362 protein-coding genes, 8 tRNA genes, 1 other RNA gene, 14 pseudogenes and 1 riboswitch (1 of these 386 cut by a window edge) are annotated in these 461,373 nt (G+C 72.1%); of the genes and pseudogenes, 191 read left to right on the top strand and 194 right to left on the bottom strand.

Annotated elements, in window-relative coordinates; genetic code table 11:
* Window positions 1–184 precede the first annotated feature (184 nt).
* Together ACRAS8_RS25285 and ACRAS8_RS25280 are read right to left on the bottom strand one after the other, a co-directional pair.
* Window positions 185–2,233: a PIG-L family deacetylase gene (locus tag ACRAS8_RS25285; RefSeq protein ID WP_438488286.1), complete on the bottom strand. Its 2,049-nt coding sequence runs from the start codon at window positions 2,231–2,233 to the stop codon at window positions 185–187.
* Window positions 2,234–2,250: 17 nt separating this feature from the next.
* On the bottom strand, window positions 2,251–4,086 hold the full coding sequence (locus tag ACRAS8_RS25280; RefSeq protein WP_438488285.1) for a stealth family protein: 1,836 nt from the start codon (window positions 4,084–4,086) through the stop codon (window positions 2,251–2,253).
* Between the two features lie 273 nt (window positions 4,087–4,359).
* On the opposite strand from ACRAS8_RS25280, the gene ACRAS8_RS25275 reads away from it, so the two are divergent.
* Window positions 4,360–5,355: a hypothetical protein gene (locus ACRAS8_RS25275; RefSeq protein ID WP_438488284.1), complete on the top strand. Its 996-nt coding sequence runs from the start codon at window positions 4,360–4,362 to the stop codon at window positions 5,353–5,355.
* Window positions 5,355–8,186: a stealth conserved region 3 domain-containing protein gene (locus tag ACRAS8_RS25270; protein ID WP_438488283.1), complete on the top strand. Its 2,832-nt coding sequence runs from the start codon at window positions 5,355–5,357 to the stop codon at window positions 8,184–8,186. Before ACRAS8_RS25275 ends, ACRAS8_RS25270 begins: the two co-directional genes overlap by 1 nt.
* A 149-nt stretch (window positions 8,187–8,335) precedes the next feature.
* Here the strand turns inward: ACRAS8_RS25270 and ACRAS8_RS25265 are convergent, their stop codons facing one another.
* Both ACRAS8_RS25265 and ACRAS8_RS25260 read right to left on the bottom strand, forming a co-directional pair.
* Entirely contained in the window at window positions 8,336–9,517 is a 1,182-nt protein-coding gene (locus ACRAS8_RS25265; protein WP_438488282.1) for an acyltransferase family protein, read from the bottom strand.
* A gap of 645 nt (window positions 9,518–10,162) precedes the next feature.
* A complete protein-coding gene (locus ACRAS8_RS25260) occupies window positions 10,163–11,446 on the bottom strand; it encodes a hypothetical protein (protein WP_438488281.1) in 1,284 nt (427 codons plus the stop codon).
* Between the two features lie 429 nt (window positions 11,447–11,875).
* Between ACRAS8_RS25260 and ACRAS8_RS25255 the strand changes: the two genes are divergently transcribed.
* The 4 genes from ACRAS8_RS25255 to ACRAS8_RS25240 all read left to right on the top strand — a co-directional run bounded on the left by ACRAS8_RS25255 (window position 11,876) and on the right by ACRAS8_RS25240 (window position 19,261).
* Window positions 11,876–13,891, top strand: a complete 2,016-nt coding sequence (locus tag ACRAS8_RS25255; RefSeq protein WP_438488280.1) for a PIG-L family deacetylase — start codon at window positions 11,876–11,878, stop codon at window positions 13,889–13,891.
* A gap of 389 nt (window positions 13,892–14,280) precedes the next feature.
* Window positions 14,281–15,285 (top strand): hypothetical protein, encoded by a 1,005-nt coding sequence (locus tag ACRAS8_RS25250; protein ID WP_438488279.1) that lies wholly within the window; start codon window positions 14,281–14,283, stop codon window positions 15,283–15,285.
* Window positions 15,282–18,143, top strand: a complete 2,862-nt coding sequence (locus ACRAS8_RS25245; protein ID WP_438488278.1) for a stealth conserved region 3 domain-containing protein — start codon at window positions 15,282–15,284, stop codon at window positions 18,141–18,143. Before ACRAS8_RS25250 ends, ACRAS8_RS25245 begins: the two co-directional genes overlap by 4 nt.
* Before the next feature lie 68 nt (window positions 18,144–18,211).
* A complete protein-coding gene (locus ACRAS8_RS25240) occupies window positions 18,212–19,261 on the top strand; it encodes an LCP family protein (RefSeq protein ID WP_438488277.1) in 1,050 nt (349 codons plus the stop codon).
* Between the two features lie 19 nt (window positions 19,262–19,280).
* Here ACRAS8_RS25240 and ACRAS8_RS25235 read toward each other — a convergent pair whose 3' ends face one another.
* Both ACRAS8_RS25235 and ACRAS8_RS25230 read right to left on the bottom strand, forming a co-directional pair.
* Entirely contained in the window at window positions 19,281–19,715 is a 435-nt protein-coding gene (locus ACRAS8_RS25235; RefSeq protein ID WP_438488276.1) for a hypothetical protein, read from the bottom strand.
* Window positions 19,716–19,906: 191 nt separating this feature from the next.
* The gene (locus ACRAS8_RS25230) at window positions 19,907–21,025 is read right to left on the bottom strand and encodes a hypothetical protein (RefSeq protein ID WP_438488275.1); all 1,119 of its coding nucleotides are present in this window, start codon (window positions 21,023–21,025) and stop codon (window positions 19,907–19,909) included.
* Between the two features lie 554 nt (window positions 21,026–21,579).
* Between ACRAS8_RS25230 and ACRAS8_RS25225 the strand changes: the two genes are divergently transcribed.
* The 9 genes and pseudogenes from ACRAS8_RS25225 (at window position 21,580) to ACRAS8_RS25185 (ending at window position 36,831) form a co-directional block, all read left to right on the top strand.
* Window positions 21,580–22,575, top strand: a complete 996-nt coding sequence (locus ACRAS8_RS25225; RefSeq protein ID WP_438488274.1) for an FG-GAP repeat domain-containing protein — start codon at window positions 21,580–21,582, stop codon at window positions 22,573–22,575.
* 839 nt (window positions 22,576–23,414) lie between these two features.
* Window positions 23,415–25,004 (top strand): AbfB domain-containing protein, encoded by a 1,590-nt coding sequence (locus ACRAS8_RS25220; RefSeq protein ID WP_438488273.1) that lies wholly within the window; start codon window positions 23,415–23,417, stop codon window positions 25,002–25,004.
* Window positions 25,005–25,087: 83 nt separating this feature from the next.
* Complete coding sequence (locus ACRAS8_RS25215) at window positions 25,088–25,642, top strand: RICIN domain-containing protein (RefSeq protein WP_438488272.1); 555 nt, start codon at window positions 25,088–25,090, stop codon at window positions 25,640–25,642.
* Between the two features lie 116 nt (window positions 25,643–25,758).
* Window positions 25,759–26,439 carry an RICIN domain-containing protein gene (locus ACRAS8_RS25210; RefSeq protein WP_438488271.1) on the top strand — a complete coding sequence of 227 codons (681 nt, stop codon included), beginning with the start codon at window positions 25,759–25,761 and terminating at the stop codon, window positions 26,437–26,439.
* Between the two features lie 46 nt (window positions 26,440–26,485).
* Window positions 26,486–27,589, top strand: coding sequence for a hypothetical protein (locus ACRAS8_RS25205; protein ID WP_438488270.1), 1,104 nt, complete (start codon window positions 26,486–26,488; stop codon window positions 27,587–27,589).
* A 196-nt stretch (window positions 27,590–27,785) separates the two neighbouring features.
* Complete coding sequence (locus ACRAS8_RS25200; RefSeq protein ID WP_438488269.1) at window positions 27,786–32,108, top strand: polymorphic toxin-type HINT domain-containing protein; 4,323 nt, start codon at window positions 27,786–27,788, stop codon at window positions 32,106–32,108.
* 153 nt (window positions 32,109–32,261) lie between these two features.
* Window positions 32,262–32,537 carry a hypothetical protein gene (locus tag ACRAS8_RS25195; RefSeq protein WP_438488268.1) on the top strand — a complete coding sequence of 92 codons (276 nt, stop codon included), beginning with the start codon at window positions 32,262–32,264 and terminating at the stop codon, window positions 32,535–32,537.
* A 163-nt stretch (window positions 32,538–32,700) separates the two neighbouring features.
* Window positions 32,701–33,416, top strand: a pseudogene (locus ACRAS8_RS25190) (transposase domain-containing protein); the annotation flags it as partial.
* Between the two features lie 1,681 nt (window positions 33,417–35,097).
* Window positions 35,098–36,831 carry a PKD domain-containing protein gene (locus ACRAS8_RS25185; protein WP_438488267.1) on the top strand — a complete coding sequence of 578 codons (1,734 nt, stop codon included), beginning with the start codon at window positions 35,098–35,100 and terminating at the stop codon, window positions 36,829–36,831.
* 182 nt (window positions 36,832–37,013) lie between these two features.
* Here the strand turns inward: ACRAS8_RS25185 and ACRAS8_RS25180 are convergent.
* Window positions 37,014–37,517: pseudogene (locus ACRAS8_RS25180) on the bottom strand (class I SAM-dependent methyltransferase); the annotation flags it as partial.
* Between the two features lie 158 nt (window positions 37,518–37,675).
* Window positions 37,676–38,701, bottom strand: coding sequence for a winged helix DNA-binding domain-containing protein (locus ACRAS8_RS25175; RefSeq protein WP_438488266.1), 1,026 nt, complete (start codon window positions 38,699–38,701; stop codon window positions 37,676–37,678).
* Window positions 38,702–38,765: 64 nt separating this feature from the next.
* On the opposite strand from ACRAS8_RS25175, the gene ACRAS8_RS25170 reads away from it, so the two are divergent.
* From ACRAS8_RS25170 to ACRAS8_RS25160, 3 genes are all read left to right on the top strand, one after another.
* The gene (locus ACRAS8_RS25170; RefSeq protein ID WP_438488265.1) at window positions 38,766–40,007 is read left to right on the top strand and encodes an MFS transporter; all 1,242 of its coding nucleotides are present in this window, start codon (window positions 38,766–38,768) and stop codon (window positions 40,005–40,007) included.
* 225 nt (window positions 40,008–40,232) lie between these two features.
* Window positions 40,233–41,345 carry an oxygenase MpaB family protein gene (locus ACRAS8_RS25165; protein WP_438488264.1) on the top strand — a complete coding sequence of 371 codons (1,113 nt, stop codon included), beginning with the start codon at window positions 40,233–40,235 and terminating at the stop codon, window positions 41,343–41,345.
* A gap of 408 nt (window positions 41,346–41,753) precedes the next feature.
* The gene (locus ACRAS8_RS25160) at window positions 41,754–42,989 is read left to right on the top strand and encodes an epoxide hydrolase family protein (protein WP_438488263.1); all 1,236 of its coding nucleotides are present in this window, start codon (window positions 41,754–41,756) and stop codon (window positions 42,987–42,989) included.
* A 121-nt stretch (window positions 42,990–43,110) separates the two neighbouring features.
* On the opposite strand, the gene ACRAS8_RS25155 is transcribed toward ACRAS8_RS25160, so the two are convergent.
* The gene (locus tag ACRAS8_RS25155; RefSeq protein ID WP_438488262.1) at window positions 43,111–43,539 is read right to left on the bottom strand and encodes a hypothetical protein; all 429 of its coding nucleotides are present in this window, start codon (window positions 43,537–43,539) and stop codon (window positions 43,111–43,113) included.
* A 292-nt stretch (window positions 43,540–43,831) separates the two neighbouring features.
* Here ACRAS8_RS25155 and ACRAS8_RS25150 point away from each other — a divergent pair, with 292 nt between their 5' ends.
* From ACRAS8_RS25150 to ACRAS8_RS25135, 4 genes are all read left to right on the top strand, one after another.
* Entirely contained in the window at window positions 43,832–44,362 is a 531-nt protein-coding gene (locus ACRAS8_RS25150) for a DinB family protein (protein ID WP_438488261.1), read from the top strand.
* A gap of 432 nt (window positions 44,363–44,794) precedes the next feature.
* Complete coding sequence (locus ACRAS8_RS25145) at window positions 44,795–45,364, top strand: hypothetical protein (RefSeq protein ID WP_438488260.1); 570 nt, start codon at window positions 44,795–44,797, stop codon at window positions 45,362–45,364.
* 541 nt (window positions 45,365–45,905) lie between these two features.
* A complete protein-coding gene (locus ACRAS8_RS25140) occupies window positions 45,906–46,535 on the top strand; it encodes a class I SAM-dependent methyltransferase (protein ID WP_438488259.1) in 630 nt (209 codons plus the stop codon).
* 324 nt (window positions 46,536–46,859) lie between these two features.
* The gene (locus tag ACRAS8_RS25135) at window positions 46,860–47,627 is read left to right on the top strand and encodes a MerR family transcriptional regulator (protein WP_438488258.1); all 768 of its coding nucleotides are present in this window, start codon (window positions 46,860–46,862) and stop codon (window positions 47,625–47,627) included.
* 133 nt (window positions 47,628–47,760) lie between these two features.
* On the opposite strand, the gene ACRAS8_RS25130 is transcribed toward ACRAS8_RS25135, so the two are convergent.
* Entirely contained in the window at window positions 47,761–48,387 is a 627-nt protein-coding gene (locus ACRAS8_RS25130) for a DUF2867 domain-containing protein (protein ID WP_438488257.1), read from the bottom strand.
* Window positions 48,388–48,514: 127 nt separating this feature from the next.
* Between ACRAS8_RS25130 and ACRAS8_RS25125 the strand changes: the two genes are divergently transcribed.
* A complete protein-coding gene (locus ACRAS8_RS25125; protein ID WP_438488256.1) occupies window positions 48,515–49,075 on the top strand; it encodes a TetR/AcrR family transcriptional regulator in 561 nt (186 codons plus the stop codon).
* A gap of 77 nt (window positions 49,076–49,152) precedes the next feature.
* On the opposite strand, the gene ACRAS8_RS25120 is transcribed toward ACRAS8_RS25125, so the two are convergent.
* Both ACRAS8_RS25120 and ACRAS8_RS25115 read right to left on the bottom strand, forming a co-directional pair.
* Entirely contained in the window at window positions 49,153–50,250 is a 1,098-nt protein-coding gene (locus ACRAS8_RS25120; protein WP_438488255.1) for a hypothetical protein, read from the bottom strand.
* Window positions 50,251–50,718: 468 nt separating this feature from the next.
* Entirely contained in the window at window positions 50,719–51,294 is a 576-nt protein-coding gene (locus ACRAS8_RS25115) for a CGNR zinc finger domain-containing protein (RefSeq protein ID WP_438488254.1), read from the bottom strand.
* Between the two features lie 103 nt (window positions 51,295–51,397).
* On the opposite strand from ACRAS8_RS25115, the pseudogene ACRAS8_RS25110 reads away from it, so the two are divergent.
* The 7 genes and pseudogenes from ACRAS8_RS25110 to ACRAS8_RS25080 form a co-directional block, all read left to right on the top strand.
* Window positions 51,398–52,571 (top strand): annotated as a pseudogene (locus tag ACRAS8_RS25110) (epoxide hydrolase family protein).
* A 225-nt stretch (window positions 52,572–52,796) separates the two neighbouring features.
* Window positions 52,797–53,759: a DMT family transporter gene (locus ACRAS8_RS25105; protein ID WP_438488253.1), complete on the top strand. Its 963-nt coding sequence runs from the start codon at window positions 52,797–52,799 to the stop codon at window positions 53,757–53,759.
* Window positions 53,760–53,895: 136 nt separating this feature from the next.
* A complete protein-coding gene (locus ACRAS8_RS25100) occupies window positions 53,896–54,582 on the top strand; it encodes a hypothetical protein (RefSeq protein WP_438488252.1) in 687 nt (228 codons plus the stop codon).
* Window positions 54,539–55,231, top strand: a complete 693-nt coding sequence (locus ACRAS8_RS25095; RefSeq protein ID WP_438488251.1) for a FadR/GntR family transcriptional regulator — start codon at window positions 54,539–54,541, stop codon at window positions 55,229–55,231. Before ACRAS8_RS25100 ends, ACRAS8_RS25095 begins: the two co-directional genes overlap by 44 nt.
* 104 nt (window positions 55,232–55,335) lie before the next feature.
* Window positions 55,336–56,550 carry an MFS transporter gene (locus tag ACRAS8_RS25090; RefSeq protein ID WP_438488250.1) on the top strand — a complete coding sequence of 405 codons (1,215 nt, stop codon included), beginning with the start codon at window positions 55,336–55,338 and terminating at the stop codon, window positions 56,548–56,550.
* Window positions 56,547–57,680, top strand: a complete 1,134-nt coding sequence (locus tag ACRAS8_RS25085; protein WP_438488249.1) for an SGNH/GDSL hydrolase family protein — start codon at window positions 56,547–56,549, stop codon at window positions 57,678–57,680. Before ACRAS8_RS25090 ends, ACRAS8_RS25085 begins: the two co-directional genes overlap by 4 nt.
* A 466-nt stretch (window positions 57,681–58,146) precedes the next feature.
* Window positions 58,147–58,386: pseudogene (locus ACRAS8_RS25080) on the top strand (transposase domain-containing protein); the annotation flags it as partial.
* A 282-nt stretch (window positions 58,387–58,668) separates the two neighbouring features.
* On the opposite strand, the gene ACRAS8_RS25075 reads toward ACRAS8_RS25080, so the two are convergent.
* Window positions 58,669–60,606 carry an FUSC family protein gene (locus ACRAS8_RS25075; RefSeq protein WP_438488248.1) on the bottom strand — a complete coding sequence of 646 codons (1,938 nt, stop codon included), beginning with the start codon at window positions 60,604–60,606 and terminating at the stop codon, window positions 58,669–58,671.
* 358 nt (window positions 60,607–60,964) lie between these two features.
* Here ACRAS8_RS25075 and ACRAS8_RS25070 point away from each other — a divergent pair, with 358 nt between their 5' ends.
* The 4 genes and pseudogenes from ACRAS8_RS25070 to ACRAS8_RS25055 form a co-directional block, all read left to right on the top strand.
* A complete protein-coding gene (locus tag ACRAS8_RS25070; protein WP_438488247.1) occupies window positions 60,965–61,054 on the top strand; it encodes an NAD(P)-binding domain-containing protein in 90 nt (29 codons plus the stop codon).
* On the top strand, window positions 61,054–61,509 hold the full coding sequence (locus ACRAS8_RS25065) for an NAD(P)-binding domain-containing protein (RefSeq protein WP_438488246.1): 456 nt from the start codon (window positions 61,054–61,056) through the stop codon (window positions 61,507–61,509). Before ACRAS8_RS25070 ends, ACRAS8_RS25065 begins: the two co-directional genes overlap by 1 nt.
* Window positions 61,510–61,538: 29 nt before the next feature.
* Window positions 61,539–61,949: pseudogene (locus ACRAS8_RS25060) on the top strand (hypothetical protein); the annotation flags it as partial.
* A 56-nt stretch (window positions 61,950–62,005) separates the two neighbouring features.
* Window positions 62,006–62,305, top strand: a pseudogene (locus tag ACRAS8_RS25055) (glucose-6-phosphate dehydrogenase); the annotation flags it as partial.
* Between the two features lie 71 nt (window positions 62,306–62,376).
* Here ACRAS8_RS25055 and ACRAS8_RS25050 read toward each other — a convergent pair.
* From ACRAS8_RS25050 to rnpB, 5 genes and pseudogenes are all read right to left on the bottom strand, one after another.
* A pseudogene (locus tag ACRAS8_RS25050) lies at window positions 62,377–63,050 on the bottom strand (TRM11 family SAM-dependent methyltransferase); the annotation flags it as partial.
* 589 nt (window positions 63,051–63,639) lie between these two features.
* On the bottom strand, window positions 63,640–63,948 hold the full coding sequence (locus ACRAS8_RS25045) for a hypothetical protein (RefSeq protein ID WP_438488245.1): 309 nt from the start codon (window positions 63,946–63,948) through the stop codon (window positions 63,640–63,642).
* Window positions 63,945–67,826: a DUF6531 domain-containing protein gene (locus ACRAS8_RS25040; protein WP_438488244.1), complete on the bottom strand. Its 3,882-nt coding sequence runs from the start codon at window positions 67,824–67,826 to the stop codon at window positions 63,945–63,947. The genes ACRAS8_RS25045 and ACRAS8_RS25040 overlap by 4 nt, the downstream gene beginning before the upstream one ends.
* Complete coding sequence (locus tag ACRAS8_RS25035) at window positions 67,823–68,557, bottom strand: WXG100 family type VII secretion target (RefSeq protein WP_438488243.1); 735 nt, start codon at window positions 68,555–68,557, stop codon at window positions 67,823–67,825. Before ACRAS8_RS25035 ends, ACRAS8_RS25040 begins: the two co-directional genes overlap by 4 nt.
* Window positions 68,558–69,558: 1,001 nt before the next feature.
* Window positions 69,559–69,957: RNase P RNA component class A (rnpB, locus tag ACRAS8_RS25030), an RNA gene on the bottom strand.
* 86 nt (window positions 69,958–70,043) lie between these two features.
* On the opposite strand from rnpB, the gene ACRAS8_RS25025 reads away from it, so the two are divergent.
* Entirely contained in the window at window positions 70,044–70,850 is an 807-nt protein-coding gene (locus ACRAS8_RS25025; RefSeq protein WP_438488242.1) for a MerR family transcriptional regulator, read from the top strand.
* Window positions 70,847–71,512, top strand: a complete 666-nt coding sequence (locus ACRAS8_RS25020; RefSeq protein ID WP_438488241.1) for a hypothetical protein — start codon at window positions 70,847–70,849, stop codon at window positions 71,510–71,512. Before ACRAS8_RS25025 ends, ACRAS8_RS25020 begins: the two co-directional genes overlap by 4 nt.
* A 37-nt stretch (window positions 71,513–71,549) precedes the next feature.
* Here the strand turns inward: ACRAS8_RS25020 and ACRAS8_RS25015 are convergent, their stop codons facing one another.
* On the bottom strand, window positions 71,550–73,034 hold the full coding sequence (locus tag ACRAS8_RS25015) for an RNB domain-containing ribonuclease (protein ID WP_438488240.1): 1,485 nt from the start codon (window positions 73,032–73,034) through the stop codon (window positions 71,550–71,552).
* A gap of 136 nt (window positions 73,035–73,170) precedes the next feature.
* Between ACRAS8_RS25015 and yaaA the strand changes: the two genes are divergently transcribed.
* Entirely contained in the window at window positions 73,171–73,989 is an 819-nt protein-coding gene (gene yaaA, locus ACRAS8_RS25010) for a peroxide stress protein YaaA (protein ID WP_438488239.1), read from the top strand.
* Between the two features lie 119 nt (window positions 73,990–74,108).
* Window positions 74,109–74,786 carry a bifunctional 4-hydroxy-2-oxoglutarate aldolase/2-dehydro-3-deoxy-phosphogluconate aldolase gene (gene eda, locus ACRAS8_RS25005; protein ID WP_438488238.1) on the top strand — a complete coding sequence of 226 codons (678 nt, stop codon included), beginning with the start codon at window positions 74,109–74,111 and terminating at the stop codon, window positions 74,784–74,786.
* Between the two features lie 102 nt (window positions 74,787–74,888).
* Here eda and ACRAS8_RS25000 read toward each other — a convergent pair whose 3' ends face one another.
* The 4 genes from ACRAS8_RS25000 to ACRAS8_RS24985 all read right to left on the bottom strand — a co-directional run bounded on the left by ACRAS8_RS25000 (window position 74,889) and on the right by ACRAS8_RS24985 (window position 78,935).
* A complete protein-coding gene (locus ACRAS8_RS25000) occupies window positions 74,889–76,097 on the bottom strand; it encodes a bifunctional RNase H/acid phosphatase (protein WP_438488237.1) in 1,209 nt (402 codons plus the stop codon).
* Window positions 76,098–76,100: 3 nt separating this feature from the next.
* Complete coding sequence (locus ACRAS8_RS24995) at window positions 76,101–76,844, bottom strand: zinc ribbon domain-containing protein (RefSeq protein WP_438490587.1); 744 nt, start codon at window positions 76,842–76,844, stop codon at window positions 76,101–76,103.
* On the bottom strand, window positions 76,841–77,728 hold the full coding sequence (locus tag ACRAS8_RS24990; protein ID WP_438488236.1) for a Nif3-like dinuclear metal center hexameric protein: 888 nt from the start codon (window positions 77,726–77,728) through the stop codon (window positions 76,841–76,843). Before ACRAS8_RS24990 ends, ACRAS8_RS24995 begins: the two co-directional genes overlap by 4 nt.
* Window positions 77,729–77,894: 166 nt before the next feature.
* Complete coding sequence (locus ACRAS8_RS24985; protein WP_438488235.1) at window positions 77,895–78,935, bottom strand: ABC transporter substrate-binding protein; 1,041 nt, start codon at window positions 78,933–78,935, stop codon at window positions 77,895–77,897.
* A 233-nt stretch (window positions 78,936–79,168) separates the two neighbouring features.
* Here ACRAS8_RS24985 and ACRAS8_RS24980 point away from each other — a divergent pair, with 233 nt between their 5' ends.
* Window positions 79,169–80,461 carry a hypothetical protein gene (locus ACRAS8_RS24980; RefSeq protein ID WP_438488234.1) on the top strand — a complete coding sequence of 431 codons (1,293 nt, stop codon included), beginning with the start codon at window positions 79,169–79,171 and terminating at the stop codon, window positions 80,459–80,461.
* Between the two features lie 152 nt (window positions 80,462–80,613).
* Window positions 80,614–80,781: a hypothetical protein gene (locus ACRAS8_RS24975; protein WP_438488233.1), complete on the top strand. Its 168-nt coding sequence runs from the start codon at window positions 80,614–80,616 to the stop codon at window positions 80,779–80,781.
* 131 nt (window positions 80,782–80,912) lie between these two features.
* Here the strand turns inward: ACRAS8_RS24975 and ACRAS8_RS24970 are convergent, their stop codons facing one another.
* The 3 genes from ACRAS8_RS24970 to ACRAS8_RS24960 all read right to left on the bottom strand — a co-directional run bounded on the left by ACRAS8_RS24970 (window position 80,913) and on the right by ACRAS8_RS24960 (window position 83,954).
* Complete coding sequence (locus ACRAS8_RS24970) at window positions 80,913–81,854, bottom strand: 3-oxoacyl-ACP reductase (protein WP_438488232.1); 942 nt, start codon at window positions 81,852–81,854, stop codon at window positions 80,913–80,915.
* Window positions 81,855–81,876: 22 nt separating this feature from the next.
* Window positions 81,877–82,953: a Zn-dependent alcohol dehydrogenase gene (locus ACRAS8_RS24965; protein WP_438488231.1), complete on the bottom strand. Its 1,077-nt coding sequence runs from the start codon at window positions 82,951–82,953 to the stop codon at window positions 81,877–81,879.
* 86 nt (window positions 82,954–83,039) lie between these two features.
* Window positions 83,040–83,954 carry a MaoC/PaaZ C-terminal domain-containing protein gene (locus ACRAS8_RS24960; RefSeq protein ID WP_438488230.1) on the bottom strand — a complete coding sequence of 305 codons (915 nt, stop codon included), beginning with the start codon at window positions 83,952–83,954 and terminating at the stop codon, window positions 83,040–83,042.
* 509 nt (window positions 83,955–84,463) lie between these two features.
* Between ACRAS8_RS24960 and ACRAS8_RS24955 the strand changes: the two genes are divergently transcribed.
* Both ACRAS8_RS24955 and ACRAS8_RS24950 read left to right on the top strand, forming a co-directional pair.
* Window positions 84,464–85,729, top strand: coding sequence for a sensor histidine kinase (locus tag ACRAS8_RS24955; RefSeq protein ID WP_438488229.1), 1,266 nt, complete (start codon window positions 84,464–84,466; stop codon window positions 85,727–85,729).
* A complete protein-coding gene (locus ACRAS8_RS24950) occupies window positions 85,726–86,331 on the top strand; it encodes a response regulator (protein ID WP_438488228.1) in 606 nt (201 codons plus the stop codon). The genes ACRAS8_RS24955 and ACRAS8_RS24950 overlap by 4 nt, the downstream gene beginning before the upstream one ends.
* Window positions 86,332–86,400: 69 nt before the next feature.
* Here the strand turns inward: ACRAS8_RS24950 and ACRAS8_RS24945 are convergent, their stop codons facing one another.
* The 3 genes from ACRAS8_RS24945 to ACRAS8_RS24935 all read right to left on the bottom strand — a co-directional run bounded on the left by ACRAS8_RS24945 (window position 86,401) and on the right by ACRAS8_RS24935 (window position 89,242).
* The gene (locus tag ACRAS8_RS24945; RefSeq protein WP_438488227.1) at window positions 86,401–87,837 is read right to left on the bottom strand and encodes an MFS transporter; all 1,437 of its coding nucleotides are present in this window, start codon (window positions 87,835–87,837) and stop codon (window positions 86,401–86,403) included.
* A 456-nt stretch (window positions 87,838–88,293) separates the two neighbouring features.
* Window positions 88,294–88,671: a VOC family protein gene (locus ACRAS8_RS24940; RefSeq protein ID WP_438488226.1), complete on the bottom strand. Its 378-nt coding sequence runs from the start codon at window positions 88,669–88,671 to the stop codon at window positions 88,294–88,296.
* A gap of 64 nt (window positions 88,672–88,735) precedes the next feature.
* Window positions 88,736–89,242, bottom strand: a complete 507-nt coding sequence (locus tag ACRAS8_RS24935; RefSeq protein WP_438488225.1) for an EF-hand domain-containing protein — start codon at window positions 89,240–89,242, stop codon at window positions 88,736–88,738.
* A gap of 228 nt (window positions 89,243–89,470) precedes the next feature.
* Here ACRAS8_RS24935 and ACRAS8_RS24930 point away from each other — a divergent pair, with 228 nt between their 5' ends.
* Entirely contained in the window at window positions 89,471–90,034 is a 564-nt protein-coding gene (locus tag ACRAS8_RS24930; RefSeq protein WP_438488224.1) for a hypothetical protein, read from the top strand.
* A 749-nt stretch (window positions 90,035–90,783) separates the two neighbouring features.
* Window positions 90,784–91,320: a hypothetical protein gene (locus ACRAS8_RS24925; protein WP_438488223.1), complete on the top strand. Its 537-nt coding sequence runs from the start codon at window positions 90,784–90,786 to the stop codon at window positions 91,318–91,320.
* 222 nt (window positions 91,321–91,542) lie between these two features.
* On the opposite strand, the gene ACRAS8_RS24920 is transcribed toward ACRAS8_RS24925, so the two are convergent.
* Window positions 91,543–92,736, bottom strand: coding sequence for a thiolase C-terminal domain-containing protein (locus tag ACRAS8_RS24920; protein ID WP_438488222.1), 1,194 nt, complete (start codon window positions 92,734–92,736; stop codon window positions 91,543–91,545).
* A 64-nt stretch (window positions 92,737–92,800) separates the two neighbouring features.
* Window positions 92,801–95,107 carry an acyl-CoA dehydrogenase gene (locus ACRAS8_RS24915; protein ID WP_438488221.1) on the bottom strand — a complete coding sequence of 769 codons (2,307 nt, stop codon included), beginning with the start codon at window positions 95,105–95,107 and terminating at the stop codon, window positions 92,801–92,803.
* A 473-nt stretch (window positions 95,108–95,580) separates the two neighbouring features.
* Here ACRAS8_RS24915 and ACRAS8_RS24910 point away from each other — a divergent pair, with 473 nt between their 5' ends.
* The 4 genes from ACRAS8_RS24910 (at window position 95,581) to ACRAS8_RS24895 (ending at window position 99,355) form a co-directional block, all read left to right on the top strand.
* Complete coding sequence (locus tag ACRAS8_RS24910; protein ID WP_438488220.1) at window positions 95,581–96,240, top strand: class I SAM-dependent methyltransferase; 660 nt, start codon at window positions 95,581–95,583, stop codon at window positions 96,238–96,240.
* A gap of 19 nt (window positions 96,241–96,259) precedes the next feature.
* Window positions 96,260–97,183 (top strand): N-acetylmuramoyl-L-alanine amidase, encoded by a 924-nt coding sequence (locus tag ACRAS8_RS24905; RefSeq protein ID WP_438488219.1) that lies wholly within the window; start codon window positions 96,260–96,262, stop codon window positions 97,181–97,183.
* 184 nt (window positions 97,184–97,367) lie between these two features.
* Window positions 97,368–98,171 carry a hypothetical protein gene (locus ACRAS8_RS24900; protein ID WP_438488218.1) on the top strand — a complete coding sequence of 268 codons (804 nt, stop codon included), beginning with the start codon at window positions 97,368–97,370 and terminating at the stop codon, window positions 98,169–98,171.
* A 173-nt stretch (window positions 98,172–98,344) separates the two neighbouring features.
* The gene (locus ACRAS8_RS24895) at window positions 98,345–99,355 is read left to right on the top strand and encodes an LLM class F420-dependent oxidoreductase (RefSeq protein WP_438488217.1); all 1,011 of its coding nucleotides are present in this window, start codon (window positions 98,345–98,347) and stop codon (window positions 99,353–99,355) included.
* 244 nt (window positions 99,356–99,599) lie between these two features.
* Here the strand turns inward: ACRAS8_RS24895 and ACRAS8_RS24890 are convergent, their stop codons facing one another.
* From ACRAS8_RS24890 to ACRAS8_RS24875, 4 genes are all read right to left on the bottom strand, one after another.
* Entirely contained in the window at window positions 99,600–100,403 is an 804-nt protein-coding gene (locus ACRAS8_RS24890; RefSeq protein WP_438488216.1) for a maleylpyruvate isomerase N-terminal domain-containing protein, read from the bottom strand.
* A 240-nt stretch (window positions 100,404–100,643) separates the two neighbouring features.
* Window positions 100,644–101,717 (bottom strand): prenyltransferase, encoded by a 1,074-nt coding sequence (locus ACRAS8_RS24885; RefSeq protein WP_438488215.1) that lies wholly within the window; start codon window positions 101,715–101,717, stop codon window positions 100,644–100,646.
* Window positions 101,714–102,565 carry a class I SAM-dependent methyltransferase gene (locus ACRAS8_RS24880; RefSeq protein ID WP_438488214.1) on the bottom strand — a complete coding sequence of 284 codons (852 nt, stop codon included), beginning with the start codon at window positions 102,563–102,565 and terminating at the stop codon, window positions 101,714–101,716. Before ACRAS8_RS24880 ends, ACRAS8_RS24885 begins: the two co-directional genes overlap by 4 nt.
* 117 nt (window positions 102,566–102,682) lie before the next feature.
* Window positions 102,683–104,059 carry a glycosyltransferase family 4 protein gene (locus tag ACRAS8_RS24875; protein ID WP_438488213.1) on the bottom strand — a complete coding sequence of 459 codons (1,377 nt, stop codon included), beginning with the start codon at window positions 104,057–104,059 and terminating at the stop codon, window positions 102,683–102,685.
* Between the two features lie 269 nt (window positions 104,060–104,328).
* Between ACRAS8_RS24875 and ACRAS8_RS24870 the strand changes: the two genes are divergently transcribed.
* Both ACRAS8_RS24870 and ACRAS8_RS24865 read left to right on the top strand, forming a co-directional pair.
* A complete protein-coding gene (locus tag ACRAS8_RS24870) occupies window positions 104,329–105,009 on the top strand; it encodes a TetR family transcriptional regulator (RefSeq protein WP_438488212.1) in 681 nt (226 codons plus the stop codon).
* 169 nt (window positions 105,010–105,178) lie between these two features.
* Window positions 105,179–105,931: an MBL fold metallo-hydrolase gene (locus ACRAS8_RS24865; RefSeq protein WP_438488211.1), complete on the top strand. Its 753-nt coding sequence runs from the start codon at window positions 105,179–105,181 to the stop codon at window positions 105,929–105,931.
* Between the two features lie 437 nt (window positions 105,932–106,368).
* Here the strand turns inward: ACRAS8_RS24865 and ACRAS8_RS24860 are convergent, their stop codons facing one another.
* A complete protein-coding gene (locus tag ACRAS8_RS24860; protein ID WP_438488210.1) occupies window positions 106,369–106,743 on the bottom strand; it encodes a hypothetical protein in 375 nt (124 codons plus the stop codon).
* Window positions 106,744–106,958: 215 nt separating this feature from the next.
* Between ACRAS8_RS24860 and ACRAS8_RS24855 the strand changes: the two genes are divergently transcribed.
* Complete coding sequence (locus ACRAS8_RS24855) at window positions 106,959–108,230, top strand: XRE family transcriptional regulator (RefSeq protein WP_438488209.1); 1,272 nt, start codon at window positions 106,959–106,961, stop codon at window positions 108,228–108,230.
* Window positions 108,231–108,233: 3 nt separating this feature from the next.
* Here ACRAS8_RS24855 and cutA (ACRAS8_RS24850) read toward each other — a convergent pair whose 3' ends face one another.
* From cutA (ACRAS8_RS24850) to ACRAS8_RS24840, 3 genes are all read right to left on the bottom strand, one after another.
* Complete coding sequence (cutA, locus tag ACRAS8_RS24850; RefSeq protein WP_438488208.1) at window positions 108,234–108,569, bottom strand: divalent-cation tolerance protein CutA; 336 nt, start codon at window positions 108,567–108,569, stop codon at window positions 108,234–108,236.
* Window positions 108,570–108,638: 69 nt separating this feature from the next.
* Window positions 108,639–108,884, bottom strand: coding sequence for a ferredoxin (locus tag ACRAS8_RS24845; protein WP_438488207.1), 246 nt, complete (start codon window positions 108,882–108,884; stop codon window positions 108,639–108,641).
* A complete protein-coding gene (locus ACRAS8_RS24840) occupies window positions 108,884–110,341 on the bottom strand; it encodes an aldehyde dehydrogenase (protein ID WP_438488206.1) in 1,458 nt (485 codons plus the stop codon). Before ACRAS8_RS24840 ends, ACRAS8_RS24845 begins: the two co-directional genes overlap by 1 nt.
* Window positions 110,342–110,642: 301 nt before the next feature.
* Here ACRAS8_RS24840 and ACRAS8_RS24835 point away from each other — a divergent pair, with 301 nt between their 5' ends.
* From ACRAS8_RS24835 to ACRAS8_RS24810, 6 genes are all read left to right on the top strand, one after another.
* Window positions 110,643–111,755 carry an MBL fold metallo-hydrolase gene (locus ACRAS8_RS24835; protein ID WP_438488205.1) on the top strand — a complete coding sequence of 371 codons (1,113 nt, stop codon included), beginning with the start codon at window positions 110,643–110,645 and terminating at the stop codon, window positions 111,753–111,755.
* Between the two features lie 486 nt (window positions 111,756–112,241).
* The gene (locus ACRAS8_RS24830) at window positions 112,242–113,579 is read left to right on the top strand and encodes a prenyltransferase/squalene oxidase repeat-containing protein (protein ID WP_438488204.1); all 1,338 of its coding nucleotides are present in this window, start codon (window positions 112,242–112,244) and stop codon (window positions 113,577–113,579) included.
* Window positions 113,580–113,581: 2 nt separating this feature from the next.
* Window positions 113,582–114,292, top strand: a complete 711-nt coding sequence (locus ACRAS8_RS24825; protein WP_438488203.1) for an SCO2322 family protein — start codon at window positions 113,582–113,584, stop codon at window positions 114,290–114,292.
* A complete protein-coding gene (locus tag ACRAS8_RS24820; RefSeq protein ID WP_438488202.1) occupies window positions 114,289–115,557 on the top strand; it encodes a CbiQ family ECF transporter T component in 1,269 nt (422 codons plus the stop codon). The genes ACRAS8_RS24825 and ACRAS8_RS24820 overlap by 4 nt, the downstream gene beginning before the upstream one ends.
* The gene (locus ACRAS8_RS24815) at window positions 115,554–117,230 is read left to right on the top strand and encodes an ABC transporter ATP-binding protein (protein WP_438488201.1); all 1,677 of its coding nucleotides are present in this window, start codon (window positions 115,554–115,556) and stop codon (window positions 117,228–117,230) included. The genes ACRAS8_RS24820 and ACRAS8_RS24815 overlap by 4 nt, the downstream gene beginning before the upstream one ends.
* On the top strand, window positions 117,227–118,105 hold the full coding sequence (locus ACRAS8_RS24810) for an ECF transporter S component (RefSeq protein WP_438488200.1): 879 nt from the start codon (window positions 117,227–117,229) through the stop codon (window positions 118,103–118,105). The genes ACRAS8_RS24815 and ACRAS8_RS24810 overlap by 4 nt, the downstream gene beginning before the upstream one ends.
* A 283-nt stretch (window positions 118,106–118,388) precedes the next feature.
* Here ACRAS8_RS24810 and ACRAS8_RS24805 read toward each other — a convergent pair whose 3' ends face one another.
* Window positions 118,389–119,558: a steroid 3-ketoacyl-CoA thiolase gene (locus ACRAS8_RS24805; protein ID WP_438488199.1), complete on the bottom strand. Its 1,170-nt coding sequence runs from the start codon at window positions 119,556–119,558 to the stop codon at window positions 118,389–118,391.
* A gap of 296 nt (window positions 119,559–119,854) precedes the next feature.
* Here ACRAS8_RS24805 and ACRAS8_RS24800 point away from each other — a divergent pair, with 296 nt between their 5' ends.
* Window positions 119,855–121,087, top strand: a complete 1,233-nt coding sequence (locus tag ACRAS8_RS24800; protein ID WP_438488198.1) for a cytochrome P450 — start codon at window positions 119,855–119,857, stop codon at window positions 121,085–121,087.
* On the opposite strand, the gene ACRAS8_RS24795 is transcribed toward ACRAS8_RS24800, so the two are convergent.
* The gene (locus tag ACRAS8_RS24795) at window positions 121,059–121,448 is read right to left on the bottom strand and encodes a hypothetical protein (RefSeq protein WP_438488197.1); all 390 of its coding nucleotides are present in this window, start codon (window positions 121,446–121,448) and stop codon (window positions 121,059–121,061) included. The two genes, ACRAS8_RS24800 and ACRAS8_RS24795, sit on opposite strands and share 29 nt — an antisense overlap.
* 37 nt (window positions 121,449–121,485) lie before the next feature.
* Window positions 121,486–123,144, bottom strand: a pseudogene (gene ctaD / locus ACRAS8_RS24790) (aa3-type cytochrome oxidase subunit I); the annotation flags it as partial.
* Window positions 123,145–123,271: 127 nt separating this feature from the next.
* On the opposite strand from ctaD, the gene ACRAS8_RS24785 reads away from it, so the two are divergent.
* From ACRAS8_RS24785 to ACRAS8_RS24765, 5 genes are all read left to right on the top strand, one after another.
* Window positions 123,272–123,811, top strand: a complete 540-nt coding sequence (locus ACRAS8_RS24785) for an RNA polymerase sigma factor (protein ID WP_438488196.1) — start codon at window positions 123,272–123,274, stop codon at window positions 123,809–123,811.
* On the top strand, window positions 123,804–124,826 hold the full coding sequence (locus ACRAS8_RS24780) for a CU044_5270 family protein (protein WP_438488195.1): 1,023 nt from the start codon (window positions 123,804–123,806) through the stop codon (window positions 124,824–124,826). Before ACRAS8_RS24785 ends, ACRAS8_RS24780 begins: the two co-directional genes overlap by 8 nt.
* 460 nt (window positions 124,827–125,286) lie before the next feature.
* Window positions 125,287–126,762, top strand: coding sequence for a glycine betaine/L-proline transporter ProP (gene proP / locus ACRAS8_RS24775; protein ID WP_438488194.1), 1,476 nt, complete (start codon window positions 125,287–125,289; stop codon window positions 126,760–126,762).
* Window positions 126,763–126,969: 207 nt separating this feature from the next.
* Window positions 126,970–127,299, top strand: coding sequence for an antibiotic biosynthesis monooxygenase family protein (locus ACRAS8_RS24770; RefSeq protein ID WP_221909273.1), 330 nt, complete (start codon window positions 126,970–126,972; stop codon window positions 127,297–127,299).
* A gap of 95 nt (window positions 127,300–127,394) precedes the next feature.
* Entirely contained in the window at window positions 127,395–127,958 is a 564-nt protein-coding gene (locus tag ACRAS8_RS24765; protein ID WP_438488193.1) for a GNAT family N-acetyltransferase, read from the top strand.
* Here the strand turns inward: ACRAS8_RS24765 and ACRAS8_RS24760 are convergent.
* Window positions 127,948–130,038, bottom strand: coding sequence for an MDR family MFS transporter (locus ACRAS8_RS24760; protein ID WP_438488192.1), 2,091 nt, complete (start codon window positions 130,036–130,038; stop codon window positions 127,948–127,950). The two genes, ACRAS8_RS24765 and ACRAS8_RS24760, sit on opposite strands and share 11 nt — an antisense overlap.
* A 501-nt stretch (window positions 130,039–130,539) precedes the next feature.
* On the opposite strand from ACRAS8_RS24760, the gene ACRAS8_RS24755 reads away from it, so the two are divergent.
* The 3 genes from ACRAS8_RS24755 (at window position 130,540) to ACRAS8_RS24745 (ending at window position 132,794) form a co-directional block, all read left to right on the top strand.
* Window positions 130,540–131,202 carry an HAD-IA family hydrolase gene (locus ACRAS8_RS24755; protein ID WP_438488191.1) on the top strand — a complete coding sequence of 221 codons (663 nt, stop codon included), beginning with the start codon at window positions 130,540–130,542 and terminating at the stop codon, window positions 131,200–131,202.
* A 333-nt stretch (window positions 131,203–131,535) separates the two neighbouring features.
* Complete coding sequence (locus ACRAS8_RS24750) at window positions 131,536–132,003, top strand: DoxX family protein (RefSeq protein WP_438488190.1); 468 nt, start codon at window positions 131,536–131,538, stop codon at window positions 132,001–132,003.
* A 149-nt stretch (window positions 132,004–132,152) separates the two neighbouring features.
* A complete protein-coding gene (locus tag ACRAS8_RS24745; protein WP_438488189.1) occupies window positions 132,153–132,794 on the top strand; it encodes a DedA family protein in 642 nt (213 codons plus the stop codon).
* Between the two features lie 119 nt (window positions 132,795–132,913).
* Here ACRAS8_RS24745 and ACRAS8_RS24740 read toward each other — a convergent pair whose 3' ends face one another.
* Window positions 132,914–133,867 (bottom strand): universal stress protein, encoded by a 954-nt coding sequence (locus ACRAS8_RS24740; RefSeq protein ID WP_438488188.1) that lies wholly within the window; start codon window positions 133,865–133,867, stop codon window positions 132,914–132,916.
* A 260-nt stretch (window positions 133,868–134,127) separates the two neighbouring features.
* On the opposite strand from ACRAS8_RS24740, the gene ACRAS8_RS24735 reads away from it, so the two are divergent.
* Window positions 134,128–135,291 (top strand): methyltransferase, encoded by a 1,164-nt coding sequence (locus ACRAS8_RS24735; RefSeq protein WP_438488187.1) that lies wholly within the window; start codon window positions 134,128–134,130, stop codon window positions 135,289–135,291.
* 25 nt (window positions 135,292–135,316) lie between these two features.
* Here the strand turns inward: ACRAS8_RS24735 and ACRAS8_RS24730 are convergent, their stop codons facing one another.
* Window positions 135,317–135,892 (bottom strand): TetR/AcrR family transcriptional regulator, encoded by a 576-nt coding sequence (locus ACRAS8_RS24730; protein WP_438488186.1) that lies wholly within the window; start codon window positions 135,890–135,892, stop codon window positions 135,317–135,319.
* Between the two features lie 106 nt (window positions 135,893–135,998).
* Here ACRAS8_RS24730 and ACRAS8_RS24725 point away from each other — a divergent pair, with 106 nt between their 5' ends.
* From ACRAS8_RS24725 to ACRAS8_RS24710, 4 genes are all read left to right on the top strand, one after another.
* Window positions 135,999–136,655, top strand: coding sequence for a nucleoside/nucleotide kinase family protein (locus ACRAS8_RS24725; RefSeq protein WP_438488185.1), 657 nt, complete (start codon window positions 135,999–136,001; stop codon window positions 136,653–136,655).
* Window positions 136,656–136,821: 166 nt separating this feature from the next.
* Window positions 136,822–137,448, top strand: coding sequence for a MarR family winged helix-turn-helix transcriptional regulator (locus ACRAS8_RS24720; protein WP_438488184.1), 627 nt, complete (start codon window positions 136,822–136,824; stop codon window positions 137,446–137,448).
* Complete coding sequence (locus ACRAS8_RS24715; RefSeq protein WP_438488183.1) at window positions 137,445–138,293, top strand: alpha/beta fold hydrolase; 849 nt, start codon at window positions 137,445–137,447, stop codon at window positions 138,291–138,293. The genes ACRAS8_RS24720 and ACRAS8_RS24715 overlap by 4 nt, the downstream gene beginning before the upstream one ends.
* 68 nt (window positions 138,294–138,361) lie before the next feature.
* Window positions 138,362–138,586, top strand: a riboswitch (cobalamin riboswitch).
* Window positions 138,587–138,617: 31 nt separating this feature from the next.
* Window positions 138,618–139,841, top strand: coding sequence for a HoxN/HupN/NixA family nickel/cobalt transporter (locus ACRAS8_RS24710; RefSeq protein WP_438488182.1), 1,224 nt, complete (start codon window positions 138,618–138,620; stop codon window positions 139,839–139,841).
* A 149-nt stretch (window positions 139,842–139,990) separates the two neighbouring features.
* Here the strand turns inward: ACRAS8_RS24710 and ACRAS8_RS24705 are convergent, their stop codons facing one another.
* Complete coding sequence (locus ACRAS8_RS24705; protein ID WP_438488181.1) at window positions 139,991–140,491, bottom strand: VOC family protein; 501 nt, start codon at window positions 140,489–140,491, stop codon at window positions 139,991–139,993.
* A gap of 149 nt (window positions 140,492–140,640) precedes the next feature.
* Here ACRAS8_RS24705 and ACRAS8_RS24700 point away from each other — a divergent pair, with 149 nt between their 5' ends.
* Window positions 140,641–141,558: a DUF6907 domain-containing protein gene (locus ACRAS8_RS24700; RefSeq protein ID WP_438488180.1), complete on the top strand. Its 918-nt coding sequence runs from the start codon at window positions 140,641–140,643 to the stop codon at window positions 141,556–141,558.
* A gap of 113 nt (window positions 141,559–141,671) precedes the next feature.
* Here the strand turns inward: ACRAS8_RS24700 and ACRAS8_RS24695 are convergent.
* A tRNA-Val gene (locus ACRAS8_RS24695) sits at window positions 141,672–141,743 on the bottom strand.
* Between the two features lie 195 nt (window positions 141,744–141,938).
* Between ACRAS8_RS24695 and ACRAS8_RS24690 the strand changes: the two genes are divergently transcribed.
* From ACRAS8_RS24690 to ACRAS8_RS24670, 5 genes are all read left to right on the top strand, one after another.
* Window positions 141,939–143,327 carry a hypothetical protein gene (locus ACRAS8_RS24690; protein ID WP_438488179.1) on the top strand — a complete coding sequence of 463 codons (1,389 nt, stop codon included), beginning with the start codon at window positions 141,939–141,941 and terminating at the stop codon, window positions 143,325–143,327.
* A gap of 264 nt (window positions 143,328–143,591) precedes the next feature.
* Window positions 143,592–144,392, top strand: coding sequence for a DUF4383 domain-containing protein (locus tag ACRAS8_RS24685; RefSeq protein WP_438488178.1), 801 nt, complete (start codon window positions 143,592–143,594; stop codon window positions 144,390–144,392).
* A gap of 222 nt (window positions 144,393–144,614) precedes the next feature.
* Entirely contained in the window at window positions 144,615–145,328 is a 714-nt protein-coding gene (locus tag ACRAS8_RS24680) for a FadR/GntR family transcriptional regulator (protein WP_438488177.1), read from the top strand.
* A 161-nt stretch (window positions 145,329–145,489) separates the two neighbouring features.
* Window positions 145,490–146,638, top strand: a complete 1,149-nt coding sequence (gene dgoD / locus ACRAS8_RS24675) for a galactonate dehydratase (RefSeq protein ID WP_438490586.1) — start codon at window positions 145,490–145,492, stop codon at window positions 146,636–146,638.
* Between the two features lie 73 nt (window positions 146,639–146,711).
* Window positions 146,712–146,924 (top strand): FmdB family zinc ribbon protein, encoded by a 213-nt coding sequence (locus ACRAS8_RS24670; RefSeq protein ID WP_018539697.1) that lies wholly within the window; start codon window positions 146,712–146,714, stop codon window positions 146,922–146,924.
* Window positions 146,925–146,943: 19 nt separating this feature from the next.
* Here the strand turns inward: ACRAS8_RS24670 and ACRAS8_RS24665 are convergent, their stop codons facing one another.
* The 4 genes from ACRAS8_RS24665 to ACRAS8_RS24650 form a co-directional block, all read right to left on the bottom strand.
* Window positions 146,944–147,603: an O-methyltransferase gene (locus ACRAS8_RS24665; protein WP_438488176.1), complete on the bottom strand. Its 660-nt coding sequence runs from the start codon at window positions 147,601–147,603 to the stop codon at window positions 146,944–146,946.
* Between the two features lie 61 nt (window positions 147,604–147,664).
* Window positions 147,665–148,492: an HAD family hydrolase gene (locus tag ACRAS8_RS24660; RefSeq protein ID WP_438488175.1), complete on the bottom strand. Its 828-nt coding sequence runs from the start codon at window positions 148,490–148,492 to the stop codon at window positions 147,665–147,667.
* Window positions 148,489–150,987 (bottom strand): phosphoribosyltransferase, encoded by a 2,499-nt coding sequence (locus tag ACRAS8_RS24655; protein WP_438490585.1) that lies wholly within the window; start codon window positions 150,985–150,987, stop codon window positions 148,489–148,491. Before ACRAS8_RS24655 ends, ACRAS8_RS24660 begins: the two co-directional genes overlap by 4 nt.
* A gap of 93 nt (window positions 150,988–151,080) precedes the next feature.
* Window positions 151,081–152,253: an HpcH/HpaI aldolase/citrate lyase family protein gene (locus ACRAS8_RS24650; RefSeq protein ID WP_438488174.1), complete on the bottom strand. Its 1,173-nt coding sequence runs from the start codon at window positions 152,251–152,253 to the stop codon at window positions 151,081–151,083.
* A gap of 206 nt (window positions 152,254–152,459) precedes the next feature.
* Here ACRAS8_RS24650 and ACRAS8_RS24645 point away from each other — a divergent pair, with 206 nt between their 5' ends.
* Window positions 152,460–153,608, top strand: coding sequence for a TerD family protein (locus tag ACRAS8_RS24645; RefSeq protein ID WP_438488173.1), 1,149 nt, complete (start codon window positions 152,460–152,462; stop codon window positions 153,606–153,608).
* Between the two features lie 102 nt (window positions 153,609–153,710).
* Here ACRAS8_RS24645 and ACRAS8_RS24640 read toward each other — a convergent pair whose 3' ends face one another.
* The 6 genes from ACRAS8_RS24640 to ACRAS8_RS24615 all read right to left on the bottom strand — a co-directional run bounded on the left by ACRAS8_RS24640 (window position 153,711) and on the right by ACRAS8_RS24615 (window position 158,301).
* Complete coding sequence (locus ACRAS8_RS24640) at window positions 153,711–154,364, bottom strand: Tellurium resistance (RefSeq protein ID WP_438488172.1); 654 nt, start codon at window positions 154,362–154,364, stop codon at window positions 153,711–153,713.
* Between the two features lie 93 nt (window positions 154,365–154,457).
* Complete coding sequence (locus tag ACRAS8_RS24635) at window positions 154,458–155,591, bottom strand: DUF475 domain-containing protein (protein WP_438488171.1); 1,134 nt, start codon at window positions 155,589–155,591, stop codon at window positions 154,458–154,460.
* A 255-nt stretch (window positions 155,592–155,846) separates the two neighbouring features.
* Complete coding sequence (locus ACRAS8_RS24630; RefSeq protein ID WP_438488170.1) at window positions 155,847–156,422, bottom strand: TerD family protein; 576 nt, start codon at window positions 156,420–156,422, stop codon at window positions 155,847–155,849.
* Window positions 156,423–156,537: 115 nt separating this feature from the next.
* Window positions 156,538–157,113 (bottom strand): TerD family protein, encoded by a 576-nt coding sequence (locus ACRAS8_RS24625; protein WP_438488169.1) that lies wholly within the window; start codon window positions 157,111–157,113, stop codon window positions 156,538–156,540.
* A gap of 175 nt (window positions 157,114–157,288) precedes the next feature.
* A complete protein-coding gene (locus tag ACRAS8_RS24620) occupies window positions 157,289–157,747 on the bottom strand; it encodes a peroxiredoxin (protein WP_438488168.1) in 459 nt (152 codons plus the stop codon).
* Between the two features lie 131 nt (window positions 157,748–157,878).
* Window positions 157,879–158,301 carry a DUF3052 domain-containing protein gene (locus ACRAS8_RS24615; RefSeq protein WP_438488167.1) on the bottom strand — a complete coding sequence of 141 codons (423 nt, stop codon included), beginning with the start codon at window positions 158,299–158,301 and terminating at the stop codon, window positions 157,879–157,881.
* Window positions 158,302–158,818: 517 nt separating this feature from the next.
* On the opposite strand from ACRAS8_RS24615, the gene aceE reads away from it, so the two are divergent.
* Window positions 158,819–161,566, top strand: coding sequence for a pyruvate dehydrogenase (acetyl-transferring), homodimeric type (aceE, locus tag ACRAS8_RS24610; RefSeq protein ID WP_438488166.1), 2,748 nt, complete (start codon window positions 158,819–158,821; stop codon window positions 161,564–161,566).
* A gap of 98 nt (window positions 161,567–161,664) precedes the next feature.
* Here aceE and ACRAS8_RS24605 read toward each other — a convergent pair whose 3' ends face one another.
* Together ACRAS8_RS24605 and ACRAS8_RS24600 are read right to left on the bottom strand one after the other, a co-directional pair.
* Window positions 161,665–162,123: a peptidase inhibitor family I36 protein gene (locus tag ACRAS8_RS24605; protein ID WP_438488165.1), complete on the bottom strand. Its 459-nt coding sequence runs from the start codon at window positions 162,121–162,123 to the stop codon at window positions 161,665–161,667.
* Window positions 162,124–162,713: 590 nt separating this feature from the next.
* Window positions 162,714–164,315, bottom strand: coding sequence for an MFS transporter (locus tag ACRAS8_RS24600; RefSeq protein WP_438488164.1), 1,602 nt, complete (start codon window positions 164,313–164,315; stop codon window positions 162,714–162,716).
* A 115-nt stretch (window positions 164,316–164,430) separates the two neighbouring features.
* Here ACRAS8_RS24600 and ACRAS8_RS24595 point away from each other — a divergent pair, with 115 nt between their 5' ends.
* The 7 genes from ACRAS8_RS24595 (at window position 164,431) to ACRAS8_RS24565 (ending at window position 172,809) form a co-directional block, all read left to right on the top strand.
* On the top strand, window positions 164,431–165,135 hold the full coding sequence (locus ACRAS8_RS24595; protein WP_438488163.1) for a TetR family transcriptional regulator: 705 nt from the start codon (window positions 164,431–164,433) through the stop codon (window positions 165,133–165,135).
* A gap of 168 nt (window positions 165,136–165,303) precedes the next feature.
* Window positions 165,304–166,518 carry an alpha/beta hydrolase gene (locus ACRAS8_RS24590; protein ID WP_438488162.1) on the top strand — a complete coding sequence of 405 codons (1,215 nt, stop codon included), beginning with the start codon at window positions 165,304–165,306 and terminating at the stop codon, window positions 166,516–166,518.
* Window positions 166,519–166,722: 204 nt separating this feature from the next.
* Window positions 166,723–167,601: a DUF4429 domain-containing protein gene (locus tag ACRAS8_RS24585; RefSeq protein ID WP_438488161.1), complete on the top strand. Its 879-nt coding sequence runs from the start codon at window positions 166,723–166,725 to the stop codon at window positions 167,599–167,601.
* Window positions 167,602–167,764: 163 nt separating this feature from the next.
* A complete protein-coding gene (locus ACRAS8_RS24580) occupies window positions 167,765–169,180 on the top strand; it encodes a sensor histidine kinase (protein ID WP_438488160.1) in 1,416 nt (471 codons plus the stop codon).
* Window positions 169,177–169,857, top strand: a complete 681-nt coding sequence (locus ACRAS8_RS24575) for a response regulator (protein WP_438488159.1) — start codon at window positions 169,177–169,179, stop codon at window positions 169,855–169,857. The genes ACRAS8_RS24580 and ACRAS8_RS24575 overlap by 4 nt, the downstream gene beginning before the upstream one ends.
* Window positions 169,858–170,159: 302 nt before the next feature.
* Window positions 170,160–171,326 carry an alpha/beta hydrolase gene (locus tag ACRAS8_RS24570; protein WP_438488158.1) on the top strand — a complete coding sequence of 389 codons (1,167 nt, stop codon included), beginning with the start codon at window positions 170,160–170,162 and terminating at the stop codon, window positions 171,324–171,326.
* A 145-nt stretch (window positions 171,327–171,471) separates the two neighbouring features.
* Window positions 171,472–172,809, top strand: coding sequence for an acyltransferase family protein (locus tag ACRAS8_RS24565; protein WP_438488157.1), 1,338 nt, complete (start codon window positions 171,472–171,474; stop codon window positions 172,807–172,809).
* A gap of 47 nt (window positions 172,810–172,856) precedes the next feature.
* On the opposite strand, the gene ACRAS8_RS24560 is transcribed toward ACRAS8_RS24565, so the two are convergent.
* Window positions 172,857–173,879 carry an aldo/keto reductase gene (locus ACRAS8_RS24560; RefSeq protein ID WP_438488156.1) on the bottom strand — a complete coding sequence of 341 codons (1,023 nt, stop codon included), beginning with the start codon at window positions 173,877–173,879 and terminating at the stop codon, window positions 172,857–172,859.
* A 6-nt stretch (window positions 173,880–173,885) separates the two neighbouring features.
* A complete protein-coding gene (locus ACRAS8_RS24555; protein WP_438488155.1) occupies window positions 173,886–174,413 on the bottom strand; it encodes a MerR family transcriptional regulator in 528 nt (175 codons plus the stop codon).
* Between the two features lie 191 nt (window positions 174,414–174,604).
* On the opposite strand from ACRAS8_RS24555, the gene ACRAS8_RS24550 reads away from it, so the two are divergent.
* A complete protein-coding gene (locus ACRAS8_RS24550) occupies window positions 174,605–175,426 on the top strand; it encodes a serine hydrolase domain-containing protein (protein WP_438488154.1) in 822 nt (273 codons plus the stop codon).
* Between the two features lie 42 nt (window positions 175,427–175,468).
* Here ACRAS8_RS24550 and ACRAS8_RS24545 read toward each other — a convergent pair whose 3' ends face one another.
* Entirely contained in the window at window positions 175,469–176,140 is a 672-nt protein-coding gene (locus ACRAS8_RS24545) for a pirin family protein (protein ID WP_438488153.1), read from the bottom strand.
* Between the two features lie 58 nt (window positions 176,141–176,198).
* On the opposite strand from ACRAS8_RS24545, the gene ACRAS8_RS24540 reads away from it, so the two are divergent.
* From ACRAS8_RS24540 to ACRAS8_RS24520, 5 genes are all read left to right on the top strand, one after another.
* On the top strand, window positions 176,199–177,383 hold the full coding sequence (locus ACRAS8_RS24540) for a PucR family transcriptional regulator (protein ID WP_438488152.1): 1,185 nt from the start codon (window positions 176,199–176,201) through the stop codon (window positions 177,381–177,383).
* 89 nt (window positions 177,384–177,472) lie between these two features.
* Window positions 177,473–178,429 carry an ACP S-malonyltransferase gene (locus ACRAS8_RS24535; RefSeq protein ID WP_438488151.1) on the top strand — a complete coding sequence of 319 codons (957 nt, stop codon included), beginning with the start codon at window positions 177,473–177,475 and terminating at the stop codon, window positions 178,427–178,429.
* A gap of 12 nt (window positions 178,430–178,441) precedes the next feature.
* Window positions 178,442–179,488, top strand: coding sequence for a ketoacyl-ACP synthase III (locus ACRAS8_RS24530; protein WP_438488150.1), 1,047 nt, complete (start codon window positions 178,442–178,444; stop codon window positions 179,486–179,488).
* Window positions 179,489–179,598: 110 nt separating this feature from the next.
* Window positions 179,599–179,847 carry an acyl carrier protein gene (locus ACRAS8_RS24525; protein ID WP_100601360.1) on the top strand — a complete coding sequence of 83 codons (249 nt, stop codon included), beginning with the start codon at window positions 179,599–179,601 and terminating at the stop codon, window positions 179,845–179,847.
* A 76-nt stretch (window positions 179,848–179,923) separates the two neighbouring features.
* Entirely contained in the window at window positions 179,924–181,210 is a 1,287-nt protein-coding gene (locus ACRAS8_RS24520; protein ID WP_438488149.1) for a beta-ketoacyl-[acyl-carrier-protein] synthase family protein, read from the top strand.
* 97 nt (window positions 181,211–181,307) lie between these two features.
* Here ACRAS8_RS24520 and ACRAS8_RS24515 read toward each other — a convergent pair whose 3' ends face one another.
* Window positions 181,308–182,198 carry an NAD(P)-dependent oxidoreductase gene (locus ACRAS8_RS24515; protein ID WP_438488148.1) on the bottom strand — a complete coding sequence of 297 codons (891 nt, stop codon included), beginning with the start codon at window positions 182,196–182,198 and terminating at the stop codon, window positions 181,308–181,310.
* A 145-nt stretch (window positions 182,199–182,343) separates the two neighbouring features.
* Complete coding sequence (locus tag ACRAS8_RS24510; RefSeq protein WP_438488147.1) at window positions 182,344–182,838, bottom strand: DUF3145 domain-containing protein; 495 nt, start codon at window positions 182,836–182,838, stop codon at window positions 182,344–182,346.
* A 325-nt stretch (window positions 182,839–183,163) separates the two neighbouring features.
* Here ACRAS8_RS24510 and ACRAS8_RS24505 point away from each other — a divergent pair, with 325 nt between their 5' ends.
* The gene (locus ACRAS8_RS24505; RefSeq protein ID WP_438488146.1) at window positions 183,164–184,099 is read left to right on the top strand and encodes an SGNH/GDSL hydrolase family protein; all 936 of its coding nucleotides are present in this window, start codon (window positions 183,164–183,166) and stop codon (window positions 184,097–184,099) included.
* Between the two features lie 195 nt (window positions 184,100–184,294).
* Complete coding sequence (locus ACRAS8_RS24500; protein WP_438488145.1) at window positions 184,295–184,993, top strand: DUF4097 family beta strand repeat-containing protein; 699 nt, start codon at window positions 184,295–184,297, stop codon at window positions 184,991–184,993.
* Here the strand turns inward: ACRAS8_RS24500 and ACRAS8_RS24495 are convergent.
* Window positions 184,980–187,541 carry a beta-glucosidase gene (locus ACRAS8_RS24495; RefSeq protein WP_438488144.1) on the bottom strand — a complete coding sequence of 854 codons (2,562 nt, stop codon included), beginning with the start codon at window positions 187,539–187,541 and terminating at the stop codon, window positions 184,980–184,982. The two genes, ACRAS8_RS24500 and ACRAS8_RS24495, sit on opposite strands and share 14 nt — an antisense overlap.
* Before the next feature lie 142 nt (window positions 187,542–187,683).
* Here ACRAS8_RS24495 and ACRAS8_RS24490 point away from each other — a divergent pair, with 142 nt between their 5' ends.
* Together ACRAS8_RS24490 and ACRAS8_RS24485 are read left to right on the top strand one after the other, a co-directional pair.
* Complete coding sequence (locus tag ACRAS8_RS24490; RefSeq protein ID WP_438488143.1) at window positions 187,684–188,334, top strand: TetR family transcriptional regulator; 651 nt, start codon at window positions 187,684–187,686, stop codon at window positions 188,332–188,334.
* 198 nt (window positions 188,335–188,532) lie between these two features.
* On the top strand, window positions 188,533–190,053 hold the full coding sequence (locus ACRAS8_RS24485; RefSeq protein ID WP_438488142.1) for a nitrilase-related carbon-nitrogen hydrolase: 1,521 nt from the start codon (window positions 188,533–188,535) through the stop codon (window positions 190,051–190,053).
* A gap of 323 nt (window positions 190,054–190,376) precedes the next feature.
* On the opposite strand, the gene rbsK is transcribed toward ACRAS8_RS24485, so the two are convergent.
* The 7 genes and pseudogenes from rbsK to ACRAS8_RS24450 form a co-directional block, all read right to left on the bottom strand.
* Window positions 190,377–191,288, bottom strand: coding sequence for a ribokinase (rbsK, locus tag ACRAS8_RS24480; RefSeq protein ID WP_438488141.1), 912 nt, complete (start codon window positions 191,286–191,288; stop codon window positions 190,377–190,379).
* A 131-nt stretch (window positions 191,289–191,419) separates the two neighbouring features.
* A pseudogene (locus ACRAS8_RS24475) lies at window positions 191,420–193,356 on the bottom strand (ABC transporter permease/substrate-binding protein).
* Window positions 193,346–194,983 carry a sugar ABC transporter ATP-binding protein gene (locus tag ACRAS8_RS24470; RefSeq protein WP_438488140.1) on the bottom strand — a complete coding sequence of 546 codons (1,638 nt, stop codon included), beginning with the start codon at window positions 194,981–194,983 and terminating at the stop codon, window positions 193,346–193,348. Before ACRAS8_RS24470 ends, ACRAS8_RS24475 begins: the two are co-directional and overlap by 11 nt.
* A 206-nt stretch (window positions 194,984–195,189) precedes the next feature.
* Window positions 195,190–196,191: a LacI family DNA-binding transcriptional regulator gene (locus ACRAS8_RS24465; RefSeq protein ID WP_438488139.1), complete on the bottom strand. Its 1,002-nt coding sequence runs from the start codon at window positions 196,189–196,191 to the stop codon at window positions 195,190–195,192.
* 403 nt (window positions 196,192–196,594) lie between these two features.
* A complete protein-coding gene (locus ACRAS8_RS24460) occupies window positions 196,595–197,023 on the bottom strand; it encodes an organic hydroperoxide resistance protein (RefSeq protein ID WP_438488138.1) in 429 nt (142 codons plus the stop codon).
* Between the two features lie 98 nt (window positions 197,024–197,121).
* A complete protein-coding gene (locus tag ACRAS8_RS24455; protein WP_438488137.1) occupies window positions 197,122–197,571 on the bottom strand; it encodes an ankyrin repeat domain-containing protein in 450 nt (149 codons plus the stop codon).
* 257 nt (window positions 197,572–197,828) lie between these two features.
* Complete coding sequence (locus ACRAS8_RS24450; protein ID WP_438488136.1) at window positions 197,829–198,851, bottom strand: NADP-dependent oxidoreductase; 1,023 nt, start codon at window positions 198,849–198,851, stop codon at window positions 197,829–197,831.
* Between the two features lie 85 nt (window positions 198,852–198,936).
* Between ACRAS8_RS24450 and ACRAS8_RS24445 the strand changes: the two genes are divergently transcribed.
* Together ACRAS8_RS24445 and ACRAS8_RS24440 are read left to right on the top strand one after the other, a co-directional pair.
* Entirely contained in the window at window positions 198,937–199,440 is a 504-nt protein-coding gene (locus ACRAS8_RS24445) for a MarR family winged helix-turn-helix transcriptional regulator (RefSeq protein WP_438488135.1), read from the top strand.
* Between the two features lie 188 nt (window positions 199,441–199,628).
* Window positions 199,629–200,253, top strand: a pseudogene (locus ACRAS8_RS24440) (mycothiol-dependent nitroreductase Rv2466c family protein).
* A gap of 2 nt (window positions 200,254–200,255) precedes the next feature.
* Here the strand turns inward: ACRAS8_RS24440 and ACRAS8_RS24435 are convergent.
* Window positions 200,256–201,914 (bottom strand): MFS transporter, encoded by a 1,659-nt coding sequence (locus ACRAS8_RS24435; RefSeq protein WP_438488134.1) that lies wholly within the window; start codon window positions 201,912–201,914, stop codon window positions 200,256–200,258.
* A gap of 181 nt (window positions 201,915–202,095) precedes the next feature.
* Here ACRAS8_RS24435 and ACRAS8_RS24430 point away from each other — a divergent pair, with 181 nt between their 5' ends.
* A complete protein-coding gene (locus tag ACRAS8_RS24430) occupies window positions 202,096–203,082 on the top strand; it encodes a GntR family transcriptional regulator (RefSeq protein WP_438488133.1) in 987 nt (328 codons plus the stop codon).
* Between the two features lie 528 nt (window positions 203,083–203,610).
* A complete protein-coding gene (helR, locus tag ACRAS8_RS24425; protein ID WP_438488132.1) occupies window positions 203,611–205,770 on the top strand; it encodes an RNA polymerase recycling motor ATPase HelR in 2,160 nt (719 codons plus the stop codon).
* A gap of 46 nt (window positions 205,771–205,816) precedes the next feature.
* Here the strand turns inward: helR and ACRAS8_RS24420 are convergent, their stop codons facing one another.
* Complete coding sequence (locus ACRAS8_RS24420) at window positions 205,817–207,238, bottom strand: helix-turn-helix domain-containing protein (protein ID WP_438488131.1); 1,422 nt, start codon at window positions 207,236–207,238, stop codon at window positions 205,817–205,819.
* Between the two features lie 9 nt (window positions 207,239–207,247).
* Window positions 207,248–207,394 (bottom strand): hypothetical protein, encoded by a 147-nt coding sequence (locus tag ACRAS8_RS24415; protein ID WP_438488130.1) that lies wholly within the window; start codon window positions 207,392–207,394, stop codon window positions 207,248–207,250.
* A gap of 339 nt (window positions 207,395–207,733) precedes the next feature.
* Between ACRAS8_RS24415 and ACRAS8_RS24410 the strand changes: the two genes are divergently transcribed.
* The 12 genes from ACRAS8_RS24410 to ACRAS8_RS24355 all read left to right on the top strand — a co-directional run bounded on the left by ACRAS8_RS24410 (window position 207,734) and on the right by ACRAS8_RS24355 (window position 222,080).
* Window positions 207,734–208,753, top strand: coding sequence for a DUF3068 domain-containing protein (locus ACRAS8_RS24410; protein WP_438488129.1), 1,020 nt, complete (start codon window positions 207,734–207,736; stop codon window positions 208,751–208,753).
* Window positions 208,754–209,015: 262 nt separating this feature from the next.
* Entirely contained in the window at window positions 209,016–210,182 is a 1,167-nt protein-coding gene (locus ACRAS8_RS24405; RefSeq protein WP_438488128.1) for a glycosyltransferase family 4 protein, read from the top strand.
* A gap of 6 nt (window positions 210,183–210,188) precedes the next feature.
* Window positions 210,189–210,914, top strand: a complete 726-nt coding sequence (locus ACRAS8_RS24400; RefSeq protein WP_438488127.1) for a class I SAM-dependent methyltransferase — start codon at window positions 210,189–210,191, stop codon at window positions 210,912–210,914.
* Complete coding sequence (locus ACRAS8_RS24395) at window positions 210,911–215,218, top strand: alpha-(1->3)-arabinofuranosyltransferase domain-containing protein (RefSeq protein ID WP_438488126.1); 4,308 nt, start codon at window positions 210,911–210,913, stop codon at window positions 215,216–215,218. Before ACRAS8_RS24400 ends, ACRAS8_RS24395 begins: the two co-directional genes overlap by 4 nt.
* On the top strand, window positions 215,215–216,732 hold the full coding sequence (locus ACRAS8_RS24390; RefSeq protein ID WP_438488125.1) for a condensation protein: 1,518 nt from the start codon (window positions 215,215–215,217) through the stop codon (window positions 216,730–216,732). Before ACRAS8_RS24395 ends, ACRAS8_RS24390 begins: the two co-directional genes overlap by 4 nt.
* Window positions 216,729–217,472, top strand: coding sequence for a class I SAM-dependent methyltransferase (locus ACRAS8_RS24385; protein ID WP_438488124.1), 744 nt, complete (start codon window positions 216,729–216,731; stop codon window positions 217,470–217,472). Before ACRAS8_RS24390 ends, ACRAS8_RS24385 begins: the two co-directional genes overlap by 4 nt.
* 142 nt (window positions 217,473–217,614) lie before the next feature.
* Window positions 217,615–218,640, top strand: coding sequence for a DMT family transporter (locus ACRAS8_RS24380; RefSeq protein WP_438488123.1), 1,026 nt, complete (start codon window positions 217,615–217,617; stop codon window positions 218,638–218,640).
* Window positions 218,641–218,692: 52 nt separating this feature from the next.
* Window positions 218,693–218,833 (top strand): hypothetical protein, encoded by a 141-nt coding sequence (locus ACRAS8_RS24375; protein ID WP_438488122.1) that lies wholly within the window; start codon window positions 218,693–218,695, stop codon window positions 218,831–218,833.
* A 51-nt stretch (window positions 218,834–218,884) separates the two neighbouring features.
* The gene (locus tag ACRAS8_RS24370; protein ID WP_438488121.1) at window positions 218,885–219,163 is read left to right on the top strand and encodes a Trm112 family protein; all 279 of its coding nucleotides are present in this window, start codon (window positions 218,885–218,887) and stop codon (window positions 219,161–219,163) included.
* The gene (locus ACRAS8_RS24365) at window positions 219,160–219,999 is read left to right on the top strand and encodes an FkbM family methyltransferase (RefSeq protein ID WP_438488120.1); all 840 of its coding nucleotides are present in this window, start codon (window positions 219,160–219,162) and stop codon (window positions 219,997–219,999) included. Before ACRAS8_RS24370 ends, ACRAS8_RS24365 begins: the two co-directional genes overlap by 4 nt.
* Window positions 219,983–220,618, top strand: a complete 636-nt coding sequence (locus ACRAS8_RS24360; RefSeq protein ID WP_438488119.1) for a hypothetical protein — start codon at window positions 219,983–219,985, stop codon at window positions 220,616–220,618. Before ACRAS8_RS24365 ends, ACRAS8_RS24360 begins: the two co-directional genes overlap by 17 nt.
* Window positions 220,619–221,048: 430 nt before the next feature.
* Window positions 221,049–222,080 (top strand): rod shape-determining protein, encoded by a 1,032-nt coding sequence (locus ACRAS8_RS24355; RefSeq protein ID WP_018542527.1) that lies wholly within the window; start codon window positions 221,049–221,051, stop codon window positions 222,078–222,080.
* 77 nt (window positions 222,081–222,157) lie between these two features.
* Here ACRAS8_RS24355 and ACRAS8_RS24350 read toward each other — a convergent pair whose 3' ends face one another.
* Together ACRAS8_RS24350 and trxA are read right to left on the bottom strand one after the other, a co-directional pair.
* Entirely contained in the window at window positions 222,158–222,754 is a 597-nt protein-coding gene (locus ACRAS8_RS24350) for a histidine phosphatase family protein (protein WP_438488118.1), read from the bottom strand.
* Entirely contained in the window at window positions 222,751–223,155 is a 405-nt protein-coding gene (trxA, locus tag ACRAS8_RS24345) for a thioredoxin (protein ID WP_438488117.1), read from the bottom strand. The genes ACRAS8_RS24350 and trxA overlap by 4 nt, the downstream gene beginning before the upstream one ends.
* A 436-nt stretch (window positions 223,156–223,591) precedes the next feature.
* On the opposite strand from trxA, the gene ACRAS8_RS24340 reads away from it, so the two are divergent.
* From ACRAS8_RS24340 to ACRAS8_RS24315, 6 genes are all read left to right on the top strand, one after another.
* Entirely contained in the window at window positions 223,592–224,383 is a 792-nt protein-coding gene (locus ACRAS8_RS24340; RefSeq protein WP_438488116.1) for an MBL fold metallo-hydrolase, read from the top strand.
* 227 nt (window positions 224,384–224,610) lie between these two features.
* Window positions 224,611–225,486, top strand: a complete 876-nt coding sequence (locus ACRAS8_RS24335; protein WP_438488115.1) for a glycosyltransferase family 2 protein — start codon at window positions 224,611–224,613, stop codon at window positions 225,484–225,486.
* A gap of 252 nt (window positions 225,487–225,738) precedes the next feature.
* Complete coding sequence (locus tag ACRAS8_RS24330) at window positions 225,739–227,430, top strand: nucleic acid/nucleotide deaminase domain-containing protein (RefSeq protein ID WP_438488114.1); 1,692 nt, start codon at window positions 225,739–225,741, stop codon at window positions 227,428–227,430.
* An 81-nt stretch (window positions 227,431–227,511) separates the two neighbouring features.
* A complete protein-coding gene (locus ACRAS8_RS24325; protein WP_438488113.1) occupies window positions 227,512–228,141 on the top strand; it encodes an SUKH-4 family immunity protein in 630 nt (209 codons plus the stop codon).
* Window positions 228,142–228,153: 12 nt separating this feature from the next.
* Window positions 228,154–228,984, top strand: coding sequence for a nucleic acid/nucleotide deaminase domain-containing protein (locus ACRAS8_RS24320; protein WP_438488112.1), 831 nt, complete (start codon window positions 228,154–228,156; stop codon window positions 228,982–228,984).
* A 23-nt stretch (window positions 228,985–229,007) separates the two neighbouring features.
* Window positions 229,008–230,795: a WD40 repeat domain-containing protein gene (locus ACRAS8_RS24315; RefSeq protein WP_438488111.1), complete on the top strand. Its 1,788-nt coding sequence runs from the start codon at window positions 229,008–229,010 to the stop codon at window positions 230,793–230,795.
* 343 nt (window positions 230,796–231,138) lie between these two features.
* Here ACRAS8_RS24315 and ACRAS8_RS24310 read toward each other — a convergent pair.
* The 3 genes from ACRAS8_RS24310 to ACRAS8_RS24300 form a co-directional block, all read right to left on the bottom strand.
* Window positions 231,139–231,215: transfer RNA gene (locus ACRAS8_RS24310), tRNA-Ile, on the bottom strand.
* Window positions 231,216–231,394: 179 nt separating this feature from the next.
* A tRNA-Asn gene (locus ACRAS8_RS24305) sits at window positions 231,395–231,467 on the bottom strand.
* Window positions 231,468–231,472: 5 nt separating this feature from the next.
* Window positions 231,473–231,545: transfer RNA gene (locus ACRAS8_RS24300), tRNA-Asn, on the bottom strand.
* Window positions 231,546–231,760: 215 nt separating this feature from the next.
* On the opposite strand from ACRAS8_RS24300, the gene ACRAS8_RS24295 reads away from it, so the two are divergent.
* Complete coding sequence (locus tag ACRAS8_RS24295; protein ID WP_438488110.1) at window positions 231,761–232,060, top strand: YtxH domain-containing protein; 300 nt, start codon at window positions 231,761–231,763, stop codon at window positions 232,058–232,060.
* A 76-nt stretch (window positions 232,061–232,136) separates the two neighbouring features.
* Complete coding sequence (locus tag ACRAS8_RS24290) at window positions 232,137–233,597, top strand: FGGY family carbohydrate kinase (protein ID WP_438488109.1); 1,461 nt, start codon at window positions 232,137–232,139, stop codon at window positions 233,595–233,597.
* Window positions 233,598–233,632: 35 nt separating this feature from the next.
* Here the strand turns inward: ACRAS8_RS24290 and ACRAS8_RS24285 are convergent, their stop codons facing one another.
* From ACRAS8_RS24285 to ACRAS8_RS24260, 6 genes and pseudogenes are all read right to left on the bottom strand, one after another.
* Entirely contained in the window at window positions 233,633–234,880 is a 1,248-nt protein-coding gene (locus tag ACRAS8_RS24285) for an RNA polymerase sigma factor (RefSeq protein WP_438488108.1), read from the bottom strand.
* 242 nt (window positions 234,881–235,122) lie between these two features.
* Window positions 235,123–236,834, bottom strand: a pseudogene (gene dnaG / locus ACRAS8_RS24280) (DNA primase).
* Between the two features lie 90 nt (window positions 236,835–236,924).
* Window positions 236,925–237,947: a pyridoxal-phosphate dependent enzyme gene (locus ACRAS8_RS24275; RefSeq protein WP_438488107.1), complete on the bottom strand. Its 1,023-nt coding sequence runs from the start codon at window positions 237,945–237,947 to the stop codon at window positions 236,925–236,927.
* A 9-nt stretch (window positions 237,948–237,956) separates the two neighbouring features.
* Window positions 237,957–239,219 (bottom strand): NAD(P)/FAD-dependent oxidoreductase, encoded by a 1,263-nt coding sequence (locus ACRAS8_RS24270; RefSeq protein ID WP_438488106.1) that lies wholly within the window; start codon window positions 239,217–239,219, stop codon window positions 237,957–237,959.
* 237 nt (window positions 239,220–239,456) lie between these two features.
* A complete protein-coding gene (locus ACRAS8_RS24265; protein WP_438488105.1) occupies window positions 239,457–240,791 on the bottom strand; it encodes a deoxyguanosinetriphosphate triphosphohydrolase in 1,335 nt (444 codons plus the stop codon).
* Entirely contained in the window at window positions 240,788–241,786 is a 999-nt protein-coding gene (locus tag ACRAS8_RS24260; protein ID WP_438488104.1) for a sirohydrochlorin chelatase, read from the bottom strand. The genes ACRAS8_RS24265 and ACRAS8_RS24260 overlap by 4 nt, the downstream gene beginning before the upstream one ends.
* A 160-nt stretch (window positions 241,787–241,946) precedes the next feature.
* Here ACRAS8_RS24260 and ACRAS8_RS24255 point away from each other — a divergent pair, with 160 nt between their 5' ends.
* Window positions 241,947–244,145: a molybdopterin oxidoreductase family protein gene (locus ACRAS8_RS24255; RefSeq protein ID WP_438488103.1), complete on the top strand. Its 2,199-nt coding sequence runs from the start codon at window positions 241,947–241,949 to the stop codon at window positions 244,143–244,145.
* Between the two features lie 45 nt (window positions 244,146–244,190).
* Here ACRAS8_RS24255 and ACRAS8_RS24250 read toward each other — a convergent pair.
* Window positions 244,191–245,165 (bottom strand): annotated as a pseudogene (locus tag ACRAS8_RS24250) (adenosine deaminase); the annotation flags it as partial.
* A gap of 143 nt (window positions 245,166–245,308) precedes the next feature.
* On the bottom strand, window positions 245,309–245,764 hold the full coding sequence (locus ACRAS8_RS24245; RefSeq protein ID WP_438490584.1) for a gamma-glutamylcyclotransferase family protein: 456 nt from the start codon (window positions 245,762–245,764) through the stop codon (window positions 245,309–245,311).
* A gap of 199 nt (window positions 245,765–245,963) precedes the next feature.
* On the opposite strand from ACRAS8_RS24245, the gene ACRAS8_RS24240 reads away from it, so the two are divergent.
* Window positions 245,964–246,653: a SanA/YdcF family protein gene (locus ACRAS8_RS24240; RefSeq protein ID WP_438488102.1), complete on the top strand. Its 690-nt coding sequence runs from the start codon at window positions 245,964–245,966 to the stop codon at window positions 246,651–246,653.
* 68 nt (window positions 246,654–246,721) lie between these two features.
* On the opposite strand, the gene ACRAS8_RS24235 is transcribed toward ACRAS8_RS24240, so the two are convergent.
* Window positions 246,722–247,999, bottom strand: coding sequence for a trypsin-like serine peptidase (locus ACRAS8_RS24235; RefSeq protein ID WP_438488101.1), 1,278 nt, complete (start codon window positions 247,997–247,999; stop codon window positions 246,722–246,724).
* Between the two features lie 91 nt (window positions 248,000–248,090).
* Window positions 248,091–248,465 carry a divalent-cation tolerance protein CutA gene (gene cutA, locus ACRAS8_RS24230; protein WP_438488100.1) on the bottom strand — a complete coding sequence of 125 codons (375 nt, stop codon included), beginning with the start codon at window positions 248,463–248,465 and terminating at the stop codon, window positions 248,091–248,093.
* Between the two features lie 303 nt (window positions 248,466–248,768).
* Between cutA (ACRAS8_RS24230) and ACRAS8_RS24225 the strand changes: the two genes are divergently transcribed.
* Together ACRAS8_RS24225 and ACRAS8_RS24220 are read left to right on the top strand one after the other, a co-directional pair.
* Window positions 248,769–249,146: a cupin gene (locus ACRAS8_RS24225; protein ID WP_438488099.1), complete on the top strand. Its 378-nt coding sequence runs from the start codon at window positions 248,769–248,771 to the stop codon at window positions 249,144–249,146.
* 283 nt (window positions 249,147–249,429) lie between these two features.
* A complete protein-coding gene (locus ACRAS8_RS24220) occupies window positions 249,430–250,227 on the top strand; it encodes a class I SAM-dependent methyltransferase (RefSeq protein WP_438488098.1) in 798 nt (265 codons plus the stop codon).
* Window positions 250,228–250,286: 59 nt separating this feature from the next.
* Here ACRAS8_RS24220 and ACRAS8_RS24215 read toward each other — a convergent pair whose 3' ends face one another.
* The gene (locus ACRAS8_RS24215) at window positions 250,287–251,075 is read right to left on the bottom strand and encodes a sulfite exporter TauE/SafE family protein (RefSeq protein ID WP_438488097.1); all 789 of its coding nucleotides are present in this window, start codon (window positions 251,073–251,075) and stop codon (window positions 250,287–250,289) included.
* Between the two features lie 174 nt (window positions 251,076–251,249).
* Between ACRAS8_RS24215 and ACRAS8_RS24210 the strand changes: the two genes are divergently transcribed.
* From ACRAS8_RS24210 to ACRAS8_RS24200, 3 genes are all read left to right on the top strand, one after another.
* On the top strand, window positions 251,250–252,389 hold the full coding sequence (locus ACRAS8_RS24210) for an aldo/keto reductase (protein ID WP_438488096.1): 1,140 nt from the start codon (window positions 251,250–251,252) through the stop codon (window positions 252,387–252,389).
* Window positions 252,390–252,573: 184 nt separating this feature from the next.
* Window positions 252,574–252,897: a toxin-antitoxin system YwqK family antitoxin gene (locus ACRAS8_RS24205; protein ID WP_438488095.1), complete on the top strand. Its 324-nt coding sequence runs from the start codon at window positions 252,574–252,576 to the stop codon at window positions 252,895–252,897.
* 197 nt (window positions 252,898–253,094) lie between these two features.
* Window positions 253,095–253,400, top strand: coding sequence for a hypothetical protein (locus tag ACRAS8_RS24200; RefSeq protein WP_438488094.1), 306 nt, complete (start codon window positions 253,095–253,097; stop codon window positions 253,398–253,400).
* Window positions 253,401–253,416: 16 nt separating this feature from the next.
* On the opposite strand, the gene ACRAS8_RS24195 is transcribed toward ACRAS8_RS24200, so the two are convergent.
* Window positions 253,417–253,725: a hypothetical protein gene (locus ACRAS8_RS24195; protein WP_438488093.1), complete on the bottom strand. Its 309-nt coding sequence runs from the start codon at window positions 253,723–253,725 to the stop codon at window positions 253,417–253,419.
* Between the two features lie 214 nt (window positions 253,726–253,939).
* On the opposite strand from ACRAS8_RS24195, the gene ACRAS8_RS24190 reads away from it, so the two are divergent.
* From ACRAS8_RS24190 to ACRAS8_RS24150, 9 genes are all read left to right on the top strand, one after another.
* Window positions 253,940–254,770, top strand: coding sequence for a helix-turn-helix domain-containing protein (locus tag ACRAS8_RS24190; protein ID WP_438488092.1), 831 nt, complete (start codon window positions 253,940–253,942; stop codon window positions 254,768–254,770).
* The gene (locus tag ACRAS8_RS24185; RefSeq protein ID WP_438488091.1) at window positions 254,767–254,988 is read left to right on the top strand and encodes a DUF397 domain-containing protein; all 222 of its coding nucleotides are present in this window, start codon (window positions 254,767–254,769) and stop codon (window positions 254,986–254,988) included. Before ACRAS8_RS24190 ends, ACRAS8_RS24185 begins: the two co-directional genes overlap by 4 nt.
* Window positions 254,989–255,022: 34 nt before the next feature.
* The gene (locus ACRAS8_RS24180; protein ID WP_438488090.1) at window positions 255,023–256,234 is read left to right on the top strand and encodes a M20 metallopeptidase family protein; all 1,212 of its coding nucleotides are present in this window, start codon (window positions 255,023–255,025) and stop codon (window positions 256,232–256,234) included.
* A gap of 45 nt (window positions 256,235–256,279) precedes the next feature.
* Window positions 256,280–258,274 carry a glycoside hydrolase gene (locus tag ACRAS8_RS24175; protein WP_438488089.1) on the top strand — a complete coding sequence of 665 codons (1,995 nt, stop codon included), beginning with the start codon at window positions 256,280–256,282 and terminating at the stop codon, window positions 258,272–258,274.
* 150 nt (window positions 258,275–258,424) lie between these two features.
* Window positions 258,425–259,798 carry an NAD(P)/FAD-dependent oxidoreductase gene (locus ACRAS8_RS24170; RefSeq protein ID WP_438488088.1) on the top strand — a complete coding sequence of 458 codons (1,374 nt, stop codon included), beginning with the start codon at window positions 258,425–258,427 and terminating at the stop codon, window positions 259,796–259,798.
* On the top strand, window positions 259,798–262,428 hold the full coding sequence (gene nirB / locus ACRAS8_RS24165) for a nitrite reductase large subunit NirB (RefSeq protein ID WP_438488087.1): 2,631 nt from the start codon (window positions 259,798–259,800) through the stop codon (window positions 262,426–262,428). Before ACRAS8_RS24170 ends, nirB begins: the two co-directional genes overlap by 1 nt.
* Window positions 262,425–262,853 carry a nitrite reductase small subunit NirD gene (nirD, locus tag ACRAS8_RS24160; protein ID WP_438488086.1) on the top strand — a complete coding sequence of 143 codons (429 nt, stop codon included), beginning with the start codon at window positions 262,425–262,427 and terminating at the stop codon, window positions 262,851–262,853. The genes nirB and nirD overlap by 4 nt, the downstream gene beginning before the upstream one ends.
* A 42-nt stretch (window positions 262,854–262,895) precedes the next feature.
* Window positions 262,896–263,834: an oxidoreductase gene (locus tag ACRAS8_RS24155; protein WP_438488085.1), complete on the top strand. Its 939-nt coding sequence runs from the start codon at window positions 262,896–262,898 to the stop codon at window positions 263,832–263,834.
* A 225-nt stretch (window positions 263,835–264,059) separates the two neighbouring features.
* The gene (locus tag ACRAS8_RS24150; RefSeq protein ID WP_438488084.1) at window positions 264,060–265,940 is read left to right on the top strand and encodes an APC family permease; all 1,881 of its coding nucleotides are present in this window, start codon (window positions 264,060–264,062) and stop codon (window positions 265,938–265,940) included.
* A gap of 268 nt (window positions 265,941–266,208) precedes the next feature.
* Here ACRAS8_RS24150 and ACRAS8_RS24145 read toward each other — a convergent pair whose 3' ends face one another.
* Entirely contained in the window at window positions 266,209–266,802 is a 594-nt protein-coding gene (locus ACRAS8_RS24145) for a hypothetical protein (protein ID WP_438488083.1), read from the bottom strand.
* Window positions 266,803–267,193: 391 nt separating this feature from the next.
* On the opposite strand from ACRAS8_RS24145, the pseudogene ACRAS8_RS24140 reads away from it, so the two are divergent.
* Window positions 267,194–267,573, top strand: a pseudogene (locus tag ACRAS8_RS24140) (TauD/TfdA dioxygenase family protein); the annotation flags it as partial.
* 66 nt (window positions 267,574–267,639) lie between these two features.
* Here ACRAS8_RS24140 and ACRAS8_RS24135 read toward each other — a convergent pair.
* The 5 genes from ACRAS8_RS24135 to ACRAS8_RS24115 form a co-directional block, all read right to left on the bottom strand.
* Window positions 267,640–268,479 (bottom strand): ArsR/SmtB family transcription factor, encoded by an 840-nt coding sequence (locus ACRAS8_RS24135; RefSeq protein ID WP_438488082.1) that lies wholly within the window; start codon window positions 268,477–268,479, stop codon window positions 267,640–267,642.
* A 967-nt stretch (window positions 268,480–269,446) separates the two neighbouring features.
* On the bottom strand, window positions 269,447–269,569 hold the full coding sequence (locus ACRAS8_RS24130; protein ID WP_438488081.1) for an integrase: 123 nt from the start codon (window positions 269,567–269,569) through the stop codon (window positions 269,447–269,449).
* A gap of 17 nt (window positions 269,570–269,586) precedes the next feature.
* The gene (locus ACRAS8_RS24125; protein WP_438488080.1) at window positions 269,587–270,438 is read right to left on the bottom strand and encodes a tyrosine-type recombinase/integrase; all 852 of its coding nucleotides are present in this window, start codon (window positions 270,436–270,438) and stop codon (window positions 269,587–269,589) included.
* Entirely contained in the window at window positions 270,438–270,677 is a 240-nt protein-coding gene (locus ACRAS8_RS24120) for a hypothetical protein (protein ID WP_438488079.1), read from the bottom strand. Before ACRAS8_RS24120 ends, ACRAS8_RS24125 begins: the two co-directional genes overlap by 1 nt.
* A complete protein-coding gene (locus tag ACRAS8_RS24115) occupies window positions 270,670–271,533 on the bottom strand; it encodes a helix-turn-helix domain-containing protein (protein ID WP_438488078.1) in 864 nt (287 codons plus the stop codon). Before ACRAS8_RS24115 ends, ACRAS8_RS24120 begins: the two co-directional genes overlap by 8 nt.
* Before the next feature lie 93 nt (window positions 271,534–271,626).
* Here ACRAS8_RS24115 and ACRAS8_RS24110 point away from each other — a divergent pair, with 93 nt between their 5' ends.
* From ACRAS8_RS24110 to ACRAS8_RS24090, 5 genes and pseudogenes are all read left to right on the top strand, one after another.
* Entirely contained in the window at window positions 271,627–271,845 is a 219-nt protein-coding gene (locus ACRAS8_RS24110) for a helix-turn-helix transcriptional regulator (RefSeq protein WP_438488077.1), read from the top strand.
* A gap of 206 nt (window positions 271,846–272,051) precedes the next feature.
* A complete protein-coding gene (locus tag ACRAS8_RS24105; protein ID WP_438488076.1) occupies window positions 272,052–272,348 on the top strand; it encodes a hypothetical protein in 297 nt (98 codons plus the stop codon).
* Between the two features lie 6 nt (window positions 272,349–272,354).
* Window positions 272,355–273,152, top strand: a complete 798-nt coding sequence (locus ACRAS8_RS24100) for a bifunctional DNA primase/polymerase (protein ID WP_438488075.1) — start codon at window positions 272,355–272,357, stop codon at window positions 273,150–273,152.
* Complete coding sequence (locus tag ACRAS8_RS24095) at window positions 273,044–273,442, top strand: hypothetical protein (protein ID WP_438488074.1); 399 nt, start codon at window positions 273,044–273,046, stop codon at window positions 273,440–273,442. The genes ACRAS8_RS24100 and ACRAS8_RS24095 overlap by 109 nt, the downstream gene beginning before the upstream one ends.
* Window positions 273,443–274,458: 1,016 nt before the next feature.
* Window positions 274,459–275,478 (top strand): annotated as a pseudogene (locus ACRAS8_RS24090) (pentapeptide repeat-containing protein); the annotation flags it as partial.
* 1,742 nt (window positions 275,479–277,220) lie between these two features.
* On the opposite strand, the gene ACRAS8_RS24085 reads toward ACRAS8_RS24090, so the two are convergent.
* The 5 genes from ACRAS8_RS24085 to ACRAS8_RS24065 all read right to left on the bottom strand — a co-directional run bounded on the left by ACRAS8_RS24085 (window position 277,221) and on the right by ACRAS8_RS24065 (window position 281,403).
* A complete protein-coding gene (locus tag ACRAS8_RS24085) occupies window positions 277,221–277,745 on the bottom strand; it encodes a GNAT family N-acetyltransferase (RefSeq protein WP_438488073.1) in 525 nt (174 codons plus the stop codon).
* On the bottom strand, window positions 277,742–278,446 hold the full coding sequence (locus ACRAS8_RS24080; protein WP_438488072.1) for a protein kinase domain-containing protein: 705 nt from the start codon (window positions 278,444–278,446) through the stop codon (window positions 277,742–277,744). The genes ACRAS8_RS24085 and ACRAS8_RS24080 overlap by 4 nt, the downstream gene beginning before the upstream one ends.
* A gap of 471 nt (window positions 278,447–278,917) precedes the next feature.
* On the bottom strand, window positions 278,918–280,027 hold the full coding sequence (locus tag ACRAS8_RS24075) for a radical SAM protein (protein ID WP_438488071.1): 1,110 nt from the start codon (window positions 280,025–280,027) through the stop codon (window positions 278,918–278,920).
* Between the two features lie 55 nt (window positions 280,028–280,082).
* On the bottom strand, window positions 280,083–280,619 hold the full coding sequence (locus ACRAS8_RS24070) for a class IV adenylate cyclase (RefSeq protein WP_438488070.1): 537 nt from the start codon (window positions 280,617–280,619) through the stop codon (window positions 280,083–280,085).
* A 460-nt stretch (window positions 280,620–281,079) separates the two neighbouring features.
* A complete protein-coding gene (locus ACRAS8_RS24065; RefSeq protein WP_438488069.1) occupies window positions 281,080–281,403 on the bottom strand; it encodes a hypothetical protein in 324 nt (107 codons plus the stop codon).
* 167 nt (window positions 281,404–281,570) lie between these two features.
* Here ACRAS8_RS24065 and ACRAS8_RS24060 point away from each other — a divergent pair, with 167 nt between their 5' ends.
* Window positions 281,571–282,833: a hypothetical protein gene (locus ACRAS8_RS24060; RefSeq protein ID WP_438488068.1), complete on the top strand. Its 1,263-nt coding sequence runs from the start codon at window positions 281,571–281,573 to the stop codon at window positions 282,831–282,833.
* A gap of 10 nt (window positions 282,834–282,843) precedes the next feature.
* Complete coding sequence (locus ACRAS8_RS24055; protein ID WP_438488067.1) at window positions 282,844–283,410, top strand: GNAT family N-acetyltransferase; 567 nt, start codon at window positions 282,844–282,846, stop codon at window positions 283,408–283,410.
* Between the two features lie 336 nt (window positions 283,411–283,746).
* On the opposite strand, the gene ppdK is transcribed toward ACRAS8_RS24055, so the two are convergent.
* A complete protein-coding gene (gene ppdK, locus ACRAS8_RS24050; protein ID WP_438488066.1) occupies window positions 283,747–286,440 on the bottom strand; it encodes a pyruvate, phosphate dikinase in 2,694 nt (897 codons plus the stop codon).
* Between the two features lie 615 nt (window positions 286,441–287,055).
* Window positions 287,056–288,417 carry an MFS transporter gene (locus ACRAS8_RS24045; RefSeq protein ID WP_438488065.1) on the bottom strand — a complete coding sequence of 454 codons (1,362 nt, stop codon included), beginning with the start codon at window positions 288,415–288,417 and terminating at the stop codon, window positions 287,056–287,058.
* Window positions 288,418–288,675: 258 nt separating this feature from the next.
* On the opposite strand from ACRAS8_RS24045, the gene ACRAS8_RS24040 reads away from it, so the two are divergent.
* Window positions 288,676–289,614: a helix-turn-helix transcriptional regulator gene (locus ACRAS8_RS24040; protein ID WP_438488064.1), complete on the top strand. Its 939-nt coding sequence runs from the start codon at window positions 288,676–288,678 to the stop codon at window positions 289,612–289,614.
* Between the two features lie 31 nt (window positions 289,615–289,645).
* On the opposite strand, the gene dusB is transcribed toward ACRAS8_RS24040, so the two are convergent.
* Window positions 289,646–290,824 carry a tRNA dihydrouridine synthase DusB gene (gene dusB, locus ACRAS8_RS24035; RefSeq protein WP_438488063.1) on the bottom strand — a complete coding sequence of 393 codons (1,179 nt, stop codon included), beginning with the start codon at window positions 290,822–290,824 and terminating at the stop codon, window positions 289,646–289,648.
* A gap of 93 nt (window positions 290,825–290,917) precedes the next feature.
* Here dusB and ACRAS8_RS24030 point away from each other — a divergent pair, with 93 nt between their 5' ends.
* The gene (locus tag ACRAS8_RS24030) at window positions 290,918–292,375 is read left to right on the top strand and encodes an MFS transporter (protein ID WP_438488062.1); all 1,458 of its coding nucleotides are present in this window, start codon (window positions 290,918–290,920) and stop codon (window positions 292,373–292,375) included.
* A gap of 34 nt (window positions 292,376–292,409) precedes the next feature.
* On the opposite strand, the gene ACRAS8_RS24025 is transcribed toward ACRAS8_RS24030, so the two are convergent.
* Window positions 292,410–293,336, bottom strand: coding sequence for a helix-turn-helix transcriptional regulator (locus ACRAS8_RS24025; RefSeq protein WP_438488061.1), 927 nt, complete (start codon window positions 293,334–293,336; stop codon window positions 292,410–292,412).
* Between the two features lie 101 nt (window positions 293,337–293,437).
* On the opposite strand from ACRAS8_RS24025, the gene ACRAS8_RS24020 reads away from it, so the two are divergent.
* From ACRAS8_RS24020 to ACRAS8_RS24010, 3 genes are all read left to right on the top strand, one after another.
* On the top strand, window positions 293,438–294,910 hold the full coding sequence (locus ACRAS8_RS24020) for an MFS transporter (protein ID WP_438488060.1): 1,473 nt from the start codon (window positions 293,438–293,440) through the stop codon (window positions 294,908–294,910).
* A 162-nt stretch (window positions 294,911–295,072) separates the two neighbouring features.
* Window positions 295,073–296,077, top strand: coding sequence for an aldo/keto reductase (locus tag ACRAS8_RS24015; protein ID WP_438488059.1), 1,005 nt, complete (start codon window positions 295,073–295,075; stop codon window positions 296,075–296,077).
* A gap of 662 nt (window positions 296,078–296,739) precedes the next feature.
* The gene (locus ACRAS8_RS24010) at window positions 296,740–297,321 is read left to right on the top strand and encodes a TetR family transcriptional regulator (RefSeq protein WP_438488058.1); all 582 of its coding nucleotides are present in this window, start codon (window positions 296,740–296,742) and stop codon (window positions 297,319–297,321) included.
* A 172-nt stretch (window positions 297,322–297,493) separates the two neighbouring features.
* On the opposite strand, the gene ACRAS8_RS24005 is transcribed toward ACRAS8_RS24010, so the two are convergent.
* Window positions 297,494–298,876 (bottom strand): glycine--tRNA ligase, encoded by a 1,383-nt coding sequence (locus tag ACRAS8_RS24005; RefSeq protein WP_438488057.1) that lies wholly within the window; start codon window positions 298,874–298,876, stop codon window positions 297,494–297,496.
* 221 nt (window positions 298,877–299,097) lie between these two features.
* On the opposite strand from ACRAS8_RS24005, the gene ACRAS8_RS24000 reads away from it, so the two are divergent.
* From ACRAS8_RS24000 to ACRAS8_RS23985, 4 genes are all read left to right on the top strand, one after another.
* The gene (locus ACRAS8_RS24000; protein WP_438488056.1) at window positions 299,098–300,060 is read left to right on the top strand and encodes a metal ABC transporter substrate-binding protein; all 963 of its coding nucleotides are present in this window, start codon (window positions 299,098–299,100) and stop codon (window positions 300,058–300,060) included.
* A 130-nt stretch (window positions 300,061–300,190) separates the two neighbouring features.
* Window positions 300,191–301,030, top strand: a complete 840-nt coding sequence (locus ACRAS8_RS23995; protein ID WP_438488055.1) for a metal ABC transporter ATP-binding protein — start codon at window positions 300,191–300,193, stop codon at window positions 301,028–301,030.
* Between the two features lie 12 nt (window positions 301,031–301,042).
* Window positions 301,043–301,939 (top strand): metal ABC transporter permease, encoded by an 897-nt coding sequence (locus ACRAS8_RS23990; RefSeq protein ID WP_438488054.1) that lies wholly within the window; start codon window positions 301,043–301,045, stop codon window positions 301,937–301,939.
* Between the two features lie 150 nt (window positions 301,940–302,089).
* Window positions 302,090–302,533 carry a Fur family transcriptional regulator gene (locus ACRAS8_RS23985; RefSeq protein WP_438488053.1) on the top strand — a complete coding sequence of 148 codons (444 nt, stop codon included), beginning with the start codon at window positions 302,090–302,092 and terminating at the stop codon, window positions 302,531–302,533.
* 88 nt (window positions 302,534–302,621) lie between these two features.
* Here the strand turns inward: ACRAS8_RS23985 and ACRAS8_RS23980 are convergent, their stop codons facing one another.
* From ACRAS8_RS23980 to ACRAS8_RS23965, 4 genes are all read right to left on the bottom strand, one after another.
* Window positions 302,622–303,440 carry an isoprenyl transferase gene (locus ACRAS8_RS23980; RefSeq protein WP_438488052.1) on the bottom strand — a complete coding sequence of 273 codons (819 nt, stop codon included), beginning with the start codon at window positions 303,438–303,440 and terminating at the stop codon, window positions 302,622–302,624.
* Window positions 303,441–303,529: 89 nt separating this feature from the next.
* Window positions 303,530–304,276 (bottom strand): DNA repair protein RecO, encoded by a 747-nt coding sequence (recO, locus tag ACRAS8_RS23975; RefSeq protein WP_438488051.1) that lies wholly within the window; start codon window positions 304,274–304,276, stop codon window positions 303,530–303,532.
* A 37-nt stretch (window positions 304,277–304,313) separates the two neighbouring features.
* A complete protein-coding gene (locus ACRAS8_RS23970) occupies window positions 304,314–304,544 on the bottom strand; it encodes a hypothetical protein (RefSeq protein ID WP_438488050.1) in 231 nt (76 codons plus the stop codon).
* Window positions 304,541–304,735, bottom strand: coding sequence for a hypothetical protein (locus ACRAS8_RS23965; protein WP_438488049.1), 195 nt, complete (start codon window positions 304,733–304,735; stop codon window positions 304,541–304,543). The genes ACRAS8_RS23970 and ACRAS8_RS23965 overlap by 4 nt, the downstream gene beginning before the upstream one ends.
* Window positions 304,736–304,840: 105 nt before the next feature.
* Between ACRAS8_RS23965 and ACRAS8_RS23960 the strand changes: the two genes are divergently transcribed.
* From ACRAS8_RS23960 to ACRAS8_RS23925, 8 genes are all read left to right on the top strand, one after another.
* Window positions 304,841–305,674, top strand: a complete 834-nt coding sequence (locus ACRAS8_RS23960) for a helix-turn-helix domain-containing protein (protein ID WP_438488048.1) — start codon at window positions 304,841–304,843, stop codon at window positions 305,672–305,674.
* A complete protein-coding gene (locus tag ACRAS8_RS23955; RefSeq protein WP_438488047.1) occupies window positions 305,656–305,868 on the top strand; it encodes a DUF397 domain-containing protein in 213 nt (70 codons plus the stop codon). Before ACRAS8_RS23960 ends, ACRAS8_RS23955 begins: the two co-directional genes overlap by 19 nt.
* A 232-nt stretch (window positions 305,869–306,100) precedes the next feature.
* Window positions 306,101–307,600, top strand: coding sequence for an ATP-binding protein (locus ACRAS8_RS23950; RefSeq protein WP_438488046.1), 1,500 nt, complete (start codon window positions 306,101–306,103; stop codon window positions 307,598–307,600).
* On the top strand, window positions 307,597–308,025 hold the full coding sequence (locus ACRAS8_RS23945; RefSeq protein ID WP_438488045.1) for a roadblock/LC7 domain-containing protein: 429 nt from the start codon (window positions 307,597–307,599) through the stop codon (window positions 308,023–308,025). The genes ACRAS8_RS23950 and ACRAS8_RS23945 overlap by 4 nt, the downstream gene beginning before the upstream one ends.
* Complete coding sequence (locus ACRAS8_RS23940) at window positions 308,022–308,384, top strand: DUF742 domain-containing protein (RefSeq protein WP_438488044.1); 363 nt, start codon at window positions 308,022–308,024, stop codon at window positions 308,382–308,384. Before ACRAS8_RS23945 ends, ACRAS8_RS23940 begins: the two co-directional genes overlap by 4 nt.
* Before the next feature lie 22 nt (window positions 308,385–308,406).
* Window positions 308,407–308,991 (top strand): GTP-binding protein, encoded by a 585-nt coding sequence (locus tag ACRAS8_RS23935; RefSeq protein ID WP_438490583.1) that lies wholly within the window; start codon window positions 308,407–308,409, stop codon window positions 308,989–308,991.
* Complete coding sequence (locus tag ACRAS8_RS23930; RefSeq protein WP_438488043.1) at window positions 308,988–310,430, top strand: cytochrome P450; 1,443 nt, start codon at window positions 308,988–308,990, stop codon at window positions 310,428–310,430. Before ACRAS8_RS23935 ends, ACRAS8_RS23930 begins: the two co-directional genes overlap by 4 nt.
* Window positions 310,346–311,578 (top strand): cytochrome P450 family protein, encoded by a 1,233-nt coding sequence (locus ACRAS8_RS23925; RefSeq protein ID WP_438488042.1) that lies wholly within the window; start codon window positions 310,346–310,348, stop codon window positions 311,576–311,578. Before ACRAS8_RS23930 ends, ACRAS8_RS23925 begins: the two co-directional genes overlap by 85 nt.
* Window positions 311,579–311,628: 50 nt before the next feature.
* On the opposite strand, the gene ACRAS8_RS23920 is transcribed toward ACRAS8_RS23925, so the two are convergent.
* Together ACRAS8_RS23920 and leuA are read right to left on the bottom strand one after the other, a co-directional pair.
* Window positions 311,629–312,348, bottom strand: a complete 720-nt coding sequence (locus tag ACRAS8_RS23920) for a TerB family tellurite resistance protein (RefSeq protein WP_438490582.1) — start codon at window positions 312,346–312,348, stop codon at window positions 311,629–311,631.
* 255 nt (window positions 312,349–312,603) lie between these two features.
* The gene (gene leuA, locus ACRAS8_RS23915) at window positions 312,604–314,361 is read right to left on the bottom strand and encodes a 2-isopropylmalate synthase (RefSeq protein ID WP_438488041.1); all 1,758 of its coding nucleotides are present in this window, start codon (window positions 314,359–314,361) and stop codon (window positions 312,604–312,606) included.
* A gap of 292 nt (window positions 314,362–314,653) precedes the next feature.
* On the opposite strand from leuA, the gene ACRAS8_RS23910 reads away from it, so the two are divergent.
* Window positions 314,654–315,745, top strand: a complete 1,092-nt coding sequence (locus ACRAS8_RS23910; protein ID WP_438488040.1) for a M4 family metallopeptidase — start codon at window positions 314,654–314,656, stop codon at window positions 315,743–315,745.
* A 64-nt stretch (window positions 315,746–315,809) separates the two neighbouring features.
* A complete protein-coding gene (locus tag ACRAS8_RS23905) occupies window positions 315,810–316,076 on the top strand; it encodes a protealysin inhibitor emfourin (RefSeq protein WP_438488039.1) in 267 nt (88 codons plus the stop codon).
* A 523-nt stretch (window positions 316,077–316,599) separates the two neighbouring features.
* On the opposite strand, the gene era is transcribed toward ACRAS8_RS23905, so the two are convergent.
* The 6 genes from era to ACRAS8_RS23875 all read right to left on the bottom strand — a co-directional run bounded on the left by era (window position 316,600) and on the right by ACRAS8_RS23875 (window position 322,937).
* Window positions 316,600–317,538 (bottom strand): GTPase Era, encoded by a 939-nt coding sequence (gene era / locus ACRAS8_RS23900; RefSeq protein WP_026247238.1) that lies wholly within the window; start codon window positions 317,536–317,538, stop codon window positions 316,600–316,602.
* A 100-nt stretch (window positions 317,539–317,638) separates the two neighbouring features.
* Window positions 317,639–318,001 (bottom strand): cytidine deaminase, encoded by a 363-nt coding sequence (locus tag ACRAS8_RS23895; protein ID WP_438488038.1) that lies wholly within the window; start codon window positions 317,999–318,001, stop codon window positions 317,639–317,641.
* A 677-nt stretch (window positions 318,002–318,678) separates the two neighbouring features.
* A complete protein-coding gene (locus ACRAS8_RS23890) occupies window positions 318,679–319,998 on the bottom strand; it encodes a hemolysin family protein (RefSeq protein ID WP_438488037.1) in 1,320 nt (439 codons plus the stop codon).
* Window positions 319,999–320,009: 11 nt separating this feature from the next.
* A complete protein-coding gene (gene ybeY, locus ACRAS8_RS23885) occupies window positions 320,010–320,507 on the bottom strand; it encodes an rRNA maturation RNase YbeY (RefSeq protein WP_438488036.1) in 498 nt (165 codons plus the stop codon).
* A gap of 40 nt (window positions 320,508–320,547) precedes the next feature.
* Window positions 320,548–321,552, bottom strand: a complete 1,005-nt coding sequence (locus ACRAS8_RS23880) for a PhoH family protein (RefSeq protein WP_438488035.1) — start codon at window positions 321,550–321,552, stop codon at window positions 320,548–320,550.
* Between the two features lie 191 nt (window positions 321,553–321,743).
* Entirely contained in the window at window positions 321,744–322,937 is a 1,194-nt protein-coding gene (locus tag ACRAS8_RS23875; RefSeq protein WP_438488034.1) for a carbohydrate kinase family protein, read from the bottom strand.
* 67 nt (window positions 322,938–323,004) lie between these two features.
* Between ACRAS8_RS23875 and ACRAS8_RS23870 the strand changes: the two genes are divergently transcribed.
* Complete coding sequence (locus ACRAS8_RS23870; RefSeq protein ID WP_438488033.1) at window positions 323,005–324,348, top strand: 6-phospho-beta-glucosidase; 1,344 nt, start codon at window positions 323,005–323,007, stop codon at window positions 324,346–324,348.
* 176 nt (window positions 324,349–324,524) lie between these two features.
* On the opposite strand, the gene ACRAS8_RS23865 is transcribed toward ACRAS8_RS23870, so the two are convergent.
* Window positions 324,525–325,154: an MBL fold metallo-hydrolase gene (locus ACRAS8_RS23865; RefSeq protein WP_438488032.1), complete on the bottom strand. Its 630-nt coding sequence runs from the start codon at window positions 325,152–325,154 to the stop codon at window positions 324,525–324,527.
* On the bottom strand, window positions 325,154–326,239 hold the full coding sequence (locus ACRAS8_RS23860; RefSeq protein ID WP_438488031.1) for an S-(hydroxymethyl)mycothiol dehydrogenase: 1,086 nt from the start codon (window positions 326,237–326,239) through the stop codon (window positions 325,154–325,156). The genes ACRAS8_RS23865 and ACRAS8_RS23860 overlap by 1 nt, the downstream gene beginning before the upstream one ends.
* 293 nt (window positions 326,240–326,532) lie before the next feature.
* Here ACRAS8_RS23860 and ACRAS8_RS23855 point away from each other — a divergent pair, with 293 nt between their 5' ends.
* A complete protein-coding gene (locus tag ACRAS8_RS23855; RefSeq protein ID WP_438488030.1) occupies window positions 326,533–327,327 on the top strand; it encodes an HAD family acid phosphatase in 795 nt (264 codons plus the stop codon).
* A gap of 48 nt (window positions 327,328–327,375) precedes the next feature.
* On the opposite strand, the gene ACRAS8_RS23850 is transcribed toward ACRAS8_RS23855, so the two are convergent.
* Together ACRAS8_RS23850 and ACRAS8_RS23845 are read right to left on the bottom strand one after the other, a co-directional pair.
* Window positions 327,376–328,281, bottom strand: coding sequence for a ribonuclease Z (locus ACRAS8_RS23850; RefSeq protein WP_438488029.1), 906 nt, complete (start codon window positions 328,279–328,281; stop codon window positions 327,376–327,378).
* A 6-nt stretch (window positions 328,282–328,287) separates the two neighbouring features.
* Window positions 328,288–328,647, bottom strand: coding sequence for a histidine triad nucleotide-binding protein (locus ACRAS8_RS23845; RefSeq protein ID WP_438488028.1), 360 nt, complete (start codon window positions 328,645–328,647; stop codon window positions 328,288–328,290).
* Between the two features lie 196 nt (window positions 328,648–328,843).
* On the opposite strand from ACRAS8_RS23845, the gene ACRAS8_RS23840 reads away from it, so the two are divergent.
* Window positions 328,844–329,275, top strand: a complete 432-nt coding sequence (locus ACRAS8_RS23840; protein WP_438488027.1) for an OsmC family protein — start codon at window positions 328,844–328,846, stop codon at window positions 329,273–329,275.
* A 267-nt stretch (window positions 329,276–329,542) separates the two neighbouring features.
* Here the strand turns inward: ACRAS8_RS23840 and ACRAS8_RS23835 are convergent, their stop codons facing one another.
* The 4 genes from ACRAS8_RS23835 to hrcA form a co-directional block, all read right to left on the bottom strand.
* The gene (locus ACRAS8_RS23835) at window positions 329,543–330,286 is read right to left on the bottom strand and encodes a 16S rRNA (uracil(1498)-N(3))-methyltransferase (protein ID WP_438488026.1); all 744 of its coding nucleotides are present in this window, start codon (window positions 330,284–330,286) and stop codon (window positions 329,543–329,545) included.
* Window positions 330,283–331,395, bottom strand: a complete 1,113-nt coding sequence (locus ACRAS8_RS23830; RefSeq protein ID WP_438488025.1) for a nitronate monooxygenase — start codon at window positions 331,393–331,395, stop codon at window positions 330,283–330,285. The genes ACRAS8_RS23835 and ACRAS8_RS23830 overlap by 4 nt, the downstream gene beginning before the upstream one ends.
* A gap of 210 nt (window positions 331,396–331,605) precedes the next feature.
* Window positions 331,606–332,742, bottom strand: a complete 1,137-nt coding sequence (dnaJ, locus tag ACRAS8_RS23825; protein ID WP_221904648.1) for a molecular chaperone DnaJ — start codon at window positions 332,740–332,742, stop codon at window positions 331,606–331,608.
* Window positions 332,743–333,759, bottom strand: a complete 1,017-nt coding sequence (gene hrcA, locus ACRAS8_RS23820; protein ID WP_018538005.1) for a heat-inducible transcriptional repressor HrcA — start codon at window positions 333,757–333,759, stop codon at window positions 332,743–332,745.
* Between the two features lie 320 nt (window positions 333,760–334,079).
* Here hrcA and ACRAS8_RS23815 point away from each other — a divergent pair, with 320 nt between their 5' ends.
* The 3 genes from ACRAS8_RS23815 (at window position 334,080) to ACRAS8_RS23805 (ending at window position 336,219) form a co-directional block, all read left to right on the top strand.
* A complete protein-coding gene (locus ACRAS8_RS23815; RefSeq protein WP_438488024.1) occupies window positions 334,080–334,814 on the top strand; it encodes an MBL fold metallo-hydrolase in 735 nt (244 codons plus the stop codon).
* 162 nt (window positions 334,815–334,976) lie between these two features.
* Window positions 334,977–335,822, top strand: coding sequence for a DUF3097 domain-containing protein (locus ACRAS8_RS23810; RefSeq protein ID WP_438488023.1), 846 nt, complete (start codon window positions 334,977–334,979; stop codon window positions 335,820–335,822).
* A gap of 121 nt (window positions 335,823–335,943) precedes the next feature.
* Window positions 335,944–336,219, top strand: a complete 276-nt coding sequence (locus ACRAS8_RS23805; protein WP_438488022.1) for a DUF1876 domain-containing protein — start codon at window positions 335,944–335,946, stop codon at window positions 336,217–336,219.
* An 87-nt stretch (window positions 336,220–336,306) separates the two neighbouring features.
* On the opposite strand, the gene hemW is transcribed toward ACRAS8_RS23805, so the two are convergent.
* The 4 genes from hemW to lepA all read right to left on the bottom strand — a co-directional run bounded on the left by hemW (window position 336,307) and on the right by lepA (window position 344,032).
* Window positions 336,307–337,539, bottom strand: a complete 1,233-nt coding sequence (gene hemW / locus ACRAS8_RS23800; protein ID WP_438488021.1) for a radical SAM family heme chaperone HemW — start codon at window positions 337,537–337,539, stop codon at window positions 336,307–336,309.
* A 136-nt stretch (window positions 337,540–337,675) separates the two neighbouring features.
* A complete protein-coding gene (locus ACRAS8_RS23795) occupies window positions 337,676–339,739 on the bottom strand; it encodes a SpoIIE family protein phosphatase (protein WP_438490581.1) in 2,064 nt (687 codons plus the stop codon).
* A 252-nt stretch (window positions 339,740–339,991) separates the two neighbouring features.
* A complete protein-coding gene (locus tag ACRAS8_RS23790) occupies window positions 339,992–341,881 on the bottom strand; it encodes an AMP-dependent synthetase/ligase (RefSeq protein ID WP_438488020.1) in 1,890 nt (629 codons plus the stop codon).
* Between the two features lie 276 nt (window positions 341,882–342,157).
* Complete coding sequence (gene lepA / locus ACRAS8_RS23785) at window positions 342,158–344,032, bottom strand: translation elongation factor 4 (protein ID WP_438488019.1); 1,875 nt, start codon at window positions 344,030–344,032, stop codon at window positions 342,158–342,160.
* Between the two features lie 377 nt (window positions 344,033–344,409).
* On the opposite strand from lepA, the gene rpsT reads away from it, so the two are divergent.
* Entirely contained in the window at window positions 344,410–344,676 is a 267-nt protein-coding gene (rpsT, locus tag ACRAS8_RS23780) for a 30S ribosomal protein S20 (RefSeq protein ID WP_073442215.1), read from the top strand.
* A gap of 694 nt (window positions 344,677–345,370) precedes the next feature.
* Complete coding sequence (locus tag ACRAS8_RS23775; protein WP_438488018.1) at window positions 345,371–346,129, top strand: hypothetical protein; 759 nt, start codon at window positions 345,371–345,373, stop codon at window positions 346,127–346,129.
* An 84-nt stretch (window positions 346,130–346,213) separates the two neighbouring features.
* Here ACRAS8_RS23775 and holA read toward each other — a convergent pair whose 3' ends face one another.
* On the bottom strand, window positions 346,214–347,197 hold the full coding sequence (gene holA / locus ACRAS8_RS23770; protein ID WP_438488017.1) for a DNA polymerase III subunit delta: 984 nt from the start codon (window positions 347,195–347,197) through the stop codon (window positions 346,214–346,216).
* A gap of 116 nt (window positions 347,198–347,313) precedes the next feature.
* On the opposite strand from holA, the gene ACRAS8_RS23765 reads away from it, so the two are divergent.
* Window positions 347,314–347,568, top strand: a complete 255-nt coding sequence (locus tag ACRAS8_RS23765) for a hypothetical protein (RefSeq protein WP_438490580.1) — start codon at window positions 347,314–347,316, stop codon at window positions 347,566–347,568.
* 67 nt (window positions 347,569–347,635) lie between these two features.
* Here ACRAS8_RS23765 and ACRAS8_RS23760 read toward each other — a convergent pair whose 3' ends face one another.
* The 8 genes from ACRAS8_RS23760 to ACRAS8_RS23725 form a co-directional block, all read right to left on the bottom strand.
* A complete protein-coding gene (locus ACRAS8_RS23760; protein ID WP_438488016.1) occupies window positions 347,636–348,409 on the bottom strand; it encodes an arylamine N-acetyltransferase family protein in 774 nt (257 codons plus the stop codon).
* A gap of 35 nt (window positions 348,410–348,444) precedes the next feature.
* Window positions 348,445–351,210: a ComEC/Rec2 family competence protein gene (locus tag ACRAS8_RS23755; RefSeq protein WP_438490579.1), complete on the bottom strand. Its 2,766-nt coding sequence runs from the start codon at window positions 351,208–351,210 to the stop codon at window positions 348,445–348,447.
* A gap of 101 nt (window positions 351,211–351,311) precedes the next feature.
* Window positions 351,312–351,776 carry a helix-hairpin-helix domain-containing protein gene (locus ACRAS8_RS23750; protein WP_438490578.1) on the bottom strand — a complete coding sequence of 155 codons (465 nt, stop codon included), beginning with the start codon at window positions 351,774–351,776 and terminating at the stop codon, window positions 351,312–351,314.
* Window positions 351,777–352,732: 956 nt separating this feature from the next.
* A complete protein-coding gene (locus tag ACRAS8_RS23745) occupies window positions 352,733–353,578 on the bottom strand; it encodes a DegV family protein (RefSeq protein WP_438488015.1) in 846 nt (281 codons plus the stop codon).
* Between the two features lie 203 nt (window positions 353,579–353,781).
* Entirely contained in the window at window positions 353,782–354,594 is an 813-nt protein-coding gene (locus tag ACRAS8_RS23740; protein ID WP_438488014.1) for a hypothetical protein, read from the bottom strand.
* 242 nt (window positions 354,595–354,836) lie between these two features.
* Complete coding sequence (locus tag ACRAS8_RS23735) at window positions 354,837–357,734, bottom strand: leucine--tRNA ligase (RefSeq protein WP_438488013.1); 2,898 nt, start codon at window positions 357,732–357,734, stop codon at window positions 354,837–354,839.
* Window positions 357,735–358,057: 323 nt separating this feature from the next.
* Window positions 358,058–360,016: a S53 family peptidase gene (locus ACRAS8_RS23730; protein ID WP_438488012.1), complete on the bottom strand. Its 1,959-nt coding sequence runs from the start codon at window positions 360,014–360,016 to the stop codon at window positions 358,058–358,060.
* A gap of 342 nt (window positions 360,017–360,358) precedes the next feature.
* Window positions 360,359–360,431 (bottom strand) — tRNA-Ala (locus tag ACRAS8_RS23725).
* A gap of 214 nt (window positions 360,432–360,645) precedes the next feature.
* Between ACRAS8_RS23725 and ACRAS8_RS23720 the strand changes: the two genes are divergently transcribed.
* Window positions 360,646–362,025: a glycosyltransferase 87 family protein gene (locus tag ACRAS8_RS23720; RefSeq protein WP_438488011.1), complete on the top strand. Its 1,380-nt coding sequence runs from the start codon at window positions 360,646–360,648 to the stop codon at window positions 362,023–362,025.
* Between the two features lie 356 nt (window positions 362,026–362,381).
* On the opposite strand, the gene ACRAS8_RS23715 is transcribed toward ACRAS8_RS23720, so the two are convergent.
* From ACRAS8_RS23715 to ACRAS8_RS23675, 9 genes are all read right to left on the bottom strand, one after another.
* On the bottom strand, window positions 362,382–362,615 hold the full coding sequence (locus ACRAS8_RS23715) for a hypothetical protein (protein WP_438488010.1): 234 nt from the start codon (window positions 362,613–362,615) through the stop codon (window positions 362,382–362,384).
* A 3-nt stretch (window positions 362,616–362,618) separates the two neighbouring features.
* Complete coding sequence (locus tag ACRAS8_RS23710) at window positions 362,619–362,795, bottom strand: hypothetical protein (RefSeq protein WP_438488009.1); 177 nt, start codon at window positions 362,793–362,795, stop codon at window positions 362,619–362,621.
* 640 nt (window positions 362,796–363,435) lie between these two features.
* Window positions 363,436–363,508, bottom strand: a tRNA-Ala gene (locus ACRAS8_RS23705).
* Between the two features lie 115 nt (window positions 363,509–363,623).
* A complete protein-coding gene (locus ACRAS8_RS23700) occupies window positions 363,624–364,277 on the bottom strand; it encodes a histidine phosphatase family protein (RefSeq protein ID WP_438490577.1) in 654 nt (217 codons plus the stop codon).
* Entirely contained in the window at window positions 364,274–364,708 is a 435-nt protein-coding gene (gene rsfS / locus ACRAS8_RS23695; RefSeq protein WP_438488008.1) for a ribosome silencing factor, read from the bottom strand. The genes ACRAS8_RS23700 and rsfS overlap by 4 nt, the downstream gene beginning before the upstream one ends.
* A gap of 184 nt (window positions 364,709–364,892) precedes the next feature.
* The gene (locus ACRAS8_RS23690; RefSeq protein ID WP_438488007.1) at window positions 364,893–366,728 is read right to left on the bottom strand and encodes a LytR C-terminal domain-containing protein; all 1,836 of its coding nucleotides are present in this window, start codon (window positions 366,726–366,728) and stop codon (window positions 364,893–364,895) included.
* Window positions 366,729–366,772: 44 nt separating this feature from the next.
* Window positions 366,773–367,384: a nicotinate-nucleotide adenylyltransferase gene (gene nadD / locus ACRAS8_RS23685; RefSeq protein WP_438488006.1), complete on the bottom strand. Its 612-nt coding sequence runs from the start codon at window positions 367,382–367,384 to the stop codon at window positions 366,773–366,775.
* Between the two features lie 53 nt (window positions 367,385–367,437).
* Window positions 367,438–367,599 carry a hypothetical protein gene (locus tag ACRAS8_RS23680; protein ID WP_018538031.1) on the bottom strand — a complete coding sequence of 54 codons (162 nt, stop codon included), beginning with the start codon at window positions 367,597–367,599 and terminating at the stop codon, window positions 367,438–367,440.
* Window positions 367,600–367,732: 133 nt separating this feature from the next.
* Complete coding sequence (locus ACRAS8_RS23675; RefSeq protein ID WP_221904675.1) at window positions 367,733–367,882, bottom strand: hypothetical protein; 150 nt, start codon at window positions 367,880–367,882, stop codon at window positions 367,733–367,735.
* Window positions 367,883–368,012: 130 nt separating this feature from the next.
* Between ACRAS8_RS23675 and ACRAS8_RS23670 the strand changes: the two genes are divergently transcribed.
* Window positions 368,013–369,116, top strand: a complete 1,104-nt coding sequence (locus tag ACRAS8_RS23670) for a M48 family metallopeptidase (protein ID WP_438488005.1) — start codon at window positions 368,013–368,015, stop codon at window positions 369,114–369,116.
* Here the strand turns inward: ACRAS8_RS23670 and ACRAS8_RS23665 are convergent.
* The 5 genes from ACRAS8_RS23665 to proB form a co-directional block, all read right to left on the bottom strand.
* Window positions 369,079–370,203: a hypothetical protein gene (locus ACRAS8_RS23665; protein WP_438488004.1), complete on the bottom strand. Its 1,125-nt coding sequence runs from the start codon at window positions 370,201–370,203 to the stop codon at window positions 369,079–369,081. The two genes, ACRAS8_RS23670 and ACRAS8_RS23665, sit on opposite strands and share 38 nt — an antisense overlap.
* A gap of 59 nt (window positions 370,204–370,262) precedes the next feature.
* Entirely contained in the window at window positions 370,263–370,880 is a 618-nt protein-coding gene (locus tag ACRAS8_RS23660) for a hypothetical protein (protein WP_438488003.1), read from the bottom strand.
* A gap of 85 nt (window positions 370,881–370,965) precedes the next feature.
* Window positions 370,966–372,234: a glutamate-5-semialdehyde dehydrogenase gene (locus ACRAS8_RS23655; protein ID WP_438488002.1), complete on the bottom strand. Its 1,269-nt coding sequence runs from the start codon at window positions 372,232–372,234 to the stop codon at window positions 370,966–370,968.
* Between the two features lie 103 nt (window positions 372,235–372,337).
* Entirely contained in the window at window positions 372,338–372,835 is a 498-nt protein-coding gene (locus ACRAS8_RS23650; RefSeq protein WP_438488001.1) for a hypothetical protein, read from the bottom strand.
* 216 nt (window positions 372,836–373,051) lie between these two features.
* Window positions 373,052–374,176: a glutamate 5-kinase gene (gene proB, locus ACRAS8_RS23645; RefSeq protein WP_438488000.1), complete on the bottom strand. Its 1,125-nt coding sequence runs from the start codon at window positions 374,174–374,176 to the stop codon at window positions 373,052–373,054.
* Window positions 374,177–374,533: 357 nt separating this feature from the next.
* Between proB and ACRAS8_RS23640 the strand changes: the two genes are divergently transcribed.
* A complete protein-coding gene (locus ACRAS8_RS23640; RefSeq protein WP_438487999.1) occupies window positions 374,534–376,621 on the top strand; it encodes a hypothetical protein in 2,088 nt (695 codons plus the stop codon).
* Between the two features lie 30 nt (window positions 376,622–376,651).
* On the opposite strand, the gene obgE is transcribed toward ACRAS8_RS23640, so the two are convergent.
* From obgE to ACRAS8_RS23610, 6 genes are all read right to left on the bottom strand, one after another.
* Window positions 376,652–378,088, bottom strand: a complete 1,437-nt coding sequence (gene obgE / locus ACRAS8_RS23635) for a GTPase ObgE (RefSeq protein ID WP_438487998.1) — start codon at window positions 378,086–378,088, stop codon at window positions 376,652–376,654.
* Window positions 378,089–378,286: 198 nt separating this feature from the next.
* Window positions 378,287–378,544 (bottom strand): 50S ribosomal protein L27, encoded by a 258-nt coding sequence (rpmA, locus tag ACRAS8_RS23630; RefSeq protein WP_221904684.1) that lies wholly within the window; start codon window positions 378,542–378,544, stop codon window positions 378,287–378,289.
* Window positions 378,545–378,558: 14 nt separating this feature from the next.
* Window positions 378,559–378,879, bottom strand: coding sequence for a 50S ribosomal protein L21 (gene rplU / locus ACRAS8_RS23625; protein WP_018538042.1), 321 nt, complete (start codon window positions 378,877–378,879; stop codon window positions 378,559–378,561).
* A 246-nt stretch (window positions 378,880–379,125) separates the two neighbouring features.
* Window positions 379,126–382,875: an Rne/Rng family ribonuclease gene (locus tag ACRAS8_RS23620; protein WP_438487997.1), complete on the bottom strand. Its 3,750-nt coding sequence runs from the start codon at window positions 382,873–382,875 to the stop codon at window positions 379,126–379,128.
* A 215-nt stretch (window positions 382,876–383,090) separates the two neighbouring features.
* A complete protein-coding gene (locus ACRAS8_RS23615) occupies window positions 383,091–383,918 on the bottom strand; it encodes a TIGR03936 family radical SAM-associated protein (RefSeq protein ID WP_438487996.1) in 828 nt (275 codons plus the stop codon).
* 353 nt (window positions 383,919–384,271) lie between these two features.
* Window positions 384,272–384,802, bottom strand: coding sequence for a GNAT family N-acetyltransferase (locus tag ACRAS8_RS23610; protein ID WP_438487995.1), 531 nt, complete (start codon window positions 384,800–384,802; stop codon window positions 384,272–384,274).
* A 445-nt stretch (window positions 384,803–385,247) separates the two neighbouring features.
* On the opposite strand from ACRAS8_RS23610, the gene ACRAS8_RS23605 reads away from it, so the two are divergent.
* Both ACRAS8_RS23605 and ACRAS8_RS23600 read left to right on the top strand, forming a co-directional pair.
* Window positions 385,248–385,421 carry a hypothetical protein gene (locus ACRAS8_RS23605; RefSeq protein ID WP_438487994.1) on the top strand — a complete coding sequence of 58 codons (174 nt, stop codon included), beginning with the start codon at window positions 385,248–385,250 and terminating at the stop codon, window positions 385,419–385,421.
* A 412-nt stretch (window positions 385,422–385,833) separates the two neighbouring features.
* Entirely contained in the window at window positions 385,834–386,148 is a 315-nt protein-coding gene (locus tag ACRAS8_RS23600) for a DUF1330 domain-containing protein (RefSeq protein WP_438487993.1), read from the top strand.
* A 90-nt stretch (window positions 386,149–386,238) separates the two neighbouring features.
* On the opposite strand, the gene ACRAS8_RS23595 is transcribed toward ACRAS8_RS23600, so the two are convergent.
* Complete coding sequence (locus ACRAS8_RS23595) at window positions 386,239–388,185, bottom strand: TIGR03960 family B12-binding radical SAM protein (RefSeq protein WP_438487992.1); 1,947 nt, start codon at window positions 388,183–388,185, stop codon at window positions 386,239–386,241.
* A gap of 147 nt (window positions 388,186–388,332) precedes the next feature.
* On the bottom strand, window positions 388,333–389,922 hold the full coding sequence (locus ACRAS8_RS23590; protein WP_438487991.1) for a CYTH and CHAD domain-containing protein: 1,590 nt from the start codon (window positions 389,920–389,922) through the stop codon (window positions 388,333–388,335).
* Between the two features lie 154 nt (window positions 389,923–390,076).
* On the opposite strand from ACRAS8_RS23590, the gene ACRAS8_RS23585 reads away from it, so the two are divergent.
* Window positions 390,077–390,565 carry an ATP-binding protein gene (locus ACRAS8_RS23585; protein ID WP_438487990.1) on the top strand — a complete coding sequence of 163 codons (489 nt, stop codon included), beginning with the start codon at window positions 390,077–390,079 and terminating at the stop codon, window positions 390,563–390,565.
* A gap of 23 nt (window positions 390,566–390,588) precedes the next feature.
* Here ACRAS8_RS23585 and ACRAS8_RS23580 read toward each other — a convergent pair whose 3' ends face one another.
* From ACRAS8_RS23580 to ACRAS8_RS23540, 9 genes are all read right to left on the bottom strand, one after another.
* Window positions 390,589–391,803 (bottom strand): FtsW/RodA/SpoVE family cell cycle protein, encoded by a 1,215-nt coding sequence (locus ACRAS8_RS23580; RefSeq protein WP_438487989.1) that lies wholly within the window; start codon window positions 391,801–391,803, stop codon window positions 390,589–390,591.
* A complete protein-coding gene (gene mrdA, locus ACRAS8_RS23575; protein ID WP_438487988.1) occupies window positions 391,800–393,941 on the bottom strand; it encodes a penicillin-binding protein 2 in 2,142 nt (713 codons plus the stop codon). The genes ACRAS8_RS23580 and mrdA overlap by 4 nt, the downstream gene beginning before the upstream one ends.
* A gap of 51 nt (window positions 393,942–393,992) precedes the next feature.
* The gene (gene mreD, locus ACRAS8_RS23570; protein ID WP_438487987.1) at window positions 393,993–394,730 is read right to left on the bottom strand and encodes a rod shape-determining protein MreD; all 738 of its coding nucleotides are present in this window, start codon (window positions 394,728–394,730) and stop codon (window positions 393,993–393,995) included.
* A gap of 3 nt (window positions 394,731–394,733) precedes the next feature.
* On the bottom strand, window positions 394,734–395,663 hold the full coding sequence (gene mreC, locus ACRAS8_RS23565; RefSeq protein WP_438487986.1) for a rod shape-determining protein MreC: 930 nt from the start codon (window positions 395,661–395,663) through the stop codon (window positions 394,734–394,736).
* A 233-nt stretch (window positions 395,664–395,896) separates the two neighbouring features.
* Window positions 395,897–396,916 (bottom strand): rod shape-determining protein, encoded by a 1,020-nt coding sequence (locus ACRAS8_RS23560; protein ID WP_003985182.1) that lies wholly within the window; start codon window positions 396,914–396,916, stop codon window positions 395,897–395,899.
* A gap of 298 nt (window positions 396,917–397,214) precedes the next feature.
* A complete protein-coding gene (gene ndk, locus ACRAS8_RS23555) occupies window positions 397,215–397,628 on the bottom strand; it encodes a nucleoside-diphosphate kinase (RefSeq protein ID WP_438487985.1) in 414 nt (137 codons plus the stop codon).
* A 314-nt stretch (window positions 397,629–397,942) separates the two neighbouring features.
* A complete protein-coding gene (locus tag ACRAS8_RS23550) occupies window positions 397,943–398,287 on the bottom strand; it encodes a DUF4233 domain-containing protein (RefSeq protein ID WP_438487984.1) in 345 nt (114 codons plus the stop codon).
* 2 nt (window positions 398,288–398,289) lie between these two features.
* Window positions 398,290–399,816, bottom strand: a complete 1,527-nt coding sequence (gene folC, locus ACRAS8_RS23545; RefSeq protein ID WP_438487983.1) for a bifunctional tetrahydrofolate synthase/dihydrofolate synthase — start codon at window positions 399,814–399,816, stop codon at window positions 398,290–398,292.
* Between the two features lie 106 nt (window positions 399,817–399,922).
* A complete protein-coding gene (locus ACRAS8_RS23540; RefSeq protein WP_438487982.1) occupies window positions 399,923–401,371 on the bottom strand; it encodes a peptidoglycan D,D-transpeptidase FtsI family protein in 1,449 nt (482 codons plus the stop codon).
* Between the two features lie 281 nt (window positions 401,372–401,652).
* Here ACRAS8_RS23540 and ACRAS8_RS23535 point away from each other — a divergent pair, with 281 nt between their 5' ends.
* Window positions 401,653–402,870, top strand: a complete 1,218-nt coding sequence (locus ACRAS8_RS23535) for a hypothetical protein (RefSeq protein ID WP_438490576.1) — start codon at window positions 401,653–401,655, stop codon at window positions 402,868–402,870.
* Here the strand turns inward: ACRAS8_RS23535 and ACRAS8_RS23530 are convergent.
* Window positions 402,836–405,454, bottom strand: coding sequence for a valine--tRNA ligase (locus tag ACRAS8_RS23530; RefSeq protein WP_438487981.1), 2,619 nt, complete (start codon window positions 405,452–405,454; stop codon window positions 402,836–402,838). The two genes, ACRAS8_RS23535 and ACRAS8_RS23530, sit on opposite strands and share 35 nt — an antisense overlap.
* 169 nt (window positions 405,455–405,623) lie before the next feature.
* On the opposite strand from ACRAS8_RS23530, the gene ACRAS8_RS23525 reads away from it, so the two are divergent.
* Window positions 405,624–406,586, top strand: a complete 963-nt coding sequence (locus ACRAS8_RS23525; protein WP_438487980.1) for a hypothetical protein — start codon at window positions 405,624–405,626, stop codon at window positions 406,584–406,586.
* 77 nt (window positions 406,587–406,663) lie between these two features.
* Here the strand turns inward: ACRAS8_RS23525 and clpX are convergent, their stop codons facing one another.
* The 5 genes from clpX to ACRAS8_RS23500 form a co-directional block, all read right to left on the bottom strand.
* Window positions 406,664–407,947 (bottom strand): ATP-dependent Clp protease ATP-binding subunit ClpX, encoded by a 1,284-nt coding sequence (gene clpX / locus ACRAS8_RS23520; protein WP_438487979.1) that lies wholly within the window; start codon window positions 407,945–407,947, stop codon window positions 406,664–406,666.
* Window positions 407,948–408,141: 194 nt separating this feature from the next.
* Window positions 408,142–408,816, bottom strand: coding sequence for an ATP-dependent Clp protease proteolytic subunit (locus ACRAS8_RS23515; protein WP_438487978.1), 675 nt, complete (start codon window positions 408,814–408,816; stop codon window positions 408,142–408,144).
* A 64-nt stretch (window positions 408,817–408,880) separates the two neighbouring features.
* Window positions 408,881–409,483 (bottom strand): ATP-dependent Clp protease proteolytic subunit, encoded by a 603-nt coding sequence (locus ACRAS8_RS23510; protein WP_438490575.1) that lies wholly within the window; start codon window positions 409,481–409,483, stop codon window positions 408,881–408,883.
* Window positions 409,484–409,784: 301 nt separating this feature from the next.
* Window positions 409,785–411,182: a trigger factor gene (tig, locus tag ACRAS8_RS23505; RefSeq protein WP_438487977.1), complete on the bottom strand. Its 1,398-nt coding sequence runs from the start codon at window positions 411,180–411,182 to the stop codon at window positions 409,785–409,787.
* Window positions 411,183–411,393: 211 nt separating this feature from the next.
* Window positions 411,394–411,470 (bottom strand) — tRNA-Pro (locus tag ACRAS8_RS23500).
* Between the two features lie 146 nt (window positions 411,471–411,616).
* Here ACRAS8_RS23500 and ACRAS8_RS23495 point away from each other — a divergent pair.
* Together ACRAS8_RS23495 and ACRAS8_RS23490 are read left to right on the top strand one after the other, a co-directional pair.
* Window positions 411,617–411,687, top strand: a tRNA-Gly gene (locus ACRAS8_RS23495).
* Between the two features lie 188 nt (window positions 411,688–411,875).
* Window positions 411,876–412,676, top strand: a complete 801-nt coding sequence (locus ACRAS8_RS23490) for an FkbM family methyltransferase (RefSeq protein ID WP_438487976.1) — start codon at window positions 411,876–411,878, stop codon at window positions 412,674–412,676.
* A gap of 75 nt (window positions 412,677–412,751) precedes the next feature.
* On the opposite strand, the gene ACRAS8_RS23485 is transcribed toward ACRAS8_RS23490, so the two are convergent.
* The 10 genes from ACRAS8_RS23485 to ACRAS8_RS23440 all read right to left on the bottom strand — a co-directional run bounded on the left by ACRAS8_RS23485 (window position 412,752) and on the right by ACRAS8_RS23440 (window position 443,965).
* Window positions 412,752–413,924 (bottom strand): cytochrome P450, encoded by a 1,173-nt coding sequence (locus ACRAS8_RS23485; protein WP_438487975.1) that lies wholly within the window; start codon window positions 413,922–413,924, stop codon window positions 412,752–412,754.
* 53 nt (window positions 413,925–413,977) lie between these two features.
* A complete protein-coding gene (locus tag ACRAS8_RS23480; RefSeq protein ID WP_438487974.1) occupies window positions 413,978–417,388 on the bottom strand; it encodes a non-ribosomal peptide synthetase in 3,411 nt (1,136 codons plus the stop codon).
* On the bottom strand, window positions 417,381–418,226 hold the full coding sequence (locus ACRAS8_RS23475) for a thioesterase II family protein (protein ID WP_438487973.1): 846 nt from the start codon (window positions 418,224–418,226) through the stop codon (window positions 417,381–417,383). The genes ACRAS8_RS23480 and ACRAS8_RS23475 overlap by 8 nt, the downstream gene beginning before the upstream one ends.
* Window positions 418,223–418,456, bottom strand: coding sequence for an MbtH family protein (locus tag ACRAS8_RS23470; RefSeq protein WP_438487972.1), 234 nt, complete (start codon window positions 418,454–418,456; stop codon window positions 418,223–418,225). Before ACRAS8_RS23470 ends, ACRAS8_RS23475 begins: the two co-directional genes overlap by 4 nt.
* A gap of 99 nt (window positions 418,457–418,555) precedes the next feature.
* The gene (locus ACRAS8_RS23465; protein ID WP_438487971.1) at window positions 418,556–421,858 is read right to left on the bottom strand and encodes an amino acid adenylation domain-containing protein; all 3,303 of its coding nucleotides are present in this window, start codon (window positions 421,856–421,858) and stop codon (window positions 418,556–418,558) included.
* Window positions 421,859–421,923: 65 nt separating this feature from the next.
* Complete coding sequence (locus ACRAS8_RS23460; RefSeq protein WP_438487970.1) at window positions 421,924–427,635, bottom strand: SDR family NAD(P)-dependent oxidoreductase; 5,712 nt, start codon at window positions 427,633–427,635, stop codon at window positions 421,924–421,926.
* On the bottom strand, window positions 427,632–434,327 hold the full coding sequence (locus ACRAS8_RS23455) for an SDR family NAD(P)-dependent oxidoreductase (RefSeq protein ID WP_438487969.1): 6,696 nt from the start codon (window positions 434,325–434,327) through the stop codon (window positions 427,632–427,634). Before ACRAS8_RS23455 ends, ACRAS8_RS23460 begins: the two co-directional genes overlap by 4 nt.
* Window positions 434,328–434,481: 154 nt before the next feature.
* Window positions 434,482–437,361 (bottom strand): type I polyketide synthase, encoded by a 2,880-nt coding sequence (locus ACRAS8_RS23450; RefSeq protein ID WP_438487968.1) that lies wholly within the window; start codon window positions 437,359–437,361, stop codon window positions 434,482–434,484.
* On the bottom strand, window positions 437,358–440,867 hold the full coding sequence (locus ACRAS8_RS23445) for an amino acid adenylation domain-containing protein (protein WP_438487967.1): 3,510 nt from the start codon (window positions 440,865–440,867) through the stop codon (window positions 437,358–437,360). The genes ACRAS8_RS23450 and ACRAS8_RS23445 overlap by 4 nt, the downstream gene beginning before the upstream one ends.
* Complete coding sequence (locus tag ACRAS8_RS23440; protein ID WP_438487966.1) at window positions 440,864–443,965, bottom strand: type I polyketide synthase; 3,102 nt, start codon at window positions 443,963–443,965, stop codon at window positions 440,864–440,866. The genes ACRAS8_RS23445 and ACRAS8_RS23440 overlap by 4 nt, the downstream gene beginning before the upstream one ends.
* Window positions 443,966–444,809: 844 nt before the next feature.
* Here ACRAS8_RS23440 and ACRAS8_RS23435 point away from each other — a divergent pair.
* Window positions 444,810–445,190, top strand: a complete 381-nt coding sequence (locus ACRAS8_RS23435) for an arsenate reductase family protein (protein ID WP_438487965.1) — start codon at window positions 444,810–444,812, stop codon at window positions 445,188–445,190.
* On the opposite strand, the gene ACRAS8_RS23430 is transcribed toward ACRAS8_RS23435, so the two are convergent.
* Both ACRAS8_RS23430 and ACRAS8_RS23425 read right to left on the bottom strand, forming a co-directional pair.
* Entirely contained in the window at window positions 445,187–445,381 is a 195-nt protein-coding gene (locus tag ACRAS8_RS23430) for a hypothetical protein (protein ID WP_026247383.1), read from the bottom strand. The two genes, ACRAS8_RS23435 and ACRAS8_RS23430, sit on opposite strands and share 4 nt — an antisense overlap.
* A gap of 243 nt (window positions 445,382–445,624) precedes the next feature.
* Window positions 445,625–446,770 (bottom strand): PP2C family protein-serine/threonine phosphatase, encoded by a 1,146-nt coding sequence (locus ACRAS8_RS23425; protein ID WP_438487964.1) that lies wholly within the window; start codon window positions 446,768–446,770, stop codon window positions 445,625–445,627.
* A 127-nt stretch (window positions 446,771–446,897) separates the two neighbouring features.
* Between ACRAS8_RS23425 and ACRAS8_RS23420 the strand changes: the two genes are divergently transcribed.
* Window positions 446,898–448,127, top strand: coding sequence for a GNAT family N-acetyltransferase (locus ACRAS8_RS23420; protein WP_438487963.1), 1,230 nt, complete (start codon window positions 446,898–446,900; stop codon window positions 448,125–448,127).
* 28 nt (window positions 448,128–448,155) lie between these two features.
* On the opposite strand, the gene ACRAS8_RS23415 is transcribed toward ACRAS8_RS23420, so the two are convergent.
* Both ACRAS8_RS23415 and ACRAS8_RS23410 read right to left on the bottom strand, forming a co-directional pair.
* Window positions 448,156–448,989 carry an Fpg/Nei family DNA glycosylase gene (locus ACRAS8_RS23415; RefSeq protein WP_438487962.1) on the bottom strand — a complete coding sequence of 278 codons (834 nt, stop codon included), beginning with the start codon at window positions 448,987–448,989 and terminating at the stop codon, window positions 448,156–448,158.
* Between the two features lie 203 nt (window positions 448,990–449,192).
* Entirely contained in the window at window positions 449,193–449,681 is a 489-nt protein-coding gene (locus ACRAS8_RS23410; RefSeq protein WP_438487961.1) for a ribose-5-phosphate isomerase, read from the bottom strand.
* A 187-nt stretch (window positions 449,682–449,868) separates the two neighbouring features.
* On the opposite strand from ACRAS8_RS23410, the gene ACRAS8_RS23405 reads away from it, so the two are divergent.
* On the top strand, window positions 449,869–451,335 hold the full coding sequence (locus tag ACRAS8_RS23405) for an amino acid permease (RefSeq protein WP_438487960.1): 1,467 nt from the start codon (window positions 449,869–449,871) through the stop codon (window positions 451,333–451,335).
* 76 nt (window positions 451,336–451,411) lie between these two features.
* Here ACRAS8_RS23405 and ACRAS8_RS23400 read toward each other — a convergent pair whose 3' ends face one another.
* Entirely contained in the window at window positions 451,412–452,011 is a 600-nt protein-coding gene (locus tag ACRAS8_RS23400; RefSeq protein ID WP_438487959.1) for a biotin transporter BioY, read from the bottom strand.
* Window positions 452,012–452,356: 345 nt separating this feature from the next.
* Here ACRAS8_RS23400 and ACRAS8_RS23395 point away from each other — a divergent pair, with 345 nt between their 5' ends.
* The 3 genes from ACRAS8_RS23395 (at window position 452,357) to ACRAS8_RS23385 (ending at window position 456,281) form a co-directional block, all read left to right on the top strand.
* Window positions 452,357–453,751: an amino acid permease gene (locus ACRAS8_RS23395; RefSeq protein ID WP_438487958.1), complete on the top strand. Its 1,395-nt coding sequence runs from the start codon at window positions 452,357–452,359 to the stop codon at window positions 453,749–453,751.
* Window positions 453,752–454,015: 264 nt separating this feature from the next.
* The gene (locus tag ACRAS8_RS23390; RefSeq protein ID WP_438487957.1) at window positions 454,016–455,437 is read left to right on the top strand and encodes an amino acid permease; all 1,422 of its coding nucleotides are present in this window, start codon (window positions 454,016–454,018) and stop codon (window positions 455,435–455,437) included.
* 202 nt (window positions 455,438–455,639) lie between these two features.
* The gene (locus ACRAS8_RS23385; RefSeq protein WP_438487956.1) at window positions 455,640–456,281 is read left to right on the top strand and encodes a superoxide dismutase; all 642 of its coding nucleotides are present in this window, start codon (window positions 455,640–455,642) and stop codon (window positions 456,279–456,281) included.
* Window positions 456,282–456,501: 220 nt separating this feature from the next.
* Here the strand turns inward: ACRAS8_RS23385 and ACRAS8_RS23380 are convergent, their stop codons facing one another.
* The gene (locus ACRAS8_RS23380; RefSeq protein ID WP_438487955.1) at window positions 456,502–457,146 is read right to left on the bottom strand and encodes a mycothiol-dependent nitroreductase Rv2466c family protein; all 645 of its coding nucleotides are present in this window, start codon (window positions 457,144–457,146) and stop codon (window positions 456,502–456,504) included.
* Window positions 457,147–457,260: 114 nt separating this feature from the next.
* Between ACRAS8_RS23380 and pepN the strand changes: the two genes are divergently transcribed.
* The 3 genes from pepN to ACRAS8_RS23365 all read left to right on the top strand — a co-directional run.
* Complete coding sequence (pepN, locus tag ACRAS8_RS23375) at window positions 457,261–459,849, top strand: aminopeptidase N (RefSeq protein WP_438487954.1); 2,589 nt, start codon at window positions 457,261–457,263, stop codon at window positions 459,847–459,849.
* A gap of 124 nt (window positions 459,850–459,973) precedes the next feature.
* On the top strand, window positions 459,974–460,999 hold the full coding sequence (locus tag ACRAS8_RS23370) for a hypothetical protein (protein WP_438487953.1): 1,026 nt from the start codon (window positions 459,974–459,976) through the stop codon (window positions 460,997–460,999).
* A 230-nt stretch (window positions 461,000–461,229) separates the two neighbouring features.
* Window positions 461,230–461,373, top strand: partial view of an aspartate-semialdehyde dehydrogenase gene (locus ACRAS8_RS23365; RefSeq protein WP_438487952.1) — the 5' portion only. It continues 888 nt past the right edge of the window; the window shows 144 of its 1,032 coding nt (coding positions 1–144); the start codon lies at window positions 461,230–461,232; its stop codon lies off the right edge, out of view.

Raw genomic sequence — 461,373 nt, 5'->3', positions numbered from 1 at the left:
CTCCTCAAGGAATGGAGATCTGCTTGTGTGATGAGAACGATGAGCTACGCACCCGGACACGCCCCACCGCCACCGGCCCGGCGCACAGAGCAGCCGGGGGGCGGACGGGACGTCCGGGCACGCCGGGGGAATTCGGGCGCACCCGAATCTGCTGCGTCCAGCCTTCCTCTCGCAGGCTTCCTGGTCAGCGACGGTTGCGGGGCACCCGCGCAGTCGTCAGCGTCGCGTTCGGCGCCAGACGGGCGAGGACGGGATGACCGGCGGAATCGGAGGCCAGGGTGGCGGCGCCGACCACCGCGCCGCCGATGGTCTGCCACCGTGGGGCGGGCCCGGCGCCAAGAGTGGCCAGGCTGGTGGTGCCGTCGTTGTTGCGGGCGGCCAGGAGCACGCCGTCGTCAGTGGGGTGCAGGGCGAGTGCCCCGTATCCGCGGGCGACCAGACCGACGCGTTCGCCGCGCCAGGCCCCGCCGCCGGCCGGAAGACGGTGGACGAGCGGGCGGGCGGACTTGGCCTCGCGGAACGCGAGGAGGAGCGAGCCGTCGGGCCGGGCCAGCGCGGTGGGCGGATCCGCCGGGCTCGGCAGGCCGGTGCGGCGGAGGAAGAACTTCCCCCCGGGGTACTCCTGTTGCCAGTGGTGGACGGTGTTGTGGCCGGACCCGAAGACGTGGACACATCCCTTGCCGTCGGTGACGGCCGTAAGTCCCTCCTGAACCTCCGCGGCGGCCAGGTCCGTCCAGTCGTCCCAGGTACCGTCGCCGCGCAGTTGACGGGCGGAGACGGACTTGGCCCAGTTGCGGGCGAAGAGCCACGTCGTCCCGTCGGCGCCCCGGGTCACGACGGGACCGCCGACCCGGCGTCCGTGATCGGGCGTGCGGTCGGGGGTGCCGAGCGAGGTCCAGGCGCGGAACGGGCCGCCCTGAACGGACTGTTCGGTCATGATGATCTCGCGGCGGTTGTCCGGTGCCTTGGGGCCCAGGGCCGCGATGCGCTCGGCGAACAGCTGCCAGCGACCGTCTTCGGTGAGGGTGGCGGACAGCCCCGGCAACAGTCCGTCGCCGCCCAGGAGTTCCGGCGAGGTCCAGGTGCCGCTGCCCCGGCCGGTCTCCTGCCATCTGACGGCCTGCCCGGCGAGCACGGCGAACGCGGTCAGTCGCCCGTCGGCGGCCTGCCGTACCTGCGGGGCGGCGGTGGGATAGCGCAGGCTGGTGCGCTGCAGCCAGCCGGTGCGGTAGGAGCGGTTCCGGCCGACGTCGTAGTCTCCGCAGCCGCCGGGGAAGGTACAGGAATCCGGGGCGCCACCATAGGCGTTGAGCGCCTCGGCCTTGTCGCGGATGAGCTGTGCGGGAAGGTTGTCGGGCCAGCGCTCGTTGTAGTAGCCGCGGTATGCCGTGACGGCGTGGAGGCGGCCGTCGCCGGGGCCCTTGTAGCGTGCGAGGGCCGCGTAGGTGAAGAGCGCGGCGGCCGTGTGGTCGGGGTGGTCGGAGTAGCCGGCCTGGTCGTGGTGGCGCCGGTGCCGTGCGTCGTGCACCTGCATGTCCGGGTCCGGATCGAGGGTCCGCACCAGCGTGGGCCGGTACCGGTCGAGGAGCTGAACGAGAACGTCGATCAGTTTGGACCGGGTGACTTTCTGGGAGAGGCGCACGGGAGAGCCCGTGCTGACCAGCGTGCTGGTGACCATGGTGGGGTCCGCCCACAGGTCGGGCAGGCCGCGCTTGCGGCCGCGCCCGGAGCCGGAGTGCTGGTGCACGCCCAAGAAGACCAGCTGGATGCCGGGGTGGCCGGCCAGGGTGTTCACTTCGACGAGCGTGCCGTCGGGCAGTGCCAGTGCCTGCATCCCCCAGCCCGCGTGCGGGTCGCCGGTCGCCATGAGCGCGTATGCCTGGCGCAGGCCCTGGCGGCGGGCGCCCGCGTACATGGCGAGATTGGGCTTGGGCCGCGGCTGGCCCGGCACCTTGTTGACGCCACCGGTCTCGCCGCAGTTCAGATAGACGCTGACGAGCTGGTCGTTGGCCCCGATGGTCTGCTGGACCTCGGGGTTCATGAAGTACAGGTCGTCGTCCGGGTGGGCGAGTATCTGCATGACCCGGCTGCCGTTCCGGCCGTCCTCCGCCGCAGCCACCGCGCCGCGTCTGGCGGACGGCGGGGAGACCGTCCGCGTGGCGCCGCTGCACCCCGCCGCGGTGAGGGCGGCGAGGCCGGCAACGAGGGTGCGGCGGGTGGGCTGTGGTCGCACAGGAGCTCTCTCGCGGGTCAGCGGGGTAGTTCGTAGCGGCTGGGCACCGGGAAGTACGACTCCAGGAACGGGCGCAGCAACGCGGCGCTCCGCTCGAAGTCGTCCTCGGTGGAGAGGGTGTCGTTGAGGCAGAACACCCCCTTGTCGCGCTTGAGGAGGAGCCGGTCGAGCCGGTTGGCGGTGTTGGGGTGGGAGACGTCGAGGTAGACGTACTCCACGTCGCCGGGCAGCGCCCGCCGGGTGTGGAAGGCGTAGTAGTGGTGGAGGGACGAGGGAATGGAGAGGTCCGTACCGCTGCGGAACCGCTGTGCGGCCGTCATGCGGTGCTGCTCGCCGAACTCCTGCTCGATCTCTGCCAGGACGCTCCGTCTCAGCGCGTGCGGGACGTGACGCATCTTGCGCACGGGGGTCGTACCGAAGCGTTCCTGTATCAGCGCGCGGTTGTTCTTTCCCGCGATGGAGACCGGTACGTCGTCCGGCGAGGGCGGTCCGAGCGGGACGAGGGCGGGCGAGGGGAAGAACTTGGTCAGCCCGTTGGCGAGGAAGAAGTCCCTGGGGGTCAGCTCGGCGCCGAGGAAGACGTCGTCGTTGAAGTAGAGGAAGTGTTCCGACAGGCCGTCGATGCGGTGGAGTTGGCTTTCGATGGCGTGCGAGTTGAAGGTGGGCAGGTGCGCGGGGTCGTCGAAGATCTCGCGGTGGCTGACGACCTTGATGCCGGGCTGGGAGGTGTCCAGCCAGGACGGGGTCTGGTCGTCGGTGACGAGGTAGACGTTGCGGACCCACGGTGCGTACATCGCCAACGACCGCAGCGAGTACCGCAGTTCTTCGTGGTCGGCGTAGCGCGCGGCGTTGGCCGCCTCCTCGTGGTACGCCGTGCCGGCGAACTCGGCCCGGCGGCGCTGCCACAGGGGGTCGGCGCCGTCGACCCAGGTGTAGACGACGTCGATGGGGAAGGTGACGTCCTGGGGCACGGCCATGGTGAACTCCTCACGGGTGCGCACCCGCACCGGTGAGGCGTCCCGCGTCCCGTGGGGAGCGGTGAAGTCGGCCATGGGGACCCGGAGGTAGGGAGCCTGGGCGGGGACGGACTCCGTGATGGAATTGCGTCGCGGAGCGATCAGCCGGTCACCTTCGCGCTTCCAGAACTCGATGTCGCAGCCGTGCTCCGGACCCAGGACGAGACGGTGGGTCGGATCGGTGCGGTACGAGAACAGGCGCAGCGACGTCGCCTTGACGTAACGCCGCCAACCGGCGATCCGGTAGGCGGGGATGACACGCCCGCCGTCCTCACCCTGCGGACCGAAGTACGCCGGACGCGTCCGGCAGAACTCCGCGAGGGCACGCAGCGCGCGTCCCCGGTCCTCGGCGGAGACGGCCACCGTGGTCCCGCCGGTCTCGGCGCGCACACAGAAGTGGTCGATGTCGGCGGCCTCCAGGGCCGCGGTGACCGCGCCGAGGTTGGCACGTCGGGCCGTCTCCGGCGAGAGCCGCTCCTCGACGCAGGCGATTCGCGGCCGGCCGTCCACGGCCAGTACGACGCCTTGCGCGGCCTCGACCAGGACGCGCTGCTGCGCGGCAAGGCCGGCGCAGCCCGCCCGCTGGACGCTGCGGCCGACCGCCGCGGCGCTGACCAACCGCTTGACGTTGCGCCGCATTTCGGGGGAATACCGGCCGGCCACCGCTCGACGCACCCGCTTGGGGACGACCTTGCGGTAGACGGCGACGACGGGCGACGCCTCGGTGTTGACCCCGCCGTCGCCTCCGGGGACCGCCCCGGCCGCGCGCGGCGTGTGCTGGCGCCTGGCTCCTGCTGCGCTCCGCTCCGCGGGCCGCGCACTCTCGATCTGCTTCATTCCCTCTCGAGTCCCCCGGTCACAAATACCGTTTTGCGCCAGAAAAAGTAACTTTACCAGTGCACTACCTTTAGCACGAAACGTAAATAAACATTAAGGTGATCTTGCCCTACTGGCGCGGAAGAGGGCAAATCGGGCGAGGGGGATGCATGGGGTCGCGAGTGATTCAAATCACTTGATCGCGGTGAATCAGGGCATTTTTTTGCCACCGCCATGCACATGTTTGACACTGAGCGCTGGCCACCGGGCCAAGAGGAGAGATGACGAAGCGCCATGAGTGAAGCCCTGCTGTCCCACGCAGTGGCGGCGGCCAAGCGTGCCCGCCGTACCGCGGGCCGCATCCGCCGCCGTGTGGAGCAGATCAACACCGTTCCGGCGCTCGGCGCCCGCACCCGCCCCCGGCCCACCGTCCGCCCGGTCCACCTCTCGGTCCTTGCCGGCCGCACCCTCAACCTCGCGGTGCCCTGGCCCGGGAGTGCCGCGGACGTGACGGAGGCCCGCCTCGTACTGGAGCGCCGGGGCCGCCGGCACAGCGTCGTCCTGGAACGGGAGCCGCAGCCCGACGGCCGGCTCCTGCTCACCGCTACCGCGCCGTTGCGGCACGCACGGCACGACGACCCCGCCGCCCCCGGCCCCCGACTCGACGACGGCATCTGGCGGTTGACCATCGCGGCACTCGGCGCCGACGGACAGAAGTTCCGCCACGCGATCGCAGCACCGGGCGTACCGGCCGCGGACGGCCCCACGCTCCCCAGCCCGCCCAGCGCGACCAGTGGCGCCACCTTCCGGCCCGTGCGGTCCGTCGACGGCCACGCCATGCTCAAGGTGACCGGGCCGCGTGAGCACGCCGAACTGATCCGCTTCGACCTGCGCTGGGACCGGATCACCGTGCACGGCCGCCTGCTCGCCGCCGGCCTGCCGCCCGGCGACTACTCGGTGGAGGCGGTGCGCCGCGGCTCGGGAACGGTCGTCGCCGTCACCCCCACCTGGGACGGCGACCGCTTCGCCTTCGACGTCCCGCTCGCCGCCATGACCCGCGACGTCCGGACCCAGCGCATGTGGGACTTCCAGCTGCGCCGCGGACGGACCCGCATCAAGATCGCGCGTCGGCTGACCGATGTGCGCCGCCCCAAGAAGGTCTTCCGCACCCCGTTCCGGACGATCGCCACGGAGGACGGTGCGTTGCTGCGCGTGCACGCCCACCTCTCCGCGGCCGGCACCTTCGCGGTCAGCTGTGCTCCCTTCACCACCAACGAGGAAACCGCCTGATGAAGATCACGTTCCTGCTCACCTGGGGCGACGAGATGGGTGGCACCGAGATGGCCACCTACACCCAGGCGGCACATCTGGCCCCGCGTCACGAAGTGGAGGTCCTGAGCGTCCTCAAGACCCGGGAGGAACCCTTCTTCACCGCCGGGCGCGCGATTCCCCGCCGGTACCTCGTCGACCGCACCGGCCCGTACGGCCGCCCGGTGCGCGACAGCGGCCTGGACGAGCAGGCATGCCGCACGCTCACCTCCCTGCCCAGCGAGCTGATCAAGCCCGCCTGGGAGGCCACCTTCGACCGGCTCACCGACATCGAGATGACCGCCGCGCTGGGCTCGCTGGACACCGACGTGCTGGTCACCACCACGCCCGCGCTGATGGCCGCCGCGGCCGAACTGGTGCCCTCCCGTGTCGTCACCGTCCACCAGGAGCACCGCGCCTCCCAACTGCGCGGCGTCAGCGGTGAGCCGCTGCTGGTGTACGCGCCTCGGATCGATGCGCTGGTGTCCCTGACCGAGCGCACCAACGACTGGTTCGCCGACTCGCTCGGCGACACGGCCCCCGAGTTGGCGGTCGTCCCCAACGCCGTCCCCAGCGGCTTCCGACCGCGCTCCGACCTGGACGGCAAGACCATCGTGCTGGCCGCCCGCATGACGCCGGAGAAGCAACTCGACCATGCCATCGAGGCGTTCGCCACCCTGGCCGACCAATACCCCGACTGGTCGATGCGGATCTTCGGCGACGGACCACAGGAAGTGCGTCTGCGGCGCATCATCGACGGCCTGGCCCTGCACGACCGCGTCCAGCTCCTGGGCCGTTCGCCCGATATGGAACAGGAGTGGGCCAAGGCCGGTCTGGCGCTGCTGCCCTCCCGCAACGAAGCGTTTCCGCTCGTGCTGCTGGAGGTATTCGCCGCCGGTGTGCCGGTCATCGCCTACGACATCGTCACCGGCCCGGCCGAGATCGTCCGGCACGGCGTCGACGGCCTGCTCGTCCCGGCCGGCGACAAGGACTCCCTCGCCGTCGCCATGGACAAGCTGATGGGCGACGACGAGACCCGGCGGGCGTACGGCAGGGCCGCCCGCGAGGGCGTCCACGAGCGCTTCGCGGCCGAGAAGATCACCGCGCGCTGGGAGAAGCTCTTCACACGCCTGGTGGCCCGTCGCGATGATCCTCAGCGGCTGGCCGACCGCGCCGACCGCACCGCCCGCCGCATCGCGGCCGGCGGCAGTCGCAGCTTCAACGTGGCCGCGCCCATCAGCGTGCTCTCCGGATCCGCCGACGAGCAGAAGGCGCGCGAGGTGCTGCTCCAGGCCCAGGACCGCAGCGGCACCCTCGTGCGCTCCGCCGGCCGGCTGGCGGAGGTGCGCGACGACGTCCTCGCACCGCGCATGGCCGAGTGGAACCTGGAGATCGCCACCGCCGCACTGGCCGCCCACGGCATCCCCTACGTCCTGCTGCGCGACGGCGGGACCTCCTACCGCGTCGCCGTCGAGGTCGAGCGTCGCGAGCAGGTCCTCGAGGCCCTTGCCGCCGAGCTGCACGGCAAGCCCGTCTACGCGGAACTGATCACCCCGCGCGGGGCCGCGCCCGGCGCCGTACTCGCCGAACGGCTGCGCGAGGCCGGCGATGTGGCGGGCCTGCGCGTCTTCAAACCGCTGACCACCGAGAGCCGCACCCTGCGCTACGGGCCCGCGTTCGGCTGCACCGTGGAGTTCTGGACCGAGAACGCCGAGGACGAGGAGCTGCCCGGCTGGCGCAGCACGCCCCGCGGCTCCACCCTCCTCGGCCCGCGGCTCCCGTCGCTGGAAGCGGGTGCGACCCTCCGCGTCGGTGAGCGCGACCACCCGACCGTCGCCGCCTTCACCGACGATCTCATGTGGGACGTCACCTTCCCCATCGACGTCGTCTACACCTGGGTCGACGACACCGATCCGGCGTGGCGCGAGCGCCGCGACGCCGCCAAGCGCGCCGCGGGACTCGCCGACGGCGGTGCGGACAGCGGCGACGTGCGCTTCCGCAACCGCGACGAACTGCGGTATTCGCTGCGGTCGTTGGCGATGTACGCACCGTGGGTCCGCAACGTCTACCTCGTCACCGACGACCAGACCCCGTCCTGGCTGGACACCTCCCAGCCCGGCATCAAGGTCGTCAGCCACCGCGAGATCTTCGACGACCCCGCGCACCTGCCCACCTTCAACTCACACGCCATCGAAAGCCAACTCCACCGCATCGACGGCCTGTCGGAACACTTCCTCTACTTCAACGACGACGTCTTCCTCGGACGTCCGCTCACCCCGCGCTCGTTCTTCCAGAGCAACGGCACGGCCCACTTCTTCCGCTCGCCGACCGCCGTCCCGCCCAGCCGGCTCTCCGAGGACGACGAGGGGTACTTCGCCGCGGCGAAGAACAACCGCAGCCTGCTCCAGCGGGAGTACGGCCGCACCGCCACCCACGGGTTCCTGCACGCCCCGCATCCGCTGCGGCGCAGTGTCATGGCGGAGATCGCCGAGAAGTTCCCGGAGGAGATCGCAACCACCGCGGCCAGTCGGTTCCGCGCAACCACGGATCTGTCGGTGGCGTCATCCCTGCACCACCACTACGGCTACCTGACGGGTCGCTCCACCCCGGCGTCCCTCTCGTGCTCCTTCGTCAACGCGGGCGACTACACCCATCACACCCGGCTCAGCCGCATGCTGGCCACCCGTAGCCACAGCGTGTTCTGCATAGGCGAGTCGGCGGACGCCGAGGTGCCCGCCGACGAGCAGGACCGCGTGCTGCGCGCCTTCCTCGGCGCGTACTTCCCGGTGCGCTCGCCGTTCGAACGCGGCTGATCGGAGACCGTCCGCCCCGGGTCCCTGAACGGAGGGGCCGGCCTGGTCAGGGCCCGGGACGGACCGGTCGGCGGACGGACCAGTCGGCAGCTACGCCGGCTTCTCGGCGGCAGGCGTTGCCGCCGAACGATGCGCCGGGCCGCCCGACGTCAGGCCGAATCCCCCGCCCGCGCAGGCGACAGCGTCCGTTCGTCCTGCGCCGCGTGGGGCGCGGTGGGCGCGGGCGGTGCGGTGAGGGGTCGGGCATGCCGGCGGCGCGGCGTGACGTTTCGGCGGACGTCGTCGATGCCGCGCCGCATCGTGGTGCGGAGCCACTTTCCCAGGGGCCGTTCGACGAGACGGTGGATGAGCCAGGCAGCCACCAACATCAGAGCGGTCACCGCGGCCACCAGGACCGGCGCCGGAATCCTGTTGCGGTAGTGATGGATGAGCGTCATGCCGATGTTCATGTGGATGACGTAGAGCGGGTACGTGAGCGCCCCCGCCGTGGTGAGCCACTTCCACTGGACGCGGTCGAAGACGCCCAGCGCGATGGCGCCGACGGCAGCGAAGGCCGCAATGATCAGCAAACGGGCCGGCCAGGTGGGCAGAACGTCCGCTGCGGCCTTGCCGAGGTTCGTTGCCAGACGGTAGTCGATATAGCGCTGGGCGAGCAGGAGCTGCAGGATCACGATCGCCCACAGGACCGCGTTGGGCCGATAGCGGCGCATCAGGTAGAAGGCGATGCCCGCTATGAAGAAAGGCGCGTACTGCGGCATCGCGAAAGCCGTGAGCAGCGGCGTCCCCAAGACCGGGGCGAGTGCGGCCGCGGCGGTCCATACCCCGCACAGGACCAGGCAGTTGCGGTAGGTGACGCCGAACAGCATCACCACGACCATGATCAGGTAGAACTTCAGCTCCACGAAGAGCGTCCAGTACACCGGATCCACGTGGGGCGTGTTGTTTCCGCTCTGGAGCATGGTCAGATTGGTGATCACCGTGTCCCAGCCGCGCAGGGAGGCGATCTCCGGCCACAGCTTCACCACCACGACGGTGAGCAGGATGCCGGTCCAGTAAGCCGGAAACAACCGGGTCAGGCGGGATACGGCGAATTCACCCACCGTGCGGCCCCACACACTCATGCAAATGACAAAGCCACTGATCAGGAAGAAGACCTCCACGCCCAGCCAGCCGTACTGCGCCAACTTATGGGCGGTCGGAAAGATCGTGTCCGTCTCGTGACCCCATGGCCGCGCCAGGGCGACGTAGTGGTAGAAAACCACCATCAATGCGGCGAGCAACCGCAGCCCGTCCAGAACGGCAAGCCTGTTCCCTGTGCGGCGTTCGGCCATTGTGTATCCCCCGTAGCGCCCTGGTCAGTGGCGCCCCATGGTCGAAGAAGCTCACCGCTTGCGGCGAACCGGCGAGCAGGCTGTCCGCTTGTCATGCTTCCACAGACCCGCGGGCAGCCGACCCTTGTGCCGTGTGGCGATAACCACAACATGAATCTGGAACGGACGTCAGCGTTCCGGATTCCGGCCCGCACTTTCCTGGGGGCTCACCCGCACTTTCCTGGGGGCTCAGACGAATCCGCATCCACTCGCACAGCGAGGTCGACCGCCCAACTACAGGCGGGCGGCCAGCCGTTCACACCACCGGAGCACACGCGCCACGAGCGAAAACACCCGACCCATGGGATTTAGAAATCCTCACCCACGGCCATTCCCCTGAATTCGTCGACGGCAAGAATACGTCGCCTCATGCCGAGCGTGCCGGATATCTCCTGATCCACCCCAAATACCCGCATCCTCTTCGACAGGAACAGTTCTCCGCCACCGGAAGTGCGTCCCACGATCCCCATCGGCATTCACCGAGAACTGAAGGGGAATCGCGATCACGTCGAAACCTCTTCATTCGGCCGCCATTTGGGCAACATGCCGAAAAATCCTTCCGCAGCCGTGACCGGCTCATGCTCCCCGGCCGCCCCCGCTTGCCCCTCAGTCGGTGCCCCTGACGCCGCGAGCGCGGCGTACGGCGAAGACCGCTCCGGTGCCCAGCAGCAGGGCGGCGCCGCCCGCGAGGGCGAGCTGCGGTACGGCGGACGGCGTCCCGGTCGCGGCGAGGCCGCCCTTGGCGGTGTCGGTGACGGCTACCGGCTTGGACGAGGCGTTGCCCTGCGCCGAAGGGTTCGACGCGGCCTTCGGCTTCGGACGGTCCTTGTCCTCGACCTTGCCGGGCTTGGCGTCGTCGGTCTTGCCGGGCTTGCTGCCGACGGGCAGCACCTCGAAGTCGTAGCGCTTCATCGGGCCGAGCAGACACGGGTTGTACCGGTCGGAGGCATCGCCCGCGAGGAGGGCGAAGGCCTTGTCGGCCGGCGCCTTGTCCTCGATCGTCATCCGCATCTTCACGTCGGTGCGGGCGCCGGGCCCGAGGGCCTTGACGGCGGCTATGTGGGCGGGCCCGTTGACGCTGTCCAGTTCCTGCCAGCCCGAGCCGTTGGACCACTGCACCTTCATGAAGTGCTGGTCCTCCTGCTTGGTGCGCAGGGTGAAGAAGACCAGCGGGTCCACGTCCAGCGTGCGTTCGGTGCCGTTGGCCACGGTGAACGAGAAGTCGACCGTGGTGCCGGCGACCACCTTCGAGGGCAAGCCGTTCGCCAGAACGGTCAGGCCCGGCACCCGCACGCACTCCTTGGCGGCGGCGAGCCTCTCGCCGGCGACATCCTTCGCCGCACCGGCCTTGTTCAGGGCAACGGAGAAGGTGTTGTACTCCTGTGACGCCGCAACGCGGGCGTCACTCCAGGCGTCCCGGGCGTCTTCCAGCCTGGCGTCCGCATCCGCCTGGGCGGCCTCGGCGTTCTTGGCCCGGGCCTCGGCCACGGCGAGCGCCTTGCCGGCTTCGGCCTTCCCGGCCTCGTCCGTGGCCGCGTCCAGCTCGGCCTTGGCGTCCGTGACGGCCCGGTCCGCGGCCGCCTTCTCGATGCCGGCCGCCTTGGCCGCCTTCTCCGCGGCGAGCCGCGCCGCCTTGAGCGGGTGGCTGTCCTCGTTCAGGGCGGCCATGGTGGCCTTCAGCTTCTCCAGCCCGGCCTTCATGGCCGCGACCGCTTCGTCATACGCCTTCTTCGTGTCCGCGGCGTTCTTCTGCAGCTCCGCATAGGTCGGCCTGTGCTGCGTCTGCGCCGAGGACTTGCTGTCGGCGAAGGCGGAGCCCGTGGTGAGCAGGACGGTGGGCACGGTCACTGCGGCGACGACGGCGGACGCGAGGGCGCGGCGAAGAATCACTGGAGCCTTTTCCTGGTCAGAGAGAAGGAAGCCCGCAGCGCGACGTGATGCCGTGCGTGCGGGGGGCCTTGATCGTATGACCGAAATAAGGAGGGAAGGCAATGAATCCTTGCCCTGCACATGCGGCCCTCCGCCCCCTTGGCTACTCAAACCGGGGCAATCGCGAGCAGTTGCACCCGTTGTTGCAGATTTCTCTGTGATCTATCCGACTCACCCTGCGAACGACGACCCTCGCGCCCTCGAGGGCGCCCCCCACGAACGTCCCGCGACGCCCCCAGCCGGAGGCCCATATATCCGAATTCACCTCCGAGGGGCGTTCTGTATGATTTGCGCTTCGACAGCAACCGCTCGACTGCCGGGTGCGGCCTGCACCCCGTGTGCTCCTCGCGCCGCAGACCGTCGGGCTCGTACGTCCAGGACCCCCACTTCATGTCTTCGCACCCGCACGCGCCCACCGACCACCGGCCCACGCTGCGGGCGGCGCATCTGAGCATCCTCGCGCACCCCGACGACGACCTTTACTTCATGAATCCGGAGGTCCTGCAGGCGATCCGTTCCGGGGCGCCCACGACCAGCGTCTACCTCACCAACGGCGAGTCCGACGGCCGCAATCCGCGCCCATGGGAACCGCGCGACCAGGTGCCGGCCGACCGGGAGGCGTACGCCAAGGCGCGGCAGAACGGCCTGATGGGTGCGTATGCCGCGATGGCGCTGGCCGACCGCGGCGCGCGCTGGACGCGTACCGCGATGCGCGGGCCGCACGGCACGGTGCTGGAGGTGTGCCGAATGGAGCGCGCCCCGCACATCACGCTGGTCTTCCTGAACCTCCGCCAGTACGCGCCCGAGGACCCTCAGGTGCGGCTGCGCACACTGTGGACAGGTCAAGCCGCCTCCCTGCGCACCATCGTGCCGGCGGGCGGCACGGTCGAGGCGGAGTGCACCTACGGCCGCGACGCCCTCGTCGACGTACTGGCCGGGCTGCTGGAGCACTTCCGGCCCACGGCCGTGCGCATCATGGACCCCGACCCGGACCATCAGGAGCACAACGCGCAGTTCCCGCAGCGGCACGACTACGGGGACCACTCCGACCACCAGGACCACACCTACACCGCGCTGTTCTCGCTGGCGGCAATCGAGCGCCACCGCTCGTCGGGGGCGGCCCGGCCCTTCACCGTCACCTCCTACCGCGGCTACTACAACGAACGCTGGCCGCACAACCTCGGTGTGTACGCGAGCTCGCGCAAGGAGCACTACCTCAACATCTACGGCGCCGCCGACGGCTACGACTGCGGAGACCCGGCGGGCAGCGGCGACTACTCGGTCGGGTTCGGCGCCCGGGGCACGGGATGGGTGCAGAGCACCGCGCACCGCTACGCCGGGGGCACCGACTGGCTCCGGCGCGACGGCAGCGGGCGGCTGACGGCCTTCGGCGTACTGGGCGGCGAGGCCGTGGTGTGGCAGGAGACCGGACCGGGCACCGGGCAGTGGGGAGGTCCGTGGCAGCTGGGCGGCGGGCAGCTGGCGCCGCAGCTGTCCGTGTGCACCACCCCGGACGGGCGACTGCACGTCTTCGGCCTGCGGTACGCGGCCCTGGGCGCGCGGGCCGACGCACATCGCCGCCGGCTCGTGTATCTGGCCCAGGCAGAGCCCGGCGGCCCCTTCGGCCAGTGGCAGGACCTGGGCAACCCGGCCGACTCCGCCGACCGCGTACGGCAGTTGGGGGCGCCGGTGGCGGCGGTGGACGGGCAGGGCCGACTGCACGTGTTCGTGCGCAACTGGGGCAAGGGCGTCAGCTCACGGGTGCTGGATCCGGCGGGCGATTGGGGCGACTGGATCGACCTTCGCGGCTCGCAGCTCCAGGAGGGGTTGAGCGCGGCGGTGAACCACGACGGACGGATCGAGCTCTTCGCACCCGCCCGCGACCGGGTGGCCCACTGGGTCCAGGACGAGGACGGGCCGCTGCTGCGACTGACGCCCCGCTTCCGGCTGTCCACGCCCGCCGGGCCGACGACGAGCGCGGTACTGGCCAACGGTCGGGTGATCGCGATCTACCGCAAGCCCGAGCACGCCGGGACGCTCGTCGGGCGGCAGGGCGACCCGGGCGGCGGCTGGCCGCACGGTCCGCAGAGCCGGGGCGGGCGCGGCGGTTACGGCCCGGTCGCGGCCACCGCCCTGGCGGCCGGCGGGCTGGAGGACTGCGCGCTGCTGGCCACCCGCAACGACTTCGGCGGGGTCAGCTGCGCGGTACTCACCCCCGACGGGGCGAACTGGGCCGACCTCGACCTGGACGGCATCGCGGGCGGCCTGATCGGGGCACCGTCGGTCAGCGTGGACTCCCTCGGGCGGGGCGTGGTCGGCGCGGTCGGTGCCGACGCCCAGCTCTACGTCGCCCGACAGACCGCCCTGGCGGCACCGGTGTTCTCGCCATGGCTGAGGGTCGGCTGAGCACCGGCTGAGGCGGCGTTCGGGGCCATCGAGGCCGGGAGGGGCCGACGCGCCCCTTTTCGCCTTTATGATCATTTTCGCTGTTCTCGTGGCCAATGACATGGTCGCTCCGACTTGATGCACCTGATCCTTATTCGTTACCTCCGATGTGTCCGATTTGGGCGAATTGAGAAGTTGAGGACGCTAAGGACCTTGTTAAGGTTCACGAGTTTGCACGGAGCAGACGATTTCTTGACCTATGGATGACCTACTGATCGACAGCTGAGCGTTCCTCCGCGGCCCACTCCGCTCCCCCACGGCCCCGTCCTGCACCCGTCCCACCGCAGTGCGCCGCGGCGTCGCGGATGCCGCCCCACTGTCCCCCGCCCCCACACCACGAATACGGCCCATTGAGTTCCAAGTCCCGTGCCACGGCTGCCGTCAAGCACCTCAGGAAGCCGTCGGCGCTGCCGCGCGCGGCCCGGCGAAGGCTGATCGCCGCGCTCGCTCCGGCGCGCGCCCGGCTGATCGCGAAGGTGTGCTACCCGGTGCGCTCCCGCTGGTCCGCCGCGGTGCGGTACGCAGCCGTACTCGACGGCCACACGCTCAGCCTGCACGCCGTCCTGCCGGCCGGTGTGCGCGAGGGCGTCGAGGGCCGCGCAGCCCAACTGGCGGTGTCCCGGCGGGGAAAACGCCATCGCGTACCGGTGCGGGTCTACCGCGACGGCGACAGCCGCCTGGCCATGGACGCGACGGTGCTGCTGGGCTCCGAACTCGGTGGCCTGCCGGTGCGGCCGGGGCGCTGGCGGCTCACGCTCGTGCTGCGCGGGCCGGGCGGGCGCAAGCGCATCCCCCTCGCGCTCGCCGTGCCACCGACTCCGTACGGCGGACCCACCCGCCCCATGACGACCTGCCCGAGGACGGGCATGCGGCACCGCGCGGGCCGCACCTTCACCGGGCGCCTGCGGCTGGTGTGCGCGTCCCCCGCCGCACAGGCGGAGGTCGCCCGCACCGAACTGCGCTACACCGGCGCGGACGTGGAGTTCCGGGTGTTGGGCACCCGGCGGTCCCGCTGGGAAGTGGAGTTCACCTCGGGTGGCCGGAGCCTGACGCGGCGCGCCGCCCACCTCGGGGACGGGCTGCTGCACGTCAGTCTGCCCGTCGAGGAGATGTTCCCGCAGCGGCGCAAGGAGAACTGGACGCTCTACGCCCGTCCCGTCAAGGGCGGGCCGCGCATCGCGCTCGGCCGCCGCCTGCACGACGTCCGCAACCCGCTGCGGGTCTTCGCCATCCGGCACATCGTGATGGCGGTCGGCGAGGGCCGGATCATGCGCGTACAGCCGCGCTACACGACGGCGGGCACGCTGCGCTTCACCTGCGAGCAGATGCCCGAGATGCACGAGGTACGACGGTGAAGATCACCTTTCTTCTGACATCGGCAGACACCATCGGCGGCACCGAACGGGCCATCCTCAACCAGGCGGGCGCGCTGGCCGGCCGGCACGACGTGCGTGTGCTGAGCGTCTTCAAGACCTCCGCCGAGCGGTTCTTCGACGCCGACCCGCGGGTGCGCATCGAGCACCTCATCGACACCAGTGGTGCCGTGCCGCGGCTGCTGCGGACCTCTCAGCTGTCCGCGGACGCCTGTGCCGCGCTGGCCGCCCAACCGAGCCAGCTCGTCGACCACAGCTGGGACGCGTCCTTCAACCGGCTCACCGACTTCGAACTCCGGCACGCGCTGCGCCACACCGACACCGAGATCCTGGTCTCCACGACTCCGGCGCTGATGGCACTGGCCGTCGAGCTCGCACCGCCCCACGTGGTCACCGTCCACCAGGAGCACCGCGTCTCCGAACTGCGCGGCAGTTCCGGCGAGCCGCTGCTGCGGTTCTCCTCCCAGTTGGACGCGCTGGTGCTGCTCACCCACCGCACCAAGGACTGGTTCGCCGAGGCGCTGGGCCAGTGGGCACCGCGGCTGGACGTCATCCCCAACGCGCTGCCCTCCGGTTACCGCCCCCAGTCCAGCCGCGAGTCCCGCACGGTCGTGCTCGCCGGCCGGCTCGTCGCCGAGAAGCAGATCGACCACGCGCTCCACGCCTGGGCCGTCGTCGCGCGGCAGCAGCCGCTCTGGACGCTGCGGATCTTCGGTGACGGCCCCTGCAGCGGGCTGCTGCGCCGCCAGATCGACCAGCTGGGGCTGCACGACTGCGTGCAGCTCAACGGCAACTCCCCCCACCTGGCCGAAGAGTGGGCCAAGGCCGGTATCGCCCTGCTGACCTCCCGCAACGAGGCGTACCCGCTGGTGCTCGGCGAGGCACAGGCCGCCGCCGTGCCCGTGGTGTCCTACGACTGCCCCAACGGCCCGCGGGAGATCATCGCCGACGGCGAAACCGGCTTGCTGGTGCCGCCGGGCGACATCGAGGGCCTGGCCGCCGCGCTGCTGCGGCTGATCGAGGACGCCCCGCTGCGGCACGCGATGGGCCGGGCCGCCGCCGTCGCCGTGCGCCGGATCTCCGAGCCGGTCGTCACCGAGCGCTGGGAGGCGCTCTTCCGCGAGCTGCTGGCCGCGCGCCGTGGGCCGGGTGCCGCGGCCAAGGCCGACCGGCAGGCGCTCCAGGCGGCCACGGCCGGGGCGGGCGGAATGCCGCAGAGCGCGCCGGTCACCCCCACCGGCGTCGCACCGCGCGAACAGCGCGCCCACCAGGACCGGGTGGCGCGACGCCACCCCGAACTCGTGTACAGCGGTGGCCAGTTGGCTCAACTGACCGATGCCGCCACGCCCTTCGACGTCATGCAGGGCAACCTCGACCTGGTCGTGGGCGCCCTGGAGGCCGCGGAGATCCCACATCTGCTCGTACGGGACAACGCGCTGCGCTACACGGTGGCCGTGCACTCCTCCCAGCGCGAGGCGGTGCTCGCCGCTCTTGCCACGCACCACCGCGAAGCCGCGGTCTACGTGGCCGCGCTCAACGCCCGGCAGGCCGTGCAGAGCACCGCACTGGCGGGCCTGGCCGAGCGGGCCGTCGGCCCTCAGCACCCGCTGGTACGCGTCTACCGGCCCGTCACCACGCCCTCGCAGACACTGCGCTACGGAGCGGTATACGGCTGCGACATCGCCTTCTGGGAGGACGACCCGGAGGACCCCGAGGTCTTCCGTTCCCCGACCCGTACCCGGATCGGGGACACCGTGCCGCGCGACGCGCTGATACGGGCCCGGACCACGGTGACGGGGCGCAGCTACCAGACCATCGAGCCCTACACCCGCACCCTCACGGATGACATCGGCTTCCCCGTCGACGCGGTCTACACGTGGGTGGACGGCAACGACCCCGCCTGGCTGGCGCGCAAGAACACGGTTCTGACCGCGCGCGGGATGGCCCCGGCAGTGGCCGCCGCGGACTCCGCACGTTTCCGCAACCGCGACGAGCTGCGCTATTCGCTGCGCTCCATCGACATGTTCGCGCCGTGGATCCGCACCATCCACATCGTGACGGACCGCCAGGTACCACCGTGGCTCGACCTCACCCACCCGCGGGTGCGCGTCGTGGACCACAGCGAGATCTTCGGCGAGGACGGCGCACTGCCGACGTTCAACTCGCATGCGATCGAAAGCCAGCTGCACCGCATCCCGGGCCTGTCGGAGCACTTCCTGTACTTCAACGACGACGTGTTCCTGGGCCGGGCGCTCCAGCCCCACCTGTTCTTCCACGGCAACGGGATCGCCAAGCACTTCCTGTCGCCCACGCCCGTACCGATGACCCCGATCTCGGCCGAGGACGATTTCAACATCAGCGCGGCCAAGAACAACCGCGCCCTGCTGGAGCAGGTCTTCGGGCGCACCCTCACCCACGCCTTCCTGCACACGCCGCACCCCCTGCGGCGCAGCGTCCTGGCGGACGTGGCGGCGTACTACCCCGAGGCGTGGGCACGGACCGCGGCGAACCAGCTGCGCAGCCACACCGACATCTCCGTCGCCTCCTCGCTGCACCACTACCTCGGCTACCACACCGGGCGCAGCGTGCCCGGCAGCATCAACTGCGGCTTCGTCAACGTCGGCCTGCGCGAGCACCACACCCGGCTCAACCGGCTGCTCATCAGCCGCCCGCACGACGTGTTCTGCCTGAACGACTTCCACGACGGGGACGTCCCGGCCGAGGAGCAGAGCGCCATCCTGGCGGCGTTCCTGCCCAGCTACTTCCCCATCGCGAGCCAGTTCGAGCGGGGCAGCGCGCGCAACGCCCGCCTCGGCAGCGCCTACGGGCGCGCCGCGTGACGGGCCGCCGCTCCTCGTGAGCACGGGACACCGGCCACCTCGTCGCACCACCTAAGGACACCGACCGCATGACCAAGCACACCCGCCGCAAGCCCCGCACCCGCGGCGCGCGCATACGCCGGGCACTGGGCTGGACCGTTCTGACCCTGGTGGTCGCCGCCGGCGGTCTGGGCTACTGGGCGTACACCCACCTGGACAACAACCTCAGCACCGTCGACATCAATCAGGCCCTGGGCAAGGACCGCCCCAAGGACGTGGACGACGGCGCGCGCAACATCCTGATCCTCGGATCGGACTCCCGCTCGGGCGCCAACAAGGACCTGGCAGGCGGCGACACGGGCGGCACGGCCCGCTCGGACACCGCGATGGTGGTCCATATCCCGCAGGGCCGGAAGCAGGCGACCGCGGTGAGCATCCCGCGCGACACCCTCGTCAGCCGTCCCGGCTGTACCACGGCGAGCGGCTCCTCCCTGCCCGCCGCGGACCGCGTGATGTTCAACTCGGTCTACACCAGCGGCGGTCCGGCCTGCGTGGTCAAGACCGTCGAGTCGATGTCCGGCGTGCGCATGGACCACTACGTCGAGCTGGACTTCGCGGGCTTCAAGGGACTGGTGGACGCCCTGGGCGGGGTACCGGTCACCCTCGACCGGCCGATCCACGACAAGGAGAGCGGCCTGGACCTGTCGGCCGGGACGCACCGGCTGGACGGCACCCGCGCACTGGCCTTCGTCCGTACCCGGCACGGCATCGGGGACGGCAGCGACCTGGGGCGCATCGGCCTGCAGCAGAAGTTCATCCTCGCGCTGCTGTCCGAGACGAAGCGCCAGAACGTCCTCGGCAACCCCGCCAAGCTCTACAACATCGCCAACGCCGCGACCAAGGCACTCACCACCGACTCCGAGCTGGGCTCCCTCACCAAGCTCGCCTCCTTCGCCGGCTCCCTCAAGGGGCTGGACACCTCGAAGATGGAGACCGTGATGCTGCCGGTCGACTACGACACCACCGACCCCAACCGCGTCGTCGCCGCCCAGCCCCAGGCACGCGAGCTGTGGACCGCCCTGCGCGAGGACCGCCCCGTCCCCGCCGGCTCCAAAAAGTCGCCGGCGCACGGGGGTTAGGAGATCCGTCAGAAGCGCCCTAGACGCAGGTGTGGGTGCGAGGGCGGGGGCCGGTCACCGACACGCTGCAGAGTATGGGCTCTGGCACGTCCTCGGTGTTGAAGACGAAAGTGGCACCCGAGTCGGCGACACGGATCGCACACTGGTCGTCGTCGGTCAGCGGCTCGTAGTGCTCCCAAGGGCACCCGGCCGCGTCCAGCGCCCGCAGGACTTCACCGTACGCGGGACAGCCGGGGAACGTCTCGGCCCGGCCCGGCTCCTGCGTCGGCCATTCCATCGTGGGCCAGTCCGTCTGGACGACGATCGACTCGATCGTCTGGCAGTGGGCCTGGCAGGTGCCGAGCTCCAGGCATCCGTACGCGTACAGATACGGCAGCCCGTCGGCCCCGATGAAGGAGCCGCTCGCCCACGGAGGGCCCAACACCTCGGTGATGTCCTTGAGTTGGGCTCCCACCCGCGCCGCACCAATGCGGCCAGTCAGAGCAAAAGGCGTAAGAATGTCCAGAACGCGCATATGGTGCAGGCTTTCATGGCGGCGTCCCTACCGTCCAATGCCGTGACGACGCAACGCCACCTCATCGGACGGGCCCCGGCCACGGCTGTCGCGCGTCATCACGGCACAAGCGGCACGCACCGGCACACGGCCTACACCCGCTGCCACGCCTCCAACGCCAGGCCCCGTTCCGGACGTTGCCGGGTCACTCGGAGTGTGCCGTCGGTGCCGAGGGCCGCGAGCACCAGGCGGCCGAACGCGTCCACCGCCAGGGCGGGGTGGCCCGCGCACCCCTCGCCCGTCGCCGTCCACCACACACCGCCCGCCTCGGCGCCGGTCACGCAGGCACCCAGCGCCGGGCGGCCGTCCGCGCCGCGGTAGGCCAGGACCGTGCAGTCGTGGCCGTCGACCTCGGAGCGGGTCGCGGAGAGCGGCCCGCCGCCGGGCGTGCCGCCGAGCGCGAGCGTCCCCTCCCCCGGGCGATGGGCGACGATCCCCCCGCCCTCGGTGTCGCTCCAGTAGTACGTGAGCCGGTCCGGGCCGGTCTCCAGGGCGACCGCGGAGCCCTCGCGCGGCACGGCCGGAACGTCCTCGGCCCGCTCGAACGCGCCGCGCGGCGCGGGCTGGTACCAGCGCAGCACCGAGGTCTCGGCCGGCGCCAGCAGCTCGACCCGTCCGGCGCCCGTGGCGACCGCGGCCATCGCGCCCAGCACCCGCCAGCCGCGGATGTCCTCCCACTGCGCCCACTCACCCGTCGCGGTCTGCCGCCGTGCGAACACCCCTCCCCCGGCGTTGCGGACGAACACGTGCAGCGCCCCGTCGGCGCCCACGGCGGCCGTGGGGACGCCGAGTTGCGCGGCAAGCTCCGGCTCCTCGTGCGGGTTGCCCACACGACGCCAGGCGACGAGGGGGCGCCCCGACTGGAACTGGGTGGCGTGTGCAAGGTCCACCTCCGCGTCGCCCTCGGGACCCGGCCGGCTGCATCGCGCCACCAAGTGCGCGTAGCCGTCGGCCCCTTGGGCGACGGCGAGATGGTCCGCGCCAGGAAGGGGGAAGACGTCCGGGCCACTCCATTCAGGGCCGCCGGGACGGGCCTCGGTCCAGCGGAGCACGGCGCCGGGGGCCAGGGCGTAGGCGGTGAGCCGGTCGTCCTTGCCCCGCAGCAGCCAGCGCCCGGCGGCAGGCAGAGCCGCGGCGAGGGCTGGGCCGGCGGGGAGTTGGCCGGGGGCCGGCCGAGCGGCGACGCGCCGTGGAGTGCCGGACGAGGTCACCCGCCTCCGGCCGGACCTGCGTACGGACCGCAACCCCATCGCTCGCCGCCAACCTTCCGTACTTCCGTGCCCTGCAACGCCCAGGGTCGGTGCGGCAACTGCACAGTGGCCAGGGGTATCGATCCGCCGGAAAAGCACGTTCGCCCGGTACATCGGATACGACTCAGGCGCGCCGCCACTCCTTGTATGCCACTGATAGTACCATTTCAGCTGGTAAAGGGCGTTGGGCGAGGGTTTCTCCGCGAGCGGAAGCTCCTGCCGAGCCTGCCTGCACACCGCCAGCGACCGTGACCGGCAAGGCGAAGGATCCGGGGTCCACCAGTTGGCAACGCCCGGGAAATAACGGCAGGTTGGCGGGACCTCGCGAGCGAACGAAGGTGAGCCTCGCCGCAGGATCCCAAGGCATCACTTCAAGGCAACGTCGGCGGCGCGAGCCTTGACGGGCCGACAGTTCGGTTGACATGTCATTTTCTTCTGTAAAGACTGAGTTAATAATAGGTCATCCCGCCTTATAGGGCGTGATGCAACGAATGTCCAACTAACTGGAGAAGTACGTGGGTTTCCGTCCCGGCCGTAAGCGCGGTCGCGCACTCACCAAGATCGCCGTCGCGGGGCTCGCAGCCGGCCTGCTCGGTGCGGCGACCGAGGGAACTGCAGTCGCCGACAGCCCCGACCCCGTTCCGGCGCCTTTGCAGAACGTCCGGCCCGAGGCGCTGAAGCTGACCGTTCCCTGGTCCGCCGAGGGCAAGGCCCCGAACGCCCCCGAGAGCCGCATGGCCGCATCCGCGCTCGCCGCCCCGGGAGCGGTGAGCGTCCCGTCCTTCCACCTCTCGGGCATATCGAAGGGCGGCAACCTCTACCAGCAGCTGCCGAACGGCAACGGCTTCGAGCCGCGCACCCTCGTGGGGCCCGGCTGGGACGTCTTCAAGGCCGCACAGAACGTCGACCGCGACAAGGACGGTTTCGCCGACGGGCTCTACACCTGGGACACCGACGGCAAGCTGCGCTTCACGGCCCCGAAGAACGAGTTCGAGACCGGGACCGTTCTGGTCGGCGGGGGCTGGAACATCTATGACAAGGCCCTCTCCCCCGGCGACCTCGGCGGTGGGACGGAGCCCGACATCATGGCCGTCGACAAGGCGGGCGTGATGTACGTCTACCTCGCCTACTCCGACGGCAAGCTGACCGACCGGGTCAAGATCGGTGGCGGCTGGGACCAGTACACCCAGATAGCCGGCCAGGGCGACCTCACCGGCGACGGCAAGGCCGACATCGTCGCCCGCGACAAGGCGGGGATCCTGTGGCTCTACAAGGGCACCGGAAACTGGCGGGCCCCCTTCGAGCCGCGCGAGAAGATCGGCGGCGGCTGGAACATGTACGACCGCCTGCTCTCCACCGGCGACGTGGACGGCGACGGCAACGCCGACCTGCTGGCCCGTACCCCCAGCGGCGACCTGATGCTGTACAAGGGCAACGGCAGTGCCGCGGGCGCGTACGACAAGCCCGTCAAGATCGGCTGGAACTACGACACGTACCGGCTGATGTTCTGACGCCACAACACCCCTCGCCGTGGACGCCGGGGGTCGGGCTGCGCCAGCGGCCCGGCGCCCCCGCCGCCATGCAGTTACACGGGCGACATGTCACCCCATTCTGATCAAGATTTGATAAAGAGTGGAACTTTTTTTGACTGGGCGTCAGTTCACCCCGACCCCTGCGGCGACAGGCCAGAAGGGCGCTTTCGGAGAGATGGGCAGCCCTTTCACGTCAACGCGCGGCATTGAATCTCTTGGTCCAGACCTGGTACTTACTTAACCAGACATTTACGGACACTGCCCGCCGTCAACGGGCGACGCTCAGCGGGGGATTCGACCAGTCATGATCACGGAGGCTGCGCCAGCGCCCCCTGCTCCGGGCTCAGACCAGGAACGATCGGGCCGGTTCCGCACCATGTCCCGCTTCCGTGGGGGCGAGGAGTAACGGGCAAGAGAAACACCACGCAAGGCGCCGGCAAAGAGCCACACCGCTCCGGCGGATGCGCCGGAAGCCACCGGTCACCGACACGTTGGTTTCCCCGTTTCACGAGCGAGCCGACGCGCCGGCAAAAGCACCACAGGGGCTGAATCGCATGCCCTGGAAGGCAAACCGTCCCCGAGGGGACGGTCCTGGGCGCCGCGATCAGACCCGGGGGCCCGGGCCGGCTTCGGTATTCCCGGCCTCGCCGCACACCCGGGCCCACAAAGGACCTTGTGCGGGACGAGCGGGAAAAGACCGCCGCTCCCTCCCCTCTATCCGTCGACCGACGGCAATCGAAATCTCCGAGTTGCGTTTCCGCCTGCCCGCACACTCCGGGCCGCGCCCACGAGACGCTGGAAGGGTTACTGAACACAGAATGGAAAAGAGCCGTACCAACAACGCGGGAATGCGGCGGGCCGTCAAGCGGGGGATCGTGACCGCCACCGCGCTCGCGGCGGTCACCGGCGTGGCCGCACCGGTTTCCTTCGCCGCGCCGACGGACTCGGTGGCCAGGGCAGCGGGGATCGGGACCAACGACAAGCAGCGGGTGGATGCCGCGGCCGTGGTCCACCTCGACCCGAGCCCCGACGTGATGCTGTTGAGCGATGGCGACTTCATCCACGCGCTGTGGCAGAAGGCCAGGGACGCCGGCGAGTCCCTGCAAGCGGTGCGTACGGCCGCCGAAGAGGTCATGATGGTCGGCACCTCGGCCGAGGACCAGGTGCGGTTCATCACCACCGGCATCCACGAGGCGTACGAGGTCGACAAGCAGCGGGAGAAGGACCACGCCGCTGCGGACCGGGCGGCGCGGACCGCCAAGCAGCAGGTCCTGATCAAGATCGGTATATCGGTCACCCCGGAACTGCTGGGGCTCAGTGACGACAACTTCATCCGCGCCGTCATGAAGGACGCGGCCTCCGGACCGGAGGTCCGGGACGCGGCTGCCCGCGCGTTGGCCGGTGACGCCGCCTCCTGGCAGGAGTTCATCGCCACCGGTGCGCGTGAGGCGCGCGACCGGGACGTGGCCAACGAGCTCAAGGAGAAGGCGGAGAAGGAGGCACAGGAGCTCAAGCGCAGCGAGGAACTCAAGGACCGCAAGGGCACCGCGACGCTGTTCGAGACGCGCTTCGACCTCTCGTTCTCCGATTCCGTCTACGAGCTCAGCGACGACAACTTCATCCGCGAACTGCTGCGTCGCACCCCCGCCGACGGCCGGCACACCGAGCTCTACGCCGCGGCCCAGCGGGCCGTGCTCAGCTCCAACCCGGCGGACTGGAAGGCGTTCCTGCACGCCGGCGCCATGCAGGCCAACAACCTCGACGCCGAGAACCTCCGCAAGAAGCGGGCCGACGCGGACCGCAGGCTGGCGCTGCAGATCCAGACCCGCGCCGAGAAGACCGGGGTCCACCCCCATCTGGTCGCCACGGCGAAGAAAGCGCTGGCCGGCAGCGACCAGGACGTCGCGCGGTTCCTCATGGAGGGCCAGTACCGCGCACTGCGGCAGTCCTTCCAGGCGAGCGGTGCCCAACTCGCCGGCTGGTACGTCCGCCAGTCCGACGCGGACAAGGGAGAGACCTTCCTCGCCCCTGTCAACGGCAAGGACAAGCAGACCGCCCGCGAGGACGCCACCTGGATCATCGTGCCCGCCCTCACCGGCCAGTCCGGTTGCTACTCCTTCGAGTCGGCCCGCAAGCCCGGCTACTACCTGGCGCAGAAGGACCGCCGGGTCCGGCTGGGCGCCGACGACAAGAGCGGGGCGTTCCGCAAGGACGCCACCTGGTGCGCCCGCAAGGGCCTGGCCGGCTCCGGCACGTCCTTCGAGTCGGCGAACCAGCAGGGGCGCTGGCTGCGGCAGTTCCAGGGCGATCTCTACGCGGCCGACAAGGGCGGCAAGCAGCGCTACGAGGCCGAGAAGGACTTCGCCCAGGACGCCACCTGGAAGATCTCCACGCCGCTCGCGCGCTGACGCCCCCTCTCCCGGCGCATCCACGCCCCTCCCGACCGAGCAAGTCCTCACGAAGCACGAAGCAAGAAGGACGGAACACCCCCATGTCCCGGATCACCCGAGTCGCGCTGGCCATCGGCGCCGGCGTCGCAGCGCTGGCCGGCAGCGTCACCACGGCACACGCGGACGGGGCCGAGCCCCGCGCCGCCGCCGTCTCGCCGACCGTCGTCCAGCTCCAGGCGGCCCACAGCGGCCAGTGTCTGACCATCGCCGACGGCAGCTTCCGCAACGGCGCCAACGCGGTGCAGTCGAAGTGCGCCGACGGGGCGGACGGTCAGCTCTTCGAGCTGGTCTCCACCGGTTCGGCGACCTTCGAGGTGCGGGCCAAGCACAGCGGCAAGTGCCTTGAGGTGGAGAACAGCGGCACCCAGGCCGGCGCCAACGTCCAGCAGTGGTGGTGCACCGGCAACAACCAGATGCGCTGGCGCCTGGTGATGGTCGACATCGCCAAGGAGCTCTACGAGCTGCGGCCCATGCACACGGACCTGCGCTGCCTGGACATCAAGAGCGCCAGTCTCCAGGAAGGCGCCAACGCGCAGAGCTGGTACTGCAACGGCTCCGACGCGCAGCGCTGGCACCTCAAGCCCGCCAAGGTCTGACCCCGCCCGCGGCCGCCGAGCCGGTCGCCACCCCTGACCGGCTCGGCGCCGCCGGGTCCCACCCCGCGCCCCACCCCGTCGGGTTCCCCACCCATCGAGAAGAAACGGACTTCCAGATGTCTCGGACCATCCGAGCCGCCCTGGCCATCGCCTGCAGCGTCGCCGCACTGACCGCCGGCGCAACCACCGCCCACGCGAGCGGGGACGACTCCGCCAAGGCTGCTGCCAAGGCCGCCCGCGAGGCGGCGTCCAAGGCCGCCGCCAAGGACTCCGCCGCGGACGCCGCCAACAAGGCAGCCGAGGCCGCCCGCGAGGCCGCCAACAGGGCCCGGACCGCCAAGGACGCCGCCTCGGACAAGGGCGACACCGTCCGACTCCAGGTCGCGAGCAGCGGCAAGTGCCTCGGCATCGACTCCGCAAGCAAGGACGACGGCGCGGCCGCCCTGCAGTGGACGTGCAACGAAGGCCAGGCACAGCAGTGGCGCGCCATCCCCACCGTCGACTCCTCCTACGTGCTGCGGAACGAGTACAGCGGCAAGTGCCTGGAGGTGGAGAACAGCGGCACCAAGGCCGGTGCCCGTGTCCAGCAGTGGAGCTGCAGCGGCGGTGGCGCCCAGCTGCGCTGGCGGATGGTACTCGTCGACCCCGTCAACAAGCTCTACCAGCTGCGCCCCATGCACACCCCGGATCGCTGCCTGGACATCGACCACGGCAAGAAGGACGACGGCGTCAAGGCCCAGCAGTGGTACTGCAACCAGACCGAGGCGCAGCTGTGGCGGGTTCTGCCGGTCAAGTGACCTCTCGATCAGCGCCATGGAATCCTCCGAGCTCGAAAGGCCAACAGTGAGCCGTAAGTTGTGGGTCGCCCAGGCAGTGGTGGCGGGCCTGCTGGCCGGTGGGGCCGCCGTCACGGCGGTGACACCCGCCTGGGCCGACGCCCCGGTGTCCGCCGTCGCCCAGGCCGACCAGTCGGCGGACCGGGCCGGGTCCGCCAAGGCCGCGGCGGCCGAAGAAGCGCGCAACTACGTCCACCGGCTGGCGATGTCGGGTATGCCCGCCGAGATCCGTACCTCGGCGTGGAACGCGCTGCGCAACTCCCGCGGGGACGAGGCGATCGCGGAGTGGCTGGCGCCCGGCGGCGGCTACGACTACGCCAAGCAGCGGCTGCGGGACACCCGGCTCCGGAACAAGGCGTTCTGCGAACGGGTCGTCCAGACCCACACCGCCGAGTTCTCCCCGGCGGCACGCGCCGCGGCCGCCCGTGCGCTGAAGGGCACGGACGCGGACCGGGCGGCGTTCGTGCGGACCGGGTACGCCGAGGCGCTGCGGCGTGACCGGGCCGCCCGCGAGGCGGACGACCAGCGAAGGCTGGAAGTCGGCCTCAGGGACCGTGAGTTCGTCCGCTCGGTCGCCGAGACCGACCCGGGCGAGCAGGTACGGGTGGCAGCCCAATGGGCGCTGCGGCCCGGCGCGACCGACGCGGACATCGCGGAGTTCTTCGGCTACGGCTGGGGGAACGGCGCGACCCTGGACCTGGAGAGCTACCGACTGCGGACCGCGGACGCGGAGCGGGTGCGGCACAACACCCTGTCCCGTCTGATCAAGCAGGCGGAGGAGGCCGAGGCCGCGGTGAACGGCGCGGTCGACGCGGCAAAGGCCAGGGCCGAGGCCGAACGTGCCTGGCAGGCGGTTGCCGAGCATGCGGGCGCCGCGCAGAAGGCATGGCTGGCCGAGCAGGCAGCGGCCAAGACCCAGGCGGAGAACTGGAAGCACGTCGCCGAGCTCGCCAGGCAAGCCGCGGACGGGATCTGGAAGAGCATCGCCGATCCGGCCGAGTCCACCGGTGACACCTGGGCCAAGGAACAGGAGCAAGCGGTCGGGACCGCCCGGTTCTGGCGGGACATGTACGACCGCGCCCAGGCCGCCGAGAGCCGCGTCAAGGGCTGACCTTCCCAGTCGTTCAGCCGGCGCGCGGCCATGCGCGTCGGCTGAAGCCCCCTGCCCTGCTCGCACATACAGGGCAGGGGATTTTTCTGTATATCCAACTCATCCCTATTGGGGGTTTCTTTCCGTGATGGATAGATTCCGGCCGAGAGCCGGAAGACCACGCGGCGGCGGTCTCGCCGGAATAGCGCGCAAGACGGTGACCACGACGGTGGTTGTGGCGCTGCTCGGCGGTATGACGAGCCAGGCAACGGCCGCGACCGCAGAGCACCTGCAGCGCGCCGAGAGCAAGGCCGACTTCACCCAGGCGATGGCGACCCTGGACCGGCTGGCCGCCTCGCTCCCGAAGACGTCCGCCACACCGGCCGCCGCGCCGCGCTCGGAGCTGGACCGGCTCAGCGCGGAGCGCGACCGTCAACTCGTCGAGGACTTCGCGGAGTTCGACGAGGAGGACGAGGTCCGCGAGGCCGCCAAGAAGGCCCTGGAGAGCGACGACCCGAACGCGATCCGGGAGTTCCTGGAGCACGGCGAGGCCGACGCCCGCCGGCGCGCCAAGGACAAGAAGAGCGGTGCCGACGCCGAGAACCGCAAGAAGATCGAGGCGATGCGCGGCACCGGCGGGCCGACGTTCAACGCCGAGGTCGAACGCGTGCTGGGGCCGAAGGCGACGGCCAAGGACCGTGAGGACTTCCTGGCCTTCGGGGCGGAGATCGCCCGCCAGAAGGACCAGAAGGACGAGAAGAACGCCAAGGAGCGCGCGGCCGAGCTCCGCAAGCGCGTGGAGCTGCTGGCCAACGCCGGTGGCCCCGAGGTGAAGAGGGCCGCCCAGGCCGCACTGGACGCGGGCACCGACAACGCGATCGAGGAGTTCCTGGAAAAGGGCTACCAGATCGCGGCGAAGAAGGACGCCGAGGACCGGGCGGCCCAGGAGAAGGCCCAGAAGGAGGCCCAGGAGGCCGCCGAGAAGCTGCGTGAGCTGGCCGAGAAGGCCAAGCGCGCGGCGGAGGCCCGTACCAAGCTGATCGGCTTCCACGGCGATGCCGTCAAGGCGCTCAAGGACGCGTCGAACGCGATGACGTCCGCGGCCCAGGCATCGCGTGAGGCCGACCGGATGCTCTCCGCGGACCGGGCCGGCAAGCGGCTGTCCTCCTACGACGACGTCAAGGGCGAGGTCGAACGCCAGGTCGGGTACGCCGCCGAGGCGGCCAGGCGGGCCAAGGTCGCCGCGGGCCAGGCCAAGGTGGAGGCCGACGTCCTGGTGGAGACCGGGCTGACCCACGGCACGCAGTGGTCCGAGGTCGCCTCGGGCATCGCGGCCGCGGCGGACGCGGCGGCCAAGGCGGCCCGGACCGCACAGCACGCCGTCGACGCCACCGCCGCCGACGCCGCGGCGCTGGACGGCAAGAACGCCGCCGAAGCGCACGAGCAGCAGGCCAGGAAGTGGCGGGCCAACGCGGAGGAGCACGCCAAGGCAGCGGCCGAGCTGGCAGCGTCCGCCGACAAGCAGGCCAAGGTCGCGGCCGACGCGGCGGCCCGCGCCAAGCAGGCCCGCCTCGACGCCGAGAAGGCCGAGCGGGAAGCCTGGGAACACGCCAAGAAGACCCGCGAAGCCCGCGTCGAGGCCCAGCGCCAGGCCAAGATAGCGGCCGAGCAGCGCGCGATTGCCGAACGCGAGCGCAACCTGGCCGCCCAGGCCCGCGCCCGCGCCGAACGCGAACGCGACGCCGCCGCCGCGGCACGGGCACGTGCGGAGGCCGAGGCCCGTACAGCGGCCGCGGCCCGCGCGGAGGCCCAGTCGGCGGCGGCCAGGGCTGCCTCGGCACGGGCCGGCGCCGCCGAGAAGGAAGGCATCGCCGCCAGGGCGGACGAGAAGGCCCGCGGCGAGGAGACCAACGCCCGCAACGCCCGCAACGAGGCGTTCAAGGCCGAGCAGAACCACCAGGCCAAGGAGGCACGCGCCAAGGCCACGGAGGCGATGGCCGCTTCGGGCCGCGGCACCGCTGCCGCGGGCGAGGCCAATGCCGCGGCACAGGCAGCACGCGCGGACGCCAACGCCGCCGGTGTGGCGGCCGGTCAGGCCCGCAGCGCCGCCGACACGGCCAGCGGTGCCGCGGTACGTGCCCGTTCGGCGGCCACCGAGGCCGCGGGCGCGGCTGCCCGTGCCCGGGCCGCGGCGGCCGAGGCCGGCGCACACGCCGCACGAGCCAACGCCGCCGCCAACAAGGCCGAAGCCGCCGCCTCGCGTGCCAACGCCGCCGCGAACAAGGCCGAAGCCGAGTACCAGGCAACCCACGCCGCAGCGCTGAAGGCCAACACCAAGGCGGCCGAGGCCACCGCCCAGGAAGCCCGCGCCGGCATCGCCGCGCACGAGGCATCCCGCCTCGCCGGGCAGGCCGCCGTCGAGGCCAACCAGGCCCTCCAGGCAGCCAACCGCACCAAGGAAGAAGCCGAGGGCGCTACCCGCGAAGCGGCCATGGCCAGGCTCCAGTCCACCATTGCCGTCCAGGCGTCCGGCGCCGCCCGCAACACCGCCGCCGGGATCGCCGATCCGGCCAACACCGCCATCGAGCTGACCGCCCCCTTCGCCGGCAAGGACGTCGACGCCGACTTCGCCGCCGAGGTCGCCAAGGCCGCCCAGGAGACCGGCGCGGAGCAGGTCACCGCAGCCGAGGCCAAGGCCGCCGAAGCGGTCAAGGCCGCCGAAGCCGCCGAAGCCGCCGCCAAGCGGGCAGGCGCCCAGGTCGCCCCGGCCTTCAAGGCCGCCGCCGACGCCGCACGCTCCTCGGCCAACGCCGCACGTTCCGCGGCCGCGGCCATGAAGTCCGCAGCCGAAGCCGCCGTCGACGGCGCCAAGGCACGGACCGCCGCGGCATCCGCCAACAAGGCCGACGCACAGGCCAAGGGCGACGCCAGCCTCGCCCGCCAGGCCGCCAACCAGGCCGCCGCGGACGCAGCAGCCGCACGCAAGGCAGCCAACGAGGCCGAAGCCGAAGCCGCACGCGCCCGCAAGGCCGCCTCCGAGGCGGAGAGCCACGCCGCCGCGGCCAACAGCGCCGCCAACCAGGCCGAACACGAAGCCAGCGTCGCCCAGGGCGCGGCAGCCCAGGCAGAGAAGGACGCCGCCGACGCCGGCAAGCTGGCCGACTCCGCCGAATCCCACGCCAAGTCCGCAGAGGCCGCCGCCAAGAACGCCAACAAGTACGCCAAGGAAGCGGACGAGGCAGCAAAGAAGGCCGAGGAATACGAGCGCGAACAGGAGCGGAAGCGACGGGCGGAGGCTGCCGCGCAGGATGGCAAGGGCGGCGGCTCCAAGCTGAACGCCCTCCAGGAGGAGGCGCTCAGAACTTCCGGCATGACGCCTGAGGAGTACGAGGAGGCCCGAAAGGCCGATAAGTCAATCAGTGACTTCATCAAGGAAAACGGTGGCAAGATCCTTGAAGAACTCCTCGGCCTCGACGACATCAAGAAGTGCTTCACCGAAGGCAACGTCGAAAGCTGCATCTGGACACTCGTCGGTGCCCTCCCTTGGGGAAAGGCACTGCAGGCCGTCAAGAAGTTCCCCGAGATTTCCAAATCCGTCTATCGTGTCGTCACTGGCCTCGGAAAGTTCATTCGCGAATCTTCTGCGGCAAAGAAGCTGATCAGCAAGGGCCAAGCGGCCATTGACAAGTTCCGCAGGACCCCTGCATCCTGCGTGCGGAACAGTTTCACACCGGAAACACCGGTACTGATGGCCGATGGCTTGGGCAAGAAAATCAAGGACGTCCGCATCGGGCAGCAGGTTCTGGCTACTGATCCCAGTACCGGAAAGACCGACACGCGAGCCGTCACCAACGTGATCGTCGGTGACGGACAGAAGCACCTGATCGAGATCACCATCGACGCCGACGGTGAAGCCGGGAATACTACCGGAACGATCCGAGCCACCGATGGACATCCATTCTGGGTGGACAACCAGCAGCGTTGGCTGGACGCCAAGAATCTCAAAGTTGGCGACCGCCTTCGCACCCCAGATGGCGCGCTGCGGCAGGTCCTCAGCACTCGAGCGTGGACCGGAAACCACAAGGTCTACAACCTCAGCGTCGAAGGTATTCACACCTACTACGTGCGAGCGGGGTCGACATCGGTACTGGTCCACAATTCCACTTGTGAACCATACTCGCACGTCTCACCGAGCGGTAATGGGATCATGGCGACTCTTAACGACGAGGGGCTCGTCGAATTTGTGATCACGTCCGGCCCGGACACTCCGCGTGGCGGCGAGATGTTCAAGTCCGCCCTTGCCCACTTCGGCGACAAGGCCAAGGGAGTGAAGGCCTACTGGCAGAACGGTGGCAAGCTGAGCGACAATCTCAACTCCTTCAACGAGGCCATCCGTTCCGGAAAGTCACTGGAGGAGGCCGCACGATCCACTTTCACAGGGAAAATGTCCACACGGTCGGGCTTCTCGAAGGAAGTTGAAGTCGTCGAGTTGCGCGGCATGCCCGGAGAGTACACAAACGTTGGGGTTGTCTTCCGCTGACCAATGAACCTCCGCCCACCTGAGTGATCCACAGCAGGCTGTCCCAGCAGGGGCGGCCTGCTGCCACATTGGGGCAAATTTTGATATTGGCCGCGGTGCAGGCATGATTGACTTGAAACGAGATTAGCTCGCATCAGATCATCGAGGTGCCGGATGAACGGGATGAGGAACATGGACTCTGTTGTCGCCGAGTTGCAGTCAGCGCGGGAGCGCGGCGCCGGAGCCATTGAGGCCGCGCAACTCGCTCGAGACCTTCTGCAGAACGGGTTTGGCGTCATCTCCTTTGTTGCGGCTTTCGGAAAAGCCTTCGGGATTCCGTTGAGCGTTCTCCAGAGGGCTCAAGCATGGCAGGGGTTCGGGTGGGGCGGTATCGCCATCTCTGATGAGGAGTTTGAGAAGATCCTCAGCCCATGGTTCGCGTCGAAGTGAGGTTCCCCCGAGATACGGGGAGAGGTGACAGCAGGTCAGATGGGGCTCACTGAAGAGCTCTGACGGTGCCTGCCCCGAGGAAGTACCCCAAGGTCACATAGTTAGGGTGACATCGCGGTTGCCAAGAGGGAGGGGTGAATCGGGGCATGTACCGCATATGGGGATGGGGCTCCTGGTAGAGCGAGGAAGCCGACCACGGTCTTCCGATTCGAAGGAGTCCCGTTGCCCAACCAGTGTGCTCACGTGCGCTGTCGCCGTCACCGAGGGCGTGTACGCCCGGACATCTGGGGAACTGGCCCAGCAGTTCCCCTTCGAGCTCGTCGACGACGTTCTGTTCCAGACACGCACCGTGCAGACGAGAGCCCGAAATCTGCCGTCGCGGGTGAGCATGTACTTGTCCTGGCTTTGGCGCTCTTCCCTGGCCTGGGATACGCGCGGTTATGAGACAAACTCACCGCTGGCCTTCGACAGTTGTCCATACGGCGTCCGTCGGAGAAGTCCCTGCGTGACCTGCGCCGCCGACTCGGGGCGGCGCCGTTGCAGCAGTTGTTCACAGCCCTGGCCGGACCCGTTGCCGGGCCCCGGACCCCGGGTGTGTGCTACCGGCGCTCGAGGACCGTTGCCTTCGACGGATGCAGCTCCGCCGAGGCGCCCGCCCGGCCGCGGGTATGTGCCTGGCTTGGCAAGCACAAGCACCGCTACGGGCAGGGGGGCTACCCGAAGCTGAAGCTCCTGGCGCTGCACGAGACCGGAACCCGAGCCCTGCTCGGCGCGGCCTTCGGACCGATGCCGCCGAAGGAGACCGCGTACGCCGAGCAGCTCCTGCCGCTGCTGGACGACAGCATGATGCTGTTGAACGACCGGGGCTTCGTCGCCGACTGGGGCTGGGCGACGCCTGGTGCTGCGTGGCTTGACGCCTCGTACTGGGTGATCTGCCTGATCACCGAGGGACACGCGCCGAGCCAGGCCGAGGCGGTCGCCCCCTTGCCGGCATGGCGGACGGCCCCCTGAGACGGCGTGACAGTCTTCGTCACGCCAGCGTCCACCTATGGCGCGAGATCAACGCTTCGGGGGCGACGCCTGGACGAAGGCAATGCGCGACGCTTCAGAACGCTGGCTCGCCTACCGCCTCTCGTGACTCCGTTCGTACGCCCCGTCAGGGGCTCCCCCACCGCCACACAATCGCCCCACAGGACCAAGAATCAGCCCGAAACAGGCTCGAAGAGCCAGCAAGTGACTGCACTGCCCCCGGGACAACGAAAGGCCCTCTGGCCTGCGACTTCGCTGGTCAGAGGGCCCTAGTCAGCCGACCAACGGACAAGCCGACCTGAACGCCGGGGATAATGAGCGCTTTCGCCGAAACCCGGCATGACCTGCGCGAATACCCCCCCAGGCCACCACAGTGCACATCCCATGCACGACATATGTGATGACTCGACACATATCGGTCAGCGGTTCCTGCGGCATCACCGCCGGGGCGCCAACCCGAACCGTGGGCACCGTTCGCCATGCGGCAGCGGCCAACGTAACTGATCTGTGTGGCGCGGCGGACACTGGCAACATGATTCGGTGCCCTTCCTCCTGCTCCGCGCAGAGCGGCCCAGCAGCGCACCGATGTGAGTGCGGGTGCGAGACGATCCTCATATCACGCCACCCGCAGCCCGACAGCACCGCCGCCCGCGGCGTTCGGCTAGCTGCACTCCGTACTGCACTGCCCTTGGACAAGATAGGTAAAGGAACGTAGTCGACGGTGGTCCATTGATCTGCAGCGGCTAACTTCGTTGCCCGGGGGGCATTTGAATGGAGTTATCCGATGGCGGTGAATGGGATCACGCCGCACGTCGACCGTGACAGCGTCCCTGCGAGGGATGACGATTTCTCCCCGCACCACATGATCGGCGCGGCCTGTGCCATGCGCAGGGACGCCACCGTCGGCGAGACGCTCGATGTCGCCAACGCCCACGGCCCCGACCGCTACACCCTGGCCTCCGTGCGGGGGGGGAGGGGCGACCTGGGTGCTGCACGGGAGCCCGACGGAGAGTGCCGCGCTTGCTGTCATCACGGGCCCGATCATGGGGATCACGGAGGAGGTGAGGGCGGTGGTGGATCCGGGCCTCGCGCTGTCCTCTCTGGCGGGCACGGAGGGGACGTGGAGTTCTCTTTCCGCTGCCTCCAGGAAGCCGACCTGCAACAGACTTGGCAACCCCTACGCGACGCATGAGAAGCGGGTCTCCACCCTGTGGGCCATGCTCCGAGGCGGCAGGCTCTATACGGCCGGCTCTACGAGGACGATATCTACGCCCTGACGAAGCGACCCGTAACTGCAGGTAAGTGATCAGTTTCACTTGGTATGGGGCTCTGCTCGCGGCCCATGCCGGTCTCCCGGCTGCCATCATCCCTACCGGCGCGGAATCAACGGACTCCGTGCGGACCAAATGACCACGAAAACTGGGGTGTTGGCGTGAAATTAACGTGGCCGCGGCGGATTTCGCCAAGGCGGGCAGGCGCTGGTGCGGATTCCCGTCGGAGGATGCCGGGATCGGTCCGGCGCTCGTCTGCGATGAGGCGTGTGGCAGGGGTCGGCGCGGCCGCCGCGCTTCTCGGTCAGCTCCTCGGCGGAACGCCCGCCGTGGCGCACGCCGGCATCCTGCCGGGATCCGCGTTCCCCCTCGTCCTCGACGTGGACCTGACGCCGAATCCCGTGTGCGACGGAGCCGTGCACGGCCGGGTGGAGATCTACGACCCCGCCGCGGCGAAGGCCAACGCCACCGTGGAATGGCGGGTGCGCGCGGGCGAGAAGCAGTTGGCCGGCGGGCGCCTGGCCATGGCCGCCACTGTCGGTACGGCGACGTTCGACATCCCCTTCGACCGGGTCCCCGAAACCGAGACCGCCCTGCAGGTCGACGCCCGCATCGCCGGCTCGTCCGACGGCCAGGCGCCCGGCCACTACGGCAAGGTCTGGCGGGACACGATACGCCGGGGATGCCACCCGGTGCGGGTGGCATCCGTCGGTGACTCCGTGGTGTGGGGGCAGGGCCTGGACCACGACCAGAAGTTCCCCTACCTGACGGCCCAGTCACTCGGCCGTCAGACCGGCCGGGGCTTCCAGCACTTCGACTACTCGATCTCCGGTGCGGTGCTCGACGCACCCGAGCTGCCCGCGGGCAACCGTGACGCGGACTGTCTGCGCACGACGGAGCGGCAGGATCCGGACGGCGACGGGGAGATGGAGTTCGGCGAGGTCACCCAGCAAACCCCCGACGTGTTCTGCCAGTTGGAGAAGGCGGGCGCACAGGCCAGGGCGGGCGGCTACGGCCTGGACCTGGTCGTGATCAACGGATGCATCAACGACCTCGACCCCTTCTTCGGTATCGGCGTCGGCATCACCCCCGGCTCGGAAGACCTGCCCAAGGCAGTCAAGCGCGAGTGCTCCGGCATCGGCGCCGCAGCGAAGAACCCCGCCAAGGACGTGCCCTACTTCAGCGGCGCGAAGGTCGGATACGGCGGACGCGGCATGCAGGCGGCGATCGAGAAGGCTCATTCCCTGCCGGGGCGCCCGAAGGTGCTCGTGGCCGACTTCTACTACGCGCTGAGCCGCAGCAGTTCTCCCCTTCCGGTCAGGAACTGCTCCACGCCGGGAGTCACCGGGTTCTGGCTGACCTCCTGCAAGGGCGCCCTCGGTGGCGTGGCCAAGCGCTATGAGCAGTACACGCAACTGGCCAATGCCGCCTACCACCAGGCGGCGGACGCCGCCAACCAGGCATCCACGGACGGACCCTACGCGGTTGCGGCCGACGGACTGTTCACCGTGGACAACGCCGTCCTCGCCAGCGACACCAAGGTCTGGAACACCCCGGTGACCGACCCGGCGTTCCCGCTGCGCACGCGGGCCTGCCCCGAGCTGAGCGCGACTCCTCTCCAGTGCCTGAGTGCGGCCGTCGGTCACCCCGACATCCAGGGCGCCCGGCAGTACGCGGACAACTTTCTCCTCAACCCGCGTCTGCGCACGTGGTTCCACCTCCCCCGGCAAGGCCCCCGGGCCCGCCTGAACGCTCCGCACAGCGCACACGTCGGCAGTGCCGTGCCCCTGTCGGTGACGGTGGACGGCACACCGCCCGCCGCCGGGTACCGCTACCACTGGTACTTCGGCGACGGCATGCAGCAGGAGACCGACGAGGCGACCGTCACCCATGCCTTCGACCGCAACGGCCCCTGGCTGCCGCGAGTCGTGATGACCGGTCCCGACGGAGGAAAGGTCCTGGCCGAGGCCGTTCAGCCCCTCACCGCGGACTGACGGCACCATCCCAGGGGACGGCACCATCCCAGGGGGCGGCTCGCCACACGGGCCGCCCCCTGGCGCACCCGCGCCGCCACCACGCAGACCCTTCCTTGCGCTCCTCACGGGCGTTTGCCCTGCGGAACACGGCGATCACGTCCGTCACGGCCCCCGGCGCGGGGCCTCGACGGCGGCCGTCTTCACCAAGCCGACCACTGGAGATCAGTGCCCCTTCGCGACACCCGCAGCTCCGTGAGGTACCGCTTGGTGACCCGACCTCCGTACCGCCTGTCGATCAGTGCGGCGATGCACTCCAGCAGTCCCTCCCTGGCCCGCGGCGGCAGTCCCCGGTGGCCGGAGTAGGTCCGCAGCACCTCCAGGTATTCAGCCGTGGTGTACGTCAGGTCCCACTCATAACGCCGGAAGACGACAGGGCCGTACCGGCCGCTGCGTGCGACCCCATCCGTGTGATCCGAGGTTTCGATGTCTGCTGCGACAGAAAGCCGCAACCCCGGAGGGGTGGCCGGATCGAAACGCTCGTAGCAGTCCTGGACCTCGACGAAGAACTCCTCGCTGCCGCCCGCCACGCGGCAACCGCGTTCGGCGAGCGGCAAGGTCGCCTTGCCGGTGCCCGCCCCCACCTCAAGGACACGACAGCCGGGGCCGATGCCGGCCAACTCGGCAAATCTCGGCGGTCTTCCCGGTCCTCGACCTCGCCGCGGCCCTGGCCGTACCGCACCCGCCGAAGGAGACGGCCGACATCCAGGAGACGGTGCCGGCAAGCGAAGGCCGCGACGTCGTCTCCATGGAGAACGACGCGGAATCCGGGCTGACGAGGGCGACAGACGTGCATGGCCCATGCCTACGAGCCGGCAGCCCGTCCGTCGTCTTCACCGCTGGCTTGGCCGGTGTCTTGGCCGGTGTCTTGGCCGGAACGGATGATCACATCCACCTCGTGCGTCGCCGGCGCCACGAACCGCAGCAGGCCGATGCCTTCCTCCGCCAGCTCCGCTCTCTCAGCGGTGGACAGTGTCCTGAACGGCGTGATGACGAGCGCCGAGCGCTTGCGTTCCCGTTCGAGGTGCCATCGACCCCGTACGAACCCGTCCACGAGAACCGTCCCAGGCACAAGGGCGTTCTTCGTGGTGATCCGCTTCTGGTCAGCGCTACTGATGATCCGGGAGCGATCGGCATGGGACAGCACGGCGTTGTCGAACTCGGCAAGCAACCGTACAGGGCTGTCGACGTCCGGGCCGGGACGGGGCGCGTCAGGCAGGTCGAAGAGTTCGTTTCCCGCCTCATCGGTGAACCTGGCCAACTCCCGGCTCTCAGCCTCGACGACCTCGCGGAGATGGGTGAGCCCGCACCATGCCTGGATGTCGGCAACCGTGGCCGGCCCGAAAGCCGCAAGATAGCGGCGCACCAGGGTCGCAAGCGACGGCCGGGGAGCCAGCGGACCACCTACCCATGCTTCGACCGTGGCGTAGGTCGGCCGGCCGGACTGCCCCCAGAGCCCCCGCGGCGGGATTTGCACCATGGGGATCACGGCACGCAAGGCGCGGTTCAGCAGCTCGCGATCCGCGTCAGGCCACCGCTCGCCGAGAATTAGACCCAGCTGCTGGGCGGTGCGCGGCTCCTCCTCAAGCAGCGCACGGCCAACGGCGGCCAGTTCGCCAGGCTCGACGCCCTCCAGACGACGCCAGCCTTGGGGCCCCACGGCACGGTCGAGACAAGGCTGCACGGTCGGCCGCAGAGAGAGACAGTCGGCAGCGCTGACCAGGTGGACCGTACTGCGCGCTGAAATTCCGTCGGCTGCCGTTCGGCCGGCGATCCTCTGCAGTGCCGTGTGATTGGGCGATACGCCACGCCGCGGCCTGACTTGATCCATCTCCCTCGGGTTCTCGGAGCAGACGTGGCACTGCCAGTATCTGCGGATGCTTCGACGGCGGAACGTGGCGCTGCTGGTGGTGGCTGGCGCGTATGGCCTGTCATCGATGGGTGACCAGGTGGCGGTCGTGTCCCTGACCCTCCGACTTCACGATCAGGGACAGCCCGGATGGGTGATCTCGACACTCGTCATGGCCAGCGTGGTGCCTGTTGTGGTGGTGGGACCGTTTGCCGCCCCGCTGGTGGACCGTGTGGAGAGCCGCCGCCTGATCGTCATCGTCACCGCACTGCAGACCATGGTTGCCGTAGGGCTGGCCATGGCCGACGACGTAGCGGCGACGGTCGGGCTCCTGATTCTGCTGGGGGTTGGCCTCGCACTCGTCTCACCGGCACTGCAACTGCTCGTCCCACAGCTTGACGGCCATGACCAGGCTGCTCGCGGCTACGCCCGGCTGGAGACGTTCCGCACAGGCGGCAATATCGCCGGACCCGCTCTTGCCGGCGTACTGGTAGCGCAGTTCGACGGCCGCATCGCGCTGCTCGTCAACGCCGCCACTTTCGCCGTGATGACAGTGGCCTTCCTGCTCTTGCCGGTACGACGTGACCCGGTATCCGAATCCGACGGCCGTAGCGGCAACGGATGGCTGACGCAGGTACACCAGGGAATCGGCGTACTCACGGGCGACCGCCTGCTGCGGAGCGCGATCGGAACGCTGGCCTGCGCCATCGTCTTCACGGCCATGCTGAACGTGGCCCGGGTCTTCTTCATCCGCGACAACCTGCACGCCTCGGACGCCGGCTACGGATGGCTCGTGACGGCACACACCCTCGGCATGCTCCTCGCCTCTCTCCTGCTCGCCGGCCGCATCCCGCTGCGTTGGCAACCACGCATCCTCGTCGGCGCCGGATGCCTCATGGGGACCGCACTGTTCGTCAGCGCCGGCGTGCCCGTGTTCACCGTCGCCCTGGCCGCGTTCGTCCTGACCGGCATGGCCAACTCCCTTCAGGGACTGGCCATCCGCAACCTCATCCACGATCGTGTCCCACGCGAGGTACGTGGCCGCGCCTTCGCCTCCTCCGGCGCGGCTCTCAACGGCGCCAACCTGACCGGAACCGCGCTGGGCGGCCCGGCAGCCGGCCTGCTGGGCGGAGCCGGTGCCCTCCAACTGGCCGGAGCCGGAACCCTTGTGGCGAGTCTGATCGCCGTCCCCGTTCTGATCCGCGTTCCCCAAGCGGCGATTGCGCCGACGACTCCAGCTGATGCGTCGGAGAGGGACGGCGCGAGCGACCAAGTGTCCGATTCATGACATCACGCTCTGAGCTTGGCGTTTCCCCTGAGATCTCCTGGAGACATCAGCGTGAGAACGGCGACGTCGGACTGGCCCTCCGGTCCAGGCGCCGCCTCTGGACCTGAACGAGAGGCATGTCGCGTCCCGCCACCGCCCGCTCCTCATGCGGGTGATGTTCCCGCTGAAGAACCCTGTGGGCTGGTAGAGGTGGGCGTCGCTCGTGACCTACTTCGAGGAGGCAGAATGCCCGCCAGTGCGTGGACGGACGAGGTGCTGGACCTGATGCGGGGCACCGGTGATGCGACGGGCGACGCCGCGATCACCGAGACCTATGAGCTGGGCCGGCAGGAAGAGGTACGGCAGGCGCTGCGCGGGTTCGGCAAGAACAGCGAGGAGGTGCCCTCCGGCCTGCCGCCCAGGCTCCAACGCTACTTCGAGCTGAGCTCGGTACTGCCCGAGTGGGCCGATCCGGAGCTGATCGAGCGCGGCCGCAGCCTGCTGGGCCGGTACGAGGCGCTGGTCGTCTCGACGCTGCTGTGCGGCTCCCTCCCCCTGTGCTACGGCTGCGGTAACGGGGCCGAGGTACTTGCACGTTCGCAGCGGCTGACCTCGGGGGTGTACCGGCGGCTGATGGAGACCTCGCAGTTCGTGGTCGACGTCCTCGACGACGGTGGGCTGGGGCCCCGGGGACGCGGGCTGCGCTCGGCGCAGAAGATCCGTCTGCTGCACGCCACCATGCGGTATCACGTCGGCCGTCAGGGCGACTGGAACGGGTCCTGGGGGCTGCCGGTCAACCAGGAGGACCTGGCCGGGACACTGATGAGCTTCTCGGTCGTCATCCCCCGGGGTCTGGCGCGGCTGGGCGTCGAGCTGCCGCGCGCGGACCGCGACGCCTTCTTCCACGTCTGGCGGGTCGTCGGGCACGTCCTGGGCGTCGACAACCGGCTCAACCCGTCCACGTTCGACGACGGCGCGGAACTCTTCGACACCATCCTCCGGCGCCAGCAGAGATCCTCGGAGGCCGGCATCACCCTGACCAAGGCGATCCTCGACTTCATCCGTGAGGTGCTGCCCGGACCGGCCTTCGCCGGTGCCGGCCCGACCCTGATCCGGCACCTGATCGGAGACCCGGCCGCCGACCTGGTCAAGGTACCGGCGGCGGACTTCACCAAGACCGCGCTCCAGGCCGGGTCCGTAATGAACTTCGGCTACGGGAAGACCGGCGACACCGTCCCCCTCGTCGCGAAGGCAGCGAGCGAACTGGGGCTGGCTGTGTTCAAGAACGGCCTGCGGCTGACCAACAAGGGCCGCCGCTACGAGTGGCAAGTCCCCACCGGACTGGCCGAGACGACCTGACCGAGACGACCTGATCGAGACGATCTGACCCGAAGCCGGCTCGCTGAGCGCTTCAGCCGGCAAGTCCCGCCAGACGGAGCGCTCAGTCGCACCCACCGACGCCAGCTCGTTCTCCGGAGCCGGAGCGGCCTGGTCCTCGTTCCCTTTCAGTTTCCCACTCCAGGCGGACCAACAGCAGCCCGGCGGCCGTGAAGGCGTCGATCAGGTGGGGGCGGCTGTTCCCAACAGGGTGTAGGGGAACCACAGCAGCGGCGAAAATCGGGACCACTGCCTGGACAACGAGAATGAGAACCGCCCGGCCGCCTGGCCCCCTGCCCGCCTGCCCGCCCGGCCTGATGTCCTGTGACATAAGGCCGCCATCCCTGTAAACAAAGACCGCTTCCCCTACCCAGTAAGGACCCCCGCACCATGACCACCCCGCACGACTTCCCCCTGAAGCCCACCCCGATCCATGTGCCCGACGAGGTCCTCGACGACCTGCGCGCCCGCCTCACATCGACCCGTCCGCCACTGGACGAAGGCAATGAGGACTGGTCCTACGGCGTCCCCGACAGCTATCTGCGTCAGCTGGTCGCCTACTGGCGGGACGGCTATGACTGGCGCAAGGCCGAGGCCGCCCTCAACGTCTACGAGCACTACCAGGCAAGCGTCGCCGGTGTCCCGGTGCACTTCCTGCGCAAGCCCGGCCGCGGCCCCCGCCCGATCCCGTTGATCCTCACCCACGGCTGGCCGTGGACGTTCTGGCACTGGTCGAAGGTGATCGACCCGCTCGCCGACCCCGCCGCGTTCGGCGGTGACCCCGCCGACGCCTTCGACGTCATCGTCCCCTCCCTGCCCGGCTTCGGCTTCCCCGGCCCGCTCACCGGCTTTCCGGACGTCAACTTCTGGAAAGTCGCCGACCTCTGGCACACCCTGATGACCAAGACCCTGGGCTACGCGAAGTACGCCGCCGGCGGCTGCGACATCGGCGGAATCGTCTCCAGTCAGCTCGGCCACAAATACGCCGACGAGCTGTACGGCATCCACATCGGCTCCGGGCTGCCGCTCGACTTCTTCACCGGACCCCGTGCCTGGGACTTCGCCCGCAATCGGCCCCTCACCGACGACCAGCCCGCCGACATCCGTGCCCGCATCATCGAGCAGGACCACCGCTTCGCGTCCCACCTCGCCGTGCACATGCTCGACGGCGCCACCCTGGCCCACGCACTGAGCGACTCCCCCGCCGGACTCCTCGCCTGGCTGCTGGAACGCTGGAACGCCTGGAGCGACAACGGCGGCGACCTCGAATCCGTCTTCACCAAGGACGACCTGCTCACCCATGCCACGATCTACTGGGTCAACAACTCCATCGCCACGTCGATGCGTTACTACGCCAACGCCAACCGCCACCCCTGGGCCCCCGCCCACCACCGCACCCCGGTCGTCCAGGCCCCGGTCGGCCTCACCTTCGTCACGTACGAGAACCCGCCCGGTATCCACACCGCCGACGAGCGCGTCCAGGCATTCAAGACCGGCCCGCAGGGCGACTGGTTCAACCACGTCAACGTCAACGCCCACGACCACGGCGGCCACTTCATCCCCTGGGAGAACCCCGACGCCTGGGTGAACGACCTGCGCCGCACCTTCCACGGCCGCAGGCCCTGACACCCCTGAAGGCTCGTCCGACGTCCGGCGCGAAGGAACGTCCTGCGCTACGACTTCGCCGGGGCGTCGACCAGCACGCCGGAGAGTCGCAACAGCTTGCCCTGCCGGTTGGTGACGTAGATCAAGCCCTTGACGCGGTCGAGTCCGAGGCCGCAGACCGTGCCGAGACCCTCGGCCGCCACGCGCTGAAGGCCCCTGGCCTCGCCGTCGGCCACGGTGACCTCATGCAGCTTGCCCCGGCCGAGTCGGCGACGTATGCGTTGACCGTGCCGTCCAGCGCTACACGGACGCTGTTCCCGAGGTTGGTGGCCACTGCCTTCGGGGTGCCCTTCGGGGTGCCGGCATCTGCCGTCAGGTCGACCTCGTACAGGCCGCCGAGGTCGTACTGGCCGACGTACGCCTTGCCCCCCGTCAGCGCTACTCCGGCGGCCCTCGGCACGTTCCAGGTGCGCTTTTCCGCCGCCGGGGCGCTGTTCAGGTCGAGCTCGATCAGCTTTCCCTTCTCGACGTCGGTGACATAAGCCTTGTTGCCGGGCAGGTCCAGCGCCACATCGCGAGCGGTCTCCCGCACCGCATAGGCGCCCTGCCGCTCGCCGAGGCTGGGATCCGTTGCCGAGCCGACAAGGGCTGCGCCGACGGCACCGCCGCGTGCCCTCCCCCACCCGAGACTGCTGGGAGAAGCTCTCCGTAGATCACCAGGCCGTCAACGCCTCACCGTGAGGCGGCAATGCCCCAAGCCAGCGGCTCGGCTCGCGTCGTTGATTGGGTAAATCGACGGTCTGGGCTGGGTGCTCTGCTGTGAGCGGGTGGCGTGCCTGTGGGGCTCTGTCTAACATCACCCCATGACTGCTGAAGTCGAGCCCCCGGCGGAGCCCGAGGTCACGCTCACCAGCCCGGCCGAGTTGTTGGCGGGCTATCTCGATTTCTACCGTGATGCCGTGCTGCGCAAGCTGGACGGCCTGACGGACGCGGAGCTGCGGGGCAGCCGGCTGCCATCCGGTTGGGCGCCGCTGGAGCTGTTGAAGCATCTGGCCTATGTGGAGCTGCGCTGGCTGGAGTGGGGCTTCGCCGGCCAGCAGGTCGAACAGCCGTGGGGCGACATGGAAGCCCGTGGCGGCAGGTGGCGTGTCGAGGCCGGTGAGACCGTCGAGGAGGTAACGGAGTTCTTCCGTGCCCAGTGCGAGCGATCCCGGGCGATCGTCGCCGGCGCGCGGCTGGAGGACCGGATGGCCACTCTCGGGGGCCGCATCCCGCCCGAGGAGGAGCGACCAACGCTGATCTGGGTTCTGTTCCATCTGCTCCAGGAGTACGCGCGGCATGTCGGGCACCTCGACATCGCCCGGGAGCTTGCCGACGGCGTCACCGGCGAGTAGCCGGAGTCCGCGTCCCGCCGGCTCTCGATCACCCGGTCAACGACGCGAGCCGAGCCACTGGGTTCGCGGTACGGCGCCGCTCCAAACGGCGTCGGGATAGTGCATGGCACCCACCCTCGGCATGGTCGCGACCGCCCGGCGGGGAAAAGACTGGCGCCCGTGGAGCTCCCGAGTTGACCACGAGGACCAACACAACACCGGCAACTTCGTCGGACAGCAGTAGCCGGCCAAGGCCCGCGACCAGCAACCCTGCCCCAACCCCACGTCGAAACGAACATCAACTCACGAGCCACCCCTCTAACAGTGGTCGATGAAGGACTGTTACACAGCCTGCAGACCACCGCTAGCCGTCGCTTCTAGATTCGGTTGCCGACCGATCCATACGAAGTGGGATTCAGAAGTAGGATCCCCGCGAAAACGGGAGCGAACGCCATGCAGCGCAGTACCACTCACACCACTCACCGCACGCACACCACTCACACCACCCGGCGTCGTACGAAGCGCACGAAGACCGTCATCGCGACCGCCCTGACCGGAGTCGCCGCCCTCGGCATGTTCGCCACCGCCCAGGCAGCCCACGCCTCCGTCGGCTCCGCGGCCGGGGCCGGGGCCGAGGCCGGGCACGCCGCGCACGCGGCGGACTTTGCCCGTACCAGCGCCACGCCCTACGTGATCAACCACTACGGCGAGGAGAACGCCGACAAGGGCCGCGCCGAGCGCAGCCCCAAGCACCTGGTGCTCTCCGAGTTCACCTCGATACACGGTCTGCGCTGGAAGGAGTGGGGCGCGAAGAAGGCGGTCGCCACCGGGAAGGTCACCGGCACCTGGTGCCTCGACACCTGCCTGGACAAGCCGCTCAAGGCGACCGTCACACTCTCGGACCCCAAGACCGTGAACGGCAGGAAGGTCTTCTCCACCTTTACCCTGAAGCTGGCTAAGGGCACCGGAGCTTACGATTCCGAGGATCTGCGAGGCAGCAGCCGTCCGCTCGCCACCAGCTGACGTGCGACGTGAAGAACCGACCTTGAACATGCCCACGGCCGAGGCCACCGTAGCCGTCGTGGCCCTGGCGGCCGTGGGCACCATCGGATGCAGCAAGCCCGCCAAGCCCCACATCGAGGGCGCCGCCCCGAGCCCACCCAGGTCTCCGGCTTCAGGACATCCGCAAGCCTCGGCATCCCCACCCCAACTGGGGCCGCTGACAGCCAACATGCCGGGGCCTCTGAACAACGTCAGGGCCAATCATTCCCTTTGGTGGGTTGGAGACCCCTACCCAACTCGTCCACGAAGGCGAGACGATCGCAGTTCGAGACGATCACCGTTAAGGTCGCCGAAGTCAACCTTCAGCGTCACCGCGTGCGACTGTGCTCTGCTGACGGGGCAGGCAACCCAGGCTGACGACGACTGCCCGAAGCCCGCGCCAGTCGCTACAGCCAGGGCCGGTCCCGTGATCACGTGACGGGACCGGCAGATTCCAGGGGGCGAGCGTCGGCACGGGGCCCGGAGTAACTGCGGACGTGCGCGGGTGTTAGCTTCCCGTCCCGTGATGGAGCACCAGGACGAGACCAGGGCGGCCTATGACGGGGTCGTCGAGCGGTATGCATCGATGTTCGCCAATCGGTTGGAGACGCAACCGTCCTCGCGGAACATGATCGGCATCTTCGCCGAGCTGGTGCGCGGGACGGAGAACCCGCGGGCGGCCGACGTCGGCTGCGGGCCGGGACATCTGACGGCCATGCTGCACGACCTGGGACTGGACGCCTTCGGTCTCGACCTCTCCCCCGGCATGGTCGACCACGCCCGACGGGCCCATCCGGAGCTGCGGTTCGACGAGGCGCGGATGGAGGCCCTGCCGGTCGAAGACAGCACGCTCGGCGGCGTGCTGGCCCACTACTCGATGATCCACACCCCTCCTGCGGAACTACCCGCGCTGCTCGCCGAGCAGGTGCGCGTCCTGGCACCAGGGGGCCTGCTCCTGGTCTCGTTCTTCGCGACCGACGGACCCGAGCCGATCCGCTTCGACCACAAGGTGACCCCCGCCTACAGCTGGCCGGTGGACCGGTTCGCAGAGTTGCTGGCCGAGGCCGGGCTCGACCCGTTCGCCCGACTGCTCCACGACCCGGCCTCCGAACGGGGCTTCCTCGACGCCCACTTGCTGGCCCGCCTCCACTAGGACCTGTCCTATGGGTTGAGTCGGATGACGAGGCCGACGGTAGGTCGTCGTGGACAGCCCCGGCTCAGGCTCGCCGAAACCGAGGGACTCCTTGCGGGACTCCTTGAGGGACTCCTTGCGGGACTCCTTGAGGGCGCTCAACCCGGCTTGTCCCCAAGGGGATCGCCGAGGGCTTTGAAGAGGTGGCCGTCAGCGTTCTGAACGGTGTGACGCCTAGCGCCGAGAGTGCCTGCCGCCGGTTTCCGGCTTGCGGTTTCCGCTGCGTCAACTTCTACGGTCTTCTGTGAGGCCGGAGAGACCGGCCCGGCGATGGGAGGCAGGGCAATGGCCTGGTCGATCGCGGAAGTGGCCCGGATGTCCGGGGTGACGTCCCGGGCACTGCGGCACTACGACGAGATCGGCTTGCTGCCGCCGGCGTGGATCGGGAGCAACGGGCACCGCTACTACGAGGAGGCCGATCTGCTGCGGTTGCAGCAGATCCTGCTGATGCGTGAGCTGGACCTGGGGCTGCGCGAGATCCGGGCGGTCCTGGACAGCCGGGTCGATCAGGTGGCTGTGCTCCGCGAGCACCACCGACGGCTGCTCGCAGAACGGGACCGGTTGGAGACGCTCGCCCGCACGGTCGGCCGCACCCTCTCCGAACTCGAGGAAGGCAAGGACAACAACGACATGGTGAAGATCAACAGGCCGGAGAACCTGTTCGAGGGCTTCGAGCCCTCCAGTCCCGAGATCGATGCCGAGGTCCGGGAGCGGTGGCCTCAGGCGTGGGAGCAGTCCCGGCAGGCCGTCGGGAAGGTGACCGCCGAGGAGACGGAGCAGTGGCAGCGCGAGGTGACGGCGCAGATGATCCACATGGCGGAGTTCATGGCGGCCGGCACACCGGTTGCCGATCCTGCGGTGCAGGCCGCGGTGGAGGCCCACTACCAGTTCGTGTGCCGGTTCTGGACCCCGAACGCGGCCGCTTACAAGGGGATGGGCCAGCACTTCGTCGATGACCCGCAGTTCCGCGCGAACTTCGACAAGATCGCCGACGGGCTGGCCGACTACCAGCGCGATGCGATGGTCTTCTACGCCGATGCCCGACTGAGCTGACCGGAGGATCCGCCTACCGGGGGCTGCAGACCCCGGCGGCAAGCCCCGCCCCCGCCCCCGCCCATACTCTGCCGCGCTCAGCCCAATTCGGCCCACCGGACAGGCTCCAGAGGTGTCTTGGATCGGGCTGTGATCAGTGTCGGGTTCCGGGATCTCCCGCCGACGCGTTCCGTCCGGCGGCGTTCGCCTGCCACTGGCGGCCGATGGAGCGCATCAGCGCCGGGTACACCCCGATGTACCGGAAGGGCTTGATGGCAGCCATATAGAGGGTGCCGAACAGGCCGTTCGGCTTCACCAGGACGGCCATCTGGCCGCGGTAGCCGCCGGAGCCGTCCGGCACCCAGCCGATGTGCATCACCGCGTGCACGGTCTTGTTGCCCATCTCGGCGGCCCATTCGTCGTCCCTCTGATAGAGGGAGGTGAACGGGGACGAGCCGAGATCGGGGCCCTGGGGGCCCTCGCGAAGGTCCGCCGGCAACCGGTCGCGCAGGGAAGGCAGTCGGGTGCCGATGCCGGTACCGGACCTGTCCCAGCCGAGCAGTGCTCCCAGCTTCCAGCGGACAGCGAAGAGCACACGGGAGACGGGACCTTCTCCGTTCACCCCACTCCTGAGCCCTTCGGCAGTCTGGCGCACCAGCCACACAAGGTCATCAGGCCCGCCGGGGGTGGGAAGTGCCCACACGTCCTCGACCGTGAAGTCGTCGGCGATCTCGTGGATCCGCCAGGGGCGGCCGGTGTGGGCAGTTCGGGGAAGTCGCATGAGCAGGCCCCTATCTATACGGCATACGGCATACGGCATACGGCATCTATACGGTGGCGTATAGAGAGAACATAGACCCATCTATACGCACCCGTATACTCGGCAGGGACGTGAGGAGGCACACACCATGGGCGCGACCCGCACGCCACGCGACAAGTGGATCGAGGAAGGTTTGCGGGCACTGGCCGCAGGCGGACCCGAAGCCGTCCGGGTCGAGGCACTGGCGCAGGCACTCGGCGTCAGCAAGGGCGGCTTCTACGGGTATTTCCGAAACCGGGGCGCACTGCTCGCCGAAATGCTCGACACCTGGGAGTACGAGGTCACCGAGAGCGTGATCGAGCAGGTGGAAAGCGGCGGAGGAGATGCCAGGGCCAGACTGGAGCGGCTGTTCGCCATCGTCGCCGCCAGTACCGACGGGCCGGTGCGGGGCACCACCGCCGATATCGCGATCCGTGACTGGGCCCGCCGAGACGCAGCCGTCGCCGAACGGCTGCGCCGCGTCGACAACCGCCGTATGGACTACCTGCGTTCCCTGTTCTCCGCCTTCTGCCACGACGAGGACGAGGTCGAGGTCCGCTGTCTGCTCACCGTCTCGGTGCGCATCGGCAACCACTTCCATGCGGCCGACAACGGCAAGCGCAGCCGCGCGGAAGTGATGGAGCTGATCAGGCAACGACTGCTGGAATAGCCGCCCCCGCAGCTGTCGTAGGAGTTCGTCAGCCGTACGAGTTCGTCAACCGTAGGAGTTCGTCACGGGCACCACCGCTACAGGCACCACCGCTCGCCGTTCAGTGCCGTCGAAGCGATGCTGAACGCAGGGCCGGATCCGGCCGTTGCGCAGACGAGGGCGAAGTAGAGACGGTCGGTGGAATTCGCCGTCCAGGACGTGGACAGCTCCTGCATCACGGAATCCATGTCCTCTGGCTTGACGGTCGAGTACGCCGCCAAGGCCGACCGTACGAACGAGGAATCCGCGGTGAGGGGTTCGTGATCGGTGGGAATGACCGTGACAGCCCAGCCGTGCTCCTCGGCCAGTTTACGCAGCCAGTCGGCTTCAAGGCCGTGTTCGTTGCCGAGAATCATGGCATTCGCCACCAGCCTGCCGTGCGCGGCCAGTGGGACCCGCTGCATCACCGCGTTCAGCAGCACGGTTCCGTCCGGTCCGCCGTGTCCCGTCCACGGCAGATCGAGAATGCCGAATGTGGGCATCATCGGTGCGTTGATAGCGATGGTGTCGAAAGTTGCGTCAAATTCCGCTTCACGCGCATCACACCAGAGGGCATCCACCTTCGCCCGGCACCTGTTGATGCACATGTTCAGCTCGAACAGGGGCGCCACTTTCTCATCGATTTCGACTGCTGTCACGGAGGTTGCCGAGGCGGCCATGACAGTTGTCTGGCAGCCGGTGGACGAGCAGACGTCGAGACACCTGCCCCGCGCACCTATGAGCTGCCGCCCGATGCCTATCGAGTCGCGGCCGTACCAGCCGAATCCACTGTCGTTGACGGCACCGACGAAGACAAGCTGACCGAAGTGCTCGACCAGCCGGATGTGGGAGAGCTCGACATCTCCACCGGATACCGTTGCGGCGCCGATACCGAGGAGATGGTCGAGTATCGGATCGGTCAGCATCGATGCCGCTTTGCGGGCGGGAACCGGCCGGGACAGACAGAGCAGATCGACGGCCTCACCCATCTCCGGCGCAAGGCGCGGCCGGTCCCGGGCGATCGCGTCCTTCCGCAGTCCACTCGTTCCATAGGCGCGAAGCAGACTGGCCAGCCCGATCCTTTCCACCTTGCCCACGAATTCGGTTGCCGCAGTCTCCAGGATGCGCGGGTAAGTGTTCTGGTGAACTGTGGACACCTTGTATCAGTACCTTCCTGGGGACGCGAATACCTGCAACTGCTGTCGGCATCGGAAACGTCTGCTCAGCCCCGGCCTGTCTCCTGCCCCGGTCCTGACCCCGGTCGGGGCTCAAACGAGCCTGCCAATCGCCGGTGGCCCCGGGCAACCCCCTACGACCCCCCTCACCGGCCGGTCCCGAACGGAAAGGAGAACGACTTGCGGGCGGGCTGCGCTCAACCACAGCAGTTGTAGACAGCTCTGCCTGTACTCATCCTGTGCTCATCGCGGCTGGTTCACCGGCGTGACAGGGGTGGATGGCTGTGGGTGGACGACGACGCCGACCACGACAGGGCGTTCGGGACGGTTGCCACGGGCGGAGGCGACGGACAGCGGCGAATGGCTCTTATTAGTGGTGCCGTTGGGGTGCGCCCAACGTGACAGTTGTGTCGCAGGGTTGGGGCCCACTTGGATGTGCTGAGGTAGCGATCACTCCGCCGAGCTGGGATTTTTGCGCTGTTTGGCGTTGAGGCGCGCCTTCTTCTGGCGATTCCCGCACGTGTTCATGTCGCACCATTTGCGGGTGCGGCTTCGGCTGGTGTCGAAGAAGGCGGCTTGGCAGGTTGGTGATGCACACAAGGCCAGTTTTCCGTCTCGTTCGCCTGCGATGATGCTGATCGCGTCGCCGGCGATCACGCCGAGGGCATCTTCCACGCAGGAAGCCGAGCCGAGCCGCCATTGCCGCTTGCCCTCGGCCGTCAGGATCGCCGCGGCCCGACCCTGAACGCTGAAGTCATTGATGACTTGGACAGCCGTTGCAGGGAGAGCGTCCTGGAGCGCGGCCGCTGTCGCGGCGGCGTGAATCGACTCCCTCAGTTCCAGAGCGAGGTCGAGCTGGGCAGTGGTGCAGGAGCCCACGGCGAGGCCGCTCACGGCCAGCCAGTCGACGAGTCGCTGCGGCGTGGGAATGCGCTCCACAGCGTTGCCATGACGCTCCGACAGAGTCCCCGTGAAGCTGGTCGCCAGCACGCCACCGAGGCGGAAGTCAGGGAACGCAGGACGCATGGAACCACCTTAGCCGGTTGCAGCGTGGCTCGGAGGACTGCTAGAACGGCCTTAGCCGGTTCGCGATCGTTCGTAGCCGGTTCCGCGATGGCCAGGAGGTCTCATGCCCCGTCCGACCAGCGACGTGCAAGCATTTGAAGCCCACGCAGCTGACGCCGACCTCGACGATCTGCGCGCGCGACTGGCCGCGGCGCGGCTACCGGAGGCCGAGACGGTCCACCGCGCCGCGCCCGACCCTCGCCGATGGGAACAGGGCGTTCCGCTCGCCGACCTCGTCGATGTCGTGAACTACTGGCGCACCGGGTACAACTGGCGGTCGTTCGAAGAGCGCCTTGACCGGATCGGCCAGTTCCGCACGACCATTGATGATCTGGGAATCCACTTTCTGCACCGCCGTTCCGCACGCGCAGATGCCACTCCTCTGATCCTGACGCACGGCTGGCCGGGCAGCATTGCCGAGTTCATCGATGTGGTGGACGAGCTGGCAGATCCGAAAGATGCGGACGCGCCGGCGTTCCACGTCGTGGTCCCGTCGCTGCCGGGCTTTGGTTACAGCGACAAGCCGGCCACCACCGGATGGGGAACCGAAAAGATCGCGGCCGCATGGGTGGAGCTGATGGGAAGGCTCGGCTACAGCAAGTTCGCAGCCCACGGCGGCGACTGGGGAGGCAATATCACCACGGTCCTCGGCGGCAGGTTTCCGGCGCACGTTCTCGGTATCCACACGACGTTCGCGGAGACACCGCCCGGGTTGACAACGGACGGGCTGACAGCGGTCGAACGCAAGTGGACCGAGGAAACCCGCGACTTCTGGCGCCACCGCGCGGCGTACGCGAAGCAGCAGGCGACCCGACCGCAGACCATCGGCTACTCGCTCGTCGACTCACCGGTCGGGCTTCTTGCCTGGATCCTCGACAAGTTCGCCGAGTGGTCAGATACCGAAGACAGCCCGTTCGAGACGATTTCCAGGGACAGAGTTCTTGACGACGTCACCTTGTACTGGCTGACGCGGTCCGGCGCATCGTCGGCCCGCATTTACTACGAAAGCCACAACTCGCTGGACCCCGAACTTCGGGTCGATGTCCCGTCAGCAATCACTATGTATCCCCGCGACATCGAGAAGTGTCCGCGCCCCTGGGCACAGGAGCGGTACCGACAGATCGTCCGATGGAGGTCGCCCGAAACCGGGGGGGCATTTCCCGTCGCTGGAGGTTCCCGAGTATTTCGTCAAAGATCTGCAAGAGGGCCTCGCGGCAGTGCTGGCCGCTCATCGGTGAACGCGGCTCGGCGCCCCGGCGGCTCGGCGACCCGGCACTCGATCACCGCCTGTCGGATCCGCCGGCCGTGGCAGCCGGAAGCACCACTCAAAGCAATCCTTTTAGATAGATGCCAGTTTGCTTATTTGGCTTATGCGGCGGGTTTGGGTAGCTTTCCGGTGGTCATTCCGATAGGCAACCGCGCGCGTATCGGTTTCACTTTCAACCGATTTGGTGGAGTTTCCTGTGACGACCGAGCCGCGGCCGGCGATCCCCTGGGCCCCGATGGCCGCGACGGCGGTGTTGTGGGGATCGGCGTTTCCCGCCATCCGTATCGCGCTGCCGGACTACACGCCGACGTCGATCGCCGTACTGCGGATCGCTGTGGCGCTGGTGCTGCTGGTGCCGTGCCTCGTGCTCGGCCGCGTAGGCCGGCTGCGGCGGGGAGACGTGGCACGGATGGCAGCGTTCGGGCTGACCGGCATGACGGCCTACCAACTGCTGCTGTACACAGGCGAGCAGAGCGTGGAAGGCGGCACCGCGGCTCTGCTGATCACTGCCTCCCCGGTCTTCGCCACCCTCCTGGGCATCGCCTTCCTGAAGGAACGTCCCGGGGTCCGGGGGGTTGCCGGGCTGGCCATCGCCCTGTGCGGTGCCGTACTGGTCGCCGTCACCACGGGCGGGGGCAGCGGCTCCCTCACCGGGGCGGCTATGATCATCCTCGCGGCGGCCGCGCAGGCCACGTCCTTCATCCTGCAAAAGCCGCTGCTGAACCGCTATTCGGGCGTGGAGTGCACCTTCTACGGCAGCCTCTTCGGCCTTGTCCCGATGCTCCCCCTGGCTCCGTCGGCCCTCGCGCAGGCAACGACCGCCCAGGGGCATCGCACCGCAGCCGTCATCTGGCTCGGCCTCGCCTGCACCGCGCTGGCTTTCTGGACCTGGTCCCGTACCCTGCGCACGGCGAGCGCGGCCACGAGCTCGCTCGTCCTGTACGGCGTCCCGGTTGCGGCGCTCGCCCTGGACGCCGCCCTTCTCCACAGCTTGCCCGCCCCCACCGCGCTCCTGGGAGGTCTCCTCGTCCTCGCCGGCATCACCGTCGCCGCCACCCGCCGCACCACCCCCCGCATCGTGGCCCAGAGCCAGAAGTCGTCCGCTCCGCCGGCCGCACGGCCCAGCGACCGCATCACGGAGCCCACCTCCCGTACCTGAGGCCGCCTGAGAACGCTGTGTGCCGCCTCCGGCGTCGGCGCCGTGCGAGGGGTGGCGGGCGCAGGGCCTGCTGAAGGGCCCGCCGGGAGCGCGCCCACGCTACGGGCGCCAGGTGGGACCTGCCACCGGGGCCACTGTGAGCGTTGTCCGGGGACCCACCGGAACGGCATACGAGTTGTGCGCCGTCGAGATCAACGACCGTTCGCTACTTGCCAGTTCGAGCGAAGAAGACGCGTACATACGACTGTGGGATGCCGCGACCGGGGAAGGCGTCGCGGCACTCGAAGGCCACACGGGAGACGCCGTCCTCGCTCTGTGCGTGCTCGACGCCGCCGGACAGCAGCTGCTCGCCAGCGGCGCCGACGACCACACCATCCGGGGCGAGGAGAAGACCATCCGGCTGTGGGATCCCCTTACCGGGGAGGCCGCCGGAATACTGACCGGCCACACGGACCGCGTCCGCGCGCTGTGTTCCTTCAGCGTCGACGGCCGCACACTGCTCGCCATCGCAGGCTCCGACGGTGAGGTGAGGCTGTGGGATGTCCGAGCCGGAGCCACCGTCAGCACTCTCAAAGGCCACTCCGGTCCCGTCAACGCGGTGAGCGCCGTCGACTTCAACGGACGCGGGCTCCTGGCCACCACAAGCACCGATCGAACCGTGCGTCCATGGGATCCGGTGAGCCTCTCGCCGGTCACGGAAATCCCGATACGGCACCAGAAGGTGGAAGTTAGGCTAGCCTTATATTGGGGTGTTGATAAGTTCTTTTCGGAGGTGAGCCATGCGAGCTGTGCCACGGTCGGCGCTGGTCGAAGGCGCCATTGAACGGCTGAAGTCCCAGATCGTCAGCGGAAAGTGGCCGATCGGCAGCAAGATCCCCATCGAGGACGAGCTCGTCGAGAAACTTCAGGTCAGCCGCAGCACGCTGCGGCAGGCCGTTCAGGCCCTGGTCCACGTGGGCCTGCTCGAAACCGCCCAGGGCCGGGGGACGTTCGTCCGCGGCACGCACGAGGTCGACGCCGTACTGACCCGCTACCTGGCCGACGCCGAGCTGCTGTCCGTACTGGAGACCCGCCGCGGTCTGGAGGTGGAGGCGGCCGGACTCGCCGCCGAACGCCGCACCGACGCCGACCTGGCCCGACTGTCGGCCGTCCACGAGCGCCAGACGGCCGCCCACCGGGACGGCAGGAGCCGCACCTTCAACCAGGCGGCAGTGGAGTTCCACCTGGCCGTCGTCGAGGCCGCCGGCAACCCCGTCCTGGCCCGGCTCTACGGAAGCATGCTCGGCTCCGTCCGCGAGTCCGTCCGGCTCGGTGGCGTGCGCCGCCCCGACGAGCACTACGAGGACGACGGGCACGCCCGCATCCTGGAGGCGATCGGCGACGGCGACCCGCAGGCCGCCCGGAACGCGGCCGCGGAGCACGTCACCACCTTCCTCACCGCGCTCACCCGGGGCGACAAGGAGGCGCGGTGACGGACCGGCACTTATCGCCCTCCTCCCCCGACGGAGCGGAGCCGTCCCTCGACGGAGCGGAGCCGCTCTTCACCCGAAGTGCCGTAGCGGCGTCGTGTCTTGGCATGGTGGTCATCGGCGCGCTGCTGGCCCTCTACGGGCCGGTGGTCCCCGCGTTGCGCGACCGCTTCGGCCTGTCGGAGCCGACGGCCGGGCTGGCCCTCGCCGCCCAGTCGCTCGGCGCCGTGGTGGGCGTCGTCGGCTTCCACTCCCTCCATCACCGGATCGGCAACCGGGCGCTGCTCGCCTCGTCCTACCTGACGATGCTCGCCGGCACCCTGGTCTTCGGCCTCATCGGGGTATGGCCGCTGATGCTGGCGGCGGCGGCCGTCACGGGACTCGGCCTCGGCGGCGTCGACTTCGCCATCAGCCGCCTGTTCCTGATCGGCCTCGGGTCACGTGGACCGGCCCTGGTGAACGTGGCCCACGGCTGCTTCGGCCTCGGCACCGTCCTGGCGCCCGCCGTGATCGCCGCGGCCGGCCCCGCCCACTACGGCCCGGTGTTCGTCGCCCTCGGCCTGCTGAGCCTGATCCCCCTGGCCTGCGTTCGCGGCATCCGCGCCCGGCCGACCCCCGCCGAGCTGTCCCCGGCCGCCCCCGCAGGCGACCGCCGCACCGGCGAACGCCGGCTGCCCGTGGTACTCGCCGGATTCGTGGCCCTCTACCTGCTGCACTTCGCGGTGCAGAGCGGTATCGGCAGCTGGGAGCCCACACATCTGCACGCCCTCGGCCACAGCATGACCAGCGCGACCGCGGCGACGTCGGCCTACTGGCTGGCCATGACCGCCGGCCGCTTCCTGGTCGCACCGCTCGCCCGCCGCTGGTCGCCCGCGACGATCGTCACCGTCTCCTGCGCCCTGATGACCGTCAGCGTCCTGCTCGTCATGCTGCCGGGCCCGACCCCATGGGCGTACGCCGCCGCCGGGCTGTGCATCGGACCCATCTTCCCCAACGGCCTGAACTGGCTGAACCGTTCCGCACCGGCATCGGGCAGCGCCATGGCCTACGTCATCGCCGCGGCCATGCTCGGCTCCGTCGCCTTCCCACCCGCACTGGGCGCGGCCATCGAGGAATACGGCGTCGGGGCTCTGCCCGTGCTGCTCTCCGGCCTCTGCCTGGCCACCGTGGCCATCAGCATGACCTTGGCCCTCGCCGGACGGCTCCGAGGCCCCCGGCAGCAAACGGCCGTGCGCCGCCCGGCCACGCAGCCCCCACAGGCAACTCCCACGACAACGACCGCAGGCAGCACAACAGCAACACAAGAGAAAGGCGCCTCATGACCCAGCAGTGGGTGGCGGGCTTCCGCACCGCGGTCATCAGCCCGTACGAGAAGATCCAGCTCAACGAACCGTACGGCTTCACCAGTCAGACGGTCCGTCAGATCCTGCGGATGGCGGGCGGCGGCGAGCAACTCCGGGTCCGCCTCTCCAACCGCTACGGCCGCTCTCCCCTGACCGTTGCCGAGGCCCGGGTCGCCGAGGGCAGGACCGCCGACGAGATCGTCACCGAAACCGACACCGCGCTGCGCTTCCACGGCCTGGCGCACGTGACGATTCCGGCAGGCGGCGAAGTGGTCAGCGACGCCGTCCACCTGCCCGTCCAGGCAGGCACCGACCTCGTCCTCAGCCTCTACCTGCCCGAGGAGACCGGCCCGGCCACCTTCTCCCACATGCCCGTCGAAACCTCCTACATCGCCGACGGGAACCGGACCGGAGCGGCGAGCCTCCCCGGCGCCGAGCAGGTCCAGTCCAGGTTCTACGTCACCGGGATCGACGTACTCGCCCCCGAAGGCACCACAGTCGCCGTCGCGTTCGGAGACTCCTGGTTCGAGGGCGTCGGCACCACACCAGGCACCAATCGCCGCTCCGTCGACGCCCTCAACCGTCGACTGGAGCGCGGCTGGACCGTCAACCAGGGCATCGCCGGAAACCGGCTGCTGACCGACGGGATCGGCGAGCACGCCCTGGCGCGCTTCGAACGAGACGTGCTGTCCGTGCCCGGCGCCGCCCACGTGCTCGTCAACTTCGGCATCAACGACCTGGGACTGCCAGGCATGGTCGGCCTGCCTCCCGCCACGGCCGACGACCTGATCTCCGGCTTCACCGAGCTGGCCCGCCGCGCGCACACCGCCGGACTGACGATCCACACCGCGACCATCGGCCCGTTCGCCGGTGCGATCTACCCCGGCCACAACACTCCCGAAGGACTTGCCGCACGACGCCGGGTGAACGACTGGATCCGCACCAGCGACGCCTTCGACTCGGTCTTCGATGTCGCCGACGCCGTGGCGGACCCCGCCAGGCCGGACCACCTCCACCCCGAGTTCGACTGCGGCGACGGCATGCACCTCAACGACGCCGGAGCCCACACCATGGCCGCCACCGTCGACCTGGACGCCCTCCGGCTCTGAACTTGCCGGGTGCCCCTCTGCGAGGGTACGAAAAGGCCCGCCGAAGGCGTGTCCCCTGGCCAGAGGAGAGAAAGCGGACGAGTCGGCGACGAGTCGGCCTGTACGCCGGGGACAACTGGTGCTTTTGCCGGATGCCGGTGTGACCTGCGCGAATACCGCCCGCGGACCAGCGCAGTGCACATCCCGTGCACGACATTCGTGACGTCTCGACAGATCCGGCGATCGGTGGTTTTCCTGCGCACTTCGTCCGTGACCGATGTTCGCAGCAACACCGTTGCGTTAGGGCTGTGACCTGCGGTGCAGAGGGGCTGTACGAGACAACGGGACTCCCGTAGATCAACGATCGGCGAAGAAGGTCGATCAAGGTCAGGGGTCCCGTTGCAGGAGAAGTCTGTCATCACGTCCGTGATCGAGACAGCCCCGGGGGTGTTCGCTCCCGGGCATCTGGGTGAGTTGACCCCAGATCGTGGAGTTCGCCTTGGTGGACGCGGTGCCGGAGGAGGCCAGTGGACGCGAGCGACGAATCCGGCTGCTGCCCTCGCGAGTTGTGGTCTACTTCGTTCTCGCCCTGGCCCTGTTCGAGCACTGCTCCTACCGCACGGTGTGGTCCAAACTCACCGCCGCGCTCACCCCGCTCGGCCTGCCCATACCGGCCGTCTCCTCGCTCGCGCGGGCCCGCCGCCGGGTGGGATCCGCGCCCCTGCGGCGCCTGTTCGAGACGCTGGCCGGCCCGGTGGCACGGCCCGGCCGGTCCGGTTCGTTCTACCAGAACCTGCGTCTGGTCGCGGTGGCCGGCACCCTGCTGAACGTGCTGGTGGCGCTGGTCGAATGCGGTATCCGCGCCCTGATAGCCGCCGCCTTCGGCCCCGAGAGTCAAAGTGAACTCACCTACACCACAAGGCTGCTGGCCTCACTGTGCGTCCCACCGGATACCCGGCCTTCCGCCCCCGCAGGGGGACTGGCGCACGGTGTCCTGGAGCAGTCCCGATCAGGGGGTTCGGTCGCTACTGGTGGGGTCGAGGTCGGTGATGAGCCGGTAGGTGGTTTCGGTTTCCTGGGTGACGGCGTGGAGCAGTCCGTAGCGCGGCAGGTCGGGCGGGGCAGGGGCGTGGTGGTGGTCGAGGGCTGCTGCCAATTCGTCAAGGGCGCGGGACAGCTGGTGGAGGGCGTGGCGGTCGGCGGCGCAGCCTCCGGCGCAGTGTGTGGTGGTGACGGTGATGGCGTCGGCGGTGCGTTCCAGTTGGACGACGACCGGCCACCAAGCGGCGGCTGTGGTGGAGATCGGGGGTGGTTCGGAGAGGGTGCGTTGGAGGGATGTGCGCAGGTCGGCCAGGGTGTTATAGGTGTGGCGGCGGGCGGCGGGGCCGCGCGCGGGGTCGTCTCCCAGCGCGTCGTCGAGGTAGCGGCGCAGGGCCCGGGTGGCTTCGGCCATGCGGGCGCCCAGGCGGGGGCGCCAGGTGCCGGGCCACAGGAGGTAGCCGAGGACGAGGGCGATCGCGCATCCGGCCAGGGTGTCGAGAAGGCGGGTGGCGAAGAGGCTTTCCCCCGTTCGGGTGCCGGTGTCGATGGAGGTCACGACGAGGGGGGTGAGGAAGGTGGCGAACATTCCGTAGTTGCGGGCCATGGCGATGGGCAGCATGGCCGCGTACACCGCGATGAAGGGCAGCAGCAGCGGGCCGGTGGGGACCAGGTCCAGGACCGCGGCGCCGATGCCGGTGCCCACGAGGGTGCCGAGGCAGCGTTGCACGCCGCGGGCGAAGACCGAGCCGGCGTCGGGTTTGAGCACGATCGCGGTGGTGAGCAGGACCCAGTACGAGCGGTGGAGATGCGCGGCGGAGCTCACGATCTGGGCCGTGGCCATGCACAGGGCCATCCGGGCCACGTGTTCCCAGGTCTGGTGTCCGCCCAGTACCTGCCCGGTGCGGGTGGTGAACCGTTGCCACAGCGGCTCTACGGGGAGAAGCTCGGCGGGACCGGGAGAACCGGGCGTCCGGCCCGGTAGATCTGCGACAGTGGTGCAGGCGCGGCGCAGTTCGCGTACGGCGGTGTCCTGGGCCGCTCCGGATTCCGGTGCGGGCGGGGCCGGCGGTGGCAGCCCACGCATGACGGCGTCGGCCACGGTGTCGGCCCACGCCTGGTAGCCGGCCGGTGCCGAGCGGCGCGTCCGGGCGATGCGCACGGCCGCGTCGGTCACCGGAGTGGCGGCGTTGAGCAGGTTGGCCAGGCGGCGGAACTCGGCGTCGCGGCCGCCGCTGCGGGCGCGTGCTCCCGTCAGGGTCTCCCACGCGGCACGGCTCGCATCGGCCAGCTCGGACCGGGCCTGCGGCACCTGGTCGGTACCGGTGGCACCGAGCAGGCGGCCGACGGCCCGGTACGCCTCGGCCACCCCCTGCCGTTCCGGCACGCGCCGGCCGCCGGCCAGGCACGTCAGCACCGAGACGGCGGTGGCCCAGGCACCGCCGCAGACGAAGAGCAGCGGCGCAGGGACGGGGACGGGCGGCATGCTCGGCCCCACGCCTAGGCAGGCGAAGATCAGCAGCAGGAAGCCGCTGGCCGACAACAGTGCATTGACCACGCCGATCAACGCGCCCGCCCCGCCGAGTGCCGCGAAGGCGACGGCCGGAAGCCAGCCGGTGGTGCCGGCCACGTGCAGCCCCACGACCCATCCGGCCAGGCCGAAGCAGCAGCCGAGGACGTTGTGCGCCACGCGCTTGCGCAGCGGCCCGCCGCGGTCGGCGATATAGCCGGACAAGGCACCCAGGAACACCACCGCCCCTTCGGCCACACGGCCCGTGAGCAAGCCCGCAACGGACGGGGCCACGATGACCGCCACGGCATGTGCCACATCCGCCCAGCGGATCGGCGCCGGCCGCGGCCGTACCACCCGTACCAGCCACTCCGGCGCGTACGGCCTCGTACCGGCCACGCCCCGGACCGGATGCGGCAGCCGACGACGCGAGCCCAACTCACCCTCCACAAGTGCAACGGCCTGAGCCCCTTGCCCGCATATGCGGTGGCCGAGCCATCCTGACAGCCCAACACCCGGCCCTGCAGCAGCCGTGACGGGCACGAGGTCACCGGCACCCGAACGGTGCCGCTGGCTGCGGTGACACCGGTGGGGACAGATGACGACCGGCCCCATCCACCGTGAGAGGGCGGATGAGCTGCCGCCGCGGTACGTGCAGTGAGCTGGGCTCCGCCGAGCGGCCCCGAGATGCGGGGTGCCGGGGCCGTCGTGTACTGACGTGATGGGGGGCGGTCGGCGAGGACGGGGGAGAGCTGCCATGACCACGGACAGGCCCATGCGGATCGGCATGATCGGGCTCGGCCGGATGGGCGCGAACCTGGTGCGCCGGCTGATGCGCGCCGGCTGATGCGCGACGGCCACCACTGCGTCGTCAACGACCTGACCCCCAAGGTCGTCCGCGCGCTGGAGAAAGAGGGGGCCACCCCCGCCTTCTCGCTGCAGGAATGCGTGGAGAAGCTGGAACGGCCAAGGAATCTGTGGCTGATGGTGCCCGCAGGCGCGGTACGGTCCACGCCCGACGAGCTGACCGGCCTGCTCGACCCGGACGACACCGCCGTCGACGGCGGCAACTCCTACCACCGCTCCTACTGCCGCGACGGCGTCGCCCGCCCCCGGCAGCTCGCCGCGCATGGTGTGCACTACGTGGACCGCGGCACCTCGGGCGGCGTCCGGGGCCTGGAACGCGGCTGTTGCCTGATGATCGGCGGCGAGGACGAGCCGCCCCCAGCCGCACCCGGACCGGCGACGCTGCGCCCCAGGGTTGTCTGCACTGCGGACAGAGCGGCGCCGGTCGCTTCGTGAAGACGGTCCACAACGGGGTCCAGTACGGGATGACGGCGGCCGTCGCCGAGGGACTGAGCATCATCCGGCACGCGGACGCGGGCTTGCGGCGGCGCACTGTCGACGCGGAGACCGCCCCACTGCGTGATCCCGACGCCTACCGGTACGAGATCGATGTCGCCGAGGCGGCCGAGGCGTGGCGCCGCTGTTCGGTCGTCAGCTCCTGGCTGGTCGGCCTCAGCGAATTCGCGGGCCGCGCCGAGAAGAAGGAGCGACCCATGGCGAGCGACAGCCGCTCCGGCTCCGCCGCGCAGCGCGGCCCGGTCCCCGGGAACCATGTCGTCGTGATCTTCGGTGCCACCGACGACCTGGCCCGGCGCAAGCTGCTGCCGGGGCTGTTCCATCTCGCCAACGCCGGTCTGCTGCCCGCCCGTTACCGCATCATCGGCTCCGCACCGGCTGCGGACGCTCTGGACGGCGGAGGGTTCCGCAAGCACGCACGGGAGGCGGTCGCCGAATTCGGCAGAGCGAAACCCGAGGGGCTGCGTGGCGGGCGTTCGAACAGGCCCTGTCCTTCGGCGCTGCGGACCCCGGCGCCACCGGCCCACTGGAGGCAGCCGCACGCGACGCCGAGCAGGCGATCGGCGGGCACCCACAGCGGCTGTTCCACCTGGCCGTGCCGCCGAATGCCTTCCCCTCCGTCGTGGACGAGCTCGGCTCCACCGGCCTGACCAAGGGCCGCCGGCTGATCGTGGAGAAGCCCTTCGGCACCGACTTGTCCTCGGCACGCGCGCTCGACGAGACCATCCACGCCGTCTTCGACGAGTCCCGGGTCTTCCACATCGACCACTTCCTGGGCAAGGAGTCCGTCGACAACATCCTCGCCCTGCGTTTCGCCAACGGGCTGTTCGAGCCCATCTGGAACCTGGCGACGCAGCGTTCGGTGGGGTGGAGTCCGGCAGCTTGGCCTGCGGCGAGGACGGCGGAGGGGAGGTCGATGAGTTCGCCGTGTTCGCGCCAGGGGCGGGTGGTGATGACGGCTGTGCCGCCGGGCCGGAGCATCTGGCGGCACTGGGCAAGGATTTCGGTGAAGGCGTGCAGGAGCCGGTCGGTGGAGACGTGGGCGAGGTTGGCGCGGTCATGGCTGTAGCGGAAGTCCTTCTTGACAACGCCGCGCTCACCAGTTTCGCGGGTGGAGCGGACCTGTCCGTGGACGCTCGGGCCGTAGGGCGGTGAGGTGACCACGAGAGCCACCTCGCCGCGAGCATCGGCGGGGACGAGGTCGATGAGGCGGCGGGCGTCGCCGCAGCGGACGTTCCGCTACCGGTGCGGCTTGCCTGTGCGGCGGAGCGGGTGTTGAGAGAGGCAAGGGTTGCCCACTGGGGTTCGTACTCAACGCCGAGGGCGTTGCGGCCGAGGTGGAGGGCTTCGACGAGGGTGGTGCCGATGCCGCACATGGGGTCGAGGACGAGGTCGCCGGGGTGGGTGTAGGTGGCGATGGCGTGGGCGGCGATCCCGGGGTGCATCTTGGCCGTCTGGATCGCCAGCTGCCCCCCAGCCAGCGGTTCTCCCCGTTCCCATGTCCCTGGGTCCCCCGCCCAGCGCCCGAGACTGCGCGGATCAGCATCGCTACTGGTCGATGCCCTCGCAGATACCGGGGTGCACAGCATCCGCGCAGGTTCATACCCCGGGGACGCACACGACTCCACGGAGAATCCTTCACGCCGGAGCCCAGCGTCTCGGCAAATTGGAGGAGCCGTCACCACGCAGTGCCTCCAATGGGAAGCTCGGCCGCCGTGAAGGGTTCCTGCTTGGCGAGGCGTGCCGGATCCGGTCGCTGCCCTCATAGCCATAATGGCGTCAACTCCGCCACCCCTGCGGCCAATCATCTGGAGTTTTTGGGGGTGGGGGGAATTAAGGTGTCATCTACACACTCCCCCGATCCGCTGGGCTCAGGCGGCGGGGGACCTGAAGGGACAGGCGTGGGGTGTGCAGTGCCGTAAGGGCCCTGCGCGATCTACGAGGCCCCCTGGGGCGTATAGGCCCATCGAGAGGGTAATGGGAGCAGCAGCGGATCCGTCGGAGGTTGTCGCTCACCTCAAGCAGGTGATTTGCGCGCAGCGCTGAGGTTCACCGCGGCATGGTGGGTGGTCAGTCCTGGCGGCGGTGGTGGCTGTCGTGACCCGTATCGTCGGAGTACACGAATCCTTCCTCTGCCATTTCCTCCACCGCTTCAGCGCCGATGGCCGATTCGAGCAGGTCACCGAAAAGCCCTCGCAAATGGGCAAGTCTGGCTGGGACCCTGCGCTCGGCGAGGTAGTCGACCAAGATCACGGGGTCCGCGCCTGCCCCGATCCGGGACAGGATGCGGTCGAGGGACACCACGAATTCTTCGAGATCTTGGAAGGCCAACGCTGCGTCGTCGACCGGCAGTGGCAGGTTTCCGCTTGGCGTGTTCATCGGGCCACCCGAATGTTCGTGACTTCCAGGTCACCGTCGGCGACCCATTCCGTGAAGCCAAATTTTGAATTATACCTGGACGAGACGCGATCCGCGGGCGCATCGAACTCAACGACGTTGTTCCCTCGGCCGCGGCCGATTCCGAGTTTCGCTTCAGCGTCGCGCGGACTCATCAGTTTTCCCTTGGCGGGAACCATGAAGACCTTGTTCTGGTCGCTTGCTTTGATAACGCCACTGTCAAGGATTCCTTGCTTTCCACGGGAGTTCGTGTAGTGCCTCATCCTAACCGTTGGGGCGGGTTTGTCCTCCGCCTTCTTGTTCGGATAGGGAGAGAGCCCCTGTGGGTCGATCCACATGAGCGGGTTGGAAACGTACGCGACAGGATTGTCTGCTGGCTCCAGTCCCAGCGGATCGGCCGACAGGTATCGCCCGGTCTCCGGGTCGTAGTGCCGGAAGTAGTTGTAATGGAGGGCCGTCTCGTCGTCGAAATATTGCCCTGGGAATCGCAGCGGTGTGTACGCGGTTGCAGTGCGGTTCCAGGTGAGGGCGCCCCAGAGGGTGGTGCGGGTGTGCCAGGCGATCTCGCCGGTTTCGGAGACGAGTTCAGTGGGAGTGCCTGCGAGGTCGGTGGCGATGAGGAAAAAACGCTCGTCGATCACGGACTGGGGCGCTTGGGACAGGTCGGATGGCCAGCAGCCGGGCACGGTACCGGACGCTGCGTCATGGACAGGACTGGCACCGCCGCCGGTCTCCGTTCCGGCCTCCGGGCGCCCTGCTGCTACCAGCTTGCGCTCGGTCTGTGCGACCGGTGTCCATCCGAAGTGGTCCCAGGTGAGCGCGATGGCCTCAGTGGCTGCCGGAGCGTAGCTGACCTGTTCAGCAAGGACGGTACCGTCCCAGGTGAAGTCCGTTCGCTCAATCACTGTCCGGCTGTCCGGGCCTAGCCTCTCCTTTGCAATCCGGCGCCCGAGCGGGTCATAGCGGTACCGCCACTGCGTCCCGTCGGGGGTGGTGACGCCGGTGAGGCGGTCCTCGGTATCCCAGGTGTAGTGCCAGCTGTCGGCTGGGCGGGAGAGTCGGACCTTTTGGCGGAGGGTGGTGCGGCCGAGCGCATCGTGTTCGTAGCGGATTCTTCCGGCACGGGTGACGCGGGTGCCGGTGTAGGTGCGTTCTCCGCAGGCAGCCGAGCCAGGGTGTCCGGCAGGCCATTCGGCGTGGGTTTGGTTGCCGGCCTCGTCATAGGCATAGGACTCGGTCCAGTTGCCCGCCTGAACCGCGGTGACGCGGCCCAGGGGATCGAGAGTGAACGCGCGAGTGATCCCGCTGAGTTGGTCGTGGAGAGCGGTGAGGTTGCCGTCGTCCCGGTAGGTGTAGTCGCGTTGCTGGAGCGGACGCGAAGGGCTTGTGGCGCTGGTCAGGGTCTGGGCGCTGAGGCGGCCGGTGGGATCCCAGACGTTGGCCAGCGTAAAAGTGTCGCCGAAGGAGCGGGTGGTTTCGCGGCCTGCGGCGTCGTGGATGCTGGTCAGGACGCGGCCGGCGGAGTTGAGGACGGTACGGTTGCCGGCCGCGTCATAGCTGTAGGTGGTCGTATGGCCGGCCGGAGTGGTTCGGCTGGTCTGTCGGCCGAGGGCATCGTAGGTTGTGCTTAGTGTGCGGCCGTTGACGGTTTCCGCGGTAACCCGGCCCAAGGCGTCACGCACGAGCGTGACGGTCGCGTCCGGGCCGACGGCCTGCAGGAGGTTGCCGGCTGCGTCGTGGTGATAGCTGGTGAGGTACCCGGCCGCGTTCTTCTCGGTGATACGACCGGCGGTATCACGTGTGAAGGCGATCGTCTCGCCAAGTGCGTTCGTACGGGTGGCGAGCCGGCCGGCGGCATCGTAGGTGTAGGTGAGGACGCGTTTGTCGAAGTCTGTCTCGGAGACCAGGCGGCCGGCTGTGTCGTATGTGTAGCACCAGGTGAGGCCCTGCGGGTTGGTGACCTTCTGCAGCCGGAGTTCGGTGTCGTGGAGGAACTCGTGCCGTGTTCCGTCGGGGTCGGTGCGCGCCGTCAGCTGATCGAAGTGACCGTACTCGAACGTGGTGACCTGACCCAGGGGGTCGGTGTGGCTACTGCAATTACCTTCGCCGTCATGTGTCCAGGCTTCCTCGGTGCCGTCCGGGTTCCGCCGGGCGGCGAGATGGCCTTCGGGGGTCCAGCGGTAGTGGGTGGTGTTGCCGAGAGGGTCGGCGACGGAAAGAGGGCGGCCGAACGCGTCCCGGCGGAAGTGTGTGACAGCGCCGAGCGGGTCGGTGATGGTACGCGGGAGCCCCGCCTCATCGCACTCGATTCGGGTGGTGTTTCCCAGGGGGTCGGTTACCGAGGAGAGGTGGCCACAGCCGTCGTAGGTGAATCGGGTGGTCCAGCCAGCGGCGTCGGTCACCGCGATCCGGTTACCTCTGGAGTCGTACTCCTGGCGGACCGTCTGGCCATCCGGGCCGGTGACTTCAGCAGGCAGGCCCAGGTCAGTGTATGTGGCGGTGCTGCTGGTGCCGTCCGGGTGGACCACCGAGACGAGGTGGCCGCATTCGTCGTATGCCAACTGCGTGGTGGCGCCCAGCGGGTCGGTGATCGTCAGGGGGCGGTCGTCTGTGTCGTAGGTGGTGCGTGTGGTGTTGCCGAGAGGGTCGATGACGCCGACGATCTGAAGACGGTCGTTGATGAGGTACCGGGTGACGGCGCCCTGCCCGTTGGTGTGGGTGGTCGTGCGGTTGCCGGTCTCCGGATCGGCCTCGCCGTAGGAGAACCTGTTGGACAGATGCCCCTCGGTGCCGGACTGGGCGGTGCAGCGGTGGCGGTGGTCGTAGGTGTACTCGTAGCGGGAGTCGTTGGAGTCGACCCAGGCGGTCATCCGGTGCTCGGTGTCGTACTCGAACCGGGTCACCGCGCCGGTGGAGTTGGTGACGGTGGTGAGGTCGCCGGCCTCGTCGTGTCCGTAGGACCTGATCAGCTGGTCCGAGCCGTCCTCAGCCGCGCCGGCCAGGTGCAGGGCGGTCAGGCGGCCGTCCTCGTCGCAAGCGAGCTTGAGTTCGTAGCCGGCGCTGTGACGGATCGCGTACGGGATGCCGGTCTCGTCCGCGTAGTCGAAGGTGATCCGGTGCCCGTTGCGATCCGAGATCTCATCGGGCAGGGCGATGCCGGGTGCGTGCAAGGCGTCGCTGAAGTAGCGGGTCTGCCCCGTCTCCGGGTCGCTGACGGCCCAGTCGCCCTGGACCGTGCGCATCAGCGGCCAGCGCGGGCCGTCCTTCGGCAGCACCCGCTCACCGGTCTCCGGGACCGGGTAGCGCAGCAGCATGCCGGTTTCGGTGACGAAGACGACGCCCTCGTCGTCGATCTCCAGGTGCTGATCGATGGTGGAGGACCAGGACGGGCCGATGTGGCGGCCGATACGGGTCGAGGACTCGTATTTGCGGGTGAAGGTCAGGGGCAGGGCGCCGGGCAGGGTGATGTCGGTCTGGGACAGGAACACCTTGCCCGAGGCCAGGTCGACGGGGTCGGTGCCGTCGGTGCACTTGCTGTCGTCGCGGCGGGTCTTGTCGTTGGGGTGGCCCGACTCGGCTTCGCCACGGGCGCTGCGGGAGGTACCACCTCCGCCGCGGGGACGGCCGCCGCCGGTCGTGGTGCGCGGTGCGCGCGGCATGTCGTGCTTGTTGCCCTTGAGGAGCTTGTCGAGTTCCGCGGCATGTTTGGCGTCGTTCTCGGCGTGGTTGGTGGCGACCTTCTTCAGCCGGCCCCCGGCATCGTGGTACAGGTCCTGGACGGCCTTGCTCGCGTCCTTGGCCAGGGTCTTGCCCAGCTTCTCCGCGCCGTGCTCCAGCGCCTTGACGATCCGGTTGCTCACTCGAAGCTCACCCCCGCAGCCTTCGACTCGAATTCGGCGGCGTGCGACGCCACCGTCCGCGCATGCCCACGCAACACCTCGGCGCGCTTGTGCAGCTCCTCCGGATGGATGGAGAAACTCGCCCCCGCGCCACCCCCTCCCCCGCCGCCGGAGACCCCGAGTGCGGACTCGGCGGCCTGGAAGACCATCCCGCTCACCGCCTTGCCGACCACCTCCACCAAGGGGTTGATCGCGGCCTCGACGACCTGGCCGATGATGTACTGCTCCAACTGCTGCTCAAGGAAGTTGACCAGCTTCTTGCCCGCGGCTATCACCAGCGCCTCGGCCGCCTCCGCGATCCCCAGCGTGGCCACCGCGGCAGCCTGATCGGCAACGAACGTGATCGCCAGCACGATCAGCTCACCGATCGCCTCGACCTTCATCGCCACAATCGTCTCCGCCGCGACGTCCAGCGCGGTGGCCACCGTGTGGCAGGCGTTGACCAGCTCCGTCATGTGCCCGTCGGACAGCTGCCCCCACTTGGCCAGCAACGCCTCGTACGACGCCCCCTGATACACCTCGGCCATCTGGTGGATCGTCGAGGTCGAGTCCTTGTGGGTCTCGTCCAGCTTCTGCGCGAAGTCCCTCACATGGGACGCGAACTCGCGGACCTTGTCCTCATTGACGCTCGGCCAGTTCACCCCGATGAACTGAAGGAACGTCACCACCTCATCCGGCAGCTCAATCGCCATACTGACCCCCCTCAGCACTACCGACGCAACAGCCCATCAGACGATGGCCAAGAGATGGCAATGGAAAGGCAATGATGCCCCCTGGATGTCGCCATAAGTGCATCTGGCAGCACGGATACCTTTTGCATCTGCCGTCAAGTTCACTTGCCGCGGGCAAGTAGCTGCCGGTCTGGTGTCACCGGACGCCCGGATGGGGCTCGTGGGGAAGCTCGGGAAGCAGCCCCGGTGGCGATCCAGATCCTCTTCTGGCAGGACCGGCTGCCGAGGCCGCCGACCTGGCGGAGTCGGTGATCGCCCGGTATGGCCCTCTGGGAGGTGAGCTGCTGCGAGCAGGGCGTGCCATTTCGCAGCACCCTCCTTGCTGGCGAGCTCCACGCGAGGGTATCGGCGACAGCTCGCCTCCAGCGTTGCGCGGAGCACATCCCGGCCGGTCGAAAACCGGGAGAGGATTTTCGCTGGATCGCGAAGCAGCTGCCGGCACGCCCCGCCGAAGAGCTTCAACGGAACCACGCGGACTGGAGCAGTGCCACGATTCGTCTGAGCACCGGCTGAGAAGCCCCCTCTGCTACGTCGTCCCCGAACGCACCGTTGAGGCAGATTGTGGCCCACCGAGGAATCCTCAGTGGCCACGTCCGCCCTGCCAGGGGCAACGCCTACCGGGGACACGTCGAGCGCTGTCATCCCCGGCAGTGAACTGTGGATGGTGAGCGAAAGCAGTCCCGGTTGTCGTCGGCGGCGAGGTCCATTGGTGCACCCGCGATCAATGGCTGCGAGAGGCCCTACGTGCCCTCGACAGTGACCACGGATCCGGAAAACTGCACGTCACGCCCATTCCCAGGTGGACGCCCCCCTGACGGGCCTGGCGCGCGTGCACGCCCCAGTGCACAACCAGTGCACATTCGCGCGGGAACTCGCGGGAAACCGCAGGTCAGGGAGGGGAGCCCAGCAGCCCCCGCAAAGGCCCCGAGCGGGGCGTTTTCGCTGGTCAGGGCGGGAAAAAGCGGACGAGTCGGCCTGTACGCCGGGTTTTGTCTCCGGGCGACCTTGCGGTCGGCCGGGAGGCGGCCATCCATCTAGGGCTGTCGTTGCCGGCAGCCTCGTGCGGTCTACCCGCGGACTCGGGCGGGCAGCCCTCGATCGTCCGCGCAGGGCCATCAGGCGATGGCCCCTCTTGACCTTGCTCCGGGTGGGGTTTACCTAGCTGCCCAGGTCACCCTGGGCACTGGTGGTCTCTTACACCACCGTTTCACCCTTACCCGGCCTTGCGGCCGGGCGGTTTGCTTTCTGTGGCACTGTCCCGCGGGTCACCCCGGGTGGGTGTTACCCACCACCCTGCCCTGTGGAGCCCGGACGTTCCTCGGGGGGATCGATGATCCCCACGCGACCGCCCGGCCGGCTCGTCCGCCGTGCCGACCATGCTACCTGGCGGATTCCACGGATTCTGACGGGTTGACCTTGCCGTTGCGTCAACGTTTCTACTGGCGGCATGCGAATCGGGGAACTGGCCGGGTTGGCCGGCGTCAGCGCGCGGGCCATCCGGCACTACCACCACCTGGGGCTGCTTCCGGAGCCGGAGCGGAGGGCGAACGGCTACCGGGAGTACGGGCTGCGCGACGCGGTGGCGCTGGCGCGGGTACGGCGGCTGACGGAGCTGGGCCTCGGGCTGGAGGAGGTGAGGGATGTGCTCGCCGATGACGCGGGGCGGGAGCTGCGGGAGGTGCTGGCGGAGCTGGACGCGGATCTGGCGCGGCAGGAGGACGCGCTGCGGGCCCGGCGGGCGCGGCTGGCGGAACTGCTGCGGCGTACCGAGGAGCCGGACGGGCTGCCGGAGGAGGGGCCGGTGTCGGAGCAACTGGCGGAGCTGTTCGGGGAGATGGCTCGGATGTCGGCGGAGCTGCCGGGGCCGGAGCCGGCGATGGCGGTGCGGGAACGGGAGATCCTGGCGCTGCTGGAGGCGGCGGGCGACGACCGGGCGCGGGGAGCGATGGCGGCGGCGCTGCGGGACATGTTCACGGAGCCGGGCTCGATGGAGCGGGCGTATGCCACGTACGGGCTGCTGGACGCGCTGGCGGGGGCGGAGGTGGGCGATCCGCGGGTGGCCGAGGCCGCGCGGGCGATGGTGGAGTGCGTGCCCGAGGAGGTGGTGGCGGCGATCGCGGCCGGGGCCGGGGCGGTGGAGGGTTCGGGGCACGGGGCCGAGGTCTGGGCGGAGCTGCTGGTGATGGAGCTGGCGCCGGCACAGGCGGAGGCGATGCGGATGGCCATGCGGATGATCGCGGAGGGGGAGCGATGAGCGGAGGGGGAGGAAGAGGGGAAGTGGGGGTTGGGGGGCGGGGGTGGCGGCTGGTTCGGCATGAAGGGTTGTGGCTGGCGAGTCTGGTGTGGTGGGTGGCGCGGCGGCGGGTCGGGGTGCCGGCGGGGGCGCGGGCGCTGCCGTACGCGGGGGCGCAGGCGGCGATGCTGTACGGGCTGGCGTTCGTGTTCGTGGTGGAGACGGTCGGGGTGAGCGTGCTGCTGCGGGACGAGCCGGGGCTGCACGCGGTGATGCTGGTGGTCGACGTCTACACCGTGCTGATGGTGCTGGGGAGCCAGGCCGCGGCGGTGACCCGGCCGCATGTGGTGGGGGCGGACGGGGTGGTGTTGCGCGACGGTGCCCGGATGGCGGTGCGGATTCCGTTGGAGCGGATCACGTCGGTGCGGTACGACCTGCGGTTCGGGCGGAGTGCGCGGGAGGCCGGGGCGGCGGACGACGGGGTGCTGGAGTTGGCGGTCGGCGGGCAGACGTCGGTGACCTTGGAGCTGGCCGAACCGATCGTCGCGGTACGGCTGTTGGGGCGGCGGGAGACGGTGCGGACGGTGCGGTTCCATGCCGATGACGCGCGGGGCGCGGTGCGGGCCGTACGGGAGGCGGTGCGGGAGGGGATGCGGGAGGGGATGGCTGACGCTGCGGCTTAGGTCGCCCTCCAGGAGCCGGTCGAGCCGGTCGAAGCGGTCACACGGGGGTGAAGAGGACTGGTTCGTGGCCTGGGTCGGCGGTGGTGAGGCGGACTCTGAGGTAGCCGCCGAGGGGTAGTGGGGGGCCGGCGGGGGCGGCTTGGACCGGGGCGATCACGGCCGGTTCGCGGAGGTGGACGGTGCCCCGGGTGGGGTCGTCGTGGTGACGGTCGACGACCACGGCCTCGAAGGTCTCGCCGACGCGGTCGCGCAGCAGGGCCGCCTCGACGAGGTCGACGCAGGCCCGCTCGATCCGGTTGGCGCGCTGGGTGCCGGTCTCCATCTCGTGCGGGAGGGCGGGGAGGGCGGCGCGGACCCAGGCGGGCGGGGTGCGGCCGGCCGCGGCGGCCAGGCACAGCTCGGAGGTGTAGCGGTCGACGAGCCGGCGCAGCGGAGCGGTGGCATGGGCGTAGGGGGCGGCGACCGCGGCGTGCACGACGGTGCCGGCCGGTGGGGCGGTGCCGTCGAAGACGGTGTAGCCGGCGCCGCGGAACAGGGCCGTGCACTCCTGGAGGAACGCGGCGTGGGCGGCGCGGTGCGGGTCGAGGGTGCGGATCAGCGCCGCGTACGAGGTGTGGTGGGGCCAGTCGACGCCGAGGGCCTGGGCGGTGAGGCGGAGCCGGGCGACCGAGCCGTCGGGGGCGGTGGGCAGGGTGCGCAGGATGCCGGTGCCGGCGGCGAGCATCAGCTCGGCCGCGGCCATGCCGGTGAGCAGGGAGATCTGGGCGTTCCAGGCGGCGGCCGGGAGGGGGGCGCGGTAGGCGAGGGTGTAGCGGCCGTCGCGTTCGACGATTTCCTGCTCGGGGACGGTGAGGGAGATCGCGCCGCGGGCCGTCTCCTGTTTCTCGCGGAGCCGCCCGATCTCGCGGAGCAGGGCGAGCGGCTCCTCGGCGGTGCCGTCGTCGAGGACGTGCTGGACGCCCGGGTAGTCCAGGCGGGCGCGGGAGCGGACCAGGGCGCGGCGGACGGTGGTGCCGGTCAGCGCGCCGTCGGCGTCGAGTTCGAACTGCCACAGGACGGCCGGGCGGTCCTGGTCCGGCAGCAGGCTGGCGGCGCCTTCACTGAGGACGGTGGGGTGCAGCGGGATCCGCTCGTCGGGGAAGTAGAGGGTGGCCACCCGGTGGTGCGCCTCGGCGTCCAGGGCGCCGCCGGGGGTGACGAAGGAGGCGATGTCGGCGATGGCGTAGTGGACGCGGTAGCCGCCCTCCCGGCGGCGGGCGAGGAACATCGCCTGGTCCAGATCGCGGGCGCCGGGCGGGTCGAGGGTGAAGAGGGGCAGGTCGGTCGCGTCGTACAGGGTGTGCTCGGTGGCCACCTCGCCGTCGCCGGCCGGAATGCGCGGGGCGCGGGCGGCGCTGTCCGCCTCTGCCTGGGCGGTGGGCGGGAAGTGGTCGGGGACGTCCAGCCGCACGCGCAGCTCGTGCAGGGCGGCCCGGAGAGGGGCCTCCGCTGCGTCGGTCACATGCATATGGCGACGGGGCATGGAACCGAGCGTATGGCCGCCGGGCGCTCCCGGCGCGGTGTGCGGGCGCCGGGCGGACGACGCGCCGGGCGGCCGGGCTTCTAAGCTTTTCGGCGGGGCCGCACCCCTGCTCGTACCGCCGTGAAGGAGAAACACCGTGCTCGTGCTGTTGCCGCCGTCCGAAGGGAAGGCCGATCCGATCGAGGCGGCGCGAGGGGGCGCCCCCCGGGGTGCGCTGGACCTGGGGGCGCTGTCGTTGCCGGGGCTGACCGCGGCGCGGGCGGAGGTGCTGGCGGAGCTGGTCGATCTGTGCTCGGCCGACGCGGTCAAGGCCCGGGAGGTGCTGGGGCTGAGCGAGGGCCTGAAGGGCGAGGTGGCCAAGAACGCGGGGCTGCGCACCGCGGGCACCCGGCCGGCCGGGGAGATCTACACCGGGGTCCTCTACGACGCCCTCGGGCTGGCGTCCCTCGACGCGGCGGCGCGGAAGCGGGCCGAGCGGTCGCTGCTGGTGTTCTCGGGGCTGTGGGGCGCCGTGCGGATCGACGACCGGATTCCGTCGTACCGCTGCTCGATGGGGGTGAAGCTGCCGGGGCTGGGCGCGCTCGGGGCGTACTGGCGGGGGCCGATGGCGGAGGTGCTGCCGGAGACCGCCGGGGCCGGGCTCCTGCTGGATCTGCGGTCGGCGGCGTATGCGGCGGCGTGGAAGCCCAAGGGGGAGCCGGCGGAGCGGACCGCGACGGTGCGGGTGCTCCAGTCGAAGATCGTGAACGGGGTCGAGAAGCGGTCGGTGGTCAGCCACTTCAACAAGGCGACCAAGGGCCGGCTGGTGCGGGACCTGCTGGTGGCCGGGGCCGAACCGGCGGACCCGGCGGAGCTGGTGGAGACGCTGCGCGGACTGGGTTATGCGGTCGAGGCCGAGGCCCCGGCGAAGGCCGGCAAGCCATGGGCCCTGGATGTGATCGTGACGGAGCTGTGAGCGTGACGGAGCTGTAAAGGGCTCCGTCCGCCCCCGCATCCGCGGCCCGTCCGCCCCGTGTCCGCCCCTGTTGCAGCATCTGCAACGAGCGTTGCGGGCGGTATTTCGACCGGTCCAGTATGGGCGGCGTGACTGACGCCGCCTCCTCTTCCGCCGCGCCCTTCCCCGCCTTCCTCGGGCTCGCCCCGGTCGCCCCGGTCCTCCCGGTCGTGGTCCTGCGGGACGCGGCGGACGCCGTGCCGCTCGCGCGGGCGCTGGTCGCCGGCGGGCTGCCGGCGATCGAGGTGACCCTGCGCACGCCCGCCGCGCTGGACGCGATCCGGTCCGTCGCCGAGGAGGTCCCGGACGCGGTGGTCGGCGCCGGGACCGTGCTGGACCCGGAGCAGGCCGTGGCGGCCGCAGCGGCCGGAGCGCGGTTCCTGGTGAGCCCGGGCTGGTCGCCGCGGCTGCTGGGCGCGCTGCGGGACTCCGGTCTGCCGTTCCTGCCGGGCGTCTCGACGGCTTCGGAGGTGGTGACCCTGCTGGATGAGGGGATCAGCGCGATGAAGTTCTTCCCGGCGGAGGCGGCGGGCGGCACCGCCTACCTCAGGTCGCTGGCCGGCCCGCTGCCGCAGGCCCGCTTCTGCCCGACCGGCGGCATCGGCCCGGCCACGGCCCCCTCGTACCTGGCACTGCCCAACGTCGGCTGCGTCGGGGGCACCTGGATGCTGCCCGCGGACGCGCTGGCGGCCAAGGACTGGCCGCGGATCGAGCGACTGGCGCGGGAGGCGGCACAACTCGGCCCGTCCGGCATGTGAGGACGCTCGGTCCGGCATGTGAGGACGCTCGTCGCGGGCGCAACGGCGCCGCCCCCGGCTACCGGTGGCGAACCGCACCACCGGTAGCCGGGTCGGCCGAGATCACCGCAGGTGGGACGTGTCGTTCAGCAGGCGCAGCGACGCGTTCCCGTCCGCGTAGTACGCCACCGCGGAGAGCGACGCCGCGGACAGCTCCATACGGAACAGGGACTCCGGCGGGGCGCCCAGGGCCAGCCGGACCAGCGTCTTGATCGGGGTGACGTGGGTGACCAGGAGGACGGTCCGGCCCGCGTACCGGGCGATCAGCTTGTCGCGGGTGACCGCGACCCGGCGCGCCACCGCCGCGAAGGACTCGCCGCCCCCGGTGGGCGCCGCCTTGGCGGAGCGGAGCCAGGCGTCGAGATCGTCGGGGTGGCGTTCGCGGACCTCGGCGAAGGTCAGCCCCTCCCAGGCGCCGAAGTCGGCCTCGCGGAGCCCGTCCTCGACGCGGACGTCCAGGCCGAGCCGGGCGGCGATCGTCCCGGCGGTCTCCTGGCAGCGGCGCAGCGGCGAGCTGACCACGGCCTGGACGGTGCCGCGGGCGGCGAGCGCGGCGGCGGTCGCCTCGGCCTGCCGGCGGCCGGCGTCGGAGAGTCCGGGGTCGGTCCCGCCGCTGCCGGAGAAGCGCTTCTGCGGCGTCAGCGCGGTCTCGCCGTGCCGGAGCAGGACGAACGTCGCGGGGACGCCGAGGTCGGGCGCGCCCCAGCCGACGGGCGGCGCGGCCGCGCTCGGGCGGCCCTCCGCGGCCTCGGCCTCTTCGGCGGCCGCGTCCGCGGCACGGGCCGCGGCGCTGCGGGCGGGTGCCGCGTCGGCCGGGCCGGCGAGCGCCGCCCGGGACTCGCGCGGCTCCCACTGCCTGCCGTCCCGGCCCGCGTCCATCGCCTCGTTGGCGAGTCGGTCGGCGTGCTTGTTCCGGGAGCGGGGGATCCACTCGTAGGTGACCCGGCCGGGCGGGAAGACCGCGGCGGCCGCGGCGGCCAGCGGCTTCATGTCCGGGTGCTTGATCTTCCAGCGGCCGGACATCTGCTCGACGACGAGCTTGGAGTCCATCCGGACGTGCACGGCGGCCTCCGGGTCCAGGGCGTGCGCGGCGCGCAGCCCGGCCAGCAGGCCCTTGTACTCGGCGACGTTGTTGGTCGCCGTCCCGATGAACTCGGCGGCCTCGGCCAGCGCCTCGCCGCTCGCCGGGTCGAGGACCACCGCGCCGTAACCGGCCGGCCCCGGATTGCCCCGGGAGCCGCCGTCCGCCTCGACGATCAGCTCGCGCGCCACGGCCTACAGCCCCGAGTCGGGCGTGCGGACCAGGATGCGGCTGCAGTTCTCGCACCGGACGACGGCGTCGGCGGCGGCCCGGCGCACGTCGTTGAGCTCGGTGATGTCCAGCTCCAGCCGGCAGCCCTCGCAGCGGCGCTGGTAGAGGCGGGCGGCGCCGATGCCGCCCTGCTTGGCGCGGATGCGGTCGTAGAGCGTGACCAGTGCCTCGGGGATGTCGGCGACGGTGAGTTCGCGCTCCTTGTTGACCGTGGCGACCTCGGCGTCGATCTCGGCGTGGGCGGCGTCCCGGCGAGCGGTGGCGTCGTCGACCTTGGCCTGGATGGCCTCGACCCGCTCGGTCAGCTCGCGGACCCGCTCCTGGGCGGCCTCGCGGCGCTCCATGACCTCCAGGACGACGTCCTCCAGGTCGCCCTGGCGCTTGGCCAGCGACGCCAGTTCGCGCTGGAGGCTCTCCAGGTCCTTGGGGGAGGTCACGGCGCCGGAGTCGAGGCGCTTCTGGTCGCGGGCGGCGCGCTGGCGGACCTGGTCGACGTCCTGCTCCGCCTTGGTCTGCTCGCGGCTGGTGTCGCTCTCCTCGGTCTGCGCGGCGACGAGCAGATCGCGCTGCTGGGTGAGGTCGGCCTCCAGGGTCTGCAGCTCGGCCAGCTCGGGGAGGTTCTTGCGCCGGTGCGCGAGCTGGGTGAGCCGGACGTCGAGGTTCTGGACGTCCAGGAGGCGGATCTGGTCGGCGGGCGCGGCGTTCAGCGGGGGGCTCCTGTGGTGTGCGAGGTGTCAGCGGGGCGGGTGAGCGGGGCGGACGCCGCGTGGGCGGTCCAGGGGTCGGTGACCGTGTGGGAGACGTGCGTGCGCAGTCCCCAGCCGTGCCGGTCGGAGACCGCGTCGAGCTGGGCCGCGGCCTGCTCGCACCACGGCCATTCGGTGGCCCAGTGGGCCGCGTCCAGCAGCGCCGGCGGGGTGTTCCGTCCGGTGGTCTGGGTGGCCTCGGAGGCCGGGTGGTGGCGCAGGTCGGCGGTGAGGAACGCGTCCACGCCGGCCGCCCGTACGTCGTCGAAGAGGCTGTCGCCGGAGCCGCCGGAGACCGCCAGGGTGCGGATCTCGCGGTCCGGGTCGCCGGCCGCCCGGATGCCCTGCGCGGTGGCGGGCAGGCGGGCGGCGGCGTACGCGGTCAGCTCGGCCAGCGTCATCGGGTGCGGGAGCTCGCAGATCCGGCCCAGGCCGCGGCGGCCGGCCGGATCGCTCGGGTCCGGCACCAGGGGGCGCAGGATCCGCAGGTCCAGCGCGCCGGCCAGGGCGTCGGAGACGCCGGGGTCGGCGGTGTCGGCGTTGGTGTGCGCGACGTGCAGGGCGATGTCGTGCTTGATGAGCGTGTGCACGACCTTTCCCTTGAAGGTGCCGGCGGCGACCGTCGTCGTCCCCCGCAGATAGAGCGGGTGATGGGTGACGAGCAGGTCGGCGCCGAGCCGCACGGCCTCGTCGGCGATCTCCTGGACCGGGTCGACGGCGAACAGCACCCGGCCGACCTCGGCGTCGGGGTCGCCGCAGACGGTGCCGACGGCGTCCCATCCTTCGGCCCGCTCGGGGGGCCAGAGGACGTCGAGCGCGGCGAGGACTTCAGACAGTGCGGGCACGGGGGAAGGTTACCTCTCCCCCGCGCCCGCGCGCCGGGCCGCGGTGCGCGCGGGGACCGCGGGCCGGCGCGCGCCGGGGGTTTCCGGCCACCGGGCGCTAGCCGTGGCGCGCGCCATCCGGCCGCCGCCGCAGGCGACTTGAGGATCCGGCGGCTCGATGGGACGGCTACTTCACGAGGAAGGCCCGCAGATCGGCCAGGACGCTGTCGGCCGCGGTGACGCCGAGGCCGAGGTACCAGGTCTCGTCCTTCACGTTCCGGGCGTGGCCGTCCTTGACCGCCTTGAGGTTCTTCCACAGCGGGTTCTGCTCGGCGGTGTCGCGCTTGGTGGACCGGGGGTCGCCGTAGACGCCGGTGAAGATCCAGTCGGCGTCGGCCTGGTCGATGTTCTCCGGGCTGACCTCGGTGGCGAGGTCGTCGGCCTGCTGGTTCTTCGGCCGGGGCAGGCCGACGTCCTTGAGGACGGTGCCGATGAAGGAGCGCTGGGCGTAGAGGCGGGTGAACTGGGGCATGTAGCGCAGCATCGTCACGGTCGGCTTCTCGGGGCCGATGTCCTCGCCGAGCTTCTTCGCCCTGGCCTCGTAGGCGGCGAGTTCGCGCTTCGCCTCCGCGGTCTTGTCGAGGGCGGCGGCGTTGAGGAGGTAGTTCTGCTTCCAGGTGAAGCCGGGGCGGATCGAGAAGACGGTCGGGGCGATCTTGCTGAGCTGTCGGTACTGCTTCTCGGCGCGCAGCTTGCTGCCCAGGATGAGGTCGGGCTTGAGGGCGTTGATGGCCTCCAGGTTGAGGCCGTTGACGGTGCCGACGCTCTTGGGGTGGCCGGCGCTCTTCGCGAGGTAGTCCGGGAGGGCGGCGTCGCCCTCGGTGGGCGCGTAGCCGACCGGCTTGATGCCGAGCGAGACGGCGTTGTCGAGCTCGCCGACGTCGAGGACGACCACGCGCTGGGGCGCGGAGGGGATGGTGGTGGCGCCCATGGCGTGCCGGACGGTGCGCGGGAACCGGCCCGGCGCGGCGTCGGTGCCCATCTTCGCCGTCTCGTCGGCGGCCCTGCCGAAGTCCTTGCCGCCCTGGGCCACGGACTTCGAGCCCGCCCCGCGGTCGCCGCCACCGTCCGCGCCGGACGCCCCGCACCCGGCGAGCACGAGGGCACCGGCGGCGGCGAGGGCTGCCCCTCGGACTATGGCGGCGGCGCCGCGGCGGCGTAGGGGCATCACGTCACTCCAGCTCGACATGCGGGTGCCGCCGGGCGGCCGGGAGCCACCCGGCCACCCGACGGCAACTTAGGTCCACCTAACTTTAGACATCCTTGAAACTCCGAGCACACCCACCCCTCCCCATACCGGCGAATCGGACAATGGCCACCCTTATGCGTGAAGACCGGCAACTGCCGTTGATCGGCCGGAAGTGCGAAAACTAACGTCCCTCCACTGGAGGTGGCACCCCCATGACGATCTGTGCCAGTGAGGACACCGCGGCGCTCGACAGCCCGCACCGTGCGGCGCTGACCCTCTCCGCCGACGGCTCGTACGGCGCCCGGCTCGCCCGTCACGACGACGCCGCCGGGAGCCGGTACCCGGAGCGCTGGACGATCGGCGGCCCGGAGCCGTACGCGGTCCCGCTGCCGGGCAGTCAGCCGGAGGAGCCGGACAGCGCGCTGCTGCCGCTCGCCGACGGCCGGGTGCTGATCGTCCGCCGGGTCGCCGACCGCTTCACCGTCTCCCTGCTCTCCCCCACCGGGCCCGGCACCCAGGAGGTGCTGGTCGGCGCGGTGGCGGCGCGGGAGCTGACGCTGCTGCCGCCCGCTCCCGGCGGACGGCTGGGCTACGCGCTGGCGCCCGGCGCCGGGACCACCGCGCTGTGGCGGGTGCACGGCGGAACGGCGGGGCCCGAGCGGATCGCCGTGGTGCCGGGCCACTGCACCGGCGGGGTCTGGCTGGATCACGACGGGCGGCTGCTGGCGGTGGACCGGGAGCTGGACGGCCGCAGCAAGTCCGTGGTGGTGGACCTGGCACGCGGCGGGGAGATCAGCCCGCTGCTGCAGATCACCGAGGAGAGCAACGACCGGCTGCTGCTGGCCGATCCCGACAGCGGGCTGCTGCTGGTCCGGTCGGACGCCCCCGGCCACGACCGGCTGGGCTGGGGCGTGCTGGACAGCAGCCTGCCGGTGCGCTTCCCGGAGTGTCTGCGGGCGCCCGACATGGCGGTGACGCCGTTCGCGATCCAGCCGGGGCGGGCGCTGCTGCCGGAGAGCTGCGCGGTGGCGTTCCGGCTCGACGGCCCGGACGGCACCCGGCTCGGCGCGTGGCGGCCCTCGGAACGGCGGTTGCGGCGGTTCCCGGCCCCGGACGGCTGGCTGGCGGGCAGCGGCCGGTGGACGCCGGACGGCGCGCTGCTGCTGCCGTACGCGACGGGGGCGGTGCCGTGCGGGGTGGCGCGGATGGCCGTTCCGCTGGGGCCGGTTGTGGGGGCGATTGCGGGGGCGGCCGGGGGAACGGGAGTTCCGGTGGCGGAGCTTCCGGGACTTCCGGGACTTCCGGAAGTGGCAGTTCCGTCCGGACGGGGATCCGTGGACAGCGAGGAGATTGTCCTGGAAGCGGGCGATAGCGACCTCGGCTCCACAGCATCTCCACAACCGGACGCCGATGACGAGGAACCGCTCATGTGTTCCCCGCATCCCCGGATGTGCAGGCCAGTTCCACTGCAACAGGCGCCTCTCGCGTCCCGGGAGTCCCCGTGAAGTGCCGTTTCCCGCCCCGTTAGTATTCCGGCGGGGGCTGTGCAGCCGGTTGACCCGGCCACCGACGGCACCGCACGGGGTGTGTTCCGGTGGGAGCCGGGGGAGGTCCCGACGCGTACAGCTGCAAGCGATCTGACGGAGTGACTCTTTCCATGTCCGAAGCCCAAACCGACACGACCCAGGCGCGCCCGCAGGAGGCAGCCGCCCAGGCCGCCGAGGCCGTAGGCTCCGGCAGGCACCGCGGCCCGGCCGCCTCGGAGGAGGCGCAGAGCGCCGCCCAGGGGCGGCACCGCCGCGACCACCCGGTCCGGGTCTCCTGAACCGACCGGCACGCCGCAGGCCGTGGCCGCCGCACCGCGAACGCGGGCGGCGGCCACGGCCGTTGTGGCGGCGGCCACGGCCGTCGCGCGAACCGAACCCGAACCGAACCCGAACCGCCGCGCCCCGGGCGTCAGTCGTGCTTGAGGCCCAGCACCTCGGCAGCCGCGAAGGTCTCGTGTGCCGGGCGCCCGGCGTAGTACGGGGTGAGCAGGCCGTCCAGCTCCTCGTAGCTGAAGACCTCCTTCGCGGTGTCGAACTTCGCGGCGATCCGTGGGCGTTCGGCGATCGCGACCATGCCGCCGTGGACGACCAGCAGCTGGCCGTTGATCCCGGAGGCGGCCGGCGAGGCGAGATAGCCGACCAGCGGCGCGACGTGCTCGGGCGCGAGCGGGTCGAGCCGGCCGTCCTCGGGGGCCGCGAGGCCGGCGAAGACGTCCTCGGTCATCCGGGTGCGGGCGCGCGGGCAGATGGCGTTGGCGGTCACGCCGTACTTGGCCAGTGCCAGCGCCGTGGACGTGGTCAGACCGACGATGCCGCCCTTGGCCGCGGCGTAGTTGGGCTGGCCCGCCGAGCCGGCCAGGAACGCCTCGGAGGAGGTGTTGACGATCCGCCCGAAGACCGGGCCGCCGGCCTCCTTGGATCGGGCGCGCCAGTGGGCCGCGGCGAAGTGCGTGGTGTTGAAGTGGCCCTTGAGGTGGACGCGGATCACCGAGTCCCACTCGTCCTCGGTCATCGAGAAGACCATCCGGTCCCGCAGGATGCCCGCGTTGTTGACCAGGATGTCCAGCCGGCCGTAGGTGTCGATCGCCAACTGCACGAGTTCACCGGCCTGTTGGTGGTCGGCGACGTCGCCGGTGTGGGCGACGGCCCGGCCGCCGGCGGCGCGGATCTCCTCGGCGGCCTCCTCGGCGGGGCCGGGCGACGCGGCGCCGGAGCCGTCCCGGCCCGGCTGGCCGAAGTCGTTGACGACCACCCGGGCGCCGAGGCGGGCCAGTTCCAGGGCCTCGGCCCGGCCCAGTCCGCGCCCGGCACCGGTGACGAGCGCGGTCAGGCCCTCCAGTGGCTGTGCCATGAGCGTCCCCTCAGCTCTCTCGTCAGATCTCGATGCAGGTGCGCAGCGCGGTGCCCGAACGCATCTGGTCCAGGGCGTCGTTGATGCCGTCCAGCCGGACCCGGTGGGTGATCAGCCCTTCGAGGTCGATCCGGCCGGCCCGCCACAGGGCGATGGCCCGCTCGTAGGAGCGCAGCACGTCCCCTCCCCCGTACAGCGACGGCAGGATCCGCTTCTCGTCGAAGAACAGCTCGAACATGTTGACCTGGAAGGTGTCGTCCATGGCGCCCGCGCCGACTACACAGAGGGTGCCGCCGCGCCGGGTCGTCTCGTAGGCGGTGCGGGCGGTGGCGGACTTGCCGACGACCTCGAAGACGTAGTCGAAGCCCTCGCCGCCGGTGATCCGGGCCTTGGCGTCGGCGAGTTCCTCGGGGGCGACGGCCTCGGTGGCGCCGAACCGGAGGGCGGCCTCGCGGCGGGCCGCCACCGGGTCGACGGCGATGATCTGGGCGGCGCCGCAGGCCCGGGCGCCCTGGATGACGGAGATGCCCACACCGCCGCAGCCGATCACCGCCACCGACGAAGCGGCCGCCACCTTGGCGGTGTTGAGGGCCGCGCCGAGCCCGGTGGTGACCCCGCAGCCGATCAGGGCGGCGATCTCGTAGGGGACGTCGTCCGGGATCGGGACGGCGCAGTCGGCGGGGACCACCACCTCCTCGGCGAAGGTGCCGGTGCCGGCGAAGCCGAAGACGTCACCGCCGGGGCGCCTGAAGTTGGGGGTGCCGGCGTTCATGAACCCGGCCAGGCAGAGGTGGGTCTGGCCGCGTTTGCAGGACGGGCAGTCGCCGCAGGCGGGCAGCCAGCACATCAGGACCCGGTCGCCGGGCCGCAGTCCGGTGACGCCGTCGCCGACGTCGAGGACCTCCCCGGCCCCCTCGTGCCCGGGGACGAACGGCGCGGGCTGCGGCAGCACCCCGTTCATCGCGGAGAGGTCGGAGTGGCACAGTCCGGTGGCCCGGATCCGGATCCTGACCCGGCCCGGCCCGAAGCCCACCGCCTCGACGTCGTCGAGCACCTCCAGCTTGTCCCGTCCCGTCTCCTGCTGAATGGCTGCGCGCATGCGACACCCGCTCCTCTCGTACGTACGACATGCTGGTCCCGCCCCGGCCGGCCGTCGGGGTATCGCGGCCTGGCGGCCGCTCGTCCTCAAGCGCCGGACAGGCTTGGTACGCCGTGCTCGACCACCGTGTCCGCCAGCACCGGTGCGTCGTCCCGCTCGGCGGCAGTGACCGCGACCCGGACGCGGCCGCCCTCGTCTTCCCCGGTCCGCTCCCGCCACATCCGGATCCGCAGCGTCTCCCCCGGGAACACCACGCCCGCGAACCGCGCGGTGTACGACCGCACCCGGGAGACGTCCCCGTCCAGCGCGGCGTCCACCACCGCCTTGAGGGTCACCCCGTACGAGCACAGACCGTGCAGGATCGGCCGGTCGAAGCCGGCGAGCTTGGCGAACTCCGGGTCGGCGTGCAGCGGGTTCCAGTCGCCGGAGAGGCGGTAGAGCAGCGCCTGGTCGGCGCGGACGAGGCGTTCGGTGGTCAGGTCGGGTGCCCGGCCGGGCAGTTCGCCGCCGACCGAGGGGCCCCGCTCCCCGCCGAAGCCGCCCTCGCCGCGGACGAAGATCTGGGTGTCGCAGGTCCACAACGGCCCGTTGTCGTCGGCGACTTCGGAGCGCAGCACGATGACGGCGGCCTTGCCCTTGTCGTAGACGGCCGGGACGGTGGAGGTCTGGGTGGCGCGGCCGCGGACGGGCAGCGGGCGGTGCACGGTGACGGTCTGCCCGCCGTGCAGCACGGCCGCCAGGTCGACGTCGATGCCCGGCGCGGAGAGCCCGCCGGCCAGCGCCATGCCTCCGCCGGCGACGGTGGCGAAGCTGGGGAGTACGTGCAGTGCGCTCTCCAGGGTGTAGCGGAGTTCGTCGGGGTCGGTGGCGGCGTGCGGCCTCTCCGGGGTGGCCGCGCCGGCGCCGATGCCGAGGTGGTAGAGCTGGACGTCCTTGTGGTCCCAGGCGAGTTCGGTGGTCCGCGGCGGGGCCGCGGTGGCCTTGGCGGCGTCGATGGGCATGGAGGTGCTGCTCCTTCACCACGGTGTGAGACCCCGGCCCGGCCGTCCGCACCGTCGGCCGCGCCGGGGTCGTATCGGGTCGGCGGGCCCGCGCTCCTCGGCACTTCTAGAACGCGTTCTAGCCGATAGCAGTCATGTATAGCCGATCGGGGCGGGAGCGGGAAGACCCCTGACGGTATGTCAGATGTGCAGGGTGCGCGTTCCGGACGGCCTGGCCCGTCCTTCTTCGGCCCGCCGGCCGATGACATTCGTCCCGCCGGCCCATGACATTTGTCAGGGCCGTTCCCCCACATTCGCCTCTGCCGCGCGGCGGCCACGCTCCGTAGCGTCTTTGGCAGCGGGTGCGACGACGTCACCGCACCGGAGCGTCGCCCACGGCCAGGTGCCGGGGCCGGCCACGGTGGCGGTACCGGCCGCCTGGCTGGCACTCTTCGGCGGTTACGCGGTGTACGCGGACGCGCAGAGTAGACCGTACAGAACGGAGCGAACGGCATGAGGCGAGGAACGGCATGGCACGGATGAGAGGGCGGCGGGAGCGGGGCGGAGCGCCCGGCGGCGGAGCGGAGCAGGGCCGCGCGGCGGGGGCGCGGCCGTGCGAGCGGGAGCCCAGGGGCCCCGGCCGGTACGCCTTCCTGCCCTGGCTGCTGATGGGGCTGGGTGCGTTCTCCAACATCATCCACGGCAGGTCCGGCAACCCCTGGCTGGCCGGCGTCGGCCTCCTCGCCTTCAACTCCCTCTATGTGACCGTCGTCTTCTCCGCCTTCAACCCCCGGCGGCGCGACACCCGCTACCCGCTCTACGCCCTGGCCGCGCTGGCCGCCGTCACCTACGCCGTCGCGCTCGGCTTCGGCGGCGAGTGGTTCATGTTCTTCCCGCTGCTGTCGCTGGCCTCCGGCACGGTCCGCACGCTGCGCGGCAGGCCGCTCGCCCTCTGGCTGATCGTCCTCAGCGGGTCCGCCGGGTTCCTGTCCGGCTGGTACGACCAGAGCCCCTGGGGCTCGTTCGGCATCGGCTACGGCACGTTCCTGTCCGGGATGGTGACGGCCTCGGTGCTGAGCCTCTTCGACACCATCCAGGAGCTGCGGGCCACCCGCCAGGAGCTGGCCCGCAACGCCGTGGAGAAGGAACGGCTGCGGTTCTCCCGGGACCTGCACGACCTGCTGGGCCACACCCTGTCGGTGGTGGTGGTGAAGGCGGAGGCGGTGCGCCGGCTGGCGCCCCGCAACCTCGACGCGGCGCTGGCCCAGGCCGCCGACATCGAGGCGGTGGGCCGGCAGGCGCTGACCGAGATCCGCGAGGCGGTCAGCGGCTACCGCGAGGGCAGCCTGGCGACCGAGCTGGACCGGGCCCGTTCGGCGCTGGGCGGCGCCGGCATCGAGCCGGTGGTGCGGCAGTCCGGGCCGCCGCTGCCGCCGCAGGCCGCCGCGCTCCTGGGCTGGGTGGTCCGCGAGGGCGTCACCAACGCCGTGCGGCACAGCGGCGCCACCCACTGCGAGATCGAGGTGCACACGGACGACGACCGGGTGCGGCTGACGATCACGGACGACGGCCGCGGTCCCGTAAGCTCCCAAGCGTCCGACGCACCGTCCGACGCACCATCCGGCGCCGCCTCCGGGCCGGTGGGCGGTACGGGCCTTGCGGGGCTGGCCGAGCGGCTGGCCGCGGCGGGCGGCACGCTGCGCAGCGGTCCCGACGGCCGGCGCGGCTTCCGGGTCACGGCCGAACTTCCGGTGGACGCGGGCGATCTGGCGGATGCGGAGGAGTTGTCCAAGTGATCAGGCTCCTGCTGGCCGAGGACCAGCGGATGATGATGGGCGCGCTGGCGCTGCTGCTCGACCTCGAGGACGACATGGAGGTGGTGGCGCAGGTGCCGGCGGGCGATCAGATCGTCGCGGCCGCGCTGGAGACCCGTCCGGACGTCGCACTCCTGGACATCGAACTGCCCGGTCGCAGCGGCCTGGACGCCGCCGCCGACCTGCGCGACGCGTTGCCCTCGTGCAAGGTGCTGATCGTGACGACGTTCGGGCGGCCCGGCTATCTGCGCCGCGCGATGGAGGCCGGGGCGGCCGGCTTCCTGGTGAAGGACGGCCCGGTGGAGGACCTGGCGGCGGCGATCCGCCGGGTGCTGGCCGGTGAGCGGGTGATCGACCCCGGTCTGGCCGCCGCGGCCCTGAGCGCCGGGCCCAACCCGCTGACCCAGCGCGAGCGCGATGTCCTCACCGCTGCCGTGGACGGCGCGACGGCCGCCGACATCGCCGCCAGACTGAGCCTGTCGCCGGCCACGGTCCGCAACTACCTCTCGGCCGCCATCGGCAAGACCGGCACCCGCAACCGCATGGAGGCAGTACGGGCGGCCCGGCGCAACGGCTGGCTGTAGGGCGGGGCCGGGAGAGCGGGGCGGCCGGCCGCCGGGGCCGCCGGCGGCTGGGGCGGTCGGGGCGCCCGCTCAGCCCTGGGCCGCGTCCGTCCGACGGCGCGGCAGCGCCAGCAGCATCAGCGTGACGCTGCCCGCCAGCACCATCGCGCCCACCAGGAACGCCAGGCCGTAGCCGTCGGCCAGGCCCACCCGGCCGGGCTCCGCCGTGATCCGGGAGGCGGCGACGGTGGAGAGCACCGACAGGCCCAGCGCGCCGCCCATCTGCCGCGAGGTGTTGATCAGGCCGGAGACCAGCCCCTGGTCGGCCGGGTCGGCGCCGGAGGTGGCGATGGCGGCGACCGGCGTCGCGGTCAGCCCGGCGCCCAGCGCCATCAGGACGCCCGGGCCGAGGATCGTCCCGAGGTACGTCCCGTCGACCGTCATCGTGCTCTGCCAGGCCATCCCGGCCAGCGAGATCACCGCACCGCCGACCGCCAGCGTCTTGGCGCCGAGGCGGCGCATCAGCAGGGGCGCGACCTTCGAACCCAGCACGATGGACAGCGAGTGCGGGATGAAGGAGAGACCGGCCCGCAGCGGCGTGTAGGAGAGGACGTTCTGCACGTAGAGCGACAGGAAGTACCACATGGAGAACATCGCGGCGCCGGACAGCACCATCGCCGCGTTGGCCGAGGAGACCGAGCGCAGCCGGAACAGCCCCAGCGGCATCAGCGGGGCCTTGGCACGCGCCTCGACCGCGACGAAGACCGCGACCACCACCAGGCCGGCGGCCAGCGGCAGCAGCGCCGGCGCCGAACCCCAACCGTGCGTCTCGGTCTGCACGATGCCGTACGCCACCAGCCCGAGCCCGGCGGTCACCAGCAGCGCACCGGGCACGTCCAGGCGCCGCGCGGTGCCCTGCCGGCTCTCGGTCAGCCACAGCGCGGCGCCGGCCAGCACCAGCGCGCCCACCGGCACGTTGATCAGCAGCACCCAGCGCCACGACAGGTACTCGGTGAGCACCCCGCCGACCAGGCCGCCCACCGCGCCGCCGCCCGCGCCGACCGCCGTCCACGTCGCGATGGCCCGCGTACGGGCCGGACCGGCCGGGAACGACGTGGTCAGGATGGTCAGCGTGGCCGGGGAGAGCACCGCGGCGCCCACGCCCTGGATGGTGCGGGCGGCGATCAGCTGCCAGGGCTGCTGGGCGAGGCCGCCGGCGACGCTCGCGAGAGTGAACAGCGCCAGCCCGACGAGGAAGACCCGCTTGCGGCCGAAGAGGTCGGCGGCCCGGCCACCGAGCAGCATGAAGCCCGCGAAGGTGATCACATAGGCGTTGACGATCCATTGCAGGCCCAGCTCGGACAGGCCGAGCCCGGAACGCATGGCGGGCAGTGCCACGTTCACGACGGAGACGTCCAGCACGACGAGGAACTGTCCGGCGCAGACCAGCACCATCACCAGCCAGGCCGGTGCGGCCGTCCGCCGTGTGGACGTGGACAGCGTGGGAGAAGTGGCTATCGGGGGCATGCCGACCATGCTCGCACCAGCCCCTCACCACCCGCATCGGGATATCGGTGCATTCACCATGCGCTCGGGTCCTAGGGCGGGGGATGTAGGGCAACGGGGCGGCGGGGCGGGGGCCTTAGGGGGTGGGGGCGACGGTCCCCTGGGGTGTGTCGGTGGCTTGTGACAAGTCGCAACAAGTCGTGACAAGAGCCTCGGATTCCGCCAGGGGGCATGAACGGCGGTGTCACGCACACCTGTTGGTCACCGGGAAGATGTCAGTCCTGCTCGACTTCCGGTGTGCCGTCAAGGGTCTCTGTGAGGCAGGCGCGGGCTGGCTTCAGCGATGTCACGCTACTCGCGGGCTGTGCTGCGGCCGCTGTTGCCGGTGAGTAACAACCGATGCGGTCGGTGGCGGGACCACGGTCTGTGGCTCCGGTCGTGATCCCGGGTGGGCGCGACCGCATGCGGGAGCGGTCCTCAGTGGCGGACCAGGCAGAACGGATGACCTGCCGGATCGGCATAGATACGCCAGCCCCGCCCGTCCGAACCGTCGTCCAATACCGTCGCTCCCCGGGCCAGCACCTGCTCCTGGGCACGGTCCAGGTCCACGACGCCGAAGTCCAGATGGAACTGCTGGGGCCGGGAAGGGCAGGGCCACAGCGGCGGCTGATAGTCCACCGCCCGCTGGAAGGCGAGGACGAGCCCGGACGGCGTGTGCAGTGTCGCCCAGTCGTCGTCAAGTGCCCACCTCTTGTCCTGCTGATTGACGGTCCCGCCCAGCAGTGACCGGTAGAACGTCGCGAGTTCCGCCGGATCAGAGCAGTCCAGCACCACGCACTGCAGGTCAGCGATCACGGGCCGATCCTAGACAGCCTCCCAGCGGACCCGGCCCCGATACCCAAGATCGCAGGGACAGGCCCTAGTACAGGGCCTCGCCCATCGGGGAGCTGTCGCCGACGATGTAGGCGCGGATCGATGCCAGGTACGCGTCACGGCCGACCCGGCCGTCGCCATCGGCATCCAGCGCGTCGAATGCAGCGGCGGCGTTCCCCGGCGGGTTGTTCAGCGCGGTGCGCAGCGTGGTGAACTCGGCTTTGTCCAGGGCGCCGTCCCCGTCCGCGTCGGCGAGGTCGAAGAGCGCGCCGAGCGCGAACCGGCAGATGTTGTCGAACTTGTCGGCGCCCACCCACGCGTTGTACTCATCGAAGGTCAGCTTGCCGTCGTTGTTCGCGTCCATCGCCCCCCAGGCTTTGATGCCTTCCGTGCGGGCGGTGACGACGAGTGGGTCGTCCTCGGTGCGCTCGGTGGCCAGGACTGTCCGGTCGATGCGGGAGAGATAGTCGTGCCGCGTGATGACCTGGTCCCCGTCGGCGTCCATCATGGCGAACACGCGCGCTCTCGCGGCGGTGGCGGCTGCGGCGGTCATACGGCTCACTCGGGACTCCCCTGCTCGGTTCATGTTCCGATGCGACGAAGGCTCGTCCGGCCCTTCCTACCCGGCACCTTCCGGATGCCACGCGTCCCGCCGGGCGGACAGGCGTGCACGACGGCGCCATGGGGGGGGCATGCGCCGGTGGCGCACTTCGAGACGCCGATCAGCCGATGCGACACCTGGGTAGTCAAGTCCATATATGTGGCAGACGAGTCCACATATATGGCAGACGACTTGCTGGAGGAGCATGTGATGAGCAGGCGCGGTATGACGGTGACGCTGGGGTCCCTGGCGCTGGTGTTCTCGTCGCTGGTGTGGGCGCCGGCCGGCCAAGCCCGGACGGGCGGGCACGAGGCCGTCAGCTGCACGGGCAACGCCCACGGCAGCTACGATCCGCCGCTCACCCTCCTGCCCCGCAGGACACACATCCACGCGGACGTGCACTACACGTGCACCACCGCCCCTGGCCGCACCGCCCCGGCGACAGGCTCCTTCGACGCCCTCGCGCCGTCGGCATCCTGCCTCTCGCTGTCCGGCGCGAGCGGCAGGGAAGTCGTCCGCTACGCCGACGGCAGCCGGTCGGTGATCGTCATCGACGGTGCCGTCACCGCTCGCGTCACGGGCGTCCTGGTCGTCCTGCAGTCAGGCCGGGTCGTGGCGGGACGCGACGAAGGCCACCTCGTCCGCCGCACCGTGACCGCACTGCCCGATCAACTGCCCACGGACTGCCTCACCTCCGGCCTCCAGGGCCCCCAAAGCACGGTTCGGCTGGAAATCCTGCCGTAGCACCAGCCCGCCACTGCACCGGCCACGTACCGAGTTGTGGGACCGTCACCGCCGCAGTACTCCTCATCTGTCTCTCCGATCATGATCGGAGAGACAGAACCCGGGCGGCGGTAACGCCTACGGCCTCGGCGAGTTGGGCTGCCTCGTCGCGGAATGCACGTGGTGCCTTCCGCCAGAGATCGGCTACGACTCCCCGTGCTGACGGGGTGTATGCCACGGTTTCCCGACTGATCTTGCAGGCGACTCCCCTGACATGGAGGGCGGCTGTGCGGTCGCCACGTTGAAGGTGGCCGCGGGCTACTTCGACCCAGAGCCGAGTGGTCGAATGAGTCCGGCCGCTTCGGTAACCACCCGTAGCGCTTCGTCCGGGTACGCGGTTTCGCGCAAGATGTTGCCCATGTTCCACGCCGCCGCAGCAACCGCGGCAGGGTCGTCTGCGTTCTGCGCCGCTGCCAACGCGCGGTCGGCTGCCACCCACGCGAGTTCGGCCGGCGCTACGTAGGCAGTCGCCTGTCCGACGAGCCGGTAGACATCCGGCAGCCTGGGCACTCAGAACGGCACGCCTTGGGGCGCCCGGGGCGTAGTGATCGGCCCTTCACCACCCGGTAGGCCCGTAGGGGGAGCGGCTCGGTGTCCTGGTCACCTCGGAGGATGAGTGATCTTCAGCCCCGGGCTCGATGCCCTCCAACGCGGGCCCGTGGAACGGTGTCTCGGACCAATATCTTCCCTCTCGTCAGGAGACCCGGGCCATGTCCGAATTCGCTGCCTCTCGTCCAGGGAACGCAGTTGCTGAGGTTTCGCCCCCGCCCCGGTGGGCCGTCCGAGCCGCTTATGCCTCGGCGCTCTCCGCGACCGTCGGGTTCATCCCACTCCACGCGGTCTGGGCACTGGGCATTCCCCTCTGGGCGGACAAGGGCAAGTTCCGCGAGTGGTACGCGGTCGGTGGCGGTCCCTACCTGTTCGTACTCAGCGGCCTGGCCCTGCTGGCGGGCATCCTGGCGTTGAGCCTGGTCCGGCCGTGGGGTCTGGTATTCCCGAGCTGGACCCCGCTCCTCGCCGGATACAGAGTCCCGCACCGCACGCTGGCCGCCACGGCCTCCGCCGTCTCGGCCTTCCTCCTCCTGTACACCATCTGGGCCGCTGCGCAGACGATCAACGACTTCAACGACGACGGCGTCTTCAGCCCCTGGATCGTCGTCTACGGCATCCCCCAGTTCCTGGTGTGGGGCATCGGCTTGGCCATCGCCGCACACTCCTATCGCCGCCGCACATCATCCGGTCGCTAAGTACTGTACGGCGGGTCACGAACGAAGCCAGAGGCGCATGGTTGCGACGGTCACGGTGCCGTAGTAGGCCGGAACGATCTCCACGCGGCAGGGCGGCCGGGGCGGGGCCTTAGGGGGTGGGGGCGGCGGTCCCCTAGGGGTCACGAGGGCCCCCAGGAGGCCAACTACCCGCATGATGACGGGAGTTAACGTGCCGGACTTGCCGGACTGCCCCCGGCGGCGTCACCTGCGGAGCAGGGTGACCACTGCGGCGCCGCCAAGGCCGATGTTGTGGGCGAGGCCGATGCGGGCGCCGGGGACCTGGCGGGCGGCGGCCGTGCCGCGGAGCTGCCGGACCAGCTCGGCCGCCTGGGCCAGGCCGGTGGCGCCCAGCGGATGCCCCTTGGAGATCAGCCCGCCGGACGGGTTGACCACCCAGCGGCCGCCGTAGGTCGTGGCGCCGTCGGCGACCAGCTTCCCCGACTCGCCCTCCGGGCACATCCCCAGCGCCTCGTACGTCAGCAGCTCGTTGATGGAGAAGCAGTCGTGCAGCTCGATCACGTCGACGTCCTCGATGCCCAGGCCGCTGTCCTCGTAGGCACGGCGGGCCGCGGCCCGGCTCATCGGCGCGCCGACGACGTCGATGCAGGAGCCGGAGGCGAAGCTCTCCTCGGTGTCCGTGACCATGGCCTGCCCGGCGATCTCCACCGCGCGCTCCGCCAGGCCGTGTTCCCGGACGAAGCGCCCCGAGGCGACCACCGCCGCCGCGGCGCCGTCGGACGTCGGCGAGCACTGGAGCTTGGTGAGCGGGCGGTGGACGGTGCGCGCGGCGAGGATCTCCTCGACGGTGTACACGTCCTGGAACTGCGCGTAGGGGTTGTGCGCGGAGTGCCGGTGGTTCTTGGCGCCGACCATGGCCAGCTGCTCGGCCGTCGTGCCGTGGCGCGCCATGTGCTCGCGGGCCGCGTTGCCGAAGATCTGGGCGGTGGGCGGGGTCATCTCGAAGCCGTGGGCCGCGGCCATCACGCCGTAGTGACGGGCGACCGGCGACGTCGCGAAGTCGCCGCCGTCCGCGCCGGCGCCCAGCGCGCCGCGCTTCATCTTCTCGAAGCCGAGCGCCAGCACGCAGTCGTTGAGGCCCGAGGCGACGAACTGGCGGGCCATCATCAACGCGGTGGAGCCGGTGGCGCAGTTGTTGTTGACGTTGTAGACGGGGACGCCGGTGAGCCCCAGTTCGTACACGGCGCGCTGGCCGGCCGTCGACGCCTGGTAGCAGTAGCCGACGGGCACCTGCTCGACCGCGTCGTAGTCGATGCCGGCGTCGGCGAGCGCCGCACCGCCCGCCTCCTTCGCCATGTCCCAGTACTGCCAGTCGCGGGTCTCCGGCTTCTCGAACCGGGTCGTCCCGACGCCGATGATGTACGCCGTGCCGGTCATGCGATCCTCCAGGGGCCAGGGCCAGGTGGCGGGGCGGTGTGCATACGGCTGCCTGTGGGCGCGGTCAGATCAGAGGGCGCGGTTCCGGGTCGCGGGGCAGGCCGAGGAGGCGTTCGGCGACGACATTGAGCTGGACCTGGGTGGTGCCGCCGGCGATGGTCAGACAGCGCGACATCAGGAAGTCGTGCAGCGCGCGGGCGCCGGGCCCCTCACGGACCGCGCCGGCCGGGCCGAGGAGTTCCAGGGCCAGGTCGGCGACCTTCTGCTGGTGCGCGGTCTGCACCAGCTTGCGGATGCCGGCGCCGGCGCCCGGCTCCCGGTCCGACACCCGCTGGAGGGTGGTGCGCAGCCCGATGCAGGCGAGCGCGTGCGCCTCGGCGGCCAGCGCCCCGACCCGGGCCCGGACCGCGCCGTCCGCCTCGGCGGTGTGCGCGACGAGCGCCTCCAGGCCGGTGTCGAAGGTCATCTGGTCGGCCATGTGGACGCGTTCGTTGCCGAGGGTGGTGCGAGCCACTCGCCAGCCGTCGTCGACCGCGCCGACCACCGCGTCCGCGGGCAGCAGCACATCGTCGAAGTACACCTCGCCGAACAGGGCGTCGCCGGTGATCTCCTTCACCGGGCGGACGTCGATCCCCGGCGTCGACATGTCGACGACGAAGAAGGTCAGGCCGTGGTGCTTGGGCGCGTCCGGGTCGGTGCGGGCGAGCAGGATGCCGTGGTCGGCGGTCTGCGCGGCCGAGGTCCACACCTTCTGGCCGTTGATCCGCCAGCCGCCGTCCGCGGTGTGCTGCGCGCGAGTACGCAGCGACGCCAGGTCCGAACCGGCCTCCGGCTCGGAGAACAGCTGGCACCACAGCAGATCACCGCTGAGCGTCGGCGGCAGGTACCGCTCCTGCTGCGCGGCCGTGCCGTGTGCGAGGAGCGCGGGCACCACCCAGGTGGCGATGCCCAGTTCGCCGACCCGGATCCCGGCGGCGGCCATCTCCTGCTGGATGGCGAGCTGTTCGACGGGGCCCGCACCCAGTCCGTACGGGGCGGGCAGATGCGGCGCGGCGTATCCGGTGGGGGCCAGTGCACGGCGGACGGCGGCGTCACCGGCGGCGTCACTGATGTCGTCCGTGGCGGCGTCGCCTGTGTGGGGAGCCGGGCCGCGTACCCGGTCGAGGGCGGCCCGCGCCCGCTTCCTGAACTCCTCGGCCTCGGCGGGGAGTTCGACCAGGAGGGTGCGACGGGCACCGGCCGCGGCATGGCCGGCGGCGCGCAGCCGGTGGGCGTCGGCGCCGCCGAGCAGCTGGCGGGCGGTGACCGCGCGGCGCAGGTGGAGGTGGGCGTCGTGCTCCCAGGTGAAGCCGATACCGCCGAGGATCTGGATGCAGTCCTTGGCGCAGCCGACGGCGGCGTCCAGGGCGGTCGCGGTGGCCAGCGCGGCGACCAGGCCGCGCACCTCGGGCGGTTCGCCGGCGGCCCGGGCCGCGTCCCAGACCAGGGCGCGGGCCTGCTCACAGCGGACGAGCATGTCGGCGCAGAGGTGCTTGACGCCCTGGAACCGGCCGATCGGCCGGCCGAACTGCTCGCGGACCGCGGCGTGTTCGGCGGCGGTGCGCAGCGCCCAGCCGGCGGTGCCGCACCCCTCGGCGGCGAGCAGCAGCCCGGCGAGATCCCGGACCAGGGCGCCGTCGACCGCCAGCCGCCGGTCACCCGGCACCGCCGTCCCGTCCGCGCGGATTTCGGCGGTCGGCCGGGTCGGGTCGGCGCTGTCCTGGACGCGGACGGCGAGGGCGGCGGCGTCCACCGCCAGCCATACGGTGCCCCCGGCGGCCTCCGCGGCCAGCACGACCAGATCGGCGTCGCCGCCGGCCAGGACGGGCGGCGCGATGCCGTCGAGGAGGTAGCCGTCGGCGCCTTCCACGGCGGTCAGGGAACCGCTGCCGAGGGCGACGGCGGCGATCCGCTCGCCGGCGGCCAGCGCCCGGACGAGATGCCGGGGCGCGCCGCCGCGGTGCAGCAGTTCGGCGGCGAGGACGGTGGGCAGGTACGGGCCGGGGAGCGCGGCGCGGCCGAACTCCTCCAGGACGACGGCGAGATCGAGCAGGTCGCCGCCGCCTCCGCCGTCGGCCTCCGGGAGGTGGAGACCGAGCAGGCCCTGGGTGGCGAGCCCGTCCCAGTGGGCGGGGCGGCCGGTCCGCGCGGGCGGCGCGTCGAGGAGCTTGCGGACGTCTTCGGGCGGGACGGCCCGCGTGACCCAGCCGCGCACCGCCCCCGCGAGGTCGCGGTGGTCCTGCGTGATGCCGATGCCCGTGTCGATGCCCCTGTCGATTCCCGTAGCGGTGTCCGCGCCGTTGCCCGCCCCGTTGGCCGTTGCGATACCCATGGCGGGCACAGTAGAACACGTTCCAATCTGATGGAAGGTCAGGTGCGGAGAGGGGCGGGTGACGCGACCCCGGCGGTGGCCCGGAAACGGCCCGGTGAATTCCGTGCGGCCGGCCGTCCGTCCGCAATTCCGGGCGCGCGCCGCTCACGGCGGTTTATCGACGGGGCAAGCCGGTGCGTTCCCGCTCTCCCCCTCCCCTTCCCCCTCCCTCTCCCTCTCCCGAGCCGGAATGCGGGAATTCACGGCCGCCGGGAACCACCGTCCGGCATCGAGAACGAACGGCGGAGCGGCGAAACGGCGGGACCGATGGAACGGCGGGATCGGCCGGCGCGGGTCCGCGCACCCGTCGCGGAAACGGAAAAGCGAACCCCCGTTCATATATCGCCCGGGCCATACGGCACGATCCCCTACGGACCACCATCCCGACGAACCACCGCCCCCACAGACCACGGACAGCCACCAGGAGGACGCCCATGACCGCCCCCACCGCCCCGACCGCTCCCCGGCCGGAGATCCTCGCCGCGTTCGAGGCGGCGAAGGGCTTCATGCCGGTGGACGAGGGGCTCGCCCTGTACGCGGCGGCCGGTGAGGCGGCCGCGCTGGGGCTGCCGCTGGTGGAGATCGGCAGCTACTGCGGCCGTTCCACACTCCTGCTGGCCGAGGCGGCGCGGGCCGCCGGTGTGCCGGTCGTCACCGTGGACCACCACCGGGGCAGCGAGGAGCAGCAGCCCGGCTGGGAGTACCACGATCCGGAGGTCGTCGATCCGGTCGTCGGCCGGATGGACACCCTGCCCGCCTTCCGCCGCACCCTGCACGCGGCCGGCCTGGAGGAGCACGTGATCGCCGTGGTGGGCCGTTCGCCGCTGGCCGCGGCGCTGTGGCGGGCGCCGGCCGGTCTGGTCTTCATCGACGGCGGGCACACCGACGAGCACGCCACCGCCGACTACGAGGGCTGGGCCCCGCGCGTCGCGGACGGCGGGCTGCTGGTGATCCACGATGTCTTCCCGGATCCGGCGGACGGCGGCCAGGCCCCGTACCGCATCTACCGGCGGGCCCTGGAGTCCGGCGCGTTCACCGAGGTTTCGGTCCACCGTTCGCTGCGCGTGCTGCGGCGCACCGGGGCCGGAATCTGAGGCGGCTACCATCGCGCAGGTGTCGAACGGCAGTACTTTCCCCCCGCCCCGCCGCTCGCGCGGCACCGTGCTGATCGTGCTGGCGGTGGTGGTGGCGGTCGGGGTGGGCGGCTGGCTGGTCTGGTGGCCGCCGGGCGGCGGCCGCTCCCCCGCCGGTGCCGCCGCCTCCGGTTCGCCGGCGCCGGGCACCCCCGGCCCGGACGGCGGCGGGGAGGGCCGCGACGGGGACACGGGCGGCGCGGACGGCCCGGCCCAGGCCCACGGCCCGGACAGCCTCCGGGGGAAGACCGTGCTGCTCGACCCCGGACACAACCCGCACAACCGCGACCACACCCGGGAGATCGCCCGGCTCGTGGACATCGGCAACGACCGCAAGGAGTGCGACACCACCGGCACCGCCACCGACGACGGCTACGCCGAGGCGTCGTTCACGCTGGACGTCGCCCGGCGGGCCCGGGCACTGCTCCAGGCGGAGGGTGCCCGGGTCGTCCTCACCCAGGACGGGGACCGGCCGTACGGACCATGTGTGGACGGGCGGGCCACGGCGGGCAACGAGGTGCACGCCGACGCGGCGGTCTCCGTCCACGCCGACGGGTCGGTGCCCGGCAACCGGGGCTTCCACGTCATCCTCCCGGCGCGGGTCACCGCGGGCGCGGCCGACACCTCCCGGATCGTCGGGCCGTCGCGGGAGCTGGGCGAGCGGCTGGCCGACCGGTTCGCGGCGGTTACCGGAAGCGCTCGTTCCAATTACCTCGGCCACGGAACCGGGCTGGACACCCGCTCCGATCTCGGCGGACTCAACCTCTCGGCGGTACCGAAGGTGTTCATCGAGTGCGGCAATATGCGCGATCCGAAGGATGCCGCGCAATTGACCGATGCACAGTGGCGAGAAAAGGCGGCCCGGGGGATAACGGAGGGCATTACGGACTTCTTGACGCGCTGAACGCACTTTCGATCCACTGAACGGACTTGCGGCCGGGGCCGGACCGATACCCGGGCGGCCCACAGGATTCGACGATAGGTTCCCTTTACGATGGGGGGCCATCGCCGTGCCTCGCACCGCGCCAGCGACAGCGTCGACGCTCACGAAGTCGACCAGGAACACGAAACCGACAAAGGACCTTTACGTGAACATCCGCTCCCTCAGTCGAGGCGACGGCGTGGTGATCGGAGCAGCGGTGCTGCTGTTGATCGCCTCGTTCCTCAGCCTCTCCGCGTACGGCGACGTAAACGCCTGGCAATCGCTGCAGCTGCTGATGAGCGTCTACCTGGCCGGCGTCATCGCGGCCGCGCTGATCGTCACGGCGCGGGCCCTGCCGCATCCGCGCAAGGTCGCCGGGCTGGAGCTCGGCCAGTTCGGGGTGGCGCTCTCCGTGTTCGCCGCCTGGACCGCGTTCTGGGCGATCATCGACAGCCGGGGCGCGGGCGCGGGCCTGATCCTCGGCCTGATCGGGGCGCTGGCCCAGGCGGGCGCCGCGGTGGCCACCCCGCTCGTCCCGGCGCTGAAGGTCGCCCTGGTCGGCGCGGAACGCCCGCGGGTCAGCAGCCCGTACGGCGGCGGCGCCGGCACCCAGGGCTACGGCTACCCGGGCGCCCAGCAGCAGGGCGGCTACGGCTACCCCGGCGGGCAGCAGCCCGGCCAGGGCTACGGCGGCCAGCCGGCCGCGGCAGGGGACCCCGGCGCCACGGCCGGCGGCGCGACGGGCGCCACCCCGGCGGCCGGTGGACCGGCGGACTTCGCCCCGTTCTGGTTCGCGGTGCCGGTGCCCCGACCGCTGTACGGCGAGGACGGCTCGCCGTCGCCGATCGCCGAACTGGCGCCCGGCACCTGGTACCTCGCGGTGGAGCAGCGCGGTGCCGCGCTGATCGCGCAGACCCAGGACGGCCGGCGCGGCATCCTCCAGGACACCACCGGCATCCAGCGCGGCTGACGCCGCCGCACCCCGCGGTCCTGTCGCGGCCCCCACGGGCCGGCCCGGCCCCTCGCACTCACGGGCGGGGGGCCGTTGCCATGTCCACGGCGGCGCCGTACAGTGCGCGGACCCGCCGCTGACCCCCCGTCAGCCAGCGGGCCGGCAACCGGTCGTCGACGGAGGGCGGGCCCATGCGACTCGGTCTGGCACTCGGCTACTGGGGCCGCGGCCCCGACCCCCGGCACCTCGAACTCGCCCGCGAGGCCGAGCGGCTGGGCTACGACTCGGTGTGGACCGCGGAGGCATGGGGCTCCGACGCGTTCACCGCGCTCACCTGGATCGCCGCCCACACCTCGCGCATCAAACTGGGCACCGGCATCGCCCAGATGGCCGCCCGTACACCCACCGCCACCGCGATGCACGCGCTCACCCTGGACCATCTCTCCGGCGGGCGGGTGCTGCTGGGACTGGGGCTGTCCGGGCCGCAGGTCGTCGAGGGCTGGTACGGACGGCCGTTCCCCGAGAGCCCGCTGACCGCCACCCGGGAATACGTGGACGTGATCCGCCAAGTACTGGCCCGCAAGGGCCCGGTGACGGCCGACGGCCGCTTCCACCCCCACCCCTACCAGGGCCCGGACGGCACCGGCCTCGGCAAACCACTGAAGCCCATCACCCACCCCTTGCGGGCCGACCTGCCGATCCTGCTGGGCGCCGAGGGGCCCCGGAACATCGCCCAGACCACACGGATCGCGGACGGCTGGCTGCCGCTGTACTGGTCGCCGTACCGCACCGAGGTCTACCGGGAGTCGCTGGCGGACGCCCCGGAGGGCTTTCTGATCGCGCCCATGGCACGGGCCGTGGTCTGCGACGACGTCGCCGAGGGGCTGCTGCCGGTCAAGGCGATGCTCGGCTTCTACATCGGCGGGATGGGGCACGCGGCCCGGAACTTCCACGCCGACCTGATGGCACGGATGGGCTTCGAGGAGGAGGCCCGGCGGGTGCAGCGGCTCTTCCTCGAAGGCCGGAAGGAGGAGGCGGTACTGGCCGTCCCGGATGCCTTCGCCGACGAGATCTCGCTGGTGGGGCCGCGGGAACGGATCGCTGCGCGGCTGGCGGCGTGGCGCGAGGGGCCCGTCACGGATCTGTTGGTGACAGCCCCTGATCTCCGGACCCTGCGGATACTCGCGGAGCTGAGTTTCTGACCTCCCACGTAGCCGGCGTTTCCGCCGGGGTTCGCCGCTTGCCTGTTGCGCCTGCGGCGCATTGCCGATCCGCTGCGCGGGGCTGTTCGGCCGCGGTGCCGGGCCTCCGGGGCAGGGGTGTGCCGGACTGCTTCGCTTTACGTCCGGAACACCCCTGCCCCTCCGACCCGTCCCCTCCCGTAGGTGGGTGGTTTCCAGGTTGGTGGGGGTACGCGTCGGTGGGTTGTGTGGAGGAGGTGGTGGGTTACGAGAAGGAGGAGTAGGTCAGCCAGCGGTCCAGTAGGGGGCGGTCGCCCAGTACCTCGATTCCCTCGGCGTCGAGGGGGCGGCGGCGATAGAAGGCCAGGAGGAGGTCGGTGAGGGGGGCGCGGAGGGCGACGGCGGCCTTCTCGTGGGTGCGGCGGTAGGTGACGTGTTCGCCGGTCAGGTCCAGGAACCACTCGGCGTGCAAGGCGGGCGGGGTGTCGGTGGCGTGCAGATGGAGGGTGCGGCCGGGGCCCAAGAGGGCCTCGGCGCGGTCGGCCCAGTGCTCCTCCACGACCGGCGACGCGCACAGTTCGAGCCACTCGTCCAGGCAGTCGATGGCGACCTCCGGCGGGACCTCGTAAGCGGCGCCGGTGGTGAGCGCGGCGTCGGCGCGGTGGATCACCGTCTCGTGGACCATTCGGCGGGCCCAGAAACCGGCCCGGTCGTCGCGCGCCCAGGACCACACGGGGGTGTCGGGGCCGACCTCGCGGAGTGCCGCCACGGTGCGTTCGGCGCCCTCGGCCAGCCAGGCGTCGAACGCCTCGGGGGTGGCCTCGGCGGGTCCGCCGGCGCCCGTGACGGTGGTCGGGTCGATCATGGCGGTGGCGCGGGTGGCGACCAGTTCGCCGGCCCAGCGGTGTGCGCCGCCGACGTGCCGGGCGAGGTCGGCCAGGGTCCAGTCGGGGCAGGTCGGCACCGTGGCCGTGAGATCCCCGTGACGGACGATTTCCCTGAACTTCTCGGATTCCACAAGCAGTTGGGCGCAGTATTCCTCGTAAGCGAGGGAACCTTGGAACGTCATGCATCGAACACTAGTGCGCAGCCATCACTCGTTTCCACCAACCCGCACCAGCCCACCGACATCCGCCCCAACCGGCCTGGAATCCTCCCACCCACGGGAGGGGACGGGTCGGAGGGGCAGGGGGCGTCCGGACGTAGAGCGAAGCAGTCCGGACACCCCCTGCCCCGGAGGCCCGGCACCGCACCCGACAGCCCCGCGCAGCGGATATCAAGCCCGCGAAGCGGGCCGGAAAACGCGCCGTCAGGCGCAAGGGCAGTCCGGCGCCAGGCCCGTAGGCAAGCGCTCGCCGCCGAAGACCGACGTCGTGGCCTCGTCGCCGCCCAGCGCGGCCACCGCGAGCAGCAGCGAACCGGCCGTCCAGGACGTCTGCTCCTGAGGCCAGATCGCCTTGTCCTCGAAGACGTAGCCGGTCCAGTACATGCCGTTCTCGGCGCGCAGGTGCCGGATCCACTTCAGGATCTCGACGGCCCGGTCGGACTCCCCCATCGCCCAGAGCGTCAGCGCCAGTTCCGCGCTCTCGCCGCCGGTGACCCAGGGGTTGGGCACCACGCAGCGCACGCCCAGGCCGGGGACGACGAAGCGGTCCCAGTCCGCGTCGATCCGCTCCCGGGCCGCCGCGCCGCGCACCGCGCCGCCCAGCACCGGGTAGTACCAGTCCATGGAGTAGCGGGACTTGTCGAGGAACCGCTCGGGGTGGTGGCGTATCGCGTGGCCGAGGCGGCCGAGGGCCAGTTCCCAGTCGGGCTGCGGCTCCTCACGCTGCTCGGCCAGAGCCAGGGCGCAGCGCAGCGCCTGGTAGACGGAGGACGAGCCGGTCAGCAGCGCGTCGCGGACGGGGGTGCCGTCGTCCTCGCGCTTCCAGCCGATCTCGCCGCCGGGCTGCTGGAGTTCGAGGACGTACTCGATCGACGCGTGGACCGCGGGCCACATCCGGTCGAGGAAGGTCTCGTCGCCGGTGGACAGGTAGTGGTGCCAGGCGCCGACGGCCAGGTAGGCGCAGAAGTTGCTCTCCCGGCCGCGGTCGGTGGGGGCGTCCGCGTCGCCGTCGGCGTAGGCCGCGTACCAGGAGCCGTCCGGGTTCTGGTGCCGGACCAGCCAGTCGTAGGCGGCCTCGGCGCGCTCGTGCTCGCCGGCGGCGTCCAGCGCCATGGCGGCCTCGGTGTGGTCCCACGGGTCGAGGTGGTGGCCGCGGAACCACGGGATGGCGCCGTCCGTGCGCTGGGTCGCCAGGATGCCCGCGACGGTGCGGGCGGCCTGTTCGGCGGTGAGCACGCCGGGGAGGACGAGCCGTTCGGTACGCCCGGGACTCGTCACTTGGCGGCCCCGCGGGCGGCGGTGCGCTGGGCGGCGGGCTTGGTGGCGGTGCGCTTGGCGGCGGCAGCCTTCTTCGGCTTCGGGGCGGGCTCCGGCACGGGCACGGGCTCGGGGTCCTCGCCGCGGAGCGAGGGGGCGTGCGGCTTGGTGGCGTAGGCGACGAAGCTCTTGCCGATGAGCGGGTTGAGGGCCTGCTCGGCGAGGCGGGTGGCCAGCGGCTTCTTCATGATGTCCCAGACCAGCAGCTTGTGGTACGCCTTCACCGGCAGCGCCTGGTCGTTGTCCACACCGAAGGCGCACTTCAGCCACCAGTACGGGCTGTGCAGCCCGTGGGCGTGGTGGGTGCCGTACGGCTCCAGGCCGGCCTCCCGCATCTTGCCGAGCAGTTCGTCGCCGCGGTAGATGCGGATATGGCCGCCCTCGACCTCGTGGTAGGCGTCGGAGAGTGCCCAGCAGACCTTCTCCGGGCCGTAGCGCGGCACGGTGACCGCGATCCGGCCGCCGGGGCGCAGCACCCGGACCATCTCGGCGAGCACGCCCTTGTCGTCGGGGATGTGCTCCATCACCTCGGAGATGATCACGACGTCGAAGCTCTCGTCGGGGAACGGCAGTGCCAGCGCGTCGCCCTCCATGGCGGTGGCGGAGGCGCCCGCCGGGGCCTCGCCGGCCTCCTTCATCGCGGCGAACCACCTGGCGACCTCGCGGATCTCCTCGCCGTTCCGGTCCAGGGCGACGACCTGCGCGCCGCGCCGGTAGCACTCGAAGGCGTGCCGGCCCGCGCCGCAGCCCAGGTCGAGCACGCGGTCGCCGGGGGCGAGCGGGAAACGGGAAAAGTCGACGGTCAGCACGGCGTTACTGCTTTCGTCCGGCGGTCAGGGGCGGAGGGAAGTGCGGTGTGGGCAGGGAAGTCCGGTGTGGCTGCGGGTGGACGGCATGGTGCGGCGACGGCATGGTGCGGCGGCAGGTCACCGGCCGCCGACGGCCGTCGGGGCGGCGACCGTCGCGGCGGTGGCGCGGCCGGCCTGGCGGGCGATGGCCTCGCGGTAGCGGTCGGCGGTGCCGAGGGCGGCCTGCCGCCAGGTGAAGCGGGCCAGTACCCGCTCCCGGCCGGCCGCGCCCAGCCGGCGTCGGAGCGGTGCGTCGCCCAGCAGCCGGAGCAGCCCGGCGGCGAGCGCCCCGGCGTCGCCCGGCGGCACCGCGAGGCAGGTCTCGCCGTCCGGCCCGGCCACCTCGGGAATGGCGCCGCCGGTGGTGGCCAGCAGCGGGGTGCCGGTGGCCATCGCCTCGGCCGCGGGCAGCGAGAACCCTTCGTAGAGGGACGGCACACAGGCGATCTGCGCACCGCGCACCAGGTCCACCAGCTCGGCGTCGCTGATTCCCTTGACGAACTCGATGGCGCCGGACAGGCCGAGCCGTTCGATGGCGGCGGCCACCGGCCCGTCGTCGGCCCGCTTGCCGACCACGACGAGATGGGCGTCGGGCTGCTCGGTGCGCACCTTGGCCAGCGCCTCGACGAGGTGGACCAGTCCCTTGAGGGGGACGTCCGCGCTGGAGGTGGTGACGATCCGGCCGGGCACCTCGGGGACGGACGGGTCCGGGGAGAAGAGGTCGGTGTCGGCGCCGATGGGGACGACGTGGATGCGGCCGGGGTGGACGCCGAGGTCGTCGACGATCTCCTGGCGGGAGGAGCCGGAGACGGTCAGGACCGACGGCAGCCGCCGGGCCACCCGCTTCTGCATCCGGGTGAAGCCGTACCAGCGGCGGACCGAGAGGCGGCGCTTCCAGTCGTGCGCGGCGGCCAGGTCGAGCCGCCGGTCGACGGTGATGGGGTGGTGGATCGTGGTGACCAGCGGGGCGCCGAGCGCGCCGGGGCCGCCGAGCAGGCCGTAGCCGAGGGTCTGGTTGTCGTGGACGACGTCGAAGTGGCCGCGGTGGGCGGCGAGATGGCGCCGGGCGCGGAGGGAGAAGGTCAGCGGTTCGGGGAAGCCGCCGGTCCACATCGTGGCGACTTCGAGGCCGTCGATCCAGTCGCGGAACTCGTCGCGGCGGGGGGTGCGGAACGGGTCGGGCTGGCGGTAGAGGTCGAGGCTGGGCAGCTCGGTCAGCGTCACGCCCTCGTCCAGGACGGGGTAGGGCTGGGCCCCGATGACCTCGACGGTGTGGCCGAGGCGGGCCAGCTCGCGGGAGAGATGGCGGACGTAGACGCCCTGTCCGCCGCAGAACGGGTTCCCCTTGTACGTGAGCATGGCGATTCTCAGGGGACGCCCGCGGTCCGTCGGGGCGGAGGCCGAGGGGGTCTCCGCCGGGCGGGGCGCGGCTGCCTGGACGGCCTCTGCGGTCACGCACGGCCCCCTTCTCACTGGACTTTCGCCGGAGCGTAACCGCTGGCGGTAATCTAGAACAAGTTTCAGAACTGTTCAGAACCGAAAAGCTACTGACCAGTTCACCGAGTTTCGAATCTACCGGCCGGGAACGGAGCGAAAAGAGCCGCACCAGGTGATTCGCGCCACGGCACGGCCCCTGCCATGCTGTGCCGATCACGCACCGCCGGCACTCACCGCATCGCGGAGGGAAAGTCACGGAGCGGAGGGAAAGCCACGGAATGGGACACATGACTACGGAACCCAAGGCGGCCGGGCCGGCGCTTCCGGCGCTTCCGGCGAGTCCTCCCCTGACGGAGCGACAGGAGGCCCGGCGCCGCCGCATCCTGCACACCAGCGCCAGGCTTGCCGGCCGCGGCGGCTTCGACGCGGTCCAGATGCGCGAGGTCGCCGAGTCCTCCGGCGTCGCGCTCGGCACCCTCTACCGCTACTTCCCGTCCAAGGTGCACCTGCTCGTCGCCACCATGCAGGACCAGCTCCAGCACATGCACGAGACGCTGCGCAAGCGCCCCCCGTCGGAGGAGGACCCCGGCGCCCGGGTCGCCCAGACGCTGATGCGGGCCTTCCGCGCGCTGCAGCGCGAACCGCACCTGGCGGACGCCATGGTGCGCGCGCTGACCTTCGCCGACCGCTCCGTCAGCCCCGAGGTCGACACCGTCTCCCGGCTGACCACCGCGATCATCCTCGACGCGATGGGACTGGACGGCCCGCCGACCCCGGAACAGCTCTCCGCGGTCCGCGTCATCGAACACACCTGGCACTCGGCACTGATCACCTGGCTGTCCGGACGCGCCTCGATCGCCCAGGTGAAGATCGACATCGAGACCGTCTGCCGCCTGATCGATCTGACGGCGCCGGGGGCGGGGCCGAGGTCGAGGTCGGCGCCGGAGTCGGGGCCGGTCACCCGTTAACCTTCCCGCCTTCGTTAATCCCTCAGCCTTCGTTAACCCTCCCGCCTTTCCGGGTAGTTGGCTCACAAGGGGCCCTCGCACCCCCTAGGGGACCACCCTCCTCACCCCCTACGGGCCCGCCCCCGGCCCCAGCGGAATACCCGGGTCGCGTCCCGAGTTGATGCTCCGCATGACGATCATCCGCTACCTCGGCGGCCCCACCGCCCTCCTCGACTTCGGCACGGCCCGCCTCCTCACCGACCCCACCTTCGACGCCCCCGGCACCTACCCCATCGGCACCCGCACCCTGGCGAAGACCGCCGGCCCCGCCCTCGCCGCAGCCGAGCTCGGCGCCGTGGACGCCGCGCTGCTCTCCCATGACCAGCACCCCGACAACCTGGACGCGGCAGGGCGGGCCTACGCCCTCGGCACCCCGCTCGTCCTGTCCACAGGGTCCGCCCAGGAGCGGCTCGGCGGTCCCGTCCGGGCGTTGGCCAACTGGGACTCGTACGACCTCGAAGGCGGCGTGCGCATCACCGGAGTGCCCGCACAGCACGGGCCCGACGGCAGCGAGCACCTCGTCGGCGAGGTCACCGGCTTCGTGATCGAGGGAGCGGGCCAACCGACCGTTTACGTCAGCGGGGACAACGCCTCACTCGATGTCGTACGCCGGATCGCGGACCGCTTCGGGCCGGTCGACATCGCCCTCCTGTTCGCGGGCGGGGCCCGGACGCCGCTGGTCGGCGACGCCTACCTCACCCTGCCCAGCGACGGCGCGGCCGAGGCCGCCCGGATCCTGGGCGCACGTCATGTCGTCCCGCTGCACTTCGAGCACTGGGCGCACTTCACCCAGGGCCCTGACACCCTCGAACCGGCCTTCGCCCAGGCCGGACTCGCGGACCGGCTGCACCTCCTCAAGCCCGGCGAGCAGATCGAGCTCTGAGCTCCAGAGATACGACGGTGAGGGCCGACCACAGCCGCTCCGCCGGGCGCTCACCGCGGCGGAGTGCGCCGGATCACTTCTCGTCACTCTCCGGCGTGGCCTGTCGCCCCTTTCCCCTGCAGAGAGCACACGGACCCGGGCACGGCGGCACCGCATCACCAGGGGGCACGTGGATGACGCCCTCCCCCGTCGCCACCAACGGCGGCCGCAGCTCCGGCGGCCTCAACTTGGCCCGCTCGCTCACGACTTCGCCTTCCTCGCATGGGGGTGACGGCGCATCTCGACATTGCGGTCGATCACCGCCGCCTTGTCTCCGACGGAACGCGCCACCGCACGCTGCTCGGCGAGGGCGGCGCACACATCGCACCCGGCGACCGGCTCGGGCTCCGGCGCCGGAAACGGGTCCGGCAGGTGAACGTGCCGACAGCTCCGGGGCATCAACTCACCACCTGCACACCGTGATTCCAGTGCGCCCCGGCGTCGACGCCGTGCACCGCGAGCCACAGCGCCCGGCGCCGCCCACGCTGCAACCGTCGTTCCTGCCGTTCCTGCCGTTCCCGCCGCTGCCGGAGCTCTTCGGACGCAAGGACGTACGGGCGGATCAGGGGTACGTCCTCACCACACAGCAGCCCCGAGTGCTTGGGGGACACGCGGAGAGGAACGGGCGTCGCCGCGTCCTCGCGCCCCGCTTCAGGTGATGCGTCAGCGGACCGGTGACACCCTTGTGCAGGCAGAAACACCCGCAACAGCAGTTCGAAGAACCACGCGCTATGTTTGCGCACGTCGTCAACCTCCAAGCGGTTGATGGCCATGCCCCCGGACCGGTCGCACGGTCGCAGGGGTTTGTTCCGTCCAACTGTCCACGCTGGTAGGGCCAGTGGCTTCCCGGCCACAGGTATCCCCATCATGGGTAGGCTGAGGCTCTGACCAATGCGGCACTCTGTCACCATCAGTCGCGACGGGGCACTTCATGACCGGTTACGTACCGCCTACCGCGCTCCCGTGCGGACTCCTGGATCATGCGGAGATGAGAGCCGCGTTTGCGGCCCATGACTTCGGGACGGTGTTCCGTCTCGCTCGCAGTGAGGCAGGGATCAGTTACTCGAAGATCGCGGCGGAGTGCGACATCAAGCCGGAACGCGTCGGGTTACTGGCACGCGGCATCGGCAGTGTGACGACCTTCGAGAAGGTTGCGCGGATTGCCGAAGCGCTGCGCATTCCGGGGGGTCTGCTCGGTCTTGCGCCCCGCGAGTGGGAGGCACCCGCCTGCCGCGCGCTCCCCACGCCTGCACGTGCCACCGCTACGGACGGAGACGGAGACGAAGTGCGGCGCAGAGAATTCTTCAAGGCAACGGCCGTGACCGGCCTCGCCGCCGGATTGTCCGACCTGGCGCGTCCTCAGACCGGCCGGCGAATCGTGAGCAGTGTCCCCGATCAACTTCGAGAGCGTACGGCCAGACTGCGGCGCCTTGACGACGTGCTCGGCGGAGGTGACACATATCGGGTCTACCTCGGCGAGTACCAAGCCACGAAGGCACTGATGCGTGATGCCACATACACCGAGGAGACGGGCCGAGCCCTCCTCTCCATGCTCGCTGAGCAGGCGCAGCAGGCCGGTTGGGCGGCATTCGACGGCGGCAAACACGCCGTTGCGAGCAGTCTGTACGAGGCCAGTCACGAGGCCGCGATGGAAGCAGGGGACAAGGCTCTGGCAGGCAACGCGCTCGCCTTCCTCGCTTACCAGAAGGTCAATGGTGACCGACGAGCCGGCATCGAGACGGCCGCCCGCTCGTGTACAACGGCTGGTCCCGACGCGGCCCCGGGCGTCCGAGCCCTCCTGTACGAGCGGCTCGCATGGGCATACGCGGTCGCCGGGCTTGCCACCGAGACGGAACGCGCGCTCGACTCCGCCGTATCTGCCCTCGCCGCCGTCGACGACACTCCGCAGCCGGATTGGGTGGCGTGGGTCGACCACAATGAGTTGGAGATCATGAGCGGCCGATGCTGGACGGAGTTGCGGCGTCCGTTGCGTGCCGTTCCCATTCTGGAATCAGCACTCGCCGCATACGACGACACCCACGCTCGGGATAAGAGCCTGTACCTGTCGTGGCTGGCCAACTCCTACCTGACAGCCAGGGAGGTTGAGCAAGCCGCGACTGTCACCGACCGAGCGCTGGACCTCTGCGCTGGGGTGGCTTCGGTACGCCCACGGGAACGGCTCGCTCCCGTCCTGCGCAGGCTCGGCGAACACCGGACCGTGCCCGGCGTCGCCGATGTCTTGGAAAAGGCCCGTGCATGACGGTTACTGCTCGCCGACCGGCCCGACGGTAGTGGCGATCCAGCGGAGGTAGGCATCCGACCCGGCCACGAGCAGAACAGCCGAGACTTCAGGGTTCTTCCACGGGTGATGCTTGAGGAGGTGCGCCTCCAGCGCGGGGTATGCGTCGGCCCGGCTCTTGAGCAGGAGTTGCCACTCCTCGCCCGTCCCGAACTCACCCTCATGCCAGAAGACGGAGACCACCGGACCGACGATCTGGGCACCAGCCGCGAGACGACGTTCCACTACGGAACGGGCCAGCTCTACCGCTTGCTCGCGTGTCTCCGTCGCTGTGGAGACCTGCAGGAAGTCAGCCGTCATGCGGCGAGCATAGTCGTCGGCCATCGGCGTTCACCGAAGCTACGAGCCCTCGCCCCGCCGCTCGCCCCCTCACTCCTCCGGCGGGAACACCGTCTCTCCGCTTTCCGCCGTGGTGATCACGATCGCCTCCACCGGGCAGCTCTCGGCCGCTGCCAGGACGGCGTCCGTGGGCTCGGTCTCCGGGGCGACGGGGTGTGACTGCCGCGCCGTGTCCAGGCGGAACCGTTCCGGCGCGGTCCCGGCGCACAGGCCCGAGCCGATGCAGACGCCCCGGTCCACCGTCACCCGCCAGCGCTCCGGCCCCGTCTCCCCCATCAGGCACCCGCCGGCAGGTGGATCATCTTGTGTTCCAGGTATTCGGCGAACCCCTCGGGGCCGAACTCCCGCCCGATGCCGGAGTTCTTGTAGCCGCCGAACGGCCCGAGCATGTCGATGCTGAAGGTGTTCACCGAGTACGTACCGGTGCGCACCCGCCGGGCGATCTCGATGCCGTGCTCGACGTCGGCCGTCCACACCGACCCCGACAGCCCGTACTCGGAGTCGTCGGCGATCCGCACCGCCTCCTCCTCGTCCCCGTACGGCAGCAGGCAGATCACCGGGCCGAAGATCTCCTCCCGGGCGATCCGCATGCCGTTGTCGACGTCGCCGAAGAGCGTCGGCTCGACGTACCAGCCGGTCGGCTGCCCCGCCGGACGGCCGCCGCCCGCCAGCACCTTGGCGCCCTCCTGCTGTCCCAGCGCGATGTAGTCCAGCGAACGCTCCTGCTGGCGGCGGGCGACCAACGGCCCGAGTTCGGTGGCCGGATCCAGCGGGTCGCCGATGGTCAGCGCGCCCGCCGCCGCGGCGAACCGCTCGGCGATCTCGTCGTAACGGCTGCGCGGCGCGAGGATCCGGGTCTGCGCCACGCACGCCTGCCCGTTGATCATCCAGGCGAACGGCGCGATCCCGGCCACCGCCGCGTCCAGGTCCGCGTCCGGCAGGATCACCGCCGCGGACTTGCCGCCCAGTTCCAGCGTGACCCGGCTGAGGTTGCGGGCCGCGACCTCCATGACCCGCCGGCCGGCCGCCACCGACCCGGTGAACGAGACCTTGTCCACGCCCGGGTGGCCGACCAGGTACTCGCTCACCTCCCGGTCGGCCGGCAGGATCGACAGCACCCCCTCCGGCAGCCCGGCCTCGGTCACGATCTCCGCCAGCAGATACGCGTCCAGCGGCGTCTCCGGCGAGACCTTCAGCACCACCGAGCACCCGGCCAGCAGCGCCGGCGCGAGCTTGGCGGCGGCGGTGAACTGCGGGACGTTCCACGGCACCACGGCCGCGACCACGCCCACCGGCTCCCGGCGCACCAGCAGCGGCCCCAGCGCCCCGGCCCGGCGCTCCTCGAACGGGAACTCCCGGGCCACCGTGAGCGCCGCGTCCCACACCATCATCGCGGCCAGCGACTGCACCATGACGCCCGAGGTGACCGGCGTCCCGTTCTGTGCGCCGATGACCCGGGCGAACTCCTCGCTGCGCACCGCGAAGGCGTCCTTGATCCGGCTCACCACCGCGATCCGCTCCGCCAGCGGGGCATCGGCCCACACGCCGGACGCGAAGGAGGCGCGGGCCGCGGCCACCGCCCGGTCGACGTCGGCCCGCGCGGCGTGCGGAACCCGGCCGATGACCCGTTCGGTGTGCGGCGAGACGACCTCGATCGTGTCCGGTCCGGCCGGGTCGACCAACTCACCGCCTATGTAGAGCTTTCCGTGTTCGACGAGGTCGCTGTCGCTCATGCTGCCGCCTCCCGACGGTCTCGACGGATGACGCTCTCGACGGATGGCGTCTCTGACCCTTCGGTCCCGGCTTCGTCCCGACTTCGGTCCCGGCTTCGGTCCCGACCTTCGGTCTCCGACTGCGATTCTGACGGGGCGTCAGGAGACGTCTCCCCAGAACTGATACCAGTTCTACTCCGCGGAGTCCACGCCGCCCGGTGACTGAATGCCAACTCTCGTGTCGCCAAGGTGCGTTCATCTGGTCCTGAAACTCGTTCTAGTTATAGTTGAGGGCACAACGGCACCGGAGGGGGCGCGATCCATGGCACCGCAGGTGATCGACCACAGGGGCGGGGTGTGGAGCATCGCCGTCCCCATCCCCGACAACCCGCTCGGCCACACCCTCGTCCACCTCCTGGAGACCGACCGCGGCCCGGTCCTCGTCGACACCGGCTGGGACGACCCGGACTCCTGGGACACCCTCACCGCCGGCATCACCGCCTGCGGCTTCGACCCCGCCGAACTCCACGGCGTGGTGATCACCCACCACCATCCCGACCACCACGGCCTGTCCGCCAAGGTGCGGGAGACCTCCGGCGCCTGGGTCGCCATGCATGCCGCGGACGCCGCGGTGGTCCGGCGCACCCGTGCGGCGGAGCCCGGCCGGTGGCTGGACCACCTGCTCGCCACGCTCACCGCGGCCGGGGCACCGGACGACCACCTGGAGCCGCTGCGGGCCGCCCGCGCCGCCGGACGCGGTGGACGGGTGCCCGGCCGGCGGGCCGCACTGCCCGACCGCGGCATCGAACCCGGCGAGCTCCTCGACCTCCCCGGCCGCCGCCTCCGCGCGATCTGGACGCCCGGCCATACCCCCGGCCATGTCTGCCTCCACCTGGAGGAGGCACACCCCGCACATGAGGAGATCCACACCGCACACGCAGCGGGCCCCCGACCGGACGCCGCCCGCCCCGCCCGCCCCGGCGGCTTCGGCCGGCTCTTCTCCGGCGACCACCTCCTCCCCGGCATCACCCCGCACATCGGCCTGTACGAGGACCCCGACGACGTCCCCGACCGGCTCGACCGGGGCGATCCGCTCGGCGACTACCTCGACTCGCTCGAACGGATCGCCCGGCTCGCGCCGGCGGAGGTGCTGCCGGCCCACCAGCACGCGTTCCCGGACGCCCCGGGCCGCGTCCGGGAGCTGCTCGCCCACCACGAGGAGCGCCTGGCCGGCCTGCGCGCGCTGCTCGGCGAGCCGCTCACGTCCTGGCAGCTCGCCGCGTCGATGCGGTGGAACCGCCCCTGGGACGACATCCCGCCGGCCTCCCGCACCATCGCGGTCTCCGAGGCCGAGGCGCACCTCCGCCACCTGGTCAAGCGCGGGCATGTGGAGATGGTGGCCGGTTCGGATCCGGTCCGGTACGTAGCGGTTTAGGGGGTTTGCCGGGTGGTTCCGGGTGATTCGTCGGACGGTTCGTCGGTCGGTCCGTCGGTTGGTTCGTCGGTCGGCTTCTCGTGGCGGCGGCCTTCCGTGGCCTTCCGTCGACGGGCCGCCGCGGCCCCGTCCGCGGGCGCGACCGCGAGGCGGCGCGTTCCCCCTCCGGAGTTAAAGTGTGCGGGACAACTTCATCCCGTACCCGATCGGGGAAAGCCGGTGGAAATCCGGCGCTGACCCGCAACCGTGAGTCCGCGCGACCGGACGAGCCGGAGCACCCGGTGGGGCACGACCAAGGCTCCCGCCACCGGAACCGCCGCTCCCGCGGACGGCCGGTGCGCGGCACCGTCGAGGTTTACGGAGCTGAGCCCGGTGCCACCGTGCCGCACGCCGCGCGTGCCGCACGGGCGGTCGACCGAGCGCGGCTCTGCTTCGTAGGCCGCCGCGACCCCGACCGACCCGAGAGGCACCCACCCGATGGCCCGTATGGCCCCCACGGCCCCCCAGGCCCCCGCGCCGCAGCCGCACTCCGCCGCCCCCCGGGCGCGCCGCGCCGCCACGGCGCTGGCCGCCGCGGCGACCGCCGCCGTGCTGGCCGGCGCCGTGGCCCCCGTCGCGTACGCCGACGGCCCGGCGGCCCCGCAGCCCACGCAGCAGAAGCTGCCCAAGGGCCTGTACGGCACCAAGGACCCGCAGTACGACGGCGTGTGGCGGCAGTCGCTGGCGCTGCTGGCGCAGCACACGGTGGGGGTCCGCCCGGCGGCGTCCGCGGTGGACTGGCTGGCGGGGCAGCAGTGCGCCGACGGCGCGTTCGCCGCGTACCGGCCGGATCCGGGCAAGGCGTGCGACGCGGCCACGATGCGGGACACCAACCAGACCGCCGCCGCGGTCCAGGCGCTGACCGCGCTCGGCGGGCACGGTGACACCGTGCAGAAGGCCGTGCAGTGGCTGAAGTCCGTCCAGCGCGAGGACGGCGGCTGGGGCTCGATGCCCGGTGGGCAGGGCGGCGAGGCGAGCGACGCCAACTCCACCGCGGTGGTGATCGGCGCGCTCGCGGCGGCCGGTGAGAAGCCGGAGTCGGTGACGGCGAAGGGCGGCAAGTCGCCGTACGACGCGCTGCTGACGTTCCGGCTCGGGTGCGACGCGAAGGAGGCCGAGCGCGGGGCGTTCACCTTCCAGCTGAAGAACGCCGCGCCGAACGCCGACGCCACCGCGGCCGCCGTCACCGGGGCCCTGGGCAAGGGCTTCGTCGTGGCGCCGGCGGGCAAGGACGCGAACCGGCCGGTCAAGGCGCCGGACTGTGCGAAGGACACGGTGCGGGGCAGCGGCGCGGACGCCCGGACGGCGGCCGCGGACGGCGGCGCGAGCTGGCTCGTCGGACAGCTGGACGCCGCCGGGCAGCATCTGCGGTCCGCGATGCCGGGCGCCGAGCAGCAGCCCGATGTCGGCAACACCGCGGACGCGGTGGTCGCGCTGGCGGCCGGTGGGCACGGCGCGGCCGCCCAGAAGCCGCTGGCGTGGCTGGAGAAGAACGCCGGGGCCTGGGCGAAGCAGAACGGCCCGGCCGCGTACGCCCAGCTGATCCTCGCCGCGCACGCCACCGGCACCGACCCACGGGCGTTCGGCGGCACCGACCTGGTGAGCGCGCTGAACGCGACCGGGCCCGCGCCGGCCGCGACCGCCGCGCCGTCGCCGGCCGCGGACAAGGACACCTCGGACGGGGGCGGCTTCGGCGTGTGGTGGGTGATCGGTGTCGGGCTGGCCATCGGCGCCGGCATCGGCTTCCTGATCAGCGGCCGCAACAAGAACAAGAACGCGCTGTGAGCATGCTGCGGCACGGTTGGACCCGGCGGGCGGTCGGCGGGCTGCTGCTGGCGGGGGCGGTGACCGGTCTGGGAGCCGGCCCCGCCCAGGCGCAGCAGTACCGCTACTGGTCCTTCTGGGACGGCGGTGCTCCTGCCGCCGGTGGCAAGAACACCGCGTGGGCGTACGCCACGGAGGGGCCCGGCACTTCGCGGCCGGCCGACGGGGCCGTGGTGGGCTTCCGTTTCTCGGTGAGCGCGGACTCCGCCAAGGCGACCGGCCCGCGCACCGCCCCGGACTTCGCCGCGCTCTGCGGTACGGCCCCGGCCCGGTCCGGGGACAAGCGGGTCGGTGTGGTGATCGACTTCGGTACCGCGGCGGACGCCCCGCCCGATGAGCATCCGCCGGCCGGGCGCACCGGCTGTGCCAGGGTGCCCGCGGACGCCTCGGCGGGCGAGGCGCTGGCGGCGGTCGCCAAGCCGCAGCCGCTGCGCTACGACGCCAATGCGCTGCTGTGCGGGATCGCGGGCTATCCGCGGTCCGGGTGCGCGGAGCAGGTGGACGGGAGCAGCGGGGCGCAGCCGACGGTGACGGCGACGGCCGGGCGCGATGCCGACGGTGCCGCGGGCGGGGACGACGGCGGGGGGCCGTCGGCCGGTGTGGTCGGCGGGATCGGGGCCGTGGTCGTACTGGGCGCGGCCGGCGTGTGGCAGGCGCGCCGGCGGCGCGGATGAGGGCCCCGCGCGCCACCCGCAGTACCGCGCTGCACGCGGGCGCCTGGTGGGTGTGGGCGCTCGGCCTGGCGACCGCGGCGTCCCGGACCACCAATCCGCTGCTGCTGGGGCTGCTGGCGGGGGTGGCCGGCTATGTCGTGGCGGCGCGCCGGACCGACGCGCCGTGGGCCCGGTCGTACGGCGCGTTCGTCAAGCTCGGGCTGGTGGTGCTGGGCATCCGGCTGGTCTTCGCGTTCGTGCTGGGTTCGCCGATCCCCGGTACCCACACCCTGGTGACGCTGCCCGAACTCCCGCTTCCCGACTGGGCGAAGGGGGTCCGGGTGGGCGGCCGGGTGACCGCGGAGGGGATGGTCTTCGCGCTGTACGACGGGTTGAAGCTGGCCACGCTGCTGATCTGTGTGGGCGCCGCCAACGCGCTGGCCAATCCGGCCCGGTTGCTGAAGTCGCTGCCCGGTGCGCTGTACGAGGCGGGGGTGGCGGTGGTGGTCGCGATGACCTTCGCGCCGAACCTGGTGGCGGACGTACAGCGGCTGCGGGCGGCCCGGCGGCTGCGCGGCCGCCCGGACCGCGGTGTCGCGGCCCTGCTGCAGGTGGGGCTGCCGGTGCTGGAGGGCGCGTTGGAGCGGTCGGTGGCGCTGGCCGCGGCCATGGACGCCCGCGGCTACGGGCGGACCGCACAGGTGCCGCCCGCCGTGCGGCGGTTGACGTCGGTGCTGACCCTGGGCGGACTGCTCGGGGTGTGCGCGGGGACGTACGGTCTGCTGGGCGATTCCGGGGGCGGCTACGGGCTGCCGCTGCTGGCGGTAGGTCTGGTGGCGGCACTGGCCGGGCTGTGGCTGGGCGGCCGCCGGTCGGTTCGGACGCGCTACCGGCCCGAGGCGTGGGGCGTCCGGGCGTGGCTGGTGTCCGGTTCGGGGGTCGCGGTCGCGGCGCTGATGATCGCGGCGAACGGCTGTGCGCCGGGGGCCCTGCATCCGCCGGCGGTGCCGCTGACGGCGCCGGTGCTGCCGCTGTGGCCGGCGCTGTCGCTGCTGGTGGGGTTGGTGCCGGCGGTGGTTGCACCGGCACCGGGACCCACTCGGGGCGGGGCCCGCGCTCCGGTCCCGGCGGCCCGCTCGGCCTCGTCGGCCTCCTCCACCTCAACTGTCTCTCCCCCTCGTGTCCCTCGTGTCCCTCGTGTCCCTCATACCTCCCGTACATCTCATCCCTCCCCTCCCTCCGATCCCTCCGATTCCGACCCGTGCACGAAGGAGTCCGCCCAGTGATCCGCTTCGAGGAGGTCTCGGTCACCTATGGGGACGCCACTGCACCGGCTCTTCAGGGGGTCGACCTGACCGTGCCCGAGGGGGAGCTGTGCCTCCTCGTCGGCCCGTCCGGGGTCGGCAAGTCGACGCTGCTGAACGCCGTGTGCGGGCTGGTGCCGCACTTCACCGGCGGCACCCTGCGCGGCCGGGTCACCGTCGACGGGCGGGACACTCGAACCCATCCGCCGCGTGAACTGGCCGATGTGGTCGGGACGGTGGGCCAGGACCCGCTGGCGCACTTCGTCACCGACACTGTCGAGGACGAACTGGCCTACGGCATGGAGTCGCTGGGGCTCGCCCCGGACGTGATGCGCCGCCGGGTCGAGGAGACCCTGGACCTGCTGGGCCTGGCTGAGCTGCGGGACCGGGCCATCCGCACGCTGTCCGGCGGGCAGATGCAGCGGGTGGCGATCGGTTCGGTGCTGACGACGCACCCCAAGGTCCTGGTGCTGGACGAGCCGACGTCGGCACTGGACCCGGCGGCCGCCGAAGAGGTCCTGGCGGTGCTGCAGCGGCTGGTGCACGACCTGGGGACGACGGTGCTGATGGCCGAGCACCGGCTGGAGCGGGTGGTGCAGTACGCGGACCAGGTGATCCTGCTGCCGGGGCCCGGCGCGGCCCCGATCATGGGCGATCCGGCCGACATGATGGCCGCTTCGCCGGTGCGGCCGCCGGTGGTCGAGCTGGGCCGGCTGGCCGGCTGGGCGCCGCTGCCACTGTCGGTGCGGGACGCCCGCCGGAAGGCGGCCGCGCTGCGGGAGCGGCTGTCGGCGGTGGCCGTACCGTCTCCCGGCCCGGCTCCCGCACGGGCGGCCGGTCCGGGAGACGGGCCGGCCGGCGGACCAGGAGCCGAACCGGGGACGGACGCGGAGCCGGTCGCCGCGGTCGCGGGTCTCGGCGTCCACCGGGACCGCACTCCGGTGCTGCACGGCGTGGGGCTGACCGTCCGGCCCGGTGAGACCGTCGCCCTGATGGGACGGAACGGTGCCGGCAAGTCCACGCTGCTGCGCACGCTGGTCGGGATGCATCCGCCGTCGGCGGGGTCGGTGCGGATCGGGGGTACCGCCCCGCACAAGGCGCGGCCGCGGGAGCTGCTGCGCCGGGTCGGACTGGTGCCGCAGGAGCCTCGGGACCTGCTGTCGGCCGACACCGTGGCGGCGGAGTGCGGCGCGGCGGACCGGGACGCGGACGCACCCGCCGGGAGCTGCCGGGAGCTGGTCGCGCGGCTGCTCCCCGGGGTGCCGGATACGGCCCATCCCCGGGATCTGTCCGAGGGACAGCGACTGGCGCTGGCGCTGGCGGTGGTGCTGACCGCCCGCCCGCCGCTGCTGTTGCTCGACGAGCCCACCCGGGGCCTGGACTACGCGGCCAAGGCCCGGCTGGTCGAGGTGGTGCGGGGGCTGGCCGCCGAGGGTCAGGCGTGCGTGCTGGCCACCCACGATGTGGAGCTCGCCGCCGAACTCGCCCACCGGGTGGTGATCCTGGCGGACGGGGAGGTCGTCGCGGACGGTCCGACCGAGGACGTGGTGGTCTCCTCCCCGGCGTTCGCCCCGCAGGTCGCCAAGGTGCTGGCGCCGCTGCCGTGGCTGACCGTCGCGCAGGTGGCCCGTTCCCTGGAAGGGGCCTCGGCGTGACGGCGCCGGCCCGGCGGGTGCGTGCGGTGCGGCTCGGTCCGCGGTCGGTCGCCGCGCTGTGTCTGGTGTCGGCGATCGGCGTGGTGGCCTTCGGCTGGCCGTTGCTGGCCGGTTCCGCGTCCGGGCTGGCGCATTCGCAGGACGCTCCGTGGCTGTTCGCCGCGCTGTTGCCGCTGCTGTTGGCGGTGGTGGTGGCCACCATCGCCGACAGCGGCCTGGATGCCAAGGCGATCGCGATGCTCGGGGTACTGGCCGCGGCTGGGGCGGCGTTGCGGCCGCTGGGCGCGGGGACCGCGGGGATCGAGCCGATGTTCTTCCTGATGGTGCTGTCGGGGCGGGTGCTGGGGCCAGGTTTCGGATTCGTGCTGGGGTCGGTGGCGATGTTCGCCTCGGCGCTGCTGACGGGCGGTGTCGGACCATGGATGCCGTTCCAGATGCTGTCGATGGGCTGGGTGTCGATGGGGGCGGGGCTACTGCCGGGGCCCGCGGTGGTCGCCCCTGCTCAAGCGGAGCCGGGAGTTCGGGGGAGATGGCGGGGCCGCCGCGAGCTGTTCCTGCTGGCGGGGTACGGGGCGGTGGCGTCGGTCGGCTATGGCCTGGTGATGAACCTCCAGGGCTGGCCGTACATCGGCGGGCTGGCGTCCGGGGTGTCGTTCGTGCCGGGCGATCCGCTCTCCGCCAACCTGACGCGCTATCTGGCGTACTGCCTGGCCACGTCCCTGGGGTGGGACCTGCCGCGGGCGGTGGTCACCGTCGTGCTCACGCTGACGCTCGGCGGCACGGTGCTGAAGGCGCTGCGGCGGGCGACGCGCCGGGCGGCGTTCGAGGCGCCGGTGGAGTTCGTGGACCCTGCCGGGCCGGCGGGCCGGTCCTGACGGACCCGCGCGGGCGCCGGGCGGCGCGGCCGCCTGCATCGCCTGCACCCCCGGCAGGGCGGCAGTGCGGAGGGCGGCGGGGCGGGTGACGGCGGGGCGGGCTGCGTGGTGCGGATCGGTCTGCTTCATGGCTTTGACGCTACGGCGGCCCGGCCCTCCGCGGCATGCGGGTCAACCCCCAACTCCCTCAGGGTTCCCCCGAGTTCCCCTCTCAGGGGCCGGCCAGACAACCGGGCGCGTGCACCCGACCGACCGACCCCGCGTCCGACCGGCCCCGACCGCGCTAAAGCCGCTGAATGATCGTCGCCGTCGCCAGCGCTCCGCCCGCGCACATGGTGATCAGGGCGAACTCCTTGTCGCGACGCTCCAGTTCGTGCAGGGCGGTGGTGAGGAGGCGGGCGCCGGTGGCACCGACCGGGTGGCCGAGGGCGATGGCGCCGCCGTTGACGTTGACCTTCTCCAGGTCCTGGTCGAAGACCTGCACCCAGGAGAGCACCACGGAGGCGAACGCCTCGTTGATCTCGACCAGGTCGATGTCCCTGAGCGACATCCCGGCCTTGCCGAGGACGGCCCGGGTGGCGTCGATCGGCCCGTCGAGGTGGAAGTGCGGGTCGGAGCCGACGAGTGCCTGGGCGACGATGCGGGCCCGGGGCCGCAGCCGGAGGGCGCGTGCCATCTTCTTGGAGGCCCACAGCAGGGCGGCGGCGCCGTCGGAGATCTGCGAGGAGTTGCCGGCGGTGTGGACGGCGGTGGGCATCACCGGCTTGAGGCCGGCGAGGGCCTCCATACTGGTGTCGCGCAGGCCCTCGTCGCGGTCGACCAGCCGCCACATGCCCTGCCCGGCGGCCTGTTCGTCCTCGGTGGTGGGGACCTGGACGGCGAAGGTCTCCCGTTTGAAACGCTCCTCGGCCCAGGCGGTGGCGGCCCGCTCCTGGGAGAGCAGGCCGAGCGTGTCGACGTTCTCGCGGGTCAGGCCGCGGTGGCGGGCGATCCGCTCGGCGGCCTCGAACTGGTTGGGCAGGTCGACGTTCCACTCGTCGGGCCAGGGTTTGCCGGGGCCGTGCTTGGAGCCGCTGCCGAGCGGGACCCGGGACATCGCCTCGACGCCGCAGCCGATGCCGATGTCGATCACACCGCCCGCGATCATGTTGGCGACCATGTGGTTGGCCTGCTGGGAGGAGCCGCACTGGCAGTCCACGGTGGTGGCGGCGGTCTCGTAGGGCAGGCCCATGGTGAGCCAGGCGTTGCGGGCGGGGTTCATGGACTGCTCGCCGGCATGGGTGACGGTGCCGCCGACGATCTGTTCCACGCAGTCGGGCTGGATGCCGGTGCGGGCGAGGAGTTCGCGGTACGTCTCACCCAGGAGATAGGCGGGGTGGAGGTTGGCGAGCGCGCCCTGGCGCCTGCCGATGGGGGTGCGTACTGCTTCGACGATGACGGGTTCCGCGGCCATGACTCAACTCGTCCTCTCCTCGCGTCCGCGGGCGTCCCGGCACCCACGGAGGGCAGAACTAGTACGCGTTCTAGTTCCGCGAACAGTCTCGTGAGCCGTTCAGTGCGGCGCAAGAGGGCCGCACCGCCCTTGTACACAAGTGGCGTTGCCGTGACCCTTGCCACTTGTAGAACTCGTTACTACCTTCACCGCGACCTGCATCTGATGGCCCGTCAGCCAAGCTGTCGTCAGTCAAGCTGTCGGCCGGACGACGGTGCCATCAGGGCGTCCCACGTCAGCTGGACCAGGAGTCGCCGATGCACTGCCCCGCGCTGCCCGAAGGGTTCGACTTCACCGACCCCGACGTCTACCAGTCCCGGGTCCCGCTCCCGGAGTTCGCACGGCTGCGCCGGACCGCGCCGGTGTGGTGGAACGCCCAGCCGCACGGCATCGCCGGCTTCGACGACGACGGCTACTGGGCCGTCACCCGGCACCAGGACGTCAAGGAGGTCTCCACCAAACCGGAGGTGTTCTCGGCCAACCTCAACACCTCGATCATCCGGTTCAATTCGGCCATCTCCCGGGACCAGATCGAGGTCCAGAAGCTGATCATGCTGAACATGGACCCGCCGGAGCACACCCGGGTCCGCCAGATCGTCCAGCGCGGCTTCACCCCGCGGGCCATCCGCGCCCTGGAGGAGGCCCTGCGCCGGCGGGCCGGGCACATCGTCGAGGAGGCTCGACGCAAGGGCTCCGGCGACTTCGTCACCGACGTCGCCTGCGAACTCCCCCTCCAGGCGATCGCCGAGCTCATCGGCATCCCGCAGGAGGACCGGGCCCGGATCTTCGAGTGGTCGAACAAGATGATCGCCTACGACGACCCGGAACTGGCCATCACCGAGGAGGTCGGCACCAACGCGGCCACGGAGCTGATCTCGTACGCGATGAACCTCGCCGCGGCCCGCAAGGAGTGCCCGGCCAAGGACATCGTCAGCCGGCTGGTGGCGGCCGAGGACGAGGGGAACCTCGGCTCCGACGAGTTCGGGTTCTTCGTGCTGCTGCTGGCGGTGGCCGGCAACGAGACCACCCGCAACGCCATCACCCACGGCATGCACGCCTTCCTCACCCACCCCGACCAGTGGGAGCTCTACAAGGGCGAGCGCCCGGCGACCGCCGCCGAGGAGATCGTGCGGTGGGCGACCCCGGTGGTCTCCTTCCAGCGCACTGCCACCCAGGACACCGAGCTGGGCGGCGCGCACATCAGGAAGGGCCAGCGGGTCGGGATCTTCTACTCCTCCGCCAACCACGACCCCGAGGTCTTCGACCGGCCCGACGTCTTCGACATCACCCGCGATCCCAACCCCCACCTGGGCTTCGGCGGCGGCGGTCCGCACTTCTGCCTGGGCAAGTCCCTGGCCGTGCTGGAGATCGACCTGATCTTCAACGCCCTCGCGGACGCCGTACCCGGGATCTCGCTGGCCGGCGACCCCCGGAGGCTGCGCTCCGCCTGGCTCAACGGGGTCAAGGAACTCCGGGTGCGCTACCGCTGAGGGAGAGCACCGCCAGGGTGAGCACCTCGACGACGCCGACGCCGAGCAGCGCGGCCACGACGCGGCGCCGCAGCCTGCGGTAGACGCCCTCGTACTCGGTCCGCAGGGCGGCGCTGCGGGCCGCGACGCGCTCGCAATAGGAGCGGGACTGCGCGCGCTGCTCCCGGCAGTACTGCCGGACGACGTCCTCGCGCTGGGACGCGGTGAGCCAGGGCAGCCGGGCACAGAATTCCTCCGCCCGGCTGCGGGCCCGTTCTTCTTCCGCCGCCCACAGCAGATACCCCTCGATCTCGTTGATCGCCGCCGCCATCCGGCGATGCTCTCCCTCGCCGGTCCCGCCGGTCCCGTCGGCCCTCGGCATTTCCTGCCCCCTCACGCTTTCCTCACCGTTCGATCGCGGCCGCGACATCGGGATGATGCAGATCGAACGCCGGGGATTCGGAGCGAATGCGCGGCAGGGTGAGGAAGTTGTGCCGCGGCGGCGGGCAGGAGGTCGCCCACTCCAGCGAGCGGCCATATCCCCACGGATCGTCCACCACGACCTTCTCGCCGTACTTGGCGGTCTTCCAGACGTTGTAGAGGAACGGCAGGATCGACAGGCCGAGCAGGAAGGAAAAGATGGATGAGACGGTGTTGAGGGTGGTGAAGCCGTCGGCGGCGAGATAGTCGGGAATGCGGCGCAGCATTCCTTCCGCGCCGAGCCAGTGCTGGACGAGGAACGTGCCGTGGAAGCCGATGAAAAGCGTCCAGAACGTGATCTTGCCCAGTCGCTCGTCGAGCATCTTGCCGGTGAACTTCGGCCACCAGAAGTGGAAACCGGCGAACATCGCGAAGACGACCGTACCGAACACCACATAGTGGAAGTGAGCCACCACGAAGTACGAGTCCGAGATGTGGAAGTCCATCGGCGGCGACGCCAGGATCACACCGGTCAGACCACCGAAGGTGAACGTGATCAGAAAGCCGATCGCCCACAGCATCGGCGTCTCGAAGGACAGCGAGCCCTTCCACATCGTGCCGATCCAGTTGAAGAACTTCACCCCGGTCGGCACCGCGATCAGGAACGTCATGAACGAGAAGAACGGCAACAGCACGCCACCCGTGACGTACATGTGGTGCGCCCACACCGTCACCGAAAGACCGGCAATCGACACCGTCGCCGCGATCAGACCGATGTAACCGAACATCGGCTTCCGGGAGAAGACCGGAATGACCTCGGAAATGATGCCGAAGAACGGCAACGCGATGATGTACACCTCGGGATGCCCGAAGAACCAGAAAAGGTGCTGCCACAGCAGTGCGCCGCCATTGGCCGCGTCGAAGACATGGGCACCGAATTTACGGTCCGCCTCCAGGGCGAACAGCGCGGCCGCCAGCACCGGGAAGGCCAGCAGGACCAGCACACCGGTCAGCAGCACGTTCCAGGTGAAGATCGGCATCCGGAACATCGTCATGCCCGGAGCGCGCATGCAGATGATGGTGGTGATGAAGTTGACCGAACCCAGGATCGTGCCGAAGCCCGAGAAGGCCAGACCCATGATCCACATGTCGGCGCCGACGCCGGGCGACCGCACCGCGTCCGAGAGCGGCGAGTAGGCGAACCAGCCGAAGTCCGCGGCACCCTGCGGGGTGAGGAAGCCGGCGACCGCGATCAGCGAGCCGAAGAGGTAGAGCCAGTAGGCGAACATGTTCAGCCGCGGGAACGCCACGTCGGGCGCGCCGATCTGCAGCGGCATGATCCAGTTGGCGAAACCGGCGAACAGCGGCGTCGCGAACATCAGCAGCATGATCGTGCCGTGCATCGTGAACGCCTGGTTGAACTGCTCGTTCGACAGCAGCTGGTGGCCGGGGCGGGCCAGCTCGGCACGCATCAGCAGCGCCAGCAGCCCGCCGAGGCAGAAGAACGCGAAGGCGGTCACCAGATAGAGCGTGCCGATGGTCTTGTGGTCGGTGGTCGTCAGCCACGTCACCGGGTTCCGGCGCGTCGCGGGACGTGCCGTGGCGGCCCGCGGCACGGCGGATCCGGCCGTCGGGGAGGAGGTTGCGGGGAACTTCATGCCCCGTAGGTGTCCGCCTCCCCGCGCATCGTCACCGGTCACCGGCGCGAAACGGGCTACCGGGAGGGTGGGATGCGTCACGAGTGCGGGGTGTGACGATCGGGGCGATGCCGGACACAGGGGTTTCATGAGCACGGACGACGCCTTCGCCGCGGCCTACCGCGCGCACTACTGGGCGGTCAGCCGCTTTGTGGCGCGACGGCTGGACGCCCCGGCACACGAGGTCGAGGAGGTGGTGGCCGACGTCTTCTCCATAGCGTGGCGGCGGCGCGCCGAACTCCCCGACGCGCCGCTGCCCTGGCTGTACGGGGTGGCCCGGAACTGCCTGGCCAACACGGTGCGCGGGATCGGCCGTTACCGGCGGCTGCTGCACCGGCTGGGCAATCACGAGGCGGCGCACGGCCGGCAGACCGTGGAGAGCCCGGACGCCGAGCGGCCCGGCGCCTGGGTGCACGAGGCCCTGGGCCGGCTGTCCGCCGCCGACCAGGAGGTCCTGCGGCTGACCGCCTGGGAGGAACTGACCGTCGAGGAGCTGGCGGTGGCCCTCGACTGCGGCCGGAGCGCGGCGGCCATGCGGCTGCACCGGGCCCGGCGCCGCCTGCGCGCGGAGATCGACCGCACCCGGACCACCGTGTCCGTACGAGGAGGAGGCGACGGCCATGAGTGACGAACTGGAGCTGCTGCGGGCGGCCGACCCGGTGCCGGCCGGTGAAGGGCGCTGGCGGGACCGCCCGTTGGACGCCACCGCCGAACGCGCCCTGAACCGCCTGCTGCACAGCGCCCGCACCCGGCGGGCCCGCCGCCGTCTGGTGCTGCGCGCCGAGGCGGCCGTGCTGGCGCTGGTCGCGGTGCTGGCCTTCACCCTGACCGACGCCGGCAGCAGCCCGGCGGTCGCGGCACCGTCCGCGCTCGTGCCGCGCGTGGTCGGCGCCGAGCCGTCCCTGGACGGGCTGGCCCGCCTCGCGGAGGCCCGGGCCCGGACGGCCGGCCCGCAGGACGGGCCGCGGCGCGGCAGCCATCTGCAGAGCTGGAGCCTGTCCGTGGGGACCGGCCCGGACGCAGCGTCCCCGGTGACCGTCCCCGAGGAGCGCGTCACCCGGTGGAACGCCGACGGCAGCGGCTCCGAACTGGTGGTGGCCACCGACCCGCGCCATCCGGGACGCCCGGTCGTCCACGACGACGGTGGCCGCTGGCGGACCGTCAGCGACGGCAGGGTGCTGCACCGCGCGACCTATCCGGCGGGTTCGGGCGGAGCGCGCGGCGGGCTCGCCGCCCGTACGGAGCCGCCCACCGACCCGAGGGCGTTGCGCGCGCTGCTCGTCTCCCGTTACGGCGCGTCGGGCGGCAACGACCCCGCGGCCGTGCCGCAACTGCTGACGGCGCTCTCCTCGTTCCGCCAGGAGTGGACACCGGGGCCGCGGGAGACGGCGGCGATCGTGCGGATGCTGGCGGACACCAGGGGCCTGCGGCCGGCCGGCGCGGTCACCGACCGACTGGGCCGCCGCGGGCAGGCGTTCGTGCACGACGGGCCCGACGGTGCCCTTGACGCCACCCGCCAGATGGTGATCCTCGATCCGCGCACCGGCCAACTCCTCGGCACGGAGATCACCTTCACCAAGCCCCTGCCCGACTTCCGGATCAGCGCGGGCGAGGTGCTGTCCTACGAGGCGTGGATGCCGTGAAGCACCGGCCGCGGCAGAGGCACCGGCACGCCGCCCGAGTGGCGGGGTCCGGGCCGATGACCGATCCTGGAGGGACGCGACGATCCTTCGGCGCGGCGGTGCGCGACGCACCGCCGCGCCGTTTCCGTATCCGCCCCTCTGGGTCCGTATGCCCGCCGCCTCTCATGCCGTTGCCGTATGCGAACGAACACGCTCCGGGCGCCCGCGCGTCACGTGACGCGGACCACAATCCGCCCTCGGTTGCGGCCGATCCCCGCGAGATGGATCACAAACACACCTCACGGAAAAAAGTTCACGGATGCACGTTTACCCAGCGAGGAGGGGGTAGGCGGGCGACTGTGCAGTCATCTGCACACTGTCCGTGATGACCCGGTCTGCCCGTATGGTCGTCCTTTGCCCCTCCACGCCATGGCGGGGCAGGTCCTTGTAGTCGTCCCAGAGAGCGCAGGCGAGCGAACACGTGCCGACGCAGTCCCCCCTCGCAGCCGGGTCCCGTTCGGGCGTCGCCAGAAGCGCCGGAGCCGCCACCGAGCCGCGGAAGGCGGCCCCGCAGACACCGGGCGAGGTCACGGTCGTCGACCCCGCGATGGTCAAGCGCGCGGTCTCGGCGGCCGCCCTCGGCAACGCGATGGAGTGGTTCGACTTCGGCGTCTACAGCTACATCGCGGTCACCCTCGGCCATGTCTTCTTCCCGTCCGGGAACCCGACCGCGCAGCTGCTCTCGACCTTCGGCGCGTTCGCCGCGGCCTTCCTGGTGCGCCCGCTCGGCGGCATGTTCTTCGGCCCGCTCGGCGACCGCATCGGCCGCCAGAAGGTCCTCGCCATCACCATGATCATGATGGCCGCGGGCACCTTCGCCATCGGCCTGATCCCGTCGTACGCCGCGATCGGCGTGGGCGCGCCCATCCTGCTGCTGGCCGCCCGCCTGGTGCAGGGCTTCTCCACCGGTGGCGAATACGGTGGCGCCTCGACCTTCATCGCCGAGTACGCGCCCGACAAGAAGCGCGGATTCCTGGGCAGCTGGCTGGAGTTCGGCACCCTCGCCGGCTACGTCGGCGGCGCCGGCCTGGTCACCCTGATGACCGCGCTGCTGTCCACCGAGGACCTCCACTCGTGGGGCTGGCGGATCCCGTTCCTGATCGCCGGTCCGATGGGCATCATCGGCCTCTACCTGCGGCTCCGCCTCGAAGAGACGCCGGCCTTCGCCCAGCTGGAGAGGGAGGCGCACGCGCGCGAGAAGGAGCGGCGCGCGGTCGAGAAGCGGATCGGCATCCGCGAGATGATCTTCGGCCAGTGGCGGGCGATGCTGCTCTGCATCGGCCTGGTCCTGGTCTTCAACGTCACCGACTACATGCTGCTGTCGTACATGCCGAGTTACCTCACCTCGGAGCTGAAGTACGACGAGACGCACGGGCTGCTGGTCGTGCTCGGCGTGATGGTCGCGATGATGGGCGTGCAGCCCTTCGTGGGCAAGCTGGCCGACCGGTTCGGCCGCCGTCCGGTCATCGGCGCCGGCTGCTTGGGCTTCCTGGTGCTGTCGGTGCCGGCGCTGCTGCTGATCCGGCAGGGTTCGCTGGCCGCCATCGCCGTGGGCATGGGCGCGCTCGGCCTGCTGCTGGTGTGCTTCACCGCCGCGATGCCCTCGACGCTGCCCGCGCTCTTCCCGACCAAGGTGCGCTACGGCTCGCTGTCGATCGGCTTCAACGTCTCGGTGTCGCTCTTCGGCGGGACCACGCCGCTGGTGGTCACCGCCCTGATCGGCGCGACCGGCAACAAGATGGTGCCCGCCTACTACATGATGGCGGCGGCCGTGATCGGCGGCATCGCCGTCCTGCTGATGTCGGAGAGCGCCCGCAAGCCGCTGCCCGGCTCCCCGCCGGCGGTGGAGACCGAGGCCGAGGCCCGTCAGCTGGCCACGGCCGGCGCGACCGGCTGAGCCGCCCGCGACCCGCGCCACCACTGACGCGCGGCCGGCCGCCTGCCCCAAGGGGCTCGGCGGCCGGCCGCGTTGGCGTTGGCGACCGACGCCACCGGGGCCGTCCTCACGGCGCTTTGACGGGGTGGTGTAGGAAACTGAGGCATCCGGATGAGGTGGTGACACCGGTTCGGCGTCCGTTCGAGGAGATTCGAGGAGAGGTGCCCTGTGGCCAGCGTCGTGAAGATCAATGTGCTGACCGTTCCCGCGGAGCAGCGTGAGGTGCTGGAGAAGCGGTTCGCTTCGCGTGCCGGGACGGTCGATTCCGCGGACGGCTTCGAGTGGTTCGAGCTGCTGCGCCCCGTGGAGGGCACCGACCAGTACCTCGTCTACACGCGGTGGCGCGACGAGGAGTCGTTCCAGGCGTGGATGGAGGGGCCGATGAAGGCCGCGCACCAGCACGGTGGTGAGGGCGGCGAGCGGCCGAAGCCGGCCGCGAGCGGTTCGACGCTGTGGTCCTTCGAGGTGGTGCAGCAGGCCGCGCCCAAGCAGGGCTGATCGCGCGGATACGCGTCCGTGCGGTTCGCATGTCGGGCACAAGTCGCGCTCAATCGAGTCGCGTTCGCGGGCGGTGGCGTCGGGAGAATGCCGCCATGAGTGAAGCCGCCGTCCCGTCCTGGTCGATCGCCGCCGAGCCGGTCGACGCGCCGGTGGCGCGGGCCCTGTTCCGCGCGTACTACACCGAGGTCGCCGACCGCTATTACACGCTGCACGAGGGGCGCCGCGCGACGCCGGAGGAGATCGACCGGGGCGTGGCCGGGCACACGGGCGACGGGCTGCGGCCGCCGCGCGGGGTGCTGCTGGTGGCCCGGCACGGCGACGAGCCGGCCGGCTGCGCCGGGACCCGGCTGCTGGACGCCCGTACCGCCGAGCTGAAGCAGGTGTTCGTCCGGCCCGGCAAGCGCGGTCTGGGCATCGCCGGCGGGCTGCTGCGGGCCGCGGAGGCGGCCGCGGCGCGGCTGGGCGCCGAGCGGATCCGGCTGGACACCCGGCTGGATCTGACCGAGGCCATCGCGCTGTACCGCCGGCGTGGTTACGTCGAGATCGCCCCGTACCACTTCGGTGATCCGTATGCGGAGATCTTCTTCGAGAAGCGGCTGACCGCACCGCGACAGGGGGCGGGGGCCGACGGGGCGGAGACGGCGGTCACTTGGTGAGGTCGGGCGGCCGGGGCGAGCGGGGTGTGGTGCGGGCCGCGGTGCGCGGCACCGGCCGGCGGGCGTCGCCGTCGTGCGGCTCCTCCCCGTCCGAGCCGCACAGCTCCGCCGTCAACTCCTGGACGAGTTCGGTGAGATCGGTGGGCCGGTCCACGGTCCACCAGTCGCCGAGCAGCTGCGCCAGCGACTGCTGCCGCGCCGCCGCGAGCCGCTCCGCGGCCTCCCGCCCGCGGTCGGTGAGCAGCAGCATCAGCCCCTCGCGCCGCGCCAGCCCGCGTTCCTCGATCTGCCGGACGCCCTCGGTGACGACACCGAGCGGCACCCGGCTGCGTTCCGCCAGCAGCCCCGGCTCCAGCGAACCGCAGCGCTGGATGCGCAACACCAGCCAGCTGGCGGCCGGTTTGAGGTCCAGGCCGGCGCGGGCGGTGATCTTCTCGTAGATGTCCTTGCGGCCCTCCATGCTGCCCAGTTTGGAGAGCGCACGGGCGACCTCCTCACGGGACGACCGCTCGACCGGGTTGGAACAGAGGACCTCGCTGGTGTCGGGGGCGGTGACGCTGCCGCGCAGCGGCTCCTCCCTGAGGAACCAGGCCAGGGCGAAGGCGACGAGGACGACCGGGACAGCGTAGAGGAAGACGTCGGTGATGGAGGTGGAGTAGGCACCGAGGACGCCGGCGGCCTGCGCGGGCGGCAGCTTGCCGATCGTCCGCGGGTCCTCGGCGATCGCCGACGGCGAGACGCCGGGCGGCAGCGTCGCGCCGGAGAGGGCGTCGGCGACCCGCGGGCCGAGCCGGCCCGCGAAGATCGTGCCGAAGATGGAGACGCCGAACGAGGCGCCGATGGAGCGGAAGAAGGTGGCGCCCGAAGTGGCCACCCCGAGGTCCTCGTAGGGCACGGCGTTCTGCACGATGAGGACGAGGACCTGCATGACCAGGCCGAGCCCGAAGCCGAAGACGAAGAAGTAGGTGCTCATCAGGGCGACGCCGCTGGACGGGTCGAGCCGGTGCAGGAGCAGCAGGCCGAGGGTGACCACGGCGGTGCCGGCGATGGGGAAGACCTTGTAGTGGCCGGTGCGGGAGACGATCTGCCCGGAGGCCGTCGAGGAGAGCAGCATGCCGAACACCATCGGCAGCATGTGCACACCGGACATGGTCGGCGAGACCCGCTGGACGACCTGGAGGAATGTCGGCAGGTACGTCATCGAGCCGAACATCGCGAAGCCGATGACGAAGCCGATGACCGCGCAGAGCGTGAAGGTGCGCAGGGTGAACAGGCGCAGCGGGATGACGGGTTCGGCGGCCCTTCGCTCGACGCGGACGAACGCCGCGAGCAGCACCGCGCCGAGTCCGGCGAGCAGGGCGGTCTGCCAGGAGGCCCACGGGTAGCTGACGCCGCCGAGCGAGGTCATCAGGACCAGGCAGGCGGCGACCGCGGCGATCAGCGCGGTGCCCAGGTAGTCGATGCGGTGCGGGGTGCGGCGGGCCGGTATGTGCAGCGCGGCCGCGATGACGACGAGTGCGACGGCGCCGATGGGGACGTTGATGTAGAAGACCCAGCGCCAGCTGAGGTGGTCCACGAACAGCCCGCCGAGCAGCGGCCCGAGGACGCTGGTGCCGCCGAACACAGCGCCGAACAGCCCCTGGTACTTGCCGCGTTCGCGGGGCGGCACGATGTCGCCGACGATCGCCATCGACAGCACGATCAGACCGCCGCCGCCCAGTCCCTGGAGTGCCCGGAAACCGATCAACTGGACCATGTTCTGCGCGAGGCCGCAGAGCACCGAACCGATCAGGAAGATCACGATGGCCGTCTGGAACAGCTTCTTGCGGCCGTACTGGTCGCCGAGCTTGCCCCACAGGGGCGTCGCGGCCGTGGACGCCAGCAGATAGGCGGTGACCACCCAGGAGAGGTGCTCGAGGCCGCCCAGGTCGCTGACGATGGTGGGCAGCGCGGTGGCGACGATGGTCTGGTCGAGTGCCGCGATGAGCAAGCCGAGCAGCAGCGCGCCGATCGAGACGAGGACCGTCCGCCGGGACCGGTCCTCGCCGGCGACGGCGGGAGCGCTGGTGTCCTGCGCCATGAGCGTCGTCTCCCTCGTGTCCGGCGTGGTGCGTGGTCTTTCCTCGGGGCGCGGGCGTCGCTCAGGGCGCGGGCGTCGGCACTCGGGGTGGGCGTGGGCGCGTACGACCGCGTCCGGTCGGCTTCCCGGCCGTCCGGGCTTCTCTCCATCGTGTCTCCATCGTGGGCGGTTCCACCCGATATGGCCCGCCGAGGGGGCGGGCGAGGGGGTGGGGGGCAGCCCACTCCGGCTCAGCCCGGCCCGCTCCGGCCCAGACCGGCCCACCGCCTACCGCGGGCCCACCGCAGACCCGACAAGGTGCGACATGTCCGCCTGACCGTGACGAATGCCATGCCGATCGAGGGGGCCGGACGGTTGTCGCGCCGACACCCGTTTTGTATCGTGAAAAAACAAAGTGGTTCCGCCCGCACTCCCTGACCGGCGGGCGGGACCGCTTGTGTTTTTCCTGCCCTGCACGTCCTGACAGTTCGCTGCCAGCCCCTCGCGCCCAGGAGCCCGCCGATGACGGCCACCACCACGCTCATAGCCCGCGCCCTGCTGCTGGACATGGACTCCACGATCGTCAACTCCGAGGCCGTCGTGGAGCGTTGCTGGCGCCGCTGGGCGGCCGAGCAGTCACTGCCCGCGGAGGACGTCCTCAAGGTCGTCCACGGGCGGCAGGGCTGGGCCACGATGGCGGCGCTGCTGCCGGACCGCCCCATGGAGCAGAACGTCGCGGACAACCGCCGGATGCTGGAGCAGGAGACCGCCGACATGGAGGGCGTGGTGCCGGTGGTCGGCGCGCCCGCCTTCATGACCGCCCTCGCCCAGCTCCCGCACGCCCTGGTGACCAGCGCCGACGCCGCACTGGCAGAGGCCCGCATGGGCGCGGCGGGACTTCCCATGCCGGATGTCAGGATCACCGCGGAGAGCGTGAGCGCCAGCAAGCCGGACCCGGAGGGCTTCCTCAAGGGCGCCGCCGAACTGGGTTTCGCACCCGAGGACTGCCTGGTCTTCGAGGACTCCGAGGTGGGCATCGAGGCCGGGCGGGCCGCCGGGATGCGGGTCATCGGGGTCGGCGACCGCGCCGCCGCGTTCGCCCCCACCGCCCACGTCCGCGACCTCACCCAGGTCCGTATCGAGGGCCTGGCGGACGGCGGAATCGCCGTCCGGATCACCGCCTGATCCACACCCGAGCCACGGCCCGCAGCCCGCAGCCATAGCTCGACACCTGAGCCGCCCCCTGATGGCCGGCCGGCACGCCCTCCCGCGTACCGGTCGGCCATCAGTCATGTCGGCGCTCCGTACCACCCGACACCGCCCCTACCCCTTGATTCAGGCTCCTTCCCCTTAAGTCAGACCCCTTGGTTCGGATTGGTTCGGATCAATAGGTCCCCTATTGGCAGACTGTTGAACTTGCAAGTACTAGTTAGGTCGGCCTAATCTCAAGACTCCGGCGGGCGCGCCCGTCCCCCGCGTCCGTTCGTCCCCGAAGACCGAAGAACTAGGAGTCACCGCATGTCCGCTCCCCTCAGCTCCTTCACCGAAAAGAACACGCCACACGTCCTGGCGCTCTTCCGCGTCGTCGTCGGCCTGCTCTTCGCCAGCCACGGCGCCTCCTCGCTGTTCGGCATCCTCGGCGGCGCGATGGGAGCCGGCCCCGGTCACACCGTCCCGACCGGCACCTGGCCCGGCTGGTACGCCGCGGTCATCCAGCTGGCCGGCGGCCTCCTCGTCATGCTGGGCCTGGGCACCCGCGCGGCGGCCCTCGTCAGCTCCGGCTCGATGGCCTACGCCTACTTCTCGATGCACCAGCCGAACGCTCTGTGGCCGATACAGAACGGCGGCGAGGCGGCCGCGATGTTCTCCTGGGCGTTCCTGCTGATCGTCTTCGTCGGCCCCGGCTCGTGGGCGCTGGACCGGCTCTTCTTCGGCGGTTCGGCGCAGCAGGCGCCCGCCGGCGAGCGCGCGCCGAGCACCGTCTGACGCGCCTCGACGGCGGCCATGGGCCGGGGCGGAGCGTTTCGCCGCCCCGGCCCATGGTGTGTTTCCGGCCAGGCGTACGCTGTATGGCCGTAGTGCCGCCCCTGCCGCGCCGAGCGACGTCGCGGCGGGTTCGGACCGGGAGCAGGACGTTGCTGGAAAGCCTGGGGTCGCTGAGCGGCACCCCGTGGGTGTACGTGGTCGTCAGCCTCTCGATCGTCCTCGATGTCTTCGTCCCGATCCTGCCGAGCGGGGTCCTGGTGATCACCGCGGCCACCACGGCCGCCGGCTCCGGCCCCGCCGCCGCAGACGTCGCCGCCACCGTCCACACCGGTAACCACCTGGCCGAAATGGCCTCCCTGGTGCTCTGCGCGGCCGCCGCCTCGGTCCTCGGCGACCTGGTCGCCTACCGGCTGGCCTGGCGCGGCGGGGACCGCTTCGACCGCGCCATCGGCCGCTCCCGTCGGCTGTCCGCGGCCCAGCAGCGGCTGGGCGCCGCGCTCACCCGGGGCGGCGGCGGCATCGTCGTACTGGCCCGTTTCGCGCCCGCCGGACGCTCCGTGGTCAGCCTGGGCGCCGGGGTGGCCCACCGGACGGTGCGCGAGTTCCTCCCCTGGTCGGCGCTGGCCGGGCTGGCCTGGGCCTCCTACAGCGTCAGCCTGGGCTACTTCGGCGGCCACTGGCTCGGCACGTCCTGGGTGAGCACCGCCCTCTCCGTCCTCGCGCTCTTCGTCGCCGGCTCGGTGGCCGCCTACCTCGTCCGGCGCCCGGAGCGGGAGACCGCCGCGCACTGACTGACGGGCGAGCGCCCGCGACAGGGGCCGGTGGCCCGCGGCAGGGGGCCAGCGGTAACGACGTCCGGAAGCGTCCGCCTCATGCCTCGGACGCGCTCACCTCACGTCCCAGACGCGCCTCACATCCCGGAAGCGCCCGCCGAACCGCCGTCCTCGGTGCCACCGCGCTCGGCGCCACCCTCCGCAGCCGGCGTCTCCGGCACCACGGCGACCGGGCAGACCGCGTGCAGCAGCACCGCGTGCGCCACCGAGCCCAGCCGCGGGCCGATCGGCAGCCGGCGCCGGTGCCGCGCCACCACGACCAGATCGCTGCCGGCGGACGCCGCCACCAACTGCCCGGCGGCGTCCTCGGCACGCAGCCGCACCGCCACCTCGACCTCCGGGTGCCGGGCCCGGTGCGGAGCGATCGCGTCCACCAACTGCACGCCGAGCGCGTCCTCGTACTGCTGCTGCGTGCCCTCGTAGACCGCCGCGAACTCGAAGGCGGGCGGTAGCAGCATCGGCCAGTTGTAGCCGGAGACGACCTGGAGGCGGGCGCCCCGCCGGGCCGCTTCGGCGAACGCGAAGCCGACCGCGGCGGGCTCGTCGGAGGAGGGGTCCATGCCCAGGGTCACCTGGCGGACGGCCGGCGGCACCGCCTCGCCGTCCGGGCCCCGCTCGGCGCCGGCGCGGTCCGGGCGCGGCACCACCACGACCGGGCAGGCGGACCGGGCGGCGCAGGCCAGGCCGTTGGAACCGAGCAGCAGACTGGCGAAGCCGCCCCGGCCGCGCGATCCCAGGACCAGCAGTTGGCCCTCGGTACCGAGGGCGGGCAGCTCGGCGTCGGCCGGCCCGCTCAGCCCGCGGAACGCCACCTCCGGCAGCCCGGCGAGGAAGGGCCGGTCCCGCAGGCCGGCCAGCACCGGATCGCCGCCCTGCTCACCGGCCGCGGCCCGCTCGGCGGTGGCGTACGGCCAGACGTGCACCACCTGGAGCGGCGCCGCCCGTGCCCGGGCCGCATCCGCCGCCCAGCGCAACGCCCGCTCGCTGTCCAGCGACCCGTCCACGCCGACGATGACCGGCAAGGTGCCCATACACGCCTCCACCAGGAACTCGCACCCGTATCCGTCGACGGACGCCGGCCCGCCGCCCCTGTACGGCCGCGCCCCGTTTGACCGCGTGGCGACACTGGACAACTTTCGGCCGGCTGTCCCCAGCCTTCCCCCCGTCCCGACGGCCATGACAGGGACAAAGGTCCCGCCCCCGGCACGGAGTAGAGTCGAACGTCACCACCCGCCCCTCCCTCTCCCCAGCGGGGGCGCGGGCCCGAACCACTGACGCGAGGCACACTGCGGTGAACCACCCCCCGGTCGTCGAATGGACCGAGGACGAGCAGGTCCGTACCGCCCGTTGGCGTTCCGAGAACGGCGCCCGGCCACCCCGCCGGATCGTCGTCGCGGACGACCGCACCCGGGCCGACGAGGCGTACCGGCTCGCCTGCGAGGGCACCGCGCTCCTGTGGCGCGGCGACTTCCACAACGCCCGCCAGCTGCTGACCGCGCTGGCCCGCCGCGTCGACCGCCGCCCGCGCAAGAACCCGCCCGCCGACGTCACCCAGGCGTTTCACCTGCACCGCGCAGCCCAGAACCAGCGCGCCCGGATTCTCGGCATGCTGCTCATCCCGCTGACCGCCGACCTGGCCGTCCCGTTGCACCGCGCCCCCGACGTCCGCGAAGCATGCACCCGCGCCTACGGCGATCCGGACGGGACGGAGCTGCCCGCCGGTGCCACCGGGGACACTGCCACCCTGGTCTCCCTACGGGAGCTGCTCGCGCTGATCGGCGCCAACGAATGGCGCCGCAAGGGCGTGGAGATCCCGGCCCTCGGCGGCGACCGGATCCATCCGCACTACGGGGTCTTCTCCCCGGCCCGCGGCGAGTACGTCGACCTGGTGGCCGGGGCCCCGTTGCCCGGCCGGGAGCTGGCGTTCGACATCGGTACCGGCACCGGCGTGCTCGCGTCCGTACTGGCCCGCCGCGGCGTACGGCGGATCGTGGCCACCGACCAGGATCCGCGCGCACTCGCCTGCGCCCGGGAGAACACCGAACGACTGGGCGTCGCGGATCAGGTGGAGGTCGTCGAGGCGGACCTCTTCCCGGCCGGCCGGGCCCCGCTCGTCGTCTGCAACCCCCCGTGGGTGCCCGCCAAGCCCACCTCCCCTGTGGAGCGCGCGGTCTACGACCCCGGCAACCAGATGCTGCACGGCTTCCTGACCGGTCTGGCCGACCATCTGACTCCGGGCGGCGAGGGCTGGCTGATCCTCTCCGACCTGGCCGAACACCTCGGCCTGCGGTCGCGCGACGAACTCCTCGACGCCATCGCCCGGGGCGGCCTGACCGTCCTCGGCCGGCTCGACATCGCCCCCCGCCACCCGCGCGCCCGCGACACCTCCGACCCGCTGCACGTGGCCCGCGCCGCCGAGGTCACGTCCCTGTGGCGGCTGGGCACGGCGGAGTAGCCGGGACGGCGCGCAGAGCACGCAGCTAGGGCCGCAACCCGGCGCAGACCATGCGCACATAACGGTGCCAGTCCCCCGCGCCGTTCCGGATCACCGCGGCCAGCCCGCACACCGCCATCACCACATCCGCGACCTCGGCGTCCGCCCGGACCGTGCCCTCCTCCTTGCCGCGGGCGAGGAGTTGCGCGGCGACCTCCTCCGCGCGCTCCCGCCCCTCCCCGGCCGGCTCGGTGGAGCCGAACGCCGCCTCGATCGCCGCGGACAGTCCGCGCTCGGTGCTCAGCACCTCCCCGATGTGCGTGAGGTAGGCGACCAGCCCCTCGGCCGCCGTCGGGCACGCCAGGCAGCGGCTGCGCCCGAACTCGACGATCTCCGCCTGCCGTTGCTCCCCCACGGCGGCGATCAGGGCGGACCGGCTGGGGAAGTGGCGGTAGACCGTCCCGATGCCGACGCCCGCGGCACGGGCGATCTCGGGCATCTGCGCCTCGTCGCCGGACGCCCTGAACACCTCCCGCGCGGCCTCCAGCACCCGGCCGCGGTTGCGTTCGGCGTCGGCGCGCGGCCGGCGCTGCGGTGCGGAGGGGACGGAGGACGGGGACATGCCGACGATGCTACTGGCCGCGCACCGGACGGAATCGGACTCCGCCCGGCGAACCGGCCCGGCCGCCCGGCGACCACCCCGGCCCATCAGGCACGATGGTCCCATCATGAACCTCGACGACCTCGTCGCCCGGGCCCGCCGGCTCGCCGCCTCCGCTACGCCCGGCCGGCGCCGGCTGCTCGGCATCGCCGGGCCGCCGGGCGCCGGGAAGTCCACCCTCGCCATCCGGCTGGCGGCGGAGCTGTCCGGCCAGGCCGCGCTCGTCCCGATGGACGGCTTCCACCTCGCCGAGGCGGAGTTGCGCCGCCTGGGCCGTACCGGCCGCAAGGGCGCGCCGGACACCTTCGACCCCGCCGGCTACGCCGCCCTGCTGGCCCGTCTGCGCTCCCCCGAACCCGGCACGCCCGTCTACGCCCCGGCCTTCGACCGCCGCATCGAGGAGCCGGTCGCCGGCAGCATCCCGGTGGCGCCGCACATCCCGCTCGTCATCACGGAGGGCAACTACCTCCTGCTGCACTCCGATCCCTGGGCGCGGATCCGTGAACTGCTCGACGAGGTCTGGTTCATGGAGCTGGACGCCCGGGAGCGGGTGCGGCGGCTGATCGACCGCCACGAGCGGTTCGGCCGCCTGCGCGTCGACGCCGAGGATTTCGTCCGCAGCTCCGACGAGGCCAACGCCCGCCTCGTGGCGGCCACCCGCCCCCGGGCCGACCTCGTCGTCTCCTTCACCGAGGACGAGGCCCCACCCCCGCTGGACGACTGACCCCGCCCAACTCCGCACGACTCCCCCCAACTCCGTATGACGCCACCCACCTCTACATGACGCCGGCCAACTCCACAGCGTGCGGCGGCGCTTTGCTTCCGCCCGCACTTCCGCCCGTGCTTCCACACCTCTTCCAAATCGACACCGGAGATGTCATCATGACAGCATGAGTGTCATCGAGGGGGGTGCCGACGAGGGCACCGAAGCACTGCTGTACGACGTCATCCGACGCCTGTGGCCGCTGCACCGGACGATCGTGCGCGCGGTGGAGCGCGAGCTCGAAGGCACCGGCCTGACCGCCGGCGAGCACGCCCTGCTCGACGCGCTGCGCTACCACGGGCCGCGCACCGTCCCGCAGTTGGCGCGCTCACTGGGCCTGGACCGCCAGCCGGTGCAGCGCTGGGTGAACCACGCGGCGGAGCTGGGCCTGGTCGTGACGGCCCCCAATCCCGCTCACCGCCGCTCGTCCCTGATCCGGCTCACCGACGAGGGCACGGAGGTGATGCGAGGGATACAGGACGCCGAGGCGGCGGAACTCCGCCGCGGGCTGGCCGACCTGTCGACCGGTGAGGTCCGCGCGGCACTGCGGGTCCTGGATCGGCTCGGCGAGGAATTCCGGCACTTGGCGGACGGCTCGCGCGTTCCCTCGGAGGAAAGCGGCAATCCCGAAAAGCGGGACGCCACCACCCCGGACGCCGCACAGGCCGTGATACCGCCCGCAACCGGGCACCGGCCAGCGGCGCCCGCCCACCCGACCGACCGCCCGACGCCCACAGAAGGTCCCGCAGAATGACCCACGACTTCCAGGCATGGTCCGAGATCGACAACGGCACCGTGCCGATCGACGACGGCGAGCTGTTCTACGAGACGGCCGGGTCGGGGCCCGCGGTGGTACTGCTGCACGGCGGGATGCTCGACCAGCACATGTGGGACGAGCAGTTCGCCTGGCTGGTCAACTCCGGTCTGCGGGTGGTCCGTTACGACTCCCGCGGGCACGGCCTCTCCTCCACGGTGACCGGCGACTGGGCCAACCACGACGATCTGGTGGCCCTGCTGGACGCGCTCGACATACCCCGGGCCGTTCTCATCGGCCTCTCGCACGGCTCCCGGGTCGCACTGGACGCCGCGCTCGCCCACCCGGCGCGGGTGTCCGCCCTCTTCCTGGCCGCGCCCGGCATCAGCGGCCGCGCCTTCACCGACCCCTTCATCCTGGAGCACATCCGGGAGCAGGTCGCCGCGGTCGGCGAAGCGGACGGCGCGGAGCGCTATGTGGAGCACTTCCTGCGGATGTGGGTGGACGGGCCGTACCGTGCGCCGTCCGCCGTGCACCCCGGCTTCCGGGAGCGGATGCGTGCCTCCGCGTCCGCCAATGTCGAGGTGCACGCCGACGGCGTGGGCGCCGGCATGCCACTGGAGGTCGGCGCCGCGGAACGCCTGGGCGAGATACGGGTGCCGACCGCCGTCCTCGACGGCGACCTCGACTCCACCGACATTTCGGCCAACGCGCACGCCATAGCACTGCAGGTCCCCGGCGCCCGCCGCATACGCGTCCCGGCCGCCGGTCACATGGTCAACCTTGAGAACACCCCGCTCTTCGACCGGGAACTGCACGCCTTCCTGTCGTCCCTGGACCTCTGAACGCGGCCCGCCCCGCCCCGGCGGCCGCCCGGAGCGGGGCGTTCATGGCCGGTTCTCGGTCATGCCCGCTACAGTGATCGGGCCGTGGTGTTCGGGAAGACCGGTGCAGGACCTCGTGTCCCAGGCCGGCGCGGCCCTCGCCACTGTGATCGGGGAGTTTCCGCCCCTCTGCGTGCGCGCACCGTGCGCGCACCGTGCGCGCACGACGCCACTGACCGCAGCCTGCGGCCGGGAAGGCGGGGTGGACGCGGGTACCCGTAAGCCAGGAGACCGGCCACGGCATCTCACGAAGTGATCCACGAGGTGCTGGAGCGTGATGGCCGCATGGCCCTGTCCACTGACACGCCGGACAATTCCCCTTCCCCCCGCAACACCCCCGACCCCCTTGTCGGCATACCCGGATCCCCGGGATCGTTCCGCTGGCAACGCCGCGACACCGTCCGTACCGCCGGCCTGATGGCGGTGATCGCCGCGCTGCACATCGTCGCCTTCGGTGTGCTCTTCCTCCTGGTCGTACCGGGCCACTACACCGTCGGCAGCCAGGTGTTCGGCGCCGGGCTCGGCATCACCGCGTACACCCTGGGCATGCGGCACGCCTTCGACGCCGACCACATAGCGGCGATCGACAACACCACTCGCAAGCTGATGGCCGACGGCAAACGGCCGGTCTCGGTGGGCTTCTGGTTCGCGCTCGGCCACTCCAGCGTGGTCGTCGTGATGGCCGCGCTGGTGGCGGGCGGCGCCCAGCTCGCCGGCGCGCTGATGAACGACAACTCCCGTACGCACCAGACGCTCGGCCTCGTCGGCACGACCGTCTCCGGCACCTTCCTCTACCTCATCGCCGCCCTCAACCTGGTTGCCCTGGTCGGCATCCTGAAGGTCTTCCGGGCGATGCGGACGGGCGCGTACGACGAGCGGGAACTGGAGCAGCACCTGGATTCCCGGGGCTTCATGAACCGGATTCTCGGCCGCCTCACCAAGTCCATCAGCCGCCCGGGACAGATGTTCCCGCTCGGTTTCCTCTTCGGCATCGGCTTCGACACCGCGACCGAGGTGACGCTGATGGTGATGGCGGGCAGCGGCGCCGCGGCGGGCCTGCCCTGGTACGCGATCGTGTGCCTGCCGCTGCTGTTCGCCGCCGGGATGAGCCTGTTCGACACGCTCGACGGCACGTTCATGAACTTCGCGTACCAGTGGGCGTTCGCCAACCCCGTGCGCAAGGTCTACTACAACCTCACCATCACCGGCCTGTCGATCGCGGTCGCGTTCCTCATCGGCACCATCGAGCTGGTGACCGTCCTGCACGACAAGCTCGGCCTCGACGACCCGCTGACCTCGGGGATCTCCTCCCTCGACCTGGACAACGTGGGCTTCGTCATCGTCGGCCTGTTCATCGTGGTGTGGGCCGCGGCGCTGGCGTACTGGCGCTTCGGTGGCGTCGAAAAACGCTGGACCGCCCGCACGGCAACCATCAAGCCCACCCAGGCCACCCCAGTCACCCAGGCCACCGCCCCAGCACCTCACGCCGACGAGCCCAACGCCCCATAACCACCCTCACCCGCCGGACTGCGGCCCGCCCCACCACGGAAGGGACGGGCCGCCCCGCCCCAGCACTCAACAGGTGCAGCAACACCGGCAACTGGCACCCGGCACCTGCCGCCAACGCCTGCCGCCCACCGCCTCCCACCCGTGGCGCCTCAGGTGGCCGAGCCCGCCGCCGCGCCCGTCAGCAGGTCGGGGCCCCAGCGCTCCAGAGCCGCCGCCAGATCGAGCGGCCGAACCCTGTCCGCCACGTCCGGGCCCGGCCAGTCCTCCCGCGGCACCCGCCACATCACCTCGAACTCGTTACCATCAGGGTCCCGGGCGTAGAGCGACTTCGAGACCAGGTGATCACTGGCGCCCACCAGCGCATCCCGCTCCCGCAGCCCCGCCGCGATCGCCGCCAGATCGCCCAGCGTCCCGACCTCCCAGGCCAGGTGGTACAGCCCGATCCGGCCGCTCTCCGGCCCGGGCGCGTCCGACCCCACCGCGAACAGCCCCAGATCATGGTCGTTGTCCGAACCGGGCGCACGCAGAAAAGCCGCCCGCCCCGGAATCTCCATGTCGACCGTGAACCCCAGCACCTCGGTGTAGAACGCCACCGACCGCGCCACCTCACGGATGTACAACACCGCGTGATTGAGCCGCCGTACAGACATCAACCCTCCATTCCCCGTCACGCCGACCAACACCCACCGCCGGCGCCCCCAAAACCAATTTACTTGAATCTTCAAGTCACCCCCCACCATACCCACCTCCCGCCAAACACCAAACCCCCCAAATCGCCCCCGCCTTGACTTGATCGTTCTTGCCCCCTCGAGCCGACATCGGCGGAGGTGAAAACATCGCTGGTCCGGGCGCCCGTGAGGCACTCGGACGCGTCACCGGGGCCCCAGCCTGCGGCGAGCCGCCCCGGCTCCGGCTCTCGGCCACGGACGGCACGTCCGAGCTGGACAGCGCCGCCCTGGGCTCGTTCATCGCCGGCCTGGAGCACTTCGCGTTGCGGCTGCGCGGTCTCCGGCACCGGTACGACACCGTCATCCTCGGCGGCGCGACCGAGTCGGTCGACCACTATGCGCCGGCAACTCACCCGCTCGAACTCGTCGCCCCCTGCCCACCCTGGTGCGAGTACCGGGACTCGGAGGAGCACACCCCGACCGGACTCCTCGTCGACCACTTCCATGCCGCGCCCGAGAGCAGCATGGAGCTGAAGCTCCAACCCGTGATCCGCACGAAAGGGGGGCGAGAGGCCGAGTCGCTCGATCTCGTCATGGAACACGTGCCGCACGCCCGGCTGCCTCAGATCGGTCTCGACATCGGTAACAGCGAGAAGCGGCATCACGTATCCATGACGTTCAAGGAAGCCGACCAACTGCGCGCTCTTCTCAACGAGTTCATCGCGCAGGGGCGTGAGTATGCCCAACCGGATGCCATGGCGTCCCTGCAGGAGCCGATCGACTACTGCGGTGTGCGGATCGTCGAACGCGAACGCCACGTGAAGGGGTTCCGCGGACACGCTGTAGGCGACACACGACACGGCGGACCGGTCTGGGTGACGGTCCCCAAAGACACCACCGGGCCGCGTTTGGAGGAGCTGGTGACGCAGCTGCTCGCAGAGGTGCATGAAACGCAGCGGGAACTGACCGCCCCGAGCGGCGCCGAGGTTCGCCAGGCGGGTGAACCACCCGAGCCGCCGTCGTGGCTGGTGGGGAAGGACGCCGCCTGAGCGGTCAGAAGGCGGGCGGCTCAACAGCGCTCGCCTGTCCCCCGAAAAGCAAAAATGCCCTTCCGAAGCATGATCCGGAAGGGCATTTTCTGCGTTTTCGCTGGTCAGCGCGGTGGGCACAACAGGATTTGAACCTGTGACATCTGCTTTGTAAGAGCAGCGCTCTACCGCTGAGCTATGCGCCCTGGACGAGCCGACAGACTACCTTGCCCTGGGGCCAGGACTGCAAACCCGGGCCGAGGGGCGGAACGGCGCGGTGTGGGCGTGCGCACGGGGGGGCGGGGTGGTGGGTGGGGGTGAGAACTCACCGGCCGGGATGTTCGTTCGGGTGGGTGGGAGAATGTCAGCCGGTCCTGGGGCGATCCGATCGGGAGAGGGATGTGACGGCGACACACATGCAGTCCGGGCGGGAGGACCGCCGGCGCGCCCGCGGGAGCCGGTTCGGCCGGGCGGCGCGGGAGGCCGTGGGGCTCGTCCTGCTGCCGTTGCCGCTGCTGGTGGCGGTGGCGCCGATGGCGTTCGCCGGGGGCGGCACCCGGCGGTGGTTCGGGCGCGGGGAGAGCCAGCGGGCCGACGCGCAGGCCGCGAAGGACGCCGCGGCGGCGGCGTTCTACGAGCTCGACTCCGCCCACCGCGACCTGCGGATCTCCGTGGAGACGATCACGGCCGTCGACGACTCCCCGCGGGCCCGGCAGGCCGCGGCCGAGTACGAGAGCTTCGGCCGGCGGATCGACCAGGTCAGCCAGGGGTACATCACCGCCGTCGACTCCCATGATCTCGACCGGGACGACATCGACGGCGCGGCGCTCGCGCGGGCGCGCGCCGATCTGACCCGGGCCCGGGAGGAGCTGGAGCGGGTCCGCGGCGAGCTGGACTGGTTCGCGCAGAGCCTCGCGCCGTTGCTGCAGAACGCCGAGACCCAGCTGGCGCGGGTGGCCCCGGCCGTGGAGCAGGCCCGGCAGGCGCTGCTGGCGGCGAGCAACGCGCTGGACGCGGTCCGGGGGCAGGGCCTGCGCGCGGACGACCTCGCGGCGCGGCTGGCGGCGCTCGGCCCGGAGCTGACCAAGCTGAACCAGGGGGCCGCACAGCACGGCGTACCGGAGACCATCCGGCGTGCGGAGGAGGTGCAGCGGCAGGCCGGGGCGATCGGGTCGGAGGCCGAGCGGCTGCCGGCGACCGCCGCGGAGATCGACCGGCGGCTGGTGTCGCTGCGGACCCGCGCGGACGCCATCACCACCCGTGCGCAGCAGGTCGCCCCCGTCCTCAGTGAGCTGCGGCGGCGGTACAGCGCGGCGTGCTGGCAGGACCTCCAGAAGGTGCCCGACCAGGCGGTGACCTCCGTCGAGCAGGCCCGGACCGCCCTCCAGGAGGCCGGCCAGGCCCGTACGGAGCAGCGCTGGGCGGACGCGACCAGCCGGCTGGCGACCGCGCGGGCGCTGCTCAACACCACCGACGAGGCGGTGTCGGCGGCCGGCGACCGGTTGCGGCGGCTGGACGCGGTGGCGGCCGACCGGCAGCAGGAGATCGAGCGGACGCGGTTCGCGGTCCGGGACGCGCAGCGGCTGGCGATGGCCGGGCGCAGCACGCCCGATCCGCGGCACGCCGGGCCGCTGGACGAGGCGGTGGCGCGGTTGGATCGGGCGGTCGCGGGTCTGGAGGGGCGCCACCCGGACTGGTGGCACTTCCTGACCGAGACCGAGGCGGTGCGGGAGACGGCGGCCCGGGTGGTGCAGGAGATCCGCGATGAGCGGGGCGGGGCGGCGCGATGAGCGGGCGGGGCGGCGGCGGGCGGCGGACGTTGAGAGGGTGACGGCGAGTAGCGGTAGCCGCTGAGCTCGTTGTTCCCTTCCTCCGCGTGCCGCAACGGCGGGTCTCCGCGTTCCGCAAGGGCGGGCCGTGCGTTCTGCCAACGGCAGACCGTGCGTTCCGCGATGGCACGAAATCCCCGTGTGTCGGATGCTGGAGACCTGGACTGAACTGAGTACCGGACTGAGTACGGCCCAGGCGGTTCGACTGCGCGAAGGAGGCCGGAGATGGCTGCTACCGGTGCACCTGGCCAAGTGCTGCACAGGCCCACCAACCCCCTCCGCCGGTTCAAGCGGCGGCGCGCCCAGATCAACGAGCACCTGCCCGTGGACCACCGGCTGAACCGGGTCTACCGCATCGGTGCGGGCCTGATGGGGCTGGTGCTGGTCGCGTTCGGCATCCTCGGCCTGACCCACCACATCGGGTTCTTCGACACCGGCGGTGCGACCGTGGCCGGGCTGAACACCAATGGTTCGCTCAGCGTGCTCTCGATCGTCGTCGGGGCGGTGCTCTTCGCCGGAATGGTGGTCGGCGGGAACTTCGCCTCCACCCTCAACATCGTGCTCGGCGGGCTCTTCCTGCTGAGCGGGTTCGTGAATCTGGGGCTGCTGCAGACCGACGCCAACTTCCTCGCCTTCAAGATCCAGAACGTGCTCTTCAGCTTCGTGGTGGGGCTGTTGCTGCTGGTGTTCGGCATGTACGGGCGGGTCAGCGGCGGGCTGTCGCACGACAACCCGTACTGGCGCGCCAGGCATCCGGAGGAGGCCGAACGCTTCGCCAGCGGGGAGCTGCACCCGGTGTCCGGGATGACGGCCGGCCGGCAGTCGGCGCGGAGGCGGATGCAGGGCTCCTGGCACGGCGGGCTCGGCTCGCTCGGCCCGGGCACCAGCCGCACCGGGCCGCACCCCCGGCACACCGGTGCGCACACCGGTGCGCGCGCGGATACCTCTGCGGATACCTCTGGCGAGGGTGCGGCGGGCACGCGTCCCGGCGGAGCGCCCCCGGCCGGCAGCTCCGAGGAGCTGTGAAGTCCGCGGAGCCGTGAGGGGCGAACGGGAAAAGGATGTGCTGCTGTGCTGCTCGGTGCGCTCTGACGGTTGCGGTCGGTGTGCGGAGGCGTACGGAGGCGCGCGGCCGGCGTAACCGGCGTGCGGGCACGCGGACTTCGGGCATGCGGACCTGTGGAACCCGGGAGCAGCGGGCCGGCGGGCGCGCGACTCCGGAAGCCGGGAGCCGGGAGCACCGGGCAGGTGGGAGCGACCATGGGGCAGTTGGGGAATCCCGCCTCGTATGCGGGGCACGGGCCGCACGGCGCGGCCGTCGAGGCGCTCGCCAGGCGGATCTTCGAGGGCGGCTACGGCGAGGGGGACGTGCTCGCCCTGCCGGAGCTGATGGCGGAGCTGGGCGTGAGCCGGACCGTGCTGCGCGAGGTGGTGAAGGTGCTGACCACCAAGGGCCTGCTCGCCACCCGCCAGAACCACGGCACGTACGTCCGGCCCCGGGAGGAGTGGAACCTCCTCGACTCCGACGTGCTGCGCTGGAAGCTCGCGGCCGGTGCGTCGTCCGACTTCTTCGCCGACATGCTCGAACTGCGCCGGTCCATCGAGCCCGCGGCCTCCGCGCTGGCCGCCGAGCGGCGTACCGACGACGACCTCGAAGCGCTCAACGCCGCGCTGAGCGCGATGTCCGCGACCGAGGACGATCCCGTGCTGCTCGTCCGGGCCGATGCCTCCTTCCACACCGCGATGCTGCTCGCGTCCAACAACCGCTTCTACGCGCAGATGCACCGGGTGATCGTGCCCGTGATCATCCAGCGCGGCCGGGAGGTGTACACCTCCGGAGCCTTCGAGCATCCGCACACCGTGCACGCGGCGGTGGCCGAGGCCGTACGCGACCGGGACCTGGACGGGGCGTACATGGCGATGCTGGAACTGCTCGACAAGTCGGCGCGCGAGCATCCGTAGGGCCCGGGCGGGCGTCCCGGCGAGCGGGCACCCACGGCGAGTGAGTGCGCTCCTCCCGGCGAGTGGGCATCTCTCCGTAGGCGAACGCCCACGCCTCCGTGGGTAGACGCCCCCGACGGACGCCGCGACGGAAGGACGGGCCCCGCGCCATGGCCGACTCCCTGAAGATCACCCGTGTCGAGACCTTTCTCGCGCCGCCGCGCTGGCTGTTCGTCCGGGTGGAGACCGACCAGGGCGTCGTGGGCTGGGGCGAGCCGGTGGTCGAGGGGCGGGCCGAGCCGGTCCGGGCAGCCGTGGCGGTGCTGGCGGAATATCTCCTCGGGCAGGACCCGGCGCGTATCGAGGACCACTGGCAGGTGATGACCAAAGGCGGCTTCTACCGGGGCGGCCCGGTGCTCTCCTCCGCCGTCGCCGGCCTGGACCAGGCGCTGTGGGACATCAAGGGGAAGCACTGCGGGCTGCCCGTCCACCAGTTGCTCGGCGGGCCGGTGCGCGAGCGGGTGCGGGCCTATGCCTGGGTCGGAGGCGACGAGCCGGCGGAGATCCGGGACGCGCTGACCGCGCAGATCGCCGCGGGTTTCACCGCGGTCAAGATGAACGGCTGCGGGCGGCTGTCCCCGCTGGCGACCCGCGCGGAGGTGCGCGCGTGCCTGCGGCGCGCCGAAACCGCCCGTGAAGTCCTCGGCGACGACCGGGACTTCGCCCTCGACTTCCATGGCCGTGTCTCCCCCTCCAATGCCCGCAGACTGCTGCCGCTGCTGGCGGAATACGCGCCGATGTTCGTCGAGGAGCCCGTCCTCCCCGACCACACGCACGCGCTGCCCTCCCTCGTCGACGCGTCCGGAATTCCGCTCGCACTGGGTGAACGCCTCTACACCCGCCGTGAATTCCTGACCCCGCTCCAGGCCGGGATCGCGGTGGTGCAGCCCGATGTCTCGCACGCCGGCGGGATCTCCGAGCTGCGCCGGATCGCCGCGTTGGCGGAGACCTACGGGGCCCATCTCGCCCCGCACTGCCCGCTCGGCCCGGTCGCCCTCGCCGCCAGCCTCCAAGTGGCCTTCACCACCCCGAACTTCCTCATCCAGGAGCAGTCCCTGGGCATCCACTACCACCGGGACGCCGAGCTGCTGGACTACGTCGCCGACCCCGCGCCGTTCCGCTTCGACGGCGGCGCGCTGCTGCGGACGGACCGGCCGGGGCTCGGGGTGGAAGTGGACGAGGCGGCCGTGCGCGCGGCGGACGCGGCGGGCGGCCACGCCTGGCGGAACCCGGTCTGGCGGTACGAGGACGGCGGCCTCGCCGAATGGTGACGAGCCCCCCGCACACCGCCGGCCGCCCCGGCGGGCATGCCCGCAACCTGGCCGCGCCCCGTAATCTGGGCGCATGCCCCGTTACGAATACCGCTGCCGTCCCTGCGGGACCACCTTCGAGCTGAACCGGCCGATGGCCGAGTCGTCCGCCCCGGCCGTCTGCCCCGACGGCCACGAGGACACCGTCAAGCTGCTCTCGACCGTCGCCGTCGGGGGGACCGCGGCGGCCCCGGCCGCCCCGCGCGGCGGGGGCGGCGGCTGCTGCGGGGGCGGCTGCTGCGGCTGACGCCGGCCGGGCCCGCGGGCTACCGCTTGCGGGCCAGCGTCACCCCGTCCGCCACGGTGAGCAGCACCGCATCCATCCGGCCGTCCGCCAGGACGTGGTCGTTGAACTCCCGGATCGACAGGGCCGAGCCGGTCGCCGCGGGGTCGGTGACCGCGCCGTGGTACAGGACGTTGTCCGCGACGAGCAGTCCACCGGGCCGCAGCCGCGGCACCAGCTCCTCCCAGTACGCGATGTAGCCGCTCTTGTCGGCGTCGAGGTAGACCAGGTCGACGTGCGGCTCGGCCGGCATCGCCCGGAGGCTCTCCAGCGCGGGGGCCAGCCGCAGCCGGATGCGGTCCGCGACCCCGGCCCGCGCCCAGGCTTCCCGGGCGCAGGCGGTCCACTCCTCGGAGATGTCGCAGGTGGTCACCGTGCCGTCGGCGGGCAGCGCGCGGGCCATGGCGAGGGTGGCGAAGCCGGTGAACGTCCCCACCTCGACGACCTGCCGGGCCCCGGTCAGGCGGACCAGGAACGCCAGCAGCGGCGCCTGCTCGGGTGCCGACAGCATCCCCGCCGCCTCGGGGAACCGCTCGCGGGTGACGTCCACGAGGTCCTGGAGCACGGGGTCCAGGGGCGGCTGGTGCGCCAGCACGTAGTCGTACAGCTCCGGTGTGAGCGGTGCACTCTTGGGCTCGGCCACGGGCTCTCCTCCCGGTCGCGGGCAGCCCGTTGAGCCTATTGCGGCCGCCCGCGGCGTGTCATCAGGCGCGCCCCGAAGCGGTGGCACCGTCGAGGAAGGCGCGGGTGATCACCTCGCCGGCGGCCACGCCCCGTTCGGCGAGGGCGGTGACGTGCGGGGCCTGCCAGCCGGTGTCGGCCAGTTCGCCGTGGCCCGGGCGCCAGCCGCGGTCCGCGGCCAGCAGCAGGTCGGTGTCGAGCAGCGAGTCGCCGGCCGCGAGGATGCCGGGGGCGCCGGTGCGGCGGGCCACCTCGGCCACCGCGGCGCTCTTGGTGAGCGGCCCGGGCACGGCGTAGATCTTGCGGCCCTGGAGGGAGACCGTCCAGCCGCGCGGCCCGGCCCAGGCGGCCAGGTCCTCGACCCAGGATGCGGGCAGCAGCGACCGCTCCACGACGAGATAGGCGAAGAGGCCCTCGGCGGTACGGGCCGAGCGCAGCCAGGCCGGGTCGGCGGTGCGGTCCAGATGCGCCCGGATCTCGTCGAGCGGCGCGCACCGGGCGGCGAGCCGGGCGGCGACGGTGCGCCGCCAGTCCGGGTCGGGCTCGCCCCGGACGAGCAGCTGGCCGCCGTTGGCGCAGACCGCGAACTCCGGCGGCGGGCCGGGCAGACGGATGCGCCGGTACTGCTCGCGGGTACGGGTGGTGGCCGGTACGAAGGTGGTGCGGCGGGCGAGTTCGGTGAGCAGGGCGGCGGCCGTCTCGGTCATGTAGGAGAGCGGGCGGCCCTCATAGATCTCGACGCAGAGCAGCCGGGGGGCGGCCGCGTCCGGGCCGGTGAGGTGGAGCGCGGCGGCCGAGTAGATCAGGGTGCGGTCGAGGTCGCTGGCGACCAGCGGGGCGGGGGTGGTCATCGGGAGGCCACCGCCCGGCCGTCGGCGCCGGTGGCACCGCGGGTGAAGCGGGGGTGGATCAACCCGACGCAGGTGTAGGGGAGTTCGTCGACCTCCTCGACGGGCACGCCGCGCTGCCCGGCCAGCAGGCGGACGTGGTCGAGGTCGCGGCCGGCGCCGCGCCGGGCGAGGATCCGCCAGGGGACCCGGCGCAGCAGGACCCGGGTGGTCTCGCCGACGCCGGGTTTGACGAGGTTGACGTCGTGGATGCCGTACTCCGCGCTGATCCGCTCGACGGCGGCCCAGCCGGCCCAGGTCGGGGTGCGGTCGGCGGCGGCCAGTTCGCGCGCGTCGGCGGCGACCGCGTCGGCGACCTCGGCGAAGCGTGCGGTGACGGTGTCCAGGAACTCCGCCGAGAGGTCGGCGCCGGCCAGTTCGCGGTAGAACTTGGCGCCGTGGAAGTCGTCCGGGCCGACCAGGTCGGCGCGCAGGACGGTGCGCGAGACCAGCCCGGAGACGGTGGAGTTCAGGCAGGCGGACGGGATGAGGAAGTCGTCGCGGGTGCCGTAGGTCTCGACGCAGCCGCCGGGGTCGGCGAGCACCGCGATCCGCGGGTCGAAGCCGGGGCCCTCAGCGGAGTCGGGACGCTCGGCGAAGTCGGCCAGGGCGCCGGCGAGTTCGCGGGTGATGGCGCCCTTGCCCGTCCAGCCGTCGACGAAGACCACGTCCGCCGGGTCGTGGTGGGCGGCGAGCCAGCGCAGGGCGGTGGTGTCGATGCCCCGGCCGCGGACGATGGAGACGGCGTAGTGCGGCAGGTCCAGGCCGCGGGTGTGCGCGGCCCAGCGGCGCATCAGGATGCCGACGGGGGTGCCGGCCCGGGCGAGGGAGACCAGGACGGGGCGTGGGCCCCGCTCCGCGAGGACGGTCTCGGTGACCGCGCCGACGGCGCGGGCGATCCGGCCGGCGGAGCTGCGCAGCGCGGCGTGGAACAGCTCCTGGTACTCCGCGCTGGGCTGGTACTCGACCGGCAGCGACTCGGCGTAGTGGGCGCCGCCCTGCTGGATCGCCTCCTCGCGCTCCTCGGTGGGCGCCTCCAGGGTGACGCCGGACAGGTCCTGGAGCAGCCAGCCGACCTCGTCGGGGGCGTAGGAGGAGAAGGCGGGACCGCGCAGCGGGCCGGGGAGCGCGCCGCGCGGGGTGTGCGCGGGGACGACGGCCAGCAGCAGCCGGTCGGTGTGGTCGGCGAGCCGGTCCAGGAGGCCGCCGGGGGCGTGGAGTTCGGGCCGGTCGCCGGCGGAGTCGACGACGGCCACGACGGCGTCGAAGCGGCGCCCGGGGTCGCTGCCGGGGGCGACGTTGTAGGCGTAGCGCTCCCCCGGGCCGTCCGCCGGGCGGTCGTGGGCGGGGAACGCCAGGCGGGTGCGGATGGCGTAGCCGGGGTCGTCGACGGCGAGCACCGGCGAGCGGGTGGTGGTCGAGAAGTGCACGGTCGCGCCGGTCCCGGCGAGGTGCGCGTCCAGGGCGCCGGCCAGCCGCAGCGGGGCGTACATCAGCTCCTCGTTGCCGAGGACGAGGATACGGCGGGCGGCGCCGAGGCGGCCGGCGATCCGGGCGGCCATGGCGGGCAGGTGCTCCTCCAGGCGCGCGCGGTGGGCGGGGGTGAAGCCGTGCCGTCCGCCGTCGGGCAGGCCGGCGGGCCAGCCGAGGTCGACGCGGAGCGCTTCGGGGCGCCGGGCCGCGCCGCGCTCGGCGGGCGCGGGCGGCTCCTCGTATGCGGCGACCAGTTCCCGGCCGCGCTCCAGGACGTCGGCGGGCAGCCGGACGCCGCCGGCGGCCAGGGCCACCACGTCGACCCGGGCGCCCAGTTCGGCGGCGCACTGGGCCAGCCGTTCCTGGTCCGCGGCGGAGCGCATGTCCACCAGGGCGACGATGACGTACCGCTGCCGCGGGTGGCGGGCGTGCAGCGCGCGGAGGGTGTTCAGCACCGTCCGCCCGGTGGAGAACTCGTCGTCGACGAGGACCAGGGGGCCGTCGCCGGCGAGCAGGGCGGGGTCCTCGGGGAGCAGCAGGTGCGAGGTGGCGTGGCTGTGCTCCTCCTCGAAGCCGGCGGCGTGCGGCACGCCGGGGACCGGCCGGCGGGTGGAGTGCAGATACGGGGCGAGCGCCAGCCCGTCGGCGACCGAGTGGCCCAGTGCGGTGGCGGTCTCGGCGTAACCGAGGACGACGGCGCGGGCGGCGTCGGCGTCGCCGAGCAGGGCGCGCACCCGGCGGCCCAGTCCGGTGCCGGCGCCGTGCACCACGTCGGGGCGCTGCGGGATGTGCTTGCCGAGGACGTGGGAGACGAGCAGGTGGGCGCGTCTGGGGTTGCGCCGCAGCGCCAGCCCGAGCAGCTCCGGCAGCTCGTCCGCGCCGCTCAGCGCGACCCCGAGCCGTCGGGCGACCCACTCTCCCGTCCACACCACGTGCCGTGTCTCCTGCGTCGCCGCGTCCATGCCGCCGTCCGTGCCGTCGTTCATGCCCTTGCTCTTGCCGTCGCTCTTGCTGCCGTTCGTGTCCGCCATGGTCACCGTCACCGTCGCCGTCGTCGTCTTCCGTGCTCTCCGGGGTGCTCAGGCCGGCTGGACGCTCGCGGTCAGCAGCTCCACGAAGCCGACGTCCGCGCGGGCCACCCCGAACGCCTCGGCGCGCAGCAGCGTCCGCTCGGCCCAGGCGCGGTGCGGCTTCACCTCGTTCATCTTGTTGGTGTACGAGGAGCGCAGCACCCCTCCCTCGCCGCGCTCGGGGCGCAGGATGTCGGTGGCGTCGCTGTATTCCTCGTGGCTGACGACCGACAGGGCGTGCACCGGGGCGACGTGCGAGGGGTGGATGCAGGTCTTGCCGGTCAGGCCGTTGGCGCGGTCCAGTTCGATCTCGCGCAGCAGGCCGTCCATGTCGTGCTCGATCAGGCTGGTGCGCAGTTCCTCGGCCCGGCCCAGGAACGGGCTGCGGCGCAGCTGCGGCTTGAACATCCGCTCGTGCAGCCGGAAGTACTCCCACACCGGACCGGTGACCGTGAAGCCGGTGCCGTCCGCGCGGCCGAGGACGTTGACGACGTCGGCGATCACGGAGGCGACGATCTGGACGTCGTACGCCGTCATGTCGGGGGCGCGGCGCAGGCCGTAGGCGGAGCAGAAGTCGGTGACCCCGAGGCGCAGGGCGAGCACCCGGTCGCGGTGGTGGCCGACGGTGCGGGCGATGCCCTCCAGGGTCGCGGCGCGGCTCTCCAGATGCAGCAGCTGCGGGGACTCCAGCACCGGCATGGCGAACAGCCGCCGCCCGCAGGCGGATTCGGCGGCGGCCAGCGCCGCCAGGAAGGGCGCGCCGCGCTCCGCGGTGAACTTGGGAAGTACGAATCCGGACAGCCTGCGCACGGCCGGCCCCAGCCGCCCCGTCAGGTCCGCTATCTGGGCCGGTTCGCGGACGCGGATGAAGAGCAGCGGAAGGTCCTCGCCGCGGTCGGCGGCCTCGTCGAGCAGGGCGAACTGCCGGACGAGGTTCTCCTCGCCGGCCGCCACGTCGCCGTCGCCTATGGAGTCCTCCAGGCACAGCACCATGGACGTGACACCGCGGGCGGCCTGCTTGCGGACGTCGGCGGCGAGCCGGGGGCGGGTGGCGGGGCTGTAGAGCGTGGCACCGAGGGCGACGGCGAGCATGCGGGCCGGGGAGTCCGCGGTGAACTCCACCGGCTCCTTGTGGAACAGGGCCTTCCGGATATCTGGCGCAAGATGCCCAAAGTGCCGCATACAACTCCCCGTATAGAAGCGGGACCCGGGCCCCCCGCTGCGTCTCGCTGTCTGGATCCAGCCGGTAATCGTACGTGCGTGGGGGTACGGAAAGTTCCCGCCCGCGGGAAAATCCCGCCGCCCCCGGGTGGCGGGCGGGTGACCGGGAAGCGCCGTGCCCGGCCCCCGCGTTGTGGCCGCTACCAGAGGGAAGGCAGGATTGCGGCATGACGCACGCGATGCTGAAAGGGTCGAACGTACCCCTCGACGCCACGGCCGTCCGGGCCGTCCTGCGCTGGACACCGGGCGCCGGCGTCCCCGACGTCGACGCCTCGGCCCTGCTGGTGGGGCCGGACGGACGCGTGCGCTCCGACGAGGACTTCGTCTTCTACAACCAGCCGCGGCACCCCGGCGGCCTGGTCCGGCACCTGCCCAAGGCCCAGCTGTCCGACGCGCTGACCGACACCATCGAGGCGGAGCTGACGGCGCTGGACCCCTCGGTGGCGCGGGTGGTGCTCGCCGCCTCCTCGGACGGCGGCCCGTTCGCCGGGGTGACGGACCTGCGGGTGCTGCTGTACGACGCGGCGGCGCCGGACGGCGAGCCGCTGGCGTTCTTCGACGTGGTGCCCGAGACGGGCGAGGAAACCGCGCTGATCTGCGGGGAGCTCTACCGGCGCGGCGACAGCTGGAAGTTCCGGGCGCTGGGCCAGGGCTACGAGAGCGGACTGGTCGGCCTGGCCACGGAGTTCGGCATCTCGGTGGAGGAGAACGACGCGGCCGGCGGCCGGCCGGCTCCCGCGCCGCCCGCCGCGGACTCGCCGTCCCCGGAGGCGTCCGCCGCGGAAGCGGACGGCGAGGACCCCACCACGGCGGTGCCGCGTCCCGCGGACGGCGCACCGCCCGCCGCCGCACCGGCCCCCGCCCCGTCCGGCCCGGTCTCCCCGCCGCCCGGCGCCTGGCCCGAGGAGGCCACCGCGCCGCCGGCCGGCGGCCCGCAGTCGGACCCGGAGGCGGTCACCCAGCACGTGCCGGACCGGATGCCGGAACCCTTCTCCGCCGCCCCGCTGCCCCCCGCCCCCACCGGCGGCTACGGCTACCCGGCCAACGTCCCGCCCCCGCCGGCCCAGCCCCCGGCCCAGCCGACCGGCTCGGCCTCCGAGGACATGTTTGGCAGCCGAGGCGGAGCGCAGCGGAGCGGTTACCCGGGGCCGCCCCAGCAGCAGCCCCTCTACCCGCCACAGCAGCCGCCCGCCTACGGCTATCCGCAGCCGGCCGCCGCCACGTACGGCTACCCGGTGCCCTCGCAGCCGCAGCCGTTCGCGCCCGACCCGTCGTTCGTCCTGCCGCCCCAGGGGCCGCAGTTCCAGCGCCGCTGACACCCCCACTTCCAGCGCCGCTGCGCCCGCACGCGAACGGCCGGGGCGCGGGAGACGCACAGCCGCCTCCGCACCCCGGCCGCACCGGGCCCGCCGGCACCCTCAGACCTTCGACTTGTACCCCCGGCCCCACTGGAGCCCCCAGCCGTAGAGCCGGTCCAGCTCGGCCTGGAAGCCGTAGACGTACTTCACCTCGCGCCGCACCGACAGGCCGTCCTTGCCGTTCTCCAGCATGAAGACGGCACAGGAACGGGCCTGCGGCGCCCGCTCGTCCAGCTTGACCTCGACCCGCGGCCCGTCGCGGTGATCGAGGTTGACGTACAGCGTCTCGCCGGAGCCGGAGCCGAACCGGTCGTCGCCGCTGAGCTTGACGAACGGCGGGCCGTTGAGATCGCCGAGGAAGTCGCCCAGCGGCTGCACCACACCCTTGCTTCCGTCCTGGAGCTCGTACAGACAGGCCAGGTCCAGGTCGACGTTGACCACGGCCGGGCCCTGGGCCTGCACGATCTCGGGCCGGAACAGCCTGCCGGGATTGCGCAGCAGGCTCACCGGGCGCTGCCCGCCCCGCTCGCCGAAGTCCGAAGTACGCATCTGCCAGCTCAGATTGACCCGCAGATGGCCGTTGGCCGCCCCCTGCTTCGTCAGCGAGACGACCGGATTCCGCTTCGTCAGCTCGACGACGTACGACGCGCCACCGCCGTCGAACTTCGGCGCGTTACCGCGCCACAGGTTCTCCAGGAACGACACCTTGCCCACCCCATGTCCTCGCGTAAACCGCCTGCGGGGCGGCCCAGGGGTGTGTCGTCCCCGTGGCCGCCCCGCAGAAAGCGTTCCTCAATAAGAGGCCCGTCACACTCCGGACGTCACTTCCGACTGCGCCGACGGTTCCGCGCCCGGCTTGCCCTCGCGCCGGTTGCGCAGCACCGACGAGCCGAAGGAGAGCGCGATCAGCACCACGCCGACCAGGCCGGTGATGACGTCGTTGATCTCGTAGCGGATGGTGGCGAGCAGGATCACGCCCAGCGCGCCGATGGCGTAGTGCGCGCCGTGCTCCAGGTAGACGTAGTCGTCCAGGGTGCCCTTGCGGACCAGGAAGACCGTCAGCGAGCGGATGTACATCGCGCCGATGCCCAGACCCAGGGCCATCTCGAAGATGTCGTTGGTGATGGCGAACGCGCCGATGACCCCGTCGAAGGAGAACGAGGCGTCGATGACCTCCAGGTAGAGGAACATGAAGAACGCGGCCTTGCCGGCCAGCCCCGCCACGGAGCCCGCCCCGGCGCCCTTCTTCTCCACCGCGGCCGCCTCGGCGCCGTCCTCGGCCTCGTCGTTCTCCAGGCGGCCCTCGAAGTAGCCGGAGATCCCGCCGACGACGAGATAGGTGATCAGGCCCGCGATACCGGACAGCAGGACCGTGGTGGTCTTGTCGCCGCCGCCGTGCGCGGCGTGCGGCGCCACCGTCATGGCGCTGACCAGCAGGACGACCAGGGCCACGATGATGGAGAGGGTGTCGAGCTTGCCGATCCGGGCGAGCGGCTTCTCGATCCACGACAGCCACTTGTAGTCGCGGTCCTCGAAGATGAAGTCGAGGAAGATCATCAGCAGGAAGATGCCGCCGAAGGCCGCGATGGCCGGGTGGGCGCTGGTGACCAGTTCCTGGTAGTGCGCCTTGTCGTTGACGGCGAGCTGAACCGCCTCGATCGGCCCCAGTTTCGCGGTGATCGCGACGATGACGACGGGGAAGACCAGCCGCATGCCGAACACCGCGACGAGGATGCCGACGGTGAGGAAGATCTTCTGCCAGAAGGCGTTCATCTTGCGCAGGATGCCCGCGTTGATGACCGCGTTGTCGAAGGACAGCGAGATCTCCAGGACGGACAGGATCCCGACGATCGCGAGCCCCTGCCACCCCCAGAGGACGCCGGCCAGGCCGAGGCCGAGCACCGTGATGGCGAACGACCAGCCAAAGGTTTTCAGGAGCACTGCCTACCCAATCCTTCGCTGTGGGGGTCCCCCGCGCGCAGTGCGCGGCGCTTTGCTAAACGTTGACCCGAAGTGTAGAGCGCATCCCCTCCGGCCGGGCCGGTCGACCCCGGCCCGACCGGAGAGCCGCAGGTGGGGCCGGTCGTCAGCGCCGCCGCCGCGCCCCCTCGAAGATCACGAGGAACGGCGGGACACACCCTTCGAGGACGGCGGGCTCAGTCTCCGTGCCGCCAACCGCGCTGCGTACGTGGCCGCTTACGAAACGTTGACGCCGAAGTCCAGCGCGATACCGCGCAGACCCGACGCGTACCCCTGCCCCACGGCCCGGAACTTCCACTCGCCGTTGCGGCGGTAGACCTCGCCGAAGATCATCGCCGTTTCGCCGGCGGCGTCCTCGCTGAGGTCGTAGCGGGCCAGTTCGCTGCCGTCGGCCTGATTGACGATCCGGATGAAGGCGTTGCTGACCTGGCCGAAGCTCTGGCCGCGCAGATCGGCCTCATGGATGGAGACCGGGAAGACGATGGCCTCCACCTCCTCGGGCACCTGTGTGAGGTCGACCAGGATCGTCTCGTCGTCGCCCTCTCCCTCACCGGTGAGGTTGTCACCGGTGTGCTCGACCGAGCCGTCGGGGCTCTTGAGGTTGTTGTAGAAGACGAAGTACTCGTCCCCCAGCACCCGGCCCGACCGGCACAGCAGCGCGCTGGCGTCGAGGTCGAAGGGTGCTCCCGTGGTGGACCGCGCGTCCCAGCCGAGGCCGACCGTGATCTGGGTGAGATTCGGCGCGGCCTTGGACAGGGAGACGTTGCCCCCCTTGGCGAGTGTGACGCCCATGGTGTTCCTTTCCTCCCCGGTGTTCGGTGCGGGACGCCTCGCGCGCCCCGGAAACGCGCCCGGCGCCGCACTCCCCGGACGGGGCGTACGGCGCCGGAACGCGGTCGCCGTGCGGTCAGACGTTGACCCCGAAGTCCTGCGCGATGCCACGCAGACCCGAGGCGTAGCCCTGGCCGATGGCGCGGAACTTCCACTCCGCGCCGTTGCGGTACAGCTCGCCGAAGACCATGGCGGTCTCGGTCGAGGCGTCCTCGCTGAGGTCGTAGCGCGCCAGCTCCTTGCCGTCGGCCTGGTTGACCACGCGGATGTAGGCGTTGCGGACCTGGCCGAAGCTCTGCTGGCGGGTCTCGGCGTCGTAGATCGACACCGGGAACACGATCTTGTGGACGTCGGCGGGGACACCGGCGAGGTTCACCTTGATGGCCTCGTCGTCGCCCTCGCCCTCACCGGTGAGGTTGTCGCCGGTGTGCTCCACCGAACCGCACGGGCTCTTGAGGTTGTTGAAGAACACGAAGTTCTGGTCGTTGGCGACCTTGCCCTGGTCGTTCGTCAGCAGGGCGCTGGCGTCCAGGTCGAAGTCCGTACCGGTGGTGGTACGGGCGTCCCAGCCCAGACCGACGAGGACGGCGGTCAGATTGGGGGCTTCCTTCGTCAGCGAGACGTTGCCGCCCTTGCTGAGGCTGACTCCCACGAGTCCTCCCGTAGATTCGAGGGGTACGTCAAGATCTGCGCCCCCATCGTGCATGGCATCGGATCAACGATTTGATCCTAGTGACCGGTTCCCGCCGGACGCAGATATCGCACACGGATCCCGTCGGATGTCCGGTCGGCCGCCGCGCACGCCGCGACCGGAGGGGGCGGTGGGATCAGAGGGTTTCGAGAGCCTTGACGTAGTCGTTGAGGTCGCGGGCGTCGGGCAGGCCGTTGACAACCGTCCAGCGCACCACGCCCTCCTTGTCGATGACGAAGGTGCCGCGGACCGCGCAGCCCTTCTCCTCGTCGAAGACGCCGTACGCCCGGGAGACCTCACCGTGCGGCCAGAAGTCCGACAGCAGCGGGTACTCCAGGCCCTCCTGCTCGGCGAAGACCCGCAGCGAGAACGGCGAGTCGTTGGAGACCGCCAGCAGCTGCACGTCGTCGTTGACGAACTTCGGCAGCTCGTCGCGGAGGGCGCAGAGCTCACCGGTGCACACGCCGGTGAAGGCGAAGGGGTAGAAGAGCACCACGACGTTCTTCCCGCCGCGGAAGTCGGAGAGCTTCACCAGCTCGCCGTGCTGGTTCTTCAGCTCGAAATCCGGAGCCTTGGTGCCGACCTCGATCGCCATGGGACTGGGTCCTTCCGCTCACTCTCAACTGGACGCGACCACCCTACGCGCCCGCGCCCGAACCGCGCCGAGCCCCTCCCGGAGCAGATCCGGGAGGGGCTCGGCGAGGACGTGGGGTGACGCGGCCGGTCTCAGCGCTTGGGCGAGATCAGCCGGCTGCCGGTCCAGTCCTTGCCGGCGTTGATGCTCCGGGTCTGGGACAGGCCCGCGGTCTGTGCGGCCTCGTTGATGTCGCTCGGCTCGATGTAGCCGTCGCGGCCCGTCTTGGGCGTCAGCAGCCAGATCTGGCCGCCCTCTTCGAGCAGACCGATGGCGTCCACCAGCGCGTCCGTGAGATCACCGTCGTCGTCTCGGAACCACAGGACGACGACATCGGCGACGTCGTCGTAGTCCTCGTCCTCGAGTTCCTGGCCGATGATGGCCTCGATGCCTTCGCGGAGCTCCTGCTCGACGTCGTCGTCGTAGCCGATCTCCTGGACCACCTGTCCGGGCTCGAACCCCAGCTTGGTCGCAGGGTTGGTCCGCTCCTCCGCGTGGTCCGCGGTCGCGCTCACGGATTGCCTCCTGTCATGTTTCGGAAAGTACTCGGGGACTCCGCGCGTGCGCGGAGCATTGGGCGTAGTCCACACGTGACGGGCGGATCGCGCAAGTACCCGGCGATCGAGACCGCCGAAACGGTGACGATCGACGGGCCTGCCACTACGGCCCGGCCCCCACCAGGACACCATGAAGTGATACCCACCACAGCATTGTGCCGGGTATATGGGGTACGCGGGAAGGAATGGCCCCCGCGCAGGGTATCGGAGCGTCCCGCCCGTGCCGCCGGGCGTGGCACGGCCGCACACCGGCCCCTTTCGAGATGGGCGTATGGTTGCGATTTGGCCGACCACAGGAACCGGCCCTTTCCGCGCCCTCTCCCAGCGGGTGGTTACCCATCGGTAGAGGTGACGTATCCCAGTCGCTCGGTACACGATGGAAGACGGCGCGACACAAGGCACAGACAGCATTCGTCCCCGTGCACGGCGGCAGCAGCAGGCAGAGCACGACACGAACCGAACACGAAGGAACAGCGTGGCTTCCGGATCCGATCGCAACCCGATCATCATTGGCGGCCTTCCCAGCCAGGTCCCGGACTTCGATCCCGAAGAGACCCAGGAATGGCTCGACTCGCTCGACGCGGCCGTCGACGAGCGAGGCCGGGAACGTGCCCGCTACCTCATGCTCCGCCTGATCGAGCGCGCCCGCGAACGGCGTGTGGCCGTGCCCGAGATGCGCAGCACGGACTACGTCAACACCATCGCGACCAAGGACGAGCCGTTCTTCCCGGGCAACGAGGAGATCGAGCGCAAGGTCCTCAACGCGACCCGGTGGAACGCCGCCGTCATGGTCTCCCGCGCCCAGCGCCCGGGCATCGGCGTCGGCGGCCACATCGCCACCTTCGCCTCCTCCGCCTCGCTGTACGACGTGGGCTTCAACCACTTCTTCCGCGGCAAGGACGAGGGCGACGGCGGCGACCAGGTCTTCTTCCAGGGCCACGCCTCCCCCGGCATCTACGCCCGCGCGTACCTCCTCGACCGGCTCTCCGAGGGCCAGCTGGACGCCTTCCGCCAGGAGAAGTCCAAGGCCCCCGAGGGCCTCTCCAGCTACCCGCACCCGCGGCTGATGCCGGACTTCTGGGAGTTCCCGACCGTCTCGATGGGCCTCGGCCCGCTCGGCGCGATCTACCAGGCGCGGATGAACCGCTACATGGAGGCCCGCGGCATCGCCGACACCTCCAAGTCCCACGTCTGGGCGTTCCTCGGCGACGGCGAGATGGACGAGCCGGAGTCGCTCGGCCAGCTGTCCATCGCCGCGCGCGAGGGCCTGGACAACCTGACCTTCGTCGTGAACTGCAACCTCCAGCGCCTGGACGGCCCGGTCCGCGGCAACGGCAAGATCATGCAGGAGCTGGAGTCGCAGTTCCGCGGCGCCGGCTGGAACGTCATCAAGCTGGTGTGGGACCGCAGCTGGGACCCGCTGCTGGCGCAGGACCGCGACGGCATCCTGGTCAACAAGCTCAACACCACCCCCGACGGGCAGTTCCAGACCTACGCCACCGAGACCGGCGCGTACATCCGCGAGCACTTCTTCGGTGACGACCACCGGCTGCGCGCGATGGTCGAGAACATGACCGACGACCAGATCCTGCACCTGGGCCGCGGCGGCCACGACCACCGGAAGATCTTCGCGGCGTACGCGGCGGCCAAGGCCCACAAGGGCCAGCCGACCGTGATCCTGGCGCAGACCGTCAAGGGCTGGACGCTCGGCCCGAACTTCGAGGGCCGCAACGCCACGCACCAGATGAAGAAGCTGACGGTCGAGGACCTCAAGCGCTTCCGCGACCGGCTGCACCTGCCCATCCCGGACAAGGACCTGGAGGACGGCCTCCCGCCGTACTACCACCCGGGCCGCAAGTCCGAGGAGATCCAGTACATGCACGACCGCCGCAAGGGGCTGGGCGGCTATGTGCCGACCCGCGTCGTGCGCGCCAAGCCGCTCGCACTGCCGGGCGACAAGGCGTACGTCACCGCCAAGAAGGGCTCCGGGCAGCAGAAGATCGCCACGACCATGGCGTTCGTCCGCATCCTGAAGGACCTGATGCGGGACAAGGAGATCGGCAAGCGCTTCGTGCCGATCGCCCCGGACGAGTACCGCACCTTCGGCATGGACGCGTTCTTCCCGTCGGCCAAGATCTACAACCCGCTGGGGCAGAGCTACGAGTCGGTGGACCGCGAACTGCTGCTGGCCTACAAGGAGTCGCCGACCGGCCAGATGCTGCACGACGGCATCACCGAGGCCGGCTGCACCGCGTCGCTGATCGCGGCGGGCTCGGCGTACGCCACCCACGGCGAGCCGCTGATCCCGGTCTATGTCTTCTACTCGATGTTCGGCTTCCAGCGGACCGGCGACCAGTTCTGGCAGATGGCCGACCAGCTCTCGCGCGGCTTCGTGCTCGGCGCGACCGCCGGCCGGACCACGCTGACCGGTGAGGGCCTGCAGCACGCCGACGGCCACTCCCAGCTGCTGGCCTCGACCAACCCGGCCTGTGTCGCCTACGACCCGGCCTACGGCTACGAGATCGCGCACATCGTCAAGGACGGTCTGCGGCGGATGTACGGCGAGACCGCCGACGGCAAGCCGGGCGAGGACGTCTTCTACTACCTCACCGTCTACAACGAGCCGATCGTGCACCCCGCGGAGCCGGCGGACGTCGACGTCGAGGGCATCCTGAAGGGTCTGCACCGGATCACGCCCGGCGAGAAGGGCGAGCACCGGGCCCAGATCCTCGCCTCGGGCGTCGCGGTGCCGTGGGCCGTCGAGGCCCAGCGGATCCTCGCGGACGAGTGGAACGTCAAGGCCGACGTCTGGTCGGCGACGTCCTGGAACGAGCTGCGCCGCGACGCGGTGGAGGCCGAGGAGCACAACCTGCTCCACCCGGAGGAGGAGCAGCGCGTCCCGTACGTGACGCAGAAGCTCCAGGGCGCCGAGGGCCCGAAGGTCGCGGTCTCGGACTGGATGCGGTCCGTCCCGGACCAGATCGCGCGCTGGGTGCCGGGCACCTACCAGTCGCTGGGCGCCGACGGCTTCGGCTTCGCGGACACCCGCGGTGCCGCCCGCCGCTTCTTCCACATCGACGCCCAGTCGATCGTGCTCGCCGTCCTCACCGAGCTGGCCAAGGAGGGCAAGGTCGACCGCTCGCTGCTCAAGCAGGCCATCGACCGCTACCAGCTCCTGGACGTGACGGCCGCCGACGCGGGTGAGGCCGGCGGCGACGCCTGACCTCTCCGCGGCCGTCCGCCGCACCCTCTCCCCCGCGCCCCCCGACCGGCGAAGCCCGCCGGTCGGGGGGCGCGGGGCGTCCGCCGCGGGCCGACCGCTCAGTGCTCCCACAGCTTGAACGCCCTTACCTGGTACGGGGAACGGGGCACCCAGCTGCCGCCGCCCGGGTAGGTGTCGAACTCGCCGGTCTCGGCGCAGACGGCGCTCTGGTAGGTGGTGACCGGGCGGCCGGTGCGGTTGGCGAGCGAGGCCGCCGTCATTCCCTTGGGGAGGGTCACACAGCTCTCCAGGTCGGTGCCGGACAGTTCGAAGGTCTGCCGCCGGCCGCCGAAGTCCGTCCGCGGCCAGAGGCACAGCTGGCCGGCCGAGCAGTCGCCGGACGCGGCCGGGGCATGGCCGCCGGTGGCCGCGCGGGCGGCCGGGGCGCCCAGGGCGGACGGCGCGACCAGCGCCGTGGCCAGGGCGGCGAGTCCGGTGGCCAGCGCGGCTCCTCGGAAAGCGCGGGAGGTGCGGGTCGGGTGGCTGGTGCGGGTCGGGTGGCAGGTGCGGATACGCATAGGAGTCTCTCCCCCGTGTCGTGGCCGTGGCGGGCCGCGCGGCGGGCGCGGGCCTCGGCTGTCGTGTGCCGCGGCGGGCGGGTTGCCCGCGGCGGGTTCGGGTTCGAGCGTGCGGCGGAGCGAGCGCCTCCGCCAAGCCCGCGGCGGCTCCTCCACCCGGATCGGGGATGGGGACGAATCCGCAGGTCGTAAACCGCTGGCGGGTACGCGGAGTTGACGCGCCGGGCGCGGCGGCGGGCGGTTCGCGGAAACCGTTCTTCGCGTGCGGGGAAGGGGAGTTGGGCCGACCTCTCGTCCAGGAGGACGGCAGCGTGCGGTCCGGTTCCCGGTCGGCGTTACCCGGATGAGGGATACCGCGCCGGAGGAGAGGCCAACTGCCGCTTGGAGCACGGCGCTTGCCGGTGCGGGGTGCGGCGGAGCGGGGGTTGACGGCCGCGGACGGCGGCGGGGCCCGGTCTCGGACCCCCGGTCGTGAGAACGGGGCCGGGCCCGTACACGCGACGGCGCGCGACCGGCCGAGGGGTGGTTCGGCCGGTCGCGCGCCGCTGGGACGGACCGGTGGATGCCGCGGAACTACCGTGCGGCGGCGGTCAGATGTGGCCGACGCCGGCGCCCGCCTCTGCGTTCGCCCCGCGCTTGGTGAAGAGCGCGACGACGGCGGCGAGCACCGCCACTCCGCAGGCGACGGAGAAGGCGAGACCCATGCCGGAGACGAAGGTGTCGTGGGCGACGGCGGTGATCTTCTGGGCGAACTCCGGCGGGGTGCCCTTCGGCACCGGTGCGATGCCCGCCGAGACGGCGTCGGACGCCTGGGACAGCTGTGCGGGCTGCAGCGGCGGAAGGCCGGCGCCCTGCCAGTTGCCCGGGAGGTCCTGGTCGACGCGGGAGGCCATCACCGCGCCGAGCACGGCGGTGCCGAGGCTGCCGCCGACCTGCATCGCGGCCTGCTGAAGACCGCCGGCGACACCGGAGAGCTCCAGCGGGGCGTTGCCCACGATGACCTCGGTGGCGCCGACCATGACGGGCGCGAGGCCCAGGCCGAGCAGGGCGAACCAGACGGACATCGGGCCGGTGGTGGTGCCCGCGTCCAGCCCGGACATGCCGTACATCGCGACGGCGGTGACGATCATGCCGCCGACCAGCGGAATGCGCGGGCCGAACTTGGTGATCAGCGCGCCGGCCAGCGGCGAACCGACGATCATCATGCCGGTCAGCGGGAGCAGGTGCAGTCCGCTGTCGACGGGGGACATGCCGTGGACGTTCTGGAGGTAGAACGTCACGAAGAACAGGCCGCCCATGAAGGCGAAGGCCATCAGCACCATCAGGACCGTGCCGGCGGTCAGCGGCACCGAGCGGAACATCCGCAGCGGGATGAGCGGCTCGCGCACCTTGGTCTCCAGGACGGCGAAGAGGCCGAAGAGGACGACCGCGCCGATCAGGAAACCCCACGTCGTCATGGAACCCCAGCCCCACTCCGACGCCTTGATCAGCGGCCAGATGAGGCAGAACATCGCGCCGGACAGCAGCGCGATGCCGGGGATGTCGAAGGAGCGGGGGGCGTTCTGCGCGCGGTGGTCCTTGAGGATCACCAGGCCGAGGGCGAGGGCCAGCACGCCGACCGGCACGTTGATGAAGAACACGGACTGCCAGCTGACGTGCTCGACCAGCAGTCCGCCGACTATCGGGCCGCCGGCGGTGGAGGCGCCGATGACCATGCCCCAGATACCGATGGCCATGTTGAGCTTCTCGGCGGGGAAGGTGGCGCGCAGCAGACCGAGTGCGGCGGGCATCAGCAGCGCGCCGAACAGGCCCTGCAGCACACGGAAGAAGATGACCAGCGCGACCTGGCTGGAGAAGCCGATGGCGGCGGAGGCGGCGGCGAAGCCGAGGATGCCGACGAGGAAGGTCTGGCGGTGGCCGAAGCGGTCACCGAGCTTGCCGGCCGTGATCAGCGAGACGGCCAGGGCGAGCATGTAGCCGTTGGTGATCCACTGCACGTCCGCGAGGGACGCGCCCAGATCGTCCTTGATGGCCGGGTTGGCGATGGCGACGATCGTGCCGTCGAGCGCCACCATCATCACGCCGATGGCGACGGAGAAGAGAGTTAGCCACGGATGGCCCCGCAGCCCCTTGCGAGGCTCCGGTACGGGAAGTTCCGGTGCGACGTCGGCGACCGGGGTCTGAGAGCTCATGATTCGAGGCTAATGTCAGCCACTGACAGTTGACAAAGCAATTCATGAGTCGGTAACTGTCATTTAGCTCACAGGTATCCTGAGCAGCGAGAACACCGGCGAAAGGCGGCGCAGGATGGCGGACCCGACGCCGCGGACGGCTCCCAGCGGCGGGCTGCGCGAACGCAAGAAGCAGCGCACCCGCGACGCCCTCATCCGGGCGGCACTGGAGCTCTTCACCGAGCACGGCTACGAGACGACGACGGTCGACGAGATCGCCGAGGCCGTGGACGTCTCCCAGCGGACGTTCTTCCGCTACTTCGCCAACAAGCAGGAAGTGGCCTTCGCCGTCCAGGACATGGTCGAGGCGCGGTTCCTGGAGGAGCTGCGCGCCCGGCCGGCGGCGGAACCGCCGCTGACCGCCCTGCGCCGCGCCGTGATGGCCGCCTGGGACGAGATCGGCAGCGCCCTCGCCTCGGTGATCCCGGTGGATCTCCACATGCGCACGTTCCAGATGATCGAGTCGACCCCGGCACTGGTCGCCGTGCATCTGCGGCGGTCCACCGAACTGGAGGAGCAGATCGCCCAGTTGATCGCGCGGCGCGAGGGGCTGGACGTGGACGCCGATCCGCGGCCGCGGGTCCTGGTGGCTGCGTTCAGCGGGGTGCTGCGGGTGGCCGGGAAGGTGTGGGGCGAGGGGCGCGACTGCAGCGTGGAGGCCATCCGCGAGTTGACGCAGTCCTACCTGGATCACATCGGACCGGCGATCGAGATGGACTGGCGGACGGACCGGAGCCCTCGCACCTCCGGTACGAACACGCCCGTGACCAGCGGTAACTGACTTCACCCCGTGTGTGATCGATGCATCTCTCGACGAGACCGGATCCGCACGGTCGAGTACCGAGCGTCAACACCATCTGCCCGATTTAGCCCAAATACCCTCCACAAAACGTGAGATGCCTCACGAGGATCCACGGGCACCCTGTCGTGTCTCCTAGGGTGGCTCGCGGTGACTTCTTTCCCGGGCCTCGGTCCCTCCTTCGGTTTCCTGCAGTCCACCGCCTGGCGTGCCGCCCTCGCCCTGCTGGTGGTGTTCGTGATGCTCGCCCTGACGGGCTGGACGGCGATCAGAAACACCAAGGAGGACGCGAACCCGCTGGCCACGGAGAGAGCCGCCTGGCGGCACGCCACCTTCCACGGGCGCTCGCTGCCCGCGCCGGACGCCGCGCCGGGCACCCTCCGCGCGTTCTTCGCCTCCCTGGACGGGGCCGAGCGCCAGCAGCTGGCCGACCGCTATCCGCTGGTCGTCGGCAACATGGGCGGCGCCCCCGTCGACCTCCGCTACCGCGCCAACCGGACGGCCATCGACGCCGCCCGCAAGGTCGAAGAGCGCCGCATGGGCGATCACCGGCTCACGCCCGTCGGCCGCCAGGAGGCGAGCCGGCTGATGCACCGCATGGAATCGCTGATGAGCCCCGGCCGCCAGATCCTGGCGTTCGACCCGGCGGGCGACGGCCGGGCAGCGGAGGTCTTCGGCGACCTCGCCACCGCCGACCGGGTCTCCGTGGTGGTGCCGGGCGTGGACACCAACCTCTCGACCTTCGAGCGCACCGCCAAGGCGACCGCCGCCCCCGTGGGCATGGCGAAGTCCCTCTACGGCGCCGAGCGGGCCGCCCGCCCCGGCGCCCGTACGGCCGTGATCGCCTGGGCCGACTACACCACGCCGTCCGGACTGGGCGTCGAGGCGGTCACCGGGCAGCTCGCCGAGGCCGGCGCGGTCCGGCTGCGCGCCCTGGTGGACGCGCTGCCGGCCACCGACTCCGTCTCGCTGTTCTGCCACAGCTACGGCTCCGTGGTGTGCGGCCTCGCGGCCCGCGGCCTCCCCGGGAACGTCACCGACATCGCGGTGGCCGGCAGCCCGGGCATGCGTGCCGGGAGCCTGGCGGGCCTGGGCACGCACGCCAGGGTCTGGGCCATGCGGGACGCCGACGACTGGATCCAGGACGTGCCGTACCTGGAGCTCGGCGGGCTCGGCCACGGTGCCGACCCGGTCGATCCGTCCTTCGGCGCCCGGGTCCTGTCCGCCGAGGGCGCGGCCGGCCACGCCGGCTACTTCGCCCCCGGCACCCAGAGCCTGCACAACTTCGCGCTGATCGGCGTGGGCGACCTGGGCTCGGTGGACTGCGCCGCCACCGACCCCCGCTGCAGCGCGGACCTGGCCTGACGGCCGGGCGCGCACTGCCGGCGGCCGCGGGTACGGCCCGGCGCCCGGGGACGGGCCGTACCCGCGGGAACCGCGGCCGCGCCGATCGGCGTGAACAGGACAAGGGCGGCCGCCGGGTGACCCGGGCGGCGGCCTTTTCGACACGCGCAGCGCTGGTGTCCGGAAGGGGGACGGGCGGGCGACCACCCGCATACGATGAGCCGCATGGGTGATGTGCTGGCCGGTTTTCACGCCGTCTGGGAGTTCGACTCGGACTCCGTACTCATCCGCTTCGAACGGGGGATCCGCAGGCCGAAGCTGTTCCAGGCGCTCGGCGAGCGACGCATTCCGTACGAGGCGCTGAGATCCGTCGAGGTCTCCACGGGCAGGCGCGGCGCGGTGGTGCTGCATGCCGTGCCGCGGCAGGGCGCCGACCCCCTTATGGAGGCGGCGGACGGACAGCTCAAGGAGGACGCCGACCCGTACCGGTTGGTGCTGCCGGCCGAGCGCGAGGCGCCGGCCGCGTACTACGCCGACCAGCTGCGCGCCGCGCTGGGCCCCGCCGCCCGGGAGCCCGCCGAACGGCACCTGGTGGCCGCGCCGGAACCCCCGCTGCACTTCAAGGCGTACGACGGCAAGGCGTCCTTCGACGGCCGGTCGGTGGCCTTCCGCTGGTTCTGGACGGGCGCGTCGTCGGCGAAGTGGAAGAGCGGCGACCAGACGTTCGCCGTCGGGGAGCTGGCCGGCGTGGAGTGGCGCTCGCCGGAGGTCGTCAACGGCTATCTGCGGCTGCTGGAACGCGACGCCCCCGAGGCCCGCACGGGCGCGGCGGACCAGGACCCGACCGCGGTGGTCTTCGACCTCGGCTACGGGCCGGTGCACGAGTCGCTGCCGTTCGCGGCCTCCGTGCTCCAGGCCGTGCGGGCGGCCGGGCCGGCGCCGGACGGCGCGGAGCGGCCCGCGCCGCGGCGCCCCGGGAGCACCGGCCGGGACCCCGCCGACATCGCCGACCGGATCCGGCACCTCGGCGAGCTGCACGGCGCGGGGCTGCTGACCGACGCCGAATTCACCGCGAAGAAGGCGGAGTTGCTGGCGGAGCTGTAGGGGGCAGGGGCGCGGGCCGGCCGGTCCGGCGTCGCAGACCGGGCCGGGCCACCGGCGGCCGGGCCCTGACACCCGGTCCCGGCGTCATACCGTGGTACGGGGCGGAAGCCCGCACCACGGTATGACGCCGGGGTGGGCGGGATCCGCTTACATTGATCCCGCGATGTCCAAACGATCTCTCACCCCCGAAGACGAGCCGGCCGGCGGCGACGGACGCCCACCGGCCCGCGCCACCGCGCTGCGCGTCACCCGCCGGGTACTGCGGGCCGCGCGGCCCCCGCTGCGGGTGCTCGCCACCGAGCTGGGCACCCCGACCCGGCCCGGCACCCCGCTGTTCGGCAGCGCCCGGCGCCGCTGGGTGCGCGGCCTGCCGTACGCGGTGGCGTTCGCCTTCGCGGTGTCGCTGCTGCCGTCGGGGGTCAACGTCCTCCACAACGACTACGGCATGGCCGGCAGCCTGGCCGGTGCGCTGGCCACCGCGCAGAGCGTGCCGCTGCTGCTGGCGGTGACCCGGCCGCTGCAGGCGTGGTGGGTGATGTTCGCCGCGGACGTCGTCTGCGCCGGGGTGCTGACCGGCGCCGACGGTGTGGTGGGCCGCGCGTGGCCGTGGCCGCCCACGGTGATCGTCGGCTATCTCGCGCTGATGATGGCGCTGTCGGTGCGCGAGCGCCGCAGGACGCTGATCGCGGTCTGGCTCACCACCGGGGCGGCCGGGATACTCTTCGAGGCGGTCGCGCCCCCGCGCGTGCAGAGCACCTGGGTGCTGATGTTCGTGCTCTCCGGTGTGGTGCTGCTGCTCGGCGCCGCACTGCGGGAACGGCGCGACGCCCAGCGGAAGTTGCTGGAGCAGGAGACCATCAGCGAGGCCGAGCGGGCCCGGCGCACCCTGCTGGAGGAGCGCACCCGCATCGCCCGCGAGCTGCACGACGTCGTCGCCCACCACATGTCGGTGATCACGGTCCAGGCCGACAGCGCGCCGTACCGCATCGGCGGGATACCCCAGGCGGCCCAGGAGGAGTTCGCGGCGATCGCGGCGAGCGCCCGGGAGTCGCTGGCGGAGATGCGCCGCCTGCTCGGGGTGCTGCGCAGCGAGGAGGCCGAGCGGCAGGGCGCCCCGGAGAAGGCCCCGCAGCCGGGCGTCGGCCAGCTGCCGAAGCTGGTCGAGGCGACCGTACGGGCCGGTGTGCCGGTCGAGTTGGTGCTGCCGGAGGAGCCGGTGGCGCTGGAGCCGGCGGTGGACCTGTCGGCCTACCGCATCGTCCAGGAGGCGCTGGCCAATGTGGTGCGGCACGCCCCGGGTGCCCGTACCCGGGTGTCGGTGACGGTGACCGGCGACCGTTCGCGGCTGACGGTGCTGGTGGTCAACGAACCGCCCGCCCCGCCGGTGTCCGCGCCGCTGGAGACCAGCGGCACCGGGCACGGTCTGGTGGGGATGCGGGAGCGGGTGCGCCTGGTGGATGGCACGCTGGACACCGGGCCGCTGCCCGACGGCGGCTTCCGGGTCGCCGCGCAGCTTCCCCTCGCCGCACCGCCCTCCCCGTCCGCCCCCCTCTCAGCGAAGGACTCCGACACCCCATGACGACCCGCGTGATCATCGTCGACGACCAGGCCATGGTGCGGGCGGGCTTCGCCGCGCTGCTCGCCGCGCAGAGCGATATCGACGTGGTGGGCGACGCGGCGGACGGTGCGCAGGGCGTGGAGCTGAGCCGCCGGGTGCACCCGGACGTGGTGCTGATGGACGTCCGGATGCCGGAGATGGACGGGCTGGAGGCGGCCCGCCGGCTCCTCCACCCGCCGGCCGGGGTCACCCACCGCCCGAAGGTGCTGATGCTGACCACCTTCGACGTCGACGACTACGTCTACGAGGCGCTGCGTGCCGGTGCGTCCGGATTCCTGCTCAAGGACGCGCCGCCGGCCGACCTGATCTCCGCGGTCCGGGTGGTGGCGGCCGGGGAGGCACTGCTCGCGCCGTCGGTGACGCGCCGGCTGATCGCGGACTTCGCCCGCCGGCAACCGGCGCCCCGCACGGACGGCACCGCGCTCCGGCTCAACGGCCTCACCCCGCGTGAGACGGAGGTCCTGGAGCTGATCGCCCGCGGCCTGTCCAATCAGGAGATCGCCGAGCGGCTGATCCTCGCCGAGCAGACCGTGAAGACCCATATCGGCCGCGTGCTGGCCAAGTTGGAGCTGCGCGACCGCGCCCAGGCCGTGATCTTCGCGTACGAGTCGGGGCTGGTCTCGCCCGGGGAGCGGTGAAACCGGCGCGGCCGCCACCCCGGTCGACCGCCGTCCCCGGGCGCCGCCGGGACCGCCGTTGCCGGAGAGCGGTGAGACCGCCCTTGGTGCCACCGACGTTTCGGGTTGTCCCCACCGGGTGCTCGGGGTAGCCCCACCCACCCCGAGAGGACAGCCCCCGGCTCCTCCTCCCGGGGTACGAGCGTCGTCCGGCACCCCCTACCCCGGTATCACCCGGGAGTTGGCTCCGCGGTGTGACGTCACGTCACCCAACGGCTTCGTACCTTTCCCTCGCCAGACCGCTGGAAGAGGGAGAGACCACCATGACCGTGCTGCGGAACGCCGTCCGGCGCAGCAAGCGGACGCTCGTCGCCGCCGTCCTCGCGCTGAGCGTCGTCGCGGGGACCGGCGGCTGGGCGGCCGGTTCCGCGCAGACCGCGGTCACCGGCCCGGCTCCCGGCGCCGCCGCCTGGCGCGCCGACCACTCGCTCGGGGTCCGCCTGCCGGACCCGGCGAACGCCTCCCCCACCGAGGTCGCCCGGTTCTTCGCCGGTCTGACCGAGGACCGGCGGCAGGCGCTCGCCGCCCGGCACCCGCTCACCGTCGGCAACCTCGACGGGGCGCCGATCGCCCTGCGGTACGCCGCCAACGCCCGTGCCCTGCGCGCGGAACGGGACCGCGAGCTGGCCCGCGCCACCGACCCGGCCGGCACCCTCCAGGACCACCAGCAGGCCAGGAAGGCGGCCGCGCGCTACGCCGCCCTGCTCGCGCCGGGCCGCCGGATCCTCGCCTTCGACCCGCGCGGCCGCGGCCAAGTGGCCGAGGTCCACGGCGACTTGGCGACCGCGCGGCGGACCGCGGTGATCGTGCCGGGTTCGGACATCGACCTGGCCACCTTCGACCGCACCACCGACCCGTACGGCACGCCGACCGGGATGGCCACCTCGCTGCGCCGGCAGATGGCCGCCGAGGCACCCGGCGTCCGCACGGCGGTGATCGCCTGGGTCGGGTACACCACACCGGTCGGCCTCGGCCCGGACGCCGCGACCGGCCGGCTCGCCGAGGCCGGCGCGCCCCGGCTGACCCGCTTCCTGGTCGGCCTGTCCGCCACCGGCGTCCCCGCCCCGGCCGTGCTGTGCCACAGCTACGGCTCGGTGGTCTGCGGCCTGGCCGTCCCGCACGCCGGCCGCGGCCGGCTCAGCGACCTGGTCGTCTTCGGCTCGCCCGGGATGCGCCGGGACAGCGCCGCGGAGCTGCGCACCACCGCCCGGGTCTGGGCGGCGCGGGACGCCTCGGACTGGATCGGCGACGTCCCGCACGTCGAACTGCTCGGCCTGGGGCACGGTACGGACCCCACCGACCCGGCGTTCGGGGCCCGCCGGGTCCCCGCCGAGCGGGCCCAGGGCCACACCGGCTATCTCGCCCCCGGCACCGACTCCCTCCGCAACTTCGCCGCGATCACGCTGGGGCGCTACGCGGACGTGCGCTAGGTGGTCCGTGCCGTGGCCTGCCGTAGCTGCCGTCGCGCCCCCTCGCCTGCCGCCCCTCCTGCCCCGGACTCCTCTCCCGCCCTTCCTGCCCCGGACCTCCACTCCTGGACCTCCACTCCCGGACCTTCTCGCCCAAGGACGTCACATGACCACCGAGAGCCACCCGGCCCACGCGAGACCCACCGCCACCACACCACGGCAGCCCGTCGAACTCCCCGTCCCCACCGGACAGTTCTGCGCCCTCGCCCCGCTCCGCGCCCTGCGTACGCTCAACGCCAGGACCGGTGCCGCCGTGCGCGCCCTCGACGCCCGCACCCCGGTCCACCGCGACCGGGCCCTCGACGGCCTGCGCGCCCTCGCGCTGCTCGCCGTCCCCACCGGGCACTGGCTGCTCGGCGGCTTCGCCCGGGACGCCGACGGCACCCTGCACAACGCCAGCCCGCTGACCGCGCTCGGCTTCCTCGCCCCGGCGAGCTGGGTGCTCCAGATGCTCGGCATCTTCTTCCTGGTCGGCGGCCATGCCGCGGTGCTGTCGCTGCGCCGGACCGCCGCGCTCGGCGGCTCCACCACCCGGTGGCTGGGCGGCCGGATCGCCCGGCTGGGCCGCCCGGTGCTGGGCGTGACCGCCGTCTGGGCCGCGCTGGTCCCGCTGCTGCACGGCCTGGGGGTGCCCACCGCGACGCTGCGCACGGGGGCGACGCTGGTCATCCAGCCCCTGTGGTTCGTCGGCATCTATGCCGTGGTCACCGCGCTCACCCCGTACTGCGCCGCCGTCGCGCGCCGGTGGGGTATCTGGAGCGCGGCGCCGCTGCTGGCGTCGGTCGCCGCCGTGGACTTCCTGCGCTACGGGCCGTTCGCCGCGGCGATACCGTCCTGGCTGAGCCTGCTCAATCTGCTGCCCGGCTGGCTGTTCGCCTACCAGCTCGGCGTCTGCTGGGGCGAGCGGCGGCTCGGCCGGCGCGCCGCCGGGGCCCTGCTGCTGGGCGGCGCCGCGCTGTTCGCCGCGCTGCTGCTGTTCTTCCACTACCCCGCGAGCATGGTGGGCGTCCCCGGTCAGGACCGCACCAACTCCCATCCGCCGTCGCTGCTGGTCCTGGCGCTGGCCGCTGCCCAGTCCGGAGCGGCGGTGCTGCTCCGGGACCGGCTGGCCGGGCTGCTGCGACGGCCGGCCCTGTGGGCGCCGGTGGTGGTGGTCAACCTGTGTGCGATGACGATCCTGTGCTGGCACCAGACGGCGCTGTTCGCGGCGGCCGTCCCGGCCTCGTACGCGGGCGCCGTACCAGGTTTGACCACCGTGCCGGACAGCCTCGGCTGGATCGCGGCACGGCTGGCCTGGATGCCGGTCTTCGCCGTGCTGCTCGTCCTCATCGGTTCCGTCACCCGCCGTTTCGAGGCGCCGTGGACGGGGGCCGGGCGGGTCCGCCGGGCGATGGCGGCGGTGCTGGCGGCGGCCTTCGCGACGTTCGCGCTGGGGTACGCGTAAGGGTTGTCCCGTAGCCGGCGCGGGCGCCGGGGCGCCGCCGACCGGGGCTACTCCCGCCCCGCCGAGGTGAACCGCATATCGGCGTAGCGGTCGCCGGCCACCTTGCCCGCGATCGGTTCCAGGAGCGCCAGTTCCTCGGCGGTCAGCCGGATCCGGGTCGCGGCGGCGTTCTCCTCGACCCGGGCGCGCCTGCGGGTGCCGGGGATCGGGACGACCACCAGTCCGCGCTCGGCGGCCTGCTGCTGCACCCAGGCCAGCGCGATCTGTCCGAGCGTGGCGCCGTGCGCCTCGGCGACGGTGCGGACCGGCTCCAGCAGGACGGCGTTGGCGGCCGCGTTGTCGCCGGTGAAGCGGGGCTGCCGGCGGCGGAAGTCGTCGGCGGCCAGCTCCTGGTCGGCGTGGACGAAGGCGCCCGTGAGGAAGCCGCGGCCGAGCGGCGAATACGGGACCAGGGCGACGCCGAGGTCGGCGGCGGCCGGGACCACGCCCTCCTCGATGTCGCGGCTGAACAGCGACCACTCGGACTGGACGGCGGCGATCGGGTGCACGGCCTGGGCGGCACGCAGCTCGGTGCCGGTCACCTCGCTCAGGCCCAGGTACTTCACCTTGCCCTCGGCGACCAGTTCGGCCATCGCGCCGACGGTCTCCTCGATGGGGACCGCCACCTCGCGGCGGTGCATGTAGTAGAGGTCGATCTGCTCGACCCCGAGGCGCCGGAGGCTGGCCTCGACGGCCTGGCGGATGTAGGGGCGGTCGTTGCGGATGGTCTGCGTGAACGGGTCGTTCGGGTCGCTGGTCGCCGCGAACTTGGTGGCCAGCACGACCTCGTCGCGGTGCGCCCGGACGAAGGGGGCGATGAACTGCTCGTTCTCCCCGTCGCCGTAGACGTCGGCGGTGTCGTAGAGCGTGATGCCCAGTTCCAGGGCGCGCTCCAGGGTGGCCCGCGCCTCGCCGGCGTCCTCTGTGGGGCCGTAGGCCCAGCTCATGCCCATGCAGCCCAGGCCCTGGACGCCGACCCGCGGGCCACCGGTGCCCAATTGGACGGTGCCGATCTTCGTGTCGTTCGCCATGAGAACTCAGAACCTCTCGGACGCCCGCCGGGCGTCGGCGTAGATACCGATCTTGTAGTCGAGGACGTCTAGCGTGCTCTCCAGCTCGGCGATCCGCTGCCGTACGTCCGCGCGGTGCCGGGTGAGCAGTTCCTCGCGCTCGCGGAAGGTGCTCTCGCCCTCCCGCACCAGCTCCGCGTAGCGGACCATGTCGGCCACCGGCATACCGGTCAGCCGGAGCCTGGAGACCAGGTCGAGCCAGTCCAGGTCGCGGTTGGTGAAGCGGCGCTGCCCGGTGTGCGTCCGGTCCACGTGCGGCATCAGGCCGATCCGCTCGTACCAGCGCAGGGTGTGGGCGCTGAGTCCGGTGTGTTCGGCCACCTCGCCGATGGTGTAGCGGTCCTGGCCGGCCGGGCGCGGGTGGGGGGCGCGGGTCCTCCCGCAGTCCCGGGGCACCGCCGGCAGCGGCCTGGCGTCCGCGTGCGGACACACCGGCTCCGGCAGGCCCGCCAGGGCCCTGCTGCCGGTCGCCGGTTCGCTCTGTGTCACCGTCATGCCGCGTCTTCCCCCTGCTCGTTCCCGGTGCGCGCGCTGCCCCGGATGTCGTCACACCGCCGGACGTTCCGCCGGGGCGCCTTACGACCTCCCCAACGCTAAAGACTTGGAGTGCACTCCAAGCAAGTGCCGGCCGCGAGCGTTCTTGACCGGAATTTGAAGGCATCGGGGCACCCCGTAGGCTCGGAGCCATGCAGAGCCTGGGGATGATCGAGAACTGGCCGGTGCCCACCGCCGCGGCCGCCGTCGTGCGCGCCGACGGCTCGGTGGCCGGCACGCACGGCCCGCTGGAGCACCGCTTCCCGCTGGCGTCCGTCACCAAGCCGCTGACCGCCTACGCCGCGCTGCTCGCCGTCGAGGAGGGCGCCGTCGAGCTGGACGAGCCGGCCGGCCCGGAGGGCTCCACGGTCCGTCATCTGCTCGCCCACACCTCGGGGCTGGCGTTCGACGAGGCGCGCCAGGTGGCCGCCCCGGGCACCCGCCGGATCTACTCCAACGCCGGCTTCGAGGCGCTCGGCGACCACCTCGCCAAGGCCACCGAGATCCCCTTCCCGCAGTATCTGCACGAGGCGGTGCTGGCCCCGCTGGGGATGACGTCGACGGAGCTGGCCGGTTCACCGGCCAAGGACGGCGTCTCCACGGTCGCGGACCTGATCCGCTTCGCCGCCGAGCTGCAGGCACCGCGGCTGCTGGCGCCGCAGACCCTCGCCGAGGCGACGCGGGTGGTCTTCCCGGGCCTGACCGGCGTGCTGCCCGGCTACGGCCACCAGAAGCCCAACGACTGGGGGCTGGGCTTCGAGATCCGCGACGGCAAGGCGCCGCACTGGACGGGCGCCGCCTCCTCGCCGCGCACGTTCGGGCACTTCGGCCAGTCCGGCACGTTCCTGTGGGTGGACCCGGCGGCCGGCGCGGCCTGTGTCGCGCTCACCGACCGGGCCTTCGGCCCATGGGCGATCGAGGCGTGGCCGCCGCTGACCGACGCGGTCCTGGCGGAGCTGGCCGGAAAGGGCTGAGGCGTTCCGACCGGCCCTGGCTCCCGGTGCCGGTGTACCGCCTCACCCGTACACCGGCTCCGGCCCCATCTCCCACACCAGGCACTCCGCTTCCGCGGCCGCCCGCAGCTCCAGCCCCCGCGCCCCGGTGATCCGCGCCGCATCCCCGGCCGCCAGCAGCGCGTCCCCGAGCCGCACCTCGCCCCGTACGACATGGACGTAGACCCGGGCGGCATCCGGGACGGCGGTGCGCCCGCCCGCCCCGAGGCGGCAGACCCGCAGCGTGGCGCCGGCCCGCGGCAGCGCCTGGGGCGCGCCGTCGGCGACCTCCCGCACCACTTCGTACTCCGGCTCGCCGCCGGGGGCGCAGGGTGTCAGCCACATCTGGACGAAGCGCAGCGGCACCGGGCCGTCGTTGCGCTCGACGTGCCGGACGCCGCCGGCGGAGCTCAGCCGCGCCAGGTCGCCGGGGCGTACGGTCGTGGCATGGCCCGTCGAATCGCGGTGGGTCAGCTCGCCCTCGACGACCCAGGTGACGATCTCGGTGTCCCGGTGCGGATGCTCGTCGAAGCCGGCGCCGGGCGCCAGCCGCTCCTCGTTGCAGGCGACCAGCGCACCGAAGCGCAGGTTGTCCGGGTCGAAATGGGGCCCGAAGGAGAACGCGTGCAGCGACACGATCCCGGCGTCCGCGTCCCCGCCCCGATAGCGTTCCCCGCCCCTGCGCACCTCGATCATCGGGCCACCGTAGCCCCACCGCTCCACCCGCTCATCCCGATAGGGCAGGCTTGGTCCCGTGTCTGAACCCGCATCGCGCGACGCGCACCCGCACTCCGCGACCCTCCGGCGGCTGGAGAACTCCTCCGGCAAGCTGGCGGCCGCCGCGATCTCCCGTATGGACGCCACGCTGCCGTGGTACCGCGCGATGCCTCCGGAGAACCGTTCCTGGATCGGCCTGGTGGCACAGGCCGGCATCGCCGCGTTCACCGAGTGGTTCCGCCATCCCGAGACGCCGCAGGCGATCAGCACCGACGTCTTCGGGACGGCGCCGCGCGAGCTGACCCGGGCGATCACCCTGCGGCAGACCGTCGAGATGGTCCGCACCACGATCGAGGTCATGGAGGCCGCGATCGACGACGTCGCGGCACCGGGCGACGAGTCCGTGCTGCGCGAGGCACTGCTGGTCTACGCCCGCGAGATCGCCTTCGCCACCGCCCAGGTCTATGCACAGGCCGCCGAGGCGCGCGGGGCCTGGGACGCCCGCCTGGAGTCCCTGGTGGTCAACGCGGTGCTCTCCGGGGAGGCCGACGAGGGCGCGGTCTCCCGGGCGGCGGCCCTGGGCTGGAACGCGCCGGAGCATGTGTGCGTGGTGCTGGGCACCGCCCCGGACGGCGACAGCGAGCTGACCGTGGAGGCGATCCGGCGCGCCGCCCGGCATGCCAAGCTCCAGGTGCTGACCGGCGTCCTGGGCAGCCGGCTGGTGGTGATCGCGGGCGGTTCGGACAATCCGCTCAAGGCCGCCAAGGCGCTGATCGGGCCGTTCGCCGCCGGTCCCGTGGTGGCCGGCCCGGTCGTCTCCGACCTGCTCGCCGCGACCCGCTCGGCACAGGCCGCGGCCGCCGGCCTGCGGGCCTGCGCGGCCTGGCCGGACGCCCCCCGGCCGGTGCTCGCCGACGATCTGCTGCCGGAGCGCGCGATGGCTTCCGACCCGGTCGCGCGGGAGCAGCTGGTGGAGGAGATCTACAGACCGCTGGAGGAGGCGGGGTCGGCGCTCCTGGAGACGCTGAGCGTGTATCTGGAGCAGGCGAGCAGTCTGGAGGGCGCCGCCCGGATGCTGTTCGTCCACCCCAACACCGTGCGCTATCGGCTCCGACGTGTGACGGACGTCACCGGCTGGTCACCGTCCGATGTACGATCCGCGTTTACGCTGCGTATCGCGCTGATTCTGGGGCGTCTGTCCGGCGCCGAGGCGCAGCCCTAGACTTTTGTCGAACACCAACAATTCCCCCGATGGTTCTTCGTCCCTGTCCCCACGGGCGGGCGGGACCTCCCACAAGAGAGAGTGTGAGGGTGCTCGTACTCGTCGCTCCCGGCCAAGGCGCTCAGACGCCCGGCTTCCTGACCCCCTGGCTCGACCTCCCCGGAGTCGAGGACCGGCTCCGCGAATGGTCCGAGGCCATCGACCTGGACCTCGTCCACTACGGCACCAAGGGCACCGAGGAGGAGATCCGCGACACCGCGGTGGCCCAGCCGCTCCTCGTGGCGGCCTCTCTGATCTCCGCGCGACAGCTCTTCCCGACCGTCGACGACGTCGCCGCCCACACCGGCGCCGCGGCCGGCCACAGCGTCGGTGAGCTCGCCGCCGCGGCCCTGACCGGCACCCTCTCCGACACCGAGGCGCTGGCCCTGGTGCGCCGCCGCGGGCTGGCCATGGCCGAGGCCGCCGCGGTCACCGAGACCGGCATGGCCGCCCTGCTGGGCGGCGACGCCGACGTCGTCCTGCCGCACCTGGAGAAGCTCGGCCTGACCCCGGCGAACGTCAACGGCGCCGGCCAGATCGTGGCCGCCGGCACCGCCGAGCAGATCGCCGCGCTGGTCGAGGACAAGCCGGAGGGCACCCGCCGGGTCGTGCCGCTGAAGGTGGCCGGCGCGTTCCACACCCACCACATGGCCCCCGCCGTCTCGGCGCTGGAGGCCGCGGTCACCGAGCTGTCCGCGGCCGACCCTCGCGTCCGGTACGTCTCCAACAAGGACGGCCAGGTGGTCACTTCCGGCCAGGAAGTGGTGCGGCGGCTGGTCGGCCAGGTGGCCAACCCCGTGCGCTGGGACCGCTGCATGGAGACCTTCAAGGAGCTCGGGGTCACCGCGCTCGTCGAGGCCGCGCCCGGCGGCACCCTCACGGGCCTGGCCAAGCGCGCCCTGCCCGGGGTGCGGACGCTCGCCCTGAAGACGCCCGACGACCTCGACGCGGCCCGTGAGCTGATCGCCACCGCCGCGGACGCCGCTCCCGCAGCACCGGCCGAATAGGAGTCGCAGCGCATGACCTCGAAGATCAAGCCTTCCAAGGGCGCCCCGTACGCGCGGATCATGGGCGTCGGCGGCTACCGCCCGACTCGTGTCGTGCCCAACGAGGAGATCCTCAAGCACATCGACTCGTCCGACGAGTGGATCCGCTCGCGGTCGGGCATCGCCACGCGCCACTGGGCGGGCCCCGACGAGACCGTCGCGACCATGGCGGTCGAGGCGTCCGGCAAGGCCATCGCGGACGCCGGCATCACGCCCGAGCAGATCGGCGCGGTGATCGTCTCCACCGTCTCGCACTTCAAGCAGACCCCGGCCATCGCGACCGAGATCGCGCACCTCGTCGGCGCCGGCAAGCCGGCCGCCTTCGACATCTCCGCGGGCTGCGCCGGCTTCGGCTATGGCCTGACGCTGGCCAAGGGGCTGGTCACCGAGGGCTCCGCCGAGCACGTGCTGGTGATCGGCGTGGAGCGGCTCTCGGACCTGACGGACCTGGAGGACCGCGCCACGGCCTTCCTGTTCGGCGACGGCGCCGGCGCGGTCATCGTCGGCCCGGCCAAGGAGCCGGCGATCGGCCCGACCGTCTGGGGCTCGGAGGGCGACAAGTCCGACACCATCAAGCAGACTCTCCCCTGGGACGTGTACCGCACCACCCCGGCGCCCGGTGGCGACGGGCCGGAGGAGCGTCCCGCCCTGGAGGCGGTCCGCTACCCCGCCATCGCGCAGGAGGGCCAGGCGGTCTTCCGGTGGGCGGTGTTCGAGATGGCGAAGGTCGCCCAGCAGGCGCTGGACGAGGCCGGAGTCAGCCCGGACGACCTGGACGTCTTCATCCCGCACCAGGCCAACATGCGGATCATCGACTCGATGGTGAAGACTCTGAAGCTGCCGGAGAGCGTCACGGTCGCCCGTGACGTGGAGACCACCGGCAACACCTCGGCCGCCTCCATTCCGCTCGCCATGGAGCGGCTGCTGGCGACCGGTCAGGCCAAGAGCGGGGACACCGCGCTGGTCATCGGCTTCGGGGCGGGTCTCGTGTACGCCGCGACGGTCGTTACTCTCCCCTAGGCAAGATCTGCGCAGTCCGGCACCGAGCACGACGTGCCGACCGCTGCGCGGACCTGCACCGCTTCACTGTTAGATCAAGCAGTTTTCCCGCTATACGAAGGAGCGCCATCATGGCCGCCACTCAGGAAGAGATCGTCAAGGGTCTCGCCGAGATCGTCAACGAGATCGCCGGCATCCCCACCGAGGACGTCAAGGTGGACAAGTCCTTCACCGACGACCTGGACGTCGACTCGCTGTCCATGGTCGAGGTCGTCGTCGCCGCCGAAGAGCGCTTCGACGTGAAGATCCCGGACGACGACGTCAAGAACCTCAAGACCGTCGGCGACGCGACCGACTACATCCTCAAGCACCAGTCCTGATCTGGCGCAGCGCATGTCGCCACCCGGCGGTGGCGCCGTCGATTCAGACACCTCTACCCGTGGAGTAAGAATTCCCGTGAACGCGACCAATCGCACCGTGGTCGTCACCGGTATCGGCGCAACCACACCGCTGGGTGGCGACAGCGCTTCGACCTGGGAGGGCATGCTCGCCGGCCGGTCCGGCGTCAGCCTCCTGGAGCAGGACTGGGCAGCCGAGCTTCCGGTCCGGATCGCCGCGCAGGCGGCGGTCGACCCGACCGAGACGCTGCCCCGCCCGCAGGCCCGCCGGCTGGACCGCTCGGCGCAGTTCGCGCTGATCGCGGCCCGTGAGGCGTGGGCGGACGCCGGCTTCACGGCCAAGGCCGGAGAGTCGGACGCGGCCGCCGGCCCGGCCGGTTCGGTCAACCCCGACCGCCTGGGCGCGGTCATCGCCTCCGGCATCGGCGGGGTCACCACGCTCCTGGGCCAGTACGACATCCTTCGCGAGAAGGGCGTCCGCCGGGTCTCCCCGCACACCGTGCCGATGCTGATGCCCAACGGGCCGTCGGCCAACGTCGGTCTGGACGTCAACGCCCGGGCCGGTGTCCACACCCCGGTCAGCGCCTGCGCGTCCGGCTCGGAGGCCATCGGCTACGCCATCGAGATGATCCGTACGGGCCGTGCCGACATCGTCGTCGCGGGCGGCACGGAGGCGGCCATCCACCCGCTGCCGATCGCCGCGTTCGGCAACATGATGGCGATGTCGAAGAACAACGACGACCCGCAGGGCGCCTCCCGGCCGTTCGACACCGACCGCAACGGCTTCGTCCTGGGCGAGGGCGCCGGTGTGATCGTCCTGGAGTCGGCCGAGCACGCCGCCAAGCGCGGTGCCCGGGTCTACGCCGAGGCGGTCGGCCAGGGCATCTCCGCCGACAGTCACGACATCGTGCAGCCGGAGCCGTCCGGCAACGGCATCGCGCACGCGCTGCAGAACCTCCTCGACAACAGCGACCTCGACCCGTCCGAGATCATGCACGTCAACGCGCACGCCACCTCGACGCCGCAGGGCGACCTGGCGGAGCTGAAGGCGCTGCACAAGGTCTTCGGCGACGACGTGCGGCACATGGCGGTCTCCGCCACCAAGTCGATGACCGGCCACCTCCTGGGCGGCGCGGGCGGCGTGGAGACGGTCGCCACCATCCTGGCGCTGCACAACCGGACAGCCCCGCCGACCATCAACATCGAGAACCTCGACCCCGAGGTGGACGCGGACATCGTCCGCGGCGAGGCCCGCGCGCTGCCCGCCGAGGGCCGGATCGCGGCGTTGAACGACTCGTTCGGCTTCGGCGGTCACAACGTCGTCCTCGCCTTCCGCACGGTCTGACGCACCGCCAGGCGGTCACCGCGGACACCACGCGGACACCACAGGGCCCGCCCGGTCAGGACGACCGGGCGGGCCCTGGTGCTGCCGCGGGCGGCCGTCAGCCGTCAAAGCTGGCGAAGTACGCAGCCGCGCCGTCCTCGCCGCCGTGGCCCTGTTCCTCGGCCCGGCGGAAGCGCTCCCCGGCCGCGGCCGCCAGGTCCGCCCGGACGCCAGCCGCCTCGGCGGCCTCGCTGATCAGCCGGAGGTCCTTGCGTGCCGCGGAAACGGTGAAGCTGGGCGCGAGTTCGCCGGAGAGGATCACCTCCGACTTCATCCGCAGGTACGGCATGTCGAGCGGGCCGCCGGCGACCGCGTCCAGGAATTCCCGCGGGTCCACGCCCAGCCCCTTGGCGAGCCCCAGGGTTTCACCGGTACCGCTGATGACCGTCAGCACCCAGTTGTTGACGACGAGTTTGAGCCGGCTGGCGGCCCCGCCCGCGGCATCCTCGCCGACCCACTGGGTGCGGCCGCCGACAATGTCGAAGACCCGCCCGGCGCGTTCCCGCAGCGCCGGCGCCCCGGCGGCGAGGACGACCAACTGCCCGTTCTCGGCAGGCGCCTTGGTGCCCAGTACGGGGGCGTCGACGAAGCCCAGGCCCTGTTCGGCGGCGAAGCGGACGAGCGGCTCCAGTGCCGCGGGCCCGACGGTGCTCATCTGGAGCCAGAGGGTGCCGGGGGCAAGGTGCGGGGCGGCCGTGCGCATGGCGTCCAGGACGGCGGGGCCGTCGAGCAGCATGGTGAGGACCACGTCGGCGCCGTCGACGGCCTCGCCCGGTGTGCCGGTGACCCGGGCCCCGTCGGCGGCCAGCGGCTCGGCCCTGGCGCGGGTGCGGTTCCAGACGCGGACGTCCAGCCCGGCGCGGGCGAGGTTGCGGGCCATCGCCGCGCCCATGATCCCGGTGCCCAGGACGGCGACCGAGAGGGTGTCAGAGGTGTTGTTGTCGGTCATGGCCGCACGCTAGGACCTGGAGTGGACTCCAGGTCAACCCCGCCTCGTGTGTCCCGTACTGCCCCGCACGGCTCCGTACGGGCGCCGGCGGACGTCGTCCGCCTCGGTGGCCCGGGGCAGCCGGCCCACGGACCGCCCGGCCCGCTCAGACGACCTGGTGCAGCCAGCGCACCGGGGCGCCCTCACCGGCGTAGCGGAAGGGCTCCAGCTCGTCGTCCCAGGGCTTGCCGAGCAGTTTGGCGACCTCGGCGGCGAGTTCGGTCTCGCCGCGGGCGGCGCGGGCGACGGCGGCGCGCAGCCGGTCCTCGGGGATGAGGATGTCGCCGTGGATGCCGGTGACGGCGTGGAAGATGCCCAGGTCGGGGGTGGAGCTGTAGCGCTCGCCCTCGGCGGTGGCACAGGGCTCGGCGGTCACCTCGAAGCGGAGCAGGTGCCAGCCGCGCAATGCGGAGGCGAGCTTGGAGGCGGTGCCGGCCTCGCCCTGCCAGGAGAACTCCGCTCTCCAGGTGCCGGGCGACGCCGGCTGGCGGATCCAGTCGAGATTGACGCGCACCCCGAGGACGCCCGCCACCGCCCATTCGACGTGCGGGCAGAGCGCTCGTGGAGCGGAGTGGACGTACAGGACTCCACGTGTCGTCACCGGGACCTCCCGTGCGGATCGAGGTTCGCCTTCCCCAGCGGCCTCGTGCCCGTTCCGGTCGCGGCCGGGACAGCTTCCGACATTCTGCCCCAGTGATCACTTCGGCACCAGCATGCGAGGTGACCTACAGTAAACACCACTAGGCGGAATTTGCCGCAAAAGGGACAGGAAATGACGTGTTGTAATTTGTCTGTGCCAACTGCACGTGCCACTTCGGGTCACCGCCCGGCAGGCACGGGGCCAAGCTACCGCGCGGCGCCGGACCGGAAGTGACGTACCGTCGGTACCCGAAGAGATATCACTCGCACGCCGGAGGGGACAGGGGATGACGCCGATCGATCAGCCCGTCCGCCCCCGCCGTCCCCGCCTCGCCACCCGCGCCGCGCTGGCCTGCGCGACGGTTTCCGCGCTGCTGGCCACCGCCACCGCCTGCGCCGACGGCTCCGCACCGCGGGGCCGGGCCCCGGCGAAACCCACCGTGAAGCCCGCGCCCGCCTGGCGTACGGACCCCGCCTCGATCGCCGCCCTCGGGGACTCCATCACCGTCGGCTTCGACGCCTGTACGGTGCTCTCCGACTGCCCGGAGGTCTCCTGGTCCACCGGCACCAGCCCCAAGGTCGACAGCCTGGCCCGGCGGCTGCTGAACAACCCGGCGGGGCACAGCTGGAACTTCGCCCGGACCGGCGCCCTGATGAGCGACCTGCCGCAGCAGATCACCGCGGCGGCGGCCCGCAGACCCGAGCTGGTCACCGTCCTGATCGGCGCCAACGACGCCTGCCGCAGCGACGTGGGGGCGATGACCTCCCCGGCGGCCTTCCGCGCCGGGTTCGAGCGGTCCATGAAGACCCTGCGGCACAGCCTGCCGCGCACCCAGGTGTATGTCGCGGCCGTGCCGGACCTGCTGCGGCTGTGGTCGGAGGGGCGCCGCAACGAGCTCGGCAAGCAGGTGTGGAAGCTGGGCATCTGCGGGTCGATGCTGCGGGACCCGGACGACCTGACGAAGCCGGCGCGGGACCGGCGGGCGCTGGTCCGGGAGCGGGTGATGGCGTACAACGAGGCGCTGGCGGAGGTCTGCGCCCGGGACGCGCTGTGCCGCTTCGACCGGTCGGTCTTCGACTACCCCTTCACCGGGCGGCAGTTGAGCACCTGGGACTGGTTCCACCCGGGGCCGAGCGGCCAGCAGGAGCTGGCGGAGCTGGCGTTCCGGACGATCACGCGCAAGGAAAACCCCCTGAAGGGTGAGGCGGCGTCCGCCGGGTGAGCCGGTCCGGCCCTCGTCGATGTCAGGGATACCCCTAAGGGCACGGTGGTGCGGGTCATACCGTGCGGGGATGGCGAAGGTCATACCGTGCGGCGACGTCCGCGGGGTGCGGGGCGGCGATGATGTTGACCATGCGGTTCGGCCGGTCCGGCCGTTCCGCGACCGCACCGTCACCACTGCTTCGGGGGAATCGCCATGGCCCGTCTCCGCGCCGCCCATCTCGTCCTGCCCTGTGCGGCACTGACCCTGCTGACAACCGGCTGCTCGCTGGTGACCGGCCCGCTCAAGTCCGCCCAGCGGACGTACGGCGTCGACGGCACCGTCCGCTCGCTGTCGGCCACGACGCGCGGCGGGGACATCGAGATCGTGCCGGTGGAGGCCGGCGTCCCCGTCAAGGTGACGGAGAAGGTCAAATACGACGACGCCAAGCCGCAGACCTCGCACACCCTCAAGGACGGCCGGCTGACGCTGACCTCCGACGACTGCTCGACGGGCAGCCACTGCGAGGTGGGCTACCGCGTACTGCTGCCGCGCGACGCCTCCGTCGATCTGCACACCAGCGGCGGGGACATCACCGTCCGCGGCGCCTCCGGCGGGATCACCGCGGACACCAGCGGCGGCGACGTCACCGTCGAGGACACCAAGGCCCGCACGGCGAAGGTGAAGACCAGCGGCGGCGATGTGCGGCTGACGCTCGACGCGGTGCCCGACGACGTGTCCGGGCGGACCAGCGGCGGCAACCTCACCATCCGTGTGCCCAAGGGCACCTACGCCGTCGACGCGGGGACCAGCGGCGGGAACCGCAAGGTCTCCGTCACGACGGACGAGGGCTCGGCGCACAAAATATCCGCCCGGACGAGCGGCGGCGACGTCTCGGTGCTCAGCCTGCAGTGATCCGCGCGGTGAGCCGGATGTCGGCGCTGCTGTGGGCCGCCTCGACGGTGTAGGTGCCCGGGACGCGGCGCCAGCCGCCATCCGGTTCGGACCAGATCTCGAAGGCGCGCCCCGGCAGCGGGATCTCCGCCTCCACGCCCTCGCCCGGACCCGCCTCGACGGTGGCGAAACCGACCAGCCATCGGGCCGGACGCTCCGGCCGGCCGGAGGTGTCGCCGGCCGGCGCGAGGTAGATCTGGACGACCTCGCGGCCGGGACGGTCGCCGGTGTTGCGCAGCCGGACGCGTACGGAGTCCGGGGTGGTGTCCAGGGAGTCGTACGCCCAGCGGGTGTAGCCGAGGCCGTGGCCGAAGGGGTACGCGGGGGCGGTGGGGATGCGCTGCCAGGCGCGGTAGCCGATGAACAGTCCCTCCTCGTAGGGCAGCGTGCCGTCGGTGGGGGTGACGGTGGTGACCGGGGCGTCGGCGAGGCGGGCCGGCCAGGTGGTGGGGAGCCGGCCGCCCGGCTCGTGGGCGCCGAGCAGGACGTCGGCCAGCGCCGCCCCGGCCTCCTGGCCGGGGAACCAACTCAGCAGCACGGCGGGGACCCGGTCGCGCCAGGGCAGTTCCACCGGGGAGCCGGAGTTGACCACGACCACGGTGCGGGGATTGGCGGCGGCGACCCGGGCGACCAGCTCATCCTGCCGGCCCGGCAGCCTGAGGTCGGTGCGGTCGAACCCCTCCGATTCGACCTCCTCGGTGGTCGCGACGACGACGATCGCGGCGTCCGCGCCGGCCGCCGCACGGACCGCCTCCTCGATCTCGGCGTCCCCGTCGCACTGCGGCTCACGATGGCCGAGGACGAAGTTCAGGGCGTCCAGGCCCCCGCCCAGGCCGAGGCGGTGCGGGAGGTACCGCAGGGTGAGCGGAAGTTCCTGATTCGCCGTCAGGTCTGCTGTCACCAGGTGCTCGGCGGGCTGCATGAACGCCTCGAACGGGTCGCTGCCGCTCTCCTGCCCGGCGCCGTCGCCGTCGAAGAGAACGGCATCGCCGAGGGTCAGCCGGAGCCGTCCCGAGCCGGCCACCGCCAGGGTGTGGGTGCCGGTGGCCCGCGGGGTGAAGCTGCCGGTGAGTTCGACGGCGTGCAGATCCCGCCGGGCCACGCCGTCGGGGAAGCTGCCGAGCACCTGGACCCGGCCGTCGAACTGCGGGGTCTCGGCGAGCACCCGGCCGTCGGCGGCGAGGTAGCGGGCGCGCAGGGCGAAGCCCTCGCGGGCGTGCGGGATCCGGGTGCGCGGGTCGGCGCCGGTGGCGAAGACCACCTCGACTCCCTCGGGGAGCGCGGCGCGCAGCCCCGCGAGCGGAGAGACGATCCCGGCGGGGAAGACGGTGGCGGAACCGCCGCCGAGCACCCGGGCGTCCCGGGCGGCCGCGCCGATGACGGCGACGCTGCGCAGCCCGTCGGCGTCCAGCGGCAGAAGCGGGCGCACACCGGCCGCGGGCGCCTCGCCCACCGGTTCGTTGCGCAGCAGGACCATGGCGCGGCGGGCCAGTTCGCGGGCGACCGCCCGGCCGTCGATGCCCCCGGGAGCATCGGCCGGGGCCACCGCGGGCGGCACCCCGTCCAGACAGCCGGTCCGGGCTGCGAGCAGCAGCACCCGGCGGACCGCGGCGTCCACCTCCGACTCGTCGATCTCGCCCGCGCGGACGGCCGCCGCGAGCGGAGCGCCGAAGACCGTGCGGGGCCCCGGCATCGCCACATCCAGGCCGCCCCGCAGGGCCCGGACGGTGTTCCGGGCCGCCGTCCAGTCGGAGACGTTGCAGCCGTCGAAACCCCATACGCCGCGCAGCACTTCGGTGACGAGGTGGTGGTGCTCGGTCATCGTGGAGCCGTTGACCTGGTTGTAGGCGGTCATGACGCCCCAGGGGCGGGCGTGGGTGACGATGTGCTCGAAGGGCGCGAGATACAGCTCGTGCAGCGGGCGCGGGGCGATGCGGTTGTCGACGGTGAAGCGGTCGGTCTCGGCGTCGTTGCCGACGAAGTGCTTGACGGTGGTGCCGACGCCGCCCTCCTGCACACCGCGCACATAGCCCGCGCCGATCGCGCCGGTCAGCAACGGGTCCTCCGAGTAGCACTCGAAGTGGCGGCCGCCGAGCGGCGAGCGGTGCAGGTTGACCGTCGGCGCCAGCAGGACGTGCACGCCCTTGCGGCGGGCCTCCTGGGCGAGCAGACGGCCGGCCCGGCGCGCCAGTTCGGGGTCCCAGGTGGCGGCGAGGGCGGTGGGGCTGGGCAGCGCCACCGACGGATCCTCCGCGCTCCACTGCCGGCCCCGGACACCGATCGGTCCGTCCGACATCACCAGCGACCGCAGTCCGATCGCGGGCACCGCCGGGAGGCTCCACATGTCCTGGCCCGAGAGCATCCGGGCCTTGGTGTCCAGGTCGAGCGCGGCGAGCGCCCGCTCCACCGCGTCGGTGTGGTCGCGGGGGTCCGTACCGGTCGCGGCGTCCGGGCCGGGGGCGGTGCGGGGGCCGGGCGCGGCGTGGCAGGCGTGCGGCTGGTCGGTCATGTGCGGCGCTCCCTTGCGTGGACGGGCGACCCCCTGGCCGAATTCTTACCGCCATACCGGGCGGCAGGTAGGCACTGTTGTTGTTCCGTTACGCCTGTGCCGCGCTGCAGAGGGGCCGGAACGGGAGGGTTACCCTCGGCCGGTGAGTGCACAGGAGCAGGGCCCGGCCCGCGGCACCCGGCGGGCCGGTGGCGGGCGCGAGGCGCAGCGCGCGGAACGGCGGCAGGCCATCCTGGAGGCCGCCATGGAGCTGATCGCCGAGCGCGGCTACCGCCGGACCTCACTCGCCGCCGTCGCCGAGCGGGCCGGGCTGACGCAGCAGGGGCTGCTGCACCACTTCCCCACGAAGGAGCTGCTGCTGGTCGGCGTACTGGAGGCACGCGACCGCTGGGACGCGGCCGCCGCGGCCTCCGGCTCCTGGCGCACCGCCACCCTCGCCCAGCTCGTCGACTACAACGCCACCCGTCCGGGCGTCGTCCAGGCGTACACCGTGCTCTCCGCCGACAGCGTCACCGAGGACCACCCGGCACGCGACTTCTTCGAGGCCCGCTTCCGCGCCGTCCGCGAGGCGCTGGCCGGCGCGCTGCGGGCCGAGTTCGGCGACCGCCTGCCCGGCGGCCTGTCCCCGGAGCGGGCGGCCCCGCTCCTGGTCGCGGTGATGGACGGACTCCAGCTGCAGTGGCTGCTGGATCCGGAACGGGTCGACATGCCCGCATCGTTCCGTGACTTCCTGACGCTGCTCGGAGGCGGGGAGACGGGGGGCGAGGGGACGGGAGACGAGGCAAGGAGATGAGCCTGCCACGGGGCCGTTGGAGGTTGAAGGAGGCCGTCGCGAGGGGTGAGGCGGGGCGGCGACCGACGGGGTGACGAGCGCGGCCGGGCCATCGCGGTCTGTGCGGGCCGCGCCGGCCGCACCGGCTGCGCCGGCTGTGCGGCCGGGAGTTATCCACAGGCCGCCGCGGGCTTGGGGCGCGATGGGCATCATGGGGGAATGATCATCGCAGCCGCACAACTCCCGTCCGTAACAGGCGACATCGCCGGCAACGCCATGCGGATGGCCCGGCTCATCACCGAGGCCGACGAGCGCGGCGCCGGGCTGGTGGTGTTCTCCGAGCCGGCCCTGACCCACTACGACCTCCGGCAGATGGCCGACGATCCGGCGAGAGCCGCCGTTCTGCCCGACGACCCGCGGCTGGCGCCGATACGGGAGGCATGCCGCGCGACCGGCGTCGCGGCGGTGGTCAACGGTCCCGGGCGCAGCAGCGAGGCCGGCGCCCTGCCCACCATCGCCAGCTTCGTCTATGGACCGGACGGTGCTCTGCTCACCCGCTACGACAAGCGGCATCTGACCGAGACCGAGAGCGCGGTGTTCGCGCCGGGCAGCGCGCACGGCCGGTTCACACTGGGCGGCATCCGCTTCGCGCTCGCCACCTGTTTCGACAGCTCTTTCCCCGAGGTGGCGGAGCGGGCCGTGGCGGACGGCTGCCGGGTGTATCTGTCCAGTGCCTTCCACAGCGATGCGGAACGGGTAGCGCGCTATGGCGAGTTGGCCCGCGAGCACGGAGTGCATGTCCTGCTCGCCAACGGCACAGGTGTGGGGAGCCCCGGGCCGGCCGCGGGGCTCAGCGGCTGCTGGCTGCCGTCCGGCGAGCGGGTGGCGTCGGCCGGTCCCGGCGGCGACGGTGCGGAGCTGGTGCTGAGCGACGTCCGGGACGCGATCACGTTGATGGCCGACCCGGCGGTGGCCGCGGTGCCGGTCCGGGAGTGCGGCGAGCCGCTGGTGGACGTGCGCACCGCCGCGCCCGAGCTGATGGCGGGTCATCTCGGGCCCGGGGCGGACGGCGAAGTCGACGGAGCGGACGGGGCGTTCGCCCTTCTGCGGGAGGGCGTGCTGCGACGGCTGCTGGCCGCGCAGGCGGCGCTGCCCGACGGGTGGCGGCTCCGGTTCATCGAGGGATACCGCCCGCCGGCCCTGCAGCGCCACTACTTCACGCGGTACGCCGATGGGCTCCGCGCCGACCACCCCGACTGGGACGACGCACGGGTCCACCGGGCGGCCAGCCGCTATGTGTCGCCGCCGGAGATCGCCCCGCACAGCGCGGGCGGCGCGGTGGACCTCACCCTGGTCACCTCGGACGGAGACGAGGTCGACATGGGGACACCGATCGACGCGTCCCCGGAGGAGAGCGGCGGCGCCTGCTACACCTCGGCGCCGGACGTGCCGCCCGAGGCCCGCGCCCGCCGCCGGATCCTGGCCGCTGCGCTGCGCGGGGCGGGCCTGGTCAACTACCCGACCGAGTGGTGGCACTGGTCCTACGGCGACCGCTACTGGGCGCTGGAGACCGGCGCGGAGCACGCACTGTACGGGCACCGGGAACTGGGCACGGAGCCCGCGACCGAGGAAGCGGACGGGACGGAAGGGACGGCGGGGAAGGAAGGCGCGGGAGGCACGGAAGGCGCGCAACGCGCGGCGGGAACGGGCGGCACGGACCTGGTGGGGGCCGAGCGGTGAGGGGCGGGCGGGGCGGATGGGGCAGGGTGACGCGACGGTCAACTACCTACCTGCGCCCGCATGTTGGCCCAGCCGGCGCAGGCCGCCGTGCCTGGTCAGACCGACCGGCCCGCCTTATTGCCTGCCCGGCTCGACCGGCCCGCCCCGCCTGCCCGGCTCGGTCCCAACCGTTCGGCCGCGCCGGCCGGCCCCCGCGGCGGTTCAGGGGACGACCCCGTCGGTCCGTACAGCCCGGTCGCCGTGATCGGCTCTGCTGGTTCCGTCGCCTCCGCCTCTGGCGGCCCTGTCAGCTCCGGCGGCTCGGGGGCCGACGTTTGCGGGAGTTACGGCAGCTCCGGCAGTTGAGCGAGTTCGTCGGCTGTGGGGTACGACGGTTGGGCGCCGGGCTTGGTGACGGCGGCGGCGCCGACGCGTACGGCGAAGCGGGCCGCCTCGGCGAGGGTCGCGCCGCCGGCCAGTCGCGTGGCCAGCGCGCCGGTGAAGGCGTCGCCGGCGCCGGTGGTGTCCACGGCCTCGACCCGTACGCCGGGCACGGTGGTCGTTCCGGAGGGGTCCAGCACCAGCGCGCCGTCGCCGCCGAGGGTCACCACGACCGAGCGGGCGCCACGCTCGTGCAGAGCGGCCGCCCAGTCGGCGGGGGTGCCGTCGGTGCGGCCGGAGAGCTGCCGGGCCTCGTGCTCGTTGACCACCAGCGGGTCGGCCGTGGCGAGGAGTTCACGATCGAGGTCCTCGGGGGCCGGGGAGGGGTTGAGGACGACGCGGGTGCCGGCCTCCTCGGCGGCAGCGGCAGCCGCCCGCACGGTCTCCATCGGGATCTCCAGCTGAAGGGAGACCACCGCGGAGGCGGCGATGACGTCCTTGGCGGCGGCCACGTCGTCCGGGGTCAGGGCAGCATTGGCGCCGGGCGAAACGACGATGCTGTTGTCGCCGTCCGGGCCGACGATGATCATCGCGGTGCCGGTGCGGGCGCTCCCGTCCACGATGACGGGGGTCACGTCGGTGCCCGCCGCGCGCTGGGCGGCCAGCAGCAGTTCGCCGAAGGCGTCGCCGCCGACGCGGGCCAGCAGGGCGGTGCGCCCTCCGATCCGGGCCGCCGCGGCCGCCTGGTTGGCGCCCTTGCCGCCGGCCGATTCCACCAGGTCCGTGCCGAGCACGGTCTCCCCCGCGCCGGGCCGCCGGGTCACCCGTACGGTCAGGTCCGCGTTGGCCGAGCCGACCACCAGGACGTCGTACATGCGCCGTTCCTCTTCTCTGTCCGGGCGTCGTTCTCTCGTGTCCATACGCCGCGTTGCCTTTTCTTCCTGCGTGTCGCCGCCCGGCGGGCGCCGGCGGCGGTGTGCTGCCCCGGTGCCGCCCGGCGGCGCGGTCAGCCGCCGAACCGGGCGGCGTTGGCCGCCGTCACCAGCACCACCGGCACCCTGACGGTCTGCGGCAGCCGCTCCCCGCGGGCCGCCTTCAGCGCCCAGTCCACGGCCTGCCTGCCGAGGAGTTCGGGCTGCTGGGCGACGGTGGCGGTGAGGGTGCCGGCACGGACGGCCCGGACTCCGTCCGGGGTTCCGTCGAACGCCACCACCTTCACATCCTCGCCGGAGCGGGCCCCCAGTGCCTTGGCGGCGCCGAGTGCCATCTCGTCATTGGCGGCGAACACCCCGGCGAGGTCGCGGTGCGCCTGGAGCATATTGGACATCACGTCCATGCCCTTGGTGCGGTCGAAGTCCGCGGGCTGCCGGGCGACGACCTCGATTCCGGGGTACTGCCGCATGCCCTCCTCGAAGCCCTGGCCGCGTTCGCGGGCGGCGGAGGTACCGGGCCGGCCTTCGAGGAAGGCCACCTTGCCCCGGCCGCCGAGCGCCTCGGCGAGGGTCTTCGCGGCGAGCCGGCCGCCGGCGACGTTGTCGGAGGCGAGGGTCGAGCCGACCTGCCCGCCGTTGACGCCGCGGTCGATGGAGATCACCGGCACCCTGGCGCGGTTGGCGACGCCGACGGCCGGGACGGCGGCGTCGGAGTCCACCGGGTTGATGATGGCCGCCTTCACCTGCTGGCTGGTGAAGGTCTCCATCTGGTTGATCTGCTGCATCGGGTCGTTCTGCGCGTCGGTGATGTTGATGTGCAGCCCCCGGGCGTCCGCCTCGGCCTGCGCGCCCTTCTTGATGCCGACGAAGAAGGGGTTGTTCATCGTGGACAGGGCCAGGCCGAGGTCGGTGTCGCCGCCGCGGTCGCAGCCGGCCAGGGCGAGGGCGCCTACCGCGAGGGCCGCGCCGAGCAGTGCCGTGCGCCGCGTCGCCGTGCGCCGCCTCATCGCGCGCTCCTTCGCCGCAGCGTGTCCAGGAGGACCGCGAGCGCGATCACCAGGCCGGTGGCGACCTGCTGCCAGAAGGCCGAGACGCTCAGCAGGTTGAGGCCGTTGCGCAGCACGGCGAGGATCAGCGCGCCGATCAGGGTGCCGGACGCCTTGCCGGAGCCGCCGGAGAGGCTGGCGCCGCCGATGACGACGGCGGCGATGGCGTCGAGCTCGTAACCGCCGGCGGCCTGTGGCTGGGCGGAGGTGAGCCGGGCCGCCAGCACGATGCCGGCGACGGCGGCGAACAGCCCGGAGAGCGCGTAGATCACGAGCTTGCGGCGCCTGACGTCGATGCCGGAGAGACGGGCCGCCTCCTCGTTGCCGCCGATCGCGAACATCGCGCGGCCGGAGTAGGTACGGGCCAGGATCAGCGCGGCGACCAGCCCCATCGCGATCATGACGAGGACGGGCACCGGCAGCCAGTCGCCCAGGGTGTCGCCGAGCGCGTTGACGGATCCGGGGAAGGGGATCGGCGAGCCGCCGGAGATGACCAGCGCCAGGCCGCGCCCGACGGACAGCATCGCCAGGGTGGCGATGAAGGCGGGCAGGCGTCCGTAGGCGACCAGGGCGCCGGAGAGCAGGCCCGCGCCCGCGCCGACCGCGAGGCCCAGCGGCACCGCGAGCCAGACCGGCAGTCCCTGGTCGGTGGCGGCCCAGGCGACGACGGTGGCCGACAGGGCGGCGACCGAGCCGACGGACAGGTCGATGCCGGCCGAGACGATCACGAAGGTGACGCCGAAGGCCAGGATCGCGGTGACCGATGCCTGGACGCCGACATTGAGGAGGTTCTGACCGTTGAGGAAGTCACGCGACAGCGCGGCCATCACCACGACCAGGGCGAGCAGGCCGCCGAGCGGGCCGTTGCGCAGCACGGCCCGGGAGAACCACGGCCCGAGGCCGCCCGGGGCCGGGCCACCGCCCGCCGCCTCGGGGACGGCTGCCGTCTTCAGTTCAGCGGACATCGGAGCCCTCCATCGCGCTCTCGTGGGTATGCGTGCCGTCGGAAGCGCCGTGCGGGGTCCGGAGCGCCAGCTCCATCACGGCGTCCTGGGTGGCCTGGTCGGCGGGGAGTTCGCCGGTCAGCCGGCCCTGTGCCATCACCAGCACCCGGTCGCTCATGCCGAGCACCTCGGGCAGGTCGCTGGAGATCATCAGCACTCCGCAGCCGGCCGCCGTCAACTCGTTGACGAGCCGGTAGATCTCGACCTTGGCGCCGACGTCGATGCCGCGCGTCGGCTCGTCCAGGATCAGCAGCCGGGTCTCGGCCAGCAGCCACTTGCCGATGACGATCTTCTGCTGGTTGCCGCCGGAGAGGGTGCGGGCGTGCTGGCCCAGCCCGCTCATCCGCACCTTCAACTGCTCGGCGACGGCGGCCGCCCGGCGCCGCTGGCCGCGCCGGTCAACGAGCCCGCCGCGGGTGTCCCGGTCGAGCCGGGCCAGCGTCAGGTTGTCCTGCAGCGAGGCGTCCAGGACCAGGCCCTGGCTCTTGCGGTCCTCGGGGACGAGCCCCAGTCCGGCCCGCATGGCGGCCCGGACGTCGCCGCGGGGCAGCGGCTCACCGGCCACCTCGACGGTGCCGGCGTCGTAACGGTCCACGCCGAAGACGGCCCGGGCGACCTCGGTGCGGCCGGCGCCGACCAGTCCGGCCAGCCCGACCACCTCCCCGGCCCGGACGTCGAAGTCGACGCCCTCGAAGACCGGCCGGGCCGGAGCGCCGCCGGTGCCCCGGGCGCCGCGGCGGGTCAGGCCCCGCACCCGCAGCAGCGGCGCGCCCGGTGCGTCGGGGCGGCGGCGCGGGTACTGCTCGGCGATGTCCCGGCCGACCATCAGCCGGATCAGTTCGTCCTCACCGGTACCGGCCGGCACCTCGGCGACCGAGCGGCCGTCGCGCAGGACGGTGACGCGGTCGCCGAGCGCGCCGATCTCGTCGAGGTGGTGGGTGATGAAGATGATGCCGACACCGGAGGCGCGCAGTTCGCGGACGATGCCGAAGAGCGTCTGTACCTCTTCGGAGGTGAGCACCGCGGTCGGCTCATCCATGATCAGGACGCGGGCGTCCAGGCTGAGCGCCTTGGCGATCTCCACCATCTGGAGCCGGGCGATGCCGAGTTCGGCGACCGGGGTGTTCGGGGAGACGTCGAGGCGCACGCGGCGCAGCAGTTCGGCGGCGCGGGCCCGCATGGTCTTCCGGTCGACCAGGCCGAAGGCGGTGCGCGGCTGGCGGCCGAGGAAGATGTTCTCGGCGACGGTCAGGCCGGGGACGAGGTTGAACTCCTGGTAGATGGTGGCGATTCCGAGCCGTTCGGCGTCCTGCGCGGAGCGGATCCGCACCTCGCGGAGCCCGTCGGCCGCGCCGTCCGGGCCCCCGTGGACGAGGATGCGGCCGGCGTCGGGGCGGTGGGCGCCGGAGAGCATCTTGATCAGGGTGCTCTTGCCGGCCCCGTTCTCGCCGAGCAGTACGTGCACCTCGCCGGCGCGCAGGCTCAGCTCGACGCCGTCCAGCGCGCGGACGCCGGGGAACGCCTTGGTCACCCCCTCGACGCGCAGCAGTTCGCGGCCGTCCGGTACGTCGTCGTTGACGCCGGTCATGCGCTGCCCCTCTCTCCTCGGTGTGTTCCTCGGGCGGGTGGTCTCGGACGGTGTGGTGGTGGCGGGCCCTCGGGTCGTATGGGCCGCATGGCCCGCATGAGCCGTATGAGCTGCACGGGCTGTATGGGCCGTATAGGACAGGTGGGACGGTGGGTCGGGGGAGCGGGTCCGTCGGGATGGTCGGCCGGGCCGGCGGGCGGGTGCGGTCAGCGGGCGGGCGCTTCGCCGCAGGAGCGGCGCCGCACCAGCCGGGCGGGCAGCAGGACCGACTCGGCGGGGCGGCCCTCGATGCGTTCCAGCAGGGTCTGCACGGCGGCCCGGCCGAGGTCGCGGGTGGGCTGGGCAATGGCGGTCAGCGGCGGGTCGGTGTGCGCGAACCACGGCACGTCGTCGTAGACCACCAGCGCCATGTCGTCGGGGACCCGCAGGCCGCGGGCGCGGAGTTCGTCCATCGCGCCGAGCGCCATCAGGTTGTCGGTGGCCAGCACCGCGTCCGGTGGTTCGGGGAGGTCGAGGAAGCCGCTCATCACCCGGCGGCCGCCGCTGGGCTGGAGATCGGGGGTGGCGCCGACCCGCTCGTCGGGGAGCGCGATGCCGTGGCCGGCCAGGGCCGTGCGGAAGAGTTCCAGGCGCTCGTCGCCGGTGGGGGTGCCGGCGGGGGCGACGATGATCGCGGGGCGACGGCGGCCGAGGGCGGCGAGGTGGGCGGCGAGGTCGGTGAGCGCGGCCCGGCCGTCGGCGCGGACGCAGGGGGCGTCGATGCCGGGAACGGCGCGGTCCAGCAGGACGAGCGGGGTGCCGGAGGCGACGGCCTCGCGGAGCATCGCCGAACCGGTGCCGGCCGAGCTGACGAGCAGGCCGTCGATCCGGCGGTCCAGCAGGGTGCGGATGTAGTCGTCCTGCTGGGCGGGGCGTTCGCCGGCGTTGCCGATGACGAGGCTGTAGCCCAGGCCCCGGGCGGCGTCCTCGACGGCGTCGGCCAGCTCGGTGAAGAAGGGGTTGGTGAGGTCGCTGATCACCAGTCCGAGCGCGCCGGTCCGTGCGGTGCGCAGGGCGCGGGCGACGTTGTTGGGCCGGTAGCCCAGTTCCCGGACGGCGGCGAGCACCCGCTCGCGGGTCTCGGCGACCGGGCTGTTGCCGTTGAGGACCCGGGAGACGGTGGCGACGGAGACCCCCGCCCGCTCCGCCACGTCCTTGATGTTCGCCATGGCTCCGTTGCCGTCCTGCCGGTGTGTAATCGATTACGCGTACCGCGCGAGGGCTACGTAATCGATTACGCGGGTGAGGCGTCAAGGCTCGGTGAAGGTGGCCTGCGTCACAGGGGGCGCCGGACGGGGCGTGGCCGGGCCTGGTCGAGCGATGCGGAACGGCGGAGGGCCGCGCCCCGTCGCGGGGTGCGGCCCTCCGTGTGCCGATGGTGTGCCGATGCCGGATGCGGCGCTGCAGACCGCTGAGGCCGCGCCGGCGGACTGGGCGGCCTCGCTTGCCCGGCAAGCTCCGCGACCTCGCTCACCCCGGCTGCCTCGATCGCCCTGACCACCTGGGTCGTCCCGTCCGGCCACCTGGCTCGTCCTGTCCGACCGCCTGGGTCGCTCTGTCCGCCCGGGTCCGTCAGGCGACGGCCAGCCTGACCTCGATGTTGCCGCGGGTGGCGTGGGAGTAGGGGCACACCTGGTGCGCCTTCTCCACGAGGTCCTTGGCGGTGGCCGCGTCGACGGTGGGGATCGAGGCGACGATCTCCACCGCGAGGCCGAAGGCACCGTCCGGGGTCTTGCCGATGCCGACCTTGGCGGTCACCCGGGAGCCGGAGACGTCGGCGTTCTCCCGGCGGGCGACGACGCTGAGCGCGCCCTGGAAGCAGGCGCTGTAGCCGGCCGCGAAGAGCTGCTCCGGGTTGGTGCCGGCACCGCTTCCGCCCTGCTCCTTGGGCGGGTTGACGATGACGTCGAGCTTGCCGTCGTCGCTGGCGACGCGGCCGTCGCGGCCGTTCTCGGCGGTGGCGACGGCGGTGTAGACGACGTCGACGGGCTGGATGGACATACCGGATCCTCCTGTGGTTCGCCGCGACTCGCGCCCACGTATCGCGACGGCTTGCCGAGGAGCCTAACGGGCGGACGCCGCCCGGCGGGAGGCGAGTCTCACAGTGCGGAGGCCGGATCGGCCGGCGCGCGGGTGGGCACGGCGCCGGCGGCCCGGAGCAGGGCGGCCGTTTCCGGGTGCGGCCCGGCCAGCGCCCAGTCCAGCGGCGCGAGACCCGTGCCGTGGTCCTCGCGGAGTTGCGGGTCGGCGCCGTGTGTGAGGAGTTCGCGGACCGCCGCGGCATGGCCCCAGCAGGCGGCGGCGCACAGCGGGGTGCCCTGCTCGCCGTGCCCGCTCTCGGCGTCGGGTGGCGCGCCCGCCGCCAGGAGTGCGCGGACGCTGTCGGCGTCACCGTGCACGGACGCCGCGTACAGCGGGGTGGTGCCGTCGGCGTCGGCCACCGCCGGATCGGCCCCGGCCCGCAGCAGCGCCGTCACGTGGGCGACCCTCGCCAACGCCGCTGCCGCGACAAGGCGTTCGGCGAGCTTCTTGCGCTTCCGGTTGTTCATGCGGGCGAGGTTACGGCCTACACCCCCACAGGCGGGCGCCCGTGGGGGCGGGCGGTACGGCCGACGCGAAGCAGGTACGGTTGCACGGGAGTTCGCCCCGTGACGAGCAAGCCGGGGAAGCGGGCGGACGGAGGCCGGGGACCCGGCGGCCAAGAGGCCGGAGGCCCAGGGCCGGGGCCGGCGACCAGGGGAGCGCACCCGCCGGCCGCCGCGCCTCCCGGCTTCCGGGCCTCCCGGCCTCCGTCCGAGCGCCGGTCTCAGTCCGTCAGGCTCACGATCATCTTGCCGGTGTTGGTGCCGCGGAGCATGCCGAGGAACGCCTCGACGCCGTTCTCGATGCCGGGGACCTTGGTCTCGCTGTACTTCAGCTCGCCGGAGCGGATCCAGGCGGAGACCTCCTCGACGAACTGCGGCCGGAGCGCCTGGTGGTCGCTGACCAGCAGGCCCTCCAGGCGGAGGCGCTTGCCGATCACCAGCGGGAGGTTGCGCGGGGCGCAGCTCGGCTCGGTGGCGTTGTACATCGAGATCATGCCGCAGATGGCGGCACGGCCGTGGACGTTGAGCGCGCTGATGGCGGCTTCGAGGTGGTCGCCGCCGACGTTGTCGAAGTAGACGTCGATGCCGTCGGGGGCGGCGGCCTTGAGCTGCTCGGTGACGTCGCCGTTCTTGTAGTTGAAGGCGGCGTCGAAGCCGTACTCCTCGGTGAGCAGCCGGACCTTCTCGTCGGAGCCGGCGGAGCCGATGACCCGGGAGGCGCCCTTGAGGCGGGCGATCTGCCCGACCTGGCTGCCCACCGCGCCGGCCGCGCCGGAGACGAAGACGGCGTCGCCCTCCTTGAACTCGGCGACCGCCAGCAGGCCCGAGTACGCGGTCAGGCCGGGCATGCCGAGAACGCCGAGGTAGGCGGTGAGCGGGGCGAGCGAGGCGTCCACCTTGGCGGCGCGGTCGGCGCCGAGGACGGCGTGCTCGCGCCAGCCGAGGCCGTGCAGGACGTGATCACCGGCCGCGAAGCCGTCGGCCCGCGAGGCGAGGACCTCGCCGATCGCGCCGCCGTCCATCGGCTGGTCGAGCTGGAAGGGCGGGACGTAGGACTTCACGTCGTTCATCCGGCCGCGCATGTACGGGTCGACGGAGAAGTAGAGGTTCTTGACGAGGATCTGGCCGTCGGCGAGCTCGGGCAGCGCAGCCTCACGGAGCGCGAAGTCGTCGGGGGTGGGCCAGCCCTGCGGGCGGGCGACGAGGTGCCATTCGCGGCTGGTCGTCGGCAGCGGTGCGGACATCGTGATCCTCCAAATGCTTCAGGTGCTGAAACAATGATGCAGCTGAACATTTCACCTTGTCAAGCAATTGGGTATCCTGGTGTGTATGACTGCGCTCCCAGACCCGCTGACCGTCGAGGTCGTCGATCTCATCGGCACCGTCGTCGCCCGCTACCACGAGGAGTACGAGCGCGCCGCGGCCGAGCACTCCCTCACGGGCGCCCAGGCCCGGCTGCTGAGGATGCTGGTGATGGAGCCGATGCCGATGCGCAAGCTCGCCCAGTGCCTGAAGTGCGAGCCGTCCAACGTGACCGGCATCGTGGACCGCCTGGAGTCCCGCGGCCTGGTGGAGCGCCGCCCCGATCCGGCCGACCGCCGGGTCAAGCTGGCCGTGCCGACCCCCGACGGCCGGGAGACGGCCGAGCGGCTGCGCACGTCGCTGGACTTCGCCCGCCAGCCGCTCGGCCGACTGACGGTCGCCGAGCGCACCCTGCTCAAGGAGCTGCTCCAACGCATGCTGGGCGTCGCACCGGAAGCAGACGAGGCGGACGAGGCGGGCGGGGACGCGGGCGACACCGGGCGGGCGGGGAAGGCCGGCACAGCGCGGTAGGCGGGAGGGCAAACCGAGGCGGGAGGCCGGGAAAGCGGGCGCGGCGGGCGGCGCTTGAGCTGAGGCGGCAGGCCGGGAAGGCCGGCGGGTGGGGGCGGTGGCCAGCCGCACGGCAGCCGAATTGGCCCAGACATACGGCGGCGGAGTGTCCCAGCCGACCGGGCCGGTGACGCCCTAATCTGGACCGCATGACGCACCAGAGCCCCACCCGGCACTCCGTTGACTTCTACTTCGACCCCATCTGCCCGTTCGCCTGGATCTCCTCCCGCTGGATCCTGGAGGTGGAGCGCCGACGGGACATCGACCTGCGGTTCCGGGTGATGAGCCTGTCCGTGCTCAACGAGGGCCGCGAGGACCTCCCCGAGAAGTACCGCGAACTGCTGGACGCCGGCTGGGGTCCGGTGCGGGTGTGCATCGCGGCCGCCCAGGAGCACGGGGGAGGAGGTGCTGCGCGACCTGTACACCGCGCTCGGCACCCGTATCCACAAGGAGGGCCGGGAGGACACCGCGACCGTCATCGAGGAGGCGCTCGCCGAGGTCGGGCTGCCCGCCGGGCTGGCGCGCGCCGCGGAGACGGACGCCTACGACGACGCGCTGCGCAAGAGCCACCACGAGGGCATGGACCCGGTGGGCGAGGACGTCGGCACGCCCACGATCCACATCGACGGGGTGGCCTTCTTCGGCCCGGTCCTGATGTCGATCCCGCGGGGCGAGGACGCGGTACGGGTCTTCGACGGCGCCCGGCTGCTCGCCGGCTACGACCGGTTCTTCGAACTGAAGCGGACCCGCACCGGCGAATTCGACTTCAGCTGACGTCAGTTGACGGCGACGGGGGCGGCGTCCTCGGAGGCGCCGCCCGTCGCCGCCCCCGTCTTCCCCGTCGCCGTCTCTCTCGTCTCCCCTGCCTTCGCCGCGACCCGTGCCGTCCCCATGCCGCGCAGCAGCGCCACCGCCAGGACGGCCGCCGCGGCCATCACACCCGCGGCGCACAGCACGGCGGCGTGCAGTCCGTGCGTGAAGGCGTCCCGGGCGGCCGCCACCAGCGCGTCACCGGCCCGGCCCGGAATCCGGGCGGCGACCGCGAGCGCGCCGGCCAGGGTTTCCTGCGCCGTCCCGGCGGCCTGATCCGGGAGACCGGCGGGCAGCGCGCCCCGGATGTCGTCCCGGTAGACCGCGCTCCCTATGGTGCCGAGGATCGCCATGCCCAGGGCACCGCCCAGTTCGGTGCCCGACTCCAGCAGCGCCGAGGCGGAGCCCGCCCGCTCCGGCGGTGCGGCGCCGAGGGCCAGTTCGTTGCCGAGCGACATCACCACCACCGATCCGGAGGCGTAGACCGCGGATCCGCCCAGGACGAACCACAGCGGCGAGGACGGCTCCAGCCAGGACAGCCACCCGAAGCCGCCGGCCGCGACGGCGAAGCCGAGGGCGAGGACGAAGGCCCGGTCCAGCCGGCGGGCGAGCACCGCGGACAGCGGCGCCATCCCGCCGACGGCAAGGGTCGGCAGCAGGTTCCACAGCGCCGCCCGCAGCGGGCTCATGCCCCGTACGGCCTGGAGGTACTGGGTGAAGAACACCGCGCAGCCGACGACCGCGAACATCGCCAGCAGGTTCATCAGGACCGAGCCGCTGAACCCGCGGTTCCGGAAGAGCTCCAGATCCAGCATGGGGTGGCGGGCGGTGCGCTGCCGCTGGACGAAGGCCGCGGCCGCCAGCGCACCGACTGCCAGGGCTGCGACGGGCAGTGCGGCCACGCCGTTCCGGGCGATCTCCTTGATGCCGTAGATCGCGGGCAGCATCGCCGCCAGGGAGAGCGCCGACCCCAGGAGGTCGAAGCGGCCGGCGGCGCGGTTACGGAACTCCGGGAGCAGCAGCGGCCCGCAGAGCAACAGCAGGGCCATCGCAGGGGTGTTGACCAGGAAGACCGAGCCCCACCAGAAGTGCTCCAGCAGCGCCCCGCTGAGCACCGGGCCGAGGGCGATCCCGCCGGTCACCGCGGCGGACCAGATGGCGACGGCCTTGCCGCGCTGCCGCGCGTCGAGGAAGAGGTTGCGGATCAGGGCGAGGGTGGACGGCATCAGGGTGGCGCCGCCGACGCCGAGCAGCGCCCGGGCGGCGATGAGCATCTCGGCGCTCTGCGCGTAGGCGGCGAGGCAGGAGGCGAGTCCGAAGAGGACGGCACCGGACAGCAGCAGCCGGCGGCGGCCGATGCGGTCGCCGAGCGCGCCCATGGTGATCAGGAGGCCGGCGAGGACGAAGCCGTAGACATCGAGGATCCACAGCTGCTGGACGGCGCCGGGCTCCAGTTGGGCCGTCAGGAACGGAACGGCGAAGTAGAGCACCGAGACGTCCATCGAGACGAGCAGGCAGGGCAGCAGGAGGACGACCAGGGCGGTCCACTCCCGGCGGCCCGCGGTCGGTTTCGGCGTCGGGGTCGGCGCACCCGGCACCTCGGAAGTATACGCGGTAAACGACATGCCCGACAGCGTAAGCACACTGGGTTTACGGCACAAACCTCTTACCGCACATGGGAATTGGGACTGCATCACACTAGTGCACCTGAGAGCTGGCCCGGCCGGTGACAGCGGCGCTGCTACGCTCAAAGCCCCGGTAAACCCCGGGGATTTCCTGTGGGTGCACTAGTACGGAGGTCGCCGCGTGAACCAGTCCGCACCACCGCCCTACCGACGGATCGCGGACGCGATCCGGGCGCGCGTCGACGCCGGCGAACTGGCCCCGGGCGCCCGAGTGCCGTCGACCCGGCGGATCACCCAGGAATGGGGTGTGGCGATGGCGACCGCCACCAAGGCACTGGCCGCGCTGCGCCAGGAGGGCGTCGTACGGGTCGTACCGGGAGTGGGAACGGTGGTCGCAGAACCGGCCAAGGGGGCGGGGACTTCGGGGGCCGCGCCCGAGGAGGCGCCGAGGGGGCGGCGGCCCCGGGAGGGCGACGGCACGCTGACCCGCGAGCGGATCGTCCGGGCCGGGATCGAGGTCGCCGACGCGGAGGGGCTGCGTGCGCTGTCGATGCGCCGGGTGGCGGCCGCGTTCGGGGTCTCCTCGATGGCGCTCTACCGCCATGTGGGCGGCAAGGACGAGCTGGTGATGCTGATGGCGGACGCCGCGTTCGCCGAGGTGCGGACGCCGGATCCGGCGCCGGCCGGCTGGCGGGCCCGGATGGAGGCGGGCGCCCGCCTGCAGTGGGCGCTCTACCGGCGGCACCCCTGGCTCGCCGCGTACCTGTCGATCAGCCGGCCACAGCCGATGCCGCGGGCGATGGCGCTCATCGAGTGGACCATGGCGCGGGTCGAGGGGGTGGATCCGGTGACGCTGCTGCACATGGCGGTGACGCTGCTGAACCACGTACGCGCCGCCGCCGCGGGTTTCGAGGACGACCTGGAGGCCGAGCAGCACACCGGAATGGACCGGAACCAGTGGATGGCGGCCATGGAACCGGCCTACGAGCGCATTCTGCGGTCCGGCGGGTATCCCATGTACGCGGCGGTGGACGGGCTGGAGGAGGACGCGGTGACCCTGGACTCGCTCTTCGAGTTCGGGCTGGCGCGACTGCTGGACGGGATGGCGATGGTGGTCGAGGGGCGGGCGGCGCGGGGGCGGGGCGCCCAAGGGGTCCGGGGTACCTAGGGCGGGGGCGAACGGATCCCGTAGGGGATGCGCGCGCCCCCTGCGGGGCCACAACGCGGCGGGGAGGGGAGGTATTCCGCGCGCACAACGAGGTGTTTCCACGCGCACAAGAACACCCGCAAGTGCACACACAAGAAAAGGCAAGGAGACCTTCGCGCTCCTCGCCACTCTCAACGTATAGCGCACAGGGGGCCTTGCGGCAAGGCCCTGGTCGTGCCGCACAATCGCTGGCCTAAGCCGGTAGCTGCGGAAACGGGGGGCTCGCGAAGTGCGTGCGGTATTGCCTGACTTGGGGCGGAGGGCCTGCGTCGGGCCCGTGGTGGGGCTCGCGGTGCCGTGGCGGTCGCCCGGCGCCGCGGAGACGAAGACGGCGGAGACGAAGACGGCGGAGACGAAGACGGCGGAGACGAAGACGGCGGAGACGAAGACGGCGGAGACAAAGACGGCGGAGACGGCGGAGACAGAGACGCGGCTGTGCACGTCGGCGCACTCCGGTAGCGCGACGGACCCGGAAGCGGGGCTGATCGCATGAGTTCCCTGACCACCAGCGCGTTCGGGCTTCCCGAGCGCCTCGCGGCCAAGGCCGACCCGGCGCTGATCGCCGGCGACGAGAAGCACTTCGCGGCCCTCGCGGAGAGCCTCGATGCGGCCATCGCCGAACTGTCCGACCGTCTCGACGCGGAACGCCGGGCGCCCGGCGGCGTCGGCCGGCAGGCCATGGACCGGGACCTGGAGATCCACCGGCTGACCGGCCGGCTGCGCGCCCTGCGCCGCTTCGGTCTCGATCTGTGCCTCGGCCACATGGTCCGCGCCGACGACCCCGAGCCCGTGTACGTCGGACGGCTCGGCCTCACCGACGGCGCGGGGCGCCGGCTGCTGCTCGACTGGCGCTCCCCCGCCGCCGAACCGTTCTTCGCGGCGACCCACGCCCACCCGATGGGGCTGGCCAGCCGCCGCAGATACCGCTGGACCGGCGGCCGGATCAGCGACTACTGGGACGAGGTGTTCACCGCCGACGGGCTGGAACGGCATGCCGCGCTCGACGACCAGTCAGCCTTCATCGCTAGCCTGGGCAGCAGCCGGTCGCCGCGGATGCGCGACGTGCTGACCACGATCCAGGCCGACCAGGACGCCGTCATCCGGGCGGGCTCCCGCGGCGCGCTGGTCGTCGACGGCGGCCCCGGCACGGGCAAGACCGTCGTCGCGCTGCACCGCTCCGCCTACCTCCTCTACTCCGACCCCCGCCTCGGGCACCGCAGGGGCGGCGTACTGTTCGTCGGTCCGCACCAGCCCTATCTCGCCTATGTCGCCGACGTCCTGCCCAGCCTCGGGGAGGAGGGCGTGCAGATCTGCACCCTGCGGGACCTCGTCGCCGAGGGCGCCGGCGCGGCCGACGAGCCCGACCCGGAGGTGGCCCGGCTGAAGTCGTCCGCGGACATGGTGCGGGCGATCGAGACGGCCGTGCGGTTCTACGAGGAGCCACCCGCCGAGGGCATGACCGTCACGACCGACTGGGCCGATGTCCGGCTGAGCGCCGACGACTGGGCCGAGGCGTTCGACGCGCCGGGCCCGGGCACTCCGCACAACGAGGCGCGCGAGCAGATCTGGGACGAGCTGGTCGCGATCCTGCTGGACAAGCTCGGCGGCGACGAGCGCGGCATCTCGCCCGACCGGCTCCGCCGGTCACTGCGGCACGACGAGGAGCTGGTCACCACGCTCAACCGTGCCTGGCCGCTGCTGGACCCGGCCGACCTCGTAGGAGACCTGTGGTCGGTCCCGGCGTATCTGCGGATGTGTGCGCCCTGGCTCGACCGCGACGAGGTGCGCAGGCTCCAGCGCAAGGCGGCGCCCCAGGCGTGGACGGTGTCCGACCTGCCGCTGCTGGACGCGGCCCGGCAGCGGCTCGGCGACCCGGAGACGGCTCGCCGCCGGCACCGGCACCGGGCCGCCGTCGCCGCCGAACGCGCCCGTATGGCCGACGTGATCGACAACATCGTCGCCGCCGACGCCGACGGCGAGGGCGCGGTGACGATGCTGCGCGGCCGCGACCTCCAGGACAGCCTGATCGACGCCGATGCGCTGCCCGGCACCGACCCGGACCGGCTCGCCGGCCCGTTCGCGCACATCGTCGTGGACGAGGCCCAGGAACTGACCGACGCCGAGTGGCAGATGCTGCTGCTGCGCTGCCCGTCCCGGAGCTTCACCCTCGTCGGGGACCGGGCCCAGGCCCGGCACGGCTTCACCGAGTCGTGGCGGGAGCGGCTCGAACGGATCGGGCTCGACCGGATCGAGGTGGCGTCCCTGAGCATCAACTACCGGACGCCGGAGGAGGTGATGGCGGCGGCCGAGCCGGTGATCCGGGCCGCGCTGCCGGACGCGAACGTGCCGGCCTCCATCCGCAGCAGCGGCATCCCCGTCGTCCACGGGCACGTCGCGGAGCTGGACGCCGTCGTCGACGGCTGGCTCGCCGGGCACGACGACGGGACGGCGTGCGTCATCGGCGCGCCCGCGTTCCGGGAGCGGCCCCGGGTCCGGTCGCTGACCCCGGAGCTGTCGAAGGGGCTCGAATTCGACCTGGTCGTGCTCGTCGACCCGGAGACGTTCGGCGAGGGGATCGAGGGGGCGGTGGACCGTTATGTCGCGATGACCCGGGCGACGCGGCAGCTGGTCGTGCTGACGAGTTCCTGAGCCGTGACGAGTTCCGGAATCCCGAGGAGATGAGGCGTCCCGTCGGCTACCCGAGTTCGCCGCGCAACCTCCGTGCCCGCAGAACGAGTTCGAGTTCGAAGCGGCGGTCGGGGTCGTCGACGTCGGGGCCCCACAGTTCGCGGATCTGGCGGAGGCGGTAGCGGACGGTCTGCGGGTGGACGCCGAGGCGGGCGGCGATCTCGGGGGCGCCGCCGCGGGTCTCCAGCCAGGCGAGCAGGGTCTCGGCCAGGCGGCGGCCGTGGGTGGGGCCGCAGTGGTCGAGCGGGGCGAGCCGGCGGCGGGTGAGGTCCTCGATCAGTTCGCCGGGCGGCAGCAGGACCAGTGCCTCGGTGTGCTCGGTGCACTGCAGGAGTTCGCCGGCGGGCAGCAGTCCGCGCTCCATCAGGTCGACCGCGGAGGCCGCCCAGCGCAGCGACTTCCCGGCGTCCGGCAGCGGCACGGTGGGGCCGATGGCGCCCGACCAGCCGGCCGCGGCGCGCGCCAGCAGTTCCCGGCGGCCGGGGGCGTCCGGGTCCGGCACCACCAGCCGGGGCCGTTCGCACTCCATGTCGAGCAGGATCCCGTCGGCCACCGCGGGCGCGACCGCCTCCCGGTCCGGGCGCAGCAGCACCGCCACCGCGACCCGTTCGGGCAGCGGCCAGCCGATCAGCCGGGCGCGTTCGGCGAGTTGGGGGTGCGGGTTCCCGTGTCCGTGCCGGCCGTCGGACGGGCCTCCGGTCCCGTGGGCGGGCGGGGGCGGCGCCGCGCGAAGCCCGACGGGCTCGGCGGCGCGGGGGGCGGCGGAGGCGGGGCCGGGCACGGCGGCGGACGCGGAGGCGGAGCCGGGCGCGCGGCCGTACGCGGCGGTGTCCCGTCGGCGGCGCGCTCCCTCCCGGAGATACGGGTCCGGGGCCGGGCCCCGGTCCGGCTCCGCGAACAGCTGGTCCATCAGGCGGCGCTGCATCCGGAGCCGTTCGCCGGCCTGGCGGGCGGCGGCCTCCGCATAGCCGCGGACGGATTCGGCGACCAGCCCGTCGAGGTACTCGAAGCCGGACTCGGCCAGTTCGTACATGGCGGGCGCGGGAATGGCGACCTGCTGGCCGATCTCCGCCAGCCGCCGCCAGGCCAGCCGCACCCCCAGCCGGTAGATCGCCTGGAGGACGTCCAGGCTGCGGCCCTGGAGGACCTCGCCGCGGCCGAACTCCTGGAAGACGCGCGGGTGGACGTGCGGCCGGTCCGGTCCGGCGGTGAGGTGCGCGACGAAGTGCTCCAGGGACTGGCGGATGCCGACCAGGGCCCGCGGCTCCCCCGACTCGTCCGGGACCACCGGCAGTCGGGGGTACTCGCGGCGGATCTCCCGGAAGATCTCCTGCGCCAGCGCGGGGACCTCCGCCAGGGCGAGGGCGGCGAACCGGTGCACCTGAGGGGGCGGCACCTCCCGCCAGGCCGAGCGGACCGCGGCCACCACGACGCGGCCCTACGCGCCGGGCCGGCCGAAGGTCACCAGCGGCACGTTCGGCTGCTCGGGGGTGGCCCGCAGGGCGGCGACGATGCCCAGCGCGGCGCCCACGGCCAGGGCGGCGGCGGCCAGCGCGGTCAGCGCGGCGGCGAGCGTGCGGTGCATGGCGCGGCGATCCCTTCGTCGGCAGCCGGTACCGGAGGGCGAACGGCACGAACCGGTACCGGAGAGCGGCACAGCGGAGCACGTCGACATTCGACAGGTGTGCGGCCGCGGTGCGGGCGGCCCTGCGGCCCCGCGGCCCGCGGGGTCCGACGGCTCGGAGGACCGGCGGCGGTGCCGCGTTCCCACCGCGCGGCGCCGCTTCGGTCGTGGTGCCTGCCGAGTGTGGAAGGGCATTGACGCGCTGTCAAGGGTTCGCTTACGTTCCCGGCCCATGACGCCGCGTCGCGGCGCCGCACGTGCACCAGGGCGTGTTCCCCCACCGCTTCCAGGAGTGCCCGTATGCGCCGATCCCGATATTCCGGCCGTTCCGCGGCGTCCCCCACGGCCCCCGCGCCCGCCGCCCGTACCGCCTCGCCGCTCTCCCTGGCCCTCCTGGGCGCCGGCGTGTTCCTGCTGGTGCTGGCCCCGCTGCTGGCCTGGTACGTGACGCCGCGGGCCGCGGTCACCCCCGTCGACGTGGACGTCACCACCGTCTTCACCGGCACCGGCAGCTACTTCGACGCCGGCGCGCTGACCACCCGCGACGGGCAGCGGATCACCGTCACCCGGCACGTACTGGGCGATGTCGCGGCGAGCGGGCGGAGCGGGCGGGCGGTCTGGGACGTGTCCACGACGGTGGACACCCCGCGGACGCTGCCGCTCGCGGACCCGCGCCGGTCGTTCCAGTGGACCACCGGCCGCTGGGTCACCGAACGGCGCAGCAACGCCCCGGTGCACTGCTGCGGCGAGTACCCCACCCGCTTCGACGGGGACGCCTACCTCAAGTTCCCCTTCGCGCTGGAGAAGAAGACCTACCGCTGGTGGGACGACACCCTCGGCGCGGCCGTCCCGCTCCGCTTCGCCGGCACCGTCCGGCTGCCGGGGATCACCGGCTACCGCTTCACGGGGACCGTGCCGGCCACCCGCACCGGCACCCGGCAGGTCCCCGGGCGGCTGGTCGGCCGGCCCGGTCAGGGCCAGATCCAGGCCGAGGAGTGGTACGCGAACACCGGGATCAGCCTGGTCGCCGAGGAGCGCACCGGGCGGATCGTCGACGCGTCGATCGCGCCGGTCAAGACGCTGCGGGCACCCGGCGCCCGGCGGGACGCGGTGGTGCTGCTGCGGGTCCGGCAGCTGGCGTTCACCCCGGCCACCCGGCGGGCCCAGACCGCCCTGGCGCGGGCCGACCGCGACAAGCTGACGCTGGCCGGGCGGACCCTGCCGGTGGCGGCGGCCGCGGCCGGCGGGGTGCTCGCCGTCGCCGGCGGGGTGCTGGTGGCCCGCGGCCGGCGGTCCGGTGGCCGGTTCTCAGCGGCGTGACGACGCGGCGGGCGGGACCGGAGCGGATTTTGTCACCCCGGTGAGTAGCCGCGGGCCCGCCCCGCCGCGAACACTGTGCCTCCCACACCGGGAACACGCCCCGCACGCCCCCCGTACGCCCCCGCACCGTCCGTCCCGTACACCCGCCGACCGCTCCGTACGCCCCGCCTGCCGCTCCCGATGCTCCGCACGACCCGCACGACTCAGCACGCAGTACGTCCCCCACCGCCGGTACCGCACCCTGAGACGAGTTGGATCGCACATGCCCCAGCAGGTACCCCCCTCCCCACCGCTGCCCGCCACACCGCCCGGCCCCGTTCCGCCCGTTCGGTCCGCTGCGCCGGCCGCGCCCCCGCTCCCCCGCCGGATCGTCTTCCTGGCCCGCCGCGACCTGGGCAACCCCGCCGCCGGCGGCTCCGAGCTGCTGGTGGACCGGATCGCCGACGGGCTCACCGCCCACGGCCACGACGTCACGCTGCTGTGCGGCGGGCCGGCGGCCGAGCACGGCTACCGCGTCCTGTCGGCGGGCGGCGACGCCGGCCACTTCCTGCGCGTCCCCCGCCACGTGGCGCGCCGGACAGGCGGCTGCGACCTGCTCGTCGAGGTCTGCAACGGCATGCCGTACCTGGCGCCGCTGTGGCACCGCGGGCCGACGCTGTGCCTGGTCAACCACGTCCACACCGACCTGTGGCGGATGCGCTACCCGGCGCCCGCCGCCCGGCTCGGCCGCCGCCTGGAGCACTGGGCGCTGGCCGGCACCCACCGCGGCAACCTGATGGTCGCGGTCTCCGACTCGACCGCCGGCGCCCTTGCCGACCTCGGCGTCTCCCCCGACCGGATCCGGCTCGTCCACAACGGCGTCGAGGAGCCCGGCCCGCTCGTCCCCGAGGCGCCCGAGCCGCTGTTCCTGGCCATGGGCCGGCTCGTCGAGTACAAGCGGATCGACCTGCTGCTGCGGCTGTGGGAGCGGGTCCGGCCGGTCACCGGCGGCCGGCTGGTGATCGTCGGCGACGGCCCGGAACGCGACCGGCTGGCCGCGCTCGCCGGCCCCGGCGTCACCTTCACCGGCCGCGTCTCCGAACAGCGCAAGCACCAACTCCTCTGCTCCGCCTGGCTGTTGCTGCACCCCTCACTCGTCGAGGGGTGGGGCCTGGTGGTGATGGAGGCCGCCGCCCGCCGCACCCCCACCGTCGGCTTCGACATCCCCGGGCTGCGGGACTCCGTCGAGGACGGCACCACCGGGCTGCTGGCCCGCGGCGAGAGCACCTTCGCCGCGCACTGGTGCACCCTGGGCCTGAGCGCCCGGCGGCGGCACGCCCTGGGCGCCGCGGCCGCCGCCCGCGCCGCCCGCTTCAGATGGAGCCGGACCGTCCGCAGCTTCCGGGCTGTCGCCGCGGAGGCGTACCTCCGACCGCTCCCCGGGTGGTGACCGCCCGTGCGCGACCCCTCGCTGCGCAGATCCCTCGCCCTCTTCCGGGCCTTCCTGAACGAACCCGCCGACCCCGGACACTGCTACCGGCTGCTCGCCCGGGACGCCGCCGACCAGGTCGAACGGTACGCCCCGCTGCGCGACGCGGTGGTCGCCGACGTCGGCGGCGGCAGCGGCCACTTCACCGAGGAGTTCCGCCGCCGCGGCGCCCACGGCTACCTCTTCGAACCCGACACCGCCGAACTCACCGCCCGCGGCCGCGTCCCCGACGGCGCGGTGCGCGCCGACGGCTACCTGCTGCCGCTCGCCGACGGCACCGCCGACATCTGCTTCTCCTCCAACGTCCTGGAGCACGTCGCCGACCCGCAGACCTTCCTCAGCGAACTGGTGCGGGTCACCCGCCCCGGCGGCCTGATCTACGTGGCGTTCACCAACTGGCTCTCCCCCTGGGGCGGCCACGAGACCGCGCCCTGGCACTACCTGGGCGCGGCCCGGGCCCGCCGCCGCTACCACCGGCGCACCGGCCGCCCCGCCAAACACACCCTGGGCGAGAACCTCTTCGCCGTACACATCGGCCGCACCCTGCGCCAGGTCCGCGCCCGGGACGACGTCGCGGTCCTCACCGCCCGCTCCCGCTACGCGCCGTTCCTCGCCGAGACCATCCCCCGCCTGCCCGGCGTCCGCGAGATCGCCACCTGGAACCTCCTCCTCATCCTCCGGCGGTTGCCATGACCCAGACGCTGAAGATGCCCCCGCCCCCCGGCGCGCCCGACGCCGGCGGCACCCCGGCCACCGCCCCCGCGCCACCGCCCGGCGAACCCCGGCGCAGGCGCTGGCTGTTCGCCTTCTGGGCCGCCGTCCTCGTCGCGTTCCTGGCCCCCTCCCCGGGGAAGACGACGTTCGAGACGAAACTGGGGGTGGCGCTCGACCCCTGGCGGTTCCTCACCGACCTCGGGCAGATGTGGCACGACCGGGCCGGCTTCGGCGGCCTCGCCGACCAGTACATCGGCTACGCCTTCCCCTCCCTCCCGTATTACGGCACGGCCCGCCTCGTCCACCTGCCGGTCTGGCTCGCCGAACGGCTGTGGATGTCGCTGATCGTCACCGCCGCCTTCTGGGGCGCGCTGCGGCTCGCCGAACGGCTCCGCGTCGGCGCCCCGCCCACCCGGCTGCTGGGCGCCACCTGCTACGCCCTGTGGCCCGCCTTCACGATCGTCGTCGGCTCCACCTCCGCCGCCGCCCTGCCCGGCGCCCTGCTGCCCTGGGTACTGCTGCCGCTCACCGACCACCGGCTCAACGCCCGTGCCGCGGCGACCCGTTCGGCCCTGCTGATCCCCTGCATGGGCGGCGTCAACGCGGCCTCCACCCTGGCGGCCCTGCTGCCCGCCCTGCTGTACCTGCTCTCCCGTACGGGACCCCGCCGCCGCGCCCTGCTCGCCCGGTGGCTGCCCGGCGTCGTCCTGGCCACCGCCTGGTGGGCGATCCCGCTGCTCCTCCTGGGGCTGCACGGCGAGAACTTCATGCCGTTCATCGAGCAGGCCGACACCACCACCGGCACCATGTCCGCCACCGAACTGCTGCGCGGCGCCGGCAACTGGGTCGGCTACCTCGACTTCGGCAAACCCTGGCTGCCCGCCGGCCAAACCCTCACCGGCAACCCCGTCGCGGTCGCCGGCTCCGCGCTCGCCGCCGCCCTCGGCCTGGCCGGCCTGGCCCGCCGCGACCTGCCCGAACGCCGCTGGCTGCTGCTCACCGTCCTGACCGTCGCCCTGATCACCCTGGCCGGCTACGGCGGCGCCCTCGGCGGCCCCCTGCACGGCACCTGGCAGGACTGGCTGAACGGCTGGCTGCGCCCGTTCCGCAACATCTACAAGTTCACCCCCGGCCTCGGCCTGGCACTCGCCCTCGGCCTGGCCCATCTACTGGCCGCCGTCCAGTGGACGGGCACCGGGCGGCGCGCCACCCACCCGGCCGCCCGCCGGCTGCCCGCCGCCGTCGCCGCGGTACTCGTCCTGCCCGTCACCACCCTGCTCGTCCTGCCGTCCATCGCACTGCCCTACCTGGGCGGCACCGTCCTCCAGCCCGGCGCCTTCCCCCGCCTCCCCGCCTACTGGCAGCAGACCGCCGACTGGCTGAGGACCCACACCCACGGCAGCCGCGCCCTCGTCGTCCCCGCCACCGCACACGGCCTGTTCACCTGGGGCTCTCCCATCGACGACCCCCTCGACGTGCTCGCCCGCTCCCCCTGGGCGCAGCGCGACTTCGTGCCGTTCGGCACCCCCGGCTCCCGCCGCGCCCTGGACGCCGTCGAACAGGCCCTGCTCACCGGCGCCGAGGTCCCCGGCCTGCGCGACCACCTGCACCGGGCCGGCATCCACGACGTCGTCGTCCGCAACGACCTCGACCCCGACCAGATCGGCTACGTCCCCCCGCAGACCGTCGAACGCACCCTGGAAGCGTCCGGCTACCGCAAGGCCGCCGCCTTCGGGCCGCTCACCACCGGCGGCCGCATCCCCGCCGAAGCCCCCCTCCAGGTCCAGGGCCTCTACCCGCGGCAGCGCTCCGTGGAGATCTACCGGCCGCAGGGCGTCCCCGAACCCGGCCCCGTCACCGCCCCCGCCGCCGCGGCCACCGCCCAGCTCAGCGGCGGCCCCGAAGCCCTCCTCCAGCTCTCCGCCGACCCCGCGCTGCGCGACCGGCCCACCGTCCTCACCGGCGACCGCCACCCCGGCATCGGCACCCCGCCGCTCCAGCTCACCGCCGACGGGCTGCGCCGCGCCGACACCCGTTTCGGCCTGGTCAACAGCAACACCTCGTACACCTACACCGCCGACGAGACCAACCTCCCCGGCAGCCTCCAGGACCCCGGCCGGCCACCCCGGCAGATCCTCCCGACCTCCGGCATCGAGCACCAGACCACCGCCGTCCTCCGCGGCGCCGCCGCCGTCACCGCTTCCTCCAGCGGCAACTGGCTCTTCCACCTGCCGCAGTACGACCCCGTCAACGCCTTCGACGGCAACCCCGACACCGCCTGGGCCGAGGGCAGCGCCGGCAACCCCGCCGGCCAGTGGATCCGCATCACCTTCACCACGCCCACCGACCTCCCCGCCCACCTCTCCGTCACCCCGCTCCCCGGCGACGGACTGCGCGCCGCCCCCACCGCCGTCCGCGTCCGGACCGACCGCGGCAGCGCCGACAGCACCCTCCGACCCGACGGCACCCGCCAGCAGATCAAGGCCCCGCCCGGGAAAGCCACCTGGCTCCAACTCACCATCCTGGGCGCGCAGAGCCCGCGCGCCGGCCTCTCCGGCGCCGGCTTCACCGAGATCTCCGTCCCCGGCGTCCAGGTCACCCGGCTGCTCCAACTCCCCACCGACGCCGCGAAGTCCGACACGCCCTCCGAGGTCGTCTCCCTCCACCGGGGCAGCGACCCGGGCGGTCTCTCGCCCGCCTCGGCCGAGACCGGCCTGCACCGCCAGTTCAGCACCGGCCGCACCGCCCCGTACACCGTGACCGGCAGCGCGCTCGCCGTCCCCGGCAGCGCACTCGACCGGCTCCTGGACCAGGTCGCCCCCGAACAGAAGGACCGCATCACCGCCACCGCCGACTCCACCGGCTTCGGCTTCGGCCGCTCCCTCAGCCCCCGCAACCTCGTCGACGGCGACCTGACGACGGCCTGGATCGCCGGCGCCGAACCCACCCTCCACCTGCGCTGGCCCGGCAAGAAGAAGATCGACCGGATCGTCCTGGCGGCCGCCGGCGGCATCTCCACCCGCCCCGAACAGATCCAGCTCGACTCGCCCTACGGGGCGGCCACCGCCGGCGTCGACGACAACGGCCTGGCCCGCTTCGACCCGATCACCACCGACCGCCTCGACATCACCATCAGCAAGGTCAGGGAACTCACCCTCAGCAACCCCGTCGCCGGCCGGCCCCTCCAACTCCCCGTCGGCCTCAGCGAGGTGTACCTGCCCGCCCTCGACGCCTACCGCACCCCCCGCCCGGACCCCGCCAAGCGCTTCGCCCTCCCCTGCGGCAAGGGCCCCGTGCTCGCCGTCGACGGCATCCTCTACGCCACCGAGGCCGGCGGCTACGTCCGCGACCTCACCGACCGCCGCCCCGTCACCGTCCACCCCTGCGGCCCCGCCGCCCCCGACAGCCGCCTCCTCCTCCGCGCCGGCCGGCACCGTGTGGAGGCCGGCGACCAGGGGGCGCTGGTGGTCACGGACGTGCGGCTGGAGAAGTCCGCCGCCCCCGCCGCTCGTTCCTCTGCCGGCAGTCCTGGTGCCGGCAGTCAGTCCTCCGGCGGGAGCACCGCGGCGGCGGGACGGACCGTCGCCGCCAAGGACTGGTCCGGCGACCACCGCACCGTCACCATCGGCGCCGGCCGGGCCGCCTACCTCCAGCTCCACGAGAACGCCAACGACGGCTGGCACGCCACCCTCAACGGCCGGGAACTCACCCCGCTCCGCGTGGACGGCTGGCAGCAGGCGTTCCTCGTCCCGGCCGGCGCCGGCGGCACCGTCACGCTCTCCTACGCCCCGGCCACCTTCTACGACCTGGGCCTGATCGCCGGCGCCCTCGGCATCGCCGCGCTCCTCGCCTCCGCCCTGATCCGCCGCCCGCGCCGCACCCCGCCGGCCCCGCCGCCCGCGCCGCGGCAACCGCCCGCCCCGTCCTGGGTCCTGGGCACACTGGCCCTGACGGCGGTGCTGGCCCTGGCCGCCGGCCCGTACGCGCTGATCGTCCTGCCGCTGGCCCTGGTGGCCCGGCTCCGGCCGCGGGCGCTGGCACCACTGGCGGGCACCGCGATGCTCGCGGCCGGCATCACGGCGGCCCTCGGCGCGAGCCACCCCGTCGCCGAGCACACGGGCGCCTTCAGCCCCCTCGCCCAGGCCCTGGCCCTCCTGGCGCTCACGGCGGCGGTCGTCACCCTGCCGACGCCCACAAGGGGGGCCATCGCCGCCGGGAATCCCTCCGGGGCCGGTCCGGCGGCCGACTCCGCACGGCCGTCCAAGAAGGACACCCCACAATGACCGCCCGCCACAACCCGCCGCAGGCACGGGGCGCCCGTCTCCCCTCCGACACCCGCATCCCGTTCCCCCTCGTGGACGAGATCTCCCGCCACTGCCTGGAGGACACCGAACCGGAGACCGTCCACATAGAAGTGCACCTCCCCGGCCGACTCGACCACGAACGGCTGCGCACCGCCTTCCACCAGGCCCTCGCCCGCCATCCACGCGTCCTGATGCGCCAGGTGCCGACCCGCTGGTGGCACCGCCACTACACCTGGCAGCTCACCCCGACCCCGGACGTCGACCCGGTCGCCTTCCCGCCCCCAGGCCCCGACGCCCTCGCCCGCGCCCGGTCCCGCGCACTCACCGAGTGCCCTCCCCTGGACGCCTCACCACCCCTCCGCCTGGAGGTGATCGAGCCGCCCCCCACCGGCGGCAACACCGCCACCGGCAACGCCCCCACCGGCGGCACCGTGCTGCTGCTCACCGTCCACCACACCGCCCTGGACGGCCCGGCCTGCCTCCGCATCCTGGCCACCGCCGCCGACCTGTACGCCGATACCCGCGACGCGCCCCCGCCTCCACCCGCACCCACCCCTCCCACCTTGGAAGGCACCCACGAACCCACGCCCCACACCCTCACCCGCCCGGCCCGCCTCGCCCCCGACCGCACCGCGGCAACGGCCACCGGCCCACCCACCGGCAACGGCCTGCTCCTCACCGACCTCCCCCTCCCCACCCGCACCCCAAGCCCCACCAACCAAGCCCCCCGTCCCCCCTACACCATCAACGACCAACTCCTCGTCGCCACCTACCTGATGACGACCCACTGGAACGAACTCCACCAACGCCGCCAATTCCGCCAACTCCACCACCACCGCCCCACCGCCCCCGTCGTCCTCACCATGCCCATCGACGACCGACCACGCGGCCCCCACATGCCCATCGGCAACGGCACCCGGCTGACCCAAGTCCCCTTCCCCCCACCTTCACCACCGCCCCCACCACTCACGCGTCTCCTCCACCAAACCGCCGCCCGTACCCGCGCCCTCAAAACGGCCGCGCCCCGCTCCCAACTCGGCCTGCCCGCAACCCTGCTGACCGCCCTCCCCCTCCCCATCGGCCCGCGCCGCGCCCTCACCCGCGCCCTCCGCGCCCTCGCCGCCCCCTGGACACCCACCGCCCTCGTCTCCAACATCGGCCGCGTCCCGTACCCCCTCGACTTCGGCGAAACGGGGGGCCGGGCGACCGCGGTGTGGTTCTCCGCCCCGGCCCGGATGCCCCGCGGCCTGAGCATCACGACCGCCGCCACCCACGACGGCAACCGCATCCACCTCGCCCTCCGCTGGTCCCGCGCCCTCCTCGACGACGCCGCCGCCACCCACCTCCTCACCCTCCTCCGCTCCTCCTTCGCCACCACCACCCACCCCACCCCCGAAGCCCCATCACCGGAGCAAGAAACCCCACGAGCCAAAGCAACCCCACGAGCCAAAGGAGGAACCCCACCGGCAAAAACGAAAGGACCCACCCCATGACCATCCCCACCCTCCGAAACTTCTACGAGAACCCCACCGTTCCCGTCGCATCCGGCGACGCCCGCAGCCGACGGCAGGCCCAGCTCCTGGCGCGCGCCCTCGGCCCCGTACACGCGGGCACTTCACCCGCCACCATCCTGGACATCGGCTGCGGCGACGGCACCGCCGCAGCCACCGCCGCCAACCTCCTCGCAGGACACCGCGTCATCGGCGTCGACTGGTCCCAGGACGCCCTCCGCCGCGCCGCCGCCCACATCGGACACGTCGTCCGCGGCGAACTCACCGACGGCGGCCTCCCGTTCGCGACGGGCACGGCCGACGCCATCCTCTTCAGCGAGGTCATCGAGCACCTCGTCGACCCGGACGCCGCCCTCGACGAACTCCGCCGCGTCCTCCGCCCGGACGGCCACCTGCTGCTCTCCACCCCGAACCTCGCCGCCTGGTACAACCGCGGCCTCCTGCTCGCCGGCATCCAGCCCGTCTTCTCGGAGGTCAGCCTCCGCGGCATCCACGGCCGCCCCGGCACCCAGGTCGTCGGTCACCTGCGCCTCTACACCGCCCGGGCCCTCCGCGCCTTCCTCACCGCGTCCGGCTTCGACGTCGTCCGCATCACCGGCGCCCCGTACCACGACGTCCCCCGCCCCCTACGCCCCTTGGACCGCGCCGCCTGCCACGCCCCGTCCCTGTCCTCCATCCTCCTCGCCCACGCCCGCCCCCACCCCAACAACCACACTCCGTAACGGAGTCGGGAACAAAACCACCCTCCGTAATTGTTGCCGAAACAGCAAGGAAGGAGGCCCCGCAAGGCCACCCGCCCCCGAACCACCCCAGCCCCACGCCCGAGACCGACCGAGGCCGACGAGACCGAGAGGAGGCAGGCCCATGCTCTGGTGGGGCGTGGCGTCCGCATTGCTCGCCAACGTCCTGTACAGCACCGGCTTCGTCCTGGAGAAGCGCGCCCTCGCCGCCCTCCCCGCCCTCAGCACCCGCCACCCCGCCCGACTCATACGCCACCTACTGGGCAGCCCCCTGTGGCTCGGCGGCTCACTCGCCCTGGCCGCGGGCTTCGCCGCCCAACTCGCCGTCTACCGCACGCTCCCCATAGCCGCCGCCCAGGGCATCTTCATCTCCGGCCTGGTCCTGCTCCTCCTCATGTCCTCGGTGCTGCTGGGTGAGCGAACCAGCGGCCGGGAGCGGCAGAGCATCGCCGCGATCCTGATGGCGCTCGCGCTGGTCGTCGCCTCCCTCCGGCACGAGGACGCCCGGGCCATCGCCCGTACCGCGCCACCCCTGACACTTCTCGCGCTCGCCGTGCCGTCCTTGGCCGCGAGCCTGCTGCTCTACCGTTCGGCCGAGCTGCGCGCCCGGCGCCGCCACCGCCTGCCGACCGCCGGCGTCTCCTACGGGGTGGCCGTCGGGCTCCTCTACGGCGTCAGCTCACTGGCCATCAAGGGCGTCTCCGGCCTGCTGGACTTCCACGACATCCCGGCCGCCGTGGCGGCCGCGACGGCGCTGCTCCGCTCGCCCTACCCCTATCTGCTCCTCTTCACCGGGGCCGCCGGCCTGGTCCTGTCCCAGACCGCCCTGCAGCGCTGCCGAGCCTCGGTGATCGTGCCCGTCTGCACCACGGTGACCTGCGTCTTCACCGTCGCCTGCGGCACCGTCGCCTTCGGTGAACCGCTGCCCGGCGACCCGTTGCGGCTGGCCCTGCGCCTGGGCGGCACGGCCGTGGCCCTGACGGTCCTCCTGGCTCTCCCACGCCACGAGGCCCCACCCACGCCCGTACCCGGCGCACCCGCCCGTCAGGATCACGCCCCACCCTCCGTTCCAACGTCCCCGCAGGTGGCCGCAGCACCCGTCAACCGAACCCGAAAAGCCACCAACCGCCCGTCCGGGCAGGCCACATGAGGCCGGATTTGAGGCCGACGACGAAGGGATTGATCAATGGCGAGGTCGAACGATGACGATCAAGAAACTGCGAACGATCACGGCAACACGGCAACACGGCAACACGGCAACACGGCAACACGGCAACAGCGAAAGGGAAGTTGGCGAAGAGGCGGTTGGAGAAGAAGCGGTCGACATGGGGTTTCGAAGGTGACGTTGAGCTTGGAGTTGAGCGCGGTGCAGTCGCGCGTGAAGGGAGTGGGTCGTGAAGGCTGACTATGGGCTGTTGAGGATTCTCGCGTGCCCGATCGACAAGGGCCCGCTGGTGCTGCTGGCTTCCGAGGAGGCGCTCTACAACCCGCGGCTGCGGCGGCGTTATCCGATCCTCGACGGGATTCCGCAGTTGCTGCCGTCGTCCGGGGAGCAGGTCTCGGAAGCCGAGCACGAGCGAGCGGTATGCGAGAGCAGGGAGATCACGGGGGCTGAGGGGGGAGAGAAGGAACCGGTGGTGGAGCCGGTGGTGGAGCCGGGGGCGGGGTCGTGACGTTGGCGGCGCGGGTGGGGCGGTGGCTGCCGGGGCGGCTGGTGTCGGCGTTGGCGGCCGGGCTCTACCCGCGGTTCGAACCGGAGCTGGGGCGGCTGCGCGACTTCTGCCCGGCGGGTGGTACGGCCGTCGACGTCGGAGGTTGGTACGGCCCGTGGACCCGGCGCCTGGCGCGGCGCGCGGACCGGGTCGTCACCATCGAGCCCGTCCCCCACCTGGCCCGACTGCTCGACTCGGTCACCCCGGCCCACGTCGACGTCGTCTCCGCCGCGGCCACCGATCACACCGGCTGCGCCACGCTCTGGCTGCCCCCGGACGGGCGCGGCGACCGCGGGGTCTCCTCACTCGTACGCCGTGATGTGCACGCCGCCACCCTGGACGTCCCCTGTCTCCCCCTGGACGCGCTGCGCCTCAGCGACGTCACCCTCATCAAGATCGACGTGGATGGCGCCGAACTGCCGGTGCTACGCGGCGCGGCACACACCATCGAGCGCGAACGCCCCGCCCTCTTCGTGGAGTTGGAGACACGTATCCAGCCGCTTGCGCCCGTCCTGGAGTGGACGGCCGCCCGTGGATATCGCGGTTGGGTCCTGCCACGCGACCGCTGGCTGCCGCTGGCCGACTTCGATCTGCCCGCCCATCAGTCCCGTACCTCCTTCGTCGCCGAACAGGGCCTGTTACGCCGCTCCCTTGCTCCGCACCGCCGTTACGTCAACTCCGTGCTCTTCCTCCCCGACGGCGTCCGACCCGGCCCCGCACACGCCGCACCGGCCGCCGCCTCCGCGCGCTCCACGGCCGCCATCAACGACCATGTCCATCATGAACCCCGCCACTGACAATCCCCCGCCCGCCGGCTCCGGCACCCCCTCCGACCTGCCAGGACCTCTCGCGTTCCAACTCGTACTGCTGCGCCGGATGGCCGATCACGAACCGGCTCGCGTCGAGGACGCGCTCCGTGAACTGGGCGTCACCCGCGCACAGATGCGCGAGGCCAACCGCCGCTGGCAGGCCCGGATGCACAACCCTCGGGCACGCGCCGGCCTCCAGCCGTACCGCGCGCTGCTCGGCACGCCCGAGTCCGTCACCACCCGCCGCATCGGAGACCTGACCTGCGAGGCGCTGACCTGGCCGGTCCCGCTCTGGCCGGATCTGCGGTTCGAGGTGCTCACTGCGCCCGGTGGCGGCGTCTGGAACGCCTGGCTCGTACGAGCCCCCGGCGCTCCCGCCCCGGAACTCCGTACGACGGCCGATCTCGTCCCGTGGTCGTGCACGGTCGACGAGGTCGCCCGCGCCTTCCCGCCGGCCCGCCCGATGGAGGACAGCGCCCCCACCCGCTGGCGTCTGGCCCTCACCGCCCCGGGGCCGGACGGTGCACGACAGGACGTCGTCGCGGAGTTCACCTGGGGCCTCTACCAGCGACGGGCAGAGGGAGTGGAGGGAGCGGGGAGGGGGTGAAGACCAGCCCCAGCCCTAGGCCCAGGTCCAGCCCCATGTCCGGGTCCGGGTCCGGGTCCCCGGAAGCGTCTCACTGACCGGCAGCCAACCAGAGGTCACCCGGCGTCCCATGGCGCCCAGTCAGCTTCACACCCCGCGCCCACGCCCCACGCCCGCGCCCCCTGCCGCGCCCCGCCCCACCCCCACCCGCTTGGTTGGACGGACGTAGCCTCGGCCCCCCTCACGCCAACATCGGTCGCCATCTGCCGCCGCCCCTCCCCTCACCCCAACGGCACGCCTCACCCGCCCCCGTCCCCCGGGCGGACGCGCTCAGCGGGCGGGGCTCGGTGCGGGCTCGGAGGATGGCGCACGAGCGCTCACGTGTGGGTGCTCGTGCCCAGTACCGGCCCGCCCGCGACGTTCGCACCGGCCCCTCGGGGAGGAATCCGCCATGACCATCAGCCTCGCCCAACTGCGCCGCTGCTCGGCCGCCGTCGACCTCGGCGCGGCCCGGACCAGGGTCTACGTCAAGAATCAGGGGCTGGTCGTCGACGAACCCACCGTCGCCGCGGTCAACACCCGCACCGGGTCGATGCTGGCTGTGGGTGCCCAGGCCGAGGTGATGGACGGCCGCACGCCGGACTACATCCGCGTGGTCCGGCCGGTCTCCAACGGGACGGTCGTGGACATCGACCTGGCCCAGCGCCTGCTGCGCCACCTGGTCGGCGACAAGTTGCGCAAGACGTGGCGACGGCGCCCCTCGATGCGGGCCGCGGTGTGCCTCCCGTACGGAAGTGAGCCGCTGGCGCAGCGGGCCGCCGTGGAGACGCTGACGGGGCTGGGCGCCCGGCGGGTCGAGCTGGTGGACACGCTGGTCGCCGCGGCCGTCGGGTGCGGGCTGCCGGTGGAGCAGCCGGAGGCGACCATGATCGTGGTGTGCGGCGCGGGCACCACGCAGGTCGCGGTGCTCTCGCTCGGCTCGATCGTGGCCGCCGAGACCGTCCCGGTAGGTGGCAACGCCATCGACCACGCGGTGATCCAGCACCTTCGGCTGCACCACGAGCTGATGCTGCCGAACCAGTCCGTCCGGCCGCTGCACCTGATGCTGTCCGGGGACGGCGAGCTGACGCCCGGCTCCACAGAGGTGCACGGCCGGGATGTGGTCAGCGGGCTGGCGCGGTCGGTACATGTGGACACCGAGCGGGTGCGGCGGGCCATCATCACCCCGCTGACGGCGATTCTCGACGGCATCAGTGCGGTGCTCCGCCGCTGTCCGCCGGACCTCGTGGCCGACCTCGGCGAACGCGGCGTCATGCTGGCGGGCGGCAGCGCGCTGATCCCGGGTCTGGAGCCGATGATCCACGAGGCCACGTCGATGCCGGTGCACATCGCGGACCAGCCCAGTACCTGCGCGGTGCAGGGGCTGGGCGCCATGATCGAGGGCAAGGTGCAGCCCCTGCACCTCGACCCGATGGCCCCGTAGCCCCGTAGCCCCGACAGCGGAACGGCCGGGAACGACGACATCGGAACGCCGCCGACCAGCTACAGAACTCCGCCCCGCTACAGACTCCGCGTGTTCCAGGCCACCACCGCCGGCCGCCCGTGCTCCGTCCCCAGCACGCCGACGGTGCCGGTGCCGAAGGTGAACAGGCCGCCCGCGGCGGGCGGGAGGCCCAGGCGGCGGGCGGTCAGGACGCGCAGGAAGTGCGCGTGCGCCACCAGTGCCACGTCGCCCTCGTCGGCCTCCAGGTGGGGCGCGATCAGCGCGAGTACGCGGTCGGCGCGCGCCCCGACCTCCTCGGGTGACTCCCCGGGATGGTCGGCCGCCCCTGGTGCGACACCGTCGTCGAAGAGGTACCAGCCGGGTCTGGTGCGGTGGATCTCGGCGGTGGTGATGCCCTCGTCCCCGCCGTAGTCCCATTCCCGCAGGTCGTCGAGGATGTGCGGGGTGGGGAGTCCGGCGAGTTCGGCGGTGCGCAGGGCGCGCGTCATCGGGCTGGCGTAGACCCGCGCGATCTTCCGCGCCGACAGCACCGGCCGGAGTGCGCGGGCCTGTTCCTCGCCGTTGTCGGTGAGGGGGAGGTCGGTCCAGCTGGTGTGCCGGCCGTCGCGGCTCCACTCGGTCTCACCGTGCCGGACCAGCAGCAGCTCGCTCACTCGCCCTGCGCCCGCTCTCCGCTGGCGCCCTGCGCCTCCTGGGCCTGGGCCTCGGCGACCGAGGCACGGACCTCGTCCATGTCGAGTGCGCGGGCCTGGCCGATGACGTCCTCCAGGGCGGCCTCGGGGAGCGCGCCGGGCTGGGCGAACACCGCGATGTTCTGCCGGACGATCATCAGGGTGGGGATGGAGCTGATGTCGAAGGCGGCGGCGAGTTCGGGCTCCTTCTCGGTGTTGACCTTGGCGAACAGCAGGTCGTCGTGCTTCTCGGACGACCGCTCGAAGACCGGCCCGAACTGCTTGCAGGGGCCGCACCATTCGGCCCAGAAGTCGATCAGGACGAAATCGTTGCCGGAGACGATCTCGTCGAAGTTGTCCTTGGTGAGCTCCACGGTGCTCATACGCGCTTCCCTGCTTCCGGGTCGTCGAGGCCACGGCGTGTTGACGCTTCGGCCTCCGGGGCGACTGTCGTGTGTGGTGTGTAGTTGCTTTCCGCCCGACGGATTTCCGCCTGACGGCTTCTGCTGTGCGGTGGGGTTCGGCCGGTCCCGACGTACTGCGCCCTCACAGCTCCCGTAACAGGATCAAACCGCACGGTATTCCGCAATTCCGCGGACCGAGCCGTCGGGCTCCCCTGCCCACACCCTGCCGTCCTAGACATGCCGTGGCGCAGATCACTCCCGAGGACCGCTCCCGGATACCCGAAGACCAGCGGCCCCCAACTACCGCACCCCACCTCCCTCCCCCGCCCTACGATGGACAGAGACGGACAGGAACGGACAAGGGCAGACATCAGACAGGGGGGCCGCCCGTAAGGCCGAAGGAGGCGTCGGCCCCATGGAGACGCGCGTCGATGAGATCGCCGACGGGATCTACCGGATCTCCACCTACGTTCCCGAAGTGGCCGCGCCGGCCGGCTTCACGTTCAACCAGTTCCTCATCGACGCGGAGGAGCCGCTGCTCTTCCATACGGGCATGCGGTATCTGTTCCCCGCGGTCTCGGAGGCGGTGGGCCGGGTGGTGCCGGTGGAGGAGCTGCGCTGGCTGGCGTTCGGGCATGTGGAGGCCGACGAGTGCGGGGCGATGAACGCGTTCCTGGCCGCGGCCCCGCGCGCCGAGGTGGCCCACGGGCTCCAGGGGTGCCTGGTTTCGCTCAACGATCTCGCCGACCGGCCGCCGCGCCCGTTGGCGCACGGCGAGACGCTCGACCTGGGCGGCAAGGCGCTGCTGCGGCGCCGGGTGATGCACCTCAACACCCCGCATGTGCCGCACAATTGGGAGGCGCGGGTGCTGTTCGAGGAGACGACCGGCACGCTGCTGTGCGGGGACCTGTTCACCCACCTGGGCAACGGGCCTCCGGTGACCGACCGCGATCTGGTCGGCCCGGCGCTGGAGGCGGAGGAGATGTTCCGCCAGACGTCGTGTCTGACGGCGGCGGTGGGGACCATGCGGTCGCTGGCCCGGCTCTCGCCCAGGACGCTGGCGGTGATGCACGGGTCGTCGTACCACGGCGACGGGGCGGCGGCGCTGCGCGCGCTGGCCGACGGCTATCAGGAACGGTTCGGTCCGGAACGGGTCTTCGCCGCCCGGCCGAGCGCCCTGGCCGGCGCCGACGCCCCACAGGGTTGACCGCAGTGATCCGGCCGGGGTGACGCCAGCCCGGCAAAGTCGCCCGGAGGACCGTCGAAGTCCCCCGGCAGCCGTCGAAGTCGCCCGGAGCCGGGGCCCAAGTCCCGTTCACCGATGGCCCCGAAGGGATTCCTACAGGATGTCGCGGCGCCTGCGTCGTGGCGCACGGTGGTCCGTGGAGGCGGCTAGCATCGCTGAAGAGACCGCCAAGAACGGAGTGTTCATCTGTGCGTCAGCTGCGCGTAGGCGTCGCCATCTTGACCATGGGAAACCGCCCCGCCGAGCTCCAGGAGCTGCTGGATTCGGTGGCGAAGCAGGATCTTCCCGCGACGCACATCGTGGTCGTCGGCAACGGCTCGCCGCTGCCTCCGCTGCCCGACGGCGTCACCGGCGTGTCGCTGAGCGAGAACCTCGGGGTCGCCGGTGGCCGGAACGTCGCCCTGGACGAGCTGCGCAAGCTCGGTGATCTGGACGTGGTGGTCGATCTGGACGACGACGGGCTGCTGATCAGCACGGACGTCTTCAGCCGGCTCGCGGAGCTGTACGCCGGCGACCCGAAGCTGGGCATCGTCAGCTTCCGCATCGCCGACGAGCGGGGCCGTACCCAGCGTCGCCACGTCCCGCGGCTGCGGGTCGGCGATCCGCAGCGGGGCGGGCTGGTCACCACGTTCCTGGGCGGCGGGCACGCGCTGTCGGTGCCGATGCTGGACCGGATCGGCGGCTGGCCGGACGAGTTCTTCTACGCCCATGAGGAGACCGATCTGGCGTGGCGGGCGCTGGACGACGGCTGGCGGATCCGTTACGCGCCGGAGATCGTGCTGCAGCACCCGTACACCTCGCCGACCCGGCATGCGGTCTACCACCGGATGGTCGCCCGGAACCGCGTCTGGCTGGCCAAGCGCCATCTGCCGGCAGTGCTGGTGCCGGTCTATCTGGGCGTGTGGGCGGCGCTGACGGCGGTCCGCAGCCGCTCGGCGGCGGGCATGCGGGCCTGGGCGGCGGGTTTCGCGGAGGGGGTGCGGACGCCGTGCGGGCGGCGCCGGCCGATGCGCTGGAGCACGGTGTGGCGGATGACGAGGCTGGGGCGTCCGCCGGTCATCTAGGGACTGTCCGGCCCTGGCCGGGGGCCGCCCGGCCAGGGCCGCCCGCCGCCCCGTTCACGCGGGAGCGGAACGACCTCCGCCGTCTTTGGCGCCCCCTTTGAGGAACCGTCAACTTTCTGAGAACGTCTCCCCATACGAGCTTTACGAACTTCACGAACTGGTGGGGAACTTCACAGCTGGTGGGGAACTGCTCGATCTGGTGGGGAACTGCTCGATCCGGCGAGTGGGGACGGCAGTTAGGGGCGTGTTCGCGTGGGCGTGGTACTTCCGGGCTGGGCCGACGAGATACTCGACATCATCGGCGTCTCGTGGCCGAACGTGGACGAGGACGACTACCGCGCGATGGCGGACTCCTTGCGGGAGTTCGCGGATGACATCGACCACGGGGCGAACCAAGCGCATCAGGTGATCGAGAGCCTGGTGGGCACGGCGGGGGGTTCGCTGGGGGTGGCGGCCCTCAACGCCCACTGGGGCAAGGTCAACGGCAAGCATCTGAAGGGGCTCGCGGAGTGCGGGCGCATGGCGGGCACGGCCATGGACGTCGTCGCCGGCCTCGTCGAGGGCGCCAAGATCGCGGCCATCGCGCAACTCGCCATCCTGGCCGCGGAGGTGATCGCGGCCCAGGCGGCGGCGCCCTTCACGTTCGGCCTGTCGGAAGTGGGTGCGCTGGCGGGTACGCAGGCGACCCGGATCGCCGTGAAACGGATCATCAAGGAGGTCTGCGAGCAGGTCGTCGAGCAGGTCGTCAGCGTCGCGCTGTCGCCGATCGAGGAGGCGCTCGGGGCGATGGTCGGCGACCTGGTGGTCCAGGTGGGGGCCAATGCCCTCGGGGTCCAGAAAGGCATCGATGTCGGTCACGCGGCCCAGGCCGGCAAGGAGGCCGGGAAGTCAGCGGCCGGTGCGATGCAGCTGCTCAGCGCCGGTGGGGAAGGCGGGAGCGGCGGAGGCGGCGGTGGGGGCGGTGGCGGCTTCACCTTCGATCCGGACGCCCACGACAGTGTGGTCACCGGCCTGCAGAGCGCCGGCGGCACCTTCCGCAGCGGGGCCGGCGGCAAGCTCGGCCGGGCCAGGAGCCATCACGGCCGGACCCGCGGCAAGGACGCCATCGCCAACGCCGCAGCCCCGATGATCGACAAGGCGCTGGAGGGGCTGGAGAACGGCGTCAAGCGGACGGCCGACCATCTCGACGACCAGATGGTCAACGGCGTCAAGAAGATGAAGCTGAACCATCGTGAGAACGACGACGGTATCGCGGCCGACCTCAAGAACATCGGCAAGAATTCGCACGGAAATCCGCCGATGTACAACGTCGGCGACAAGGGAAAGGTCACCCGTCTCACCACCGAAGGGCACAAGGACCTCACCGCCGACGACCGGAAGCGGCTCACTCCGATAGGACTGCTGAGCGACGACCACGTCCCGCGGCGGGAGGCCGGCAAATATCCGCTGCCGCCGGCCGAAGAACGCAAGCGGAAACCTTCCCAGCAGGTGGCGTTCGGCAGTACGGACCTGTCGCAGGCCACCCAGCTGGCGCGGCACGCCAACACTGGCGCGGGCAGTAAACAGGGAGATTACGGGCGGGTCAGCAAGGGGAAATTCTCCAGTCGGAACTACGCCGCGGCACGGTATGGCGAACGCGGCGCCGACGATGAATTCGTACTCGTCGGCCGCAGTAAATGGCCGGGAATGCACTCCGAACGCCAGGTCGGCATCCCGTTCCTGGACTCCGGGAAATCGCAGGGCATGTCGGAGCTCTACACCGAGCGGGAGCCCTGTACCACCGGGCCGGGCACCAGGGACTGCAGCGCCTGGATGTCGCACCATCTCCCGGACGACGTCAAGGTTTCGCACACCGTCGAGTACGGCGACACCGCGGAGTCCAAGAAGAAGGGCAACGACGAAATGGAGAAGTATCTCAACGGCATTAACCGGCGCAAGAAGTAGCGATTGACGCGGAGAAATTGACGCAGAGAATCGCCTCCGATACGATCACCGGATTCCCGCACCTTACCGACAGGACAGAACATGCCCCAGCTCACCGACCGGTCGTTGTTGGAGTCGGTATTCCCTCCGGAAAAGCTCGTCACGCTGGAGGAAGAGAAGCTGCCGGCGGAAATGGATGCGGCGACGCGTACACTGCTGACCGCCACGGGCCTGCCGGACGACCGGAGTTCCTTTTTCGTGCTCGACGGCGGCCTCTTCGCCGGGGAAACCCCCGACCGATTCCGCCGGTGCGGGCAACTCAGCCATTTCTCCGAGTACCACGACATGCCGGAGGGCTGGGCCCAGTGGCTGGTGCTGGGCGAGATCCACTACGACGTGGTGGCACTGGACCCGGTTTCCGGAGCCGTCCACGCCCTGCCGGACGGGGAGTTCACGGCCCGCCCGTTGAACCGGAGCCTGGATTCCTTCCTCTATTTCCTCTATCTCCTCGAACTCGAACGCCCCGGCTACGACGCCACGGTGTCGGAGGACCTCCCCGACCCCGAGGCGCTGGCGGAGTCCCTCCGGGAGCGCATGCGGAACGCCGATCCGCTGCCGTTCGAAGGGGTGGAGCCCGTCTGGTCGGAGGAGGCCGACTGGGAGGCCGAGGACGCCGGGCCCGTTCCGACGTGGGACGGTGTCCTCTCAGACGTGTACGAGACGGTGGGTTAGGCGGAGTCGTCCATGACAGTGCCCGAGGGTGAACTGCGGAAGTTCGGGCCGGAGGAGGCGGGCGATCCGTTCGCGGCCCCGGAGAGCGTCCGCCGGCTGGCGCAGGTCGCCGTCCCCTGGACGGTCGGCCCCTACTTCTCCACCTCGCCCGGCGAACCCGTCCTGCTGGACGCCTACGCGCAGTCCGTCGGGACGGCGGTGGCGCGCGAGGAGCAGCGGCAGTGGGCGCGCCTGGGCACCGACCAGGGCTACGAGCTCTGCGCCGCCCCCGGAGGCGAGGTGCGGGCGGTACTGCTCGGCTACCAGGAGCCGCCCAGGTTCGTGAACTCCTCGCCCGAGCGGTTCGCCCAGTCCCTGCGCGAACTGGACCGGGCGCTGCGCGTCATCCTCGGCACCGACCGGCCGGAGACCGCCGCGGAGGCGTTCGCGGCGGCGGAGCGGCAGCTGCGCGCCACGGATCCGGCGGCCTTCGCCGACCGGGAGAACTGGTGGCCGCTGGTCCTCGACGACATCCGGGACACCGCGGGCACGGAGTGGTACGCGGCCTTCGAGTACGTCGGCGACGACGGCGAGAAGCAGGTGGTAACCCGGGCCGGGGGTATCGCGCTGCACCCCGAGGAGAGCCTGTGGTCCGCGCTGCGCGGCGCGGGCGTCGAGCCGTCCCAGGTGACGCGGATCCACACGGAGCTGGAGGCGTGCTTCCTGCCCGGCCACTACTGCTCGCTGTGGCTGGCCCGGATGTTCCCGGATGCCGAGCTGACCCACAACTTCCCCTATGGCGAGAGCGCCGAGTCCCGGGCAGAGGGGATCCGCCTCCTCCGCGAGGCGGCCGCCCAGCAGTGACCGCGGCAGGGGGAGAACCGCCGATGACGACCACCGCACACCCTGAGCCGGCGCCCGAGGCGGCGGCCCGGCCGGCGCCGGCCGACCGCCACGCGGCGGCCGGCCGGGCCCTTCTTGACTGGGCCGCCGCGGCCGACGGCGAACTGCCGCGGCTCTGCCTGGTCCGCGGCGGCCGGGCCGGCGGCAAGAGTCATCTGCTCGCCTGGTTCCTCGCCGGGGCGGGCGCCGACGGGCGGACCACCGTCCACGCCACGGTCCCCGCCGCCGGGCTCATCGCCGACTCCGTCGCCTGGGAGCTGGGCCGCCAGCTCGGCTACGGCCCGCTGCCCCCGCACCGCCTCCTGGACCGCGTCGCCGCCGACGCCCGGCCGCTGCTGCTCCTCCTGCCCGACCTGCATCTCGCCGGCCGCGGGCCGGCCGGCCACGCCCCGGCGGACCCCGGCACGCTCGTCGACGAGCTCCTCGTCCCCCTCCTGAGGCTCCCCCACGTGCGCGCCATCGTGGAGACCGGCACCACCGCCCTCCTCGACGACGCCGACCCCCACGTCATCGACCTCGGCGAGGCTCCCTGGCCCGATGCCGCACCCCCGCCCGCCGCCTCCGAGGAGGCCCCGGACGCGGACGCCGCGGCCCTGTTGGCCGCCGTCCCGCGCACCGCCGACGGCCGGGCGCGGTGGGACGAGGCGCCGCCGGCCGCCCGCGAGCACGTCCTCGACGCCACCCTCGGCACCGAGGACGGCGGCATCGCGGCCGGCTCCCTGCTCGCCGACCCCGGCTTCCTCCTCTACGGCTCCGCCACGGCCATCACCGCGGCCCTCCACGATCCGGCCACCGTCGCCCCCGCGGGCCTGCGCACCATCTGGGACCGCGCCGCGCCCCACCTGTCCGGTTCCGCGGCCGACGACCTCGCCCGCGCCGCCGTCCTGCACGCCGCCGCCCTGGCCACCAGCGCCACCCTCACCGAATACGTGCGCCCGCTGGCCGAACGGCACCTGTGGACCGCGGCCTGGGCGCAGCACGACGTCCCGGCGGCCGCCCACTGCCACCTGCCGCAGGACGGCACCCTGCTCGTCGCGGACGCCCTGGGCCGGCTCCACCGTCACGACGCGGGCACCGGCGGACGCACCGGCGCGGTGCCCGCCCCCGCGGGGCTCCGCCCCTTCGGCCTCGCCGCCGCCGGCCCGGAGGCGGTGCTGCTGTTCGACGGCAGCGGGCCGCTCTTCCCCCTCACCCCCGACGAGGAAGGCCCGGCCGGCGCCGTACTGGGGCACATCGCCGCCCACCACGGCACCGCGGCGCTCGGCTCCGCGCCCTCCCGGCCCACCGCGCTCGGCGCCGACGGCCGGTCGCCGACGGCCGTCGTCGGCGACGCCGGCGGAGCCGTCCACGTGTGGTCCCTGACCGCCTACCAGCCCCTGCCGCACTCCCACCGCCTGCACCGCGCCCCCGTCACCGCCGTCACCTGCCTGCGGCTGCCCGACGACGGCCTCACCCTCGTCTTCAGCGCCGCCCTCGACGGCTCGATCCGCCTGTGGGAGACGTCCGGGGAACCGATGGCGGGCCCCGTGGAGCAGCGCCCGGCCCTCGTCACGGCCCTCGCCGCCGCCGACACCCCCGCCGGCCCGCTCCTGGCCGCCGCCTGGAACGACGCCGAACTGCACCTCTGGCACCTCACCAGCGGGACCGTCCGCACCCTGCCGCTGCTGTACCGCTGCAACGCCCTGACGCTCTCCCCCACCGGCCGCCTGACCCTCAGCGGCCCCGACGGCCTGCACACCCTGCAACTCGCCCTCGACCGCCTCTGGAACTGATCGCACCCGCCCCGCGGGCCGGTCCTGGGCGGCCATCGGCTCGCCCCCGCGCCTCAGTTCCCGCGCAGGAGGCCGACGAGCCGTCCCAACTCCCGGCCCCTGACGATCAGTTCCCACAGTTTCCCCACCGACGCCGGCGGCTCCTCGCAGGACGACGCCACAAGCGCCGCTTCCGGCCCCGGCCCGGCCCCCTGTGGTCCCCCACGTGGCCCATCCCTGCCCCGTCCGGCCCTGTGCGGCCCGTGGCGCGTTTTCGGGGCCGGAACGACGAGGGCCGCCACCCGGAGGTGGCGGCCCTGCTGCCGTGTTTTGGCTGGTCAGATCGGATTGCGCTGACCTGCCGTGGTGGGGCGGGTGGGACTCGAACCCACGGCCGACGGATTATGAGTCCGCTGCTCTAACCGGCTGAGCTACCGCCCCTCACGGCGCGTCGCGCACATTTGTGCGCGCCGTCTGCCGCAGCATAGCCGCTCATACGATCTGCTGCCCGTGCGGGCTGCCGTCGGGCGACCTTGCACGCCCAAGAGGACTTCGATCACCGGGGATTCGGTTCCCGGACACAAGAAAAAGGACCCCTTCCGGGGTCCTCGTTCCTTCTGCTCCCCCGACTGGACTCGAACCAGTAACCCTCCGGTTAACAGCCGAATGCTCTGCCAATTGAGCTACAGGGGATTGAGCTCCCCCGACTGGACTCGAACCAGTAACCTGCCGGTTAACAGCCGGCTGCTCTGCCAATTGAGCTACAGGGGATTGCTCTGCTTGCCTCGAATGCATCGCTGCCGGGGGCTCCGGACGGCGTGCGCTCGCTGCGACACATACATTAGCGCAAGCAGGGGGGTGCTCCGCCAATCGGTATCCCGGGAGGCCACCGCGGGTGGGCCCGGTGCCGGTGGGCAGGTGCCCAGCCCGGCGTCCGGTGCCGGCCGGCACCGGACGGGATCGAGCGGCAAGGGAAAGGTGGAGCGATGCGCTACCGGCTCACGTTCGTCGCGGGACTGGCGGTGGGATACGTGCTCGGCAGCCGGGCCGGGCGGGAGCGGTACGAGCAGCTCCGCAAGGGCGCGCAGCGGATCGCGCAGAACCCGGCGGTCCGCAACAGCGCGGAGGCGGCCGCGCTGGGCGGGCGGCAGGCCGCGTCGAAGGCGTTCGCGGCGGTGTCGGACAGGGTCGGGGACCGGCTGCCGGGCCCGGTGGCGGAGCGGGTGCGGTCGCTGCGGGAGCAGCGCGCGGCCGACGAGGACGACTGGGGCACCAGCAACACCTGAGGTGGGACGGGGCCGGGCCGCGGTGGGCAAACCCTGACTCTTTCCCCATGGGTCCCATGGGGCATCATCTGGGGCCATGGGGATAGTCGCCGGGTTGGACAGTTCGTCCGAGAGCACACGGATCGTCGTCTGCGATGCGGACACGGGTGCCGTCATCAGGCAGGGGTATGCGCCGCACCCTGTCGAGAAGGGGCCCGAGGTCGATCCGCAGGCGTGGTTGATGTCACTCGGCGAGGCCGCGGGGAACGGGCTCCTGGAGGGCGTCCAGGCCATCGGGGTGGCCGCGCAGCAGCACGGGCTGGTGGCGCTGGACGCCGAGGGGAGTCCGGTGCGGCCGGCGCTGGTCGGCAACGACAGGCGGGCGCAGAGCGCGGCGGCGGACCTGGTGGACGCGCTGGGCGGGCGGGCGGCCTGGGCGCAGGCGGTCGGCGCGGTGCCGCAGGCGCAGCACCCGGTGACCAAGCTGCGGTGGCTGGCGCGTACGGAGCCGGCGAACGCGGCCCGGATCGCGGAGGTGATGACGCCGCACGACTGGCTTGCCTGGCAGCTGCTGGGCCGGCCGGCGCGGCGGACCACGGACCGGGGCGGGGCGTCGGCGACCGGCTACTGGTCGGCGGCGTCCGGCGCGTACCGGCCGGAGCTGGTGGAGCTGGCGCTTGGGCACCAGGTGCGGCTGCCGGAGGTGCTGGGCCCGGCGGGGACGGCGGGTTTCACGCCGGAGGGGCTGCTGATCTCGGCGGGGACGGGCGAGACGATGGCCGCCGCCTTCGGGCTGGGGGTCGGGGTGGGCGACGCGGTGGTGTCGCTGGGCGCCTCGGGGTCGGTGTTCGCCATCCACGAGGAGGCGCTGGCGGATCCGACGGGGACGATCACGTCGTTCGCGGACGCGACCGGGCGGCATCTGCCGGTGGTGCACACCACCAACGCGGTGCGGGTGCTGCGCGGTACGGCGGAGATGTTGGGAACGGATCTGGCAGGGCTGTCGGAGCTGGCGCTCGCCTCGTCGCCGGGTGCGTACGGGATGGTGCTGCTGCCGTATCTGGAGGGTGAGCGGACGCCGTATCTGCCGCACACCGCCGGGTCGTTGCACGGGATGCGGCGGGAGAGCATGAAGCCGGAGCATCTGGCGCGGGCGGCCGTGGAGGGCATGCTGTGCGGGCTCGCGGACGCGCTGGATGTGCTGCGGGGCCGCGGGGTGGCGGTGCACCGGGTGTTCCTGCTGGGTGCGGCGGCGGAGCTGGGCGCGGTGCAGGCGGCGGCGCCGGGGTTGTTGGGGGCGCAGGTCGTGGTGCCGCAGCCGGCCGAGTACGCGGCGCTGGGCGCGGCCCGGCAGGCGGCGTGGGCGTGGCAGGTGGCGCACGGTACGGCCGCCGGCGGGGACGGCGGTGCGGGGTATCCGGAGCCGCCGCGGTGGCCGGCCGCGGCGAGCCAGGTCTTCGAGCCGGGCGACGAGCTGCCGGTGTGGCAGGCGGTGCGGCAGCAGTACACGGCGGTGCGGGACGAGGCACATCCGGGGGCGTTCCAGCGGGAGGGGTGAGCCGGGCTGCCCGGGGCGGCGGCGCCGCCCGCGGGTCAGTCGAGGTAGCCGCGGAGCTGGTCGGCGAAGGCGTGGTCGCGGAGTTTGCCGAGGGTCTTGGACTCGATCTGGCGGATGCGTTCGCGGGTGACGCCGAAGATCCGGCCGATCTCCTCCAGGGTGCGGGGGCGGCCGTCGGCGAGGCCGTAGCGGAGCTGGACGACCTTGCGTTCGCGTTCGCCGAGGGTGGAGAGGACCGCGTCCAGGTGCTCGCGGAGCAGCAGGAACGCGGCGGACTCGACGGGTGAGGCGGCGTCGCCGTCCTCGATGAGGTCGCCGAGGGCCACGTCGTCCTCCTCGCCCACGGGGGCGTGCAGGGAGACCGGTTCCCGGGCCAGGCGCAGGACCTCGGTGACGCGTTCGGGGGTGAGGCCGAGCTGGGCGGCGACGTCCTCGGGGGTGGGTTCGTGGCCGCGTTCCTGGAGCATCCGGCGCTGGACGCGGACGACGCGGTTGATGAGTTCGACGACGTGGACGGGGACGCGGATGGTGCGGGCCTGGTCGGCGAGGGCGCGGGACATGGCCTGGCGGATCCACCAGGTCGCGTAGGTGGAGAACTTGTAGCCGCGGGCGTAGTCGAACTTCTCGACGGCGCGGATCAGGCCGAGGTTGCCCTCCTGGACGAGGTCGAGCATGGTCAGGCCGCGGCCGACGTAGCGCTTGGCGACGGAGACGACCAGGCGGAGGTTGGACTCGATCAGGCGGCGTTTGGCGATCCGGCCGCGGACGACCAAGGTGTCGAGGTCGTGGGCGAGTTGGGAGTCGAGGTCGGGGGTGCGGGTGAGTTTCTCCTCGGCGAACAGGCCGGCCTCGACGCGGCGGGCCAGGTCGACCTCCTCGGCGGCGGTGAGCAGCGGTATCCGGCCGATCTCGCGGAGGTACTGGCGGAAGAGGTCGGAGGAGGGGCCGCCGGTGTCGGCGCGGAGGGCGGGGCCGGCGGGCTCGGTGGCGTCCGCGGGGTCCGGGGCGTCCGCAGGGTCTGGGGCGTCCCGGGGCTCGGGCGGGTCCGGGTGCTCCGGGGGGAGTTGCGCGGCGAGGAGTTCGGCGGCCGGGGGTTCGGCCTGCTGCGGGACGGTGACCGGCACGGCCGGCAGGCCGGTATCGGGTGGGGCGGCCGGTGTGCCGCCGGGGGGTGCGGCGGGGAGGGTCCGGGTCTGCACGGGGGCGACCTCCAGGTGATCGCGGCTGGGCGGCACGAGGACCGGGGCGGCGGCGGCCGGACCGCCGGGTCCGCCCCACGGCACGAGCGGCTGCGCGGGGGCTCGCGTCCCGTACGGCGGCGCGCAGGGGCGGATGTGCCGCGCTGCGGGGGACTTACGGCACCGCTCCTCAGTGTGGAGTACGACACATGTCCGCCACGAGGGGCGTGCGAGCACTTTTTGAGTCCGGTCCGTGACCGAATGGCTACCCGGAGGTGCCGGTGGAGGGTGGCGGGTTTCCTGGGGTGGGTGGTGCGGGCCGGACCGGGCGGTGGCCCGAGACCGGGTCAGAGGGCGGCGGCGCCGCGTTCGCGGAGGGACTGGCCGTATTGCTGGAGGACCCAGACTTCCTTGTGGACGGCGGCGGCGCCCTCGTGGTCGCCCTGGAACTCGCAGCGGCGGGCGGCGCCCTCCAGGCTGGCGATCCGGGCGTCGACGGCGGCGACGCGGACGCGCACCAACTGCTCGCCGGCGTAGACCGGATCGGGCTCGCGGCGGGTGAGCAGCCGCTCGACGGACAGCTCGGTGATCAGGGAGCGGATGGTGTTGTCGGGGGCGGCGTCCATGACGCGGGCGGTGTAGTCGGCGTCCGCGGCGGACACCCCGCCGGCCTCCTGGATGCACTGGCGGACGACGGCATACGGGGGCGCGGTGAACTCGTCGGCACCGTAGGCGTCGAAGGTGGGGGCGACCAGGTCGGGGCGCTGGAGGGCCAGCTTGAGGAGTTCGCGCTCGACCATGCGGGCGGGGCTGCGGAGGTTGAGGGCGGGGCCGCGCTCCTGGGGGGCGGTGGGGGCGGGCGCGGCGGGGCCGCGGGCGGCGGTGCGGGCGGGCACCTGGGGGGCCCGGTCGTCGCGGCTGCGGGCCAGGCCGCGCACCCGGCGGACGATGGCCTGCTCCTCGGCCTGGCTGGTGATGCCGACGAGGCCGACGAGGCGGATGGCGTAACGGTCGCGCAGGCCGCGGTCCTTGATGGCGGCGACGACCGGTACGGCTTCCTCGACGGCGGCAATCCGGCCCTCCTCCGTGTCGAGGTTGTAGCGGGTCACGATGGAGCGCAGGGCGAAGGCGAAGAGGGGGGTGCGGGACTCGACGAGGGCGGCGACGGCCTGGTCGCCCTCGGCGAGCCGGAGGTCGCAGGGGTCCATGCCGCCCGGGGAGATGGCGATGGAGGTCTCGGCGGCGAGTCGGTGTAGCCCTCGACGACGACGGCGCGGTTGCCCTTGGCGATCTCCTTCTTGGCGAGGTCGATGCCGTAGAGGACCTGGGACTTGCGATAGAGGGGGGTCTCGGGGGTGTTGAGGTACTTGGGGCCGTTGTCGTCGTCGCGGAGCTTGCGGGCGCCGAAGCCGACGACCTCGCCGGAGATGTCGCGGATGGGCCACATCAGGCGGCCGCGGAAGCGGTCGATGGGGCCGCGGCGGCCCTCCTGGGAGAGGCCGGAGAGGACCAGCTCCTTGTCGGTGAAGCCGCGGCCGCGCAGGAAGCGGGTGAGGTGGTCCCAGCCGGCGGGGCTGTAGCCGACGCCGAAGTGCTGGGCGGCGGCCTGGTCGAAGCCGCGCTCGGCGAGGAAGGTGCGGGCGACGGCGGCCTCGGGGCTCTCCAGCTGCTCGGTGTAGTACTGGGCGGCGGCCTTGTGGGCCTCGACGAGGCGGGTGCGCTCGCCCTGCTGGCGGCCGGGGGTGTAGCCGCCCTCCTCGTAGCGGAGGGTGATGCCGGCCTGGGCGGCGAGGCGTTCGATGGTCTCGGCGAAGGAGAGGTGGTCGATCTTCATGACGAAGTCGACGGTGTCGCCGCCCTCTTGGCAGCCGAAGCAGTGGTAGAGGCCCTTGGCGGGGCTCACGTGGAAGGACGGGGACTTCTCGTCGTGGAAGGGGCACAGGCCCTTGAGGTTGCCGCCGCCGGCGTTGCGGAGCTGGAGGTACTCGGACACGACGGCGTCGATCGGGACCGCGTCCCGCACCGCCTTCACATCGTCATCGTTGATCCTGCCTGCCACGCGTGAATTCTACGGTGGGGGTCCGACAGTCCTCGCCGGACGAGCCCCGGCCGGGGCGGGCGGAGCCGGGCCGGGGCGGTCCGGGCCGGGTCAGCCGAGGAGTTCCCGGAAGCGGTCGGGGCCGATGTTGCCGCCGGAGACGATCACGCCGATGCGGGCCGGTGCGGGCCCCTCGGGCGGCTCCAGGCGGCCGGAGAGCAGGGCGGCGAGGGCGCTGGCGCCGCTGGGCTCGACGACGATCTTGAGGCGTTCGAAGGCGAAGGCCATGGCGGCGCGGATCTCGTCGTCGGTGACGAGGACCACGGAGTCGACCAGCCGCCGGTTGATCGCGAAGGTCAGCTCGCCGGGGGTCTCGACGGCCTGGCCGTCGGCGATGGTGCGGGGCACGGGGACGGCGACGCGGTGGCCGGCGGCCAGGGAGCGGAGGGTGTCGTCGCCGGCCTCGGGCTCGACGCCGATCATGCGGATACCGGGGGCCAGGGCGGTGGCGGCGGTGGCGCAGCCGGCCATCAGCCCGCCGCCGCCGACGGGTACGAGGAGGGCGTCGAGCGGGCCGGTCTCCTCCAGGAGCTCCAGGGCGGTGGTGCCCTGTCCGGCGATGACGTGCGGGTGGTCGTACGGGGGGATCAGGGTCAGGCCGCGCTCCTGGGCGATGCGGGCGCTGAGGGCGGCGCGGTCCTCGGTGTAGCGGTCGTAGGTGACGATCTCGGCGCCGTAGCCGGCGGTGGCTTCCCGTTTGGAGCGCGGGGCGTCGGCGGGCATGACGATGACGGCGCGGGTGCCGCGTTCCCGGGCGGCGAGGGCGAGGGCCTGGGCGTGGTTGCCGGAGGAGTGGGCGACGACCCCGCGGGCCAGCTGTTCGGGGGTGAGGCGGGAGAGGGCGTGGTAGGCGCCGCGGAACTTGAAGGCGCCGGCCCGTTGGAAGTTCTCGCACTTGAGGAGGGCCCGGGTGCCGGTCCGGGCGTCGAGGGTGCGGGAGCGCAGCACCGGGGTGCGGTGGGCCGCGCCGGCCAGCCGGCGGGCGGCGTCCCGGACGTCGTCGAGGGTGACGCCCGGGGTGCCGCTGCCACCGGGGCCGGCGGAGCCGGTGGGGCGCGTGGGACCAGAGGTCATACGGGCACGTTACGGGAGCAGTGAGGTCAGGGGAACGGTGGGATCGGCCAGCTTCTCGGGGTCCAACGGGGCACCGGAGCGGATCAGTTGCTGGACGTGTTCGGCGACGTCCCAGACGTTGACGTTCATGCCGGCCAGGACGCGGCCCTCGCTGAGCCAGAAGGCGATGAACTCCCGTTTGCCGACGTCGCCGCGGCAGACGACCTGGTCGTAGGAGCCGGGCGGGGCGTAGCCGGAGTACTCCATGCCGAGGTCGTACTGGTCGGAGAAGAAGTACGGGACGCGGTCGTAGCTGATGTCCTGGCCGAGCATGGCGCGGGCGGCCGCCGGGCCGCCGTTGAGGGCGTTGGCCCAGTGCTCGACGCGCAGCCGGGTGTCCAGGAGGGGGTGGTCGGCGGCGGCCGCGTCACCGGCGGCGTAGATGTACGGGTCGGAGGTGCGCAGCGCGGCGTCGACGGCGATCCCGCCGCCGTCGGCGCGGTCGACGACGTCGAGGCCGGCCTGTTCGGCGAGGGCGGTGCGGGGGGCGGCGCCGATGGCGGCGAGCACGTCGTGGGCGGGATGGTCCTCGCCGTCGTCGGTGCGGACGGAGACGACCACGCCGTCCTGGCCGACGATCTCGGTGAGGCGCGCGCCGAAGTGGAAGCGGACGCCGCGCTCGCGGTGCAGGTCGGTGAAGAGGGCGCCGAGTTCGGGGCCGAGGATGCCGTGCAGGGGCGTCGGTTCGGGTTCGACGATGGTGACCTCGGCGCCGTAGGAGCGGGCCGCTGCGGCCACTTCGAGGCCGATCCAGCCGGCGCCGGCGATGACCAGGTGGCCGTTCTCGCGCCCCAGGGAGGCGAGGACGCCGCGGAGGCGTTCGGCGTGGGCGAGGCGGCGGAGGTGGTGGACACCGGCCAGGCCGGTGCCGGGGATGTTCAGGCGGCGGGGTTCGGCTCCGGTGGCCAGCAGCAGCCTGTCGTAGGCGATGAGGGTGCCGTCGCCCAGGCGGACGGTCCGGGCGGCGGGGTCCAGGTGGACGGCGGGCTGGCCCAGGTGGAGCTCGATCCGGGCCTGGGCGTAGAAGGCGGGTTCGTGGATGAAGACGCTGTCCCGTTCCTCCTTGCCGAGCAGGTACCCCTTGGAGAGCGGGGGGCGCTCGTAGGGGTGGTCGCGCTCGTCACAGATGAGGATCACCCGGCCGGTGAACCCTTCCGCGCGGAGCGTCTCCGCGGCCTTCGCTCCGGCCAGGCCACCCCCGACGATGACGAACGTCTGGTGCGTGTCGACCACTTGCTTCCTCCTCGTTGCGGTGCCGTACGTCCGCGTCCGCGTCCGTGAACGCCCCTGTTGGTTCCCCGTTGTTTCCCCCGCTGCCGCCCCGTTGTGCGGTGCCTCCCGTGTTCTCTCTCGTTCCCTTGATGTGTTCGACGGTTTTCGGGTTCCCGTATGCCGTCGCGGGGACGAGCGTCCCGCACGGAGCGTGAGGGGGGAAGAGGGGCCGCTTCCCCAGGGTCACCCTGGGTTGCGCTAAGCGTTACCAGGGGGACGTGTGAGGCGAGCGTGAAGGTTACGCGCGGAGGCGTCGGTGAGCGCGGCGATCTGGTCGATCACGGCCCGCAGCCGGGCGGTGTCGTCGGGGGCCGCGTCGAACAGCGAACGGAACTGCGGGTCAAGGCCGTCGGGGGCGCGGGCGAGCAGCGCCTCGGCGAGTTCGGCGATGACCACGCGCTGGTCGGCGCGGAGCGCCTCCTGGTCCGGGCGCTGTATCACGTAGCGATCGGCGACGGCCTTGAGAACGGCGCATTCCAGGCGGGTTTCGGCCGGAACCACCAGCTCCGCCGCGTACCGGGTGAGCGGGCCGCTGCTGAAGCGGGCCCGGGTGGCGCCCTCGGCGGCCAGGCAGAAGCGGCCGATGAGCTGGCTGGTGGCGTCCTTGAGGCGGGCCTGGGCGAGCGCCGAGCCGTCGTAGCCGTGCGGCCACCACTCCTGCTCCAGGAGGCGGTCCAGGGCGGCGGCCAGCTCCGCCTCGGCCGCGCCGGGGGCGTAGCGCTCGGCGGCGACCGCGAAGATCTCGGCGCGTTCGGGGTCGGCGAGCAGCACGTTGGGGTCGAGGTGGCCGGCGTGCAGCCCGTCCTCGACGTCGTGCACCGAGTAGGCGACGTCGTCGGCCCAGTCCATGACCTGCGCCTCGAAGCTGCGCCGGCCGGACGGGGCGCCCTGCCGGAACCACGCGAAGACGGGCAGGTCGTCGGCATAGACGCCGAATTTCACGGCGTCCGGGCCGTCGGGGTGGGCGCCGCGCGGCCAGGGGTACTTGGTGGCGGCGTCCAGGGCGGCGCGGGTGAGGTTGAGGCCGACGCTGACCGGTGCGCCGTCCGGGGAAGGCACGAACCGCTTGGGTTCCAGGCGGGCCAGGAGGCGCAGCGACTGGGCGTTGCCCTCGAAGCCGCCGCAGGGCGCGGCGACCTCGTTGAGGGCCTGTTCGCCGTTGTGCCCGAAGGGCGGGTGGCCGAGGTCGTGCGCCAGACAGGCGGTCTCGACCAGATCCGGGTCGCAGCCGAGGGCGGCGCCCAGTTCGCGGCCCACCTGGGCGCACTCCAGGGAGTGCGTCAGACGGGTACGGGGGCTGGCGTCCCATGCCTGGGTGGCGCTGCCGGGGGTGACGACCTGGGTCTTGCCGGCGAGCCGGCGCAGTGCGGCGGAGTGCAGGACCCGGGCGCGGTCGCGCTGGAAGGCGGTGCGCCCGGGGCGTTTGTCCGGCTCGGGGACCCAGCGCTCGGTGTCCGCCGCGGTGTAGCCGGGGAGCGCCGCGCGCGGGTCCTCGCCGGAACTGGGAGGGGTTGCCCGTGTTGTGCCCGTCATACGGCGACGGTAGCCGCCCTGGGGACGTCGGTGCCGGATCCGGTGCGTGTGGAGAGCGCCTGGTCGTAGCGGTGCAGTACGAGGCGGGCCAGTGCGGGGTGGTCGCCCAGGGGGGCGGCGGCGGGCCCGGGGGCGAGGGCCGCGCACCGGTCGGCGAAGCGGCCGGGGGCGGCGAAGCAGGCGGCGACGGCGATGTCGTCGGGGTGGTGGCCGCGGTCGGTCAGCGCGCGGATGGCTTCGGGGACGGTGGGGGCGGCGGCAATCCGGGAGGGGCGACGCGAAGCGTCTCCGCCCGGGGTGGTGGCGGGAGACGGGTGGGCGTAGGCGGGCAGGACGGGGACGCCGCCGAGGCGGGTGGAGAGGAGGCGGGCGGTGCGGGCGGTGTCACGGGCGGAGCGGGGGGCGCGGGAGCCGGCGGCGGCCAGGACGACGGCGGGGCGGCGGCCGTCGTGGGGGCCGGTGGGGAAGCCGGCCTCCAGGAGGCGGTCGTGCAGGGCCTCGGCCAGGAGGGCGTGCGGGCCCAGGGGGGCGGCTGTCCGGCCGGTGAGGTGCGGGGCGGCGGCGAGCGCGGCGGGCAGGTCGTGGGTGACGTGGTGGCCGTGACCGAAGAGCAGCGGCACGAGGACGACGGAGTCGGATGTGCCGTGCAGTGAGGCGAGGGTGTCGGCGAGCAGCGGCCGGTCGAGCTCGATGTGGCCGAGGTGAACGGGGAGGCCGGGGCGGAGCGCCCGGATCCGGGCGAGGAGGGCCCGGACGGTGGGGGCGGCCCCGGGGTGGCGGCTGCCGTGGGCGACGGCCACGAGGGCGGGTGGCGGGGCGGCGGGGCGGCGGTAGCCGTGCAGGCGGACGGTGCGCAGCCGGCTGCCGAGCACATCGGTGATCTCGGCGGCGAGGCCGGCGGCGGCCAGGGGGGCGAAGGGCGGGGCGGACGGCCCGGATATCGAGGCGGAGAGGCCGGGCTCCTGGGTGGGCTGGTTCGCTGTCGACGCCGTCATGGAGCGAGGCTGGCACCCGATCGTTGCGGTTCCGTTTCCCTCCGGGTAACTCCGTGTACCGCGGCCCCACCGCCGGCCGCCGGCCCGTGGGAGGAGTCGGCCGCGCGCCGGAAACGGGGGCGACCCGTCGGCGTAACACGCCCGTTCCACGCTGGCCGGCATGGACGCCGTCGCCACCGCCCCGGTCGAGACCCACTGCCCCTACTGCGCCCTGCAATGCGGCATGGGGCTGCGGCCCGCCGCCGGGCCGGGCCCGGCCGTGGAGGTCGTGGAGCGGCCCGCGTTCCCCGTGAACCGGGGCGCGCTGTGCGGCAAGGGGCGCACCGCGCACGAACTGCTCTCCCCCGGGGCGCGGTTGACGTCTCCCCTGGTGCGCGACGCGGACACCGGGCAGCTGGTGCCGACCGGTTGGGACGCGGCCCTGGACCGGGTCGCGGAGGGGCTGCGGCGGGCCGGCGCGGTGTACGGGCGGGACGCGGTCGGGGTGTTCGGCGGCGGCGGGCTGACCAACGAGAAGGCGTACGCGCTGGGGAAGTTCGCGCGGGTGGTGCTGGGCACGTCGCAGATCGACTACAACGGCCGGTTCTGCATGTCGTCGGCCGCGGCGGCGCAGGGCCGGGCGTTCGGGCTGGACCGGGGGCTGCCGTTCCCGCTGGCCGATGTGGCGCGGACCGGGTGTGTGCTGCTGGTCGGCTCCAACCTGGCGGAGACCATGCCGCCGGCGCTGCGCTATCTGACCGAACTCAGGGAGAACGGCGGGCGGCTGATCGTCGTCGATCCGCGCCGGACCCGCACCGCCGAACAGGCCGATCTGCATCTGGCGCCGCGCCCCGGCACGGACCTGGCGCTGGCGCTGGGCCTGCTGCACCTGGTGGTCGCCGAGGGCCGCACGGACGAGGAGTACATCGCGGCCCGCACCAACGGCTGGCCGGCGGCGCGGGCCACGGCGATGGCGCACTGGCCGGAGCTGGTCGAGCGGATCACCGGGGTGCCGGTGCCGCAACTCCGGGAGGCCGTGGCGCTGTTCTGCGACGCGCCGTCCTCGATGGTGCTGACCGCGCGCGGCCCGGAACAGCAGGCGAAGGGCACCGACACCGTGGGGGCGTGGATCAACCTGTGCCTGGCCACCGGGCGGGCCGGCCGGGAGCTGTCCGGCTACGGCTGCCTGACCGGCCAGGGCAACGGCCAAGGAGGGCGCGAACACGGCCAGAAGGCCGACCAGTTGCCCGGCTACCGGCGGCTGGACGACCCGGCGGCCCGCAGGCATGTGGCGGCGGTGTGGGGGGTGGACCCGGATGCGCTGCCCGGGCCGGGCCGCAGCGCCTACGAGCTGCTGGACGCGCTGGGCGGCGAGATACGGGCGCTGCTGCTGATGGGCTCCAACCCGGTGGTGTCGGCGCCGCACGCCGCCCATGTGGAGGAGCGGATCCGGGCGCTGGACTTCCTGGCGGTGGCGGACGTGGTGCTGTCCGAGACGGCGGCGCTGGCGGACGTGGTGCTGCCGGTGGCCCAGTGGGCGGAGGAGACCGGGACGACGACGAACCTGGAGGGCCGGGTGCTGCTGCGCCGCCGGGCCCTGGACCCGCCGCCCGGGGTCCGCACGGACCTGGAGGTGCTCGGCGGGCTCGCGGCGCGGCTGGGGCACCCGGCGGGCTTCCCGGCCGACCCGGAGGAGGTCTTCGAGGAGCTGCGGCGCGCGTCGGCGGGCGGGCCGGCGGACTACTCGGGGATCACCTACGCACGGATCGCGGCGGAGGACGGGGTGTTCTGGCCGTGCCCGGCGACCCCGGCGGGCACGGCAGGCACTGCGGGTCCGGCGGGCACGGCGAAGGGCGCGACGCGGGCCGTGACAGGGGCTCAGGCGGCCTGCGGCACGCCGGCCGGGGCCCCGGGCCATCCCGGCACGCCGCGGCTCTTCCTGGACCGGTTCGCGACGTCCGACGGCCGGGCCCGCTTCGCGCCGGTCACGCACCGCCCGGCGGACGAGGAGCCGGACGCCGGCTACCCGGTGGTGCTGACCACGGGGCGGGTGCCGGCGCAGTACCAGTCGGGCGCGCAGACCCGCCGGGTGGCCGCGCTGAACGCCGCCGAGCCCGGCCCCTACGTCGAGCTCCACCCGCGGCTGGCGGACCGGCTCGGGATAGCCGACGGCGAGCCGGTCGCGGTGGTCTCCCGGCGCGGCCGGGCGGTGGCGCCGGCCCGGGTGAGCCCGGCGATCCGCCCGGACACGGTGTTCATGCCGTTCCACTGGCCGGGCGAGGGCCGGGCCAACAACCTGACCAACCCGGCGCTCGACCCGGTGTCCCGGATGCCGGAGTTCAAGGTGTGCGCCGTACGGGTCGAGCGGCCGGCGCCGTAGCGCCTGCCCGACGGGCCCGCGTGGCCCCGGGCCCCCGGAGGCCCGTCAGTGGGCGTCGAGTTCCTTGAGGTAGGCGGCGCGGGTCTCCTCGTCCAGGAACGACGCCAGGAAGGAGTTGCGGGCGAGCGTCCGCAGCGTCGCCTCGTCCAGACCGAGGGCGTCCCGTACGGCGGTGAAGTTGTCGTCGGCGTAGCCGCCGAAGTAGGCCGGGTCGTCGGAGTTGAGGGTGACCAGCAGGCCGGCGTCCAGCATGGCGGGCAGCGGGTGGTCGGCGAGGTCGTCGACGACCCGCAGCCGGACGTTGGACAGCGGGCACACGGTCAGCGGGATGCGGTCGGCGACCAGGCGGGCGACCAGGCGCTCGTCCTCCATGCAGCGCACCCCGTGGTCGACCCGGTCCACCCCGAGGAGGTCCAGCGCCTCCCACACGTAGGCCGCCGGGCCCTCCTCGCCCGCGTGGGCCACGCACTTGAGACCGGCCTCCCGGGCCAGCGCGAAGACCTCCTGGAACTTCGACGGCGGGTGGCCGACCTCGGCGGAGTCCAGGCCGACGGCGGCGATCCGGTCCAGGTAGGGGCGGGCCGCCTCGAACGTCGTCAGGGCCGACTCGGCGCTCTCGTCGCGCAGGAAGCACATGATCAGCCGGGTGGTGATGCCGTACGCCTCCGGGGCGGCGTCCAGCGCCCGGCAGAGACCGCGGACGACCGTGCCCAGGGGGACGCCGCGGGAGGTGTGCGCCTGCGGGTCGAAGAAGATCTCGGCGTGCCGTACGCCCTGTTCCTTGGCGCGCGCCAGATAGGCGTGCGCAAGGTCCGCGAAGTCGTCCTCGGTGCGCAGCACCTCCATCAGCGCGTAGTAGAGGTTCAGGAAGGACTGCAGGTCGGTGAAGGAGTAGGCGCGGCGGAGCTCGTCCTCGGTGGCGTAGGGCAGGGTGACGCCGTTGCGTTCGGCGAGCGTGAAGGCCAGGCCGGGCTCCAGGGTGCCCTCGATGTGGAGGTGGAGTTCGGCCTTGGGGAGGGGCCGGTGGGCGGGGGCGCTCGCGGGGGGGGGAGGGCACGGGTCACACCTGTTCTGCTGTGCTGCGGGGCGGGTTTCCTGTTCGGGCCGCGCGGGACGGCCGCCCTTGATGGACGAGTCCGCCCGTACGGGACGAGTCGTCCAGGCTATCCGGGGGACGTGCCGGCGGCGCGGCCGGTCCAGTGGCCGCCGGCGATCGGTGTGCCGCCGGCGCGCAGGCGGGTGGCGAGGGGCTCGGCCGCCAGGTAGACCCAGGCCCGGACGGTGCTGCCGTCCGGGCGGACGGCCTCGGTGACCACCCGTTCGTAGAGGTTGCCGGCGCCGGCCGGGGTGCCCGGGGTGTAGCCCTCCAGGTGGTCCAGCGCGGCCCGGACCGCGTCGTAGTCGGTGTCGCGGGGGTGGATCAGCGCGCCGTGCACCACCGCGTCGGCGGGCCCGGTGGTGGCGTACGGGTAGCCGGGGCCCTCGTAGAGCACCGCGCCGGCGATCCGGGCCGGTTCCTCGGTAGCGGTCCGGCCGCGCAGGGTGCGGGCGTAGTTGACCTGGCCCGGTCGCAGCGTCCCGTAGACGAAGAACGGCAGGCGCTCGGCCTCGGTGGTCATCTGTCCCCTCCACGGACTGTGCGGTGACGCGGTGTCGGCAATCGGGGCGCCGTGCGCGCGGCGCGGCCGTAGTGACGTCGCCTACGGCCGTCCCCCGAGTGCAACCATGCCAGCCCGTGGCACGTCGCAGCTTGCGATATCGATCGCGCGAGCGATTCCCGGCGCGACGGGTGCCGGGGGACGGGGAACGGGGGACGTCATGGGGCGGCGGGCACTGCTGGGGTGGATACGGCGCGTGCGGCTGCCGCGGACGCGGCGCGGGCAGCGCCGGGCGTTCCAGGTGGTCGTGGCACTGTCGGTGCTCGCGCTGCTGCCGGCGACCTGGCTGAACGCCACCGCCGGACCGCGCGTCCGTACGGTCGCCGATGTGCCGGCCGCCCCGGTGGCGGTGGTGTTCGGTGCCGGCCTGTGGAACGGCGAGCCGTCGCCGTACCTCGCCCACCGGCTGGACGCGGCCGTGCAGCTCTACCGGGCCGGCCGGGTACGCGCCGTCCTGGTAACCGGCGACAACAGCCGCCACGATTACGACGAGCCGGACGCGATGCGCGGCTATCTGGTGCGGCACGGCGTCCCCACCCACAAGATCGTCGGCGATTACGCGGGGTTCGACACCTGGGACTCCTGTACGCGCGCCCGCCGCATCTTCGGGGTGGACCGGGCGGTGCTGGTCAGCCAGGGGTTCCACATCCGGCGGGCGCTGGCACTGTGCACGGCCGCCGGGATCGACGCGTACGGCGTCGGGGTCTCCGACAAGCACGACGTGACCTGGGCGTACGGCGAGGTGCGGGAGATCTTCGCGGCGGGCAAGGCGGCCGCGGAGGCGGCGCTGCGGCCCGATCCGCACTTCCTCGGCCCCAAGGAGAAGGGCCTGGCGCAGGCGCTCCGTTAGCGCGCCGCCGCCCGGCCCTCCTCTGTGGCGCGTGGCTCTATCGCGTGTGGCTCCGTGGCGCGTGGCCGTCAGCCGCTCTGCTCTTCGGTGCCGTTCTGGGTTCCGTCTCCGCCCTGGTTATCCTGCCCTCCCTGGTCGTCCTGGGTTCCGCCGCCGCCCTGGCTGTCGTCCGAGCTCTGGGTGTCGTCCGAACTCTGGGTGTCGTCCGAGCTCTGGGTGTCGGCAGAGCCCTGGGAGTCGGCAGAGCCCTGGGAGTCGCCCCCGCTCTGGCTGCCGGCCCCGCTCTTGGCCTCGCCCGAGCCCTGGGTTCCGCCCCCGCCCTGGGTGTCGCCGCCGCTCTGGGTCTCACCCGTGGCCTGGGGCGCCTCCCCGGCCTGTGAGGCGCGGTCGTAGAGGCTGAGGATCTCCTTCCCGAAGTACGGGCTGTAGGAGGTCCGGTCGCTGTGCGGGCCCCGGGGGCCGCCGCCGTTGACGCCGCCGATGACGCCGATGACCTTTCCGGTCCGGGTGCGCGGGTCGTAGCCGGCCAGCCAGGGGCTGCCCGAGGTGCCGCCGTAGAACCCGTTGCACTCCATGCGGAGTTGGCGGGTGCCCGCCAGGCGCTGGGTGGTGGCGGTGCAGCGCACGGCCCGGTCCGCCGGGTCGCTGTGGACGCTGGGGTAACCGATGACGTTGACCTGGTTGCGGTAACCGGGCGTCGCAGTGAGGGTGTTGGCCCCGGTGACGTCCTCGATGTGCCGGCCGTTGTCGTCCGGGGCGACGGTGGCGAAGGCGAAGTCGAGGTCGGCGCCGCCCCCGGTGGTGGCGCGGTCGGCGTAGGCGTAGTTGTCCTCGATGGCCCACACCCCGTAGGGCTGGCTGTCCTCGCCGGACTGGTACTGGGGCACGAACGCGGCGCGCGCGCCCGCATTGCAGTGCCCCGCGGTGAGGATCAGATTGCCGTGCGGGCTGTGCACCACACTGGCGGTGCAGTGGTGTTCGCGGGCCTCCCCGTCGACGGAGAACAGCACACCGACGGACGGGATGCCCTCGAAGTGCTCGGCGGTCGGCGCGTTTTGGGATGCCGGGGCGGGCTGCCCGCTGCCGCGGCGCACGGGCGGGGCGGCCGACGCCATCCGCCGCGCGGTCCAGAACGCCTTGGCGTCCTTGTTGGTCCACGCGCCGCCGTGGTGGGACTCATGGGTGACGGTGGGGTGGTTTCCGTGGTTTCCGTGGGTTCCGTGGTGTCCGGGGTCGGTCTCGGCGGCGTGGCCCGCGGGGGTGCCGGCGAGGCCGAAGGCCATACCGAGGGCGAGGGTCACCGCCCTGGCACGTCGGCGCGTCCGCCCTGCGTCCGCCTTCGGCACGTCGCCCTTCCACCGCGCGTCAGTTGCACCTGGCACGTCAGCCGTCATCGACACGTCAGCCGTCCTCGACACGTCGGTCTTCCTCGGCACGTCAGCTCGTCTCCTCTGCGACCCAGGCGAGATAGCCGGCACCACCGTGGGTGACGGGGGTGGCGATGATCTCCGGGGTGTCGTAGTCGTGCGCGTCGAGGAGGTACGCCTCCAGCGCCGCGTAGCGTGCGGTCGCCGTCTTGAACAGCACCTGCCACTCCTGGCTGGTCTCCACGGCATTGTTCCAACGGAACACCGAGGTCACCGGCGCACTGATCTGGGCGCAGGCGGCGAGCCGGCCCTCGATGGCGCCGCGCGCCAGCTGCTCGGCCTTCTGCGCGCTGTCAGTGGTCGTCATCACGGTCAGGAATCGCGCCGGGGGCCCGGTCCGGGCGGGGGCGGCGGAGGGTTCGTTGAGGGCGGTGGGGTCGGCCACGGTTACTCAGCCTTCGCGGTCGGGGTGGAAGTGGGTGGGTCGCACGTTTCGGCCTCCCGCCCATCGATCTTTCAATCTTTCGATCAAGGGATCGCCTCGCATCGTACGGACCACAGTGATCAACTGGCGCACGGCGGGCCGCCCTTTACCGGCAAGCACCCGGACGTCCCATTGCGTCCGGGTCCGCAGATGCCGACGGGGAACGTCCCGGTTGCGGCGCGCGGGGCACGGAGAACGATGGAGAGGGAAGTCCAGCCGTCGGCTCAGGCCCGCGAGCCGGTCCGCACGCGAAAGGCGAGCGCCATGGTGAACCTCGAAATCCTCGTCCGCGACCAGCTCGCCGACGCCCGGGCCTCCGCCCACGGACGGAGCGCTCATCTCTTCGTGCACGACGGGCCGCTGAGGCAGACGGTGATCGCGTTGCTGGCCGGCACCGCGCTGGACGAGCACAACGCGCCGCCGGCGGCGAGCCTTCAGGTGCTGCGCGGCCGGGTCCGGCTGACCGGCCCGGGCGGCGGCCAGGAGCTGCTCGCCGGGCATGTCACGGCGATCCCGCACGCGCGGCACGGCCTGCGCGCGCTGGAGGACTCCGTGGTGCTGCTGACGGCCGTCACGGAGGTGCCCGAGCGGCCACGGCACGTCGCGGCGGGCGCGCCGAGCACGGCGGCGGTCCGCACCTGACGGCGATCTTCCGCGGTGAAGCGAGCCTTCCACTTCCCACCCGCTTCGCGGTCTTCATATTTTTCTGAATCTTCCGTAGCATTGAGTCATGAGCCGATTGAATCTGCCGAACCAGCCAGACCTGCCGAACGAGCCAGATCCGCCAACTCCTCCGATCCCTCCGATCCCTCCGACCCCTTCGCCCCCTCCAGACCCGCCCAACTCACCGAAGATCTCCGGCGCCCGGCCGATGCGGTCGATCGAGCCCCTGCGATCGGCCGGGCCCCTGCGATCGATCGGACCGGTGCGGTTGACCGGCGCGAAGGAGACCCTGCTCGCGACGCTCTACGGCCGCGCCCTCGACTGCCGGGCACGGCGCCCGATCCTCGGCGACACCATGGCGCTCGACGCCGCGCGCCGCCTCGACTACGACTTCGCGCGGCTGCGGATCGGCCCCGGCGGCGCGGCCGCAGTCGCCCTCCGCGCCCGGCAGTTGGATCTCTGGACGGCCCGCTTCCTCGGCGAACACCCGGACGCGACGGTGGTGCACCTGGGCTGCGGTCTGGACACCCGCGTCCACCGCCTCGGCCCCGGTCCCGGGGTGCGGTGGTTCGACGTCGACTTCCCCGAGGTCATCGACCTCAGGCGGCGACTCTTGCCCGAACCGCCCGGCTACACCGCCATCCCCTCATCCGTCACCGATCCCGCCTGGGTGGACCGCATCCCGGCAGACCGACCCACGATGATCGTGGCCGAGGGACTGCTGATGTACCTCACCGAACGGGACGGCACCGCGCTGCTCCGCCGGCTGATGACCCATGCGCCCGGCGGCGGGCTGGCGTTCGACTTCTTCAGCCGGTTCGCGGTCCGCGCGGCGCGCCTGAACACCGTCATCGTCCGGACCGGATCGACGCTCCACTGGGGCGGCGGCCCCGCCGACATCGCCCGGCTGTGTCCCGGACTGGAGATCGTCGAGACCTTCGGCGCCCTGGAGATACCGGACATCGTCCGGCTCCCCGCCCGCTATCGGGCACTGGCCCGCCTGACGCACCTCATACCCGGCGTCCGGGAGATGTCCCGGCTCTACAACTGCCGCTTCTGACGGGACGGTTGACGCTCCACCCCTGCCCCGAGCCTCCCCCGCCCGGCCTCCCCTCCCCCTCAGGCGGCGAACCACTGATCGTAGGCCAGCTTGCAGAGGAGAACGATGACGACGAGGACGAGCACACCGCGGACGAAGCCGGTGCCCCGCTTCAGGGCCATCCTGGCCCCGACCGTGCCACCGACGAGGTTGAAGAGGGCGAGCAGCACGCCCAGTTGCCACAGGATCGTGCCCTGGAGGGCGAACATCGTCAGAGCGCCGATGTTGGTGCAGACGTTGACGACCTTGGCGGTGGCCGACGAGGTGACCAGGTCCATATGGAGCACGGCGGCGAGCGCGACGACGAGGAACGCGCCGGTGCCGGGGCCGATCAGGCCGTCGTAGAAGCCGATCCCCAGGCCCGCGATCAGGATCGCGGCCAGCACGCGCCGCCGCGAGACCGGGCCGGCGGGCATGGCGACGGTGCCGAAGGTCGGGCGGACGAGGACGAAGACGAGCACGCCCAGCAGGACGGCCATGATCAGCGGTCGCAGCACCTCGCTGTTGATCCCGGCCGCGAAGAACGCCCCGCCCAGCGAACCGGCCATCGCCGCGGCGCCGATCCGCAGCGCGGTGCCGACGTCGATCGGCGCCTTGCGGAGGTAGGTGACGGCGGCCGCGGTGGTGCCGACCACGGCGGTGGACTTGTTGGTGCCGAGGACGTACACGGTGGGCACGTGCGGGAGTCCCACCAGCAGGGCCGGGAGCAGGAGCAGGCCCCCGCCGCCCACCACCGCGTCGATCCATCCCGCGGCGAGGGCGGCCAGGCAGAGCAGGGCCAGTGTGAACAGCGATATGTCGGAGGGCACCAGGGGATCTTATGAAGAAGTGGCGATGAAGGAGTGGCGATGGAGGAGGACCGATGAAGTGCCGCTGAAGGAGTGCCGAGCCGGGCCGGCGAACAACGTCGAGCGAGGAGACGGGCAACGAGGCGCCGGGAGCGCGCCCGGGCGTTCACCCGCGGCGTGTCTATGCTCCGGGGCATGGAGACGCCGACGAGCCCCGATGTGCCCATGGACGCCGAGCAGCGCGGGGAGCCCGCGAAGCCCGCGGAGCCCGCGGGAGTCGCGGTGGGGACGGCCATGGGGGCGCGCCCCGCCTTCTCCCTCGGGGGGACGACGGTTGTCGGGCGGCTGGGGTTCGGCACCGGCGGTCTCGTCGGCCCCGGGTATTGGGGGCTGCGGCACGAGGACCCCGAGCGGGCCCTGGGGGTTTTGCGGCGGGCCGTCGACCGCGGCGTCACCCTGATCGACACCGCCGACAACTACGGCCCGGACGTGGCGGAGGAGTTGGTGGCCCGCGCCCTGCACCCGTATCCGGAGGGACTGGTCATCGCGACGAAGGGCGGGGTCGTCCGCACCGGCCCGGACGTCTGGCACATCGCCGGCCGTCCGGAGCAGCTGCGCGCCATGTGCGTGGCGAGCCTGCGGCGCCTCAGGACGGACACCATCGACCTCTACCAGCTGCACCGGCTGGACCCCGAGGTCCCGATGGCCGACCAGCTGGGCGCCCTGCTGGAACTCCAACAGGCCGGCAAGATCCGCCACATCGGCCTGGACAGCATCGACGCCGCCCAGCTGGCCAAGGCCCGCGCACTGGCCCCGATCGCGTCCGTACAGAACCGCTACAACCTCCTCGACCGCGCCTCCGAGGACGTGCTGAAGCTGTGCGAGCGGACGGGGACGGCGTTCCTGCCGTGGTTCCCGCTGGGCAACGGCAGGCTGACGGGCGGCGGCGACGGCCGTTCGTCCCGCGGGGGTGGCGCTGCTGCCACCGTTGGCTCTGCCGGTGCCGTTGGCTCCGTCGGCCCTGCCGGTGCCTCCAGCTCCGCCCGGCCTGTCCGTCCTGTCCGTCCTGTCCGTCCGGCTCATCCCGCCGACGCTCTGGCCTCGGTTGCTGCGGCCCACGGGGCGACCATCGGTCAGATTGCCCTGGCCTGGCTGCTCCACCGCTCCCCCGTCCTGCTCCCGACCCCTGGCACCGGCTCCCCCGCCCACCTCGACGAGAACCTGGCCGCAGCCCGGATCTCCCTCACGGAGGAGGAGTTGGCGCGACTGGATGTCCTGGATGCCCTCGACAAGCCGGAGGGGCTGGAGGGGTTGGACGGAGGTGCGGAGAGCTGAGGCAGCGGCAGTGCGCCTGTCGTGGTCTGCCGCGGCCTGTCGCAAGCTGCCATGGCGGGAAACATTTCGCGGGCGAACCCGGCCACTGTGGCCGACCAAGGCGAGTTTATCGATCCAAGAGCCCTACGCGTCCGTGCCACCTGCCTCGGAGTAAAAAGTGCGCGTCGAAGACGAAGACACCTACATGGAAGACGACATGCTCGTCTACTACGACGACAAGCCGTTCACCGGCGAGGTCGTCGCACGCGACGGGGAGGGCCGGATGGTGAGCCTCGTGACCTACCTCGAAGGCATGGAGTCGGGGCCGCAGACCCACTGGTATTCCGACGGCACGAAGAAGGCGGAAGGGGCCGCCAATTTGGGGACGCCCATGGGCGAATGGCTCAAGTGGCACCCGAACGGCCAACTCTCCGAGCGTTCGGTCTTCAACCCCAAAGGGCGGTACGTACAGCGCCAGCGCTGGGACAAGAGCGGCAACCTCACGCTGGACAAGTCCTACAACCCCTGAGGCGCCGCTTTGGTACCCATCGAATACGAAGACCGTCACCGGGACGACGGGATGCGTCTCCACTGCGGGGACGATCTCGTCACCGGCGAGGTCGTCGCACGAGACGGCCGGGGGCGAATAGTCACGGTGGGCGAGTCCTACGAATGACGGACCATCCGCCCGTTTCCGAGTATCACAACAACCAGGAGAGAGCGACCGTGTCACAGGAAATTTCGAATCCGCCCGCCACCGCTGAGGACGCGCTTGCGATCGTCCCGAGCCGTTATGCGGAGCCGAAGCTTGCGGACGGATCGCCGGCGCCGCTGCGTGTCCACGAATTCGACACCGGATATCTGGTGTACCCGTCGTTTCCCGAGACCACCGATGCGGCGGGACGGCCGCAGCCTGCGCCGCCCGGCGGCTCGAAGGTCGTCGTGGTGAAGGCCACCGGCGAGACGGTCACCGTGCCCAATCTGCCCACGGAGTCGGCCATTGCCCTCTTCCGTAGGCAGCGGCAGGCGTAGGCATAGGCGTAACGCCTCAGGTCGGTCGGTCCGTACGGGAGGCGGCAGCAGCCCGTAGACGGGCGCCGCGGCTCTTGGCTACGCGGCGGATCTCGGTGAGGGACTCCGTCAACTCGACCGTGAGGAGCTGGAGTTCGCCGGACGTCCAGTTGCGTCCGGCGAGGAGGCGACGGGCGTCCTCGATCAGGCCGTCGGCGAGGAGGAGTTGGGCCTCCTCGATGTCGTCGGCCATACGGGACACGAAGCCGGTCCCGTCGCCGAGGACGAAGCAGGGCTTGCCGTCGGGGCTCGACCACGGCAGAAGCCGCGGGGTAGCGTCGGTCATGTCGTCAACCTCCAGGGGGTTGGTGGCCATGCCCCCGGACCGGCGCACACCGGTCGCGGGGGTCTTGTTCGCGGCGAGAATGAGTACCGGGTGTAGTCAATTGGTCACCGTGGCAACGCAACGGGCAATAGGATTGGTGTGGTTGAACGGCAGAGTTCAATGGTGCGACCTGCCGTGCTGCCGACGTGCGCCCACATGACGAGAGGTCATTGCGTTGGACGAGACGACCGCACCCGACCACTTGAATCCGCTACAGCGCTTCGGCCGGGACATCAAACAGGTACGCCTGGCACGCAAGCTCACGCAGAAGCATCTGGCCAAGGCGACCGGCTACACCGACGGCTACGTCAGCAAGGTCGAGTCGGGGACGCTGCTGCCCCGGCCCAGCCAGAAGTTCGCCAAGGGCTGCGACAACGCGTTCGGGACGGGCGAGTTGTTCGCGGGGATGCTGCGGAGGATCGACGAGGGGGAGCACCCGTCGTGGTTCGTTCCGTACCTGAATCTGGAGCGGAAGGCCTCGCGGATCCTGAACTATGAGACCAACCTCGTGGCAGGCATGGTTCAGACGGAGGACTACGCTCGGGCCGTCTTCCAGGTATCCAACCCCCAGGCAACTGCGGAGGGGATCGAGGACAAGGTTGCGGCGCGGCTACGGCGGCGAGAGATGTTCGAGCGGGAAACGCCGCCGCGCCTGTGGGTCATCCTTCATGAGGCCTGCATGCGAACCGTCGTCGGTGGTGCAAAGGTGATGGCCGGACAGCTTGACCACCTGCTGACGGTAGCCGCGTCACGACACGTCGAGCTCCAGGTCATGCCGTTCTCGGCGGGCATCCCCGCGACGTCGACAATGCCCTTCACTGTGTTGCGCTTCACGCACGCCCCCGCGGTGCTGTACACGGAGACCCGGGTAGGAGGCAGGATGCACGACTCCGAACAAATGGTCGACGCCGCCCTGGATGACTACGATCTGCTCAGGGCGCATGCGTTGTCCCCGGATGAATCACTGCCCCTGATCAAGAACTTGCTGAAGGAGTACCGAACATGAACCCCGCCTTGGATCTCGCCAGAGCGCAGTGGATCAAGTCGTCCTACAGCGAAGGAAACGGGGGGATGTGCATCGAGTTCTCCCCCGCCCACACCCAAACGCACGGCCTCGTCCCCGTCCGCGACAGCAAGGCCCCCCACCACCCCCCGATCATCATGTCCGTTAACGGCTGGTCCTCCTTCATCTCCGCGGTCAAGAATGGGGAGTTCGCCGTCTGAGGACCGTCTGAGGTCCGTCTGAGGAGGAGCGCCCGTGGATCTGCGTGACGATGCCCGTGACCTGGCCGACGAGTTGGTGCGGATGCGGCGGGCGCTGCATCGGATTCCGGAGACGGGGCTCGAACTCCCCCGTACGCAGGAGGCGGTGCTCGCCGCGCTCGACGGGCTGCCGCTGGAGGTGCGCACCGGCGAGCAGGTGAGTTCGGTGACGGCGGTGCTGCGCGGGGCCGCGCCCGGGCCCGTGGTGCTGCTGCGCGGGGACATGGACGCGCTGCCGGTCGCCGAGCGCAGCGGGCTGGACTTCGCCTCCGACAACGGGCGGATGCACGCCTGCGGGCACGATCTGCACACCAGCATGCTGACGGGCGCGGCGAAGCTGCTGTCCGCGCACCGGGACCGGCTCGCCGGGGATGTGGTGTTCATGTTCCAGCCGGGCGAGGAGGGGCACGACGGGGCCCGGTACATGCTCGCGGAGGGCGTGCTGGAGGCCGCGGGGCGGCGGCCGGTGGCGGCGTATGCGCTGCATGTGATGGCGGCGGGCCAGGCGAGCGGGGTCTTCGGGGCGCGCGGCGGGCCGATGATGTCGGCGTCCAATGTGCTGCGGGTGACGGTGCGCGGGACGGGCGGGCACGGGTCGATGCCGCACCGCGCCAAGGACCCGGTGCAGGCGGCGTGTGCGATGGTGACGGCGTTGCAGGCGTGGATCACGCGGAGCTTCGACGTCTTCGACCCGGTGATCCTGTCGGTGGGCACGTTCCACGCGGGGACGCAGCAGAACGTGATCCCGGAGACCGCGGTCTTCGAGGCGACGGTGCGGAGTTTCTCGGCCGCCGCCCAGGCGCGGGTGAAGGACGGGACGGTCGAGGTGTGCCGGGGCGTCGCGGCGGCCCACGAGGTGGCGGTGGACGCCGAGTTCGTCGAGATGTATCCGGTGACGGTGAACGACGACGCGGAGGCGGAGTTCGCGGCGCACACGGTCCGGGAGGCGCTGGGCGAGGAGCGGTTCGCGCCGCGGCGCAATCCGCTGCCGGCGTCGGAGGACTTCTCGCGGGTGCTGGACGAGGTGCCGGGCGTGATGATGCTGCTGGGGGCGCCGCCGGCCGGGGCGGATCCGGAGCGGAGCGCCAACAACCACTCGCCGCTGGCGGAGTTCGACGACGCGGTGCTGGCGGACGGGGCGGCGGTGTACGCGGAGTTGGCGGTGCGGAGGCTGGCCGAGCCTTCCCTTCCGGGGGCTCGTTCCTAGAACGTTCTTAGAACGTTCTTAAGACCCGGCACTATTCACGTGGGCATGACATCGAAGCTCAAGAGTTCACAGTTCACACGAGTAGTCGCCGCCTCGCTGGCGCTGACGGCCGCGTCCGCCATGCTCTCCGGGTGCGGGACGGCCGAGGCCGGGACGTTGCAGGGCGGGCGGCTGACGCTGCCGGTGGCCGGGGGGACCGCCACGGTCGACACCGCCACGCTGGCGGTGAGCGCCCGGGCCGGGGACGGGACGTCGCTGGTGCTGTCGGAGGCGGCCGCGGGCGGGCTCGGCGCGCCCGGGCCGGTGACGCGTACCGCCGACGGGGCGCGCTGGACGTATCCGGCCAAGGGGCTGTCGGTGACGGCGCGTTCGGAGCAGGGACGGCTGCGGATCGGTATCCGGGCCGACCGCAAGCAGTCGGTGAACTGGCCGGTGACCGGGACCGACCGGACGGCGTCGTCCGTACAGGTGGCGCGCGGGGAGGGGCTGGACATCCCGGTGCGGGACGCGTTCTGGAACTCCGAGCGGGGCGGGCTGGCCGGGAGCACGGTGGACGTGGGCGGGGAGCTGTCGCTGCCGTTGTGGGGGTATTCCATGGGTGCGCCCCAGGGTGGCGACACCGCCCGGCACGGGGTGAGCTATCTGACGCCCACGGACATCGGGACGTCGTTGAAGTTCGCGTCGCAGGGCGGGAAGCTGCGGGCCACGGCCGGGCACGACTTCGACGCCGGGGAGGGGACGCGGGACTACGAGGTGTCGTTCGCGCTGACCGACGGGAATCCGATCGCGCCGGCGGCCGACTACCGGTCGTATCTCGCCCAGCACGGGCAGCTCGGCAGCCTCCGGGAGAAGATCCGGAGGAATCCGGCGACCGGGAAGCTGCTGGGGGCGTTCCACGCCTATCTGTGGGGCGAGGCGCGGACCGCGGCCGGGGTGGAGAAGCTGAAGAAGCTGGGCATCGACCGGATGTGGCTCGGCTACGACTCCGGGCCGAACCCGATGGACGCGAAGGCCGCCGCGGCCGCCAAGCGGGCGGGGTATCTCGTCGGGCCGTACGACACGTACGCCAACGGGCAGGACCCGAAGACCGCCGACAGCCCCACGTCGAAGTGGCCGGGGACGGTGTATCCGGACTTCTGTGTCCGTAAGGCGGACGGGAAGCCGGAGACCGGGTTCGGGAACCGCGGGTGCTATCTGAGCTCGCAGGCGTTCGAGAAGGCCGAGCCGGCCAGGCACTACCTGGCGGACCGGGCCCGCGCGATGACCGCCAACGGGGCGGAGAGCTACTTCCTGGACGTGGACGCGACCGGTGAGGTGTTCCGCGATCACGGCAAGGGCCACGAGATGACCAAGGCCGGGGACCGGGAGAACCGGCTCGCGCGGATGCGGCGGCTCGCGCAGCGGTTCGTCCTGGGCTCGGAGTCCGCGCAGCCGTGGGCCAACCAGGAGCTGGCCTACGACCACGGCTCGGGGACGCCGGTCGGCGACGGGCTGTGGAAGCTGGAGCGCGACAAGGAGAAGTGGGGCGGCTACTTCCCGCAGAACGCCCCGAAGAACGCCTTCATGCCGGTATCGCTGCCGGCGGACCTGGCCACCGCGATGTACGACCCGAAGTACCGGGTGCCGCTGTACGAGACGGCGCTGCACGAGTCGCTGGTCAACGTGGAGCGGTGGGAGCTGCCGTACGACAAGCTCCCGGACCAGAAGACCACCCGGGCGCTGCTGGGGATGCTCTACAACACCCCGCTGAACTTCTCGCTGAACGGGCCCTCGCTGGAGAAGAACGGGAAGGAGCTGGCGGCGCTGCAGAAGTTCTTCGGGCCGCTGCACCGCGCCGCGGGAACCGAGCGGATGACGTCGTTCCGGTGGCTGACGGCGGACCGGAGCGTGCAGCGGACGGTGTTCGGGGACGGGACGCTGACCGTGACCGCCAACTTCGGCAGCGCGGCGCACGACGGGCTGCCGGGCGGCTGTGTGGAGGCCAGGCTGCGGGGCGAGGCGCAGGCGCGGCGGCTGTGCCCGACGCAGGTCAACAGCTGATCGGCGCGGGGCGACCACTGGTCGGTGCGGGTCGACAGCTGATCGGGGCAAGATCCCTCACACCCCGGCCCGCCCCCCGCTGAGGCTCGCGTTCCGCCGGGGAAACGCGGGCGATCCCGGCGGGTAACAGCGGCGTCGCAGGCTGTCGGTATGACGTTGACGGGCACTGCGCTCACGGGCACCGCGCCCCGGGGCACGACGGGTACCGGCGCCGCACCGGCGGGGCCCGCGCCGTCCCCCGGGGCCGGGGCGGGGGCGCGGGTGGTCGTGGTCGGCGGCGGGATGGCCGCCGCCCGGCTCGTCCAGCAGCTGGCCGCGGTGGCGGACGGTACGGGCGGGCGGCCACCGCGGGTGACCGTCCTCGCCGAGGAGCCGCACCCGCCCTACAACCGGGTGCTGCTCGCCGAGGTGCTCGCCGGCCGTTACCCGGCGCAGGTGATCGCGCTGCCGGCGCCGGCCGCCGGAGTGGCCTGGCACGGCGGCGTACGGGTGGTCCGGATCGACCGGGGCGGCCGGCGGGTGCGGTGTGCGGACGGGCGGGAGTTCGGCTACGACGCGCTGGTGCTGGCCACCGGCGCCCATCCCGTACTGCCGCCGCTGCGCGGTCTGTTCGGGCCCGGCGGGCCGGAGCTGCCCGACGGGGTGCGTCCGTTCCGCACGCTGGACGACTGTGCGGCGCTGGCCGCGGCGGTCCGGCCCGGCCTGCCGGCGGTGGTGATCGGCGGCGGGCTGCTCGGGGTGTCCGCGGCCCGGGCGCTTGCCGCGTGCGGGGCGCAGGTCCTGCTGGCCCACCAGGGCAGCTGTCTGATGGAACGTCACCTCGATGCGGAGGCGGGGGAACTGCTCCGGGAGCACCTCGCAGGACTCGGCGTGGAGGTGCACACCGAGTGCCGGGCCCGTGGCGTGCGGACCCGTCCGGTGCCCGGCGCCGGTCCGGCGGGCCGTCGCCGGGTGCACGGCGTCGAACTGGCCGACGGGCATGTGCTCGACGCCGGCGTGATCGTGGTGGCGTGCGGGGTCCGCCCCCGTACCGGGCTCGCCCGGGACGCCGGACTGGACGTCGGCGTCGGCATCCGGGTGGACGGCGCGCTGCGCACCAGCGACCCGCACATCCACGCCGTCGGCGACTGCGCCGAGCACCGCGGGACGGTGTACGGCCTGGCCGGCGCCGCCCAGGAACAGGCCGATGCACTGGCCCGGGTGCTGACCGGGCCCCGGCCCGCGGCGCCGTCCTACACCGGGACCCGGGCCCTGACCCGGCTCACCCTGCCGGGGCGGGACGCGCTGGATCTGGCCGCGTTCGGCGAGCCCGAGGCGCGCCCCGGCGACGACGTCGTCCGGCTCGCCGACGCCACCCGCGGCACCTACCGCAAGGTCGTGGTCCGCGGCGACCGCCTGGTCGGCGGGGTGCTCGTCGGCGCGCTCGGCAGCGTCGGCACGCTCGCCCGCGCCTGGGAGGGAGCGGAGCCGCTCCCGTCCGGCGGCCCCCTGCTCCACCTGCTCACCAACGACGGAGGCTCCTGATGTCCACGACGGCTTTTCGTGACCGGTCCCGCCCCACGATCGTGCTCGTCGGCCACGGCATGGTCGGCCAGCGCTTCCTGGAGGCGCTGGCCGGGCGCGGCCTGACCGCCACGCACCGCGTGGTCGTGCTGTGCGAGGAGCCGCGCCCGGCCTACGACCGGGTCCAGCTCACCTCGTACTTCTCGGGGACGACGCCGGAGGAACTCTCCCTGACCGACCCGAAGTTCCTCGACGAGCACGGCATCGAGCTGCACCTCGGCGATCCGGTGGAGACGATCGACCGCGCGGCGCGGAAGGTGACCGCCCGCTCCGGCCTGGCCGTCGAGTACGACACCCTGGTGCTGGCCACCGGCTCGTACCCGTTCGTACCGCCGGTGCCCAACAAGGACGCCACCGGGTGTTTCGCCTACCGCACGATCGAGGACCTGCGCGCGATCGAGGAGTACGCCAGGGACCGCGCCACGACCGGTGCGGTGGTCGGCGGCGGGCTGCTCGGACTGGAGGCGGCGGGGGCGCTCAAGGGCCTCGGGCTGACCTCCCACATCGTGGAGTTCGCGCCGCGGCTGATGCCGGTGCAGGTGGACGAGGGCGGTGGCGCGGCCCTGCTGCGGACCATCGAGGAGATGGGCCTGACGGTCCACACCGGCGTGGGCACCCAGGAGATCGTGACCGACGCGGCCGGCGCCGTCACCGGCATGAAGCTGTCCGACGGCTCCGAACTCGCCACCGACATGGTGGTGTTCAGCGCCGGCGTCCGCCCCCGCGACCAGCTCGCCCGCGACTGCGGACTGACGGTCGGTGAGCGCGGCGGCATCAGCGTCGACGAGCAGTGCCGCACCGTCACCGACCCGCGGGTCTTCGCGATCGGCGAGTGCGCGCTGGCCGCGGACGGCCGGGTGTACGGGCTGGTCGCGCCCGGCTACGAACAGGCCGAGACCGCGGCGGCCGCGCTCGCCGCCGACGACGGGGCCGAGCGGCCGGCGTTCACCGGCGCCGACCTGTCCACCAAGCTCAAGCTGCTCGGCGTGGACGTGGCGTCCTTCGGCGACGCGCACGGCACGGCCGAGGGCTGCCTGGACGTGGTCTACTCCGACTCCCGGGCGGGCCTGTACAAGAAGCTGGTCATCGCGGCGGACGGCACCCTGCTCGGCGGCGTCCTGGTCGGCGACGCGGAGGCGTACGGGACGCTGCGGGCGCTCACCGGCTCGGTGCCGCCGGTCGCGCCGGAGTCCCTGGTGCTGCCCGCCGGCACCGGCGGGGGCGACCGGCTCGGCCCGGGCGCGCTCCCCGACGACGCGGTCATCTGCTCCTGCCACAACGTCAGCAAGGGCACCATCCGCGGCGCGGTCACCGAGCACCGGTGCGCCTCCGTGCCCGAGGTGAAGAAGTGCACCAAGGCCGGTACCGGCTGCGGCAGTTGCGTGAAGGTGCTCGACCAGCTGGTCACCGCCGAACTGGAGGCGTCCGGCATCGAGGTCGACAAGGGCCTGTGCGGCTGCTTCGCCCAGACCCGCGAGGAGCTGTACGAGATCGTCCTGGCGCTGGGCGTCACCTCGTACCGGGAGCTGCTGGACGGGCACGGCCGGGAGGGCGCCCGGGGCGGCGAGGGCTGCGAGGTGTGCAAGCCGGCGGTGGCCTCGATCATCGCCTCCCTCGCCCCGTCGATCGGCGCGAGCGGCTACGTCCTGGACGGGGAGCAGGCGGCCCTCCAGGACACCAACGACCACTTCCTCGCCAACCTCCAGAAGAACGGCTCGTACTCGGTCGTGCCGCGCATCCCCGGCGGGGAGATCGCACCCGAGAAGCTGATCGTGATCGGCGAGATCGCCCGGGACTTCGGCCTCTACACCAAGATCACCGGCGGTCAGCGGATCGACATGTTCGGTGCACGGGTGGAGCAACTCCCGCAGATCTGGGCGCGGTTGGTGGACGCCGGCTTCGAGTCCGGGCACGCGTACGGCAAGTCGCTGCGCACCGTGAAGTCCTGCGTGGGCGCCACCTGGTGCCGCTTCGGCGTACAGGACTCGGTCCGGATGGCGATCGACCTGGAACTGCGCTACCGGGGGCTGCGCTCCCCGCACAAGCTCAAGTCCGCCGTCTCCGGCTGCGCCCGCGAGTGCGCCGAGGCCCAGTCCAAGGACTTCGGGGTGATCGCCACGGCCAACGGCTGGAACCTCTACGTGGGCGGCAACGGCGGCGCCACCCCGCGCCACGCCGACCTGCTGGCCCAGGATCTCTCCGACGCCGAACTGGTCCGCCTGATCGACCGCTTCCTGATGTTCTACATCCGCACCGCGGACCGGCTGGAGCGCACCTCGACCTGGCTGGAGCGGATCCCCGGCGGCCTGGACCACGTACGCGACGTGGTGGTGCACGACTCGCTGGGCATCTGCGACGAGCTGGAGCGGCTGATGCGGTCGCATGTCGCCCACTACCGCGACGAGTGGGCGGAGACCCTCAACGACCCCGAGAAACTCGCCCGGTTCGTGTCCTTCGTGAACGCCCCCGACACCCCCGACCCGGTCGTCGCCTTCGTCCCCGAGCGCGACCAGATCAAGCCCGACCTGCCGCTGCTGGCCATCGGCCGGCGCCCCCTGGACGACGCACTGGAAGGAACCTCCCAGCGATGACTCCGACACTTGAGACCACGACTCTTGAGACGACGACACTTGAGACCCCGACCCCTGAGACGACTCCTGGGACGACGACTCCTGAGACGACCGGCCTACAGGTCCAACTCCGCCTGGCAGACAGCTGGTTCACGGTCTGCGACCTGCGCCGGCTGGCTCCCGGCCGCGGCGTCGCCGCCCTGCTGCCGGACGGCCGCCAGGCGGCGCTGTTCCGGGGCCGCGGGGACCGGCTGTACGCCATCGGCAACCGCGATCCGTTCACCGGCGCCCCGGTCCTGGCCCGGGGGCTGACCGGCACCGCCGCGGGCCGCCCGTTCGTGGCGTCGCCGCTGCTCAAGCAGCGGTTCGACCTGGAGACCGGGGCGTGCCTGGACGACCCGTCGGTGTCCGTACCGGCGTACCGGGTGCGGACGCGCGCGGTGTGAGCGCCGGGCGTACGCTGGAATTCCCCTACCGAGGAGTACGGCGTGACCCGGTGGAACACCAGCCACATCCCCGATCAGACCGGCCGCGCGGTGGTCGTCACCGGCGCCAACAGCGGCCTGGGCTATGTCACCGCCCGTGAGCTGGCGCGGCGCGGCGCCCGGGTGGTGCTGGCCTGTCGCAGCGCGGAGCGGGGCGGCGCCGCGGTGGCCCGGCTGCGGTCCGAAGTCCCGTCCGCCGAGGTGGAGTTCCGGCCGCTGGACCTCGCCGACCTGGCGTCGGTACGGCACTTCGCCGAGGACCTCGGCGACTTCTGCGGCGACCGGCTCGACCTGCTGATCAACAACGCGGGTGTGATGGCGCTGCCGTACCGCACCACCGCGGACGGCTTCGAGATGCAGTTCGGCACCAACCACCTGGGGCACTTCGCGCTCACCGGGCTGCTGCTGCCCCGGCTGCTGGCGACGCCCGGGGCGCGGATCGTGACGGTCTCCAGCATGCTGCACGTCCTGGCCGACGTGAAGCTCGACGACCTCGACGGCGCGCGCTCCTACCACCGCTGGATCGCCTACGGCCGGTCGAAGAGCGCCAACCTGCTCTTCACCCACGAACTGGCCCGGCGGCTGGCGGCAGCCGGCTCGCAGGTCGTCGCGGCCGCCGCGCACCCCGGCTACGCGCACACCAACCTCCAGACGGCTGGCGTCCGCATGGAGGGCCGCCGGACCGCCGAGCGCCTGGTGGAGCTGGGCAGCCGCGTGCTCGCCCAGCCCGCGGACGGCGGCGCCCTGGGCACGCTGTGCGCGGCCACCGCCCCGCACATGCGCCCGGACGCCTTCATCGGGCCGCGCAACGGGCTCCGCGGCGCCCCGGCCCCCTGCTTCCGCGCCCCCTGGACGCGTAGGGACTCCACCGCCGAACGACTCTGGGCGGCGTCCGAGGAGCTCACCAAGGTGCGGTACGACTTCACCGTCCCCGGGGCCTGAGCCCTGGCCCGGCCGGGGCGCGCCCGCTGCACACGGGGCGCGCCCGCGGGCCTGAGGGGGCGCGCGCCCCCGTGTTCACCGTCAAAGCTTCCGCGTTCACCGTCAAAATCGCGTGAAGATCGCCGTGCGGTGCGCCAAGGGCGCGCCAAGACCGCTCGTCGTCCGCCGAGACCGCCCTCACGCTGAGCTGGTCCCACCCAGTGCCGCACGGAGGTACGACGAACGATGTCGACGGTGTCGCAGCCCGCAAACCGGCCGGAGCAGCCGCCCCCGGCGACCGCCACCGACTCCGGCGCCGCCGGCCCGGCCGCCGGCCCCGACCCGGCCGCCGACCGGCACCGCCTGACCGCCCTCCAGGGCCTGGCCGCCCTCTCCCTCGACGCGATGGCCTCCGTCGCGTACGGACCGGAGTCGATCGTGCTGGTGCTGGCCACGGCCGGCGCCTACGGACTGGGCTTCACCCTCCCCGTCACACTCGCCATCGCCGCACTGCTGGCCGTGCTGGTGGCGTCCTACCGCCAGGTCATCGCCGCCTTCCCCAACGGCGGCGGCTCGTACGCGGTGGCCAAGACCCACCTGGGGCGCCGCTCGGCCCTGGTCGCCGCCGCCTCGCTCGTCCTGGACTACATCCTCAACGTCGCGGTGTCGGTGACCGCCGGCGTCGCCGCCCTGACCTCCGCCTTCCCCGGCCTCTACGGCGACCGGGTGTGGATCTGCCTGGCCGTGCTGATCCTGGTGACCGCGATCAACCTGCGCGGCATCGCCGACTCGGCACGGGCGTTCCTCCTCCCCACCGCCGTCTTCGTCGCCGCGATCCTGGCGATGATCGTGGTCGGCCTGTTCCGCGACGCGCCGGCGTCCACCGCCAGCGCCGCGGGCCACGTCTCCGTCCTCGCCGAGAACGCCACCTCCGTCGGCGCGCTGCTGCTCCTGAAGGCGTTCGCGTCCGGCTGCTCGGCGCTGACCGGCGTGGAGGCGGTCGCCAACGCCGTGCCGTCCTTCCGCGCCCCCGCCACCCGGCGCGCCCAGCGCACCGAGGTCGCGCTCGGCGCCCTGCTCGGCGCGATGCTGATCGGCCTGTCGCTGCTCATCGGCCGCTTCCACCTCCAGCCGGTCGAGGGCGTCACCGTCCTCGCCCAGCTCGCGGACGCCTCGCTCGGCCACAACTGGGCCTTCTACGTCGTCCAGTTCGCCACCATGGTGCTGCTGGCGCTGGCCGCCAACACCTCCTTCGGCGGACTGCCGGTGCTGATGGGCCTGCTGGCCCGCGACAACTACCTGCCGCACGTCTTCGGCCTGAAGGCCGACCGCCAGGTCCACCGCCACGGCGTACTGGCGCTGGCCGCCGTCGCCGCCGCGCTCCTGGTCTTCTCCGGCGGCGACGTCAACACCCTCGTCCCGCTCTTCGCCATCGGCGTCTTCGTCGGCTTCACGCTCTGCCAGGCCGGCATGGTCCGGCACTGGCACCTGGAGCGGTCCGCCGGCTGGTTCGGCAAGGCGCTGCTCAACGGCTTCGGCGCGGTGCTCACCGCCGCCGCCGCGATGGTGGTCACCGCCACCAAGTTCACCGACGGCGCCTGGCTGATCGTGATCGCGCTGCCGCTGCTGGTCCTCGCCTTCGAGGCCGTCCACCGGGCCTACGCGCGGATCGGCGACCGCCTCGGCCTGGGCCGGGTGCCCGAACCGCCGCGGCGCGCCCGCTCGTTGGTCGTCGTCCCCGTCTCCCACCTGTCCCGGCTGACCGGCGAGGCGCTCAACGCGGCGGTGTCGATGGGCGACGAGGTGATCGCCGTGACCGTCACCCACGCCGAGGACCGCCCCGCCGCGGAGGCGCTGCGCCGCGACTGGGAACTGTGGAACCCGGGCGTCGACCTGCTGGAACTGCCCTCCCCCACCCGTTCCCTGGGCCGCCCGATCGCCTCCTACGTCCGCGACCTGACGGCCCGCCGCCCGGACGCCCGGGTCACCGTCCTGATCCCCGAGGCCGAGCCCGCCCATGTGTGGCAGCGGCTGCTGCAGAACCAGCGGGGCGGGGTGGTGGCGCATGCGGTGCGGCGGGATACGGATGCGGTGATCTGTCGGTTGCGGTTTCGGCTGACGCCTTAGTTTCCCGTACGTCGTCGGCTGTCCCACCGTGGTGGGGCTCTCTTCTCCGCCTTCGGCGGAGGGGGTTGTTGTTGGGGCGGGGCCCCTGTTGTGTGGTGGGTGACGGGTTCGGGGCCTCCGGGGCGGGTGTTCGGACTGCTTCGCTTTACGTCCGAACACCCACCCCTCCGGCCCCAAACCCTCCCGCCGGTGAGCGGGACCGCGCCCCGTTCGTGGGAGAGGTACAAGCAGCCGTGCGTGCGGCCGGGCAAGCGGGCGGGCGGGCCGGTTACGGGACGCTCAGCTTCGGCCCATCATCCACCCACCGTCCACCGTCCATCCACCCCGTGGCCATGACCACCTCTTCGGCGATGTCCGGGACCGAGCGGCCGTCGGTCGGCACCCGCAGCGTGTCGGCGGCCACCCGCTCGTCCAGCAGCCGGGCCTTACGGGCGCTGTTCGCCAGCTCCCGGTCCAGCTCCGAGCCCCGCTCGCGGGCGGTGAGCCGCTCGGTGACCGTGGCGTCGGTGCCGGTCAGCAGCACCCGAACGATCCGCACGCGGGCCCCCATGGCCCGCTCGAACATCCCGGTGCTCTCCGGCAGCACACTGACGGTGTTGACGTACACCATCCGTCGACATCCGATCCGGACGTAATTCGCCCACACCGCAGCCAGGTTGCGCTCGGTGATGGCCGCCCGCGACGGATCCCCCTCCGGAGCCGGATGCACCTGCCCCATGAAGTCACCGTCCATGACGGCGTGCCCGACCTCCGCGTCCCGCAGCAGCGCGGAAACCTCCCACCCGACCGTCGTCTTCCCGACCCCGGCCCGCCCCCCGATCAACAACACTTCGGCCACCCCGTCACGGTCACGGTCCGCCATCCACGCCCCTCCTGGTCATTTGTCCCGCCAGGCTGACATCCCCCACCACTCCCACCCCACCGATTTTCCGCACCCATGCCCCACGGCGCACGACGGCCCCACCTCCCTCCCGCCCGAACGACTTCCGCACCCGCCACCCACCACACACAGGGCGCCCCCGCCCAACACCCCCGCCGAAGGCGGAACCCCCACCACGGCGGGCCAGCCAAGAGACAGCGATCACTGGTGTCGACACCCACACAACTTGGCCGAATCTCGCCTTCCGACAGCACGTACTTCCTGGGCTCCCCAAGAAGCCCGGAGGACTGGATCGACCGGTCCTGCCCCAGGGGCTGGACCGGATCCGTCGCGCCCGCCAGCCACCGAACAGCATCAATTCGCCGCCAATTAGGGGGAGTTGGATACGAGCCCACTGCCGGCCCGGGGCGACTCGAAGGAGGCGGTGCGGCTTGACAAGGCCGCCGACGGGGCTCCGACGTTCGAGAACGTACGGCACACGAACGTAACCTTCCGCGAGCGGCCCGCACTTGGTGCCGTGTCGCAACTGCGCGAGGCCCCGCCGCCCGGCGGGGACGCCCAGTGGGCCGACACGGCGGCGGCGTACGACAATTTGCCGCCGGAAATCCGGAAGCGGAACGAGGGCGCACGGGCGGCGCACGACTATCTCCCGGGCTTCACCCACTTCTGCCCTCCAGCCCAACTGGCCTTACTTCAGGGGGAGTTCCCGTCCAGGAGCATCCGGTGGTACACCGACACCCGGAGACCGGACGCACCGGCCGTACCAGGACCGGCCCCCGGCTGGTTCTGCCGGGGGCGCCAGGCAGGCGTCGGCAGACCTCAGAGGGCCGCCGTCCCGTCCATCTGGGCGCCGCCGCGCAGCAACGCGGCGCCCAGCGGCGTCAGGGTGTGCAGCACGGCGTTGCCCTGGCGCAGGGTGGACAGCAGTCCGGCGTCCCGCAGGACGGTGGCGTGCTGGCTGGCGGAGGCCAGCGACACATCGACGCGGCGGGCGAGTTCGCTGGTGGTGCAGCCGACGCCGATGCCCTGGAGTATCTCCGAGCGGGTCTGTCCCACGAGGCGGCCCAGCGAGCGGGCGGCCGGGACCTGCGGGGTGAGGCGGGGCGCCGGGTGCTCGACCGGGTAGACCAGGACGGGCGTCAGATCCGGGTTGTGGAACGTGACCGGCGTGCGGCGGCAGAAGTACGAGGGCAGCAGGAGCAGCCCGCGGCCGCCGAGATGGAGGTCCCGGTCGACGGGGTAGTCGGCCTCCAGGACGGGCGGGCGCCAGCGCATCATCGGCGGCAGCGAGGCCAGCAGCCGATCCGCGCCGCCATCCAGCAGAGCCCGGCCGCGGGCCGCCCGGTCGGCCTCTATGCGGCTCTGCACACGGTGCCAGTACGGGGCGACGGCCGCGTCGTGGTAGCGCTGGAGTATCCCGGCGAGCCGGCCCAGCGAACGGGTCTCGCCGTCCGCCATGGCCTGTATCCACGCCGGCAGCGGACGGCCCGCGGCGGGCGCCAGCCGGCCCAGTTCGACCTGCAGCCGGGCGGCCGGCGTCTCGCGCAGCGCGGCGAGCGCCTCGTCCATGCCCAGCAGGCCCTCGGCGGGCGTCAGGAAATCCGGGAAATAGCCGCGGGTGGGCACCAGCGGCGCCAGCAGACGCGCTTCGCCATTCAACCTTCCACGGGTTTCCGATCGCCAACCGCCGAACGTGGAATCGTCGCGCCGGTCGCGAAGTCGGTGAAAGCTTAAGACCGTCTCCCACAGCGCATCGGGGCGTGCGGCAATCCGCACGCGGGCCAGATCGAGTCCACTGAAATGGACGCGTAACACCGAACCCCCACTCTTTGGTTATCTCCTCGGCCCCCGGCACGCCTGAGTATGCACGCCAACACGCGCGGTCACCATGCCCTTTTGGCCAGAGTTGAAAAGGGTCGCGCGGGGCCCTGGCCGGGGGGAATGCTGGAGGCAATTCGATGACGGTGAGCACGGCGCGGATTGCTCGATCCCGTGGGGGGTGATGGGCAAACAACCGGCCGGGCTGCGCCCCGTCGAAGGCCGCCTCCCACGCCGACTGGGAGGGCGGCAGCTCCCGAGGGGGGAGTCCGGAGAAAGCAAGAGCGGCACCTGTGCGCACAGGTGCCGCTCTTGCCGTACGGCTCCGGACACGCACGGACCCACCGGTCGCCCGGTCCGCAGCACGTCCACCGCCCCGCTCCCGGGAACGGCCGACAACCGACTGTCGCAAGCCCCACGGAACAGTTCCGGCACGGACAGTTTCCGTCCGGACGATTCCACCCCGGACGATCCGGGTACGCCGTACCGCCTCCGAACGGTTCACCCCTCGGCCAATTCAGCCCCAATGACCCACAGTTGAACATTCCAACACTCGGCGCTTCACCCCCGGACAATTCAGAGACAAACGCTTCGACCCCTGAATCATTCAAAAGCGGACGACACAAAGCCCGCCCCGCCCCGCCGCAATTCCCCAGCCACCGGCCACCCACAACGGACCGGCGCCTTCCGGGAGTTCCCCCGCCCGCCCACAAAACCGAGGGCGGCACCTCCGCACAGGTGCCGCCCTCGTTGGGTTGACCTGCACATATGTGGAACTGATGGGCCGATAGGGCACTCTGGGGGCACATCAGGCCAGAACCGCGTCGATGATGTCCGCGGTGTCGTCCTCGTCGTCCTCCCACAGATGCACATAGAGGTCCCACGTGATCGAGGGCTTCGCGTGGCCGAGGAGCCGCTGAACCTTCTTCACTGTAGCCCCGTGCTTGATCAACACGGAGGCGAAGAAGTGCCGTAGGTCGTGCAGCGTGGTGCCCTCGGGGACAAGGAGCGGCGCCCCCACTCCTCCAGCAGCTTGTTCGCCCGCCGCACGATCCGGGCCCAAGCCTTCGCCCACGACCCGCGGCGGACGGGAGCGTTCACCTCGCTCAGGAACATCAGCCGCGCCTTACGCGTCCTCGGATTACGGGGATCCGTCCGATCCTCGATCTCTATCTCGCGCGGCGGGTACATCTCCCGATGCAGTTTCACCGCCTCGGCCGCTGACGCCGACAGCGGCACGGTGCGGTAGCTCTTGTCCGTTTTCGGTGGCCCGAGGTACGGCACGCCCTTGTCCGGGCCTATGAGCTGCTGCTCGACAAGGACTTCCCTGGTGTCCAAGTCGATGTGGTGATCCTCCAGCCCGAACAGTTCACCCCCACGCAGACCTGTTGTCCCGTCCAGGCACAGCGGCGCCCGGTAGCGGTCCGACGCGGCCTCCATGAGCGCCTTCACCACCAGTGGCTCCAGGGGCATCACTTCGGCGTTGCGCGGCTCGGGCAGCTCGATCCCGTGGCACGGGTTGGATGTGACGATGCCGTCGGCAACCGCGGCACTCATCACGGAAGTGAGCGCATTCCAGGGCGTGCGCAGGCTGATCGGGGCGAGGACCTCGGACCTGTCCTTGACCCACGCACGTATATCGGACCGTTTGATGCCGGCCGGCGGTCGGCTGCCAAAGGTCGGGTAGACATGCAGGCGCAGCGCCCGCTCGACGTTCGTCTCCGTACGCTCCCGGTGAGTCGCCGAGGTCCGCCACTCCTCGGCGAACGAGCGGAAGTCCTGCTTCTTCTCCGGGTCCATTAGGTGCCACGATCGAGATCCGCCAGCACCTCGTTCGCACGCGTATCAGCCTTGGCCTTCTTCTCGAAGTTCTCTTTGCACTGCTTCCCGCTCGCATCACGCCAACGGACCTGCCACCGCTTCCCCTTGCCGTGCTCGCTGCTGGCGACCATCCGGCGCGTCCTGCTGGTGTGCTCGCCGCAGGGCTTGTCGTCCTTGGCCGGGCGGGACTTGTGCCACCGGTCGTAGACGTCAGCCATCCGCTTCTCTCCCTTTCTCGGGTGCCTCCACGGGCGCACCGCCGAGCTGTTCCGGCTCATCGCGGCGCGCCTCGTGCGCACTCACGATCGGCTCAATCTCCGCGATGAGCGTGCGCGTGATGTGACCGCGTGCCGATTGGAGAGCCCGTTTCCCCTCCGGCAGCTCGCCGCGCTCCAGCAGGCGTGCCTCACGTTCGGCGGCGAGACCGCGCCCCCAGGTCTCGCGGGCGGCATAGGCGACGTAGTGCGGAGTAGTGCTGAGCCGCTTGGCTGCCTTGGTTTCGGCATCGTCAGGGGAGTCCTGCACGAAGCGGATTTGGGCGTTGGTCGGCCACGGGGAGTTCGCCTGCATGTGGGCCACCGCCCGTGCCATCTGATGGGCGACCTCTTCGCCGGTCCGATCGCTGACGCCCGTGACATGCCAACCGCCGGGCACGCACAGCGCGCGGGCACTCGGGTCGTAGTCGCCGGCGAGCACTTTGCGTACCTCGCGGTCGTACACACCAACGTCGGGCGTCAGCCACATCGTCCCGTCGGGCAGCAAGTCGCTCAGTGGGCACCCGTAGATGAGCGGCAGCATGATCAGCTCGACGGCAGAGAGGGCGCGACGCCCCCGTTCGATCTGACTGACGGTCGGCCGATGCCATGAGAGGCCGAGTTGCCGCGCCTGGCGCGCTACGTCTTCCGCGGTGCGCCCCTTCTCCTCCCGCACGCGCTGTAGTTGCTTCCCGATCGCCTCACCGAAAGCGGGGGCTTGCGCGAGGCTGCGCTCCCAGCTCTCCTGGTCTGTGGCGGGGGCACTGCCCGTGGCCGCCCCGCCTTCCGGTTCTCGTTTCTTGCCATCACCTTGACTCATGGAGCGTAACGATACATTCCGCTGGACAGTTAGGCGCAAGATCACTAAGTTTCGAGAGAACGATTTTATAACGCTTCATCCGAAGGAGTCGCCGTGCCCCGCGTTGCCCTCGCCAGCGTCACCGCTTCGGACCGCCGCAAGCTGGCCACCGCCCCCGAACTCGCCGACTATTGCGGCGTGCCGCTCGCGACCGTCTACCAGTGGAGTCACCGCGGTGGCGGGCCCCGCATGCTCAAGGTCGGCCGCCATCTGCGGGCCCGGTGGGAGGACATCGACCGCTGGCTCGACGAGCAGGCGATAGACGCCGCATGATGCGCGCCTCGCTCGCCCCGCTACCCACAACGGCGGCCGAACTCGATCATCTCCGGGACCTCCCGAAAATGATCGCCCCCGCCACGCACGAGGGCCGCCGGCGCAGCCACGCCGACGGCCCGAACGCCCTCGCTCACCACTTCGCCAATGATCGCCAGCGGCCCCGGGTCTCTCACCACCCGGGCCGCTCAGAAGGACGCTCCACCATGCACAGTACGCACCCCCACCAGACCCTTGCCCCGCCGACGATGACCTACTGCCTGCCCGTGTGGCACGGGTGGGCTGTACTGCCCACTCCGACCCGCGAGTACGACGGCCTCACGCCCACCCCGCGCGGCTTCCGCGCCCGCGTCTTCATCAGGGACGCGCGCGATGTCCACGAGCACACTGCGCGCGAACTCTCCGCCGCCCTGGCCCACTGCTCCGACTACCGCGTGCACGGCACCGACCCGCACGGCCTCGCCACTGCTGTGGGCCTGCTCGCCGCGCTGCTGGGGCGGTGACCACCGATGACCACTCCGCCCCCCGACCCACTGCGCGTAGCCCTGTGGCTGGCCGGCCAGGGCTACGCAGTACACCCGCTCGTCCCAGGCCTGAAGGTCCCCGTGCGCGGCTGCGACCGCTGCTCGCCCGGCACCATCGAGCGCCCCAACCCTGCCCACGTCGAGCACGACGGGCACACCTGCCCGTGCCACGCGTCCGGCCGCCCCTGCCATGGCGTACTGGCCGCCACCACCGACCCCGACCGCATCACCGCCTGGTGGACGCGCACGCCCACCGCCGGGGTCGGTGTGGCCGCCGGCCCGTCCGGGCTGGTGATCCTCGACGTCGACTGCCATGGCGGAGAAGCGCCCACCGATCCCGAGCGGCTGCTGCCCGGTGTCGAACTGCCCGACGACATCGTCCCGGGCAGCATCGTCGATGGGCGCGACGTTCTCGCACTGCTGGTGGAGGCGCGGCGCGCCACTCTTCCCGGCTGCGCCCCGGAAACGTTCACCGTGCGCACCCCCTCGGGCGGACTGCACTACTGGTTCCGCTCGCCCGCCGGTGCGCAGTGGCGCCCCCAAGCAGGGGTGCTGGGCTGGCAGTTGGACGTACGTGCCGGATCGTCGTACGCCGTCGCCCCGGGCACGGCCACTCGCCAAGGTGCCTACACCGCGCTCGGGGACTGCCGCACGGTCGCCGAGTTGCCGCAGAGTTGGCCGAGCGTCCACGCCTGGCCGACTTCGCCGAGCTGCTGCACGCCCTCGACCGCGTCACCGGCTGGCGCAGCCTCGACACCTTCAACAGGGCACAGGACACGCTGAACGACGCAGTCCTGGACGGGCACCCGGTCGCTGCCGCACTGCGGACGTGGACCACGTCCCCCACCTTCCCCGTCGACGGCTGGTCCGGGACTATGACGGATCTGCACGACCTTCTCAGCGACCGTGGTGGGAAGTTCACCAAGGGATGGCCCCAAACCCCTGCCATCCTCAGCGCCCGCATCCGCCAGGTTGCCCCCGGACTGCGCTCCCGCGGCATCCACGTCGGCCGCACCTCGGGCAGCAACAAGAACGGCAAGCTATGGGCCGTCACCTACACACCAGCGCCATAACTCGCAGTACCCCCATGCGCCCCGGCACGGCTCCCGCCGACCGGGGCGCAGCCACGATCAGGGAACGATGGCTGTTCGCTGGCAAGTGATCGTGTCTTCTTGCCAGGTGAGTTTGATCGCCGTGGGCATTCTTCGGATCTGCCACCGCCAGGCAAGCCGCGTTGACTACCGTCCCCGAAATGAAGTCACAGGTCGCCGAGACCACCGCAGCTTGTAGCTGCCTCGCGAAGAACAGCATCTGTCAGGACTGCAAAGGCGAAGGGTGGGTGACGCCCTTGCCTGAAGACGGGCGCCGGCGCGATGCCACCGGCAGCTGCACTTCATGTGCTGGGCGGCGAGGCCACCACTTGCCACACGAACCGACGTGCCCTGTGATGCAGAAGCACCCTGGGCTTTGAGTACTTTGCACCGCAGCTCATCAGCGACTCGGGCAACGCAACGCTCTTCAGCATCGGCGACGCTCTCTCTCGACCAGAAGCATGGCAGCGTCTCGCGGAGATGCTGTTCGGGCCACTTCCCTGACGACCGTAGCCGTGCCGTGAGCAGAACCCTCTGGCGATTGGTCAAGATCATGCGTCAGAGGACAACAGGGGACGCGTGGGGGACGTCCCGGGGACGTCGGGGGACCCGCCCCAGTCACGGGGCGTCCCCCGCTACGCCCTGCTTCTACTTGCGGAAACGGACGAAACGCCATATGCGGGGGACGAGGGGACGCCTCAACCCCCACTCCTCTCTGTCTCATTGAAAAGGGGGAGGAGAAGGGTAGAGAGCAGCCTGGAAACAGCGTCCCCCACGTCCCCACCGTCCCTCATAACGCCAGCGGGATGTCGCGCTGCGACCGGTCGTGTCTTGCGTACGCGGGCGCGCGAATACACCGAGGCACTGACAACGCGCCTCGATGGCACACCGACCGGTCGATGCCCTACCCACGCGCGCGAGGATGGATCCTGGGACTCTGCGGCCGTGTGTGACTGGAACGGCAACCTTCCGCACTCGCTCCCGCGTCTCTCACCAGCATGACCACCGATGCCCCGAATACCTCCGCTCGAATCGTTCCTGCCTGGCCGTGCTGCGAGCACGACGCCGACTCCGCAACCGACTCGATCGGCTGCCGGGGGCGGCAAGTCGAACCGTATGCCGTCTGCCTTGCTCACCTCACTGAGGCCGACCGGTCCGCCTACTTGGCGAGCCTGGAGCCCGGTGCCGACCTCGACCACCGAGGTACACCCTTCTCTGAAGAACTGCTACACGAACTACTCACCTCAGTCACGGACCCCAATACAAATTGCCCCCATATCGGTAATGCCTGGTTCTACGGGGTGACCATCAGCGGAACCGCCGACTTCAGCAAGGCGCAGATCGGCGGCGACGCCTCGTTCAATGAGGCGACGATCAGCGGAACCGCCAGGTTCAACGGGGCGACGATCGGCGGCAGCTCCTGGTTCTCCGGGGCAACAATAGGCGGCGCCTGTTTCCACGAAGTGAAAATCGGCGGCGACGCCTGGTTCAATTGGGTCGAAATCAGCGGCACCGCCGACTTCTATAAGGTGCAGATCGACGGCGCTGCCTACTTTCACAATGTGCAGATCGGGGACGGCGCTGGGTTCGGCGAGGCGGCGATCGGCCGCGGTGCCTCGTTCAACGGAGCGACGATCGGCGGTATCGCCGTATTCCAGGGGGCGACGATCGGCCACGGTGCCTCGTTCAATGAGGCGACGATCAGCGGCGGCGTTGCATTCGACCAAGCGACGATCGACGGCGACGCAGGATTCGATGGGGCGACGATCGACGGCGACGCAGCGTTCGACGAGGCAACGATCAGCGGCGACGTCAAGTTTTACGGGGTGGCCATCAGCGGCGACGCTTCCTTCGACAAGGTGAAGATCGGAGGCGACGCCTGGTTTGATTGGGCGACCATCAGCAACGACGCAGGATTCGACGAGGCGACGATCAGCGGCACTGTCGGATTCGACGAGGCGACGATCGGCGGCACTTCCAGGTTTGGCGGGGCGACGATCGACGGCGACGCCTCCTTCCAAGAAGTGACGTTTAAGAAAACGCCGTTCCTGGGGCCGCTGGTTTGCAGAGGAACCCTGAATCTGTCAGGGGCGGTATTCGGGGCAGCCGTGACCATCGAGGCTGCCACCATGTCCTTAAATTGCCGGCGCACCCACTGGACTTCAGCTGCTGCGCTGCGGCTGAGATACGCCGCCGTAGACTTCAGCGACGCCCTCATGGAGCGCCCAGTGACTATCTCATCCAGACCCCGCCCCTTCACCATGCGCGGTCAAGAGATGTCCGAGCACGGTCTAACCGGCACCCGCGTGCAGGCCACCTCGATTCGCGGGGTGGACGCGGCACACCTGGTGCTCACCGACCTAGACCTCACCAACTGCCTGTTCGCCGGGACCATCCACCTCGACCAGCTGCGGCTGGAGGGGCGGTGTGAACTAGCCATCACCCCCTACGGGGTGCGTCGGCTCGGCTGGTGGCCGATGCGCTGGACACCGCGGCGGACACTGGCCGAAGAGCAGCACTGGCGCGCCGCCCGCAGCACCACCGCGGACGGCTGGATGCCCGCGCCGGAGGGAGTAGAGGTGCTGGAACCGTCCGCGCTGGCGCCGGTGTACCGGCAGCTGCGCAAGGCTTTCGAAGACGGCAAGAACGAGCCTGGGGCGGCAGACTTCTACTACGGCGAGATGGAGATGCGCCGTCATGCCCCTGAGACACCCCGTAGCGAGCAATGGCTGCTTCGCCTGTACTGGGCGATGTCCGGCTACGGGCTGAGAGCCTCCCGCTCCCTCGGTTGGCTGTTGCTCACCATGAGTGCCACTGTGCTGGTGATGATGCTGTGGGGCCTGCCGAAGGACGACCCGCAACCGAAGAGCATCGGCACACTCGGCGGCCAGCACACCACGATGACGACCGACACTCGCGATCCGGTTAATCCCGATGGGCCGTACCGGGAACGCCTATCTGCCGACCGGTTTGAGAAGTCTCTCCGGGTGGTCATCAACTCAGTGGCGTTCCGCCCCTCCGGCCAGAACCTGACTGTAACTGGCACCTACGCCGAGATGGCCTCCCGGCTCGGTGAGCCGGTCCTGCTTGGCCTCGCGGCCCTCGCTGTCCGCGGCCGCGTCAAGCGGTAGCGGTCAAAGCCCGAACCCTCATCTCCTCGGATATGTGCTCGACAAAGGGCTTGCCCAGGCAGGTCGCGATCGGGCACACGAACCGGCGGACCAGCAGATCGATCACGGCCGACCGTCCGACCACCGCGAGATCGGCCAGGCACCGCTGGTAGCCACCGTGCACTCGCCCGAGGCTGTCCCACATCCCACACGAGCCGCTTGCCGGGGCGAAGTCCGCGCCGACATAGCGACGTGACAGCTCGTCGCTGCTCCCACAAAGAGTGGTTGAGAACCGTCCCACCGTCCTAACGCCTTCGCTTCGTACTCGATGGTGTGCGTGCATTCCTCTTCGTATGCCGCGTGTTGTGCGTCAGGGCATGAGCCTGCCGATAGGGCACTTACGTGTTGCGGTCACGTCCGTCTCGCTGAGTTGCTTCCGGCGGATCTGTCTGCGTTCGTCGCCTCTAACCAACCTCATGCATGAGTGCCTTGCGCAGAGCGGCTTCCTGACCACTGACCCCGATCCGGCGAGCGTCAGCTTGACGGCCTTGACGGTTGCGTGACGCGACGCCAGTACGACATCGGCGGGATGCCGCGCACGCGAGCGACCGCCGCGGCGTTGGCCATAGGGCGCTCCGCCTCTCCCGCCCCTATCCGGACGGACTGATTGGTCGGTGTGGGTGCCCCACCCGGGTGCGGTGGATCTCGTAGACCGGGTAGGCCACCGGTGCACCGTCCAACCGGCCCTGGTAGACGGTGGTGCAGGTGAATCCAGCCTTGGCCAGCACGCGACCGGAGGCGGGATTGTCGGGGGGATGCTTGGCGCTCAGCCGGTCCATGTGGGTGGCGGTGAACGCGTACGCGATGACCTGTCGGACGGCGTCGGTGCCATACCCGCGCCCCCAACTGTCTTCCCGCAGGATGTAGCTCAAGGTGGCGTGGCCAGCTCCACGGTCCCGGAACTTGATCAACCCGAGCAGGTCATCGGCGACCGTGACGCCGAAACACCACCGTTCGCGGGGAGTTACCCGAGCCTGGGTGATGGCGGTAGCGACGTAGGTGGTGGCCTCCCCGCGGGTCATGTTGTGGCCGCGGGTGAAGGTGACGGAAGCACCGCTGTAGATCCTCTGCACGGCCAAGACGTCGTCGGGAACCAGGTTCCGCAGCGCGATCACTCGGTCTCCTCGATGATGGCGACCAGATCGGCGGCGGTGGGCCGCTCGTCGGGGGCTGACGCCATGCACGCGGTGACGATCTCCTCGAGGACGGGGAAGGACCACGGCCGGGCGTCATCGAGTTGGAGCCGCTTTCCGCCTGCGATGGCGCGGAGCTTGTCCGTCCGCGGGGTGTCGTCGGCGTAAGGAACGGGGCGATGTCCGGTCCAGCACCAGAACAGAGACGCTCCCAGTCCCCAGATGTCGGCCGGTGGTCGGGCCTGGATATGGGTGTCGGCGGGTGTGGTCAGGATGGCGTCGGCGATCTCTGGGGCGGTGGTGTGGGTCAAGGCACCCCGGTATGGCAGACGCCCTGTCGTGTCGGGCCCGCACGACAGGGCGAAGTCGAGGAGGGAGGCGCGGCCGTCGGGGGTGATGAGGGTGTTGGTGGGCTGTACGTCTGCGTGAGCCCAACCGACGGCGTGCAGGCGTTCAAGCTGCTCCGCCCAGGTTCGGGCGATGCCCAGGAGCCACGGCCGTACCGAGGGACGATCGCCCTCGGGGCCGCGTGCCAGAGCGAGGGTGCGCCACAGGGGCGTTCCGTCGATCCAGCGGACCGCCAGCCACCGACCGCCCTCCCATTCGCCGGCGTCGACCCGGTACTCGGGGCTGAGGGCGCCCACACCGGTGAGGGCGAGGAGGTGCCGGTCTTCCTGGGCCATCTCAGCGGCCTTGTCGCGTCCAGGTGCAGCCTCTGGGCTGTTGGCCTTCAACGCAGCAGCGCCTCGAGGGCCGATGACCTTCCCTGCGCGGGAGCCCCGCCGGTCACTGAGCAGATCGCAGGTAGCCGGCCCCAACAACTGCTCCAGAGTTGCTACTGCCTCGACGGGAGGTGCTGCGCCCATAGTCTGATCTCCTTCCAGTCGCGCCCGATATGGCTGAACACGTCGCGGCCGTCGTCCCTCGCGGACGCCACGTCAGCCGCCAGGTTGGGGGTGCGTTGCAGGAACCGCCCGTCGCGGGGCCTAACAAGCGGCCCGCACCGGGAGGAACGAGACCGGTGATGGCGAGGTACGCCGGCCGCTCACACCGACAGCACGCGACGTCGCTCATCTGCTCACCAAACGAAAGTGAAAGGGAGCCCCACCAGCCATGGCCGTACCGGACTCTGGTGCAGTTCACGTACGTCGCTGTCAGCGGGACACTGCGGCCGTCTTATGGAGAGCCATGAGCCGGGCCGTTTCCTCCTCACGGAAGTCCCGGACTTCGGCGCACCGCTGGCTCATCACGAACTCGCCCAACGTCAGGCACAGGTCCATACGCTGAATGCACACGCCGACCATGAACGGGCCGTCCTGCGCCCGGTACATGCGCACGCCGTAGTACCCCTCCTGACAGTCCCGGTCGTTGTTGAACCGGCACCCCTTGCAGGTGTCCGGCAGCCGGACGGGCCGGATGCTCTTCGCGTAGAGGGTCCGGCCGTCGGGGAGCCGGTAGCGGGTGCGCTGATCGGAGGCGCCCGCCGTGACGATCCGGCGGACCGGAACCGCCCCGAGATGATCCACAACCTCTTGCATGGCAGCGAGTGACACCCCGTCGTCCTCAAGGTTCACAAGCATCCGTACGGTGACGACCCGCCCGTGCTCCTCGATAATGCGGAGCACCCGCGCCACGTGGTCATGGTCCGGGATCACGATGTTCGCCGACACCTTCACTCCGTGCCGGGAGGCGGTGTCGATCGTGGCGGCGAGAGCGTCCAGCTTCCGCGCCGCCAGCTTCGGTGAAGCGAGGCGCGGCGCCTGGACGGCGGCAAGTTCCTCGGGCGTTGTTCCGAATACGGACAGGTTGATCCGGTCAAGCCCGGCCGCCGCACACTCGGGCAGAACGGCCGCTCCGTTCTCGCCGTTGCTGGTGAGTCCCACCGTCAGGCCGAGGCGTCGCGCGATGCGGACAAGCGCCGGCAACTCCGGGTGCAGAGTTGGCTCCCCGCCCGTGAAGTGAACCTCGGTCGTCGGGAGGCTGCCGCGCACTGCCGCCAGGGCCAAGGCAAAGTCGGAATCGGCCTTGATCCGCTCCGGCAGGAAGCTTGCACTGTTCGTTGAGAGGTAGATCGAGACCCGACCGGAGCGGCCGGCCGTCCCGGTGAACTGGCCGGCCTCGCGGCCGAGGTTGTCCGTCGTGACCGGGGTGCCTTCGTTGTGACAGAAGGTGCAGGCGAGTCCGCAGGCATCAATGATCTTGACGCGCAGGGTCCGGTCCGGCACTACCGTGATCGGTAAGGCGTTCGTGTCAGTGTCGGTCATAGTCGCCTCCTGGCCGGCGGGGCCTGGTGACCCCGCCGACGTGCAGTAGAGAGGTCTAGGCGAATCGGAGTTCGCTGATCGAGTCGAGGTCGATTCCGTACCGTGCGAACACCTTCGTCGTGTTCTCGCTGGTCAGGTCGGATCGAGTGATGGAGAGGCATTCGGCGGTCGCCCACACCTGTTCCTCGGTGTCGCCCTCGATCTCCAGATAGGGCGGGATACGCGGCCATTCGTCGATCTCCAGCCGCACACCGTCCAGCAGCCAGGACGAGCGCCGGTTCTCCTGGTAGCTGCGGTGCGTGAGCCCCATGAGCCCGAGCAGCGCGTGCGTGTCCTCGAACGAGCCGACCGTTGTCTCGGTCTCCCGGGTGCCGTCGATCGCGTCCGAGCTGATCGTCTTCACACACAGGGTCACTGCGCCGCCGGAGTCCCGCAGGCGCACCCAGCGCCCGCGCACCGCGGGGACCGTGTCGTACACGTAGCGGCGCATAAGTCGCTCGCCCTGGAAGCTTCCGCCAGCCACCTTGATGCGCTCGGCCATGGCATCCGGATCGATCCCCAGCGCCTTCGCTTCGTACTCGATGGTGTGCATGCATCTCCTTTTCGTATGCCGCGTGTTGTGCGTCAGAGCATGAGCCTGCCGGTAGGGGGCTTACGCGTTGCGGTCGCGCCCGTGTCTCCCTGAGTCGCGTCCCGGCGGATCTGCCTGCGCTCGTCGCCTCCAACCTCATGCATGAGCGCCTTGCGCAGAGCGGCTTCCTGGCCACTGAACCCGATCCGGCGAGCGTCAGCTTTGACAGCCTTGACGGCGGAGGGGCGAGGGCTTTCTGGAGTGATGAGTCGTCAGCGCGGCATCGGCGGGACGCCGGGCCCTCGGGCGACCGCGGCTGCGGAGCGGTCCCGGCGAGGCACACCCCAAGAGTCCAACTGCTCGGCCACCCAGCCGTCCCCTACGTAGTCGTACGAGCGAGCTAGAGAGGCGACGGACTCGCCCTCGTTGTACCGGGCGATCACGTTTTCTCGATTGGAGATGAACTTGTTGCGAGCTTCGGTCAGCTCTTCTCGGGAACGGCGGGGCACGGCTCCTCCTCAAGCGGTCTAATGGCGCTAACCTCCACGCACCACTCCAACCCACCGCCCGGCGGGCGCAGCCACACACAGGACGGCTGCTCGTGGTGGAGCAGGTAGGGCTGTCCGATCCCGTGGACGACGGACTCGCGCTCCTTGGCGGTGTCAAGCACGCGAGCCCCGATGAAGACCCACTTCGGCATGCCCACGGGGCGCTCACCGGACGCTTCGCGATCGGCGGTTCCTTCATCCATGTCATCCCGTTGCAGGTTCTTCTGCTCGACATACGTGGGGGTGCATCTGCTCACGCCTTGCCTCCTCGATGCCTGGACGATGAAGCGGTGAGCCTCTAGTCCACTGCGAGTTGGAGCGCTTCCGGCGCCGCGGAGGCGGACGTTTAGGCGGACGTCTTCATCCGCCGCCACGGCCCGCTCGTTACGGTGGGAGGACCAACCGCAGCCGCAAGGGGAAGCGCATGGTGGGCATCGGTGGCAACAGACTGGCGCAGTTACGGCAGTCCGCGGGGTACACGCAGCAGGCGTTCGTCATAGCGTTCAGACAGGAAGCCCTACGGCTCGGCATTGATGCATCGTTGAGCGTTCGGCAGCTGCGCCGCTGGGAATGCGAGACCCCTCCGCCTCTGCCCCACCCGAGTCAACAGACCGTCCTGGAAGCAATGTTCGGGGTCCCTCTCTACGAGATGGGGTTCGATGTCCCAGACCATCGCCTGTCGGTGTCCGCGCCGATCGGCGATCCTGAAGGGGTGAATCGGAGGACGTTCGTCGCCGACGCCGGTGTGCTTGCCGCAACGGCTCTGGTGTCTTCTCGGTCAGGACCTCGGATCGGTGTCGGTGACCTCGGCCTGCTGCGCGAGCGACTCGACGGTCTGTACCAGACAGACCACAGCGAGGGCAGCGTGCCGGCCATGACGAAAGCGCGCCGGATCGAGAACGAGATCACGGGAGCGCTCAGCACGGCTTCGTACACCAGCCGCGTCGGGCGCGAGCTTCAGACGATGCTGGCCGAGCTGCACGGGCACCGAGCTTGGTACGGCTACGACGGTGGGCGGATCACCGAGGGGCGAGCGGCATGCATGGAAGCGCTGGCCGCGGCCCAGCTCGTCGACAGCCCCCTCCTTCAAGTCTCCGTCCTGGAAACGCTCGTGCTGCTCACCATCAGGGGCGAACGGGCATGGGAAGCCGCGAGCGCCGTCGAGAACGCCTACCGGCTCGCCCAACGCGCCGGTGCCGGGCACACCGTGCACCTGGTTATCGCGCTGCGTGCCGCCAACGTGGCCACCCATGTGGGAGACCTGTCCGGAGCGCGCCGTGCCTTGAGCCGTGCCGTCAGCCACCAGGGCCGAGTCGATGCGGACACCGAGGTACCCAACTGGGCCCAGTTCGTCGGACCGTTCGAGGTGGACTACGCCACGGCAGACATGTACGTACGGGCGGAGCAGCCCAAGCGCGCCGTTCCCTTTCTGCGTGCTGCGGTGACCGGTATCGGTGGTGACCTGCTTCGCAACAGCGCCTCGTACCGCGTAAAACTCGCGGGTGTACTCCTTGAGGCGGGGGAAGCCGAGGAGGCATGCGCCGAGATGGCCACCGCACTTCAAGTGTGCGGAGGGATCTCGTCGCCGCGGTTGCTGGACAAGATTCGGAAGTTCCAGCACGCCGTCGCCAGAATCGACATGGCGGTCGCCCGCGAGTGCGGCGACCGCATCCGCGAGACAGTCTGAGGGGCACCACATGACCCAATCCGAAGGCACCACCGTCGCACGCCTGGACGGCCCGACCGCGGAGAAGGCCGAAGGTGACTTCACGCTCGTCTACGCCGAGGTATTCGCCGAGCCGCCCTACTGCGAGACCGAGGACGACGTCGTGGCCACCTTCCGGCGTTTCCGCTCCCAGACACGGAAACGCGCCTTCCGGGCTGCCCTGGCCCGCACACCCGACGGCACGCCCGTCGGCATGGCCTACGGCTGCCCCCTCGGGCCGAAGACGGGCTGGTGGGACTCGCTTACCGAGCCCGTGTCCGACGAGATGCGCCGCGAGGACGGTCACCGCACCTTCGGACTGATGGAGCTGGCCGTACGCCTGCCGTGGCGCCGGTGCGGCATCGCTCGCCGGCTGCACGAATCACTCCTTGACCGGATCAAGGCCGAGCGCGTGGTGCTCAACGTCCATCCGGCGAGTGAGGGAGCGCGGGCGGCCTACCGATCGTGGGGCTACCGCAAAGTCGGTGATGCTCGCCCGTGGACCGGTGCCGATCTCCACGACGTCATGGTTCTCGACTTGCCCCACCCGCCGGCGTAGGTCGGAAACCGCACCTCACAGCACCCGCAACAGATACGCCCCGGCCCGCCGCTCATCGCGACGGGCCGGGGCTTCGTGTGCCCTGCCTCCACGCCCCAGGGCACAACCAGGGCACAAGGACCAGGAAACCCCCGGAAAACCACGACAATCACTGCGAGTAGTTTTTGCAGGTCAAGGCCATGATCCAAGAGTTCCCCCAGGCCACAAAGCCGAGGGCGGCACCTCCGCACAGGTGCCGCCCTCGTTGGGAGCCGGAGCGGGCGGCGGGCGTTGAGGGTGGCAGGGTGCCGCCGCCGGCTCCGGTGGTTCGGGGGGACGTGGTCCCCGGGGGGGGGATCAGCGGCTGTCGCTGCCCTGGGATTCGGCCGCCGCCCGGCCCGCTTCCAGGCGGGCGACCGGGATGCGGAACGGGGAGCAGGAGACGTAGTCCAGGCCGACCTCGTGGAAGAAGTGGACGGACTCCGGGTCGCCGCCGTGCTCGCCGCAGACGCCGAGCTTGAGGTCGGGGCGGGTGGCCCGGCCGGCCGCGGCGGCGCTGCGGACCAGGGAGCCCACGCCGTCCTTGTCGATGGTCTCGAAGGGCGAGACCCCGAAGATGCCCTTCTCCAGGTAGGCGGTGAAGAAGCTGGCCTCGACGTCGTCGCGGCTGAAGCCCCAGACGGTCTGGGTCAGGTCGTTGGTGCCGAAGGAGAAGAAGTCGGCGGACTCGGCAATCTGACCAGCCGTCAGGGCGGCCCGGGGCAGTTCGATCATGGTGCCGAGGGTGAGTTTGAGGCTGACGCCGCGGGCCTGCTCGACCTCGGCGATGACCTGCTCGGCCTCCTCGCGGACGATCTCCAGCTCCTGGACGGTGCCGACCAGCGGGATCATGATCTCGGCCCGCGGGTCGCCCTTGGCGTTCCGGCGCTCGGCGGCGGCCTCGGCGATCGCCCGTACCTGCATGGCGAACAGGCCGGGGATGACCAGTCCGAGGCGGACGCCTCGCAGGCCCAGCATCGGGTTCTGCTCGTGCAGCTTGTGCACGGCCTGGAGGAGGCGGAGGTCGTTCTCGTGCGGCTCCTTGCGGGCCTCGGCGAGGGCGACGCGGACCGAGAGGTCGGTGATGTCGGGCAGGAACTCGTGCAGCGGCGGGTCGAGCAGCCGGACGGTCACCGGCAGGCCGTCCATCGCCTCGAACAGCTCGATGAAGTCGGCCTTCTGGAGGGGGAGGAGCTCGGCGAGCGCGGCTTCGCGGTCGGCGTCGGTGTGGGCGAGGATCAGCCGCTCGACCATCTCGCGGCGCTCGCCGAGGAACATGTGCTCGGTGCGGCACAGGCCGATGCCCTGGGCGCCGAACCGGCGGGCGCGGGCGGCGTCCTCGGCGTTGTCGGCGTTGGCCCGGACGCGCAGCCGGCGGACCCGGTCCGCGTAGGCCATGATCCGGTGCACGGCCTGCACCAGTTCGTCGGCGTCGTCGGCGCCGGCGTGCATCCGGCCCTCGAAGTACTCCACGACCGGCGACGGCACGACCGGGACCTCGCCGGCGTACACCTTGCCGGTGGAGCCGTCGATGGAGACGACGTCGCCCTCCTCGATGACGGTGCCGTCGGGCGTGGTCAGCTTGCGGGTCTTGGTGTCGACCTCCAGCTCCTCGGCGCCGCAGACACAGGTCTTGCCCATGCCGCGGGCGACGACGGCGGCGTGTGAGGTCTTGCCGCCGCGGGAGGTGAGGATGCCCTCGGCGGCGATCATGCCGTTGAGGTCGTCGGGGTTGGTCTCGCGGCGGATCAGGATGACCTTCTCGCCGGAGCGCGACCACTTGACGGCGGTGTAGGAGTCGAAGACGGCCTTGCCGACCGCCGCGCCCGGGGAGGCGGCGATGCCGCGGCCGATCAGCTCGGACTTCGCGTCCAGGTCGAAGCGGGGGAACATCAGCTGCGCCAACTGCGCGCCGTTGACCCGCTGGAGGGCCTCGGCCTCGTCGATCAGGCCCTGGTCGACGAGCTGGGTGGCGATGCGGAAGGCGGCGCCGGCGGTGCGCTTGCCGACCCGGGTCTGCAGCATCCACAGCTTGCCGCGCTCGATGGTGAACTCGATGTCGCACAGGTCCTTGTAGTGCGTTTCGAGGGTCTCCATGATCTGCATGAGCTCGTCGTACGAGGTCTTGTCGATCGCTTCGAGGTCCGCGAGGGGGACGGTGTTGCGGATGCCGGCGACGACGTCCTCGCCCTGCGCGTTCTGCAGGTAGTCGCCGTAGACGCCCTGGTGGCCGCTGGCCGGGTCGCGGGTGAAGGCGACGCCGGTGCCGGAGTCGGGGCCGAGGTTGCCGAAGACCATGGAGCAGACGTTGACCGCGGTGCCGAGGTCGCCGGGGATGCGCTCCTGGCGGCGGTAGAGCTTGGCGCGGTCGGTGTTCCAGGAGTCGAAGACCGCGCGGACGGCGAGGTCCATCTGCTCGCGCGGGTCCTGCGGGAAGTCCCGGCCGGTCTCCTTGGTGACGATCTGCTTGAAGCTGTCGACCAGCCCCCGGAGGTCGGCGGCGTCCAGGTCCACGTCGACGGTGACGCCCTTGGCGCGCTTGGCGTCCTCCAGGGCCTCCTCGAAGAGTTCGCCGTCGACGCCCAGCACGGTCTTGCCGAACATCTGGATGAGGCGGCGGTAGGAGTCCCAGGCGAACCGCTCGTCGCCAGCCTGCGCGGCGAGGCCGGAAACCGACGCATCGGAGAGGCCGATGTTGAGGACGGTGTCCATCATGCCGGGCATCGAGAACTTCGCACCGGAGCGGACCGAGACCAGCAGCGGGTCGTCGGCCTGGCCGAGCTTCTTCCCCATCTTCCGCTCAAGGGCGTCGAGGTGCTCGGAGACCTCGGCACGGAGTGCCGCGGGCTCGCTGCCGCTCTCCAGGTAGACCTTGCACGCCTCGGTGGTGATCGTGAAGCCGGGCGGGACGGGAAGCCCCAGGTTGGTCATCTCCGCGAGGTTGGCGCCCTTGCCACCAAGGAGGTCCTTGAGGTCCTTGTTGCCCTCGGTGAAGTCGTAGACGAACTTCACGGAAGAAGACTGGCTTACGTGGGGATCTTGTGTTTCCGGCACGGCTCTGACTCCTCGCCGACGGGCTGCCCTGACGGCGAGGAACATACCCAGATCGAAGGCGTATGGGTACGTCCACTTGGTCGACATACGTGCGTAACCCGGTGTCAGCCAGCGGATCGAAAGTGATCATGGGTTTCGCTCATCGTTTACAGGCTGAATGCATTGATGCGATCCGTAGTCATGAGTGGCCTGATTGCTACTGATCGCCACGGTTCACTTGATGGGTTGAACGAATCCCGCGTGGCACCCGGTGCCACCATTGCGAGAGATGGAACCCGGTCTTTAGTGCTCATCTGAGCGCAACCCCTATCAGGGGTGGCGAGAATCACGCGCTCATGTGTGAGGAGGGTCCATCATCTGGACCCTTCACGGCCATGTGATCAGGAAGCGCAGCGACCGGAACGCGGGCCCGATTCGGAACGGGCGGCAGATCGGCGCGCAATTCAGCCACCCGCCGCTCCAGGGCGGCGGGGCACCGGCCGCCGCGCGCCCAGGCGTCGGGATCGGGCCATAGTTCGCCGCCTGCGGGAACGCCGGCTCAGGCGGCCGGAGTCGTATACCGGGCGACACGCTTCATGAGGCCCCGCCGCCCGGCGGACGCCGGCGGCGCAGCAGCGGCAGCACCGCCAGCCCGGCGAGCAGGCTGCCGACCGCCACCGGGAGCGCCGTCGCGTACAGGGCGTGTGCCGAGGCCGCCGCCCGGCCGCCCGGGCCCGCCGCCCCGGTCAGGAAGACGCTGCCGTAGCCGGCGACGCCGATCACCTGGGCGAGCTGCGGGACGGTGGTCAACACCCCGCTGGCGTCGGCGGCGTCGGCCGGGGCGATCCCGGACAGCGCCAGCGTCAGCAGCGGACTGGTGGTGAAGCCCAGGCCCAGCCCCCAGACCAGCTGGAGCAGCAGCAGGGCCGGGCCGCCGGTGCCGCCGCCGCGCAGGACCAGGCCGAGGCCGAGGTAGCCGGCCGCGGCCAGGACGCAGGCCGCGGCGATCATCGGCAGATGCCAACGGGCCGGCAGCCGCCGCCAGGTGAGGCTGCCCGCGGCCACCCCCACCGCCAGCGGCGCGAAGGTCAGCCCGGCGCGCACCGCGGACTCCCCCAGGCCCGTCTGGAGATGCTGGGAGAAGGCGAACAGGAAGCCCGCATAGCCGGCCATGCAGAAGAACAGCGCCGCCGCACCCCACACCAGGTCCGGCGAGCGCAGCACCCGCGCGGGGACCAGCGGCGCGCCCCCGCGCCGGGCCACCGCCCGCTCGACGAGGACGAACAGCAGCGCCGCCGGTACCGCGCCGGCCAGGCACACTCCCGTCCACCGCGGCCAGTGCCGCTCGTGCCCCAGGACCAGCGGGACGACCAGCAACAGCAGCGCGGCGGTCAGCGTCGCCACACCGGGCAGATCCAGCGCCTTGGCCGCGCGGGCCGACTCCCGCGGCAGCAGCCGGGCCGCGGCGGCCAGCAGCGCCGCCCCGACCGGCACATTGATCAGGAAGACCGGGCGCCAGCCGGTGCCGAACAGGTCCGCGCTGACCAGCAGCCCGCCGGCGACCTGCCCGACCACCACCGCCGCCGCGATCGCCGTCGCGTAAAGGCTCAACGCCCGGGCCCGCGCCCGCCCTTCGAAGGTGACCTGGATCAGGCTGTAGATCTGCGGCACCATCAGCCCGGCGCCCAGCCCCTGCACCACCCGCGCGCCGATCAGCGCCGCCGCCCCCGGCGCCAGCCCGCAGGCGGCCGAGGCGAGGGTGAAGACCGTCAGTCCCAGCAGGAAGACGGTCCGGAAGCCGTGCCGGGCGCCGAGCCGGGCCCCGGTGATCAGCAGCGCCGCGTACGCCAGGGTGTAACCGGAGACGATCAGTTGCAGCGCGGAGCCGGTGGTACGCAGATCGCCGCGGATGGCGGGGGTCGCGACATTGACGACGGTGGCGTCCAGCAGCGCCATGAAGACCGCGCCGAGGATGACGACGAGAATTCCGGTGCCGCGATGTGCCGCCGGGGGCGTCGACGTGTGCGTCGGCGCCCCGGCAATTCCCGTTCCGGGGGCGTGCGTTGTTCCGTTCGTTGTTCCGTTCCTTGTTCCGTGCGTTGTTCCGTTCATGACGGCGATCATCAGCGGCGGCGCATTCGGGTACCAGGACGCAGTGATCCTGGTACCGGTGGTATCTGGCAGACGTCCGCGGGCGTCGCCGATGATGGTGCGGTGTCCGCGACCCCCCTGTCCCCCCTCCGCCCCGCCGTCACCGCAGCCGCCCGGCGCGGTGAACTCGCCGCGTTCCTCCGGCTCCGCCGGGAGCGCCTCGCCCCCCAGGACGTCGGGCTGCCCGTCGGCCCGCGGCGCCGCACCCCGGGACTGCGCCGCGAGGAGGTCGCCGAGCGGGCGGGCGTCGGAGTGGCCTGGTACACGTGGCTGGAGCAGGGGCGGCCGATCAACCCCAGTGTGCAGGTGCTTGACGCGATCGCCGGGGCGCTGCTGCTCGACTCGGCGGAGCGCGCGCATCTGCACCGGCTCGCCGGCGTCCCCGGCGCCACCGCCGCGCCCGCGCCCGTCGCCCCGCCGCCCGGCGAGCGCACGCTCCAGACGATCCTCGACGCGTTGAACCCGCTGCCGGTGGGCCTGGTCGGCGCCCGTTACGACCTCCTCGCCTTCAACGACGCCTATGCCGCGCTCGATCCGCGGATGGTGCTGCTGCCGCCGGCCGAACGGAACGTGCTGTGGCGGCTGTTCACCGCGGACGAGGAATCCCAGCCGCTGGTGAACTGGGAGCACGAAGTCTCCTTCATGCTGGGGAATTTGCGGAACGAATTCGGCAGCCGGCTCCAGGATCCGCAGTGGCAGGCGTATATCCGGCGGCTTTCCGAGGCGTCCCCGCTGTTCGCGGAAATGTGGGCGCGCCATGACGTCTCCGCGCCGGCCGCGCACCGCAAGACGTTCCGGGCGGTCGACGGCCGCCATGTCACCATCGTCGCCACCGGCTTCACCCGCGCCGAGGCGCCGGACGCCAAGATGTGGATCTACACGCCGGCGGACGCGGACGCGGCGCGGGTGCTCGACGAGCTGCTGGCGCGCTATCGGGAGGTCGGCGCGGCCGGGCTGCTGGCCGGGGCGGGGGCGGTGGGCCGGGCCCGGCCCGGGGCCTGAACTACCGCCGCGCGCCTGCCTGTCCGGGGCCTCAGCCGCCGGAGGTGTCCAGTTCGGCGTCCTCGCCGACGCCGGCGCAGTCGTACGGGTCGCGCAGCCAGCCGTCCGGGAGCACCACGCGGTTGTTGCCGGAGGTCCGGCCGCGCGGGCCGTCTGCGCCGGCCGGCCACGGCTGGTCCAGGTCGAGCTCGTGCAGCCCCTCCGCCAGCTCGGCCAGCGACGAGCTGATCGCCAGCCGCTTGCGCATCTCGGAGCCGACCGCGAAGCCCTTGAGGTACCAGGCGACGTGCTTGCGGAAGTCGATCACCCCGCGGGCCTCGTCACCCAGCCACTCGCCGAGCAGGGTGGCGTGCCGCACCATGACGGCCGCGACCTCGCGCAGGGCGGGGGCCTTCGGCGCGCCGGTGCCCTCGAAGGCGGCGACCAGATCGCCGAAGAGCCAGGGGCGGCCCAGGCAGCCGCGGCCGACCACGACGCCGTCGCAGCCGGTCTCCCGCATCATCCGCACCGCGTCGTCGGCCGACCAAATGTCGCCGTTGCCGAGCACCGGGATCTCCGGGACGTGCTCCTTCAGCCGGGCGATGGCGTCCCAGTCGGCGGTGCCTCCGTAGTGCTGGGCGGTGGTGCGGCCGTGCAGGGCGATGGCGGTGACGCCCTCCTCGACGGCGATCCGGCCGGCGTCGAGGTAGGTGAGGTGGTCGTCGTCGATGCCCTTGCGCATCTTCATCGTCACCGGCAGGTCACCGGCGCCGCTGACCGCCTCACTGAGGATGGCGCGCAGCAGGGGCCGCTTGTACGGGAGGGCGGAGCCGCCGCCCTTGCGGGTCACCTTGGGGACCGGGCAGCCGAAGTTCAGGTCGATGTGGTCGGCCAGGTCCTCCTCGACGATCATGCGGACGGCCTTGCCGACGGTGACCGGATCCACGCCGTAGAGCTGGATCGAGCGCGGGCGCTCGCTCGCGTCGAAGTGGATCAGCTGCATGGTCTTCTCGTTGCGCTCGACCAGCGCCCGAGTCGTGATCATCTCGCTGACGAAGAGCCCTTTACCCTCGCTGCTGCGATCTCCCGGGGGCCGACCCCCGGACCCCCAGCCGTCGCCTTCGGCGAATTCCCGGCACAGCGTCCGGAACGGGGCGTTGGTGATCCCGGCCATCGGTGCCAGGACCACGGGGGGCTGCACCGTGTGCGGGCCGATCTGCAGCGAACTCATGGCTCCCATTGTCCCGCACCCGACCAGTTGTCCCGCACCTGCCCGGCCACCCCGCCAGGGGACGCCCCGCCTGGATCGTTGTAGCGTTCAACCATGACCGACCTCAGCCGCCGGCGGCGTCTGCTCGTCCTGGCGATCTGCTGCCTGAGCCTGCTGATCGTCAGTCTCGACAACACCGTCCTCAACGTGGCCCTGCCGTCGATGCAGCACGAACTGGGCGCCTCGGTCTCCGGTATGCAGTGGACGATCGACGCCTACACCCTGGTGCTGGCCGCGCTGCTGATGCTCGCCGGCTCGACCGCGGACCGCCTGGGCCGCCGCCGGGTCTTCATGGCCGGTCTGGTGGTCTTCTCGCTCGGCTCGCTGCTGTGCAGCCTGGCGCCCGGCCTGGACTGGCTGGTGGTGTTCCGGATGGTGCAGGCGGTCGGCGGCTCGATGCTGAACCCCGTCGCCATGTCGATCATCACCAACACCTTCACCGACCCCCGGGAACGGGCCCGCGCCATCGGGGTGTGGGGCGGGGTGGTCGGCATCAGCATGACCGCCGGGCCGGTGATCGGCGGGCTGCTGGTGCAGAGCGTCGGCTGGCGCTCGATCTTCTGGATCAACGTCCCGATCGGCGTCCTGGCGCTCGTCCTCACGCTCCGCTGGGTGCCCGAGTCCCGTGCGCCCCGGCCGCGCCGGGTCGATCCGGTGGGCCAGCTGCTGGTGATCACACTGCTCGGCTCGCTGACGTACGCGATCATCGAGGCCCCGGAAGCGGGCTGGGAGTCGGCGCGCATCCTGGTGTGCGCGGTGCTGGCGCTGTCCTCCCTGGCGGCCCTTGTCGGCTACGAGCGGCGCCGCCGGGAACCGCTGATCGACCTGCGGTTCTTCCACAGCGTCCCGTTCGCCGGCGCCACCGTGATAGCGGTCTGCGCGTTCGCCGCGCTCGGCGGCTTCCTTTTCGTCAACACCCTCTACCTGCAGAACATCCGCGGCCTGTCCGCCCTCCAGGCCGGGCTCTACATGCTGCCGATGGCCGGGATGACGCTCCTCTTCGCGCCGCTGTCCGGGCGGCTGGTCGGCGGGCGCGGGCCGCGGCTGCCGCTGTTGCTGGCCGGCTGCGCCATGGCGGCCAGCGGCCTCCTCTTCGCGGCCTTCGACACCGCCTCGGCCACCTCGCTGCTGCTCACCGGATACGTCCTCTTCGGCATCGGATTCGGGCTGGTCAACGCCCCGATCACCAACACCGCGGTGTCCGGTATGCCGCGCAGTCAGGCGGGCGTCGCGGCGGCGGTGGCCTCCACCAGCCGGCAGGTCGGGCAGTCGCTGGGCGTCGCGGTGTTCGGCGCCGTACTGGCCGGCGGGGCGCACGCCGGCGCCACCCGCCCGGAGTTCCTGGCCGCCGCCCACCCGGCCTGGTGGATCCTCGTCGGCTGCGGCGGCGCCATCCTCCTCCTCGGCGCCCTGACCACGGGCCGCCGGGCCCGTGCGACCGCCCGGCGCACCGCCGCCCTCTTCGAGTACGAGGGCGCCCGCGACCACAGCCGGGCGGGAACCGGGGCGTAACGGGAGCGCCACCGAGCAGGGGGATCGGCCTGCTCTACACCGCCACCGCGTGCGCCAGCTTCTCCAGCTCCTGCAGCCGCTCCCGGCTCGCCTCGTCCGCCGGCGTGTAAGTCAGCATCTTCGCCCCGTGGTTGGGCCCCAGCCACATGTTGGTGCCGGTCAGCTGGAGGACGCCGACAACCGGATGCCGGAAGACCTTGACCGCGCCCCTGGGACGCTCGACCTCGTGCTGCGCCCATATCTCGCGGAACTCCGGCGACGCCTCCGTCAGCCGGGCCACCAGCGCCTTCCAGACCGGCTCCGCGACGTGCTCGGCCATCGCAGAGCGGAACTTGGCCGTCATCGTCCGGACTGTGGCCTCCCAGTCGGCCAGACCCGTCCGCCACCCGTCGTGGGTGAACGCCAGCCACATGCAGTTGCGGTCCTCGTCGGGCAGCGCGTCCAGGTCGCACAACAGCTGCCCGTAGGTGCTGTTGTAGGCGAGGATGTCGAACCGGCTGTTCTGCACGACGGCGGGATACGGGGCGAGTTGGTCCAGGACGTCCCGTAGGGCGCGGGGGACACCGGTGCACTCCTTGCCCGGCAACGGATCGACCGAGCCGGCCAGCGCGAAGAGGTGGCTGCGCTCGGCGCGGTCCAGCAGCAGGGCGCGGGCGACGGCGTCCAGCACCTGGGGCGAGACATGGATGTCCCGGCCCTGTTCGAGCCAGGTGTACCAGGTGACGCCGACGGCGCCGAGCTGGGCGACCTCCTCGCGGCGCAGGCCCGGGGTGCGGCGGCGGGTGCCGCGCGGCAGTCCGACCTGCTCGGGGGTGATCCGCTCGCGCCGGCTGCGCAGGAAGGCGGCCAGCTCCGCCCGCCGGACCGCGTCGTCGGCACGGTGCCCGTCGCGGCCCGCTACCGTCCTCGCGGCACCGCTCGTGCCCGCCGCCCCGACCGCCTCGCTCACATCCGCCGTCATGCGTCCAGCGTGCCGCAGCCCGCAGCCGGTTGCCAGGTAGCGCTGATACCAGGATAAGGACACTCTGGTACCCGGCTGAGCACCCCGGGATTCTCTTACCCGTGAGTGAAACACCCATCGCCTCCGCCACGTTGGACACACCGTCCACCACCCCGCCCACCGGGCCCGCAGCCCGGCCCCGTACGACGGCCGCCCCGATGCTCACCCCGCTCGGCCTGCTGACCGTCCTGCTGGGCGCCGCCCTGCCGATGATCGACTTCTTCATCGTCAACGTCGCCCTGCCCACCATCGACCACGATCTGCACGCCGGCCCCGCGACGCTGGAGATGGTGGTGGCCGGCTACGGCGTCGCCTACGCCACGCTGCTGGTGCTCGGCGGCCGGCTCGGCGACATGGTAGGGCGGCGCCGCCTCTTCCTCTGGGGACTGGCGACGTTCGGGCTGACCTCCCTGGCCTGCGGACTGGCCCCGGACGCCTGGACGTTGGTGGCCGCCCGGGTCGCCCAGGGCGCGGCCGCCGCGCTGCTGCTGCCCCAGGTGCTCGCCACCATCCAGGCCACCACCACCGGCCAGCGGCGCGCCAAGGCCGTCAGCCTCTACGGCGGCACGGCCGGGGTCGCCAGCGCCGTCGGCCAGGTGCTCGGCGGGCTGCTGGTCTCGGTCGACCTGGCCGGCAGCGGCTGGCGCGCGGTGTTCCTGGTGAACGTCCCGATCGCCGTGGCGGCCTGGCCGCTGGCGGCGCGTACGGTGCCCGAGACGCGGTCGCCGCACCCCAGCCGGGTGGACATTCCCGGCACCGCACTGCTGGCCACCGCGCTGGTCACGCTGCTGCTGCCGCTGACCGAGGGCCGCGCCGCCGGCTGGCCCCTGTGGTCCTGGGTGCTGCTGGCCGTCTTCCCGTTCGCCGCCGTGGCGTTCGTCGTGGTGGAGCGCCGCGCGGAGCGCGTCGGGCGCACCCCGCTGGTCCCGCCCTCGCTCTTCGGCATCCCCTCGATCCGCAGCGGGCTGGCCATGATCGTCCCGTTCACGCTGGGCTTCGGCGGCTTCATGTTCGTGGTGGCGGTCGCCCTCCAGAGCGGACTGCACTACGGTCCGCCGGCCGCGGGCATCGCCCTGGCTCCGCTCTGCATCGGCTACTTCCTCGCCTCGCTGGCCGGGCCCCGGCTGGTGCAGCGCTTCGGGCGCAAGGTGGTGGTCACCGGCTCGCTGATCCAGGGCACCGGGCTCCTCACGCTCGCCCTGACCGTCCGGGCGGGCTGGCCCGACATCCCGGTGGCCGTGCTCGCGCCGAGCATGACCGTGCTGGGCCTCGGCCAGGGGCTGGTCCTGCCGGTGCTGATGCGGATCGTGCTGAGCGATCTGCCGGTGGCGCAGGCCGGCGTCGGCGGCGGTGTGATGGTCACGACCCAGCAGTCCGGGCTGGCGCTGGGAGTGGCGACGCTCGGCACGCTCTTCCTCGCCCTGCTCCCCTCCGCGGGCATCCGCGACGCGTTCCTCACGACCGTCCTGGCCCAGCTGGTGATCGTCCTGGGCACCACCCTGCTCGGCTTCCGACTGCCCCGCACCATGCGCTGACCTGCGGCGGGGCCGCCTCGGAGCCTCGCCGGCACGCACCCCCTCACCCTCACGAATGACAAATATTGAAATCTGTCAGCCGTCATGCCATGGTGAATGCACGGCGCGACGGGCCATCCCGCCGTCGCCACCCCTCGCCCCTCCCACCCACAGGAGCACGCCGTGCAGACCCGCACCCTCGGCACCACCGGCCCGCAGACCTCCGCCCTCGGCCTCGGCTGCATGGGCATGTCCGCCCTCTACGGCGACGCCGACCGCACCGAATCCCTCGCCACCCTCCACGCCGCCCTCGAAGCGGGCATCACCCTCCTCGACACCGGCGACTTCTACGGCATGGGCCACAACGAACTCCTCATCAACGAGGCGCTCCGCACCGCCCCCGCCGCCCGGCGCGAAAAGGCCCTGCTCAGCGTGAAGTTCGGCGCCCTGCGCACCGTCGAGGGCGGCTTCACCGGCTACGACGGCCGCCCCGCCGCGGTGAAGAACTTCGCCGCCTACTCCCTCCAGCGCCTGGGCACCGACCACATCGACATCTACCGCATCGCCCGCGTCGACCCTGACGTCCCGATCGAGGAGACCGTCGGCGCCATCGCCGAGCTGGTCGAGGCCGGCCACGTCCGCCACATCGGCCTCTCCGAGGTCGGCGCGGACACCCTCCGCCGGGCCGCCGCCGTCGCCCCGATCTCCGACCTCCAGATCGAGTACTCCCTGCTCTCCCGCGGCATCGAGGACACGATCCTGCCCACCGCCCGCGAACTGGGCATCGGCATCACCGCCTACGGCGTCCTCTCCCGCGGCCTGATCAGCGGCCACTTCGCCCGCGACCACAAGCTCGCCGCCAACGATTTCCGCGGCATGTCCCCCCGCTTCCAGGGCGAGAACCTCGACCGCAACCTCGACCTGGTCGACGCCCTCCGCAAGATCGCCGACGAGAAGGGCATCACGGTCGCCCAGACCGCCATCGCCTGGGCCCTCTCCCGCGGCGAGGACATCGTCCCCCTCATAGGCGCCCGCCGCCGCGACCGCCTCACCGAGGCCCTCGGCGCCCTCGACACCACCCTCACCCCCACCGACCTCACCGCCATAGAACACGCGATCCCGGCCGGCGCGGCGGCGGGCGCGCGCTACCCGGAGTCGCAGATGGCGCACCTCGACAGCGAACGCTGAGCGCTTGGCTTTGCTTCCCACGTAGCCGGGGTTCGCCGCTGCTTTTGCGCCTGCGGCGCATTGCGGTTCCGCTGCGCGGGGCCGGTCCGCTGCGCTTGGCCGCCCTCCCACGTTCTCGGGTTCCCCGCCGTGCGGAGTTCCCCTTCTGCGCCTCCGGCGCATTGCGGTTCCGCTGCGCGGGGCTGTTGGGTGCGGTGACGGGCCTCCGGGGGTGGTGTGCCGGACTGCTGCGCTTTACGTCCGGCACACCACCCCCTCCGACCCGTCCCCTCCCGTTGAGGGTCGGATTTCAGGTGAGTTGAGGCTCGTGCCCGGTGGGTCCGTGCAGGCTCTGGACTGATGAGTGACCGGCAATTGTCGGGCGACCGTCAACTGATGAGCGACCCGCACCGGACCACCCACGCGAGCCCCCACCCACCGTCTTCCATGACCACCCACGGGAGGGGACGGGTCGGAGGGGCAGGGGGTGTGTCCGGACGTAAAGCGACAGCAGTCCGGACACACCCCCTGCCCCGGAGGCCCGGCACCGCACCCAACAGCCCCGCGCAGCGGAACCGCGATGCGCCGCAGGCGCAACAGACAAGCGGCGAACCCCGGCGGAAACGCCGGCTACGTGGGAAGGTAGCGTCGATAACCCCTGATCGAAAGGTCGGCCCGGCACCATGCCACCCGAGACGTTGACGCCCGAGCGGATCCTCGAAGCCACCGAGGAGGTGCTGCGCCGGTACGGGCCGGCCAAGGCGACGGTGGTCGATGTCGCGCGGGCGCTGGGGGTCAGTCACGGCAGCGTCTACCGTCACTTCCGTACGAAGACGGCACTGCGGGAGGCGGTCACGGCGCGCTGGCTGGACCGTACCAGCGAGCAGTTGGCGGCGATCGTCGACGACGCGGGGCCCGCGGAGGACCGGCTGGGCCACTGGCTGGCCGCGCTCTTCGACACCAAGCGGCACAAGGCCGGCGACGATCCCGAACTCTTCGCCACCTACATGACGTTGATCGGTGAGAGCGGGGGCGTGGTCGACCGGCATGTCAGCGATCTCGAAGCGCAGTTGACGAAGATCATCGAGGCGGGTGTCGCGGAGGGCACCTTCCATTCCGACGCCCCCGCCACCACCGCGCACGCGGTCTTCGCCGCCACCGGCCGCTTCCACGACCCGTGTTACGCGCCCGAGTGGTCCCGCCCGGAGATCACCGCCGACTTCGAGGCCGTCCGCGACCTCGTACTGCGCGGTCTGCGCGGTTAGGACCTGTGTCGGGCGCCGGACGGCCAGGGGCACGGGCGGCCGGACGCGCCACCGGCAACCGGACGCGACAACAACACAACGCCGGCCGGCCCCCCGCTAGGGGACCGGCCGGCGCCGTCGTCGGTATTCCCGCCGTCAGGCGGAACCGTCGGCGTTCCCGCCGTCAGGCGGCTCAGCAGCCGAGCAGTCGCGCACCCAGGTACGACTGGATCTGGTCCAGGCTCACGCGCTCCTGCTTCATGGTGTCGCGCTCGCGGACCGTGACGGCGTTGTCGTCGAGGGTGTCGAAGTCGACGGTGACGCAGAACGGCGTGCCGATCTCGTCCTGGCGGCGGTAGCGGCGGCCGATGGCGCCCGCGTCGTCGAACTCGATGTTCCAGAACTTCCGGAGGTCCGCCGCGAGGCCCTTCGCCTTCGGGGAGAGCTGCGGGTTGCGGGAGAGCGGGAGGACCGCGACCTTCACCGGCGACAGGCGCGGGTCGAGCCGCAGCACGGTGCGCTTCTCCAGCTTGCCCTTGGCGTTGGGCGCCTCGTCCTCGGTGTAGGCGTCGAGGAGGAAGGCGAGCATGGTGCGGCCGACACCGGCCGCCGGCTCGATGACGTACGGGGTGTAGCGCTCGCCGGCCTCCTGGTCGAAGTAGGCGAGGTCCTGGCCGGACGCCTTGGCGTGCGCGTTGAGGTCGTAGTCGGTGCGGTTGGCGACGCCCTCCAGCTCGCCCCACTCCGAGCCGCCGAACTGGAAGCGGTACTCGATGTCAGCGGTGCGCTTGGAGTAGTGGGAGAGCTTCTCCTTGGGGTGCTCGTACCAGCGGACGTTCTCCTCGCGGAGACCGAGGTCGCGGTACCAGTTCCAGCGCTGCTCCATCCAGTACTCGTGCCACTGCTCGTCCTCGCCCGGCTTGACGAAGAACTCCATCTCCATCTGCTCGAACTCGCGGGTGCGGAAGATGAAGTTGCCCGGGGTGATCTCGTTCCGGAAGGACTTGCCCATCTGGGCGATGCCGAACGGGGGCTTCTTCCGGGAGGTCTGCTGGACCTGCGCGAAGTTGGTGAAGATGCCCTGGGCGGTCTCGGGGCGCAGGTAGGCGATGGACGCGGTGTCCTGCGAGGGGCCGAGGTGGGTGGAGAGCAGACCGGAGAACTGCTTGGGCTCGGTGAAGCCGCCCTTGTTGCCGCAGTGCGGGCAGTTGACGTCGGCGAGGCCGTTCTCGGGGAGCCTGCCGTGCTTGGCCTCGTACGCCTCCTCCAGGTGGTCGGCGCGGAAGCGCTTGTGGCAGGAGGTGCACTCGGTGAGCGGGTCGGTGAAGGTGGCGACGTGGCCGGACGCCTGCCACACCTCGGGGGCCAGGATCACCGACGAGTCGATGCCGACCACGTCCTCGCGGGAGGTGACCATGGCGCGCCACCACTGGCGCTTGATGTTCTCCTTGAGCTCGACGCCGAGGGGACCGTAGTCCCAGGCAGCGCGGGAGCCGCCGTAGATCTCACTGCAGGGGTAGACGAAGCCACGGCGCTTGCTCAGGCTGACGATGGTATCGATCTTGTCGGCGGCCACGGTGCTCTCTTCAGTACGACGTCGGACAGTGGATAGGGGGCGCGCTGCGCCTCGGTGAGGTGTGGTGATCGCGAGACGGCTGGGCGAATAGTTCAGGGTAGCGGCGGGCGTACCCCCCGGACCAAATCGATTCGGGATCGGTTCCGGCCGGTTGTCGGCGGGCTGTGACCTGGCGCGCACTTTGTTGACAATCATTTCCACCTTTGTTGAAAATGAGTGTCATGAACATACGTCGTCGCATATCCACCGCCGCCGTCGCCGGAGCCGCGGTTCTCGGTCTGCTGACCCTCTCCGCCTGCTCCACCGACGCCTCCGGGCGTACCGACGACGGCAAGCTGAAGGTGACGGCGTCGTTCTATCCGCTGCAGTTCCTCGCCCAGCAGATCGGCGGGTCCCATGTCGAGGTGTCCAACCTCACCAAGCCCGGCGTCGAGCCGCACGACCTGACGCTCACCCCCCAGCAGACCGGCCGGCTCGGCGAGGCCGGCGCGATCGTCTACCTCAAGGGCCTGCAGCCCGCCGTGGACGACGCGGTCGCCCAGTCCGGGGTGAAGCACATCGCCGACGCGGCGAAGCTGACCAGCATGGAGACGCACGGCCCCGAGGTCGACGGGCACCACCACACCACCGGCGACAACCACTCGCACTCCGAGTCCGAGCCCGGCCAGGACCCGCACGTCTGGCTGGACCCGGTGCGGTTCGCCCAGGTCGCCAAGGGGGTCAACACCACCTTCGCGGCGGCCGACCCGGCGCACAAGGCCGACTACCAGAAGAACACCGACGCCCTGGTGAAGAAGCTGGACGCGCTGAACAAGGAGTTCGCGGACGGGCTGAAGAACCGCGCCTCGGACACCTTCATCACCACGCACGCGGCCTTCGGCTACCTCGCCGAGCGGTACGGCCTGACCGAGGAGGCGATCAGCGGCCTGGACCCGGAGTCCGAGCCCAGCGCCAACCGCATCAAGGACCTGCACACCCTGGCGGCCACCCACCACGTCTCGACGGTGTTCTTCGAGACGCTGGCCAACCCGGCCACCGCGAAGACCCTCGCCGGGGACCTGCACCTGAAGACGGACGTGCTGGACCCGCTGGAGGGCATCACCGGCAAGTCCCGCGGCACCGACTACTTCTCGGTGCAGCGCGCCAACCTCGCCGCGCTGCAGAAGGCGCTCGGCACCAAGTGACCGGCCGAGCGCCCCGCCCGCGGACCGGGCCCGCCCCGCACACCGGCCCGTACGCCCCGCACCACGCCCATCCCCCGCGCACCCCGCGCACCCCGCGCCCCGGGACGCCCCGCACGACGGAGGTCAGCAGATGAAGGACACCGGCCAGCCCGTCATAGCCCCGGAGGCCGCGGACCGGCCCGCCGGGGACCCGCCCGCCCGGGACCGGACGGCCGTCATCGAGCTGCGCGGGGCCACCGCGTCGCTCGGGGCCCGGCCGGTGCTGCGCGGGATCGACCTGACCGTGCGGACCGGCGAGGTCGTCGCGCTGCTCGGCGCCAACGGCTCGGGCAAGTCCACCGCCGTCCGCTCGGTGATCGGCCAGGTCCCGCTGACCGACGGCGAGCTGGCGCTCTTCGGGACGCCGTTCCGCCGCTTCAAGGACTGGGCGCGGATCGGTTACGTGCCGCAGCGCACCACCGCGGCCGGCGGGGTGCCCGCCACCGTCCGCGAGGTGGTCACGGCCGGCCGGCTGGCCCGGACGCGGCTCGGCCTGCTGCGCAGGGCGGACCGGGCGGCGGTGCACCACGCGCTGGAGCTGGTCGGGATGGCGGACCGGGCCCGGGACTCCGTCAACGCCCTGTCGGGAGGACAGCACCAACGGGTGCTGATCGCCCGGGCGCTGGCCGGCGAGCCCGATCTGCTGATCATGGACGAGCCGATGGCCGGCGTCGACCTGGCCAGCCAGGAGGTGCTGGCTTCGGCCCTCCGCGAGCAGGTCGCCCGCGGCACCACGGTCCTGCTGGTGCTGCACGAACTCGGCCCGCTGGAGCCGCTGATCGACCGCGCCGTCGTGCTGCGGGACGGCTGCGTCGTCCACGACGGCCCGCCGCCCGAGGCGGTCGGGCAGCACGCCCTGCCCGGCCACGACCACGTCCACCCGCACGCCGACGCCGCCGTGGAGCCGCTCCACACCGGCCTGCTGAGCTAGGGGCCCGCCACCATGGAAATGCTCAACTTCGCCTTCATGCAGCGGGCGCTGATCGCCGCCCTGATCGTCGGCATCACCGCGCCCGCCATCGGCATCTACCTCGTCCAGCGCCGCCAGGCCCTGATGGGCGACGGCATCGGCCATGTCGCACTGACCGGCGTCGGCCTGGGCTTCCTGCTCAACACCAGCCCGGTGTGGGTCGCCACCCTCGTCGCGGTGGTCGGCTCGGTCGTGATGGAGCTGATCCGCTGGTACGGCAAGACCCGCGGCGACCTGGCGCTGGCCATGCTGTTCTACGGCGGCATGGCGGGCGGTGTGATGCTGATGAACCTCTCGGACGCGGGCTCCAGCGCCAACCTGGGGACCTATCTGTTCGGTTCGATCACCACCGTCTCGCCGCAGGACATGACGACGATCTGCGTACTGGCCGCGCTGGTGCTGGCGATCACGGTGGGGCTGCGCCGCCAGCTGTTCGCGGTCTGCCAGGACGAGGAGTTCGCCCGGGTCACCGGCCTGCCGGTGCGGCTGCTGAACCTCCTGGTCGCGGTGACCGCCGCGGTCACCGTCACGGTCGCCATGCGGGTCGTCGGCCTGCTGCTGGTCAGCGCGCTGATGGTGATCCCGGTCGCGGCCGCCCAGCAGATCAGCCGCAGCTTCGCGGTGACCTTCGTGACCGCGGTGGCGATCGGCGTCGCGGTGACCCTCACCGGCACCACCGCCTCGTACTACGTCGACGTGCCGTCCGGCGCGACCATCGTGCTGTTCGCCATCGCGCTGTTCGTGGTCTTCACGGCGCTGGCCGCCCCGCTGGCCCGAAGGCGCGCGGCCGCGGCCGCCGCGACGGCCGGCAAGGGGTGCACCCTGGAGATACCGGGCAGCCGCCCTGCCGAGGACGACGTCAAGGTCTGAGACGTCAAGGTCTGAGACGGACGGCCATAGGGCAGGGACACATGAGGAAGGAAAGGAAGAGGTAAGCGCCGCACAGGGCTTCCGGTCATCACCTGGCACAATGGCCAAACGCATGCGCGGGTCAAGTCCTGACGTCCTAGGGAGGCAACGGTGGCGACGAGCGCGGGATCTCCGGTCCGCGGCCGGTCGACGCGGCAGCGCACCGCGGTTTCGGCCGCACTCGACGAGGTCGACGAGTTCCGCAGCGCGCAGGAACTCCACGACATGCTCAAGCACCGGGGCGACTCGGTGGGGCTGACCACCGTCTACCGGACGCTCCAGTCCCTGGCCGACGCCGGTGAGGTCGACGTGCTGCGCACCAGCGACGGCGAGGCCGTCTACCGCCGGTGCAGCAGCGACGACCATCACCACCACCTGGTCTGCCGCGGCTGCGGCCGGGCCGTCGAGGTCGAGGGCCCGGCGGTGGAGAAGTGGGCCGACCAGATCGCCGCCGAGCACGGCTTCCGCGACGTGGCGCACACCGTCGAGATCTTCGGCACCTGCGGCGAGTGCGCGACGAAGGCGGAGTCGGAGACCGGCGGCCGGCGCACCTGACGCCCCGGAAGCAGAGCACGACGGGCCGCCTCCCGCGCAGGGAGGCGGCCCGTCCGCCGTTTCACCGGCCCGTCGCGCGGGCCCGTTCTCAGGTCGCCGTCTCGCCCGCCTCCAGCGGCGCCGCACCGAACCGGCGGTCCCGCTTGGCGTACTCCAGGCACGCGTCCCAGAGGTTCCGGCGGTCGAAATCCGGCCAAAGGATGTCCTGGAACACCATCTCCGCGTAGGCGCTCTGCCAGATCAGGTAGTTCGAGGTGCGCTGCTCACCGGACGGCCGGACGAACAGGTCCACATCGGGCATGTCCGGGTAGTACATGTACTTCGCCACGGTCTTCTCGTTGACCTTGGACGGGTCCAGCTTCCCGGCCCGGACGTCCGCCGCGATGGCCGCCGCCGCATCCGCGATCTCCGCCCGGCCGCCGTAATTGACGCAGAAGTACAGCGTCATCGCGTCGTTGTTCTTGGTCTGTTCCTGGGCGATCTGGAGTTCCTGGACGACCGACTTCCACAGCTTCGGCATCCGGCCCACCCACCGGATACGGATACCCATGGCATCCATTTCGTCCCGGCGCCGCCGGATGACGTCCCGGTTGAAATTCATCAGGAAACGGACCTCGTCCGGCGACCGCTTCCAGTTCTCGGTGGAGAAGGCATAGAGCGAGAGGTTCTTCACGCCCATTTCGATACAGCCCTTGAGGACGTCCAGCACCACGCCCTCGCCGACCTTGTGGCCCTCGGTGCGCGGCAGCCCACGCTCCTTCGCCCACCGCCCGTTCCCGTCCATCACGATCGCGACGTGGTTGGGAACGAGTTCGCCGGGGATCTTCGGCGGACGCGCACCCGAGGGATGCGGCTCGGGCGTCTGGTATTCACGTCGATTACGCCCCAGAATCCCGCGTACTGCCATGCGCCCCACGTCTCCTATGCAATATCGATGTCGATGGACGGTGTGTTCACGGTGTCGTTGTGGCCGACGGTCGCATCCGGCGCTGTTGCTCACTTCTCCACATAACGCAGGGACCGCAGGCCGCGCTCCAGGTGCCAGTGCAGATACGCCGCGACGAGGCCGCTGCCCTCCCGGACATGGCGCGCCTCGCAGGCGTCCGCGGTCTCCCAGTCGCCGGTCAGCAGCGCGCTCAGGAGCCCGATGGCCTCAGAGGAGGGTACGACGCTTCCGGGCACCCGGCAGTCACCGCACACCACCCCGCCCGACCCCACGGAGAAGAACCGGTTCGGACCGGGCATTCCGCACCGCGCACAGGCGTCGAAACTCGGCGCATATCCGTTCACCGCCAGCGAGCGCAGCAGGAACGCGTCCAGCACCAGGTGTGGCGCGTGCAGCCCGTTGGCCAGCGTCCGCAGCCCGCCGACCAGCAGCAGATACTGCTGCACGGCCGGCTCGCCCTCATGATCGGTGAACCGCTCCGCCGTCTCCAGCATCGCCGTCCCGGCCGTATAGCGGGCGTAGTCGCTGACGATCGCGCCACCGTACGCGGCGATCGTCTCGCTCTGCGTGCACAGCGGCAGCCCGCGCCCGACCAGTTCCCCGCCGCGCGCGAAGAACTGCACGTCCACATGCGAGAACGGCTCCAGCCGGGCCCCGAACTTCGACTTCGTGCGCCGCACGCCCCGGGCCACGGCCCGTACCCGACCGTTACCTCGCGTAAGCAACGTGATGATCCGGTCCGCCTCACCCAGCTTCTGGGTGCGCAGCACGATGCCGTCGTCGCGGAACAGAGTCATGCCGCCATTCTCCCGCACGCGGCGGCCGGGCCGGCCGTCAGGCCCGCTCGCCCCGGCTGCGGGCATTCGCATAGCCGGTCTCGGCCCGCAGTCGCTCGGCGACCGAGGCGCACCGGACGACCTCGGGGGCGCACACCCACTCCCGCCCGCCCCCGACGGGCCGCAGCCACAGGCGCGGTCCCTCCCGGCCGACCACCTGCCCGACCCGCCCGTCCCGGATGTCGATCACGTACGCCCCGAACGCCGGGGCCGCCACCGGCGCCCTCACCCCTCCCCCAGCGCCTTCACCAGCCGCCTGGCGGTGTCCATATTGCAGCGCCCCAATTCCACGAGCGGGGGCATGCTGCGATGCGCGTACGAAACCGGGTCGAGCCCGAGCGACGGCAAAATGATGCCAGCTCGGGCCAAGGCTTCCCGCAATTCCGTGAGCACGGTTTCCACCTCAGCGCGATTCTTCATCGGCGACCTCCTTTTCACGATTCGCAGTGAAAGCGTGACGCCACGGAGCTAGCCTGAGCAACAGGATCGACTCTGCAACTGCCGGGCAGGGAAAGGGAGTAGACCATGGCCAATGCCTCACGCCAAGTACTCTGGGAGTATTGGGGCGCCGAACTCAAGCGGCACCGGGAGAACGCCGCCTTAACCCAGGAGATGCTGGGAGAGAAGGTGTTCGTCTCCGGCGGATATATCGGACAGTTCGAGCAGGCCATCCGTCGGCCGCAGTTGGATGTCGCGATGCGCATCGACCAGGTGCTACAAACCGACGGTTTTTTCGAGCGGGCATGGCGCAAGCTCATCGACGACCAGCGGTATGCGGACTACTTCGCGAAGGTGGTGGAGCTGGAGCCGCTGGCGACGAAGATCTGCGAGTTCGCGCCGATGGCGGTGCCCGGCTTGCTCCAGACCGAGCCGTACATGCGGGCTGTCATGCGCGCGGGCAACCCGTTCGCGCCGGACGAGGAGTTCGATGACGGCGTGCGCTCGCGCCTGGACCGCGCGGTCGCCCTCGAAGGCGCCAAGCGGCCCGTGTACTGGGCCGTGCTGCACGAGGCCGTCCTACGGATTCCCGTGGGTGGACCTGCCGTCATGGCTGGCCAGTTGGAACACATCCTGCAGCTCATCCACGAACACAAGGCCCTGATCCAGATCCTCCCGTTCGCCGCGGGCCCACATCCATCCATGGGCAAGCTACTGAAGCTCATGGACTTCGATGACGCGCCGCCAACTGTCTATACAGAGGGCATGTATTCGGGGACGCTGCTGGACGACCCGGCCATAGTGAAGCGTGTGCAACAGGATTACGATTTGATCCGGGCCGCAGCGCTCTCGCCCGAGGCGTCCCTGGCCCTGATCGAATCTACGGCGGAGGAATACCGACGATGCGCGAGTACGAACTGAGCGCTGCTCAGTGGTACAAGAGCAGCTACAGCGGTCACAACAACGACGAGTGCCTGGAAGTCTCGAACGACCTCCCCGGCTTCGTCCCCGTCCGTGACAGCAAGGCCCCCCACGGTCCGGCCCTGGTCTTCCCGGCCGACCGCTGGGCCTCGTTCATCGGCGCTGTCAAGGGCGGCCGGTTCCCGGGCGCTTGACCACGCCTCACCCACATCACCTTCACACGGCCCCGCCATCCCCCGGATGACGGGGCCACATCACGTTACTGACCGGTCATCAACGCCGGAACGTGACCTTCCGTACTTCTCAGTCTCCGCACGCTGAGGACCCTCACAGCCCGTCAGGCGGCAGGTAGCATCGCGTGAACATCGGCGCACCGCAGCCGTGGCGTGGCCGAGACATCCCCGTCCGTCCCAAACGAGGATCTCGATGACATCCATACCGCAGGCGCTGTTGTGGTGCCTCAGCGCAGGTACGGCCGCCGCCGTGGTGCTGGCGGCGCTCCTCGTCCGTGTGCGCAAGGAACGTGCCGGGCTCAGAACGCGATTGACCGCCGCCGAGGAACACAACAGCGCCACGCTGCACAGCAACACGGAGCTGTCGGCCAGACTGCGGGCCACGGAGGCCGAGATCCGGCACCTGGCCGAGGCGCGGCTGCCCGACCTGACGCTGGCGCTGGCCCACCCGCACGTACCGGTGCGCGGCCTGCTGGACAAACGGTTCGGCGGGTCGGAGACCGACGAGGCGCTGAACGCCGTGCTGGAGCAGGTCGGTGCGGCGATCACCAAGGAGCGCACCCGGGTCGACGCGGCGGCGCAGGCCACGCTGCGCGGTGCGACGACCACGATCCAGGCGCTGCTGTACCAGGTGCAGACGTCGTTGCAGACGATGCAGCACACGTACGACGACCCGCAGATCGCGCAGGACCTGCTGGAGGCGGACTTCCTCAACGAGCAGGCGCTGCGGCGCGTCCAGGCCACGGGGGTGGTGTGCGGTGCCTGGCCCGGCCTGACCCGCGAGGACTCCTACCTCGCGGAGCTGGTGGTGGGCGCCACCTCGCGGCTGCGCGGCTACGAGCGGGTGCAGATCAGCAACCAGCTGCGGGACCCGGTCGCGGTGGTGGCGCGGGCCGTCGAGCCGATCGCGATCACCGTCACCGAGCTGCTGGCGAACGCGCTGCACCACTCACACCGCGAACTGCCGGTCTCCGTCACGCTCCAGCAGGGCAGCCGGGGCGCCTCGGTGATCATCGACGACTACGGCGTCGGCATGCACGACGACGAGATCAAGCACGCGATGGAGTTGCTGGCGGGTGGTGACGGCCTGCTGCTGACGCAGCTCGGCGATCCGCCGCGGTCGGGCTTCGCCGCCGCCGGCCAGCTGGTGCGGCAGTACGGGTTCGGGGTGCACGTGGAGGCGTCGCCGTACGGAGGGGTGCGGGCCGTGGTGTACATCCCGGGCGATCCGCTGCTGACCGTGCTCGACGAGGGCGCGCGGCCGATGTCGGTGATGGCGCCGATGCCGCACCGGGCCCCCGGCGGGCCGCGGGACCGGGCGGCGGTGCCGTCCGCGATGCCGAGCGGGGCGGGCGCGCCGGCCACCCCCGCGGGAGCCGCGCCGGCCGCGCCCGCGCAGCAGCGGCCCGCGCACGCCGCTCCGGCCCCGTCCCCGGCCGCGGAGTCCGCCGCGCCGGAGCCGGCGCAGCCGCAGCCGCAGCCGCAGTCGCCGGCCGAGGGTGAGCTGCCGCGCCGCCGGCGCCGTCGTCCGGTCGCCGAGCAGGAGGTCGACACCCCCACCGAAACGTTCAACCTGCGCTCCCCGGAGGAGACGGGGTCCCGCTGGGCGGCGCTCCAGCGAGGCACCGAGTCCGGCCGGGCCGCAGCCCAGACAGAACCCCCGCGCAGTCCCGAAGGGAACGCCCAGTCATGAACAGCCCCACCCGCCGCCGTGTCACCGAGGACAAGTCCTGGGTGCTGGCTCCCCTGTTGGAGCTGCCGCATGTCGTCCACGCCGCCGTCATCTCCGGCGACGGCTTCATCGAGGGGGCCTCACCGGGCCTGTCACGGGAGGCCGGTGAGGGCGTCGCGGCGATGATGTCCGCGCTCCAGGGCGCGGGGCGCGCGGTGACCGCGGCGTTCACGGAGAAGGACGACGCCCGGCTGCGGCAGACCGTGATCGAGTCCGAGGAGGGCTTCGTCTTCGCGATCCCGGCGGGCGAGAACACCTGCCTGGCCGTGTTCGCCGATCCGGAGGTGAACATGGGCGTCGTCGCGCACCACATGCAGATCCAGGTGACGACGCTGGGCAAGAAAGTCATGAACAGCCCGGCCCGGGACACCGGTGGCCTGGCATGACGCCGCGCCAGAGCAGCGGACGGCGCCTCGTACCGGCCTATCTGGCGACCGGCGGACGCGCCCGGCCGAGCCGCAACACACTGGACCGGCTGACCGTGCTGATCGGCGTGGACATGCCGCTCACCAGTGAGGTGCGCCCCGAGGAGCACCGGATTCTGGAGCTGCTCCGGCCCGGGGCGCTGACTCTGGCCGAGGTGGCCGCCCATCTGCACCTCCCGGTGAGCGTGGTGAAGGTGCTGGTGGCCGACCTCGTCGATGCCGGGCGCCTGCACGCCCGAGTCCCCATACCCGAAGCCGAGCAATTCGACCGGCAGATCCTGGAGAGGGTTCTCGATGGACTCCGCTCTCTCAAGTCCTAGCCCCGGCGCCGGGACCGGCACCATGTACCTCGCGGGCGAGCACCAGACCCTGGTGAAACTGCTGGTCGCCGGCCCGTTCGGGGTCGGCAAGACCACACTGATCCGGGCGCTGTCGGAGACCCCGCCGCTGCACACCGAAGAAGTGATGACGCAGTCCGGCGCGATGGTCGACGACCTCGCCGGGGTGCGGGACAAGACCACCACCACCGTCGCCATCGACTTCGGGCGGCTGACGCTGACCGAGGACCTGGTGCTGTACCTGTTCGGCACCCCGGGGCAGAAGCGTTTCCGCCCGCTGTGGCAGGACATCGCCCGCGGCGCGCTGGGCGCCCTGGTCCTCGCGGACACCCGCCGGCTGGCGGACTCGTTCGAGGTGATGGACATCGTGGAGGAGGCCGGGCTGCGCTACGCGGTCGCGGTCAACACCTTCCCCGACGCCCCGCAGTACGACGTCGAAAAGCTCCGCGAGGCGCTCGACCTGCACCCGGACACCCCGCTGGTGCTGTGCGACGCCCGCGACCGGGAGCAGTCCGTCGACGCGCTGATCTCGCTGGTCCGCCATGTCCTGGACCACACGCCCCAGCCCGAGGAGAACGCAAACCCGTGACTTCCCCGTACGAGCCGGGCCACCAGCCGGGCGCCGCCCCGCCGCCGTCCTGCCCCGGGCAGGCCGTTCCACCGCAGCCGGAGGCCGCCGTTCCGCCGCCGGGCTGTCCGGCGCACGGGATGCCGCCGCAGGCCCCGGCGCACCCGGACGCGTACGCGCCGGTGAAGCTGTACGGGCCGGAGTTCGCCGCGGACCCGCAGCGCATCTACGCACAGCTGCGGCAGTACGGGGCGGTGGCGCCGGTGGAGATCGCGCCCGAGGTGACCGCGATGCTGGTGACCGACTACCGGGCGGCGCTGGACCTGCTGAACGACGACAGCACCTGGTCCAAGGACTCCCGGGCCTGGATGCAGACCGTCCCGGCGGACTCGCCGGTCATGCCGATGCTGCACTGGCGGCCGAACGTCTTCTACAGCGACGGGCCGGCGCACGTCCGCTACCGCGACGTGATCGTCGACAGCTTCAAGCTCGTCGAGCCGCACGAGCTGCGGGCGCGGGTGCACCACGCGGCGGACACCCTGATCCAGCGGTTCGGCGCCCGCGGCGAGGCGGACCTGATCGCGGACTACGCGCGGCTGATCCCGCTGCTGATGTTCAACACCCTCTTCGGGCTGCCCGATTCCTACAGCGAGCGGCTGATCGCGGCGATCGCGGGGATGATGGAGGGCAACTCCCCGGAGGAGGCGAACGCCGCCAACGAGGCGTACACGCAGTACATCATGGAGCTGGTCGGCGCGAAGAAGGCGCAGCGCGGGCCGGACCTCACGTCGTGGATGATGGACCATCCCAACGCCCTGGGCGACGAGGAACTGATCCACAACATCATCCTCGTGATGGGCGCGGGCAACGAGCCGCTGGCCAACCTCATCGGCAACGCGCTGGCCCGGATGCTCTCCGACGACCGCTACTACCACACCGTCTCCGGCGGCGCGCTGACCGTCCACGACGCCATCAACGAGGTGCTGTGGAACGCCCCGCCGATCGCCAACTACTCCGCGCACTTCCCGGTCCGGGACGTCTTCTTCCACGGCACGTGGCTGCGCGCCGGGCAGCTGGTGATGGTCTCGTACGCGGCGGCCAACAGCCAGTTCGACACCACGGGTGTGGACGGGCCGGGGTCGGGCAGCGGATCGCACCTGGCGTGGGCGGCGGGGCCGCACGCCTGCCCGGTGAAGCGGCACGCGCTGCTGATCGCCATCACCGCGATCGAGCGGCTCACCGCCTGGCTCTCGGACATCGAACTCACCGTCCACCCCAGTGAGTTGACGTGGCGCAACGGGGCCTTCCACCGGTCCCTGGCCGCCCTCCCGACCCGCTTCACCCCCATCACCCCGGATCAGGCAGGAGCCACGCCATGGCACAACAGCGAACGCGGCCCTTCGTCATCGACCCCGCCGGAACCGACATCCACGGGGAGAACGCCCGCCTCCGCGCACTAGGCCCGGCGGCCCGGATCGAGCTGCCCGGCGGCATCCAGGCGTGGGGGGTCACCGGCCACGCCCTGCTGAAGCAGCTGCTGACCGACGACCGGATCTCGAAGAACCCGCGCGCGCACTGGCCGGAGTGGCAGCGCGCGGAGGTGCGCGGCAGCTGGCTCCAGTCGTGGATCGGCGTGACGAACATGTTCACCGCCTACGGCGCCGACCACCGCCGGCTGCGGAAGCTGATCGCCCCGGCGTTCACCGCGCGCCGTACGGAGGCCATGGTGCCGCGGGTGAAGGAGGTCACCCGGGAGCTGCTGGACGGGCTGGCGGCGCGCCCCGCCGGCGAGGTGGTCGACCTGCGGGAGTCCTTCAACCACCCGCTGCCCATGCAGGTGATCTGCGAGCTGTTCGGCTATCCGGAGGGCGCGCCGCGGCTCGAACTCGCCCGGGTCGTCGCGGAGATCATGGACACCACGGCCACGCCGGAGCAGGCCGCGGCGACCCAGCGGGCGGTGGCCGAGCTGCTCGGCTCGCTGGTCGCGGCCAAACGCGCGGCGCCCGCGGACGACCTGACCAGCCTGCTGGTGGCGGCCCGGGACGACGAGGGCCAGGGGATGACCGAGCAGGAGCTGCTGGACACCCTGCTGCTGGTCATCGGCGCCGGCCACGAGACCACCGTCGACCTGCTGGGGAACGCGGTGTTCGCGCTGCTGACCCACCCCGAGCAGCTGAAGCTGGTGCGGGACGGCGGCGCGTCGTGGAACGACGTGATCGAGGAGACGCTGCGCTGGATGCCGAGCATCGCGAGCCTGCCGCTGCGGTTCGCGGTGGCGGACGTCGAGCTGCCGCACGGCGAGGTGATCCGCAAGGGCGAGGCGCTGCTGCCGATGTACGCGGCGGCGGGCCGGGACGTGGAGCAGCACGGTGCGGACGCCGCGGAGTTCGACGTCCGGCGGGCGGCACAGGAGCATCTGGCGTTCGGGCACGGGGTGCACCACTGCATCGGCGCGCCGCTGGCCCGGTTGGAGGCGCGGACCGCGCTGCCGGCGCTCTTCGAGCGGTTCCCGGACATCCAACTGGCTGTAGCATCCGAGGAGTTGATGCCCGCGGGCGGTTTCATCGCGGGCGGCCTGGCGAGCCTGCCGGTGCGCCTGACGGCCTGAGCCGCACCGGGGCACGTGAGCCGGGGAAGCCCCCCGGCTCCCCCGGCTTGCTAGCCGCGGTAGCGGGGTGAGCGGGCCGCCGCGGTCAGCAGCCGGCCGATGTCGTCCGGGTCGAGCGTCAGGGCGGCGCCGGCGGTGCTGAGCACCTCGCGTTCGGCGGGCGTGCAGGGGCCGTCGGCGAGGGCGATCCGGGCGCCCTGGAGGAGCAGCGACTCCCGCCCGGCGGGGGCGAGATGGGGCGCCAGCGGCTCCAGCGCCTCGTGCAGCTCTATGGCCAGCGCGGTGCCGCACGGGTCGAGGCCCTGGTGTCCGCAGTGGCCGCCGGTGGCCGCCTCGTAGGTGCCGGTCATCCGGCCGGTGTCGGCGGCGAGTGCGGCGAGGAGGGTGAGCAGCTGGTCCTCGGTGCACTCGGCGGAGCCGGCCGCGCGGACGGCGGCGACCGCGGTGTCACGGACCGTGCGGGAGGCCGTGCCGCCGGCCGCCAGCAGGGCCAGGGTCAGGGTGTGGACGGCGTCCCGGAGCATCGTGGAGAGCCGGACGGTGGTCGGGTGGTCGAGCGCGTCCAGCCCGAAGTGGCTCCGGCAGGCGGAGCATTCGAGGACCGGGCCGGCGTCGCCACGGGCGAGGACGGGGATGCCGAGGACGGTGAGGCGGCGCCGGCCGGTGCGGCGGAGGTAGTTGCGGTCGCCGCCGCACTCGGGGCAGAAGAACTCGCCGTCGGCGACGGTCCGCCACGATGTGCGCACCCCCACCACACAGCCGTTGCGCATCACGTCAGCCCTCCGTAACTCCCCCATGCCTCAAGGCCACGTGGCACACCCCCGGCCCCGTCGCCGTTCGTTACGTGATGTTAGCCACATCGGTGATGCGCCGTCAGCACCCCGTATCGGACAACGCCCGGCCCACTGGCCGGAATACAGGCGCCGATGCGTACGGAGTGTGTACGGCACGCGGGACGGCGCGGGACGGCCCCGCCGCTCCGGGCGGGAGCGACGGGGCCGTACGGGAGATGCCGCGACCGGGGGTCAGCGCGCCGCGCGGTTGACGGCGGAGACCACGGCCTTGAGGGAGGCGCGGGTGGTGTTGGCGTCGATGCCGATGCCCCACAGCACCTTGCCGTCGATGGCGCACTCGATGTACGAGGCGGCCTGCGCGGAGGCGCCCTCGCTCATGGTGTGCTCCTGGTAGTCCAGCAGGCGGGCGTCGATGCCCAGGCCGGCCAGCGCGTGGAAGAACGCGGAGATCGGACCGTTGCCGGAGCCCACCAGGACGGTCTCGGTGCCGTCCACCTCGGCCTCGACGGTCAGGGTGTCGACACCGTCCTTGTCGGTGGTGGTCTGCCCGGCCCGGACCTGGATGCGGCCCCACGGGTTCTGCGGGTTGGGCAGGTACTCGTCCTGGAACACCGACCAGATGGCCGCCGGGGTGACCTCGCCGCCCTCGGCGTCGGTCTTCTCCTGGATGATCCGGGAGAACTCGATCTGCATCCGGCGCGGCAGGTCCAGGTTGTGGTCGTTCTTCAGGACGTAGGCGATACCGCCCTTGCCGGACTGGGAGTTGACGCGGATGACCGCCTCGTACGACCGGCCGACGTCCTTGGGGTCGATGGGCAGGTACGGCACCGCCCACTCGATGTCGTCCACGGTCTTGCCCTGGGCCGCCGCGTCGGCCTCCATCGCGTCGAAGCCCTTCTTGATGGCGTCCTGGTGGGAGCCGGAGAAGGCGGTGTAGACCAGGTCGCCCGCGTAGGGGTGGCGCGGGTGGATCTCCATCTGGTTGCAGTACTCGCTGGCGCGACGGATCTCGTCGATCTGCGAGAAGTCGATCTGCGGGTCGACGCCCTGGGAGAAGAGGTTCATGCCCAGGGTCACCAGGTCGACGTTGCCGGTGCGCTCGCCCTGCCCGAACAGGCAGCCCTCGACGCGGTCGGCGCCGGCCATCACGGCCAGCTCGGCCGCCGCCACCGCCGTCCCGCGGTCGTTGTGCGGATGGGTCGACAGGCAGACGAACTCCCGCCGGCTCAGGTTCCGGCTCATCCACTCGAACCGGTCGGCGTGCGTGCTCGGCGTCGAACGCTCCACGGTGGCGGGCAGGTTGAGGATGATCTCGCGGCCCGCCTCGGGCTGCCAGACGTCCATCACCCCCTCGCAGACCTCCAGCGCGAAGTCCAGCTCGGTGTCGGTGAAGATCTCCGGGCTGTACTGGTACCCGAAGACCGTCTCGTCGCCCAGCAGCTTGTCCGCGTACTCCATGACCAGCCGCGTACCGTCCACCGCGATCTGCTTGACCTGCTCCTTCGAGCCGCGGAAGACGACCCGGCGGAAGGTGGGGGCGGTGGCGTTGTAGAGGTGGACGGTGGCCCGCGGGGCGCCGCGCAGCGACTCCACGGTCCGCTCGATCAGCTCCTCCCGCGCCTGCGTCAGGACGGAGATCGTCACGTCGTCCGGGATCGCCCCCTCCTCGATGATCGACCGGACGAAGTCGAAGTCGGTCTGGCCGGACGAGGGGAAACCGACCTCGATCTCCTTGTAGCCCATCCGTACGAGCAGGTCGAACATCTCGCGCTTGCGGGCCGGCGACATGGGGTCGATCAGCGCCTGATTGCCGTCGCGCAGGTCGGTGGAGAGCCAGCGGGGGGCCTTGGTGATCCGCTGCTCCGGCCAGGCGCGGTCGGGCAGGTGCACCGCTTCGAACGGCCGGTACTTGTGGATCGGCATCCCGGACGGCTTCTGCACGTGGGTGGCGTTGGTGATCGGGGTGGGGCGGCCGACTGGCTGCGACATCGCGTAGGGCTCCTCGGGGAGATCCGTATGACGGCCGACGGTCGAACGCAGCACCAGATCCCGCGGGGAGGGGGTCGGCCTACGACTACAGGCCCTCGCCGCGGCAGCTAAGGAGAAGCAGCCCGAAACGCATGATGCACAGCACGTTAGCGGAGGCGGCGAAGATCCGCAGTCGCGTCCCAGTATGCGGGACCGCCGGGACGTAGCGGCGAAACTGCGACCAACCACACGTTTTCGGGAACTTCGGCCGCCGGCAGTGACAGACACATTACACAATGCCACCGTCTTCCCTATGAAGGAATCCGTGACCCGGACGCGCACCGCAGCCGCCCCCTCCTCGCCTGTCTTCTGCACGATCGTCCCGCCGCACATCCTCGGCAGACTCGCCGAGTCCGACGACCCGGCCCACCACGAGCCCGCCCGCCGCACCCTGGAGCACGACGCCCTCCACCGCACCCGCCGCATCGACCTGACCGCGCGGCTGACCGCCCCGGAGGAGGCCCGGGCCGACGCCGACAAGCCGAACCGCACCATCTACGACGCCGGCCACCGGCAGGACCTCCCCGGCACCAAGGTCCACTCCGAGACCGACGGCCCCGCCAAGGACGCCTCCGTCAACCGCGCGCACGCCGGCCTCGGCGCCACCTTCGAGTTCTACCTCAAGGCGTATGCCCGCAAGTCCATCGACGGCGCCGGCCTCGCGCTCGACGCCACCGTCCACTACGGCGAGAAGTACGACAACGCCTTCTGGGACGGCCGGCGGATGGTCTTCGGCGACGGCGACGGCACCCTCTTCAAGGACTTCACCATCCCCGTCGACGTCATCGGCCACGAGCTGACCCACGGCGTCACCCAGTACACCGCCGCCCTCGATTACCAGAGCCAGTCCGGCGCCCTCAACGAATCGATCTCCGACGTCTTCGGCTCCCTGATCAAGCAGTACGCCCTCAAGCAGACCGCCGACCAGGCCGACTGGCTGATCGGCGCCGACCTGCTCGCCCCCGGCGTGCACGGCCAGGCCCTGCGCTCCATGAAGGCCCCCGGCACCGCCTACGACGACCCCAAGCTCGGCAAGGACCCGCAGCCCGCCACGATGGCCGGGTACGTCGAGACCGACGACGACAACGGCGGCGTCCACCTGAACTCCGGCATCCCCAACCACGCCTTCTACCTCGTCGCCAGCGCCCTCGGCGGCAAGGCGTGGGAACGCGCCGGCCAGATCTGGTACGACGTCCTGACCGGCGGCCACCTGGCCAAGAACGCCCAGTTCGCCGACTTCGCCCACCTCACCGTCCAGGCCGCCCAGACCCGCTACGGCGCCTCCGGCAACGAGCACGAGGCCGTCGTCAAGGCGTGGTCCACGGTCGGCGTCACCGGCAAGTAGCCCGCCCCGGGGGAGGGATGGCCGCCCGCGCGACTACTCCCTCCCCCTCGGGTAGAAGCCCCCCATGCGCATCCACATCCGCCGCACCGGCGGCTTCGCCGGCATCGAGCGGCACGCCGAGATCGACACGGACGACCACCCCGACGCGGCCGAACTCCAGACCCTGGCCGCACACGCCCTGGCGGCCGCGCACCCGACGCCGCCCGCCGGCGTCCCCGACGGCTTCCGCTACACCCTCACCGTCGACGGCAAAACGGCGTATTGCGCGGAGCCGCACCTGACCGACGAACAGCGCGAGCTGATCACGCGCGTCCTTAAGGAAGGCGCGTAGCCCTTCCGCTGCGCTTGGCTGGCTTCCCACGTTGTCGGCTTTCCCGCCGTAGGGGTTCGCCTTTTGCGCCTGCGGCGCATTGCGTTGCCGCTGCGCGGGGCTTTCGGGTGCGGTGACGGGCCTCCGGGGGTGGTGTGCCGGACTGCTTCGCTTTACGTCCGACACACCACCCCCTCCGACCCGTCCCCTCCCGTTGAGGGTCATGAAGACGGTAGTTGGGGGCTGAACCGGCTGGTCCGCTGACGGTCACTCGTTGAGGGTCAGTCCAGAGGCGGCACTCGCCCACCGGGCCTGCAGCCCCAACTGGGTTGAGATCCACCCTCCAACGGGAGGTGACGGGCCTCCGGGGCAGGGGTGTTCCGGACGTAAAGCGAAGCAGTCCGGAACACCCCTGCCCCGGAGGCCCGTCACCGCACCCAACAGCCCCGCGCAGCGGACAAAAAGCCCGCGAAGCGGGCCGGAAAACGCGCCGTCAGGCGCAAGCGCGAACCCCTACGGCGGGAAAGCCGGCAACGTGGGAAGCCTAAAAACCAAGCTTGCGCAACTGCTTGGGGTCGCGCTGCCAATCCTTCGCCACCTTGACGTGCAGGTCCAGGAAGACCGGCGTCCCCAGCAACGCCTCGATGTGCTTGCGGGACTTCGTCCCGACCTCCTTCAGGCGCTTGCCCTTGGGGCCGATGATGATCCCCTTCTGGCTGGGGCGCTCGATGTACACGTTGGCGTGGATGTCGAGCAGCGGCTTGTCGGCGGGGCGGTCCTCGCGGGGCAGCATCTCCTCGACGACGACGGCGATGGAGTGCGGCAACTCGTCGCGGACGCCCTCCAGCGCGGCCTCGCGGATCAGCTCGGCGACCATGACCTGCTCGGGCTCGTCGGTGAGGTCGCCCTCGGGGTAGAGGGCCGGGCCCTCGGGGAGGAGGGGCACGAGGAGGTCGGCGAGCAGCGAGACCTGCTTGTCGCCGACGGCGGAGACCGGGATGATCTCGGCCCACTCGATGCCCAGTTCCTTGCCGAGCTGGTCGATGGCGAGCAGCTGGGTGGCGAGTGCTTTGGAGTCGACCAGGTCGGTCTTGGTGACGATGGCCACCTTGGGGGTCTTCTTGATGTCGGCCAGCTCGCCGGCGATATAGCGGTCGCCGGGGCCGATCTTCTGGTCGGCGGGCAGGCAGAAGCCGATCACGTCGACCTCGGACCAGGTGGTGCGGACCACGTCGTTGAGCCGCTCGCCGAGCAGGGTGCGGGGCTTGTGCAGGCCCGGGGTGTCGACCAGGACCAGCTGGGCGTCGGGGCGGTGCACGATGCCGCGCACCGTGTGGCGGGTGGTCTGGGGGCGGTTGGAGGTGATCGCCACCTTCGTCCCGACGAGAGCGTTCGTCAGCGTGGACTTGCCCGCGTTGGGACGGCCGACGAAGCAGGCGAAGCCCGCACGGTGCGGTGCGGTGGAGTCTGTACGAACGCTCATGGCGCCCATTCTCCCCGATCCCCGCGGCCGCTCCGACCATCCGCCCGCTTCCGCCGTCGCGGGGCGGGGCGCGCGGCGGTGCGGCGCCCCGCCCCGGGGGTCAGGCCGAGGGGCCCGCGGGGACGGTGCCGCGCAGGGTGCCGTCGGGGGCGGCGAGCAGGACGGGGGTGTCGGGGCCGCCCAGGTCGCGGACAGCCGCGCGGTCGGCGTCGGCGGCCTGTTCGGCGTCGGTGACCACGGCCGCGGCCTCCAGGGACGTGGCGCCGCTGGCGACGGCCATCGCGACGGCGGTCTGCAGCGCGGTGAGCTTCAGGGAGTCCAGGGCGACGGTGCCGGCGACGTAGGTGCGGCCGGTCTCGTCGCGGACGGCGGCGCCCTCGGGAACGCCGTTACGGGCCCGCGCCGAGCGCGCGAGCGTGATGATCTTGCGGTCTTCGGGGTCCAGCGGTGCGGCTTCGGTCATACGGGCGAGCATATGCGGGGGCCGGGCCGCGCCGGGGCCTACGGGGGGCGCGGAAAACGCACGATGGCTGAAGAGTCCGGTTGCCCCGCTCCCCTGTGCCGGGGCACCCGGCTCTCCAGCCAACGTCGTTCCCGGGTCCGGGTCGCCGGTCACCTTCGGTCGGTGGACCGGCACCCCTCCCGGTGCCCGTGCTCGCGATGTCCGCGGCCCGGCGGCCTAGCGTCATCGCGAATTCTGCGGAGATTTTTCCTGAGTCTTTCCGGAGTTTCTCCTGCGCCGTGCGGCGGGCCTGTTCGGTTTCAGCAGGGCCGCCGGCCGGCGGGGGGCCGCCGCGACGTTCCGCGCGCCGGGGAATACCCGCCGCCGGTGCTGCCGCTTGCGGCAAGGGCGTCGCTGCCGCCCGGGCGGTCCGCCCGCAGCGCCGCCGCGGCGGTGGAGATCACCGCCGCATTTCTTTCCCGCATTTCCTTCAGCTTCCCTCTGCCGCACAGTGCCGACGCCCTTTCCGGCGCCGGCTCGAAGATCTTTCCATGGAATTGGCGAGGGAATCCAGGGCTGCCGGAAATGGCTTTGAGGATATTTCCGCTGTACTGGAGATCAGGAGTGGCGGAGTGGGGTGGGGCGAATGCCCGGAATTGCGGGTGGTGCGCGCCGGTGATCCGGCGGTCGGCCAGGGGTCAGCCGTGGGCGCCGTCACCCTCCGCGTCCGCCGCGCGGACCGGTTCGCAGAGCACCGTGACGATCTTGTTGCGGCGGCCGGCCGGCGACTCGGCGATCAGCCGCAGCGCCTTCAGATCCGGGTCCGAGGCGTCGTCGGAGAGGTCGATCTCGGCGGTCGCGCCGGCGATCGGGACCCGGCCCAGCTGCTTGGCGAGCAGCCCGCCGACCGTCTCCACGTCCTCGTCGTCCAGCTCCGCCAGGCCGTACAGCTCGCCCAGCGCGCCGATGTCCAGCCGGGCAGTGACGCGGTAGCGGCCGGCGCCCAGGTCCTCCACGGGCGGCAGCTCCCGGTCGTACTCGTCGGTGATCTCGCCGACGATCTCCTCCAGGATGTCCTCGATGGTGACGATGCCGGCGGTGCCGCCGTATTCGTCGATCACCACCGCGACGTGGTTGCGGTCCCGCTGCATCTCGCGCAGCAGATCTCCGGCGTTCTTGGTGTCGGGCACGAACACCGCCGGGCGCATCGCCGTGGAGATCAGTTCGCTCTCCGCTTCCCGGCTGATGTGCACCTTGCGGGCGAGGTCCTTGAGGTAGACCACGCCGACGATGTCGTCCTCGTTCTCGCCGGTCACCGGGATCCGGGAGAAACCGGAGCGGAGGGCGAGGGTGAGCGCCTGGCGGATGGTCTTGAAGCGCTCCACGGAGATCAGGTCCGTGCGCGGCACCATCACCTCGCGGACGAGGGTGTCGCCGAGCTGGAAGACCGAGTGCACCATCCGGCGCTCCTCGTCCTCGATCAGCGACTCCTTCTCGGCGAGGTCCACCAGGGACCGCAGCTCCGCCTCGGAGGCGAACGGGCCCTTGCGGAAGCCCTTGCCGGGGGTGAGGGCGTTGCCGAGGAGGATGAGGAGCTGCGGGACCGGGCCCATGATCCGGGCCAGCGGCAGCAGGACGTACGCGGCCGCGGTGGCGGTGTTGAGCGGGTGCTGGCGGCCGATGGTGCGCGGGGAGACCCCCACGGCGACGTAGGACACCAGCACCATCACCGCGATGGCGACGGTCAGCGCCTGCCAGGTGGTGTCGAAGGACCGCAGGCAGACGTAGGTGACCAGGGCGCCGGCGGCCATCTCGCAGCCGACCCGCACCAGCAGGGCGACGTTGAGGTAGCGGGTGGGGTCGGCGGCCACCGCGGCGAGCTTGGCGCTGCCGCGGCGGCCGGAGCGGACCGCCTCCTCGGCGCGGAAGCTCGTCGTGCGGGTCAGTCCGGCCTCCGCGCAGGCGGCGAGCCAGGCGATCACGACGAGCAGTACCGCGACGGCGATCAGGGTGGTCATCGCGCGTCCCGTCAGGTCACGGTCGGGGCCGGCGAGGGACCCGTCATTCCGCGCTCGGCCCGCCAGCCGTCGACGATCGCGGCCTGGAGGCCGAACATCTCGGCCTTCTCGTCCGGCTCCTCGTGGTCGTAGCCGAGCAGGTGCAGCACGCCGTGGACGGTGAGCAGCTGGAGCTCCTCGTCCATGCTGTGCGCCGTGGGGGCCGCCGCGCCCTGCTGCGCGGCGACCTCGGGGCACAGCACGATGTCGCCGAGGAGCCCCTGCGGAGGCTCCTCCTCGTCCTTGGCCGGCGGCCGCAGCTCGTCCATCGGGAAGGACATGACGTCCGTCGGGCCGGGGAGGTCCATCCACTGGAGGTGGAGCTGCTCCATGGCCTCGGCGTCCACGACGATGACGGACAGCTCGGAGAGCGGGTGGATCCGCATCCGGGCCAGGGCATAGCGGGCGACGTCCAGGATCGCCTGCTCGTCGATGTCCGTACCGGACTCGTTGTTGACGTCGATCGACATGGGAAAGGTCAGGTCTCGCTTCTTGGTCGTGCGGCGCGGGCTACCGGCCGTTGCGGCTGTCGTACTTCTCGTAGGCGTCGACGATACGGCCGACGAGCTTGTGCCGGACCACGTCCCTGCTGGTCAGCTCGGCGAAGTGCACGTCGTCGACACCGGTCAGGATCTCCCGGACCTGGCGCAGACCGCTCTTGGTGCCGCCGGGCAGATCGATCTGGGTGACGTCGCCGGTGATGACTATCTTCGAGTCGAAGCCGAGCCGGGTGAGGAACATCTTCATCTGCTCGGGGTTGGTGTTCTGTGCCTCGTCGAGAATGATGAAGGCGTCGTTGAGCGTCCGGCCGCGCATGTACGCCAGCGGTGCGACCTCGATCGTGCCCGCCGCCATCAGCCGCGGGATGGAGTCGGGGTCGAGCATGTCGTGCAGCGCGTCGTAGAGCGGGCGCAGATACGGGTCGATCTTCTCGTAGAGGGTGCCGGGCAGGAAGCCCAGGCGCTCGCCGGCCTCGACCGCGGGGCGGGTCAGGATGATGCGGTTGACCTGCTTGGCCTGGAGGGCCTGGACGGCCTTGGCCATGGCCAGGTAGGTCTTGCCGGTGCCGGCCGGTCCGATCCCGAAGACGACGGTGTGCTTGTCGATGGCGTCGACATAGCGCTTCTGGTTGAGGGTCTTGGGGCGGATGGTGCGGCCGCGGTTGGAGAGGATGTTCTGGGTGAGCACCTCGGCGGGGGTCTCGCCCACCGCTCCCTCGCCGTTCTCCGCCGCGCGCAGCATGGCGATGGAGCGTTCCACTGCGTCCTCCGTCATCGGTTGTCCGGTGCGGAGCACCAGCATCATCTCGTCGAACAGGCGCTGGACCAGGGCGACTTCCCGGGCGTCGCCGACCGCGCTGATCTCGTTGCCCCGGACGTGGATGTCGGTGGCGGGGAAGGCGTCCTCGATCACACGCAGGAGCGAGTCGCCGGACCCCAGGACCGTCACCATCGGGTGCTTGGCCGGGACCGTGAACTGGGCGCTCGCCTGCGCTCGTGTGGGTGTCTGCGTCATGGGTAGGCCGGGTGGCCTGCTCAACCCCCATCCTTTGCTCATCACAGGTGCGGACCTTCAAGCAGCGGTGCCCGCACTGGCTCCTTGCGCTACCAGAGTACGACGGGGGACTGACAAGCCGGTCGGCTTTTCCGGGGCGGCCGCGGGGGCACCGCGGGCAGGGGCGAACGGCGCCGGCCCGGCCGGGGCGTTCAGGCCGGGCGGCGGAAGCCGATCGTGGGGACCGCGCGGGCCAGCGGCGCGGGCCCGGCCGGCCGTGCGAGGTCCGCCGCCCCCGTGGTGCCGAGGCTCACCCCCGGCTCGGGCAGCACGGCGTCCAGGAAGCCGTACTGGCGGGCCAGCCCGGCGGCGGCCTTTGAGGCGGAGGCCCGGACCCGGTACCACCAGGCGGCGATCTCGGCCCATCCGGGCGCGGAGAGCGAGCCGCCGAACTCCTGCACCGACAGGGCGGCACACAGCCCGGCGAAGGCCAGCCGGTCGGCCAGCGGCCAGGCGGCGAGGGTGCCGGTGACGAAGCCGGCGACGAAGACGTCCCCGGCGCCGGTCGGGTCCAGCGCCTCCACCGCGATGGCGGGCACCTCGGCGCTCTCGCCGGTGCGGCCGTCCACCGCGTAGGCGCCCTCCGCGCCGAGCGTGACGACGGCGAGCGGGACCAGGTCGGCGAGCTTGCGGGCGGCGGCGCGCGGGCAGTCGGTGCGGGTGTAGCGCATCGCCTCCTCGGCGTTGGGCAGGAACGCCTCGCAGTGCTCCAGGCCGGCGAGGTCGGACGGGTCCCAGCGGCCGGTGTCGTCCCAGCCGACGTCAGCGAAGATCCGGCTGCCGCGGCCGGCCGCGCAGCCCAGCCAGCCCTCCCGGCGGCCGGGGACGAGCGAGGCGACGCAGGCCCGGGTCGGCGGCGGGCAGCCGGGGGCGTGCCCGCCGTCGAAGGCGTTCTCCGGCGGCGGTGCCTCGTGGCCGTGCGAGACCATGGTGCGTTCGCCCTCGTAGGCCATCGAGACGGTGACCGGGGAGTGCCAGCCCGGGATCCTGCGCGAGAGCGCCAGATCGATGCCCTCGCCCCGTTCCAGCGCCTCCCAGCAGTACTCGCCGTACATGTCGTCGCCGAACGCGGCGGCCAGGGAGGTGCGCAGGCCGAGCCGGGCCAGTGCGGTGGCCATGTTGGCGACGCCGCCGGGGCTGGAGCCCATGCCGCGGGCCCAGGACTCGGTGCCGCGGACCGGCGCGGAGTCCAGGCCGGTGAAGATGATGTCGAGGAAGACGGTGCCGGTGAGGTAGACGTCGGTGGGCGGATCGTCCGCGCGGCGCAGCGCGGCCAGCGGATCGAGGCCCGGCGGTGCGGCGACCGGCCCGGCGGGCGGTTGGACATCGCGTCGGCCAGCGTTCACCGCGCTCGCCCCTCTCGTACTCAACTCGTGCCGCAAGTGTGCCTGATGCTGCGGTACGTTCCGCCCCATGAGGCTCTCCATTCTCGGTGGTGGCGGCTTCCGGGTGCCGCTGGTCTACCGCGCTCTGCTGGCCGACCCGGCACGCTCCGTCTCCGAGCTGACGCTCTACGACACCGATCCCCGCCGGGTCGCGGTGATCTCCGACGTGCTGTCCCGGCTGGCACGGGGCCGTACCGAACCGGTACCCGTACGAGTGGCGGAAACCCTCGACGCGGCGCTGACCGGAGCCGACTTCGTCTTCTCCGCCATACGGGTCGGCGGTACCGCGGGCCGTATCCGGGACGAGCGGATCCCGCTGGCGGAGGGCGTGCTCGGCCAGGAGACGGTGGGGGCGGGCGGGGTCCTCTACGGGCTGCGGACGGTCCCGGTGGCGGTGCACGTCGCCGAGCGGGTCGCAGCGCTCTCCCCGGGGGCCTGGGTCATCAACTTCACCAATCCGGCGGGGACGGTCACCGAGGCGATGGCGCAGGTGCTGGGCGACCGGGTCGTCGGGATCTGCGACTCACCGGTGGGGCTGGTGCGCCGGACGGCGCGGGCGGCCGGCGCGGACCCGGCCGTCCTGGAGGACCCGGCGCGGTCCGGCTACGACTACGTGGGGCTCAACCACCTCGGCTGGCTGCGGTCGTTGACGCTCGACGGCACCGATGTGCTGCCGGGCCTCCTGGACGACGTGACGGCCCTGAACTCCTTCGAGGAGGGCCGGCTCTTCGGCCCGGAGTGGCTCCGCGTCCTCGGTGCCCTGCCCAACGAGTATCTGCACTACTACTACTTCCGCCGGGAGACCCTGCACTCCGTACGGGACACCGCGGAGACCCGCGGGGAGTTCCTGGACCGGCAGCAGGGCGGCTTCTTCGAGCGGGCCGCGGCGGCCGGCTCCCCGGACGCGGTGTACGACCTATGGGAGCGCACCCGGCTGGAGCGCGAGGAGACGTACATGGCGCACAGCCGGGAGGCGACCGGCGGCTGGCAGCGGGACAGCCACGACCTGGAGGGCGGCGGCTACGACCGGGTGGCGCTGGCCCTGATGCACGCCATCGCCGGCGACTCCGGCCGCCGGCTGATCCTCAACGTCCGCAACGGGACGACGGTGCCGCAGCTGCCGCCGGACGCCATCGTGGAGACGGTGTGCGAGGTGACCGCCAAGGGCCCCCGGCCGCTGCCCTGCGCACCGCTGCGCGAGGACCAGTTGGGCCTGATGCTCCAGGTCAAGGCCGTCGAACGGGCCACGGTCGCGGCCGCCCTCTTCAAGGACCGCGACGCGGCCCTCCGCGCCCTGGCCCTGCACCCCCTGGTGGACTCCCCGGCGGTGGCCGCCCGCATCCTGCAACGGGCGGCGGCGGAGGGCGCGTAGGGAGCGGGCCGGGAGGGTCCCGGAGGGCACCGCATCACGCCCCCGCGCCTCGGCCGCTCGTCTCGGGAATTCCCGCCGCCCCCGGCACGTTGTGGCCCCGTAGGGGGCGCCGCGGCCCCCTACGGGATCTGTTCGCCCGCCCCGTAGGGAAGCCCCACCGCGCCCCGGGTGTCCCGTCAGTGCCCCCGGGCGACCCACTCCGCCAGGTGGGGGGCCTCCTCGCCGATGGTGGTCGGGTCGCCGTGGCCGGTGCGGACGACGGTCCGCGGTGACAGGGTCAGCAGCCGGTCGCGGATCGAGTCGACGATCGTCGGGAAGTCGGAGAACGACCGGCCGGTGGCGCCGGGGCCGCCCCGGAAGAGGGTGTCCCCGGTGAAGACGGTGTTCAGGTCGGGGGCGTGCAGACAGACCGCGCCGGGCGCGTGGCCGGGGGTGTGCAGCACCGTCAGGTCGGTGCCGGCGATGGTCAGCACCTGGCCGTCCGACAGGTCCCCGTCGGGGGCGGTGTCCGGGTGGGTCAGCTTCCACAGCGGCAGGTCGTCGGGGTGCAGCAGGATCCGCGCCCCGGTGCGGGCGGCGAGCGCCGGGGCGGCGTCGATGTGGTCGTTGTGCGCGTGGGTGCAGATGATCGCGCGCAGAGTGCGTCCGTCGAGGGCCCGGAGGATGGCGTCGGCGTCGTGGGCGGCGTCGATGACCACGGCCTCCGAACCGTCGCCGACGATCCACACGTTGTTGTCGACGTCCCAGGTGCCGCCGTCCAGCGAGAACGTCCCCGAGGTGACGAGGTGGTCGATGCGGGCGGTCATCACAGCACCACCACCGAACGCAGCACGTCGCCGGCGTGCATCCGGTCGAAGGCCCGCTCCACCTCGTCGATGCCGACGGTCTCGGTGACGAACGCGCCGAGGTCGATCCGGCCCTGCTGGTGGAGGTCGATCAGCATCGGGAAGTCCCGGGACGGCAGGCAGTCGCCGTACCACGAGGACTTCAGGGCGCCGCCGCGGCCGAAGACGTCCAGGAGGGGGAGTTCCAGGGTCATCTCGGGGGTGGGCACGCCCACCAGGACGACGGTGCCGGCCAGGTCGCGGGCGTAGAACGCCTGCCGGTAGGTCTCCGGGCGGCCGACCGCCTCGATGACGACGTCCGCGCCGAAGCCGCCGGTCAGCTCGCGGACGGCCTCGACGGGGTCGGTGGTACGGGAGTTGACGGTGTGGGTGGCGCCCATGGCGCGGGCCTGCGTCAGCTTCCGGTCGTCGATGTCGACGGCGATGATCCTGGCCGCGCCGGCCAGCCGGGCGCCGACCACCGCCGCGTCGCCGACGCCGCCGCAGCCGATGACCGCGACCGAGTCGCCGCGGCCGACCCCGCCGGTGTTGATCGCGGCGCCGATGCCGGCCATCACACCGCAGCCCAGCAGCCCCGCGACGGCGGGCGAGACGCCCGGGTCGACCTTGGTGCACTGGCCGGCGGCGACCAGCGTCTTGTCGGCGAACGCCCCGATGCCCAGCGCCGGCGTCAGCTCGGTGCCGTCCTTCAGCGTCATCTTCTGCCGGGCGTTGTGGGTGTCGAAGCAGTACTGGGGCCGGCCGCGCAGGCACGCCCGGCAGGAGCCGCACACCGCGCGCCAGTTGAGGACGACGAAGTCCCCGGGGGCGACGTCGGTGACGCCCTCGCCGACCGACTCCACCACCCCGGACGCCTCGTGGCCGAGCAGGAACGGGAAGTCGTCGTTGATACCGCCCTGCTTGTAGTGCAGGTCGGTGTGGCACACCCCGCACGCCTGCACCTTCACCACGGCCTCGCCGGGCCCGGGATCGGGCACCAGGATCGTCTCCAGCCGGACCGCTTCGTTCTTCCCCGGCGCCACGACGCCGCGCACTTCCTGTGCCATCGGTACCGCCCCTCTTCGAAGATCACGTAGGGGACCACTGTGGCGCACCGCCACCCGGTCGTGCCACACCGTACGGGGACGAAACGGCCACGCGCAGGACCGCGGCCGCGGCCGCCCGGGTCGCCGGCGGGAGCGCACCCATACACCCTCAAGGACCGGACAAAACCACCAAGTTGGACAACCGCACCCCCCACACTTTACCAATCATTTACTCTTCGCGCGTAGATGGCCGCACGCCACCTCTGTTACACCTACCCGGGACCACCCCCCACGCTTTTCCCAAGGAGCCGCGCATGCCCCGTCCCGCCCTCTCCCGCCGTGCCCGTCTGGGCGGTGCGGCGGCCGCCGCGCTCGTCGCCGGCACCGCGCTGTTCGGCGCCGGCCAGGCCACCGCCGAGCACTCCGTGCCGCGCACCGACAAGGAGATCCCCAACCTCACCCAGGTCGAGGACAAGATCAAGGCGTACTACGGCGACACGGTGACGGCCGACGGCGAGCACTACGCCTCCCCCACCAGCAACTACGCCCGCCAGGTCCGCGGCATAGAGACCAGGGCGCGTGCCTACCTGGCCGGCGCGCTCGCCGAGAAGGGCACCGGGAAGGCCAAGCCGGCCATCGTCCTGGACATGGACGACACCACCCTGCTGACCTACAACTACGAGCTCAAGGTCGGCTTCAACTTCACCCCCAAGTCCCAGGACGAGTACCTGAAGCACACCGACATGGCCGCGGTCTTCGGGATGAACGACCTGGTGAACTGGGCCCACAAGAAGGGCGCCGAGGTCTTCTTCCTCACCGGCCGCAAGGAGGCGCAGCGCGACTGGAGCGTGCGCAACCTCAAGAACGTCGGCTACGACGTCCCGCTCGACCGCGCCCACGTCTACCTGCGCGACAAGGAGCACCCGCCCGCCTACCTGCCGTGCGGGAAGACCTGCTCGACGATCGACTTCAAGTCCGGCACCCGCCGGCACATCGAGTCCCTCGGCTACCGCGTCGTCGCCAACTTCGGCGACCAGTACAGCGACCTGGCGGGCGGCGCCGCGGCCCGCACCTTCAAGCTCCCGAACCCGATGTACTACCTGCCGTAGGGCACGGCCCCGGCGCCCTTCCCAGAGGCGCCGAGGTCCATTCGGGGGTCAGCGCCTCTTGGGGAGCGGCACCCGCAGGAGGTCCTTGGCGATGGTGAGTTCGCCGGTGAAGCCCGCCGCGCGCGCCTGTCGCGCGAAGTCCGCGGGGTCGGCGTAGCGCTGCGAGAAGTGCGTGAGCACCAGGTGGCGCACGCCGGCGCCGGCGGCCACCCGGGCCGCCTGTCCGGCCGTCAAGTGCCCGTGTTCCTCGGCGAGTTGGACGTCCTCGTCGAGGAAGGTGGACTCGATCACCAGCATGTCCACCCCCTCGGCGAGCGCGTACACGCCGTCGCACAGCCGGGTGTCCATGACGAAGGCGAAGCTCTGGCCGGGCCGCACCTCGCTGACCTCGTCGAGGGTGACGCCGTTCAGCTCGCCGGCCCGCTGCAGGCGGCCGACATCCGGTCCGGCGATGCCGTGGGCGGCCAGCCGCTCGGGCAGCATCCGCCGGCCGTCCGGCTCGGTGAGGCGGTAACCGTACGACTCGACCGGGTGCGAGAGCTTGTGCGCCGTCAGGACGTAGCCCTTGGCGCGGTCCAGTTCACCGTCGGCGGAGACCGGCCGCTGCGCGATCCGGACCGTCTCGCGGTAGGCGGTGGCATACCGCAGTCGCTCGAAGAACCGCTCGCCGCCGGCCGGGTAGTGCGCGGTCACCGGATGCGGCACCCGGTCGAGGTTGATCCGCTGGATCACCCCGGCCAGGCCCAGCGAGTGGTCGCCGTGGAAGTGGGTGATGCAGATCCGGTTGATGTCGTGGGCGGCGACCCCGGCCCGCAGCATCTGGCGCTGGGTGCCCTCACCGGGGTCGAAGAGCAGCCCCTGGCCGTCCCACCGCAGCAGATAGCCGTTGTGGTTGCGGTGCCGGGTGGGGACCTGGCTGGCGGTCCCGAGGACGACCAGTTCGCGTACGGACATGGCTCGTTATCCGGGGGGCCACTGGAGGCCGCGACCGCCGAGGACGTGCAGATGGGCGTGGAAGACGGTCTGGCCGGCGCCGGCGCCGGTGTTGAAGACGACCCGGTAGCCGGTCTCCTCGATCTCCTCCGCGGCCGCGACCTCGCGGGACTCACACAGTATGTCGGCGATCACCTTCGGCTCGGCGGCGGCGAGCGACGCCGCGTCCGGGTAGTGGACCTTGGGGATCACCAGGACATGCGTCGGTGCCTGGGGGTTGATGTCGCGGAACGCGACGGTGGTCTCGGTCTCGCGGACGATCGTCGCCGGTACCTCACCCGCCACGATCTTGCAGAACAGGCAGTCGGCCTGCGGTTCTCCCGCCACCGGTGGACTCCTCCCGGGTCGCGCGGCATGCGCCGTACGCACCGTGCGTACGCCCTCCGGATGCTAGCCGATCACCCCGGCGGGTCCCCGGGGCGGCCCGTGGACGCCCCCGTGGCCGGTCGCCCGGATCCCGGCCCGGCAGACCCTAAGCTGATCTCTCAGACCGCATTGGCCCCACAAACGGGAGTTGTGCACCATGGCAACCACGCGCACCGCCAGGACCCACTGGGAGGGCAACCTCCTCCAGGGCAAGGGCACCGTCGCCCTGGAATCCTCCAAGATCGGCACCTACGACGTGAACTGGCCCGCCCGCGCGGAGCAGCCCAACGGCGTCACCAGCCCCGAGGAGCTGATCGCGGCGGCCCACTCCTCCTGCTACTCGATGGCCTTCTCGCACGGCCTGGCCGGCAAGGGCCACACCGTCGAGAGCCTCGACACCCAGGCCGACGTCACCTTCCAGCCCGGCGAGGGCATCACCGGCATCGTCCTGACCGTCAAGGCCCGCGTCCCCGGCCTCTCCGAGGCCGACTTCCAGGCCGCGGCCGAGGACGCCAAGAAGAACTGCCCGGTCAGCCAGGCCCTGGCGGGCGTCAAGAACATCACGCTCCAGGCCGAACTTCTCTCCTGACACCGCCGGCCCAACGCAGGCTCCTGCCCTGCCCGTTGACCGTCAGAGAACCACTCGGCTCAGCCCCCACCCACTGTCTTCCCTGACCACCCACGGGAGGGGACGGGTCGGAGGGGCAGGGGTGTGCCGGACGTAAAGCGAAGCAGTCCGGCACACCCCTGCCCCGGAGGCCCGGCACCGCGGCCGAACAGCCCCGCGCAGCGGACAGCGCCCGCCGCCAGGCGACCCGGCGGGGAACCCGACAACGTACGACGAGGCCCGCCGGCCCTAACTCCACCGCCCCGTACGCCCCATCAGCAGCGCCGTAGCCGCGGTCCCCGCCGTGGACGTCCGCAACACCGACGCCCCCAGCCGATACGGCTTCGCCCCCGCCTCGGCAAAGAGCCTCAGCTCCTCCGGCGAGACGCCGCCCTCGGGACCGACGACCAGCACGATCGAACCCTCGGTGGGCAGTTCGGCGGTGGCGAGCGGCGTGCTGCCCTCCTCGTGGAGGACGGCGGCGAAATCCGCGTCGGCGAGCAGCGCGGCGACCTGTTTGGTCGTCAGCGGGTCGGCGACGCGGGGAAAGGTCAGCCGGCGGGACTGCTTGCCCGCCTCGCGGGCGGTGGCGCGCCACTTCGCCAGCGACTTGGCCGCCCGCTCGCCCTTCCACTGGGTGACGCAGCGGGCCGCGGGCCACGGCACGATGGCGTCCACGCCGGTCTCCGTCATGGTCTCCACGGCCAGTTCGCCGCGGTCTCCCTTGGGCAGTGCCTGCACGACGGTGAGGGTGGGCGCCGGCGGCTCCTCGGTGCGCAGTCCGGTGACGGCGACGGTCAGCCGGTCCTTGCCCTCGACGGCGGCGACGGTGCCCTCGGCGCCGGTCCCGGCGCCGTCCGTCAGCACGACCTCCTCACCGACCCGCAGCCGCCGCACGGACACGGCGTGCCGGCCCTCGGGGCCGTCCAGGGTCAGGGTGCCCCCGGCCCGTACGCCGGCGAGCGATTCGACGAGGAAGACGGGGGCGGTCATGCCGCACCGCCGGTGCCGTGGCCGGGACCGATACCGTATCCGGGGCCGCCCAACGCGGCCCGCGCGGCGTCGAGTTCGGCCGCCAGCACCTCCACCAGCCGCCCGGCCGGCATCTCGCGTGCCAGCCGGTGCCCCTGGCCCGCCCAGAGGTTCAGCCCCTGGGCGTCGCCGGCCTTGGCGGCGGCCTTGCGGACCGGGGAGGTGAGGTAGTGCACGGCGGGATAGGCGGCGGGGGCGTACGGGCCGTGCTCCCGCAGGAAACGGTTCACCAGGCCGCGGGCCGGCCGCCCGGAGAACGCCCGGGTCAACTCGGTATGGGTGAAGAGGGGGTTGGTCAGCGCCTGCTTGTGCAGCGGGTCGGCGCCGGACTCGGGGGTGGCGAGGAAGGCGGTGCCCAGCTGCGCCATCGAGGCCCCGGCGGCCAGCACCGCGGCGATCTGCGCACCGCGCATCAGCCCGCCGGCGGCGATCACCGGGATCTGCACCGTCTCCCGGACCTGTCCGAGCAGCGCCAGCAGTCCCAGCCCGGAGCCGGTCCCGTCGGCGTGCGGGTCGTCCCGGTGGGTGCCCTGGTGGCCGCCCGCCTCCACGCCCTGTACACACACCGCGTCGGCCCCGGCCCACTGGGCGGCCTGTGCCTCGGCGGCGGTGGTGACGGTGACGACGGTGTACGTGCCGACCTTGGCGAACCCGTCGAGGGCCGCCCGGGAGGGGCAGCCGAAGGTGAAGGAGACCACCGGCACCGGGTCGTCGCGGAGGATCGCGAGTTTGGCCTCGTAGCCGTCGTCGGTGGAGCCGTTGATGTCGCCGAGCTCGGTCTCGTACCAGGCGGTCTCGCCGGCGAGTTGCTCGCGGTAGACCTCGACGGCGGAGGTGTCGGTCAGCGCGGGCTGCGGCATGAAGAGGTTGACACCGAAGGGCCGGCCGGTCATCCCGCGCAGCCGTTTGATCTCCTGGTACATGCCGTCGGCGGTCTTGTAGCCGGCGGCCAGGAAGCCGAAGCCACCGGCCTCGCAGACGGCCGCGGCCAGCTCGGGTCCGGAGCCGCCGCCCGCCATCGGGGCCTGCACGATGGGGTGGCGGCAGAAATCGGTGAGCGCGGTGGGCATGCCCACATCGTGTCACGTCCGGTGCCCCGACCCGAACGGGGGCGGCGGCCGCGGGAAGCTTCCCGCGGCCGCCGCCCGACCGCTGTGACCGGACCTCCGGCCGAGCGCCTAGCGCCCGTTGAACGCGTCCTTCAGTCGCGAGAACAACCCCTGCTGCCCGGGCTGACCGTGCCTGCCCGGGGGACGACCCCCGGACCCCCGGCCGAGCGCCTAGCGCCCGTTGAACGCATCCTTCAGTCGCGAGAACAACCCCTGCTGCCCCGGCTGGAACTGGCCCTGGGGGCGCTCCTCACCGCGGAGCTTGGCGAGGCGGCGCAGCAGCTCCTCCTGCTCGGGGTCGAGCTTGCCGGGGGTCTGCACCTCGACGTGGACGATGAGGTCGCCCCGGCCGTTGCCGCGCAGGTGGGTCACGCCGCGGCCGTGCAGCGGGATCGACTGGCCGGACTGGGTGCCGGGCCGGACGTCGATCTCCTCGACTCCGTCCAGCGTCTCCAGCGGGCACTTGGTGCCCAGCGCCGCCGCCGTCATCGGGATGGTGACCGTGCAGTGCAGATCGTCGCCGCGGCGCTGGAACACCGGGTGGGGCAGCTCGTGGATCTCGACGTAGAGGTCGCCGGCGGGACCGCCGCCGGGGCCCACCTCGCCCTCGCCGGCCAGCTGGATCCGGGTGCCGTTGTCGACACCGGCCGGGATCTTGACGGTGAGGGTGCGGCGGGAGCGGACCCGGCCGTCGCCGGCGCACTCGGGGCACGGCGTCGGGACGACCGTGCCGAAGCCCTGGCACTGGGGGCAGGGCCGGGAGGTCATGACCTGGCCCAGGAAGGAGCGGGTGACCTGCGAGACCTCGCCGCGGCCGCGGCACATGTCACAGGTCTGCGCCGAGGTGCCCGGCGCCGCGCCCTCGCCGCTGCAGGTGGTGCAGACGACGGCGGTGTCGACCTGGATGTCCTTGGTGGTGCCGAACGCGGCCTCGCTCAGCTCGACGTCGAGGCGGATCATGGCGTCCTGGCCACGGCGGGTGCGCGAGCGCGGGCCGCGCTGCGAGGCCGTGCCGAAGAAGGCGTCCATGATGTCGGAGAAGTTCCCGAAGCCCGCGCCGAAGCCGCCCGCGCCACCGGCGCCGCCGGCCTGAGAGAGCGGGTCGCCGCCGAGGTCGTAGACCTGCTTCTTCTGCGGGTCCGACAGGACCTCGTAGGCGGCGTTGATCTCCTTGAACCGCTCCTGGGTCTTGGGATCCGGGTTCACGTCCGGGTGCAGCTCGCGCGCCAGCCGGCGGAACGCCTTCTTGATCTGGTCCTGCGAGGCGTCACGGCTGATGCCGAGGACCGAGTAGTAATCCGTGGCCACTTACGACTCCGCGAGGATTTGTCCGACGTAACGTGCCACTGCGCGTACCGCTCCCATCGTTCCGGGGTAGTCCATGCGGGTCGGTCCGACCACGCCCATTTTCGCGACGGCCTCGTCGCCCGAACCGTATCCGACGGTGACGACCGAGGTGGACGTCAGGCCCTCGTGAGCATTCTCATGCCCGATCCGTACGGTCATGCCCGAGTCCTTGGCCTCCCCCAGCAGCTTGAGCAGCACCACGTGCTCCTCAAGGGCCTCCAGCACCGGCCGGATGGTCAGGGGGAAATCATGCCCGAAGCGCGTCAGATTGGCGGTGCCGCCGATCATGAGCCGCTCTTCGGTCTCCTCCACCAGAGTCTCCAGCAGTACCGACAGTACTGTCGAGACGGTGGCCCGGTCGTCCTGTTCGAACGATTCCGGGAGATCCTGCACCAGCTGCGGGACGTCCGTGAAACGGCGGCCGACGATCCGGCTGTTGAGCCGGGCGCGCAGGTCCGCCAGGGACGTCTCGCCGAACGGCGTCTGGCAGTCGATGAGCCGCTGCTCGACGCGGCCGGTGTCGGTGATCAGCACCAGCATCAGCCGGGCCGGGGCCAGCGCCAGCAGCTCGACGTGCCGGACGGTGGACCGCGTCAGGGACGGGTACTGCACCACCGCCACCTGGCGGGTCAGCTGCGCCAGCAGCCGCACCGTGCGGCCCACCACGTCGTCCAGGTCGACGGCACCGTCGAGGAAGTTCTGGATCGCGCGGCGCTCGGGGACGGACAGCGGCTTGACGCCGGCGAGCCGGTCGACGAAGAGGCGGTAGCCCTTGTCGGTGGGGATCCGGCCGGCGCTGGTGTGCGGCTGGGCGATGAAGCCCTCGTCCTCCAGGGCCGCCATGTCGTTGCGGACGGTGGCCGGGGAGACGCCCAGCTTGTGGCGCTCGGTGAGCGCCTTGGAACCGACCGGCTCCTCCGTACCGACGTAGTCCTGGACGATGGCGCGCAGCACTTCGAGCCTGCGTTCACTGAGCATCTCGCCACCTCCAGTCGGCCGTCCGCCGTGTCGTCCCGTCACTCCTGGCACTCACATGGGCCGAGTGCCAGACCCTGAGCCAGTGTACGGCCGGGTAGCGCCGATGCGGCAAGGGCGGGCGTACTCAGGGCTTACCCACCCCCGTCGGATCCGACCCGCGGGCCGCCCCCGGGACGCCCCGGAGCGGACCCCGGGGAATCCCCGGTCCGGCGCCGCCGCGATCCCCTACGGGTCCCGGGCGGTGCCCGTCGCGGGACCGGCGTCGAGCCGCTTCCGCGGTGTGCCGGGCAACGCTATCGCGGGGGCGCTAGCGTCTCTGTATGCGCACCACATGGGAAGAGGCGGGCTGGGAACGGCTCGGCGAGGGGGTGGTCCGGCGCCGGATGCCGGGCTGGGACGAGACGGTCGGCGTGGTCGCCGGTTCGGACGGCGTGCTGATCGTCGACACCGGCGCGACCCTCGGTGCCGGGGCGGAGCTCCGCCGGACGGTGCGCGCGGTGCTCGGCCGCGGTGTGACGCATGTCGCGCTCACCCACCCGCACTTCGATCACGTCCTGGGCACCGCGGCGTTCGCCGGGGTGGAGGTGTTCGGCGCGGCCGGGCTGGGCGAGCTGCTGCGGCACGGCAAGGAGGCGCTGCGGGACGACGCGGTCCGGCACGGCGTGGACCCGGATGCCGCGGCGGAGGCCGCGGACCTGGTGGTCGTCCCGCAGCACGAGGTGCACGGGCGGCTGACCGTCGGCCTCGGGGACCGGGAGGTGCTGCTGGCCGACGTGGGGCCCGGTCACACCGCGCACGACCTGGCCGTCCTGGTGCCGGGCCGGGCCGGTGAACGGGCGGTCGTCTTCTGCGGCGACCTGGTCGAGGAGTCCGGCGAACCCCAGGCGGGCCCGGACGCGCTGCCCGGGCGGTGGCCCGCCGCGCTGGACCGGCTGCTGGCGCTGGGCGGCGAGGACGCGGTGTACGTGCCGGGCCACGGCGCGGTGGTCGACGCCGGCTTCGTCCGCGCCCAGCGCGACGCCCTGAATGCCCGCTTCGGCACGAACTCACCCTGAAGCGGGGCTCGTTGGGGCCATTGAGCCCATTGATCCGCCGACTCCTCACCCTCTCGCCCTCTCGCCCCTTAGGCCCGTCCCCCGTCTCCCGGCCGCCGTCTCCCGGCCGCCGTCTCCCGGCCGACCGACCCGCCGATCCGCAGGAACAGGAAGCAGACCCGCATGCACAGCAGGCACTACAGCCCCGACCTCACTCCCCCCTGGAAGAAGCCGCAGCCGGTGCCCGAGGTGCCGGCCGATCCCGGGCTGGTCGTCGAGGAGGTGGTGACGGGCTACTGCGGCGCGGTGCTGCGGTGCGAGAAGACAGCCGAGGGCCCGACGGTCACCCTGGAGGACCGCTTCGGCAAGCAGCGGGTGTTCCCGATGGTGCCGCGCGGCTTCCTCCTGGAGGGCCGGACCGTCACCCTCGTCCGTCCGCGGAGCGGCCCGGCGCCGAGCGGCCCGGCGCGCACCGCGTCCGGCTCGATCGCGGTCCCCGGGGCGCGTGCCCGGGTCGCCCGGGCCGGCCGCATCTATGTGGAGGGGCGGCACGACGCGGAGCTGGTGGAGCGCGTCTGGGGCGACGACCTGCGGATCGAGGGCGTCGTCGTGGAGTACCTGGAGGGCGTCGACGACCTCCCGGCGATCGTCGACGCGTTCGCCCCCGGACCCGACGCCCGCCTCGGCGTCCTGGTGGACCACCTCGTTCCCGGCTCCAAGGAGTCCCGGATCGCGGCGGCGGTGACCGGTGAGCATGCGCTGGTCGTCGGCCACCCGTACATCGACGTCTGGCAGGCGGTGAAGCCGTCCTCGCTGGGCATCGGGGCGTGGCCGGAGGTCCCCCGGGGCCAGGACTGGAAGACGGGGGTGTGCCGGGCGCTGGGCTGGCCGGAGAACACCGGTGCGGCCTGGCAGCGGATCCTGTCCCGGGTGCGGTCCTACAAGGATCTGGAGCCGGCGCTGCTGGGGCGGGTGGAGGAGCTGATCGACTTCGTGACGGCGCCGGCGGGGGCGGACGACGGGGCCTGAGGTCCGGCGCGGCGGCGTGTGCGGCCGCCCCGGCGTGCGGCGGCGTGCGCGGCCGGTGCACGCCGTGCGCCGCCTCGGCGGTGAGCGCACTCTGGTAGCAGCGATTCCGGAGGTGACCGCCATGTTGAAGACCGCTGTCGGATGGCATGTCGAGCTGGAATTCGAGGAGGACACCCACCGCACCCGGGCCGCCGCGCTGGTACGACTGCCGGACGGGACCGAGGTACGGGCCCATGGCTATGCCAGCCGCCACCCTGCCGACGGGAACCAGCCCCGGGTCGGCGAGGAGGTCGCGGGAGCCAGAGCCCTCAACGACCTGGCGATGCAGCTGCTGACCAAGGCCCATGACGAGATCGACACGGCCTCGGGGCGGGTTTCGCGGCCGCTGACCCACTGAAGTCCGCTGCCCGGTGGGCCGGTTGAGGCGCCGGCCCGGCGGTGGCCGCTGCTTCGCGGTCGGCCCACCGGGGCGCGGGCGGAGCGGTCAGTCCACCAGGTCGCGCACCACCGCGTCCGCGAGCAGGCGGCCGCGGAGGGTCAGTACGGCCCGGCCCGCCTCGTAGGGGCCGGGCTGCAGGAGGCCGTCGGCCACCGCGCGGGCGGCGGCGCGGGCGCCCGAGGGCGCGAGCAGGGACAGCGGGCAGCCGGCGGCGAGGCGGAGCTCCAGGAGGATCCGCTCGACGCGGCGGTCCTCATCGGAGAGCAGTTCGCGGCCGGCGCCCGGGGAACGGCCCTCGGCGAGGGCCTGGGCGTAGGCGGCGGGGTGCTTGACGTTCCACCAGCGGACGCCGCCGACGTGGCTGTGCGCGCCGGGGCCGGCGCCCCACCAGTCGGCGCCCGTCCAGTACAGCTCGTTGTGACGGCAGCGGCCGGCCTCGGTGGTGGCCCAGTTGGAGACCTCGTACCAGGAGAAGCCGGCGGCGGCCAGGCGCTCCTCGGCGATCAGATAGCGGTCGGCGTGCACGTCGTCGTCGGTCATCGGGATCTCGCCGCGGCGGATCCGGCGGGCCAGCTGGGTGCCCTCCTCGACGATCAGGGCGTACGCGGAGATGTGGTCCGGGCCGGCGGCGGTGGCGGCGTCCAGGGAGGCCCGCCAGTCGTCGTCGGACTCGCCGGGGGTGCCGTAGATCAGATCGAGGTTGACGTGCGCGAAGCCGGCCGCGCGGGCCTCGGCGACGCAGGCTTCGGGGCGGCCCGGGGTGTGCGTGCGGTCGAGGATCTTCAGGACGTGCTGCCGGGCGCTCTGCATGCCGAAGGAGACGCGGTTGAAGCCGGCCTCGCGCAGCTCGGTGAGATAGCGCGGGCCGACCGACTCCGGGTTGGCCTCGGTGGTGATCTCGGCGCCGGGCGCCAGGCCGAACTCGTCGCGCACCGCGGCCAGCATCCGGCCGAGGTCGGCGGCGGGCAGCAGGGTCGGGGTGCCGCCGCCGACGAAGACCGTCTCGACCGGGCGGGGGTCGTCGCCCAGGACCTTGCGGGCCAGCCGGATCTCGTCGACGAGGGTGTCGGCGTAGGTCTCGCGGGAGGCCAGGGCGCCGCCGGGGCCGCGCAGCTCGCTCGCGGTGTAGGTGTTGAAGTCGCAGTAGCCGCAGCGGGTGGCGCAGTACGGCACGTGCAGATAGAAGCCGAGGGGGCGCTCGGCGGCGCCGGTCAGCGCATGGCGGGGCAGCGCCCCGTCCTCGGGCATCGGCTCACCATCTGGCAGTGCGGAAGGCATGGGGTCCATTGTCCGTCATGGCGAGAGGTACGCGGGCGCCCGCCCGGTTGTGGCCCCAGGGAATACCTCCCCCGCCCGCCCGTTTGTGGCCCCGCAGGGGGCCGCGCGCCCCCTACGGGAACCGTTCGCACGCCCCCTACGGGCAACCCCCCGCCGCCTGCAGCACCATCAGCGCCAGGTCGTCGTCGGGCGGCGTGGGGCCGAAGGCGTGCACCGTGCGGCGGATGTGTTCCGCGATGGCCTCGGCGCTCCGCCCGGCCGTCGCGGCGAGCGCCGAGGCCAGCCCGTCCTCGTCGTCGAAGAGCCGCCGGCCGCAGCGGCGCTCGGTCACCCCGTCGGTGACGCACAGCAGCGTCTCCCCGGGGCACAGGTCGAAGGACTCGCTGACGTAGGCCGCGTCCTCGACGACGCCCAGCAGCATCTGCGGGGCCGCGACGACCCGCACCGTGCCGTCGGTGCCCAGGACCAGCGGCAGCGGGTGGCCGGCGCTGGCGAGGGTGCACCGGGCGCCGCCGGAGCCGCCGCGGTACGGGACGATCTCGCCGTACAGGAGGGACAGGAAGCGGGCCTGCTCGCCCTCCTCGCGGATCTCCACGGGGGCCTCCGCGCCCGCGCCGGCCGCGGCCACCGCCGCCGCCACCGCGGCGACGGAGTCCGCGGCCTCCCGGGCCATGGTCTTGTTGAGCCGGTCCAGCACCTCGGCGACGCCGAAGCCGTCGCGGGCCAGCAGCCGCAGCACCGGCCGGGCCAGCCCGGTGACCGCGGCGGCCTCGGGCCCGCTGCCGCAGACGTCGCCGAGCGCGAAGCACCAGCGGCCGTCGCCGGCGTCGAAGAGGTCCCAGAAGTCGCCGCCGGCCCAGGCGCCCTCGCGCGGCTCGTAGACCACCGCCGACGCCACGCCGGGCACCCGGGCCCGCCCCTGGGGCAGCAGCCGGCGCTGCAGGACGCGGCTGATGCGTTCCTGGCGGCTGTAGGCGCGGGCGGTGGCCACCGCGCGGGCGGCCCGGCGGCACAGGTCCTCGGCGAGCGCGACCACCTCGCCGGGGAAGCGCCGCAGCCCGGCCCGGCCGAGCAGCAGGGTGCCGAGCCGGCGGCCGCCGGCGACCAGCGGGCAGGCCAGGGCCGCGCCGCCGGGCTCCGGGCCGGCCGGCTCGTGCGGCCAGGGCCAGGGCACCGGGACCGGCCGGCTGCCGGCGGCGCCGTCGATCCCCAGGTCCGGCGGTGCCTTCTCCAGGGCGGCCCGCAGCGAGTCGATCCGGCCCTCGGACTGGTGCCAGACGCGGGCCAGCCGCGGCGCGTCGCCGGCCTCGGCGAGGCCGCGTCCGGGAGCACCGCCGTCGCCGTCGTGGAGCCACACCGCGCACCAGTCGGCGAGTCGCGGAACGATCAGCTGGCAGGCCAGCGAGGCGACCTGGTCGGCGTCCAGCTGCCCGGAGAGCAGGTCGGACGCCTCCGCCAGGAAGGACAGCGCGCCGCTGTCGACGCCGCCGCGCTCCCGTGCGGGGCGGTCCTCGGGCGGGGCGGGGCGGCGCGGCACGGGGGCGAGGAGTTCGGAGGCCCGCAGTCCCTGCCGGAAGATCTCCTCGTCCAGGGCGCCGTAGGTGCCGTGGGGGTCGAGGGCGTCGTGCGGATCGAGGGCGTCGTAGGCGCCGTCCGCGGTGTCCGGCTCCGGCCAGGCGGCGTCCGGGCCGCCGACCGGCAACCGGAACCACACGGTCTTCATCGCCCGCCGGTAGGTGACGCCCCATGCCTCGGCCACCGCGCCGATCAGCCGCAGTCCGTGGCCGCCCGCCTCGCAGGCGCCGGTGTCCTCGCGGGCCCGCACCGGCTGGGTGGGGTGCCGGTCGGAGACCTCGACGACGAGGCCGGGGCGGGGTGGTTCCTGGGGGACGGTGTCCGGAGGGTCGTCGGGGTGCGGCAGCCGCTCCTCGGCGGGGTCGAGCCGGCAGAGCACGTCGACGGTGGTGCCGGCGTGCACCACGGCGTTGGTCACCAACTCGCTGACCAGCAGCACCGCTTCGTCGGCCAGCGGTTCGGTGAGCCGGTCGGCGCCGGGCAGCCGCCGCGCGGTCCAGTCCGCGAAGGCGGCCCGGACGAACTGCCGGGCAGCCGCCGCGGCCCGCGGGTCACCGGGCAGCGTGGCGCGCAGGGAGCGCGCGGCGGCCCCGGCAACGTCGTCCCGTCCGGCCGAAGTTGTCATCCTCATTGAGCAACTCCCGAGCAGTTCCCCAGCGGCGCCGGATGCGCCAACGCCAGAGTGACAGAACGAGCCCGCACATAAGCGGTGAGTCACGGAAGTGCGTGGTCAGAGGGGTCAATTCGGCTGACGCCGTACGGCAGTTGGCCGGGGCGCGCCGGACGCCCGGGGCCCGCCGGAACCACCGGCTGCCGGGCGGGCGCGCCCGAGCGGTGCGGGTCCCTCCGCGGCCCCGCACCGCTCCCGCCGCCGGCGTCACGCCTCCCGCGTCCCGGCGTACATCTCGTCGAGGAGGTCCTTGAAGGCCCGCTCCACCACCGGTCGCTTGATCTTGAGGCTGGGGGTGATCTCGCCGTGCTCGATGTCCAGGTCGCGCGGCAGCAACCGGAACTTGCGGATCTGCTGCCACCGCTGGAGCCCCTCGTTGACCCGCTCCACATAGCCGTCGATCAGCGCCCGGACCTGGTCGGTGGCGACGACCTCGGCATAGCTCCGGCCGGCCAGGCCGTGCTCCTGGGCCCACTTGAGGATGGTGGGTTCGTCCAGCGCGATCAGGGCGGTGCAGAAGTTCCGGTTGGCGCCGTGCACCAGCACGTTGGAGACGAACGGACAGACGGCCTTGAACTGGCCCTCCACCTCGGCGGGCGCGATGTACTTGCCGCCGGAGGTCTTGATGAGGTCCTTCTTGCGGTCGGTGATCCGCAGATAGCCGTCCGGGGACAGCTCGCCGATGTCGCCGGTGTGGAACCAGCCGTCCTCCTCCAGGACCTCGGCGGTCTTCTCGGGCAGGCCGTGGTAGCCCTGCATGATGCCGGGGCCGCGCAGCAGGATCTCGCCGTCCTCGGCGATCCGCACCTCGGTGCCGGGCAGCGGCTTGCCGACGGTGCCGGTGCGGTACGCCTCGCCGGGGTTGACGAAGCTGGCGGCGCTGGACTCCGTCAGGCCGTAGCCCTCCAGGATGTGGATGCCGGCGCCGGAGAAGAAGTAGCCGATCTCCGGAGCGAGGGCGGCCGAGCCGGAGATCGCGGCGCGCAGCCGGCCGCCGAACGCCTCCCGCAGCTTGGTGTAGACGAGGGCGTCGGCGACCTTGTGCTTGGCGGCCAGCGCGAACGGCACCGAGGCGTTGCCGGTGTGCCGGAAGTTCTCCTGTGAGGCCCGGGCGTACTCGCGGGCCACCCCGGCCGCCCACTGGAAGATCTTGTACTTGGCGCCACCGCCCTCGCGCGCCTTGGCCGCGACGCCGTTGTAGACCTTCTCGAAGATCCGCGGGACGGCGGCCATGTACGTCGGCCGGACCACCGGCAGATTCTCGATGATCTTGTCGACCCGGCCGTCCACCGCGATCACGTGCCCGACGGAGATCTGCCCGGCGCTCAGCACCTTCCCGAAGACGTGCGCCAGCGGCAGCCAGAGGTACTGCACGTCGTCCGCGGCGACCATGCCGGTCGCCTGGATGGCGCGGGCCATGTACGCCCAGCAGTCGTGGGACAGCCGCACGCCCTTGGGGCGGCCGGTGGTCCCGGAGGTGTAGATCAGGGTGGCCAGCTGGTCGGCGCGGAGCGCGGCGACCCGTTCCTTGACGCACTCCGGGTGCTGTTCCAGATAGGCGGTGCCGCGCTTCTCCAGCTCGGCGAGGGAGAGCACCCAGCCCTCGGGGTCGTCGTCCGCGGGCTGTGCGTCGGCCTCGTCGATGACGACGACATGGGCCAGCTCGGGCAGCTCGGCGCGCTTCTCGCGGGCCTTGGCGAGCTGTCGGGCGTTCTCCGCGATCAGCACCCGGCTGCCGGAGTCGGCCAGGATGAACGCGGTCTCGTCAGCGTTGGTGGAGGGGTAGACGGTGGTGGTGGCGGCGCCGGAGCAGAGCACTCCGAGGTCGGCGAGAATCCACTCCACCCGGGTGTCGGCGGCCAGTGCCACCCGCTCCTCGGGGCGGATGCCCAGGGCGATCAGTCCGGCGGCCGCGGCGAGGACCCGCTCGGCGGCCTGGCTCCAGGTGAGGACCTTCCAGTCGTCCGGTCCGGTGCCCGAGGCGGGCGGGACGGGGTAGCGGTATGCCTCGGTATCCGGTGTGGCCGCGACCCGCTCCAGGAACAGGGTCGCCACCGAAGGCGGCCGGTTGTCGATCAGCGTGTGAGTGTCGGTCACGGCGTCCTCCGGGGCCCGCTTCGTTGCTGGTGACTCGCGAGTAACCTTTGAGCAGTGATCAGACTAGAGCGCGTGGGGCCGCCACGTAAGGGGCTGCGCCCGACTGGTTCACGATGTGACCCGCGCGATAGGTGCACATGACACACGCTTGACCGGTGGGCCCGCGCGCCGCCGTGCGACCGGTCCGGAAAACGGCGCGGGGCGCCGGTCCCCAGAGGAACCGGCGCCCCGCCCGTATATCCTGCGGTCGCGACTTCTCCGACGTGCCGTCGCCGACTACTTCTTCGACTTGCCGTCGCCGTCGGAGTCCGAGGACAGCACCGCGATGAACGCCTCCTGCGGCACCTCCACGCTGCCGACCATCTTCATCCGCTTCTTGCCCTCCTTCTGCTTCTCCAGCAGCTTCCGCTTACGGGAGATGTCACCGCCGTAACACTTGGCGAGGACGTCCTTGCGGATGGCGCGGACGGTCTCACGGGCGATGACCCGGCTGCCGATGGCGGCCTGGATCGGCACCTCGAAGCTCTGCCGCGGAATCAGCTCGCGCAGCTTGGCGACCAGCCGCACGCCGTACGCGTACGCCTTGTCCTTGTGGGTGATCGCGGAGAACGCGTCGACCTTGTCACCGTGCAGCAGGATGTCGACCTTGACCAGGTCGGCGGTCTGCTCGCCGGTGGGCTCGTAGTCCAGCGAGGCGTAGCCGCGGGTCTTGGACTTGAGCTGGTCGAAGAAGTCGAAGACGACCTCGGCGAGCGGCAGGGTGTAGCGGATCTCGACCCGGTCCTCGGAGAGGTAGTCCATGCCCAGCAGCATGCCGCGGCGGTTCTGGCACAGCTCCATGATCGAGCCGATGAACTCGCTGGGCGCCAGGATCGTGGCCCGGACGACCGGCTCGTGCACCACGTCGATCTTGCCGGTCGGGAACTCGCTGGGGTTGGTGACGGTGTGCTCGGCCCCGTCCTCCATCTCCACGCGGTAGACCACGTTGGGCGCGGTCGCGATCAGATCGAGGCCGAACTCGCGCTCCAGGCGCTCCCGGATGACCTCCAGGTGCAGCAGCCCGAGGAAGCCGACGCGGAAACCGAAGCCCAGGGCGGCCGAGGTCTCCGGCTCGTAGACCAGCGCGGCGTCGTTGAGCTGGAGCTTGTCCAGCGCGTCGCGCAGCTCGGGGTAGTCCGAGCCGTCCAGCGGATACAGCCCCGAGAACACCATCGGCTTGGGGTCCTTGTAGCCGCCCAGCGGCTCCTCGGCACCCTTGGTGAGCTGGGTGATCGTGTCGCCGACCTTGGACTGCCGGACGTCCTTCACACCGGTGATCAGATAGCCCACCTCGCCGACGGACAGGCCGTCGGCCGGCAGCATCTCCGGCGAGTTGGTCCCGATCTCCAGCAGCTCGTGGGCGGCGCCGGTGGACATCATCTTGATCCGCTCGCGCTTGTTGAGCGTGCCGTCGACGACCTTCACGTACGTCACCACGCCGCGGTACGCGTCGTAGACCGAGTCGAAGATCATCGCGCGGGCGGGGGCATCCTTGACGCCGACCGGGGCCGGCACGTCGCGGACGACCCGGTCCAGCAGCTCGGGCACGCCGACGCCGGTCTTCGCGGAGACCTTCAGCACGTCCTCGGGCTCGCAGCCGACGAGGTTCGCCAGCTCTGCGGCGAACTTCTCGGGCTGCGCGGCCGGCAGGTCGATCTTGTTGAGGACCGGGATGATCGTGAGGTCGTTCTCCATCGCCAGATAGAGGTTGGCGAGGGTCTGGGCCTCGATGCCCTGGGCGGCGTCGACGAGGAGGATGCAGCCCTCGCACGCGGCCAGCGAGCGGGACACCTCGTAGGTGAAGTCGACGTGGCCCGGCGTGTCGATCATGTTCAGGATGTGGGTCGTGCCACTTCCCTCTTCGCCCTCGGAGGGGCTCCAGGGCAGCCGGACCGCCTGGGACTTGATCGTGATGCCGCGCTCGCGCTCGATGTCCATGCGGTCGAGGTACTGCGCGCGCATCTGCCGCTGGTCGACGACACCGGTGAGCTGGAGCATCCGGTCGGCGAGCGTCGACTTGCCGTGGTCGATGTGCGCGATGATGCAGAAGTTACGGAGGAGCGCCGGGTCGGTACGGCTCGGCTCCGGCACGTTCGTAGGGGTCGCGGGCACGCAGGGTCCATTCAGTGAACGCGGGTAGGCGGGACTCGGTCTTGTGATGTCTCCCCCCATCGTCCCATGAGCCGGCGGGGGTGAGAGGTTCGGGCATGGGGGCGGCGGGGCGGGCGCGCTCGGGCACCGGGGTGCCGGGCGGCCGGGGCCGGAGGTACGGCGCGGCCGGGGCCGGGGGCATGGCACGCCTTCGGGAGGGGCGGGGTCCGCTGCGGCCGGTACGGGCACCGGGTACGCGGGCCGCCCGCGCGCAGGGTCCGGTCAGGGTCCGGTTTGGGAGCCCGTAAACCCTGCTGGTAGCCTGGTCCACTGCGCTTCGTGCCCTCTCTCGTGCGAGGCGCAACTCGAAACTCCAACGAACCTGAAAAGGCTCTTTCGTGGCGAACATCAAGTCCCAGATGAAGCGGATCAAGACCAACGAGAAGGCTCGTCAGCGCAACAAGGCTGTCAAGTCCTCGCTGAAGACCGCGATCCGTCGCACCCGCGAGGCCATCGAGGCCGGTGACCTGGAGAAGGCCACCGCCGCGCAGGCCCTGGCGGCCAAGAAGCTCGACAAGGCCGTCAGCAAGGGTGTGCTGCACAAGAACAACGCCGCCAACAAGAAGTCGGCGCTGGCCAAGAAGGTCGCCGGCCTCAAGGGCTGACCCTTCGCCTTCGACCGCGCCCGACGCGGTCACCCTGCCGATCAGGGACCCAGCGGCCCCTCTCACCGCTCCCGGTCGGTGCACCACCGCGCCGCACGCGGCCTGCGTTCGCCACGCGGGTGCGGCGCAACCGGCTCCTCCGCGGCAACGTCCGCCGAGCAGCCGTCCGAACTGGATACGGAAGACCCCGTCGGTGCCCTTTTGGGACGGCGGGGTCTTTTGTGTTTGTGGTGGGGAGAGGACCGGGGGGTCCCCGGTCGTGCGCCCGGCGGGTCCTTGTGGGCACGTGCTCCGGAGGGTTCGGCACGGCTCCCAGCTGAGCCCGAATGCGCCTCTGCTGGGCCCGAATGCGCCGCTATCGGAGGGTGCAACGCGGCTCCGGACAGGGTCAGATGTGAGGGATGTCCACTAGTCTGCCGCCATGTCCAGTTCGGGGGAGCAGAACAACCCCTACTCCGCCCCGCTGCCTCCCGCCTACGGGCCGAGGTCCGCGCCGCAGCCACCGCTTCCGTCCCCACCTCCGGCTCCACCTCCGGCTCCACCTTCAGCTCCGCCCTCGATGCCTTACCGGCAGAATCCGTATGCCCAGGGGCCGGGCGGGTACGGTTATCCGCTGCCGGGCGCCCAGGGTGGCGTAACGGGAGCACCCGGGGCACCCGGAGTGTCGGGCACACCGAGAACACCGAGAGCACCGGTGGCACCTAGCGCGGCCTACCGGGCACCGCTCCGCGGCCCCCTCGGCGGCGCACCCGGTGGAGCGGGCGGGCGGGGCGTCTCCGGTTGGCTGTGGGCCGTCGGCGGCGCGGTGGCGGCCGCCGCGATCGGGGCGTCCGTGATGTTCGCCACCGGCGCCTTCTCCTCGGAGCCCGGCCCCGACCTCAAGGGCTACGCGTTCCGGGACGACCTGTGCGCCGCGACCTCCCTGACGCCGTTCGCGAACGCCCACTACAGGGCGAAGCCGAGTGCGGGTTCGGGTTCGGGTTCGTCGGGGGCGTCGTCCCCGCCCAACCCGCAGCACAGCGGTTCGCGGATGAACTCCATGGACTCGATGTGGTGCAACATCTCTCTCACCGCCGACCACGCCGGCGCCGGCGACTACTCCTCGACCTGGCTCTACAACTCCGTCACCCTGCACAAGAAGACCGACCCGGGACCGGAGTTCGCCGATGTGTACCGCGCGTACGAGAAACAGCAGACCACCGTCTCGTACAAGGTCGAGCCCGTCACCGGCCTCGGCGACGAGGCGTACCTCGTGACCCGCAACGATCCCTCCGGCGGCGGCAAGAGCACGTATGTCGTCCTCGCCGTCCGGGACGGCTGGCTGACGTACCAGTCGACGTGGTCCGGCTATGCGGCGAGCAGCGGCGGCACCGCGAAGCCGCCGTCCTCCTCCGAGCTCGCCACGATGCTGGAAACCAGCGCGAAGGAGACCCTCAAGCGCTTGCGGGGGTGAGGGGAGGCTCGGGGGTGTCCCGGGGGGCTCGGCGGGAGGTGTCCCCGGAGCGCCCCGGGCCCTTCGCCCCCGCCGTCGGTCGTCCTACCGCGAGCGGGCCGCCCGCGCGATCGTCACCACGGCCTTCTCCAGGGCGTATTCGGGATCGTCGCCGCCGCCCTTCACCCCCGCGTCGGCCTCGGCCACCGCGCGCAGGGCCCTGGCCACGCCGTCCGCCGACCAGCCGCGCATCTGCTGCCGGACCCGGTCGATCTTCCAGGGCGGCATGCCCAGCTCGCGGGCCAGGTCGCCGGGGCGGGCCCCGCGCGGAGCGGAGGCGAGCTTGCCGATGGCGCGGACGCCCTGCGCCAGCGCGCTGGTGATCATGACGGGGGCGACCCCGGTCGCGATCGCCCAGCGCAGCGCCTCCAGCGCCTCGGCGGCCCGGCCCTCGACCGCCCGGTCGGCGACGGTGAAGCTCGACGCCTCCGCCCGGCCGGTGTAGTAGCGCGCGACCACGGCGTCGTCGATCGTGCCCTCGACGTCGGCGGCCAGCTGCGCGCATGCGGACGCCAGCTCGCGCAGATCGCTGCCGATGGCGTCCACCAGTGCCTGACAGGCTTCCGGCGTGGCGGAGCGGCCGGACGCCCGGAACTCGCCGCGGACGAAGGAGAGCCGGTCGGCCGGCTTGGTCATCTTGGGGCAGGCGATCTCGCGCGCACCTGCCTTGCGGGCCGCGTCGAGCAACCCCTTGCCCTTGGCCCCGCCGGCATGCAGCAGCACCAGGGTGATCTCCTCGGCGGGCGAGCCGAGATACGCCTTGACGTCCTTGACGGTGTCCGCGGACAGGTCCTGCGAAGCGCGCACCACCACGACCTTGCGCTCGGCGAAGAGCGAGGGGCTGGTGAGCTCGGCGAGGGTGCCGGGCTGGAGCTGATCGGGGGTGAGGTCGCGCACGTCGGTGTCCGGGTCGGCCGCCCGGGCCGCGGCCACCACCTGCTGCATCGCGCGTTCGAGCAGCAGCTCCTCCTGCCCCACCGCGATCGTCACGGGGGCGAGGGGGTCGTCGTTAGCTGTCTTCCTGGCCATCGCGTCCCAGCATCCCACGCCCCACCGACAACCCGGCCCGCCCCGAGGCCCGACCACCACCGACTGGCCACTGCCCACTGCCCGACAATGGACCGGTGAACAACAGCCATGGCCCGATGCACGACACCCACCACGGACGCCACGTCCTCGTCCTCCCCGACCGCGACGCCGCCGAGGAGGTGGCCGAGGCCCTGACCGAACGCTTCGGTGTCACCGAGGAACCCCAGCTCGTACGGGACGCCCTGGCCGGCGAGGACGACGCCGAGGACGCACAGTGGCTGGTCGTGATCGAGGACCCGGACGCCGCCTACGACGCCGCCCGCCTGGACGCCCTCGCCGCGGAACACGAGGGCTGGCGCGAGACCGAATGACCGTCCGTGTCCTTCTCCCTCCCTTGTTCCTCCCCGCGTTCCGCCCGTTGTTCCTCCCCCTTGTTCCTCACTGGCTCACGAGGACGGGCTCTCGTTCCAGCGCGATGCCGAAGTGGGTGCGGTAGGCCGGCAGGACCTCGGCCGCGTCCAGCTCGCGCTCCTCCCGGGTGCCCTCGGCGCCTGTGATCACCAGCGTGCGCCCGGAGAGCGTGACCCGGCCGGTCTCCGTGAGCCGCGAGCAGACCAGTGACCGCCGGAAATGCGACGTGGGCGACGTACGCTGCCACCAGCAACCCGCCTCGAAGTCCCGCAGCTCGCGCGGGCGTTGTTCCATGCGGTACTGCGGATCTCCGTCCCGGTAGACGTCGAGGTCGCCCTCCGGTGCTTCCACTATTCGGAAGACGCCCCCGGCATCCTTCTGGTCCGCGTCGCTGTCCAGCCTCAACGGACAGTGGCTGTTCTGTCCGAAGCCGACGTCAACCAGCCAGGGCCCGGTGGGGGTGTGCACCCGCAGCGCGAGATGGTCGTACGGAATCCCCAGCCCCTCGGGCCCGAACACGCGCGCCGACAGCAGCTCGACCTCGTAGCCCAGCGCCCGGAGCAGTGCCGCGAAAGCGCCATTGAGCTCGTAGCAGAACCCGCCCCGACGACCCCAGACGATCTTGTCCACCAGCGGCTGCTCCGCGAGGACGATCTCCTCTCCCAGGTGGATGGCGAGATTCTCGAACGGCACGGCCCGCAGATGGCTCAGTTGCAGCGCACGCAACGCCTCGACGTCCGCGACGGCCGGCCGAGCAGCGGCTATCCGTCGGAGATAGGCGTCAGCGGTGGCATCGTCCATGAGAAATGCGTCCTCTCCGTTCCTTGTCTCTTTCTTCATCCTTTGTTTCTCAATCCCTTGTTTCTCGGCGTCCGTATGGATCTCCCTGTTCCGCGGGGGTTTCGCCATTTGTGGGCCGGGCCGCACCGGCGTCGCCTTCGGGCACGCCCCGTGGATCTCCCGGGGCGCCCCCGGGAGCGGCGGCCGCCGACGACCGCGGACAGCTTGCCGGGGGTGCCGACGACCGCGATCGCGCCATCGGTGTCGGTGCGCAGCACCAGAGTGCCCCCGGCGCGCAGTGACGCGATGGTGTGCGGGGCGGGATGCCCGTATGGATTTCCGGCACCGCAGGAGATGAGGGCAAGGCGGGGCGTCAGGCGGCGCATCAACTCCGGGTCCTGGTAGGCGGAGCCATGGTGCGCCACCTTGAGGACATCGACGGCGGCCAGTTCCGGATGGGCGGCGAACAGCGCCTGTTGCGCCGGGGGTTCAAGATCCCCGAGCAGGAGGACGGTCAGCCCGCCCGTCCGAACGAGCAGGGTCACGCTGGCGTCATTGGGCCCGGAGAGCTCCCCGGCCCCGGCCGAGGGTGCCGCCGGCTGTGCGGCCGACCGCGGGGCCAACGGGGGCGCGATCGGCCAGAGGACCTCCCAGGAGAGGGGCCCCAGGTGGCGCCGTTCGCCCGGTACGGCCCGGAGGACGGGAATCCGGGCGCCGGCCGCCGCCTCCCGTACGAACTTCGCCTGGCCATAGGGCTCTTGCAACGTCGTGGTCTCGATGGCGCCGACCGACCGGCCGCGCAGTGCCCCGGGCAGGCCGTCCACGTGGTCGGCGTGAAAGTGCGTGAGCACGAGAAGCGGGATCCGGTGGATGCCCAGTACGGTCAGGCACCGGTCGATGGCGCGGGGCTCGGGCCCGGTGTCCACCACGACCGCCGTACCGTCACCGGCTGCCAGCACCAGCCCGTCCCCCTGGCCCACGTCGCAGGCCACGACCTTCCAGTCCGGCGGCGGCCAACCGGTCAGCACGCGGGTCAGCGGTGCCGGGCGGCACACCGCCAGCACCACGGCCAGCGCACACACCACACACAGCCATCGGCGGCGCAGCACCCGGCGGCCGACCGCGAGCAGCACCACAGTGGCGACGGCGAGCAGCAGCCCGCCCACCCAGCCACCGGGCCAGCCGACCTCGGCGCCCGGCAGCTCCGCCCCAGCACGGGCAACACCGGCGATCCACTCGGCCGGCCAGCCCGCGCACCAGGCCAGCACCTTGGCGACCGGCAGCGCGACCGGGGCGACGGCGAGCGCGGCGAAGCCGAGGATCGTCGCGGGGGCCACGGCCAGTTCGGCGAGCAGGTTGCAGGGCACGCCGACCAAACCCACCCGCGCGGCGAGCACCACAACGACGGGTGCGCAGACCGCCTGGGCGGCGGCCGCGGCGGCGAGCACCTCGGCGAGCCGGGGCGGTATCCGGCGGCGCTGGAGGGCGGCGCTCCAGCGCGGCGCGAGCAGGAGCAGCGCGCCGGTCGCCAGGACGGAGAGCAGGAAGCCGTAGCGCCGGGCGAGCCAGGGGTCGTAGAGGACCAGCAGCAGTACGGCGGCGGCGAGCGCGGGAAGCAGTGAGCGGCGGCGGCCGGTGCCGATGGCGAGCAGTGTGATCAGCCCGCAGGCGGCAGCCCGCAACACGCTGGGATCCGGACGGCATACGACGACGAAGCCGAGGGCGAGCACCCCGCCGATCAGCGCGGTGCCGCGCAGCGACAGTCCCAAGTGCCGTGCCAGTCCTCGGCGTTCGGCCCGGGCGGCGAGGTGTGGCGGGCCGATCAACAGGGCGAGCACGATGGTCAGGTTGCTGCCGGAGACGGCGAGCAGATGCGTCAGGTCGGTGGCGCTGAACGCCTCGTCGAGATCGGGCGGCACCCGTGACACATCACCCACCACGAGGCCGGGCAGCAGCGCGCGGGCATCCGGAGTCAGCCCGTCGGTCGCCTCGCGCAGCCCGGCCCGCAGGCTTCCGGCCAGCCGCTGAAGGGGCGACGGCGGCGCCACCTCGACCGGCGGCCCGTCGGCCGTGACCCGCAGCACCGCCGCCGTCCGGTCGGCCGCCGCCAGCGGCGGTGCGGCGCGCGCCACCACCCGGATACGGGTCGACGGCAACAACCCCCGCCAGGCGGGAGCCGGCCCACCCTGTGCCCGCCCGGCGCGTGCACCACTCGGTCCACCTCCGCCACTACTGCCGCCTTCACTGCCTGTAGTTCCTGTAGTTCCTGTAGTTCCTGTAGTGCCCGTGTTGTCTGTGGTGTCTGTGGTGCTCGTGCCTCTCCGGTCCTTCGCGCCGCCCCGCTGCTGTACGACGGCCAGCACAGGGGTGCGGACGTCGGTGACCTTCCCGTCCGGCGTGGTTACGCGCACCGCATCGGCGGTGAACAGCAGCGCCGGCGGCACCCGTTGGGACCCTCGCACCTTCGGGCGGGACAGCCGGGGGTCGTCGGTCACCTCCAGCTCCACCGTGAGCGGGGCGTAGCGCTGGGCCCAGGTCGGCAGCGGCCCGCTCCGTACGTCCGCGGCGTGCAGCGCGGCGGAGGCGGCCCCCGCCGCGGCGCAGAGCAGTACCGCCGCCAGGGCCACGAGCGCTCCCGCGCGCCGGCCGCCCGGCAAGCCACCCGTCATGGCCGCAGGCCGTGTCGACGCGTCGGGCCGCCCCGGAAGCGCTCGTGCCCACCACAGTGCGAGCGCCGCGAGCCCCAGGGCCACGGCGCAGCCCACCGCCACCGCGCCACCCGGCGCCCCCAAGGCGGCCGCGGCCGCCGCCCACGCCGCCATCGCAGGCCCGACCAGCCGCAGGTCAGCGGGGCCGTCCTGAGACATCTCGGGCGCAACGGCACGCGCGGGGGGCTCCTGGGTCTCCTCCTCTCCAGGCGACGTCATGGCGCCACCAAGGGGCGCAGATCGGCAAGCCGGCGTTCACCGATGCCGGTCACATGGCGGAGCTGGTCGACCGAGGTGAACCCGCCGTGCTGGGTGCGGTACTCGATGATGTGGCGGGCCAGCACGGGACCCACGCCGGGCAGAGCGTCGAGTTGCTGCTCCGTCGCCGAGCTGAGGCTCAGCGGTCCATTCGTCACCCCAGGCGCCCCGCTTCCGGCACCGCCGGCCCCGGCCTGTCCACTCGCGCCCGCGCCGCCCGGGCCGCCCGCGGCGCCGGCGCTCTCCACACCGACGACGATCTGTTCACCGTCGGTCAGCAGACGGGCCCGGTTCAGCCCGCGGAGATCCGTCCCGCGCAGCACCCCGCCCGCGGCCTCCAGCGCATCGGTCACCCGTGAGCCCGCCGGCAACCGGTGAATCCCGGGACGCCGGACCTTTCCCGCGACATCCACGACCACCATCCGGCCGGCGCCGCCCGTTGGTCCCCCGGCCGCCAACCCCCGGGACGGGGACTGCCCCGACGACCACGGCTGAGCCGGCGAGCGGGCACCGGGGCCGGGCACCGCAACCGGACGATCGGCGTCGGGCGCATTCACGGGCTCGGGACGCGCCGCCCAGAAGTGCTGAACGGCGAGGCCCACACCGACCACGAGCACCAGGACCAGCGCGGCCAGCGCCTTAGGAGTCGTGCCGCACCGTAACTGCACCCACAGCGGCAGCCGTTCACGTACCGCCGGCCACCAACGCCCGGGCCGTCGGGCGCCCGGCGGATCGTGCTCCCGGGACGGCGGCGCACGATGCGCGTACGACGGTTCCGCCCCCGCCCGCGTCTCCGGTCGCCCACGACCATCGCCGGGCCCACGCGCCCCCGGACCGACGCCCGCACCGGTACCACTTGCCCTGCCTGCGTCTCCTTCCCTACCTGTGTCTCCCTCCCTAACCGCGTGCTGCCCCGCCTCCTCCGTGCCCTCCCGCTGATCGGTGCCAAAGATCACCGCGGCTCGCGCCCGCATCCGTTCGCGTTTCCACTCCCGCAGGCGCTCGCGTTCCCGCCGTCCCCAACCCACAGGCGGTACGACGGCGGGCGGGGAGAGAGCGGGAGGGAGGGACGGTCCGGCCGGTGACTCCGGCGCGGAAACGGACAGCGAAACTGACGTTGAATCCGGCAAGGAAGCCGTTCGATACCTGCTCATGGCTCGACGGTAGGCACCTCGCGCGGATCTCGCCGATCCGCGTCAAATCCCGTGGATAAGTGGGGAGTTGTGGATAACTCCGTCACCCACACGGGCCTCCGGAGGCATGCCAGGTCGCAACGTGACCACCCGTCACCCCCGGTGTCCCGCCGGCTCCCGGCACCACAGCCGCCCCACATCCGCCGCCAGCCACAGCACACCGCCGACCGCCGACCGCGACATCCTCACCGCGGCGAGACCACGGCCCCCAGCAGCCCCGGCCCCGTGTGAGCGCCAATCACCGCGCCGACCTCGCTCACATGCAGCTCGTTCAGCCCCGGCACCCGCTCCCGGAGCCGTTCGGCCAACGCGTCCGCCCGCTCCGCCGCCGCGAGATGGTGGACCGCGATGTCGACCTGGCTCTCCCCCGCCCGCTCCGCCGCGATCTCCTCCAGGCGCGCGATGGCCTTGGAGGCCGTACGGACCTTCTCCAGCAGTTCGATGCGCCCGTCGGCGAGTTGAAGGAGCGGCTTGACGGCGAGCGCCGAGCCGAGCAGCGCCTGCGCAGCGCCGATCCGGCCGCCGCGCCGCAGGTAGTCGAGGGTGTCGACATAGAAGTAGGCGGAGGTGCCCGAGGCACGCTTCTCCGCCGCGGCCACCGCGTCGTCCGCGTCCCCGCCGGCCTCCACCGCCTCCGCGGCGGCAAGGGCACAGAACCCGAGGGCCATCGCGACCATCCCGGTGTCCACGACCCGTACCGGTACCGGCGCGTCCTTCGCCGCCAGCACCGCCGCGTCATAGGTGCCGGAGAACTCCGAGGAGAGGTGCAGGGAAACGATGCCGCTCGCACCGGACTCGGCGATGGCGCGATAGGTGTCCGCGAACACGGCGGGGCTCGGTCGCGACGTCGTCACGGGTCGACGCTTCTGGAGCGCCTGGGCGACGGATCTCGCGGAGATCTCGGTGCCCTCTTCCAGGGCCTGGTCCCCCAGGACGACGGTCAGCGGTACGGCCGTGATGCGGTGGCGTTCGACAGCCGCCCGCGGCAGGTAGGCCGTGGAATCGGTGACGATCGCGACATGGCGGGACATGACTGGGAGGTTATCCGGGGACGCAGGCGCTCGACAGTGCGGGCCCCTGCCGGGATCTTCCCGGTTTCACCAAGGCTACGCCAAGTCCGCCCAGGTCACGGCCTGTCGGGGAGCGGTCGAACGGGAGGCGCGGAGATCCCATAGGGGATCCCATAGCGGTTCCGGGACCCGGATTGCGCATCACCCCCGCCCCGGAAAGCGCCCTACCCCGCTATGCCCTCACCCTTGCCGCTCCGCCGGCGGGACATGTCCCGTTGTGGGGACTTCTCCCACGGGTACGTCGGCTGGGTACGCGCGTCCCGGGCGGTGATCGCAGGCGCCTCTTCCCCAACCGGCCCCCACACGAAGCCCTTTTCCCCCGAGCCCGAAGCGGAGGCCGAACCCGCACCGGAGCCCGAGCCGGCACCGGAGAACGCCCCCGTACCGGCGCCGCCACCGTCGCCCGCCCCCGAACCGGACCGCCCCTCCCCCGCATCCGTCCAGTGCCGCAAGGCCCCCGCCTCCATGTCGATCTGGTCGCTCAGGGCGGCCAGGTCGTCGTCGGCGAACTTGCGGGCCCGGTCGCGGGCGGCCCAGCGCAGCGATTCGGCGGAGTGGGTGACGCGCTCCAGGCGCTCCCGGAGTTCGGGGAGGCGGTCGGCGATGGCAGCCTTGCTGGGCTCGCGCTCCAGGCGGCGGAGGTCGTCGTCCAGCTCGCGGCCGTGCGCGCTGAGCCGTTCGAAGAGGCGGACCGCCTCGGCGAGCGAGGCGTCCTCGGAGGAGGCGCTGCGCAGGACCTCCTGAGTGGCGCGCATGGACGTGCGCAACGAGAGCCGCAGTTGCGCCAGTTCGCCGACGACTCCGGGCTGGGTGAACTGCCGCGCCCGCAGGGTGGTGTCCTCGACCGTCCGCCGGGCCTGGGCGACCTTGCGGTCCACCCCGCGCTTGGCCGCCTGGACCGCCTTGACCGTGAGGAACACCCCGGCGGCGACGAACAGCACGAAGAGCAACCCGATGACGGCGACGGCGGCTTCCATGGGCACTCCCCTGAGGTGTCGGCGGCGCCGGTTCCCGCCGGCGCCCGTCCCTCCACCGTAAACGCGTCGGGCAGGTCGCGGGTTCCAAACGAACCCCCAACCTGCCCGTAGGGGAAACCACCTATACGCGCGCGGCACACCGTCCCCGACCGCCGACACAGCCGCCAAAAGACCAGGTCAGGGGCGGCTCGTGCCGCAATGGCCACGCAAGCCGGAAAGGCCGCTCACGCCGGAACGACCGCTCACGCCGGAACGATGTTCACCAGCTTCGGTGCCCGGACGATCACCTTCCGGACGCCCGCGCCGTCCAGCGCCGCGACCACCGCGGGCTCGGCCAGCGCCGCCGCCTCCAGGTCCGCGTCGGAGATCGACGGCGCGACCTCCAGGCGGGCCTTGACCTTGCCCTTCACCTGGACGACGCAGGTCACCGTCTCGTCCACGACGTACGCCGGGTCGGCCACCGGGAAGTCCGCGTGGACGATCGTGCCGGTGTGGCCCAGCTTGCGCCACAGTTCCTCGGCGATGTGCGGCGCCAGCGGGGCGATCAGCAGCACCAGCCGCTCCGCGACGGTGCGCGGCACCGGGCCGGCCGCCTTGGTCAGGTGGTTGTTCAGCTCGGTGATCTTGGCGATGGCGGTGTTGAAGCGCAGGTTCGCCATGTCCTGGGTGACGCCGTCGATCGCCTTGTGCAGGGCCCGCAGCGTGGCCTCGTCCGGCTCGGCGTCGACGACGGTGACCTCACCGGTCGCCTCGTCGACGACGTTGCGCCACAGCCGCTGCAGCAGGCGGTACTGGCCGACGACGGCCCGGGTGTCCCAGGGCCGGGAGACGTCCAGCGGTCCCATCGCCATCTCGTACAGCCGCAGGGTGTCCGCGCCGTACTCGGCGCAGATCTCGTCCGGCGTGACGGCGTTCTTCAGGGACTTGCCCATCTTGCCCAGCAGCCGGGAGACCTTGCCGCCCTCGTAGTAGAAGACGCCGCCCTCGTGCTCCTGGACCTCGGCGGCCGGGACGGCGATACCGCGGGCGTCCCGGTAGACGTACGCCTGGATCATGCCCTGGTTGTACAGCTTGTGGAACGGCTCGGCGGACGAGATGTGCCCCAGGTCGTACAGCACCTTGGACCAGAAGCGGGCGTACAGCAGATGCAGCACGGCGTGCTCGGCGCCGCCCACGTACAGGTCGACACCGCCGTGCGGCCGGTCCTCGCCCGGGCCCATCCAGTACTGCTCGACGCCCGGGTCGACCAGCGCGTCGCCGTTGTCCGGGTCGAGGTAGCGCAGCTCGTACCAGCAGGAACCGGCCCAGTTGGGCATGGTGTTGGTCTCGCGCCGGTAGCGTCGCACCCCGCGGCCGTCGCCCAGGTCCAGCTCGACGTCGACCCAGTCCGCATTACGGGACAGCGGGGTCTCCGGCTGGGTGTCGGCGTCGTCCGGGTCGAAGGTGCGCGGCGCGTAGTCGTCGACCTCGGGGAGTTCCAGCGGCAGCATCGACTCGGGCAGCGGGTGCGCCACGCCGTCCTCGTCGTAGACGATCGGGAACGGCTCGCCCCAGTAGCGCTGGCGGCTGAACAGCCAGTCGCGCAGCCGGAAGTTGACGGTGCCCTCGCCGATGCCGTTGGCGGCCAGCCACTCGGTCATCCTCGCCTTGGCCTCGGGCACGCTCAGGCCGTCCAGCGAGATTGCGTCGCCGCTGGAGTTGACCAGCTTGGCGTCATTCGAGCCGAAGGCGTCGTCCCAGGTGGCGGTGTCGGTGCCGCGGCCGTCGGTCGGCTCGACGACGCAGCGCAGGGGCAGCTCGAAGGCGCGGGCGAAGGCGAAGTCGCGGCTGTCGTGGGCCGGGACGGCCATGATCGCGCCGGTGCCGTAGCCCATCAGGACGTAGTCGGCGATGAAGACCGGGATCCGCTCGCCGCTGACCGGGTTGGTGGCGTGGATGCCGGTGAAGACGCCGGTCTTGTCCTTGGCCTCGGCCTGCCGCTCGACGTCCGACTTGGCGGCGGCCTGCTTGCGGTAGGCGGCGACGGCCTCGGCGGGGGTGGCGTGGCCGCCGGTCCACACGTCGTGGGTGCCCGCGGGCCAGGCGGCGGGGACGATCGAGCCGGTGCCGTTGTCGGAGCCGGCGATCAGCGGGTGCTCGGGGGCCAGGACCATGTAGGTCGCGCCGAACAGGGTGTCCTGGCGGGTGGTGAAGACGGTGATCTTGTCGGAGTCGCCGACCGGGAAGTCGACGCGGGCGCCCTCGGAGCGGCCGATCCAGTTGCGCTGCTGCAGCTTGATGGCCTCCGGCCAGTCCAGCGCGTCCAGGTCGCGCAGCAGCCGGTCCCCGTAGGCGGTGATCCGCATGTTCCACTGGCGCAGCTTGGACTTGAAGACCGGGAAGTTCCCGCGCTCGGAGCGGCCCTCGGCGGTGACCTCCTCGTTGGCCAGCACCGTGCCCAGTCCGGGGCACCAGTTCACCGGGGCGTCCGAGGCGTACGCCAGGCGGTACTCGCCCAGGACGTCGGCGCGCTCGGTGCCGGACAGCTCCGCCCAGGGGCGGCCGTCGGGGGTGGGCCGGGTGCCGGCCTCGAACTGGGCGACCAGGGTGTCGATCGGCCGCGCCTTGTCCGCCTCAGGGTCGTACCAGGAGTTGAAGATCTGCAGGAAGATCCACTGGGTCCACTTGTAGTACGCCGGGTCGATGGTCTCGATCGAACGGCGCTGGTCGTGGCCCAGGCCCAGGCGGCGCAGCTGGCGCCGCATGTTGACGATGTTGGCCTCGGTGGAGACCCGCGGGTGGGTGCCGGTCTGCACGGCGTACTGCTCCGCCGGCAGGCCGAAGGCGTCGAAGCCCAGGGTGTGCAGGACGTTGTGGCCCGTCATGCGGTGGTAGCGGGCGTAGACGTCGGTGGCGATGAAGCCCAGGGGGTGCCCGACGTGCAGCCCCGCACCCGAGGGGTACGGGAACATGTCCATGACGAACTTCTTGGGACGGGCCACCGCCTCCGGGTCGCCCGCCAGCTTCCCGCTCGGGTTGGGGGCCTCGTAGGTCCCGTCCGCCTCCCAGAAGTCCTGCCAGCGTGCCTCGATGTCGGCGGCCAGCGCGGCCGTGTAGCGGTGCGGCGCTGCCACCTCGGCAGCGGAAGTCGTCTCGCTCATCGTCCTCAAAGCTCCATCGATCGTCTCTGCCTGCGGCTGCTGCGGACACGGTTTCCGCGGAAACAAAAACGCCCCTCGCTCAGGAGGGGACGCCGCGCCGATTCCGACCCGGGCGGCCACAGCGAAGGGCCCGGTCGGGACTGATCAGCGCGGCCCGCTAAGCAGAAGGCGTACGGCACACATGGCGTCAGGGTACCGCAGGGCACACAGGGCCCGCGCCCGGGATTCCCCTACGGCGCGGGCCCTGTCCCGTTATCTCCCCTCCCCTGCCGCCGCACCCATGAGGTCACGGGGGCGGCGGAGCGGCTCGGGGACGCCCTGTGTCAGGGGCGGTAGGAGCTGACGTATCCGGCCCCGGGCGAGCCGACGCCGGTGACGTCGTCGTAGCCCACGGTGGCGTGCAGCGAGCTGTCCTTGCCGAGGCTGCGCAGCGAGGTGATGGTGCCCTTTCTCGCGTCGATGCCGTTGGCGAAGTCCACCCGGACGACCGCCAGGTCACGGCCGGCACCCAGCGGGTGGTCGGTCACGTCGTGGTAGGCCGAGGTGCCGTACCGCTGGTAGATGGCCGGGTTGGCGAAGCCGATGGCGATGCCGTGCCGGGCCTCCTGGGCCAGCGCCTGGACGCCCGCGATCACCGGCGCGGCCAGGGAGGTGCCGCCGATGCGGTACTCGTCGTAGCCGAGCTTGCCGTTGGGCAGGGTCTGGGTCTGCCCGACCAGGAAGCCGGTGTTCGGGTCGGCGACGGCCGAGATGTCCGGAACGGTCCGCATGGCGCCGCCGCCGTTGGCCTTGGCCAGCGCGTCCGGGACGACACCGCGCTGGTAGAAGGGCTGCGCGACGGCCTTGCTGGTGCCGCCGCCCGCGCCCCCGTTGAAGGCGCCGGGGAAGTCGGTCCAGTCGTTGCCGTCCTTGGAGAGCACCGCCTTCTGGGTGCCCCAGCCGGTCTCCCACTGGTAGCTGTTGCCCTTGCCGACGGCCAGGGAGGTGCCGCCGACCGCGGTCACCCACGCGGAGTTCGCCGGGGTGTCCACCTGCTTGGTGCCGGTGTTGGCGACCTCGTCACCGTTGTCGCCGGAGGAGAAGTAGAAGCCGATGCCCTCGACGGCGCCGCGCTGGAAGAGCTGGTCGTAGGCGGCGGCCACGTCCGGGGTCTCGTTGGCCTCGATGTCGCCCCAGGAGTTGGAGACGATGTCGGCGAGCCGCCCGTCGACGACCTTGCCGAGCGAGTCCAGCAGGTCGTCGTCGTTGCAGGAGGCGGCACCGACGTAGACGATGTCCGCGGCGGGGGCGACCGCGTGCACGGCCTCGACGTCGAGGGTCTCCTCGCCGTACCAGCCGGCCGCCTTGCACTCGGTGATGTGCGTGTAGTCCTTGGGCAGGACCTGCGACAGCTGACCCTTGCGGTAGTGCGGGTCGCCGTTGCGGCCGGCGTAGGTGTCCGCGTCCTTGGCGATGGTCGGCGAGGCGTAGGCGTCGGTGATCGCGACGGTGACGCCCTTGCCGGTCCAGTTCTTCGCCCCGTAGGCGGCGCGCAGCTGCTTGCCGGTGTAACCCTTGACCGCGTACGGCGCCTTGCTCCCGTAGGCCGAGGGCAGGTTCTTGTCGGTCCGCGAGCCGTAGTACGTGGAGAACGGCCCGGCGTTGCGGAAGACGGGGGACGGCGGCGGCAGTTCGGCGGAGTGGTGCCGGGCCATCCGGGGCGCGTTGTCCAGGCCGGTGACCGTCAGGACCGCGTCGGAGAGGGCCGCGGGCGCGGAGGCGGTGGCCGACGGCGCGTGGTAGGTGTGGCCGTTCTTGCGGTAGTTGTGCAGGTCGGTGGCGAAGGCCCGCTCCGCGGCGGCCGCGTCGCCGGTGACCGTCACATAGCGGTCGGTGGTGCCGGTGACCGTCAGGCCGGACTTCTTCAGCCAGGCGGTCACCCTGGCTATCTGGTCCTGCGTGGCGCCGTAGCGGGTCTTGACCTGGGCGGCGCTCAGGTACTTCCCGTACGTGGCGGAGTGCGGGTCGGACACGGCCCTGGCGTAGTCCGCGAGGCCCTTGGCGTCGCGGCCGGCCAGGTAGACCCGGGCGTCGACCCGGGCACTGTCGGCGGTGGCGCCCTGGTCGGCCTGCGCGGTGGCCCACCGCGGCTTGGTGCCCTGCAGCGCGTGCCGGCCCCCGTCGTGCCCGGCGGCGTCGGCGGCCGGTGCGCCGAGCGCGAGCGCTCCGGCGACCATCGGCAGCGCCGCGGTCAAGGCCAGACCGGCGCGAACGCGCGGTGATCTGGTGCGGCTTGCTCTCATGTAACCCCCTGCTGTGGCGATGCGGTGCGCTGCGGGGTGACGCCGCGCCGGTGCGCCGGTGCGCGACACCTCATCAGCGGTGAATGCGCCGGATGTGACGCTCACGCGATTCGCCACTCTTTCGGTGAACCGTTCATGTCAGGGTCATGCGATCACCAAGAAGAGACCAAGGAAGCGCCAGGAGTGGGCGGAAGCAGTCGCGAAAGGGCCGCGCAACTCGCCGAATGTGACAGGTCGTTGACCGAATATCAGGGCAACTCCGGAAGCCCCTACGGCGGCCCGATCCCCGACAACGCACGACAGAGCGGGCCGTCCACTACGGACGACCCGCTCTGCCTTCTGTGGAGCTAAGGAGAATTGAACTCCTGACCTCCTGCATGCCATGCAGGCGCTCTACCAACTGAGCTATAGCCCCAGGTCCTGCTCCGCTGCAGTTTCCTTCCGGCTCCCCGCTGCGGCATCGCCTACATTACACGGACCCCCCGGCCTTCTGCCAAATCGCTCATCCGTCGCCCGGCCACCGCCCCGGGACGAGACCCCTCGGGCCGCGGCGCCCCCGCAGGCCCTCCGGCGGGACCCGAGGTACTGTCTGCGAGCCATGCCCGATTCGTCCAGGGGAGCCGTACGCCGTGACCGCGCTGGAGCCGGACCAGCCCATCCACCCCCGCGGCCCGCGCCCCCGCGTGGGCGTGATCCGCCGCCACCCGGTGCGCGCCGCGGCGCTGGCCTGCCTGGTCTCCTTCGCCGCCTTCTGGCTCGCGCAGCGGCTGGCGCACGTCTCGATGGTGGACCTCATGGTCTACCGCGCCGAGGGCGAGACCGCCCGCGACGGCAAGCCCCTCTACGACATGGTGGCCACCTCCGCCCGGCTGCCCAACACCTATCCGCCGTTCGCCGCGCTGCTGTTCGTCCCGCTCACCTTCTTCGGCGTCCCGGTGATGCGCACACTGGCCACGGCGGGCAACCTCGTCCTGCTCGTCGCCGTCGTCCACCTCTCCCTCCGCCTCGTAGGCCGGCCGCGGCGGGTGCCGCCGCTCGCCGCGACGCTCGCGCTGTCCGCGCTGCTGGTGTGGTGCGAGCCGGTCTGGACGACCCTGCGCTACGGCCAGATCAACCTCCTGCTCGCCGTGCTGGTGCTGTGGGACCTGACCCGCCGGGACGGCAACCGCTGGGCCGGCCTCGGCATCGGCATCGCCGCCGGCATCAAGCTGACCCCGGCGCTGTTCGCCGTCTTCCTCGCCCTGGCCGGGGCGGTCCACGCCGCCCGGCGGCTGCGCTCCGGCGCCGGATGGCGCGCCGCCTGGAATCCCTGGCTGCGGCAGGCCGCCGTCGCCACCGGCGCCTTCGGCGCCACCGTCCTCCTCTCCGCGGTCGTGCTGCCGCGCGACTCGCACCGCTTCTGGACCGAGATCGTGTTCGCCGCCGACCGGGTCGGCGAGGTGGAGATCACCGCCAACCAGTCACTGCGCGGCACCCTGGCCCGGCTGCTGCACACCCACGACCCCGGCGCCGCATGGCTCGTCCTGGCCGGGCTGGCAGCCATCGGCGGACTGGCGCTGGCCGCCGCGGCGCTGCTGCGCGGCGAGCGCGCCTGGGCGACTCTGACCTGCGCGGCCACCGCCCTGCTGATCAGCCCGATCTCCTGGTCGCACCACTGGGTGTGGGGCGTCCCCATGCTGATCCTGCTGGGCTCCGAGGCGCTGCGGCACTCCGGCACGGCGGCCCGCCGCTGGTGGGCAGTGACCGGGGCGGTGGGGCTGCTGTTCTGCTCGTTCGCGCTGTGGTGGGTGCCGCACCGCTGGCACCAGCACGAGGAACTCCACCAGAACGCCGGGCAGATGCTGCTCTCCGCGGTCTACCCGCTGGCCGGGCTCACACTGCTGGTGCTGGCCACGGCCCGGGTGCGGCGACCGGCCGGCGCGGGCGCGATATCGGAGCCCCCGATATGGCCGGAAGCCAGCCCCGAGCCCATGGCCGGCACGGCGTCCGGCCCCTCCGGCCCCTCCTGACCCTCCGGGCCTCCTCGCCCGTGATCGGCCGCGCCGACGCTCGTCCGCTGCTTGCCCGCGTCATGTCCGCCCCCGTCTCCGTCCGCATCGCTCGCCCGTCTCCGGTACGCGCTGCCACGGTCCCTCGCCGTACGCCGCCGGCCGTTCCGGCAGCGGTTCCGACGGCCTTCCCACCAGCCGTCCTGACACGTGAACGCCCCGCCGTTCCACGGGAATTCCGGACCACCGGAAGCGATCGAAAGTGTTCGCTACCGCACAGAAAATGGTCGCCACCGCCCAACTCGCCAAGGAATGCGATCGATTGGTGACGGGTCTGGTGGTCCGGTCTCGTCGGCCGGACGTCGGCCGGGCCCAACTCAGGCCGTGACGAAGGAATAGAACCGTTTCAGCGTGCAGTGCTCGTCCAGCAGCCGGCCGTAGATCGGCTCCCCGTCGAGCTCACGGTACGTCTCGATGGGGTCGCCCTTTATGACCAGGGCGCGCGCACATTCCTCGCACCAGTACTGGTAATCGGCGTCGACCGGTTCCATGTCGCGGACGATCGGGGTGCCGCTGCCGCACCAGTCGCACTTCCTGCTGTGGGCGCCCATCCATCAGCTCCAACTGTGGCCGCAGGCCGTACAGACGAAGGAAACTCCGCCGTTGTCGCCCAGCACCTGCGCGACATGGGAGGAACCGCACGAGGGGCACTGCAGAGCCGCACCCCCGGCGACGCACGCGGCAGTGGGGGCGGACAGGTCCTCGACCTCCCCAAGGATGCTCGTGGGCATCGCGATCTCTCCTCCCCTGGCGGCGCCGTCCGATTCTGCCACGGACCGCCCACGGAGTGCGTGGCCCCCACGTTGTCGGCTTTCCCGCCGTGGAGGTTGCGGTTTTCCGCCTTCGGCGGAGGGTGTTTGCAGGGGTGGGGCCCCGTTGTGTGGTGGGCGACGGGTTCGGGGCCTCCGGGGTGGGTGTTCGGACTGCTGCGCTTTACGCTCCACTTCGCTCCGCCTTTGCTCTGTTTCGAGCCCTCGGAAGCAAAGCCCGAACACCCACCCCTCCGGCCCCAAACCCTCCCGTACGCGGATGGGACCCCACCCCGGTGGAGGGAAAGGTACAAACAGGCCGGTGGGCCCACCGGTCTCGCTCACCCCCACCGGGCGGGGACGCGCGCTACGGCGCGAGGGGGCGGGCCGGAGGGGGCGGGTTTCCGGACGTAAAGCGAAGCAGTCCGGAAACCCGCCCCCGCAGGACCGACCCCGCCACCCACCACAAGGCAGGCGCCCCCGCCCAACAACCCCCCACCGCCGAAGGCGGAAGACACAGCAACCCCCACGGCGGGAAACCCCACAACGTGGGGCGCAAGCCAAGCGCAGCGGAACGGCGAAGATCCCCGCCTCCTGAGGGAGGCGGGGATCTTCCGGGCTGTGGAGCTAAGGAGAATTGAACTCCTGACCTCTTGCATGCCATGCAAGCGCTCTACCAACTGAGCTATAGCCCCTGGTCTTGTTGCGGTTCCTTCGGGGTTTCCCCCGCGTTCCCCGCGAACAAGAAGAACTTTAGCCTGCGACCTGCCCAGATGTGAAATCCGGTCCCGGCCGCACTGCCGCGGGGGCTCAGTCGTCGTCGCCGAGCACCGGCTCCGGCAGGGTGCCGGCGTTGTGCTCCAGCAGCCGCCAGCCCCGTGCGCCCTCGCCCAGCACGGACCAGCAGCAGTTCGACAGACCGCCCAGGCCCTCCCAGTGATGGGACTCCAGGCCGAGCAGCCGGCCGATGGTGGTGCGGATGGTGCCGCCGTGGCTGACGACGACCAGCGTGCCGTCGTCGGGCAGCTTGTCGGCGTGGTGCAGGACGACCGGGGCGGCGCGGTCGGCGACCTCGGTCTCCAGTTCGCCCCCGCCGCGGCGCACCGGCTCACCGCGCTTCCACGCGGTGTACTCCGCGCCGTAGCGCGCGAGGATCTCGTCGTGCGTCAGGCCCTGCCAGGCGCCGGCGTAGGTCTCTCGCAGCGCGGCGTCGTAGGAGACGTCCAGCCGCGTCAGGGCGGCCAGCTCGCCGGCCGTCGCCACGGCCCTGCGCAGGTCGGACGCGATGATGGTGTCCGGGCGCAGCGCGGCCAGCAGCCGGGCGGAGCGGCGGGCCTGGGCGAGACCGGTCTCGGTCAGCTCGATGTCGGTCGAGCCCTGGAAGCGGCGCTCCAGATTCCAGGCCGTCTGGCCGTGGCGCCACAGGACGACGCGACGGCCGCGACCGCCCTTGCTGCCGTTCAGCGCGGGCCTCCGTCCTCGTCCACCGCGGTGGTCCGGGCGTGCTCCGCGGCCTTGCCGCGGGTGGCCTTGGCCTCCTCCGGGAGGTCGATCTCCGGGCAGTCCTTCCACAGGCGCTCCAGCGCGTAGAACACCCGCTCCTCGCTGTGCTGGACGTGGACGACGATGTCGACGTAGTCGAGCAGGACCCAGCGGGCCTCGCGGTCGCCCTCGCGGCGGACGGGCTTGGCGCCGAGGTCCTTGTTGAGGCGTTCCTCGATCTCGTCGACGATCGCCTTGACCTGGCGGTCGCTGGGCGCGGAGGCCAGCAGGAAGGCGTCGGTGATCGAGAGGACGTCGCTGACGTCGTACGCGATGATGTCGTGCGCGAGCTTGTCGGCGGCTGCCAGGGCGGCGGCGTTGATGAGTTCGAGGGAGCGGTCCGTGGCGGTCACAAGCGGCTTTCCGGGTCGGTGGGGCAGCTGCCGGCCGGGACAACGGGACGCGCGGCGGGGCCGCGGCGCACCTGCGGTCCTGGGCGGCCGGAGCGGCGTCAGGTACCCCTTTAGGGTCTCACGGACCACCGACACTCCCGGCGGGGTTTTCCGCCCCGCCGGGAGGTGGCCGCATCCTGGCTGGTCAGCCCTTGTAGTCCTGGCCCAGGACGACCGCGATGTCGGCGTTGCCGGCGACCTTGCCCTGCCGGACGGCGCCCGCCGGCAGGCCCAGTGTCTTGGCGACCTCCGCGGCCTTGGCCCGCTGCGCGGCGTCCCCGAACGTCACCTGGGAGGTGGCCGCGGTGCCGCCGCTGCCGCCGTCGACGAAGGTGTAGCCGCCGTTGAGCAGCGCGACCTGGGCCTTGCCGGTGGCGGCCTTGTCGCCGGTGGCGTTGCGGACCGCGACCCGCGGGGTCACGCCCGGGGCGGTCTTCTTGACCGTGCCGCCCAGGATGTCCTTGACGACGCCGGTCGCGGTGTTCTGGGCGATGGTCCCGTCGGCCTGCACCGGGAGCACCTCGGTGTCGTACTTGCCGGTCTTCGCCAGTTCGGCCCGCTGGGCCAGCGAACTGCCCAGCTGGGCCTCGGTGAGCGGCGGGTCGAGGATCTGGAGCAGCGACTTCACGGTGGCGGTGGCGCCGTCCGCGTCGCTGGAAACCTTCTTCAGGGTGGCCTGTAGGACCTGCCCGAACCGCTCCAGCTGCTTGGTCTGGGTGTCCCCCGCGCCCTGGTAGGTGGCGTAGGCGACCGCGGCCTGGCCGTTGAGGAGCTGGCCGGCGCCCTGCTTGACGGCCGGGGTGTCACCCTTCTTGTCGCCGGGGACGGCGGTGTCGGTGTCGACGGTGATCCCGCCGACGGTCTCGACGAGGTTCTCCAGGTAGGGGGTGTCCAGCCGCCAGCTGGCCTTCAGGTCGGCGCCGAGGAGGGTGTTGAGGGACTCCCGGGTGGCGTCGGTGCCGCCGTCCTTGACGGACTTGCCGAGCGTCGTCGTGGTGCCGTCGTCCTTGCTGACGATGAGGTTGTTGGGCAGGAGGAGGGTGGTGCCCTTGTGGGTGGTCTCGTTGTCCACCAGGAGGGCGGTGGAGCTGTTCCCCGTCTTGGTGTCCCGGAGGTTCACCACGAGGACGTCGCGCTTCTGCCCGCCCGCCTCGGGGGCGGTGCCGCCGCCCGCGCCGGACAGGCCCGGCAGCTTGCCGGCCCACCACAGATAGCCGACGCCGCCGGCCACCAGGAGGGCCAGGACGACGGAGAGGGCGATCATGCGGCTGCGGCCGCGCCGCTTCGCCTCCTCGCGCCGCTCGGTGCGGCTCTCGGTGAACTTCAGCCAGTCGATGACGTCTTCGGAGTCCTCGTCCGGATCCTCGACGAACGCGAACTGCTCGGTGTGGTACTCCTCCCCCGGAAACCCGGCGGTCTTTCCGGCGCCCTTGCCGGTGCTCCTGTCGGCCCCGCCGGCCGCGGACGGCTCCTCGGGGGCGGCCGCCGGCGCGGTGGCGGTCTGCCCGGTGTGCGGCCGGCCCTCCCCGTAAGGGTCCTGTTCGTACGGCGGCTGCTGGGCCTGCTGCGGGATCCAGCCCGTCTGCTGGGACGGCTGCTGCTGGGGCTGGGCGGGCTGGGCGTACGGGTCGTACTGCTGGGGGTAGCCGGTCTGCTGCGGTACCTGCCGGCCGTAGCCGTCGTAGCCGTACTCCTGCTGCCCCTGGTACGGCTGCTGGGCCGGCGGCGTCTGGCCGCCCTGCGTCCCGTAGGGGTCATAGGGGGCGTAGGCGCCGGGCGCGCCCGGTGCGATCGGCTGCCCGTAGGGGTCGTACTGCTGCTGCTCGTACTGCTGCGCCTGGTACTGCTGCGGCGCCTCGTGGGGCACCGGCCGGCCGTACGCGTCGTAGGCGTAGCCCTGGCCCGGCTGCCCGTGCTGCGGGGCGTACGGGTCCTGGGCATACGGGTCCTGCGGCCCGTACGGATCGTGTCGGTCGCTCACCGGCGCCCCTTTCCCTCTGCCCCGTCAGCTTTCCGTCTGCCCCGTCAGCGGTCGTCGCGGTACAGCTGCTTTTTGTCGATGTAGCGCACCACACCGTCCGGTACGAGGTACCAGACCGGATCCCCCTGGGCGACGCGCGCCCGGCAGTCGGTCGAGGAGATGGCCAGCGCGGGCACCTCGACCAGGGACACCGCCCCCTCGGGCAGACCGGGGTCCGCGAGGACATGGCCGGGCCGGGTCACCCCGATGAAGTGGGCGAGCGAGACCAGTTCCGCCGCGTCGTGCCAGGTCAGGATCTGGCTGAGCGCGTCGGCGCCGGTGATGAAGAACAGGTCCGCGTCGAGGTGTTCCGCCCGCAGATCGCGCAGCGTGTCTATCGTGTACGTCTTGCCGCCGCGGTCGATGTCGATACGGCTGACGGAGAACTGAGGGTTCGACGCGGTCGCGATGACCGTCATCAGATAGCGGTCCTCGGCCGGCGACACCTTCTTGTGGCTCTTCTGCCACGGGTGCCCGGTGGGCACGAAAACGACCTCATCGAGGTGGAACTGGCTGGCCACCTCGCTGGCGGCGACCAGGTGTCCGTGATGGATCGGGTCGAATGTGCCGCCCATCACGCCCAGCCGCCGCTTCACGGGCCCTGTGTGCTCTCCCATGCGTGCAGACCCTACTTGGCGGGACGCGGTCCCGGCTGCCGGGTCCGGAAGGCTCAGCGGTCGCGGTTGAAGCGGGTGGTGATCCAGAGCAGGAGAAGCAGGATGAAAAGGGCGCTGCCACCGGTGAGGTAGGGGCTCAGGCTTTCGTGCTGGCCGCCCTTCTGCCCGGCTTCGGCGAGGGTGACCAGGGACTGTGCGGCAGAGTGCAGGCTCATCGTTGGCGGACCAATCCGGGCGGGGTTCGGACAAGGCTTTCCGCCACATCGTAAGCGCCACGTCACCGCGGGCTCACGCCGACTCCTCCTCGAAGGCGTCCGGCCGGCGTCACGGCCCCGTCCCGGCCGGGTGTCAGTCCTGGTTGCCGTAGCCGCGCAGCAGAATCCAGGCGAGCAGCGCGGCGCCCAGCACACCGACGATGATCACGGTGCGCAGGATCCAGCCGGGGCCGCTGTCCCTGGAGGTCTCGGCGACGGCGAGCAGCAGGCTCGGATGCGGCATGACGATGGCTCCCTTTTCTGCGGGCCTGGCGGGCATTGGTCCGCTCGCCAGCGTACGCCCGGGCATCCATTCGGCTGTCAGTGGCGTCCTCTAGGCTGAATCACACGCAGTCGAACAGGGGGAGGCCCCAATGACGGAGAGCCCAGGCGGCGACGCGAACGTACCGGGCCGGAACCGCAGGCGGTTCCCCGGGATCTCGTCGCGGTCCTACGAGCACCCGGCGGATCGCTCGGCGCTGGTCGCGCTGCGCAAGCTGAGCGGGTTCGACACCGTCTTCAAGACGCTCAGCGGTCTGCTGCCGGAGCGCAGCCTGCGGCTGCTCTTCCTGTCGGACTCGGTCCGCGTCGGCGACCAGCAGTTCGCCCACCTCCACGCGATGCTGCGCGACGCCTGCTACATCCTGGACCTGGAGAAGGTCCCGCCGATGTACGTCAATCAGGACCCGCAGCCCAACGCCATGTGCATCGGCCTGGACGAGCCGATCATCGTGGTGACGACCGGCCTGGTCGAGCTGCTCGACGAGGAGGAGATGCGGGCCGTCATCGGGCACGAGGTGGGCCACGCCCTCTCGGGGCACGCGGTGTACCGCACGATCCTGCTGTTCCTGACCAACCTGGCGACGAAGGTCGCCTGGATCCCGCTCGGCAATGTCGCGGTCATGGCGATCGTGACGGCGCTGCGCGAGTGGTTCCGCAAGTCGGAGCTGTCGGCCGACCGGGCCGGCCTGCTGGTCGGGCAGGACCTCCAGGCGTCGATGCGCGGCCTGATGAAGCTGGCCGGCGGCAACCATCTCCACGAGATGAACGTCGACGCGTTCCTCAAGCAGGCGGAGGAGTACGAGTCCGGCGGCGATCTGCGCGACTCCGTACTGAAGATCCTCAACGTCCTGCCGCGCAGCCACCCGTTCACCACCGTCCGCGCCGCCGAGCTGAAGAAGTGGTCCGAGAGCCGCGACTACCAGCGCATCATGGACGGCCACTACCCGCGCCGCGACGAGGACAAGGACGCCTCGGTCTCGGACTCCTTCCGGGACTCCGCGGCGCACTACGCCGATTCGGTGCGCACCAGCAAGGACCCGCTGATGGGTCTGGTGCGCGATATCGCGGGCGGTGCCGGGGACTTGGGCGGCAAGCTCCGTGACACCGTCTTCGGCTCGCGTTCCCAGGGCGCCGGGGGCTCCGGGGGCGGGGACGGCGCTAGCGGATCGGATGGCCCGGGGTCGGCTGGGAAGTAGCCGAAAGCCGGCCGCAGAGCGAGGCGTTGGCCCGGCCCCGGGCGTAGGGGTCGGTGCCGGCGGGCCGGTCGGGGCCGGCGTGCTGCCCGGCGAGCAGCGGGTGCAGCATGCCGGCCGGGTCGGCGGAGCAGCTCAGCGGCCCGGCCTGGAGGCTGCTCTGCACGACGGACAGGCGGTGGTCGGCGAGGTCGTCCCGGCCGATCCGGAAGTGCAGTTCGCGCCGGACGGTGACGAGCGAGGCGGCGCCCGGCGTCGGTGTGCCGGTGTGCTGCCCGGCGGCGTCCCGCGGGGCTCCCGGTGCCGGCTGGACGGCGTAGACGAAGGTGTAGTCGGCGAGCACGTCGAGGGTGTCGGCGCTCACCTCCGTGGCGCTCAGGGTGCCGTCGACGCGGACGTCGCGGTCGGCGAGCGTGAGCTGCTTCGGGTCGAAGCGGACGAGCCAACCGGTCGCCGCGTCCCGGCCGTTGTCGTCGGGGTGCGCCAGGCTCCGGTCGAACTGGTCGAGTTGACCGGTGTCCAGCAGCAGTCTGACGGGGCGCACGGCGCCACCGGTGAGGGTGGCCGGGTCCACCGACGAGCGGACGAGGTAGTCCTTGGCGATGCTCAGAGCGGTGACGATCTGGCCGTCGGAGAAGTGCGCGGTGCGCTGGACGGTGGGGAGGTTGATGCCGGCCGCGCCGATGCGGTAGCCAGCGGCCGGGCTGTGCGCGAAGAGGTCCGCGGGGGTCGCTCCCGGGACGGTGCCGAGCGGTGCCAGCGGCACCACCGAGGACCGCAGCGGCTGGGGCGGGGTGGGCTCGGGGGCCTTGTACGGGTGGCGTATGCCCAGGTAGACGGCGGTGCCGAAGGCCAGCACGATCAGCAGCACCAGGAGGGCCGCCTGGCGGGAGCCGCCCGGCCGCAGCCAGGCGCGGCGGGTCTTCACCGCCGGTGCGTGGTGCTCGCCCAGTCGCTCGTCGGCGGAGAACTCCTGCAGTCGCGCCGCGCGGACGAACCGCTCGTCGAAGACCACGGATCGGTACTCGTCGTCACCGCCTCCCGGGTCGCCGTCGGGCGTCCCTTCGGGAGGGTCACCAGGCCCGGTCATACAACAAGGGTAGGTCTGACGGGGCCGGCGTAAACGCCGGAGGACGCCGCGATTTCGGGTCAGTGCGCCCCGGAGCCCGCGGAGAAGGACGGGCGCGGCGGCCCGGCGGGGGCGCCGGGGGTGGCCACCCCGGGGCGAGGCGTGCCGAGGGCGTCCCGGCCGCTCTTGGGGGGCGTGCCGGAGGCCGGGGCGTCGACGCCGGTGGAGCTCGCCGGGGCGGGGCTCTGGGTGCGGCCGGCGGCGCCGCGGTAGACGGCGCTGAAGGCCAGCGCGACCAGTCCGACGCCCATCACCACGGCCAGCACCCAGGCGATGGGGCGGTGCCAGCGGGCGGCGCCGCGGTAGGGGCGCAGGGAGCCGCCGTAGGGGCCGTAGGGGTCGTCCGGGCCGAAGCCGTCGCGGTCGTCGGGGCGGTCGGCGAGAGCGTCGTAGTCGTAGTCGTCGTCCGGGCCGAAGCCGCCGCCGGGGCGGGCGGCCGCCTCGGCCTCGGCGCGCGCCTCGGCGGCGGCGAGCATGCGCTCGACCGCCGAGGGTTCGTGAATCGTCGCGGCCCGTACGAAGTCCTCGTCGAAGACCACGGATGCGAACTCCTCGTCCGCTCGTCCGTGGCTCCCGTGGTGGTGCTCGTCGGGCTCTTCGCCGTCCGGGAACGGCGTGCCCCCCGTCTCGTCCGGCACCCGTCCAGAGTAGCCCCGGCGGGGCTTTTTGGGCAGGGAGGGAAGCGGCCGGACAGGGGCGTGAACGGGGCCGTGCGCGGGGGGGTCAGCGGGTGTGGCCGTCGCCCGTGACGATGTACTTGGTGGACGTCAGCTCCGGCAGTCCCATGGGGCCGCGGGCGTGCAGCTTCTGGGTGGAGATGCCGATCTCGGCGCCGAAGCCGAACTGGCCGCCGTCGGTGAAGCGGGTCGAGGCGTTGACCGCGACCGTCGTGGAATCCACCAACTGGGTGAACCGGCGTGCGGCCGCCTGCGACCCGGTGACGATGGCCTCGGTGTGGCCGGAGGACCAGCGGCGGATGTGTGCCACCGCGGCGTCGAGGTCGGGCACCACGGCGGCGGCGATGTCGTAGGAGAGGTACTCGGTCGCCCAGTCCTCGTCCGTGGCGGGGGCGACGAGGCCGGGGCCGGCCTGCTGCCAGGCGGCGTCGCCGTGCACCACCACGCCGGCCTGGGTCAGCGCCTCCAGGGCGCGCGGCAGGAACTTCTCGGCGATCCCGGCGTGCACCAGCACCGTCTCGGCGGCGTTGCACACGCTGGGGCGCTGGGCCTTGGAGTTGACCAGGATGTCGATCGCCATGTCGAGGTCGGCGGCCTCGTCGACGTACACATGGCAGTTGCCGGTGCCGGTCTCGATGACCGGGACGGTGGACTCCTCGACGACCGTACGGATCAGGGCGGCGCCGCCGCGCGGGATCAGCACGTCGACCAGACCGCGGGCGCGCATCAGCTCGCGCACCGAGTCCCGGCTCTCACCGGGCACCAGCTGGACGGCGTCGGCCGGCAGCCCCGCGCTCTCCACGGCGCCGCGCAGGACGTCCACCAGCGCGCTGTTGGAGGCGTACGCGGAGGACGAGCCGCGCAGCAGTACGGCGTTGCCGGACTTGAGGCAGAGCGCGGCGGCGTCGACCGTCACATTGGGCCGGGCCTCGTAGATGATCCCGACGACGCCGAGCGGGACCCGGACCTGCCGGAGGTCGAGGCCGTTGGGCAGGGTCGAGCCGCGCAGCACCTCGCCGACCGGGTCGGGCAGCGCGACGACCTTGCGGACGTCGTCGGCGATGGCGGCGATCCGCTCGGGGGTGAGGGTGAGCCGGTCCACGATCGACTCGGAGGTGCCGGCGGCCCGGGCCTTCTCGACGTCCTGGGAGTTGGCCGCGACCAGGGCGCCGGTCTGCGCGACCAGGGCGTCGGCGATGGCGAGCAGCGCCCCGTCGCGGGCCGTGCGCGGCAGCGGGGCCAGGGAGGCGGCCGCCTCCCTGGCGCGGCGGGCGGTGTCGAGGACGGGCGAGGACTGGGATGCACTGCTGGTCATGGCCGCAGCCTAACGCCGCGCCGGGCGGTGGCCGTGCCGGATTCCACAGAGCGGGACGCCGGTCGCACCGGCGGTGCGGCCTGTGGACGGCTCCGCGGGCGGGTCAGTACGGATGGACGCCGACCGGCGAGGCCGGCGGCGGACCGTAGCCCTCCGCGACGCGCTGGTGGTAGGTCTCCCGGTCGATGACCTCCAGGCCGACGATCTCCCAGGGCGGCAGCTTGGCCGTCGAGCGGTGCTCACCCCACAGCCGGAGCGCGACCGCCGCCGCGTCGTGCAGGTCCCGGGCCTCCTCCCAGTAGCGGATCTCGGCGTGGTCGTTGGCGTAGCGGCTGGTCAGCAGGAAGGGGTGGTCGTGGGCGAGCTGTTCGAGCGCCCGGCGGACCTCCTTCAGCGGGGCCTCGGCGCCGGAGACGCTGAGGGTGACGTGCCACAGCCGGGACGCCTCCCGGCGCTCGGCCTCCCGCGGCCGCGGTGCCGTCCGCTCCCGCTCCGCCCGCCGGCCGTCCTCCGGCCGGGCGGTGCTCGCGGCGGTCCCGACGCTGGTCAGTGCGCGCTCCGCCGTCCCTCGGGCCGGAGCCCCTGGGCGCCCTCGTGTCACCGGCGGCCTCCTGTGATGCGAATCGCTCCGTCCCCCCGGGGGGCGGAGCCGACTGGTGCGGTCGTCCTTCGGCGTCTGCGCTCGCGTACTGCGGCGCCCCTCAACAAAGTTGACCAGTCCGCGGCGGCTCGCGGGGCGGTTTTGCCGAAGGTCCTCGGTGAAGGGCTGATGAAGGCCGGTCCCGTACGGGACGGCGCCGGCGCTCCTCGGGGCGGGTCAGTGGTGCAGCAGCACCAGGTCGTCGCGGTGCACGACCTCGCGCTCATACGCCGGTCCGAGCTCGCGGGCCAGATCCCTGGTGGAACGACCAATCAATCGGGGGATTTCGCGGGCGTCGAAGTTGACGAGCCCGCGGGCGACCGCGCGGCCGCCGGCGTCCCGCAGCTCGACCGGGTCCCCGGCGGAGAACTCGCCCTCCACGGCGGAGATCCCGGCCGGCAGCAGCGAGGAGTTCCGTTCGACGACGGCCCGCACGGCGCCGTCGTCCAGGACCAGGGCGCCCTGCGGCGTGGAGGCGTGCGCCAGCCACAGCAGCCGGTCGGCGGAGCGGCGGCCGGTGCGCAGGAAGTGCGTGCCGGTGTCGGCGCCGGCCAGCGCGTCGGAGGCGTGCACGGCGGAGGTGAGGACGACCGGGATGCCGGCCGCGGCCGCGATCCGGGCCGCCTCCACCTTGGTGACCATGCCGCCGGTGCCGACGCCGGACCTGCCGGCGCTCCCGATGGAGACACCCGCCAGGTCGCCGGGGCCGGTGACCACCGCTATCCGGGACGTCCCGGGGGTGGACGGGTCGCCGTCGTAGAGGCCGTCCACGTCGGAGAGGAGGACCAGCAGGTCGGCGCGGACGAGGTGGGCGACGAGGGCGGCCAGCCGGTCGTTGTCGCCGAAGCGGATCTCGTCGGTGGCGACGGTGTCGTTCTCGTTGACGATCGGCACCGCCCCCATGGCCAGCAGCTGGTCCAGGGTGCGGCAGGCGTTGCGGTAGTGGGCCCGGCGGCTGGTGTCGTCGGAGGTCAGCAGGACCTGGCCGACGCGGCGGCCGTAGCGGGCGAAGGAGGCGGTGTAACGGGCGACCAGCAGGCCCTGGCCGACGCTGGCGGCGGCCTGCTGCCGGGCGAGGTCACGGGGGCGGCGCTCCAGCCCCAGGGGGGCGAGGCCGGCGGCGATGGCCCCTGAGGAGACCAGCACGATCTCCTTGTCCTGGTGCTTGGCCAGGACGTCCACCAGGGCGTCGACCCGGTCCGCGTCCAGTCCCCCCGCGGCCGTGGTCAACGAGGACGAGCCGATCTTCACCACGATCCGGCGGGCGTCTTCCACGTCCTGCCTTGCCCCTGCCACCTGCATACCCCTGTGCTCGCGAACCCTTGGCCGTACGGGAACCCGTACAGCCGCAATCTACGGCAGCGCACCGTTCCGACGCTCCGCCATATCGCCTGGCGGACGCGCCGGCGGACATCCGGGGCCGGCAAAACCGCGGCAGGGCGTAAATAACTAAGACGGTTATTGACACTCGAAGGTTGCGTTCGCTTGGTCCGTTTCGCGGCGAAGAGCGCCACAGCAGATTGTCACCAAGGGCAACAAGGTCATACGGTCGGGTGTCCGTCGGTCCCGTTTCGTCGCTTCGGCGGTGTCGCAGCGCGGGACCTGGCCGCCGCCCCCGGCCTCCCCCCATGACCTTTCTGCTGCCAGGAGCCCTCGCCCGTGCCTTCCGCCGGAATCGCCCCCAGACGAGCCGTCCAGCTCGCGGCGCTCTTCGCGATGATGGTCGCGTTCACCGCCCAGCTGCTCGGCGCGCTGCTGTCCGTCATTCCGCTGTTCATCGCAGCGTCCGTGGTCAACCTGGTTCTTGACCTGGTCCTCCAGCACCAGCAGCCCGCCCTGCTCGCCCTGCTCGGCCGGATCCGCTTCGATGTGACGGTGCGTCAGCTACTGCGGGACATGCTGATGCTGGTCGGTCTGCTGCACATCGACGGGATCAACCCCCTGGAGGAGCAGGCCCCCCTGACCATCACTCTGCTCGCCTTCTACGGCACCCACTTCGTGTGCCAGGCGGTCGCGGTCCTGGTCCGCCGCTCCCGGAGCCTGCCGCTCGTCACCCGCAACATCGACGCCGGCGCGCTGGGCCTCACCGACGCCCCGCCGCGGCTGCTCTACCGCCAGACGGGCCGGCGGCTGCTGCGCTTCTCGGTGCCCACCACGGCCGGGATAATGGTCACCGCGATCACCGGCAACGCCTTCTGGGGCGGCGTCGGCATCAGTATCGCGCTGCTGCTCTCGGCCGGCGGCACCCTCTACCTCAGCACCTGGCTGCTGCCCCACAAACAGGTCGTCGGCGAACAGCGCGCCCTGGAATGGCTGGACCGCTGGCTGGCCGCCTACCGGCCGACGGTCGGCATGTACTTCTCCGGCGGCGCCGCCTCCGCCTACCAGGCCAACATGTGGCTCGACACCCTGGCCGGGCTGGACGGCCGGCCGATCATCGTGCTCCGCGAGCGGTTCATGGTGCAGAAGATCGAGGCCACCGACATCCCGATCGTCTGCATCCCCAAGGTCTCCCACCTGATGCGGCTGGAGCACTCCACCCTCAAGGTGCTGCTGCACCCGGCGAACTCCGGCAAGACCTCGCAGATCCTGCGGATCCCCTCCATCAAGCACGCCTTCATCAACCACGGCGAGAGCGACAAGCTCTCCTCCTGCAACCCGTACGCCAAGGCGTATGACGAGGTGTGGGTGGCCGGCCCGGCGGCCCGGGACCGCTACCAGCTCGCCGACATCGGCATCGAGGACAAGGACGTCGTCGAGGTCGGCCGCCCCCAACTGGCGCCGATCCGGCCGTACGAGGGCCCCCCGGTCGGCCGGTACACCACCGTGCTCTACGCGCCCACCTGGGAGGGCTGGGACGGCAACCCGGGCAACACCTCGGTGATCCTGGCCGGCGAGAACATCGTCCGCGCCCTGCTCGCCGACCCCTCGGTCCGGCTGCTCTACAAGCCGCACCCGATGACCGGTTCGGTGGACCCGCGGGCCGGCGCCGCCAGCCTCCGCATCCAGGCGATGATCGCCGCGGCCAACGCGCGGCGCGGCGGCCCGCGGCCCGGCCCCGAGACCGCCGCCGAACTCGACCGCCGCACCGCCGAACTCGACCGGCTGACCACCGCCGACTTCCGCAAGAGCGCCGACGAGCTGGAGCGGATGCGGCTCCAGAGCACCCCCGAGGAGGGCCGCGCGGCCGCCGTCGAGGCCGCGGTCACCGCCTGGGAGAAGGCGTACTGGAACTCCTTCCCGGAGTGGGAGCACCGTGTCGTCGTCACCGCGCGGCCTGGCATCTTCGCCTGCTTCAACGAGGCGGACCTGCTGATCAGCGACGTCTCCAGCGTGGTCTCCGACTACCTGACCAGCGAGAAGCCGTACGCGGTCGCCAACACCTCCGGGCTCGACGAGGACGACTTCCGGGCGCAGTTCCCGACCGTGCGGGCGGCCACCATCCTCGCGCCCGACGCGGCCGGGGTGCCCGCGCTCCTGGAGGCGGTCCGGCATCCGGAGCGGGACGGCCTGGCCGCGGCCCGCGCCGAACTCAAGGAGCAGCTGCTCGGCCCGTCCGACCCGCCGTCGGCGGTCCGCTTCAACCAGGCCGCGCTGGAGCTGTGCGCCAGGGCCGACGAGCGGCGGCGGCGGATGGAGAAGCGGCTCTCGGGGATCCCCGTCCAGCGCGCGCAGCGGCCCGCATCCGCCGCCGGGACGGCCCGGCCGGGCACCGACGGCGCCCCGGACGCCCCTGCCGCGGTCTAGCCCGCAGCGGGGCGCTCAGGGGCCCCGCGGCTAGAAGGGCGAGAAGCCGTCGTAGTCGCGCTGTGCCTCGTCGCGGGCCGCGTCGCGGTCGCGGCGGCGCTGGGCGGCCGGGCGCGGCGCGTCGAAGCGGTGGTCCTCGCCGCGGCGGCCGAGCATCTCCGCGCCGGCCGACAACGACGGCTCCCAGTCGAAGACCACGGCGTCGTCGTCGGAGCCGATCGCCACGCCGTCCATGGCGCGGGCGCCCGCCTTCAGCAGCTCGTCCTCCACGCCGAGGCGGTTGAGCCGGTCGGCCAGATAGCCCACCGCCTCCTCGTTGTTGAAGTCGGTCTGGCGGACCCATCGCTCGGGCTTCTCGCCGCGGACGCGGAAGAGGCCGTCGGCCTCCTTGGTGACCGTGAAGCCCGCGTCGTCCACCGCCTTGGGGCGGATCACGATCCGGGTCGCCTCCTGGACCGGCTTGGCGGCACGCGCCGTGGCGACGATCTCCGCCAGCGCGTACGACAGCTCCTTCAGGCCCTGGCGGGCGACCGCGGAGACCTCGAAGACGCGGTAGCCGCGCGCCTCCAGGTCCGGGCGGATCATGTCGGCGAGGTCCTTGCCGTCCGGGATGTCGATCTTGTTGAGGACGACCACCCGCGGCCGGTCCCCGAGGCCGCCGTACTGGGCCAGCTCCTCCTCGATGACGTCGAGGTCGGAGACCGGGTCGCGGTCCGACTCCAGCGTGGCGGTGTCCAGGACGTGGACCAGCACCTCGCAGCGCTCGACGTGCCGCAGGAACTCCAGGCCCAGGCCCTTGCCCCGGCTGGCGCCCGGGATCAGACCGGGGACGTCGGCGATGGTGTAGACCGTCTCGCCCGCCGTCACCACGCCGAGGTTGGGCACCAGCGTCGTGAACGGATAGTCGGCGATCTTCGGCTTGGCGGCCGAGAGGACCGAGATCAGCGAGGACTTGCCGGCGCTCGGGTAGCCGACCAGCGCGACGTCCGCGACGGTCTTCAGCTCCAGCACGATGTCCCGGGCCTCGCCGGGCTCGCCGAGCAGGGCGAAGCCGGGGGCCTTGCGGCGGGCCGAGGCCAGCGCGGCGTTGCCGAGGCCGCCGCGGCCGCCCTGGCCGGCGACGAACCGCGTGCCCTGGCCCACCAGGTCGGCCAGCACCTCGCCGTTCTTGTCGAGGACGACGGTGCCGTCGGGCACCGGCAGGACCAGGTCCTGGCCGTTCTTGCCCTCGCGGTTGTCGCCCGCGCCCGGCTGGCCGTTGGTGGCCTTGCGGTGCGGGTGGTGGTGGTAGTCGAGGAGCGTGGTGACGTCCTGGTCGACGACCAGGATCACATCGCCGCCGCGGCCGCCGTTGCCCCCGTCGGGGCCGCCGAGCGGCTTGAACTTCTCCCGATGGACGGAGGCGCAGCCGTGGCCTCCGTTACCCGCGGCGACGTGCAGCTCGACGCGGTCCACGAAGGTGGTCATGGTGGGGATGCCTCCAGATCAGCGGGGTTGTCTGCGTACCGCGGGATGGCCGCGGACGCCGGGGATGCCGCGCCTGCCGCGGCTGTGTCTTCTTCGTCTACTTCACAACGCGCCAAGGGCGGACCGGTCTTCCCGCTTCGCGCGGAAAGAGGCGGTCCGCCCCTGACGTGCTGTCGACGTGCGTCGTTCCGGGCCGAATTACTCGGCGATCGGGACGATGTTCACGACCTTGCGGCCGCGGAAGGTGCCGAACTGCACCGCACCGGGCTGCAGGGCGAACAGGGTGTCGTCGCCGCCGCGGCCGACGCCGTTGCCCGGGTGGAAGTGGGTGCCGCGCTGGCGGACCAGGATCTCACCGGCGAGGACGGCCTGACCGCCGAAGCGCTTCACACCGAGCCGCTGAGCGTTGGAATCGCGACCGTTCCGAGTGGACGATGCGCCCTTCTTGTGTGCCATGTCTCCTCAGTCCCTTACTTCGCCGGAGCGTCGATGCCGGTGATCTTCAGCGCCGTGTGGAGCTGGCGGTGGCCGATCCGCTTCTTGTAACCGGTCTTGTTCTTGTACTTCTGGATCCGGATCTTGTCGCCCTTGTGGTGGTCCACGACCTCGGCCTGGACCTTCACGCCGGCGAGGACCCACGGGTCGCTGGTGACCGCGTCACCGTCGACGACCAGCAGCGTGGAGAGCTCGACGGTGTCGCCGACCTTGCTGGTGGAAATGCGGTCAACCTCGATGACGTCGCCAACAGCAACCTTCTGCTGGCGTCCGCCGGTGCGCACGATCGCGTACACGCGGAACTCTCTCTCGCTAGGTAACGGATCCTCTGATGCCAGCCGCTCTCACGGGCTCAGGGACGTCCCGTGGAATCCGACCCGTGGACCACGGGTGGGACGAGCGGCCTCCCTCGGCGTGGCCGAGAGGTGTTTGCTCAGAAGGGGTGGTGCCACACAGACACCGACGGTCAAGGTTACGGGGCCTCGACCAGGGGGTCAAACCGGCCCCGGACCGCCTCGCGACGGTCCGGGCCCGGGCACTGCTCAGTCCTCCGCGGGAGTGGACGCCGACGCGGCCGTGGCCTTCTTGGCCGCCGTCTTCTTCGTCGTCGTCTTCTTCGCGGTGGTCTTCGCGGTGGTCTTCTTGGCCGTGGCCTTCTTGGCGGTGGTCTTCTTCGCCGCCGTCTTCTTGGCCGTGGTCTTCTTCGCCGCGGCCTTCTTGGCGGTGGTCTTCTTCGCCGCCGCCTTCTTCGCGGTCTTCTTCGCCGCGGGCGCCGGCTCGACACCCTCGGCGGCCTCGGCGGGCTGCTCGGGAGCCCCGGCGGGGGCCTCCGCGGCCGGCGTGCCGACCACGATCGTCCCCGCCGCCTCGTCCGCGGCCTCCGGCGAGCCCGCCGGAGCGGACACCCGGCGGGTGGCCCGGCGACGCGGACGCGGCGGTGCGGGCTCGGCTGCAGGGGCGGTCTCCGCCGCCGGCGCGGGTTCGGCGACCGGCTCCGGCGCAGGCTCCGGCTCGGCTGCCGGGGCGGCCGGCACCACGATCGCGGCGGCCTCGGCGGCCTTGGGCGCGCCGGCCGGTGCCGTCGCCTTCCGGCTGGCCCGGCGGCGGCCACGGCTCCGGCCCGTCGCGGCGGCCTCGGCCTCCGCGGCGCTACCGAACCACTCGTCGGTGCCGTCCACCGACGGCTGCAGCTGGGCCTCGGTCACCGCGACCGGCTCCAGCTCCGGCAGCGGCTCCTCCGCCGGGGCGGCGACCGCCGGCACGGCCTCGGCCGCGACCTCGACCGCCTGCTCCGGCTGGGCACCGTTCGCGCCCGCCTTGCCCTTCTTCTTGCGCTTGCCGCCGACGGCCGACGGCTGGTCCATGTGGACGATCACGCCGCGGCCGTTGCAGTGCACGCACTGCTCGGAGAACGACTCCAGCAGGCCCTGGCCGACCCGCTTGCGGGTCATCTGGACCAGGCCGAGCGAGGTGACCTCGGCCACCTGGTGCTTGGTCCGGTCCCGGCCCAGGCACTCCAGCAGGCGCCGCAGCACCAGGTCCCGGTTGGACTCCAGGACCATGTCGATGAAGTCGATGACGACGATGCCGCCCAGGTCGCGCAGCCGCAGCTGGCGCACGATCTCCTCGGCCGCCTCCAGGTTGTTCCGGGTGACGGTCTCCTCAAGATTGCCGCCCTGGCCGGTGAACTTCCCGGTGTTGACGTCGACGACGACCATGGCCTCGGTCTTGTCGATCACCAGCGAACCGCCGCTGGGCAGCCAGACCTTGCGGTCCAGCGCCTTCATCAGCTGCTCGTCGATCCGGTACGTCGCGAAGACGTCGACCTCGGAGGTCCACCGCTGCAGGCGGTCGACGAGGTCCGGCGCGACGTGCGAGACATAGCCGTGGATGGTCTCCCAGGCGTCGTCACCACTCACGATGACCTTGGAGAAGTCCTCGTTGAAGATGTCGCGGACGACCCGGACGGTCATGTCCGGCTCGCCGTAGAGCAGGCTCGGCGAACTGGTGGAGGACGCCTTGGCCTTCTTCTGGATCTCCTCCCACTGCGCCTGCAGCCGCTCCACGTCCCGGCGCAGCTCGTCCTCGCTCGCGCCCTCCGCGGCGGTGCGGACGATGACGCCCGCGTCCTCAGGAACGATCTTCTTCAGGATCTGCTTCAGCCGCGCCCGCTCGGTGTCGGGAAGCTTGCGGCTGATACCCGTCATCGACCCTTCCGGGACGTAGACGAGGTAACGGCCGGGCAGCGAGACCTGGCTGGTCAGCCGGGCACCCTTGTGACCGATCGGGTCCTTGGTGACCTGGACCAGGACGGACTGGCCGGACTTCAGCGCGGTCTCGATGCGGCGCGGCCCGTTGGCCATGCCCAGCGCCTCGAAGTTGACCTCGCCCGCGTACAGCACGGCGTTGCGGCCCTTGCCGATGTCGACGAAGGCGGCCTCCATCGACGGCAGGACGTTCTGGACCTTGCCGAGGTAGACGTTGCCGACGTAGCTGGTGGCCTGCTCCTTGTTGACGAAGTGCTCGACGAGGACGTCGTCCTCCAGCACGCCGATCTGGGTGCGCTCGCCGCTCTGGCGGACCACCATCACCCGCTCGACGGCCTCCCGGCGCGCCAGGAACTCCGCCTCGGTGATGATCGGCACCCGGCGGCGGCCCTGCTCACGCCCCTCGCGGCGGCGCTGCTTCTTGGCCTCCAGGCGCGTCGACCCCTTGATGGACTGGACCTCGTCGGAGGGCTCTTCCTTCTTGCGGGGCTCGCGGACCTTGACGACGGTGCGCTCCGGGTCGTCGGTGTGGACGCCCTCGGCCTCGGCGGTCTCGCCGCTGCGCCGGCGGCGGCGCCGGCGACGACGGCTGCTGCTGGTGCCGGACTCCGGCTGCTCCTCGGCGCCCGGCTCCTCGCCCTCGGCGGCCTCCTCGGCCGGCTCCTCGCCCTCGGCAGCCTCGGGCTGCTCCTCGGCGCCCTCGGCCGCCTCACCGCGGCGGCGACGACGGCCGCCCCGGCGGCGCCGGCGCGAGGGACGGTCGCCGTCCTCGCCGGCCCCGGCCTCGGCCTGCTCCTCCTCGGGCTCCTCGACCTCGGCGGTCTCGGCAGCCTCCGCGGCCTCCTCCGTCACGGTCTCCTCGACCTGCACGGGAGCCGTCGCGGCGGCCTCGGCCGGCTCGCCGCGGCGCCGGCGACGGCGGCGCGGGGCACCCGCCGGCGCCTCCTCCGGCGTCTCCGTGGTCACCTCCGCCTCGCGGCGGGCGGCGTGCTCGGCGGCGGCGCTCTCGGGGGTCTGGAACATCGGCTCGGCGAAGACCGGGGCCTGGAAGACGGCCGTCGGCGGCCGCTGCGCCCGGCGGCGGCCACGCGCCGGTGCTTCGGCGGCCTGCTTCTCCTCGGCCTGCGGCGCGGGCGCCTCGGCGGCCGCGGGCTCCGCGGGACGCTCGGCACGGCGGCGGGTCCGGCGGCGCGGCGCCTCGGCCTCGGCGGCCGGCGGCTGCTCGGCGGCGGGTGCCTCGGCCGCGGGCTCCGCGGCGGCCGGAGCGGTCGCCTTACGGGTCGCCCGGCGACGCGTACGGGCCGGACGCGGCTCCTCCTCGGCGGCGGGCGCCGCGACGGCCTCGGCCGCCTCCTCGGCTTCCTCGTCCGCCGCCTCTTCCTCGGCGGCCGGCGTCTCGACGACCGGCTCCGGGGCGGCCGACGGAGCGGTCGCCTTACGGGTCGCCCGACGACGCGTACGGGCCGGACGCGGCTCCTCCTCGGCGGGAGCGGCCGGGGCCTCCACCGCGGCGGCGGGCGCTTCGACCGCCTCCGGGGCGGCGCTCTCCTCTGCGGCGGCCCGCGGCGCGCCGGCCGGAGCGGTGGCCTTACGGGTGGCCCGGCGGCGGGTGCGCGCCGGACGCGGCTCCTCCTCCGCGGCGGCGGCCGGAGCCTCCTCGACGGCGGCAGCAGCCGGGGCCTCGGCGGCCTCGGGCGTCTCCGCGGACGCGGCGGCGCGCGGGGAGCCGGCCGGGGAGGTGGCCTTGCGGGGCGCCCGGCGGCGCGGGCGGGCCGGCTTCTCCTCGTCGGCGGCGGCCTGCGGCGCGGCGGGCGCGGTGTCGGCCGTACCGGTGGCGTCGGAGCCCTCGGCCGGGCGGTCGGTGCTCACCACGGCGGCCTCGGCGGCGCCGGCCGGCGGACCGGCCGGGCGGGACGCCGCGCGGCGCCGGCGGCGCGGCGGCAGCGTGTCGCTGGGCGAGTGGTTGTTGTCGCTCTCGCGGTCCGTGGGCCGCGAGGATTCGGTGGGCTCAATAGCTTCGAGCATGCGGGCGGTTCTCCCGTCACGCTCCCGGGCGCCGCGCCTGCTTCCGGCCGCGGTCCGCGCGCTGGGCGCGGTCCCGCCGTCCGGGGCGCGTGCGCCGCACGGGAGCTGTCGTCTCGCTCGCCGGGCCCGGGGTCCGGACCGGCGAAAGTCTCCTGGTCAGTGCGTCCGCCGGACCGGGGTGGCGCCCTGGCTGATCGGCGACGCGACGACGCGTCCTACGCAGTGCCGTCCCCGGAAGTGGCCGGGGAGGCCCCGCCCTGCACCGTCGCGGTACTCAGCCCGGCGGCCGCGGTTGGGGCGGCCGTGGCAGCGTCGCGGTCGGGCGCCAGCGGGTCGGTCACCGTGCCGGTCTCCTCATCGAGCAGCCCCTGCGCCAGCCTGGTCACCGCTGCGGGGACCGGCGGCGCCAGGTCGGCCGTAACCCGGAGGCCGGACAGGACGTCGTCGGGTCGAACGGCAGGTGTCAGATGCCGAACAACCAGCCGCAGTATCGCACAGGCATTGCCGTCGGGCCTATCGCCCTGAGCGGGGCCCGCGCTGTTGCCCTCCGCCGGGGCGGCCTCCAGACGCGCGACCGCGGCCCGGGCGTCGAAGGTCCGCATGCCGTTCTTGGTGCGGCGTTCGACCGGCACCTCCTCGGCGGCGAGGAACGCCTCGACGGCGCGCCCGGCCTCCTCGGGGGCGACCCCGTCGAGCCGGATCTCCCACACCGACGCCTGGAGCCGGTCGGCGAGACCGCTGGTACGGGCCTCCACGGCGTCGGTCACGTCGAGACCGGGGGGCAGGGAGGCGTCGAGCAGTGCGCGGATCGTCTCCGGGTCCCGGTGCTCGGCGAGCTGGATCTCCAGGTACTCGGCCTCGCTGCCGGTCCCGGTGGGCGCCGCGTTGGCGTACGACACCTTGGGGTGCGGGGTGAAGCCCGCCGAATAGGCCATGGGGACCTCGGCGCGGCGCAGGGCCCGCTCGAAGGCGCGCTGGAAGTCGCGGTGGCTGGTGAACCGGAGGCGGCCGCGCTTGGTGTAACGCAGTCGGATGCGCTGCACCGCCGGTGCGGGCGGCGGGCCTTCGGGCTGTCGCTTGCCCAGTGTTACTTCTCCTTGGTGTCAGGGCGCGGCTGGCGCCGCCCCGTCCGGACCGTCCCCGCGTGGGCGCGGACATCGGGCCCGGACGTCTCTGCCTAGAGTACGTGCCACGGCCTCGGACGGTTCCCGGCGGGGCGCCGGGGCCGGGTGCCACGCCCCTGTCCGCGACCCCGTCCGTCCCGGGAAATCCATTCGGACGGGTGGGCCGGCAGCGTCCCGGACACCCACGCCGAAGCGCAGGTCCTACAGCCGAGGCGCGGGCTCTACAGAGGTCACGCGGCTCCTACAGAGGTCACGCGGCGGCCGTGCCGAGATCACGCCGAGATCCAGTACCGAAGCTTCTCCGCCCGGCGGTCCTCGAAAACCCCGCCGCACTCCTCGATCACCCGGCGCGAGCCGGTGTTGGTCTCGTCGCAGGTCACCAGCACCGGCTCGATGCCCAGCCGGTGGGCGTACGGCAGCACGGCGCGCAGCATCGCGGTGGCGTGGCCCCGGCGGCGGGCGGTGGGGCGCACCGCGTAGCCGATGTGGCCGCCGAACTCGCGCAGGGACGGGGTGAGCCGGTGCCGGACGGTGATCCGCCCCAGGTACTCCGTGCCGTCCACCCACCAGAACGTGGTCATCGGCACGGGGCCGTCGGGCCGCTCGTCCGTGGCGACCCCGCCGACCTGGCGGACGTAGGCGGCGAATCCCTCGGCGGACTGCCAGCGCGGGTGCCAGGTCCGCAGGTCGCGACCGAGGCCGGAGTGCGGGGAACGGTGCACACCCTCGGCACGGAACTCCGCCATAGCGGCCAGGAACGAGGCATGAACACGGATGGTCGGTGCACTCAGTAACGGTGTCATGCCGGTAACGCTGCCATGCCGGCCATTGTGCGGGCCGCCGCGCGACGGGAACGGCCGCGGTACGTCACCGGCCACGACCTCCAACCGCATCCGGGCGGCCATCAACCACGAAGCCCTCGAACAAACACGAAGCCCCCGAAAGGGTCGCCGAGGGAGTCTCCACTCAGCCCGGCCAGGACGCGGCCCTGGACATCGAGAACCGACAGCCACCACGCCACCGAGACAGCCCGAACTCACCTGACACGCTGGCGAGTTGCCGACGCATCACGTCGAGGCCCGCCGCCTGGACGCCAAGGTCGACCAGCACCAGGTGCGTGGCATGCCTCACGCAAACAGACCAGCTCTTTCCCGGCAAACTCGGCCAAACGGATACCGTTGTATCCATGCGCAGCTCCTGGCCCGCCTGACTTCAGGCGCGCCAACTCCCGTCAAGGAGGAACAAGCCATGACGCATCTTCGTCGAATAACGACCCTCGCAGCGGCAATTGCCATCCTGACCCTCGGACTCATCGCACCCGCCCAGGCCCGCCCCCTCGGAGGCGAAGGCGACGGCGACTTCCTCCACCTCCACATCCACGGGCACTGTCCCCCCATCATCGGCTGCCTCATCTCCCTCTAGCGACGACAGGGCAACTCCTGAGGCCACCCGACCGCCCGGGCCGCCCGTCCACCCGAGCGAGCGCTCCGCTCAACTGGGCCACGTCACCGCAGAGTTCACGGACGCCACAGAGTTCACAGCCGCCACCGGGATCCGCTGTCGCCGCGAGCCACGCAAGCACTGGTCCGTCTTTTCCTGACCGGATCGGGGCGCCCGGGGCATACGAGTTCCGCCGCGCGGCCGTACCGTGCCGCACCCGCAACTGCCGTCACCGCCGCGCGGGTTCCGGCAGTACACGGGTGAAGCGGCGCAACGTCCACGCCTGCCCTGTCGGCGCCGGAACCATCGGGAGGCCCTGATCTTCCGGTGCGTTTCGCGAATAGTCTCTAGTCGTGACATCAGCACGCGCCGCGCCCTGAGGACGGGGGACCTCATGCCCGCTTACGTCATCGTCAACGTCGATGTCCTGGACGAGGAGGCCGGCCTGGCCTACGCACCCGTGGCCCAGGAGTCCATCCTCAGCCACGGTGGCCGTTACCTCGTCGCGGGCCCCACGCCCGAGCCGGTCGAAGGCACCTGGGATTCCTCCCGTTTCATGGTCATCGAGTTTCCCGACATGGACCGGATCCGGGAGTGGTACGACTCCCCGGAGTACCGGCGCGCCCGGGCGATACGGGAGGGCAAGGTCCGGGTGGGGATGCTGTTCGTCGAGGGCGCGTTGCCCGAGGGCTTCTCGCTCCCGGCCTAGGGCGCTTCTGCCGTCGCGGCGGATCGCCGACGCTCCCTGTGACAGCAGTCGCAGGGAGCGTCGGCGATCCGGCGTGAGGCGTTGCTCGCGTCAGTGGCCGCTTCCGCTGGCCACGGGCTTGTTCACGGTCAGGGGCAGCAACTTCTTGCCGGTGGGGCCGATTTGGATGTGGGTGTCCATCTGCGGGCAGACGCCGCAGTCGAAGCACGGGGTCCAGCGGCAGTCCTCGACCTCGGTCTCGTCGAGGGCGTCCTGCCAGTCCTCCCAGAGCCAGTCCTTGTCGAGGCCGGAGTCGAGGTGATCCCAGGGCAGGACCTCCTCGTAGGTGCGCTCGCGGGTGGTGTACCAGTCGACGTCCACCCCGAAGTCGGGCAGCGTCTTCTCGGCGCACGCCATCCAGCGGTCGTAGGAGAAGTGCTCGCGCCAGCCGTCGAAGCGGCCGCCGTCCTCGTAGACCGCGCGGATGACCGCGCCGATCCGGCGGTCGCCGCGGGAGAGCAGGCCCTCGACGATGCCGGGCTTGCCGTCGTGGTAGCGGAAGCCGATGGAGCGGCCGTACTTCTTGTCGCCGCGGATCTTGTCGCGGAGCTTGGCCAGGCGGGCGTCGGTCTCCTCGGCGGAGAGCTGGGGCGCCCACTGGAAGGGGGTGTGCGGCTTGGGGACGAAGCCGCCGATGGAGACCGTGCAGCGGATGTCGTTGGACTTCGCGACCTCGCGGCCCTTGGCGATGACGTTGGTGGCCATGTCCGCGATCTGGAGAACGTCGTCGTCGGTCTCGGTGGGCAGGCCGCACATGAAGTAGAGCTTCACCTGGCGCCAGCCGTTGCCGTAGGCGGTGGCGACGGTCCGGATCAGGTCCTCTTCGGAGACCATCTTGTTGATGACCTTGCGGATCCGCTCGCTGCCGCCCTCGGGGGCGAAGGTCAGGCCGGAACGGCGGCCGTTGCGGGTCAGCTCGTTGGCGAGGTCGATGTTGAAGGCGTCGACCCGGGTGGACGGGAGCGACAGGCCGATCTTGTCTTCCTCGTACCGGTCGGCGAGGCCCTTGGCCACGTCGCCGATCTCGGTGTGGTCCGCGGAGGAGAGGGAGAGCAGGCCGACCTCTTCGAAGCCCGTGGCCTTCAGACCCCGGTCCACCATCTCGCCGATGCCGGTGATGCTTCGCTCCCGGACGGGACGCGTGATCATGCCGGCCTGGCAGAAACGGCAGCCGCGGGTGCAGCCACGGAAGATTTCGACCGACATCCGCTCGTGGACGGTCTCGGCCAGGGGGACGAGCGGCTGCTTGGGGTAGGGCCACTCGTCGAGGTCCATGACGGTGTGCTTGGAGACCCGCCACGGGACGCCGGAGCGGTTCGGGACGACGCGCGAGATACGGCCGTCGGCGAGGTACTCGACGTCGTAGAACTTGGGGACGTAGACGTTGCCGGTCCTGGCGAGGCGGAGGAGGAGTTCGTCGCGGCCGCCGGGGCGGTCCTCGGCCTTCCACTCGCGGATGATCCGGGTGATGTCCAGGACCGCCTGCTCGCCGTCGCCGATGACCGCGCAGTCGAGGAAGTCGGCGATCGGCTCGGGGTTGAAGGCGGCGTGCCCGCCGGCCAGCACCACCGGGTGGTCCTCGGTGCGGTCCTTCGCCTCCAGCGGGATGCCCGCCAGGTCGAGGGCGGTGAGCATGTTGGTGTAGCCGAGCTCGGTGGAGAAGCTCAGGCCGAAGACGTCGAAGTCGCTGACGGGCCGGTGGGAGTCCACCGTGAACTGCGGGACGCCGTGCTCGCGCATCAGCGCTTCGAGGTCCGGCCAGACGCTGTAGGTGCGTTCGGCGAGGACGCCCTGCTGCTCGTTGAGGACCTCGTAGAGGATCATGACGCCCTGGTTGGGCAGGCCGACCTCATACGCGTCGGGGTACATGAGTGCCCAGCGGACGTCGCACTCCTGCCACGGCTTGACCGTGGAGTTCAGCTCACCGCCGACGTACTGGATGGGCTTCTGCACATGCGGGAGCAGAGCTTCGAGCTGCGGGAAAACCGACTCGGACATCTCGAACCTTCGTGGGCTGACAAGGGGCGACTCACAAGCGTAACCCGCTTGGAGTCACCCCTCGGCACGGCGATCTCGGGTGATCTTGGGTGATCTTGAAAGGCGGCGTCCCGGGATGCCGTGGGGCGGGCGGGGGCGCTGCCCCGTTCACGCCCGCAGGGCCTTGCGGAGCCGGCGGCGGGAGACCTTCGCCCAGAGCCCCGGCAGCTCCCGTTCGCGGCGGTCCGCCAGGGCCTCCTCGCGGCCGTGGAGCAGGCCGAAGGTGAAGCCGCTCTCGCCGGCCCGGTGGGCCTGGGTCGCCAGCTCGCGCAGGGCGGCGCGGGCGACCACGCTGTCCTGGTGGTCGCCGAGCAGCTGCTGGAGCTGTTTGGCGCGCCGGGTGAACTTCCGGGCCGGGCGGCCGATCGCCGGAGTGGCCGCCTCCGCGGCGTACCGGGTGCGCTTGGCGGCCTTGCGGGCGCTGTGCAGCGCCTCGTCGCGGGCCGGTCCGGCGGGGGTGTCGAGGGCGGTCTCGATGCGGCGGGCCAGCCGCCGGTAGTCCTTGAGGACGGCGCCGGCGACGACGGGCCGGGCGGGGCGGGCGGCGGGGCCGCGCAGCGGAGGGGCGTCGAGCAGGGCGTGCAGGTCGTCCAGGAGGGCGAGGTAGCGGGGGCTGTCGAGGGCGTCGAGCAGCCGGTCGCGGGCGCCCGCGCGGCGCCGGACCGACCAGGTGCGCAGCCGGGCCGAGACCGGTCCCAGCCGTAGCGTGCGGGGCACCTCGGCCAGTGCGGCGGTGAGCCGGTCGGCGAGCACCTCCTGATCCCGTCCGGCGCCCAACTCCGCGGCCAGCCACTGGAGTTCGGCGCCCAGCGAATCGGTGGCGGCACGGTCGAGGACCTTGGCGTACGAGCGGAAGGCGCTGCGCAGCCGGCGGGTGGCGACGCGCATCTGGTGCACCGCGTCGGGCAGGTCGCGCCGGACCGCCGGGTCCAGCTCGACGAGGGCCCGCACCTGTGCGCGGACGTAGCGGAGGACGATGTCGCCGGCGGTGCCCTCGGCGGCCTCCGCTTCCTGGGCGGCGGGCCGGGCGGCGGCCTCCGGGGCGGCCGCCGACGGCGTCTCGGGCGCCGTCTCCGCCAGGGCGCGGGCCAGTTTCGACGGCGCTGCGGCCGGGCGCGCGCCGGCGTCGGTCAGCACCCGCTCGACCTCGTCCAGCAGCTTCTGGCCGGCGCCGGCGTCGGCCCCGGGGGCCAGCTCGACCTCGATCTCCCGCCAGCGGGTCTTCCGCTTCACGCCCTCCGGGTGCAGCCGCCGGGCCCGTACCTCGTCCACCGCGACCTCGGCGAGCGGCCGGCCGGCGGCGTCCCGGAGGTCGTGGACGGTGCGCCGGGTGCGCAGGCGGACGAGGGGGACGAGGGCGGCGCCGCGGGCCCGTGAGCGGACCAGGGCGGTGAGTTCGGCGGGCGGGGCGTCGGAGAGCGGGGCGCGGATCTCGTCGCGGACCGCGCCGGTGACCTCGGGGAGCGCGACCGGGAGTTTGAGGTGCCAGCCCTCGTCGGGGCCGCCGGTGCGCCGGCGGAGGGTGACGCCGTCCACGGCGAGGCGCTGGTCGGGGGTGTCGTAGTAGACGGCGTCCAGGTCCTGGGGGTCGTGTGCCGCCGCGGTGGCGACCCGGCCGGCGCGGGTCAGGTCGGGCAACCGGCCGGCGTCGGGGCCCGTTTCGTATTTCCGCTCGATTTCCCGCACGGTGTGCGCCATGCATCGAATCTAGTCAGCCACAGGGCGCCCGACCAGCCGTCCGGCATCGGTCTGCGCCAGAAACGGGTGGCACCGCCGACGCACGGTGTTTTACGGTGTGTGACTAGTCGTCCACACAGCGTGGCAATCGCCTCGACCGACTCCGGGAGACACCGTGCACCCCGACACCGCAGCCCTCGCCCGGCCCGCCTTCCGCGTCGCGGCGGGCGCCCGCCCGTATCTGCTCACGGCGCCCAGCCGGCCCGGCACCCCGAAGACCGCCCGGGACTTCGTCCGGGCGGTGCTGGGCGACGGGCCGCTCGCCGCGCTCCGGGACACCGCCGTCCTGCTCACCTCGGAGGCGGTCACCAGGGCCCACCTCCGCACGCCCGGTTCCGCGGACATCCTGCTGCGGGTGCTGACCGCGCCGCAGGGTCTGCGGATCAGCGTGCACGACGAGGGCCCGGCGCCGGTCCCCTCCCCGGCCCCCAAGGGCCTCCGACGAGCTCCGGTCCAGGGGGGACCCCCCTGCCCGCCCGGCGACCGGGACCCGGCGCACGGCCTGCTGCTGATCAGCCGGCTCGCCGACGACTGGGGAACGACCCCCTTCGAGGGGCCGCCGCACACCACGTCGCTGTGGTTCGAGCTGCACACGGGCCGCTGAGACCCCGCGCGGGCCCGGCGGCGTCAGCGGGAGGCGGAGACCGGCCGCTGGACGCGGATCGACTGCAGCAGCCCGATCGCGATCCACACCGCGAACATCGACGTGCCGCCGTAGGAGACGAACGGCAGCGGCAGACCGGTGACGGGCATGATGCCCAGGGTCATCCCGACGTTCTCGAAAGCCTGGAAGGCGAACCACGCGATGATGCCGGCGGCCACGATCGTGCCGTAGAGCTCGCCGGTCTCGCGGGCGATCCGGCAGGCGCGCCACAGCACCACGCCGAGCAGCAGGATGATCAATCCCGCGCCGAGGAAGCCCAGTTCCTCGCCGGCGACGGTGAAGATGAAGTCGGTCTGCTGCTCGGGGACGAACTGGCCGGTGGTCTGGCTGCCGTGGAAGAGACCGGAGCCGGTGAGCCCGCCGCCGCCGATGGCGATCCGGGCCTGGTTGGTGTTGTAGCCGACGCCGGCCGGATCCAGGCTCGGGTTGGCGAACGCGGCGAACCGGGCGATCTGGTAGGCGTCCAGCAGCCCGAGCTGCCAGATGGCGACGCAGCCGACGACACCGGTGCCCAGCAGGCCCAGGATCCAGCGGTTGGAACAGCCGCTGGCCAGCAGCACGCCGAGGATGATGGCGCCGAGCACCATCACCGAGCCGAGGTCGGGCATCAGGAGGATCACGCCCACCGGGACGGCGGCGAGGCCCAGCGCCTGGACGACGGTGCGGTGGTCGGGATACGGGCGGTCGCCGGCGTCGACCCGGGCCGCCAGGATCATCGCCATCCCCAGCGTGATGGTGATCTTGGTGAACTCCGCGGGCTGGAGCGAGAAGCCGCCGGGAATCGCCAGCCAGGAGCGGGAGCCGTTGATGGTGGCGCCCAGCGGGGTCAGCACGAGGATCGCCAGCACCACCGAGACGCCGAAGAGGACCGGCACGGCGCCGCGCAGGGTGCGGTGGCCGAGCCAGATGGTGCCGGCGGCCAGCCCGATGCCGATGGTGGTGTTCAGCAGGTGGTGGACGAAGAAGAAGTACTCGTCGCCACGGTTGAGCTCGGTGCGGTTGCGGGTGGCGGAGAAGACCAGCAGCGACCCCATCAGGGAGAGCACCAGGCAGGACAGCAGCAGTACCCAGTCGAGCCTGCGCACCACGGAGTCGCGTGCCGTCAGCCGGCCCCAGACGCCCCGGTCGGGAGCGTAGCGGCGGACGGAGAAGGTCCGGGAGAAGAGCGGCGTGGTCACTGCTGGGGGCTCCCGGAGGGGGACGGCGACGGGTCGGCCGGCGGCTTGATGGGCGGCGCGAGGATGGTGCCGTCGCTCTCGATCTTGGGCAGCTTCTTCTCCGGACTGGGGAGCAGCGCGGCCTCGGGGTCGATCTCGCCCTTGTCGTTGACGCCGTAGAGCGCGTTGTAGATGTTGCGGACGGCCGGGCCGGAGGCGCCGGAGCCGGTACCACCCTGGGAGATGGTCATCACGACCGCGTAGTCCTTGGTGTACGTCGCGAACCACGACGTGGTCTGCTTGCCGTAGACCTCGGCGGTACCGGTCTTGGCGTGCATCGGGATCTTGTCCTGCGGCCAGCCCTGGAAGCGCCAGGCGGCGGTGCCCCGCTCGGTCACGCCCTGGAGCGCGGCGTCGATCTGCCGGATGGTCGCCGGGCTGTCCGGCAGATGGCCGTGCGCCTCGGGCCGGATCATCTTCACCGACTTGCCGTCCGGGCTGACGACGGCCTTGCCGACGAGGGGGTTGTAGAGGGTGCCGCCGTTGGAGAGCGCCGCGTAGATCGTCGCCATCTGGATCGGGGTGACGAGGGTGTCACCCTGGCCGATGGCGTAGTTGATCGAGTCGTAGGCGTGCAGCTTCATGCCTTCGAGGCAGTTCTCCCGCGCGAGCTTGGAGACGTAGTCGTTGCCGTCCTTGGGGTGCGCGCACCAACTGTCCTTGTTCGCCTTCCAGAAGGCGTTCTTCCACTGGCGGTCGGGGACCCGGCCGCGCACCTCGTTGGGCAGGTCGATGCCGGTCTCCTTGCCGAGACCGAACTGGTGGGCCGTCCTGTAGAACCAGTCGCGGGGGTTCTTGACCGGCTTGTCCCCGCCGTCCTTCTTCCACTCGTCGTGGCCGATCCGGTAGAAGACGGTGTCGCAGGAGACCTCCAGCGCACGGCCCAGGCTGATGTCGCCCTCCGATTCGCCCTCGAAGTTCCGGAAGACCTGACCGCCGATGCTGTACGCGCTGGTGCAGGGGTAGTGGCCGTCGAAGGGGTAGCCGGCGTTGACCGCGGCGGAGGTCGAGATGACCTTGAAGATCGAGCCGGGGGCGGCCTGGCCCTGGATGGCGCGGTTGAGCAGCGGGTAGTTGGAGCTCTTGCCGGTCAGCTTGGCGTAGTCCTTGCCGGAGATCCCGCCGACCCAGGAGTTGGGGTCGTAGGTGGGGTTGGAGGCCATCGCCACCACCCGGCCGGTCTTCGCCTCCATGACGACCACGGCGCCCGAGTCCGCCTTGTAGTTGGTACCCGTGTTCCGGTCCATCTGGGCGCGGGCGTCCTTCATGGCCTTGTCGAGCTGCTGTTCCGCTATGGCCTGGACGCGGGCGTCGATGCTGGTGACCAGGGTCGAGCCGGCCTGGCCCTTGTCGCTGTCGGCCTGCCCGATGACCCGGCCGAGGTTGTCGACCTCGTAGCGGGTGACGGCGGCCTTGCCGCGCAGGTAGTTGTCGTACTGCCGCTCCAGGCCCGACCGGCCGACCTGGTCCGAGCGCAGCAGCGGCGACGGGCCGTTCTTGGCCTTCTGGATCTCCGCGTCGGTGACCGGCGAGAGGTAGCCGAGGACCTGCGCGGTGTTGGCCTTGCCGGGGGCCGGGTAGCGGCGGACGGCGGTGGGCTGGGCGCTGATGCCGGGGAAGTCCTCGGCGCGCTCGCGGATCTGCAGGGCCTGCTGGGTGGTGGCCTTGTCGGTGATCGGGATCGGCTGGAAGGGCGAGCCGTTCCAGCAGGGCTGCGGGGTCTTGGCGTCGCAGAGCCGGACCTTGTTGCGGATCTCCTGCACCGGCATGTCCAGCACCTTGGCCAGCCGGGCGAGGACGGCCTTGCCGCCGTCCTTCATCTTCATCAGGTCGGTACGGCTGGCGGAGACCACGAGCCGGGTCTGGTTGTCGGCCAGCGGCACGCCGCGGGCGTCGAGGATGGAGCCGCGGGTGGCGGGCTCGATGACCTGCTGGACGTGGTTGGACCTGGCCTTGGCCGCGTACTCCTGGCCGTTGCGGATCTGGAGGTACCAGAGCCGCCCGCCGAGCGTCGCCAGCAGCGAGAAGACCAGGATCTGAATGGCGATCAGCCGGGTGTTGATACGGGAGGTCCGCCCCGTCTCAGGAATGTTACTCATGGCGCGCAGCGCCTCCTTCGAGGGTGGCGGCGGGCGACGGGTGGGCATTGCTCACAGGCGCTTGACCCCCTTGATGCCCTTGACCCCCTTGGCGCGCCCGCCGCGGCCGGGCTTGGGCACCCGGCCGGTGCGGATCGCCTTCATGGCGTTGCGGCTGGCCTTCAGGCCGGTGCCGGTGGTGAGCCACCCGCCGGCCCACGACCCGCCTCCGCCCAGGCCGCCACCGGCCCAGCCCTGCCGTCCGGCGACCGCCCCGGTGGTGCCGCCGGCGTCCGTGGCCAGCGGATCGTGCTCGGTTCTGCGCGCCACCGCCATCACCAGCGGCACGGTGAACGGGGCGAGCAGCAGGTCGTAGAGAGTGGCGCTGAGCACCAGCCCGACCAGGCCGACGTGGCGGGCCGCGGTGTCGCCGACGAGGGAGCCGACGCCGGCGTACAGCAGCGTCGAGCCGATCGCGGCGGCGATCACGACCACCAGCGGCAGGGTCGCCGAGCGGTGCTGGCCGGTGTCCGGCTTGGTCAGGCCCGCGGCGTAGCCGATGACGCACAGGACCAGGGCGTAGCGGCCGATGGCGTGGTCGGCGGGCGGGGCCAGGTCGGCGAGCAGCCCGGCGCAGAAGCCGATGAGCGAGCCGCCGACGTGGCCGTAGACCAGGGCCAGGCCCACCACCACCAGCATCAGCAGATCCGGTACGGCGCCCGGCAGATGGAGTCTGGCGAGGATGCCGACCTGGACGATCAGGGCGACCACCGCCAGCGGGGCGGCGAGCAGGATCCGGTTGATGCGCATCGGTCAGCTCCTGGGTGAAGCGCTCTCGGAGGGGGTGGCCGTGACGGTGACCGTCGGTGTCGGCCTGGGCTTGACCGGGGGCGGCAGGACGGTGTCCCGCGGGTCGTTGCGGGGCGGCTGGACGACGACGCCGACGACGTCGAGGGAGGAGAAGGAGACGAACGGCCGGACCTGGAGGGTGCGGGTCAGATCGCCGTTGAGCGGCTCGACCTTGGTGACCGAGCCGACCGGCACCCCGGGCACGAACGGCTTGTCCTTGCTGGAGCCGAAGGTGACCAGCCGGTCGCCCTTCTTGACGTCGGCCCGGCCGTTGAGCAGTTCGACGCGGAGCGAGCGGACGCCCTGCCCGTTGGCGAAGCCGATCTCGTTGGTGTTCTCCATCCGGGTGCCGACGGTGAACTCCGGGTCGGCGGCGAGCAGCACGGTGGAGGTGTGCGGGGTGACGGTGGTGATCCGGCCGACCAGCCCGTCGCCGTTGAGGACGGTCATGTCGCGGACGATGCCGTCGCGGCTGCCGGCGTCGATGGTGACGGTCCAGGAGAAGCCCTGCGCGGAGCCGATGGCGATGACCTCGGCGCCCTTGATCGCGTACTGGCCGGCGGCCGCGGTCTTGAGGATCTTGTCGAGTTCGGCGGCGCGGTTGCGGTTGCGGTCCGGGGAGCCGAGCTTGAGCTTCAGCGCGGCGTTCTCGTGCTCCAGGTCGCTGATGCGGTTGTGGCGTTCGCCGGAGTCGCGTACGGCGCTGACGGCGTTGCCGACCGGGTTGACGAGGCGGGCCACGCCGCGCTCCACCGGGCCGAAGGCGGAGGCGGCGGCCTGCCGGGCGCCATCGAGCGGGGACTGTTCGCCGCCGCGGATATCAACCGTGATCAACGCGAACGCGATCGCGATCAGCAGCACCAGCAGCAGCCGGCTCTCTCGTGTGTCCCTCACGTGCGGCGGCCGTGTCCTTCCTCGTAGGACCGGCCGGCTGCGGGCCCCGCCGGTCTCGTTCGGGGGTTGAGTGCCTTGCTGTGACGGCGCGGTGGTGGAGCGTCAGTGCACCGTGTCTGTGGGAGCGTTGCGGTATGGCCCGGCGATCCGCCGGACGGATCGGCCGTTTCTGTATGGTGCCCGGCCCGCGCGAACGCCGTGTGACGCCCGCGCGACAGGCCGGGACCGGTGGTTCAGCGGCGCGGCTGGGAGTCCAGGACCTGCTGGAGCGCCTCGAACTCCTCGACGCACTTGCCGGAACCCAGCGCGACCGAGTCGAGCGGGTCCTCGGCGATGTGGATCGGCATGCCGGTCTCCCGGCGCAGCCGCTCGTCGAGGCCGCGCAACAGGGCGCCGCCACCCGTCAGAACGATGCCGCGGTCCATCACGTCACCCGACAGCTCCGGCGGGCACTTGTCCAGGGTCGTCTTGACGGCGTCGACGATGGAGTTGACCGGCTCCTCGATGGCCTTGCGGACCTCGGCGGCGGAGATGACGACGGTCTTGGGCAGACCGGAGACCAGGTCGCGGCCACGGATCTCGGTGTGCTCGTCCTGCTCCAGGTCGTACGCCGAACCGATGGTGATCTTGATGGACTCGGCGGTGCGCTCGCCCAGCAGGAGGCTGTACTCCTTCTTGATGTGCTGGATGATCGCGTTGTCCAGCTCGTCGCCGGCGACCCGGATGGACTGGGCGGTGACGATGCCGCCGAGCGAGATGACCGCGACCTCGGTGGTGCCGCCGCCGATGTCCACGACCATGTTGCCGGTGGCCTCGTGGACCGGGAGGCCGGAACCGATCGCGGCCGCCATCGGCTCCTCGATGATGTGCACCTGGCGGGCGCCGGCCTGGGTCGACGCCTCGATGACCGCGCGGCGCTCAACTCCCGTGATACCGGAGGGAACGCAGACCACCACCCGCGGACGGGCCAGGTAGCGACGCTTGTGGATCTTGAGGATGAAGTAACGGAGCATTCGCTCGGTGATCTCGAAGTCGGCGATCACCCCGTCCTTCAGGGGCCGTACGGCGACGATGTTGCCGGGGGTCCGGCCGATCATCTTCTTCGCCTCGGCGCCGACGGCGAGGATGCCGCCGGTGTTGGTGTTGATGGCCACGACCGACGGTTCGTTGAGGACGATGCCGCGGCCCCTGACGTACACCAGCGTGTTGGCGGTCCCGAGGTCGACAGCCATGTCACGGCCGATGAACGACATGTTGTTCCCCATGAGGATACGTCTGGCCTTCCCAACTGGAGCGAATGCTTACTTTGAGGTCGGCAGGAGGTGATGCGCCGTGCGGCGCGGAAGCCCCCATCGTAGTTCGTAGTGGGTTCCCACTCGAACACGGCAGGAGGCCGTTCCGCCATTGTCAGCCGTACACGCACCCGCCCCCCTTAATGGTGACGTCGTGTCGCGGGAACGCGTTCCCCCGCTCGCGGCGAATACACCGAGGGGCGACCGATGATTTCACCGGTCGCCCCTGGTCACAAGGGGGTTGGCCGTACTCTTCGGATCAAGAAATGCCAGGGAAGAAAATCTTGATCTCGCGCTCGGCGGACTCTTCGGAATCCGAGGCGTGGATGAGATTTTCTCGGGTGATCGTTCCGAAGTCCCCACGAATGGACCCACTGGGCGCGGCAATCGGGTCAGTGGGCCCGGCCAGCGCCCGGACACCCTCGATGACCCGCTCGCCCTCGACGACCAGCGAGACGACCGGCCCGGAGGACATGAACTCCACCAGCGGCTCGTAGAAGGGCTTGCCGACGTGCTCGGCGTAGTGCTGCTCCAGCACCTCGCGGTCGAGGGTGCGCAGCTCCAGCGCGGTGATCGTCCAGCCGGCCTTGCGCTCGATGCGACGGATGATCTCGCCGATCAGACCGCGCTTGACGGCATCGGGCTTGAGGAGGACGAGGGTGCGCTGGCTCACGGAGGGACTCCCTGTATCTGAACGGCGGTCAGGGGCGCCAGGCTATCGCCCGAATACGAGGCGGGCGTTGCCGGGTAGCTGAGCCCACCCACCCACGGCAGCCCCACCGGCCTTCCTCCCCACCCCACAACGGGAGGGGACGGGTCGGAGGGGCAGGGGGTGTTCGGACGTAAAGCGCAGCAGTCCGAACACCCCCTGCCCCGGAGGCCCGTCACCGCACCCAACAGCCCCGCGCAGCGGCCCGGCGCCGCAGGCGCAACAAGGCGAACCCCTACGGCGGGAAAGCCGACAACGTGGGAAGCCGAAACGTGGGCTCAGCCCGCAGTCGTCGCCTCGCCCGCGAAGCGGGCTTTCGCTTCGTCCACCTTGCGCCCGAAGTGAACCGAGGCCCACCACAGAGCGGCGAAGACCGCGCCGAGGAAGAACATCGTGGGGACGACCAGACCGCTGGCGATCAGGGCGATCTGGAGCGCCCAGCCCAGCTGCACCCCGCCAGGGCGGGACAACATCCCGCACAGCAGCAGGCTCAGCAGCATCGCGACACCGCTGACGATCCAGATGGTGGCCCGGGAGATGTCGGTGAGCTGCATCGCGACCAGGCCGGCGAAGCCGATCACGAAGAACTCCCCGATCAGGGTGGAGGCACACAGGGTGCGCATGGTCAGTTCCTTCCCAGGAGCAGCCGGGCCTCGCCGACCGTGATCACCGAGCCGGTCACCAGCACGCCGGCGCCGGCGAACTCGCCCTCCTCCTCGGCGAGGGTGATCGCCGCCTCCAGGGCGTCGTCCAGCCGCGGCTCGACCTGGACCCGCTCGGCGCCGAAGATCTCCACCGCGACGGCGGCCAGCTCGTCCGGATCCATTGCGCGCTGGCTGGAATTACGCGTCACCACGACCTCGGCGAAGATCGGCTCGAACGCCTCCAGGAAGCCCCGGACGTCCTTGTCGTCGCTGGTGCCGACCACACCGATCAGCCGGCTGAAGCCGAACGCCTCGCTGACCGTCTCGGCCGCCGCCCGCGCGCCGCCCGGATTGTGCGCGGCGTCCAGCACCACCGTGGGGCTCCTCCGGACGACCTCCATCCGGCCGGGAGAGCTGACCGCGGCGAACCCGGCGCGGATGGTGTCGATGTCGAGGGTGCGGGCGTGGGCGGCGCCGATGCCGAAGAACGCCTCGACGGCGGCGAGCGCGACCGCGGCGTTGTGCGCCTGGTGGGCGCCGTGCAGCGGGAGGAAGACCTCCGGGTACTCGCCGCCGAGCCCGCGCAGGGTCAGCATCTGGCCGCCGACCGCCACCTCGCGGGAGAGCACGCCGAACTCCATGCCCTCGCGGGCGACCGTGGCGTCCACCTCGACGGCGCGCTTGAGCATCACCGAGGCCGCGTCCACCGGCTGCTGGGCGAGGACGACGGTGGCGTCCTTCTTGATGACGCCGGCCTTCTCGCCGGCGATCTGCTCGGGCGTCTCGCCCAGCCGGTCGGTGTGGTCCAGCGAGATCGGGGTGATCACGGCGACGTCGCCGTCGATGACGTTGGTCGCGTCCCAGGTGCCGCCCATGCCGACCTCGACGACCGCGACGTCCACCGGGGCGTCGGCGAACGCGGCGTACGCCATCGCGGTCAGCACCTCGAAGAAGGAGAGGCGGTGCTCCTGCTGCGCGTCGACCATCTCGACGTACGGCGCGATGTCGCGGTAGGTCTCGATGAAGCGCTCGGCGGAGATCGGGCTGCCGTCCAGGCTGATCCGCTCGGTGACGGACTGGACGTGCGGGCTGGTGTAGCGGCCGGTGCGCAGCTCGAAGGCGCCGAGCAGCGCCTCGATCATGCGGGCGGTGCTGGTCTTGCCGTTCGTCCCCGTGATGTGGATGGACGGGTAGGCCCGCTGCGGGGAGCCCAGGATGTCCATGAGCGCGGCGATGCGCGCGGTCGACGGGTCCAGCTTGGTCTCGCCCCAGCGGCCGCCGAGCTCCTCCTCGACGGCGCGCAGCGCGCGGTCGACCTCCGGGTCGGCGGGGCGGGCCGGGACCTGCTCCCCCTGCGGCGGCCCGGCCTGGGCGCGCAGGGTCCGGCTGCCGGCCTCGATCACGGCGAGGTCGGGGTCGCGCTGGGTCTCGGCCTCCACCATCTCCTCGAAGGCGTCGGCCGGCTCGGGCGTCGGGTCGGGGTCGTCGTTCTGGGGGCGCTCGCTCACGACGACAAGTCTACGAGGCACCACCGACAACAGGTCGGCGCCGCCCCTCGCGCCACCGCTCCCCCGGCCCGGCCGCCCGCAGCCCGCCGCCCGGCCCCGCCCCCGGTCAGGACAGTGCAGCCTGCATCATCGCCTTGGCGATCGGGGCGGCCAGTCCGTTGCCGGAGACCTCGTTGCGGGCCGCGTGCCCGTCCTCGACCATCACCGCGACCGCGACCTGGTGCCCCTTGCCGTCGTCGGCGTACGAGACGAACCAGGCATACGGAGTGCCGCTGTTGTCGACGCCGTGCTGGGCGGTGCCGGTCTTTCCGCCGACGGTCACCCCGTCGATCTTCGCGTTGGACCCGGTGCCCTTGTCCACGACCGTCTGCATCGCGGAGCGCAGCTGGGCGGCGGTCCGGGCCGACATCGCCTTGCGGTAGGTCTTCGGGCCGTTCTGCTGGAGGGTGTTGCCGCCGCCGTCGGTGAGCTTGTCGACCAGCTGCGGGGTCTTCAGGTCGCCGCCGCCCGCGATCGCCGAGGCGACCATCGCCATCTGGAGCGGGGTGGCCTGGTCGTCGAACTGGCCGATGCCGGAGAGCGCGGTCTGCGCCTGGTCCATGTCCGAGGGGTAGACGCTCTTGGTGGCGCGCACCGGGACGTCCATTTTGGCGTCGTTGAAGCCGAACTTCTCGGCCTGCGCCCGCACCTTGTCCTTGCCCAGGTCGACGGCCATCTTGGCGAAGACGGTGTTGCAGGAGTACTGGAGCGCGGTGCGGATGGTGGCGTTCTCGCAGGGCGCCGAGGCGCTCTCGTTGGTCAGCTGGGTGCGGGTGTGGGGGAGGGTGTACGGGTCGGGGCTGTCGGTGGGCTGGTCCACCGAGGAGTACAGGCCGTTCTCCAGCGCGGCGGCGGCCACCACCAGCTTGAAGGTGGAGCCGGGCGGCAGCGGCTGGCGCAGCGCGCGGTTGAGGTTCGGCTGGCCGCCGTCCTTCGTCAGGGCCTGCCACGCCTTCTGGTCGGCACCGGAGGACCCGGCGAACTTCCCCGGGTCGTACGACGGGGTGCTGACCATGCCCAGGATGCGGCCGGTCGCCGGGTCCAGGGCGAGGGCCGCGCCGGTCTTGCCGCCGAACGCCTCGTAACCGGCCTTCTGCACCTTGGCGTCGATGGTGGTGGCCACGTCACCGGCCTTGGGCCGCTCGTGCAGCAGGGTGTCGGCGGGGTTCTGGAGGCGGCTGTCGGTGCCGCCGAGCAGCGGGCCGTAGAGGCTCTCCAGCTGGGTACTGCCGAAGATCTGCGAGGAGAAGCCGGTGACCGGGGCGTACAGCGGGCCGTCCTTGTAGGTCCGCTTGTACTTCAGCGAGGAGGAGGTGGCGGCGGAGCCGGTGACCGGCCGGCCGTCGACGAGGATGTTGCCCAGCGGCGAGGAGTACCTGGCGATGTTCACCCGCGGGTTGTACGGGTCCTCCCGGTACTCACCGGCCTTGGCGCCCTGGATCCAGGTGGCCCAGCCCATCAGCGCCAGGATCAGCGCGAGGCAGACGACCGAGATCCGTCGCAGGGGTTTGTTCATGGGCGCGGCTCCTCGGTGTTCGGGACGGGACCGGGCATGCGTTCCGCCGGAACCCCGGCATTCCGGTCCACGGTGCCTCGCCTTCATGAGAGCGTCATGAAAAGCGCGTAACCGCTGGATGTGAGGGATCGGACCGCCGAACGGGACAACCGTTCCGCCGTCGCACGCCCTCTTCCACGGCGGGGTCTGCAAAGCCCCCGGACCGTAAGAACGTGCGACCGCGGTCGTCGCGAAGAGTGTGGAAAGCAGGAGCTGAAGAGGTGCCGGCAATCAGTCAGCGGATGCATTTGGTGCTGCTCACCGCATGGACCGTGCTGTGGTTCGTGATCGTGGAGCCGAACGGCGGCTTCTCCTGGCATTACCTGCGCACCGGCGGCGAGCTGATCTACCAGGGCAGCTCCGGCGACGGCACCGGCGGCCTCAACCTCTACGCGCACCATCCCGAGCTCCAGATGGGGCCGATCAGCTTCCTCACGGCCGGGCTGTTCAACCCGTTCCCGGAGGCCACCGGGCAGTTCCTGGCCGCGGCCCTGATGTCCGCGCTGGGCCTGGTCATCCTGGTGCTGGCCGGCCGCAGCGCGGCCCACCACTTCCTGGGCACCGGCACCAACCACCAGCGGCTGCGGCAGCGGGTGCTGATCGCGGGGCTGGCGTTCATCCCCATGTGGATCGAGGTCGCGGTCCGCTTCGGGCACCTCGACGACGTGCTGGCGCTGTTCTTCACCGCCCTCGCGGTCCGCGCGGTCACCCGTGGCAATGCGGCCCTGACCGGCGCGTTCCTGGCGCTGGCGATGGACTCCAAGCCGACCGCGCTGGCCTTCGTCCCGCTGCTGCTGGCGCTCCCCCGGCACCAGTGGGTCAGGGCCGGGCTGTGGTGTGCGGGGCTGGTCGCGGTCGCCTGGCTGCCGTTCTTCCTCGGTGACGCCCAGTCCTTCGCCGCCGCCAAGTTCGCCATCCCCAACCAGCCGGCGTCCGCGCTGCGCTGGCTGGGCGCCGACGACCCCGAGACGCCCGGCTGGGTCCGCCCCGCGCAGTTCGGCCTCGGGCTGGTGCTGGGCGGCCTCGCGGTCTGGCGGGGCCGCTGGGCGGCGGTCGTCCTGCTCGGCGCCAACGCCCGGATCGTCCTCGACCCCAGCGTCTACACCTACTACACCGCGTCGGTCCTGCTCGGCACGCTGCTGTGGGACGTCATCGGGCAGCGCCGCCTGGTGCCCTGGTGGAGCTGGCTGGCGCTGCTCGTCCTGTACGGCAGCGTCTTCGCGATCCCCGACGACTCGGCGCGGGGCCTGATCCGGCTGGCGTTCGTGGCGGTCTCCACCGCGTACGTACTGCTCTGGCCGGTCCGGGAACGGGGCGACCGCGGCGGCCGGCGGGGGCGCCGGGGACGGCGCAGGCCCCCCGCCCGTACGGACGAGGGGCCTGCGGAGGAGGCGGCGGGTCCCGGCGGATGGCCGGGGGCACCGGCTACGCGGTGGGCAGGGCCGCCAGCTGCGAGCTGATCCGCTCGATGTCGGACTCCGCGGTCGCCAGCCGGCCGCGGATCTTCTCCACCACCGGCTCCGGCGCCTTGGCGAGGAACGCGTCGTTGCCCAGCTTGGCGGTGGCCTGCTTCTTCTCCTTCTCGGCCGCGAGCAGGTCCTTCGTCAGCCGCTTGCGCTCCGCCTCGACGTCGATCGCGCCGGAGAGGTCCAGGGCGACGGTGGCGCCGGCGACCGGCAGCGACGCGGTGGCGGTGAAGTCCTCGCCGGCCGGCGTCAGGCGCAGCAGCGAGCGCATCGCGGTCTCGTGCGGCGCCAGCGCGGTGCCCGCCAGATCCAGCCGCGCGGGGACCTTCTGGCCCGGCTGCAGGCCCTGGTCCGAGCGGAACCGGCGGACCTCGGTGACGACCTGCTGGAGCGTCTCGATCTCCCGCTCGGCCGCCGCGTCCCGGAAGGTCGAGTCCTTCGGCCAGTCGGCGATGACCACCGACTCACCGCCGGTCAGCGCCGTCCACAGCGACTCGGTGACGAACGGGACGACCGGGTGCAGCAGCCGCAGGGTGACGTCGAGGACCTCGCCGAGCACCCGGCGCGAGGCGTCGGCCGCCGGGCCGCCCGCCGCGAAGGTGGTCTTGGACAGCTCCACGTACCAGTCGAAGACCTCGTCCCAGGCGAAGTGGAAGAGGGTGTCCGACAGCTTGGCGAACTGGTAGTCGTCGTAGTACGCGTCGACCTCGGCGACGACCGAGTTGAGCCGGGAGAGGATCCACCGGTCGGTCGCCGACAGGGCTTCCGCGGGCGGGAGTTCGCCCTCCACCGTCGCGCCGTTCATCAGCGCGAAGCGGGTGGCGTTCCAGATCTTGTTGGCGAAGTTGCGGGAGCCCTGGACCCAGTCCTCGCCGATCGGCACGTCGACGCCCGGGTTGGCGCCGCGGGCGAGCGTGAAGCGGACGGCGTCCGAGCCGTACGTGTCCATCCAGTCCAGCGGATTGACCGCGTTGCCGAAGGACTTCGACATCTTCTTGCCGAACTGGTCGCGGACCATGCCGTGCAGCGCGATGGTGTGGAACGGCGGGGTGCCGTCCATCGCGTACAGCCCGAACATCATCATCCGTGCGACCCAGAAGAAGAGGATGTCGTACCCGGTGACCAGGACGGAGTTCGGGTAGAACTTCTCCACGCTCGGGGTCTGCTCGGGCCAGCCCAGCGTGGAGAACGGCCACAGACCGGACGAGAACCACGTGTCGAGGACGTCGGTGTCCTGGTGCCACCCCTCGCCGGTGGGCGCCTCGTCGTCGGGTCCGACGCAGACGACCTCGCCGTTCGGCCCGTACCAGACGGGGATGCGGTGGCCCCACCACAGCTGGCGCGAGATGCACCAGTCGTGGAGGTTGTCCACCCAGCCGAAGTACCGCGACTCCATCTCCTTCGGATGGATCGCGACCTTCCCGTCCCGGACCGCGTCGCCGGCGGCCTTCGCCAGCGGGCCGACCTTGACCCACCACTGCATTGACAGCCGCGGCTCGATGGTGGTCTTGCAGCGCGAGCAGTGCCCGACGGAGTGGGTGTACGGGCGCTTCTCGGCGACGATCCGGCCCTCGGCGCGCAGCGCGCCGACGATCGCCGACCGGGCCTCGAAGCGGTCCAGCCCCTGGAACGGGCCGTGCGCGGTGATCACGCCGCGCTCGTCGAGGACGGCCAGGCTGGCCAGGTCGTGCCGGCGGCCGATCTCGAAGTCGTTCGGATCGTGCGCCGGGGTGACCTTGACCGCTCCGGTGCCGAACTCCGGGTCGACGTGCTCGTCGGCGACGACCGGGATCCGCCGCCCCGTCAGCGGCAGTTCGATCTCGGTGCCGACGAGGTGGGCGTACCGCTCGTCCTCCGGGTGGACGGCCACGGCGGTGTCGCCGAGCATCGTCTCGGCGCGGGTGGTGGCGACGACGATGGACGCATCCCCCTCCCCGTACCGGATCGAGACAAGCTCCCCGTCGTCGTCCTGGTACTCCACCTCGATGTCCGAGATGGCGGTCAGACAGCGCGGGCACCAGTTGATGATGCGCTCGGCGCGGTAGATCAGCTCGTCGTCGTAGAGCCGCTTGAAGATCGTCTGGACGGCCCTGGAGAGGCCCTCGTCCATGGTGAAGCGCTCCCGCGACCAGGCGACGCCGTCGCCGAGCCGACGCATCTGGCCCGAGATCTGGCCGCCCGACTCGCGCTTCCACTGCCACACGCGCTCGACGAACGCCTCGCGCCCCAGGTCGTGCCGCGACACGCCCTCCTTGGCGAGTTCGCGCTCGACGACGTTCTGGGTAGCGATACCGGCATGGTCCATGCCCGGCTGCCAGAGCGTCTCGTAGCCCTGCATGCGCTTGCGGCGGGTGAGCGCGTCGATGAGCGTGTGCTCGAAGGCATGCCCCAGGTGCAGGCTGCCCGTGACGTTCGGCGGCGGGATCACGATCGTGTACGGCGGCTTCTCGCTCTTCTCATCCGCCTCGAAGTAGCCCCGCTCTACCCAGCGCTCGTACAGCGGCCCCTCTACCTCGGCCGGCGTGTACTGAGTCGGCAGTTCGGGGACGCTGTGCTTCTGCTGAGTGTTCTCGGTCACGACCGACAGTGTACGGGCGCCCATGTAGCGGCTTCGAATCGGTTTCGCCCCCGGGGCACCGGCCGTCGGCGGCGTCGTACAGGATGTCGGGAGCGCATAAACATCACGCCGACGCCCGGACGCCGCGCGCAGCACTCCGGCGTCACCGCAGTCACGAGGGGACCGCTCCATGAGCTTCAACCAGCCGCCGCCGGGCCCGTACGGCCAGCAGCCCCAGCAGCCGGGCCCGTACGGCCAGCCGCAGCCGCCCGCCCCGCAGCCCGGCTACGGCTACCCGCAGCAGGGCGGCCCGGTGCCTCCCCAGCAGGGCTACGGCTACCCTCAGCAGGCCCCGCAGCAGCAGTTCCCGCAGCAGGCCCCGCCGCAGCAGCCCTACGGCCAGCCCCAGCAGCCGGGCCCGTACGGCCAGCAGCCCCCTTACGGCGGCCAGCAGACGCCCTACGGGATGATCCCCCAGGAGCCGGAGACCGGCGGCGGCAACGGCAAGAAGATCGGCCTGATCATCGGCGCCGTCGCGGTCGTCGCGGCCCTCGGCGTCGGCGCGTACTTCGTCTTCGGCTCGGGCGGCCAGGTGAAGCCGTACACGATCTCGTTGCCGGACAAGCTGCTGAGCGGGCAGTTCAGCAAGTTCAAGAAGCCCGGCAGCGACGGCGTCGAGGACTTCTCCGACGACAAGGAAGCCAAGGCGCTCGGCATCACCAACAGCAAGGGCGTCGGCGCGAGTTACCAGGACCCCTCCGGGCTCTCGATGTCGGTGACCGGCCTGTACGGAAACATCGCCGACCCGCAGGGCACCGTGACCCAGATGTTCGCCAAGGTCGACGAGAAACAGAAGCAGTCGCTCGGCGGCCGCAAGGTCGAGGACGTCACGCCGGTCACCGAGTACTCGCCGAGCGGATTCGACGGCGACGTCATGAAGTGCCGGACTCAGAAGGTCACCGTCGCTGCGGGCACAGTGACCGCGTCCGCCACCGTCTCCACCTGCATCTGGGGCGACAACAGCGCCCTCGGTGTCGTCACCATGGCAGCCAAGCCCGACCCCAACGGCGGCGGCTCCGCCACCACCCCCAGCGCCGAGCAACTCGCCGACAAGACCGCCAAGGTCCGCAACGAGGTCCGCAAGGAGAAGTGACGCGCGTCCGCGTATGCGAACCGCCCGGCAGCAACTTCGCTGCCGGGCGGTTCTGTTGAGAGTGCGAGGTCGTGCGGCTACGCGCTCTTCTCGTGGGGTTCGCCCGAGTCGGTGCGGGTGCGGGGGACGAGGGTGGGGTTGACGTTGGAGTGGACGACGTCGGCGGTGATGACGACGCGGGCTACGTCCTTGCGGGACGGGATCTCGTACATCACCGCCTGGAGGACCTCCTCCATGATGGCGCGCAGGCCGCGGGCGCCGGTGCCGCGCAGGATGGCCTGGTCGGCGATGGCCTCCAGGGCCGGGCGATCGAAGTCCAGCTCCACGCCGTCGAGTTCGAAGAGCCGCTGGTACTGCTTGACCAGGGCGTTGCGCGGCTCGACGAGGATCTGGAGGAGCGCCTCCCGGTCGAGGTTGTGGACCGAGGTGAGGACGGGGAGGCGGCCGATGAACTCGGGGATCATGCCGAACTTGACCAGGTCCTCCGGCATGACGTCCTGGAGCTGGTCCTTGGACTCGATCTCGCGCTTGGAGCGGATGGTGGCGCCGAAGCCGATGCCCTTGGCGCCGGACCGGGCCTCGATGATCTTCTCCAGGCCGGCGAAGGCTCCGCCGACGATGAAGAGGACGTTGGTGGTGTCGATCTGGATGAATTCCTGGTGGGGGTGCTTGCGGCCGCCCTGGGGCGGGACCGAGGCGGTGGTGCCCTCCAGGATCTTCAGGAGCGCCTGCTGGACGCCCTCGCCGGAGACGTCCCGGGTGATCGACGGGTTTTCGCTCTTCCGGGCGACCTTGTCGATCTCGTCGATGTAGATGATGCCGGTCTCGGCCTTCTTGATGTCGAAGTCCGCGGCCTGGATGAGCTTCAGGAGGATGTTCTCGACGTCCTCGCCGACATAGCCGGCCTCGGTCAGCGCGGTCGCATCGGCAAACGCGAAGGGGACGTTGAGCATCCGGGCGAGGGTCTGCGCGAGCAGGGTCTTGCCGGAGCCGGTGGGGCCGAGCAGCAGGATGTTGGACTTGGCCAGCTCGATGCCCTCGTCGCCGCGGCCGGGGCCGTTCTCGCCCGCCTGGACGCGCTTGTAGTGGTTGTACACGGCCACCGAGAGCGCCTTCTTGGCGGGCTCCTGGCCGACGACGTAGCCGTTGAGGAACTCGTAGATCTCGCGGGGCTTGGGGAGTTCCTCCCAGCGCACCTCGGAGGTCTCGGCGAGCTCTTCCTCGATGATCTCGTTGCAGAGATCGATGCACTCGTCGCAGATGTACACACCCGGTCCCGCGATGAGCTTCTTCACCTGCTTCTGGCTCTTTCCGCAGAACGAGCACTTGAGCAGGTCGCCGCCGTCACCGATGCGTGCCACGAGGTGAATCCCCTTCGCCTGGGATCCGCATTGCTCCGCGGACCCGGGTGCTTGCCTATCGACGGTACCTTGCCGGGCCCCCCGTACGGGCCCCCCTTGGACGGACTCGGTTCACTCGGTCCCGAGCCGGTCCAAGGGGGCAACACTCCGGCGCAATTCGCGAACGTCGCGAGAACTTCGCGAGAACAACGCGATCAGACGCCGACGGAGGTCTTCCGCGTCGAGACGATCTGGTCGACCAGACCGTACGCCAGCGACTCCTCGGCGGTGAGGATCTTGTCACGCTCGATGTCCTCGCGGATCTTCTCGATCGGCGTGGACGAGTGCTTGGCCAGCATCTCCTCCAGCTGCTGACGCATCCGCTGGATCTCGCGGGCGGCGATCTCCAGGTCGGAGACCTGGCCGCGGCCGGTCTCGCTGAAGGGCTGGTGGATCAGGACCCGGGCGTTGGGCAGCGCCATGCGCTTGCCCGGGGTGCCGGCCGCCAGCAGCACGGCCGCCGCGGAGGCCGCCTGGCCCATGCAGACCGTCTGGATGTCGGGCTTGACGAACTGCATGGTGTCGTAGATCGCCGTCAGCGCGGTGAAGGAACCACCGGGGCTGTTGATGTAGACCGAGATGTCGCGGTCCGGGTCCATCGACTCCAGGCACAGCAGCTGGGCCATGACGTCGTTGGCGGAGGCGTCGTCGATCTGCACCCCGAGGAAGATCACCCGCTCCTCGAAGAGCTTCGCGTACGGGTCGTACTCGCGCACGCCCTGCGAGGTGCGCTCGACGAAGCGCGGAACGATGTAGCGGGACTCGGCGGTCATGCCGGAGAACTCGGCCTTGGTGCGCTCGTAGAGGCCGCTTCCGGGGTAGTTGTTCATCTGGGGGTTCACCGTCCTGGTGGCGAGAGGGGCTGGGGTCGACTGCGGGGCCTGTGTCCGGGGCTCAGGCCCCGGTGCCGCCCCCGCCCGGGACACTGGCGGCGGAGTGCATGACTTCGTCGATGATGCCGTACGCCTTGGCCTCCTCGGCGCTGAACCAGCGGTCGCGGTCGGCGTCCTTGGTCCACTGCTCCAGGGTCTGGCCGGTGTGGTGCGCGGAGAGCTCGCCCAGGCGCTTCTTCGTGCGGAGCAGCTGGTCGGCGTGGATCTTGATGTCCGAGGCCGAGCCCGCCAGGCCGGCGGAGGGCTGGTGGATCAGGATCTCGGCGTTCGGCAGCGCGAAGCGCTTGCCCGGCGTGCCGGCGCTCAGCAGGAACTGGCCCATCGAAGCGGCGAGGCCCATGGCGATGGTGACCACGTCGTTCTTGATGTACTGCATGGTGTCGTAGATCGCCAGGCCGGCCGGGACCGAGCCGCCGGGGGAGTTGATGTAGAGGTAGATGTCCTTGTCCGGGTCAGCGGCCAGGAGAAGCAGCTGCGCGGTGATCTTGTTGGCGATGTCGTCGTCGACCGGCTGGCCGAGGAAGATGATCCGCTCGCCGAGCAGCCGGTTGTAGACCTGGTCGCCGAGGCCACCGATGGTCGGCTCAGCGGCGGCGGAAGGCATCGGGATCGTCACGTGTCCACCTGCTCGTTGTCGGACGGCTCGCGACCGTCTCAGCGTCGTCTTCTGGGGCGCGGGGTCCCGCGCCGTGTGGTGCGCCCGGCGCGCGTTCGGAAACTCCCCTGCCCTCGTATCTACGGACCCTAACGCGCAGGTCGGACAACGCCATCCCGCAGCGAGAACTGTTCGCTGTGAGCGCAGGCTCACGGACCGGGACGAGAGACGGGCCCGAACACGCTCACGCGCGTGTTCGGGCCCGTACTCACCGCTGGAAACGCCCGGGGAAACCCCGGACGGCCGGGGCTCAGCCCTCGGACTTGGCGGCCTCCTCGGCCTTCTCCTCGGTGCCCTCGACCTCGGCGACGACGGCCTCGGCGGCCTCCGTCTCCTCCTCGTCCTCCAGGTCGACGACCTCGCCGTTGGTGTCCTTGACCGTGGCGGCCTCGACGACCACGGCGAGGGCCTTGCCGCGGGCGACCTCGCCCACCAGCATCGGCACCTGGCCGCCCTCGACGACCGCCTGGGCGAACTGGTCGGGGCTCATGCCGGAGGACTGGGCACGCCGCATGAGGTGCTCGGTGAGCTCCTCCTGGCTGACGTTCAGCTTCTCCTTGTTGACCAGCTCGTCGAGGACGAACTGGGTCTTGATGCCCTTCTCCGCCTGCTCCTTGGTCTCGGCGTCGAACTCTTCCTCGGTCTTGCCCTGGAGCTCCAGGTACTTGGCGAGGTCGAGGCCCATCTGGCCGAGCTGGTGGTGCTCGAGGTTGTGCTTGCGGGTGCGGACCTCGTCCTCGAGCAGCTTCTCGGGGATCGGCACCTCGACCAGGCCGAGCAGCGCGTCCAGGACCTTCTCCTGGGCCTGGGTGGCCTGGTCGAACTTCTTCATCCGCTCCAGGCGCTTGCGGCTGTCCGCCTTGAGCTCGTCGAGGGTGTCGAACTCGCTGGCCAGCTGGGCGAAGTCGTCGTCCAGGGCGGGGAGTTCGCGGGCCTTGACCTCGGTGACGTCGACCTTGACCTCGGCCTCCTTGCCCTGGGCGGAGCCGCCCTTGAGCTCGGAGGTGAAGGTCGCGCTGCCACCGGCCTCCAGGCCCTTGACGGCGTCGTCGATGCCGTCGAGGAGCTCACCGGAGCCGATGGTGTAGCTGACGCCGTTGGCGATGCCGTCGGCCAGCACCTCGCCGTCGACCTTGGCCTCCAGGTCCACGGTCACCACGTCGCCGTCCTCGGCGGCGCGCTCGACCGTGGTGGTCGAGGCGAAGCGCTCACGCAGCTGCTCGACGGACTTCTCGACGTCGTCGTCCGACACCTCGACGGCGTCGACCTCGACCTCGATGCCGGAGTAGTCCGGGATCTCCAGGGCGGGGCGGATGTCGACCTCGGCGGTGAAGGCCAGCAGCTCGTTGTCCTTGAGCTCGGTGATGTCCACCTCGGGCTGGCCGAGGACGTTCAGCTCCGCCTCGTTGACCGCGTTGGTGTAGAACTTCGGGAGCGCGTCGTTGACGGCCTCCTCCAGCACGGCGCCACGACCGAACCGCTGGTCGATGACGCGGGCCGGGACCTTGCCCTTGCGGAAGCCCTTCACCGTGACCTGCTGGTTGATCTTCTTGTACGCCGCGTCGAGGCTGTCCTTGAGCTCCTCGAAGGGCACCTCGACAGTGAGCCGAACCCGGGTCGGGTTCAGGGTCTCCACGGCGCTCTTCACGGTTCGGTCTCCTTGGGCTGACTTTGGGGGTTCTGCTTCAGATCAGCCGGCTTCCGGCACGTCCCGGTCCGGCCGATCGCGCCCGGTACAGAGACATACGGGCACGCAGCTTGCATAGTAACCGCAAGGAGGAGGGCACCCACAACGCGATCTTGAACGGACGCTTATGCCCGCTTTTGCCTGCTTCGCGGCATGCGGGACGGGTACCTGCTGGTCGGGGTGGCCGGATTCGAACCGACGACCTTCCGCTCCCAAAGCGGACGCGCTACCAAGCTGCGCCACACCCCGTCGGTGCGACACGTAGGGTACATGGCCGGGGGCGGTGTGGCTGCCTGTTATTCGGGAGCGCGGGCAGCGTGCGGGGCGGTGTGCACGGCGGCGCCCTGACCCGCTACGATGCTCTGCGTGCCGGGGTCCCACCGACCGTGGCGCTCGCGGGCGTAGCTCAATGGTAGAGCCCCAGTCTTCCAAACTGGCTACGCGGGTTCGATTCCCGTCGCCCGCTCCGTGACGGCCCGGGGCCGGATCGCCGACTTTCCGCGATCCGGCCCCGGGCCGTTTTTTCGTCGGCCGCCGCGCGGTGCGTCACCGAGGCGTGCCACTTTCCCGCCGAATTCCCTGTCGCCGGAATTCCGGGTTCGCTACAGTGTCCCCATCCGAAAATGTTTCCCGGCTGACCGAAAGAGGCACGGTGTGAACGAGAGCGGTATGGGCACGGCGAATTCGGCCGCGGAGCAGTTGCGGCTCGACGACGGCCGGCTCATTTGGTGCACCAGTCCCGCCGAGGCGCAATTGCTGTGGCAGGAGGTCACCTCCGACGGGTTCTACCGGCGGGCCGCCGGCCGGCTGCGGTCCGGTGACACCGTGCTGGACATCGGAGGGAACGTCGGGCTGGCCTCGCTCGGTTTCGCCGACGCCCGGCCCGATATCCACGTGATCGCCGCCGAGCCCGCGCCCGACGTCTTCGCGTGCCTGGCGCGGAACTTCGCCGCGCATCTGCGCCACGGCACGCCGCTGCGCGCCGCGGTGGCCGCCGAGGCGGGGTCCGGGACGATGGTCTACTACCCGGACGCGCCCGGGAATTCCGGGCTGTACGCGGACCGGGAGGCGGACGACGACATCACCCGGACGTTTCTGCGCAACCGCGGTCTGGACGATTCCTCGATTGCGGACGTACTCGACGGACTGCATGTCGGGGAAACCATCGAGGTGGCCATCACCACGGTTTCCGACATTCTCCGTGAACACGGTTCGCCGGATATCGCGCTGCTGAAGATAGATGTGGAGCGGGCCGAGCTGGACGTACTGCGGGGAATTCGGGAGGAGGACTGGCCGCGTATTCGCTCGGTGGTCGCCGAGGTGCACGACGAGAACGGCGGCCTGGCGGATTTCCAGGACATTCTGCACCGGCACGGATTCGCGTGCGAGGTCCGCCAGGACGACGTTCTGCGGGGCACCGGGCTGTACGAGGTGGATGCGGTGCGGGTTTCGTAGCGGAATTGCGGTGGGGCTCCGGTTCCGGACCGGTACGGGTTCGGAACCGGGGCCCTTCGCGCGGCCGCCCGGGGGTCAGTGCCAGGTCGTCGAGGCGGTCAGGCGGCTGTAGCCCTGGACGAGGTTGGAGCGCATCCAGGTGGGCTCGCCGGCCAGCTCCACCGCGGCCAGGCCGGGGGTCAGCACCCGTAGCAGCTCGTGGAGTTCGACCCGGGCCAGGGCGGAGCCCAGGCAGTGGTGGGGGCCGGTGCCGAAGCCGAGGTGGCGGTTGGGGCCGCGGTCGAGCCGGACGGTGTGCGGGTCGGCGAAGACCCGCTCGTCGCGGTTGGCCGCGGACAGCCAGGCCACCATGGCCTCGCCCTTGCGGACCGGCTGGTCGCCGACCTCGGTGTCCTCCGTGGCCACCCGCAGGACGTGGGCGGCCGGGGAGGTCCAGCGGATGATCTCCTCCACCGCGGCGTCGGTCAGCCCCGGGTCCTCGTGCAGCGCGCGCAGCACCTCGGGGAAGCGGGCGAGGGCGTGGAACATGCCGGTGATCGAGTGCCGGGTGGTCTCGTTGCCGCCGATCAGGACGTTGTCGCAGTTGAGGATCACGTCCTCGTCGCTCAGCCGCTCGTCGGCGACCAGGGCGCTGACCAGGTCCTCGCCCGGGTGCCGGCGGCGCTCCTCGACCAGTTCGGCGAAGTAGCCGAGGATCTCCATGTGGGCCTCGCCCGGCGGCATCTTGTCGAAGTGGCCGTCGTCGCCGCCGAAGGCATGGTTGGTCAGCTCGATCAGCTGCTCGCGGTCCTGCCGGGGGACGCCGATGACGGCGCACACCACGGCGGCGGGCAGCCGGGGGCCGATGTCGGTGGCGATGTCGGCGGGCCCGCCCGCCCGCAGCCGGTCGGCGATCTCCCGGACCTCGCGCTGAAGCACCTCGGTGAGGTCCTGGGCGCGCAGCCGGGACAGGAAGGGGCCGATGAGGCGCTTGAGGTCGGAGTGCCGTTGGCCGTCACTGGCGACGATCATGCGGCCGCCGGCGTCGTCGCGGTGCTCCGCGTCGAAGCCGAGCATCATGCCGTACTCGGAGGTGTACGGGGCCTTCGGCGAGAGGACCGCGGCGCAGTCCCGGTGGGAGAAGACCGACCAGAAGCCGCCCGGGGAGGCGCCGGGCGGGCTCCACACCCGGGCGTCGGCGGTGGCGTACTCCTGCCACATCGCGAAGCGTCGGTCGGTGACATAGAGATCCGGGTTTGCCAGGTCCATTCCCAGTCCGTTCGGTCCGTTGAGGGGTGCGGGGTTGTGGGGTGCCGGGCGGCTCATCGCGGCCGCCTGCCGCGCTGTGTACGGGCCCTGGCCAGGGCCTGGCGGCGGCGGTCGCCCCAGTCCTGCGCGCCGGCCGGGGGCGGGGTGCGGTCAAGGTAGGCGCTGTCCAGGTGGGCGGCGAAGGTCCGCACGGTCGGGTACTGGAAGACGGAGACCACCGGGATCTCGCGGCCGACCGACTCCCGCAGCCGGGCCTGGAGTCCGAGGACGAGGAAGGAGTGGCCGCCGAGGTCGAAGAAGTTGTCGTCGGCGCCGAGTTGCGCGACGCCCAGCACCTCGCGCCACAGTCCCGCGACCAGTTCCTCGGTGGCGCCGCGCGGCGGGGTGGCGGCGGTGCCGGGGCCGGCCGCCGGCAGCGGGGCGGCGGCCAGGGCCCGGCGGTCGACCTTGCCGTGCGGGGTGAGCGGCAGCGCGTCCAGGACGGCGAGGTGCGCGGGGACCATGTAGTGCGGCAGCAGGTCCTTGAGGTGGCGGCGCAGCTCGGCCGGGGTCGGCGGCGGGCCCTGTTCCGGCAGCAGATGGGCGACGAGCGAGCGCTGCCGGCCGGCGTCCTCGTGGACGGTCACCACCGCCTCGGCGATCGAGGGGTGGGTGCGCAGCGCGGCCTCCACCTCGCCCGGCTCGATGCGGAAGCCGCGGATCTTGACCTGGTTGTCGGCCCGGCGCAGGAACTCCAGGCGGCCGTCGGGCAGTCGGCGCACGAGGTCGCCGGTGGCGTACATGCGGGCGCCGGGGGTGCCGGCGAACGGGTCGGGCAGGTAGCGCGCGGCCGTGCGGCGGGGGTCGCCGAGGTAGCCGCGGGTGACCTGGGCGCCGCCGACGTGGAGTTCGCCGGGGACGCCGACGGGCACCGGCCGCAGCCAGGGGTCCAGGACGTGGACGCGCAGGTTGCCGATGGGACGGCCTATGGAAGGGCGTGGGGCGCCGGGCGCAGCGTCCGCGCCCTGCGGCTCGACGTCGCCGAACGTGGCGCCGACCGTCGTCTCGGACGGTCCGTAGCCGTTGACCAGGCGGTACGGGGCGCCGGGCGCGGGGCGGCGGGTCAGGGTGTCGCCGCCGACGACGATGACGCGCAGCCGGGCGTGGTCGGGCAGCCCGGCGTCGAGCAGCGCCTCGCCCAGCGGGGTGGGCAGGACGGTGTAGGTGATGCCCTGGTCGGCGATCCAGCGGGCGAGCAGCGCGGGGTCGGTGCGGACCTCGTCGGGGGCGGCGTGCACCGCGGCGCCGGCGGTCAGGGCCGGCCAGATCTCGCAGAGCGCGGCGTCGAAGCCGGGGCTGACGAGCATCGCGGAGCGCTCGCCTGGGCCCAGGCCGTACGCGCCGGCGATCCAGGCGGCGAAGTGGGACAGGCTGCGGTGCTCGGTGGCGACGCCCTTGGGGCGCCCGGTGGATCCGGAGGTGTGCAGGACGTAGGCGAGGCTGCGGGGGTGGGCCTCCGGGAGGGCGCGCGCGGGGTCCGGCGCGGCGTCGGGGCCGTCCTCGTCGGCGGCGAAGTCCTCGGCGTACAGCAGGGTGGTGCGGCCCATCGGGAAGCGGGTGCGCAGGGTGCGGTCGGTGATCAGCAGGCGCAGCCCGGCGTCCTCGCGGATGGCGGTGAGCCGCTCCGCCGGGTACTGCGGGTCGAGCGGGACGAAGGCGGCGCCGGCCTTGAGGACGGCGAGGCAGGCGACGACCTGCTCGGCGGAGCGCTCCAGGCCGACGCCCACCGGCGTCTCCGGGCCGGCGCCCAGCTCCCGCAGGCGGCGAGCCAGCCGATCGGCGCGGCGGTCCAGTTCGCCGTAGGTGACGGTGCGCGCACCGTCCACCAGCGCGGGGGCACCGGGGGTGGCGCGGGCGTGCCGGGTCACCAGGACGTGCACCGGCTCGGCGGGGACCTCGACGCCGGGGCCGCGGCTGTCGGCGAGCGCCTGCCGCCGCTCCTCGTCGGTGAGCAGCGGCAGTTCGGCCACCGTGCGGGTGGGGTCCTCGGCGGCGGCGCGCAGCAGGGTGAGGTAGTGGCCGGCGAAGCGGACGGCGGTGCCGGGGTCGAAGAGGGCGGTGCTGTACTCCAGTTCGGCGCGCAGGGTGCCGTCCGCCTCCAGGACCGACAGGGCCAGGTCGCACTTGGCGGTCTCGCCGGTCATGTCCCGGAAGGTCATGGTGGCCGCGCCCAGGCGGGTGCGCCGGAAGGCGGGCATGTTCTGGAGGGTGAAGGTGGACTGGAACAGCGGGTGGCGGCTGGGGTCGCGGCCCTGCTCCAGCCGCTCCACCAGGGCCTCGAAGGGGGTCTCCTGGCGTTCGTAGGCGTCCAGGACGGTGGTGGTGACGCGGTCCAGTAGCCGGGCGAAGGTGGGGTTGCCGGACAGGTCGGTGCGCAGCACGAGGGTGTTGGCCACCAGGCCGGCCATGCCTTCGAGCTCGGGGGTGGCGCGGCCGGCCACGGCGCTGCCGACGGCCAGGTCGTCCTGTCCGGTCCAGCGGTGCAGTACGGCCTGGTGGGCGGCGAGCAGCACCATGAACAGGGTGCTGCCGGTACGGTCGGCCACCTCCCGTACCCGGGAGGCGAGTTCTGCCGGGACGGTGAAGGTGTGGCGGGCGCCCTCCCAGCCCTGGACGGCCGGGCGGGGCCGGTCGGTGGGCAGTTCGAGGGCGGGCAGGCCGCGCAGCCGGTCGGTCCACCAGCGGAGGTCCTCGGCGGCCTCGGGGGTGGCGGCGCGGCGCCGTTCGCGCCGGGCGTGCTCGGCGTACTGGAGGGTGGGGGCGGGCAGCTCCGCGGGCCGGCCGGCGCGGAACGCCTCGTACAGCGCGGCCAGTTCGCGGACCAGCAGGCTCAGGGTCCAGCCGTCGGCGACGATGTGGTGGAGGGTGAGGACCAGGCGGTGGTCCTCGGGGCCGGTGCGCAGCAGCTGGGCGCGGACCAGCGGGCCCTCGGCCAGGTCCATGGCGGGCTGGGTCTCGGCGGCCGCGGCGCGGTGCAGCCGTGCGGCGCGCTCCGCCTCGTCCAGCGCCGTCAGGTCGGTGACCTCGGGGGCGAGCGGGAACGGGTCGCGGACCAGCTGCCACAGGTCGCCGTCGCGCTCGGCGAAGACGGTGCGCAACACCTCGTGGCGGCGGACCAGTTCGTCCAGGGCGCGGCCGAGCGCGGCGGTGTCCAGCGGGCCGTGCAGGTCGAAGGCGGCCGGGGCCAGGTAGAGCGGGGTGCCGGCGCGGTAGCGCTCCAGGAAGTACAGCCGGCGCTGGGCCGCGGAGGCGGGAGCCGGGCCGGTGCCGCCGGTGGCTTCGGCGGCACCGGCGGTCTCCCGGGCGCCGGCCGCGGCGGCGGCCGCCGTACGGGCGCGCAGCCGGCGGGCCAGCAGGGCGCGCCGCTGCGCGTCGGGCGCCGGGCGGTCCGGGGCGGAAGCCCCGGGTTCGGGGGTGTCAGCCATGGTGTGGTTCCTCTCCTCCCGGGGCGCTGCGGGCACCGTCGTCCGTACCGGCGCCGGCGGCGGACCAGTGCGCGATCCGGTCGAGCAGCTCGGCCGCGTGGGACTCGACGAAGAGGTGCCCGGCGTCCAGGAGGTGGTGTTCGAAGGGCCCGGCGGCGTACTCCCGCCAGGCCGCGACCTCGTGCGGCCGGACCATCGGGTCCCCGGCCCCGGCGAAGACCACCAGCGGGCAGTGCACCGTGGCCGGCGGGTCGGCGGGCCGGTAGGTGTCGAGGAGGGAGAAGTCGGCGGCCAGTACGCGCAGGACCATGTCCAGCAGTTCGGGGTGCTCGAAGACCTCCGGCGGGGTGCCGCCGTAGCCGCGCAGGATGGCGACGAGGTCCTCACGGGTGTGGCCGGGCGGGAGCATCGGCGGGTGCTCGGCGTGCAGGCGGGGCGCGGGCGCCGCACCGAGGGCCAGGCACAGCGGCTCGGGCAGCCCCCGTGCGCGCAGCGCGCCGTAGACCTCGTAGGCGAGGACCGCACCCATGCTGTGCCCGTACAGCGCCATCGGCAGGCCGTCGGCGGCCAGCGACGCCACGGTGGCGGCGAGTTCGTCGACGACCTGCCGCGGGTCGGTGGGCGGCGCCTCGTCCAGGCGGGACTCGCGCCCGGGGAGCCGGACGGCGCACACCTCGACGTCGGGGCCGACCCGTTCGAGCCAGGGGAAGTAGGTGCCCGCGCCGCCGCCCGCGTGGTGGAAGCAGATCAGGCGGTGACGGGGCGCCCCGCCGCGGGCCGGGCGCCGCAGCAGGCGCCCTTCGGGCACGGGCGGGGCGTAGGAACCGTGGGTGCTCATGCGGTGGCGGCCTCGTTCGCGGTGCCGTCCATGGCCTCGCGCAGGCTGCGCGGGCGCATGTCCGTCCACAGCTCCGCCACCTGCTCCAGGCAGTGCTCGCGGGTGCCGCGGGTGCCGGTCTCGTGCCAGCCGGCGGGCAGGTCGCGGGCGACGGGCCAGAGGGAGTACTGGTCCTCGTCGTTGCGGACGACGCGGTACTCGTCGAAGGGGTCGCGGTCGTCGGCGGTCATCGGGGCTCCTTTTGCCGTGGGTTGTCGCGGGTTGTCATGGGGTGGTGCGCAGTTGGGGGGCGGGGCGTCCGCCGCCCCCGGGTGTGCGTTCCGGCGGGGCTACGCCTCCTCGTCGGCCAGGGCCTGGATCTCCTCGTCGGTCAGCCCGTCCAGCTCCGCGGCCAGGGCCTCCTCGACCAGGAGCGCGACGGCGCGCAGGGTGCGGGCCTTGAGGACGTCGCGCACCGGGATCTCCACCTGGCCGGCGCGCTTGATGCGGGAGCGCAGCTGGGTGGCCTTGATGGAGTTGCCGCCGGTCTCGAAGAAGTCGTCGTCCACGCCCGGGTCCTCGACGCCGAGCACCTCGGTCCAGATCTCGGCGACGAACTGCTCGGCCTCGGTGGCCGGACGCACCTTGGTGCCGCCGCCGGACGCCTCCTCCGGGGAGGGCAGCGCGGCCCGGTCGAGCTTGCCGGTGACGGTGATCGGCATCCGCTCCAGCGGGACGACCGCGGCCGGCACCAGGTGCTCGGGCAGTCGCGCCTCCAGGTGGGCCCGCAGTTCCTTGCCGTCGAGGGTGGCGCCGGGGCGGGGTACGGCATAGCCGACCAGGCGGGCGTCGCCGCCGTGCGGCCGCCCGTCGGCGGCGCCGTCGCGGACGACGACCGCGCGGTCCAGCACGTCGGGGTGGGCGCCCAGCACGGCCTCGATCTCACCGAGTTCGATGCGGAAGCCGCGCAGCTTGACCTGCTGGTCGTCGCGCCCGGCGAACTGCAGGGTGCCGTCGGCGCGCCAGCGGGCCAGGTCGCCGGTGCGGTACATGCGCGCGCCGGGCGGGCCGTAGGGGTCGGGCAGGAAGGCGGCGGCCGTGCGGGCGGGCTGCCCGAGGTAGCCGCGGGCCACGCCCGGCCCGGCCAGGAAGAGTTCGCCGAGCGCGCCGGCCGGGACCGGGCGCAGCGCCGCGTCCAGGACGTGGACGGTGAAGCCGTGGACCGGGGTGCCGATGGGGGCGGTGTCCTGGCCGGCGGCGGGGTCCGCGACGTCCTGGGCGGTGGCCCACACGGTGGTCTCGGTGGGCCCGTAGGCGTTGACCATGCGGCGGCCGCGGGACCAGTGGGCGGCGAGCTTCTGCGGCAGCGCCTCGCCGGCGGAGACCAGCAGCCGCAGGCCGGGCAGCGGCTCCTCGGGGAGCGCGGAGAGCGCGGACGGGGGCATGGTGAGCGCGGTGATGCCGGACTCGCGGAGCAGCCGGGCCAGGCCCGGGCCGGGGAGGACGTCCTCCCGGTCGGCGAGGTGGAGTTCGGCGCCGGCGCCCAGCGCGAGGACCGTCTCGAAGACGGAGGCGTCGAAGCTGGCCGAGGCCCACTGCAGCACCCGGTCCTCGGGGGTGAGGGCGAAGGTGCGGCGCTGGGCCGCGACGAGGTTGGCCAGGCCGCGGTGGGTGAGGGCGGTGCCCTTGGGGGTGCCGGTGGAACCGGAGGTGTAGATGACGTAGGCGAGGCTGTCGGGGTGGACGGCCGGGCCGGGCAGCGGCCCGTCGCTGTGCGCGGCGATCGCGGCGGCCGTGGCGTCGTCGTCGAGCAGGACGGTGCGCAGCCCCTCCGCCGGGAGCCGGCCAGCGAGTTGACGTTGCGTCAGGACGATGCGGGCGCCGGAGTCGCGCAGCATGTGCGCCAGCCGCTCGGCGGGGTAGGCCGGGTCGAGCGGGGTGTAGGCGCCGCCCGCGTGCAGCACGGCCAGCAGGGCGGTCGGCAGGTCGGTGCCGCGCTCCAGGCAGACCGCGACCGGGGTGTCCGGGCCGGCGCCCAGCTCCCGCAGGTGGCGGGCGAGCCGGCGGGCCCGCCCGGTCAGTTCGCGGTATCCGACACGGGTGCCGCGGTGGACCAGGGCGGTGGCGTCGGGCGTCCGGTCGGCCTGGTCGGCGACGAGGTCGTGGGCGCAGCGGACGTCGGTGGCGTCCGCCGGGGCGGCGGGGCGGGCGCCGCCCCACTCCCGCAGCAGGCGGGCCTCCTCGTCAGCGGAGAGCAGTGGGATGTCCCGCAGCAGCACGCCCGGTTCGGCGGCGACCGCCGCGAGGACGGTGCGCAGCTGGCCGAGCAGGCCGCGCACGGCCGGGGCGTCGTACAGGTCGCGGTCGTAGCCGACCCGGACCGACAGCCGCTCGCCGGGCACGACCATCACCGACAGCGGGTAGTTGGTGCGGTAGCGGTACTCGCCGCGGGTGATGTGCAGCGCGCCCTCGCGGCCGCCGAGGGTCTCGATGCGCGGCACGTTCAGGAACGTCATGATCGTGTCGAACAGCGGGGCGCCGGAGGGCAGGTCGCTCCACTCCTGCACCTTCATCAGCGGGCTGTGGTGGTGGTCGCGGCGCTCGCCCTGGGCTTGCTGGAGGCGGGCGCAGCAGGCGGCGAAGGTGTCGCCGGGGGCGGTGCGGGCCCGTACGGGCAGGGTGTTGATGAAGAGGCCCGCGGTGTGCTGGACGCCCTCCAGGTCGGCGGGGCGGTGCGAGACGGTGGTGCCGAACATCACCTCGTCACGGCCGCTGTGCCGGCTCAGCAGCAGCGACCAGGCGCTCTGGAACACGGAGTTGAGGGTGACCCGGTGGTCGCGGGCGAAGGCGGTGAGTGCCTCGGTGGTGGCGGCGTCCAGCCACAGCACCTCCTCGGGGTTCTCCCGGGTGGCGTGGTCCGTGCCGTCCCCGGCGGCCGGGGCGAGGCGGTCGGCGCGGGCGGCGGGGCGGGCGGCGAGGGGGGCGCCGGGCAGCGGGGTGGCCTCGGTCAGGCCGCCCAGGGCGGTGCGCCAGTACGCCTCGGACGCCGACAGGTCCTGGCGGTGCAGCCAGGCGACGTAGTCGCGGTAGGGCAGGGTCGCGGTGCGCTCGGCGGTGGCGCCCTCGTTGTAGTCGGTGAACGCCTCGTCCAGCACCATCAGCGCCGACCAGGCGTCGAAGAGCAGGTGGTGGTAGCGGAAGACGAAGGTGTGGTGGTCGGGGGCGTGCCGGACCAGGCTGAGCCGGAACAGCGGCGGCCGCTCCAGGTCGAAGCCGCGCAGCCGGTCCTCGGTCAGGAAGCGGTCGCGGTCGGCCTGCCGGGTCTCCTGGGGGCGGTCCTGCCAGTCGTGGCGCTCCAGGGGCAGTTCGATGTCCCGGTGCACGACCTGGACCAGCTCCTCGATGCCCTCCCAGAAGAAGGAGGTGCGCAGCATCTCGTGGCGGGCCACCGCCCGGCGCCAGACGCGCTCGAAGCGCTCCTCGTCCAGCGCGCCGTCGAGGGTGTAGACGACCTGGTCGACGTAGAAGGCCGCCTCGGGGTCGACCAGGCTGTGGTAGAGCAGGCCCTGCTGGAGGAACGAGAGGCGGTAGACGCCCTCGGTCGAGGGCCGCGCTGCCACGGTCTCGCGCGTTTCCTTCGCGTCACGCGTCATGTGAGTGGTACTCCGGTTTCCGGGTCGGGTGTCTGGGGTGGGGTGTCGGTGGAGCGGCGGGGCGGCTAGCCGTCGGTGCCGGCGCGGCGGCGGGCCGCCAGGCGGGCGGCGGCGCGCAGCCGGTCGAGCCGGGGCGGCTCCCGGTCGGGGGCGGGGCCGGCGGGCGTACCGCCGAGCCGGTTCTCGATCAACTCCCGGCTCGCCGCGCTCAGTTCGGGCAGCGCCGCGTCGGAGTCCGGCCGCCCCGGGGCGGGCGCGGCCGGGCCGTCCGGCGTACTCCCGCCGTCCGCGCCGTCCGTGCTCTGCCGGTGGGCGGCCGCCAGCGCCCGGACGGTGGGCCGCTGGAAGAAGTCGGACTCCTTCAGCCGCAGGCCGTGGCGCCGGGCGCGGGCGGTGATGGTCAGGGCGAGCATGGAGTCGCCGCCGAGGGCGAAGAAGTCGTCGCCGGTGCCGATCGGGCGGATCCGGAACGCCTCCTCCCACAGTCCGGCCAGGGCCTTCTCCTCGTCGGTGGCCGGTGCGGCGTACGGGCCGAGGCCGTCGGGCCGGGGGTGGTGCTCGTCGTCCCGGCCCTGCGGCCGCTGTGCCGGGCCGCCGGTACGGGCCGCGGACGCGGTGCCCTCGGCCCGGCGCAGCGCGACGACATGGGCCGGCAGGCCGTCCTCGGCCAGCACCCGGTCCAGCAGGGCGAGCGCCTCGGCGGGGGTGAGCGCGCCCACGCCCCGGCCGGCGAGCCGGTCCAGGTCCGCGGCGCCGAGCCCGGCGGCCATGCCGGTGTCCGCCCAGGCCCCCCAGGCCACGCTGGTGGCGGGCAGGCCGTCCGCGCGCCAGCTCTGGGCGAGGGCGTCCAGGGTGGCGTTGGCCGCCGCGTAGGCGCCCTGGCCCGCGGTGCCCAGGGCCGCGGCGGCCGAGGAGAACAGCAGGAGGAAGTCCAACTCCGCCCCGGCCAGGGCATGGTGCAGCGCGCGGGCGCCGTCGGCCTTGGGGGCCGCGACCCGGCGCAGCCGCGCGGCGTCCTGCCGTACGAGGGTGCCGTCGTCGAGGACGCCGGCGGCGTGGACGACGCCGCGCAGCGGCGGGAGGTCCCGGCGCAGCACGTCCAGGGCGGCGGTCAGTGCCTCGGGGCCGGAGACGTCGGCGCGCAGCAGCCGCACCTCGGTGCCGGCCGCGCGCAGCGCGTCGAGGGTGCGTTCGGCGTCGGGGCCGGGGGTGCCGCGGGAGAGCAGCGCCAGGTGGCGGGCGCCGCGGTCGGCCAGATGGCGCGCCAGGTGCCGGCCGATGCCGCCCAGCCCGCCGGTGACCAGGTACGTGGCGTCCGGGCGGAGCCGGGGCGGGGCGGCGCCGGCGGGGGCCAGGGCCGCGGTGCGGGCGGTGTACCGGACGCCCGCACGGTGGGCGACGGGCCCGTCCGTGGGCTGCGGGGCGGCGAGGTCGGCGAGGAGCGGGGCCACCTCGTCGTGCGCGGCCGCCGGGTCGAGGTCGGCCAACGCGCAGTGCAGCCGGGGCAGTTCGGCTGCCGCGACCCGGCCCAGGCCCCACACCGCGGCCTGCGCGGGGTCGGGGCGCTCGCCGGGCTGTACGACCTGGGCGCCGCGGGTCACCAGCCACAGCCGGGGGTCGTGGTCGAGCCCGGCCACCGCCTGGACGAGGTGCAGGGCGGCCACGGAGGGCTCCACGGTCCCCTCCCCCGCCGCGCCGGGCCGGGTCCACAGGCCCACCACGCCGTCCAGCGGCCCGCTTTCGGCGGCGGCCGCCACCAGGGCGCCGATGTCCTCAGGCCGCGCCGGACCGGCCGGGGTGCAGTCGGCGCCGGCCGCGGTCAGCTGCCGGGCCAGGGCACGGGCCGGGCCCGCGTCGTCGGCGACCACCAGCCAGCGCCCGGTGACGGCCGGTGCGGTATCCGGTCCGGGCAGCGGCTCGGGGGCCCAGACGGGGGCGCGCAGTTCGGGGGTGCCGGTCTCGCCGAGCAGGTTGGCCCGAGTCACCCGGCGCAGCCGTACGCCGTCCATGGTCAGCACCGGCCGGTCGCCGTCGTCCAGGAGGGCCAGGTCGACCAGCAGGCCGTCGGCGTCCCGGCCGTCGGGCAGCTCGGCGATGTGCAGCCACAGCTTCTCGCCGTCTGCGGGCGCGCGGTGGTGGCGCAGCCGGTCGACGCGTACCGGGACGAAGAGGCTGCGGCCGTCGAGGGCCTCCTCGGGCAGCAGGGTGACGACCGCCTGGAAGCAGGAGTCCAGCAGTCCGGGGTGCAGCACGTGCCCGGCGCCGGCCTCGGCGGGGCGGACCAGTTCGGCCAGCAGTTCGCCCGGGCGGTGGTGGACGTCGCGGATCCAGCGGAAGGACGGGCCGAGGTCGTAGCCCGCGCGGTCCATGCGGGCGTGCAGTGCGGCTCCCGGGGTGCGGGCGGTGCAACGCTCCCGGACGGCCGCCGCGGTCGCCCGCCAACTCCCCTCCGCCTGCGGCGGGTTGGCCCCCGTCGGGTCGGTGAGGACGCCGGTGGCGTGGGTGGTCCAGGCGGCCGCCCCGTCCCCGGTGGGCGCGCTCGCCACCTGGAAGGCCCGGCCCGCGCCGGCCCCCGCCTCCGGGGCGGCCAGCACGAGTTGCAGCTCGCGCCGCGCCCCGTCCGTGAGCGCCAGGGCCTGCGGGAAGACCACCTCATGCGCCTCGTACGCGCCGGGGCCGTACTCGGCCTCGGCCGCGCTCAGCAGCAGCGCCAGGTGGGAGGCGCCGGGCACGACGACGGCGCCGAACAGCAGGTGGTCCGGGAGGTGGGCCGGGCTGGTCTCGTCGTAGGCGCGGTGGAAGACGGTGTCGCGCAGGGCGGGCGAGCGCAGCCGGGCGCCCAGGGCCGGGTGGCCGCCGGTGCCGGCCGGCGTGCGGCGGCCGGTGCGGGTGTCGCGCCAGTAGCGGCGGCGCTGGAAGGGGTAGGTGGGCAGCGCGACGGGGCGCGGGCGGGGGCCCGGGGTGATCCGGTCCCATTCCAGGTCGGCGCCGAGGACGTGCAGGTGGGCCGCGGCGTGCAGCGGCTGCGCGGTCTCCTCCGGGTCGCGGACCAGCGAGGCCAGCAGCGGCAGCGGGCCGCGGCCGTCCGCCGCGCCGTCCGCGCCGTGCTCCGCGCGGCGGCGGGCCAGGCCGGTGAGCACCGGCTGCGGGCCGATCTCCAGGGCGGCGTCCCAGTCCTCTTGCGCCAGGGCGGTGAACGCCTGGGTGAAGCGGACCGGTTCGCGGATGTTGCGCCGCCAGTAGCCGGGGTCGGCCGGCTCGTCGGCGGTGGCGCGGGCGCCGGTCACCGTGGAGAAGTACGGGACCCGGGCACGGCTCAGCGGCACGCCGTCCAGCCGGGCGGTGAACGCGTCCAGCACCGGCTCCATGAGGTGCGAGTGGAAGGCGTGCGAGACCCGCAGCCGGTGGGCGCGGACGCCGTCCGCGGCGAGCTCCGCCAGCAGCGCGTCCACCGCCTCGGCGGTGCCGGAGATCACGCTCTCGCCGGGGCCGTTGTGGACCGCGACGGCGAGCCGGCCCGCGTACCGGGCGGCCGCCCGCTCGACGACGGCGGTGTCGGCGAACACCGCGGCCATCGCCCCGTCGCGGGGCAGCGCGGCCATCAGGCGGCCGCGCTCGGCGAGCAGCAGCAGCGCGTCCTCGGGCGCCAGCACCCCGGCGGCGGTGGCGGCCGCGAACTCGCCGACGCTGTGCCCCAGTACGGCCGCCGGCCGGACGCCCCAGGACGCCCACAGTTCGGTGAGCGCGTACTGCACCGCGAAGACGGCGGGCTGGGCGTACGCGGTGCTGCCGATGTCGGCGCGGCCCTGGAAGAGCACGTCGGTCAGCGGCACGTCCAGGACGCCGTCGAGCCACCGCGCGCAGCGGTCGACGGCCTCCCGGAACACCGGCTGCGTGCGGTACAGGCCGCGGCCCATGCCCAGGTACTGGGAGCCCTGGCCGGTGAAGAGGAACGCCACCCGGGGGCCGCCGGGCGCGGGCACCTGCCCTGCGTACAGGCCGGGTTCCGTGCGGCCCTCGCCGAACGCGGTCAGCAGGCGGGCGGCCTCGGCGCCGCTGCCGGCGACCAGCGCCAGGCGGTGGTCGAAGTGGTCGCGGCCGGCGTTGGCGGTGTGCGCGGCGGCGGGCCAGGAGGGCTCGTCGGCGAGCCGCCCGGCGTACTGGCCGGCGAGTTCGGTCAGCGCCTGGTGGCCGCGGGCGGAGAGGGTGAGCAGCCGGGGCCCGGCGGTGCCGGGCAGTTCCTCGGCCGGGGCAGGCCCGGCGGGCGCCTCGGCGACGACCAGGTGGGCGTTGGTGCCGCCGATGCCGAAGCCGCTGATGCCGGCGACGCGCGGGCGCGCGCCGCGCGGCCACGGGGTGCGCTCCACCGGCACCCGGACCTTCAGCTCGTCCCAGGGGATGTGCGGGCTGGGCTCGGTCAGGTGCAGATGGGCCGGGATCTCCTCGTTGCGCAGCGACAGCACGACCTTGATCAGCGAGGCGACGCCGGCCGCGGCCTCCAGGTGGCCGATGCCGGTCTTGACCGAGCCGGCCAGCAGCGGCTCCGCCGACGGGCGGTCAGGACCGAGGACCGCGCCGAACGCCCGGGCCTCGATCGGGTCGCCCAGCGGGGTGCCGGTGCCGTGCGCCTCCAGGTAGCCGACCTCGGCGGGCGCGGTGCCCGCGTCGGCCAGCGCGGCCCGGATCAGGGCCTGCTGGGAGCGGCCGTTGGGGACGGTCAGGCCGGCGCTGGGGCCGTCGTGGTTGACCGCCGAGCCCCGGATCACCGCGAGCACGTCGTCGCCCGCGGCCAGCGCGTCCGCCAGCCGCTTGAGGACGACGACGCCGCAGCCCTCGCCGCGGGCGTAGCCGTCGGCGGCGGCGTCGAACGTGCGGCAGCGCCCGCCCGGCGACAGCGCCCTGGCCCGGGACAGGAACAGGGTGATCTCCGGCGACAGCATCAGGTGCACCCCGCCGGCCAGCGCCAGGTCGCTCTCGCCCAGCCGCAGGCTGCGCATCGCCAGATGCACCGCGACCAGCGAGGACGAACAGGCGGTGTCCACCGCCAGACTCGGGCCGGTCAGCCCCAGGACGTGGGAGAGGCGGCCGGCCGCGGCGGCGAAGAGGTTGCCGGTGCCGGTGTAAGCGTCGATGGCCTCCTCGTCGGCGGTCTGCAGGCTCTTGTAGTCGTCGATGCCGATGCCGACGAAGACACCGGTCCGCGAGCCGGTCAGCCGGCCGGGCGCCTGGCCGCCCGACTCCAGTGCCTCGTAGGCCACTTCGAGCAGCATGCGGTGCTGCGGGTCCATGCTCTCGGCCTCGCGCGGCGAGATGCCGAAGAACGCGGCGTCGAAGCGGTCCACGGGGCTCGCCAGGAAGCCGCCGCGCTCGGCGTAGATCCGGCCGGCCCGCTCGGGGTCGGGGTCGTGCAGCCGCTCGGTGTCCCAACGGTCGGCGGGGACGGGTGCGGTGGCGTCCACGCCGTCCCGCAGCAGCCGCCAGAACGCCTGCGGGTCCTCGGCACCGCCGGGGAAGCGGCAGCCCATGCCGATGACGGCGATGGGTTCGGAGCCGGCGGGGCCCTCGGGGGCCGCGGGCGCGGCGGGCGCGGCGGGCGCGGCGGGCGCGGCGGAGGGGGCGTCGGCGGCCGGGGCCGGCGGCGCGGTGGCCCCCGGCGCGTCGGCCCCGGTCGCGGGCCCGGCGGGTCGGGAGGAGGCGGCGGCCCGGGCGCGGGCGCGCTCCAGCAGCGCCCGCTTCTCCGGCGACAGACCTGCTATGCGGTCCGACAGGTCACTCATGCGTCTGTGTCTCCCATCCCGGTGTGCGGTCCGTCGCCGGCGAGTTCCGCCAGGCGCCGGGCCGCCTCGTCCTCGGACAAGTTCTCGATCTCGGCCAGCAGGTCTTCCAGGTCGGCGTCGCCGGTGCCGCCGGCGGCGGGGCCCTGGCCGGCTCCCCCGCCGTCCGTGCCGGTCAGCAGCTCCGTGAGGTGGGCGGCGAGCGCGGCGACGGAGGGGTGGTCGAAGGCGGTGGTGGCGGACAGTTCGGCGGGGCCGCCCGCCTGCCCCAGGTCACGGGCGAGCCGCCCGGCCAGACCGGTGGCGGCCAGCGAGTCCAGCCCGAGGTCGAACAGCCCGGCCTCGCGGTCCAGCCGCCGGGCGTCCGGCAGCCCCAGCACCTCGGCGACCCGCCGCGCGACATGGTCGGCGATCACCGCGGCCCGGTCCTCGGGGTGCACGCCCTCCAGGGCAGCCGCCAGCGCGGCGGCGTCCTCGGCCGTCCGGGTTGCCCCGGTGGCCGCGAGCTGCCCGTCCCCCGGTGCCCCGGCACCGCCGCCGCGGGCCGCGCCGCCGGCCGCACCCGCGAGAACCTCGTCGAGGAAGGGCCGCCGCGCGCCGTCCGGGAGGCTCGCGCGGTAGGCGGGCCAGTCGGCGTCGAGCACCACCTCGTGCGCGGGACCCGCCGACCGCGCGCCCGCGACCGCCCGGTCGAAGGCCCGCAGGCAGGCCGCCGGGTCGAGCGGCGGCAGCCCGCGCTGCGCCCAGCGCTGCCGGCCGGCGCCGTCCCCCGCCGTCATCCCGACCCCGCTCCAGGGGCCCCAGCCGAGGCTGACGGCGGGCGTGCCGGTGGCGCGCAGACGGGCGGCGAGGGTGTCCAGTACGGCGTTGGCGGCGGTGTAGCCGGCCTGGCCGCCGGCGCCGAGAGTGGCCGTGAAGGAGGAGAAGAGCACCAGGAAGTCCAGCGGCCGGCCGGCGGTCAGCTCGTGGAGGTGGAGCGCGCCGAGGACCTTGGGCGCCAGGACGCGGGCGATCCGCTCCGGGTCCTGACGCAGCACGACGCCGTCGTCCAGGACACCGGCCGCGTGCACGATGCCGCGCAGCGGCACCCCCTGCTCCCGTATCCCGTCCAGGACGCGGACGAGGTCGTCGCGGCGCGACACATCGGCCTGAGCCACCGTCACCTCCACGTCCTTAGCGCGGAGTTGCTCCAGTACGGCGTCGGCCTGGGCGTCGGGGGCGCGGCGGCCGAGGAGGACGAGCCGGCGGGCGCCGCGCTCGGCCAGATGGCGGGCCAGCCGCAGACCGATACCGCCGAGCCCGCCGGTCACCAGATAGGCGGCGGCCGGGTCCAGCTCGGGCCCGGGCAGCGGGACGGCCGGGCCGGCGGCGACCGGGTCGGGGTCCGCCGGGGTCAGCCGGGCGACCTGGCGGACGCCGTCGCGCAGCGCCACCCGGTCCTCGCGGTCCTCGCGCCGCAGCTCGGCGACGAGCAGTCCGGCCGTACGGGCCGGTGCGGACCCGTCCACGTCGATCAAGCCGCCCAGCAGCTCGGGGAGTTCATGGCCCAGGGTGCCGCCGAAGCCCCACAGTGCGGCGCCCGCCAGCTCCCGGGCCCCCGCCACCGGACCGCCGCCGGCGGCGAACGGGCGCGGCGGCCCCGCGTCAGGCCGGGCGCCCTCGGTGACCAGCCACAGGCGGGCCGCCGCGGGCAGCGACCGGGCGGCCAGCCGCTGCGCCAGCAACAGGGCGGAGGCGGTGGCCTGCCGGACGGCGCCGCCCGCGTCCTCGTCGGGTGGCACCTCCGCGCCGTGGAGGTGGACCACCCCGCGCAGCGGCACCGGCGCGCCGCCCGGGGCCGGGTGCGCGGCGGCGTCCAGGGCGGTGTCCACGGCGGCGGCGAACTCCTCCTTCCGGCCGTCCAGGACGGTGACCGTGCCGCCGCCGGCGCGCAGCCGCGCCGCGAGCGCCTCGGTCAACTCGCCCTCGCCGGCCAGCAGCCAGTGGCCGGCCGCGGTCCGGTCGTCGACCGGGGCGGCGGGAGCGGTGAGCGCGGCGGGCGCGGCGGGCGCGGCGTCCGTCGCGTGCCAGCGGACGGTGTAGCGCAGCGCGGCGTCCGGATCCGCGTCCCGTGCCGCACCGGCAGGCGTCGCCGCCCCCGCCTCCCGCTCCGTCTCCGTCTCCGTCTGGGCCAGAAGCTCCAACAGCCGGGGCAGCGCGGTGCGTTCGGCGTCGGAGAGCCGGTGCCGCCGCTCCAGGTGTCCGGCCAGCTCCGCCAGCCGCCCGGTGCGCAGCAGCCGCCCCACCGGGCCGGGGTCGCCGGCCGTCCCGGCGGCGCCGCCGAGCGGGGCCGGGGTGATCCAGTGGCGGGAGCGCTGCCAGGGGAACTCGGGCAGCCGCACCGGCCGCCCGGGCCCGGCCGTGGCAGCGCCGGACGCGGTACGCACCGCCGGACGGCCGGCGGTCCACAGCGCGGCGCGCGAGTGCAGCGGGGTCCACAGGTCGTCGCCGCGGCGCAGGGTCGGCAGGACCAGCCCGCCGGCGGCCGGGGTCCCCGCCAGGCACCGGGTGGTCGCGGAGACCAGTGCGGGGTGCGGGCCCACTTCGAGGAAGTCGGTGCACCCCAGTTCGGCCAGCGCCGCGACGGCGTCGGCGAAGCGCACGGTGGCGCGCACCGAGCGGCCCCAGTGCGCCGCGTCCAGCGCGGTGCCCTCGACCGGTGCGCCGGTGACGGTGGACACCAGCGGCAGCCGGGCCGGCCGGGGAGCCAGTGCCTGTTGGGGCGCCGGCCCGCGCAGCCGGTCGGCGAGCGCGTCCTGGTAGGGGTCCATCTGGGGGCTGTGGAAGGCGTAGTCGACGGCCAGCCGGTGGGTGCGGACGCCGGCCGGCCCGGGCGCGGCCAGCAGGCGCGCCACGGCGTCGGTGGCACCGGCCACGACGGTGGCGGCCGGGCCGTTGACGGCGGCGATCCCCAGGTCCGGCCCGAACCCGGCCAGCAGCGCGGCGACCTCGGCCTCGGGCAGGGCGAGCGAGACCATCCGGCCGCGTCCGGTCGCGGCGTGCATCACCGCGCCCCGTTCGACCGCGATCCGCAGCGCCTGCGCGGGCTCCAAGGCCCCCGCCACGCACGCGGCGGCGATCTCCCCCACGCTGTGCCCGGTCACCGCGTCCGGCCGGACGCCCCAGTGCTCCCACAGGTCGACCAGCGCCAACTGAAGGGCGACCAGGGCGGGTTGGGCCAGCCAGGTCTCCTGGAGGCGGGAACGGTCCTCGGGTGCCGCCAGCTCCGCCAGGAGCGACCAGTCGCCGCCGGTCAGGCCGCGGAGCAGCTCGTCGTACCGCTCCAGGGCGCGCCGGAACACCGGTTCGCGGTCGGCCAGGCCGCGCCCCATGGCGGCCCACTGCGTGCCCTGGCCGGAGAAGACGAAGGCGAGCCGGCCCGGGCGGCGCGGGACGGCGCCGGTGGCCAGTCCGGCCGCCTCCTCGCCGGCAGCGGCCCGCCGCAGCAGCTGCGCGGCCTCGGCGCGGTCGCGGACGACGGCGGCCACGCGGTGCCGGTGGCCGCCGCGCAGCCGGGCCGCGGCGTCACACAGGGCGTCGAGGCCGTCGTCCGGGACGTCCTGCGCGGCGCCGTCCGCGGGGGCCGCGAGCAGGTCGGCCAGCTGGGCCGCCTGTGCGCGGGCGGCCTCCTCGGTGTGCGCGGAGAGCGTCAACAGCCGGGGAGCGGCGGGACGTTCGTCGCTCCCGGCGGCCGCGTCGCCGGCCTCGCCCGGTGCCTGGGGCGGCCCGGCCGGTGCGGCACCGTAATGGTCCGGGTACTGGTCCGGGTACTGGTCCGGCGCCGCACCGTACTCGTACAGGCGGGCCGCGGCGCCGAGCAGCGTCTCGTGGGCGTCGGCGTCCCGGCGGGCGCCGGCCAGGACGGGCGCCCGCACGTCGTCGTGACCGTGGGCCGCGACCAGCGCGCCGAGGGCGCGGGCGAGGACCGGGTGCGGGCCGATCTCCAGGAAGGCGGCGGGCCCCGCGGCGAGGACCGACGCGACGGCCGGGCCGAAGCGGACCCGCTGCCGCAGGTTGCGCTGCCAGTACGCGGCGTCCAGCGGCTCCTCGGTGCGGCTGCCGGTGACGGTGGAGACGAACGGTACGCGGCCCGCCAGCGGCCGCAACTCCGCCAGCGACTCCCCGAGTTCGGGCAGCAGCGCGTCGCAGGCCGCGGTGTGCGAGGCCACCGGCATGGCGACGCGGTGGCACTCCACGCCGTCCCGCTCCAGCGCCGCCAGGCAGGCGTCCAGGGCGGCCGGTTCGCCGGCGAGCACCGTGGCCCGCGGCCCGTTCTCGCCGGCCACCTCGACCCGGCCGGCGCCGTGCCGTTCGGCCGCCGCCTCGGCGTCCCGGACGTCCAGCGCCACCAGGGCCACCGCTCCTGTGCCGTCCAGGCGGGCCATCAGCCGGCTGCGGTGGTGCACCACCCGGACCGCGTCGCGCAGCCCGAGGCGGCCGGCGACGTGGGCGGCCGCGGCCTCCCCCAGGCTGTGCCCGATCACCGCGTCGGGCGTCACGCCCCGGGAGCGCCACAGCGCCACCAGGCCGATCTGCACGGTGAAGATCAGCGGTTGCAGGACGTCGCTGCGGGTCAACGCGGCGGCGTCGGCCGCCAGCAGCCCCTGGACGACGGACCGGCCGCCCAGTTCGGTGAAGACCGCGTCGCACTCCTCCACCGCCGCCCGGAAGACCGGCTCCCGATGCAGCAACTCCCGCCCCATGCCCGCCCATTGGGCCCCCTGGCCGGAGAAGACGAAGACGGTGCGCGGGGCCGCGGCGGCGGCCGGCTCGGGGCATCCGGCGTCCCCGGCCTCCCCGTTCTCTTCGTTCTGCCCGCCCTCGCCGATCTCCTCGTTCTCGCCGGCGGCCGCGATCCGCTCCAGCGCCGCCAGGAGTTCGCCGCGGGTGCGGACGACCGCGGCCGCGCGGCGCTCCCCCGGCTCGGCCGTCGCCCGGCGGACGGCCGCGGCGACCAGGTCGGCGGTGCCGGCGGCGGGATCGGCCGCCCGGACGTCGTCGGCGGCGGCCGAGGCCAGTGCGCCCAGCCGCCGGGCGTCGGGCGCCGACAGGGTCAGCAGCCGGGCCGGCGGCGGGGCGCCCTCCAGGACGACATGGCAGTTGGTGCCGCCGAAGCCGAAGGAGCTGACGCCGGCGAGCGCGGCCCGCTGCCCGTCCGGCCAGGGGCGGGTCGCGGTGACGACCTCGATGCCGGCGCCGAAGTCGATGCCGGGGTTGGGGCGTTCGAAGTGCAGGCTGGGCGGCAGCACCCGGTGGTGCAGGGCGAGCGCGGTCTTGATCAGGCCCGCGATGCCCGCCGCGGACTCCAGGTGGCCGAGGTTGGTCTTGGCCGAGCCGAGCAGCAGCGGCCGGTCCGCCGGGCGTCCGGCGCCCAGCACCCGGGCCAGCGCACCGGCCTCGATGGGGTCGCCCAGCGCGGTGCCGGTGCCGTGGGCCTCGACGTACTGGACGGTGTGCGGCGCCACCCCCGCCCGCGCGTACGCCTGCCGCAGCATGTCCTCCTGGGCCTGCGGATTGGGGGCGGTCAGGCCGTTGCTGTAGCCGTCGTTGTTGACCGCGCTGCCGCGCAGGACGCAGTAGACCCGGTCGCCGTCGGCCAGCGCCCGGGACAGCGGCTTGAGGACCACGAGTCCGCCGCCCTCGCCCCGGACGTAGCCGTCGGCCCCGGCGTCGAAGGCCCGGGAGCGCCCGCGCGGGGACATGGCGCCGAACTTGGCCATGGCGGTGGTGCTCTCCGGCGCCAGCAGCAGGTTGACGCCGCCGGCCAGCGCGACCTCCGACTCGCCGCCGCGCAGGCTCTGGCAGGCGAGGTGGACGGCCACCAGCGCGCCCGAACAGGCCGTGGTGACGCCGATGCTCGGACCGCGCAGCCCGAGGACGTAGGAGATGCGGGCGGCGATGATGCTCAGGTCCTCGCCGGTGGCCGAGTGCTGTCCGATGGCCGCCAGGTCGCGGCCGGTCAGCCGGGCGTAGTCGTTCCACAGGGCGGCGGTGAACACGCCCGTACGGCTGTCGCGCAGCGTGCCGGGGTCGGTGCCGGAGTCCTCCAGCGCGGTCCAGGCCAGCTCCAGCATGATCCGCTGCTGCGGGTCCATGAGGGCGGCCTCGCGGGGCGAGATGCCGAAGAACTGCGGGTCGAAGCGGTCGACGCCGTCGAGGAAGCCGCCCCAGCGGGTGTTGGCGCGGCCGGGTTCGGCGGGGTCGGGGTGGTAGAGAGCGGCGGCGTCCCAGCGGTCGGCGGGTACCTCGGTGACGGCGTCGCCGCCCTCGCACAGCAGCCGCCAGTACGCGTCCAGGCCGGGCGCACCGGGGAAGCGGCAGGCCATCCCGACGACGGCGATCGGCTCGTCGGGCGCGAGCGCGCCGCCCGGGCCGGTGGCGCCCGGCGCCGGGGCGTCGGGCGGGCCGGCCAGGAAGCGGGCCAGCTCGCCCGCGGTGGGGTGGTCCCAGGCGGCGGTGGACGGCAGCGGCCGGCCGAGACGCCGGGACAGCTCGGCGGCCAGCGCGGTGGCGCCCGCCGAGTCCAGGCCCAGCTCGCTGAACCGCGTGTCGGGGTCCAGCTCGGCCGGGTCGGCGCCGAGCCGGGCGGCCAGCGCGGCGATCACCTGCTCGCGCGCCCCCGACAGGGCATCGGGCGCAGGGGCTTGACGATCCATCAGTGGGCTCCAAATTCAGGCGATGCCGTCGCGAGGGCCGGGTGGGGACGGGGCGGCGGGGCGAGCGGGGCGGCCGGCGCGCCGCGGGCCGGCGGGGTGCGCACGGCCCGCGGCGGCTGACCGCGGAGGGGACGGATGGCGGCGGGGCGGCCGGTCAGGCGGACCCGCCGTCGCCCAGCAGACGCGCGGCCTCCTCGTCCGACATCGACTCCAGCCGCTCGATCATCAGCATCCGTACGGCCTCGGCCTGTTGGCCTGGGGTGACGGCCTCCAGGATGCGTTCCATGGGCAGTTCCATCTCCAGGGCCTCGCGCAGCGCGGCGACCACCCGGGTGGCGAGCAGGGAGTCCCCGCCCAGGCCGTAGAAGTTGTCGTCCACGCCGATGAGGCGGTAGCCGAGCAGCCGCTGCCAGACGTCGGTGACCATGCTCTCCAGTTCGTCGCGCGGGGCGACGTACGCGGAGGGCAGTTCGGGGCGGTCGTAGAGCGCGGCGGGCTCGGCGGCGCCCGCCGGCGGCTCCTGGGGTGCGGGCCCGGCGCCGGCCGGTGCCCCGTCCCCGGCGGGCTTCCGTACCGGTGCGAGCCGGTAGCCGCGGCGCTCGAAGGGGTAGGTGGGCAGCGGAATCCGGCGGCGGTCCCGGTCCGCGGCATACGCCGACCAGTCCACCTCCACGCCCAGGCTCCACAGCCGCGCCAGCGCGCCCGCCGGGCCGCCTCCCGTGGTGTCCCCGGTTTCGTCTCCGTCTCCGACCGGCTCGTCCGCCGGCCAGGAGTGGACGCACGGGACGGCAGGGCCCCCGGCGTCGGCCCACTCCTGCGGCCGGACGCCCGGCGCACCGAACCCGATCTCCAGCAGCACGGGGTCGCCGGCCTTGTGCACGGTGTCGCGCACCCCGCCGTCCACCCGGAGGGCGCCGGCCGCGCCGCCGGTCCAGTACGCGGGGTCGGCGGCCTCGGCGTCGGTGATCCAGGTGCCGGTGACCGCGGACAGATACGGGACGGCCGGTGCCTGCGGTGCGACGGCGTCGGGCGTCCGGCCGGCCGCCAGGGCGAGGGCGTCGCCGAGCGGGAGGATCCCGGCCAGGCAGGCCGCGGCGTACGCGCCGGCGCCGGTGCCCAGCAGCGCCTGCGGTGCCACGCCCCAGGACGTCCACAGGCGGGCGAGCGCATAGTGCGCGGCGAAGACGACGGCGTCGCTGTTCCCGCCGGCGCCGGTGGCCGGGTCCGCGGTGGCGTTGCCGGTCGTCGCCTCGCGCAGGTCGTGGCCCAGCACCGTGCGGCCCGCCTCGGCGACCCGGTCGAAGTGCTCCCGGAAGACCGGCTCCGCCGCGTACGCCGCCCGGGCCGCGGCCAGGACATCCGGGAGCCGGTCGCCGGCGGCGGCGCCGGAGAGCAGGAACGTCACCGGGCGGCGGCCGGCAACCGCCGTGCTCCCGGCCGCCGTTCGGCGCAGCGCCGCGGCGGCCTCCTGGGCGGTGCGGGCGACCACCGCGCGCCGGTGGGCGAACTCGTCACGCCCGGCCTGGAGGGTGAAGGCCGCGTCGGCCAGCTCCACCCCGCCCTCGTCCAGCCGCTCGGCCAGCCGCTCCGCGGCGACGGCCAGCGCGGCGGCCGAGCGCGCGGACACCGGCAGCACCTGCCGGTCCCGGCCGCCCGCGCGGGCCCCGGGCCGGGCGGGCGCCGGCGGCGCCTGCTCCAGCACGACATGGGCGTTGGTGCCGCCCATGCCGAAGGAGCTGACGGCGGCGCGCCTCGGCCCCTCGCCCTCCCACGGCCGCAACTCCGTGTTCACGAAGAACGGCGAACCCGCGAAATCGATCTGCGGATTCGGCGCCTCGAAATTCAACGACGGCGGCAACACACCATCCCGCACCGACAACACCGCCTTGATGAAACCCGTCACCCCCGCCGCCGCATCCAAATGCCCCACATTCGACTTCACCGAACCCAACGCACAAAACCCCGACCGCTCCGTGAAACCCCGCCACGCCTGCGTCAACGCAGCCACCTCGATCGGGTCCCCCAACGCCGTCCCCGTACCATGCGCCTCCACCAACCCGATCGACGCCGGATCAACCCCCGACACCTCCAACGCATCGGTGATCACCGCCGCCTGACCCGCCACACTCGGCGCCGTGAAACCCACCTTCACCGCACCGTCGTTATTGACCGCCGAACCCCGCACCACCGCATACACAAAATCCCCGTCAGCCACCGCATCCGCCCACCGCTTCAACACCACCGCACCCACACCACTGCCGCCCACGGCGCCGCCGCCGGAGGCGTCGAAGGCGCGGCAGTGCCCGTCCTGCGACATCGGCCCGCCCTCGCGGTAGACGTACCCCGCGCGGTGCGGGACCTGCACGGACACGCCGCCCGCGACGGCCATGTCGCACTCTGCGTAGGCCAGGGCCTGGCAGGCGTGGTGCAGCGCGACGAGCGACGTCGAGCAGGCGGTCTGCACGGTCATCGCCGGCCCGTTCAGCCCGAGTTTGTAGGCCACCCGGGTCGCCAGGAAATCCGCGCCGTTGCCCAGGATCAGCGGCAGTTCGTCGGCGAACAGCGCACGGAAGAGTTCCGGGTCGCTGCCGACGGCGTGCAGCAGATAGGTGGAGATCGAGGAACCGGCATAGACGCCGACCCGGCCGTCGACACGGCCCGGCGCATATCCGGCGTCCTCCAGCGCCGACCATGACGTCTCCAGGAACAACCGCTGCTGCGGATCGGTGAGTTCGGCCTCCCGCGCGCTCACGTCGAAGAAACCGGCGTCGAAGTGGTCCCAGTCGTCCAGTACCGCCTTCGCCGGCACGTAATCGGGCCGGCGGAACAGCTCGGGCGCCACCCCCTCCGCCGCCAGCTCCTCCTCCGAGAAGAACGACACCGACTCCACACCACCGCGCACATTCCGCCAGAACGACGCCACGTCTGCCGCCCCCGGAAAACGCCCCGCCATACCGACCACGGCAATGGCACCGTCGAATTCCGCGCCGTCCGTCTCCGCACCGTCGAATTCCGCATGGTCCGGCCGAGTCATGAGGCATCTCCCGTTCCCCGGCGGGCGCCGCCCCGGCCGCCCGCGCGTCGTTCTCTGAGTCGTTCGGTGCCCGCCCGGCGCCCGCGGGCCCGCTGCCGGGCGTCCTGGGCCGCCTCGTCCGGGCCGTCGGCCGGGCCCGCCGGGCCGCGGTCGAGGTGGGCGCTGAGCGCGGCGACGGTCGGGTACTGGAACAGTTCGACGATCGGCAGTTCCCGGCCGAACTCCGCACGGAGCCCGGCCTGCACCTGCAGCGCGAGCAGCGAGTGGCCGCCGAGGTCGAAGAAGTTGTCGTGCAGGCCGACCCGTTCCGCGCCCAGGACCTCGCGCCAGACCGCGGCCACGGCCTTGGCGGTGTCGGTGCCGGGCGCCTGGTAGGGGGCGCCCGCCGACAGCTTCCGGCCGCCCGCGGCGGCCAGCGCGCGCCGGTCGACCTTGCCGTTGGCGTTCACCGGCAGCGCGTCCAGCACGGTGAAGCCGGCCGGGCACATGTACGCGGGCAGCCGCTCGGCGAGCGCCCGGCGCAGCTCCTCCGCGGTCAGCGCCGCCGGTGCCGCGTCCGACCGTCCGGCACCGTCCGCCGACGGCACGAGATACGCGTGGAGTTCGGTCCCCGCCGCGCCCTCGCGGGGGAGCACCACCGCCTCGCCGACGGCGGGGTGGGCCCGCAGCGCGGCCTCCACCTCGCCCGGTTCGATGCGGTGGCCGCGGATCTTCACCTGGTTGTCCAGCCGGCCCAGGTACTCCAGGGTGCCGTCGGCGCGCCGGCGCACCTGGTCGCCGGTGCGGTAGAGCCGGGCGCCGGGCGGCCCGTAGGGGTCCGGTACGTAGCGGTCGGCGGTCAGGGCGGGGCGGCCGCGGTAGCCGCGGGTCACGCCGGCGCCGCCGATGAGGAGTTCGCCGGGCACACCGGGCGGCACCAGCGCACCCCGGCGGTCCACGACGTAGGTGCGGGCGCTGCCCACCGGGCTGCCGATCGGCACCGGCCCGGCCTCCGGTCCGGTGCGGTGGCCCACGGCCCACACGGTGGTCTCCGTCGGCCCGTACAGGTTGCGGACGTCGCCGACCCGCTCGCGCAGCTGGGCGTCGAGTTCGGGGCTGAGCGCCTCGCCGGCCGAGACGATCAGCCGCAGCCGGTCGTCGGACGCGTCCCAGCCGGCCGCGATCAGCATCCGCCAGGTGGCCGGGGTCGCCATGAGGACGGTGACGCCCTCGTCCCGTACGAGGCGGCGCAGCCGGGCCCCGTCGCGCACCCCGGCCTCGTCGGCCATCACCAGCCGGGCGCCGCTGACCAGCGGCAGGAAGATCTCCGGTACGGCGATGTCGAAGCAGACCGTGCCGACCGCGCAGAGCACGTCGTCCGGTCCGAAGGCGAACATCTCCCGGGTGTGGCCGAGCACATCGGCCATGTTGCGGTGACTGACCTGGACGCCCTTGGGGGCCCCGGTCGATCCGGAGGTGTGGATGACATAGGCGAGGTTGTCGGGCGCGGCCGGGCCGCCGCCGGCCACCGCGCCGGACCCGGCCGCCGGGGCAGGGACGGGCGGTTCGTCCACGCACCACACCGGGACCGCGCCGTGCGCCGCGAAGCGCCCCGCCAGCTCCCGGGTGGTGAGCACCCCGGCGGCCCCGGTGTCGGCGAGCAGATAGCCCAGCCGCTCGTCGGGGAAGGCGGGATCCAGCGGGACGTATCCGGCGCCCGCCCGCTGCACGGCCACCAGGGCGGCCACCAGCTCGGCGGTACGCGGCAGGCAGACCCCCACCGCGGCCTCCGGCCCGATCCCGGCCGCCCGCAGCCGGGCCGCCAACGCGTCCGCCCGGCGGTCGAGTTCGGCGAAGGTGAGCCGGGCGTCCGTGCCGACGACCGCGACGGCGCCGGGGGTCGCGGCCGCCTGGCGGGCGATCTGCTCGGGGACGCTGGGGCCGGCCAGCGCCGGCCCGGTCCCGGCCCAGCGCAGCAGCCGCGCGGTCTCGTCCGGTGCGAGCAACGGCAGCCGGGACAGCGGCTGTCCGGGATCGTCGGCGGCGCCGTCCAGGACGTTGAGCAGCTGCTGCAGGAACCTTTCGGCGGTGGCGCGGTCGAAGAGCGCGCCGGCGAACTCCAGCCGCCCGGTGATCTCCCGGCCCCGCTGGACGAAGCCGAGCTGGAGGTCAAACTTGGCGGTGCCGGTGTGCACGGCGACCGGCTCCACTTCCAGGCCGGCCAGCTCGGCGCGGGTCATGGCCCCGCTCTGCCAGGTGCACAGGACCTGGAACACCGGGTGACTGCCGGCGTCGCGGTCCGGCTGGAGCTCCTCCACCAGCTTCTCGAACGGCAGGTCCTGGTGGGCGTACGCCTCGTTGGCGCCGTCCCGGACCCGCTCGACCAGCCCCCGGAACGACGGGTCGCCGGCGAGGTCGGTGCGCAGCACCACGGTGTTGGCCAAGTAGCCCACCAGCCCCTGGAGTTCGGGCCGAGTGCGGCCCGCGACCGGGACGCCGACGAGCTGGTCCTCCCGGCCGCTCCAGCGCAGCAGCACGGTGTGGAACGCAGCCAGCGCCACCGCGAACGGGCTGGCCGCGCAGTCGGCGGCGAGCGAGCGCAGCCGCTCCGCGGTCCGCGCGGGAAGCGTGAAGTGGAGCTCGTCGCCGCGGAAGTCCTGGGTGGCCGGCCGCGGCCGGTCGGTGGGCAGCATCGGCTCCATCGGGGCGCCGGCCAGCCGGGTCCGCCAGTGGTCCAGCAGGCCCTTCAGGCGCGCGCCGGTCAGCTCCCGCCGCTGCCGGGCCGCGTACGCGCCGAACTGGAGCGCCGGTGCGGGCAGCGGGTCGGGGCGGCCCGCCCGGAACGCCGCGTACAGGGCGTCGAGTTCGCTCAGCAGCACCCCGCCGGCCCAGCCGTCCGCCGCGATGTGATGCAGCGTCAACAGCAGGAAGTGGCGGCGGTCGGCGAGCCGCAGCAGCCGGGCCCGCAGCAGCGGCCCGGTGCGCAGGTCGAACGGCTCCCGGGCATCGGCCTGCCGGATGCGCTCCAGCACCGCGTCCCGGCGCGCCGCGGCCACGCCACGCAGGTCGTCCGTCCGCAGCCGCAGCGGGCGGTGCGGCTGGACCCGCTGGACGGCGCCGCCGCCCGGCTCCTCCCGCACGACGCTGCGCAGCACCTCGTGGCGGCGCAGCAGGCCGTCCAGCGCCCATTCCAGGGCGGGCACGTCGAGGTCGCCGGTCAGGTGCAGGCCCAGCGGGAGGTTGTAGGCGGGGTTGCCGGGGCTGATCTGCTCCAGGAACCACAGCCTGAGCTGGGTGAAGGACAGCGGGGCGGCGGCGTCCTCGACGGGCGGCGCGGGGGCGTCCTCGGCAGGCGGCGCGATGCTCTCCGTGGCGGCCGGGGTGCCGGCTCCGGGGCGTCCGCCGCCGTTCAGCCAGCTGCGCAGCAGCGCCTGCTTGGCCTCCGAGAGCTGTGTCCCGGAGGCGTCCGCAGGGCCGGCGGAGGCGGTGCCGGGGCCGGACGCGGCGGCCGGACCGGGCGCGGTCATGCGGCGCCCCCGTCCTGCCGGGCCGCCACCAGCCGCTCGACGATCTCGGCCTGGTCCTCGACCGTCGGGTGCTGGAACATCAGCTCCACCGGCACCGGGACCGCGTACAACTCCTCCAGCTGCGCGGCGAGTTCGATGCTCACCAGCGAGTCGCCGCCCAGGTCCACGAAGTCGTCGTGCAGGCCGACCCGTTCGAAGCCCAGCAGCCCGCTCCACAGTCCGGCGACCGTGCGCTGCAGCTCGGTGCGCGGCTCCACGTACGCCACCCGCAGCTCCGGCCGGCGGTAGCGGGCGCCCTCCGCCGCCCCGGCCTCCGGCACCCGGCCCTGCGGCGCCTCCGAGCGCACCAGCGGCGCCTGCGAACGCGTCACCGGGTGGGCCTGTGCGGGCGGTTCGGCCGCGTCGGCGTCCGGTCCGCCCGGGGCCGCCGCCTCCGTCACGGTGCCGGCCTTGCCGCCGAGCCGGTAGCTCTCCCCCTCGAAGGGGTACGTGGGCAGCGGCACCCGGCGGCCCCCGGCACCGCCGCGCACGGCGGCCCAGTCCACCTCCACGCCGGTCTCCCACAGCCGGGCGGCGGTGCGCACGGCGCTGGCCCGCTCCTCGTCCTTGGGCGTGCCGGCCACCGGGAAGGTGGCGAAGGCGCGGTCGTCGTCGTTGCCCCAGCGGCGCAGCAGCCAGGCCATGCCGGTGCCGGGCCCGGCCTCCAGGAAGATCCGGTCGTCGTCGTCCAGCGCCGCGGCCTGGCAGTCGCCGAAGCGGATGGTCTCCCGCAGGTGGCGCACCCAGTACTCGGGGTCGGTGGCCAGCTCGTCGGTGATCCAGGTGCCGGTGAGGTTGGAGCAGAACGGCAGGGTGGGCGGGTTGAGGGTGACGCCGCGCACGACCTCGCGGAACTCGTCGAGAACCGGGTCCATCAGCGGGGAGTTGAAGGCCCGCCGCGCGGGCAGCCGCAGCCGGCGGATGCCCTCGCCGGCCAGCTGCCGTTCGACGGCGTCGACGGCCTCGGGCGCCCCGGACAGCACGCACTGGTCGTCGGCGTTGACGGCGGCGAGCGAGAGTCCGGCGGCCGCGGCGATCTCGGCGGCCTGCTCCTCACCGGCGCCGATGACCATCATCGCGCCGGGCTCCGTGGACTGGGCCAGCCGGCCGCGTGCGACGACGAGAGTCAGGGCGTCCTCCAGTGTGAGGACGCCGGCGAAGTGGGCCGCGACGTACTCACCGAGGCTGTGGCCCAGCATCGCCGTGGGGGTCACGCCCCAGGACATCCACAGCCGGGCGAGGGCGTACTCCATGGCGAACAGCGCGGGGTGGTCCACGTCCGTGCCCCGCGACCGGCCGCGCAGATCGGCGTCCGGCGCGACGTTGACGAACTCCCGCAGGTCGTGACCGAGCAGCGGCCGGGCCAGTTCGGCGACCTCGTCGAGGTGCTCGCGGTAGACCGGCTCGGTCTCGTACAGCCCGCGGCCGACGCTGACATAGCGGACCTCCTGCCAGGGGAACAGGAAGGCCACCTGGGCCGGGACGCCCCGCTGGGCGGGGCCGGGTATCCGCTCCGGCACGGGGCCGCGCAGCGCCGCGGCGGCCTCCTGGGCGGTACGGGCGACCACCGCGCGCCGGTGGGCGAACTCACCGCGCCCGGCCTGCAGCGTGAACGCCGCGTCGGCCAGCTCCACCCCGCCCTCGTCCAGCCGACCGGCCAGCCGCTCGACCGCCGCGGAGAGCGCCGATGCGGAGCGCGCCGAGACCGTCACGGCCGCGCAGTCCTCCTGCCGCGGGCGCGCCTCCGCCTCGGGGGCCTGCTCCACGACGACATGGGCGTTGGTCCCGCCGACGCCGAAGGAGCTGACGGCGGCGCGCCGCGGCCCGTCGCCCTCCCACGGCCGCAACTCCGTATTGACGAAGAACGGCGAACCGGCGAAATCGATCTGCGGATTCGGCGCCTCGAAATTCAACGACGGCGGCAACACACCATCCCGCACCGACAACACCGCCTTGATGAAACCCGTCACCCCCGCCGCCGCATCCAAATGCCCCACATTCGACTTCACCGAACCCAACGCACAAAACCCCGACCGCTCCGTGAAACCCCGCCACGCCTGCGTCAACGCAGCCAACTCGATCGGGTCCCCCAACGCCGTCCCCGTACCATGCGCCTCCACCAACCCGATCGACGCCGGATCAACCCCCGACACCTCCAACGCATCGGTGATCACCGCCGCCTGACCCGCCACACTCGGCGCCGTGAAACCCACCTTCACCGCACCGTCGTTATTGACCGCCGAACCCCGCACCACCGCATACACGAAATCCCCGTCAGCCACCGCATCCGCCCACCGCTTCAACACCACCGCACCCACACCACTGCCCATCACCACTCCGCCGGCAGCGGCGTCGAATGCCCGGCAGTGCCCGTCCCTGGACTGGATACCGCCGTTGCGGTAGACGTATCCGGCACGCTGCGGGACCTGCACGGAAACACCGCCGGCCAGGGCCATGTCGCATTCGGAGACCAGCAGTGCCTGACATGCCTGGTGCAGCGCGACGAGCGACGTCGAGCAGGCGGTCTGCACGGTCATCGCCGGCCCGTTCAGCCCGAGTTTGTACGCCACCCGCGTCGCCAGGAAATCCGCGCCGTTGCCGAGTTGGGTCTGCATGTCGCCGATGAGTTCGGCGGCCGAGGGATCACGGGCGATATGCGTGAGCAGATAGGTCGACGGGGACGCCCCGGCATAGACGCCCACCCGGGCGTCGATACGGCCCGGCGCATATCCGGCGTCCTCCAGCGCCGACCACGACGTCTCCAGGAACAACCGCTGCTGAGGGTCCGTCAACTCGGCCTCGCGCGCGCTGAACTCGAAGAATCCCGCGTCGAAGCGGTCCCAGTCGTCCAGCACCGCCTTCGCCGGCACATAGTCCGGCCGGCGGAACACCTCGGGGGCCACCCCCTCCGCCGCCAGCTCCTCCTCCGAGAAGAACGACACCGACTCCACACCACCGCGCACATTCCGCCAGAACGACGCCACATCCGCCGCCCCCGGAAAACGCCCCGCCATACCGACCACGGCTACCGCGTCGTGCAGTTCTGCCCTGTCTTCCATGTCTCCCTCTTCAGAGTTCAGGCGCGTGCTGTCAGCTTTTTCCGCGCGTGGGAACGGGTGGTTCTCCCGCCGCCGCACGGATGGTGAACGGCAGGCGGAGCAGGCCGGGCGGTTCCGCGGAGCGGCCGGACAACCGGCGGCTCCGGACAACCGGTCGAGCGGACCAGGAAATTGAGGAATGGGGCGAGAGGGCGCACGGCACCGGGGAATACCAGCCCCGAGAGGGAATCAGACGCGCGGGCTGCGCCGCCGCGCCGGAATCCGGAACATGCGCCGGGTATCAGGTGTCGGGCAACATCCGGCACCGCGCCGGTAAAAGGAGTTCATACCGCGCCTCCGGCCCTGGTCGGCCGAAGGGGAATCAACAGGGAACCCTTACCGGCATCCGCGCTCCGAGTCGCCCGGGAGTAACAATCCCCAGATGGGCATAAGGGCACAGTTCGGCGGACATAATCCCGCCGGTCCGCGCACCGACGGCACGGACACTCCGGATCCCGCCGGTAAGTCTCCCGTTGGCAGGTCTCCCGCTGCTAACGGAAGCTGCTCATTGCGCATGTTCTCCCCCGCTGACGCTACTTCACTTCTGGAAACGCAACAGTAACGCGACAGTATGGGCCCCTTGAGCCCAGGCGATCATGACAGTCGCCCGGCTCGCGCGTCAACGACGGTCGCGTCACATCACCTACCGGAGGGTACGTCCCCGGGCCGGAGACCGCACAAATAATTCTTCGCTCAGCGGAACTGCGACGGCGCTACGACAGCGCTACGGAGCACCGGGACGAACGCGCCCGAAAGGAACCCCAACTCACCGGTACTCACTGGTGGGGTTGACTAGGCTGAAGCCATGGAGATCTGGATCAACCCGGCCTGTTCCAAGTGCCGTTCCGCCGTGCGGCTCCTCGACGCGGAGGGCGCGGAGTACACCGTGCGGCGCTACCTCGAAGAGCCGCCGAGCGCCCAGGAGCTGCGCGAGGTGCTGACGCGGCTGGCGCTGGAGCCGTGGGACATCACCCGCACCCAGGAGGCCGAGGCGAAGGAACTCGGCCTGAAGGACTGGGGCCGCACGGCGGACGACCGCGAACGGTGGATCGAGGCGCTGGCGGCGCACCCCCGGCTGATCCAGCGCCCGATCATCACCGCCGACGACGGCTCGGCGCTGGTGGGACGCAGCGAGGATGCCGTACGGGACGCGCTGGGGCGGACCGGGGGCGGGCAGACCCCCTAGAACGTGATGTGGTTGATCGTGTTCGCGATCGAGTTCAGGAATCTGTTGATCGACGGCGCCATGCCCGTGGAGGCGAGGAAGAAGCCGAAGAGTATGGCGACGAACGCCGGGCCGGCCTTGATCGCCTTCTGTTTGATCAGTACGACCAGGATGATCCCCAGCATCAGGACAACTGACAGCGACAGAGCCACAACTGATCACACCCTCGGTCGGAACGCCTCACCGGCCCTGGGGCATACCGTGCACACCCCTGGCACCCATCGTGCCATCAACTCCATGCCCATCGCAGGCAGGTGACCAATCTTCGGCCAACGCTTCGTCCGATTCACGGGGTTGGCGTGAAGTGGGGTGAGTGTGGGGCTGTGGGGTGGTCCGATGCGTCCGATGCGGCCGCGCCACCCCGGCACCACCGGGGAAGGAGTCCCCGGGAGGGATCAGCCGTCGCGGCAGATGAGCAGCAGCGCCCGGTCGTCGTTGACGTCCTTGGCGACCGCCTCGATCAGATGCCAGGCGGCGCCGGCGAAGCCGCTGTGCACATAGCGCTCGGCCTCGCCGGTCAGCCGGTCCATGCCCTCGGCGATGTCGCGGTCGGCGGCCTCCACCAGGCCGTCGGTGAACAGCATCAGCACGTCGCCCGGGCGCAGCGTCCCCTTGACCGGGTCGAACTGGGCGCCGTCGTAGACCCCGAGCAGCGGGCCCTCCCCCGCCTTCTCCTCCCAGCGGCCGGTGCCCGCGCTGAGCTGGAGGCCGGGGAGATGGCCGGCGGAGAACAGCTCGTAGTCGCCGGATTCCAGGTCCAGGACGAGGTGGACGGAGGTGGCGAAGCCCTCGTCCCAGTCCTGGCGGAGCAGATAGCCGTTGGCGGCCGGGAGGAAGCCGTGCGGCGGGAGGGAGCCGAGCAGGCCGCCGAAGGCGCCGGACAGGAGCAGCGCGCGGGACGCCGCATCCATGCCCTTGCCGGAGACGTCGGTGAGCACGACCTCCAGGATGTTGCCGCCCTGGGTGCGCGAGGCCACCACGAAGTCGCCGGAGAAGGACTGGCCGCCGGCCGGGCGGAGCGCCATCTCGTGGTGCCAGCCCTTGGGGAGCTTGGGCAGCGTGCTCTGCACCCGGATCCGTTCGCGCAGGTCGAAGAGCATGGTGCCGCCGCGCCGCCAGGGCACCCCGACCCGGCTGCGGAACTGCGCCACCAGCAGCCCGGAGAGCCCGACCGCGGCGACCACCAGGACCGTGCCCGGAGTGATCCGGTCCCGCCCCTGGTCGTACGGGCCGAACAGCGCCGCCTCGACGATCAGTGCGGCGGCCGAGGCGGCGTACAGGACGAGGAGGTTGGCCGGCCGCAGCAGCAGCCCGCCGGCGATGACCGGGAGGACCAGCGCGGTCGGCGCGATCCACTCCGGGTGCCAGAGGGTGCCGAGGGCGATGGCCGGGACGGCGGCGAGCAGGGCGGCCAGCGCGAGCCAGTCGGAGCCGTCGCCGCGGAAGTAGTCGACGCCGGCCTTGCGCATGCCGATGCGGGTCCGGTGCAGCCGTTTGTGCATCCGGGCCCTCAGGCTTTCCGCTCCCGCGCCGCGTGTCATTTCCCTGGGACCTTATCCACCCGTTCGGCGGCGCGTCGATTCGCCGCACGTCACTCCGGGGAATTGCCGGGAAATCCCGTTCGAAATGCGGTCGCGCGGCCGGAGGAACTGCTGCTAGGGATGGCTCATGACGACAGAGTTGCGGCCGTTGCGCGAGGGCGACTGGGATGCCTGGTACGACCAGCTGGACATGGCGTTCGGCGGGGTGCCGGACGGGCCGGAGCGGCGCGCGTGGTGGCGTGAGATCACCGAGGTGGAGCGGTCCTTCGCGGTGTGGGACGGCGACGCGATCGTCGGCACCGCCGGATCGTTCTCGTTCGGACTAACCGTGCCGGGCGGCGCCGAACTCCCCGTGGCCGGCGTCACCTTGGTCAGCGTGCAGCCGACCCACCGGCGGCGCGGGGTGCTGCGCTCGATGATGCGGCACCAGCTGACGGACCTGCGCGAGCGCGGGGAGGCGCTGGCGGTGCTGACCGCCAGCGAGCCGGCGATCTACGGGCGGTTCGGCTACGGCCCGGCCGCCCAGGAGCTGCGGATGACCGTGGACACCGTGCGGCTGGCCGCCCCGGAGCTGCCGGGCGTGGACGGCGTCCGGCTGCGGCTGGCGGACCCGGCGGCGTCGGTGGCGGAGTGCGAGCGGGTCTACGGGCAGCTGGTGCCGACCCGGCCCGGGATGCTGGCGCGCCGCCCGCACTGGGAGCGCCAGGGGGTGCTCGACCCGGAGAGCGAGCGGGAGGGGGCCGGCCGGCTCCAGTGCGTGCTGGCGGAGGTGGACGGCGAGGTACGGGGCTACGCCCGGTATGCCGTCAAGCCCGACTGGGACCGCACCGGGCCGCGCGGAGTGGTGCAGCTGGGCCAGCTCGACGCGCTGGACCCGGTCGTCCACGCGGCGCTGTGGCGCTATCTGTTCGGGATCGACCTGACGGAGTCGGTGGTGGCGCGCGACCGGCCGGTGGACGACCCGCTGCTGCACCTGGTGGCCGACCACCGGCGCTGTGACATCGCCGTGCGGGAGTCGCTGTTCGCCCGGCCGGTGGACGTCGGGGCGGCGCTGGCGGCCCGGACGTACCGGACGCCGGTGGACGTGGTGCTGGAGGTCGCCGACGACTTCTGTCCGTGGAACGCGGGACGCTGGCGGCTGTCCGGCGACGAGCGGGGCGCGGTCTGCGAGCGGACCACCGATCCGGCCGAACTCGCGCTGTCCGTACGGGAGTTGGGCTCGGCCTATCTGGGCGGGTTCACGCTGTCGGCGCTGGCCGGGGCCGGGCGGGTGCGGGAGCTGCGGCCGGGGGCGCTGGCGGCGGCCTCGTTGGCGTTCGGCTCGGACGTGGCGCCGTGGCTGCCGCACGGCTTCTGACGGTTGCCGGTGCCGCCCGCGGTGGCCCTCAGGGGCGGGCGGCGGCCGGCTGGCAGCGGGGGCACCAGAAGAGGTTGCGGGCGGCGAGGCCGGCGGTGCGGATCTCGCTGCCGCAGAGGTGGCAGGGGGCGCCGGTGCGCCGGTAGACGTAGACCTCGCCGCCGTGGTCGTCGACCCGGGGCGGGCGGCCCATGGCCTCCGGGGTGTGCTCGGGGCGGACGGTGTCGATCCGGTTGTTCCGCACGCCCTCCCGCATCAGGGCGACGAGGTCGGCCCAGACCGCGTCCCACTGGTCCCGGGCCAGCTCGCGGCCGGGCAGGTAGGGGTCGATGCCGTGCCGGAAGAGGACCTCGGCGCGGTAGACGTTGCCGACGCCGGCGATCACCTTCTGGTCGAGCAGCAGCGCCGCGATGGTGGTGCGGCTGCGGGCGATCCGCCGCCAGGCCCGCTCGCCGTCGTCCGCCGGGCGCAGCGGGTCGGGGCCCAGGCGGTCGTGTATCGCCTGCTTCTCGGCGTCGGTGATCAGCGCGCAGGCGGTGGGGCCGCGCAGGTCGGCGTAGTGGCCGGCGCCGTTGACGCCGCCGACCAGCCGCAGCCGGACGGTGTCGGTGGGCGGCGGGGGCGGGGCGGTGCCGAAGCCGAGTTTGCCGAAGAGGCCGAGGTGGATGTGGACCCAGCGGTCGGGGCCGAAGCCGAGGAAGAGGTGTTTGCCGTGGGCCTCGGCGGTTTCCATGACCTGGCGGTCGATGAGGGCCGCGCCGTCGGCGAACTTGCCCTGCGGGCTGGTCGCCCGGATTGCTGCGCCCTCGAAGCGGTCGCGGTGGTCCAGCGCCAGGCGGTGGATGGTGTGCCCCTCGGGCATGGGGTGCGTCCTCCGGACGGTTTCGTTGCCGGGTGCGGCCCGGTGGCCGGTTCCGTGCCCACCCGTTCCAGCAAGGGGGTCCCCCGCGCCGTTCAGGCGTGGGGAGGAACGACTGCCCACGGAACCGGCGGCGACTGCCCACGGAACCGGCGGGGCGGCTGCCCACGAACCGGCGGGCGACTGCCACGAACCGGCGGCGGCGGTCAGTCCTGCTGCGGGTGGTGGGCCGGGATCGGGGGGAGTTCGCCGGTGGTTTCGTAGCGGGAGAGCATTTCGATGCGGCGGGTGTGGCGCTCCTCGCCGGAGTACGGGGTGGTGAGGAAGACCTCGACGAAGCGGGTGGCCTCGTCCACGGTGTGCATCCGGCCGCCGACGGAGATCACGTTGGCGTCGTTGTGCTCGCGGCCGAGCCTGGCGGTCTCCTCGCTCCAGGCCAGCGCGGCGCGGACGCCCTTGACCTTGTTGGCGGCGATCTGCTCGCCGTTGCCGGAGCCGCCGATCACGATGCCCAGGCTCTCCGGGTCGCCGGCGGTCCGCTCCGCGGCGCGCAGGCAGAACGGCGGGTAGTCGTCCTGGGCGTCGTAGATGTGGGGACCGCAGTCGACGGGCTCGTGGCCGTTGGCCTTGAGCCAGTCCACGAGGTGGTTCTTGAGGTCGAAGCCGGCATGATCGGAGCCGATGTACACGCGCATGGCATGAGTGTGGCATGCCGTTCCCGGGGTAGACGCCACCGGGGCGTGGCCGGTGCCTGTCGCCGCGGCCCGGCACTTCAGGCAACTCGCCAGTAACGACAACGATCCGGATTCGGCCCTTCCCAACGCTCGTTGACAACGTTCTAATGCCTGGGTTCGACACCGAGAACCACGAAGGACGGTGCACATGGGCGCGCACCCGCCTATTCCCCCCGCGGTCCCCACCGCCGGTCACCCCGGCGACGGCTCCGCGAACCGGTCGCCCGAAGGGCTCCAGGCCGGTCTCAAGAACCGCCATCTGTCCATGATCGCCATTGGCGGGGTGATCGGCGCCGGCCTGTTCGTCGGATCCGGAGCCGGCATCAACGCCGCCGGCCCGGGGATCCTCCTCTCGTACGCGCTGACCGGCCTGCTGGTCGTGCTGGTGATGCGGATGCTGGGCGAGATGGCCGCGGCCTCCCCCACCTCCGGCTCGTTCTCCGCCTACGCGGACCGGGCCCTGGGCCGCTGGGCCGGCTTCACCATCGGCTGGCTGTACTGGTTCTTCTGGTCGGTGGTGCTGGCGGTCGAGGCGACCGCGGCGGCGGGGATCCTGACCGGCTGGATACCGGCGGTGCCGCAGTGGGCCTGGGCGCTGCTGGTGATGATCGTGCTGACCGGCACCAACCTGGTGTCGGTGGGCTCGTTCGGCGAGTTCGAGTTCTGGTTCGCCGGGATCAAGGTCGTGGCGATCGTGATCTTCATCGTGGTCGGGGCGCTGGCGATCTTCGGGCTGCCGCCGGGGCACCACGCGGTGGGCACCGCGAACCTGCTGGGGCACGGCGGGTTCCTGCCGAAGGGGCCGGGCGCGATCCTCTCCGGAATGCTGCTGGTCGTCTTCTCGTTCATGGGCAGCGAGATCGTCACGCTGGCGGCGAGCGAGTCGCCGAACCCGGTGGTGGCCGTCCGCAAGGCCGTCAACAGCGTGATCTGGCGGATCGCGCTGTTCTACATCGGGTCGATCACGGTGATCGTGACGTTGCTGCCGTGGGACAGCGCGGCCGTGGCCAAGAGCCCGTACGTGGCGGTGCTGGAGTCGCTGAAGATTCCGTACGCGGGCACGGTGATGGACGTGGTCGTGCTGACCGCCGTCCTGTCCTGTCTGAACTCCGGGCTCTACACGGCGTCCCGGATGGCGTTCTCGCTCGGTGAGCGCGGCGACGCGCCGAAGTCGTTCGCGACGGTCAACAAGGGCGGCGTCCCGGCGGTGGCGATCTGGGCGTCGGTGGCCTTCGGCTTCATCGCGACGATCTTCAGCTACACCTCGAAGGACACCATCTTCCAGTTCCTGCTGAACTCCTCGGGCGCGGTGGCGCTCTTCGTCTGGCTGGTCATCTGCGTCTCGCAGCTGCGGATGCGCCGGACCATCGAGCGGGAGACGCCGGAGCGGCTGACGGTGCGGATGTGGCTGTACCCGTGGCTGACCTACGCCACCATCGCGCTGATCGTCTTCGTCGTGGGCTACATGTTCTACGACAAGAACGGCCGGGAGCAGATGGTGCTGTCGGTGGTGGCGGCCGCGGTGGTGCTGGTGGCCGGGCTGATCCTGCAGAAGCGGCGCCCACGGGAGGCGGCGGAGCCGGTGACACTCGCGAAGGCGCCGGAGCAGGCGTAACCGCTGACCGCCCTGGACGGCGGACGGGGCCCGCACCCTCGGTGGGTGCGGGCCCCGTCGGCGTCGGTGCGGGGCGTCAGCCGCGGCGCCAGGCCAGCTTCCAGGCGGTGGGCAGTGCGCCCATCGCCAGGGCGATCTTGAGGGCGTCGCCGATCAGGAACGGCACCATGCCGGCGGCGACGGCCTGGCCGAAGGACATCCCCGTGCTGAGCGCGAGGTAGGGGACGCCGACGGCGTAGATCACGGCGTTGCCGGCGGCCATCGTGGCGGCGGTGCGCAGCGCCCCGCGGTCGCCGCCGCGGCGGGCCAGCGCGCCCGCGGCGGTGGCGGCGAGCAGCATGCCGAGGACGTAGCCGAAGGTGGCGCCGCCGGCACCCGAGGCGCCGCCTGCGAACCACGGCACGCCGGCGATGCCCGCCACGGCGTAGAGCGCCAGCGACAGCAGGCCGCGGCGGGCGCCGAGCGAGGCGCCCACGAGGAGGGCGGCGAAGGTCTGGCCGGTGACCGGGACCGGGGAGCCGGGGACCGGGACCGCGATCTGGGCCGCGAGGCCGGTGATCACGGCGCCGCCGGCGACCAGCGCGGCGTCGCGGACGCGGGCGCGGGTGGCGGTGGCGGCCGGCAGCAGGTCGGCGAGAACGGCTCCGGGCCGGAGGGCGGGGGCGGCTGTGCTCATCAGGGGACTCCGCGGGTGTGAGGGGACCGTCCGGGGCGGACCGGTCCGGCGGGACGTGATGACGTTAGTTCAGAGGGGCGGCGGCGATCACGCGCGGGCGGTGACAAAGCCGTACCGGCCCGCTTGGGGAGTTCCGGACAACCGCCAGAATGCCGGAGCCCGCCGGGGCCCGGGGCGTCTTCGCAGGTCACGTGATGCTCGTCACGGAGGGGGCGGCGGCGCGGGGCCGTTTTTGTGGTAGCCGGGCCCGGCCGGGGACACTGGGACGGCTCCGCGGCCAGCTGTGGAGTTTCCCCAACCCGGGCGGCGATCCCGCCCTTGCGCCCCTTGCGAGAGTACGAGCCGATGCACGACGCACTGCCGCCCGTGGCCGAGACGGCCGAGAAAGAGCCGCTGTCCGCGGGGCTCAAGCAGCGCCATCTGACGATGCTGGGGCTGGGCGGGGTGATCGGGGCGGGGCTGTTCGTGGGCTCCGGCGCGGGCATCGCGGTGGCCGGGCCGGGGATCGTGCTGTCCTATCTGATCGCCGGGGCGCTGGCGATGCTGATCATGCGGATGCTCGGGGAGATGTCGGCGGCGATGCCGGCGTCGGGAGCGTTCTCGGTGCACGCGGAGCGGGCGCTGGGGCGCTGGGCCGGGTTCAGCGTGGGGTGGCTGTACTGGTTCCTGCTGGTGGTGGTGCTGGCGGTGGAGGCCACCGGGGCGGCGCAGATCGCACACGGCTGGGTGCCGGCGGTGCCGCAGTGGGGCTGGGTGCTGGTCTTCATGCTCGTCTTCACCACCGCCAATCTGGCCGCGGTGAAGAACTTCGGCGAGTTCGAGTTCTGGTTCGCGACGCTGAAGGTCACCGCGATCGTGCTGTTCCTGGCGCTGACGCTGCTGGCGGTCTTCGGCGTACTGCCGGACACCGCACCGGTCGGGCTGACCAACCTCACCGGGCAGGGCGGCTTCCTGCCGCACGGCTGGTCCGGGGTGGTCTCCGGGGTGCTGGCCGTGGTGTTCGCCTTCGGCGGGCTGGAGGTGGTCACCATCGCGGCCGCCGAGTCGGACGATCCGGCGCGGGCGGTGGGCCGGGCGGTGCGCAGCGCGGTGTGGCGGATCCTCTTCTTCTACGTGGGCTCGATGCTGGTGATCGTCACCGTGCTGCCCTGGTCGTCGATGCGGCCGGGGAAGAGCCCGTACGTCATGGTGCTGGACCACATCGGGGTGCCGGGCGCCGGGCAGATCATGAACATCGTGGTGTTCGTGGCGCTGCTGTCGGCGCTGAACGCCAATCTCTACGGCGCGTCGCGGATGGTGTTCTCGCTGGCCGAGCGCGGGGAGGCGCCGCGCGGGCTGCTGAAGGTGTCGGGTGGAGGGGTGCCGCGCCGGGCGGTGCTGGCCTCCGTGGCGTTCGGCTTCGTCTCGGTGCTGCTGAATCTGAAGTGGCCGGATTCGGTCTTCCTGTACTTGCTCAACTCGGTCGGTGCGGTGCTGCTGTTCGTCTGGGGGCTGATCGCCGTCTCCCAGCTGCGGCTGCGGCCCCGGATCGAACGGGAGGTGCCGGAGCGGCTGGTGCTGCGGATGTGGGCGTTCCCCTATCTGACGTGGCTGGCGCTGGCGGCGATGGGTGCGGTGATCGTGCTGATGCTGACCGACGACGCGGCCCGGCCGCAGCTGCTGTGGTCGGCCGGGGCGACCGCGGCGGTGCTGGTGGTGGCGGGTGCGCGGGAGTTGCGGGCGCGCCGGGCGCGGCGCTGAGGGCCGCCGGCCGGGACCGTTTCCCGGCCTGTCCGGCCGCCTCTGAGACCGACCTCACATTTGTCGCATTCGACGATGTATCAGGCACGCTCGGTCACGATCGCGTCTGAATACCGAACAATCGCTGCACGACTGTTGCCCTGAGCGGACAGGCACGCTCAGACTGAGCCAGCTTTGCCGAGGACCCCGGAAATGAGCCGTCCGCGGCCCCGGGAGAACGCAGTATCGCCCCGCCCGCATCTCACTTACTGGGACAGGTACGACATGAATCGGACACCCTCGTCCGCCGGATCTGCCGGTACGCGGTCCGCCGCGGCCCCGGGCACCGGCCAGGACGGCGGCGCGCTGTCGCACGGCCTCAAGCAGCGCCACCTCTCGATGATCGCCCTCGGCGGCGTGATCGGCGCGGGTCTGTTCGTCGGCTCGCGCGAGGGCATCGCGGCGGCCGGCCCGTCGATCGTGCTGGCGTACGCGGTCTCCGGCGCGCTGGTCATGCTGATCATGCGGATGCTCGGCGAGATGTCCGCGGCCCGGCCGGCCTCCGGCTCCTTCTCCGTGCACGCCGAGCGCTCCATCGGCTCCTGGGCCGGCTTCACCGTGGGCTGGATGTTCACCGCGCTGCTGTGCGTGGCGGTGGCGGTCGAGGCGCTGGGCGCCGCGGACGTGCTGCACCAGTGGTTCCCGTCCACCCAGCCGTGGATGTGGGTGCTGCTGATCATGGTGGTCTTCACCGGCACCAACCTCACCGCGGTCGGCAACTTCGGTGAGTTCGAGTTCTGGTTCGCGGCGCTGAAGGTCGCCGCGATCGTCCTCTTCCTGGTCCTGGGCCTGCTGGCCATCTTCGGCCTGCTGCCCGGCACTTCGGCGCCCGGCGCCAGCCATCTGACCGGCGACGGCGGCTTCCTGCCCAAGGGCGTGGACGGCCTGATGGTCGGCCTGCTGGCGTCGGTGTTCGCGTACGGCGGTCTGGAGACGGTGACCATCGCGGCCGCCGAGTCCAAGGACCCGGCCCGCGGCGTGGCCCGCGCGGTGCGCACCGCGATGTGGCGGATCGCCCTCTTCTACGTCGGCTCGATGGCGGTCATCGTCACCGTCATCCCCTGGAGCGCGCCGTCCATCGCCAAGAGCGGCCCGTACGTGGCGGTGCTGGACTACCTCAAGATCCCGGCGGCCGGCCAGATCATGAACGTGGTCATCCTGGTCGCGCTGCTCTCGGCGGTGAACGCCAACATCTACGGCGCCTCCCGGATGGCCTACTCGCTGATCGCCCGCGGCCAGGGCCCGGCCTTCTTCGGCAAGGTCGGCGGCGGGGTGCCGCGGCGGACGGTGCTGCTGTGCGCCGCGTTCGGCTTCCTCGCGGTGGTGCTGAGCTTCGTGTGGCCGACCACGGTCTTCCAGTGGCTGCTGAACATGGTCGGCGCCGCCGTCCTGGTGGTCTGGGGCTTCATCGCCGCCGCCCAGCTGCGCACCCGGCGGCAGCTGGAGCGCGAGGCGCCCGAGAAGCTGATCGTGAAGATGTGGGCCTTCCCCTACCTCACGTGGGTGGCGCTGGCCGGGATCGCCGCGGTGCTGGTGCTGATGCTGCGGGACGACAGCCAGCGGATCCAGCTGTTCTTCACCGCGGGCTTCGGCGTGGTGCTGACCGTCGTCGGGCTCGTCCGGCAGCGGGCGCTGAGCAGGCAGTAGGGCCGCGCCCGGGCCGGCGGCGGCCCACCCGGTTCCCCAGGCGGGGCGGGACCTCCATCGGAGGTCCCGCCCCGCCTTACGTCTTTGGGACCAGGTCGCCCGCCGGCACGGTCCCATGATCCATCCTGCTGATAGCGTGCTCTTGCACATTGATTGCAATTACGGAACTACGGCGATATCGCAGCTTGGAGGCGGGGTCGGCATGGCGACCTACACACTTCCGGAACTCCCGTACGACTACTCGGCGCTGGCGCCCGTGATCAGCCCCGAGATCATCGAGCTGCACCACGACAAGCACCACGCGGCCTACGTGAAGGGCGCCAACGACACCCTTGAGCAGCTCGCCGAGGCACGCGACAAGGACCAGTGGGGCAGCATCAACGGCCTGGAGAAGAACCTCGCGTTCCACCTCTCCGGCCACATCCTGCACAGCATCTACTGGCACAACATGACCGGCGACGGCGGCGGCGAGCCGCTGGAGAAGGACGGCGTGGGCGAGCTCGCCGACGCCCTCGCCGAGAGCTTCGGCTCCTTCGCCAAGTTCAAGGCCCAGCTGACCAAGGCGTCCGCCACCACCCAGGGCTCCGGCTGGGGCGTCCTGGCCTACGAGCCGGTGACCGGCCGCCTCATCGTCGAGCAGATCTACGACCACCAGGGCAACGTCGGCCAGGGCTCCGTGCCGATCCTGGTCTTCGACGCCTGGGAGCACGCCTTCTACCTGCAGTACAAGAACCAGAAGGTGGACTTCATCGAGGCCATGTGGCGCGTCGTCAACTGGCAGGACGTGGCCAAGCGGTACGCGGCCGCCAAGGAGCGCGCGAACAACCTGCTGCTGGCGCCGTGAGGCGGTAGCAGCCGAGGCGGCCTGCCTCGTGATCGTCTTCTCAGCCTTCGCGCGGGCAGGTGCGTAGAGGGCGGAGCCCCCCGAGGACGTGACTCGTGGGGGCTCCGCCTGTTTGCCGGCTGCACGCCGGTGGTCCGTTTGTGCCCACCCGTTCCAGCAAGGGGGTCCCCCCGCGCCGTTCAGGCGTGGGGGAGGAACGACTGCCCACAAACGGGGGGGGCTAGTCGAACTGCGGCGCCTGCGTCCGCGTCCTCTTGAGCTCGAAGAAGCCGGGGATGGAGGCGACGGCCAGCGTGCCGTCCCAGAGCTGGGCGGCCTGGTCGCCCTTGGGGGCCGGGGTGACGACCGGACCGAAGAACGCGATCTGGTCGCCGTCCGGACCCGGCACCGCGATCACCGGCGTGCCGACCTCCTGGCCGACCAGGTCTATGCCCGCCTTGTGCGAGGCGCGCAGCTCGGCGTCGTAGGTGTCCTTGTCGGCGTACTCGATCAGCTCGGCGGGCAGGCCGGCGTCGGCCAGGGCGGCGGCCATGGACTCGCGGCTGACGCCCTCGCCGGCGTTGTGGATGCGGTTGCCGAGCGCGGTGTAGAGCCTGCCGACGACCTCGTCGCCGTGCAGCTGCTGGGCGGCGGTCACCACGCGGACCGGGCCCCACGACTTGCCGCCCGGGCGCATGTTCTCCGCGTACTCCGGGGGCAGCTCGTCGAGTTTGTTCTCGTTGAGCACGGCCAGGCTCATCACATGCCAGCGCACCTGGACCGGGCGGACCTTCTCCACCTCCAGCATCCAGCGGGAGGTCAGCCACGCCCAGGGGCACAGCGGGTCGAACCAGAAGTCTGCCGGGGTCTTGGCGGTCTCGGACACGAGGTCTCCTCTTGAGAGCTTCAGCGGCGTTGTTCCGTACACGCTTCAACCGACCGCATGCGTGCCATGATTCCCCGTGTTCGATATCCGAGACGAGGGTGAGGGAGGCACACCGTGCCAGGTGAGAATCTGTCCCGGGAAGAGGCACGTGAGCGGGGCCGGCTGCTGACGGTCGACGGTTACGACGTGGCGCTGGACGTCCGCTCAGCGGTCGCCCGGGGCCCCGAGGCGGCCACCTTCCGCTCCCGGACGACGATCCGCTTCCGCTGCGCCGAGCCCGGCGCGGCGAGCTTCGCCGACCTCCTGGCGCCCTCGGTCACCGCGCTCACCCTCAACGGCCGCGCGCTGGACCCGGCCGCGGTCTTCGACGGCACCCGGATCGCGCTGGACGGCCTGGCCGCCGAGAACACCCTCGTCGTCGACGCCCAGTGCGCCTACAGCCGCACCGGCGAGGGCCTGCACCGCTTCGTCGACCCCGAGGACGGCGAGGTCTACCTCTACACCCAGTACGAGCCCGCCGACGCCCGCCGGGTCTTCGCCAACTTCGAACAGCCCGACCTGAAGGCCCCGTTCACCTTCGAGGTGACCGCGCCGGAAGGGTGGGTGGTGCTGAGCAACGGCGCCCAGGAGGGCGACGCCGAGGGCGGCCGGCACCGGTTCGCCACCACCCAGCCCATCTCCACGTACATCACCGCGGTGGTCGCCGGCCCGTACCACTACGTGACGGACACCTACCGCCGCACCTTCGAGGACGGCACCGAGCTGACGGTCCCGCTCGGTGCGCTCTGCCGCAAGGGGCTGGCGCGGCACTTCGACGCGGACGACGTCTTCACCGTCACCAAGCAGGGCCTGGACTTCTTCCACGACCACTTCGACTTCCCGTACCCGTTCGGCAAGTACGACCAGGCGTTCGTGCCGGAGTACAACCTCGGCGCGATGGAGAACCCCGGCTGCGTCACCTTCCGCGAGGAGTTCATCTTCCGCGGCAAGGTCACCGAGGCGTCCTACGAGCGCCGGGCCAACGTCATCCTGCACGAGATGGCGCACATGTGGTTCGGCGACCTGGTCACCATGCACTGGTGGGACGACCTGTGGCTGAAGGAGTCCTACGCGGACTTCATGGGCAGCTTCGCGCAGGTGGGCGCGACCCGCTTCACCGACGGCTGGATCACCTTCGCCAACCGCCGCAAGTCCTGGGCGTACCGGGCCGACCAGCTGCCCTCCACCCACCCGATCACCGCCGACATCCGCGACCTGGAGGACGCCAAGCTCAACTTCGACGGCATCACCTACGCCAAGGGCGCCAGCGTCCTGAAGCAACTGGTGGCGTACGTCGGCCAGGACGCGTTCCTGGAGGGCGCCCGGCGCTACTTCAAGCGGCACGCCTACGGCAACACCCGGCTCGCGGACCTGCTGTCGGTGCTGGAGGAGACCTCCGGCCGGGACCTGGCCGCCTGGTCCCGCGCCTGGCTGGAGACGGCCGGCCTCAACTCCCTGACGCCGCAGGTCACTTACGACGCCGAGGACCGGATCACCGAGCTGGACATCCTCCAGGAGGCGGCGCCCGAGCAGCCGGAACTGCGGCCGCACCGGGTCGCGGTGGGCCTGTACCGGCGTCTGGACGCCGACTCGGCGCTGGTCCGCTACGCCCGCGCCGAGGTGGACGTGACCGGGCCGCGGACGGCGGTGCCGGAGCTGGCCGGGGCCGAGCGGCCGGAGCTGATCCTCGTCAACGACGAGGATCTGACGTACTGCAAGACCCGTTTCGACGAGGGGTCGCTGGCCACCCTGCGGGCCCGGCTCGGCGATCTGGCCGACCCGATGGCGCGGGCGCTGTGCTGGGCGGCGGTGTGGGGGCTGACCCGGGACGGGCTCATGCCGGCCCGGGACTTCCTGGCGCTGGTGCGGCGGTTCGGCGGCGCGGAGACCGTCGTCGGGGTGCTGCAGTCGGTGCTCGGCCAGGCGGAGGCGGCGCTGGAGCACTATGTCGCGCCGGAGTACCGCGAGCGGGCCGCCCGGGAGCTGTCCGAGGGCGCGCTGCGCGAGCTGCGGCTGGCCGAGCCGGGCAGCGGCCACCAGCTCAGCTGGGCCCGGCACTTCGCCGCGGTGGCCACCACCGAAGCCGACCTCCAGCTCCTGCGGGGGCTGCTGGACGGCACCGCGAAGATCGACGGACTGGACGTGGACCAGGAGCTGCGCTGGGCGTTCCTGCTGCCGCTGGCCGCGCACGGCGCCGCCGACGAGGCCGCGATCAACGCCGAACTGGCCCGCGACGACACCGCCTCCGGCAAGCGCCACCAGGTGCGCTGCCTGTCCGCCCGCCCCGCGGCCGAGGTCAAGGCGGCCGCCTGGGCGGACGTGATCGAGTCCGACACCCTGTCCAACGCCCTGGTGGAGGCGACCCTCAGCGGCTTCGCCCAGCCCTCGCAGCGGGAGTTGCTGGCGCCGTACGCGCCGCGCTACTTCACCGCGATCGAGCGGATCTGGCGGGAGCGGTCCATCGAGATCGGGATGTCGGTGGTGCGCGGGCTGTTCCCGTCCTGGCAGGTGGACGGGGCCACTCTGGCGGCCGCGGACGGCTGGCTGGCGGAGCACCCGGAGGCGGCGCCCGCGCTGCGCCGGCTGGTACTGGAGGAGCGGGACGATCTGGCCCGGGCGCTGCGCGCACAGGCTTGTGACGAGGCGGCCGGCCCCAGGCCGTAACCCCGCCCCCGACCTGCCGGTATCGGCCGTCGAACGCCCGTACTTGAGGGCAGGATTGTCCCGCTTGTGCCACAGGCGGGTAACAGCGGTTAGCGGGCGGAGCGGGTCCGGGAATCTGCCCGGCATGAACCACGACACACCGCTCTCCCCGCTCCCCCTCCACCACCTCGCCGACGGCAGCTGCCCGGTGCTGACGACCCATCAGCTCCGGGCGCACGGCGTCCCGCCCGCCGAGATCGCCGAGCGCTGCCGCCCGGGCGGCCCCTGGCAGCAGCTGCTGCCGGGCGTCCACCTGCTCCACCAGGGGCCGCCCACCAGTGAGGAGCGGCTGCACGCCGCGCTCCTCTACGCCCGCCACCGCGGCCCCTCCGTGCCGGCCCAGCCCCGCACCGGGGAGTCCGTCCCGGAACCGATGATCACCGGGCTGGCGGCGCTCGCCCTGCACGGCTTCGCCGCCGCTCCCCCGCTGCTCTCCCTGGACCGCATCGAGGTCCTGGTGAGCCGCACCCGGCGGCTGCGCCCGGCCGGCTTCGCGGGGATCGTCCGCGGCGCGGACCTGCCGCTCCCCGAGCAGGTCACCGGCGTGCCCACCGCCCCCGTCCCGCGCGCGCTGGCCGACGCGGTGGCCGGCCTCACCGACGGCACCACGGTGCGCCGGCTGCTGACCGAGGCGGTGCGCGGCGGGCACTGCGAGGCGGCCGCGGTGGTGCGGGAGCTGAGCCGGGCCCGGCTGCTGACCCGGCCGCACGTGGTGGACGCGGTGGACGCCCTGCTGGCCGAGGGCCGGGCCCTGGCCGAGCAGCGGCTCTACGAGATGGTGCGCGCCTTCCGGCTGCCCGACCCGGTGTGGAACGTCGACCTGCGCCTTCCCGGCGGCCCGTACCTGGGCGTGGTCGACGCGTACTGGCCCGAATACGGGGTGGCCGTGACGCTCGACACCCGCACCCCGCACCCGTCCGGCCACCGCCCCGCCGACCCGCCCCGCGACGAGCAGCGGGAGCGCCTGGAGCGGCTCGGCATCACCCTCGTCCGCTGCCGGCCGCGGACCCTGCGGGAGGCCCCCGAACAGCAGGCGGCGGTGGTCCGCACGGCCCTGATGGCGGCCGTGGACCGGGAGCCCGCCTCCTACGTCGTCGTCCTGCCGCACTGACCGCGCCCACGCCGACGAGACGTGACGCGACATGACGCTACGTGACCGAAGGTGACCATCGGCAACGCTCCGTGGGCAACCACACGCCCCGCATCTCCGTCTATGGGAAGAGACGGGAATCGATTGGACAAGGCGACGGGTCTCACACACATGATGGGAGCGCCACTGAGCAGGTGTTCCGAGAGCACCCGTAGCCCGGCCGGCGGGCCAGGTCAGAAAGAAGGAGTCCCATGAGGATCGGAATCGTCGGAGCGACCGGACAGGTCGGCGGCGTGATGCGGCGCATTCTCGCCGAGCGGAACTTCCCGGTCGAGCAGCTGCGGCTGTTCGCTTCGGCCCGGTCCGCCGGACGGACGCTGCCCTGGCAGGACACC

Origin of the sequence: Streptomyces sp. S186, from assembly GCF_051603415.1 — a bacterium.
In the GTDB taxonomy this organism is placed as follows: Bacteria; Actinomycetota; Actinomycetes; order Streptomycetales; family Streptomycetaceae; genus Streptomyces.
Note: the sequence above shows the minus strand (reverse complement) of the source record. Positions and strands in the feature narration are given on the sequence as shown.

Coding starts and splice junctions, on each gene's coding strand:
- ACRAS8_RS25280 (WP_438488285.1), bottom strand. CDS start 4,086: ATGAAGCAGATCGAGAGTGCGCGGCCCGCGGAGCGGAGCGCAGCAGGA.
- ACRAS8_RS25275 (WP_438488284.1), top strand. CDS start 4,360: ATGAGTGAAGCCCTGCTGTCCCACGCAGTGGCGGCGGCCAAGCGTGCC.
- ACRAS8_RS25270 (WP_438488283.1), top strand. CDS start 5,355: ATGAAGATCACGTTCCTGCTCACCTGGGGCGACGAGATGGGTGGCACC.
- ACRAS8_RS25265 (WP_438488282.1), bottom strand. CDS start 9,517: ATGGCCGAACGCCGCACAGGGAACAGGCTTGCCGTTCTGGACGGGCTG.
- ACRAS8_RS25255 (WP_438488280.1), top strand. CDS start 11,876: ATGTCTTCGCACCCGCACGCGCCCACCGACCACCGGCCCACGCTGCGG.
- ACRAS8_RS25240 (WP_438488277.1), top strand. CDS start 18,212: ATGACCAAGCACACCCGCCGCAAGCCCCGCACCCGCGGCGCGCGCATA.
- ACRAS8_RS25220 (WP_438488273.1), top strand. CDS start 23,415: ATGGAAAAGAGCCGTACCAACAACGCGGGAATGCGGCGGGCCGTCAAG.
- ACRAS8_RS25215 (WP_438488272.1), top strand. CDS start 25,088: ATGTCCCGGATCACCCGAGTCGCGCTGGCCATCGGCGCCGGCGTCGCA.
- ACRAS8_RS25210 (WP_438488271.1), top strand. CDS start 25,759: ATGTCTCGGACCATCCGAGCCGCCCTGGCCATCGCCTGCAGCGTCGCC.
- ACRAS8_RS25195 (WP_438488268.1), top strand. CDS start 32,262: ATGAACGGGATGAGGAACATGGACTCTGTTGTCGCCGAGTTGCAGTCA.
- ACRAS8_RS25185 (WP_438488267.1), top strand. CDS start 35,098: ATGAGGCGTGTGGCAGGGGTCGGCGCGGCCGCCGCGCTTCTCGGTCAG.
- ACRAS8_RS25175 (WP_438488266.1), bottom strand. CDS start 38,701: ATGGATCAAGTCAGGCCGCGGCGTGGCGTATCGCCCAATCACACGGCA.
- ACRAS8_RS25165 (WP_438488264.1), top strand. CDS start 40,233: ATGCCCGCCAGTGCGTGGACGGACGAGGTGCTGGACCTGATGCGGGGC.
- ACRAS8_RS25160 (WP_438488263.1), top strand. CDS start 41,754: ATGACCACCCCGCACGACTTCCCCCTGAAGCCCACCCCGATCCATGTG.
- ACRAS8_RS25150 (WP_438488261.1), top strand. CDS start 43,832: ATGACTGCTGAAGTCGAGCCCCCGGCGGAGCCCGAGGTCACGCTCACC.
- ACRAS8_RS25145 (WP_438488260.1), top strand. CDS start 44,795: ATGCAGCGCAGTACCACTCACACCACTCACCGCACGCACACCACTCAC.
- ACRAS8_RS25135 (WP_438488258.1), top strand. CDS start 46,860: ATGGCCTGGTCGATCGCGGAAGTGGCCCGGATGTCCGGGGTGACGTCC.
- ACRAS8_RS25130 (WP_438488257.1), bottom strand. CDS start 48,387: ATGCGACTTCCCCGAACTGCCCACACCGGCCGCCCCTGGCGGATCCAC.
- ACRAS8_RS25125 (WP_438488256.1), top strand. CDS start 48,515: ATGGGCGCGACCCGCACGCCACGCGACAAGTGGATCGAGGAAGGTTTG.
- ACRAS8_RS25115 (WP_438488254.1), bottom strand. CDS start 51,294: ATGCGTCCTGCGTTCCCTGACTTCCGCCTCGGTGGCGTGCTGGCGACC.
- ACRAS8_RS25095 (WP_438488251.1), top strand. CDS start 54,539: ATGCGAGCTGTGCCACGGTCGGCGCTGGTCGAAGGCGCCATTGAACGG.
- ACRAS8_RS25090 (WP_438488250.1), top strand. CDS start 55,336: ATGGTGGTCATCGGCGCGCTGCTGGCCCTCTACGGGCCGGTGGTCCCC.
- ACRAS8_RS25085 (WP_438488249.1), top strand. CDS start 56,547: ATGACCCAGCAGTGGGTGGCGGGCTTCCGCACCGCGGTCATCAGCCCG.
- ACRAS8_RS25070 (WP_438488247.1), top strand. CDS start 60,965: ATGACCACGGACAGGCCCATGCGGATCGGCATGATCGGGCTCGGCCGG.
- ACRAS8_RS25065 (WP_438488246.1), top strand. CDS start 61,054: ATGCGCGACGGCCACCACTGCGTCGTCAACGACCTGACCCCCAAGGTC.
- ACRAS8_RS25045 (WP_438488245.1), bottom strand. CDS start 63,948: ATGAACACGCCAAGCGGAAACCTGCCACTGCCGGTCGACGACGCAGCG.
- ACRAS8_RS25035 (WP_438488243.1), bottom strand. CDS start 68,557: ATGGCGATTGAGCTGCCGGATGAGGTGGTGACGTTCCTTCAGTTCATC.
- ACRAS8_RS25025 (WP_438488242.1), top strand. CDS start 70,044: ATGCGAATCGGGGAACTGGCCGGGTTGGCCGGCGTCAGCGCGCGGGCC.
- ACRAS8_RS25020 (WP_438488241.1), top strand. CDS start 70,847: ATGAGCGGAGGGGGAGGAAGAGGGGAAGTGGGGGTTGGGGGGCGGGGG.
- ACRAS8_RS25015 (WP_438488240.1), bottom strand. CDS start 73,034: ATGCCCCGTCGCCATATGCATGTGACCGACGCAGCGGAGGCCCCTCTC.
- eda (WP_438488238.1), top strand. CDS start 74,109: ATGGGCGGCGTGACTGACGCCGCCTCCTCTTCCGCCGCGCCCTTCCCC.
- ACRAS8_RS24985 (WP_438488235.1), bottom strand. CDS start 78,935: ATGCCCCTACGCCGCCGCGGCGCCGCCGCCATAGTCCGAGGGGCAGCC.
- ACRAS8_RS24980 (WP_438488234.1), top strand. CDS start 79,169: ATGACGATCTGTGCCAGTGAGGACACCGCGGCGCTCGACAGCCCGCAC.
- ACRAS8_RS24975 (WP_438488233.1), top strand. CDS start 80,614: ATGTCCGAAGCCCAAACCGACACGACCCAGGCGCGCCCGCAGGAGGCA.
- ACRAS8_RS24970 (WP_438488232.1), bottom strand. CDS start 81,854: ATGGCACAGCCACTGGAGGGCCTGACCGCGCTCGTCACCGGTGCCGGG.
- ACRAS8_RS24965 (WP_438488231.1), bottom strand. CDS start 82,953: ATGCGCGCAGCCATTCAGCAGGAGACGGGACGGGACAAGCTGGAGGTG.
- ACRAS8_RS24960 (WP_438488230.1), bottom strand. CDS start 83,954: ATGCCCATCGACGCCGCCAAGGCCACCGCGGCCCCGCCGCGGACCACC.
- ACRAS8_RS24955 (WP_438488229.1), top strand. CDS start 84,464: ATGGCACGGATGAGAGGGCGGCGGGAGCGGGGCGGAGCGCCCGGCGGC.
- ACRAS8_RS24945 (WP_438488227.1), bottom strand. CDS start 87,837: ATGCCCCCGATAGCCACTTCTCCCACGCTGTCCACGTCCACACGGCGG.
- ACRAS8_RS24935 (WP_438488225.1), bottom strand. CDS start 89,242: ATGACCGCCGCAGCCGCCACCGCCGCGAGAGCGCGCGTGTTCGCCATG.
- ACRAS8_RS24930 (WP_438488224.1), top strand. CDS start 89,471: ATGGCAGACGACTTGCTGGAGGAGCATGTGATGAGCAGGCGCGGTATG.
- ACRAS8_RS24925 (WP_438488223.1), top strand. CDS start 90,784: ATGTCCGAATTCGCTGCCTCTCGTCCAGGGAACGCAGTTGCTGAGGTT.
- ACRAS8_RS24920 (WP_438488222.1), bottom strand. CDS start 92,736: ATGACCGGCACGGCGTACATCATCGGCGTCGGGACGACCCGGTTCGAG.
- ACRAS8_RS24915 (WP_438488221.1), bottom strand. CDS start 95,107: ATGGGTATCGCAACGGCCAACGGGGCGGGCAACGGCGCGGACACCGCT.
- ACRAS8_RS24910 (WP_438488220.1), top strand. CDS start 95,581: ATGACCGCCCCCACCGCCCCGACCGCTCCCCGGCCGGAGATCCTCGCC.
- ACRAS8_RS24895 (WP_438488217.1), top strand. CDS start 98,345: ATGCGACTCGGTCTGGCACTCGGCTACTGGGGCCGCGGCCCCGACCCC.
- ACRAS8_RS24890 (WP_438488216.1), bottom strand. CDS start 100,403: ATGACGTTCCAAGGTTCCCTCGCTTACGAGGAATACTGCGCCCAACTG.
- ACRAS8_RS24870 (WP_438488212.1), top strand. CDS start 104,329: ATGACTACGGAACCCAAGGCGGCCGGGCCGGCGCTTCCGGCGCTTCCG.
- ACRAS8_RS24865 (WP_438488211.1), top strand. CDS start 105,179: ATGACGATCATCCGCTACCTCGGCGGCCCCACCGCCCTCCTCGACTTC.
- ACRAS8_RS24860 (WP_438488210.1), bottom strand. CDS start 106,743: ATGGCCATCAACCGCTTGGAGGTTGACGACGTGCGCAAACATAGCGCG.
- ACRAS8_RS24855 (WP_438488209.1), top strand. CDS start 106,959: ATGAGAGCCGCGTTTGCGGCCCATGACTTCGGGACGGTGTTCCGTCTC.
- cutA (WP_438488208.1), bottom strand. CDS start 108,569: ATGACGGCTGACTTCCTGCAGGTCTCCACAGCGACGGAGACACGCGAG.
- ACRAS8_RS24845 (WP_438488207.1), bottom strand. CDS start 108,884: ATGGGGGAGACGGGGCCGGAGCGCTGGCGGGTGACGGTGGACCGGGGC.
- ACRAS8_RS24840 (WP_438488206.1), bottom strand. CDS start 110,341: ATGAGCGACAGCGACCTCGTCGAACACGGAAAGCTCTACATAGGCGGT.
- ACRAS8_RS24835 (WP_438488205.1), top strand. CDS start 110,643: ATGGCACCGCAGGTGATCGACCACAGGGGCGGGGTGTGGAGCATCGCC.
- ACRAS8_RS24830 (WP_438488204.1), top strand. CDS start 112,242: ATGGCCCCCACGGCCCCCCAGGCCCCCGCGCCGCAGCCGCACTCCGCC.
- ACRAS8_RS24825 (WP_438488203.1), top strand. CDS start 113,582: ATGCTGCGGCACGGTTGGACCCGGCGGGCGGTCGGCGGGCTGCTGCTG.
- ACRAS8_RS24820 (WP_438488202.1), top strand. CDS start 114,289: ATGAGGGCCCCGCGCGCCACCCGCAGTACCGCGCTGCACGCGGGCGCC.
- ACRAS8_RS24805 (WP_438488199.1), bottom strand. CDS start 119,558: ATGGCCGCGGAACCCGTCATCGTCGAAGCAGTACGCACCCCCATCGGC.
- ACRAS8_RS24800 (WP_438488198.1), top strand. CDS start 119,855: ATGCACTGCCCCGCGCTGCCCGAAGGGTTCGACTTCACCGACCCCGAC.
- ACRAS8_RS24795 (WP_438488197.1), bottom strand. CDS start 121,448: ATGCCGAGGGCCGACGGGACCGGCGGGACCGGCGAGGGAGAGCATCGC.
- ACRAS8_RS24785 (WP_438488196.1), top strand. CDS start 123,272: ATGAGCACGGACGACGCCTTCGCCGCGGCCTACCGCGCGCACTACTGG.
- ACRAS8_RS24780 (WP_438488195.1), top strand. CDS start 123,804: ATGAGTGACGAACTGGAGCTGCTGCGGGCGGCCGACCCGGTGCCGGCC.
- ACRAS8_RS24765 (WP_438488193.1), top strand. CDS start 127,395: ATGAGTGAAGCCGCCGTCCCGTCCTGGTCGATCGCCGCCGAGCCGGTC.
- ACRAS8_RS24760 (WP_438488192.1), bottom strand. CDS start 130,038: ATGGCGCAGGACACCAGCGCTCCCGCCGTCGCCGGCGAGGACCGGTCC.
- ACRAS8_RS24755 (WP_438488191.1), top strand. CDS start 130,540: ATGACGGCCACCACCACGCTCATAGCCCGCGCCCTGCTGCTGGACATG.
- ACRAS8_RS24750 (WP_438488190.1), top strand. CDS start 131,536: ATGTCCGCTCCCCTCAGCTCCTTCACCGAAAAGAACACGCCACACGTC.
- ACRAS8_RS24740 (WP_438488188.1), bottom strand. CDS start 133,867: ATGGGCACCTTGCCGGTCATCGTCGGCGTGGACGGGTCGCTGGACAGC.
- ACRAS8_RS24730 (WP_438488186.1), bottom strand. CDS start 135,892: ATGTCCCCGTCCTCCGTCCCCTCCGCACCGCAGCGCCGGCCGCGCGCC.
- ACRAS8_RS24725 (WP_438488185.1), top strand. CDS start 135,999: ATGAACCTCGACGACCTCGTCGCCCGGGCCCGCCGGCTCGCCGCCTCC.
- ACRAS8_RS24720 (WP_438488184.1), top strand. CDS start 136,822: ATGAGTGTCATCGAGGGGGGTGCCGACGAGGGCACCGAAGCACTGCTG.
- ACRAS8_RS24715 (WP_438488183.1), top strand. CDS start 137,445: ATGACCCACGACTTCCAGGCATGGTCCGAGATCGACAACGGCACCGTG.
- ACRAS8_RS24710 (WP_438488182.1), top strand. CDS start 138,618: ATGGCCCTGTCCACTGACACGCCGGACAATTCCCCTTCCCCCCGCAAC.
- ACRAS8_RS24705 (WP_438488181.1), bottom strand. CDS start 140,491: ATGTCTGTACGGCGGCTCAATCACGCGGTGTTGTACATCCGTGAGGTG.
- ACRAS8_RS24685 (WP_438488178.1), top strand. CDS start 143,592: ATGGCTGCTACCGGTGCACCTGGCCAAGTGCTGCACAGGCCCACCAAC.
- ACRAS8_RS24670 (WP_018539697.1), top strand. CDS start 146,712: ATGCCCCGTTACGAATACCGCTGCCGTCCCTGCGGGACCACCTTCGAG.
- ACRAS8_RS24660 (WP_438488175.1), bottom strand. CDS start 148,492: ATGACCACCCCCGCCCCGCTGGTCGCCAGCGACCTCGACCGCACCCTG.
- ACRAS8_RS24655 (WP_438490585.1), bottom strand. CDS start 150,987: ATGAACGACGGCACGGACGGCGGCATGGACGCGGCGACGCAGGAGACA.
- ACRAS8_RS24650 (WP_438488174.1), bottom strand. CDS start 152,253: ATGCGGCACTTTGGGCATCTTGCGCCAGATATCCGGAAGGCCCTGTTC.
- ACRAS8_RS24645 (WP_438488173.1), top strand. CDS start 152,460: ATGACGCACGCGATGCTGAAAGGGTCGAACGTACCCCTCGACGCCACG.
- ACRAS8_RS24630 (WP_438488170.1), bottom strand. CDS start 156,422: ATGGGCGTCACACTCGCCAAGGGGGGCAACGTCTCCCTGTCCAAGGCC.
- ACRAS8_RS24620 (WP_438488168.1), bottom strand. CDS start 157,747: ATGGCGATCGAGGTCGGCACCAAGGCTCCGGATTTCGAGCTGAAGAAC.
- ACRAS8_RS24605 (WP_438488165.1), bottom strand. CDS start 162,123: ATGCGTATCCGCACCTGCCACCCGACCCGCACCAGCCACCCGACCCGC.
- ACRAS8_RS24600 (WP_438488164.1), bottom strand. CDS start 164,315: ATGAGCTCTCAGACCCCGGTCGCCGACGTCGCACCGGAACTTCCCGTA.
- ACRAS8_RS24595 (WP_438488163.1), top strand. CDS start 164,431: ATGGCGGACCCGACGCCGCGGACGGCTCCCAGCGGCGGGCTGCGCGAA.
- ACRAS8_RS24585 (WP_438488161.1), top strand. CDS start 166,723: ATGGGTGATGTGCTGGCCGGTTTTCACGCCGTCTGGGAGTTCGACTCG.
- ACRAS8_RS24580 (WP_438488160.1), top strand. CDS start 167,765: ATGTCCAAACGATCTCTCACCCCCGAAGACGAGCCGGCCGGCGGCGAC.
- ACRAS8_RS24575 (WP_438488159.1), top strand. CDS start 169,177: ATGACGACCCGCGTGATCATCGTCGACGACCAGGCCATGGTGCGGGCG.
- ACRAS8_RS24570 (WP_438488158.1), top strand. CDS start 170,160: ATGACCGTGCTGCGGAACGCCGTCCGGCGCAGCAAGCGGACGCTCGTC.
- ACRAS8_RS24565 (WP_438488157.1), top strand. CDS start 171,472: ATGACCACCGAGAGCCACCCGGCCCACGCGAGACCCACCGCCACCACA.
- ACRAS8_RS24560 (WP_438488156.1), bottom strand. CDS start 173,879: ATGGCGAACGACACGAAGATCGGCACCGTCCAATTGGGCACCGGTGGC.
- ACRAS8_RS24555 (WP_438488155.1), bottom strand. CDS start 174,413: ATGACGGTGACACAGAGCGAACCGGCGACCGGCAGCAGGGCCCTGGCG.
- ACRAS8_RS24550 (WP_438488154.1), top strand. CDS start 174,605: ATGCAGAGCCTGGGGATGATCGAGAACTGGCCGGTGCCCACCGCCGCG.
- ACRAS8_RS24545 (WP_438488153.1), bottom strand. CDS start 176,140: ATGATCGAGGTGCGCAGGGGCGGGGAACGCTATCGGGGCGGGGACGCG.
- ACRAS8_RS24530 (WP_438488150.1), top strand. CDS start 178,442: ATGACCTCGAAGATCAAGCCTTCCAAGGGCGCCCCGTACGCGCGGATC.
- ACRAS8_RS24525 (WP_100601360.1), top strand. CDS start 179,599: ATGGCCGCCACTCAGGAAGAGATCGTCAAGGGTCTCGCCGAGATCGTC.
- ACRAS8_RS24515 (WP_438488148.1), bottom strand. CDS start 182,198: ATGACCGACAACAACACCTCTGACACCCTCTCGGTCGCCGTCCTGGGC.
- ACRAS8_RS24505 (WP_438488146.1), top strand. CDS start 183,164: ATGACGCCGATCGATCAGCCCGTCCGCCCCCGCCGTCCCCGCCTCGCC.
- ACRAS8_RS24500 (WP_438488145.1), top strand. CDS start 184,295: ATGGCCCGTCTCCGCGCCGCCCATCTCGTCCTGCCCTGTGCGGCACTG.
- ACRAS8_RS24495 (WP_438488144.1), bottom strand. CDS start 187,541: ATGACCGACCAGCCGCACGCCTGCCACGCCGCGCCCGGCCCCCGCACC.
- ACRAS8_RS24485 (WP_438488142.1), top strand. CDS start 188,533: ATGATCATCGCAGCCGCACAACTCCCGTCCGTAACAGGCGACATCGCC.
- rbsK (WP_438488141.1), bottom strand. CDS start 191,288: ATGTACGACGTCCTGGTGGTCGGCTCGGCCAACGCGGACCTGACCGTA.
- ACRAS8_RS24470 (WP_438488140.1), bottom strand. CDS start 194,983: ATGACCGGCGTCAACGACGACGTACCGGACGGCCGCGAACTGCTGCGC.
- ACRAS8_RS24465 (WP_438488139.1), bottom strand. CDS start 196,191: ATGGCGAACATCAAGGACGTGGCGGAGCGGGCGGGGGTCTCCGTCGCC.
- ACRAS8_RS24460 (WP_438488138.1), bottom strand. CDS start 197,023: ATGTCCATCCAGCCCGTCGACGTCGTCTACACCGCCGTCGCCACCGCC.
- ACRAS8_RS24455 (WP_438488137.1), bottom strand. CDS start 197,571: ATGAACAACCGGAAGCGCAAGAAGCTCGCCGAACGCCTTGTCGCGGCA.
- ACRAS8_RS24450 (WP_438488136.1), bottom strand. CDS start 198,851: ATGTCCGCACCGCTGCCGACGACCAGCCGCGAATGGCACCTCGTCGCC.
- ACRAS8_RS24445 (WP_438488135.1), top strand. CDS start 198,937: ATGACTGCGCTCCCAGACCCGCTGACCGTCGAGGTCGTCGATCTCATC.
- ACRAS8_RS24435 (WP_438488134.1), bottom strand. CDS start 201,914: ATGTCGTTTACCGCGTATACTTCCGAGGTGCCGGGTGCGCCGACCCCG.
- helR (WP_438488132.1), top strand. CDS start 203,611: ATGAGTTCCCTGACCACCAGCGCGTTCGGGCTTCCCGAGCGCCTCGCG.
- ACRAS8_RS24415 (WP_438488130.1), bottom strand. CDS start 207,394: ATGCACCGCACGCTCGCCGCCGCGCTGACCGCGCTGGCCGCCGCCGCC.
- ACRAS8_RS24410 (WP_438488129.1), top strand. CDS start 207,734: ATGCGCCGATCCCGATATTCCGGCCGTTCCGCGGCGTCCCCCACGGCC.
- ACRAS8_RS24405 (WP_438488128.1), top strand. CDS start 209,016: ATGCCCCAGCAGGTACCCCCCTCCCCACCGCTGCCCGCCACACCGCCC.
- ACRAS8_RS24395 (WP_438488126.1), top strand. CDS start 210,911: ATGACCCAGACGCTGAAGATGCCCCCGCCCCCCGGCGCGCCCGACGCC.
- ACRAS8_RS24390 (WP_438488125.1), top strand. CDS start 215,215: ATGACCGCCCGCCACAACCCGCCGCAGGCACGGGGCGCCCGTCTCCCC.
- ACRAS8_RS24385 (WP_438488124.1), top strand. CDS start 216,729: ATGACCATCCCCACCCTCCGAAACTTCTACGAGAACCCCACCGTTCCC.
- ACRAS8_RS24380 (WP_438488123.1), top strand. CDS start 217,615: ATGCTCTGGTGGGGCGTGGCGTCCGCATTGCTCGCCAACGTCCTGTAC.
- ACRAS8_RS24375 (WP_438488122.1), top strand. CDS start 218,693: ATGACGATCAAGAAACTGCGAACGATCACGGCAACACGGCAACACGGC.
- ACRAS8_RS24360 (WP_438488119.1), top strand. CDS start 219,983: ATGAACCCCGCCACTGACAATCCCCCGCCCGCCGGCTCCGGCACCCCC.
- ACRAS8_RS24355 (WP_018542527.1), top strand. CDS start 221,049: ATGACCATCAGCCTCGCCCAACTGCGCCGCTGCTCGGCCGCCGTCGAC.
- trxA (WP_438488117.1), bottom strand. CDS start 223,155: ATGAGCACCGTGGAGCTCACCAAGGACAACTTCGACGAGATCGTCTCC.
- ACRAS8_RS24340 (WP_438488116.1), top strand. CDS start 223,592: ATGGAGACGCGCGTCGATGAGATCGCCGACGGGATCTACCGGATCTCC.
- ACRAS8_RS24325 (WP_438488113.1), top strand. CDS start 227,512: ATGCCCCAGCTCACCGACCGGTCGTTGTTGGAGTCGGTATTCCCTCCG.
- ACRAS8_RS24320 (WP_438488112.1), top strand. CDS start 228,154: ATGACAGTGCCCGAGGGTGAACTGCGGAAGTTCGGGCCGGAGGAGGCG.
- ACRAS8_RS24315 (WP_438488111.1), top strand. CDS start 229,008: ATGACGACCACCGCACACCCTGAGCCGGCGCCCGAGGCGGCGGCCCGG.
- ACRAS8_RS24295 (WP_438488110.1), top strand. CDS start 231,761: ATGCGCTACCGGCTCACGTTCGTCGCGGGACTGGCGGTGGGATACGTG.
- ACRAS8_RS24290 (WP_438488109.1), top strand. CDS start 232,137: ATGGGGATAGTCGCCGGGTTGGACAGTTCGTCCGAGAGCACACGGATC.
- ACRAS8_RS24275 (WP_438488107.1), bottom strand. CDS start 237,947: ATGACCTCTGGTCCCACGCGCCCCACCGGCTCCGCCGGCCCCGGTGGC.
- ACRAS8_RS24265 (WP_438488105.1), bottom strand. CDS start 240,791: ATGACGGGCACAACACGGGCAACCCCTCCCAGTTCCGGCGAGGACCCG.
- ACRAS8_RS24260 (WP_438488104.1), bottom strand. CDS start 241,786: ATGACGGCGTCGACAGCGAACCAGCCCACCCAGGAGCCCGGCCTCTCC.
- ACRAS8_RS24255 (WP_438488103.1), top strand. CDS start 241,947: ATGGACGCCGTCGCCACCGCCCCGGTCGAGACCCACTGCCCCTACTGC.
- ACRAS8_RS24245 (WP_438490584.1), bottom strand. CDS start 245,764: ATGACCACCGAGGCCGAGCGCCTGCCGTTCTTCGTCTACGGGACGCTG.
- ACRAS8_RS24240 (WP_438488102.1), top strand. CDS start 245,964: ATGGGGCGGCGGGCACTGCTGGGGTGGATACGGCGCGTGCGGCTGCCG.
- ACRAS8_RS24225 (WP_438488099.1), top strand. CDS start 248,769: ATGGTGAACCTCGAAATCCTCGTCCGCGACCAGCTCGCCGACGCCCGG.
- ACRAS8_RS24210 (WP_438488096.1), top strand. CDS start 251,250: ATGGAGACGCCGACGAGCCCCGATGTGCCCATGGACGCCGAGCAGCGC.
- ACRAS8_RS24205 (WP_438488095.1), top strand. CDS start 252,574: ATGGAAGACGACATGCTCGTCTACTACGACGACAAGCCGTTCACCGGC.
- ACRAS8_RS24195 (WP_438488093.1), bottom strand. CDS start 253,725: ATGACCGACGCTACCCCGCGGCTTCTGCCGTGGTCGAGCCCCGACGGC.
- ACRAS8_RS24185 (WP_438488091.1), top strand. CDS start 254,767: ATGAACCCCGCCTTGGATCTCGCCAGAGCGCAGTGGATCAAGTCGTCC.
- ACRAS8_RS24175 (WP_438488089.1), top strand. CDS start 256,280: ATGACATCGAAGCTCAAGAGTTCACAGTTCACACGAGTAGTCGCCGCC.
- ACRAS8_RS24170 (WP_438488088.1), top strand. CDS start 258,425: ATGACGTTGACGGGCACTGCGCTCACGGGCACCGCGCCCCGGGGCACG.
- nirB (WP_438488087.1), top strand. CDS start 259,798: ATGTCCACGACGGCTTTTCGTGACCGGTCCCGCCCCACGATCGTGCTC.
- nirD (WP_438488086.1), top strand. CDS start 262,425: ATGACTCCGACACTTGAGACCACGACTCTTGAGACGACGACACTTGAG.
- ACRAS8_RS24150 (WP_438488084.1), top strand. CDS start 264,060: ATGTCGACGGTGTCGCAGCCCGCAAACCGGCCGGAGCAGCCGCCCCCG.
- ACRAS8_RS24145 (WP_438488083.1), bottom strand. CDS start 266,802: ATGGCGGACCGTGACCGTGACGGGGTGGCCGAAGTGTTGTTGATCGGG.
- ACRAS8_RS24125 (WP_438488080.1), bottom strand. CDS start 270,438: ATGGACCCGGAGAAGAAGCAGGACTTCCGCTCGTTCGCCGAGGAGTGG.
- ACRAS8_RS24120 (WP_438488079.1), bottom strand. CDS start 270,677: ATGGCTGACGTCTACGACCGGTGGCACAAGTCCCGCCCGGCCAAGGAC.
- ACRAS8_RS24115 (WP_438488078.1), bottom strand. CDS start 271,533: ATGAGTCAAGGTGATGGCAAGAAACGAGAACCGGAAGGCGGGGCGGCC.
- ACRAS8_RS24105 (WP_438488076.1), top strand. CDS start 272,052: ATGCACAGTACGCACCCCCACCAGACCCTTGCCCCGCCGACGATGACC.
- ACRAS8_RS24100 (WP_438488075.1), top strand. CDS start 272,355: ATGACCACTCCGCCCCCCGACCCACTGCGCGTAGCCCTGTGGCTGGCC.
- ACRAS8_RS24080 (WP_438488072.1), bottom strand. CDS start 278,446: ATGGCCCAGGAAGACCGGCACCTCCTCGCCCTCACCGGTGTGGGCGCC.
- ACRAS8_RS24075 (WP_438488071.1), bottom strand. CDS start 280,027: ATGACCGACACTGACACGAACGCCTTACCGATCACGGTAGTGCCGGAC.
- ACRAS8_RS24070 (WP_438488070.1), bottom strand. CDS start 280,619: ATGCACACCATCGAGTACGAAGCGAAGGCGCTGGGGATCGATCCGGAT.
- ACRAS8_RS24060 (WP_438488068.1), top strand. CDS start 281,571: ATGGTGGGCATCGGTGGCAACAGACTGGCGCAGTTACGGCAGTCCGCG.
- ACRAS8_RS24055 (WP_438488067.1), top strand. CDS start 282,844: ATGACCCAATCCGAAGGCACCACCGTCGCACGCCTGGACGGCCCGACC.
- ACRAS8_RS24045 (WP_438488065.1), bottom strand. CDS start 288,417: ATGGCGCTGCTGGACGCCACCGTCGTCAATGTCGCGACCCCCGCCATC.
- dusB (WP_438488063.1), bottom strand. CDS start 290,824: ATGAGTTCGCTGCAGATCGGCCCGCACACGGTGCAGCCCCCCGTGGTC.
- ACRAS8_RS24030 (WP_438488062.1), top strand. CDS start 290,918: ATGACCGACCTCAGCCGCCGGCGGCGTCTGCTCGTCCTGGCGATCTGC.
- ACRAS8_RS24025 (WP_438488061.1), bottom strand. CDS start 293,336: ATGACGGCGGATGTGAGCGAGGCGGTCGGGGCGGCGGGCACGAGCGGT.
- ACRAS8_RS24010 (WP_438488058.1), top strand. CDS start 296,740: ATGCCACCCGAGACGTTGACGCCCGAGCGGATCCTCGAAGCCACCGAG.
- ACRAS8_RS24000 (WP_438488056.1), top strand. CDS start 299,098: ATGAACATACGTCGTCGCATATCCACCGCCGCCGTCGCCGGAGCCGCG.
- ACRAS8_RS23995 (WP_438488055.1), top strand. CDS start 300,191: ATGAAGGACACCGGCCAGCCCGTCATAGCCCCGGAGGCCGCGGACCGG.
- ACRAS8_RS23990 (WP_438488054.1), top strand. CDS start 301,043: ATGGAAATGCTCAACTTCGCCTTCATGCAGCGGGCGCTGATCGCCGCC.
- ACRAS8_RS23980 (WP_438488052.1), bottom strand. CDS start 303,440: ATGGCAGTACGCGGGATTCTGGGGCGTAATCGACGTGAATACCAGACG.
- recO (WP_438488051.1), bottom strand. CDS start 304,276: ATGACTCTGTTCCGCGACGACGGCATCGTGCTGCGCACCCAGAAGCTG.
- ACRAS8_RS23965 (WP_438488049.1), bottom strand. CDS start 304,735: ATGAAGAATCGCGCTGAGGTGGAAACCGTGCTCACGGAATTGCGGGAA.
- ACRAS8_RS23960 (WP_438488048.1), top strand. CDS start 304,841: ATGGCCAATGCCTCACGCCAAGTACTCTGGGAGTATTGGGGCGCCGAA.
- ACRAS8_RS23955 (WP_438488047.1), top strand. CDS start 305,656: ATGCGCGAGTACGAACTGAGCGCTGCTCAGTGGTACAAGAGCAGCTAC.
- ACRAS8_RS23950 (WP_438488046.1), top strand. CDS start 306,101: ATGACATCCATACCGCAGGCGCTGTTGTGGTGCCTCAGCGCAGGTACG.
- ACRAS8_RS23945 (WP_438488045.1), top strand. CDS start 307,597: ATGAACAGCCCCACCCGCCGCCGTGTCACCGAGGACAAGTCCTGGGTG.
- ACRAS8_RS23940 (WP_438488044.1), top strand. CDS start 308,022: ATGACGCCGCGCCAGAGCAGCGGACGGCGCCTCGTACCGGCCTATCTG.
- ACRAS8_RS23935 (WP_438490583.1), top strand. CDS start 308,407: ATGTACCTCGCGGGCGAGCACCAGACCCTGGTGAAACTGCTGGTCGCC.
- ACRAS8_RS23925 (WP_438488042.1), top strand. CDS start 310,346: ATGGCACAACAGCGAACGCGGCCCTTCGTCATCGACCCCGCCGGAACC.
- ACRAS8_RS23920 (WP_438490582.1), bottom strand. CDS start 312,348: ATGCGCAACGGCTGTGTGGTGGGGGTGCGCACATCGTGGCGGACCGTC.
- leuA (WP_438488041.1), bottom strand. CDS start 314,361: ATGTCGCAGCCAGTCGGCCGCCCCACCCCGATCACCAACGCCACCCAC.
- ACRAS8_RS23910 (WP_438488040.1), top strand. CDS start 314,654: ATGAAGGAATCCGTGACCCGGACGCGCACCGCAGCCGCCCCCTCCTCG.
- ACRAS8_RS23905 (WP_438488039.1), top strand. CDS start 315,810: ATGCGCATCCACATCCGCCGCACCGGCGGCTTCGCCGGCATCGAGCGG.
- era (WP_026247238.1), bottom strand. CDS start 317,538: ATGAGCGTTCGTACAGACTCCACCGCACCGCACCGTGCGGGCTTCGCC.
- ACRAS8_RS23895 (WP_438488038.1), bottom strand. CDS start 318,001: ATGACCGAAGCCGCACCGCTGGACCCCGAAGACCGCAAGATCATCACG.
- ACRAS8_RS23890 (WP_438488037.1), bottom strand. CDS start 319,998: ATGACCACCCTGATCGCCGTCGCGGTACTGCTCGTCGTGATCGCCTGG.
- ybeY (WP_438488036.1), bottom strand. CDS start 320,507: ATGTCGATCGACGTCAACAACGAGTCCGGTACGGACATCGACGAGCAG.
- ACRAS8_RS23880 (WP_438488035.1), bottom strand. CDS start 321,552: ATGACGCAGACACCCACACGAGCGCAGGCGAGCGCCCAGTTCACGGTC.
- ACRAS8_RS23870 (WP_438488033.1), top strand. CDS start 323,005: ATGAGGCTCTCCATTCTCGGTGGTGGCGGCTTCCGGGTGCCGCTGGTC.
- ACRAS8_RS23865 (WP_438488032.1), bottom strand. CDS start 325,154: ATGACCGCCCGCATCGACCACCTCGTCACCTCGGGGACGTTCTCGCTG.
- ACRAS8_RS23860 (WP_438488031.1), bottom strand. CDS start 326,239: ATGGCACAGGAAGTGCGCGGCGTCGTGGCGCCGGGGAAGAACGAAGCG.
- ACRAS8_RS23855 (WP_438488030.1), top strand. CDS start 326,533: ATGCCCCGTCCCGCCCTCTCCCGCCGTGCCCGTCTGGGCGGTGCGGCG.
- ACRAS8_RS23850 (WP_438488029.1), bottom strand. CDS start 328,281: ATGTCCGTACGCGAACTGGTCGTCCTCGGGACCGCCAGCCAGGTCCCC.
- ACRAS8_RS23840 (WP_438488027.1), top strand. CDS start 328,844: ATGGCAACCACGCGCACCGCCAGGACCCACTGGGAGGGCAACCTCCTC.
- ACRAS8_RS23835 (WP_438488026.1), bottom strand. CDS start 330,286: ATGACCGCCCCCGTCTTCCTCGTCGAATCGCTCGCCGGCGTACGGGCC.
- ACRAS8_RS23830 (WP_438488025.1), bottom strand. CDS start 331,395: ATGCCCACCGCGCTCACCGATTTCTGCCGCCACCCCATCGTGCAGGCC.
- hrcA (WP_018538005.1), bottom strand. CDS start 333,759: ATGCTCAGTGAACGCAGGCTCGAAGTGCTGCGCGCCATCGTCCAGGAC.
- ACRAS8_RS23815 (WP_438488024.1), top strand. CDS start 334,080: ATGCGCACCACATGGGAAGAGGCGGGCTGGGAACGGCTCGGCGAGGGG.
- ACRAS8_RS23810 (WP_438488023.1), top strand. CDS start 334,977: ATGCACAGCAGGCACTACAGCCCCGACCTCACTCCCCCCTGGAAGAAG.
- ACRAS8_RS23805 (WP_438488022.1), top strand. CDS start 335,944: ATGTTGAAGACCGCTGTCGGATGGCATGTCGAGCTGGAATTCGAGGAG.
- hemW (WP_438488021.1), bottom strand. CDS start 337,539: ATGCCTTCCGCACTGCCAGATGGTGAGCCGATGCCCGAGGACGGGGCG.
- ACRAS8_RS23795 (WP_438490581.1), bottom strand. CDS start 339,739: ATGACAACTTCGGCCGGACGGGACGACGTTGCCGGGGCCGCCGCGCGC.
- holA (WP_438488017.1), bottom strand. CDS start 347,197: ATGGCCAGGAAGACAGCTAACGACGACCCCCTCGCCCCCGTGACGATC.
- ACRAS8_RS23765 (WP_438490580.1), top strand. CDS start 347,314: ATGCACGACACCCACCACGGACGCCACGTCCTCGTCCTCCCCGACCGC.
- ACRAS8_RS23760 (WP_438488016.1), bottom strand. CDS start 348,409: ATGGACGATGCCACCGCTGACGCCTATCTCCGACGGATAGCCGCTGCT.
- ACRAS8_RS23755 (WP_438490579.1), bottom strand. CDS start 351,210: ATGGCGGCGTGGGCGGCGGCCGCGGCCGCCTTGGGGGCGCCGGGTGGC.
- ACRAS8_RS23750 (WP_438490578.1), bottom strand. CDS start 351,776: ATGGTGGTCGTGGATGTCGCGGGAAAGGTCCGGCGTCCCGGGATTCAC.
- ACRAS8_RS23745 (WP_438488015.1), bottom strand. CDS start 353,578: ATGTCCCGCCATGTCGCGATCGTCACCGATTCCACGGCCTACCTGCCG.
- ACRAS8_RS23740 (WP_438488014.1), bottom strand. CDS start 354,594: ATGGAAGCCGCCGTCGCCGTCATCGGGTTGCTCTTCGTGCTGTTCGTC.
- ACRAS8_RS23735 (WP_438488013.1), bottom strand. CDS start 357,734: ATGAGCGAGACGACTTCCGCTGCCGAGGTGGCAGCGCCGCACCGCTAC.
- ACRAS8_RS23730 (WP_438488012.1), bottom strand. CDS start 360,016: ATGAGAGCAAGCCGCACCAGATCACCGCGCGTTCGCGCCGGTCTGGCC.
- ACRAS8_RS23715 (WP_438488010.1), bottom strand. CDS start 362,615: ATGGGCGCCCACAGCAGGAAGTGCGACTGGTGCGGCAGCGGCACCCCG.
- ACRAS8_RS23710 (WP_438488009.1), bottom strand. CDS start 362,795: ATGCCCACGAGCATCCTTGGGGAGGTCGAGGACCTGTCCGCCCCCACT.
- nadD (WP_438488006.1), bottom strand. CDS start 367,384: ATGGGAGAGCACACAGGGCCCGTGAAGCGGCGGCTGGGCGTGATGGGC.
- ACRAS8_RS23680 (WP_018538031.1), bottom strand. CDS start 367,599: ATGAGCCTGCACTCTGCCGCACAGTCCCTGGTCACCCTCGCCGAAGCC.
- ACRAS8_RS23675 (WP_221904675.1), bottom strand. CDS start 367,882: ATGCCGCATCCGAGCCTGCTGCTCGCCGTCGCCGAGACCTCCAGGGAC.
- ACRAS8_RS23670 (WP_438488005.1), top strand. CDS start 368,013: ATGACGGAGAGCCCAGGCGGCGACGCGAACGTACCGGGCCGGAACCGC.
- ACRAS8_RS23665 (WP_438488004.1), bottom strand. CDS start 370,203: ATGACCGGGCCTGGTGACCCTCCCGAAGGGACGCCCGACGGCGACCCG.
- ACRAS8_RS23655 (WP_438488002.1), bottom strand. CDS start 372,234: ATGACCAGCAGTGCATCCCAGTCCTCGCCCGTCCTCGACACCGCCCGC.
- proB (WP_438488000.1), bottom strand. CDS start 374,176: ATGCAGGTGGCAGGGGCAAGGCAGGACGTGGAAGACGCCCGCCGGATC.
- obgE (WP_438487998.1), bottom strand. CDS start 378,088: ATGACCACCTTCGTGGACCGCGTCGAGCTGCACGTCGCCGCGGGTAAC.
- rpmA (WP_221904684.1), bottom strand. CDS start 378,544: ATGGCACACAAGAAGGGCGCATCGTCCACTCGGAACGGTCGCGATTCC.
- ACRAS8_RS23620 (WP_438487997.1), bottom strand. CDS start 382,875: ATGCTCGAAGCTATTGAGCCCACCGAATCCTCGCGGCCCACGGACCGC.
- ACRAS8_RS23610 (WP_438487995.1), bottom strand. CDS start 384,802: ATGACACCGTTACTGAGTGCACCGACCATCCGTGTTCATGCCTCGTTC.
- ACRAS8_RS23605 (WP_438487994.1), top strand. CDS start 385,248: ATGACGCATCTTCGTCGAATAACGACCCTCGCAGCGGCAATTGCCATC.
- ACRAS8_RS23600 (WP_438487993.1), top strand. CDS start 385,834: ATGCCCGCTTACGTCATCGTCAACGTCGATGTCCTGGACGAGGAGGCC.
- ACRAS8_RS23595 (WP_438487992.1), bottom strand. CDS start 388,185: ATGTCCGAGTCGGTTTTCCCGCAGCTCGAAGCTCTGCTCCCGCATGTG.
- ACRAS8_RS23590 (WP_438487991.1), bottom strand. CDS start 389,922: ATGGCGCACACCGTGCGGGAAATCGAGCGGAAATACGAAACGGGCCCC.
- mrdA (WP_438487988.1), bottom strand. CDS start 393,941: ATGAGTAACATTCCTGAGACGGGGCGGACCTCCCGTATCAACACCCGG.
- mreD (WP_438487987.1), bottom strand. CDS start 394,730: ATGCGCATCAACCGGATCCTGCTCGCCGCCCCGCTGGCGGTGGTCGCC.
- ACRAS8_RS23560 (WP_003985182.1), bottom strand. CDS start 396,916: ATGTCGTTCATCGGCCGTGACATGGCTGTCGACCTCGGGACCGCCAAC.
- ACRAS8_RS23550 (WP_438487984.1), bottom strand. CDS start 398,287: ATGCGCACCCTGTGTGCCTCCACCCTGATCGGGGAGTTCTTCGTGATC.
- ACRAS8_RS23540 (WP_438487982.1), bottom strand. CDS start 401,371: ATGAACAAACCCCTGCGACGGATCTCGGTCGTCTGCCTCGCGCTGATC.
- ACRAS8_RS23535 (WP_438490576.1), top strand. CDS start 401,653: ATGCATTTGGTGCTGCTCACCGCATGGACCGTGCTGTGGTTCGTGATC.
- ACRAS8_RS23525 (WP_438487980.1), top strand. CDS start 405,624: ATGAGCTTCAACCAGCCGCCGCCGGGCCCGTACGGCCAGCAGCCCCAG.
- ACRAS8_RS23515 (WP_438487978.1), bottom strand. CDS start 408,816: ATGAACAACTACCCCGGAAGCGGCCTCTACGAGCGCACCAAGGCCGAG.
- ACRAS8_RS23510 (WP_438490575.1), bottom strand. CDS start 409,483: ATGCCTTCCGCCGCCGCTGAGCCGACCATCGGTGGCCTCGGCGACCAG.
- ACRAS8_RS23485 (WP_438487975.1), bottom strand. CDS start 413,924: ATGGACCTGGCAAACCCGGATCTCTATGTCACCGACCGACGCTTCGCG.
- ACRAS8_RS23480 (WP_438487974.1), bottom strand. CDS start 417,388: ATGGCTGACACCCCCGAACCCGGGGCTTCCGCCCCGGACCGCCCGGCG.
- ACRAS8_RS23475 (WP_438487973.1), bottom strand. CDS start 418,226: ATGAGCACCCACGGTTCCTACGCCCCGCCCGTGCCCGAAGGGCGCCTG.
- ACRAS8_RS23470 (WP_438487972.1), bottom strand. CDS start 418,456: ATGACCGCCGACGACCGCGACCCCTTCGACGAGTACCGCGTCGTCCGC.
- ACRAS8_RS23465 (WP_438487971.1), bottom strand. CDS start 421,858: ATGACGCGTGACGCGAAGGAAACGCGCGAGACCGTGGCAGCGCGGCCC.
- ACRAS8_RS23460 (WP_438487970.1), bottom strand. CDS start 427,635: ATGAGTGACCTGTCGGACCGCATAGCAGGTCTGTCGCCGGAGAAGCGG.
- ACRAS8_RS23455 (WP_438487969.1), bottom strand. CDS start 434,327: ATGGATCGTCAAGCCCCTGCGCCCGATGCCCTGTCGGGGGCGCGCGAG.
- ACRAS8_RS23450 (WP_438487968.1), bottom strand. CDS start 437,361: ATGACTCGGCCGGACCATGCGGAATTCGACGGTGCGGAGACGGACGGC.
- ACRAS8_RS23445 (WP_438487967.1), bottom strand. CDS start 440,867: ATGACCGCGCCCGGTCCGGCCGCCGCGTCCGGCCCCGGCACCGCCTCC.
- ACRAS8_RS23440 (WP_438487966.1), bottom strand. CDS start 443,965: ATGGAAGACAGGGCAGAACTGCACGACGCGGTAGCCGTGGTCGGTATG.
- ACRAS8_RS23435 (WP_438487965.1), top strand. CDS start 444,810: ATGGAGATCTGGATCAACCCGGCCTGTTCCAAGTGCCGTTCCGCCGTG.
- ACRAS8_RS23425 (WP_438487964.1), bottom strand. CDS start 446,770: ATGACACGCGGCGCGGGAGCGGAAAGCCTGAGGGCCCGGATGCACAAA.
- ACRAS8_RS23420 (WP_438487963.1), top strand. CDS start 446,898: ATGACGACAGAGTTGCGGCCGTTGCGCGAGGGCGACTGGGATGCCTGG.
- ACRAS8_RS23415 (WP_438487962.1), bottom strand. CDS start 448,989: ATGCCCGAGGGGCACACCATCCACCGCCTGGCGCTGGACCACCGCGAC.
- ACRAS8_RS23410 (WP_438487961.1), bottom strand. CDS start 449,681: ATGCGCGTGTACATCGGCTCCGATCATGCCGGCTTCGACCTCAAGAAC.
- ACRAS8_RS23405 (WP_438487960.1), top strand. CDS start 449,869: ATGGGCGCGCACCCGCCTATTCCCCCCGCGGTCCCCACCGCCGGTCAC.
- ACRAS8_RS23400 (WP_438487959.1), bottom strand. CDS start 452,011: ATGAGCACAGCCGCCCCCGCCCTCCGGCCCGGAGCCGTTCTCGCCGAC.
- ACRAS8_RS23395 (WP_438487958.1), top strand. CDS start 452,357: ATGCACGACGCACTGCCGCCCGTGGCCGAGACGGCCGAGAAAGAGCCG.
- ACRAS8_RS23390 (WP_438487957.1), top strand. CDS start 454,016: ATGAATCGGACACCCTCGTCCGCCGGATCTGCCGGTACGCGGTCCGCC.
- ACRAS8_RS23385 (WP_438487956.1), top strand. CDS start 455,640: ATGGCGACCTACACACTTCCGGAACTCCCGTACGACTACTCGGCGCTG.
- ACRAS8_RS23370 (WP_438487953.1), top strand. CDS start 459,974: ATGAACCACGACACACCGCTCTCCCCGCTCCCCCTCCACCACCTCGCC.